The sequence below is a fragment of the uncultured Imperialibacter sp. genome, from assembly GCF_963974565.1.
Classification (GTDB): Bacteria; Bacteroidota; Bacteroidia; order Cytophagales; family Cyclobacteriaceae; genus Imperialibacter; species Imperialibacter roseus.
This window is the reverse complement of record NZ_CAXBCJ010000005.1, coordinates 1-350,733: the sequence shown is the minus strand read 5'-3', so window position 1 is coordinate 350,733 and position 350,733 is coordinate 1. Positions and strand designations below refer to the sequence as shown.

The following is a 350,733-nucleotide window of genomic DNA, read 5'->3' as shown; positions in this document are numbered from 1 at the left end:
AAGTTATCGATTTTTACTAAATCAATGACTTGACACAGTTATTGTAACACTCTCTAGAAGTTCTCTTCTTATTGTTTCTCCGGCTCCTCCTTCAAAAAGAACATTGTCCGGCAAGACAACCGCAGCCCTTCCTTTCTCAGTAAGCATAGTTACAATATGCTGTAGAAAGGCAAGCTGCTTATTCCCCGTTGTTACCCAAAAGTCCTCTCTCAAGAAATATCCGTCCTTTCCATCCTGTTTTTTATCAGTTGTAGGAATGTCACTACTGCTTTTCCCGAATGGAGGGTTGGCCAATACGATATCCACTTTTTCGGGTTTTTCTTTTAGACTATCAACAACATGAACTTCTGGCGTTTCTTCTAAATCACCTATTCCATGAAGGTAAAGATTCATAAGACAAAGACGTGCCGTAGCCTTTTCAATCTCCCAACCATGAAATGTCTCGAACTTTATAAACCACCGTTCCGCATCCGTTAAGTCAGGTTTTCTTTCGAGATATTCTAATGCTCCCAAAAAAAAGCCTCCGGTTCCGCAAGAAGGATCCGCAATGGTCTCTTTGGGCTTTGGCTGTATACATTCGACCATTGCTTTTATTACAGGTCGAGGCGTAAAGTATTGACCGGCTCCACTGTTCTCTGCATTTTTTTGGAGAAGGGACTCATAAATTTCACCCTTTACGTCAGCTTCTGTTGAAGTCCAGTTCTCGTCATTTATGAGAGCTATGAGTTTTTTTAGTTTTGCAGAATCATGAATCTTATTTTGTGCTCCTGCAAATATTTTTTCAAGCATGCCACCCGATTCCGCCAGACTTTTTAGAATCCGTTCATATTGATCCTGAAGCACTCCACCACGATTTGCCGCTAAATTTTTCCATTGACATGTCTCTGAGAGATTGTATTTACTTTGGTTCTCGTCTGCCATTTTAAGAAATAGTAAATACGTAAGCTGTTCCAGATAGTCGTTGTACCCTAGCCCGTCATCACGGAGAGTGTCGCAAAACGACCAAATTTTTTGCACTAAATTACTTGTAGCCATGGCTTATATTTTTGATAGAACTTACTCTCTCCAAACCCAGATGTAAGAGAAAAAAGCGACCCTTATGTAATTCATTCCTTGATGGAGCCGTGTGACTTTCGGTTTCATAATAGATCAATCACGATTTAATTCGAGATTTTCTTCAAGCAAAGCAAAGGCCCAATTTTTACCAGAAGATCGTAAACAAGCTCTTGAGGTTGCTGCAAACTCAGACTTGAATTGGATTTGTTTTCTGCACTCATTTTTTAGACCCTCAATTTCTGCGATTATAGAGGCACTCTGATCTTCATTGTTTTCCCTTATTTTATTGTTGATCTTTTTTATTAGGATTGTTGTGTCAATCCACTTTTGCATTCTTGCTTCCACTAAATCTGGGTAATTCAGGTCTAGTTTGTCAATCGTATAATTCGCTCTAAGAAAATCCCAAGGGGCTTCATCTTCCGGAGCACTCTCAACTACTCTTCCATCCTCTTGAAAATTCAACAAGGTTACATCCTCTTGTCTTGTTGGGTCGATGAAATAGCAAACTTCATCTTTTACACTACCTGGTGTGGCAACTGTGTTTTTTTTAACAGCAAAATGATTGGCTTTTTTAGTATTGCCTACACTACCGCATAGGCGAAAATTAGTATGCTCAAAAGCTAACCACCAATATCCGGTTCTTTCGCTTTCATCATATTCGATTACCTTTTTCTTGGGTCTGAAATGATCTACATGATAATGGGAGTACGGATTTTTTGATTCGGAATACCAACATTTGTTAAATGATATTTTCTTGAGCTGATCCTTGAAGACTTTCCAATAACCGTGATTTCTATCGATTATGATATTTATCTCATCTGATGTCCTAGCAGCTTTTAGCTTAGTAAGTAACTCTGCCGACTTGAGTAACCATTTCTTATTAGAAATTTGAATCTTATTAATATCAATGTAGATCATTGTCTTCTTCTATTTCTTTCATTTTATTAACTATATATTCTGTATAAAGAGGATCTTTAAACTGATGCCCAAAGCCTTTTTTGCCCAAAGTCTCAAACAGTTCTTGAAGTCTGTTTAAATCCTTGTCATTAAGTTTATTTTTTGATTGTTTGTATAAGAGTCTGTTTCGTTCATCCAAGAGAGGCCGGGTTTCTCTATCGACTATGGTCTTTAATCCGAATAACTCACTTGTTAATATTCCTGCTACTCCAAGACCTCTTGGTTCAATATCAGGCTCTATGGCCTCACTTAGTGCTTGGATCTTAAGCTCCTCAAACTTGTCTTTTGGCACACTGTTGGAGGAAATTCGTACCTTTTGGTTTTTACCAAAAAGGCGAACTTGTGATTTAATCATGCTCCCAATAACCAAAGGATCGTGCGTATTTATGATGATCTGCGTTGTTTTGTCTTCCTCTAGTTCTTCTGAGTCATCTCCTGATTCAAGTTTTGATTTGGATTTAACCAGCTTTTTCAAATAATGTAAATAGTCGTACTTCCACAAGGGATTGAGATGGGTATCTGGCTCATCAAGTAACACTAATGACTCCTCTTCCCTTGTGAAAATTAAAAGACCAATAACTGTTAACAATTGCTGTTCCCCTTCACTCAATTCCTTAAAAGTGACCTCCCCATCTTTTCTTTTTTTAACCCGTACTTTTACTTCATCCAACATATCTGAGATGTATGTGCTCTCAAGAGCTTTGAATAGAAAGGTATTGCTGGGTTTTTGATGATTAAGGTCAAAATACTCCTTTGCAAACTTTTTGAGTTTTTCCTTGTCACTTATGTACAGGTATAATTTTTCTTTTTTCACCCCCTTACTCCTAAAGTCAGGATAGACCGTGGTGTCAAACAAAATTGGGGCATACGAAAAATCATATAACGCACCTAAAAACTCTTTAACTAATCCTTCAGCGTTCCAAAACCTTGGATCACCCGATTTGCTTTTCCAGATAGGTGCCTTAAGAACAAAAAGAACAGATTCGAGATCCTCAATACCCAGAACATCATTCAGAAAATCCTTTGACTTTTTCTCCATTCGTTCAAGAGCAAAAAATGCCATCAACACAAAAAAGCTGTGAATAGGTTTCACATAGAAAAGTCTCCTTAGATTGTCGAGCTCATCTATGTTAAAATCTTTTTTGATAATTCGATTGTAGAAGTTCCTCTGATGTTCCCAAAAAATTTCATCCAAACGGTTACTAACTCCAGAATAGTAGGTGAATATGTACTTTGGAAGGAAGTTTCTTTTTCCTTCCATACTGAAAAATTCCGAAAATGAAGGAGCCTGAGCTTCACCAATAATCTCAATTTTATAGTTAGTGCCGGTGTAGTCTATGACAATATCATTACCATGACAATTGTATTTGATCCAATATTTAAAATCCGGGAAGCGTCTGGCCGTTGGTTTACTTAAATCGAGAAATTTGAAGATATTAACAAGCGCCTCAATCAAGTTTGACTTACCTGTTGCATTTTGACCTAGCAGTACGGTATTCATTTGATTTTCATCAAAGTCAATACAGAACTTCTTAAGGTTCTTAAAATTTTCTATATAAACTTTATCAATTCTCATTTTTTCAATGATAATAGAGACTCAGTGCCCTTTTTTACTTCATTGAGGTTATTCTGTATTTTCTTTAGTTCGGCATAGAACTCTTCTATATTGTCTCTATGCTTACTTTCTTGCCATACCCGCACAGCTGTCATAGGTTCTTTCGAATTTTTGAGAACATCTTCAATGCTAAGTTCTTTACTCATTTTCTTCATTCTTTTAAGTGACTTTTCTTTTTGTTGCTTCTGCCCTTCCAGATATTTTTTCTTTTCTGCCAGAATTTGTTTAATCAGTTCTGAAGCATGTTCTTCTTTGGGATTCTGAGCAACCAAATTGCCCTTGAAAGCAGTTTTTAAAATGCTTTTTTTTAAGGCCTCCGATTGTATTAATGCAAATTGAATTGTTTTTTCAAGATTTTCTATAAGTGAAAATCTTGATTCTATGATTTCGACTATGATTTCCTGTTCAGCTTTTGAGGGTAGAGGGAACGGAAGCGCTGAAAGTACTGAAAGGTTAATAGAAGCAAGGTTAGTTGTCTGTTTGGCATTTCTGTAGAAATAGTCTTTAGCAGTCTTGCTTCCAGAATACAGAGCGCAAAACAAAGAATTTACTTCTTTGGAAATTACCCGAGCTCTAAACACGTGGTTTTGATGAATGCAATTTTCGATTTCATTTCTCCAAATAGACCCTCTCCCGAGCTTATCTTTGTCGCCGCCCTCTGTATAAAGAATGTCTCCATTAATCAGTTTGTATTTTTTTAACTCATTCGAAGATACTTGGATATTCTTGACTTCTCGTAAATCCAAATAGCCATCTTGAACATTGGCCACCCTTAAGTAGGGGACTTTACTTGTCTGTGCATTATGGTATTTTTTCCCTTTGGCGACACCCCCAGTTATTGTTGTGAAAGATTCCAGAGTAACCCAGCACCACTCTTCTGGTAGTTCTGGTAGGTTTTCAAAATCCATGATACTTAGATTTCGTGACTCAGCTTTAATCCTAGGTTTTAAGGGCTTTTTTCCTTTTTTTCCATTCTCTCCCCATTCAACTATTTGCCTAGCCCAATCCTTCTCTTGCTCTTCACGCCATATCTTATAGTCTTTTGCTATGACCTCCAAGGCATCTTGCGATGGTTTGATGTAGCTGAAAGCCCTCCATTGCACAGTTAACTTACCCTCAAATGCTGCATTTAAGAGTGCTTGTCTATACGCCTTTAATTGGTTGTGAGATTGTTTTAATTGGTTAACAGTACTTTCTAGCTCACTGAAGAGTTCATCTAATTTTCCCACTATTCTACTCTGCTCGCTAAGTGGGGGTAGGCCAATTGGGATATTCCAAAACATTGAGGGATCTACATGCGGTATTCCAGTTCCCTTGGTATTTGATCTTACATAATCGATCTGTGATATTAAAAAATAGTATAGGAAATCCCTACTTACTACAAATGGAGTTATTTTCATCAAAGTAGACCCTAATGCTCCTTTTTTCCCTTTAAAGAACAAGCCACTTCTTGACCCATCCCACACAAGAGCTATGCTTGCCTCATCTATCTCAATTGAGCTGGTTTTATCAGCAAACTTGTTGATCTCATTAATTTCAAGAGCTTTTATATCCAAGTACGGAACCTTGTCTTTGGCGGGGGTGGCGTCCAAGACTCTAGGCTTTTTCCCTTTTTTTGAAAGGACAATATCGCCAAGTAGTGACCAAACCCATCCTGTCGGTAAATCATGTTTTGAGAAATTTTTGTTCATCTCAATTCTTCAATTAATTCCAATTGAAACAGTTCATTACCATATACAACCCTAGACCGGTCTAAAGCAATTATATTAGTATTGAAGTCAAAGTTCCTCGTTTTTTCGTCCATCTTGAGCGCAAATTGCTTTGGAGTAGGTTGTTCATTTATTGATTTGTAATATGGAGAATATTATAAGAAATCTTCTCCATTCAATTCAGCTTTGTTTCTAATTTATGGACTCGACAATATTTCTGGCCATACCGGTACTCCAGCATACAATGAAAGCATTGATCTTTTCTCTTCTCCTCAGTTTCTTGTCAATAAATTTGGTGGCGCAGCCGCAAGCTTGGAACATTCAACGGGAAGTGGTAAAAATTCCCATGAGGGACGGCGTCACCCTGGAGGCTATTCTGTATAAGCCAGCAGGAGAAGGTAGGTTTCCCGCTATTGTGTACAGGACGCCCTATGGCAAAGATGAGTATGATGGTTACGCCATGTTTCCCCTTGCTGCAGCAAAAGAAGGGTTTGCCGTTTTTCTGGTTGACGTCAGAGGTCGCTTCGGGAGCGAGGGAGAATTCAAAGCGTATCATCAGGAGCGGCCCGACGGCTACGACTTAATAGAATGGGTGGGTAAGCAGCCCTATGTAAACGGAAGAGTGGGAACCTATGGGGGCTCCTATCCAGGCATTGTTCAGTGGCTGGCCCTGTCCGAAGCGCCGGAGGCGCTCAAAGCGGCAGCACCCGACATGACACCGATCAATAGTCACTATTTTTATTACTTCGGTGGTGCTTTTTCAATGCCATGGCTCGATTGGTTTATGCCTCTGATTGTGCCTGACTTACGAAAAAGAGCCAACGACCCTTCTGGGCCCTGGCTCGACAGTGATGCCTACCAGCAATGGGCAAAAGACAGGGATCAGTGGTACAAATACCGGCCTCTGGCTGACATGCCGTTGCTTAAGAAATATGCGCCTTATTACTACGATTGGCTCTCGCACCCTGACAAATCGGACTGGTGGGATTTTGCTTCAGTTGAAAAGGACTTTGAGAAAATGCAGGCACCTGCTATGCTACTAAGTGGCTGGTATGATGCAGCTTATGGGCCTTTGGGAGCTATTCAGGCCTTTCAGGAAATGAAAACGAAAGCTGCTACATCGGTGGCGAGAGAAAACACCAAACTCATTCTTGGCCCTTGGAATCACACGTCTGTCACTGTAAGAAAATCGCATTTTGGTGAGGTCGACTTTGGGCCATCAGCGGGGTTTGACTTTGATAGGGTGTTGATTGACTGGTTCACCCTTCATTTAAAAGAAGAGGAGGCACCCCGGCTTAATCCTGTCAGCGTTTTTGTCATGGGAGCTAATGAGTGGAAAACATTTGGTGACTGGCCTGTACCCGATATAGAAACCACCACCTTGTATCTCGACGCTGGTGCCGATAACAAAAGCGGAAAGCTGTTGGTGCAGCCATCAAAGAAGGCAAAGAACTTGGCATACACCTTTGACCCAAATAATCCGGTTTTAGATAAAAGCTTTGAGAAAAGTTATCCCTACGACCAAAGAGAAATTGAGAGCAGGGAGGATGTATTGGTGTTTACTTCCGAAGTTTTGACGAAGGATATCGAAGTGATTGGTCTGGTGGAAGCAGCTTTGGCTGTAAGTTCTTCAGCAAAGGACACAGATTTTCACGTAGTGCTATGCGACGTTTACCCTGATGGAACGTCCATTAACCTGAGTGGATTGGATGCTGGCTATTTAAGGATGCGCTACCGGGAAGGGCTTGAGAAGCAGGTGTTGATGAAGCCGGAGAAGGTTTATCCGATATCCATCGATAATATGGCTACGGCTAATTTGTTTAAAGCCGGGCATCGCATCAGGCTGTACATTACCAGTAGCAGCTTTCCGCACTATGACCCGAACCCGAACACAGGAACGAACATTGCCACGGAAGCAAATCTGATTCCGGCTGTCAATAAAGTCCATGTGGGTGGTAAGAATGCCTCGAAATTGATCCTGCCGACTGTGAAAAAGTAGTGACTACGCTTTTATTTTACTCTAAGCTGAAAACCGACGCTATGGTGGTTTTCAATTTGAACATTCGGATCGTGCCTGAGATACTTTCTGAGACGTGACACAAACACGTCAAGGCTTCTTCCGGCAAAATAGTCGTCGTCGCCCCAGAGCTGCAAAAGAATGTCATCTCTTTTCACAAGCTGATTTTTGCGACACACCAGCATGAAAAGCAAGTCATTTTCTCTTCTTGTCAGCTTGGTTTCGCCATCTTTGAAATGCAAGCGGAGCGTGTCGGTGTTGAGCGTATACTCGCCAATGGCCAGCTGCTGAGAAGTTGGTTTTTCTTCTGTAGGCGTGGTTCTTTTAACAAACACCGCTACACGAAAAAGCAACTCCTCCATACTAAATGGCTTCGTGATGTAGTCGTCTGCTCCAATTGAAAAACCCTTCAGCTTGTCTTCCTGAAGCGAGCGGGCTGTGATGAAAAGGATCGGAACAGATGAATTAGTTGCCCGGATGCTTTTTGCCAATGTAAACCCATCTACTTTTGGCAACATAATGTCCAGAAGGCACAGGTCGAAGGTGTTGGTTTTAAAAAATTGCTGAGCATCCAGTCCGTTTGTAGCATGAACCACCTCGTAGCCACCTTGCTCCAGGTTATCCTTTAGCACGAAGCCCAGGCTTGGGTCATCCTCCACCAGTAGCAGTTTTGGCCTATTTTTCATGAACTACTGGGATTTTGATTCGAAAAGTTGTTCCCCTTCCGAGTGTTGAACTTACCGTAATGTCACCGTTATGGGCTTTGACGATTTGCTTTACATAAAACAAGCCCAATCCAAAACCTGAAACATCCTGCACATCCCCGGACGGCACCCGGTAAAATTTCTTGAAAACGTGTTTCAGCGATTGAGCAGGAATGCCCCTACCCTCGTCCTTAAATGTAAGGAGCACCTCGTGGCCAGTGTCGGTAACGTCCAGGCTGATGACGGGGGCACCCTCCGAATACTTGATGGAGTTGTCGAGCAAATTGCCCAGCACATTTTGAAAGTGGAGGGTGTCAGTTTTTATTTTGCTGCCATTGCAATGGCATTCCAATTGCCATTTCCCGCCAGCAGCCTGCACTTTTTCCCGGGCAGTCTGGTCAAACTCCTCTAGCAGGTCGGCCACTGACTGTAGCTGCATGTGTAATTGCAGTTTATTTTTTTCTACCAGCGCTATCTGCAACACCTCTTCCACATGGCTTTGCAATCTGTCGGCCTCTTTTTCGATCAAAGAAGCATATTTGTGAAGTCGTTCTTTCGAGTCCTTTTCATTGGCCGACCGGATTACTTCTGCCGACAGCTTAATGGTCGACAAGGGAGTCTTGAACTCATGTGTCATGTTGTTGATAAAATCCCTCTGAATTTCTGAGAGTCTTTTTTGCCTTGTCATCACCACCATGGCGTAGGCAAAGAACCCTATCACAAGCAGTAGCCCTCCCGAGGAGTACACCAGAAAGTCCATTCTGCCCAGGAGGTATCCTTGCCTTGAGGGGAACAGCACCCCGAAATAATACTGGTCTTCTTTTAGCGACGGGAAGCTCGCCTTGACCAACTTCCCTTTGTTTTCTGAAACCTGATTTCCATAGACCATGAGTTGGGACTGGCAATCATATATACCGTACTCAAAATCGGTGAAAATATTCCGCTTGTTCAATTCGGCGGTCAGGAAGTATTCCAGGGTTTGGGGCTGTAATACCTGCGAAGTTCGTACGATATAATAATTAGCCGATATCTGCTCAATGGGATTATAGGCAGGCACATCCAAGCCATCGGTTTGGCACAGCGACTCCACAACATTGCGTAGTGCGAGATGCAGGTTATGGTCGAAAGTTCTGGACTCAGCAATGTAGGCCTGCCTGATCCAAAGAAACTGGATCAGCAGAACCCCGGCTACTGACAGTGCTCCGAGTGAGGTGATAAGCCTGATTGAACGAGTCCTCATGATTCAAAATTAAACAATCCATTGATGAACAGTGTGCCATTAACATTTCATTAACACTTGTTATGCTTTCATTAACAGCCTTTTAAAGTTTCCGTACGGACATTTGAATCGTTATTTATTTTTTCACTTAAAACACATTAATTATGAAAAAGAACATTGTTGCACTAGCTGGGCTCTTCGTCGCCTTTATCGCTCTTTCAAGCTTTCGTCCTGCCGCCGAGTCATTGTCATTCAAGGCAATGACTTACGACTTTGGTAAGATTGTAAAGGGTGCGCCCGCAAGCCACAACTTTGAATTTACGAACCCATCAAGCGAGTCAATTACTATCACTAAAGTGACAGCATCTTGTGGCTGCACTGTAACGGACTACACGAAAGGTAGTATTGGCGAGGGAAGTGAAGGGTTTGTGAAAGCTACTTATAATGCTGCAAAGGCAGGGGCTTTTAGCAAGACTGTGAGCGTTTATCACAGTGGCTCCGAAGCTCCTATTGTGCTGACCATTAAAGGAGAAGTAGTAGAATAGTAATATAAGGGTGTTGGGGCTGATTTATGTTTCAGCCCTATACCCTTCCCATTTTTTAACCTTACCTGGGAAAGAAGATGTTGAGCAAGAAGACCATGAAGTACTTTACCAACCCCAAAGAACTACCCGCAGGAATTCGCAATGCACTGACTATTGCGGCCGTAGCAGTGGGTGTGGCAGTAGGCATTGCTGCCATTTTCGAGAAGCCCATCATCAAGGCAGCGACTGACTTTTTTAGCACTTGCTAAGCTTACCTCCCCATTTAAGCCTTTGTTTATTTCGAATTGTTTCTCAAACTTTGCTGGCTAGCAAGTCGCACGTTGCTGCTTCGATGGTGCATTTCGGGAAGTTAGCTCAGTTGGTTTAGAGCACCGCCTTGACAGGGCGGGGGTCGCAGGTTCGAGTCCTGTACTTCCCACCAATGCAGCCGGTAACAACCCGGCCTTCCTGAATACATGGTTTCTACCCCGCCCCTCTAAACAAGGCTTTTGATGTCAATTAGAATTGCTTTTTACACCCTTTGCTCTATTGTTTTGGTAGCCTGCCATGGCAGAAGCGATAAGAATGACTATGCTGAGGAAAAGGCGAGAGCACCCTTCGAGGCGGCTACTTCAATGGGAATCATAAAAGAAAGTAGCCTCGATGAAATTTCAGGGATAGTGGCTAGTCAGAGATACCCCGGCTTTTATTGGGTGCACAACGACAGTGGCGGCAGTCCTTCCGTTTACCTGATCGACAGCCTTGCTCAGCTCAAAGCTGAAATAAGACTGGAGGGAGTGATCAACCGTGACTGGGAGGATATCGCCATTGGTCCAGGGCAGGACGGGGCCTATTTGCTTTACGTAGGTGAAATAGGGGACAATAGAGCTGTTTATGGCAATTACTCCATCTATTCGTTTCCCGAACCAGAATTGAATCTGGTGGGAGAGATTCAATTTCTCAGCATCAGCGACTTTTCAACGTATCAATTTCAATACCCTGATGGCGCACGGGATGCTGAAACCTTGCTGGTCGACCCCACCAACCGTGACATCATCATTATATCTAAAAGAGGGGACAATGTTATTGTCTATCACTGGCCTTTTGCGGAGCAGACGCCAGAACCCTATGTACTGCACAAGGCGGGTGGCATCCCGTTTTGGATGATAGTCTCTGGAGACATATCACCAGATGGGCAGGAGCTTTTACTTAAAAATTACGAGTCGATATTTTACTGGAAGAAAGAGCCAGGCGTTCCCTGGCTGGAGGCGATCAAGACGAATCCGCACCGGCTTCCTTACCAACCGGAACCGCAAGGGGAGGCCGTTGCGTTTGCAGCAAACGGCCAGGGCTATGTTACCCTAAGTGAGGGAAAAAACTTTAACGGCCCGCAACACATCTACTTCTACCGCAGGAAACAGCTGATTAAGTAGTATATAGTTCAATTCTGACTAAAATCAGGTTTTCTGAATATTGAGGTCATGTCAGGCGGAATGGAGAAGCTTTAAGTTTACTTTTAATTAGCAACCTTGTAATCCGACAAAGACATGAACATCAAAAACATACTTGTACCGACAGACTTCTCTCCGTGTTCGAAGAACGCTGTTAGAATTGCGGTAGACCTTAGCAAGAAGCTGGGTGCTAAAATCCACCTTATTAACGCCATTCATGTGCCAACGCCGCATATGGACATTGGTGGCCAGGCCATGATTGAGCCGATGCTTGAAGAGTATGAAGAGGAGGTTGACAAGAAATTCGACGCTTTGGATGAGGAAATTCCAGGGTTGAAGGATGTTAAGCACGATCATAGAGCCTATGTATCTTTCACCATTGACGCTATTTATACGGCAATGGAAACCAAGAAAATAGATATGATTGTGATGGGCACAAAAGGAAGTCATGATACACTTGAGAAGCTGCTCGGCGGGGTAAGCAGTGAAGTGATTAGAATTGCCGACGTGCCTGTGCTGGTAGTTCCCGAAGCTATAAAAAAATTCAACCCGAAGAAGATAGTATTTGCTGCTGACTTCAATAAGATAGAGTCAATAGGAAGGCTAAGTCCGCTGAAGGATATTGCCGAGCTTTTCGAAGCTGAAATCACAATCGTCAATGTTACTGAGGATGACAAATTTCCATTTAGCCGCCTGGTGGAGAGCTTCAAAGTCGACAAATTTCTTAAGAATATTAAGCACTCTTTCGAGACTACAAAGAATGATGATGTAAGAGCCGGGCTTTTTGAATTTGCCGAAAAAAACTCAGCTGACATGATTGTCATGATGCCTAGAAAGCATTCCCTTTTTGAGAAGATTTTCAAAAGCAGCGTTACGAAAAAGGTGGCTATGGGTGTCAAGGTGCCTTTGCTCACCTTTCACGAATAACGCAATATAGAAGGCTATTTGGCATGAAGACCCTGGGTACAAGCACTCAGGGTTTTTTATTGGCCTTTAAATACAAAACCCAGCGCAAAGCCAATAAGAATTATAATGGGTCGGGGCATTTTGCTGAACTGAAGTACCAGAAAAGTAATGATAATCACCAGAATGTTGAGGAGGTTTTGCTCAAGAGGCTGGTAGAGCAAAAAAGCTGCCGCCACTACCATGCCCGCACTGGCGGCGTTGATCCCCTCTAGCGAAGCTTTCACAGGCCGGTACTTTTTAAGCTGGTCCCAAAACCTGGATACGAAGAAGATCAGGAACGTGCCTGGGAGAAACACACCTACGGAGGCAATAACCGCACCCATTATTTCACCGCTTGTCCCCCATTCCCGCATCGTCAGCGCACCAATAAAGGCACTGAAGGAAAAGGTAGGGCCGGGAATGGCTTGCACCAGGGCGTAACCGGAAAGAAACTCCTCGGAACTTAGGTATCTCTTAAACTCAACAAATTCTGTGTAAAGAAAAGGGACAAGCACTTGGCCGCCGCCAAAGATGAGGCTTCCGTTCCGGTAAAAGTTCTCAAATAGCCTTATAGGCAGCGTAATGGCCTGGTATTTTGTGGCTGCGCCAAGTAGGGCTGCAAATATCAGCACCCCTCCCCAAAGGAAAAAGTTGGCCCATACGATGTTTATCTTTTGACGCTCTTCTTTTTCGTGCCTTTTGTATTTGGTGGAGGAAATTACCCCACCTGCAAGCAGAAGTACAGGGAACAAATAGGGGGAGCTGATAAAATAGGAGATTACCGCCGACCCAATCGCTAAAAAGATGCTCGTCCGGCTTTTTACCACCTTGCCCCAGATAAGCACAGCAGAATAAGCAACGAAGGCAATCGCCATGGGCTGGATGAATCGGGTAAAATGGAGGCTGAGCTCTTTCACCTGCAGGCTGTTGATCAGGATGGCGGCCGCTGTCATAACAGTCACGGCCGGCAAAATCCAAACCAGCAACGTCAGATAGGCCAAAGGCGGCCCTCCTCTTTTGAAGCCTATGGCGGTGATTGTTTGGGTGGAGGTGGGGCCCGGTAGCAGGTTGCACAGCGCATGCAGCTCAATCAACTCCTCTTCTGTTAGATATGCCCTGAGCTTCACCATCCTGTCGAGAATAATGGCAAAGTGTGCTTGTGCTCCACCAAACGAGGTTATGGCGAGAATGAAAACGTCTTTGAGAAAGATGAAATTGCGAATATTGCGCATGGCAATACTATTTCTTGAGGCCTATTTCAGCCAGCCTCTGGTGGAGGAATGCTCCGGCTGTCATGTCATCGTATTTTTTAGGATGTTCGCTGTCAACACAGCTTTCCAGGCAGGTGAGATCCATGTCGGACCGGGGATGCATAAAAAACGGAATCGAATACCTTGAGGTATGCATGAGCTCTCTGGGAGGGTTTACTACCCTGTGGATAGTGCTTTTGAGCTTGTCGTTGGTCAACCGGGCAAGCATGTCACCTACGTTTACTACCAACTGCTCAGGTAGTGCCGTAATTGGGATCCACTTTCCGTCACGCCTTAACACCTGGAGGCCATCGGCGCTGGCTCCCATCAGCAACGTGATAAGGTTGATGTCGCCATGTTCGGCGGCCCTTACTGCATCGGCGGGAATGGCATCCGGATTCTCAATAGGAAAATAATGGATGGGCCTTAGAATACTGTTCCCATTTTTCACCTTTGATTCAAAATAGTCTTCATCGAGCTCAAGATACAGTGCAATGGCCCTGAGCATCGCCCTTCCTGCGTTCTCAATAGTTCTGTAAGCCGTCAAGGCGATTCCTTCGAATTCAGGAATTTCTTCAGGCCAAATATTATCTGGATACTCTTCTTTAATAGGGTCGTTGTCGGTTACTTCCTGGCCGATATGATAAAATTCTTTTAAATCACCGGTCGACCGTCCTTTCGCATGCTCTTTTCCCTTGGAAATATACCCCCTTTGACCGGCCAGCTCCGGCTTTTCATATTTTTGTTTTACTGTGTCAGGTTCGTCAAAAAACTTCTTAATGATGCTGTAGAGCTTTTGCTGTAATTCATCTGTCAAGCCGTGATTTTTGATAGAAACAAAGCCTATGTTGTTGTATGCTTCCCCGAGTTTCTCAACAAATTTTTTCTTTTTTTCAGCGTCTCCGGAAGTGAAATCAGCCAAATCGAGAGAGGGAACTGCATCAAATAGAACCTGGGCCATAGTTACTTGTATTTTGTATAATGATAGTGAAAAACGAAAAAAAAAGCCACCATACTAACTTCCAAGTCACGTAGACTAAGTATGGTGGCTTTTTAGCTATTTTTTTGAAATTACTTCACGGTAATCTTAATGCTGGTGGCCATTTCAGGGCCATACGATGTGTGAACACCGTCAGCGAATTGTAGCGATATAGTGTAGTCGCCCGGAGCAAGTTCAAGCTGCGTGTCAGTCTGGCCTTTGCCAAAGTGAATGGTTGAATCACTGGCAGGAATTACCTCGCCTTTTGGCCAAAACTCCTGATTGATAAGTATATGATGATGGCCAAAACCTTCTTTAACCTGTCCTGCTGGTTCAATCTGCATGCCTTCCACACCCATTTCCACAAATACTGGGTTGCTTACCGTAGCTCCGTCGGCAGGAGATTTGAAAAACACCCGGGGCTTAACTGCTTCGGCAACAGTTTCTGTTGCTTCCGAAGTGCTGGCTGTTTCTTCTGTGTTTTCCGTTTTTGGACTAGAGCATGCATATACACCAAATGCTACCATAGCTCCTAAAAGAATTTTTCTCATAATTGACAATTTTTGTTGATTCGTGTAAAATTATAACTCTTACTACGAAATAACCATCATAGCAGCAAATAGATTCGTGAGGAGACGCTTAATGAAGAATTTGTCGTAAGACCTCCACCGACTTGAGTGAGCCCAGGGTGCCAAGGTGGTGATCGTAGAAGCTGATGACATTTTTCAGAGCCTCTCTTTTAACCTCCAGGGTGGTTTTCATTTCGTGAGCGTAGGGAGCGTTGTACAAAAACTCAATAAACTCCAACACCTCTTTCGAGAGCAGATCACTTTTCGTCAGGTGATACACCTGCTGGTACAGGTCTTCGGAGTTGACCAGGTCGAAGCCCAGGTATTGCGTAAACTTGACAAGAAACTGTAAATGAAAGCTTTCAAAATTGGCAGTCAGCGTATCGAACGCTTGGAGGGATTTTGCTACGAAATCAAACTGACCGGCATGGTCATGCTCATTTTCTCTCACGATCTTGCTCAGGACCTCACCTAAAAAGATACCGATAGTTGTTTTTCGTATTTCAAAGGGAATATGTTGATACGGATAAAAACACTTTATTTCTGAAATACGATTGAGTTGCGCTCCGTCTTTATGATAGATGACCAAATCCAATAACGTGAGTGGCTGGTATAGCGCCATCTTTCCTTTTGATTTGGCCGACCTTACACCATTGACGATGTAGGACTGCAAACCAAAATCCTCAGTGTAAATGCGGGAGATAATGGATGTGTCCCGGTATTTGATGTAGTTGATAGCGATGCCCCGGGTTTTCTGTAGCATGGCTCTAGTTGATTACAGCAATTTTGCCAACTACCGACTGACTGCCATCTCTGGTGGCAGCAAACACAATGTAAATGCCCGAAGCAACCCTGGCTCCGTTGTAGTCGGCCAGGTTCCAGGTTGCTGTTCCGCCTGTGCTGACCATTTCTCTGACCAGGCGACCTGCTTCGTTGGTGATTTTCACTACAGTATCGTAAGTAAGACCCTCGATAGCCACCACGCCATTGAACCCAGGCCTCACAGGGTTTGGGAAGATTTTTGCCTTTTGCATGACCCTGCTTGGAGCTGTCGCCGTTGTTCTGTACGACACCAGGCCGCCAGAAGTAAGCACGAATAGTTCACCAGAGCTGCTGTTGATTGCCAGGCGCTGCACATTGTTGCTGGCCAATGGGCTGCTTTCTCTCGTAAAAGAGGTCAGCGTTCCTGCGCCATACTCGTCGAGAAGGAACAAGCCTTTGTCCGTTCCAATCCATTTTCTGTTCGCTCCATCTACTTCTATCGCCTGAATGGGTTCTTCGTTCAACACAAAGGCATTCTCCGCCACCGGGTAGGAGATCAAAAGGTCGACTGCGTCGAACACCTCGTAGGTGTTGGCCACGATGGTTAACCCCCTAGCCGTTGCCAGCCAGGTATAGTCGTCTCTGTCAAAGGCGAGGTCGGACACTGTCGAGGAGGGGAGGCCTGATCCCGTGTTGATGATTCGGTATTCTTTCGAGTCGGTGTTGAAAACTATTACACCGCTATTTGAGGAATGTGGCAAAATGCCCCAGAAATCGCCGTAGCTGTTTTGCTGAAGAGAAACGGCTGGCGGTGCTGTATTCGGGATAAAACTAAGAGGCTCCCAGCTTCCGTCGGCAAGCATCATCATGTACTTGTTGCTGGCCTGATTGGAGCAGATAATCAGGTTGTTATTTTGATCTACGGCCATGGCTGTAACTGGCACAAAGCCGTTGTTCGTCTGAATGAGGCTTCCTGGTGTTTGGTGGTTGATGAGCTTGCCAGAGCTGTTTTGAATAATTCCTTTTCCGTAGGCCAGGACATAAAAATCGACGGAGCCCCCTGCCGAAGCAACTGAAGAAGCATCCTTAAAAAGAGAAAGGCTACCCGGCTGAATGGGCTCCCAGCCCTGCTTTGTGAAAGCCGACACAGAAGCGTTTCGGTTAAAAGGAATGAGCCCATTGTACTCGAAGCCGCCGCCCAGACTAAAAACTGTATTGCCGATCGCCGAAACATCGGCAATGGTACTTTCGAACGGTCCATTCAACAAATAGTAGGCGATTCCTTCTGCTGTAGACTGGCCCAAACCATTTTTTTCATCTGCCAACCAGATGGTTTCGCCGTCGACAAAGGCGTCTGCCACCACTGAGCTGTTTCCAAGGGTAAAGGTAGAGGTTTGTCCGTTTACAGATCGTTTGGATAATTGATTTCCTTTCCCGTACAGCAACTCTCCATTTTGCAGCGTGAGAAACTCGGGTTTAGTAGTAAACGTGATTTCCTCCCAGCCATTTCCTTCATTTACCCAAAGCCGCCCTTGCTTGCTTGCTGCGTAGGAAATTTCCTCGGAAACTTCAATGAAATCGATTTGGCCCACCCCCTCAAGCGATCGCTTCCAATTGCGGAAGTCAAGCAGGTTAGCATTGGTTCGGTGGCCTGAAATAATGCCGGCTGTGGTGGCAAGCACAATGCTGTCTCCTTTAATGCCTCCGTCCAGAATGCCTACGGTTGTTCCGTTTCTTCCCAGCTCCCGATAGTCATTCACAACTTGAAATGAGTGCAAGTCAATTTCCAGCATGCCAAAGCTGGTAGTGGCGAAAAAGGTGCTTTCTCCGGCGAAGATACTGTTAATGACTTTACTGGAAGTAACGTTGGCACGCAGCAGGTCGTTGACATTGATCGTCTCAGACCCTCTGAGGATATCGATATTGCCGTTGGAATAGCCAATGAGAAGAGAGGCGCTTGACTCATGAGCCGCCAGCGCTGTGATACCCACATCACTTAAACCATTGGCTTTGGTGATTTTTCTAATGGCCGTACTTCCAGGGTCGACTTCTATCAAACTGTGAAAAGCGTTGCAGTAGATTTGTTCCTTTAACTTGACTACTCCATATCCCTGGTTATAATTAAAGTGCGTTCGCCACTGCCCTACCGGGATGTCGTTTTGCGCTTGAACGACGGTAGCCAGCAGGAGAAGTACAAAAGAGATGAGCGGACTTTTTCTATTTTTTATCATTACCCATGGCCTCCCAAAAGCATTTGCGGCACCTGGCTTCATAGGCTTCTTTTTCACCGAGCATTATTTTTTCTTTTCCGAGCGAAGTACGATAAGAATAAGAAGCAACGTCGCCACAGTTCATGCATATTGCATGGATTTTTGTCACAAATTCAGCAACAGCCATTAGTTGCGGCATGGAGCCAAATGGCTTGCCCATAAAATCCATGTCCAGTCCTGCCAGTATCACCCGCTTACCCTTATTTGCCAGCGCTATACTCACATTAACGATTTCGCTGTCAAAAAATTGAGCTTCGTCGATGCCTACCACCTGGCTCTCACCGGCCAGCAGAACCACATCGTCAGCAAACTGAACAGGGGTTGATCGGATGCTTCGGTCGTTGTGCGATACCACATTTTTATCATGGTATCTTTTTTCGATAGCTGGCTTAAATATTTCGACTTTTTGCCCTGCAATTACGGCTCGGTTCAGCCGCCGGATAAGCTCTTCTGTTTTGCCCGAAAACATGGAACCGCAGATTACTTCAATCCAGCCCGACCTGCGGCTTTCCCTTCCAGACCCTTCCAAATGTGGCTCTATTAGCATTTTTTGTTATCCTGAGTAGTCAATATGCGGGAATTTATTTTCATCCGCCACACTTATTTCAATATCGTTCGACACCAGGCACTGGCAGGCAAGGCGCTCATTGCTTTCGAGCCTGCCCATTTCCACATACCTCTTTTCCGCTTCGGTCAACCCGCCAAGCTGGGCCAGTCCTTCATGGACGATGGCCTTACAGGTTGTGCATCGGCCTTTGCCGCCGCAGGCGTGCATCCAGTCAATGTAGTTTTCCTGTAAAATAGAAAGGAGGGTTCGGCCACTATTTTCGCTGAATAGGCGTTTGTTATTCAGGTTTTGTATAACGATCTTGGGCATAAAACTAGCTTTGCAAAAGAAACAAAATATATGCGGGAGAGCAAACTGAATCATGAGGCTATAGAAGTGTTTGCTGAATTGTTTACAAAGAGAGCTTGTGATTCTTTCTTTGAAGGCACCGACACTATTTCGGGAAAGGAAATAGTGGATCTAACTCCTGTAAAGCAGGTGAATTACTTTGTGCTGAAAATTCTTTTTCGCAAGTGGCAAAAAGAGACGCTGCGCCTGCAGAGCCCCTATTTCAATTACAAAAATGAGGATGTTCGAAAGGCCCTTCTATCTTTTATGAATGCGCTTTCCCAGCAGATAAAAGTTAATAGGGTGAACTTTGAGCCGTTGCTACAGCAAGCTACCAGAGAAGCAATTTTACTGATAGTTTCTCCCTACGATTTCTTCAGAGAGGAGCTGACCGGGCACGAAAGCGGCAAGCTCAATGACAAGTACCTGAAAAACAGTTCAAAATACATCAAGGTCAATCAGGAAATTTTCGAAAGCTATGTAACACTTTTTGAGGAAAAAGCGGGGGGTGAGCTGTCGCATGACGCCGCCGTCGCTTTGCTAGATGAGCTTTTTGCTGCCGGAGACCTCTCCATAGAAAACCGCCAGGAATACGAGGAGAGGTTTAGCGAAGTAGCGCAGGTTGATTTCTCAACGCTTGTGGAGGAGGAGGACTTCCCAGAGCAAGATGAGGATGATGATACCGACGATGATTTTGATGAAAACATTGAAGACGATGAGGACGAGGGAGAAGGCTCAGAAGACGAGGAGGATGACAGCTCTACAATTGTTGAAGACAGGAGTTTGGCAGAGGCTGCTGACGGGGACGATGAGCTGATACGGTTTGTTGATGATGACGAGGAAGAGGAGAAACCCGCTTACGATGCTCTGGAAGAGGTGCAGGAAAGTCAGCCCGAGGAGGTCACGAACAAGGGATCTTTCGAGTTTTTGGGAGATGAAGAAAGTGACGATGACGCCGAGCCGGACGCTGCTCCGTTAAATAAACAGTTCTCGTCTGAAAAAACACCGCTCCATGAGCAGCTAAAAGCCGAGCAGAGACCTTCCTTGGCTGAAGTGCATCAGAGCCAAAAAATTGACAGCATTGCAGGAAGCATCACCGTTAATCAACGCTACATGTTTGTTAACGAATTGTTTGATGGCGACAGCGACGTTTTTCTGGCTGCAATGAAGAAAGTGGAGGGCTGCGACAGTTTCGACGATGCTGTTGAACTCCTTATCCAAACCTATTCCAAAAAGCTGGAGTGGGACATGAATGCTCCTGAGGTGAAGGAGCTCCTTAAAATCGTTTTCAAAAAGTTTCGTTAACAGTCTGTTTTAGGACCTCGTGAAGATCTGCATGCGGTGCGCATCCAGCTTCAAAAAGATAAACAGCAAGATGGTAAAGGCCCACAATGAGGAGCCACCGTAGCTGAAAAAGGGCAGTGGGATGCCAATCACAGGAAACAGGCCAATGGTCATGGCAATGTTAAAGGCAAAGTGAAAGAACAAAATAGAAGCTACCCCATAACCATATACCCGGGCAAATTTGGATTTCTGACGCTCGGCCAGCTGGGTAATTCGCAAAAGAAGCGCTAGAAAAGCGGCGATCAGAATGAGTCCACCAAACCAGCCGTGCTCTTCCCCAACAGTGCAAAAAATGTTGTCCGTACTCTGATCTGGCACAAAGTCAAACTTGGTCTGTGTGCCTTGCAGGTAGCCCTTGCCGAACAGGCCACCCGAGCCGATGGCGATCTTGGACTGAGTTACCTGCCAGCCAGCGCCGAGTGGATCAGCATTGGGGTCGATGAGCTGCATTACCCGCTTTTGCTGGTGGGGCTTCAGCACTTTGTTCATAATAAAATCGACACTTTGAACAAAGCCAAACATGAAAACAGTCGACACGATGACGACACCAATTTTTTTGATATTTCTACCCGACAGTGCTGCCGCCAACAAGCCAAGTGTTAGGAGTCCGATGATGAGCACCAACTTGTTCACCAGCAGTGTGAGAATGAACAGGAGCACAAAGGCAAAGCCTATCATGAAGAAGACAGGGCTTAACCCTTCTCGGTAAAGCACAATGATAAAGCAGGCAAACACCATGGCGGTTCCGGTGTCGCCCTGCAACAAAATCAGAGCGGCTGGCACAGCAATAATGCCCAGGCTCATTAGCTGCGTGCTAATTTTCTCGAACTTGATGGTTGGCTGACTGAGAAACTTTGCCAGTGCCAGCGCAGTCGCAAATTTTGCAAACTCCGACGGCTGGATGCCAAAATTCCCGATACCGAACCATGATTTTGAGCCTTTTACCTCGGATCCAAAAATAAGCACACTGACAAGCATCAACACAATGACGCCCAGTACTATGAAGGCGAATGAGTCATAGAACCTGAAATCAACAATACTAATGACAAGTATAATAAGGATGCTGGTGCTGATCCAAATAAGTTGTCGGCCTGAGTTAATGCTGAAATCAAAGATGCTAGCACCTAGTTCGTCGTCGTAAACGGCTGCATATATGTTCAACCACCCCAGAAGTACAAGGAGGAAATACAGAGAGACTGCCAGCCAGTCAAACTGGTTAGAGGTTAAACTTAGCCTTCTCGTCCGCATCTAGAAAATCTCCTTTTAGTACGTAGGGTTCCATTCTCAATTTTGCCTTTTCTCCCTTGAGGTATTTTTCGATAATAAGGCCGGAAATAGCTGCCGCCGCTCTTGCGCCCTGGCCTGCATTTTCTACATAAACCGATACCGCAATTCGTGGGTTATCCATTGGAGCAAAAGCAATGAAGGCCGAGTGATCGGGGCTATTGGCATTTTGCACTGTGCCGGTTTTGCCGCAGACTACAATGTCATCAAGTTTTGCTCTGTATTGGCCCGTACCATGTTCTACCACATTGTGCATGGCTTCAACAGCAATGTCAAAATACTCCGGGTTGATGCCGGTGTGGTGCTGCACTTCGTATTCCGGCCTTGGCTTGCCTGTGTCGCTTATTGCTTTTACTAGGTGGGGGGTGTAGTAGTAACCACGATTGGCCACAGTGGCTGTAAAATTTGCCATTTGCAGTGGAACGACCAGGTTCTCGCCCTCGCCTATCGCAATGGAATAAATGTTAGAGTACTTCCATGGTTGATTATTGTAAGCCCTGTCGTAGTAGGCCACGTTGGGTACCATACCACCTTTTTCATTAGGCAAATCTATTCCCAGAGTGCTGCCAAAACCAAAGTTGGCTACCCTGCCCCGCCATTTTTCAAGACCTATTCGGGTATCTTCATAAGTATCCCTGGACACATCCTGATTCACCACTCTTTTCAACACCTGATGAAAATAAGGATTACAGGACATGGTAATGGCGCCCAGCAAATTCTCGGATGGGCCATGATAATGGCACCCAATCACGCTCTGGTTACAGGCAATTACCGTATTGGGAGTAATTACTCCTTCCTGCAAGCCAATCATGGCCTGCATGATCTTAAAAACCGAACCAGGTCGGTACATGGCCATCAGAGGCCGGTTAAAAAGAGGAACCAGGCTGTCTTGGGAAAGCTTTGTAAAATTAGCTCCAAAATCCCTGCCACTTAGTACTGCCGGATCGTACGATGGACCAGACACAAAAACCAGGATTTCCCCGGTCGCTGGCTCAATGGCCACAATACTTCCCACTTTTCCGGCTAGAAGCTTTTCCGCATATTGCTGAAGCTCAATGTCTAACGTTGTTGTGATGTTTTCGCCGGGGATACTTAATGTGTCATACAACCCGTTCTTGAAGCTGCCCTTGTCAACCCCACGAACGTTAACAAGTTTGTATTTCACCCCTCTTTTGCCTCGTAACTCTCTTTCATACGATAGCTCAAGGCCACTAATGCCGATGTGGTCACCCTGGCTATAGTAACCAGTGCGATCTGCGTCCAGTTGCCTCTTGCTTATCTCACCAGTATAACCCAGAGCGTTGGCGGCACTTTTTGTAGTGTAGCCCCGCACTGTTCTGGCCGACACGTAAAATCCGGGAAAGTCGATGAGGTAATCCTGTGTTTTTGCAAATTCTTCCGGCGACAGAAGGTTCACAATTTTTGACGCTTTGATCGGGCTGTATTTTCTCGCTGCATTAAGGCGGTCTATCAAATCAGCTTTAGATATGTTGAACAGGCGGCAGAACTTGGCGGTATCCAGGTTTTCGATTTCCTTGGGCACACCCAAAATATCGTACACCGGGCTGTTGTACACCAGCAGTTTGCCATTGCGGTCATACACTTCACCTCTGTAGGGGTACTCAATTACCTTCTGAATGATATTACTATCGGCGGCGCTTTTGTAGCTGGTGTCTACAATTTGAATAATGAAAAGCCTGACTAGCAGTATAACGCTCACCAGCACCATTCCAGTTTGAATATATAGTTTTCTGCTGTCGTTCATAGCCGACTACCTTTTTGAGGCATTCTTATATATAGTATGATCAAGCTCACCACAAGTGTGAATATTGAACTCATAGTGGCTTTACCTAAAGTTACCCAAAACATTCCCAGATTTCCTGCTTCGATAAAGAAAAGCGCCACATGATGGATAAATATCAGGGGAATAAGGTAGGATAGCACCCATCCCCAACCCAGTTCGGCGGCCGATATCTGCGTTCCGGCGTCATATCCTCCGCCCGGAGTCAGTATTCTGATGAGTCCTGGCCGGAGGTACATTATTAACACAGCACTGGCCGCATGAATTCCAGGCGTGTCATAAAAAGTGTCAATTGAGATTCCGTACAGAAAACCAGTAGCCATTAAAGCGATGGCAGATACCTCAAGTGGTATAAGGAGTAAGGGTAGGATATAGATGAAGCAAGATGAATAGTTGCCCAAAACCAGGTTCTTGAGTACAGTTACCTGAAGCAATCCAAGAAAGATAAATGAAGCGGCCAGACTTATGTAATTGCTTCTATTCATAATCTGGAATAGTTACTTGTTCGAGTGAGTCTTTTTCTTCTGCCAACAGGTTTTTCACCACATACACGTACCTGAGACTGTAAAAGTCGGTAGCTAGCTTCACCTTAACGGTGTAAAAAGTGGCGTCATCAGAAATAGTAAATTCTGAGATAGTGCCGGCCTGATAGCCTTCCGGGAAAATGGTATTGAACCCGGAAGTAACAATGGTGTCGCCCACCTGGAGGCTTACGTGTCGGGGAACGTATTGCAGATCAGCGTAAAGGGCGTCTCCTGACGTCCAGCGCAAAGTGCCATACACCTGATTTCTTTTGACAGCTGTAGATATCAAAAACTCGGTATGCAACAGCGAAATCACTGATGAAAAATGCTTCGAAGAATATTTTACTTTGCCTACAATTCCCTGTGGGCCTACCACGCCCATGCCAGGTAGTATTCCGTCATCCGAGCCTTTGTTGATGGTCAGGTAGTTGTTGACCCTTCTGGTGGAATTATTGATGACTTTGGCCGCTATCATTTCATACACATGATTGACTGAGTCTATTGACACAGAGTCAATCCTGATTGGGTCTATTCCTTTAGGGGTTTGATTCAGCAGGATTTCGTGCAATTGACGGTTTTCCTCGGCCAGTTGGGCGTTTACCTTACCCAGAGAGAAGTAATCCGATACGTTGGATGAAATGTTCAGCACATTGGCAGCCAGCCGGTTGGACGAGTTGAAAAACTTCGCCCCCAGATAACTTCTGTCGTTTAAGACGAGCCAAAAACTTATTACCTCTAAAAACAGAAAGGTTAGAAAAGCCCTATTTCGGTAGAGAAATTGGAATAATGAATACATTCAATGGTTAGGTCATCAAAACCGCTTTGTATGCATTAAGATTTTTCAAGGCAAGGCCGGTTCCTCTCACAACAGCTCTTAATGGATCATCTGCAATGTGAATAGGAAGTTTGGTTTTCATGGCCAGGCGCTTGTCGAGACCTCTCAGCAAAGCACCGCCACCCGTCAGGTGAATACCATTGTCGTAAATGTCAGCAGAAAGCTCCGGCGGAGAAATCTCCAATGCTTTAAGCACTGCTTCTTCAATTTTGGATACAGACTTGTCGATGGCAAAAGCGATTTCAGAATAAGAGATCTTGATCACTTTTGGAATGCCCGTCATGAGGTCACGGCCTCTGATTTCAAAGTCTTCCGGTCCTTCGTCAAGCTCTGTCAATGCAGAACCGACTTCTATCTTTACTCTTTCTGCCGTACGCTCACCAATTAGCAGGTTGTGCTGACGGCGCATGTAGTCGAGGATGTCTTTGTTGAAGGTGTCGCCGGCAACCCGGATCGACTGGTCGCACACAATGCCCGAAAGTGCTATAACGGCAATCTCGGTGGTACCACCCCCGATATCAACAATCATTGAACCAACAGGCCGTTCAATATCAATGCCGATACCGATGGCCGCAGCTATTGGCTCAGGGATCATGTACACCTCTTTGGCGCCTGCGTGCTCGGCGGAGTCACGCACAGCTCTTTTTTCAACTTCAGTAATGCCCGAAGGAATACAGATGACCATCCTGTGGGAGCTTGGGAAAAACGACTTGCCGCCCTGATGGATCATTTTGATCATGCCCCTGATCATGTGCTCAGCAGCATGGAAGTCGGCGATCACACCGTCTTTTAGCGGACGGATAGTCTTGATGTTTTCGTGAGTTTTTTCATGCATTTGCATGGCTTCACGACCTATCGCTAATACCTTGTTGGTGTTTTTGTCAATGGCAATAATCGAGGGCTCGTCAACTACAATTTTGTCCTTATGAATAATAAGGGTGTTGGCCGTGCCCAAGTCTATGGCTATATCGCTGGAGAAAAAATCTAAGAATCCCATTGTTTATTTTAATTCGCTCAATTACGCTGAAAACGTGTCGAAAATACAAATTTGAGACTAATAATCTCGTTGTGTTTTAATATTAATCAATGTTTGAAATGGCGATACCCGGTAAACACCATAGACAGACCATGTTGGTCGCAATAATCGATCGACGCCTGGTCTTTGATAGAACCACCTGGCTGAATAACCGACACAATGCCTGCCTTGTCCGCAATCTCTACACAGTCGGGAAAAGGAAAAAAAGCATCAGACGCCATAACTGCACCCTTTAGGTCAAAGCCAAAACTTTTGGCCTTTTCAATGGCCTGATTAAGTGAGTCAACTCTGGATGTTTGTCCAACACCACTCGCCAATAGTTGGTTGCCTTTGGCGAGCACAATAGTATTGGATTTGGTGTGCTTGGCAAGCTTGCTGGCAAACAGCAACGCATCTATTTGCTCACCGGTGGGCTCGGCCTTTGTCACCACCTTAAGATCCTTTTTGCCATCGGTATGCAGGTCACGATCCTGCACAAGCACGCCATTCAAAATGGTTTTCGCCTGCTTGGTTGTGTCGATGCCAGCCTTTTGCTTCATGATGATTCTGTTCTTCTTTGATTTAAGCAGCTCTAATGCAGCCTCATCAAAGGCGGGAGCAATTAGCACCTCAAAAAACAGCTTGTTTAGTTCCTCTGCCGTTTCCAGGTCAATTTTTTTATTGGTTGCCAGCACGCCGCCAAAGGCAGAAACAGTGTCGGCTTCAAATGCTTTCAGATAGGCCTCTTTCACAGTCGAAGCGACAGCCACGCCACAAGCATTGGTATGCTTGATGATAATAAAGGCCGTCTCTTTCGGGAATTCTTCCACAAGGGAAACAGCTGCATCAATGTCCACGAGGTTGTTGTATGAAAGCTCTTTGCCGTTGAGCTGATCAAACATTTTGGCCATGTCGCCATAGAAAACGCCCTTTTGGTGAGGGTTTTCGCCATATCTCAGGGTAGTGGCTTCGTCTTCCGCTATACGCAACGATGGAATTTCGTCGTCCTGATTGAAGTAGTTGAATATGGCCGTATCATAACCCGAGCTTATTCTGAAGGCATGGGCCGCAAATTTCTTTCTGTCAGCTTCGGAGGTCTCACCCTTCTTCTCTTCAAGCAGGGCGCTTAAGTTTGGATAGAGGTCTCTCGAAGCCACTATGGTAACGTCGTGGAAGTTTTTGGCCGCCGCCCTGATGAGCGAAATGCCTCCAATATCAATTTTTTCTATGATTTCCTCTGAGGTTCCGCCTGCTGCCACTGTTTCTTCAAATGGATACAGGTCAACAATGACCAAATCGATGGATGGAATTTCAAATTTCCCGGCCTCTTCAATATCAGAATAGTTGCCTCGGCGGTAGAGAATGCCGCCAAATATTTTTGGATGGAGCGTTTTTACCCTGCCCCCGAAGATAGAGGGGTAGGCTGTGAGCGACTCAACTGGTGTAACTTTTATGCCGAGCTTTTCAATGAATGATTGGGTGCCTCCGGTGGAGTATAACTTTACACCCAGCGAGTGAAGTTGACGGATAATTGGCTCAAGGCCATCCTTGTAATAAACTGATATTAAAGCAGAAGTGATTTTTTTTTGACTCATTTACGGCTAGGAAAATTAAGGTGCAAAGCTAATAAAATTTGCCTGCGTGAGGCATTGTTGGCTTGAAAAAAACCCTGTGTTTTTTACTGAACCACCTGATCGTGTATTACTTGAGGAAAATAGGCGTATTCAAGCTGATGAATTTTGGCAGCCAGGCTTTGCGGCGTTTCGTCCTTTTCTATGTCGCATGATGCCTGGAAAAGGATTTTGCCTTCATCATATTTTTCATTCACCAAATGGATAGTAATGCCGCTGTCCTTTTCACCTGCCTGAATTACGGCCTGGTGAACTCTGTCGCCATACATGCCTTTGCCACCAAACTTGGGCAGCAGTGCCGGGTGTATGTTGATGATTTTGTCAGGGAAAGCTTTGATGAGATTGCCAGGAATAAGCCAAAGGAATCCGGCTAGAACCACCCAGTCAACGCTGTGAGCTTTCAGTACTTCCAGCACATTGTTGTTTTCGTAAAAGTCAGGTCTCGAAAAAACATGAGAAGGAATTCCCAGTTTTTTGGCTCGTTGAAGTACTCCCGCATCCTTTTTGTTTGAAAGGATGAGCTTAACAGCTACGTCGCTGTTGCCTTTGAAGTGGTTGACAATGTTTTCTGCGTTTGTTCCACTTCCGGAGGCAAATATGGCCAGGTTCTTTTTCATAATTTTTAATTCGCTGCAAAGAAAGCCATACTGATGATACCACTCAGTATAAACAGCTTACAAAAGGTACTCAGGTTGGCAAATTTGTCTTTGGTATCGGCTCGTAAGAAATATAGGATAAAGAGAGCGGCCGGAATAATCATCACCATGAAGTAGGTATTGAGCACTTCGTTTTCTGCCTTGAAAACGAAGTAGAATATACTTGCAACGAAGACGATAAGGAGGAGGAAAACGAATTGCTTTGTTTTGCGAATGCCCCACACAATGGGAAGCGTCTTGCAGCCGAATGTTTCGTCACCTTTCAGGTCTTCCATGTCTTTGATGATTTCTCTTACCAGCGTAATGCCAAAGGCAAAGTAAGCATAGGTGAAAATCAGCCAGTTTTTTTCTCCAAAGAGAACCGCTACTACGAGAACCGACACGCCCGTAAGCAGGGCAATGCTAAAGTTGCCAACAAAGGGAAGTCGCTTGAGCTGGTTAGAATAGAGCCACAATGTGAACGCAGAGAAACAGTGGATGAGCCCGATCCAGGGAGAAAGAAAAAAGCCGATGAGTATGCCTGCCAGGTTAAGCCCCAGCTGCCAGATCATGGCAATTCTGCGCTTTAGAATTCTGCCTACGATCACCCGCTCGGGCTTGTTGATGTAATCGATTTTTACGTCGTAGTAGTCGTTGATGATGTAGCCAGCCGCCGCAAGCATGAGTGTGGAGCTGGTGAGCCAAAACAGGCCTGGGTGGGTGAAAATGGCCCATAAACCGTGTGTGGAGGTCGTAAGAAAGAGGGCCGTCATGTATTGAGTGAGGGCAATAATAAGCAGGTTAGGAAACCTTGTCAGCCTGAAAAGACCGGTGAATGAGAAATTCCTGGGCCGGGACGACTTTGCCATTTTCTCCAATTAAGGTTCAAAGAAAGTGCAGAACCGCTGGATTTCAAACTACACGTCCGACTCATATTTGCTGTCGATGATTTCCTGAGAAATCATGCGGTACATTCTTTGCAGCGATTCGTTATCGGCTAGAAGTAAGGTCTGAGCATCGATAGTGGTAAAATCTTCTCTTGCCGCCGGGCCGGTTTGAGCATTTTCAGGCCCGATTTCAAAAGCTTTGCGAATGGTTTCTACTACAAGAGGTTTCAGTATATCCAGAGAAATGTCGTCTTTTTCCAGCACCCGCTCGGCCGACCTCAGCATAAAGTTGGTAAAGTTGCTGGCAAACACTGCTGCTACATGCAGGTTCTTCCTTTCTTCCTCCTCCATGAACACCGGCTCTGCCCCTATGGACGCCACCACACGATTCAGAATTTCCAGGGTGTAGTCGTTCGAGCCTTCAATAATCACCGGAAGCTGCGAAAAGCTGATGGCTGCACCATGGCTAAAGCTCTGAAGCGGCCACAACACGCCGAAGTTTTCAGCGGCAGTCACTTCCAGTATGCTCATGGGAGTGGCTCCGGACGTGTGGACTATGATGGCCTCGTCGGGCAGCACAATTTCTGTGGCCACCTGTTCTATGGCTTCGTCGGGCACGGCAATAATGAAGAAATTGCAGTCGCTGTCAGAGAAATCGAGGCTATTGACCAGCTGACTTGAATAGAGGTTGTAGGCCAGCTTCTCCGCTGATTTCTGAGAAGGGTTGAAAATTTCGGCAATCCGGTGACCGCCTTTTTCCAGGGCCATTGCCAGTTGCGTGCCCAGCCTGCCCGAACCGATAAGAGCTACTCTGAAGGAAAACCGTTCTGCCATTAACTGTCCGCTATTTTGTGTATTGCGGCAGCTAATTTATCTAATTCACTGGTAAGTGTATACACGTGTGGCGTTACTCTTACTCCTTTGATGTTTTCCCACACAATACCCACCACGTGGATTTTGTAGTCATTGAACAACCGGGTAGCGATTTCCCCAGGCTCCTTGCCCTCAATGGCGAAGTTTCCAAGGGCGCAGCTAAAGTCGGGTTTGAGAGAAATGTTGAGTTTGACTTTCGGGTGGTCTTTTACCTTTTCGCACCAATAATTTTTGAGGTGCCGCAACCTTTCTTCTTTTCTTTTTGGGCCTATGGCATTGTGAAAATCGACGGCCTGACCAATGGCCTGCTCTGGAGCAAAGGAGCGGGTGCCAAGGGACTCGAACTTGCGAATATTATCACCCCTGGGGCTATCGTTAGTGAAAATAGGCCAGATTTCAGTGATGCGCTCTTTTCTCAGGTAAAGCATGCCGGTGCCAAATGGAGCACAAAGCCATTTGTGGAGGCTGGTGCCGTAGGCATCGCAGCCAAAATCGGGTACTTTGAAGTCCATATGGGCAAATGTGTGCGCACCGTCCACTAGTGAGAAGATGTTTCTTTTTTTCGCTTCTTCACAAAGCCTCTTCACAGGCATGATCTGCCCGTTCCAGTTGATCATGTGAGTGATGTGAAAGACTTTGGTTTTAGGGGTCACAGCATCTGTGAAAGCCTTTACTACGTAGTCAGCATTTTCCGTGGGCATGTCCAGGTTGAGCCAGACTAGCTTGATACCGTCCCTCATTTCCCGCTGCTTCCAGGCATTGATCATGTTGGGATAGTCCTGCCTGGTAAGAATCACCTCATCGCCTTTTTTCAGATCCATGCCGTAGATGACCGTATCCAGGGCTTCGGTGGCATTCCGGTTGATGGCTATTTCGTCATGGCTACACCCTGCTAAATTTGCCAGTTTTTCACGTAGAGGCTCACGACCCTGGTCAAGGATTCCCCACATATAGTAAGACGGCGCTTCGTTGCTGAGGTGATAATAGCGGTCGTTGGCTTCCTGCACCACTTTGGGCTGGGGGCTTACACCACCATTGTTGAGATTGATGATAGATGGGGATACGGTGTATGCCTGGCGGACTGCTGCCCAGGAAAGCTCGTCTTCTGCTGCCGTAATAGGGTCAAGGGATTGCAGCGACTTCAATCCATCTGCCACCTCGAAAGAGGCAGCTTTTGCCGCCATACCTGACAAAGACAAAGCACCGGCACTCATTTGCCTGAAAAATGATCTTCTGGATGCCTTCATAGGTCGATTGATTGTTCACCTATGAAGGTAGTAAAATTGACTTGATTGTTAAACGACTTTACTTGAGTGGCTTATTCCTCCTGACCCTTGTCTCTCATTTTGATAAACTCGACGTAGCGCCTGCGAATGGCCATGGCAAAACCAAGTACCATAATTAGGGTGCCTGTCCAAAGGACGTTGATATAAGGCTTAACAACAGCCTCCAGAATGACCCACTCTTTTTGTGTGGTGTTGATACCAAAAGTGAAGCTATTGCTTTCAGGATGGACGTTTAGGAAAGTGATTTTTGAAGCGACATCCTTCACCTCCTCAGGTATCAGACCGATCATTCTGTCTTTGATCAGGTAAATAGGCTCCACAATATAGTCTTCATCGGCTCCACTAATAACAATTCTCGCCTTGATTGCCACGTCTTCCAGCCCCAATGTTACTTGTGGAATTTCCGTTATTCTTTCAATGCCCTGCACCCTGGCAACGAAGTCGTTCACAAAGAAAGTTTCGCCGACCTTTACCGTCACTTCTTCCATTTCGCCCCATTCTGTCTCTGATTCAGGATCCGGAAAGGTTCTTACGTGGGTATACAAATCGGAGGTAAGAGTTCTTTTGATATCAGGAGAATAGACTTGCATCCCCATCGACTCGTTGATTTGGAACCTGGGGTATAGGGTAAATTTCTTGCCGTCGCTTTTCGAATATTCAATTTCGAAGAAACTGTTTTCAGGGTTGTCAAGAACCAGTGTATCTCCTTCGGAAAAATATTTCTTTCCCTTCCACTCTATATCCTTTCGGGCCACTACTCTGTAGGCATCGCCAAAAGCTTCGATTGCACTGGTGCTCACATAGCCAGGAAAGCCATCTATTTCTTTTCGGAGGCCTTTATAGTTTAGAGAATAGTCCCCCATTTGCACGGTTTCATGCTGAAACAGCAGGAGATTCTTTGTGTTCATTTCCTCCGGAAAGTCCTTATTCCAAATCATTCCGGTGTTGTTGAGGGAAATGATCCTGGAGTAGCCAGAAGAAAAAAGAACACCCACCAGCATCATGGCGATGCCAATGTGTGCCACGGCTCCACCTGCCAGTTTGGGGCTCGTTTTCAGCAATGAAAAAAGAATTTTTCCATTAGCAACGATGGAATAGATGCCTGCGGTAAGCAAAAGAATGTAGGCTGGCTCGGTGACTTTAGCCACGACAATAATTATTCCGGAAGCCAGCAAAGAAATAACTGCGGGATAAAAGAGAGATTCTTTCAGCTTTTGTTTGTCTACTTTTTTCCACCAGAAAAACTGCCCTGTTCCTGAGAGCAGGGCCAGGATAACTGCCAGCCAGATTTGCCACTTGCTGTAGAAAGCGACCTGATCAGCTGGGGGTGCTACATTGGAGATGCCGCCAAACAGCTCAACAATGGCATTCCATACAGGGATGGAAGTAGGTATAATCACCTGAAAGGCCATCACACAAAGCGTGGCCGCACCCATGAAAATCCAGAACTCTCTGGAGTAGGTGGAAACTTCCTCTTCGGAGGTGGGGATCTTGCTCCAGGTTTTGGCCAAAAGCCAAACAGATAGCACTGTAAATGTCAGAAGATAGACGAGGAGCTGGCCTGAAAGACCGAGATCAGTAAAGGAATGGACAGACGAGTCTCCAAGTATGCCGGAACGGGTAAGGAATGTAGCATAAAGCACCAAGATGAACGTAGCAATGGACAGCACCATGGATGCCTTCAGTGCGTTGTTACTTTTCTTGAAGGTGATCATGGTGTGGATGGCTGCCACCAGCACCAACCATGGCACGTAGATGGCGTTTTCCACGGGATCCCAGTTCCAGTAGCCTCCAAAATTTAGCGTTTCGTAAGCCCAGTAGGCGCCCATCAATATGCCAATGCCAAGTGTGACTGCCGAAAACAGTGCCCACGGCAGTGCCGGCCTGACCCATTCTTTGTATTTTCCTATCCAAAGCCCAGCCATGCAATACACAAATGGGATAATAGTGGTGGCAAACCCGAGGAACAAAGTTGGGGGGTGAATGACCATCCAGTAGTTCTGAAGCAGGGGGTTGAGGCCTGAGCCATCTTTGGGAACGAAGTCTGGGTTGAGCTGGAAAATCGGTGCATTCATTGCCTCACGCAGCAAAATGAACGGCGAGCTTCCAAACTTTACATTGAAAATAACGACCCCAAGGATCATTGACAGGAGGAAGGCTTGCACAGCAGCGAAAACGGCCATGATGGGTGCTTCCCAAAACTTGTTGGTATTGATCAGGATTGCTCCAAGAATGACATGCCAGAATGCCCACAGCAGGAAGGAGCCTTCCTGGCCGTTCCAAAATGTGGCAATCTGATAGTAGACCGGAAGCTCAGCAGAGGAGTGGCTCCAGGCATAGTGATACTCAAAATAGTGGCTGTTGATGATGTAAAAGAGCGATGCAACGATGCCAAATACGGAAGCGCCATGGATATAAAAGGCGATGCGTGCATAGCTAAGCCAGGAAGGCTTGGCAATTTCATCGGAACGCTGCGCTTTCCAATATGAAAATGCGCTGATGAGAACAGAAACAAACGCTGTGATCACTAAAAAGTGACCTAAATTACCAACAAAGGTATGTATCATCTACTTTTCGGGCTTATCTGACCTCTCCAACTTTTATTTCATTCTCCTGATATTTTGAAGGGCACTTCATCAGGATTTTGTCGGCAATGAATTTATTTTTCTTGTAAGAGCCCACCACCACTACCTGCTCCGACCTGAGAAAATCCATGGGCATGGGCTGGTTGTAAATCACTTCCTGTTCAAGATTGTTTTGATCAACCATGATGAAGGAGAAGGAGAGCATATCGGGGCTGGTTTGAATACCAACTGGCTGACCCTGCTCGTCTTTTTTTAGGGCTCCCACCACATGGATCATGTTTGCGTTGCCTTTTTCGGCTAGCTCCTGGGCTTCTCCAAAGCTCACATAGGTGCTTGCGTCACCTGCTGTGGAAACAATAACCATGACAGCCACAGCTATGATGATGATTCCGAATATGTGCGACTTTTTCATTGACTCTCTTTTTATATTTCAACTACCTAAACCTTATTTTCCTTGCAGAAATTCCTCCACCTTTTTCTCCAGGCCTGTCACTTTCATGTCCATCCTTACCACGTAGAAGGTAAATCCTCCCAATAGGGCCACCATTACTGCTACTACCACATAGATTTTTCCCTCGGCCCGGAAGCCGTCTGCCATTTCAACAGATTGATTGGCATAATCGTTTTCATCTATTTTATGTTTTTCCTGTGCCAAGAGGCTGGTTGACAAAAACATGCCTATGGCAAGCATTGCGATGGAAAGTGTATGCTTCATTTTATTGCTCCGTAACATGTTGAACTAATCTCATTCTGATCCTGATGGTGGCGATCCAAAAACCTATAAGCGACCAGCCAATAACTGCGGTGTAAAACACCTTCCTCAGTTTACTATCCAGGTCATAGGCATTGAAACCGGGGTTGCCTCCGTTGCCGGGGTGCAGTGAGTCGGTAAGCCTTGGAAGGATAAACAAAAGAGGGATTAAAATGGCAAAGGCAAATATGTTATACACCGCACTTATCCTTGCCTTTGTGTTTTCGTCTTCGATGGATCCTCTCAAAATAAAATAGGCGAAATAGATCAGGATGCCGATGGCAGAAGCGTTTTGCTTGGGGTCGTTGCTCCAGGGCTCTCCCCAGGTAAAATTCGCCCAAATCATGCCAGTTACAATGCCCATCACCCCAAAGGCAACGCCAACGTTGGCAAACTCCAAACTATAGATATCGTTTTTGGGGCTGGGGTTAGAAAGGTTTTTGATGGCGTAAACTACCGAGGCCAGCAAAAGCAAGATCATGCCGAACCACATGGGTACGTGAAAGTGTAGCACCCTGATGGTTTCATTCAGAATCACCAGGCGGGGAACGTCAAAAAGAAGGCCTGCGCACACTACATACAGCATGAGCACAACTGCCAGGATTTTCCACCACCATTTTCTTATCAATTTATCCATATCAGCTTTTCCAGAGAAAAGGAAACAACACATAGCCCAACGCAATTCCAATGCAATCTACGGCCGCCAGCGTAATTAGTTCGTCTGATGTGTCGCCCCAAGTTAGGTCATCAATAGCATTCTTTACAGCTTTAATTGACAGCAGGAGAATGGGTATGAGCAAGGGCAAACTCAAAATGGCCATCAGCACGGTATTGTTACCGGCTTTAGAAGCAATGGCTGACATCATCGTGAGCACCGATGAGATGCCTATGGAAGCAAGCGCTACCACCGAGGCAAACATCAGTGTGTTGATGACCGGATAGCCCAAAACCGTTCCATACACCATTACTGCGAGGGTCGCCAGCACCACCATTAACAGGCTGTTGTAGACCATTTTAGCCATGATTAGGCTGATTGGGTGCACTGAAATATAGTAATAAAGCTGCCTGCCGGGAGATTCTTGAAGGAAGCTCTTGGCAACGGCATTGATGGCGGAGAAAAGGATAATGATCCAGAAGAGGGCATTCCACAAATGGTCGGGAAGGCCGGCCTGATTTTTAACCCGCAGACTCAGGTAGATGATGAAAATGGTGCTGACAGTAAATAGCAGTAGGCCGTTGAAAGCATACTTTTGCCGCCATTCAAGGGTGACCTCTTTGAGGAACAGATATTTTACTTCAGACCACATAATTTTTGGTGGCGCAAAGTTACATCAGAAAAAAGTGTTTTGGTAGCAAAACGCAGTTAAAGAGCGCTTATTTGGAGCCTTTGCAGCCACAGTACAAAAGTTGAGGGAAGCAATCAAATTGCTTCCCTCAACGATCAATTCAGAAAATTTTTGGACAAAGGGAAGATATACTGAACTATCTACTCCATGAATCCATAAAGCTTCATTTCCCGCATTGTCCAGGTGACCTCAAAGTCGATTGGTTTGCCCCTGAATTCTCCGTGAACCACCGAGTCAGATCTAGTTAGCGTCATCCGCAGGAATTTGGTTTCTACCGGATCTATTCTAATAGCCATTGAAGCATTGTCACCCTTCGCATTCTCCAGCAATTTTGTCCACTGCTTGCCATCCATTGACACTTCCAGGTCATACTCTTTTGGATAGGTATGGATAGGAGGAGGTGATCCTGGCCGCCAGCCTCTGCTTATTGGAGGTGAGGTGAAATGGATTTCGGTAATGGTGGCAGGCTTAGGCAACTGCACCTGGTACCACATGCCAGCCTGCTGCGTAATGCCTGTTGTCCAGCCTTCGAAGTTAAAAGCGCCCTTTGCCGACGCTGTACTTCCCTTACGAGTGTTGGCAGTATGGCTGGCTGTCATTTTCCAGCCGTCTGTTGGTGTTAAAACTTTGGGAACTGAAGCCAACAACTCTGGATATGTGTACGACTTAGTTTGTCCTGTAGTGTTTGCCCGAACCCTGGCCACGTCTTCGGCAGTTACCAGCGACGATTCGTTTTCAAAATTGGCCCTGATAAACGAGGCTGCCGCAGCAATCCACTCGTCGTCATTGTTGCCCATTGGCGCCATCATGACGCCCGTGTATGAAGTACCTTCGATGTCTCCGGTCATTCCATGGAGCAGGGTCTTAATCACATAGTCCGGATGGCCTTTTATTCGTTTTGAAGCAGCTAAAGAGGGCGCCATTAATTTGCCCTGCCCACCCGGAGCACCAAGACCCAGCGTGCCATGGCAAGTAGAGCATAGGCTGTTGAAGATGTCGGCGCCTTTTTCAAGCAAGGCCTGCTCTTTTTCCGAATAGTTGGGGTTGCTCCGGCCAAAGAACGAATTGACAACCACAGGTTCCAGCACCTGCTGCCCAACCAACTGCACACCGGCTGTTTGATCGGCGGCCATTACTGTCTTCACAGCTTTTTCCGTTCCCGGAATTTTGAGGAGGCGCCCGGTCATCATGGCACGCATTTTCACCATGGTGTCCTCATCGTTCATCATACGCACGTAGTCAGCCCCAAGCGACATGTCACCAGCCTTATAAAGCGTTTCACCCACCCACATGGCTTGAATGCGCATACGTGGATTGGAATCTTTCATCATTTCCCTGACAAGACCAGCATCGAGTGCGCCGATACCTTCAAGCACCCACAAAGCGTGAAAACGAGCCAAAAGATTGTTACTTGTCTTTGCCAACTTCACTAATTCAGGAGCTACCGACTTATCCTGCCGTTGAACCAGCACCTGCTGAGCCATGTCTCGCCACCAACCATTAGGGTGACTGAGGTATGCCAGAAGCTCCGACGATTTTTGGTCGTACATCTTTGGCTTTGTCTTATCTCTTTGAAAATCCTGATGGTTTAACCTCCATATTCTTCCAAGGCCCACCACTTTGTCGAGTTGGTACTGCTCAATTTTCGCTCTCAGGTAGGAGCCAACTGGTGTCCATTCTCCCTCCTGAATAATGCCGTGGTACATGTCGGTGATGTACATGGTGCCGTCAGGTGCTGTTGTCATGTCAACCGGACGGAAAAGAGGATCAGTGGAGCGAATGAACTCTGATTTTTGATCCTGAAAGACGTTGTGTAGCGTCGTCAGCCCTTCGTTAACTACCGGATTGATTTGCCTGACGATTCTTGCTACAGGTTCGCCGTAGAAGTATTGGCCGTAGAGCTCTTTTGGCAGGCGGTCGCCCCGGTACACATCGTTGCCAGCTGCACCCGTCACTCTGTTCAACGTGCCTTCGGGCATTCGCACCGCACCCATGCCTCCTTGCATATCGGCTATCTTTACGGGTGCTCCCCAGGGCACATCGAAGCCCTCTGCGTAGTTCACGTCTTTTACAATATAGTCGCCATAATGAATTGGGAATTGAAAGGACATAGGTAAACCGTTAGACCCGCCCTGAAACCAGAGCTTGCCGTCATCGTCGTGCGAAATTCCCCACTGGGCGTGGTTGGAGCCTGTAGCTTCCCTTATTACTCCATTCGGAGTCCACCTGACTCTAAAAGGGTTGACGGTGCTGTAAAGCCAGTTGTCCATGCCCCAGTACAAAAATGCTTGCTGATGCTCCACATTGCCGGGGCGGCCAAAATTATCTGTAAAAAACTCTTTTTTGTCTGCCTTGCCGTCATTGTCGGTGTCGGTGAACATGTACACATTGTCGGTGTTCGACTCCATGGTCAGCACACTGTTGGGGCCAAAGGCCAGAACAAATCTTGGGAAAACGAGGCTGTCGACAAATGTTCCACCCGTTTCATAAACGCCATCATTGTTTTTGTCTTCCCAGCGGGAAATGGCACTTACTGGCTCCAGCGTGCCTTCAGAGTCTGCTGTGAGCATGTAGGTGCGTAATTCCAGCACATACATTCTGCCGTTGCCGTCAAAAGTGATGGCACCCGGTTGCTGTATTTGCGGCTCTGTTAAAATTGGTTCAAGGCTGTAGCCCGGCTGAAGCAGGAACCTGGCCTTTTCTTCATTCACCGGCAATGGTATCACTGGTTTCTTGGGCTCTAGGTCTATCCCCTGCCAGTAGGCATTGGTGGTGTCAGCTCCTTCGGGAAGGCTGACCACAGGCAGGTTAACAGTGTCTTGAGGAGTGCTAAGCTGAGGAGTCTTATCAAACTTCTTGTCGGTGTCGGAACAAGAAGTTGATGAAACAATGATAAAAAGGGCGCTCGCCACGGATAGCCATAGGCGGTATGTAGTTCTCATAGGGTAAAAATAAAATGTAGTATGTATTAGGTTGGAATTTAACCATTATCATGGCGCATTCCCATTGACTTAGTTTTCACTGGTTGGTTTTCTCACATAATGCCACTCCATTTTGATACAAATGGAGTTCCCGGTAAGACCGTTTGGTGCAATTATCAGTGGAAAACGTGTTGTACATTCCTTAAATTAGGGCTAATATGAACATGAGAATCACCCTAAATTAAAAAATATGAACAAGACGATAACCCGTATCTCTAAAAGAACGATTTTCTTGCTGGTGCTGGCCCTTTTGGCGGGCGCTCCGGCGATAATGGCCCAGGAAATTGGCATTCAGATGGGTAGCATGAGAGAACTCATGAAAGTAGATGTGGAAAAGACGTTGGCTCGGTTAAAAGAGCTAGGAGTCAAAGAGCTTGAAGGAGGCACTCCACGTGGAATTGACAAAGAGGCGTATAAAAAGCTACTCGAAAAATACGGGCTCAAAGTAGTAGCAGTTGGTAGCAACTTCGATGCACTGCAAAAACCAGATGAGCTTCAGGCAATCATCGATAATGCGAAGTTTTACAATGCCAAATTTGTGCTCTGCTACTGGATTCCCCATACTGAGGAAAAGATGACCCTTGAGGAGATGAAGAAAGGGGTGGAGGTGTTCAATGCGGCGGGAAAAACCCTGAAGGAAAACGGCCTTACTTTCGCCTATCATGCCCATGGTTATGAGTTCGTTGACTACGAAGGAGGCAATGGCACCTTGTACGAGTATTTTATGGACAATACCAACCCGGAGTATGTCACCGTTCAAATGGATGTGTTCTGGATGCGCAACCCTGGACAAAATCCTGCTGCGTTGTTGAGAAAATACCCTACTCGCTTTACTTCACTGCATTTGAAGGACAGGAAGCCAGGCAGCAAAGACAACCTGCAAGGCCGCCAGGATCCTGAAACCAACGTAGTGCTCGGTCAGGGCGATGTTGGCATTGCCGAGGCGATGGAAGCTGCCATGGAAATTGGCATCAAACACTATTTCATCGAAGATGAATCTTCGAGAGCCCTTGAGCAGGTGCCGCAAAGTCTTGACTACCTGGCGTCGCTAAAGACGAAGAAAGGCAAGAAAAAGAAGTAGGCAGCCATGAGTAGAGCCTTGTTTTCACTGACACTTTTGTGTCTGTTCAATGTTGCCAAAAAAATGAAATTTGGTGTTTTTGAGATAGACTTCTAACAGCACTATTTTGGAAGCCCCGGAGGCTTAGCCTCCGGGTTTTAAGCTTTAAAATCATGGACATTGAATTTGATCATTCATATCTTTCACTACCAGAGTTGCACGTGCTAGGAATTCGGTCTACTGTCTGGTTGGAGCAGGCCCTGGAAGACAGCTATTCGAAGGTTTTTGAAATAACCGGACCAAATGATCCCAATCCCATCTTTTTTAAAGTCGGTTTTTGTGATGAAACCCTCCCTGTTTTGTATGTATTTGAGTTTGCTGACTGGGTCATATCAAGACAAGCTCGCAAGGCCACAAAGGAGGAAATCAGACAATTTTGGTGCGGTTGATCCATTTTTTACTCATATTTGTTATAGTTTGAAGTAATTTCACTGGCATGTCACAGACCAAATCCGAACCCCTTTCTTCGCCTTTTCCAATGAGCGAGCAAGAACTTGCCAAGCGGATGGAGCATGCTAAACCCCTCTCCGATAAGCAATTTATTGAGCGGATTAAACAAATCCGATCTGAAAAGAAGAAGGGTTGACACGTCATATTTACTTCTCATTGATTTCCATCCATTCACTGATTCCCTCGTATTCCGCCCATTCACGGACCAAAGTTAGCTTCTCATGATACACTTCTTTGCGTATCCACCAGTACAATGAAAAGCAATCGGGCCCAAACTCCCAGTAGTCATAGATAAAGTTTCCCTTGCCTAGCAATGACTCAATTTTGCTGGTCAACCCGGGCATAAATTCATCCTCTTCCAATATCTCATATCCCAACTCAATAAGCTCATCGGGCGTCATATCCTTTCGGTAGCTAAGAAATACGTTACCGGTGTAGAAATGTGATTTTACCTGATTATGGAAGCAAAAGCTCTGATAAATATGTGTGGCGGACAGGTCATTATTCATAATCTCATGCTCTGCTGGCTTATGGTGTCATGAGCCTTGCTCAATCACTTTTTACGGCTGCTATTAGTAGGAATCATACATGTAGTATTCCGAAAATGTTCATTTTTTGCGGGCACTCATGTTCAATTTATCAAAATAACGCATCAATTGAATAGCTAAATGATGACGTTTCTCTGTGTGCAGATTACTATGACAAATGCCACACCCGCTTTTTGGTGCAATAAACAACCTCCAGCTTGTAGCTGGCTTAATGTTCATCGACATCACTGTATAACCCCCAACCCCCCTCGCCGTCGTAGCAAGCCTGGAAAAGAGGTCGAGAACAAAGAAAGGGCCATCTCAGCCCTTCTTTGTTTATTACTTATTCAAAACCTATTCACTCCTCAACGACCTGGCAGGGTTCATAGAAGCGGCTTTTACCGATTGGAAGCTAACAGTCACCAATGCGATAGCAGCCGCCATCAGACCAGCAAAAGCAAATATCCACCACTGCATGTCGACCTGATAGGCAAAGCTTTCCAACCAGCGACTCATCACATACCAGCCAAGTGGTGTAGCGATAAGTATTGAAACCAGCACCAGCTTCATAAAATCAGCAGACAGGAGAGAAATGATTTGGCTGAAGGAGGCACCAAGCACTCGTCGAATACCAATCTCTTTGATTCTCCGTTCAGCTGTCCATGCTGCCAGGCCAAACAACCCGAGGCAGGCTATAAATATTGCGAGGATAGCAAAAACGCCGAACACTTTGCCAAACCGAAGGTCGGCCTGATATTGTCTGTTAAATGAATCGTCCAGGAAACTATACAGGAAAGGCCGGTGAGGGGCAAGGGTAGTCCATTTTTCTTCCAGTTCCTTCACTGTTGCCGGCAAGTTCTCAGGCTTCAGTTTTAGCGTGAGGAAGCTCGTGCTGTATTTTGGCTCCAACCGGAGGGTCAGCGGCTCTATCCTGTTGTGTAGCGAGATATAGTTGAAGTCTTTCACCACGCCAATTATTCTCCCCTCTCTTCCCCATTGCTGAAACTTTTTTCCAATGGCCTCTTCCGGATCCGGGTAGCCCCACAGACGGGCTGCAGCTTCGTTGATCACCAGCGACCTGGCCGTATCGGCGGGAAAGTCTCTCGAGTAGCTCCGGCCTGCTACTAGCTCTATACCAAAGTGCTCAATGAAATCATAATCGATTTCGTAGATATCGGGTGCCTGATGCTCCATTTCGCCCGTGGAGCTTTCGACATTTGTGCCAGCTTTGGGAAAATAACCCCCTGGGACTGTTCGGGAAGCGGCTGCCGACAACACAGCCGGGTGCTGCTCAAACTCATTTTTGATCATGTCAATTTGTTCTTCCACTTTTCCGTCGTATCCGTAGTTAATCACCAGCATTTGATCTTGTTCAAAACCCAGGTCAACTGTTCTCAGGTGGTTGAGTTGAGAAAAAACAATGCCCGTGCCGGCAATCAGGGCGATGGATAACGTGAATTGAAAGACAACAAGCCCTTTTCTGATCATTGCACCCTGAAACGACGCTTTGAAGATGCCCTTCAATACCTGAGAAGGGTGAAAGCTTGAAAGCACCAGGGCAGGATAAACTCCAGCAAAAAGACCGGATACTATGGTGATGGCAAACAAAGACAGCAAAATTTGCGGGGCCAGCACAGCCTCGTAGCTTATTTGCTTGCCAGTAAGCTCCCGGAAAGAAGGCAACAACAGCATGGTGATCAAAAGCGCTAGAAAACCCGCCATAACAGAAAGCAATACCGCTTCGGTGAGAAACTGTGTTCTCAGCACCGTTTGCCGTGCACCAGCCACCTTGCGCACACCCACTTCCTTGGCTCGTGTCAGCGACCGGGCAGTGCTAAGGTTCATAAAATTAATACAGGCGATAAAAAGAATAAAAACGGCGATGGCAGAAAAGATGTAAAGATTAGAGAGGTTGCCTGTCACTCCTGGCTGCCGCTTGGCGTCAGAGTGGAGATATGCATCGGTGAGTGGTTCGAGCATGACATGATAGCGGAAATCTGGCACATGTCGCCTGGAAAAGCCTTCCATTTTTGCCTGCAATCGGCTGATTTCATATCCTCGAGGCACTAAAAAATAGGTATAGAAGTCGACATAGCCCCACTGAGGGAATACCCCCGGCCGGGACTTCTTAAACTGACTCATCGGTAGCAGCACATCGAAGGTGAAATGCGAGTTGGCAGGAATGTCTTTTAGCACTCCTGTCACCATATAGCTACCGGTGTCGTTGATTCTGCCAGCTGCAGCGTCAACAGTAAGTGTTTCCCCAATAGCGTTTTCATCTCCAAAGTACTTTCTAGCGGTGGACTCAGTAATGACAATACTGTTGGGGCTTTCAAGGGCTTTTTCAGGGCTGCCAGTCGCAAACTCCCAACCGAAAACGTCGAAAACAGTTGAGTCGACCAGAAAGATATTTTCTTCGTTGAACACCTTGTCGCCCCGCCTTATCAGCGTGTTGATACGCCCGGAAAAACGCACAACCTTTTCTACCTCGGGAAAATCGGCCTGCATTGCCGGGCCAACAGGGGCATTTCCCCATACCTGATAATCCTTCGGATCCTTTGAGAATTGGGTGGTGTCTTTCGAGTTGTCGTAGTAATGCAACACCCGGTAGATTTGGTTGGCTTTGCTGTGATAGAGATCGTACGACAGTTCGTCCATCACATAAAGAGCAATAAGTGTGCAACAGGCAAAGCCAATGGCCAATCCCGACACGTTGGTAAAGCTGAAGAGCTTGTTTTTTAACAATACCCTCCAGGCCACGAGTAAATGATACTTGAGCATGATTTGATAGTTTAGTCCTTTTGTGAAATTGTTGCGCATTAAGATGCCCGGCCGGAAAAAACGAATAGCATTCCAAACCAGTCTTCTCTTAGCTTTACTGTTGTTGTGTTTGAGTAAGTCTTTGTTGTAACGGTAAATAAGATCTCCTTCTATCTCTTCAAGGAGATACTCCGGGCAGATCAGTTGAAGAAATCTGCCGACCCAGCGAGGGATTACCTGATCCTCTCCTTTCACTCTGCTGCTATTTTGAGTTCGGGTACCATGTTCCAAAGCCTCAGCCTGCTGTCCTTGATGTTCTTCAGCATAGCCATGCCGGCGCTGGTGATGGTGAAAATTCTCTTTTTGCGGCCGCCTCGCATGTTGGTGCCACCGCCAAGCTCCGATTTAATAAAGCCCTTGTCCTCCAGCCTGTAAAGTGTGACATGCACCGCACTCAGGTTGACTTCCCGGCTTAGCTTCGATTCTATCTCTTCTGTGATAGCCGCTCCGTAAGCATCGTCTTTCAAAGCAGCAACGAGTGTGAGAATCAGCTCCTCGAACTCGCCTATGTATTCTTTGCTCATATACTTACAAAAGTATATGCTTATATTTTGTAAAGCAAAATACGACGACCATTTCATTTCGCCGAAACAGCAACTAAAGCGTCTGTGCATGGTTTGTTTGGCGAATTCTATCCGTCTTTCCTTTTCTGCACATTTGGTATTAGAATCACTGACGGTACCCCAGGATCAAGCCACGGCAGGCGACTTTGATGTGCCTTTTCTTTGAACAATCGCTTTTTTCGGACAAAGTTGGACAAAATGCCAACGTAGGGCTACTGTGAGCAAATTTGGGACATGATGCTCGTTTACCTGAGGAATTTTGATGGCACCCACACTCATCGAAGCTAAAGGATGCTTGGTAGAAAAAACAGGTCAGCCTATCGAGTTCAGCCCACGGGCACAAAAAAAACAGCGTGATTTGTATTGTGTATTGAGACACAACCAGCTTGGAAAAATGATTTTATGGTACCGAATGTAATTTCTTCCGTCGAATTGATCAGCCGGGAAACAGCAGTCAACCTAGCTTTGCCAAACATTGCTCAAAAAAGCACCTGTTTCATTGTTTCCGGGAGTCGGCAGCTGCAAAAGCTAAGCCCTGGTTGCTCTCTTATTAACAAGAAGCACAGTACGTTCGATATGAAGCTTAAACAACAAATATTTTCTAAAGCCATCCGCTGGTTTGCCATAGAGAACCTGCAGGTTGGCCAGTCCGGTGAGCCGGGTGTATTGGCTTTCAACCAGCCGATAACAACCGTTAGTACATTTTTTTTCGAATTCTTTCGAAAAAATTGCCCGCAGTCGGGTAGTCCGATCAATTCATCGGCAAGTGAAATGTGTCCCGCATTCCGGTCGGCTAGCTGGCATTTGGATCATCAATGCACAACCAACACCACCCTAACTGAGGACGTATGATTTTTGACAAACTGCTCCAGCGACAAATTTCGAAATACTACGGTGACCCGGAGAAACTGCCGAAAGACTTGATACCACTTTTGACAGCCGTTAATGAATCCTATCAGCATGCAGAGCGGGATAGAAAATTACTGGAGAGATCTCTTGAGCTCAACTCTGAAGAGCTCCTAGATCTAAATAAAAGGCTGAGGGCTGAGGCAAAAGAACTCAAGGAGGCCAACTACCAGTTGAAGACGCTATTTGACAAAATACCAGATGTGTTTTTTTCGGTTGATATTATCACTCAAGAGTTGCTGCAAATGTCCTCTGCCTGCGAGGAGGTCTACGGCTATTCAATTGCGGAGTTTGCTGCGAACCCCAACCTTTGGTTTGATGTAGTGCTGGAAGAGGACAGGCAAACCATTCTGAATAACTACCCGGTAATGCATGAAGGTCATTCATTTGAGCAGCAGTACAGGATTCGTCAAAAAGGCGGCGACATACGGTGGATAATGAGCAAAATTAGCCCCACGCTGAACTCGCAGGGGGATCTCATTCGGATCGACGGTCTTTCGTCTGACATTACCGAGAGGAAGAACGCCGAGCAAGAAATAATCAGAAGTGAAGCCCATTTAAAAGCCTCTCAGCACATTGCCCACATAGGGAGCTGGGAGCTTGGTTTGGGCGAAGCCAATTTTATGGAAGTACACTGCTCAGACGAAACATTCAATATCGCTGGATTCGAGCCGGATGAAGTAGACATGAACGTGGATCTATTCCTGTCAATGGCTCACCCCGAGGATCGCTCACGAGTATCTGATGCACTGGAGCGCACAATCAAATCCGGGCATGAGTATGATGTTGAACATCGGATAGTGACACGGAAGTCAGAAGAAGTAGTAGTGCATAGCCGAGGAGAGGTGGTTGTTGATCATGAGACTGGAAGACCAGTAAAGCTAATAGGGACAGTACAGGATATTACCCAAAGGAAAGAAGCCGAGAAAAAGCTTCGAAACACGGAAGCCAACATTAGAAATATCCTCGAAAACACAGACACCTGCTATGTTTTGGTGGATCCTGCCGCCAGAATCCTGTCTTTCAATAGCCTTGCGGATCGGATGATTCGTGATGAGCATGGCCTTGCACTTGAAGTGGGTGGGAATTATGTAGAATTAATGCCAGCCGACAGAACAAACCTGATACGTGAAAGGATGGCCACGGTGTTAAGGGAGAAAAAGACAATCTTCTACGAAGCAGAATACAAAAAAAGCAATGAAGATAGTCGGTGGTTCTATTTTAGTATGCACCCAATCCTTGGGGAAGAAAACGTTGCGACTGGCTTAAGTATCGCCGCCAGAGACATTACAGATCAAAAGAAGTCTCAAGAATTGATAAATGAAAGCAACCAACGGTATGAGTTGGTAACCTCAGCCACAAACGACATTATTTGGGACTGGTATTTGGACGACGGAAAAATCTACCGCTCAGACAATTTCTATCATGCTTTTGGCTATACCAAAGACGAGACCAACTTTTCTGTGACTGCCTGGTCTGAGAATATTTTCGAGGAGGATCGGCAAAATGTGCTTGATTCTATACTGAATCTCATAAAAAACAAAACAGCTACGGTGTGGGAAAGTGAGTATCGCTATTCAAAAAGCAATGGTGATATTGCTTATGTGCAAGACAAAGGACTAGTGGTTCGCAACAGCGAAGGCAAGGTGGTGAGGCTAGTGGGCGCCATGCGGGACGTGACCTCCGAAAAGGTACTGCAAATTGAGCGAGATAAAATCACTTCAGACTTGGCGCAAAGGAATGAATCCCTGGAACAATTCGCTTATATCGTATCTCATAACCTCAGGGCCCCTGTTGCTAATATCCTCGGCCTTTCCAATGTGTTGCAGCACCCTAATCTCGATGCCGCAACGATCGATACCTGTATAAAGGGACTAGAAAGCTCAACGAACTCTCTCGACAAGGTGATCATTGATCTGAACAAAATTTTACAAGTTCGTAGTGTTATTAACAATAGTGCCAAAGAAGTTGTCATTCTTCAGGAGGTAGTGGAAGACATTAAGACCAGTATTGATTACATGTTTGAAAATGAAGGTGTAAAAATGAATGTTGACTTTTCAGAGGGTAGGTCGTTGTATTCTTTAAGAGGTATATTCACAGCATTTTTTACAACTTGATAGTGAATAGTATCAAGTACCGGAAGCCTAATGAACCTGCTGAGATTCAAATCAAGAGCAGGTTAAAATCAAACTATTTGTCCATTTCCTTCAAAGACAATGGTACGGGAATAGATTTGTACACGAACGGGAGCAAAGTGTTTGGGCTGTACAAGAGATTCCATCTGAATATTGAGGGCAAAGGTATGGGGTTGTTTATGGTAAAAAATCAGGTAGAAGCGCTCGGAGGAAAAATCGACTTGAGAAGTGAAGTTGACAAAGGGGCTGAGTTTGTCCTGAGATTTCCTCTTTCAGCTGCTTGAAGTAATTTTTGTAAAACCAGCTTTTGTACTAGCCAATGAATAACAGCAGCCCATCCCTTTTGATCATAGATGATGACCCCTTGTGTCATTTTATCGGAAAAAGAATAGCAATGGCATTTAGGGAAGACATGAAAGTGCTCAATTTCACCTCCCCGGTCGAGGCGCTCAAATTCATCGAGAACGCCGGTAATATTGATGTGCTGACAAAGCCTATCGCAGTCTTTTTGGACATCAACATGCCTGAAATGAATGGATGGGAGCTATTGGCCAGACTCGATATTCAGGATGAAAAAAAGAGATAATTGCTTAAATTTTACATCGTATCTTCCTCCGTAAACAAAGACGACCGAGAGCTCGCCGAGGTAAGCCCATGGGTGTCAGAATTTTTCGCAAAACCTATTACAAAGGAAGTTTTTGAGAAGGTCTTTGAATTTAGCTAGCTATTATTTTTTAGCTTTTGCTGTAGAAACTTTGTTAAAGCCAGCATAAGTTTTGTGTCATCCGCATCGGCGGTCATAAGACGATCCTTCAGTCGATTGTAAAGGCTGGGTTGCCTGCTTACATCAAGGCTATCCAGCAGCTTCACTGCTTTTTCCCTGAGCAATTTTTGGGCACTTTCAGCAACACCCTGATTTGATAAGACGGGTTTGGCTTGGGAAAAGACTTTTGAAAGTTCCCAGGCATATATCAGCACGCTTTGAGCCAGGTTGAGCGAGGGGTGAGGTGCTGCAAGTGGTATTGAGCTGATTAAGTCGCAGTGACCAATTTCTTCCTTTGTTAAACCGTCTCGCTCGCTGCCAAATACAATCGCAACGTTGTCGATTGTCGTGCCTTTTTCTTGCAGAAGGTTGCTGACTTTCTCGGGTGAATGATAGTCATGTCTCCCAAGCCTTTTCTTGGCTGTGGTGGCTATGCTCAAGTCAATATCGCTCAGCGCATCTGCAAGCGATGAATAGACAACTGCATTTTCCAGGATGTCATGTGAGCCATAGGCCGTTTTTTTGGCTTGCAGGGAAAGATAGTCAGTTGGGTTGACCAGCCTGAGACTGCCAAACCCCATGGTATTGATCGCCCTACAAGCGAACCCTATGTTTTCAGAAACAGCCGGATGGCTGAGGACAAAGTGAATGGTCATAAATGCGCCAAATTCCTCAAATCACTAATGGCGGTCAATATTTAGTTCATTCTTACCCAGTCATCTTCATGGTTGTGGCTTGCCACTGGCGTGTACTTCACCCATTCTGTGTGGTATACGTCTCCGTCACGGTGAATACGGATGAGCGTGTCACCCGAGGTGAAATTGAACCTGTCGTGTCCATGGTCGACGTCCGTTTGCATCGATGAAAAGATGATGTTTAAAGTGCTGTCAGTTTCTACCGCACGTCCGAGATACTGTTCTACCCAATAATTGGTGTCGCTGTCATCATCTTCCTGTTGGCCTTTTAAGATGACAGAGTAATGATGCTCTTCATCTGGTCTGCGGGGCTTTCTCAGAATCAAATCGTGTGTATAGGTGATGTGGTGACCTTCTTCGGATTCGTATTTCTCCAAGTACTCATACTTACTACCCCAGTTGTGCTTGGGATACCTGCCACTGCAGCCTGCAATAAGTGCTACAATGAAAAATACCAGCCCTGCTTTTACAATAGCTTTCATAAGTCGACGTCGTTGATGCTCGTTAGAATACCCTGAAAATTAATAGTAATTGTGGGCTATTACAAATATGGTTACCGATATGGACGAGATGGATCAGGTCGTACAAAAAAAGACTACTCATTGAGAGTAGTCCTTTTTCACTTCTAACCTGTGAGCTTATGTGTAAAATCTACGAGTCAAGGTTGATGTTGAGCCCATTTCAATTACACATTACAATGTTAAGCATAGCTTATCGCTGATTGATACCTGTTTTTAGGTATTTTTCTAAATTACCATGTGTTTAGTGCTATTTGCAGGCGCCACTTTGACTCAAAAACCATCTCCTTTCTCTAAAGCGTCACCCTGTTAGCGGTTCTTATTGTCAGTTTGCTATTTTTGAGACTTATGCTTCGATACCTGGTTGTACGGTTACTTTCGGCATTCCCTGCACTACTCCTTGGGCTGATTGGGCTTTTTGTTTTCAGGCTTTTGCCGTCGCAGTCGGTGTGGGAGGAGCGGATTGATCTCCTGGCGTTGGAAGGAGGCAGCTATAACGCACAACGAATCCAACAGGAAAAAATAAAGATAAGGAAAGAGCTAGGTCTTGACCTTCCGGTGTTTTACCTGTCGTCACAGTCCGCTGCGTTACCAGCAGCCCTGCCCCCGGGCATGCCTGATGTGCAAAAGGAATGGGTAAAAAAGATCTGTTTGTTAACAGGCCAGCCAGACAAGGCGTTGCAGCTTGTATCTGCGCTGCAAGCCCAAAGCTTTTCAGCATGGGTTGTCGAAGAAGATGAATTACCATGGCAAAGAGTGCGAAGCTCAGTTTCGGGCAATGATAGTGCTTCGTCATCCAAAATACTTTCGCTAGTGAACGAATTGGAAGCTTCGTCTCAGCAGTGGAGAGCCTTCCTGCCAGCAGTTTACTGGAACGGTTCAGGCAATCAGTTTCACTTGTGGTTTTCTCAGCTTTTACATGGCGACCTGGGGATGAGCTGGAAAAATCGGGAAAGGGTGCTTGATGTTATTAGCAGGGCGCTTTCCAACACCATTGTGTTCACGGTGCCTGCTATTATTCTGATTTTTCTTTCTGCCTACTGGCTGGTGATTGGCTTGTCGCAACTAGGAGCCAGGGCAAAAGCATTGGCCGATCAGGTTATCTATTTCTTTGACCTGGTTCCGCTTTTTGGTTGGGCTCTTTTGGCGATGATTCTTTTTGCCAGCGGATCGGTATTCTCCTGGTTTCCTTCGCATATTTCGGCCAGTTCGCTCAACGGCATGTCCTTTTTGTCCAGGAGTTTTTGGCCTTACGTGCTCCCGGTGGCCATTCTTTGGATAAGCACATTGCCTTATATCACCAAGCACATCGACAATGCTTTTCAAAAGTCTGCTGACCTGCCATTTGTGTTTATGTCCAGGGCAAGAGGTCTTAGCGAGCATGTCATCAAAAAAAGATATAGACTCAGGTATAGTTTATTGCCTGCTATTACGCTATTCGGGGAGTATTTGCTGGCAGTGGTAAGTGGCGCATTGGTGGTAGAGGTGCTGTTTTCTATTCAGGGCGTTGGCATGCTGCTCACTCAGTCGGTTGGTGCGCAGGACTATCCAGTTGTCACCGGAATTATTCTGCTGTTGATTTTGGTCAGGATGCTATCCTACTTAATTACCGATCTCTTGTACTATTGGTTCGATCCCAGAATAAGGCTGTCCAACCAATGAGCAACAAACCGACATGCAGATGGTGGCCATTGGCGATGCTGGGAGCGATCCTGGCGGTTGTTGTGCTTACGTGGTTCTTTAATGGATTGAAGCCTGAGCTCAGGCTTGACATGAGAAGCCTGCCTCCGGGAGCGGGCCATTGGCTGGGGACGGACACACTCGGCAGAGATGTATGGCTGTCTATTTTGGCGGGCTCTCAAAGGTCAATCCTGGTCAGCATCGGTGCGGCGTTGATCGGGGGAAGTATAGGTGTTGGCTTTGGAAGTGTTGCTGCCTTTTTCGGAAATGATCGTCTGCGGTTTACTTTGAGAGCCTACCTGGCAGCACTGCTCCTGCTCGTCGTTTTCGTGTATTCTATCGCAGTGCTTTGGCCGACCGTTTCTTCAACTGGTCATGTGTCTGTGGGAATCTCCATCCTTCTGGCGCTAATAGCATTTGTTGCCATATTCTGGTTGCTGCTTAGAAGATTTAACCTTTTGCGGAGTCGTATTACTTTTCCCCTTGACACCATCACTCAGCGGTTTATTGAAGTGATATCGGTTATTCCCCGCTTGTATTTGATTGTGGCATTTGCTATGATCATTCCCATCAATATGTTCACACTAATAGTGCTGTTTGCTGTTACCAGCTGGGACGTAATGGCGAGGATGGTACGTGCTGAAATGCTGAAGGTTAGAGAGATGACATATATTGAATCGGCGAGAATAATTGGTCTTTCAGAGTCGAAAGTCTTTTTTCGGCATGCACTGCCAAACGCCATCGGGCCGGTAGCCACGCAGGTATGTTTTACCATATCGGGTTTGCTGATCGCCGAGGCCACTCTTTCATTTATCGGTGTAGGCGTTTCTCCGGAAACGGTCAGTTGGGGAAGCATTATCCATGGCTACCTCGAAAACCTGCAGGCCTGGTGGTTGGCTGTTTTCCCCGGCATTTGTATTTATCTCACTGTTATTAGCCTGCATGCTTTGGGCAATGATTTGGATAGGATGTGCCATTCAAAGCATTAACAATTCCGACAATACATCAGCTTAATACCTGACAGAAATCATACTTTGCCGATGGGCATCATCGCATTTTTGTAAAGTCAAACAAATAGCAATGCCCATGCAAACTGACCTATTGTTCCAAAATGCCACCCACGAAGCATTCAATGCTTTAATTACAAACAAGTATATCTCAAGAAATGCTGAGAGTATGAGCACACTTTCCATAGCCCTTAAATACGACCTGATAAGGTTGTCTTCGCTTGGAGTGGTAGTGTTTTTAGAAGACAGAATACAATTAGCAGAAGGGATGGAAAGTTGGGTGCAGCTTTACTGGGGTGAGGTGAGCAAAACCTGGTAAAAACCTGACTACTTCCTATCCTTTTTCAAAGATTTGATGAACTGAGCCCAGGCGAAAGGATTTAATAGCGGATTACTTCTTGGCTGAAATTTATCCGTCATCGCCAGAAACTGTTGATTGGAATAATACCTGTAATTTTCTGAAGCATCCATAGGTGCCCCTTGCATCATTCTCATCAAAATATCCGCCCTGAGCACCTCCTCCATCTTACGATAGTCTTCGGCGTCGGGCAGCTTGAGGGCAAGCACAGCCTGCTTGAAGAGCTCTTCGGTAGGGTAAGGTAAAATTTCTATGGGTGGCAAATAAGTGGTGTCGGTAACGAGCTCAATGATCGCTGTAAAGTTCTCACCTTTGTTGCCGGGAACGATGAAGTGCTGCTTTTCAAAGCCTATGGCACTGATCACCACACTGTCGCCAACCAGGGCAGGCATCGAAAAATAACCGTAAACATTAGATGTAGTGCCTCTTCCAGCCTTTGGCACGTATACGTGCACGCCAGGCACACCAGAAACGCTGTCCTCTCCCAATATTACCCCGGAAAACTGGATGACCCTACTTCCGCCCTGGGCCCAGCTTTCCTGATGTGCCACCAGCATAAATAGGAAGCACATAAAAGGCAGAAAATATTTAGAGATGAACTTTGACAAGCCTTTCTTTACTTATGAATTACGAGGATACTAATTATGGGTTAATAGTTGCAATTGGGCTCTAAGCTACAAATTATTAGATCAATTGCACAGGTTTTGTGTTACACGGATAAGCCATATACTTTCAATATTGTTCCCATGAGACTCAAAAACTTTAGTCTGCAATACGGAAACCAAATATTCAAATCCTTCTCGGAGGAGGCCAGAGTGCGCATTCTTTTTCTCCTCTTTAATCAAAAGGAACTTTGCATAACTGATATTGAATTGTCTCTGGATTTTACCCAAACCAAAACCTCGAGGCATTTGACCTACCTGAGAAATGCCGGATTGGTGAACGTTAGAAAAATAGACCAGTACGTTTTCTATTCTATCAAGGAGGAGGTGTCGGACATTGTCAGTCAAATATTTCAATTTTTGCAGAAAGACGCCAGCCTGCAGAAAGACCTTGAAACCTTTCGGATACTTTATTCGAACAGAGAACTGGTAAAAAACAAAATGGAAAAACGCCAGTTAACCGGACTTAGATAAATGTATGGGCAAAAAATACAAACACCTTTTTTTCGACCTCGACCACACCTTGTGGGATTACGATCAAAATGCCAGAGAGTCCCTTGTGGAGCTTTATTCCGTGTACGCTCTCAAAAATTTCGGTAAGTTCTCGGCCGAGCAACTTGTCGACAAGTTTTTCCGGGTAAATACACAGTTCTGGTATCTGTACGACCTGAAGAAAATTGACAAGGAACACCTTAGGGAGGAGCGATTCAGAACAGTGTTCAGAGAGTTGGGTTTCGCAGATATGGATCTTGCTTTTCAGTTTGGTGAGGACTATGTGAACCTGTGCCCCACCAAAACGGCAGTGATGCCCGGCGCCATAGAGTTGCTTACTTACCTGGTTGAAAAATACCCGATTCACATCATTACCAATGGTTTTGACGACATCCAGTCGGTGAAGATCAAAAGCTCAGGCCTGGAGAAATTCTTCTCTGAAGTAATCACCTCTCAAAGAGCGGGAGCCCGCAAACCCTCGCCACAAATCTTCGAATACGCCATGCAGCTCACCGGTGCTACACCGTCCACGTCGGCCATGGTAGGCGACAACCTTGTTACAGATATTGGGGGAGCCAGGGGGCATGGCATAGATCACTTTTATTTCAACCCCGAAAAACATCCGCATACGGAACCAGTTACGCTCGAAATACATTCTCTTAGCGAATTGCATCACCATTTCTAAAGGTTTTTAGGGTTGCGGTGAGTAAATTCGCCCCTCAATTTATTGCAGTCGACAAAACCAAATAAACAACATGTCATTAGCGATTTTTAAGACCCCCAAACCAACCAACGAACCTGTTCTCAGCTACGCACCCGGCACACCCGAGCGGGCCGCACTGCAAAAGGAACTGAAGGAGCTGAAGTCAAAGGAGGCAGATATTCCCATGTACATAGGGGGCGAGGAAGTTCGAACAGGAAAGAAGATCAGGATTTCACCACCTCACGACCACAAGCACACTCTCGGCTACTTTCACGAAGGAGATGCCAGCCATGTGGAGCAGGCTGTTAATGCTGCACTTGGCGCCAAAAAGGCATGGGCAGAGATGAGCTGGGAGCACAGGGCAAGTATTTTTCTCAAAGCTGCCGACCTGCTGGCCGGGCCTTACAGGGCCAGGATAAATGCGGCTACGATGTTGGGCCAGTCAAAAAATGCTTTTCAAGCCGAAATTGATGCAGCCTGTGAATTCATTGATTTCCTGAAATTCAATGCTGCCTTCATGGTGGAGCTGTTTCACCAGCAGCCCGAATCGGCGCCAGGCATGTGGAACCGTATGGACTACCGGCCACTTGAGGGTTTTGTTTTTGCCATTACGCCGTTCAACTTCACCTCAATCGCAGGAAACCTACCGGCCTCCCCGGCTTTGATGGGTAATACGGTGATATGGAAGCCGGCATATACCCAGGTGTATTCGGCGCAAGTGATCATGGAAGTGTTCAAAGAAGCGGGCCTGCCCGATGGTGTTATCAACCTTATTTACGTGGATGGGCCTGTTGCCGGAGACGTGATTTTTAACCACAAGGATTTTGCGGGCCTCCATTTTACCGGCAGCACAGGTGTTTTTCAACAGCTTTGGAAGACGATAGGCCAAAACATTACCAAATACAGGACTTATCCCCGCATTGTGGGCGAGACTGGCGGCAAGGACTTTATCATTGCCCACAAATCGGCTAATGCGAAAGAGCTGGCTACCGCCATTATCCGTGGAGCTTTTGAGTTTCAGGGACAGAAATGCTCAGCTGCCTCAAGGGCGTACATTCCTGACAACCTCTGGCCCGAGGTGCAAAAGTATATTCTTGAGGATTTGAAGAATGTAAAAATGGGTGACGTGGAAGATTTTGGCAACTTTGTTAATGCTGTGATCGACGAACGCTCATTCAACAAAATCACCAAATATATAGACGAGGCCAAGAAAAGTCCCTTGGTAGAAGTGGTTGCCGGTGGTAATTACGATAACAGCAAGGGCTGGTTCATAGAGCCCACCGTGCTACTTGCCAAAGACCCTATGTATGCAACCATGTGCGAAGAACTCTTCGGCCCGGTGCTTACGGTTTACGTGTATCAGGCAGAGCGCTACGAAGAGGCTTTGGAGTTAGTCGACAGTACTTCACCCTATGCGTTGACTGGTGCTATTTTCTCCAAAGACCGCTATGCCATCGAGCTGGCCATGAGTAAGCTGATGCATGCTGCTGGTAATTTCTATATCAATGACAAGCCAACCGGTGCTGTCGTTGGTCAGCAACCTTTTGGAGGTGCCAGGGCCTCAGGAACCAACGATAAGGCGGGCTCCATTCTCAATTTGATTCGGTGGGTGCAGCCAAGAACCATCAAGGAAACGTTCGCTCCACCAACGGACTTCAGGTACCCATTTTTAAGTAAATAACGAAAAAGCCCTTCAAAGGGCTTTTTTTATTGACTTATAGAGATAAATTAGCTCTATGGAAAACATCAGAACGCAGTTGTCGCTCCTTATTACCCTTGCCAACAGCGATGGTGAATTTCACGAAAGAGAAAGGCAGGTAATAGAAAGGGTAGCGAGATCAGGAGATATTTCGCAGGAGGAACTCGAGCTTTTGATCAAGCAGCCTGATCCTATCGAGGGCCTTGACAAGATGCCCTACGACGATCGGTTCGATTATCTCTACAACGTCATTTTGCTCATGAAGGCGGATAGCGTCATTCAGGACTCCGAGCTGCTGTTCTGTCAAAAAATAGCTAACTCCCTGGGCTTTCAGCTAGCGGCATTTATGGAGTTGTATCCTCACGTGCATATCAACATGAAGTCGCCGGAAGAGCTGAGGATGATGAGAAAGAAGCTCCAGGATTACCACGTTGTCTAACTACCCCTTCCAGGCCAGCTCTTTCTCAAGACTGGCATCCAGCCTGTGAACCTTTGATTTTCGGTAATTGACGAAGGCATGTTCATGTGCTTCCAACAAATCGTCGTAAGGCCCTCTGGGGCTCATCAGCTTGACTAAAAGGGGCGAAGCTTCTATCATCACGAATAGGAGCATGATGAAAATGTTGGCAAATGCTATAGAGGAATACTTGTTGGCAAGACGTGCCAGGGCTTCGAGCTGAAGTGCCAGGCCACCAATATGCGAGACGTCAATTTTGGCCATTTCATTGGCTTGCAGCAGCACTACTGAATCTTGCTTTTCCCGCAGGGTTGAAATCAGATCCGAGTGACTTGCTTTAAGCTCTTTCAGTTCAGTTTCGGCTCTTTCGGCATTTGCTTTCTTCACAGCATAAATAGGCCCCAGGTTACGACGGCCTGAACCGCCCGTGCCGTCGGCTTCTTCCTGAGCCAGTTTAGCAAGATCATCTCTTATTATTTCTTTGCTGGCAATTTGCGCTTCCAGCTGGCTGAGTTCGGCCTTGTATCCTGCTATCAGGGGTGAATAGCGTGATGCAATCATCGCTCCCTCTGCCGTTTTTTGTTCTTCTTTGATAAGGACAAGTTCGGCTTCTATTTCCGGCTGAAATATCCGTAGCTCCAAAGGCTTTGCAACCACAATGGCTATCAACACAGCCAGCAGAATTCTCGGAGAGGCCATAAGCCACTCCTGCCATTTGTTTTCACTTTTTTTTAAGCTCGAAACCAGAAAGCGATCAAGGTTGAATATCATGAGCCCCCAGAGCAGACCAAATAACGTAGCCACCCAGTAATTATTAAAAACAGAATATAGAGCAAAGCCTCCACTTACTGCAGCCAAAAGACCTGTGAAAAATACGGCACCGCCGACGCTCACAAAGCGGGCAGCCTCTGTTGGGCATCTTTTCAGCAGCGAATGAGAAGCTCCTGAACAGAACCAGAAGAAAGAGGTAAATTTTTTCATCAAATAGATTATTGACAGGAATAACGACGCCAATTATAATAAGTTGCATTAAAAGGTTCCTTTTTATGCATAGTAGCACTGACGAACAATTGCCTTGTCAGTGCTAGTGGGTAGTACTAAATACCCCGTATGAGCGATTTTCTCGAAATGCGATTATCAGGTACTTAGCACCAAATTAATCGACGATGAAAAAGATAGGATTACTCATACCGTTTGTCTTTTTACTTGCCACTGAGGTTTCTAAAGCGCAGGAAAAAAGGGGCTTAAAGTTGGGTGAAAAAATAGGTAAACTAACAGCCAAGCTGATGACTTCCAAGACCTCTAACCTGGGAGAAGCGGCTGTGCTGGTGCACCATATCAATGGCATGCACACCATGGAAGCCCGGATTTCCGGCCAGGAGGTCTACCCCGAAGATTTTAAGGAAGGCGATGTGGCCGTCGCAATATTTTTCTCAAAAGCGGAAGGCCTTGGAATGCTCAATATAGATGGCTCAGTAACCAGTGAGGGCAAGGAGCTGACTTCAACGGGTTTGGGGTATTACATGATCGAGCTTGAACCGGGCGATCTTAGCCCAAAAACCGTGAACGTGGAAACTGTAACGGGAGACAAAGCCTCTTTCACTATTAAACCTGTGCCCTCGGTGAAGATTTTGTCCGTAAATGGGTCAACGTCAAACGCTCAGATTGATTTGTCCAAAGACATCGAGCTGGTGCTGGAAAATGGCTCCGGGCATGAAGGCAGCCTTTTAAATGTGGCGCTGGTAACCGACGTGGCCGGTGCCAGAGGGTTCAACTACTTCGCTTCATTCAAGTCAACAGATAAAGTAATTATACCCAAGGAAGCTTTCAGCAACCCAACTATTTCAGGTAGTGTAAATGGTGTTGGCAATTACAACCAGGGTGAGAATTATCTGATAGTAGAACGCTATGTGCAAGCGCCGACCGACAAGCAGTCGACTGCGGCTGCGGAGCTTCAGAGCAGGGCTTATGGCTCAATGAAAGTGAATGTGTCAGGCAAACAACAGGAGAGTGTTTATGGGTCGACTAGCGTAAAAGGTAAAATAGACAATCCTGCCGGCGTCTTGAATTTTGCAGCAAGCAAGCCCAACGCTGCCACAGGGGCGCCATTTTCGCAAGGGTCGAAATTTGCAGTGTCATCGCTTTCGGTGCGGGGTGTTTTGTTCAAGCAGGAAGTGGATGAATCCGTTTCTTATGGTTACAACACCAAGATCACCACTACCACAACCACCACCTACCAGTTTCCAAAACTGCCCGATGCTTTTTGGGATCAACTGCTTAGCAACATGTACGCTGACATTGTCACCATGTTCAGGGAAGAATTCGATATAGAAATGGTGCCTACTGAAAAGCTGACCGCATCTTCTTACTACAAAGAGTTTTATCCGGTAAAAGAAAAGAATACAGATGAGCTGATTGTGAAGACTTATAAAAATACGGTCAATATGCAGCCAACTAAGGTTGCTGACATTTTTGGTTCTATTTCTACCAATTTGACTTCAGACAGACCAATTATCAACCTGATGAAGGACGCAGATGTTGACGGCTTGATCAACGTGCAAATGGACTTGCAGATTGCAGGGGATGACAACGGGAAAATCATCCTGGTACCCAGGCTTAACTTTTTTATTCAGGGAAGAGAGGAAACCTACACCAACAAGGATGTCCAATATGGCTCCGGCTGGGTAGCAGCCTCCGATGGCAAACCATTCTCCGAGTCTGAGTTTAACGATATCAACGCTCTGAACAGCATTGTGAGAAAAGACGACATGATGAACGCCTTGAAGGACGCAATGACACGCCTGAGAGAAGCCGAAATAGAACGAGGCTATGACAAGATTTGGGCATTAAAATAAAATAGTTGGCTAAACATCGCATCCAGGAAAGGCCGGTCAATTAAGATCGGCTTTTCTTTTTCTCTCTCAGCACTTTCCATCTTGTTTGGTATTTCGAAAAGGCCTATTTTGAATTGAATTCGAAAATTATCAATCTATGAAAAGGAAACTATTTACATCTATTCTAGCCTTGGCGGCATTTACGTTGGTTTTCGGCACCAGTGCTTTGGCTGCCGGAACAGAGCCGATGACAAAAGATCAACTTAACAGCCTTACAGAAGAGCAGGCCCAAGAGAGAGCTACTCAGCTTACCCAGCGGGTAAATGAGATCAAAGACATGAAAAAAAATGAGCTCTCTAAAGAAGATCGTCAGGAAGTGAAGAAAGAACTGAGGGAGATCAAGAAGGAACTGGACTTTCTGAACAATAAGCTGACATTGTCAGTAGGCGCTGTAATTATCATAGTGCTACTGATCATTCTTATTTTCTAATCAACGAGTTAGTGAAAATAAAAAGGCGATTGGCTTACACCAGTCGCCTTTTTTGTTGCCTTTCAGCGTTATTTTTTCAGAAGCCCGGCCCGTCTCAACAGGGCCTTTGGATCAGGTTCACGCCCTCTGAATTTCTTGTAGAGTATCATTGGGTGTTCACTGCCCCCTTTGGAAAGAATGTTGTCTTTGAATTTTCCAGCCACTTCGCTGTTGAAAATCCCCTTCTCTTTGAAAAACTCAAAAGCATCAGCGTCCAGCACTTCGGCCCATTTGTAGCTATAGTACCCCGACGAGTAGCCTCCATTGAATATGTGAGAAAACTGGCAGCTCATGTTGGTTTCTTTCACCTGAGGAAGCACCTCCATTTTTTCGAATAGCGCTTTTTCAAACTCCCCAATATCCTTTATGCCAGATGGGTCTACGCCGTGGTAGGCCATGTCGAGCATGCCGAAAGCTACCTGACGGGTAGTAGCATAGCCTGCCTGAAAATTGGCACTCTCTTTCAGTCTTTGTACAAGATCGGCAGGTATGGCTTCGCCGGTTTTGTAATGCCGGGCAAACAGGTCAAGACAATCCTTCTCAAGTGTCCAGTTTTCCAAAATTTGTGAGGGAAGCTCCACAAAATCCCAATAAACATTGGTGCCGCTCAGGCTGCCGTAGTTGCCTTTGGCCAGCATACCATGGAGGGCGTGACCAAACTCGTGGAACAGCGTCTGCACCTCATTAAACGTCAACAATGATGGTGTGGACTTAGTTGGCTTAGTAAAGCTACAAACGATGCTGATATGTGGCCGCTTGTCTTCACCATTCACTTTCTTTTGCTGCCGGAAAACGGTCATCCACGCACCACCTCTTTTACCTTCCCTGGGGAAGAAGTCAGCATAGAAAATCGCTACCAGCTCGTTTTTGTCATTTCTCACTTCATACACCAGCACTTCAGGGTGGTATCTGTCGATCTCCTTGTTTTCAACAAAGTGAATCCCAAAAAGCTTTTCGGCTACTTTGAACACTCCGTCAATCACTTTCTCCAACTGAAAATAAGGCTTGAGTAACTCATCATCAACCTCATATTTCTCCTTTTTCAGCTTTTCGCTATAGTAAGCAAAGTCCCATCTTTCAATTTTATCGAGACCGTCCAGTTTTTTGGCGTACGCAGTAAGCTCTTCCACATCCTTCAGCGTGGCGGGTTGAGAAATCGCCAGTATGTCGGTGAGAAACTCATTGACTTTCTCGGGTGTTTCGGCCATGCGCTCTTCAAGCACAAAATGGGCGTGGGTAGGGTAGCCGAGCAGCTGAGCCCTTTCGAAGCGCAGTTGAACTAGTTTCTTTACGACCTCCTGATTGTCAAACTCATTGCCTTTGAAACTCCTAGAGCCATAGGCCATGAACATTTTTTTGCGGAGCTCTCGGTTAGCCGAATAAGTCATGAAAGGAATATAACTGGGATACTGGAGTGTGAATATCCATACACCTTCTTTTCCCTTTTCCTTGGCGGTTTCAGCCGCCGCTTCTTTCACAAAATCAGGAAGTCCATCCAGCTCCTTTTCGTCAGCTACTTCCATGCTAAAGGCATTGGTTTCCTTTAACACATTTTCGCCATACTGCTGGCCCAACACCGAAATCTCTTTGTCTATCGATCGCAGTCTCTCTTTTTTGTCTACCTGCAAATTGGCTCCATTTCTCACAAAGCCCTTGTAGGTCTTTTCCAGAAGCGTTAGAGACTCCTCATCAAGTTTGGTTTTGTCTGCAGTCTCGTAAACCAGCTTTACTTTTTTGAAAAGTGCCTCATTGAGCATTACATCATTGCTAAACTCTGAAAGCAAAGGCGAAATATCTTTTGCAAGGGCCTGCATGTCGTCGCTTGTTTCAGCGGAATTCAGGTTGAAGAAGATATTTGATATCAGATCGACTTTGTTGCCTGAGGCTTCCAGCGCCACAACGGTATTTTCGAATGTGGCGGGCTCTGTGGATTCTGTTAAAAGAGCGATCTCCTCCTTGGCAAGCCTGATACCTTCTATAAATGCAGGTAGAAAGTGCTCATTTTTTATTTTACTGAAAGGAATGGTATCAAATGGGGTGTTGAAATTTTCTAAAAGAGGGTTTGACATTTACAGTTATTTTTAGTCTTCAGAATTTTAGCAAGAACAAAAAAGTGGTGCCTTTTGGTTTGCCACTTGCCGTTCAATTTATTGGCGAATTTAGGAACAAACGCCGGTAACTCGTCTAATTATCAAAAGATCAGTGGTATCTGGGGAGTAATTCTTTGGAACTACTTATAATTACAAGAAAAACACCTATGAAAAGCCACCCCATTTCCCAGTTAATTAAATCAATAGCCTTAGCGATTCTACTAGTCCCGATGCTGGCAACAGCTGTAAAGGGCCAGTCAAAAAAGAGCAAGGAGGAATGGGCAACGCTTTTCAACGGAAAAGATATCAATGACTGGATTGTTAAAATTCACCACCACGATGTAAGCGTCAACTTTGGCAACACATTCAGAGTGGAGGATGGCATCATCAAAGTTCGCTACGATCAATACGGCGACTTCAACGAGCAGTTTGGGCATTTATACTACAAGCAACCATACTCCTACTATCGCCTCGTGATGGACTACCGGTTTGTTGGCGAATTGCAGCGAGGTGCCCCCGAGTACACAATAAAAAACAGCGGCGTGATGTTCCACTCTCAAGACCCACGCTCGATGCCAAAAGAGCAAAACTGGCCGATCTCAGTGGAAATGCAGTTCCTCGCCGGCTTGGGCGATGGTAAGCCACGCCCCACGTGCAACATGTGCTCGCCGGGCACCGATGTCGTGTACAATGGCAAGGTTGACCCTAACCACTGCATCAACTCAACCTCGGCCACCTATGAGGGTGACCAATGGGTACACACGGAGTTAATAGTAATGGGTGACTCTTTGGTTATTCATAAAGTAAACGGTGAAGAGGTGCTTCGTTATTCCAAGCCTCAGATGGGCGGAGGGGTTGTTACGGGTTACGACCCTGCCTTGTGGGAGCCAGGCAAGCCATTGACCGAAGGGTATATTGCCTTGCAGAGTGAGGGACAACCCATTGATTTAAAGAACATTGAACTACTTAATCTGGAGGGTTGCATGGATCCGAAGGCCACCAATTACAAAAGCTATTTCATCAAATCGAAACCTGAAGATTGTACATACAAAAAATAGCAATTTCAAGGTTCTGCAAAACAAAAAAAATCCCCGAATCGCTCCGGGGATTTAACTTTATAGCTGGTATTGGCGCTTAGGCCGATACTATATCCAGGCTCCTTTTGATGAAGGCTGTGAGCTCAGGGCCTGTAAGCAGGTTCTGCGACAGCTTAGCCAAATCAAAGGCTTGCTTGGCAAGGTCTGTTTTCTCCTCCTCAGTTTTCGCTTTAAGGATCTTGCCTACCAGGGCATGGTTACCGTTTACAGCCACTGAATAAGCGTCAGGCATATTACCCATCATGGCCATTCCGCCACCCATCGCCGACATGTCTTTCATTCTGCGCATAAACTCCGGCAACGTGATCACCACCGGCATGTCGTCAGTCGACATGGCCTCCACATTTACTGTGAATGCTTTGTTGTTAATGGCCTTATCAAAAAGCTCTTTCACTGTGGTCTGCTCTGCTTCCGACAGCACCGACTCTTTCTTCTCGTCTTTGTCGATCAGCTTGTCCAGCACATCAGCATCCACTCGCTTCCAGTTCACCTTTTCCATCTTCATTTCCATGTGGTTGATGAAGTGGCTGTCGAGCTGTCCGTCCATTTTTAGCACACCGTACTCACGCTTGCGGGCGTTTTCAATGTAGCTGTGCTGCTGTGCTTGTTTGGTCGTGTAAAGGAAAACAGTGTTGCCATCCTTGTCAGCTTGGTTTGGCTTTACATGCTCCTCGTATTCTTTGAGTGTGTAAAACTTGTCGTCGATATCCTGCACAAGCGTGTAGTCAAGCGCCTTCTCATAGAACTTCTCTTCACTGATCATTCCGTATTTCACGAACAGGCCAATGTCGTTCCACTTTTTCTCGTACCCTGCTCTGTCTTTTTTGAAGAGGTCGCCAAGCTTGTCTGCTACTTTCTTGGTGATGTAGGTATTGATTTTCTTCACGTTCCCGTCCGACTGAAGGTAGCTCCTCGATACGTTCAAAGGAATGTCGGGAGAGTCAATTACGCCGTGAAGCAGCATCAAAAACTCCGGCACCACGTCCTTCACCTCGTCGGTGATAAACACCTGCCGGCTATACAGCTGAATCTTGTTTCTCTGTACATCCAGCTCATTTTTCAGCTTAGGGAAATAAAGAACACCGGTAAGATTGAAGGGGTAGTCGACGTTCAGGTGAATCCAGAAAAGCGGATCCTCAGCAAATGGATAAAGCTCTTTGTAAAAGTTCAGGTAGTCTTCATCCTTCAACTCGCTTGGCTGCTTCGTCCAGATGGGGCTTGGGTTGTTAACCACCTTCCCGTCAAACTCAATTTCTATAGGCAGGAACTTGCAGTATTTATCGAGAATACCCTGAAGTCTGTGCTTTTGCAAAAACTCTTCAGAATCTTCAGCAATGTGAAGCACGATGTCGGTACCCCTGTCCTTTTTCTTGGTCGGGGTAATTTCAAAATCAGTTGATCCATCGCACTCCCAGCGGGCAGCTTCGGCACCTGTCTGATACGATTTCGTGAAAATTTCTACCTTTTTGGCGACCATGTAGGAAGAGTAGAAACCAAGGCCAAAATGACCGATGATTTGCTTTTCTTCTCCTTTGTCTTTGTATTTCTCAACGAATTCGGCTGCGCCTGAAAAGGCAATTTGGTTGATGTATTTCTTTATTTCATCAGTTGTTAAACCGATGCCTTTGTCACTGATTGTGATTGTTTTTGCTTTCTCATCGATAGACACCTTAATTTTTGTGTCACCAATTTTTCCTTTGTACTCGCCCAGGGCTGCCAGGCGGTTCAGCTTTTGTGTGGCATCCACGGCATTCGATACCAACTCCCTCAAAAAGATCTCGTGATCCGAATAGAGAAATTTCTTGATAATGGGAAAAATATTCTCGGTGTGGATCGAAAGGGTGCCTTTTTCTTCTGTTACCATGTTTGTATTTGTTTGCAAATGATTGGTCAATAAGTGAAGGGTTGGCAAAAGCCGTTCCATAGCCCGATTTTAGCCACAAGGCTGTCAGGATGGCAGTAAGAAATGTCAGGCCAATAGAATTAGCCCCATTTACCGACCAATTTGTCGATTACTGCTGCACTAAAAGACTTTGATTTTACCTGAGCCTATCGGAGTCACGCACCAGCCTTTCGTCACGCCGGATAAAGCGATTGGCCATTGAGTTAAGGATAAGTGCTACGGGAAAAAGATAAAAGGCCGCCAGGTAAGCACCTTTTTCGGCAGGGACGATTGTCTTTTCTGCATTCCAGCAAAAGTACAGAACGAGAAACATTGTGCCACCAATGATGAGGGAGTTCAGGGCTCCGAATTGAATCTGGCGGAGCCTGTTGCCATATTGAAAAATAGAAAAAATGGCTACTCCCGCAGCAATCAGACAAAGGGCGGCCACGTACATGATATTTTTTTCAGCCAAAATCTCGTCTACTGCCACTCCGTCTCCTGCATATCTGATATGTGTGATTTCAAGAGCGGTAATGGTCACTATTTCACTTTTTTCGACGTCAATTTTTTGCCATAGCGGGAGAAAAACAATGATGACCATGACGATGGCAGCAAGGGCCAGAAATATAGATTGGATTCGCTGAAGCATTGGAAGAATTTTTGGCAAATAAACGCATAAAAGACTTTAGAGAAAACCTTAATCGGCTGAACATGTGAATTATGTTGAATGAATTACCTTTGCCGGGGCATGCGGTATTTTATTCAATTGAGTTACGATGGCACAAAGTATAGCGGTTGGCAGACCCAACATAACGCTGTGGCTGTGCAGCAGGTAGTTACCCAATGTCTGAGCACCTTACTGGGCACCGAAGTGGAATGTGTGGGCAGCGGGCGAACCGACGCAGGGGTGCATGCCAGGGTGCAGGTAGCCCACGTCGACATGGAACTCAGGCACGAACCTGAGGAATTTCTCTACAGGCTTAATTCCCTGCTGCCTCACGACATTGCCGTTCATTGGGTAAAGCCTGTGCGGCCGGAAGCGCATGCCCGCTTTGATGCTGAGTCACGTTCCTACGAGTATCACATTCATCAAAAAAAAGATCCCTTCAAAACTAAATATAGCTACCTTTTCAGGCCGGAGCTGGATGTGGATGCCATGAATAAGACGGCGGCGCTGATGTTGACATGGAAGGATTTCCAGTCGTTTAGCAAGGTAAAAACGGACGTGAAACATTTTGATTGTGATATTTTTGAAGCTTGCTGGAGAAGAGAGAACGATAGCCTTGTGTTTTACGTTAGTGCCAATAGATTTTTAAGAGGGATGGTTCGTGCCGTGGTTGGAACACTGCTGGAAGCAGGACAGGGCAGACTGAGCCAGACTGAATTTAAGGAGATTTTGGAGAGCAGAGACAGGAAATCGGCGGCCCGCAACGTGCCAGCTGAAGGTCTTTTTTTAACAAACGTTACTTATCCTGAAGAAATTTATATCCTTTCTTGAAATTTGCAGTTAATTACTAACCACGTCCCTAGTCGATAGTTTTGGAAAAGGAAACCGTAAGCGGAAATATCATTGACCTGAAAGTACTCAGGCGGCTTTTTGTTTTTGCAAAGCCCTACATAGGCAAGTTTTACTTTCTGGTGGTGCTCACCATTCTGCTGGCGTTTTTGTCACCACTTCGCCCTTACCTCATTCAGATTACGATCGATAAGTACGTGGCCATTGGCGATTTCCAGGGCCTGGTGAACATGACGCTAATTTTAGTGGGGGTGATTGTCGCCACTGCCATTGTGCAATACAGCCACACTTACCTGTCGGGATGGCTGGGCCAGTTCATTATTCGAGACATCAGGATCAAGCTCTTCAAGCACCTCCAAACGCTGAAACTAAAGTTTTTTGACAAAACGCCCATCGGCCGCCTGGTTACCAGAAACGTGTCTGACGTAGAGACGCTGTCAGACGTATTCAGCGAAGGCTTGGCAGCTATTATTGGAGACCTGCTTCAAATCATTGTCATCTTTGCTATGATGTTTGCCATCAGTTGGAAGCTGACCCTTGTAAGTCTTTCAACCCTGCCACTATTGATCATCAGTACCTACGTGTTCAAGGAGAAAGTAAAGGTGGCTTTCAATGAGGTGCGTACAGCCGTTTCCAACCTGAACTCTTTTGTACAGGAGCATATCACAGGCATGAACATCGTGCAGATATTCAATAGCGAAGACAGGGAGTACGAAAAATTCAAGGAGATCAACAGGGAACATAAAAAGGCCAATATCAGGTCGGTACTGTATTATTCGATTTATTTCCCGGTGGCTGAGGTTATTCAGGCGGCAGGTATCGGCCTTGTAGTTTGGTACGGTGCCAGAGGTGTTATCGACGATCAAATCACCCTTGGGGTCCTGATCTCATTTATCATGTATATCCAGATGTTTTTCCGCCCCATCAGGATGATTGCTGATCGCTTCAACACATTACAAATGGGTATCGTTAGCTCCAACAGGATTCTGGATTTGCTCGACAGCAAAGAGCACATCGCTAATAACGGTACTTTTGCGCCAACTACTTTAAAGGGCGAGGTGAAGTTTGAACATGTATCGTTTGCCTACATCGACGAGGAATACGTGCTGAAGGATATCAACCTTGAGGTGAATCCGGGAGAAACGCTGGCGTTGGTGGGTGCTACAGGAGCTGGTAAGTCTTCAGTAATTAACCTGCTTAGCCGCTTTTATGAAATCAATAAGGGCAGCATCACCATAGATGGTGTCGACGTAAGGGAATATGACCTGGCCTCGCTCAGACTTAATATCGGTGTAGTGCTTCAGGACGTCTTTTTGTTTTCAGACTCCATTCTCAACAATATTACTCTCGGCAACCCCGAAATTCCAAAATCAAAAGTGATTGAGGCAGCTGAGCTTGTTGGGGCAAGGGAGTTCATTGAGCGGCTACCGGGCGGCTTTGACTACAACGTGATGGAGCGTGGAGCCACACTTTCGGTTGGGCAAAGGCAGCTCATCTCTTTTGTGCGGGCCATGGTGTATGATCCCAAAATCATTGTGCTCGATGAGGCCACATCATCAGTTGATACGGAGACTGAAGAGCTGATTCAGGGAGCCATTGATAAGCTAATGAAAGGAAGAACATCCATTGTTATTGCTCACAGGCTCTCTACCATTCAACGAGCCGACAAAATTGTGGTACTTGAGAAAGGCGAAATAAAGGAGGAAGGCACCCATGACGAGCTGTTGAGCATGGACGGCTACTATGCTCAGCTGCATAAAATGCAATACAAAGAGGTCGTTTAGTGCTGTTTGAAATCGGCCTTTTTTTGATTTCTTTTGATGCCTCAACAGATCAGATCCATGACCATTGACCCAAGGTACAAGTACTACGCTATTTCAGCCGTTTCCCTGGCCATTATTTCATTCAGCATTTACTTTCTTCTTGGAGGCACTAAAGAATACGAAGTTCAGGAGTCTGGTGCGGTAAGTTACGACATAGTAGGCACACCTTTCAAAGGTCGCTACGTCGCTGATTCAGCAAGAATGGTTTTTGAAGACATCCGCTCAAAAATTATCAACGAGGACTGGAAGGGAGATTTGGTAGAGCTTACCTATCCCCCGGAAGATGGCGATGAAATCAATCAGTTTTTCGGAGTGTTGCTGACAGGCAGGGTAACCCAAATTGAAGGCAACTATCAATTGAAAAAGCTGAGAGCCCCTGGAAGCCTTACGGTGAACCTTTCCATGCACTGGTTGGTGCGGCCCAGCAGAGAAAAAATACAAACCATGATTTTTGACTATGCACAGGCAAGGGGAATAGCGCTGGAGGATTTCTTTATGCAGCGGTACCTACCCGACAATTCAGTAACGATTGAGGCGTTTGTAAAGTAAAAAAAAGACCTGTCGGCATTCACCAACAGGTCCCTATTCATATCAATAAATGCCTGGCTTAAAGGCCAAACTCTTTCTTTACCTTATCAACGTAGTCAAGTTTTTCCCAGGTGAAAAGCTCAACTTCCATTTCTTTTGTTTCGCCAGGTCTGTTAAACTTCTTCTTAACTACTTCATTTTTTCTACCCATGTGGCCGTAAGCTGCTGCCTCCTGGTACATCGGCTGGCGAAGCTTCAATCGCTGCTCGATGATGCCTGGACGCATGTCAAAAATTGCTGATACTTTCTGAGCAATTTCGCCATCTGACATTTTTACTTTTGCGGAGCCGTAAGTATCAACAAAAATACCCATGGGTTCCACCACGCCAATAGCGTAAGACACCTGCACAAGAATTTGATCAGCCACACCTGCGGCTACCAGGTTCTTGGCAATATGGCGTGTGGCGTAAGCTGCCGACCGGTCAACTTTGCTCGGGTCTTTGCCCGAAAATGCACCACCACCGTGAGCACCTTTGCCTCCGTATGTGTCGACAATGATCTTTCTTCCAGTCAGGCCAGTGTCACCATGAGGACCACCAATAACAAATTTGCCAGTTGGGTTAACGTGGTATTTTATCTGATCGTTGAACAACTTTTGGATATGAGCCGGCAACTGTGCCTTTACCCTTGGAATCAAAACGCTGATGACGTCCTGCTTAATTTTTGCAAGCATCTTCGTTTCTTCATCAAAATCGTCATGCTGTGTAGAAACAACAATGGAGTCAATCCTGATAGGTGTATGGTCGTCTGAGTACTCGATAGTCACCTGTGACTTGGCGTCAGGTCTCAGGTACTTGATGGCGCCATTTTCTCTTCTCATTACCGCCAGTTCTCTCAGCAGTCTGTGAGAAAGGTCAAGCGCCAATGGCATATAGCTTGAAGTTTCGTTGCTGGCAAAGCCAAACATCATTCCCTGGTCGCCGGCACCTTGCTCCTCTGGTTTGCCACGATCAACGCCTCTGTTAATATCAGGCGATTGCTCATGCACTGCAGAAAGCACCCCGCACGAATTGCCCTCGAACTGATACTCGGATTTGGTATAACCAATGCGGTTAATTACCTCTCGGGCAATTGACTGCACATCAATATAAGTGTCTGACTTTACTTCACCAGCTAACACTACCTGACCAGTAGTTACAAGTGTTTCGCAAGCAACTTTCGAATTAGGGTCGAAAGCAAGAAAATGATCGACCAGCGCATCTGAAATTTGATCAGCTACTTTATCAGGGTGCCCTTCCGACACAGATTCCGACGTGAATAGATATGGCATTTGTTTTTCTTTGTTGTCTGATTTTTAAGCGTGCAAATTTAGCGGAGCTTTCCTTATTTAAAAACCTGAGGCCCAGGTATTATTTTCCAAGCAGAAAAACAGTTGGTATTTTGTGCAAATTTGGGTGTTTACCCTTCCAGTCAGAAATTTTCTTGGTTTGGATAAACTCTGTCTCTCCTGTTATATCGCTTGCGATGCATAAAAGCGAGTGATTTTGGCAGGTATTGATGATTACCTCCAACAACTGGTTGTTTCTGTAGGGCGTTTCCATAAAAATTTGAGTTGTACCGAATTGCACAACCTCTTTCTCCATTTGCTTTATCTTGCCCTGCGCTGCTTTCTTATCGATCGGCAAATATCCATGGAAAGTAAATGACTGACCAGAAAACCCGGAACCCATTAACGCCAAAAAGATAGACGAAGGACCAACCAGTGGGATGACCTCCACTCCTTTTCGGTGTGCAAGAGCGACTATTTTAGCACCCGGATCGGCAATGCCGGGACAGCCAGCTTCAGAAATGACTCCGGCATTTTCGCCGGAAGTGACAATGTCCATAAGCTTTGATACTTCTGCATCCTCAGTGTCTTTGTTGAGCTCAGCAAAATGCAGCGATTCGATAGGCCTGCCTAAATTCAGGGTGCTGATAAACCTTCTGGAGGTTCTGATGTTCTCAGCGAAGAACCAGTTGAGGGAGGAAATTATTTCTTTAACCTGACCATTTATTATCAGATCAACCCTGTTGTCGGAAAGTGGACTTGGTACGAGGTACAATTTTCCAGCGCTCATGTGCTCTGCTACGATAGAAAGGCCATCAATGTCTCAAGAAAGGCTTCAGGCTGCTCGGCATGCACCCAGTGTCCGGCATTTTTAATAGTGACAACCTGGCTGTCAGGAAAAAGCTTCTTGATAATCGGAAGGTCAATGTCCCGAATGTAGTTAGAGTTCTCGCCGTCAATGAAAAGGGTGGGAACTGGATTCGGCTCTCCGTCTATTTCCCCCACAATCAGTCCTATATTGTTATCAATGGCAGCCACGTTTATTTTCCATTCGAATCCGTCACCGGTTCGGCTAAGGCTTTTTAGCAGAAACTGCCTTTCGCCCACATTCGGAACATATTTGGCCAGCCGATCGTCTGCCTCTTTTCTTGACTCCAAAGAGCCAAGGTCAATAGACTTTAGCCCCTCCAGTATTTTGTCATGGTGGACTTTGTAACCACGAGGTGAAATGTCTACAACAACCAGCTTCTCAACCTTGCCCGGGTGGCTCAACGCATAGTTCATAGCCACCTTGCCGCCCATTGAATGCCCAAGAACAATCGGCTGAGTAATATTATTTTCCTTTATAAAGTTGCCCAGGTCTTCCGCCATCACATCAAAATTGTGCGCTGGGTCATGGAACGACTGCCCATGGTTTCTCTGATCGACCAGATAAACCTCAAAATGTTCGGACAATGACTTGCCAATGGTCAACCAGTTGTCTGAGGCTCCAAAAAGCCCGTGCAAAATAATAAGTGGTTTTCCCTGTCCCAGTTTTCTAAAGAATAGCTTTTTGTCACTCATAGTTTTAAGTTAACTGGCGCAGATACATTTGGATAGTGTTTTCCAGCCCATAGTACAAGGCATCGCAGATCAGCGCATGCCCAATGGATACTTCGTCAATTGCTGGAATTTGCTGTACCAAATAGGCCAGGTTGTGTAAGTCAAGGTCATGGCCTGCATTAATGCCAAGCCCGGCAGATTTTGCCAGCTTTGCTGTTTCGATATAAGAAGCGATAGCTTTTTCCCGGTTGCTATGATAATGCGTGGCGTATGGCTCGGTATAGAGCTCTATTCTGTCCGCTCCACTTTTGGCTGCAGCGTCCACTAATTTTACGTCTGGATTGAGGAAAATGGAGACCCTTACGCCAGCAGTGTGGAGTTCTGCTGAGACTTCAGCAAGGAAAGCCTGGTGTTTCAGCGTATCCCAACCGGTGTTTGATGTGATTGCTTCAGGTGGATCCGGAACCAAAGTGGCTTGCGCAGGCTTTACTGTTTTTACCAGATCGATAAACCGTCTGTCGGGGTACCCTTCAATATTAAATTCTGTGGTCACCACCTTCGAAAGCTCAAGCACGTCGCTATGGCGAATATGCCTTTCATCCGGCCGTGGGTGTACAGTGATTCCCTGTGCGCCGAAGACCTCGCAGTCTTTTGCAACCTTTACCACGTCCGGATTATTTGCTCCTCTGGCATTTCTGAGCGTGGCTACTTTATTTATGTTAACACTGAGCCTGGTCATTCTTATACTGATTTGTATAACTTTGCTGCAAATTAACCAATAACGATTTTAAAAAATTCAGATATGAGCCTTAAAACCCAAATCGACGGAGATATAAAACAAGCCATGCTAAGCAAAAACTCAGAAAGGCTGAGGGCGCTGAGAGCTATCAAGTCGCTGATTTTGCTGGCGGAGTCTGAAAAGGGTGCCAAAGCAGAGCTTGACCAGGCAGCAGAGATGGCTATTTTGACCAAGGCCGCCAAGCAGAGAAAAGACTCACTGGCCATTTTTGAAGAACAGAATCGGCCCGATTTGGCAGAAAAGGAGCAGGCGGAGCTGGATGTTATCAATGAATTTTTGCCAAAGCAGCTTTCAGAAGAGGAAGTGAAGTCGGAGGTTGCAAAAATAATTGCTCAAGTGGGTGCCTCCAGTCCTCAGGACATGGGCAAAGTGATGGGTGCAGCTACGAAAGCATTGGCTGGAAAAGCCGACGGTAAATTGATCTCAACGCTGGTTAAAGAGCTATTAAGCAAGTAAGTCCGTTGAGAGTTATTGACATAGTCATTCTTATTATCCTTGTTCTTGGAGCGTTTCGGGGCTTCCAAAAAGGACTTCTGTTGGAAATTGTCGGCCTGTTTGCCTTCATTTTGGGGATTATTGGCGGGTTTCAATTTACCCCACTGGTGGCGAGCTTCCTCGACGGATACTTCACTAAAGTCCCGGGGCTTATTCCTGTCATCTCTTTCATTATCGTGTTTGTCGTCATCGTGCTCGCCGTTAACCTTATTGGCCTGGCCCTTAAAAAAACGATTGACTTAACTTTGCTCGGAAGCTTCGACGACCTGGCCGGGTCGCTGGCTGGAATTTTGAAATGGGCTTTGGCCTTAAGCTTCCTGCTTTGGCTGCTGACCTTTTTTGGGTTTCAGCTAGCTGATGAATACGTCGAGGGAGCCAAAATTTACCCCTTTGTGGTGAGCCTCGCTCCGTGGATGATCGACACTATTTCTGTAGTGTTGCCGTTTGTCAAGGAGTTTTTTGAGAAACTAACCCCTGCGGAGCAACAGCCTGCAGAGAGGCAAGCCTATATTTTAGCATTGACTAAGCTAAGAATTGTTTAGGCTTGAGCAACACATCAATAAAAAACTTTATCTCAGAACGGATTTTATCTATATTGGGTTAATTCAGTGATCAGAATGAACATAGAACTAAAAACACAGAATAACTATCCGTATATCGATGAGGGCAAGGGCGAAACGCTTTTGCTTCTTCATGGCCTTTTTGGCGCACTTAGTAACTGGGATAGTGTAGTTCGCCGGTTTTCCAAGACGCACAGAGTCGTCATTCCGATGCTTCCCATCTACGAAATGCCGATTAGAGAAGCTGGCCTCGATGGATTAGTCGAATACCTTGAGGGTTTCGTCGAAATGATGGGACTCAAAGATTTTACGTTGATGGGCAATTCACTTGGAGGCCATATAGCGCTGATATATACCCTTGCAAATAAGAGCAAGGTGAAGAAAATGATACTCACTGGTAGCTCCGGACTTTTCGAAAACTCTATGGGCGGCTCGTTTCCAAAGAGGGGAAGCTATGAGTACATTAAGGAAAGGGTGGAGTACACTTTCTACGATCCAAAAACGGCCACGCCAGATTATATTGAGGAGGTTTTTGAGACAACCAAAAGCATCCCAAAATGTATGCGCATAGTGGCCATAGCAAAATCTGCTCAGCGCCACAATATGGCCAAAGAAGTGCCATCTATTAAAATACCTACGCTTCTGGTTTGGGGGCTTAACGACACCATCACTCCTCCGGAGGTAGCACATGAATTTAACAGACTGATACCCAATTCAACTCTTAGGTTCATCGACAAGTGTTGCCACGCCCCAATGATGGAACACCCTGATAAGTTTAACGATATATTAAGTGAGTTTCTGCTAAATGAAGCTGCATGATAGCAAGTGATCTTATCAATTACATGATACCCCCACTCAAGCTGAGTGACGAAATTCAGAAAGCAATTCTGTGGATGGAAGAACTGCATTCCACGGAACTTCCCGTCGTTGAGAAGGGAGAGTTTTTGGGGTTTATTAATGAAGATACTATCCTCGAATTGAATGGAGCCCTGCCAAGAGTAGCAGACTATAATTTACAAGGGGTTAAATGTAAAGTAGATCAATCGCAGCACTACTATGATGTGATAAAGGCCTGCGACAACAATGGATTGTCGCTTGTGGCGGTAACGGACAACGTTGGCACCTACCTTGGTGTAATTACACTGGAAGATGTTATTCAGGCATTTGCCATGACATCTTCGATAAAAAGTCATGGGGGCATTCTTGTGCTTTCGATGAAGCAAATAGATTATTCTCTGGCAGAAATTAGCCGGCTCATAGAATCGGACAACGGCAAGATTCTCAGCTCATACCTTACTGACGACCCAAATGATTCTTCAAAAGTGAGCCTTACAATCAAAATCAATCTCGAAGACCTCACCCGGGTGCAGGCTACTTTGGAAAGGTTTGGGTATCAAATAGTGGCTAAATTTAATAATGCTCCAGAGGCTGTTGACGAACAGGAGAGGATGGACATTTTAATGAAATACCTGGGCATTTAGAGCCAGCACAATTAGTTAACCCGATATGAGAATAGCCCTCCATGGTCATAAATTCAACAGTGATACCATTCCATTTATTCAGGAGGTCATCTCGTTTCTTCAAGATAGAAATGTAGAATTAGTTGTTTCGCAGATATTTAGGAAGCACGCTACCAAAGCCGGCTTTGACTTGCCAGATGGTCAAGACCTCAGTAAAACGAATCCCATGGAGCCATTAGATGCTATTATAAGCTTAGGTGGAGACGGGACATTGCTTGAAACTGTCACCTATGTGAAGCATGCAGAAACACCAATTTTGGGAATTAACACCGGCAGATTAGGCTTTCTGGCAAACATCTCAAAACTGGATATTCAGAGCGCCTTGACATCTTTTTTTGAGCAACGGTTTACCTACGACTACAGAACACTTCTGAGACTGGAAACGAATAAGGAGGTGTTTGGCGACACAAGTTTTGCTTTGAACGAATTCACAATTACGAAGAAGGATACCTCTTCAATGATCACAGTCAAGTGTTATATAAATGGGGAGTACCTTAATTCCTATTGGGCTGACGGACTGATGGTTTCCACACCAACAGGCTCCACGGGCTATTCCCTTAGTTGCGGTGGGCCTGTTATTCTACCTCATTCAAACAATTTTGTTATAACCCCGGTTAGTCCTCACAATTTGAATGTTCGTCCGTTGATTGTTCCCGACGAAAGTGTCATTTCGTTCGTTATAGAAAGCAGGGGAAGAAACTTCCTGGCCTCTTTGGATTCACGGTCACATACGGTTGATTCTTCGGTAGAAATGTCGGTGAGGAAGGAGGATTTCAGAGCCAAATTGATCCAGCTCCATGGTTACTCGTTTTTGGATACACTAAGGAATAAGCTAAATTGGGGCTTTGATCTTAGAAATTAATTTTAGTCCAGCTTTCCTTTTTTACTACTTTTACAAAAAAATTGGACTCTTCAATGAAGAAGTTTATTCTCGTACTTATCATTTTGGTTCCTGCACTCCTCGCAAGCGAAGATGCGTTTGGTCAGTACAATAGAAGAAGCAAAGCCAGGTTACAAAGAAACAAAGCTATGTCTTCCTACAGGGGTGGCCGGATTAGTGGCGGCGTGTCCCGGTTCAAGAGCTATCACTCACTTGGAGTAAATTTGAATGCATCAAACTATTTTGGCGATATAGCGCCGCTTTCCAGGGCTGTAAGCACGGATATTTCTTTTACCAGGCCGGGTTTTGGTATTACGCATACTTACAGGGCGCACAAAATGGTTGGTATTCGATCTAGTTTTAACTGGGTAAGATTGAAATCCGATGATTTTGACTCGGCTGATCCTACGCTAACGGAAAGCCTCCCAAGGTACACCAGAAACCTTTCTTTCAGAAATGATGTGAAGGAGCTATCTGTTATTCTGGAGATGGACATATTTCCAAACGAGGGTGGTGCAGGTTCAAGGCTACCTTTCGCTCCTTACGTATTTGCAGGGGGGGCGGCTTTCCTTCATAACCCCAAAGGACTTGTCCCGGAGCTTGGCAATGACGGCAATCCACTTGCGGAAGCAGGAAAATGGGTTTCTCTAAAAGATTTGGGCACTGAAGGTCAAAACAGCGATCAGTATGATATCAAGCCCTATAAGTCGCTTTCGTATGCGATCCCGTTTGGCATAGGGTCAAGATTTAGACTGCCCGGTCCTTTCGACGCTGCCTTCGAAATAGGGTATCGACTTCTTTTCTTCGATTATATTGATGACTTGAGCGGCAGATACGTGGATCCGGGAGCTTTCGGTACAAATGAGCTTGCCCGCACCATGGCTGACAGGTCTCGTGAAGCCACTTCGGCATCTGGTCAGCCCCGACAGCTGACTTTGGTCACCGAAGCCTATGGTGGAACGAGCACTAAGGTGTCCCAAATTGATGGTCAGCCTTATCCAACTATAGCTGGCTGGGGCTTCGAAGACGACATAAGAGGAAATCCCAACAACAACGACCAATATATTGTCACCCAGATACGTTTAATGTACGTGTTCGGCAAAGTTCGCCGGAGTGCTAAATTCAGATAATATTGGGAAGTTGAAAAACAGAGTTTACATATCATTAATCACCAGTCTGCTGGTGATTTTTTTTAGCAGCAGGGCCCTTGCTCAATACACAGAATTTGGTGGAGGGTTGGGCATGCTTAGCTATACCGGGGATCTTAACCCAAAACTGAGGCTGAGGGGGTTGACTCCGGGGCTCAACGCATTTTACAGGATGAATGTTAATAACGTCGTAAGCGTAAGGCTTGGGCTGACGGCAGGCAAAATAAAAGGAGACGATCAACGGGCAGTTGACATACTAGGCAGCAATAGAGACTATTCATTCGATATCACGTTAATTGAGGGCTCATCGGTGTTTGAGTACTATTTTCTGGACTATAAGCACCCACACACCAACGTTTACTTCTCGCCCTACTTTTTTGCAGGTTTTGGCATTTTCAGAACCTTTGGCTATGATGAGGCTAAAGCAGACTTCAGTAAACTGCAACCTGTTATACCCTTTGGGGTTGGTATTAAGCAGCTCGTAGGCAAGAGATATGCTGTAGGATTAGAATTTGGACTAAGAAAGACCTTTTTCGACTATTTGGACAGCGTGTCCGATGGCGATATCACATTGAAAAACTACCAGTACGGCAATCCGGAAAGTAAGGACTGGTACTACTTCGCTGGGTTCTCGATTACCTATATTTTGTACGAAATTCCATGTCCTTTCAGGTATGTTCCCAACCGTTATGAGTATAATTGACTCTCCTATTTAGATTTCTCCTTATTTATTTAGCTAAAAATTAGCAACTTTGCGGTTTGCTAGACACTGAGAGACCCTTAGGGCATGAAAGAATTGATTAATTCAGACGCTATTCCCCGCCACATTGCCATCATTATGGATGGCAACGGTAGATGGGCTAAAAAGAGAGGTGCTGCAAGGATATTCGGACATCAGAATGCCATACAGGCAGTGAGAGATGCCGCAGAAGGGAGTGCAGAGTTGGGCGTCGATTATTTAACTTTGTATGCGTTTTCAACGGAGAACTGGGCCAGGCCTATTGAGGAGGTAAATGGATTGATGTCATTGTTGGTGTCCACCATTAAAAAGGAGCTGCCAACATTACAGAAAAATAATATCAGGCTTAAGTCGATAGGCAACATTCTGAGCTTGCCAAAGGATGCGCAGGAAAATCTGGACTATGCTAAGAAGGCAACCCAGTTCAATGATGGACTGACGCTGATACTGGCCTTGAATTACAGTGGCAGGTGGGAAATTACGGAAGCTGTCAAAAAAGTAGCTCAGGATGTCGTGGATGGGCATAGAAGCACAGAAGACATTACGGAGGGGCTGTTGGACGCTTACCTTGACACTAAGGGCATTCCTGACCCGGAATTGTTAATCAGGACTAGTGGGGAAATGCGCATAAGTAATTTTTTACTTTGGCAAGTTGCTTACACCGAGTTGTTTATTACAGAAGTGCTTTGGCCCGACTTCAGAAGAGAGCATCTTTATGAGGCTATAGTTGGGTACCAAAGAAGAGAAAGAAGATTTGGAAAAATCAGTGAACAAGTGAATTCCTGAGAATGAAGAAAATTGTAATTGTATTTGCGGCCTCCCTGTTGTGCGTTGTCCAAAGTGTAGACGCACAAATCCGCCCGGGACTTCGAAGCACCCCAGCTACCTCTGGTTCGGGTCTTCAGCTCGACTACTCCAACCCAAAAGAATATGAGATTGGAGGGATAGAAGTAACAGGATCAGAATACCTGGACAAAAATGCCATCATTTCAATTTCTGGACTAACGGTTGGGTCAACAATAAAGGTGCCTGGTGATGCCACTTCCGGAGCCATCAAGAAACTTTGGAACCAGGGAATTTTGGGAGACGTCTCGCTATTTGTTAGCAAAATCGAAGGCAACCAAATCTTTTTGACAATCGAACTCAAGGAAAGGCCAAGACTAACCAAGTTCACCTTCGAGGGTCTTAACAAAACCCAGAAAAGCGATATCGAAGACGACATTAAACTTATCAAGGGAAGGGTAGTAACAGACGCAGTCATCAAGAATACCGAGCTGACCATTAAAAAGTATTTTCAGGGAAAAGGCTACCTGAATGCTGATGTGAAAGTCGTCCAACAAAAGGACACCCTGCTTTCCAACAGCGTGATGTTGAAAATTGTGGTTGACAAAAAGTACAAGGTCAAGGTAAACGACATCAAATTTACAGGCAATGATGTTTTTCTGGACTCCAAGCTGAAGTCAAAAATGAAAAACACGGGAGAGCGGCTTAGGTTCACGCTGATAGAGGACTTGATTGGTCGTTCTCTTAGAGTCTTCCAGCCTAAGGAAGTAAAAGAATTTGTTACGTCGACTAAGCCCTTCGGGTGGAGAGAGTTTAGAAGCTATTTGCACGACAACGTAAAAATCAATGTTTTCAAAACCAAGAAGTTCCTCCAGCCAAAATATGAGGAAGACAAAAAGAGCCTTATCACATATTTTAATGCTCAGGGTTATCGGGATGCGGAAATAGTCGCTGACTCAACTGTAAAGAGCGGCAAGGGCCTTGATGTCTACATCACCGTAGATCCAGGTCAGAAATATTACTTTGGCGATATTACCTGGTCAGGCAACTATGTGTACGACAATGAAACGCTCGACAAGGTGCTTGCTATTAAAAGGGGTGATGTCTATGACATGGAACTCGTTAAGAAGAAGCTGACATTCAACCCTCAGGGTGCGGATATTAGCTCCCTTTATATGGACAATGGCTATCTCTTTTTCGATATTAAGCCCGTAGAGGTTAAGATAAATGGTGACAGTATTGACGTAGAAATGCGTCTTTCTGAGGGCTCGCAGGCAACGCTTGATAAGATTTACGTGACAGGCAATGACCGAACCAACGACCACGTAATTATTCGTGAGCTGAGAACGCTTCCTGGCCAGAAATTCAGCCGTAACGACGTGATCCGTACGCAAAGGGAGCTTGCACAGCTGGGTTACTTTAACCCGGAAACAGTAACACCCAACGTACTGCCCAACATTGCCAAAGAAACTGCCGACATCGAATGGCAGGTGGAAGAACGTCCAAGCGACCAGATAGAGCTTTCTGGTGGTTGGGGTGGACCGATCGGCTTTGTGGGCACGCTTGGTGTCACTTTCAACAACTTCTCACTAAGGAAGATACCTTATCCGAAAACCTGGAGCCCGTTGCCTGTAGGTGATGGTCAAAAGCTGTCCGTCAGGTTCCAGGCCAATGGCAAAAGATTCCAGACCTATTCGGTGTCGTTCTCTGAGCCCTGGCTGGGAGGTCGCAAGCCAAACTCTTTCGGACTGTCGTACAGCTATTCCATTCAGAGGCAATACCTTTACACGACCAGCGAACCGCCGCTGGGAACTCTCGGAGTGCAGGGTATTACCGCAAGCTTAGGCCGCCGTGTCACATGGCCCGATGACTATTTCACTGTAAGCAATAGCTTGTCGTATTTGAAGTACGATTTGAATAATTATGGCGCCGGATTTACCAGCACCCAGTCTCTTGGTTTTACCGACGGTGTAGCGAATAGCTTAACATTTAACACAACCATTGCCAGAAACAGTGTGGATCAGCCGATGTACCCAAGGTCTGGCTCTAACATCTCACTAACGGCCTCGTTTACACCACCTTATTCTGCCATCAGGGGTGAAGGCATTTCTGACTTACCCCCTAACGAAAAGTACAAGTGGGTGGAATACCACAAGTGGATGTTTGATTCCTGGTACTACCTCAAGCTAGTCGGCAACCTTGTTTTGGTGAACCGTGTGCACTTTGGTGTCATCGGGTCTTACGACAAAGACAGTCCTGGCACGCCTTTTGAAAGGTTCTCTTTGGGAGGTAGCGGTTTGGCAGGGCAAAACTTTATCCTCGCCACCGACATTATTGGTTTGAGGGGGTATGCTGATAACTCCCTGCGAACCTATGATCAGGTAAACAATATTACCGGTGGTGTTATATATAATAAGTTTGTCTTCGAGCTGAGGTACCCAGTGTCGTTGAGCCCAACTGCCACCATTTACCTGCTTACCTTCGCTGAAGGGGGCAACAACTGGAACGTGTTAAAGGATTATAATCCTTATAACTTATATAAATCGGTAGGAGCCGGCGTTAGAGTATTCATGCCCGCTTTTGGACTTCTGGGTGTTGACTATGGTTATGGCTTTGATACCATACCGGGTCAAACTTCAAGAAGTGGTGGACAGTTCCACTTCTCCATAGGGCAGCAAATACGCTAACCTCATGTGACTATGAAAAGGACAGTCTTTACGCTATTTATTTTAAGTTTAGGGATAAATACTACCTTTGCCCAAAAATTCGGCTATGTTGACACCGGGTATATACTGGAGCAAATGCCGGATTACAGGGAAGCCCAGGGAGAAATAGACAAGCTGTCGTTGTCCTGGGAGGAAGAAATAAAGAAAATGTTCCAGGAAGTGGAGCAGATGCAGATTGCCTTCCATGCAGAAGAGGTGCTTCTTACCGAGGAGATGAAGAAGGACAGAAGGGCGGAGATTGACCGGAAAATGCAGGAAGTGAAGGAGTATCAGAAGAAGGTGTTTGGCTTTGAAGGCCTTTTCTTCTTAAAGAAGAAAGAGTTGATAAAGCCTGTTCAGGATAAAATATGGGAGGCAGTTGAAAAAATGGCAAAGAACAACCGCCTCGCCATTGTTTTTGATAAATCCGGTGAGTTGGTCATGATCTACACAGATCCGATTCATGATTATACTGACTATGTACTTGAAGAGCTTGGCCTGGCCAACGAAAACGATGTAATTAAAAATTAAAACGTAAAGTCATGAAACTTAGAAGCTTGCTGTTTGGTGTATTTGTACTTTTTGCTGTTTCAGTCACAGCACAGGAACTGAAAGTTGGGTACACCAATGTAGACTATATACTCACTCAAATGCCCGAATCGAAGCAAATAGAGGCCGATCTTAAGGCGTACGAAACTCAACTGCAAAACCGCCTTCAGGCAAAAATTCAGGAGTTCCAAACCAAAGGTCAGGCGTTTCAAAGCGGCTACCAGACAATGACCGACATTGAAAGAGCCGACAAGCAGGAAGAGCTTCAGAACCTTCAGGCGTCTATCGAAAAGTTCCAGCGTGATGCCCAGCAGTCTATGCAGGATAAGGAGCTTCAGTTGCTTCAGCCTGCCTACGACAAAATTCAGAAAGCAATTGACGACGTAGCCAAAGAAAACGGCTTTACGCATGTATTTAGGTCAGAAGCACTGCTTTTCGCCAAGGACAGTGACGAAATCTCCAACATCGTGTTGCAGAAAATGGGAATCACTCCAAAGACTACTCCAACAGGAGGAAACTGAGCAATACAACATCACATTAGGAAGGCACCTGGGACATAAGTCTCAGGTGTTTTTGTTTCTAAAGACATCCGTGTGGGATTTATAGCCGGTTTAGAAAAACTTCGGGAAATAGTTATTTTCGAAGTTCAAAGATGAAAACAATGTATAAGTTAGTCGCAACGCTCTTAATTTTATTCAGCCTGAATACTTCTCTTCTTTCGCAAAGCCAGATCTCTATCGAAGATTTTACCTTGAAAAATACTTTCAACGTCGAGTCGGTCAACAGCGTGAACTGGATGAAGGACGGGCAGTTTTACTCCGCACTAGAGGACAATAAGGTGGTGAAATACGATGTCACTACCGGTCTGGCAGTTGAAGAGCTTGTTGATGGAGGTGCGCTTTCCCCTTCTCTAAAAATTGACGACTACACATTCAGCGACGATGAGGCTAAAATATTATTGTTAACTGATCGGCAGTCGGTGTTCAGGAGATCCTACACGGCGGTTTTTTATGTGTATGACATCGCAACGAAGGCTGTTTCAAAACTTTCTGAGGGGCGCCAGGCATACGGCACCTTTTCACCCGACGGATCCAAAGTTGCCTTCACCCGTGACAACAACCTGTTTTGGAAAGACATTGCCTCAGGCCAGGAGGTGCAGATAACCAGTGATGGCAAACGCAACGCCATCATCAACGGCAGCACCGATTGGGTGTATGAGGAGGAGTTGTACCTGACAAAGGCCTTTGAATGGTCACCCGATGGGCAGCGAATAGCCTACTACAAGTTTGACGAGTCGTTGGTGAAGGAGTACAACATGCAAGTGTGGCATGAGGGTCAGCTTTATCCGGAGGACTATAGATACAAGTACCCGAAAGCAGGCGAGTCGAATTCGGTGGTTAATATCTTTATTTACGAGGTGGGAGCTAACAGAAGCGTCAAAGCTGACATTGGCAGCGAGGCAGACATTTATATCCCCAGAATCAAATGGCTGAAGGATGCAAAAACCCTTTCGATTCAGCGACTGAACCGCCTTCAAAACCAATTGGATATTTTGCACGCCAACGCCTCCACGGGGAAGTCGACAATCATACTCACCGATAAATCAGAGACGTATATTGATTTCACGTTCTGTGACGATCTTACCTACCTGGAGGATGGCAAAACATTTTTGTTTTCCTCCGAAAAAAGTGGCTTCAAACACTTTTATCTGTATAGCCTGAGTGGTGAGCTGGTCCGGCAGATTACTAATGGCCCATGGGAGGCAGTGTCACTCGCCGGCGTTGACCAAAGCGCCAAAACCCCAGTATTGTTCTATACTTCTACTGAAGAGTCGTCGATGGAAAGAGCCCTTTACAGAATAGATGTAAAAGGGAAAAACAAGGCGAAGTTAAGCCTGGACAAAGGATGGAACCGAGTGGTAATGACTACCGATACTCGCTTTTATATTAATTACTTCACCAGTGCCACGCAGCCACAGAAAGTTACTTTGCATCAGAGCAAAGGCAACAAATTAGTAAAAGTATTGAAGGACAATGCTGCACTGGCGAAAGCTACTAAAGACCACGGCTTTGCCGATAAAGAGTTCTTCAGTTTCACCACTTCACAGGGAACCGACTTGAATGGCTATTTTCTGAAGCCCGCTGATTTTGACCCTAATAGAAAGTATCCGGTATTGCTATATCAATACAGCGGGCCTGGCTCTCAAAACGTAACCAACGCCTGGGGCGGTGGCCACTTTTTTTGGCACCAAATGCTGACTCAAAAGGGCTACATCGTTGCAGTGGTCGACACCCGGGGAACAGGGGGGCGTGGCGAACAGTTTAAAAAGCTGACTTACAAGCAGCTTGGCAAGTATGAAACGGAGGATCACATGGATGCGGCCCGGTATTTTGGGAGGCTGCCATTTGTCGACATCTCCCGCATCGGTATTTGGGGTTGGAGCTACGGAGGATACATGAGCTCATTGGTGTTGTTCAAAGGAGCCGATCTCTTCAAGGCGGCCATTGCCGTGGCACCTGTGACCACATGGCGATTTTATGACACTATTTATACTGAACGCTACCTCATGCGCCCACAGGACAACGCCGGTGGATATGATGACAACTCGCCCATTACTCATGCCGATAAGCTAAAGGACAATTTCTTGCTTATTCACGGAACGGGAGATGACAATGTTCACTTTCAAAACTCGGTAGCACTGCAGGACGCACTTATCAGAGAGGGAAAGCAGTTTGAGTCTTTTTATTACCCCGACAAAACACATGGTATTTCTGGTGGTAAGTACCGGTATCATTTGTACACCATGATGACGAATTTCATTATTGACAACCTATAGCCGACTATGCCGAGAAAACTCCTGTTAATGGTAAACCCGGCCGCCGGGTATGGCAAGGGTGCCAAAATTGTTGGAGAGGTAGAGAAGTTCCTGCGAACGAACGATCTGGTCTACGAATCTTTCTTTACCAAGAAAGGCCAGAATGCGAAAGCAATCGTGAAGAGGAGATTAGACGAAAGCTTTACCGACCTTTTGGTTATCGGGGGAGACGGAACGCTCAACGATGCGATAAATGGAATAGGCGACAATACGCAGGTGGTGGTCAATGTAATTTCCACCGGTACCGGCAACGATTTTATTAAGTCGGTAGACGTTGGGAGCAACCTCCTTCAGCAGTTGGATACCCTTCTTCACGGGGTAGAGAAAACCATCGATTTGGGCGTTTGCAACGAGCGGCTGTTTCACAATGGGGTTGGAATTGGGTTCGATGGTCAGATTGTAGCTGATATGAAGCAAAAGAAAAAGCCGCTGCTTCTTTGGGGCTACGGGGCCTACCTGTACAGGGTGCTCAGAATCTTAAGTTCCTATCAGGAGAAACAGCTGTCATTCAGTATCGATGGAAAAAAATACACCAAAAAAGTCCTGTTGCTCACAGTAGCCAATGGAACCACCTTTGGCGGTGGTTTTGTGCTAACTCCTGATGCCAAAGTGGATGACGGATTGCTGGACGTATGCCTTATTGAAAGAATTCTCCCCTGGAACAGGTTCCTTAGCCTGAGTAAGCTTGGGGCCGGAAGGCACGGCAAACTAGAGGAGGTAAGCTTCTTTAAAGCCAGTCACGTAAGCATAGAGGCCGACAAAAAACAATGGATGCATATTGATGGCGAGCTGTTGGGCCACCCCCCTTTTGAAATCAACATTAATAAGAAGGCATTAAAAGTGAGAGTCAGGGCTTCTGTTTGACGATAGGCTTTTGTTTTTTGGAGAATCGGTAGTAGAAAATACCTACCAGAGAAATCAGGATAAGAGAGATGAGCTGAGAATGCGAAAGTACATTTTCAATAATGAATCCCCTTCGGATATCACCCCTGAATATTTCTGTAACCGACCGACCGACAGCGTACATCATGATGTACAGAAAAAACAGCTGTCCCTCAAATCTTTTGTGCCGTTTGAACATTAGCAGCACCACCAGAATCGAGAGGATGAGGAAAATCTCATAAAGCTGTGTTGGGTGCAGGGGTGTATTAAGTGGTTTGGCTTGTGAAAGGGGATCGGAAAAGGTAATGCCCCACGGCATATCAGTTGGTTTACCGTAGCAGCAGCCAGCAAAAAAGCACCCCATTCTACCGCAAACATGGACAATGCAGCCTGTAACGGCTACTAAATCCATCATTGGCCAAAACGGCAGTTTGTGCTTTCTGAAATACCAAATCACGGTTGGGATAGCAAAAATGAGTGAACCGTAGAAAACGAAACCCGTCCGGAAGTTTTTTAACATATTGGCGGGTTCGCCAAAATAGTAGGCGGGTGACTCGAAATAATAAAACAATTTCCCCCCTACAAATGCAGCTATAATTACCCATCTTGCGAGTCCTTGAATGACATCTGACTCGATCCCCAGTTCCCGTTTGGCGGTTTTTGCTGCGTAAAAATAGCCCAATGTTGCTCCAAGAGCGATCAGCAAACCGTAAAAGTGGATGGTGACCGGCTTTCCAAAAAGCTCGAATGAAATGAATTCTGGATGCATTTATTGCGTTTATTATCGTATATTAAAGAAGCACTCGTTTTACAAATCTATCAAAATGCTCGTTCGTAACGCTTTCTTTTTCGTTTTCCTAAGCTTTCTTTTCTTAGCTCCGAAGATATCCGCTCACGATTTCACCAATGATGAATTGGCTGAAGCCATCCGCTTGCGATTGGAAACCGCCCAGGCATATGGCCAAATGAGGCTTGGTGACGAGCCCGTTTTTTGTATCAACACCTTGCCTGAGTTTTATGTAAGCAGAGACTTTCAACCGCTTTGGATAACAACTGGGGACAAATACCAAAAAGCAAAAGAGATGCTGAGCATCATAGGCGATGCGGAAGCTGAAGGACTAACGCCCGACGATTACCATTACGCCCGCATATTGACGTCGCTTAATCATTCCATCCGGCATGACTCAGTCGGTCGTTTTGAGCTTATTAAATTAGAGCTTTTGCTTTCCGACGCTTTCTTTTTGTACACCTCTCATCTTTACTATGGAAAGTTGAACCCGGAGACTGCCGATCCCGAGTGGAAAGCAAAGCGAAAAACCGATAGCTTCGACTTTGCAGGTTATTTAACCGAGGCGGTGGAGTCCGGCAAGCTAAGAGAGTACACGCAAATGCTAGCCCCCAGGCTGCCGGAGTACGCAGTACTCAAGTCTTTTCTCGACTACTACCGTGAAGTAGTGGCAAGGGGGGGCTTTCCAAACGTGCCTGCGGGTGATAAGCTTCAAAGGGGAGATAGCAGTGAGCGAATAGTGGCTATCAAGAAGCGACTTTACATGGGATCGAATGTGGAGATTAAAGATGGCAACATGTCGCCTTTTTTCGATGACGACCTGGAAGCCGCCCTAAAGATATTTCAACGCCGAAATGGATTAGGAGCAGATGGTGTTGCTGGAGTAAAAACCGTGGAATTACTTAATGTGCCTGCGGAAAAACGTATCCAGGACATAAAGATCAACATGGAGCGGCTCAGATGGTTGCCCGAAGATCTTGGCGAACGCTACATACTTGTCAACCTTGGAAGCTTTGAACTTGAGATATTCGACAAGGCGTCCAGAACGTATGACTCTGAAGTGATCATTGGTAAAACGTACAGAAAGACACCGATTTTTAGCAGCAAAATGACGTATCTGGTACTTAACCCCACCTGGACAGTGCCGCCCACCATTCTTAAATCCGATATTTTGCCCGAGGCAAGGAAGGATCCGTCAGTGATTACAAGAAAGGGCTTGAAAGTGCTGAGGAGTGATGGAACTGAGGTTCCGCTGGCAGATGTAGACTGGCCAAATGTTTCTTCAACCAACTTCCCCTATATGCTACGCCAGCCCCCGGGGCCCACAAATGCCCTGGGCGACGTGAAGTTTATGTTTCCTAATCCCTATAGCGTTTACATACACGACACACCGAGTCGGGAGATGTTCAACAAAAGTGAAAGAGCGTTCAGCTCCGGGTGTATCAGGTTGAAAAACCCATTGAACATGGCTGCCTATCTTTTGGCGGGCACCAAGTATACACGGGAGGAGATTGGAAAAATCGTGCAAACGAGGGTAGAAACTACCATCACCTTGCCGAAACCACTTGATGTACACATACTCTATCTCACAGCGTGGGTAAGCGAAAGTAACAGTCTTCGCTTTGGCGTGGATATCTACGAACGTGATGCCAGGATAGCCAAAGGCCTATCGGGAACTCCCGAGGGGGGCAGCAGCATTGGCAGCAGGCTCTGATGTCAATTTTTGAACCTGGGCAACCAAATTGGTTGGTTGAAGCAATTTGCTTTTGGAGAGATAGTTCTTGTCAGGGTAGAATATAAAAAGACAGGTGCCGTCTTTGATGGTGTTGATCACTTCCTTGTGGACAGCCATAGGCACTGAAGGGCAACCAAAGCTTCGGCCCAATCGACCATGCATTTTTACAAAATCTTTGCTTACATAGTCAGCGCCATGAAGCACAATCGCTCTTTCTCTCGCTTTGTCATTAAAGCCTTTTTCCTGCCCGTCTAAACGGAGCGAAAGTCCATGCTTGCCCATGTAAGTTTGTGCCGTGGTGTAGAAGCCAAGGCTGCTCGTGTTGGAGTTGGGAACATTAGAAAATGACTCTGCATAAAGGTTTCCTGTATTTCTTCCATGCGCAACAAGGGTATGATACAGCACGCTTCTCGCTTTCAGATCAAGTATCCAAAGTCGTTTTTGGCTGGAAGGCTTTCTGAAGTCAATAATGGTAACAATATCTGCCTGGCCAATGCGATCACTTTCTTTGAGATTGAAATAACCTGTGACTGCAAGCTTGAAAAGCCCAAAATCCGGTAGTGGCTCCTCCCTAGCAAACGACTGGTAGTACAATAGAAGCTGACGGTCAGGAGAAAAGTCGGCTGACTCATCCTCCAGACTTTTTTCCTGAGCAAAAGCTACTCCGGACGCAACGAACAAAAGCGCAATGAAAATTCTCGTCATAAAGGCCACCATTACGAAACAAATGTAGATAACGGAATGGTTCGCAGGGGTTTGATGTAAGAATATTTTTACTACGTGATAATCTGAGCCGACGGATAGCCACACCAATATCTTTCTCGTTTCTGCCGACTTACCTTTTTGGCCTGTTATATTTGTAAAAATATTGATTGACGATGCTTTCAAGAAGACCAAGAAGAAACAGGAAATCTGCTGTTATTAGGGAAATGGTGGAGGAAACAAGGCTTTCTACCAAAGACTTTATCTTTCCACTTTTTGTCATAGAGGGGACCGGGAAAAGAGTGGAGGTAAAGTCTATGCCAGGGATTTTCCGGTTTTCGTTGGATGTCCTTTTGAAGGAAATTGAGGAATGTCTGATGTTAGGTATTCGCACATTTGCCATTTTTCCAGCCATCGACGATTCAAAGAAGGATAAGTACGCTACCGAAAGTGTCAATGGTGAAGGGCTTTACCTCAGGGCGCTGAGCGAGATTAAAAAGAGATTTCCTGAGGCTTGCCTGATGACTGACGTTGCTATGGATCCTTATAGCAGCGACGGACATGACGGGTTAGTAAAAGATGGACAAATTGTAAACGACGAAACCCTCGAGATACTCGGAAAAATGGCCGTGGCTCAAGCTGCCACGGGAGCCGACATTATCGGCCCCTCCGACATGATGGATGGCCGAGTTGGCTACATAAGAGAGATGCTGGATGATGCAGGATATACCAATACGTCTATCCTTGCCTACACAGCCAAGTATGCAAGCGCCTTTTACGGCCCGTTCAGAGATGCGCTTGACTCGGCTCCAAAATCTGGAGACAAAAAGACTTATCAGATGGATACGGCTAACCGGAACGAGGCTCTCATTGAAGCCGAACTGGACTATAATGAGGGAGCTGATATATTGATGGTAAAGCCTGCATTGGCTTACCTCGACGTGATCAGGCTGTTGAAAGATAATTTTCCATTGCCTATAGCGGCATATAATGTAAGTGGGGAGTACGCCATGATTAAAGCTGCCGCTCAAAATGGGTGGCTCGATGGGGAGAAGGCGATGGTTGAGTCCCTTTTGAGTATCAAAAGAGCAGGTGCCAGCATCATACTGAGCTATTTTGCCAGGGAGTTTGCGCAGCTTCAAAAGCAGTAGGCCTAAAGCAATGAACAGAATAAAAAAAAGCACCGGATAATTTACCCGGCGCTTTCCCGTAAGAGGATTCTACTACTTGTTATCTTTAAGGGTAGATGATGTTTCTCACTACCCATACTTTACTTTCTAATTCACGTCCGTCGAAATCTTCTATTTCGCTTCTACCCTTACCTAACGCTTTCAGGTAGGTGTTCATTGCCTTTACAGGAAGGTCATTTTTCAGGTAATAGTCACCCAACACTGTCAGATTGTACACCGACTCATTAAGATCGAGTGACATTGAAAGCCAGTCGTAGGCTTCCTTCAGGTTTTTGTCTATCACAATGCACCTTTCAGCTGCTTTTGCCAGTGTTTTCCAATCATGGTAGGCCGACTCCTCAACCATTTCCCTGGCCTTTAGCACTGTCCTGCTTTCATTTTTCTCTTTTGGGCCTGCTGCCCAAACTGAATTTGTCATTCCAATTAGTGACAGGCTCATAACGCCAGCCACCAGTGTCCTTTTTACTGAGTTTCTCATAGCACGAAAATTTAAGTGTTTAATAGTCACACATTAGTTTCCGATTGATTATGCTATTCAGATCCTCTTACAAATCTTCACTAAAGACGATTATTCTCCTTCGGGGTTGCGTCAATACTTCACTTTATTTAGCTCCCATTCAAAAAAACATGCCTTGTGCACGTTGCCTTTGGAGAATTATCTACGGTTGGGCACTCTCTGTTGGTTGCTGTATATACGATGCACATCAGTATTTGTTGGTTGCATAGTGTTAAAAAAAGTTAAAATCCTTTTCATTCGACGTTACACCAATCCTCCACAATTCCCCCTTGCTATTGTTGGCTATATCTTTAGTACCCGATAACTTGTGAAAAGTTACACCTTCCATCATTGAATTTTAATTAAGCTAATGGTAACAGACTGGAAATTTTTTTTGGTTGAACATGGCGTCGACCCTGACTACGGATTTTTGTTGACTCCGTTTCCTGAAGTAAGCCTTTCGTCCTATTTTGCTCCCTGGGACCAGGCAGCACTCCATTTGCCCGAGTGGATAGAAAACGGCAGCGTAGCCGAAGAGGCAGGCAAATTACCATTCAAAGATCCAGGCAGAATAAGCAGCAAAGGCGAAATGGAAAGGGCCATGCTGGTGCTTTCTTTTTTGGGAAGTGCCATCGTCCATACCTCTGCCGATGCTTCGCCACTGATCCCCAGAAACATCTCCGTTCCATGGCGATACATCGCCACTCGCTTAGGAAGGCCGCCCGTGCTGTCGCATGCATCCGCTGTGCTGGCCAATTGGAAAAGAACAGGAAATATGGGGGTGGTGTCGTTGGGTAATATTGAGCCTCTTGTAACATTCACCAGAACTGAAGATGAAAAGTGGTTTTATATGGTCACTGTGGAGATTGAGTCGCAGGCGGCTGAAGCCATTGCTGCCGTTGCGCTCGCATTGGAGTACACCACCACCAGAAACTCTGAGAACATTTTACAGCAACTGAAAGTAGTCAGGAACGCAGTGAGGATGATGACTACAACGCTGAAGAGAATGAAAGAGAAGTGCGACCCTTCAGTTTTTTACTCCAGCATAAGGCCTTTCCTCAGTTCCTTCAAAGATGTTAGGTATGACCTTGGAGGGAGAACAGTGACAGAGAGCTGGCATGGCGGGAGTGCTGCTCAAAGCGCTGTCTTGCAGTTTTTGGACGCAGGAATGGGGATTGAGCATACGGAGCCCAAGTCTTCGGCATACATGAAAGAGATGCTTAATTATATGCCCCCGCAACATGCCACAATTGTGAGAAAGCTAAAACAGGGATCACCTCTTAAAGACTATTGTCGTTCGGAATCGACGCTACAGTTCTTTTACGATAAGGCCGTGGAAACAATTCATGACTTTAGGACAGAGCATTTCAAAATAGCCCACGAGTATATAATTGCGCAGGCAAAGGCGGAAGAAGGGGTAATTGGCACTGGGGGAACCGAGTTGTCATCGTTTCTGAAATCGATGAGAGACGACACAAAAAAAAAAGGTGACTAAATTAATCACCCTTTTCACGCTTAAACAACACCCTAATTTATTTATGGCAAATCCTTACATAAATGTCATGAAGAATTCTTTTCTGCTTCAAATATTACCCAAAGTTTTCTAAAAAAATGCAAATGAGAAAGTTTTAGGTCTCTTTTTTACCCTCAAAAATGAAAATTTACACAATTACGAATTTTTAAGGTTAAAATTCCGTCTACTGTGAGTATTTTCATAAAAAGAGCTGCATTCTTAACGATTTTTCAAAAAGCACGAAAAGAGCCCCAAATGCATCGTTTAATTGCAAAGTGAAGCTTGCTGATTTTTAATAATTTTTCGTGTTTGTTGCGAATCATTCAAGAAATTCCGTATTTTCATATTACCGTGATAATTAAATTGTGAATTTCACAACAAAATTGGTTGCTTCGCCTCTCATTTTGATAAATTCATAAAAACGGCTTCGCATTAACCCCAAGATGATAATTAGCCTTTTTCCAAAAAGGCACAGCCATTTGCTTTTTGCAAAATGCATCTTGAACGTTTTTAGACATCCTAAGTATGGAAGAATTGAAAAAACAACGTGAGGGCTTGTACTGCCCGGAGCTCGAACACGACAATTGTGGTATGGGCTTTCTTGCCAATTACAATGGCCATAAATCAAATGAGATTATTACTGGCGCTATATCCATGCTTGAAAACATGGAGCACAGGGGTGCTACAGGCGCTGAGCCTGAGACCGGAGATGGGGCTGGTATTCAATTTCAGGTACCCTATGAGTTTTTTGAAGCAGAGGCGCTGGCTTCGGGGGTCAAACTTCCGGCCCCGGGTAAATATGGCGTGGTTACGCTCTTTCTTCCGAAAGACCAAAGGGGAAGAGAAGACACTATTAGTCAACTGAAGCAAATAGCTGCTGAAAGGGAATTTAATATCGTTTTCCGCAGAAAGATACCCACCGACAATAGCAAAATAGGTCTGTCGGCCCGGCAAACAGAGCCCGACATGTACCACTACTTTTTGGTGCCCAAAGAGCCTTTGGAAGACTCAATGGTATTGGAAAGAAAATTATATGTTTTTAAAAACCAGGCCACACACTTCATTGCCAAATCACATCCCGATTTCTATATAGCCTCGTGCTCTGCTTTTAAAGTAGTTTACAAAGGGCAGCTGCGTACCGACCAATTGCGGTTTTACTACACAGACCTAAGGGACAAAAGGCTGACTTCCGCCTTTGCGATGATTCATTCCAGGTTTTCTACCAATACTTTCCCCAAATGGAAGTTGGCGCAGCCCTTTCGTTTTCTTGCACACAATGGCGAAATCAACACCATACGAGGGAATGTGAATAAGATGAAGTCGAAGCAAGCCCTGATGGAATCTTCGTTGTTTACCAAAGAAGAGATGCGCTGGTTGCTGCCCATTTGTGATTCAGCTGATTCAGATTCAGCCAACCTGGATGCCATGGTGGAGCTTTTGGTGCTTTCCGGAAGGAGCATACAGCATGCTATGACGATGCTTATTCCTGAAGCCTGGCAAAACAATCCTCTAATGGATGAGGACAGAAAGGCGTTCTATAAGTTCCATGCGTCGATGATGGAGCCCTGGGATGGCCCCGCAGCAGTTTGTTTTACCGATGGTTTGAGAATAGGTGCTACGCTCGATAGAAACGGACTAAGACCAGCTCGCTACACGGTAACCAGCGACGGCCTTATCATTTTGGCGTCGGAAGTGGGTGTTTACCCTGTCGACCCTTCCAAGATTATTTCCAATGGAAGGTTGCAACCAGGCAAAATGGTGATGGTAGACTTAGTTCAAAAAAAGGTAATGTTTGATGAAGAGATCAAGCAGAAAATCTTTGATAAGCAGCCCTATTCCGAGTGGATCAAAGGCAATAGAACGAAGCTTAGGCTATTGCCAGAACCTAAGGAGTTACATCCGTCGTTTGAGGACGATCAATTGAAAACGAGGCAGTTGGCGTTTGGGTACTCCAACGAAGACGTAAGAACTATCCTAAAACCGATGGTGGAAGATGGAAAAGAACCACTCGGTTCTATGGGAACCGATACGCCCATTGCCGTCTTGTCTAACCAACCTCAGCACCTTTCATTCTATTTTAAGCAATTGTTTGCTCAGGTAAGTAACCCACCTATCGACCCGATCAGGGAGCGGCTGGTGATGTCACTGTTTACCAGGGTGGGCACCTCAAAGAACATTTTGGCTGAAACGCCCGAGCATTGCAGGCAGATACACATTTCGCAGCCCGTTCTGGACAAATCAAACTTTGAAAAGCTCCTTCAGTGGGATCACAAGCACTATAACTACAAGATTATAAATATCTTGTTCAACGCAGACGGCAAGGCAGGGAGGCTTGAAGAAGGGATCAACGAAATTTGTAAAGAGGCCGAAAAGGCCATTGCTGAAGGTTCCAATATTCTGGTGCTGAGTGATAGAAACCTTAGCAAGAACAGAGCCGCCATACCGTCGCTATTGGCCCTGGGAGCGGTTCAGAATCACCTTGTGAAGAACAAAATACGCACCAAGGCAAGTCTGATTGTAGAATGCGGCGACGCCCTGGAAGTGCATCATTTTGCAACATTGGTCGGGTTTGGCGCCAGCGCTATTTATCCTTACATGGCGCTTGATACTATTGCTGAGTTGGTAAAAAGTGAAAAGCTTGATAAACCCCTGAGCTTTCAGGAGGCAAATGCCAAGTTCATCAAAGCCATAGGTGATGGAATTTTGAAGGTAATGTCGAAAATGGGTATTTCCACCCTCCAGTCTTACCAGGGAGCTCAAATTTTCGAAATACTTGGGCTTTCCAGTGCTGTGGTAAACAAATGCTTCTACGGCACCATATCCAGAATTGAGGGCCTTGGTTTCGACGGCATTGCCCGGGAAACCCTGGCTAAGCATAAACTGGCATTTACTGAGTCAAATCAAGCTAAGCGACTTCCTGAAGGAGGCATCTACCAATGGAAACGCCGGGGAGAAGTTCATTTGTTCAATCCCGACACAATTCATCTGCTCCAGAAGTCGACCAAGCTCAAGTCGTACGACTTATATAAGAAGTACGCTGAGAAGATCAATAAACAGGAAGAAAAAGCCATCACACTCAGAAGTTTGCTAGAATTTAAGGCTGGCAAAGCTATTCCTATTGAAGAGGTAGAGCCCAAGGAGGAAATCTTCAAAAGGTTTGCCACAGGGGCTATGTCATTTGGCTCTATCTCTTTTGAAGCTCACACCACATTGGCCATTGCTATGAACCGGATTGGTGGCAAGAGCAATAGTGGAGAAGGTGGTGAAGATCCAATCCGCTACGAGCGCAAGCCAAATGGAGACTACATGAGGTCGGCAATCAAGCAGGTGGCCTCTGGCAGGTTTGGTGTGTCGTCTTACTACCTCAGCAATGCCGACGAGCTTCAGATCAAAGTAGCTCAAGGCGCAAAGCCAGGAGAGGGTGGTCAGCTGCCGGGTCACAAAGTGGATGAATGGATTGGACGTGTAAGAAACTCTACACCGGGTGTTGGTCTTATTTCGCCTCCCCCGCATCACGATATTTACTCAATTGAGGATTTAGCACAGCTTATCCACGACCTTAAAAATGCCAATCGGGAAGCAAGAATTAACGTTAAGCTTGTTTCAGAGGCAGGCGTTGGAACTGTTGCAGCTGGTGTGGCAAAGGCATTTTCAGACGCCATTCTTATATCTGGTTATGACGGGGGCACCGGAGCTTCTCCAATAAGCTCGATCAGACATGCAGGCTTGCCCTGGGAACTTGGTTTAGCCGAAGCACATCAAACCCTTGTAAAAAACAGGCTGCGCTCAAGAGTAGTATTACAAACCGACGGGCAGCTGAGGACAGGAAGAGATATAGCCATAGCTACAATGCTGGGTGCTGAGGAGTGGGGCGTTTCTACGGCTGCTTTGATCACGATGGGATGCATAATGATGAGAAAGTGCCATCTGAACACCTGTCCTGTTGGCGTGGCAACTCAGAACCCTGACTTGAGGGCTCTTTTCACAGGGAATCCTGAAGAAGTGATTGCGTTGTTTACATACATGGCTGAAGAACTGAGGGAGATAATGGCTTCGTTAGGATTCAGAACAATCAACGAGATGGTCGGCCGTGCTGACATGCTTCAGGTGAAAGACAAGCTGCCGGGTTGGAAGGCCGCTACAATTGATTTGAGCCCTGTATTAAAATATGCCGAGCCCGCTCAGGGAGAAACCGCTTACAACTCAATTGCACAAAAGCATAAGCTAAACGAGGCACTCGACTGGAAGCTTTTGAAAATTGCACAGCCTTCACTAGATACCGGCCAGTTTTCCTCAGGTAAGTTGAAGATAGTGAATATCAACCGGTCAGTAGGAGCGCTTATTTCGAATGAAATTTCGAAGAAATACAACGAAGAAGGGCTGCCAGAAGGCACTATCAGAATTAACTTCAGGGGATCGGCGGGGCAGAGCTTTGGCGCTTTTGGAGCATCAGGACTGAAATTTGTTCTTGAAGGGGAGGCCAACGACTATTTTGGTAAAGGGCTTTCCGGCAGCCAGCTGATAGTCTTTCCTGACAGACGTACGCAGTTTGTGCACGACCAGCAGATCATAATAGGCAACGTGGCCCTTTACGGAGCCATTACGGGAGAGGCTTATATCAATGGTATGGCTGGCGAGCGGTTTGCCGTCAGAAATTCCGGTGCTAACGCCGTTGTGGAAGGAGTGGGCGATCATGGCTGTGAGTACATGACTGGAGGTAGAGTTGTAATACTCGGCCCTACAGGAAAGAACTTTGCTGCCGGAATGAGTGGAGGTATTGCTTATGTTTATTCTCCGGGAGAAGAATTTGAGCAGTTGTGCAACATGGAAATGGTGCTGTTCGATTCAATAGATCATCAGGACGTTTCCACAATTAAAACACTTGTGACAAATCATGTGAAGTTTACCGGAAGCAAAAAGGCTGAAATGATTTTGTCAGAGTGGGACAGGCATATTGGTAAGTTTATCAAAGTGATGCCAAAAGAGTACAAGGAAGTTTTGGCCAATGCCAATAAGCGTAGAATCCGTCAAGCAGTTTAAGATCATGGGGAAAGTAACAGGTTTTTTAGAATACGATAGGGAGCTGCCACACGCAAAGCCCCCCAAGCAGCGAATCAACGAGTATAAAGAAATATACGACGAGTTCGCTGAAGAGAAGACAGAGGAACAGGCGGCTCGTTGTATGAGCTGCGGTGTACCTTTTTGCCATACCGGATGTCCGTTAGGGAATAACATCCCAGAGTTCAACGATGCAGTATACCAGCAGGATTGGGAGCTGGCCGCCGAGATACTTGGCAGCACCAATAACTTTCCTGAATTCACCGGACGGATATGCCCCGCCCCCTGCGAAGGGTCGTGCGTGTTGGGGATAAATAAGCCCGCAGTGGCTATTGAGCATATTGAGAAGTCAATTGCTGAGAAAGCGTTCGAATTGGGTCTTATAAAACCGCAGCCACCTAAAACAAGAACCGGCAAAACTGTTGCTATTGTTGGTTCAGGGCCAGCAGGCCTGGCAGCGGCGGCTCAGCTAAATAAGGCCGGCCATACTGTAACCGTGTATGAAAGAGCGGCTCAGCCTGGCGGACTTTTGCGCTATGGCATTCCTGACTTTAAGCTCGAAAAGTGGGTTGTGGAGCGCCGTGTGGAGGTGATGAAGGCCGAGGGGATCGAGTTTAAATGTGGAGTGAATGTAGGGGTTGATATCACAGCCAAGGAGCTACAGTCAAAATACGACAGTATTCTGCTGGCGGGTGGTTCCACCATTCCAAGAGATATTCCGATTCCCGGAAGAGACTTGAAAGGGGTACATTTTGCTATGGAATTCCTGACACAGCAAAACAAGGAAGTGTCGGATGAAAAAATTGACGAAAAGAGGATCATGGCCACCGACAAAAATGTGATGGTAATCGGTGGTGGTGATACGGGTTCCGACTGCGTGGGAACATCCAACAGGCACAGGGCCAAGTCAGTGACTCAGCTTGAGTTGCTTCCCCAGCCGCCAAAGTCGAGAGCCATCGATAACCCTTGGCCAGAGTGGCCAATGACATTGCGGACGTCGTCGTCGCATGAAGAGGGCTGTGAGAGAGACTGGGCTGTGCTAACCAAGGAATTTGTGGGTGATAAGGACGGCAACCTGGCAGGTGTGAAGTGTGTGAATATCGAATGGAAGGCGGCGAAACCGGGCGAAAGGGCCGGTTTTGTGGAGATCAAAGGCACCGAAAGAATAATCCCCTGCGAACTGGCTTTGCTGGCGGTAGGCTTTGTGGGCCCGGAGAAGGAAGGATTAGTTGACCAACTGAAAGTGACCCTTGACGAAAGGGGAAATGTGGCGGCCACTGATTACAAAACATCTTTAGAGAATGTTTTTGCAGCCGGAGACTTGCGCAGAGGCCAGTCCCTTGTTGTTTGGGCAATTTCTGAAGGCCGAGAGGCTGCGAGAGCCATAGACATTCACCTGATGGGCGCCAGCGATCTGGAAGCAAAGGACGCTTCGCACATTTCAGAGCTTATATAACTATTTGAAAGCATTTTCAGCAGGAGGCTGACTGCTGTCATACACCCGTATGGCAACAACGTCGGCCTCCGCTGTTTTTAATCCATTGGCAAACACCTCGCAGTAGAACACGGTTTTTCTATTCTTCACTTCGCTTACCCGGGCTCTCAGCTCTATCGTTTGGTCGTTGGGAGTTGGCTTCAGGTAGCGGACGTTCAAAGTGCCGGTGGCATATCTGTATTCCGGCATAGAATCCAGCGGCCTTCCTTCCAATTTGTAGGCATGCGCCATGGCTGAGCCCATACAGTGACAGTCAATGAGGGTAGCTAAAATTCCACCATTCAACAGGTTGGGCCAGCCGTGGTACTTTTCTTCCGAAACCCATTTGCATACCGCCTCCTCACCCTCCCAGTAACTCTTTATTTGCAACCCATGGGGATTGTGTATGCCACATCCAAAGCAAACATTCTCGGGCATAAAGTCCTGAAAGTACTCAGGCTGCTGATTTTCCATTTTCCAATCGTTATTTTAGTGGCGAAGTTATTAATTTCATTGAACCCCGGTGCTGTTATGCTTGATGTTAAAATATTGGACCTTCACTTTCTTGGGCTCGAGAAAACTATTTCGTCATTCTTAATCAAAACAAGTGATGGCCCCGTATTGATCGAAACAGGGCCCCATTCTTCTATTCAGTCATTGGAAAAAGGGCTGAAGGAAAATGGAGTGGAGACGGAGGACGTCAAACATGTTTTTCTGACCCACATTCATCTTGACCATGCGGGAGCCGCCTGGTATTTTGCCCAAAAGGGAGCGAGCGTCTATGTTCATCCATTCGGAGTGAAGCATTTGGCAGACCCTTCGAAGCTGATGGAGTCGGCAAGGCGCATCTATCAGGATAAAATGGATTATCTGTGGGGGCAAATGCACAGCATTAACGAAAGCCAGCTAGTGGCGGTAAATGACGAACGAACCATCGAAATAGGTGGAGTTGCGATCAAAGCGTTGCATACGCCCGGGCATGCTATTCACCATATTGCCTGGCAAATAAATGACATCCTCTTTTCCGGCGATGTGGCAGGCGTAAAAATTGAAAATGGGCCGGTTGTACCGCCTTGCCCACCGCCTGACATTAATGTTGAGAGTTGGAAAAGCTCAATTGAAAGAATAAAAAATGCTGGGGTTTCACAGCTCTATCTTACTCATTTTGGAATAGTGAAAGACGTTTTCCCACATCTCGATGACCTGGAATCGGTGCTGGATGAGTGGGCGTTTTGGATCAAGAACCAGATGGAAAAGGGAACAGACGCAGAATCCATGACACCGATGTTCCAGGGTTTTGTGGCAGATGGCTTGAGACATCAGGGCCTGACTGGCAGGCAAATAGAGCAATATGAGGCAGCCAATCCTGCCTGGATGAGTGTGGCTGGGCTAATGCGTTATTGGATTAAAAGAAAGTCAGCTGAGCAAGCTTAGAAGAAAATAGGGCGAAAAACTGTATCTTTAACAAAGTTCAGTGCGTGAAAGTCAATTTTTTAATCACTCTATGGCTAATACTAGTTTACCCTTCGATCTTCAAAAGCTTGTTGCCCGGCACGGTTATATCTATGAAGATTTAAACACGATCCAGGTATTCAGAAGCAAAGCCAGCTTTTCCAAATATGCGAACCTGGCGCTTATCTTTATCGGTGTTTTTCTGCTGATAGGGGGCCTCTTTTCTTCCATATTCTTCCTTTTGGGTTTTGGAGTTCTTATGGTTCCACTGATCAAGTACGTCCAAAGAAAGAGGTTTGTATTTGACTTTAAAAAGGGAACGTTCGAACTCAAAGGTTCCCTTTTTGGGGGAAAGAATATTTATCCATTTAGAGAAATTACGGCAATTGAAGTAAACTATGATGTTTCCGAGGGCGACGTATCCGCTTTTTCCAACAATCAGAAGCAACACAACTACCGGATATACATCAGGGCTAGCAACAACAAGGAGCATGAGCTCTTCTTTATCTCGGAAAAGGAGTTTAATCCCATCGACAGCGTGGCCGCTTTGAGGTATACGATATCCAACTGGATAAAGCCTGGCTCCTGATCCTAGTGGAAGTAGTTTGTGATGAAGAACAAAGTGCCTATTTCAGCACCTTGTTCTTAAAGTATTCTAATGTTGGTTTCAACCCTTCGGCCCTGGAGTATTTGGGCTCCCACCCAAGGATTTCTCTGGCTTTGGTTGTGTCTGGCTTCCGTTGCTTCGGATCATCCGTTGGCAAGGGCTTGAAAATAAGCTTTTGGTTGGCATTGGTTAGCTTGATAATCTCCTCGCCAAATTGCTTGATAGTGATTTCGTCGGGGTTGCCGATATTCACGGGGTGCGGGTAGTCGCTTAAGAGCAGTCTGTAAATGCCCTCAACCAGATCGTCGACATAGCAGAAAGAACGGGTTTGCGAGCCATCGCCAAAACAGGTGAGGTCTTCACCTCTTAACGCCTGCGAAATGAAAGCTGGCAACACCCTGCCATCATCGAGTCTCATGCGGGGACCGTAAGTGTTAAATATCCTTATGATGCGTGTCTCCAGACCGTGAAACGTGTGGTAAGCCATAGTAATGGCTTCCTGGAAACGTTTCGCTTCATCGTAAACCCCTCTTGGCCCAACAGGATTGACATTGCCCCAGTAGTCTTCAGTTTGTGGGTGCACCAATGGGTCGCCATAAACTTCTGAAGTGGAGGCTATCAGGATTCTGGCATTTTTTGCTTTGGCAAGGCCAAGCAAATTGTGCGTGCCAAGTGAGCCTACCTTAAGGGTTTGGATAGGCATTTTAAGGTAGTCGATAGGACTTGCTGGTGAAGCAAAGTGAAGAATATAGTCCAAATCGCCCGGAACATGAACAAATTTCGAGACATCGTGATGATAGAATACAAAGTCTTCTCTTTTAAAAAGATGCTCTATGTTTTCGAGAGAGCCGGTGATGAGGTTGTCCATCGCAATTACATCGTAGCCTTCCTTTAGAAACCTGTCGCACAAGTGAGAACCAAGGAATCCCGCTCCGCCAGTAATCAATACTTTCTTTTTCTTTGCCATTTTAGCTGAATTAAAATTTGAACTTACCTGCGGCATCATTAAGTGTGCCGAGCCCTTTGTCTTTCTCCGAAAGAATCAGAGACAATTTATCAAGCTTCCAATCGATGTTTAGTGAACTATCGTCGAATCGTATGCCATCGTCGAAGTTTGGTGCATATGGCCGGTCGACGCAGTAGAAAAACTCAGCAGTTTCGGAAAGGATGACGAAGCCGTGGGCAAAACCTCTGGGCACGAACAGTTGCTTTTTGTCCTCGGCGCTCATCTCGATGCTAAAGTGTTGCTGGTAAGTCGGAGAGCCTTCTCTCAAATCGACTACTACATCTAGTATAGTTCCCGAGAGTACCCTAACCAATTTAGCCTGTGCATAAGGTTCTCTTTGGAAGTGGAGTCCTCGCAGAACTCCTTTCGACGATTTCGACTGATTGTGTTGTACAAAATCGGCTTTGACGCCCGTCGCTTTTTCGAAATTGGCTGCACTGAAGCTCTCGAAAAAGTAGCCTCTTTCATCCTCAAATACTTTGGGCTGAATAACAAACAAGCCTGGAAACCTGGTTTCTTCGATAATCATTTAATAAGGTTTAATAGATAGCCACCATAGCCGCTCTTCACTAAAGGATTGGCGAGTTTTGCCAGCTGCTCTTTTCCAATGAATTTCATTTTGTAAGCGACTTCTTCTATACAACCAATTTTTAATCCCTGTCTTTCTTCTATTACCTGCACAAACTGTCCGGCTTGCATCAGAGAAACGATGGTGCCCGTGTCGAGCCAGGCGGTACCCCTATCGAGAATGCCGACAGATAATTTCCCCTGCGATAGATATATTTTGTTTACATCAGTGATCTCAAGCTCCCCTCTGGGGCTGGGCTTCAGCTCTTTGGCTATTTTTACCACACTATTGTCGTAGAAATAAAGACCCGGCACCGCAAAGTTCGACTTAGGTTTCAATGGCTTTTCTTCAATCGACAAGGCCGTGAGGTTCTCATCAAATTCGACTACGCCATAACGTTCGGGGTCTGTTACGTGGTAGGCGAAAATGACACCACCGTCCGGGTCGCTCTTGCTTTGCAGCAGCTTGGCCATACCCGATCCATAAAAAATATTATCCCCCAGCACAAGCGCCACCTTGTCGTTACCGATAAATGACTCCCCGATAATGAAAGCCTGGGCCAGGCCTTCCGGCTTTTCCTGAACGGCATACGAAAACTCACACCCCAGGCTCTTGCCATCTCCCAGAAGGCTTTTAAATAAAGGAAGATCGTGAGGAGTGGATATGATGAGTATTTCTCTGATCCCAGAAAGCATCAACGTGCTTAATGGGTAGTAGATCATTGGTTTATCGTATATAGGCAAGATTTGCTTGCTGACTGCGATCGTAAGTGGGTGAAGACGAGTGCCAGATCCACCAGCTAGAATGATACCTTTCATTTTATCTTGAAGACATTGTGGCATGCAAATTAGCAATACCTGTTAAAAAAATCGCTGGGATGCTGTTTTGTTATATTCTTTTGATGAAAAATAGTGCGCATTGCTATACTTTACCTTCAAGCTTATTGTTTTTGAGAAAATACTTCGCAATACCTTTTAGGCCTCGCTCCACGGTTTCAGGGCTAATGGTTAATTACTGGTTAGCTGCAACCTGAACTGATTGACGCCTTTTTTCAAGGAAACGTTGACACCATCGCTTAGCTGCTTGCCAGAAAATGCCTTTTCATCAGCATTTTGTAAGTTGGCCCATGTGTATTGCATACTTTCGTTGGCGGTGAACCACTCCGGAAACTGATTGATCCGGGGCCAGTCCCAGGGCATGTGCATATTAGCCTGGTGCCTGGTCACATCAAACTTAACGATTCCCTCCCAGTCTGCCTCAACAGTCACACTGATCAGCAAGTCCTCTCCGATTCTTACTACCCCAGGTTGTATGTCGGCTCGCCAGGGAGCCACTGTCATGCCCTGCGTCTTCCACAGGCAATACATGATGGTAGTTCTGGCAAAGTTGCCATCGCCATGCCAGCCTTCAATCACCCCGGATGAGCGCCATTGCTCAGTGTTGGCCCTGTGGCTGGAGTCTTGCATCGACCACATCACCCGTATCTCGCTGTCCATCCAACCGGGTACGCTGCTTACAGGCTCACGGTTGTAAAGGTTCAGCGCCCCTTCAATGGCATCGGCGTAGCCATCAGCTGAGCCCGTTTCCCAGTCAAAATTTCTATAGTTGCCGCTCAGTGCACTAAGTGCTTTCAGTGTGGCCTCCCGGTAGGTGTCCGTAGAGTCGATTTGATAAACTGTGTAGAAACCATTGAGATTATACCCGAAGTTATCCGCTGTGCCCGCCGACAAGACTTCTCCAGTTTGCGGATTGATAGAATTGTAAAAAAGTCCGTCGTCATTTCTCCCCACTTCCAGTATTCTGTCAAGCATTTCGTGCATGTGGGGCTGGTAGACTTTCTTTTTTGCCGGATCGGCAGCATTCACCGTGGCGTATAGTTCGCAAAGACCTGATACGATTTCACAGCCATGGTCACGCAACCTGAGCGATTCAAAATTCCTGGTCGGATGGTGCTCGTCAAGCAGGTAGTAGTCACCCAGCCGAATCGCCCAGTCCAGATACTTTTGATCGCCCGTCATCCAGTATACCCGTGACAGCACCTGCAGCATCTCCCCGTTCACTTCCACATTGTTGGAGACAATGTTGCCATAAGGTGTTTCCACTGGCGCATATTTCCACATATCGTCGAGAATGCCGATCATTCGCTCTGACCACGGGCTGGCTCCCAGCCACTCCGTAAGTGGCAATAGTCCATCTTTGATATACTCCGACGAGCCAAACATGATGCTGTTCAAATCTGGCTCGGGCTTGTCAAAGCCTTGTTTGGAGAATGAGTAAGTATCAGGCAGGCGGCCGATCCGGGAGGTGAGGCGGGTTTCCCTGCGGAGCATGTCGAGCATTCGACCCCTGAACTGCTCCTCGTCGGTTAAAGCCGCCGTTAGCACCATAAAAGGGTAGTTGTCGGCAGCGGCATCCCAGGCATTCCAGATGTCGGTGCTTTCATAGAGGTTGCGGGGGATCAGCCCCGTGGTGGAGTCGGCATGGGCCAGCCAGTCGGTTACAAACTTCCGGCATCTTTCAAGGCCCTCGTTCACCAGCCGGCCGTTGATAGCGGCTTGCTCCAAAGCCAGGCTGTCGGTACTTGTGAGAACCGGCCTTTTTGCTGAAGGCTGTGAGCAGGAAAAAAGGAGAGTAGCTGCTATCAGAAAAAGCAGGTGGGATTGTAGGTTTTTCATATGATTGAAGATAATGAAAAATCCGTATCGGGAGTCCAGGTATTTCAGTTCCAGCGGCGCATCATTCCAAAAATTAACTCATTCCATCGCTGCTATTCCTTATCTTAGACAACTGAAACCTATCCGGCTATATGAGTAAACCTAATCCAACCAGGCGTTCATTTTTCGTCACTTTTCTGGGTGCCAGTGCTGCCCTGGCCGTTTTGGCTGGTTTTGGCATTATTTACTATGTGTTCAACAATGTAAAGAACCTCAACCTGGCAGTGGAAGGGGATATCACCACCCTCAGCATGCTGGGGGAATTTATTGGAGGCTCCGTGGGCACCATGTGGTCCCTGGCAGGCGTCATCTTTTTCTACCTGGCCCTGATTTACCAACGCCGAGAGCTTGAACTACAGCGGGAAGAGCTGCTGGAGTCACGCAAGATCATGGACAAGCAGTCGAAAACACTGCAAACACAGCAATTTGAAAACACGTTCTTCCAGCTCCTCGAGTTTCACCTCAATGCGGCAAAGCGCATCGAAACCCAGGACGGCGCCAACGGCTTCGACAAAATGTACGTCGACTTCAAGAAGGCCCTGACTGCCACCAAACGGAAAAGAAAAACAACCGGCAGCTCACAAAACCTCGACTCGCAGTCGTTCGAAACCAGCTTCCGCCTGGTGTACGACAGCTACCGAAACACACTCTCCCACTACATGGAAAGCTACAAGGCGTTGCTATTTCTGGTAGATGAAAAAAGCAGCGACCCTGTTTTCTATGTCAACATCATCAAGCCTCACCTCACCGAGCAGGAAGTGCTCATGCAGTTTTACTACTTGCTGCTGTACGACAAGAATGAGAGATTCAAAACAGTAGTAGAAAATTATGGCCTGTTCCAGCGCCTCAACATCAGGGCAGTGCATGCCATTGACAAGCTGCATTTGGAGGAGCTCAAGGAAACGGCCTATCAGGCAACGCCGGAGAAGAGGATGGACGACTCCGGGAAGGAGGAAGAACCAAAGAAAAGGAAGAAGCTGTTTTTCAAAGCTGATTAGAATAAACAGAGACTACTTCTTATCAAAAACAGTGCACTCCGCCTTCATCACCCAGGCGAAGAAGTCGCTCTTTTCCCATTGCGCTTCCTGGTTTTTGCGATGGTAGGCGAAGTCTCCCTTTAAGCTGATCTGAGCTGGCTTTTCGGTCTCAGGCGTGTTGAGATCAGATACTTCTACCGTCCACTGCAGGGCGACAAAAAAGGTGCGGTTCACCACGATATTATAGCTGCTCATATTCACTTCTACCCAACCCCCTTTTTCCGAGCCCAGCACGGACACTTTGCTGGAAAGCAGGCTAGGTCCCGGCCCTCCATCCGCTCCCATATCATAGACGTCGAGCAGAAACTCAAAAGGGCGACCAGAATAATTAACTAAATGAAATACTATTTTATTTATGAACAACGTACCCCCCTTCACTTCCATCTGTTTAGCAGCCTCGCCGAATTTGCCTCCAATAAAGGCGGCTGGGCCAAACCAACCCGGATGTTTTTGCCCCAGCACCACTTTTTTTCCCAACGAACGCTCTTCCACAAGCACATTGTCCAGTCGGGTATAGCGCTCCTTCAGCGCTATCCTCTCGACTCCGTTCCAGTTGGCGACGGATAGGCCCGTGCTCCGGTAGCCAAGTGCGGACACCACCACTGAGTCAGTCGTGGTGCGATTAATCCGTGTAGTAAATTGCCCGTTGGCGTCGGAGGTCAATTGCTCATTGGTGGCAGGAAACGATACAGTGGCGCCAGGAATGGGTTCATTGGTTTTGACGTCAATGATCACACCAGCTATATCGAGCCAATTAGGCTGATCGCTGACCAGCTTAAAATCGGCTTGGACGTTTTGAGGGTCAATCACTTCATAGCCAAGAACGGTCAAATCCGTTGAGCTTTTCTTAAGTGCTTTGGTAAGGGAGCTCACTAGTTGGGTCAGCTCGGTCTTTTCGTAGTAGCCGTAATCCACCACGTCGATCACAAGGCGTGTTTCATCAGGAAAGAACGTATTGCCTGCCGCCATCACTCTTTTGATGGGCTGCTTGAAATGAGGCAGCAAAACCGAAGCGATGAAGTCCAGATGAGCACTATCGGCATCGGCAAAGCCAAACGTCCAGTGCACCTGCCTATCCGAAAGGCCACCTTCTGCCAGGCCGTGATACAATTGCTCTACCCGTTCTTTCGGCGATTTTATTTTTTGCGCCCGTAGGCTTAGAGTCAATAGCAAAAAAGGAAAAAGAATAGCGATCCTGATCATGTTCTTAAAATAGGTCTTTTTTGAGACTTACTATTGACAAAATCCCGGACACTAATACTCTTCCCCATGTTAACCATGTTGAAAGGTGTGTCTTCAAACCTTCGTCTCTCAGTCGTCTATTTCCCAAGAATTGTCAGCAAGAATAGCACTCCGTTATAAGCCGCTTGGCTAGCCGGCTACATTCCATCAGTCAACATAAGCAGAAAGCCTTAGCTCTTTTTTGGTTTTCAACAAAAAAGGCATTTGACCATCATAATTTATGACAATGTCTAATTTTTCTAGATGGAAGAAAACTATTATAGTGGTATGACAACAACAAACACTTCGGTGGCTGATTCTCCAGGAGAGTCAGCTGCTAGATTTACCGAATTGAGCGATAATGATCTCATGCTCATGGAAGGTGGTAGCTTCATAATTGCCGGATCCTATAATTTAGTGCCGGTAAAGCCGATCGCATTAGACATCGTAGAAGGAGTCATCGATTTCTGGGATGCATTTGTGGAATCTGCAAAAAACTGTACCTGCTATTAAAACAAAAAAAGTTAATTATGAATTCAAACAATGTCGTAGATCTAACTAGTTCAGAATTAGTTGGTATTAGTGGAGGAGGAGTTGGCTCGTTTCTCGGAGAAACAATTGGAGATGCAATGTGTGGGCTGAAGGCTGTGATGAACGTATATTATAACTATTGGAGTTGCGGCTGTATTGATACTGGCTGCGGTTCAAATGGTAGTAGTGGTGCTGGTGGTGGTGGTGGTGGTGGTGGCTATTAGAATTACAGCCAATTCAAGAAAATTTTCATGGTTTGAGATTCTACTGTAGGTTGATTGCTTTGTCTAGCAAACTACTTTAGCTACATTGCTTCTAATCTGCGGTAGAATCAAACATACTCAAAGTCTTATGAAACATCTCAGAAAAGGTCTGATAATAATAGCTGCAATTCTGACTATTCTCTACTGGACCTATGATGGAATTCAGACAAGATATCGATACCGGCAGCTTATGGAGGAGCATAAAGAATTGAGGCAAAAAATCGAACAAATTGAAGCAAAAATGGATAAGGCTAGTAAGGAGTGACACGGTCTGCGTGCCAATTTGATCAATCAAAGATGACAATTTGTATAAATAAGGAAAAAGATAGAGGCCTATTATTCTGAACTCCTTACATCTTGAGCAACAATCTTCACATCTATTACTATACTCAAGCAGATAGGCTCACTATAAAAGAATGACCTTAGTCTTCTGCTATATTTTACTGGCGCACCCCAATCCCTCAATACTTCAACCAGGTTATAAACATGGCTTCTGCTAATTTTCAGTCGAGTGGCGATTTCGTCAGGAGACCCGGTTTTCTGTTGGGAAATGAGTTTATTTAGCTGTTGTAGGGCTTCGAACTGTTGTATTGCTTTCATATAGTAATTTAAGTTCTGCTTCAGCTTGCCCAGCTTTAGCTCCAGTGACATCTCCACAATGCAAAAAAATCGAATTGAGAAGCTATTTGAGCCTTAATAAGCACTCATTTACTGTGGAGATCCAAATGAGGATCATAATAAAGCGGTAAAAGCCAAAAACAAGTTAAATCAAAGAGTATCTGATTAGGAGTCGACCAAATCTTCTCATGTCAAAGTTTTCGATCCGAGAAGGTCTCGTTATGTAAAGGCCAACTTTAACAAGTTCGCTTGTACCCCTGCAATATTAGTTCAGTGCCTAAAAAAGTTTTCGGAAGATGGTTCAAAAAACCCGCTCTGATATTCCTTTGTTCGTCGTTATCCAGATCTTTCATACTAAACCTGAAATTGAACTTACCCTCCTTCTCATAAAGGTAGGTTTGCCTGAACGGGCAGTAGGTCACTGGGGCATCTAAATCCTTGAAAAGCGTTAGATAGTTAAATACCTGCCTTTCGGAAACCCCTAGCTTTTTCGAGAGCGATTTAGAGGTGCCCGTTGACTTACTTCTAATTAAATAATCCAGCTTTTCCAGCTTCGACATTAGATCAAATACGGCCATAGCTTATTTATTTTGGTTTACAATTGATTACTTATTTTCCATCAAATCTTGAAGCATCGGGAATTGCTGTACCCACAGCCGGTAGTAGTACCCTTTAGCGTCCAGCAACTGGTGGTGAGTGCCCTCTTCTACCGCCTTACCTTTATCTAGCACGATAATTTTGTGTGCATTGAATACTGTACTCAATCTATGGGCAATCAGTATGATGGTTTTCTTGCGGTCACTCAGGTAGCTCACCATTTTTTGCACGTATTGCTCTGAGGCTGAGTCCAGGGCTGAGGTAGCTTCGTCGAGAATCAAAATTTCAGGCTCCCGATACAATGCCCTTGCAATAGCAATACGCTGTTTTTGGCCGCCACTGAGGGTGGCACCGTTTTCTCCAAGGTACGTTTCAAATCCATTAGGTAGCTTTTCGATAAATTCCAAAATGCCCAACGACGAACAGATGGACACCATCTTCTTCATGTCCGGCTCAAATTCCCCCACGGCAATATTGTCAATCACATTGCCGGCAAACAGGTCTATCTTTTGAGGCACGACACCCACGGTTGACCGCAAAGATTCATTGTCTATATACTTCAGGTCGTAGTCCCCAATGAAGACATTACCTGAAGCGAGTGGGTATAACTTTTGTAAAATGGCTGCCAATGTCGACTTGCCCGATCCGCTCTCCCCAACAATGGCGGTCACCTGCCCATAAGGAAACGTAAAGCTTAAGTCTTCAAAAACTGTTACCCTGGATCCATATCGAAAGTTGACATGTTTGAACTGGATATCGCCTATCAAATCCGGAGTAAGGCTCAGTTTGTTGGAGTTGTTCTCCTGCTCGAGGTCCATGATTTCAAACAAACGGTCGGCGGCAATCAGGGCATTTTGGATGGTTTTGTTCATGCCGATCAAGCCACTCACCGGCCCTGTGAAATACCCGATGAGGGCATAGAAAGAAAGTAGTTCACCAGGCGTGATGGCCTTGTCGATAACAAAGCCAGCACCAATCCACAACAGCACAATGGTGAATGCCCTGGAAACAAACTCTGATGAAAAGCCGGAGAAAAGGTTGTTCGTACCCGACTCGTACACGCTATTGAGCAGCTTTACAAACCGAACTTCCGTTTTGATATTGGAAAATGACTCCAGCCCAAAACTTTTGATGGTGTTAACTGAGTTGAGCGATTCCACCAGCTGAGACTCCAGGTCGGCAGCATCTTCCATTACTTTTCGTTCTACCTTCTTGTTGAGCCTGTTCACAATAAAATAAATCAGTGTATAGAACGGGATCACTAGCAGCAATACCAGAGCAAGCTTCCAGTAATAAGTGAACATGAGGGCAAATGAAAATATCAGGATGAAAATATTTACAGCCAGATTGATGGCTACATCGTTGATGAAGGCCCTGATTTTCACCGCATCGTTGACCCGGGAAATGATCTCACCCACCCGCATAGTGTCAAAAAACTGCTGTGGAAGTTTTAACAAATGCTTGTAATAGGAAAGAATGAGCTGCACATCGATCAGCTGCCCGGTACGCAGCACAAACAAGCTTTTCATGTAGCCAATAAAGACCTGAAAAAGCAGGATAACCACCATGCCCACACTCATTAGATTAAGCAGGTTGCGGTTCCCGCCAATAATCACATAATCGACAATCTTCTGTATGTAAACAGATGTGCTCAGGCCAAGAACGGTGTAGATAGCCGCCCCTATCAGCGATTGCACCATCACACTTTTATGGGGCTGGATGAGCGCCATAAATTTTGAATAAAGAGAAATGCTTTGATCGCCAGCGGAAAATGATTCTGTGGGTACGATCAGCACCAAAACCCCTGTCCATATTTTTTTGAACTCTTCATTTGGCATTTTGTGAATCTGCCCGTCTGCCGGATCCATCACCTTCACATACGACGGTGTGACCTCATAAATGACCATGAAATGGTGGAGCACTTCCTTCACAATCACATGTGCCACAGCCGGAAGAGGAATTTTGCTGAGGCTATCAAACTCGCCCCGCACCCCTTTGGCCTGAAGCCCTAGCTTTTGAGCGGCTTCAATCAGGCCGAGCAGGTTAGTCCCCTTCTTATCAGTGGAAGCAAACTGACGAATTTTTGACACAGTCATCTTCAACCCGAAATGTGCCGTAATGGAGGCCAGGCAGGCTGCACCACAGTCAGTGATATCCCTTTGCTTTATTTTTACTGCACTGTTCATACTGTAAAAAACGGGTTAACTGTTTAAGTTTGGATTAAGCCAATCGTCGACCTTATCGAAAAGCAATTGCCAAAGTGTACGTTGCTGAAGGATAAACCTCGATTGTGCGGTCATGCCCTGTTTCAGATAACCCCTGTAGCCGTTGGGTAGCTCCAAATAGCTTTGGCGGGCTTGGCATCTCACTTCAAAAACAGGTTTTCCGTCGAGAACTTTAACATTCTCCGATACACCAATAATACGGGCATCGGCTAGTCCCCATTGGTTATAATCAAATGCATCCACTTGAAGGGTAACGGGCATGTCGACTCTGATAAAGCCGATATCTGCAGGGCTCACATAGGCCATCACAATAATGGAGTCTGTGGGCGATATACTTACCAACTCCTGGTTAGGGAGCACAAAGCCGCCCTTATAGTAGCCTTTTGAGTTCGTCAACACGCCTCCCAGCGGTGCAAGGATATAGTTTTTACTTGCCTCTGCCTGAATGCTGGCCAGCTGGCCCGAAATATCATTCTTCTCCAAAAGCAATGATTGCCTCTCAGACGCCCACTGGTTCCGTTGCGTTTCCTTCACAATCTGAAGCTCTTTTTCAAGCCTGACAACTTCAAATTGGTAGCCTTCAAACTCAACCTGGGCAATCACTTTGTTGTCAAACAGCCCTTTATTCCTGTCAAAGTCTCTCCTGGCTTTGTCGAGCTTGACTTCCACCTCTCTGATCCTTTCTTGAAACTGATTTTGTGCCTGCACATACACAAATGTTTTCAGCACTTGTGATGAACCGCTTCCGTTTTTGGGTACTAGCAGCAGGTTGAGATCGGATAGTCGTGTGTTGACTTCCTGCAGTTTGGCGGTAAAAAAATGCCTGCGTTCATTGATCGCTACCGATTCCAGCTCAAAGAGCGTGTCGCCGGCTGCCACGAATTTATTCTCCTCCACAAAGGTCTCTCTGATCGATCCTGACACAGGCGAGACGATGACACTCGGCTCTTGAGCGGCTCTAAAAATGGAAGGGGCATTCACTGAGATGTCTACCGATATTACGGGAAGAATGCTCAAAAAAACGAGAATTAATAATATTGACAGAATGTAGATTCCATTAGATTTTTTGGAAAATCGGGCAACAAGAGATTCTTGCGTCAGGCTGATTAATTTAGCCGGAACCAATTCATTGGAGCTGCTCATCCAGGTCTTAATTAACGGTTGATCGAAACATAAACGGATAAAAAATCGATTATGTACGTCCATTATAAACAAAAAATACTGGAATCACCTAATAGTGTAAATATAATTTTTCGATAAAGGAACTGTACAAAGCCAATATTGTCTTGTCATTGTAACGACTAACGTGGCTGGTGCCACACCAAACGGGAACTACCTATTCCTCATAATCGTCAGCACCCCATTGTACTTCCTTTCCGAAGTCGAGAAGGTGATCAGGTAGTAGTAAGTGCCGTCCGGCAGAATATCGTTGCCCCGGGTACCCTGCCAGTCATTTTGATAGGCAGTTTCCTGGTACACCATGGTGCCAAAGCGATCGAACACCCGCACGTTTACATCGCCGAATGTTTGCACATTTCGTATCACCGCAAGGGCGGCCCCGCCAGGTGTCGTTCTGGCCATTGCCGTCGGGGGTGAATACATTGCTGGCTGCTTAGCCTGCGGCTCGTATCCCCAACTGTCCCGGCTACCTCCAAAAGCAACCTTCAATGATCCGCCACGTCTGTGCCGATATAGTACAAGTCGAACCCACCTTTGCCACCAGGCCGGTTGGAAGAGAAAAGCAGCAGGCTATTGTTGAAAAAACCTGGATAATTGAGAACAACCGGCCGATAGTCGTCGTACGCTGAGTTTACGTCTGCTCCAAAGTTGGTAGGTTCCGACCAGCCATTGTCAGTTCTTAAGCAATAATAAAGGTCATACCCGCCAAATCCACCCGGGCGGTCGGACGTAAACACCAGCAATTTACCACTTACAAACGGACATTTGTCGTTGCTCTCCGAGCTGATAGCCAGCTTATCTGGCTGCTTCCCAATGTCTGAACCCAATAAATCCACCAAATCGGTGTCCTCTCTAAGGCCTATTTCATAGATGTCGAACTGCCCATCCCTGTTTGAGCAGAACAGCAATTTTTCGATAGTTTCTGGCGCTATCTCACCATGATAAATGAAATTCTCCCCATAAAATGTTGGATACATATCGTCAGATGAGGAATTAAGAAATTCAATTTTCTTCGGAGGATACAAGACCGGCGACCCATCAGTCCCGAAAGGCTTTTCGTAATGGGCATAGCTAATGTCGAAGTTGCTGTCGCAGTCGCTGGCATACATCAGCACATACCTGTATTTGCCGCCAGCATTGTACTGAAAGGAGTAAGGCCCCATTTCGTTGCAGGGGGTGTTAATGGAAGAGAGCAACTCTGGAGTAAAGTCGTCATCGTCGTCCAGCGACGTGGCATGAATGCTCAAAGTGCCATTGTCGGTCGTCCAAAGAATACCCAAGGCATCTCCCACCACATCAAAGTTTTCACCGGCACTATTCCTATTGGAGGAGAAATGAAGCTTCAGTCCAACGCTTATCAGCGGTATGTCCGAATTGTAATCATCGTATTCGGAGTTAACCTCACTGAAATTGGTGATAGTGGCAGGGAAGGTTCCCTGCGGATACTTATCTTTTTCGTGGCAGCAGGCCAATAGCCCAATGCTACCCACTATCAATAAGAGTTTTATTCGCATAGCTGAGTTCTTTAAAATGTTTCTCGTTGCGTCAAAGACACCCCACCTATCCATTGCCCTGAAGCCCTGGTTCATGCCTTACGAACCGGGATCACTTAGGTTTTTTAGTTTTGAAGTATTGATTATCAGCCCCCCTTTCGCCAAAAAACCCTTATTCCAGTAACCTGCCTCAAGAAAGTATGAAAGTTGTCCTCTTGGATTGCCTTCCGTCCCGATTGATAGGTTGGTTAAAGACTTACCAGATGTTTCAATTTGAGATGTCCCCATTTTTTCAGGGTAATTAAATGCGTAACCCAGTCCACCTCGCACGTATGGCAGAAAACTACCAATTCGCCCGGCATAGTATTTACCGAATACTTCTATCATGGGGAAATGAATAACATTTATAGGTGTACTCCCCGTGCCGACCGAATATATTCTATTTAGCGCTGCGGATGCATAAGCGAACGCTAACCCAGTTTGAAACCTATTGGAAATTTTGGTCGACAAGGCCAATGAGTACAATGTAGCATATTGAATTTGCCTGGGACTAGACTGCGAATTACTTAGCGGTGGGATTTTATTTTGAAGATAAGCAAGCCCAAAAGATGGAGCCAGGGTAATTCCCTGGGCCCCACAAGTAAAGCTTGTCATCGTAAGCAATAAGCAAACTATTAGCTGTTTCATAAGAATGATATCAATCTAACCTAAAAACCTCGAAAGCCCATTCCTTCCCTTAGTATCAACTGTCAGTCTTTTTTCCTCACACGCCTGCCCTGATACGTATCTCACGAACCACCATCCCCCTACCTATTCCTCATAATCGTCAGAGCCCCATTGTACTTCCTTTCCGAAGTCGAGAAAGTGATCACGTAATAGTAAGTGCCGTCCGGCAGAATATCGTTGCCCCGGGTACCCCGCCAGTCATTTTGATAGGCAGTTTCCTGGTACACCATGGTGCCAAAGCGATCGAAGACCCGAACATTCACGTCCCCGAAGGTTTCTACATTTCTGATCACCCAGGTGTCGTTCTGGCCATTGCCGTCGGGGGTGAATACATTGCTGGCCACTATCCGGTAATCGTCGCTCACGTTCACCGTCACAGTATCTCTGTTCTGGCAGCCAAACTGATCTGTGACCAGCAGCTCGTAGTCGGTGGTTTGCAGCGGTGTCGCCCAGGTGATTGGCACGTTGGAATTGGCCAGGCCGTCGATAGGACTCCACACATAGCTCACTCCTCCACTGCCTGCCAGCAGGGCTGAATAGCCCTTGCTCACTATGGTATCAGCACCGGCATCAGGTTCTGGGAGGGCATAAATGGTGACCTGCCGCTGAAAAACATCTTTACAGTTGTTGCCCGAACTGGCTGCCAGGGTAATGGTGTATGCCCCCGCTTCCTCATACAAATGGGTGGGATTGGCCGACGCTGAAGTTTGCCCATCACCAAAATCCCATTCGAAGGTGAGGTCACCACTGGCTATTTCTGAGCGGTTGACAGGCTCGATCTCAAAACCATCGCAAACATTGGCAACAGTAAAATTGGCCACCGGGAAGTCATGAACGACTACCTCTTTTGCCACGATGGCTTTGCAGCCTGCCTCCGACTCGGCCAGCAAAGAGGCTTGATAGGTGCCTGGGTTGAGGTATTGCTTGGTAGGACTTAGCACAATGGAGTTGGTTTGATCACCAAAATTCCAGAGGTAGCTCGCTATTGAGCCTGAAGAAAGCGTGGTTTTGTTGTCAAAAACCGTGGGAGATCCATCACACACCGGCTCGGCCTCAAAATCTGGCGTTGGCAAAGGAAATACCTCCACCGTTTTCTCAAGAACAGTTGCGCAACCAATATCAGAGGCTCCTTCAAGCCTTACCGTATATAGGCCCGCTTCTTCATAGGAGTGAACAGGATTTATCTCATTCGACGTTTTTCCATCGCCAAAAGACCAGGTGTAGGCTACGTCGCCGGAAATGATACTGCTGAGATTGGAAAATGCTACCGCTTTGTCGATACAGACGTCCTCCATCACAAAGCTGATGAGTGGAAGCGGTGACACGGTAATCTTGGAGCTGAACTGATCCGAGCATCCGCTTTCTGCCGTAACCGACAACGTCACGGTGTAAATGCCGGCACTCACGTACTTGTGGGCGGGGCTGACTTCTTCTGAAACGATGCCGTCCCCAAACTCCCAACGATAGCTGACATCCGAACCAGTGGAGGTGTTGGTGAAGGCAGCCGTTGCATCAAGGCATATGTCTTCCACAGAAAAGCTGGCCACAGGCTGTTCGAAGACATCAATTTCTTCAATGAATTCCGATAAGCAGCCGAAGCTACTCGTGGCGGTCAGGCTGATGGCATAGTGCCCGGGCTTTTCGTATTTATGTGACGGATTGATGGATGTTGACTGAGTACCGTCACCGAAATCCCACTCATAGGTAAGCGTGCCGGACGATACAGTGCTATTGTTTTTAAAATTGGACGTTTCGCCAAAGCAAACATTGCCCACTTCAAAGGAAGCGACAGGCTGGGGAAATACTACCACCTGCTTGCTGAAGCTGGTTTCACAATTTTTATCGCTTGTGATGGCCAGGCTGGCCTGAAAAGCGCCTGGCTCTTCAAAAGTATAACTAGGATCCTGCTCGCTGGAAGTAGCGCCGTCGCCAAAGTTCCAGGCGATGTCGGCAATGGTGCCAAGAGCGAGGGACGACAGGTTTGAGAAGTCCATGGGCTGTCCAAAACAAACATCGTCCTGCGTAAACTTCACCTCAGGAACAGCATTCACAACTGCCGCCATGCTCAGCGAGTCGATGCAGCCTGCCTTGCTCGTCACGATCAGCTTCACCGGGTAGGTGCCATAGCTATCATAAGTGTGCTTGGGCGACGTTGATACAGACGACGATGCATCGCCAAAATCCCAAACTTGAGACGCCACTGTTCCGCTGGGCACTGTGGACGTATTGACAAACTGTGAGGCCAGCCCATCGCAGACCTCCTGCACGCTGAAAGCGACATTGGGCAATGCACTCACTTCTACTTCAAAGGGCTCGGTGAAAATGGCCGCACAGGTACCGCTTTGCACCTCGGCTCTATAGAATGTGGTTGCCGTTAAGTCCGTAAAACTTTGACTGGTGGTAGTATTACTAATATCTGTCCATGCAGTTCCATCCGGCGACTCCTGCCACCTCAGCACAGCTCCGGTTTGTCCTTTCAACAGGATTGTACCCTCATTCGCCTCTCCACACACCAGCGAGGGGCCGCTTAGCTCGCCTTCCACCGTCGCCGGATCCACCTGTACTTTCACTTTGTTGGTGATCTCCTCGTTGCAAACGCCGCTCTTGACGATGGCCCGGTAGAAAGCCGTGGCCAGCAGATTTTCGTAATCGAGGGTGGCAGAGGTATTCACAATGGGTGCCCAGGGTTCCTCGCCGGTAGGCGACGACTCCCAGCGAACCACGCCTCCAGTGTTTCCTGAGAGTGTGAGTTGGCCTGAGTTGGTGCCATAGCAAACAACAGCAGATCCGTTGACCAGGCCTGCCACAGTTTCCGGCGACACTTCTATCTCAGCCACGCTGGAAGGGCTGCTGCTACAAACGCCGTTTTGTACGATTACCCGGTAGTAAGTAGTGGCTGTCAAATTGTAGAAAGGCATGGAGGTGGCAGTGGAGGCAATGGGTGTCCAAGGGCCTGTTGAGCTGGCGGACGACTGCCATTCCACCACTCCACCTGTGTGGCCTGATAGCTCCAGGGTGGTGGAGTTGGTTCCACTACAAACAGTGGTGCTTCCGTCAAGCGTGCCCCCCACGCTCAGCTCGTCTATTTGGATGGTAGCCACAGAGGAGTAGGCCCCCTCGCAAACCCCATTTTTGACAAGCGTCCGGAAGTACGTGGTTTGCGCCAGGTCGCTATAGTCGAGCGATGTAGTGGTATTGTCGATAGTGATCCATTGGTCCACGCCGGTGAGCGACCTTTCCCACCTGACAACCTCACCTGTTTCACCCGACAGGGTCAACGTGTAAACGGCGTCATCGTCTTCACAGCGGGTAGTGCTGCCTGCCAGTGTGCCGCCCACCGAAGTAGCAAATATTTCTACCGTGGTGCTATACACTGCTGAGCAGGTAAAGCTGGAAGTAACTGTCAGCTCCACCGTGTAAACACCGGCTGTTGTGTAGGTGTAAGTTGGGTTGGTGTCGGTCGAAAGTGGGCTTCCGTCACCAAAATCCCAGGAGTAGGTGACTGGCCCACTGGTGATGGTGGAAAGGTTGGTGAAAGCGGTGGCGGTGCCCAGACAGGTATCTTTGACGGTAAAATTGGCAACTGGATTAGGCCGCACATTGATGAGTTGGGTGATGGCATCCACACAATTGTTCGGCGAGGTGGCTTCCAACGTTACCTCGTACGTGCCAGGGCTGGCGTAGTCATAAGTCGGATTCGCATCGGTCGACTGGCTGCCGTCGCCAAACGACCAGAGGTAGCTCACAGCATCGGTACTGGTATTGGTAAAAGTGGTAGTTTCTTCAAAGCAGTGATCGCTGAGGATGAAATCCGCTACGGGTTGCGCAAATACTTCTACCTGTTGGACAGTCAAATCAGTGCAACCGCCATCGTTGGAGGTCACCAGCAGGCTTACGTCAAAGAGCCCGGCCGTGGCAAAAGTATGTGTAGGGCTGACCTGCCCGGAGGCGGGTGAGCCGTCGTCAAAGTCCCACGTGTAGGTGACATTGCCCGACGCAATCGATGAGTTGTTGGTGAAAACGATGCTTTCGCCGAGGCATACATCGCCAGGAAAAGTCAAGTCGGCCACCGGGTCGGGGTGAATCGTGATTGGCTTGCTCAGGCTGCTTTCGCAGGCATTGTTGGTGGTGGCAGTGAGGGTAACCGTGTAGGTGCCTGCTGCAGCATAGTCATGCGTGGGGTTGATGGACGTAGCTGAGTTGACGATGGTGCCATCGCCGAAGTCCCACTCGAAATCGGTAATGGTGGAGCCGCCCCCTATGGAGGTGAGGTCCGTAAACGACTGCGTGGTGGACACACAGCGGTCGCCCGCCGTGGCCGAAAAATTAACCGACGCAGTGGGGTAAACCGTGACGGTTGTGGAGAAGTCGTCCTGATCCCCGTTGCTGTCGAACACCCACAGCCTCACCACAAAATCACCCGCCGACGCATAGGTATGGCGAGGGCTGGGCACGGTGGAGCTTTGCCCATCGCCGAAATCCCACGAATAGAAGGTGATGGTGCCCGACAGCGTGGTGGAGCCGTTCACGAAAACGGTTTGCTGCCCTTTGCAGACTGGGTCGGCGGTGAATGTGGCCGTGGGTACTGCCTGGGCTGCAGCCCAATATGCGAGGAAAATGATAGCAAGTAGCGCTTTTTTATAAGTTAGGTCGATGAGCATAAGGTCGTAGGTTGGGGTTGGCAATTTTGCCCCTCTCCCCTAGCCCTCTCCCGATGGGAGAGGGGGTAGTAAAGGGAGGCTGCCGAAACTGTATTTAGTTCATTTCTTGATGGTTAAAATGTCTTTACAAACCTGATCGTTTTCGAAATTCTCCCTGATTGAATGGCCATGATGTAGGAGCCAGGCGTCATGCCGCTCATGTTGAACTCCACCAGCTCCTCTATCCCCACAAATTCGTACTCTGCCACTTTGAGCCCACTCAGGTTGAATATCTGCACCAGCACCGGCGCTTCGTCGCTCAGCTCCAGGTCAATTTTCACCACATCTTCGGCCGGGTTGGGGTAGAGGTTGCTGCGGTACAGCTCCAGCAGCCTCACCTTGTCGGTGGCTGGCTCCGACGGCCTGAACTCCAGCACCCTCAGCAGCTTCTCCTCCGTGTCGGAGCACACCCCGTTCGACACCGTCAGGCTCACCGTGTAATCTGCTGCCCGGTAATAGATATAAGAAGGGTTGGCCCTCACCGACGAAAACCCATCACCAAAGGTCCATTTGAAAGAGAGCGGTTCGGGTTCGGTCAGCTGCACAAAATGCACCTCCTCCTCCACAGCTACTTCACTGGGGATAAGGAAGCTGGCCTTTATTTTCTGCGTGGTTTCCTTTACCTCCACCACATCTGTTTCAGCGCAGCCGTCTGCTGCGGTTACCTGCAGGTAGTAGGTGCCGGGCTCCGTTGGGTAAATGATTTTGTCTGTTGATGTATAACCAGTATTCGACGTCCAGGCATAAGCCACATCGGCCACGCCGGCATCGAGGAAGAAGCCGGAGGGGGACAAGGTTAAGAGGAATGTTTATGGATCTTTAATTTGGGCGTGCCCCTGCCAAGGAGGTTTAATGATAAGTAAATAATTTGTATTTGGCAGGGTCGGGCTATTCGCTATAAGTCCTCAGGCTCGTACCTCACCTTGTGGGCTTTCCGCTGCTATCCCTCATGCAAAAAAACTTTGTATAGCAATTCTTTTGCTCGGTTAGGGTATTTGAGAGTAGAGAATTAATTGTCGGAAATTAGCTTGTTTATTTCATCGAGAATGGTGGCCTCTTCATCAGGCGTTAATGACTGGGCCTTGTAGGTATCTACAACAATAAAAATATCAGTCATCACATCGGAGTATAATTTGCCGAATGAAGTGAAGTCGATCTGGTGTTCATTTTTCGAAAAATCGAGTGGTGGGTATTGACCATATCTACTCATATGGCTTGATGGGTCTAATTTGTGACAAATGCCAACCAGAAGCTTTAGGTCGGCCATGATCTCCCGTCTTCCTTTTATGAGGTCGGGTGAAATAGCCAAATTCTTTTCAGCTACTTGGACAATTGATTGAAAGATGTCAAAATAATAGCTAAGAGAGTGTTCTTTAATGTCATCTATGTCTAGCAATTCCACTTTTCCGGCCATTGCATAAAATGGTTCTAGGTTTGCTTTTAAACCAAGTTCAACAGAATGACGGATTAAGAAAAGAAGAGCATGACCAATTGTATCTACGTTATTATTCGATATCGCTTTGGATATTAAAATTTCAGATGCACGACGATATTCAATACACAAAGAAGAATACTTCAGAGAGCTATGAGGTGGTGAAAATGTAGCAAATAATGGGCGCAGCATCCATGTTATTGGTTAAGTAAATAATTATCAATCAAATTTGACTTTCGGCAACCCCTCCACTATCTCCACAGTCTGCACACTCACTTTAATAATGCTTAGAAGCAAATCCAAAATATAGCGGGGATTGCCTACTTCTTCTGCCCAGTCGTTGGGGTCGTTTTTGATGCCGGATTCTTTGTGGGTGGTGACTTGGTAGCGTTCGATGATCCACTCGATGGCGCTCTTGCCATTGACAACGTATTCATAAGCACGCTCGGGAATGTTGGTGATGGTAATTTTGCTATTGTAAATGATAGTGTCTTTCTGGCCTTTTTTCGGAAACCGCATTTTATCCACCTGGAAGAAGCCGCTTTCTACGCCACTCACATGTACACCAAGAGCTGGAGTAACCTCCTCATAATTGATATGAAGCTCCGCCAGTTTGCGGCCAGCCTTGCTAAATGCCCAAAAATCCCTTACATCTTCCATTAATGGCAGCCGTGGTAGCATTTTCTTAAGATCATTGGCGAAGGCCGTGCGATAGTCTTCACTGTGGAGGATACCATAGACATAGTAGAAGATGTCTTCCTTGCCTACATTCTTACCATACTGCTTCCTTGACCGCTCCAGTATAAAATCACTCACCCCATCTCTACGGATGTATTCCGATTCTCCCACTGAATCAAAAAGCCCAGGACTATTCTTTTCTCGCACGTCATAGTAGTAGAGAGGGAAGCATTGTCCGTTAAATTGAACTTGTAAATCAGGTATGCAATCTGTAATTAAAGTTGAAAAATCCTTGCTTGCACCTACACCAGATATACAAATCACAAGGTTACTTAACACTTTATTTGGGAATAGTCGAGGTTGTTGATACGGTCTTTGAATAAAGTTTCGTTCAAAATAGAGTTTGTTTTTTGTAAAGGGTCTATAAAGACTTATTCTAATTTCCTTGCTTTGAATAGCAATTTCAACATTGTTTTCACACGATTTTCTCAAAGAATCATTCCAACTGATTTTGACAGGGTCATTAGAAACAAAATCATTAAAAGTGGCTTTATCATTCCTTCTTTTGTTAGCCGCAAATTCAATTCTTTGCTGATTATAGAATTCAATAGTACGACTGATATTTGAATTCAATTTATTTGTGGAGTAATTATAAACCCACGCATCTCTTGATGAGGCAGTACCTAAAGAATGAGTAGTGAAAAAGCTTTGAGTTTTTGATTCGTACTTCTTATCAGCTTCAATCCGAATAAAAGTGTTGAATAAATCGTTTCGCTTGCTAAGCCAATCTCCATGCTCGTTTGGTTGGAGCGTCTTCCATTCGATTTGATTATTTCCAATCGAAGCGAATTTTTGAATAATCTCTAGCTTTTCTTTTTGATTGAGGTAGTCACCAATGTCATGGTAATGGATGAGGGCTTTGTCAGATTTGGAATTCGGATTACTTACTAATACCGTAATTGAAATAGGTGTACGAGAACCTGAACCAAAAACGTTTCCCGCTTCCTTTTGTCTGAATTCTCCCTGAGTCCTCGCATTGCCCCGAAGGTTAAATACCCAAATGCTTGAAAACTCTTTTTCCAAGGATTTTCGAAACCCATCCATGCCATTTGTTTCCATCCATGCCCCATTACTAACAAAGGCAACTACTCCTCCATTTTCCGAATCAAGTCGATCGGTACTCCATCGAAAGGCTTTCACATATGAGTCGTAAAGTGCCTTAACTGAAGATGCTTTACTCCCTTTAGCATAAGAATTAGCTATTCGAGAATCTAATTTTGCATATTTCTGATTTGCTGCGTTATCATTTGCAGACTGTTGACCAACAGAATATGGCGGGTTGCCCATAATCACCCGCAGTGGGGCTTTCTTTTGTTTTTCTACTCTGGCAGAGTTTTGAGGAAACATATCTGAGAAGAGCTTTTCACTTTCGTCTGTTTCGCCCAGTTGAAAAGTATCAGTAAGTACGATTCCTTCAAACGGTTCATATGGTACTTCGCCATCTCCTTTCTCGAAAAGTGAATCTGTTAGTTGGTCATGGTACGCATTTTCGATATTGACGGCTGCTATGTAGTAAGCCAGCAAAACGATCTCGTTGGCATGGAGTTCGTGATGGTATTTACGTGCCAAATCTTTGGTTTCGATCAGGCCACTTTGGAGCAAACGGGTGATGAACGTACCAGTGCCGGTGAAAGGATCAAGTACATGCACATTTTCATCAGAGACGCTGCGTCCAAACTCGTTTTGTAACACATCATTTACGGAGTGGATAATAAAATCCACCACCTCTACAGGTGTGTAGACAATGCCGAGCTGCTCCACCATTTTAGGGAAGGCAGTCTTGAAGAATTTATCGTAAAGCTCAATGATGATGCGTTGTTTGCCTTTGGCATTGTCTATCCCCTCGGCACGCTTCCGAACCGAGTCGTAGAATTTTTGCAACGTGTCGGATTCTTCGGCAATGGTTTTGCCCTCCAGCGCATCGAGCATGCCTTGCATGGCGGTAGATACGGGATTGCTCTTCACAAAAGAATAGCCCACAAACAAAGCCTCGAAGATCGGCTTGGTGATGATGTGCTGTGCCAGCATATCAATAGCTTGTTCTTTGGTAATACTCGGGTTGATGTTTTTCTGTAGACCCGTCAGGAAGTTTTGAAAAGCTTTACGTTGGTTTGGTTTGGTATCGATAAGGTATTTGATGCGTTCGATTTGCCGTTCAGCAATCTGTGCTACGTCTTTCGCCCATTGCTCCCAATAACGCCGGTTGCCTACTTTCTCTACCATACGAGCGTAAACAACCGATTGGAGTTGCTCAAACTGCAATGCTAATTGCCGATTCAGCTCTTGGGTAGCTTTGTCTGTACTCGATGAACCGTCCCCCGTTTTATCTATTGGACGACCTTCCTCATCAAAGGTGAAGCGAGTACCCACCACGTTGATATTGGTAGGTTTCTTCTTGTTCAGTTCTATTTTATTAACTGTAGCATTAAATCGGTCATCATGCGCACGAAGAGCATTGAGTACCGTCCACACTACTTTATAGCGTTCGTTGTCGTCGAGCGCTTTATCTGCTTCGACGTCAGATGGAACTACAACAGGAATAATGATATACCCGTATTTCTTGCCAGGAGCAAGTCGCATTACACGGCCGACTGATTGAACTACATCTACTTCTGAATTTCGAGCAGAGAGGAAAAGCACGGCATCCAGCGAAGGAACATCAACTCCCTCACTGAGCACTTTCACATTAGTGATAATTCGGCATTCATTGTCTTCGGTTTCCTCTTTAAGCCAAGCCATCATTTGGTCTCTTTCGGGAGCCGCCATAGTGCCGTCCATGTGCTTGGAGGCGACTGACACCATTACTTCCTTCTTATCGGCTGGCAATGATCCCAAATAAGCGTCGGTTGCAATATTGTAAGTTGAGGTAATTTGCTTTGATCCTGCTATGCTAGGGCAAAAGGCGACGGCACGTTTCATTGGGAAAGGATCTGACTCGACGGTGGCGGCCTGATCGCCTAAGAATTGCTTGGATAGCGCATTGATAGTGCCAATGATTTTGGAAGCGTCATCGGTGTTAATTTCGACCTGCTCATTAGTGAGTACTTTGCGATATGCCTCAGGAACATCATGATCATTAAGCGTCAGAATCAGTACTTTATAGTCGGTAAGCAATCCCTTCTCCACTGCTTCCCCGAAGCCAATTCTGTAAATTTCCGATCCGTAAAGTTTTTCATCGTCCATTGACCACAAAGTAGCCTCAGCCTGCGCTGCTTTGCTTTTCGTGTCCTGACTATAGAGCCTGGGAGTAGCTGTCATATAAAGCCGTTTTTTGGCTTTAATGAAATCGGCATCATGCACTTTAGTGAAGTTCGATTCGTCTTTGCCTGCAAGTGAAACTCCAGTTGTTCTGTGGGCTTCGTCACAAATAATCAAATCGAATTCGCTAAATCCGTTCTTGAGGAGCGCTTTCTGAGCCCGGGCAATTACATCAATGGACTGGTAGGTCGAAAATACCACCGTCATTCCTGGTAAATTCTTCTCTCTAATCTGCGTAAACTGATGTAGGATACTGTCAGTATCAGTAGATGCTGGCAAAGCCAAATCCACCACACTGAAAGTGTCCTCATCTTCATTTTGTGTACGACGCCTTGTGATTTCCGGATCAGAGCAAATGCAAATCGCATTGATCGGCTCGTTGGCGTCGGCACTCCACTCTCTCAAAGTTTGCCCCAATAAGGCAATTGATGGAACCAGAAAGAGAATCAGGCCTGTGCCTTCTGTCTCATGCTCAGCAATTCTGAGCGAGTTGAACGTTTTGCCGGTACCGCAAGCCATAATCAACTTCCCTCTTTCTGCAGTTTTAAAATGTTCGTGGGCCTTGTCCAGTGAGTCTTTTTGATGTGGCCGAAGAGTCTTCTTAGGAGTTCGGGCGGCTTCACCATGAATACCATTTTCGAGCTTTTCCCAGTCAACAGGTGATTCTATCAAGTCAAACAGATTCAGTCGGGTAACTGGCGGATGCTGGTTGCTTATCGCTTGTGTTGCGTTTGATCCCCATTTATTGCTGGTGGATATCCAAAGCCTGTGCGCAAAGCGAGTGGTTATCAGGGCTTCATTTTTGAATTCCCGGCTAGAAGTAGAAAGAAAACTGTCAACCGCCGGCTTATCTATTACAGATGTTTCCTGATAACATTTACACTGTATAGCCCAATAGTCTCCCTCATGGGTTAGGGCCACCAAGTCAATACCTGTATCGCCTCCACCCAAATCCAATTTCCCTGGAAACTCATTCCAAAGCCAAACTTTCTTGAGTTTATGAGCATACCTCGGATCGGTTTGCAGGTAGGCTTGCATCAGACGCTCGAAGCGGTCTCCTTTGTCCCGTTCAGAAAATGATATTTTGCGGTATTTGTCTAGAACTTGGTTGAAGGTCATTCGCTTAGTATTATAAATTACCGATAAATGGTAAATATAGATTTAAATTAATAGTCGAAAAACTGCTATTTCTAAAACCCCAAAAAATCAAACAGCTCCTTCGAATCATTTGTCAACAGCACTTTCTGCCTCTCTACCGCTTTCACAATATCACGTTGGCTAGTCCCGCTGCCAGAATAAAATGCCAAAGGTGTTTTTACCCTGGCCTTTTTCAGGTACGCCAGCAGGTCAAGTCCCGCTTTGGAGTTTTGGATGTCATTCTCTAAGCGGCTCATGTCGCTGATAATGTAGTCGAAGCCCTGGGTTTTGATAAAGTCTATGGCTTCGTTTGTGGAGAGGGCTTTCACAATCACAGCGCCCTGGCGCTGCATATAGTTGGCTATGGGATCGTTGTTGGCAGGTTGGTCGTCCACCCAAAGGATACGATTTTTCTTTTTCACCAGAAAGGAGTTGAGCGAGTCCCGCATAGTCGGGTTGGTGGATTTGAGCCGGGTCAGCTCAACCAAATAGATCGAGAGAATGCTGTCCTTTTTCTTCATGGTGCCCTCTATGGTTTCGAGCTGGTTGCTCACTAGGGAGCGCTCTTCTTCAAAAGCGGCCATGCTGGAGTCGAGGCTCATTTCTAAATGGAAGAGCTTTTGTTCCAGTCTTTTGTTGGTCAGCTCCTTCTGGATGATTTGAGCTTCCTGTGACGGCAGAATGGCCGTGTAGTAAATGGGAATAAAGGCTATACCCAGGGCCAAGCCACCGATGATGGGCTTGAGCCAAAAGGTGTATTGCATGCTTTTGGTTTCGAACTCAGCTCTCAGTTTTTCGGCTTTGTTCTTTTCGGCTTCTGCTATGTTTTTTTCTATCTGCGATTGAAGGTGTTTCTGATCCAATGTGGCCATGGTACAATGAGTTAGTTATAGGGAATAGGAAAGGGGTACTTGTGAAGTGGGGTACCCCACTTCAGAGGTGGGAGGGGGTACTTAGGAAGTACCCCCCTCCACTTCAAAATATCGACGGAGAATCTTTTTACATCGGCGTTGATACTTTGATATCCGACGCCGGACAAAAATATATCGACGTCGCATGTTTTTGCTCCGAATTCCCATGTTGAACATGCGAAGTCGAGTAAAAAAGTATCTCGCTCGGGATAAAAAGACTCGAAAGGGGTTCTCAAAATATCAAAATCGGTGTTTAAAGATGCTCGCTCTCATCTTTTTATATCGTGAGGGCATTTTGTATTGAGGAGAGCAATAGTTGGACACTTAGCTTCAAATGAACAAGGCAGCCATCGGCTGCCTTGTTGCTCTTCATTCTTAACTGGGGTCACGTTCATTTTTTTGCGCCGTAGCACTAGGCCGATTTTGAGGAGGTCTGTCTGAACCGTGAGCTTAGGTCATCATAGATCACCTTGGCTCCTGGAGCATTCATTCTAGCCGCCAATTTCACCGAGTTGTAGTAGCTCAGGGCCGCCACATAGGCCTCTGATCCACTCATTAGTATAGTGTCGTCCAAATTTGCCATGAGCTGCTGCAGTGGCTTAAAGAGGGTGTTAAGATCTTTGACAGCCTTAAAGTCGATCTCCAAGTCATCGGCTTTCACATAGGGTGGCAAAAAGGCGGGAGATGACTTCGTATAGTCAAGCACCTTGCCAACAAATACTTCTGTTCCGTCACCCATTTTAGGCGCCTCTTTGCGTTGTTGTGCCGTAAGTGTGATGAGCAAAGGAGAAAGAGTTTTCACAATATCATCTACTTTGGTCTTTAGCTCAGCCAAAGTTTTTGGCGGAATCTGCACCGCCACTACATTTTCCATTGACATAGTAAATAAGTGTTAAAGGTTAAATAATAATTTACATCTACTAATAATAATGATATATGATTTCATACGGAAACTAAATTTCAACAAATTACACTATCTGCTAATTGTCAATTAGTCAACACAACCTCGTATATCAATGCTTTTGATCGATCTTGGCTAGTATCGTTAAAGAATTCACTAAATTTCACTGATCACTCAGTTACGCTGAAAAAATACAGGAAATGGAAAAGACGGAGGATATTAAGCGAAGAAATCGCTTCATTGTTTGGTTTATATTCACGCTGTTCTTCGGAGCGTGCCTATTCTATGTAGGATATAAACTAGGCTATAACACTGCAAAACATGAATACTTGAAATTGCACCCGCATTTGAAGAATGTGTGAGCCTAGAGAGGGTTCATCCTCAAAGCGACAAGATTATTAGAAGGTAAAAAGAAGATAAGCCATGCCCCGCACAATTTTAAATCTCATCACCAATTATAAAAGCGGAAAGTCTATAGCAAAGCAAGTCGGCCCTGCGAAGCCGGAGGAACCCTTGAAATCAAAACGCTATGAAAGAAAGACCTCGCCCAAGTACGCAGAAAGCTGGACAATTCGTGGTAAGAAAAAACTAACAACTCCCGAGGGAAATTCTGTGGACGTTAGGAAGGAAATGATGAAGGATGCGGGTAAGGGTGTAAAAATTGGCCGACGCCGAAGGGATGACAAGAAATGATCGTTAAGTACGAAGGATAGCACCTTGAAGCAAACGTCGGTATGGGGCGGCGACCGCCAACACCCAACACATTGCTGCAAGTAGAACCAGCCCAAAATAGTATCAATTGAAATGCTATGGCTTTTGGGCGGAAATCGATATTTTTAATGACTATCGGTGCAACCTAAAACTTATCAATCATGTGTGGACAGTTGGGATTCTTTTCAGAAAGGATGACTCGTGACGATTGGGCGGATGCCAGGGAAGACATGAAACATCTTCAAGAAATTCTTGATTCAACACCCGTTACCAAAACTTATCACAACCCTACAGGGTCGAGATGCTGGGCTATCCTTCAGGAGGATCCTGGTGAAATGATTCAGGCCCAATTCGGCTATTACCATGAGTACAAAGGGAAATTGAGCTGGCGGTTTAATGTTAGGAGCGAAGGTGGATTTCACAACCAGAGCGAAGACCCCAATTATGACGGCCCCTGGGAAATCTTCACTAACCCTTTTGCCCGTGAGCAAATTATTAAACGACGTTGCGTTGTTCCAGCGAATTTCTTTGTCGAACAACCACTTGGTGGTAAGCCAAAAAAGAAGTTTATCATCCGCAAAAAAACTGCTGAAGTTGAATACCCGGCCTTCTTCCTGGGTGCCATCTATGACTGGATAACCGACAAGGAAACAGGGGAACACTATCCTGGATTTTCTTTGATTACAACAGCAGCAGCTCCGATAATGAAGCCTGTCCTCCATCCAAGAAGCCCCCTTGTAATACCCCCAAAATTGGTTTACGATTGGCTCGATCCTCAACTCACAGAAGACCAAATAATTTCCTTCTTCGGGCCCTTTGACTCCTCTGGCTTCGAAACTTTTGAGGTGGATACCGTGATCGCAAAAAAGAAGCTTCCTATTCCAGAAGATGACGAGTCGCTGATAATGCCGATTTCGGAGATTTATCCTGGGTAATTTTCTTCCTGTGTCCGCTGGTACTTAGCTGCCGCTAGCATAGATTGTTGAATGGAAAATCCCAGCATATCTTCGAAGTCTGAAACGGGGCAATTTGAACTAATTCCTTCATCAGAAGTAATAATGGCGCAGGTTGGAGTTTGCCGCCCTGGGCGCAAAGAATGGTATTGGACAAAGCTATCAGGCTTTGGCAAATACTTAAGGACACTCCCTTTGGAAATAAGGAATTCGCTTGGCTATGTCATAGCTTCGCAAAAACGCAAAGCTGCTATTGGTTCTGGTAGTTTACAAGGCAGCAACGTTTATATTAAATTATTGTTGACAGCCACCAATAAATCAGCTACAAAGGAATTTTCAACGGTGGATGATTTGCTCGAGCATCTAGATGGTGAGCCGAAGATTGCTTCTATACTGGGGTATGAGCGACGAGATAGAAAATTGCCCCTTCTAAAATAATAAGTTTGACGTTTTCTGCTTGAAGTGGGGCCTTCCTTTCAAGTTGCGCTACAAGAGCAAGTTTCACACACCCTCGTTAAGTACAAGCGAAAACAATGGCGAGGGGATTCATCCGCAAAGCGATAAGGTGATTCGAAGGTGAAAAAAAGATAAGCTACGCCCAATACCATTGTAAGGATCATCACTAACTATAAACCTGGGCACAACCCCTGCAAGCAATTGACGATAATAAAAGAAAACAAGCACTTAAAATTAAAGTGCTTTCCAAAAAAGACTTGTCTTTAATACGTGAGGAATTCGACTAGCAGGATGAGTAAGAAAACATGGTGAAAGTCATAATAGTCCCTAGCCCGATATTCTTTTTGTTTCTCCGAATCACGAAAGTGTACTTCCACGTCCGATGTCGCAGTTTTTATTTTTTTTGGTTGTCCATTTTAGAGAAATATCCAGCATTGCGGAGACTTTCTCATCTAAGCTGCATGTTTTGCATTATTTGTCACAATTGCAACATGTGACTAATGCGTCGAGATACGCATCCTTGTGGGTAAACTAACCGATCATTAAGAAACACTTGCTTAAGCCAACTTAAAATGAGAAATCATCGATATCTGCTTTGTCCAGTTGTATTTTTGGCTCACCTCGAACTTGGTTGATGTTCAAATCATAAGGTAAATTTATGACGTTAAACTTTCCTGTTTTGTGACTACAGTACGATATAACACTGCAATTGAGACATTTATTCGCAAATGAAATTCTATCGCCATCCACTTCCATCGACTTTCTTGCCTTGAAATCATTTACATCTTGTATGGTTCGCTTCAATTTGTTAGAATTTGATTGATCAGCCTTTACCTTAGTTAGCCTGTAGGACTTAATAACAATTTTCTTTTTTTGCCTACCTGCCTCTGTTTGGATATCGATTAAATGCCAATACCAAGTAATCAGATAACCGAACGAAATCTCTGCTTCCACAAGTTCATCTATAAAGGCATAGTGCTTTATTAGGTCACTATCAAACGGTGTGTTTGAATCAGCAGAATAAATGCTCGAGAATTTTTCGGTGATTGCAAACTTGATTCCGGAACTATCTTGCATAATGTAATCTGGGGCTCCTTTTAAATCCCCTGCTTTGTTTGCGTAAATTGTGGGTTTTGGGTTGGTCGCATTGTTTACTCTTATAGTGGAACGAAATAGGGATTCAAAATCTTGCTGCAACTGAGTGTTGATTTCAATATCACACCCATCAAAAACATCTTTGAAACTATTCGTTATTTGAAATCGCCTATGCCTGTCAATGAACAACTCCTTTTCCCCGAGCCATTCGTCTTTCTCCCAACTTGCATTCGTATCTACTTTAAAGGATTCGTTGATTGCAAACGAAACTGGGCAAAAAAGATAGTGGCTGAGGTCGCTTACAAGAGTTACTTTATTCTCCCTGTAATTTCTCTCTGGTATGGCCTTTAATCGATTGTGGAACTCTTCTTGAAAGCACTTGATGACTCGAGCTAATTTTACCCTAGATATATAATCATCAAATGTTATCTCATTTAATATGTGTTTTTTGAACTGGGTAATTTTTTGATCTACAAAGTTCAGATTTGCCAAGCAACTTTCTATATACTCTAGATGCTTGTTTAGTTGTACAAGAATGTCGGCATACCTTATAAAGTAGACTTTTCTGTCAGCCGGATAAACTATGTTGTTGAAGCTGAAGACTGAATTGCTAATCACCGCTTGATCAAGTTTTTGTATCCATTCATACGCTAACTTAAAGTCTTTTTCATAGCTCAAGTGCTTTATAACCGTCAAAACCGTCTTGGTGTATACGCTTGATGTGTACTTATCGTATCTGTCAGCACGAGACAGAATATTTTCAGCATCAGATAGAAGGTTTGGATTATCCCAATCCTTCACGTTTTCACTGTAGTCAAGCCAAAGCTTGTCGTTTTGCAATGGCTTGAAATCGGGATAAGTAATTCCTAGTTCTGAGTGCAATTTTCGAGCACCTTCATAGTCTCCTATTTTTCGAAGGCATTGAGCCAAGTAATAGCCATTCCATTCATTTTTTTCCAATTCCCAAATTGCTGCCCAAAGTTTACAGGTCTCCTTTAAGTTGCCTTCTTTCTTACTCTTGTTAGCCTCTGCTTTGAGCTCAACTATCGTCATTTGTTTCCTTTTTTTCCAATGGCCTAAAACGGCGCTCCTTAAATCATTGCAGTCGATTGCTATTCATCATTTAGTGAAGATAACAAATTTACCTTTATGCCAGTAAAAGGCTTTTTGTGTGCTAATCTGCGCAACAGCTTCGCCTTTATTGATATTGATCGCTGTTTGGTTCTGAAAATGCCTGTTGACTATAATGAACCGATTAGACATTAATCGTTACTTTATTTGTGTATTTAGTAATCTTTCATCTAAGTTGTTCCTGCGTGAGGGATAGCAGCGGAAAGCCCACAAGGTGAGGCACGAGCCTGAGGACTTGTAGCGAATAGCCCGACCTCTCGAGCTCACTACTTATTGGTTTGATAAATATTTCATGCGAGAGAGGGCACGCCCAAAAAAGCTTATGCAAGATCAGCAGCTCCATTTTGGTCAGGCCATTCAAAACCGGATATTCTTCGACCGCATTCAGGCCGATGACATCAGCGACCCTACCCTGCTGAGCGCCGTTGACCAGCGGACGGTGTTTGAGGGAAATGCGGGGCTGCACTACACCCTGAAGAAACTCCATGTGGGCTTTGCCAGCGAGCAGCTGTTTCAAAACACCATTAAATACAACAACGAGGCGCTGTTTCAGTCGCTCGACTATACGTTTGTCCGGCACTACTACACCACGCTCGACTACACGTTCACCGCCAGCCCCCATGTCGACATTAAGCCGATGGTGCTCCTGCGCACGGTGCAGGGGCTGCCCTCCCAGGCTGACCTGAACCTAATGGTGAATTACAAGCAGCTGGTGTGGCTCAATATGAACTACCGGCCAAAGATTGGCGCAGGGTTCTCCATTGGCACGCAGCTGGCTGAGCAGTTTGTGTTTGGCTATACCTACGAGTTTCCCACCACCGACCTGAGTATTTTGGGGAGCTCCACCCACGAATTTGTGCTGGGGCTGAGGCTGCGCAAATCAAGCGACTCGCCCATAGCCAGAGAAAAGGGCGGCAGCATCAAGTCGCTGGAGAAACAGACGGCCATTCAGTATGAAAAAATTGATGCCCTGAAGCAGGAAAATGAGCTGGTGAGCGGGCAGCTGAACGAAACACAAAGCCAGCTGGCAGCGCAGAACGAGGAGCTCCGCCTGCTCAGGGAAATTGTGAACGGCTACCAGGACGACCTGTCGAAGGCCATTGTGCGGCTCCAGGCCAACCCCGATGATACAACTTCTGTTGAGGAAGGGCCTTACTATCTGGTGGTGGGGGCCCTGCGCAATCTGGACGACGCCAAGCTCTTTCAGCGGATTTTGAAACGGGAGGCCGGGCTCGATACCAAAGTGACCCAAAGCGCCTCGGGCACCTGGTATTTTGTGTACTCTCAGGAGATGAACGAGCTGGAAAATGCGAATGGGCTCATCAACGAACTGATGGAGAGCAAGGCTAAACCTTTCATTATAGGCGTGCCGTGGATTTATAAATGGGAGCAGCGGTGAGTGGGCGGCGACAACATATCGCCCCTGATAAAGGCGTTTGGCCGGGCATTCCCGTGTATGTCGTTGCTGGGTGTGTCTTCACACCCAGGAGACGGAAAGGCATGCTGCTGGTGCGTGAGGACACACGCCAGAACGTAAGCATTGTTGATGCATTTGGAGTCACGAATCAGCACTTAGGGTGTGAAGACACACCCAAGGACGTAAGGTGTGGAGACACGAGTCGTGATATAGGGTGTGGAGACACACCCAAAAACACGAAGGACACACCCCAAAATCCGATCGTGGACAATGGGGTTGGGCAAAACATACGCTATCTCGGCTGGCGAGTGGCGACTGTGCTGCTTTTAACGTTGGCGTTTCCGCCGACTCTTTTTGCGCAGGATCTGGAAACATTGGGCGATCAAAAACTCTTTGCGTATAATGGAAGCCTCTCGGCAACGCAAACATTTTATCATGCCGAGGGCATGCCCAGCCGCCGGGATCCCTACTTCTGGCAGCTGAACGCCAACCTCAACCTGACGTTCCTGGGCATCATCAGCGTGCCGCTTTCGGCCACGCTCAGTCAGCAAAACAAGAGCTTTGCCCAGCCGCAGCCCTTTAATAGGTTTGGTATCAGTCCTACGTACAAAGGTCTCACAGTCCATCTGGGTCACCGTACCATCAACTTTTCTGATTATACGTTGGCCGGTAACTTGTTCTTTGGTGCGGGTGTGGAGTACAAGCCTGAGAACAATCCGGTAAGGGTCAGCGCCATGTATGGGCGTTTTGCCAAACCCGTGGCCAATTTCTCACAGTTTGGGCAGGTATATGCCGAGCCCACCTACCGGCGCATCGGCTTTGGCACCAAGGTGGGTTTTGAATTGGAAAAGCAAAGAGCAGCAGTGATGTTCTTCCGGGCGTACGACGACCCTAACTCCATCGATGTGGTGGACAGCTCTTTTGTGGTGACTCCTGAAGAGAACCTGGTGGTGGGGCTGGAAGGTGGCTTCAAATTTTTCGACCGCTTTTCGTTGGAAGGAGAGTATGCCTACAGCCTTTTTACCCGTGACCGGCGGATCCCCGAGCTGTTCACCAACGACTATTCCTTCATCAATAACCTCGGAGGGCTTTACAAACCGAATGGGTCTTCCGCTTTTACCAACGCCTTGAAATCACGCCTTACTTATCAGGGCGATGGCTTTCAGGCCAACTTAAGCTACCGAAGAGTGGACCCCGGCTACACCACGCACGGCTCGTCGTTTCTTAACAACGACCTAGAAGACATCACGGCCGGACTTTCTTTGCCCCTGTTCAACAACCGGGTAACGCTGTCCACCAGCTCAGGCTTGCAACATAACAACCTCGACAACCAGAACAGCGCCCAGGTAAACAGGTATGTGTTCAGCTCATCGGCGGCCATTTCAGCCACAGAAAAGCTCAATATCAACCTGAATGTGTCGAACTACAGCACCAGCACCCAACAGCTACTGCTGCAAACCGATATCCTTTCAGACACGCTGGAGTTTTTTCAGGTGACCAGGTCGGCCATGGCATCGGTGAACTACCAAACCGGAAAGGAAACCAATACAGGCACCCTTTTCGTCAGCGGGAATTTGCAGGACGCCACCGACAACCAGGGCAATGGATCGCTGTTCAAAAGTGGTAACGCCGGTTACAGCTTCAAGATTGGGGAGTACTGGTCGACCAATACGTCGTTCACCATCAATCAGTCGGAAGCCTCCGGCATCAGCAACCTCACCCTTGGGCCGGTGTTTGGCGTGAACCGGTCTTTTATGGACAACAAAGTGCGAAGCAGCCTGTCGCTGAGCCTGCTGAACAGCTACCTGAACAAATCACGAAACAGCCACATCGACAATGTGCGTTGGTCAGTCAACTGGACGGCCGGCAAGCGACATACCGTGTCGTTCAACACCTTTTATCTATTGAAAAACACTTACGAAGAAGCTGCCAAAGCCACACAGGAATGGCGGGGAACACTCAATTATGCTTTTAGATTATGACAAATCACAACCAGCCAATTAGCCACCAGTCCCGTAGAGACGACATAAACGAAAAAAGCACCCCTGGCCAATTCAGAAAGCCAGCTGCGAATGATAGAGCAGAAAGAAGCGGCAGTCAGTCCCAGCGGGACGACCTATCGGTACCCCGGAATACAGATCGCCTAACAACCAGTCCCTTAGGGATGGCATATCGGTGCCTCTTTCTATCGCTGCTGCTTCTCACCGTGTGGGGAGCAAAGGCTCAGGTGCTAACACCCAGCTGGGAGATCTCATTGCCAGGCAAATTGAAGTGGATGCAGATCAACGATTATGGCATCCTCATTGCTTCCTGCGACAATGGACTGTATGGCGTAAACCCAGAAAACGGCGACAAGCTGTGGGAAATCACCACCCTCACCAATGTGCCCGAGGCCAATTACCAGGTGATTGAAGGCACACCCCTGGTGCTGATTGCCGACAAGGGGGGCGACTCACAAACCCTGATCATCAACGGCCTGAACGGGAACCTGATTTTTGACTCGGCCAAAGAAGCCCTCGGGTCGATTATCAGTACCAAAGTGATTCCTGAGGCTGGAGGGGCAATGATTGCCTACAGCAACGACGGCGGTGACGGCATCACGATGTTTGATTATGTGAGTGGTGAGAAAAAATGGAACACCACTTTTGACAAAGCAAAGGGCAAGGATCTCCAGCCGCAGCCGATTATCGACAACGAGGGGAATATCATTTATGCCCTTGGAAAAGAGCTGTACAAATTGAACGGTAGCACCGGTGCGATCATTTGGCAGACGGACAGTAAAAAGAACTATATCGACCTGTTTCTGCAGCCCAATGGGGAGGTGTTGTTTGCGGTCAGTGGGTCTCCTTCTTCTACTTTTTTTGAGGAGCATACCGGGAAGCAGATTGGCCTCGCCAGTGGCGCAGCAGGCAACTTCGCCGTGGATGCACTGGACCTCGGCAGTGGGAAGGAAATATGGAAAAACCCGGTGGAGTACTCCAAAGCCAAATACAGCGGAGTGGCGTTGGGAGAAAATGATTTTCTGCTGTTTCAAACCTTCAGTTCCGGTAAGATCGACTACGCCACGGGAGATCACTTGTGGAAGAAGGAGAAAATGGGATCAGGCGGAGAAAAGAATGCCGGCGTATTTGTGACCGACAAAGGCCTGGGCTATGCCATGATGGATGGCGTGGGCAGGGCCTATATCAATTTTGTTAACGACGCAGGGGAGCCGATGTGGAAAAAACGACCAGTCATCAATGGGCGGCTGACTTACTACAAACAGTACGGCAACGCCCTCTTCTTCATCAGCGAACAGGAAACCAATTTCCTTAACCTCGACGATGGCACCTTTATGTGGAATGGCGATAAGTACCTATCGGCCGGGGAGGTCCCCATTAGTGTGGTGCAGGACAGTGACGGCAGCTTTGTGATGTACGTCAAAGGCAAGCTGGTGCGGGTAATGCCCGACCAACAGGATTGGGTGGAAATCACCTCCAATTTTGCCTTCAGGGGTGAGCTGCCCACAGGCATACAATTATTGCCCAATGGCTACCTGCTCACGGGCAACCAAAATGCCATGCTGATAAGCAAGAGCGGGAGGGTTGGCTACCACAAGTTTTATCCTGCTCCGGAACAAAGCTTTGGTGCCAAGCTGGCCCTTGGTGTGCTGGGTACAGGCACCGCTCTCACAAGCTTTGCCTATGGCGTTTCTTCCATTGGCTATGGGATGCAGGGAGCGCTCCAGGGCAACGACGCCTTCACCAGAAAGGCGCAGAAGCAAATGACGGTGGCCACTTTTACCAGGGACGTGACCGGAGGCCTTGGAGCCATGGCCCAGGCCAGGTTTGGCGAACAAGCTGGTACCGATAACTACAAGCTAATACTCACCAAAAAGGACCATAGCATCGGCTTTGTCAAAATCAATATTCTGACAGGAGAAGAGGAAGGACAAATTGTGACCAACGACCGCACCCCCGATTTCTCCATCGATCCCATTGGCAAAAAGGTGTTTTTGAAGTCCGCAGATGACAGGGTGGCCTGTTACGACCTATAAAAGATGTAGTTGACGTGAATAGAAGGCAAAACATACCTGACCAGACAATGCGTGCGACGAAGAAACGGCGATGGCTTTTGTTATTCGCCTCGCTGGTGCTTGTTGTGCACGGTGCTTTGGCCCAGGTGCAACGCTACCCCGCCGATATACAGCCAGTTTTGCCACCGCCCTACTCAGTTTACCTCAGCGATTACACGGCAGAGGGAAGCAACCGGCTCACAGCCAACATTGTCTTCAACGACTTCAACGAAGCGTCGTGGACTTTTAAACTTCGGCTTTCTATTGAAAGCATGGGTGTGCGGCTCCGTACCAAAAATGGGTTTACCCCTGTCGCACCCATCACCGTTCAGCCCGGGGCACCTTATGTTTTCAGCGGGTCGGATTGGGCAGAGTATTTTAACTTCAATAACCTGAATGTAAACGGTCCGAATGCCAGCAAGATCATCAACTCGGGCAGGCTACCGGAGGGCATGTATTCTATCTGTCTGCAGGTATTGGATTATAACACAGGAGAATTGCTATCGCAGGAAAGTTGCGCCAACGTCTGGATACAATTGCTGGATCCACCCAGAATAATCAGCCCGGGCGAAGGCGAGTTTCTGGATCCGGCAACTACAACTACCTTTCCCATTACCTGGCAGCTCTTTAATACTGCTAGTGCCAACAATACCCTGGGAACAGATTTTCAGCTGACCATGTGGGAGCTGACTGAGCCGGGGGCCAACCCATTAAGCGCTGTGCAGAACGGGCAGGCGTTGCAGGTGTTTCAAAGCGACTTGCTACAAAACACTAACTACACCTATGGCCCCGCTGATCCGCTTCTTGAGGCAGGTAAGGCCTATGTATACAGGGTACAAGCGAAAGACGCAGATGGTAAAGACAGGTATAAAAACAATGGCTATAGTGAGTTTAGGCTGCTTTACTATGGTTGGCCTGTCGGCGGGAAAATAGACTTGATTTACCCCGAGTATGGCTATGGCTTTAAAAGACGGGACGTAGCTTCACTGCTATTTTCGGCACCGAATAACAAGCTTCCAAAACAATATGTCAACTATCAAGTGGTGGTTAAAGAGTTTTCGGACAGTGAGGAGCCTGGGGAAGCATTTTTGACAAATCAGTCTTGGTATTACCGGTTAACAGATCCTTTTAACTATAGTTTTACAAATGCGGAAAGGCTTCCATTTCCTACGATAGATAAAGGTTATGTTTGGCAAATAAAGGCCTTTTCTAATGGGCAGGAAGTAGCGAAAAGTGACCTGTCCGTTTTCTATGGCCCTCCTATCGTGGAGAGATTCTATGCGGCCTCTCACAGAATTGAAGTAGATAAGATAATAAACAAAGACTTTTCACATTTTTCCGGACTGGGGAGAGTACGGCTTTCGCAGGATGATGAAGTCTGGACTAATATTTCTTTTGAAGAGATCAAAATAGTTGAAAGGGGGGGCTTTGTCTACATGATCGATGGAGAAATTAACGTCGAAACCAGCCCCATTACTTTCGAACTTACTCCAGGGAATGAGGCAGATGGTGAGGCTACTTTTCTGGCAACTAACTATAAAATAACAAAGGATGGTTTGTTTGTCGAAGGGAGTTTCTCCTGGGATCTACCGTTTCCTTTGCTCTCATCGGGCACTGGAAAAGTTACATCGGAGAAGTTCGCTTCCGACTTTAACGATTTTCGGCTTTCGGGAGTAGCGAACCTCACCACCAGCAATTCTTTCGAGCTACTGGATCCTCAGTTTTTCAAGCTTGACCTTTCTCCTACCAGCACAGTGGTAATCTTCGACAATCAGTATTGGTTTGGCTTTGATGGAACGCTGACTACCCCCTCTACCAAATCAATCACAGGGAGCAATGCTACCTGGGCTTTTAATCAGGTGGACAATCTTAGGCTAATAGAGATATCCGACTCAACCAATACAGTTCCACTGAGAGTAATAGCGGGCACGGGCATGGAATTGCTTCCGGGCAAAAGCATCATTGACCTGGATGATGCCTCATCGCCAGGTAAGTTTGCCGGTCAGCCTTACTGGAAGGGGGTTTACATTGAGCAGTCTACCCTGAAAATTGCAAAAGCGATGGATGGGGCAGGGCAGTTTGCACTCAGCAGCGAACTCGAAAGTGTTATTGATCTGAATACATCCCCGAATAGCCTGGTTGGGGTCACCGGAGAGGGTTTTACCCTGAAGCATGATTTGCAGTTCGTTGTGGCTGGGGAATTCAATACTTTTCCAGCCAACTTCACCCGGCTTACACTGGACATCAACAATCAGCAAGCCAATGAGACCAGCAGGCTGGAGGGAAATTTTCTGGTGCCTTTTATTGACACGACCACACCTTTTGAGTTCCGATCTCAATTGTACGATAGAGGGTTTCGGCCGGGAACCCTGGCCAACCTGAACAATAAAACGTTCAGGTTCAATCCGGAGGGAGGAGAGCTGGCGGTTGACCTAACAATCAAGCAAGGCCAGATGGCAGGCAACGATCACCTGCAACTTACGATGGATGTATCATGGCCTTCTGTCGGTGTAACGTTGAGCGAAGTCAATAACTTCAACGTGTGGGGAGACTACAGGGTCGGTTTTTACGTACCGGAAGGGGTTTTGGCCCTTACCAATCAGGTCAACGCCACCTTTAGAGGATATCCGGTGACTATCGATGCCCTCAGTGCCGGTCGGACTCAGAACTATTATGGTTTTGCCATTTCAGGGAAAGTGGTGATGGGTGAGGACGTTAGTGGCGACGACGGGGCACCCGCATTCAACCTCTATTCCATGGTTGAAAATGCCATGCTGGACAAGAGCTATATGCCAGCGCCTACGCAGGGAGCATTCAACCTGGCATCGGCTCAAAATGGCCTTGACAAATTGCAAGAAGAGATGGCCGCCCTGGAAGAGGACCTCACTCAAAAAGTGGAGCAGCAAACGGAAGCACTTAAAGGGACAACTGTTGACTTGATTGCATCTGCCTCAGGAAGCCTGGGTGGGCAGGCCCATGATTTAGAGGCCCTGGTAAATGTTCCTGAGGAACCTACAGCAATTGACTATGAATCAATCGCTGATCGCAAAGAGCGGTTGCTGGCGTATTTGGAGCTTTTCCGGGAGTTGGCTAACGATCCCACAGTTGTAGATGGGTTGATTGAGCAGATTCAGAATAGCGAGGAGGATTTCGACAACATATCAGACATAGTTGCAGAGCTGAAGCGATTTGCTACCAATTTTGCTATAGATAAAGTCGCTTCTTTGGGAGATGGATTTTTGATGAAAGTAGAGCAGGCCACCAATAATATAAATGGTGTGATCATAGGACAAGCCAACCAGCTAACCAGCTCGGTGAAGCAGGAAGTGGATCAGGCAGTGACAGCAATTATTTCCACAGTTTCTTCAGATGTAATAGCAAGCCTCTCCCAGGATGCTCCAGACGCTTCTTTAATAGTAGAGGCAGTTGCCAACTCCACCAGAGAGGCAATCGTCAATGAACTTACCATTGCGCTCAATTCATCGGTTAATCAAAATATCGTATTTCCAGTCACTTCTTTCATAAGCACTAATTTGAATGAGAGGGCTAAGCGACTCGTCAGGCAAACTGCCGAAAACGTGGTGCTTGGTGCCATTAACCAGGATCAGAATCCTTCCGAAATTATGCAGGGCGTGCTCGACGGATTTGATGATGAGCTCAAAGGCCTCGGGGATGAGCTGGGTGCTCAGGTCGACATGGACAAGATGCTGGAGGCTATCAAAAGTGTAGGGCAAGATTTGATAGCCAACATAAGTGCGGATCGAATTGTCAATCAAATCAAGCAGGGTGCGTTGGAGGCGGTGGCCGGGGCAGTCAGGCAGAAGGTGTCGGCTGCGGGCAACGAGTTGGTCAATAACCTGCTCGGCGACGACGTGGGCATTTCCATCCCCGTGGACTTTGCCGCTGTCGGCGGGAAGCTCCTCTCGGGAGCTAATCCGAAGGATCTGCTTTTTGACCCCGTCCCCATCAGTGTGCGCTCCCCGGCGCTTGACCTCAATGGAATTATTCACTTCAGAAAAGGGGATCCTCAGTATGGTGACTCATGGTCGGCCAAAGATATAGACGCCTTTGTGAAAGTCCCGAAGCCCTTCCACATACAACTCGCCTTTATGAGCGGAAGAAAGGATAATGTGAGCTTCTGGATGGCTGAGGTTGGAAGTGGAGGTCCTCCACCTAACCCTGGGGAACCTGCCGACGCCGACAAAATGGGGCAACCGATGCAGCCCTCAACGATCAAGGAAGTGACTGACGAAATAGAGCTCGGGGTAGTCAAAATAGTGGCTTTGCAAGGGAGAGTTTACCGCCACATGACGGCCAATGGGCTGGAAGGTATTGTACCTGACGGCAACAACAATTATGGAGCCTACTTGCATATGGTGGCTTTCGGCCCGCAAAATGGCAAAATGCTCCGGCTGGAGATTGATGCAAAAATGGACGTGGCTGCTACTGGCGACTTTACGGTTGACTTCCTGGGCAATGGCCAGATGCTTAGCAGTGTTCCGCAAGTGGCAACCATTGATCAAACAGCGGTTATTAAGGGTACTATTGCCTTGAAGTACAATTCGGCAGAGCAGCACTTTTTTGGACACCTGGCCGCCTCTTTTGAAAAGCCAGGGGTGCTTTGTGCACAGGGTAGTTTGCTGGTGGATGTGAAACCCGGAGCATGGAGAGTGGCGTTGGGCAGTCAGCAGGAACGGCTCAAGTTTATCCTGAACTGCGCCGGCTTTGGCCCCACAGGCTGGCTCGACCTCAATCAAAATACTGCCAATCTGGGGCTGGGACTGGAATTCATGTTCAAGCCGAACCCCATTCATGTCGACATAGCGATTGTCGAATTTGATCTGGTCATCGAAGCCGGAGCGGCAGCTGGCGTGCAGGTAATTGCGCAATACAACCCCAGTTTTCAGTTGAAAGAAGCCGGACTTTGGCTTGAGCTTTGGGCGCAGATATATGCCCAGTATCAAAAGAAAGTTTCCGGCAAAACGGGCACTATCACCCTGGTGGACATTTACCTGGCTGCCAATGCCAATATGAGATTCAACCCCGCTCCCAGCATTTTATATGGCAAGGTGAACGGCCACTTGCAGATACTGGTATTCAGCTTCGGGATTAACAAGGATTTTCAAATGAATTTGTAACAATTAATCAGCATAGATGAAAAGAATTCTACTAACTCTAATGATTATTGTCTCGGCTTTCTTTGGCTTTTCGCAGACAACAACAAACACCATTCAGCCAGTCTTTCCAGAGGAGGGCTATCGGTTTGGTTTTACTGAGATTGTAAGTGTTATGTGGGCTCCTTTTGAGCGATTTATCGACACCGAAATGGACGTCTATTACACCATAACCGTGGTTAAGATCAACGAGGGGCAAACAAAAGAAGATGCGATTATCAATAATGAGCCTATATATTTCAGGGAATTTACGATGCCGGCGGCGGCGAATGATATTAATATTGCGGAGAGGCTGGATGATTCTGGAAGCTTTCCCGTTAATTCCAACATTGCGTGGCAAGTATCAGGAAAAGGAATAGAAGACGACGTCTTGTACTTTGATAACGGGCCAATAAGTACTTTTAAGACACGTTTGATTGCCTATCAAATTTCAGCGGCAGGTAACTATGTTAAATTAACTGACTCCAATGATGATTTGAACCACTTCTCGGGAAGCGGCTACTGGATATACTATCCAAAAACATATCCTAGCGGCGAGAAAATTGCTGACACACTTTACACCTCATTTGACAATCTGCGTATCAATAATACCGGTGGCTCTTTCTATTTGGATAGTGGTAGGATTGAATTTAAGAGGCCAAACCTGGCCTCCGTTCCTTTCTTTTTTGACAGCAATGAGTCAAGGTTTGAGTATGATGAGGTGGTTATTGTAAGGGAGGGAGCTCGTATGATGGGAAGCTTCGAGGCATTTTTGCCGCTCAAGGGATCGAATTACCCAATATTGTTAGAAAACGAACACAGTGAAATAGTGTTTGCAAATTATCTTTATGGAAGGATTCCTATTAAAGAGCAACTGATCAATTTACAGGACAATGATATTACATTAAAACTGTTCAGTGGTTCGTTGGTCTACATTCAAGAAGGCTCTTCCATAGATGATAACAACTATCGGTTTGCGTTAGACGTCGGGTACAGTTTCCCCAACGTAAATAGTTTGAAAAATGATGAGCCGTATTTCTTTAGAATTTTGGGAGGGATAAACAGTGCCTCTGACGAGGAAAAAATATTCTATGGAAACCTTAGTCAAAATAGTTTACTTAACAGTTCGGACACGCTTGAGTTCCTTCCCGGCAGCGGATTGAGATTTCGACCATGGTCAGGAATTTTGGATATGTCTGATAGCCAGAGTCCAGAGGGTATTGATGACCCAGCCTGGCACGGTGTTACTTTTAGCGGTATTAGCCTCTACCATCCCACTGCTTTTGGAGACCTACAGTTTGTCAACCAACCGTCTCCCCGTAACTACGATAAAAGCATCGGCTTCTCTATTGGCCCATTGGGTTATTCGGCTACTTTGACTTTCCCCTTCGGCCCTGGGCCATTCGGTGAACAAGAACACCTAACAACACTTCACGGTGATACGCTTATATTAAGCAAAGCCTATTATGATGTAAAAAATAACGAAATTATTAGTGCTTATGTGGAGGGTGAAGGAAGGGTTCCATTTTTCAACCCAAACAACGAAATCTACGGATTCAAATATTTTTTCACCGAAGATGGCTGGGGCAAAAAGACCACTTTCTCCATCAACGAATTTGAATTTCTTAATGCTCCTTCAGCAATTGGCCAACCAGTTGAAACTCGTGCCCATCACGTGGTTCTCCAATGGCCAGAAGTGGAAGGAGCTACGTCCTACATTGTCAGTGTGTCGCAAGACTATTTTCAAAACACCCTGGAAAACTATACAGCTGTAGAGGTAACTGAACCAACACTCCTGGTAGAAAGCCTCGACGCCGACACTACCTATCAGTACTCGGTAAAACCAATTGTGCCTGGTTTAGAAAACTACTATGCTTATCCAGTGGAGTTCTCCACAGCAATCGAAGTGCCGTTGGTTCCAAACGGCTTTCGACTTAAAAAGGAAGTATCAACAATTCGCTTATTTTGGGTCGATAACCAAACTGAGGAGGGCTACATAATTGAGCGGATCACAGCGGACGGCGAGACTTTTACAGTAGTTGATTCAGTCTCACAAGACACAACTACATTCTCTGAGCCTATCGACTTTTCACTTGACCCAATTGCATACCGTATTGCCGCATATAACGCCGGTGGCCAGGGGCCGTATTCCTTTGTTGCTTCGATTAAGACGGGCATCCAAGGTGAAGATCTGAAAAAGTTGGGCATAACTATGTTTCCCAACCCTTCAAGTGAACTAGTTACGATCAATTCACCAAAGGCTCTTCACGCCGTCTCAATAAAAAAAATCAATGGGCAGTCAATTTATCAGGCAGAATTGAGCCAGCCTACCAACAATTTTGAACTGAATATTCAACATTATCAAAAGGGCTTGTACCTGGTAATTATACAGCTAAAGGACGGGGCAATTGGAACGGCTAGGTTAATCAAGGAATAGCGGAGAGCTGCTAGTATCGTGGGCTAAACAGGTCGAGTTGAGATGTGTTAAACTACGAGTGGAGTAACTGTCACCACAACTTGGTGTCGAATTGTGTTTTAAAACATGCTTGCAGATGAAGAAGATAGCGATTATATGCTTTTTACTTAATGTTTTTTTGCGCTTAGGGCTTATTGCACAAGTAGAGTCAGGCAGCCTGCTTACTTTTCTAGCCAGCGTAAGGGAAGGAAATTCGTCAGCACTTCCCTATCAAGTCTTAAGGCAGACCCAGCAAATCGATAATAACATAAGAGTCATTCAAAATGCTGTTAGAGACACCCTCGCAACAGTAAGAAGAGCCTGCTACCAATCCCTTGACGTCATGCAAAAGAGCACCACTGCTCCTGCGGCCAAACAACAAATACTGGCCCTTCAGCTACAGGGCATGACGGACGAGTCTCTCGACATCGTTGGCTTATCCATTCAAAATCTTAGTTCTGTTCCGTCATCGCTGTTCAATGCCTCGCAGAAGAAAACCCTTATCCAGACGCTTGATCGGCAGGTGGCAAAGAAGGAGGTATTAATAAAAATGGTCGGAACGCTGAAAGACCAGAGCGCCGCCCCAGCTCTCAGGCAGTTGTCGCAACCCGGCAATTCGGCAAAGGTGCGATGGGCTGCCTACCTGGCATTATCCAGACTGGGTGATCAAACGGCCATCAACCTGGTGAATAACAAAGTGAGAGGAATTGAAGTAAATGACGATATGGTCTACGACATGGCCCCGTCAATTATTTACACCCAGCAAAAGCAACTCTACGACTACTTGGTAGAATTGCTCTACAGCAACGAAAAGAATTGTGAGTCTGCTAACCCTGATCAAACCAATACCATCAACTGTGCCTACAGGATATTGGAGCTACTAGCACCACAGATAGTAGATTTTCCTATTGCAACGACTGCTTCCGGCGATCTGCAAACAAAAAGTTACCAGGAAGCATTGATAACAGCCAGAGAATGGTTTAGCGTCCATGTAGACTTTCAGGTAAAGAACACCGACTGATCACTTCCGTTTCTGGTACTCGTTAATAATTTGCTTGACTGTCAACATTATTTTCAATGATGAACCTCAACCCGACTACCGATCAACTGCCAGCAACTTTTCCAATAGGAAGCGGCAAAATTTCATTTGAGGAGGATAGGATCGTCGTCGATGACAATGTCAAAACCTGGTATTGGCTCCAGTTGGTGTCGAGTAGCTGCTGGATTGCCTTCGGCACTATTTACGTCAGCAACTTCATCACTGGGAGTGGTGATTATGCGTCGCTGGGTTTAGGGTTGTTAGTTGGCCTGCCTCATGCAGTGCTGTTCATCCTCACCCTTAAAAGAAGCGCTAAGAAGGAGATCGCTTTGAGCGAGGTGCGCTCCGTGCGTTTGAGGGGAAGAGCCGGGTATCGGTATCTGGATATCAAACTTCCTGACCGCCGGGTACGCCGGGTGTACCAGGTTGATAAAGATTATGACAGGCTCCTGGAGTATGTCCGAGTCAATTTCCCGCCAGCATCCTGATTGTCTACTTGCCAGCAAATTCATACACCTTCTTCCCCTCAAACACCGTCCACAGCACCTGCGTGGCCTTTAGCGATTCAGGGCCCACCGTGAGCACGTCCCGGTCGAGCAGGATAAAATCGGCCGACTTGCCAATCTGAAGCGAGCCAATGAGGTTTTCCATCATCAGTGCTTTGGCCGCTTCGGAGGTGTAAGCGTAGAGCATCGCCATTCTCGGCATGCTTTGGCTGGCATCCAGCACCCCCAGCGCTCCTTTCCGGGTTTCAGCATAGTACATCGCCTCAAACGGGTTAGCTGTCGACACGGGCCAGTCGCTGGCACCGCATATAGTGGCCCCCGCCTGCAGCATCGACCGCACCGGGTACATCCACTGATAAATCGATGGATCCACATATGGCTTTACGATGTCAATGGTGGTTTCGTCGCCCAGGGCCCACAGCAGCTGAAAGGAGGCCAGGATGTTCAGGCTGGCAAAACGGTCGAAGTCGGCGGGTTGCACAAACTGCAGATGGGTAATGGTGTGCGGCAGCGCCATACTTTTGTTGGCCTTCCTCATGGCCTCAAAGCCATTGAGGGTTTCCGTCACAGCCTGGTCGCCAATGGCATGCACATGCACCAGCAGGTTTTCCTTGTCGGCCAGGGTAGCAAACCGGGCAAACTTCTCCGGATCCATCATCATCACCCCTTTCGATTGTGTACCAGTATACGGCAGCGACAGGGCCGCTGTGTGCGTAGGGTGCTCTACCACGCCATCAGCAAAAACCTTGAAGCCCAACACCTGCAGGTTGTTGCCATTATACTGTTGTTGCAGGGCCTTTACAGCAGTCATTTGGGGTACCGGGTCGGCATTCACCTCCGCCACCACCGTAGCGGCTATATGGGCGGTGAGTTGGCCTTGTTGCTCCAAACGCTGGTACCAGGCCAGCATATTGTCGTGCGGGCCGGGTAGCCGGGCAGCGGAGGGGTCGAGAAAGGCAGTAATGCCAAACCCATTGTTGTAGGCCATGGCTTTGATGGCCCCCAGGCTGAAGTCAGTGTCGGGCTCCAGCACGGCCTCAATTTTGTGCTGCCCATCTTCGGACACAAACCCATTGCTTTCCCCGTCGGCAGCCACACCGAAATACTTTTTGTCGTCACCCGTCAGTGATGCCAGGTAGGCTTTGGTCACGCCCGCCCGTTTCAGCATGGCTTTGTTGGCCCAGGCAGTGTGCCAGTCGGAGCCCCGAAGAAACACCGGCTGGGTTTTGAACTCGCCACTATTGAAAAGTTTGATCACCGTGTCAAGCGCCTTCCAGGTGCTGATGTTCAGGCCATAAATCACCAGCACATCGCCGGTCATGCCTTCTTTTTTCTTTAGCGTTTCACGGGCAAACTGGTGGATTTGATCCACATCCAGAAACAGGTCGTTCACATTCGCCTTGGTCATCCCCATGCCCCCGTCAATGCCGTGGTTGTGGCTGTCGACCAGCCCTGGCATCACAAAGCCGCCTTGCAAATCAATCCACTCGGCTTGCTCGCCAACTTTCTCCTTCACCTGTTCGTAGTTGCCAACGGCCACAATGGTTGTTCCTTTCACGGCCAGGGCGTTAGCGTAAGGCTGCTGGGGATTGGCAGTGAATATTTTGGCGTTAAAATACACCTGCTCCTGGGCCTGGCCAGTTAAAAAGCAAGTCAGCAGAAGGAAAAGGCCGAAGTATTTCATAGAAAATGTGGTTTGGGGGTAAAGGCAAGATAAGGAAAGTCAACTCAAAAACTGTGTTATCAGGGGTGTCTTCAACCTGCTGCCGGTTTGTTTGTCTTCACACAAAACTTCCGTCACCTCAAAAGCTATTTACCTCCTTCGCCGTCCGGTTGCCCGACTCAATAGCGCCCTGTATCCACCCATGATAGGCCGAAGCATGCTCCCCGGCAAAGTGGATGCGGCCTTCGGCCGTGATGAGGTGGGGCAGGTGTTGTGTTAAGTCATTGGGTGTGCCAATGGCGTGCGCATACCCGGCCCAGGGGTCCTCACCCCATACTTTAATAAACGCCCCTTCCAGCTGCGGCTTGAGGCCGGGAAAAACCGAGTCGACATGGTTGGCAGAAAAGGCCAGGCGCTCCTCAGCACTCATTGTCATAAACTTACCAGCGTCCCTGCCTTTCACATAGTGAGCGATAATGCCCCGGGTGGCTTCCGACTCATAGTGTGGGTCCCAGATTTCGGAAGGCAGGTCAGTAGCAGCAAAGCCCGTCAGGCCGTCCTTTCTCCAGTAGCGGTCTCTTGCCTGCATGGCTGTGCGGCCGAGGTTCCAGCCCCCCATATTGTTGATAGCAGTTTGTTTGGGACTTGAAAGCTTCTTCACAAAATCCATTTTCTTCAGCACAGGCAAGGGCAGGGTACAAATCACCCTGTCGGCCCTGAGTGTGGAGCGTTCACCTCCTCTATCCACGGTTACGCTTACACCCGTCTCATCCTGATCGACGGCCAGCACTTTGGTGCCGTATTGTATCAATTGCCCAAGGTCTTTGGCCAACGCACGTGGCAGCAGGTCATTGCCTCCCACAATCTTATTGCGAGTGGCGCCAAACGACAGGCTTGTCTCCCGAACCATTTCAAGAATCGAGAAGTAGAGGCCTTTTTCTCCTGCTTCTTCCCAGCCCAGCATCAGTGCACCAGCGATATCCGAGCTGTAGCCTTCGCTCACAAGAAACTCTTTGAAAGTAAGCTTGTCGTAACCTGCGATGGATGCTGGCGGCCAGCTCAAATCCCGGGCATCACCCACCTGGGCCATGATGGATTGAAACGGTTGCGTACTAATGCCCGCCCAGTCCATAGCGACTTCTTTGGGGGTGAGCGAAAACGGGTAATCTTTCAAGGGAGCTGGTTGGTTGCTGGTATAGCGGATCTTTTTTCCCTTTACCATGTGCAGCAAACCGCCTTCAGAGGGGTTGAATGGATATAACTCAAGCCCGTATTGCTTTACGTATTTCATGGTCCACTCATGGTCTTCAGGGATACGGGCGGCACCCATGTCGGCATAGAGTCCGTCGGCAAACATGTTCCGGGCAGTGAACACACGACCTCCGGCTCGCATCTGGCCTTCAATAATTTGCACCTCATGGCCCAGGTTGCGCAATTCCATGCCAGCAGATAACCCGGACATGCCTGCGCCGATAATGATGACTTTCTGCTTATCGCCCCGTCTCATTTTCCAGGGGTCGTTGACGGACAGTGCCTGTATGGGCTGTGTGGCCAAAGCGGCTGCGAGAATTGAACCGAGTTTTACAAAGTCCCGGCGGGTAAAGGTAGGGCGCATGGTGTGGTTGGGTTAACGGATAAAATAACTTGATAGCAGATGACACATGCTTCGGTGCTGGCTTTTCGAAGATGTTACAAAAAATGAAAGTACAGAATTTCATAATAATTCGCTTGCTTTGATAAATACCATCCGCAGGCAAGTCGCACACTAAATGAGATTTTTTATCCTGTTCTTAAAGTAATCCATGCTGCCAGTGCGTCTTTCTGACAGGGCGCCCGTCTTCGGTAGAACTATTTGCCCTGCTAAATCAGTTACTAATCCGTTAACTTACAACCGAGAAACCAACCATCCCTTTTTTCATGTCCAAACCGAAATCAAAAGTAACCGTAGCTCAGGCGTTCAAAGATTTTATCTGGCCACGTCGCAAGATTGTGGCAGTTGGCCTGGTGCTCATCATCATTAGTCGCCTGGCCAGCTTAGTGCTGCCGGGAGCGACCAAATACCTGATCGACGATGTCATCGTCAATCAGGATTTACACATGCTTAAACTCTTGCTCATAGCGGTGGTGGCATCCATTACCTTGCAGGCCGTGACGTCGTTTTCTCTCACCCGCCTGCTTAGCGTAGAGGCCCAGCTGCTCATTAGTAAACTCAGAGCACAGGTACAGCGAAAGATTTTGTCGCTGCCTATTTCGTATTTTGATAACAACAAGTCAGGCGCCTTAGTCAGCCGTGTCATGAGCGACGTGGAAGGCGTGCGAAACCTCGTCGGCACCGGCCTTGTTCAACTGGTTGGCGGCAGCATTACTGCCGTTATTTCGCTGGTGCTGCTGATTCGCATCAGCCCAATGATGACGTTCTACGTGTTGGTGCCGGTAGGTATTTTCGCCTTTATCGCCATGAAGGCCTTTGGGAAAATTCGCCCTATTTTTCGGGAGCGTGGTGTGATCAACGCCGAAGTAACAGGCCGCCTCACAGAAACCTTGAATGGTGTGCGGGTGATCAAGGGCTTCAACGCCGAAGAGCAGGAAAACAATACTTTTGCAGCTGGCGTGGAGCGGCTTTTTCAAAATGTGAAAGCAAGCCTTACCGCCACCGCATTTGTGACCAGCTCCGCTACTTTTCTGCTTGGCTTGGCCTCCACAGGCATTATGGGCATTGGTGGCTACCAGATCATCACCAACGAGATGACCATGGGTGATTTCATTGCTTTCACCCTCTACCTGGGCTTTATGATAGCACCCATTGTGCAAATGAGCAATATCGGCAGCCAGCTAACTGAGGCCTTTGCAGGACTTGACCGCACAGAGGAGATCATGAACATGGATCCTGAAGACATGCCTGAGGAAAGGCCAATACAGCTGAAAAAGCTGAAAGGTGATTATGCCTTTGAGAATGTCAGCTTTGCTTATGAAGAAGGCAAGGAAGTGATCCACGATATTACGTTCACCGCTCCCTCTGGTTCGGTGACAGCCCTGGTGGGTTCTTCCGGCTCGGGAAAAACAACCATAGCGGGTTTGGCAGCCACCTTCCTCACGCCAAAATCCGGCCGCATTACGCTCGACGGGGAAGACCTTTCGAAAGTGGGGCTGAAAAGCTTCCGCCAGTACCTGGGAGTAGTATTGCAGGACGACTTTCTTTTTGAAGGGACGATAAGGGAAAACATCTTATTTCCAAGGCCCGGCGCCACGGAAGAGGAGCTGAAAAATGCGGTAACGGCCGCCTATGTGCACGAGTTTACTGATCGCTTCGAAGAGGGGCTGGACACAGTAATTGGTGAAAGAGGCGTTAAACTTTCAGGGGGGCAACGCCAGCGTATAGCCATTGCCAGGGCCATCCTCGCAAACCCTAAAGTGATCATCCTGGACGAGGCTACCTCCAACCTGGACACAGAAAGCGAGTCGATGATCCAAAAAAGTTTGGCAGAGCTGATGAAAGACCGTACCACGTTTGTCATTGCTCACCGCCTCAGCACCATCCGCCGGGCAGACCAGATCCTGGTGATTGAGCAAGGCAAAATTGCTGAAAGGGGTACACATGAAGAGCTGATAGAGAAAAAAGGCAGGTACTTTGATCTATATACTTATCAGGCGAGGATTTAAGGAAGGTAATTGGTAATCAGTAGACAGTAAGTGGTGGCTGGCTTCCCAGTAACTACTTGCTACTGGTTGTCAATTTCGCTCCGGTGCCAAAACCATGTCAAGCTTCACGTCATGTTGTTCCGCTACGTTGATCTCTTCCAATATGGGCAGCAGTGACAGTCCAATATTTTTTGTCTTCTCGGGTAGCGAAGAAAGAAACCCATCATAAAAGCCCTTGCCATAGCCAATTCGGTTCCCGTGTTTGTCAGCTACCAGAAGCGGCACAAAAATCACAGTGCAGATCGAAGGATCAGCAGCAGGAGCATTTAGGGGTTCTGGAATCCCCCATTTACTGGTGTTGAAATGTGTTTTGTCGTCAACCCAAACGTGAGAAAGCGTGCCTCGCTCAGTGTCGGTGACGGACGTCATCGTGCGAATTCCGTCCTGCCACAGCCAGCGAATAATGGGCCAGGTGTCTACTTCTTTGAACTTCTCTATTGGCAAAAAAATGTGAACCGGGCCAGGCCCGATCAGCGCCCCATTGTTTTTCACCTGCTCAAACAGGCTGCCACAAGCCATCCGCCACTCTTCCTGGCTCAGGGCTTTTCTCTTCTCAAGGTAAATTTTACGAAGTGCCGGTTTGTCCATTGAAACTTATTCTTCCATAAAAATATGGAAGGAAAAGTCGAATGCATCAAATCCTTTGAGGAACTCGTCTAAAATAGCAGGATTGGTGAGGTAAAAGTTGAGGAAGTTGTCGTGGCGCTCCTGCAATGAGCCTCCGGGGAAAAGCTTTTCTTTAATACTTTCAATCTGGTTGATCGCCACCGCCTGGTTATTCTCTTCGGCCTTTTGCAGCTTTTTCTCCATGCCCTCAAACTCCTGCAGCAGCCGGGTTTCTTGCTTGCCCATGTAGCCATCGAGCGTTTTATCAATGGCCACTGCTTTGGCTTTCACCTGCTCCATGAGCTTCGCAAAAGCTGCTTTCTCTTCTCCCAGCAGCAGGTCATTTTCGGAGTTCTCCCTCACATACTTCTTCCTGATCTCATGCCCTTCCATAAAAAGATCCGCAAGCTTCAATCCCAGTTTCTCAATTTTGCTTGCCTGGCTTTTTTGCACCACCAGCCCAAAATTGCGGGGCATCAGCATGGGGAAAGGTAGCTGATAGTGATCGAAAACAGCCTTGAATTGCAGCCAATAGGCCACCTCAGCCGGGCCACCTATATAGGCCAGGTTGGGGAGAATGGCTTCCTGGTACACAGGCCTCATGATTACGTTAGGGCTAAATTTCTCCGGGCTTTTTTCCAGCAGTTGCCAGAGCTCTTCCCTTGTGAACGACAGGTCAGTATTGTTTACTTTGTAGATGCCATCTTCTTCTATGATCCGATCCCGGTGGATGCTGTTCAGGTAAAAGAAGTTGATTTCCCGGGCATGTACCTGCGTCTTAAAGCCAGCATCATCAAGTTTTTTAGTGGTTTCATCTACCAGCTTGCCCGACACATGCTCTTCAATATCTTGTTTGATGATGGGAGCAAAAATCCTTTTTAAATCCGGGTGATCCCCATCCACCATCACAAGGCCTTCGTGACCGAACAGCTCATTCACATAGTATCGAACGGCATCAGCCAGGTTGCTGTGGTCAAGATAGGCTTTTTCAAAAACCGGAGCCTTGTCTGGCATCTCATCCAGCACCTTGCTCAACGACTGAGGCATAAAACGCCCTACGGCACCTTTTTGATCAGTTTCCCAGGTGTACTTCTTGCCGTACAAATAACAATAGCTAATCTCCTCAAAATCGTGATCCTCAGAAGCAGCCCAGTACACTGGCACAAAGTGGTAATTGGGGTACTTTGCCTTTAGCTGCTTGCAGGCATCTATCACAGTCACAATTTTGTAGATGAAGTACAAGGGCCCAGTGAAAATATTTAGCTGGTGCCCGGTGGTGACTGTGAATGTGTTTTCTTCAGAAAGTGCGTGAATATTCTCTCTCAGCCTGGGCGACATATCCAGCGCACCATACTGTTCATTGAGTACTGCCTCCAGCCTTAGCCTGTTTCTTTTGGGAAAAGCCTTTTTCAGCGCTATCTGCTTCTCAGCATTTTCAACTGAGGGATAGTATTGATAAAAGTCTTTTAGCGACTCATTTTTTGCCAGGTATTCCAAAAAAATAGGAGAGAACTGTCCAGTCTCTCCCAGGGATATTTTTTCTACTCTCATTTCAGGTTACAACAATTCTCCAAACAAATCGAATTCGGCAGCATCATAAATCTTAACTGTGGCGAAATCGCCAATACGTAAATAATTTTCTTTTCCATCAATGATGACTTCGTTGTCAACTTCGGGTGAGTCATACTCTGTTCGACCGATGAAATTACCACCTTCTTTGCGATCCACCAACACTTTAAAGGTCTTGCCTATTTTCTGCTGGTTCAGCTCGTAGGAAATGGCTTCCTGCACCTCCATAACGGCATCGGCCCGTTCTTGTTTAACATTTTCAGGAATATTGTCTTCAAAGCTATATGAGTGGGTGTTTTCTTCATGTGAGTAGTTGAACACCCCCAGCCTGTCAAACTTCGACTTCTGAACAAAATCCATCATCTCTTCAAAATCCTGCTCCGTTTCACCAGGATGGCCAGCAATCAGCGTAGTGCGGATGGCGATGTCCGGAACTTTAGAGCGCATGGTCGCCAGCAGGTCTTCGGTTTTCTCCCGGGTGGTGCCCCGTCTCATCATCTTCAACATGTTGTTAGAAGCATGTTGAAGGGGAATGTCTACGTAGTTGCAAATGTTAGGGCGCTCTGCCATTACATCAAGTGCATCCATAGGGAAGCCAGCCGGAAATGCGTAGTGCAGACGGATCCAGTCGATGCCGTTTACATCCGAAAGGCGTTGCAGCAGCTCCGCCAGGTTTCTTTTCTTGTACAAATCCAGGCCATAGTAGGTTGAGTCCTGGGCGATAAGCAAAAGTTCTTTAGTGCCATTCTTGGCTAAATGGGCCGCTTCTTTCACTAATTCTTCAATAGGCCGGGAAATATGGCCGCCACGCATCAGCGGTATTGCGCAGAATGAACACGGCCTGTCGCAACCCTCCGATATTTTCATGTAGGCGTAGTGAGCAGGGTTGGTCAAAATCCTTTCACCCACCAGTTCGTGCTTATAGTCGGCTTTGAACTCCTTCAAAAGCCTCGACAAATCTCTCGTGCCAAAATAGGCATCCACTTCCGGAATCTCCTTCTCCAGGTCGTCTTTATATCTTTGTGAGAGACAACCCGTCACATATATCTTTTCAACCAGTCCTTCCTTTTTCGCATCTACATAGCGCAGAATGGTGTCGATGGATTCTTGCTTGGCATTGTCAATAAAGCCACAAGTGTTAATCACAACCACATTAGAATCGTCATCCTCAGATTCGTGCACAGCGTCAATTTCGTTGCCCCGCAGTTGGGTAAGCAAAACTTCCGAATCAACAGAGTTTTTGGAACACCCCAGGGTAACGATGTTCACTTTCGTATTTTTTAGTCCTTTAGTTTTCAAATGTCAGATTGGATTTGGCCACTGGTTTCCACGAATTTGATCTCTATCTGCCAATGGGCTCGCAAGTTAACAATTTCCGGTGGTGTTAGTTCCCCGTTGGCAAAAGTGTTGCGTTTAGTATGATAGCTCCTATTCAAATTTGGAATAGGGTTACGTATCCAACAATAAATTCTATTTTTGCCGTTGGGTTAGTCGATATGATCTTGAAGAAATTTTCCTGGCATCTTTGGTTATTAATTTTTGTGTTGGGCTGGTCTGCCTGTGCACCCGACCCCTCCTGCTCGGATATTTATCTGCCTTATGTAACGGCAAGCTTTTACACGGTTAACGACGCTGGTGTTGAAACCGTTGAATCTGTTCAGCTTGACTCGCTTTGGGCCGATGATGCGGACACTTTGCTTTATGCCGACACAACGCTTTCAATATATGGACTATACGTCAATCCGGAAGCAGCGAGCACCACTTACCATTTCTGCCTCAACGATACGTGCAACTCAGTGACTTTTGCCTACGACCGAAAGGAATACCTGATTTCGCCAGACTGCGGCCCCCGGTTCAGGTTTCAGAACCTGACAACTGAGTTTGAAGGGTTTTACGACTCGGTCATTGTAAACAAGCCAGAACTTACCCTACTTGGAGAAGTCAATGTTAAAATCTACCGCTAGTCAACTTTTGTTTTCTCTGCTACTGCTGCCTGCAGTCAGCTGGGCCCAGGATGAAGACTGGCGTCCGTCAGCGGTTAGAGTGGGGGCAGACGTTTTCGGGCTTGCAAAAACAGCCCTGACTGATGGCTATAACCGGCAGGAAATTCAGGCAGACATTGACTTAAATAAATATTTTTTTGTGCTGGATCTTGGAAGGGAAGAGATAGACAATTCGGCAGAGGGGTTTACACACACCACCAATGGCACATTCTACCGGGCCGGGGTCGACGTTAACCTGACTCCCTACAACCCAAACAAAGACGTTGTTTTTTTCGGGCTAAGATATGCGCACGCCACTTTCGACGAGTCGCTGGCTTTCGATTATGCGGTGCCGTACTGGGGCCCTGCCAGTGTCGACGTGGCTAACGTTGGCCTCAACGCCCACTGGATAGAGGCTGTGTTTGGCATGAAAGTGAAGGTGTGGAAGCAGTTTTATATGGGCTACACCCTAAGAGGGAAGTTTGGCCAAAAGACAAAGGGAGCAGAAACACTTATTCCTTATGCTGTCCCAGGTTATGGGGTAGTGACCAGTGGCGGAAATTTTGGTTTCGGTTACCACATCTACTATAAGCTGGCTTTCAGAGACAAAGCAGTTCCCTTGCGGCCGAAGGATTCCAAGAAAAAGTTAAAGTAGGTAAACGACTGGAAAAGGGAACTCAAGGAAATTTCTTATAAATCTCTTTTCTATGTAAAAATCGCAGTATTGCTACCCGATCGCCATCAACGTGGATTCCCAATCGGTAGCTTCCCAATCGCACCCTGAAAAACCCTTTGTGACCCTTGAGTTTTCTAATGTTTGGAATATCACGAATAGTTTGTGCTGATTGTATTAATTCAAGAGTTTCCTGGAGGAGGAGGTTCACAGACAGCGTTTGGATCGAATCAATGTCTTTAAGTAGTCTTTTTCCGTAGGTTACTTTCATTCGCTTTCAATGATTTCATAATCATATCTTTGGATACGAACTCATTAGTTTTGAGCTCCTCTTCCAACAAGTCAGCGAAAGCGTCATCCTCACCTTCCTCAGTATATGCCCGAAGCTTCGCAATATTTAGCTCTTGAGCATTTTCTAATAAAGCTTTTAAAGCTTTGCCTTTTTTGCTCTCTTCGTCAATGCTGATAATATACTCTGCCATAACAACGCTTTAAACAAAACTACAAAACATTACTGAAATAGCTTTTTTCAATTCCTTGTAAAGAACGACTCCACAAAAGCCATTTTGTTGAACACCTGTAGCTCCTCCATTTTCTCGCCAACACCAATATACTTCACCGGAATCTTGAACTGATCCGATATGCCAATGACTACGCCACCTTTGGCGGTGCCATCCAGCTTAGTGATGGCCAGAGAGGTGACATCCGTCGCTTTTGTAAACTCCTGTGCCTGAATAAAAGCATTTTGTCCTGTGCTACCATCCAGCACCAGCATTACTTCGTGTGGAGCATCCGGAATAAACTTCTGGATTACTTTTTTGATCTTCGAAAGCTCATTCATCAGGTTCACTTTGGTATGAAGCCGACCTGCCGTGTCAATAATAACGAGGTCGGCTTGTTCATCTACACCCTTTTTCACTGCATCGAAAGCTACTGAAGCCGGGTCGGTATTCATGCCGTGCTCCACCACAGGCACGCCAACTCGCTCTCCCCAAAGCTTGATCTGGTCTACAGCTGCCGCCCTGAAAGTGTCGGCTGCGCCCAATATCACTTTATATCCTTTTTGCTTGAACTGATGTGAAAGCTTGCCAATGGTAGTAGTCTTGCCGACACCGTTGACACCCACCACCAGGATCACATACGGTTTTTTGTCTTTTGGCAATTCAAAATCTTCAATATCCTCAGTATTGTTTTCAGAGAGCAGTCCCGCAATTTCCTCTCTGAGAATAACATTCAGCTCAGAGGTGCCCAGGTACTTGTCTTTGGCTACCCTTGCCTCCACTCTGTCAATTATTTTTACTGTGGTTTCAATGCCAACATCTGACGATACCAGCACCTCCTCAAGCTCGTCGAGCACATCTATGTCTACCGTCGACTTTCCGGCTACCGCCTTGCCGAGCTTCGAGAAAAAATTCTCCTTCGTTTTTTCCAGTCCTTTGTCCAGCGACTCTTTTTTGTCCTTGGACATGAATCCAAATAAAGCCATATATAATAGGGTTGCTTATTGACTGTGGAGTTGCACAATGAGTATCTCCTTTAGCCAACGGAAAATACAAATTACAAACTTAAACCATCGGAAAATGATTCTCCGTTTGGTTATTATTGAAAAAATAATGGCGGTGCCAGGAGCTGGTCTCCATCTCTTGATAACAAAAAAAGTCCCATGAAGGGACTTTCTTGTCAATAAGTACTGTTAACTAGCTTATTTCGCTAGTGTATCTTTTACAAGGTCAGCAGGAACCATTTCCTCACGGAAAGTATATGCACCAGTTTTCTCAGACCTTACAGCCTTGATCACTTTCGCATAGGTTTTGCCACCTTCTTTCTTCAGGGTTGCAACTACTTTCTTTGCCATGATTATTTAATTTCTTTGTGGACAGTATACTTACGAAGTATGGGGTTATACTTCTTCATCTCAAGTCTTTCAGGAGTATTTTTCCTGTTTTTTGTGGTAATGTGACGTGACGTACCTGGAAGACCAGTCGTCTTGTGCTCTGTGCACTCTAGTATTACCTGAACTCTATTTTTGTTCTTAGCCATGACTATTCTATTCTTCTAGCTTAAAATACTACGTTGCCCTTAGCTCTCGCCTTTTTCAAAACAGCGCTGATACCATTCTTGTTGATGGTTCTTAAAGCAGTTGATGACACCTTCAGTGTGATCCAAAGATTTTCCTCAGGGATAAAAAAACGCTTTGTGTGCAGGTTTGGGTAAAACTTGCGCTTCGTTTTATTGTTTGCATGAGAAACATTGTTTCCCACACGTGTGCTTTTTCCGGTTATCTGACAAACTCTCGCCATTGTCTTATAAGTGTATTTTTGAAATGGGTCTGCAAATATCGGAAAAATTTGATTACCAACAAACGGGGGTGAATAATTATGCATCTTTTCTTTTGTAGTTGTAAGGGCAGTGCCTGCACCCGCTCTTGCAACAATAGCCTCTTTTCAGGTGGTATTCCTTTGTAAAGACAAGGAATCCCTCTTTGGTGTGGTAGTAATCTTCGGTCTTCAACCCGTACTCAACCTTCTTTGCTGATTCTTTCTCCATCGCCTTTTTCGGTCTAGGGGCTTTTATTTACCTTTGAAACCCTGCCCAACAGGCAATTGTTCAATCCTAAAGTCAAAGATATGATCAAGACAATGAGTAGCAAAGAAGCGATGGAGCTGGAAAACAAGTATGGAGCGCATAACTACCATCCGCTACCAGTTGTGCTTTCGAGGGGAGAGGGAGTCTTTGTGTGGGACATTGAAGGGAAGAAGTACTACGATTTTCTTTCTGCCTACTCAGCTGTCAATCAGGGGCACTGCCATCCAAAAATCATTGGCGCTTTAAAAGAACAGGCCGAGACTTTGACGCTAACCTCAAGGGCCTTCTACAGCGATGCCCTTGGTGCCTTTCAAAAATATGCCACTGAATATTTTGGTTTCGAAAAAGTGCTGCCGATGAATACCGGCGCTGAAGGAGTGGAAACAGCGATTAAAGTATGCCGAAAGTGGGGTTATGAGAAGAAGGGCATTGATGCCGATCAGGCAAAAATCATTGTGTGCGAGCAAAACTTCCATGGTCGCACCACTACAATCGTGTCTTTTTCCAGCGATGAGGGGGCCAGAAGAAACTTTGGGCCGCTTACGCCCGGTTTTGTAAAGATACCCTACAATGACATTGAAGCTTTAAAAGAAGCTTTGAAGGATCCGAATGTGGCGGGCTTTCTTGTGGAGCCCATCCAGGGCGAAGCAGGAGTTTACACACCAGCCGACACCTATATAAGGGAAGCCGCTACTTTGTGCAAAGCCAGCAACGTTCTATTCATTGCCGACGAAATTCAAACGGGCATCGCCCGTACTGGCAGTTTGCTGGCAGTTTGCGGCAACTGCTCGTGTGAAGGCAATTGCGAGCGGCAGCCTGCGACTTATACAAAGCCTGATATTCTTATCCTTGGCAAAGCCATGTCGGGTGGTGCTTATCCGGTGTCTGCCGTTCTTGCCGATGACCGCATCATGGATGTGCTCACCCCCGGCACGCATGGTTCTACCTTCGGTGGCAACCCACTGGCATGCAAGGTGGCCATGGCGGCGCTCGATGTTGTGAAAGACGAGAAACTCGCACAGAATGCCCGCCAACTGGGGGTAATCTTTCGTGAAAGAATGGGCAAATTCATAGCGACAACGAAGCTTGTGAAAATGGTAAGGGGTAAGGGACTGCTCAACGCCATTCTTATCAACGATACAGAAGACAGTAGCACAGCCTGGGATATTTGCGTGGCTCTTAAAGACAATGGCCTTTTGGCCAAGCCGACCCATGGCAACATTATTCGGTTTGCCCCCCCATTGGTAGTGACCGAAGAACAGCTTCACGATTGTTGCGACATTATCGAAAAAACAATTCGGGAGTTTGAGCTAAAAGGCTGATTGATAAGCACCTGCTATGATAGCTTTTAAACCTAGGCAACAGAGGTAGCATATACCCCATACGGGGCATTTGTTATTCCCTTTTGCTCGTATACCTTTAGGGGATTTACAGCCAACAGTTAGTATGAGCCTAAGGGTATTATTGTTTTTTGTTTTCTCGCTTTCGGGAGGGGCGGCCTTATTGGCGCAAAATGCTGAGCTTGACAGCCTGGAGAAAATTTTACCACAACAAACGGGCAACGATAAAATATCCACGCTCAACGCAATTTCCTGGCACTACCGGCAAGCAAACACCATAAAAGCGATGGGGCTTGCCAAGTCCGCTCTAAAGTTGTCGGAAGAAGCCAATTACCTGGAAGGGAAAGCTTTGTCACTTCAATCGGTTGGTGCCGCTTATGAAGCCACGAGCAACTTCGACAGTGCGCTGCTTTTTTTCAATAAGTCCCTGGGCATTAAGCAGGCACTTGGCGATACTACCGACATTGCCGCATCGCTCAACAACATTGCCATGGTGCATGACCAGCTAGGCAAAGATGAAATGGCGCTGACCAACTACTTTCAGGCCCTAAGGATGTACGAAGCCGTCAATGACCTTTTCTCCCAGGCCATGGTGCTGGGGAATATCGGCATTGTGTACAAAAAACAAAAGGACTATACAAAAGTGCTCACATACTACGAGCGAGCCCTCGAAATCTATCAAAGCGAACAATCAGTTTTCGGCTCATCAGTTGTGCAGGGAAACATAGCCTCCATTCTTATTATTCTTGGAAACTACAGTCAGGCGATCGAGTTTGCCGAAAAATCGCTTCAAGGCTATGAAAGCCTCGGGTACAGCCGGCTCATGGCCTACCCAATAGGCAACCTGGCGATCGCTTATGACAGCCTGAAAGAATTTTCGGTTGCCCGTAACTATTACATACAGGCACTAACACTGCATAAAGAAAATAACAACACGGCTGAAGTTTCCTTCACACTAAAGAACCTTGCAGGCAATGAGCTGGCGGCGGGAGAGTACTCAAAGGCATTGGCTCACGCCACGGAGGCATATCAGCTGGCCTCTTCTACCAAAGCTAATGACGTGCTGATGCAAGCCCTGGTAATAATTACAAAGTGTGAGCAGCGGTTGGGTAACTACCAGAAGGCATTTACCTATCAACAACAGTACATAGGCCTACGAGACAAAGCCTTTGAAGAAGAAAAGACGAAGGCAACATTGGAGCTTGAAGCGAAATATGAAACGGAAAAGAAAGACCGGGAGCTTGAGCTACAGCGGTTGTCGCTGGTAGAAAAAGACCTGGAGATTCAAAAAAGCCGAGTTGCTCAGGTAGCCTTGGGAGGGGCTCTTCTGTTTCTGATCATCCTTGGCTTGCTTGTCAGAGCAAGAATCAAACTTAACTACCAGAGGAAGCTGGATGAGGAAAAATTGGCTAAGCAAGAAGAATTGCTCAGGGCTGTGATTAGCTCAGTGGAAGGTGAAAGAAAGCGCTTTTCCGAGGACTTACACGACAGTTTTGGCCAGCTTATTTCGGTATTAAAAATGAACGTCGATTCGCTATCGGCAGCGTCGCTTTCTGCCTCAGCCGACCGACAGCGAATGTTTGACCAATCGGTGTCGGTGCTCAACGACATGTATGGTGAGTTGAAAAACGTATGCTTTAACTTAATGCCAAAGGCGCTGATTCAACACGGACTGCCCGTTGGGGTCAATGAGTTGGTGGCACGAATCAATCACACCGGAAAGCTCCGTGCAGAAAGTCATTTCTTCGATCTGGATAGCCGGCTAGCCGATATTCAGGAGATATCCCTGTACCGGATCGTGCAGGAGTGGACCAACAACATCCTCAAGTATTCCGATGCTAGAAACATTTTTATCCAAATCACACGTGACGAGGCTGAAATAACGCTTACCATAGAAGACGATGGAATGGGCTTCGATGAAAAAATACTAAAAATGGGCCAGGGAAACGGATGGAAAAACTTGCAGTCACGCACTAATCTGATGAAAGGCACAATTGACCTGGACACAGCCCCGGGGCGAAAAGGCACGATGCTGACGGTGAACGTTCCCGCTATTCTAAAGGGACATCAGTCGAAAACAGACGCTGATAAAGTGGAAACATTACTTACCTATGCGCTGTTTTAGTAAGGGCTGGTACGTAGAGCAAAATCACCTGCCGGGGGGATGTTGAAAAATTGATTGCCTGACTAATTTTCAGACATGAAGCCTTTCAGCAATATTTCCTCTAAATTCATCCGGAAGTTTAGCGGAACTAAGAAAATGGAGAAAGTGAAGGTTTTTCTGGTCGACGACCATGCCATCCTTATGGATGGTGTGAGATCGTTGCTCAACAATACCGAGGAGTACGAAGTGGTCAGCACGGCCTCCACAGCCGAGGATGCATTGAAATACCTTCAGAATGAACCGGTTGATATTCTCATTTCGGACTACAGCTTGCCTGGGATGGACGGCCTGGGGCTGGTAAAAGTGATGCAACGGATAAAACCAGAGGTAAAAATCCTCATTATGAGTATGCACGATGAAGCACATCTGGTAAAAGAAATCCTAAAGGAGGGCATTAAGGGTTATTTGCTAAAGAAGGACTCACAGAAGGAGCTTATTGCGGCACTTGACCAAATAAGAGCTGGCAGAACTTATCTGAGCAATGAAATCAACACGTTGCTGATCCAAAATTTGCAAAACCCCGATGAAGGAAAGCTGCTCACCGAACGGGAAAGGGAAATACTGAAGCTGATTGCGAAAGAATACACGAATAAGGACATTGCTGAAGAACTGTTCATCAGTGAACGCACAGTGGAAACTCATCGAAAAAACATCTTTCGAAAAACAAAGACTAACTCTCTTGTTGGCCTGATCAAGTTTGCTTATGCGAACAATCTGGTGTAAAAAAGGCCAAATCAAACTGTGACTTTGAGGCTTCCTCCTGATTATACAGGTAAAAAAGCCTAAACACATGAAAATCACCCGAAAACTAAGCCAGGAGCCAGTCAATACAGGCTCAATGGCGGACATCGCCTTTCTGCTTCTCATATTCTTTCTTGTCTCCACCACCATCCTTCAGGAGAAGGGACTCATGATCACCTTACCGCCAGATCAGGAGAAACAGCCTGTGATGCCTGTGAATGATAGAAACCTCTTCAAAATAAGCATCAACTCCAAAAATCAGTTTTTGATCCAGGACGAGCCAAGAGGAGACCTTGCCGGACTTAAGGCCGATGTAAAGATGTTCATTTTGAACCCTGCCGCAGCCAATGACCTGGCCGAGTCTCCCAAAAAGGCCATTGTATCGCTAAAGTCAAACCGTGGTACCGACTACGCCGCTTTTATTGCGGTGCTCGATGAGGTAAAAGGTGCTTATTACGATATCTATGGCGAAAGAGTAGGATTATCTGGCGATCAGTACCGCCACCTCGACCTGGACAACCCCCGGCAGCTAGCCTTATACGAGAAGGGGAAGGAAGGAATACCTATGAATATTTCCATTGCTGAACCAAACAAATAGCGCTATGAAGTCATTTAAAAGAAAAACCAGTGTGAATGCCGAGATTTCTACGGCGTCGCTTCCTGATATCGTCTTCTTACTGCTGTTCTTTTTTATGGTAACGGCTGTTATCAGAACCGACGAAAACCTCGTGAAGTACGAAGTGCCCAAGGCGAAGCATATCAACAAGGCTGAAATGAAGACCCTCATCAGGGAGCTTCAGGTGGGCTTGCCAGCCAATACCCGACTAGGCACGGAGCCGTTGATTTCCGATGGAAGCCACTATTTGAAGATCAATGAGTTGGTACAGTGGGTCAACCAGGAAAAGGCTACCTTACCGGAAGCATACAAAGATCAGATGATCATTGTGCTGAAGGCTGATGAAGCAGTGAAGATGGGGTTGATCGCCGATATACAACAGGAACTACGGAAGTCGAATGCGAGAAAGGTGCTGTACAGGTCAAAGGAAAATATTTAGAATCCTCGGGCTCTCTTCAGCTTCACTATTCTGTCATAAGATTGCTTGATTCTGTCTTTTGAGATTTCGCCATTTTCCACCTTGCTTCGGATGATCTGATGGATTTGCTTCGCCGAATACCTTTCTGTTTGGCCCACATTATTGCAAATCAGCAGCATGTCTACTCCTGCGTTGATAGCCAGCTCAATGGCTTTGTCCATGCCATAGTGTTTGCTGATGGCATGCATCTGCATATCGTCGGAGAAAACAACGCCGTTAAACCCGATGAAGTCCCTGAGGATGTTTTGAACAATTTTCTTTGAAAGTGTGGCTGGCAGAGAATCAGGATCGAGGTGTGCATTCACAATATGCGCCGACATCACGGCATCCAGGCGGCCGTTGTCAATAAGCAACTTAAAAGGTCTGATTTCGTCAAATTGCCAGCTATTGCTCACGTCGGCCATGCTGCTGTGGGTGTCCTTGCTGGAGCTGCCGTGGCCGGGAAAGTGCTTGATGGAAGTGACAATGCCTTCCTCCTGATGTGCTTTAATGAAAGCAGCTGCATGCAAGGCCACTGAATCAGCATTGCTGCTGAAAGACCTGCCGAGCTTTACGATTACCGGGTTGTCGGAATTCACAGCTACATCCACCGACGGAGCAAAGTTAAGGTTGAAGCCCAATTCTCGCAGCTGGACTGCCATGCGCTTGGCCTGGGCGTACGTGCTGTCAGGAATGCCCTGCCTGCCCAGCTCCTGCGCCGACTTTGTTGCGACAAATCCATATTTGGGCTTCAGCCTGTTTACCCTTCCACCCTCCTCGTCAATGGCAATCCACAAAGGAATAGCTGACGCATATTTCAGTGTGTTGTTGAGCTGCCGGAGATTTTCAGCAGTATTGGTTTTGGTCAGGTTTTTCTCAAAATAGATCACCCCACCCACTTTGCCATCTTCAATGGCCTGCAGCAGCAAATCTCCCTTGTTAATAGACTGTCTTTCCTCCAGACCAATCATGATCATTTGGCCGATCATGATGTCGAGGCTGTCTGTTTGGGCAACTACGCTGCCACAAAAAAATACTGTTATTAATAAGGTATAAATGTTTTTCATTTAGCGGTGTCGATTATATCACCAATAACTTCCGAAAAATAAGCACCATTGTAAGGCCCAAACCAGTTCATGGTGCGTGTCTCGTACTTATTCAGGTCATACCATTCATCTTTCGTAATATAACCTATATAGCCCCCGTTGAAGCTGGTGACCATCAGGTTTTGCCCCCGAGCCCTGGCCATGCTGTCGAGTGGCGCCATCAGCTCCCCCGAAAAGTCACAAGGCGTGCCAACCAAAAGGTTGTCGCCAATCTTCAAATAACTAATGCCCGAGTCATAGTCGCCAAACAACCAGTAGAACACCCAGGGCCGGGCGCTGATGTTCTCCGACACCTTGAAGCTCGGCTGGCGCAATTCCAATGGAAGGTATCCGCTCGAAATCGACGTAACGTATTCCGGCTGTATTAGAAAGCTGATTTGGGCAAATTGTGTCGCCAGATGGCCGGAAATATATTCCGCTTTTTCCCAGCCGTCAATTCCTTTTGGGCTATTAGGCCCTTGACTGCCCACAGCACCCGCACCGTATATCACAAATTCAGCCAGAGAGTTGGCGACAAAGGCTTTCCGCAATGCAGCCGGGTAGTCGGCCGATAAGGCCAGGAAGCTGGAGGGTAGCGTGGTGGCATGTGCCGCAAACGTTGTAAACAAGGCACTTTTGCCGGAGTCTTTCACCACCTTCATCACCCTGAACCACGGATCGATCGTTCCTTTTTCTTTTGCAAGACGATTGTAAATAAGCTCCCCGGCATCGAATGTCGCAAACCCGATTTTGGCCCTTTCTCTGTTTCCTTCCGCATCCTTTATGCTTTGTATCACCGCTTCAGCAATAAAATCAGCTACTTCCGGTTGGTAAGTGCCTGCAAACAACGTTCCTGTCAATCCGGGACTCCAGGCCCCAATGCTGCAATGCGAGTGGACGGCAGTGAAAAAAGTGTTTTGCATAGAGTAGCCTAATGACGGAAGCAGGGTTTTTAACCTGATAACCACCTCAGGGGGTGTGATAAGGAGATCGAAGCTTACGATTGCTGCCTTTGCTTTTCCGTTGGAAAACACCATCGCTTTCACACCAACAGAATCATGAACACCCTCAAAATGGGCTCCTTTTCTTTTTCCATATCCAGCCAATGGAATGGACTCAGGATAAACCAGAGAAGCTTCCGCCCAGCCAACTTGCAGCGTATCGCCAACTGAATTTTGGTATGCGGCTGCCAGGGAGTCCATCCTGGCATGCATGGCCTCATAGTAGGGCATTTCCTGATAGGGAGTCCTGTCAATGGTCGTCAGCAGGCTTAACGCCAGTACTAAAACAACGCCGACAATCCAGGCCAGTACTTTTAAGAGGCGCTTCATATTAGCTGGCCACTATTCTGCGGAAGTAATTGATCTGTCCGTAATGGTAGTTAAGGTGTCCACTAAGATGAATGAGGAAATTTTGCGTCGTCATTGGCTTGCCGAAAACCTCAATAGGGTAGTTGCTGTGCAGTTGCTCGGACGTCATTTTGGCCAGCGTTTCAAGCACAGCCTTTCTTGTTGCCTGTAGCTCACTCGCCAGTTCGCTTTTGGGGAGTCCCTTTTTTCCAAACTCCCCCTCCCTGTCTCTTACGAAAGATGTTTTGCCAATAACAGCGCCAATAAAATGCTGTAGGTTGCCTGCCAGGTGGAGGAAAAGATTGCCAGGCGAATTATTGATTTGCCCAACGGTTTTCCACAAAACAGCATCGGGTGTCAATTCGAGCTCTTTCTGTAGCCTATCTATATCTCTTTCGAAAAGCTCCATTAAATCTTTAACAACAGTTTCCATCGCTTCTTATTTTTGTATTCAAAGACTAAAATTCCCGGCCAGTTCTATGAGTGGTGTTGGGCTTTAGGCTCGAAATTAAGACATTGGAAGAAAATACTACCTCAAAAGACCTATTTACTTAGAGATATAACCAACCTGAACATGATGAAGAGAAATCTATTGATTCTTCTGGCACTAATCCCCACCATGCTTTTTGCGCAGAAAAAAGGAGCCAAAGAAAAAACAGAACAAGTAGCGCTGGATGAAAAGCTTTACGCCGGACTTGAGTGGAGAAACATTGGGCCGACAAGAGGAGGCAGGTCCACAGCAGTGGCCGGTGTGTTGGGCGACGACCAAACCTACTACATGGGCACCGTTGGTGGTGGAGTATGGAAAACAACCGATGCTGGTATTACCTGGAAAAACATCACCGATGGCTTTTTCAACACCGGAACGATCGGGGCAATTTCCGTAGCCGCATCCGATCCAAATGTCATCTACGTTGGCACGGGCGAGGCACCTATTCGTGGGGTAATGACTTCCAGTGGCGACGGTCTTTACAAATCGACCGACGCTGGCAAAACCTGGAGCCATATTGGGCTGGAGAACTCCATGCACATTTCTAAAATTGTTATTCATCCCACCAACCCAGATTTAATCTACGTGGGCGTTCAGGGTAATCCTTATGGCCCAAGCGACAACCGGGGTGTTTACAAAAGCACCGATGGTGGCAAAAGCTTCAAGGTCGTACATTTTGTCAACGAATTCACCGGAGTGAGTGACTTGAGCATGGACGAGTCGAATCCCAGAATTCTTTATGCAGCCATGTGGGATCATCAACGCCTGCCATGGTATTCGAGAAGTGGCGGCGCTGGAAGCGGCATATTCAAAAGCGTCAATGGCGGCGAAACCTGGGAAAAGCTTTCAGAAGGTTTGCCAAAAAAGGTGATGGGCAAAATTGGCGTGACCGTTTCGCCAGCCGACCCCGAAAGAGTGTATGCGATTATCGAATCGGACGAAGGAGGCTTGTACCGTTCGGATGATGCCGGTAAAACCTGGAAAAACATGAACAAGGAAAGGGTGCTGAGAGCTCGTTCGTGGTACTATATGCATATTCAGGCCGATCCGGCAAATGCAGACGTTGTTTATGTGATGAACGCCCCCCTGCTCAGAAGCATCGACGGTGGAAAATCTTTTGTCAGCTTGCCCGTGCCACATGGCGATACCCACTCAATCTGGATCAACCCTGATCGACCAGCCAACATGGTATACGGCGGTGATGGCGGCGCTGCTATTTCCTTTAATACTGGCAAAACCTGGAGTACGATTGAGAACCAGCCCACTGCACAGTTTTACAGAATCAATGCTGACAATCGGTTCCCCTACTGGGTGTATGGCGGCCAGCAGGACAACTCATCAGTAGCTATTCCCAGCAGCACCAACGGGCCAGTGATCGACTGGCAAGACTGGATTGCGGGCGTAGGTGGTTGCGAAAGTGCTTATGTGGCATTTGATCCTAACAACCCAATACTGATGTATGCAGGCTGTTATCAGGGGATTATCGATGAGTATAATCTGGCCAGCAAAAAATCGAAGGGAATAAAAGCCTACCCGGAAAGCGGGCTGGGCGAACCGTCCGACGAAGTCAAATACCGGTTCAACTGGAATGCACCAATTATTGTTTCCCAACACAATGCCAACACAATTTATCACGCAGGTAACAAAGTACTCCGCTCCACCAACCGGGGATTGACCTGGGAGGAAATGAGTGGAGACTTGACGAGAAACGACTCTACAAAGCTCGGGCTCATGGGTGGCCCGATCACCAACGAAGCGGCTGGTGGAGAAATCTATCATACTATTTACTATTTGGCCGAGTCTCCTCACGACGCAAAGGTGCTTTGGGCAGGAGCAGATGACGGCTTATTGCACATCACCAGAGATGCTGGAAAGACGTGGACGAACATTAGCCCTAAAGAGGCAGGTGAGGGTATGATTAACTCTATCGAAGTATCTCCGCATACACCTGGCACCGCCTATGTGGCCTTTACGAAATACAAATTTGGGGACTTCACTCCCTATTTATACAAAACGACGGATTACGGTCAAAGCTGGCAAATGCTTACAAAGGGTATTGGCGCAAAGGCATTTGTGAGGGTCATAAGAGAAGACCCTAACCGCAAGGGGTTGCTTTTTGCCGGCACCGAAAGAGGACTTTACATCAGCTTTGATGGTGGGCAGCAGTGGAGCCAGTTCAAGCTTAATTTTCCGATGACGCCGGTAACTGACCTCAAGATTCACCACAACGACCTGCTGGCGGCTACTTCAGGAAGAGCATTCTGGATTCTTGATGATATCACTGCTTTGCAGGAACTGACCCCGCAGGTGGCGACCACAGAAGCCTATTTGTATAAACCACGGGAAGTCGTTAAAAGCGGTAATGCTTTCGATTTGCCAAATGTAACCGTTGGCAAGAGTGCTTATAAAGGGGCCCTTATCCGATATCATTTGAAGGAAATGGGGGAAAAAGACTCCACATTGTTAAAACTTGAAATAGCTGATGCAGAAGGTAGGGTTTTACGAACTTTCAATAGCGCTTCTAAAAAGAAAGCAGAGCAACTTCCAAAAAAGGCGGGCATGAATGTGCTGAAGTGGGACTTGCGAGGTGAGAATATCGAGACAGCTGACGGCGTATTTGTACCAAGCTTTGGTGGCGGGGGCATGTCGAGCTATATGGTGGGCCCAGGCACTTACACAATAACGCTGACTTTTGGAGACAAAACAATCCAGCAGTCCCTCAATATACTTCCTGACCCAAGAGACGCCGCTACCCTGGCACAGCACAGAGAAAAACAGGAGGTACTTGAGAGAATTGAGCTTGACATTGAAGACATATATCAGTCGCTGAAAGACCTTCAGCAAGTGCGCAAGCAATTGAAATCCATGGATGAGAGGTTGGGCGATTCGGACGAATACAAATCGATCAACGACAAGAGCAAGGACATCACCAAGAAAGTGGGAGCCTCCGAAGAAAAACTAATCCAGCCGAAGCAGGAAACATTTCAGGACGTGGTCAACTTCCGCAGCATGCTCGACAGCCAGCTGTACGACCTTTTGCAAACCATTGACGGGAATTCGCCCCCGCTTACCGATGGCGAGAAGGAGCGCTATAATGACCTGAAGGAAATCTGGAATACAAGGAAAACGGAGATCATTCAGATTTTGAACGATGATGTTCCGGCCTACAACAAGATGCTGGAAGAGAAAGGTGTGCCCTACGTGGCTCCGAATAACGACAAGAAGGAAGAAAAGTTAGGAAGCTGATAATATCAACCATTGATCGACAAAAAGGCCAGTTGCAGTACTGGCTTTTTTGTTTTACGTACGAACTATTTATATTTATCGTACGTATTATCAACTATGGGTATAACAACTTCAAAACTAAGGCAGAACATTTACAAGTTACTTGATCAAGTGGCTGAAACTGGCGAGCCCCTGGAAATAAAACGAAAGGGAAAAACCCTCAAAATTGTAGTGGAAAATCAAGCTTCTAAGTTGGCTAACTTGAAAAAACGTGATGTGATTGTGGGAGACGCTGAGGAGCTTGTTCATATAGACTGGAGTAGCGAATGGAACAAGAAGCCTATTTAGACACACATGTCGTTATCTGGTTGTATGGGGGAGAAATTAATAAAATTTCGCCGAGAGCAATCTCAGTCATAGAAGAATCCAAACTATACTATTCCTCATTTGTAAGACTTGAGTTGAAAAATCTCTTTGAAATAGGAAAGATAAAAGCAGCCCCAGATGTTGTTCTGAAGAGTTTGGAAATAGAGATAGCCCTTACTAATCGGGACAGCCCGCTACATGTGCTTGTGAATAAAGCGATGGAACATTCCTGGACACGAGATCCATTCGATAGAATGATTGTAAGTCAGGCGCAATTAGAAAATTGTGTCCTGGTAACCAAGGACTCGCTTATTGGAGAGAACTTCAAGAATGCAGTCTGGTAATTTGGAGACTATTCCTTAGTCAGGTCAAGCGTATCCACCAGATACTTGCCATTGAACGATTTCAGCAGCATATATACCCTGTACGTTCCGTTGGGGTGTGAAAGCTGACCAATGGTGTAGAGCAAACCTTCTTTCGAATTTCCCTGGTGTATATAGTCAAATGAAGAAGGAGGGTTCTCTTTGAAGAAATCCTTCATAATTATTTCGGCCTGTGTTTTACTGTAATTCGACTTTTCGCCGTCTACATTCAGCGAGACAGTTTCGTTAAAATAGCGCACAAGCTCTTTGGAAGAGCCAGCTTTTATAGCCGCTTTCACATTGCCTACTACCTCCGTTTGTGTTTGGCCAAATGCCATGGTAGCAGTAAAAAGAAATAATATTGTAAACCGTTTCATGATTCTGAATTCAACAGTTGTAAGCAACAAAAATTGCGCCATTATTGAGCAGTTTGAAAAATAGAGACTAAGAATTTGATAGAATGAAACTAACATAATCAGGCAGCAGTTACAAAAGAAAAAAGGACAACCGTATATTTGCCCCTATGAATAAGAAAGTAATTCTGATGATTTTGGATGGCTGGGGAATTGCCTCCAACCCGAAAGTGTCTGCTGTTGACGCAGCCAACACCCCTTTTGTAGATTCGCTCTATAAAAAATATCCACACAGCAAGCTTCAGGCTTCAGGTCTTTTTGTCGGGTTACCCGACGGACAAATGGGAAATAGTGAAGTAGGGCATATGAACCTCGGAGCCGGAAGAGTAGTGTATCAGGATTTGGTAAAGCTCAACAAGGCGGTCGAAGAAAATACACTTGGCGATAACGAGGAGCTGGTCAAAGCACTGGATTATGCAAAGAAGAACAATAAGAAGGTGCACTTCATTGGGTTAGTTTCCGATGGCGGTGTTCATTCACACATTATGCATTTGAAGGGGCTATGCTCTCTGGCCCATGAAAAGGGGCTGGAAAAAGTATTTGTGCACGCCTTCACTGACGGCCGTGACTGTGATCCAAAGTCGGGGCTTGGCTTCCTGAAAGACCTTCAGTCGCATATGAGCAAAACTGCCGGGGCCATTGCAAGCATCACTGGGCGCTACTTTGCCATGGACAGAGACAAGCGTTGGGAGCGGGTGAAGCTAGCCTACGATGCTATGGTGAACGGTGAGGGCAAAAAAACTGGCGATGTGCTGAAAGAAATGCAAGCCTCATACGATGAAAATGTTACTGACGAATTTATCAAGCCGATCATACATACGGACGCCGCTGGGAAACCGCTGGCTGTTATAGAAGAAGGAGATGTGGTTTTGTGCTTCAATTTCCGTACCGACAGAGGAAGGGAGATTACCGAAGTGCTCACCCAAAAAGACTTTCCAGAGCACGGCATGAAGAAATTGCCGCTGTACTATGTGACCATGACCAACTACGACGACACCTTCAAAGACGTGAAAGTGTTGTTCGATAAGGACAACCTGGTCAATACCCTTGGCGAGGTACTGGCTGCCCACGGCAAGAAGCAAATCAGAATAGCAGAAACAGAGAAATACCCTCACGTTACGTTTTTCTTTTCCGGTGGAAGGGAAGAGCCGTTTGATGGAGAGAAAAGGCTTCTTTGCCCGTCGCCTAAAGTGGCTACGTACGATTTGAAACCCGAGATGAGTGCGGAGGACATTCGTGACGCTATCATCCCGGAGCTAAAGAAACAAGAAACTGACTTTGTTTGCCTCAACTTCGCCAACCCCGACATGGTAGGCCACACCGGAGTGTTTGAAGCGGCAGTGAAGGCGGTGGAAACTGTTGATCGTTGTGCTGAGGCTGTCGTAACTGTTGCATTGGAAAATGGCTACAGCACTTTTATCATAGCCGACCACGGCAACTCCGACATGATGATCAATGAAGACGGGTCACCCAACACAGCCCACACCACCAACCCTGTGCCATGTATTCTCGTAGACAAAGACTATCGTGGCCCGATTAAGGATGGAAAACTCGGAGATTTGGCGCCAACGATTCTTAAGATGATTGGCATTCCAAAGCCAGCAGAAATGACTGGCGAAGAACTTATATGAGGAATATTGTTATCGGCTCACTGATGTTGGGTCTGGCGCTGAGTGGCTGCGAAAGCAGCTCTTCAGCGAAAAAAATTTCGGCTTACTTTGATGTGGCTGAGTTGTTTCTGTCGCAGGCTAAACTTATAAAAAACGTTTCGTTTGAAAAATCTGCCTCTATTGACAGCCTTACTGAAACGAAAACGCTAAAGTTTGATAGCCTTGAATGGACCAAGGAGCTATCAATGTTCATTAATATGGACATTAACAAAGCAGTGCTGGTCGGGGCGTTCAGTGAGGAAAAGACCAATTCATCTGATGGAAGCAGCGTTCTTTACAAAAAGAAGCCAGAGGTTGAATCTGGTGTGCAGTGGATGAAGCTTGATTATGATAGTCAGGGCAATGTGGTAGCTTTTTCGGGCCGATTCGAAGAGGAAAACGCATTGTACCAAAACAGTCGTGAGCTATTTGCCACCTTTGCTGCCCAAAACGGCGTGTCCACTTTGGAAAGCTACCGCATCAAAGGCTTTCAAAAAATATTGATGAAGGACACTGTTAACTATCAAATTGAGGCAAAGGCACTCAATTAAAGGTTCTTGAAGGCTTGCATGAATCCCATGTTTGCCTTTTTGTCTTTTACGATCATATAAGGAATCTCTTTATTGGCCCGTAAGAGCTCAACAGCCACACTTCCCATAAGCAAGGCAGCAACCATGGTTCTCCCCTTCGAACCGAGGATAATCATGTCGGCGGCTTGCACTTTGGCCTCCGTAAAAATCACATCAGCTGGCTTGTCATCTTCATCAAGATTAAAAACTTGTATCACATCGTCTTCATTGATTTGGCACGCATTTAAAAAAGTCTTCATCTGCTTTTCGGCATTGTGCTTCATAATGATGGCAAAATCAACGTACTCCTTGCCAGTGTAGTGATAGCCAACGGGAACTTTGTAGACATTTTGAAGAAGAACCTCCACATTTCCCAATTTTTTTAAGGCCATGGCCACATCAACTGCCATGGCAGAGTTTTTGGAAAAATCGACAGGTACCATCACCTTTTCTAGTTTGAAAGAAGCGTTTTCAGGCACAAACAGCACGGAAGCATGGCAAATGGCAGTGATTTTTGCTGCATTGGTGCCGGAGCCTTTTAAAGATTTTTTGAGTCCCATCACAATCAGATCTATTTCCTTCACCTGTGACCATTTCAAAATTTGTTCAGTCTCGTTGCCATCTTTCACCACTGCCTCATAAGGCGTGTCACATTTATTCACAAAATACTTGGAGGCCTCGTCATTGATTCCTTTTTCGAGTGCCTCATCCGCCGGCCCGGTGATGTTCGGGAACATTTTCTTGATCTCTTCAGGAATCTCCAGCTTTTTTGAGACATGGATAAAGTAGACTTTTGCGTTGGGAAGCGCTTTGCTAAGATGGGCTGTATACTCCATCAGAGTCTGATCGATGGGTGACAAGTCTAGGCAAACAAGAATTCGCTGAAGTGGGTACATGACGGATTGATTATAATGGCACTTTTGACTTAATAGAATATTTGTCTCAAGAATAGCTTGTCCCCGAAATGGGTAAGCAAACTGAACAATATCCAGACATGAATATTTGTCATATTTCTGATAATTACAATGAATTTTATAAGAGTCATTGATGATTTCCGTCAGGCCGTCGAAATTGTCATTCGATTTCTCTCTCGATTCGGGGATTAGGTTCTTAACTTTGCGCCGAACAAAACTTTTTGTTTCTACCCAATGTATTACTTAAGGTTTTGAATATTGTTTGATATAAGTAGCTGATGGCAAGAAGTAACTCACGGTTCTCCACCCTTGAAAAAGAAGAGAAGCGCCCCCTCAATAAAGATAATTTCAAAAAGCTTTTAGGTGTTTTCAGATTTATTTTGCCCTATAAGGCCGGGTTCATAGCAGGCTTGGTGCTATTGCTTTTTACAAGTGGCATACTGCTGTCCTTTCCTTACGTGGCTGGTAAGCTCATCGATGTTGCCTCCGGCAAGGGGTCGTGGTTGCTCAACGACATCACGTCGATTGCCCTGGCACTCATTGGGATTTTGCTGGTGCAAAGCATTGTCTCCTTTTTTCGGGTTTATTTCTTCGCAACCGTGTCTGAGCGCACAGTCGCCGACATAAGAACCCACCTTTATCAAAAGCTTATCAGGCTGCCCATTACCTTTTACGACAGCAAGAGAACAGGAGAGTTGATCAGTAGAATCACTTCGGACGTGACCATGATTCAGGATACATTTACTGTAACCCTGGCGGAGTTGATTCGTCAAACATCAATCTTGATTATTGGCCTTGGGCTGATTTTTTACACGATGCCGTCGCTGAGTGTTTTTATGCTGGCCACTTTCCCGGTGTTGATTCTGGCAGCGATGTTTTTCGGCAGGTTTATCCGGAAAATGTCAAAAAAAACCCAGGACGCTCTGGCCAACGCCAGCGTAGTGGCCGAAGAGACGCTCCAGTCTGTTCATACAGTAAAAGCTTTTACTAACGAGCAGTATGAGATCAAAAGGTACCGGGCGTCAATGTCGGCTGTAGTAAAGGTGGCCTTGAAAACCGCTACTTACCGGGCCGGCTTTATCTCTTTTGTAATTTTTGCCCTGTTTGGCGGCATAGTCGGCGTAATGTGGTACGGTGCCACGCTCGTTCAAAACGGAGAGCTGACGGTTGGTGATCTGCTTTCATTCGTGCTCTACACCACTTTCATCGGTGGGTCAATTGCCGGCCTCGGGGATCTGTTTGGTCAGATACAGAAGGCAATTGGTGCTTCGGAGCGGATCCTGGAAATTCTTGAGGAAACTGAGGAGGTCGAAAGCAAGGAGCAGGAATCGATCAGTATACAAGGTGAGATTGCTTACGAAAATGTGACTTTTAGCTACCCAACCCGCAAGGAAATGCCAGTGCTGAAGAACATAAGCTTCCACGTGCCTCATGGTAGTAAGGTGGCGCTGGTAGGTCAAAGTGGAGCGGGTAAGTCGACAATCATTCAGCTGCTGATGAGGTTTTATCAGCCAGATACGGGAAAAATATTGATTGATGGAAAGGACAACCAATCCTATTCTATTTCAGCTTTGCGGAAGCACATCGGTATTGTGCCTCAGGAGGTGATTCTTTTCGGCGGCACTATTTTAGAGAATATTCGCTACGGTAAACCCGACGCCACAGAAGACGAAGTAGTGGAAGCTGCCCGGCAGGCTAACGCCCTGGACTTTATCCTAAGCTTTCCCGAGCAGTTTGATACCATTGTGGGCGAACGGGGCATAAAGCTTAGCGGAGGGCAGCGGCAGAGGATTGCCATCGCCAGGGCTATTTTGAAAAACCCTTCGATTTTAATACTTGACGAAGCCACCAGCTCGCTGGATGCCGAGTCGGAGCGACTGGTGCAGGATGCCCTGGAGAAACTCATGAAGGATCGCACAACGGTCATCATTGCCCACCGATTGGCTACGATTAGAAAGGTGGATCGAATTTACGTGATAGGTGACGGGCAAATTACTGAGCAAGGGACTCATGACGAGTTGACGAACGATGAGGAGGGGAAATACAGTCAACTGGTGAAGCTTCAACTCGAAGTGTCCTAATCACTTTCAGTCTAATCAGGAGCTTTGTATATTGTTCAAAAATTACTGTACAACCAAACACCCGGTAGCATACAGGAATGTCAGAATTAATTTTAAAAGAAACACTCAAAGGACACCGACTGCGAAACACGCAATGCAGGGCGGATATACTGGCTATATTCTATGAGCACGATTTTGCCTTGTCGCATGCCGATATTGAGGACAGGGTAAGCGAACATTACGACAGGGTGACTGTGTACCGAACGCTAAAGACCTTTGTAGATAAAGGTTTGATTCATAAAGTTCTTGATGATAACGGAGCTCAGAAATATGCTTTGTGCAATGCCGACTGCTCCGAGGACTTACATAAGCACGAGCATGTTCACTTTAAATGCATCAGGTGTGGGCTCACAACTTGCCTCGACGAATCAGACATTCCTGGAATAAAACTACCGGCCGGGTATGTCTTGATGGATGTAAGCATGCTGGTGACTGGCTATTGCAAAGACTGCCAACAATAACTCAAACTGGCATTTCCTCCCGCTCTTCTTCGTCAATAAACACCAGCCTTGGATTGCCGTCTGGCAGGCAAACGCCCGGGGGAAGATCAATTTCCGGTGGCCCTTTCACTGTAATACCTCCGTCGTCGTCATCGTCATGCCCGCCGACATCTTTATTTCTCTTCTTCATAAGAGTGACCATCAGATACACAAGTATCAGATAAGCAATCCCAACAAGGATAAGGTCTAAAGTATAACCACCTAGCATACAGCTCTTTTATACAATGATTTTACAAAAAAACCCTAGTATTATCAAATGAAATGAATTAATTCAAACAATTTAGTTCACCTCAAATAGGATTTCCGACAAGGTCAGCTATCCTAATGATATTCATACGTATTTTGAGAAACTTTTAAATTGTACATTTCTAATATAATCCACTCTTTTGACTATCGGCGTGGTTTTTTATATTGCCTAATTCTTGTTTTATTTGCCGGTCGTTTGAAAAAAACCGCAGCTATTATTTTCTTTACAATGCCTTTTTTGACCTGTGTCCTAACGCCTTTTGTTTATGCTTGATCAACTGCTAGCCAACAGTGAAAACCTCTTGTACGGCATTTTCGGTATTGTAATCACTATCTTTTTAATTCTTGATCTAGGCGTCTTTCACAAGAAACCAGGAAAGATTAGCCAAAAGGATGCGCTTCAGCAGTCGCTGTTTTGGGTTGTTGTTTCTATTATTTTCGGTGGCGTTATTTATTTCTACTATGAAAATCCCGTGCCTGGCGTTACGCCCTATGAAAGTATGCTTGAATTTTACTCGGCATATCTCACAGAGAAAGCACTAAGTATTGATAATATATTTGTTATTCTTCTTATCCTTCGCTACTTCAAAGTGAAGGATGAATACTATCATGGCATTCTTTTTTGGGGGATATTGGGCGCCATCATTTTCCGGGCAATATTCATTTTCGTCGGAGCGCTTTTGATCAGCAAAGCACATTGGATTCTGTACGTCTTCGGCGTGTTTCTTGTCTATTCAGGGCTTAAAATATTCAAGGATGATGAGGACATGGAAATTGAGCCAGAGAAGAATCCCCTCATTCAACTTGCCAGAAAGTTCTTTCCCATCTCAAAAGGAGACATGGGCGGCAGGTTTGTCATCTTCAAACAAGGTAAGCTTATATTTACGCCACTTTTTCTGGTTATTATTCTTATTGAATCTACCGACCTCATTTTTGCCGTAGATTCCATTCCCGCTGCGTTTGCGATTACTCAGAACCCGTTCATCATCTACACATCCAATATCTTTGCCGTGATGGGCCTAAGGGCGATGTTCTTCCTGCTGTCTAACGTGCTTGATAAGTTTTATCTGCTTCAAAAAGGCCTGGCGATCATCCTCATATTCATTGGAGCGAAGATGCTGGTGGACATTTTCAGTATTCACGTCCCCGTGATATGGTCATTCAGTATGATTTTGGTAGTGTTGATAGGATCTATCATACTCTCACTTATCTTCCCGAAGAAACCTGAATTGGTAAACAACTAGCAGTTGTAGCTGAGCTATTTTTTGAAACCTATTTGTGCGGACTTCCACCCCTGACTTTCGAGCTTGGTGGCACTGTCCTCGACTGTAGATTTTAGTTTGTCTTTGTAGGCCTGCAAGGCGTTGGCAATCTTGTCATCAAACGTAGAAACAATCTCAGCTGCAAGTATGCCAGCATTTTTGGCTCCGTCCAGTGCTACTGTTGCTACCGGAATACCGCCAGGCATTTGTAGAATAGAAAGGATAGAGTCCCAGCCGTCAATAGAATTCCTGGATTTGACCGGCACCCCAATCACAGGTAAGGTGGTGATGGAAGCGACCATGCCTGGGAGGTGCGCTGCGCCGCCTGCACCGGCTATAATTACTTTCAGGCCTCGCTTGCGGGCTTCTTCAGCGTAGGAAATCATTCTGTGTGGGGTGCGGTGTGCTGAGACAATGGTTACTTCGCATGGAACGCCAAGCTCTTCCAGTATTTCTGCTGCCTCCTGCATCACAGTGAGGTCCGACTGGCTACCCATGATCACACCTACAATTGGTTTTTTATCTTCAGCCATTTTATGCCTTTATTTTCAGTTTATCTTTTACCCAATAAGCCAGGGTTTTCAGGTCTTCAGCGCTTTCGTTGACTATCGTCACGTGCCCCATTTTTCTAAAAGGCTTTGTTAGCCTTTTGCCATAAAGGTGAGGATGTACCCCTTCTTTTTGCAGCACCTCTTCCAGTCCTTCGTAAACAGCTTCTCCCTGAAAACCTTCCTCTCCGAGCAAGTTGACCATAGCAGCCGGAGTATGGGCCCTGGTGCTTCCCAGGGGCCACCCTAAGATGGCTCTCAAGTGCTGCTCATATTGCGAGGTAATATTCGCCTCTATCGTCTGGTGTCCGCTGTTGTGAGGCCGGGGGGCAACTTCATTAACGAGAATTTCGTGATCCCTGGTGAGAAACATCTCCACAGCCAGCAACCCCACCATGCCAAGTTTGGTAATTACTTTTTCAGCGAGAGCTCTGGCCTTCTGTTCCACTTCGATTGAGATCTGGGCTGGCGAGAACAAAAACTCAACGAGATTCGCCTCTGGATGATAAACCAATTCCACTACAGGAAAGGTTTTGATCTCGCCCTGCTCATTTCGGGCGACAATTACGGAAAGCTCTTTCTCAAAATCTATCAGTTTTTCCAAAAGCCCAGGTTGGTCAAATGCTTTTGTCAAGTCTTTTTCGGACCTGATTACCTGAACACCACGGCCATCATAGCCTTCTCTTCCGAGTTTGTTTACTGCTGGCAGAAAGTCGGCTTGGGCGGCTACATCGGCCGCATTTTCAGTCAGCACAAATTCTGCCGTGGGAATTCCCTCCTTTTTATAAAACTGCTTTTGAAGTCGCTTGTCCTGTATCAACTCAATAATATGGGGCTGAGGAAAAACCTTTTTTCCCTCTTCTTCCAATTTTCTGAGCGCTTGGGTGTTTACATGTTCAATCTCTATGGTAACAACATCACAGTCTTTACCAAACTGATAGATCGTGTCGAAGTCTTTGAGATTGCCGTTAACAAATCCGTCTACGAGGTCTTTGCAGGGAGCTGAAGGGTCAGGATCGATTACTTTGAAAGGGATGTTAAAATCGATGCCGGACTGTATGAGCATGCGCCCAAGCTGGCCACCACCTAGAATGCCAATTTTTCTGTTTACTGTTGCCATGGTTTGATGCAGCGAAATTAGGGAATTATTTCTATTCCTATGTTCTTCATCAGTTGTGAGGCGTTGAAGCTTTTGCAGGGCCCCTCGGTCAGCTTGTAGTCGAACAGCAGCTCATCGCCCTTCACAAGGCTGTTAAAGCTGAAGTTGGTTACAAGAGGGTCAGTATTGCCCAGCTCGCTTAAGGAGAGGTCGTGTGTAGAAATAAAGCCTGCCGCCTTTTCTCTAAGAAGCTGCCTCACAAGGGCCTTTGTGCCAATATGCCTGTCCTCTGAGTTGGTGCCTTTCAATACCTCGTCGAGCATGTAGAGAACCGGAGCTCCCGTTTCCAATAGATCTAAGAGCTGCCTGAGCCGTTTTAGCTCTGCATAAAAAGACGATACGCTTTCCGATAGGTCATCGTGGGTGCGCATGCTGGTGAAGAGCTCCATATAGGAGATAGTCATGCTGTTGGCGCAAACCGGGGCTCCTGCCAATGCCAGTACCGAATTTACCCCCACTGTTCGCAGGAAAGTGCTTTTTCCTGACATATTGGATCCTGTTATCAATATTAATCCCTTGCCATCAAGCACAAAATCATTTACAACTCGCTTCTTAGCTGGAATCAAAGGGTGGCCCAGCTGACTGGCTTTTAGGTCAAAATCCCAACCAGATGTTTCAGGGTAGACATAGGCCGGGTTGGCAAAGGCAAACCCTGCCAGGCTACTAATGGCTTCCATTTCACCCAGAGCTTCCATCCAACCGCCCACGTGATCAATGTTTTCGTCAAACCATTTCTGCGCCAGTGTAATAAGCCAAAAGTCGAGAAGAAGAAATGAGTTGAGAATTTGATAGAGCATGTTGATCCGGCTGTCGAACCGATTTACCACGTCGTGCAGTTTTTTGAAGGCGACGGACGCCGAGGGCCCGGGGTTTAATAAAATGGATTGATGGTCACGAAGCAAGCTGTTTTCAAACTTGCCCGTTTCAATACAGTTGAACAAATCTACATAGACGGATAACTGTTTTGACAGGCCCTGCATTTTTTGATACTCTTCGTTCATTGACTTCATCAATGCAACGAGAAAAAAGCTATTGAGGATTGCTGCGAGAAACACCCACTGCCAAACCACCACTGACAAGATCGCCAATCCGTAAATGACCAGCGAAACAGCCATAGAAGCGGCTGCCCAAATTTTAAAGCCTTGAGAGATGGGGGCTGGTTTTGACAAAAGCTGCTCTAAGGGCACTACGGGCTTTGACTTATCCGGTAGATTCATCCTCCCAAAGGCCTCAAACGACTGCCTCCATTCGATTTGACTTTCAAGCTCACGAACAGCCTGCTGCCTTGGGCTAACAACATTGGCTTTTGCGGGAAAGCTTAGCCACGAAGCAAGGGTGGCCGTCCCCGGCGGCGTCGATCCACGGTTGACAAGCTGAAAAATGGAATGCCGCCCGAAAATATCTAGATCGGCTACGTAAGGGTGATTTTCGCTGAGGAATTCTTTGCCATCCGAAAGGTGCTTGATGTCGAGCTGCTGCCTTCTGACTTCATCTTGATTGACCGCCAGCATCGACTTAAGAAACGAGAGCTTCTTTTTCGTTTTGTTGTACACATTTACAAGGGAGCCAAAAATCAAAAAGAAGCCCACGAGAACAAAGAAAACCGGCCCCGCCATTCTCTCATTGGCGAAATAGACTAACGCAATGATGGATACCACGAAAATGCCTATTCTATAGGTAGACCACTCCCTGAGCTTACCGGCAACTTCTGATGTCTGACGTTCAAATTTGGTAATACGAGCTTTGAAAAACGCTTCTTTTTCGTCCATTTCTACGATTTGTTCCTATGATAACAAATTGTATACGGCCAATGCGGACAAATAGGCCAACGCAGACATATAAAATAATTGGATGGCAGGCCATTTCCAGCCTTTGGTCTCCCGATAAACGATGGCGATCGTGCTCATGCACTGCATGGCGAATGCATAAAAGACCAGCAGAGAGAAGGCAACAGCCGTGGTAAACATGGGGCCGCCGGTCTTCGGATTTTTTTCTTTTTCCAGTCTTTGTCTGATGGTTGTATTGTCTTCTCCTGCCGAGCCCACGCTATATATGGTGGCAATTGTTCCTACGAATACTTCCCTGGCAGCAAACGAGGTGATAAGGGCAATACCAATTTTCCAATCATAGCCCAGGGGAGCAATAACCGGCTCTGTAACCTTGCCCAGGTAACCAGCATAACTGTGCTCAAGCTTATAGGAAGCAACCCTGTCATCCATTTCCTCTTCCGAAAGATTCAGATGAGCGCTCTCTTTTTGTACGGTCTCTTCGGCCTTTGTGAGAGCGTCGCCTGGTCCGTAGGAGGCAAGCACCCATAATACTATAGAAATCGCCAAAATCACCTTCCCCGCCTCGAAGACAAAGGTCTTTACTTTTTCAACGATGGTGATACCCACATTTTTCCATCTCGGCATTCTGTAAATCGGAAGCTCCATGAGAAAGAAGCTGCGTTCTTTCATTTTCATAATGAGCTTCATTACATAGGCGGAGAGCAAAGCGGCAATAAAACCTAGCAGGTACATCCCCATCAGGGCCACTCCCTGCAGACTGAAGAACCCGAGAACTGAGGTAGAAGGCACTACAAGGGCAATCAATATGGTGTAAACCGGCAGCCTTGCCGAACAGCTCATCAGGGGCGTTACCATGATGGTCACGATCCTGTCTTTCCAGTTATCGATGTTTCGGGTGGCCATCACTGCTGGAATAGCACAGGCAACTCCTGAAATCAAGGGAACTACACTTTTTCCATTCAGGCCAAACTTTCTCATGATCTTGTCCATGAGAAAAACAGCCCTTGCCATATAGCCTGATTCTTCAAGGATGGCGATGAAGGCAAACAGGAAGGCAATTTGGGGAATAAAGACAACTATGCCGCCAATGCCGGGTAAGATGCCTTCAGTGATTAGTCGATTGAGAATGCCGTCAGGCAGAACAGACCCTACAAAATCTGACAGCGCAGAAAAAGTCAAGTCAATAAAATCCATCATCGGTTCCGCCCACGCAAAAATTGACTGAAACATCAGGAAAAGCACCAGAAAGAAGATCAGGTAGCCCCATACCTTGTGTGTCAAAACTCTGTCGAGCTTGTTTGAAAACTGGCGTTGCTGCTGAGTAGGCTTTCTGCTGAGCACCTTGGCAAGAATACCATCAATCATTGAGTAGCGCTCAAGCGTTTCATGAGCCTGAATAACCCTCACCTCAAGGTCGTGCTTCTGAATAATGTGCTTGGCAATCGATTCGCCGTCACCGTTGAGGCTGGGCAAAGTGGGGGAGTTGATCAGGTATTGGTATGCCTTGTAGTTGTGATCCAGCTCCAGTTGTTCTTTGGTTTCCTCTATTGCCTCGGGAGCTAACGCCAGCACGTCGTAAAGGGGCGGGGTAACCGGGCCTAGAGGAATAGTTAGTGCATTTTTTAGTCTGTCGAGCCCGGCGCCCGTTCTGGCGTTGATTGAAACAACCGGAACCTCGAGCACCCTGCTCAGAGCGGTGGCGTTAATGTCCAGCCCTTTCTGGCTGGCCACGTCCATCATGTTGAGGGCGAGAATGACCGGAATGCCGAGGTCGTGAACTTCAGTAAAAAGTAAAAGGTTTCTTTTAAGGTTGGAGGCATCGACAATGACTATGACGACATCAGGGTAGTCGGCTGAATTTTCGTTGAGCAGCGTGTCCACCACCACCTGCTCATCCATCGAACGGGGATAAATGCTATAAGTACCTGGTAAATCAAGCACCTCTATCGCCTGACCATTGGGCAGCTGTGCCTTGCCTACCCTTTTGTCAACCGTTACTCCGGGGAAATTGCCAATTTTTTGATTGAGACCAGTGAGGTAGTTAAAAAGCGATGATTTGCCCGCATTAGGGTTTCCTACGAGCGCAACTTTAACTTTATGTGAATCAGGCATTCTTTAGAGGAGTGAAATAGTCGATGCCTCGTTCTTTCTCATGGATAGGTTATAGCCAGAAACTTCTATGCAAACCGGATCACCAAAGGGGGCAATAATCTTCATAATAACTTCCGTACCAGGCAAAACACCCATTTCTAATAACTTTATGGAAAGCTCCTGATCAGAAAATCCTGTAACAGTTCCCCTTTCTCCCGGACGCATATCAGCTACTGTTCTCATCCTCTATTCTTATTTAGATTAGTTCAAAATTGCTAAATTTGTTTCGGTTTTCAAACCTGATTCTTGTCATTCATTCAAATTCACATGAAAAAACAAAGAAAAGAGAAATCCGAAGGCCGAAATAAGGAAAACGAAAGGCCAAAAAAGCTGACTTCTGTCAGGCCTGATAAAAATCAGGAGACTGAGGAAGAGAGTAAGTTTGGCGGCATTCCAGAAAGGGATTTTAAGAAAAACCTTGGGTGTGGCTAGGCCTTAAAAGCTCAGATACTCTCTCTTTACTCGCTCAGACACAGAAGTGAGGATTTCATAGGGAATCGTGTCTGCCCATTCTGCCACTTCTTTTGCCGATGGATGCTCACCAAACACTATTACCTCGTCACCCTCCCGTACATCAACACCCGTTACGTCCACCATTGTCATGTCCATGCAAACGCTGCCAATGGTAGGCAGCAGTTGCTCGTTAATCAGCACCTTCCCTTTGCCATTTCCCAGCGATCTGGGGTAGCCATCAGCGTAGCCGATAGCAATGGTAGCCACATCGGTGTCGTTATTGGTTTTGCCAGCCCGGCTGTAGCCAACAGTTTGTCCGGCTGCCAGCCGCCGGACTTGAGACACCACAGTTTTTAGCCTTGCCACTACGGTGAGTTGCCCTTGCTCCTCTTCCGTAGACTCGATGCCATGCAGGCCAATGCCTACTCTTACCATATCAAACTGATACGATTTGAATCGGCTGATACCTGCTGTGTTCACCAGATGGCGGATGGGTTTGTAGCCAAGGTGCTGGGACAACTGTTCGTAGCAATCAAGAAAGGTCCTGGCCTGAACATGAGTGAAGTCGTCAAAGGCGTTGTTTTCGGAGCCAGCCAGGTGAGAAAAAACAGAGGCTACTTTGATGTTTGGATATCGATCGAGCAGCTTCACAACAGTCTCTATTTCACTGGTAGCGAAGCCGAGCCTGTGCATGCCAGTATCCACTTTAATATGAATAGGGGGAGCTTCACTCTTGCCCTGTGACCACTCGCCATAGTTTTGCAACTGCGAGAGCGAGAAAATTTCTGGTTCCAGGGAATATGCTGGCAGTTTATCAAAGCTTTCTTCAGGTGCATTCATTACCATCACCGGGAGATGAACTCCCTGTTCACGTAGTAAAACACCTTCGTCGGGGTAAGCGACAGCCACATAGTCGGCCTTCAGGTATTGAAGTGTTCGCCCTATTTCACCGCTTCCGCTTCCGTAGGCGAATGCTTTCAGCATCACCATGGTTTTCACTCCTGGCTCAAGAATGCTTTTGTAAAACTGAAAATTGTGCTGCAGCGCTTCCAGATTTACCTCCAGCACAGTTCTATGCACTTTGGCTTGTAGCCTCTTCACAATCTCTTCAAACCGGAAACTGCGTGCTCCTTTAATCAGTACTGTTTGCCCAGCGAATTGTTTTTCTTTTATCTGCTCCAGAAATGCTTCCGTGGATACATAAGGCTCACAGGCCATCCTAAAAGCATCCCTATTGGCGGAGATAGTCGGGCCAATGGCCACTAATTTTGAGACACCCTTGCTCACCAGCATGTCGTTCACATGCTGGTACAGCTCCTTTTCATTTTCACCAGCCTGGAGTATGTCAGAAAGAACAACAGAGATTGGCTTGCCGTGGCTATGGGTGATAGCCAGGTCAAGTGCTGCTTCCAGTCCTTGAAAATCGTTGTTGTACGAGTCATCGACCAGCCTACTGCCAAAAACTCCCTCTTTCAGTGACAGCCGCATCGGGATGGCAGACAACACTGATACCTGCCGGGCCAGGATGCTCTGATTGATACCCATTTCGAGTGCAGCTACCACGGCATGGCAAAGGTTTTCAACCGATTTGTCATCTGTAAAAGGCAGGTCAATCTCAACCTTGCCCATTTCCCATGCTAGCTTCAGTTTGCTTCCAACTGTACTAACGGTATATTTTGCGCCCTTTCCCTGCCCCCAGCCTATTCCGGCTACTCCCGGCAATACATTGCCTGACAGGAACCTGTCTATAGCGAAATGATCTGTGCAGTAAATTAGCTTTTTGCAGCCCTCAAAGAGCTTCATTTTTTCAGCAAGCTTTTGCTCCCGGGATGTGAAAAGTGCGTCGTGAGCGGGCCCAATATTGCTGATGATGCCGATGGTGGGCTGGATAATGTTTTTAAGGCGAGCCATTTCGCCTGGTTGTGAAATACCTGCCTCGAAAATTCCGGCTTCGTGGTGCTCGGCCAGCGGCCATACCGACAACGGCACTCCAACTTGCGAATTCCAGCTTTTTGGGCTTTTGACAACGGAAATACTGCTGGCCAGTAGCTGATACAGGTATTCTTTCACAATGGTTTTTCCATTGCTTCCGGTGATAGCTACTACAGGCAGGCTGAACCGCCTTCTGTGGGCAGCTGCCAGCTCCTGCAATGTTTGCAGGGAGTCGCTTGTGAGAAAGAAAGAGGCGTTTTCAAAACGCTCAATATCCTTTGGCAAAGACTCCACCACAAACAGTCTCCAGCCTTTTTGATATGCCTCCCAGAGAAAAGAGTGGCCGTCGTGGTTTGGCCCTTTAATAGCAAAATAAACAGCCCCCTCACCAGAGAATACTTTGCGTGAATCGAGTGACAGCGACAGGATTGCTGAGGGAGTATCAACACCACTGATTTTGCCTTTACAAAGCTTTGGCAGGTCGGAAAATAGTATGTTTCTCCTCATAGCGTCAACTCCATTTCCCATTGATCTACCTGGTTTTCGAATCCCACGTTCAGCAAAAAACCTGCAATGTCTTTTGCAGCTTCAGGGATGTTAATGGCAGTCAGGTTTTTCTTTCCACTTTGAATATATGCTTCATAAACTAGTCGTGTGCCAATGCCCTTTCTTCTTAAGCTGGCATCAACAGCCATGCGTGTTATCCTTCCGGATTGAGCCTGAAAAATAATGTAACCAACCACCCTGCCGGCTCTAAGGCACTCCACGAAGGTTTCTGAGGCTGCATTGTATTCCAATTGATCAAACGTGTCAGAAAACGAAGTTTCCACGCTGTCCAGTTGCTGGTACAAATCTTTCCTGCTGAGGGAGCCACAGGCAATCAGAAATTCGTCTTGGTTTAGATTAGAAGGCTCAAGAACCTTGTTAAGCTTATAGCAATTGTAGAAGCCCACTTTCCGAAAACCAATCTCTTCATAAACATTGATGGCGACTTCATTGACAGTAATTACCTCGAGCACACATCTTTTTGCCTGCGTGGCAGCTTTCTCCCGAAACGCCAGATACAATTGTCGGGTCAGGCGGTTGCCTCTGTGCCCGGGAATCACCCCTGTTCCGCCATTGTAAATACTGGTAATGTCTTTGTATTCGTTCAGGCTGTGAAATATAAAGCCGACCAGCTTCTGACCTGAAAACGCCCCAAACGAAAGGTCAAATCTGATATTCAGCTTGCCAAGCATCCTCTTTTTGAAAAGAGAATAGCTAAGCTGCATAGGCACGGGATATTCAGAGAACGCTTCCAAAAACGACCTGTGCATTTGTCTCAGGTCATTGTGCTGGAGCGGGCGAATTTCGTATTGACTCATTAATGCAGCATTGCGCCATTGGGCACTTTTAGTTCGGGAGTGCAAAGTACAATATCACCTGATTCGTTAGCAAACCCGGTAACAAGTACTTCTGACATAAAATTCGCTATTTGCTTGGGAGGGAAGTTGGTAACACACACAATTTGTTTCCCAACCAAATCTTCCGGAGTATAGAGCGCTGTGATTTGAGCGCTGGATTGTTTCACACCTAGCTCTGCGCCAAGGTCGATTTTAAGAATATAGGCAGGTTTTCGTGCCTTTGGAAATGGCAACACTTCCACAATGGTTCCGACTCTTATGTCTACCTTTTTAAAGTCACTCCAGTCAATCATGGTTTAGTAAATTATACGAAAGTCAAAAAAAATATGTTAAATCTAATATTAAGGGATGAAAGGTAAATGTTAGATGCACGCATTAGGAATCTTAAACAAAATTTTAGTATCTTGGTTTCCCTTTCAGGTCTAAAGCACATATGATTTATACCAAGAATATTTTCAGATCACTACTACTTGCGGGCTGTATCTGCCTGCTTCCTTCTTTGGCGTCAGCATCTGTAGAAGATGGGAGCGAAGACAAGTCAAAAGACAATAAGGAGCAGTGCGATCAGGAAGATAAGGACAAGAAAGCAGCAGAGGCTGCTGTGGTGAAGGAAAAGCCAAAGGCTGTTAATTATACTGCTTCAAGTCAGAAGAGTCGTGAAATTGTGCCAGGTTTGAGCAACAAAGCTGATTCGTCTTCGGTGCTTTCTTATAACTTCATATTCTATCTGGTGTACAAGTTTAAGTACTCAGAATCGGAAGAAGAGTTTTCTCAGGAATCGAGAACTACAGACTAAAAATATAAAGGGCTTTTCAGCCCTTTTTTTATTCCAGGAACCGCCTTATTGGATAGTGACATTGAAAGGAGGTGCTGTTTCAACGTCCGTTTCGCCTGCCGCATTGGTAGCATCGCCATCCCTTACACCCGCCGCAGTTTTATTGGGTTCGTGTCTCAAAATCACAGTCAGCGTCCCTGAACCGGCCACTCCCGCAACAAAAGTATTCTGCAAACCAATCGGATATCCGTCAGCATCCTGATCGTCGTATGTTGTTGTCAACTCAAGGCCATCGCCCGTGATAAAAAAGAACTGATGCTCGGTTCCTTCCTCACTCACCTCAGCTGAAATGTCGTCAGCGGGTGTGGTTGATTCATTGAGTAATTCTACGGACACAGCATAAGTTTTCCCAGCCTCCAGCGAGATGTCGTCCACTGTTGGCAGGTTGGCTCCGTCTCCATCGGCATCTTTCCATTCCGCCACGAAAGAGTTAGAACCCTCCGTAAATGTGAGCTTAACAGTGGTGATAAGCTCTTCTTCATTCTCAATAACCGGATCAGCGTCATCGTTACAAGAACCTAAAAGCAACAGTGTTGCAAAAAGAAAGCTCGAAGCAAATAGTGTTTTCATCGTTGTTAAATTAAAATTTATAGTTAAACCTGATAGTGACTGTTCTTCCCAGTTCGTCGGCATAGTACCTGAACCGGTTTAGGTATTCTCTGTACGAAGTATTGAGGAGGTTAGTGCCCTCAAGGTAAATTTCGTAGTCATTGCCAAAAAGCTGGGATCCGTAGCCCACGTTGAGGCCAAGCAGCTGATATCCTTTTGGCGGATCTACATAATCGACCCCGACTGGATAGCGGTTTTGTCTGCGCACAAGGCTATGCGAGGCTGAAACAAAAAATGTCTTCTTAGACTGGAATGGATAGCTCCAGGTGACACTGTTTTGGATACGGTCTCCGGGCATAAAGATGAGATAATCATCTTTCAAAACGTCTTTAGCACGGATAATGGAACCCTTGAGGTTGTATTGCCATTGCTTGCTCAATTGAGCCGACACAGAAATGTCTGTCCCTGCCATAAAGGCGTCCGTTTGCACGTAAGAGTATACGGGAAAAGCTCCCCGGATAGTCAGCCGTGGTTCCGGCTGTGGCTGTAGATAGATGTAATTGTCAATCTTTTGTGCATACATCGCCACCTCGGCTGACCAAATGCCTTTGCGAATCAGCAGCTGGTTGACCCACTTCAGTGCCTGCTCAGTGTCAAGTTCTGTATTGCCTTCCTCTATGGTGGCTGCTCCATGGTGAAGTCCCTGGCTGTAGAGTTCACTCACATTCGGTGGCCGCCAGGCTGTGCCAAGGTTGGAGGTAACCTTCCATCCATCTGCTGGCTTTAGCACTAAGCCTACTGATCCTGAGAAGTTATTGAAATTGTATTTAGGTCTTATTACTTCGTTGTTCTCGTCAAAAGTAAATACCTGAAAAGCTCTATTGTCAAACCTTAGCCCGGCCTCTATCTCCCAGCGATCGTCCATCCACCTTTCGATGACAAACATCCCTGACGTGGCACTGTTGTAGTTGGGGATCAACGGCTTGATTCCCGTGCCAGGCACGTTCCTGTTTTCCTGGTATATAAAGCTTCCGCCGATTTGCCCTCTAAGCTTTTGCCACGTACGTTGTTCCCAAATAAGGTCGGTTGAGTGGGTAAGCAGGTCCATGTGCAAAGCGGGCGTTTCTCCCCTTCCTCCACGCCTGATGTCAAACTCCTTACGAATATTTCTTTGGTAGCCGTACACAAGTTTGATATCACCCAGACGACCTTTCTTTCCAAGAGTTGCCTTTGCCAAATCGTGACTTATCTCCTGCCTTGGGTTGTCGATTTTGTAGGAAAAGTCTTCTACAATGAGCGGTCTATCGCTTTCAAAGGCCGCCTGAAGATCGGTTAGGTTGCCAATGTGAGCGCTTCGTAAAATACCAAGCTCAGTGGTAAACTTGCTGTAATAGGCCTCCGCCAACCAGTCGTTCTTTTTGTATCCAATGGCTCCTGAAAAATCCGCCTCTTTTAAACCAGTATTGGTGAGCATGTAGTCGGGTGCTTTGAAGTCGCCGGCACGACGCCCCGTCGCCTGTAGCCTCCATGCCACCGATTCAGCTTTGCCCAGCCCCCCCTGAAAGGTTGTCGACGCCGACCCCATTCTCCCATTGTCGGCAGCCATCAGCCTGAGGTTACCGTGGAGGTGCTTATGCTCATAGGGCAAAGCCGGTGGTTCCACCACCACAATGCCGCCAATAGCTTCCGGCCCGTAACGAACAGCGGCGGCGCCCTTTACCACCGAAATTTGTGTGGCCATCATTGGGTCTATTTCAGGAGCGTGCTCAGTTCCCCATTGTTGACCTTCCTGCCGAAGGCCATTGTTGAGGATGAGGATTCTGTTGCTGTGGAGCCCATTAATGATTGGCTTGGAAATGGTTGGGCCTGTTTTGAGACTTGAGACTCCGGGGAGCTCCTGCAAGCTTTCTCCCAATGATTTTCCGCTGGCTCTGGCCAACTGGGTTTCGGATAGCGTTACTTCTGACTGTGTTTTGTCAGGCGAAATAGCTTCACCCTGCACGGTTACCTCGTCTATCAACATGTCATCTTCCTCCATCAAAACGAAAAGTTCGTTCTGTAGCGGAAGAGTGACGGTCATGTGTTTTTCTTTATAGCCCAGGTAATGAATGTCAGCGGTGAAGGTGCCTGCGCATAGCCCTTTTATATTAAACCTTCCCTTTTCGTCGGTGGTAGTTCCTTTTTCGGGACCTACTAACCAAATAGCAGCTATGGGTAGCGCCTCTTTGGTTGTCATGTCGAGGACGGTGCCCTGCAAAGTTAGGTTACAGGGCTGGCTTTGAGCGAAAACGACGCTCGCCTTTGCCATAACCAACACACATGTAAACGCTACGATTTTCTTGCTCAAGCCAGTTGAATCAAACTCTGTAAAGAACAAAAGTAGGGCGAGGGAATACTAAATGCAACAACGTTGCAAAAAACAAATTCACTATTCTTTGAATGGTAAAGCCTGGTAGTTTTCAGACACTCTTTACCACCAGGCTTTCAATGTCTTTTAGTGTGATTTTGCCTTCATAGTAGGCTTTCCCGAATATGACACCATAAACACCGATGTCGGCCAGGCGCTTGATGTCATCAACATTGCGAACGCCGCCGCTGGCAAATATGTGGAGGTTGGGGAAGCGGGCTACCAGTTGCTCAAACAGGTCGAAAGACGGGCCTTCAAGTACCCCATCTCTTGAAATGTCGGTAGTTTTAAGGTATTTGAGGCCGTTTTGATAAAAGAAGTCAATATGCTCAAACAGGTCTATGCTGGTATCTTTCAGCCAGCCGCCTACCCGAATCTGCCCATTGAGCGAGTCGGCCCCAAGCGCAATCTTATTTCTGCCATAGGACATCAGCCATGAGGTGAAAAGCTCTGGCTTGTAAACGGCCATAGTGGCGGAAGTAATGCTGTCTGCACCGAATTCAATTAGCTTTAAAATATCACCGTCAGTGTGAACGCCACCAGCGTAGTTAATTTTAAGATTGGTGTGGCCGGCCATGGCTTCCAGTACATGGTAGTTGACGGGGCTGCCTTTTTTTGACCCCTCAAGGTCAACCAGGTACACCCTTTCGATGCCATGTTGTTCAAACTGCATTGCAACATCCAAAGGAGGCTCATCATAAATGGTCTCACTGGAAAAGTCTCCTTTAGTAAGGCGCACTGACTTTCCCTTCATCACTGTTATGGATGGTACAAGTTGTATCATATATATAAATTGTTGAGCCCGTGAAAATAGTAAACTTTAGTGGTAGAGACCCTCGCCTTTAATTATATTTTCCAGAATTCGGTCAGGGATTAAAGCTACCAGAAATGTTTGTTTAGCGGGGCCGCAATACAAACTGAACAGAAAATACAAAATCTATTTGAGCTCCACAAGCTTGAAGCCCTGGCCATGCACGGTAAGAATTTTGAGGCGTTCGTCTTCTTTCAGGTATTTGCGAAGCTTCGCAATGTATACATCCATACTTCTGGCGTTAAAATAGCTGTCGTCGTGCCATATTTTCATGAGCGCCTCTGCCCTGTCAACCGTTTTGTTGAGGTTTTGGCAGAAGAGAAGAAGAAGGGCATTTTCCTTTGAAGTAAGCTTGATTTCTTGCCTGGGGCTTTTCAGCAAATTAAGGTGGGCGTCAAAATATAAGCTGCCAATTTCGAACTGAAGGTTCGTTTCCTCACCATTACCATGCACATGAGTCCTTCTAAAGATCGCCTTCATTCGAAGAAGTAGCTCTTCCATTGAAAACGGCTTTGTTAAATAATCGTCTGCACCAATCTTCAGGCCTTCGATGGTATCATCTTTCATCGATTTGGCCGTTAAAAAGATAATGGGAATGGTTTTGCTTTTCTCTCGTATTTCTCTGGCAAGGGTAAACCCGTCCTTCTTAGGCATCATCACATCGAGAATGCACATATCGAAGCTATTGCGGGTAAAGGTGGTAAACCCGGCCTCCCCATCGGTGCAGAGTGTTGGTTCGTAGCCCTTTACCTCCAGATATTCTCTTAGGATCTGGCCCAAATTCGGATCATCTTCAACGATTAATAATTTAGGCTTCACTTCCATAGGGTAGATGTATTTCGAATGTACTTCCTTTTTTTAGCTCACTTTTTACTTCGATTGTGCCTCCATGCGCTTCTACCATAGTTTTCACGTAAGCAAGGCCAAGCCCAAAACCTTTAACGTCGTGCAGGTTGCCTGTAGGCACCCGGTAGAACCGGTCAAATATCTTCTGAGCAGACTCTTTGCTCATCCCCAGCCCATGGTCTTCCACCGTGATGACAACCCCATTTTTGCTATTAGAAGTTTTAACCAGAATTTCGGGGTCTTCGGGCGAATACTTATTGGCGTTGTCGAGCAGGTTATGTATGATGTTAGTTAAGTGCATTTGGTCCACGAGTATTTTGGCCGGATTTGCTTTCATCTCGGTGTTGATTGTTCCGTTTCTTTTTTGCACCTGAAGCGCCACATTGTCAATGGCCTTTTCGATAAGGTCATTGATGTCTACGCTCTCGAGTTTAAGCTTGAAATCTTTTCTGTCGAGTGCTGCCATTTGGAGCACTTTTTCTACCTGAAGGCCGAGGCGTTTGTTCTCTTCAGAAATAATTTTCAGGTAACGTTTTTGAAAGGTTGGCTGAACGGCCACCTGCTCATCCTGCAGGGCTTCGCAAGCCAGGGCGACCGTTGAGATAGGCGTTTTGAACTCGTGGGTCATGTTGTTAATGAAGTCGTTTTTTATCTCCGATATTTTCTTTTGCTTGATGATGGTTTGCACGGCATAGCCAAAGCAAAAAATGATGGTGACCAGAAGCACCGCTGAGGAAGCCATGCTGGTCCAAATCTTCTGAAGTAAAAACGATTTTTGATTGGGGAAGCTTATCAGAAGGGTACTGCCCTCACCCAGCAAGTCGTTGGGGAAGAGGCTGGCCCTGAATTCCGTGTGCCGCCTTGTTTTTGGTTGATAGTTGGTAGAGGCCAAAACAATCTTGCCTGACTCCTCATCAACAATGCTGTAGTCGTACTCGGTGTTAATACCTTTATTTTCAAGCTCCGAAACCAGCAGAGAATCAAGCTGATGTGGGTCGATCCTATTGGAGATGGTGGGTTTCTCAAAAAGCAGCTCGTGCAGCGCCACCTGGATCATTTCAGTTTTTTGAGCTGCTTTTTGTATGGTTTTCTTGTACTGCCCAATGGCAAAATGCGTAGAGTCGCCGATTTCTGAAGTAAATGTGAAACCGCTGAATCCGTCGCCGGGTGATGATGGCACTACAAGAACAGACGTGTCCTGAACGACATAGATATTATCACCTTCATTTGATTCGAATTGATACTGCACACTATAAGGGAGCTTTTTTGCCTTTTGAGAAGCTTCAACCGGTTCTTCTCCACTCTTCACCTCCCATTTTTTATAGGTACTCTCAATATACCTGACATTGCCCGGAGCCATGGGCGTGACACTTCTGAACTTGATATTGGAATTGAAATTGTCGAAAGCCACCAGCATGGCCTCTTGTCTTTCCAGCTTGTCCACGGCGTTGGTCAGGGCGGTTTGCACGTCCTTTCTGAAGCGCTCCTGATTCACCTCTATCACAGCATCAATCCAGTAAAGCTGGAAGGCTACCAGCCCAATAAGGGCTACGCTCATTAGCGCTATGATCCAACGAAGGGTGTTCTTACTCATGCTCCAAATTTACGCTCAAGATACCTAACTGGTTCGCTTTTAACCTTTTTTAACAACAATTAACCATGCTTTAACATCCCCGCTTTACTCATCGGAGTACATTTGGTTAAACACTACGAACTATGAAAACTATGACAGTAACAAAAAGAATAAGGCTTTTGCTCCCGGTCTTCGTATTGTTGGCTGGTGGAGCCTTGGCCCAAAAGCAAACCACTATTGAACAGGCAAAAGACAAAAGTATCCATGTGGAGTTGCGGACTGATGAAGACGGAAGCACCAAGACTTTCAAGAAGGAATATAAGACCAGAGAGGAGATGCTGGCCGACGACGAACTCAAGGCTTTTCTGGATGAGAATAAGCTGGATGTGCACTTTTACGACAATGATAAAGAAGAAGGCTTACATACCATCATTCTGGATCAGTCTCAGTCTCCGGGTGTAAAAGAGCGAATACACATTCTCTCGGACTCCGACTCACTAAAGTCTTTCTTTTTCAATGGCTCGGGAACATTTCAGTTCAATGGGACGGATGGAGCGCAATCATATGTTTTTAGGGCACCAGAAGACTCTGATGATGCTGTTTGGATGTTTGGAGGGATGGATAGCCTCTTCAGTACGAAGTTAACCCCATTTGATATCGACTCCCTGAGGGAAGTTTTCGGACAGCGGTTCGAAATGGGTGGTAGCAATGGTTACTTCTTCGAATGGGATAGTGAAGACGGCGACAAGCATGGGTCGACAATAGTGCTGCGAAAGAAAATAACCATCTCAAAAATAGAGGACAACGAAGCTTCGCTTGATCAGCTTCCGGCCAAAAAAATGGAAAAGCTTGAACCGCTGGACCTGGCCTATTACCCCAACCCGAATAATGGCAGGTTCACGCTAAATATGTCACTCAAATCAACTGATCCGCTACAGGTGTCTATTGTTGACCTAAGCGGGAAAACGATTTATGAAGAGGAAATTAAAACATTTGATGGCAGGTACTCGAAGGAGTTTAACCTCACTGACCAGCCAGCGGGCATTTATCTGCTTCAGGTGTTGCAGGGGAAAAGCAGGCTTGTTAGAAAAATAATGATCAATTAATAATTGCACGTATGTTTCAGAGAAAGGCACCGGGGCATTGCTTCGGTGTTTTTTATTTGGCGAAGTCCATTTCACTTTACCCGATTTTTTGTGATATTCAGGCATCTGTAAATCGAATAACTGGTTTGAAAAGCTTCGATCAATTGTCACTCAATCAAAAAATCAACAAGTTGTATGTTGAGGGAGAATTCCTGTTTGCGATCAGGTACTACGGACATAAAGTAAATCTCTATCAACTGGGTTCACAGCTTTTTGAGGTCTTCTACAACCACAAGTATGACAGAATTGACAAGATTGAACCCTTTGACGATAAAAGCACCAGAATAAAATTCTACGCAGACCAGATCAAGCTTCCTTTGCAGCTTTTTTAGCGGCAGCAGTCAGTAGCGCTTGGTGTAGTGCCACTACCTTAGGCACCAAAAGTTCCTGCTCGTTATTGTTGAGCATATAGTCGGCCAGCTTTTTTTTCTCCTCGTCTTTGAGCTGATTCCCGATGATGTCCCTCACCTGCTTTTCGTTGCGCTGGGGATCACGGGCCAGTACTCGACTTACTCTGAGTTCTTCCGGTGCTGTGACAAGCACAATGCTGTCCAGCGAGTTGTTTGAACCGGTTTCAAACAACAATGCCGCTTCTTTGATGACGTATGGCTGACTACTTTGAACGGCTACCCAGGAAGCAAAATCACGCCCGACAGCGGGATGTACCAGGCTATTGAGCTTTTGTAATTTGGAAGGATTTGAGAAAACTTCCTTTGCCAGAAAGCTTCTGTTGAGGTTTTGGTTGTCCGGATAGGCCTCTTCTCCGAAAGCCGCCTTTATTGCCTCAACAAGTCTTTTGTCTTCTACCATTAGCGACTTGGCTCTGTTGTCGGAGTTATAGACCGGCACACCAAGCGCCTCAAATATTTTGCACACGGTGGATTTGCCGGAGCCGATGCCGCCGGTAACGCCAACAAGCATGGGTTTACTGGTTGGCATGGCCGACCTTAAGTTTTTCAGGGAGCAGTTGAAGCTCGAGCACCTCCGAAGGCCTGAACAAGACAACAGGGGTGATGGTAGAGTCTTCGCTGTTGTACATTTTGAAATCGGCAGCAATGGAAAATGCTGAATCGCTGACCTGGCTGGCCAGATCGCCCTTGATGGTGTAAAAGACGTACGTGCTGGTGTCAGCCAGATAAGGCACTTTGCCCCGGTACCTGTTGGGGAAGTTAACCGGCTGAATTTCTACCAGCAGGGAGTCTCTTATGAATTCTTCGGCTCTGAACTTAACAGTCACTGACTTGGGCGTCGAACTCATCAGTCGATTGTCAGTCAGGGGCACCGCCAGCGACCGCTCAAAATCACCAGCGATGTCGCTGCGGTCAAACTCCAGTAGCCATGTGGACGGAAAGCGGTTCATAAGGCTTGATGGGCCTTCTATCAGCACACTGTCTGGTTCGTAAGTAATTGGGCTGGTGAGTCGGTAGTTTGTTGCAAGGGGAATGGTCAGGCTATCCACCACGGCCATTACCATTTTCTGAATTTTGGGCTCGACAGAAATAAAAAGTGTGTCTGTCACCACCCTGTTCAGGTCAATGTCTGTCAGCTGGTCTTTTATGATGTCGTAGAGGGAGTTTCTGGTGAGAAACTTTATTTCGGTGGGGTTGTCGAGTTGAATAATCAACGGGTCAACGTTGAACCAAAAGGTTTTGCGCAAGAGGTTCCAGCCCCCACTGGCCACGTCAATACGCACTTCATCGGGAAGCGGCTTAACAATTACGACACTGTCACGTGGAAAATCAAAAGCAATGGGGTAGCTGAGCCTGGCCTCGTAGTTTTTGTTGAGGGAGTTAAAAAACCAAAAGGTAGTAGCGGCTAAAACTGCCAATACTACTACCTTCCAATTTTCTCCAATCTTAAATGTAAAGATTTTTTTGTTTGCCATTCTAGCAGGCAATATTTGAGGTTTCCTTATGAGGCTGCTGCTGTCGGCGTCGCATATTTTTTGCTGGCATCCAGCGAAATAGCAGCCTTTTCGAATTTAATTTTCAGCCCCTTGTCAACCTCAAGAACAACCGTGTCGTCTTCCACTGCAGCAATCTTTCCGTGGATTCCCCCGGTGGTTACAACAGTGTCACCTTTCTTTATTTCATCGATAAACTTGCGTTGCTCTTTCTGCTTTTTTTGTTGAGGCCTGATGAAAAAAAGCCAAAATATCAGGATCATGCCACCCAGCATAACAAACTGCATGTAGCCCCCACCTGAACTTGCCTGTGCTAAAATCAAATGCATTCTTATGTGATTGTTTAGGTATAATTATTTTTTAACAGGGCCATCTGCTGCACCAGCCTTAGGAGAAACCACCGCTTTGATGTTCAAACGTGATAACTTGGGGTTGGTATTGGCAGTGATGCTGACAGTTTTGTTCTGCACACCTGGCTTGTTGCTACTGTTGAATTTCACCTGTATTTCGCCTGTTCCGCCTACTGGAATAGGCTCTTTAGGCCAAACTGGCACAGTACAGCCACAAGAAGCTGAAGCGTTTGAAATAATCAAAGGTGCTTCGCCAGTGTTAGTGAATTTGAATACGTGCTCGGCAATCTCACCTTCTGTGATTGTGCCAAAATCATAATTCTCTTCGGCCCAGGTGAAAACTGGTGCCGGCCCTGATGGCACTTCTTCTTCAAGCGCAGTTTGCTGAATTGTAGGGCTGGCTGTGGCTGCCGAGGAGGCTGGTCCGCTTCTGGCTTTGCCGGCTTCCAATTCTGCCACACGACCTTCCAATCTGGCCAGACGGCCTTCCATTTCGGCATTTGAGCAGCTAAATCCTACTGCCACTAATGCTCCAAAAACTAATACGTTAACTACTGACTTCTTCATGACTATGGTATTTTGAAGGGTTAGTAAAATTCTGTTAGGAACTTCAAATTTAGTATAAACAATGAATAAAACGGAATGGGCAGGTTAAAGATTCCCTATTACACGAAAGGCGAAAAGCCCTTTGCAGAGGAGAATATAACCAATCTTTTCCCGGGTCGTACTATTTTTTTCTGATCTGACCGATGAGCTCATCCACATCATCAAGCAGTCTTTCTGCCTTTTCCTTGGCGTCGTTGATGATCCTTTCTCCTTCGGATTTCGCTTCGCTCTCCACCAGGCCTTTGCTCTCCATCAGCTCATCAATCAACTCCTGAAGTCTACCTTTGTACTTGTCGAGCTGGAAAGATAGCTTGTCCCTCGTGTTTGTTCCCTTATCGGGAGCATATAAAATACCCAGCACCGCTCCGGTGGCGGCTCCAGCCAAAAATGCTATTAAGGTACCAGTAGTCCTGCTCATAGTATATTTCTATTTGTTATCAATTAATCCTCTTCCACTTTTCTTTATAACGCCTTTCGCTGCCAAATCGTTGGCCAATACATCTAATAATCCATTGACGAACTGCTTGCTCTTGGGCGTGCTATAGTTTTTTGATATCTCAATAAACTCATTTATCGTCACTTTTACTGGTATCGAAGGAAAATGAACCATTTCTGCGATGGCCATTTTCAAAATCACCTTATCGATAAGCGCAATTCTATCGATTTCCCAGTTCTTTGATTTCTCAGCAACAATGGCCTCATACTCTTCATTATTGGCAAATGTTATTTTAAACAGGTCACGGAAATAGTCAAGGTCGTCTTCCAGGTTGGCAGAAAGCTCCAGCAGTTGGAAGGGCTCTCCCTGCCCTTGATACGCCTTGATTGTTTTCACCGCCAGGCTTTTCACAATGCCGCTATTTTCTTCCCAATACAAATCCTTCTCTTCCATGAAGGTTTGAATGGTTGGGTGCTTGAAAAACAGTTTTTTGATAATGTGCAAAACGATTTCTTTGTCCTGCTCCAGCGTTGGATTTGAAAGTAGTTGATAGGCTTTGTAAGCCTCGTCCGCTTTCAGAATGTCCTTGTACCAGGTGCTTGTGTCGTCTCTGTAAGCTGACCAGCTGAGCGACCGTTGGCCAAGCTGCTGCTGCAACGGTTCGAAGTCAAGAAGGGCCTGAACAACCTTGTTGTCAGCCAGGTTGTAGTCATTGGCCACAACAATTTTTTCCGACGACAGATTGCCCAATTGCTTTCTTTTTTCCTTCGATACATGCAGTGCAAACTCCGCTGGTAACATCAGTGCCAGATAGTAAGAGTCGTGGATGCTATCAACGTCTTTCAGCATGCGGTTCTGAAAAGCCTCTTTGTCTTTTTTGACCTGATTTCTGAAGTAAGTGACAGCATCTGCCACAGATTTCTTCATCTCATCATCCGCCTCAGCAGGATATTGAATGGTATTATTCTTATGCTGCTCGGCGAAGCAAGTTTGCGCTATCTTTCCTTTCTTCTTTAGAAGTTTGGCGTCCTGAGGCTCCATACTATTCAAATCAGGCTGAAAGTAATCAGCGATTTGCTGATTGGCGATTTCAAAGTCGGAGATGATACTTTGCTCAAGAGCAAAATATGATTGCACGGCTTTGATCCGAAGGGTTCTTCTGTTTAGCATTTCCCAATAAAAAAAGAACGAAAAGTTTTATTTTAATTTCTATTAAGCTAGTAAGATAACTTGATCTTACCAATATCATTGATCCTGTTAATGGCTATTTCCATGGCTGATTCCTGAGGCGTAATGCCTTTTTTCTCAGCCAGATCAAATACCCGAAGTGTTGTTTCGTATATTCTTTCAGTCTGCTGATACACCACTTCCCTGTTATAGTTGCCTATTTGCTCGTAATACACATTAGTAATGCCGCCGCCATTGATAAGAAAGTCAGGTGCGTACAAGATTCCTTTTTCAATCAACTTTCTGCCATGCTTTAGCTCTTCCGCCAGTTGATTATTGGCACCGCCCGCAATCATGGCACATTTCAACCGACCGATTGTGCCGTCATTTATCGTAGCGCCTAAGGCACAGGGCGAGTAGATGTCAACATCCAGGTCGTAAATGTCGTCGACAGGCACCACTGTGGCTCCGAAACTATCGGCTGCATGCTTGAGCTTCTCTTCATGAAAGTCGCACACAAATATTTTTGCACCTTCTTTGGCGAGATGCTCCATGAGGTAAGTAGCCACATGGCCTGCTCCCTGCACTGCGACCTTTTTTCCCTTCAACGAGTCGCTGCCATATACTTTTTTGGCAGTTGCCTTCATGCCCATGAATACACCAAAGGCGGTAACCGGAGAGGGATCACCTCCACCACCCATCGACTCCGGCACGCCGGTTACGTAGGGAGTTTCCATTCTGATATATTCCATGTCACGGGTAGACATGTTGACATCTTCAGCCGTCCAGTAACGCCCACCCAGTCCGTGCACGAATTTGCCAAAGCGGCGCATCAGCACCTCGTTTTTTATTTTTTTGGCATCGCCAATGATCACAGCTTTTCCGCCACCAATATTAAGCCCTGCAATAGCTGACTTAAATGTCATTCCCCTCGACAAACGCAGGGCGTCGTTAAGGGCATCCTCTTCAGAGGCGTAATTCCACATGCGGGTGCCGCCTACAGCAGGCCCCAAAACTGTGTTGTGAATAGCAACTATGGCCTTTAAACCAGTTGCCTTGTCGTGGCAAAATACCACCTGCTCATGCTCCAACTCCGCCAGCTGGTTGAAAATACCCATGCCGGTGGTTTTCAATTCTGAAGTTTCGATCATCACGAAGATAAAATAAGGTCACATGTTGTTATTTGGGTTCAAAGCTTTCCCTACTTTTGACAAGAAATGTCGGGATTGCGTTTGTAACCACAAAGCTACGTTTTTTTTAGGTTGCGAACCAAGGTATTCGCCAGGCCAATGAACCATTTACCCAAAGTCTCGTTTTAAGATTCAGTGAAAGATCTAGCAGCAATAAATAAGTATCTCCTCAAATATAAGTACCACCTGATTCTGGGTACTTTGTTCATTATTATTTCCAATGTGTTTGCCATTATTCCGGCCTACCTGGTAAGACAGGCATTTGATATTGTGCAGCGGGGAATTAGCCTGCATAGCGCCTTTCAGGGTCTTGAGCTACAGTCGGAAACTTATGACTTGTTTACATCCAGCATCTTCATTTATGGTTTTTTCATTCTGCTGATGGCGCTGCTTCGGGGTGTGTTTTTGTTTTTCATGAGGCAGACAATTATTGTGATGTCACGCCTGATAGAGTATGACATGAAGAATGAGATTTATGCGCATTATCAGACGTTGCCGCTTAGCTTCTACCGCCGTAACAATACTGGCGACCTGATGGCCAGAATTTCTGAGGATGTGAGCAAAGTGCGCATGTATATTGGCCCCGCCATCATGTATGGAATCACGCTGTTCACCCTGTTTTTTATGGTGATTCCATTCATGTTCAGCATCAACCCGAAGCTGACACTTTATTCTCTTCTGCCCTTACCGGTGTTGTCGGTCAGCATCTACTTTGTTAACAACATCATCAACAAGCGTTCGGAGGAGATTCAAAGGAGTCTTTCCAATCTTTCAACTTTTGTTCAGGAGGCTTTCTCCGGCATAAGAGTGATTAAGTCGTTTGTGAGGGAGCACGACTTTGATGATAAGTTCAACAAGGAGAGCAATGAGTACAAAGACAAATCGCTGCAGCTCACCTTCGTTAATGCGCTGTTCTTTCCTCTCATCATGTTCCTGATCGGCCTCAGTACAATTCTCACTGTTTATATTGGGTCGATTGAAGTGATGGCGGGAGCGATCACCACAGGTATCATCGCTGAATTTATTATTTATGTAAATATGCTCACCTGGCCCGTGACTTCGCTGGGCTGGATTACCAGTATCATCCAGCGGGCAGCGGCCTCTCAAAAGCGGATCAACGAGTTTCTGGATACAAAGACAGAAATTGTTTCGACGCTCAATGTGAAGCAAGAAATTAAGGGAGCGATTAAGTTCGAAGATGTGTCGTTTGTGTACCCCGATTCAGGCATCAAAGCGTTGAGCCATGTTTCATTTACAGTGGATCCGGGGGATTCACTGGCGGTGATTGGCACCACGGGGTCGGGCAAGTCGACCATTGCCAACCTTATTTGCCGCATGTACGATGTGAATCAGGGGCAAATAAAAGTGGATGGTCACGACATAAGGGCCTACAATGTTCAGCATTTGCGTGGGCAGATAGGCTACGTGCCACAAGATGTGTTCCTCTTTTCGGACACATTGGCTAACAACATTGCCTTTGGCGGCAATGACCACAACAGGGATCAGATAGTTAAGGCTGCAGAAGATGCTGACCTTCTCGAAAACATAAAGGGATTTCCGGCTGGGTTTGAAACGAAGATAGGTGAAAGGGGCATTACGCTGTCAGGTGGACAGAAGCAAAGGCTGTCTATTGCCCGGGCCATTGTTCGTAACCCGCAAATCCTTATTCTTGACGATTCGCTTTCGGCGGTTGACACAAAAACAGAGAATTCAATTCTACAGGCGATGAAGCGCATCATGCAAAATCGCACGACGATCATTATCTCACACCGTGTGTCTTCAGCCAAGCTGGCCAATAAGATCATTGTGCTGGACGATGGCGAGATCAAAGAGTACGGTGTCCACGAATCACTGCTGGCTCAGGGCGGCATTTACAAAGAGCTTTACGAAAAGCAGTTGCAGACAGAAGAGAGTGAGGGGTAGCGGCGAAGTTTTAATTACCCGATCTCCAGCTTATACCCTTTCCCGTGCACGTTAGTGATTTTAACGTTAGGATCGGCTTGCAGCTTTTTACGGAGTTTCGACACAAACATATCCAGGCTGCGGCCCACGATAACGCCCTCATCTTCCCACACTTCTTTCATGAGTTTATCCCTTTCCAGCACCATATTGGGCTGTTTGGCGAATAGTGTCAGAATCTTTGCCTCTTTTGCCGTAAGGTCGATGATTTCGTTTTTGTGCTTCAGTATGCCGTTTTGCAGGTCAAAGGCAAACTGCCCAATCGAAAGTGTGGACGGCTGCTTTTGTTCATTGTTTGAAGTGGGAGCCTTTCTTAAAAAAATAAACCCAGCCAGCGCCAGGCAGGTAAGGGCCAAGCCACCCAGCTTCCATTTTCCACCAGCAAGGAGAGTGGATCGTTCGAAGGTAATTTTGATCGCATAGCAACCCACCGGCTGGTCTCTGCCTTTACAAGGTACCAGGGTGTTTTCCTCCGTACCAGCCATTTGGTAGCTGTACACAACCAAATTGCCCGTGCATTCCATCACGTTCACCACATAGGCACTGGGTAAAATTTTGGTATTAATGCCGGGAGCAAGTGCCTCGTGGATGACCTTTACCAGTGTGTCGGTGGTGAATGTCAAAGGGTTTTCGAACCGGATCAAGTAGATGTTATTATCAACTTTTGTCACGGGAAGTACCCTTGATGACGAATCTCCTGCCGCCAATAGCACTCTATAGCCAACATTGCGCATGGCTATTTCCGCCTTTTCGCCAGCCATAGGTGGCGAGTCGCTGCCTGTGAGAAGGAGAACTGCAGCCAGGAGGCCAATTGCCAAACACGTCCCTGCCAAAATGGTCTTCATGTCTTAAAGGTACGGCTTTGCACGAAGCTATGTTCAGCTTTTACAGCTGTTTACATTCTTTTTACAATTGATTTACTATTGCCGGACGGGCTGGTACCTAGTTTTGGGCAAACTAACAGCCAACGAGATGTTGAAATTACTTCTGTGCATTCTTTTGACGCTGCAGATCGGAGCCGTGCAGGCCCAGGCGGTCAATCCACTATTGTTGCTATCGAAAGAACGGCTAAAAGAACGGCGGGATAAGATCATACAGGACAACGAGTTTGTTCGCAATGAGGTGGGCAGGCACACCAATATCCATGTGGACTGCTTGCTGCTCAATGGTGTGCCGTTTGATGTGGCACTGCTGGACACAAAAAGCTGGGGGCTAATATCACTTGTGAGGGGAAAGCCCGGAAGCCCCGAGCAGGAACATATTCCATTCAGGGCTTATCTGAGAAGAGGGGACATTGTCATGCACAATGCATTCTTCCAAAATCCTGTTTATGAGGTGTCCATTTCTAAGGTGCTTTCGGGGGCAAAGCCTGGAGACGTAATCATTGTAGAGCCTGTGAGGGACGAGGACTATAAGGCCAAAAGAGTATTGAAGCTGATTGATTGAGAGATGCTTGCTTTTGGGTGTGAAGACACACCCAAAGACGAAGACACGCCCAAGAACCACAGACGTACAAACACCCTGCACAGTTCCCGGTGGCGCCTTCATGCCGGAAGGTGAGCCGTTTAAAACCTGGCTCCCACCGCCACGGTGGTACGTACCACGTCCTTCTGACCAGCGGCATTGAAGTACTCAATCTGTATAATGTAGACACCCACTCTTGCCATTTCACCCTTGTCGGTGGAGCCATCCCATCGAAAGAAGCTGCCATCTGCCACGATCTGACCCTGCGTAAGCGTTTTGATTTTTCTGCCCGCCATGTCGTAGATATAGACGTCAATACGGGCATTGGTCAGGGAACTGTCGAAGGTGATTTCGGTGAAACCATTAAGAGCATCGCCAGGGATAAAGGCCTGCGGTTCGGCGGATACTTTACCGGTAGCGGGTTGCCCGGCTCTTTGGTTGGCGTTGTTGTAACCTGGTGTCGCAAAGCCCGTCGTCGATACGCCTGACTCCCAGTTCTCCGGGTCATTTGTTTCGTGCTCCACGGAAACTCTTTCCAGAGCTACTCCTTTGACATCCTCAAGAAAAGGCGAGTGGAGGTCTTCATCGTAATTGAACCAGTCGAGTACCCGGCCATCCGCATTTCTGATGATCACTCCGCCTTCCGTGTTGGGGTAAGTGGGCAAGTCTGCTTCAAAAAATGCCTCCTCTTTCGCCGAGGGGTAATCGCCCTTTAAGGTTGTGGGCGATTCGGTCAGCACCAGAAAGTGGCCTGGTGCGAGCAGGTGATTCGAAGTGGTAATGGTATTGAAATCATTGGGTTCTCCTGTGGCTGTTAAGATGTTGCCTACTTCCCAACCGTTGATATCAAGGTATTTGTCGGAGCGGTTGTAAAGCTCCACAAAATCGACACCACCGCTTCTCGGGTTGAATAAGACTTCGTTGATCACTACGTCCAGGCTATCGGAGGGCGAAGGAAGGATGAAGCTGGCTGACAATTGTTCTGCCGGGCTGATGTTTCCCCGGCAGTCAACCAGACCCGAAAGAGAGACCGTGTAGAAAGTTCCGGGGCTGATGCTTTCCTGAAACTGAATGGTAAAATTGTTGGTAAGCAAGTTCGACTGAATAGTGAGCTCTCCGAGCGAAGGCGTCATGCTGATCTGCAATTTATCTGCATCGATGATGACCTGCTCGCTGAGCCGTGCCAGCAGTGTAGAATCGGAGGTTGGGATAACTTCCATCAAGCTGGCAGGTGTGCCGTCGCCCAGGGTATTGTTCACCGAGTTGATTTGACCAGGCGTTCCCCCATTTTCGTTGGTAGAAGCAGTCCAGTTTTCTTCACCTGCGCACGGCAAATTGACATCGATAATTTCCAGGGCCCAGCCACCATCCCTTTTTGCGTTGTCGGTAAAAAGGTCATCGTCATATTGCATGCGGTGAAGCAGGTTACCTTCAATATAGAGGGAAATGTCGTCGCCGTCATTTTTCAGAGAGGGCATGGAAGTGATGGCAAGTGTGGACCCAAATTCCTTTAATCGGGGCTGGTTTCCCGAGCTGCCGAGAATGAGAAAAGACCCGGGAGGAATAGCCCCATTAGGAAAAGTAGCTTGCTTCTCTCCTACGATCAAACTCACTCCGTTATAGCTGATCCATTCGCTGGTGGGGTTAAAGATCTCAATGTACTCCGCTTCCGGCAAACCTTGTGTTGGGTCGGGATCTGGCATTACTTCAGAGATGATGAGCTCTCCAAAAGTGGGGGATCTGCCAACACCAACCTTCATCTCAGCTACTTTCATTTTGTTGCCACTACAGTCCACAACTCCGCTGACGGTGACCATGTACTCAGATCCTGGAGTGAACGTCTGTTTCAGTGTCGCCAGCACGCTCGTCTGATCCTCGCCTAATTCAAACGAGGCCGCTTCAGGCCCACTGCTGACAGTCACTTGCAGACCGGTAAGCCCGATTTCGCTCACCCATTCTGAAAACACCAGACTTAGCTGATTGGGTGCCACAACGGCTATACTCACCAACGTCGGAGCCACCGAGTCGACCTCCGAAAAAGTCAGAGAATTAGCCGAGCCCGGAGTGCCGCCAAGCTCATTTTTTGAAGCCGCCCAGCGGTAGTCCTCCCCGCACGCTGATTCACCCAAAATCCGTTCAAGCGACCAGCCACCCTCGTCTTTTTGGGAGTCCTTGTACCAGGAGGTGGTATAAACTGCCTGGTCGATGACTTCGTCATAGTAATTTATCAGGCTCAGGGAATCCTTCGTGTTGGACAACGCCGACCAGCCTGTCAAGCCCACTACTACTCCGAAATCAGCAAGGGAAGGAGCGTCGTTGGGAGAACACAGGATTAAATAGCCACCAGACGTGAGGCGGCCTTCCCCAAGCTCAAAAGCCTTGTCGCTATTGACGAACTTAAATGCAGAGAGCTCAAAATCGACATCGGAGTTGTTATATAGCTCGACATATTCTACCTCAGGCAGACCAACCGTTGGGCTTGGGTCTGCCATGATCTCCGTGATCAGGACTTCTCCAGTCTTTGGAATGTTTGGCCTGGCATAGGTAAATGAAAGGGTATCGGCTTGCATTAGGTTGCCAGAGATGTCTTCTACGTTTTTCACTACCAATTGATAGGTGGTCTTATCGACAAACTCATTTTTGAAAGATAGCGAAACCGAAAGTTGATCAGCGCCTGTGAACACTACCTGGCCCGGTTGCGCCAACCCTAAAACGGTGTAATGATTGGGGCTGAGTGCTGTTGAACTGGAAACCTTTTCCGAGAACTCCACGATGACTTCTGAGAACAATCGGGAGAAGACGTTCTCAACTGTTGGTGGTTGTGCATCGATGGCAAACGGGACGGACTGGTCAGGAATTCTTCTGCCCCATACATCGTACAGCTCGGAAAAAGAGAGCGTCAAGGTTTCGTTGAGGGGAAGATTTTTGTCAAAGTAGATATTCACTTTGTTGGGCTCGTCGGCATCCGGCAAAACAAGAGAAGGATTGATTTCCGCCGGCCCGACGACGATTCGAGTCGCTGTTGAAAGGCTGTCTGCATTTACCGGTACGGTAAGCAAAAGTTCAACAAGCACCGAATGATTGGAAGTGACCTGCTCAACCATGGAATGGTAAGTAAAATCAATAAATTTTGAGGCAACAAGGGCAATTTCATTCGCTGAAGTCAGTCCATCGAATGTGAAGCTGTACAGAGAATCTTCTTCGAATTTGCCGGACACTTCCAGTTCCAAAAGGTGAGCCTGGTTCCCTCTTTTTAGGGACATGATGTCGTTGGCGGTAACATTTGATACAGAGATGTTGTCGCTCAGTTCTTTGTTGAAAGAGATCAGTACTTTGTTCTCCGAATTGGCTGTCGCCTTTCCGGGCTGCAGGTCCTCGTTGTTGACGGTGGTACTGATTTCCTCCGCAGTATTACCGGAGAAATCTGAGATGCCATCGATCACTAGTGGAATGTTATTGACATCCGGAAGAGCCTCAGCAAAGGTAAGTATCACCACATTTGATTCCGGAAGTGTTCGTTTCGCCAGAGAGGGCTGCTTGTTGCTCAGGAGGTAATGGACAAGGGCTGATGCGTCGGCAGTAACTGGTTCGGAAAAGGAAATCTCGAGTGTCTTCGGCGAGGTAACGATCACCCCATTTACTCTGGGAGGAAAGGTGTCGTAAACGAAGGGTTTGGTAACAGCTTTGGTTATTTGGTTTCCATAAAGGTCTTTCAGGTTAACCACCGAAAGCTGCTGCTCGGTTTCCTGAGGAAAAGGCTCATCAAATGAAAGCAGGATAGACTTTCTGTCTGGCTGTAGAATTGCCGAATCAGGATGGTGATGTTGCTGCCATTCGTAGTTGCCGGTGGCTTCCGCATAACTAGCTTGCAGCTCTTCATTGAAGTACACCACCAAATGAAATGCATCCATTGCAACGATAGAATCGATTACCGGTGACTTGGTGTCATAGCGGAAAGTATAGTCTGGGGTAATGAGCTCGTCCGCATCTGAGTTGGTCAGGTTGGAGACCGAAAGTGTCAGGTCTTTGTTCTCAGAGAAATTGCTTTCAAAAATTAACCGGGCAATGTTCTGGGCTACCGCAATTACTTTCAGCGGCTTAGCTTTCGAATCTAAAAGGTAATTGTCTGCCGATGCCATTGATCCGTTGTCAGGAACCATATTGAAACTAACCGACAAAAAATTGGCTCCTTCCGCCCACACCGAATCTATGTGTTGCTCCACGGAAAATACCAGGGTGATTGGATTTGCCATCACATTCTCCAGCGTGTCTTTCAGGTTGCTTATCTCTATTTCGTAGGAGGCATCAAGGACAAACGGTTCTTCAAATTCCAAAAGGACTGACTGAGAGGACTCAGCCAGAAGACTGGCTTTCGTGGGAGCAATATCCAGGTCGACGATTTTGTAGTTTTCCTCTTTCTCTGCGTCAGTTTCTTTCAAAGGCTCGTCGAACCGGAGCAACAAGCTGCTAAATGAGCGAAGCACCGCTTGCACTGGAACCGGGGGCTTGGTGTCATAGTAAAAGTCAATAGACCCGTTGGCCATAGGGTTGCCTGCACAGTCGCTTAGTCCAGCTAACTCAAGCGCATATTGAGCTTCCGAAACCAAAGGCATGGTCAGTGTAATAGACAGAGTTTGGTCGTCGGGAAAGGAGAAACCAGCGGCATCTTCTCCATTAAGACTTGCTGTAATACCAGCGAGGTCAGTGCCCATTTTCTCATTGAAATGGATGGCGATGGTTTCTTCGTCTACAATTTCTACTTCCGCAACGGTTGGTGCAGTTGTGTCAGGCGAATCGTCAAAAACGGAATTTTGAGTGCCGGGCGTGGCTCCTTTTTCATCGATGGACGTGCGCCAGTTGGCGCTGCTTTCGCAAGCTGGTTGCGGGTTGATCTTTTCGAGCGACCATCCGCCGTCCTTTTCGCTGTCGTCGTTCCAGCTGCTGCTAAAAGTCACCTCGTCAATGATGTTCCCGAGCTGGTCTTTCAGTGTGATGACCTCGCCGGAGTTGGTGAGGCTGTTCCAGCTGGTTACAGTGATTGCATTGGCAAGGCCAGCGTAATCAGCAAAATAAGTAGTTGGCATCAGGGCGAGGTAGGCACCGCCACCAATTGAATGATTCCCAATAGATCCACCTGTTAAGTTGAAGCCATTCAGGTTGATGGAGTGAGTGCCCGGGTTATAGATTTCTACAAACTCGGCGCCTGAGGCAGTGGGCAGCACTGGCGATTCTGGGATGATACCTTTAGGGTTAGGGTCGGCGAAGATTTCGGTGATGATGAGTGTACCCAAAGGAGTTGGTTTCGACACCATCACGGCTTCGACAAGATTTTCAGCTGAGGCATTGCCATCTGCGTTGACTACGCCATTAATGGTAAGCTCGTAGGTAAAATTGAAGAAGTCTTCAGAAAAAGTAAGCTCAACAATTTTGTCATCTGCCTCGGAAACGCTGGCTGTTTGCGGATTGCCAAAAGCGTCGTTCAGCGAGTAGTTGGAAACGAGTGCTGCGGAGCTTGGATCGACTGCTTGATTGAACGTAAGCTGTAATGTCTTTTCGCCGGTGACGCTGATGTCTGTGATGGTCAAAAGCAGGTAAGAAAAGGCGAGAACCGTAGGCTCTGGCGAAAGCGGGGTTGATGACTCATCTGTCAGATTGCTAATGGAAACTTCATAGCTGTCGTTGAGCAGACTAGTGCCCAGGGTGAGCACCACTTCATTTGGTTCAGCGCCAATAGCCGCTAAGGAGGGTATGCCGATGCCCTTGTTGACAAAATAGTTTTCCAGTGTTTGGGCTGACCCAACTGCTACGGCTTTGTTGAAGCTGATGGTTAATTGGTTTTTGGACATCACTTCCACCGCTTCTGCGATGAGTGGAACAACAAAATCGAAATCATAGGCAGCACTCGATTCGATCTGGCTATTACCGGAAGCGTTGGACAGGCCATTGGGTAAGGCCAGTTCATAGGCTTGTTCTCCCAATTCAGCGCCGAGCGTGAGCAAAACTTCTTTTGCGTTGGAAGGGTTGAGCACAGCACTGACGGGCGTGCCGATGCCACCGTTGATAGTGTAGTTCGATACCGTTTCTGCTGCTGTTTCATCCAGGTTGTCGTTAAAAATGAGCTTTAGTTCGGTGGAGGAGGGAGTGATGATGTCGGAAAGGGTGAGTTGGGTGTAGGAGAAGGCCAATTCTTGAGCTGTAGCCATTGGTGTCTCAGTGAGTTCATCCTTAATGTTTCTGACCAAAAGAGCATACTCACCGGTTGACAGGTCAGAAAGAGTTAACGTTACCTGAGAATGATCAGTGTCTGATCTGGAGGCGGAACTGATCGTTACTCCGTTGTCTATTTCATAGTTGCCAACTGTTTCGCCGCTCACTTGTTCCACTTGTTGGTTGAACTGAATTTGGAGAGTGTTTTTGTCTTGTATCGACATGCTCGCAACTGAAGCTTCGGTAGTTACTGAGATGTCGTCGAAAGAATAGTTGGTCTTGTTTCCAGACGAGTAACGGATATAAAAGCCAAAGAAAGCACTGCTTGTGTGGGTCAAATCTGTATTTGACCCTTCGCTTGTGAAGGTCGACCCGCCCGAAGTATCATGGAAAAGCTCCCAGGTTCCATCTGTTTGCCTGGTTACTTTAACTCTGACATTAACCGGATTTGAGTTCACAAGCCCCGATGCTCCTTGAATTACGGGCGTAGGTGAATTACCGGTTTGCTCAAAGAGACTTATTTCATCGCTTGACCCGCCGATCAATACGTAATAGCCATTTAAGTCGCCAAGAAAGTCATCGTTGTCCGAGGAGAGGTACACCCTCACGTAATTAGAGCTGCTCGGATTCAGCCCCATTTTGACTGCAAATTCCCAGGTTGTTGTTCCCAATAAGTCGAGCTCGGTTGACACCGTTGAGTAGAAGGCACCGGTTCCACTAGCTGCGGAATTATTCAGCTGCAGCTCATTCCCTCCATTCACAATAAAATGGTTATTCGGGTCATTCCATTCGGGGTTGGCGGTATAATCCCCATCCGAGAAATCATCAATTACCTGACCGTAGGAAGAAAATATAGTACAAGAAGAGAAGATAATGGAGCAAGCAATAGCTCTAATGATCATAATTGAAAAAAGGTAGGTTGGTATCTCAATATAGTCAATCTGATTATTTCAACTAATAATTAGCTGCCATAATTGATTTTTTCACTGTTATTATCGTGGGTAGCAGGTCTAATTCTCACACTATTGCCTCATTGGGGCCATAGATTCGGTGTTTTTAAGTTGGCGTGAGGATGGTTTGCCGCAGAGAGAAGGAGAAGCGCAGAGAGTGAGTCCCGTAGAGACGGAACAGCGGTAAACCCTGAGTCACATACGAATCTCCTGCGAGTGCCGTAGGTACGGCATATAAAATCCAGTTATGTGGGCCTGCCAATCGAAATGCGGTTGCGAGCGAGGCTCTTAGTCATGTGCAGCCTGCCGATTGAGACGACCGGTTACCTCCGCCCTCACCAAACCAACGTCATACCTGTCTGCCGAAACTAAGTGTAGGCGAGGCCGCTTCGCTATGATGACGTTGCTATGGAGGCTTCAGCAGATCGGCAACTTTGCCGGGAAGGCTGCCCAGGAAGCTTCGAAGTCATATATGCAAGCGAACGATTACTCTGAGGAATACCCATCAAGAATCTCCTTCACTTTGTCCTTTAATTCAGGGATGTCATTCGTAAGAATCTCCCAAACCAGGTTGGCGTCAATTCCGAAATATTCATGCACAAAAATGTTTCTCATGCCAACAATCTGTGTCCATTCAACTGACGAAAAAATATTTTTTGTCTCGGCCGAGATATGATTGCTGGCCTCACCGACAATCTCTAGTTGCTTGATGCAAGCAAACCTCATCATTGAGTTGTCCATAAAGTCTGAAAAGCTTTTGCCAGCCACGTACAATTCTATTTCAAGAATGGCATCATAGATATGCCGAAGCCTGACTTCGTCGCCCAGTCTACCTCGCATAAATCAGCTGTTTTTCACTATCAACAACCGGCTTAATGTAGTGCGAAAGCCCATTGGAGGAAACCAGATCGACCGGGGAGCTCAGGAGTTTCTCCAGGTCAATTTGCATCTGCACAAATTGAAGTCCTATTCTTTGTGAGTAATCAAGCTCAACTAATATATCTATATCACTTTCTTGATCCGCTTCATCTCTCACGTAAGAGCCAAATAGATAGGCCTTTAAGACAGGCCTGGTCTTAAAGTAGGTTTTGATGGTTTCTATTTTGTCGGCTTCCAATTTCATGGAGCCAAAATACAAAATTTGTGTCGCTAGTGGATCGTCATTGCATAAAATCCTCCAACAAGGCTGCATCCGACCTCAGCAAGCCAGCATGAAGTGGCAGGCCTGACCAACCGAAACGAAGGGCACACAATTGGAGGGGGGGTTACCGCAGAGGAAATCCTCTTATGCCAAAGGCTTCGGCGGACAAAGGAGAAGCGCAGAGCAAGAGTCCCGTAGGGACGGAACAGCGGTAAACCCTGGAACCCATGCGAATGTCCGGCGAGTGCCGTAGGTACGGCATTTGGAATCCAGGTAAGTGGGCCTGCTTGCCGAAATGGGGTTGTGAGTGGGGCCCTTAGTGATGTTCACCCTGCCGATTCAGACGATCGGTTACCTCCACCCTCACCAAACCAACGTCATGCCGATTCCGAGGAACGAGGGAGGCATCCCCTTGATGATGGCAGGAGGTGTAATAGGCTCGGCTATAGGTCATGGAGATTTCTCCGTTTCACTGCGAAATGACGTTGTTATGGGGGCTTTAGCAGATTGGCAGCGTTAGCGGCAAACCATGGAAGGCTCGAAGCGATGTGCCGGTGGAGGATGGCCCTGCGGAATACCTATCAATGAGCACGGTTAATAAATGCAGACATGGGCATGGTTTTTCTGGTCTTTTTTGGGTTGCGCAACACCCACCCCCTCGGTTGCGCAACCTCGCCTACCTGGGTTGGGCAACCTGCACTACCTGTATTGCGCAACCTCACCCCCGGGTATTGCGCAACCCCGGCGCCTCACTTGCGCAATGGCGCCGCCGCCATCAGGCGACTAGCACCCCGAAGTTGCTCAGTACTGGTAGTTGGCATTGGGCGAGAGGGGTAGTGGAGGTCGGGTTGCCTTGGCCGCTTTGGGATAGGGTAGCAGACTCTTTCAAGAGACAAACTTGAGTGAGTAAGGCTTTTAACCGTCTTGTGATATTGTTTTCACATTAATCAAACCACAGCAAACTAACCACATAGCCATAATTGTCAGCGTAAAAACACTGTTCATACATTTCTCTGTCTGCTCTATAGTCGTCTGGCGGTGGATTGAACCAATCATCGGCTTTAAGTGATTCGGTGGTCGTTACCTTTTTGTTTTCCAAATTGTAATATTCTCCTGCAACAGTAGTTGGCGGAACAAGTCCCCCGATTTGGAACTTCCATTTCCAATTTGGGAAGTCAGTGCTCTTCACATACCACTTCACAATATTGTCTTTAGAAATGATCGCAAAAATTTCGTGAGTCCCAACTTCTCCAAAGCGAATTAACGTTGAGAGGACACTAGTTTGAAAACTCTCTGAAAGGGTTTGAACAGTGTCAAAGGAAAATCCATTTCTCCCTGTTCGCTTTCTATATTCAGAAGAATGATTTTTGAACTTATTTGTTGGCATCAACAAGCAACTAGCAAAGTAATCGGCTTCTTCTTCAATCAATGTTTTCTGATTGATGTTATGAAACGAAGCATGAGGTTCAAGCAAGCCATATTTCAAGCCCAAACGATGTTCATCCAAAAAAAAATGTCCTAGTTCATGTGCTAGTGTAAACCTTCCCCTCTTGGAATCTTGCCTATTGCCGTTATCATTATTTATGTGAATGTGAAAGTCTTGGGTATCGGTATCATATAGCAACATGCCATCAAAGGCATTTTCATAATTGTCGTAATGAATAGGAACGTCTTCAAACTTGGCAATCTCGTTTAACAAAGTCAGATTCCTATTTGAAAACTGATATGCGATATCTTCTGCCAGTTTACTTATTTGTATCTTCCTGTGAGGCAGAATCATTGTTTGGCTTGCTTTGATTTCTTTTGATTTTGTCCAGGATGTGTTTAGGGAGATCGTTTCCGTTTCGTGCAGCTATGCGATAAGGATTGATTTCTTCTTTCTTAATGTCAGCATGCATTTTCGATGACTTCCCTTTTTTGAAATCACCGCTAATAATTTTGTCTGGGTCAATCTCTGTCCCAGTCAAACCGAAATCTTCTTCGCAATATAGTTTCTCGAACCTTTCTAGCTCAACTTCATTCCTCGGAAAAAGGAAACCGGTGGATGATAGCCATTCGGTAATGTTCTCCGGTGTAATATGTTTCTTATTTTGAGCCATACGTTTTTAAGTAATTATCAACTTCATCAATTGCTTCTTTCTTGTAGACACGAATACTGTTTTGCGTTAGGTCAAGTTCCGTTCGCAAATCTTTTAGCAATCTTCTGGGCAGCGTAAATCCATCGCTTGTTTCTGTTTCATACTGCTTATAAGTAAGATAAATTATTTTGTGCTTTGGTGTAAGTCGACTCAAGGCATTTTGAATATGCTCAAAACGTTGTTTAAGAATTCCTTTTTTCTCCGTGCCAATTCCCGTTTTATCAAGATCAGGAAATTCACGAATGATCTCTTCGTCTCCCCTAAATGGGTTGGGCTCCTCGTTTTCCCCTTTTCTGTAATCAGCTAACAACCGTTTCGCAATGCCATAAAGGTAAAAGGTAATGGCTTTGTGGTAATCTTTCTGGTTTGATTTTGAAAGATCAAACTTTGGGTATTTCCAGATACGGGTAAAAGTTCCATAAGCTATTTCGGTTGCTACTTGTTTATCGTAGCCCCAGTTTGTGCAGATAGGAATAAGTTTCTTTTGAAGGTCTAACTGATAGCGAAAAGTGAAGACCTTGAACGCTTCCTTTGCTATTTCAGCATAGTCAGATTCTTCCCTCCATTGAATGTAATTCAGAAGGTGCTCAGTTGGTTCGCTATTTAATTCCTGTTGCGTCATTTACACAGTAATACACTTACTACCAAAAAGCGTTAGTAACGATTCGAGTAGTATATGTGAAATCATTATCTAAGATAAAACAAAGTAACGGTTTCAATATAAGGGTTATAGTTATAAACATTCAAATTTTACACAATGTCAAAAGAAACAGACAAAGATCAAAAACATGAAGATCGCAAAGGTGTGCTTCATTTTTCTCTTAATGAGAAGCACTATGAGTGGCATCAGGAATATATTACTGGTGCGGAAATTAGGCAGTTGGGCAACATCCCGATTGAAAATGAGATTTTCCTTGCAATAAAAAGACCATGGAAGGATGAACTGATTCCGGATAACAAAGAGGTGAATCTTGCTCGGCCTGAAGTTGAGCATTTCTATTCAAAGGAGGAACACTTCAAGGTAGCATTGATTGTTAATCTTAAAGAAAAATCTTGGATCGAAAAGACCATCACTTTTGAGCAAGTTATTACACTGGCTTATGGCTCCCATGATACTAGCGGAAGCAAAGGTTACACTGTTACTTATGACAGAGGGCCCCACCAAAACCCTGAAGGGGCTATGGACAAAGAGGACAGAGTATTCGTGAAAAATAAAATGATATTCAATGTCAAACAAACTGATAAATCGTAATTCGGATTTGAAACGCCTCAGGGATGAGGGTTTTGAAATTGAGGTGAGAGGTGGGCATTTAATTGTCCACCACATACCGTATGTTAATAGTAGCGGTAAAGTTAAAATTGGGAAGCTGATTTCCACGCTGGTGCTGAACAATGATGTGGTTATGAGGCCAGATAACCACCAAATTTATTTTATGGGTGAACACCCATGTCACAAGAATGGAAGTATCCTTTCTTCAATTCAACATTCAGCAGTCAATCAAAGGCTGTATGATGATATTGTTTTAAGTCAATACTTCTCAAACAAGCCACCGAAGGGTTATGCGAACTATTATGATAAGGTCATCCGTTATATTGAGCTAATAACTTTTCCTGCGACCTCATTAGACCCAAGTGCAAGTGCAAAAACATTTAAGGTAGTTGAGTGTAGTGAGGAAGAATCGGTTTTTCATTACCTGGATACGAACTCAAGCAGGGCTAACATCAATTTCATCAACGAGAAGTTTAAAGGCCAGAGAGTCGGTATTATTGGTTTGGGGGGAACGGGTTCTTATATTTTAGACCTTGTTGCCAAAACTCACGTCGAAGAAATTCTTTTATTTGACAGTGATGAGTTCTTAATGCATAATGCTTTTCGTGCTCCTGGAGCGGCTTCAATCGAAGCTCTGATAGCGCAGCATAAAAAGGTCGACTACTATGCGTCTGTTTATTCAAATATGCGGAGGGGAATAATTCCGTATGCCGAAAAAATAACTGAGGAAAATGTTCATTTACTTAAGGGGCTATCGTTCGTTTTCATCTGCATCGATAGCAATAGTGCAAGAGGTATGATCATTTCTAACCTTGTTAATTTTGCAATCCCTTTTATTGATGTCGGCCTTGGAGTGGAAATAGTTGACGATACCCTCTCCTCCATACTTAGGGCAACATTAGGCACTCCCACACAGCTTGAACATATTCCCAACAGAGTTCCTGCTGTCGATACTTTAGAAGACGAGTATTCAACTAACATACAAATCGCCGATTTGAATGCGATGAATGCTTTAATGGCAGTTTTGAAATGGAAAAGGTATTGTGGCTTCTACAAAGACTTAAAAGAGGAATATCATATAACCTATACTGTAAACACTAGTCAACTACTCAATGAGGATATTGCGACATAAATTTATTGACTTAGTTCCAGAGGTCTTGGAAGATGAAGTACTTTACATCTCTATAGAATATTGCGCCGTAATTCATAAATGTGTTTGCGGCTGCGGCAACGAGGTTGTGACACCTCTTTCGCCGACAGATTGGGAGCTTACTTTCAATGGAAAAACTGTTTCACTTAGCCCTTCAATTGGCAATTGGAATTTTGAATGCAAATCGCATTATTGGATTAGAAACAACAAAGTAAAGTTTGCCAGAAAATGGAGCGATTGGGAAATTGAAGAGGCGAGAAAAAAAGATGCCAAACTTCAGAAGAAGTACTACAGGACAAGAAAAAATAAGTAGCAACATTTACCTTTGGCAAGAACACCACAGATTTTTGCCCTTTAAATGTTCAATGCCCTTGAAAACGGCATGTTTAGCTTGTTCAATCGATTGAAATGTTTTCTTTCCCCACACTTCACCGATTTTGCATTTGTAATTTTTTGTTTTTGGGTCTTTGAAAATCAATAACCGATGTTCTTCAAAAACCAAAGTAAGGTTTCCATTTCCCGTTTGCTTCCATGGCTTCTTTATCCAGTTTATTCTTCTCGCCGATCGTTGTCTTAATTTTTTCTCTAATCGTTTGGGGTTTACATAATCGCCAGTCATTTTTTCGGCACAAACGCAGCCGACTTGTAAGTTGTCCTTCACTTCAGGATGTGAAACAATATGCACATAGCGAATCCTATCATTGTTGCACATCATGCAAGTCTGATAGTCAGTTTCACCCTCGATTTGTCCATCTTCTCGAATATCAATAACATCTTCAATTGTCCAGCCCTTGTGGGGAATGTTCGGTCTGTTCCACTTTGTACCCATTTGTTGATGGTTAATCTCTGTATTAGAAATTCGTTACGTACTTGCTGGCTTATAAGAGAACTTATAAGTTGTTCCAAAATTCAGGATCTTGTTGATCCATGTCTAGATTGTCATTGTATAGGTCGGGCTCGTCGAAATAGTCCTCCGCACTTTCAAAATAGTCCTCCTCATTTCTTCGATGAGGTGCATAGCCAATGGCCCTTGGAGAGAAAGTTGCATGCTCATCCCAATTGCCATTTTCGTCATGTATAAATGCAAGGTTGCTGCGGCACCAAATGTTAGTGTCATAGAACTCATAGTACGAGTCTGCATCAAAGAATATTCTATGTTGAAGTATACCCCAATCTTCTGCTAAAAGCCCAAATGATAAGTTTTCAAAGTAGAAGTGGTCCTGCGAGGAAAATTTTTTCAAACTATCGGCGTCCATCCCTTTGACTCTCTGGAAAGAGAAGTAAAATATTAAAAGTTCTTTTGACTCGTCTTCTTCAATTAATACTCCCTTCACCTCTCCTTGCGTATTCTTGTATAGCACAGGAATACGATTTTCAAGGTATACGCTGTAAGTTCCGAAAGGAATAGGGTAGACAAATCCCTCTTCCCTATGTCTAAGATTATATGCCATGCTCTATTATATCAATATTCAATCGGGCAGCCATTTTTTCTTGAGACCCAAATATCGTCTAAAGAGGTTAATTTAATTAAGTCGACTGGCAAGCCGCAATCGTTAGGACTGGCATCTACTTGAGCCTCTATCAGCGCAACTATTCCTTCTTCGGGACTCATTTTCGGAAAACCATAAGAATTTGTGTAATTTAAGATAGCATCACACGAACCTAAATAATACGCCTTGGCTTGACTAGAGTTTTTTGGACTCGAAAAAAATGAATCCGATACTGTAATACTGACATTAGCTTTCTTGTCATTTTGAAAAAGAATCTTGCTCCCAAATGGGCAGCCATCTATTCTTCCAATTATTCCTAAAGATAAAAAATACGCAAAGTCCTTGACATGATCGTAGATATGAGGGTTGTTTTCCTTGTAATCCACAATGTCGACCATTAATCGGTCGTAAAGCTCATTCTTGATATTGGATTTTGCGGTTTCGAAATCATTATTGACTAAGTAATGTGATATTACCTCTCTATATCCATAATGATTCTTGGTGCTGCCTAATATGCCAGCTATTGAATAATAATACTCTCCAGCCTTTACGATTTTAACAATTTCCTCTGTCGACTTTTCACCAGAATTCCCGCTAGTCCATGTTCCTTTGCTGTCCGTAGCTAAAATCGAGAATTCAGAGGTCATTACCATTATTATGGTCGTTGCATGAACTGAATCTGATGGTACTGGGGCCAAAGCAATGATCAAGCAAACTAATAAGAATAAATAGAACCGTTTCTCCATTTTGGATAGATTGTTTTCAATATACTTATTTGAATATCGCACTTTTAATCCAATAAAAAGCTACGTTGATTCTCTTTTCATGGTCTCTAAACAGCCTCCTTAAATGTATTATCACTCATTGTTCAGTTTCAAGGGATTCTATTCCTGTCTTTTGCGTGAGGGATAGCAGCGGAAAGCCCGGAACCGCCCCTTCGGCGGTGAGGACTTGGAGCGGATAGCCCGACCCCCGCCAAACGGTTTTTGTGTCTTTCAGACGGAATGTTGTTGGCGGGGGGCACGCCCATAAAAACGCTGCCAGGTCGGGGGGATTTCTCCGTTGCACTACGAAATGACGTGGGGCTGGGAGCTTAGGTGCGTCAGCATCCACAAAAAATCACCCGACATTTCCCGCATTATCATGGCCCAAACTCGCTGGGCTTTAATGATTTCTTTTACTTTTGCACCTCAGTATTCAAAAATAAACAGAAATGAAATTAGCGGTAGTAGGGGCCACAGGGCTTGTGGGCTCCGAGATGTTGAAAGTGCTGGAAGAAAGGAACTTCCACTTTGATGAGTTGTACCTGGTAGCGTCGGAACGCAGTGTCGGCACCCAAATAAAATACAAGGGTAAACAATACAGCGTGATTGGCATGCAAACGGCGGTGGACATAAAACCGGATATCGCTATTTTTTCGGCAGGTGGCAGCACGTCGCTGGAGTGGGCGCCTAAGTTTGAGGCGGCTGGCAGCATTGTGATTGACAACTCTTCGGCCTGGAGGATGGATCCGACGAAAAAGCTGGTGGTGCCGGAGATCAATGGCAGCACGCTGCGCATCGACGACCGCATTATTGCCAATCCTAACTGCTCCACCATTCAGATGGTGATGGTGCTGGCGCCTTTGCATAAGAAATATGGCATTAAAAGAGTGGTGGTGAGTACTTACCAGTCGGTGACGGGCACGGGCAAAAAGGCCGTGGATCAGATGATGGCCGAAAGAGAAGGCAAATCGGAGCCGAAGGTATACCCGCACCCTATCGATATGAATGTGCTGCCGCACATTGACGTGTTCCTCGACAATGGCTACACCAAAGAGGAGATGAAGATGGTGAAGGAAACCACGAAGATTATGGGCGACGACAGCATTAAGGTGACGGCGACTACGGTGCGGGTGCCTACGGTGGGCGGCCATAGCGAGGCAGTGAACGTGGAGTTTGTGAAGGACTTTGACCTGGCCGAGGTGCGTGAGTTGATGGCCCACACGAAGGGCGTGGTGCTGCAGGATGAGCCGTCGAAGAATATTTACCCAATGCCGATTTGGGCACACAATAAAGACGAGGTGTTTGTAGGCCGGATCCGCAGGGATGAGTCGCAGGCGAACACGATCAATATGTGGATAGTGGCCGACAACCTGCGCAAGGGGGCTGCTACCAATGCGGTGCAGATTGCTGAGTACCTGGTGGAGGCCAATTTGGTGTTTTGATTGAAGCGCTGAGCCAACCGGACGTTCAGGCCTTTTTGAAGGCCCATGCTACGGACAGTCCGGCGAAGCTTGCTTTGCAAAGGCACCTGCCGGGGGGCGTTAGTGCGTCCCTGCTGGCGTCACAACTAAAGGCCCGACAGAAGGCCAAAGACAAATTGCCATCCTGGCTGAGCCGGGATGACATTATTTTTCCCCATGGCGTAGCGCTGGAGCAGTGCTCGTCGGAAACGACGGCCCGGTTTAAAGCGGCCCGCTGGGCGGGCCAGTCCTTCGCCGACCTCACCGGGGGCACGGGCGTGGATACGTTTTTTTTCTCCCAGTCTTTTGAAAAGGGGGTGTATGTGGAAGCCGACGCCGAAAGGTGTGAGCTGGCCAGCCACAATTTTGGTGTGCTGGGCGCTCAGCATTTGAAGGTGGTGCAAAGCACTGCCGAGGCTTTTTTGGCTGACACTACCGACCACTACGACTTCATCTATATCGACCCCGACCGCCGGGCGGGCAACAAGCGGGCCATCGGGTTTAGCGACAGTACGCCCGATGTGGTGGAGCTGATGCCGGAGCTGTTGAAACGGGCCGCCACCGTGCTGATCAAGGCTTCGCCCATGATCGACATCCAGCAGGGCCGGCGTGACCTGGGCACGGTGAGCAAGGTGCTGGTGCTGGCGGTGAACAACGAATGCAAGGAGGTGCTGTTTGTGTGTGACAACAGCAACGGGCCGGTGGAGATAGAAGCCTGGCAGGTGCAGGGAGGGCAGGAAACTGTGCTGCGCTTTAGCCCGGAAGAGGAGGCATCGGCCGGGGTGAGCTTCGGTGAACCGGAGGCCTATATTTACGACCCGAACGTGGCCATAACCAAATCGGGCGCTTACAAAACGGTGGCGGCTCGCTATGGGCTGAAGAAGCTGCACCCCAATACACATTTATACACGTCGGCCACGCTGGTCGAGGGCTTCCCCGGCCGGACGTTCCGGGTGCTGGCCGTGCTGCCTTTTTCTTCGAAGGGGCTGAAGAGCTTGAAGCTGCCTTTTGCCAAAGCCCATGTGATGAGCAAAAACTTTCCCCTGGAAGCGGCAGAGTTACAAAAGCGGCTGAAGCTGAAAGAGGGTGAGGAGGGTTTTGTGATGGGATTGACGGTTGGGAGTGGGAAGGTGTTGGTGGTAGCGGAGCGGGTTGTGATAGCTTGAGACTAACGAACCCGAACACCAAAACCTACGAGATAGTCTTGCCTTATCATTTTGAAACTAAGTTTGAGCTCTCCGCTGTTACTCACATTGTCGTACTGGGCCCTGTCTCTAAAGATATTTGTCTGTACCTGGCCAAAAATGCTTATGTGTTTTCCGAGCCTTCCTTCCAGTCCAATTGCCCCAAGAAGGCCGGGCAGAATAAGTGCTGGCTCAAAATTGTAGTAATCTTCCTTATAATAGCTGTCGTATTGAAAATACCGCCGTCTTCCAATACTCTCTGCGTACTGTATTGATCTAATAATCACACCCGCACGGACAAATGGTGTAATGCTACTTCTTGAGAAAAGTTCATAGTGAACCAATAGCGGGATTTTGATCATTTTCCCATTAATAGTCACTTCATTTACTGCCTCTCCAATGTTCCCGCCTCCGAGATTAACGGGAGTATCATATATAAAAGAATAGTCGAATTGCGAGAAGTTCATCCCCAATTCTATCATCAATCTTTCGCTAATTCTGGGAAGAAAAATACCGATCGCAAAACCGGTTTGATGCATAGTTCTTTCTACTGGCTCACTTCCTAAAATCGATTCATCTCCGTTTTCGTTGTCCGAATAATCGTATCGTAGTTGCATCTGGCCAAAATCGGTATAAACAGAAGGCGCCAGCCTGGCATGTTTTTTCTTGAAAACCACTTCGTTGTCCGATCCCCGGCAGGCATTATACTGCTTAGTCAGACTAATGAGTTTACCCCGATTGATATTAGTTTTCGATGGGGAGAGGTCAATCTCCCGGCAGTCCTGAAACAGGTAGTTTAGGATGCCAAGATGTACCAGATTGGCTTTAGTATTTGTATTGAAGCCGTTCTGATCTCTTGCCATTGGAGTGGCTTCTAACACGAGGTAAGAAAGCGTGTCCTTCTTGAAGAGGAAATGGTTCTTATATCTATATAACGATGTTTGTCCTACCACAAGTGCTTCTATGAACTTCATCGGGCGATCCGGATCTACTTGCGTAATGCTCTCTGAAATAAAAAAGTTAAGCCCCCCGATACTAAAGCCTTTTATCTCTTCTGGTTCATACTTTACCACTTGGTCCCCCTGGTCAGCCTTGAACTGGCACTGAGAGAAGTTGAGGTAAAAATCCTTCTCGTTGATCTTTCCTTTGATGGTATCTCCCGACAGAGTGACTATAAATCCATCAGTGAAGCTTTTTTGACTGAAAAGTGAAAATGACAGAATTGATAGGGCCAGGAATAGTTGTAGCTTTTTCATGTAACTTTCTATTGAAAGGCCAATAATAGCTATCATAAGATAATTTTTGCTTTGACTAGGCTGTTTTTTAGGCTTTCTTACACAATTTTTTTGCTGGCCACTTTCTGGTCGTGGACGGTGATGCCGGGTGTGAGGGGGCAGTGGTCGTGAGTGAAGACACGCCCGGAAAACCATTAAATTGTTGACGACCTGGAAAACTGTTATGCCAATTATTCAGATAAAGATGGTAATTGAGGCTCCGATCGACAGATGCTTTGACCTTTCGAGAAGTATAGACCTGCATAAAATATCCACCAGCCATACCGGCGAGGAAGCGATAGGAGGTGTGACGTCCGGTCTCATTGGGTTAAGTGAAACAGTGACCTGGAGGGCGAGGCACTTTGGCATCAGGCAAACGCTGACGACAAGAATCACTGAATTAGATTACCCAAATTTCTTTGTGGACAAGATGGTAAAGGGGGCTTTCAAGAGATTCCGTCATGAACACCACTTCAAAGACCTGGGTGGCAAAACGGAGATGCGGGACTATTTCGACTACGAGTCGCCACTAGGCATTTTAGGGAGAATGTTTGACTTCGTTGTCTTGAGGAAGTACATGCAAGACCTTTTGGAGCAACGAAATTTGGTGATCAAGGAATATGCGGAGTCGGATAAATGGAAAAAGGTACTTTCCGACCCCGAATGAGGGGAAACTAGTAATGTGGATGAATTATATTGTCATTTTTGAGTTAGTTAGGTAGATTAGGATATGCCAGAGATCAGTCGGTTTTATGGGGTTATTATAAGAATCTTCTTTAATGACCATAACCCGCCTCATTTTCACGTTGAATACCAGGATTATGAGGCGACCATAGACATCGAGAATGGAGTTGTGAAGGGTGAAATGCCCAGGCGAGCATTGAAACTTGTATACGAGTGGTTGGATTTACACAAAGATGAATTGATCGAAAATTGGGAACTTGCTCAGAATCAGGAGCCTTTAAAGAAAATTGAACCATTAAACTGACATTAAAATGTTAATGAAAGTAACTGGAGCCAAATATATAAACGCACATAAGATCGAATTTACCTTCAATGATGGAGTAAAAGGCGTAGTTGATCTATACGAAAGTTTTAAAGGGCCCGTATTTGAGCCTCTGAAGGATGTGGAAAACTTCAAAAAATTCCATTTGAACCGATGGACAATAGAATGGGAAAATGGAGCAGACCTGGCTCCGGAGTTTCTCTACGACCTTGCTATGAAGCAAAATACGAGATCGACTAAGTTGGCGTGATAAGTTGACACTAAAGTAAACGTTTCCTATCGACGCCATTTTCAAACCTAACTTATGACTACGGAGGTATGGCGTTGAGTAGCATTAGAAATTTGCCCCTCTATCAAAAGTCAGATTTGCCCCTTTTAGTAACACTCACTAACCCAAACCCCACCAAAAAGATAGCCGTCGTACTCAAAATGATGGTGAGGTTGGCATGGAAGGAGCTTTTGAAAGCCTGCCAACCTTCGGCTGTGAAGAACACGGGAGACAGGCTGAGCCACAAGATCACCACCACACCTACCACTACTCCGATGGCCGCATGCAGGCTTTTGGCCTTTTTGGAGATCACACCTAACAGGAAGAGGCCGAGGACACCTCCGCTGAAGACGGATGACAAGGCCCACCACGCATCGAGGGCGCTGGTGACGCCATTGAGGGCCAGGGCCACAAAAATGCTGGTGCCACCCATGGCAAAGGAGGCGGTGAGCAGCACCCGCATCGACTCTTTTTGGGAAGGGGTTCTGTTGAAGAACTTCTTATAGAAGTCGGACAGGATGACTGTGCCGGAGCTGTTGATGCTGGTGGAGACCGTGCTCATGCCCGCTGCAAAAATGGAGGCGATCAACAGTCCGGTTACGCCCGCTGGCAAGCCCGTGACGATGAAGTAGGGAAATATTTTATCACCTGCACCTTGCAGTTCGGTGGGTAGCAGGTCGGGCTGGGCCTGGTAGTAGGCGAACAGGGCCGTGCCGATAAAAAAGAAAAGCAGCGATACTGGCACATACAACAAGCTGCCCAGCCAGGTTGATTTCTCCGCTTCTTTTTGGGTGCGGGCACTGATGTAGCGCTGCACGTAGTTCTGGTCGATGCCGAAGTTTTGCAGATTGATAAACAGCCCGTAGACCAACAACAGCCAGAAAGTGGAGGTTGTAAAATCGAAGTCAAAGCTGCCCAGGCTAAACTTGTTGGCTTCGGAGGCAATGGTGAACACCTGGCCTGGTCCTTCGGGCATAGAAAACATGATGACGAGCAAGCTGACCAGCGCACCGCCAATGAGGATGATGCCCTGAATGGCGTCCGTCCAAACAACTGCTTCAAACCCACCAAGGCTTGCGTAAACAATCACACTGATACCTGTCACCACAATGATCAGGGGAATGCTCCAGCCCAGCAGGGCGTTCATGGGCAACGCCAGCAAATACATAATGGCACCCATACGGGCCAGCTGGGTCAAGAGGTAACAAATGGAAGCGTAGGTGCCAGCCCAGGGGCCAAAGCGTTGCTCCAGGTAAAAGTAAGCAGACTCGCTTTGCAACTTTCGATACAGAGGCACGAAATACTTCACAGCTACTATGGCTGCCAAAGGGATGGAAAGGCTGAAGACAAAGCCATTCCAGTTGCCCATGTAAGCATTGCCCGGCAACGCCAGAAAGCTGATGCTGCTCACGAAGGTTGCAAAGATGGACATGCCAATGGCCCAGGCCGGCAGTCGGCCACCACCCAGGGTGTAGTCTTCGGCGGTTCGTTTCCGAAAGGAAAACGAGATGCCGAAGCCGATGATCAGCAGCATGTAAAAGAAGAAGATGGCCAGGTCAATAATTGGCAAGTCCATGGTAAGTAGGTGTTAGTTGGGCGTTGGTATGGTTACAGTAAACCTCTTTTTTCAAGTGTTAATTTAAACTGTTCAATGATAGGCGTTACATGTTTTGTTTCAGCGGCGTCGAAGGCTGCCAGTGGCGGCGCCATGTGGCTGTGGCAAATGTTCATGAGCGACAATGCGGTTTTGATGCTCTTCAGGTAGCTGGAGCTGTACATGCCCACACCATAAAGGCTGTTGCTGATCTCCATCACTAGGGTCTGCAGACTGGTCACCGTGGCAAAGTCTTTTTGTGCGGCAGCCTCATATAGCTTTACGAACAGCTTTGGAAACATATTCGCTCCGCCACTTACCCCGCCATGGCCTCCCATCAGTACTGTTTGAGCCATCATTTCTTCGGGCCCTACCAGCAGCGTGAAGTCAGGTTTTGCACTCAGCGACTGAAACAGCGATTGGAAGTAGACCGAGTTGGCAGAGCTGTCTTTGAGTCCGATAATGTTTGTATGGTCAGAGAGTTTCACGGCCGTGTTTACTTCGATATGCACTTTGCACAGCCCTGGCATATTGTAGAGAAACAGGGGCAGTGTCAGGTTTCCGGCCAGCTTTTCGTAGTAATTGAAGAGCTCCTTTTGGTTCAGGTTGAAATAGTAGGGCGGTGCGGCTACTACTGCCGAGGCCCCGGCCGCATATGCTGTTTCCGCCAGACTGAAGCTCTCGACCAGAGCGGTATCGGTGATGCCCACCAGCACGGGCACTCTGCCGTTCGCTGCCCGGCAAGTTTCTTTTATCAGCTGATGCCGCACCGCATAGCTAAGGCTGGTCGATTCACCGGTGGATCCCAGGATAAACAACCCGCTGACTCCGCCCGCTATCAAATGCTCCACCACCTTGCCGTGCCCGGTCAGGTCGAGGCTCATGTCTTCAAGCAAAGGCGTCACCATGGGTGGGATGATGCCGGTGAGCGGTTGCTTCAATTTTTTGTTCCCAGTCATATAGTTGCTATCAAAAACTTATTTCAAAATGAATACCTGGTACCAGGCACCGTCAGCAGTTACCACCTTTCGGTTGTAAGCGAGCGTATGCCCGCTGTTTGACCAGTTGATATTTTCGAGGTCAGTACTGTCATAACTCCTTTCTGGTGACACCTTCGATGTTTCGCCTGTTTGAATATTGGTGAGGTACACCTCCTGGTTGTAGCCATAAGCCAGGTAAATGCCATCGGCACTTATGCTGAACGAGGTGTCAAGGGAAAAGCTATTTTGTGTGATTTGCCTGGCGTCGCCGCCGTTTGGTGAAACAGCATGCACTTGCACGAAGCCGCTATCATCTTTCATAGGGAAGAAAATCAGTGAGCCATCAGGCAGGCTGCGCAGCCATTGACGGGGGCCTTGTACGCCTGGATTTTTCCGGTCGGTGGTGTAGGTGACCCTTCTTTGCCTGACACCTGCCGGGGGAAAGGGCCTCGATGCGGCGGTGCCTTCCAAGGGCCTCTCCGGATCAGCGACGCTCAGGTCAACATCGAGATCGACAATGAATACTTCTGCCACCAGCTGACCATTGGCGTCTCTGGTGTCGCCCAAAAAAGCCAGGGCCTTTTCAATCCTGCTTCCGTCTGGTTTTAGATAGCCATTGGTGCCCACCCAACCTTCCTCATAGGCTTTTTCGATTTCATCACTTCCCGGCTTGGGGTTTTCAGTGGTTTCGCTCACGATCACTGAAAACACGTCGCCGCTAAAGCTTTCGGCTGTTTCATTTTTTACCGACACCGGCTCTTTATCGATCATGACCCCGATGTTTCGGAGGTCTTTTTTAGTGGAGTCTGTTTTGGACAGCACTGCGACGACGTCGTCGTTATAGGTAAAGCTAATCCATCGGCCGTCGCCACTGTAAGAGTGAGCGTGCGTACCGCCTCTCAGCGCTCCAGGAGTGAAGGGCGGAACTACGTCACGGGCGTCCTTTCTGGCTAGTTTGTTGTTGTTATCAAGGTCGACAGCCAGACCTGTGCGCCGGGTAATGCCGTAAGGTTTTGTGGTGTCGTGGTTGCTTAGGCCATGAATGAAAAGGACTTCATTTTGTTTCGGATTGAAAGCAACAGCACCCACTCCGGGGCCGAACGCATTGGCGTTCGGGGCACTATAGACTAGCTTTACTTCTCCATGGCCAATATTGACCATTTCAATTGAGGGGTTCAGCCCAATTTGGGAACCATCGTTTCTGTTGTCGTACACCAGCCATTGGTCGTCTGACGAAAAGGCTTGTCTTTGATTTAGATAATGGCCTTTGGCGTCGGAAGTAAGTTGGTATTCTTTCAGATTCATATTGATTACCGGTGTCTTGGGCGATCCGCAGGCGGCTAGCGTTAAAGCTACTCCCAGAAAATATAACCGGCTGCGTATCATGACTGTCATTTTTGTAAGGCTTACTTCTTCCTGAATTTCTTGATCGTGTGAAAGGTCAGAAAGTTGGCGTCGTGGCTTCTGTGTGCCCCTCCCAGTCCATCGTCGTAGGCCGTTCTCGACAGGAAAATGATGTCTTTACCGTCAAACTGCCAGTCGACATACTGAAAACCATGTTTCACAGGGTCTTCGTGTTGGAGGAGGACTTCTTTCAATGTCCAATCATGCAAATTGTCAGAACTGAAGAGCGCCTGGGTATTTCTTAAGCTGGCCGGGTTCTTCCCCCGGTTGGTTGCTTTTACTTTGTCGGGTATGTAGTTGGCAATGGCCCAGTATAATTGACTTTCTGGGTCAAACCGAATGGCGAACTTTTTACTCCCTCCGGGAAAATGAATAAAGCCAGTTGTTTCGTCAAATGTTGCCACTTTTCCGTCGTCACTAATCGAAATAAAAGCAGCTTTTTCTTCCAGCGTAGAGCGGTCGTCGACCCGTAGAACGTCCAATATTTTTCCTTCGGGCGACACAACGGCGTTGCCTTCCAGCCAGCCTCCAAAGTTGCCTTCGAGGTAGGTAGAGTCGTAGTACAGAGTATTGCTAAACGTCCAGTTGTCGGCTACCAGTGGGTCTTGTCCTACCGGGATTGACATCATAAAGGCACCATAGCGCTTGCCCCATTGTTTGATCGGGCCCATAGCGCTTTCCATGCCTTTCCACAGCCGGCCATTGTGTTCAACCACGGGAACGGGGGCATTGTGGTATTCGCCTTCCAGCAGCAGGCCGGTTTGGTTGTCGACCGGTTCGGTCCATGTGGTGCCGTTGTCGACCGATGTTCTGATGATGGTGTGGCCGTGGTGCCTGTCGGTGCCGATGAAATATAGCTTTCCCTCGCTCACAAAAAGCTTCGACCAAAAGGCACCGTGAATTTCGATCACAAATTTCCACGATTTCCCTTTGTTCGTTGACCGGTAAATCCGGGAATCCGCTTTTACATGCTCGTTGGAGTTGGGGCCAAAAAAGTCGTGAGACGCAAGGTAGTCACCATTTGGCAGCACGGTCAGGCTGGGGGAGCCGATGTATTTTCCCGATGAAGCGAGACTATGTGCGACAACAACGCCAGGCACCTTTGATAGATCAGGTGCCTGGGCTGTCGCCAAACTACATATGAAAACAAAGAGAAGTACTGTGCTAATTCGATGCATCTTGTGGTGTTGTTGGTGGTCGCAAACAAAAGGAAGGCTAGCTCTTACGAAGATCAGTCTTTAAAGAGATCAACCACTATCTGCTTTTGCCAATAAATTGTATGATTTTGCCATATTGGCGTTTTATATCTGGCAAAAAGTGGCAACTTTATACTTAATAGTTTGCTTGCACCACCTCACAGGCGGCAATCAATACATTATATATGAAGCCTCATTTTCACAAAGTACCCATTGGCGCTGAAGACTCGTTCAGCATCAGGCACGATAGCAGGCCCAACTTTGGTACGCTGTGGCACTACCATCCTGAGCTCGAGCTACACTATATCGTGAAAGGCGAGGGTACGCAATACATAGGCGACAATGTGAGCAACTTCGGTAGTGGCGACATGGTCTTTTTAGGGCAAAACCTGCCTCACACCTGGCGCTGCAAGGAAGAATATTTCACGGGAGATGAGCATATGCAGGTGGAAGCCTATGTACTGCACTTCCAGCCTACTTGCTTCGGAAAGGATTTCCTATCGTTGCCGGAAGCCTACCTTGTTCCGAGGCTTTTTGAGAAAGCGAAGAAGGGGCTTAAGATTCACGGGGAAAGCAAGGCGAAATTAATTGAGCTACTGGACGGTGCCGTTCATGCTGAAAGCCTTGATAGGGTGATTTACCTGCTATCCATTCTCAAAGTGCTATCAGAGACTGACGAATTCGAAACCATCGCACCAGCCTACGCCTTCAGCCACCTGTCCAACGAGTCAGAAATGGTGCGGCTGGAAAAAATTTACTCTTACGTGCTGGCGCACTACAAGGAGAAAATCACCCTGGAGGAGGTGGCTTCGCTGGCCAATCTGAGCCTCACCTCATTTTGCAGGTATTTCAAAACGATGACTAAGAAGACTTTTTCTGATTTCCTGACAGAAATACGAGTCTCCAATGTTTGCCGGGCGATTGTAGAGGACAAGCTGCCCACCGAGGTGATCTGCTTTGAGTGCGGCTTCAATAATGTCTCTAATTTTTACAGGCATTTTAAGAAAGTGACCGGCATGACGCCTTTTGAGTACCGGAAAAAGTACCTGTATGAAGCGTAAGCCACCAGCAATTTAGAGGAATTGAAAATGACATTTTATCGCCTGTGTTTCAGTTGAGTTTTTGTCGCTCCAGGAAACGCTTCATTTGCAAAAAAACTTGAGATATTAACAGTTGATCAGCCAAAATATACCGTATTCATGGCTGCATGCTCCGGTCATACCTAATCGCTGTGGAGAATCACTTTCATTTCGTAGCTTTTTAAAAGCACCCAATTGAAAGGTTAGCCTCATGTCGATCCCAAAAAATATTCTTCTAGGATTTGTCCTGGCGTTCATTGTCGTAGTGGCGATTGGAATTTACTCCTATACCTATTTCAAAAACTCTGTTCGCTTAGGGAATCAAGGAGCGGTGCTGAACGAGATAACAATAATGGCAAAAGAAGGAAAAGCAATGGTTGCGGATCTTGACCGGAATGTGCTTTCTTTTACACTTGCAGGAGACTCAACATTTAAAAATCATTTTGAAGGCAGGGCGGTATTGCTTCTTAATCAGATCGAGGCAGTACGGAAAATTTCCAGTGAATATCCGTCGTTTATGACCACCATAGACGCATTAAAAGATACAGCCACTGCCTTCGTCGATATGAGGAAGAGGCTTATGTTCAGTCATTCGAGCAGCAGTGGCTATAGCACATTTGCTGCTGATATGGAGGGTTCACTCAACGGTGTAATGTTATTGCTGACAAGATTAGAGGATCAGGCGTCCTCTTTTGAGAAATCGAGAACGGAAACACTTACCAGACATTTCTATCAATTTGTTTTTGTATTTGCCGGGCTGCTTGTTCTGGCCGTCATTTTGATTTTTGGCTTGCTCTATACTTCCAACACTACTATTAAGGCCAGAGAACTTTCTGAGCGACGGCTTCTGCAACGGAAAGAAGCCATTAAAGACCTGTACGAAAACGCTCCGTGCGGCTACCTCACAGTCAACCATGAGGGAATGGTTATAGCCTGTAATAAGACGTTGCTGCAACTGTTGGGATATAACAAAGCTGAAGTCATCGACGCAAAACATATCACAGCAATACTTCCATCATGGAACCAGTTGCTGGAAAATCATTTTAAAGAAGTAGAAGGTGAAGTGGATCCCAAAGAAGCTGAACCGGAGTTGGTTAAGAAGAATGGCGAGCGCCGTGTTGCACTGGCTTCTATTGCTGCAAGTGCATCAGGCCTTGATGAGTACATGCTAACGCTAGTTGACTATACCGAAAGACAGAAATTCAGGGATCAACTCATTCAAAACAATCTTGACCTTGAGGCATTCAGCCATTCGGTGTCTCACGACCTCAAAGCACCTTTGCGAGCAGTTAACAGCTACTCGGCTATGCTCAAAGAAGATTTCGGCACAGCGCTTAACGATGACGCTCAACATATGTTGGACACCATTGTGAGGAATGCAAAAAACATGACCCTGATGATCGAAGATTTACTTAGGCTGTCGAGAATGGGGCAAAAAGAGGTGATTGAGTCGGAGATCAACATGGAATCGATGGTTCGAAATGTTATCAAGGGGCAGGAAGCAGAGGCAGGAGAGAATAAGGTTACTATTAATGTACATGAGCTTGGCTCCTCAAAAGGGGACATTGGGCTGATAAAGCAGGTGTGGGTAAACCTGATTTCCAATGCGATTAAATATTCAGGTATGACGCAGCACCCTGAAGTAGAAATTGGTGTCTATAAAGAAAATAATGAAAGGGTATTTTATGTCAAAGACAATGGTTCTGGATTTGACATGCAATACTATGATAAACTCTTTGGCGTATTTCAGCGCCTGCATAGCAGAAAAGATTTCGAGGGAACTGGAGTTGGCCTGTCCATCGTAAAACGCATTATCGACAAACACCACGGTAGGGTTTGGGCCACCTCGGAAGTCAATAAAGGGGCCACTTTTTATTTTACTTTTTTAGGTGCCTGACCAAGCGAGCCAGCGGCCCTCCCATTTTGTGCTTTATGAATGGATAATAGATATAACCTGTATTTCTTCAAGACACAATATAATTTTCACTATATTTTAGTATATTAAAATTATATACGGGCACTTTTAAGACTGAATACGATCTCTCTAATCTCATTTTTTGGTATGCAGCTGGTAATAAAGGATTTAAGCAAGACTTATAGCGACAACACTCAGGCGCTTAAGAACATTAACCTCACAGTGTATCAGGGGATGTTCGGTTTACTCGGGCCAAATGGCGCAGGTAAGTCTACCTTGATGCGAATAATAGCCACGCTTCAGCATGCTGACTCCGGCACAATCACGTTGGGAGATATAGATGTGCTCCAGCAAAAGGAAACTGTTAGGCAAATACTTGGGTATCTGCCCCAGGAGTTTGGGCTCTATCCAAGAGTTTCTGCTGAGACACTACTTGACCATCTTGCCAGCCTTAAGGGCCTGGTCAATAGGAGTGAAAGGAAAGATGTGGTGGACGCAATGTTGCAGAGGACTAACCTATGGGAGGCTCGCAAGAGAAATCTTGGCGCATATTCAGGCGGTATGAAGCAAAGGTTTGGTATTGCTCAGGCACTCATTGCCAACCCGAAACTCATTATAGTTGATGAACCTACGGCAGGATTGGATCCTGCGGAGCGTAACCGAATTTTAAACTTATTGTCGGAAATAGGGGAAAGCACTATTGTGATACTATCAACACACATTGTTGACGACATCAACGAGTTGTGCACGCATGTAGGCATCATTAGCAATGGCACGTTGCTCTTTAAGGGCAGACCTATCGAAGCCATTGAAAGCATTCAAGGGAAAATTTGGAAAAAGAGAGTGTCGAAAGCAGAGCTGCTGGAGGCAAAGAATCATTTCAACGTGATTTCCGAAAGACTGCTTGCCGGCTCACCGCAGATCCATGTTTATAGTGACGAGAAACCGGATGAGCATTTTGAGGAAGTTGCGGTCGATCTGGAGGAGGTCTATTTTTCAAAAATTTTTGAAGAAGGCACTGTAGCTCAATCCCATTAAAAGCAATTTCATGAAACTGGAGATATTACTTTTCGAACTAAAATATCGAAGTAGAAGGCCGGCCACATACATCTATCTTTTGCTCAGCTTTGCCCTTTGCTTTCTGACTGTAGCCAGCCCCACCTTGTCAGTGCCGCCTTTGGTGGATCCAAATTCACCTTATATGCTGACCCTGTTACTGGTTGTGATAGGCTATGTGTTCACACTTATTAATTCTGCGGTTATTGGCGTGTCTATTATCAGAGATTTTGACCACCAGATGGAGCCACTTGTGTTTACCACGCCTGTTCGTAAGCTGGACTACCTGCTTGGCCGATTTGCGGGCTCGTTTGTTGTTCTGATACTCATAAGCCTGGCTGCTTTGCTGGGTGTAGCGTTAGCTTACTTTTTTGGGGAATTTATGCCCTGGGAGATCTCCTGGGTTGATAAAAGCCTGCAGCCTTTTCAACTTTGGCACTTCATCCAGCCGTATTTAGTATTTTATCTGCCCAACCTTTTTATTACTTCCGCCTTGTTTTTTCTCGGTGGGGCAATTGGCCGAAACACCATTTATATATACACACAAGGGATCATATTTATTGTACTCTATCAAATAAGCATCAGCTTTTTCAAGGACATGGAGTCCCGGCATATTGCTACTTTGATAGACCCACTGGGAGTGCAGGCATTTATTTACCAAACGCAATACTGGACGCCGTCCGAACAGAATGCCAACCTCGTGCCCCTCGATGGTTGGTTTCTTGCCAACAGGATTATGTGGTCGGTTGTGGCTTTGATTGCTCTGGCGGTAACCTACATGAAATTCTCTTTCACTACTTCTGAGGTCAAAAAAGCTAGAAAACCCATTTTCCAACCCGAAACCATCACCATATTTAAAGAGTCGCCGTTCCGCCGCCTGCCTGTGCTTCAGCGCACCACGGGCTTCGGTACGACCTTGAGACTGGTTGCGGACAGGTCAGTATTTTATTTCAATTTGATTCGAAAGGATACGGCGTTTTTGGCGATTGTGCTAAGTGGCCTTATGCTACTGGTTGTTAAGGCCATGACCATGAGTGAAATGTATGGATCCAGCTCTTATCCTACTACGGACTCGGTGCTTACTTTGCTAGGCTCATTCAATTTGTTTTTTCTGCTTATTGCCGTGGTGTACCCTGGAGACCTTATTTGGAAGGAGCGCCAGCTCAATATTGCAGGAATTACCGATTCACTGCCTGTGGCTGATTATCTGGATACCCTGTCCAAGTTTTTCGGGTTACTTCTTACTTATCTTGTTCTTCTGGCGGCGCTCAACCTGGGAGGTCTTGGGATTCAAGCTTCAAAGGGATACTTTGACTTTGAGTTTTCGGCATACATCGGGAAGCTCTACGGAGAAAACTTTGCTAACCTGGCGCTTATTACTATAGTGGCATTTTTTATTCAGGTAGTCGTCAACAACAAGCTTCTGGGTTATGTCGTCTGTATCGTTTTCTTTTTGCTCAATGGGAACCTCAGCAAATTAGGGGTAGAAAGTGGCTTGTATCAGTTTGCAGCTGGTTCGTTGGGCCCCTTTTCTGACATGAATAAATACGGCCACTTTGTTACTCTGTTTGCGTGGTTGAAGATTTACTGGCTAGGAATTGCAGGACTGTTTTTTATAATGGCTATTCTGTTCTCAATCAGGGGGAATGAAACCCATCCATGGGTGCGATACAAAGCTGGGTTAACAAAGATCTCAACACCCGTTCTGGTGACTTCAACGCTTTTGAGTATTTCTGTGGTTTTCAGCGCTGGCACCATCTACTACAATACCAACTTGATTAATGATTACGAAAGTGGCATTGAGCACAAGGAAATGCTGTCAGCTTATGTTAAGGAGTTGAAAAAGTATGAAAATGTGCCACAGCCAACCATTGTTGAAAATAGCCTTCACCTGGCACTATACCCGTCAACCAGAGAGTTTGTTGCCGAAGGATTCTATTACCTGAAGAACCTCCATATGGCACCGATTTCCGAGATTCACGTGTCACACCATCTGGCCAGGGATCTCCATGTATCCTATCTCCAGTTTGACCGTAAATCATACGCCGTCGACTCCATAGACGACCGCTTCAAATATGAAATCTACAGGCTGGAAGATGCGCTGCAGCCGGGAGACAGTTTAAAGATGTTGTTTAAGCTGAGCTACGTTACAGAAGGGTTTAGAGCCAATGACCAGAATACTGACCTGATCTTTAATGGAACTTTCATCGACAATGGATATTTCCCATCGCTGGGCTACCGGAGAGAGTTTGAAACTGCCGAAGCCCTCAAGGCCCTTCGTCAATCTGCCGGGAGCGACGATGATAACAGCAACAGCTACCACGGCAACAAGGCCCTTGTAGTGGAAAATCATCAGGTTAGGCTCAGTGTAATTGTTAGCACTGAGGCTGGGCAAACAGCTATCGCCCCAGGTGTGCTGGTGGATGCTTGGGAGGAGAACAATAGAAAATATTATAAATACCAGCCCATCAGGCCAGTACCTGCTGCCTACTCTATTGCTTCTGCCAGGTACGAAACAGCCAGAGATAAGTGGAACGATGTTAACCTTGAAATATACTATCATCCCAAGCACAGTTATAACCTCGAAAGAATGATGGAGGGGATGAAAGATGCGCTGTCTTTTTACAGTGAGATTTACGGCCCTTACCCCTTTGGCCAACTGAGAATCGTGGAATTTCCGAAATACTCCATGCACAAGGAGTCCTTTGCCGGCACCATTCCTTTTTCTGAAGGTCTGGGCTTTATACTTAAAATAGATGATCACACGGACGACCTTGACGTCTGTTACTATCAAACGGTGCATGAAGTAGCTCACCAGTGGTGGGATCCATTGACGTTGGTAGCACAAGAGCCTGACCGGCCCTTTCAAAAAGAAGGATTCGCACAATTCAGTGCACTGATGGCCATCAGGAATGAGTTTTCTGAGGAAACCGTTCGAAGGTTTCTCAAATACGATGTTGATCAGTACCTGTCCGGAAGAACCAAAGAAGGGGTCAGGGAGAATTCGCTTGATAATGCCACCCAGGGCCAGAGCTATATCTACTATAATAAGGCGGCGGTAGCATTCAACATACTGCAGGACTTCCTTGGGCCCGGAGCTGTTGCACAGTCTTTCGCTGCTTTGCTGGGGCGGTCAGCCGATAGCTCGGTACAGGTAAAGGACAATTTTGTGGATCAGATTAAGGAGCTTACACCTGACTCGCTACAGTACGTTATTACCGACGTCTTTGAGAGAGTTACCCTTTTCGATAACAAGGCAACATATGCCTTCTTTAAACGGCTGCCAGACGACAGGTATGAAGTATCTCTCACGTTTTCTTCGAAGAAATATCAAATGGACAGCCTTGGCAACGAAGTAAAGGTGCCATTGTACGACTGGGTGGATATTGGTGTTTATACAAAAAACAGCGATGGCAAAGTGGCACTTACCCATCTGGAAAAAGTACACATCAATTCTGAGGAAAATAAAATTAAAATAGTGGTCAACGAACTGCCGATAAAGGCAGGTGTCGACCCGCTTAACAAGTTCATCGACAAGAACGGAGCTGACAATGTCATTGGCACGTCGGAGTCGCAGATCACTTCGGGATTTTTTTTCTAGGGGATATAGGTTCGGGTAAATGTTAAAAGAAAAAAAGTCACTTCCGAAAGAGAGTGACTTTTTTGGACTGTGTTAAATTTGATTAATCCCTACTACTTTTTCCTTATATACACATCACCCTGCATGGTTTTGAAAAGGTATTCCTTTCCGCCGCCATTGATTTTGCCAAATACCCAGTCTTCGATAGATACTTTGTATACCCCATTGGACGAAGATTTGTCCACTTTTGGGGCCGATTTCTCAATCACCATGTCGAAGTCGCTGAAGATGTCACCCCGGTCTGAGCGCATTTTGGCTGTCGCCTTCACGGCTGCTGGGAATGTCACATCCACGTCGCCGTTCAGAGTGGTAAAAGCCATTTGGGCTTCTGGGTTTACACTTTCAAGCGTTACTTTGATGTCACCATTCACAGTGTTGAGTACTGTTGAGCCGCCCACTTGCGTCATCGTAATTTCTCCATTCACATTGCTGATCTCGTGGGCACCGGTAACCCCTTTCACGTCGATGTCGCCGTCGTTCACTGTTGACAGTTTGAGGTCGAAGTTTTTCGGCACTTTGATGTTCAGCGTCATAGTAACTGCCCAGGAGTTGGTGGAAACTTTTACGGTGTTGCCTTTCTCGGTTGCCTCCAGCTCCATGGGGTTGCTGCTGATGCGTTTCATGCCGCTGGGTGTTACCACGCCCCGGTCGTCGTTTTTGCCACCGCCAGCTACTGCCTCTATGATCACGTCCTTGCCATCGTAAGCAGCCACATTGATAGACCCGTTGACCAGACCCACTTCCAGTTTGCCCTTTTCACCGGGTGAAGAAAGTGGAATAGCAATGGTTTCTTTGTTTCCCTCTTGCGCTTTGGCTGGCAGGGAAATGGCCGCCACTAACAGCCCGATAAATGATAGTTTGATAAATGTTCTCATTGTCCAATTATTTTGATTTTTTGACATAAATATCTCCGTTGAAGGTTTCGAAGGCCAGCAGATTGCCGCCCTTGCCCACCTTGATGTTGTTTTTCTGTGTTAGCTTGTATTTCGTGCTGCCATTTTTCTCAGTCACCTCTTTCGTCCATGCGGGTGGCATTACTTCCAGCCTCTCCATATCCGTATAGAAAGAGCCATTGAAGCTTTTGAAGGTAATGTCGGCATCGGGCTCTCCTGGGTAGTACACGTTCACATCGCCATTGAGTGAATAATAGCTGTTTCCACCTGTTGGAGCCTTCGTATGCCGCACCAGCAGCTCACCGTTAATTGTTTTGGCTTCGACACTCCCTCCCATTTGTGTGAGGGTAACATCTCCATTGACATGATGGGCAGACACATTACTGTTCATTCCGTCGACAGTAATAAAGCCGTCGTTTACTGTGCGAACATTCAGGTTCACACTCCTCGGCACCTTCACTTTGAAATCGAAGCTGAATTCATAGTTGACATCTTTGCCCCAATTCCAATTGCAGTTGCAGGGCCCTTCCACCCGCTGGTTGTGAATGAAGGGAGCTTTGTTGTAGAGCACCAGGGCGGAATCATCTTCCCACACTCCAAGACTCATTTCTCTTTTTCCTTTTTCCAACAATTCCTGCGTCTTTGCCGTCAGGGTGAGTTCCGCCGTGACCATAATTTCCTGCCCATCGTAGCCTTCAATTTGCAGGGAGCCGTTGATATTGTAAATCTCAAGCACATTGTCAGGCGAAGGCATAGCAAACTTCAGCGTTTTCTCAATTTTGATTTTTTCTGTTTCAGTTGCCCGGGCATAGCCGAAGCAGCCAACCAGAAATATGATTAACAATAGATTCTTCATTTGATTAGTATTTAAGTCAATACCTCAATGCTCTGTTGTACTTTTTGCCGCACAATGTCATTCAGGTCGTCTTTCTCTAAAAGCCCTTTGAGGGCCTCCACCGCTCCTTTTTCGTTGAGCGCTACCATGGCCTCCGCCAGGGCAATCTGCACCATGGGCGACGATTGCCTGCTGATTGAGCTCACCAAAGCTTGCCGCACTTCGGGATATCGCCCGAACCTCGCCAAAGCCTCTACGGTGACCATTCGCACATTCACATTTTCATCGGTATTCAATGTTTGAACAAGAGCCTCGATAACCCTGCTGTCTGCCTCCGGCAGCTCCGATGACAAGCTCACAGCCCTCAACCGGTCCTGAACGGCTGGTTTCTCAAGCAATGTCAGCATCATCATTTCCTTCATGTCTTTCATTTCGCTGGAAAGAGAGCTGATTTCTTGCTTGTACTCACCAGAAGGCGACAGCACGTATCCAAAACCGCCCCCGACAGCGAAAATGAGCATGCCAAGTGCCAGCCTTCGCCACGACAAGATTTCCAAAATACCTGCCCAGTTCACAGTCCCTCTTGGTGCCGTTGCCTCTTTACGGAACTCACTCAGGGTAGCGTAGAAACGCTCATCCATCGTGGCTTCCGGCTCTGGTGTGGCAGGGAGTTCATCCATGGCCAGCCAGATTTTCTCAAGGCCTTCCAGTTCCGACAGCTGTGCCGGGTCGGCCTGGCTCTTAAAGCTTTCCCACTCCTGCAAAGTGATGGACCCATTCATGTAGTCCATCCATTTCTCTTTTAGTTGTTCCTGGCTCATGATGTTATACCTTTTCCAGCTTTAAATAAACCTCTCTCAATTCCTGCAGCACCCTGTGCATCCGCACCTTTACTGCCCCTTCAGTGATTCCGAAGATGTCAGCCACCTGCTCGTACTTCATCCCCTGATATTTTGTGAGGATGAGCATCTCCTGTTTTTCAGGTGCCAGGTGTTTGATCGCTTTTTGCAAAAGCTCGAGGTCTTGCGATTTGGCCATTTGAGAATGCGCATTCTCATCCACCTCGAGCTTTCTTTCCCAGGGCTCCATGTCGTCGGTGTAAGAAACCTTCTTTTGTTTTTTGTAATGGTCGGCGTTTACATTCCTTGCCAGGTGATACATCCAGGCAGTAAACCGATGACTGCCGGAGGTGTCCTCCGTAAAGGTGTAGCGGTACTTGAGCATTCGGTAGAAGACATTGTGCACAAGGTCTTCGCTCACCGATCCGCTGCCGGTTAGCTTATAAAAAAAGCCAAAAAGATTTCTGTTGTGTCGCTCATACAGCAAAGCCATCTTGTCAAGATCGCCGGCCTTGACTTTCAGCATGAGCGAGTTGTCGTCCAAAGCATTCAAACCACCTGGGGTTATCGATTCATGTTCGGCGGGAAAACCTTGGTCGGAGAGAAAGGTTACATAGAATTACCTAAAAAGTTTTTCAGCCTAAAATTCTTTTGTATTCAGCAGGGTTATTCAGCACCTGAATGGCCTTTTGAATATCCGGATCGTCGGGGAAGGTCACTTCGATAAGGCCTTTCTGCAGGTAGTAGCGGGTAATGATCTCCTGCTCCAACAACCCTTTGATGTCGTCTTTGAACTTGGTGAGGTCTTTTTCTTTCAGCGCATTGATTTTTTCTTCCAGGGATCCGAGTTGGTCTTCAAGGCTGGCATAGGTCTTGTCTCTCTTGGCTGCGGCAAGCAGGTGGCGATAAGCCCTGTCCACCGAAGTTTCGTAAGAAAGCTCCTTTTTACGAACCCAATTTAGGAAATCGTTGTAGTCGGCGTCGCTCAACTGAAACTCTCTGGCGGCCGAAATTTGTGGATGTTGGTAATGATAAAGCGTGGCATACTGAAACAAATAGCCCTTGGAAGACAATACAAGTGCGATGCTTGGATAGTCTTCTACCTCAACCACCACGTCAGGATCCAGCCCGTCGCCATCATATACCACCCGGCCATTTCCGGTTTTGAATGCAACTTTCAAAGAATCAGGTAGCTTGTTGACCGTGCCATCGGCATTGCGGTGGGCATAGTCCAACGCCTGAATACATCTGCCGCTTGGGATATAGTATTTGGCGGTAGTGACTTTGAGCTGGGCATTGTAGCTCAGCGGGCGTGTGGATTGTACGAGTCCTTTTCCAAAAGTCTTTTCGCCAATCAAAACGCCTCTGTCGAAGTCCTGAATAACGCCAGCCACAATTTCGGAAGCGGATGCACTGCCTCCGTTGGTAAGAATGGCCAAAGGAATTTGAGTATCTACCGGTTCATCCAGCGTTTTATAAGTCCTGTTTAGGTCGGTGATTTTACCTTTTGTGTCAACTACTTTTTTGCCCTTGGAAATAAAAATGTTGGAAATATTAACTGCCTCGTGCAGCAGCCCTCCCGGGTTGTCTCGTAAGTCAAGAATAATAGAAGTCGCACCTTCTTTCTTCAGTTTGATCACCGCCTTTTTTACTTCGTCCCCCGCATGTGTCGTAAACTCAGTTAACTTGATCAGGCCAATATTCTCATTTACCATGCCTGCGTAATACACATTATCAATGGTGATTTTCTCACGATCCACCTGAAACACCATTGGCTCCTTTTTGCCGTATCGGTTAACGGTGATGCCAAAGTTTGTTCTTGATTGCCCTTTAAGCAGCTTGCCCAAATCGAAGGTTTCTTTTTGCTCAACTTCAATGCCATTGATGCTCAGGATTTGGTCGCCTATCTGCAAGCCCGCTTTGTGAGCAGGGTAACCTTCCTGCAGCATGATGATGGTGTGGTGTCCTTCAAGGAATTCTGTGCTTGCACCTATGCCCCCGTATTCACCGGTTGTCATGGTGCGGAAGTCTTCTATGTCGTCTTCTGGAATATATACTGTGTAGGGGTCGAGGCTTTCCAGCATCGCATCAATACCTGTTTTGATCAACCTGTTTGGGTTCACATCGTCCACATAGTAGGTGTTAATTTCCTTGTAGATGGAAGCAAACAAATCGAGGTTTTTGGCTATTTGAAAAAATTTGTCGCTGTAGCTGGAAAAACCAAACCAGCCGATGGCTAGTACTAGCAGCGTAGGTAAAAAGAGGCGTCTTTGAAATTTACTCATTGTGCGGGCGTTTTGCGAGCGTCTACTTGAACGAATTATTTATTGAAGCAACGTTGCGGAGTTATTCTATACAATCATTCTTAAATTATGAATAATTCCCTTAATTTAAACAATAACGTTACCCCTTTCTAAATGATGCAGATCGAACCCATAAATATATGACATATTTTAAGAATAAAACAGTTTTTATCACCGGTGCCAGCAGAGGAATTGGCCTCGCCATAGGCAAAAAATTGGCCAGTGAAGGTGCCAATATTGTAATCGCAGCCAAAACAACCGAACCTCATCCGAAACTGCCAGGCACCATCTACACTGCAGCCGAGGAAATCGAACAGGCGGGAGGTAAGGCTTTGCCATTGATGGTGGACATTCGTTTTGAAGACCAGGTGCAAGCCGCTGTGGAGAAGGCAGTGGAGACGTTTGGCGGGATTGATATACTGATTAACAATGCCAGCGCCATTAGCCTTACACCAACGCTGGCTACCGAAATGAAGCGATACGACCTCATGCATCAGGTAAATACCAGGGGCACTTTTTTGATGTCGAAGACGTGCATTCCCTACCTCAAAAAGGCAGAGAACCCACACATCATGAATATGTCGCCGCCGCTGAACATGGAGGCTCGCTGGTTTGCGCCTCACGTGGCCTACACCATGGCCAAGTTTGGCATGAGCATGTGTGTGCTGGGCATGGCCAAGGAGTTTAAAAAAGATAATATTGCTGTTAACGCTTTGTGGCCCCGAACAACCATCGCCACCGCTGCCGTGCAGAACTTGCTGGGAGGCGACCAAATGGTGAATCAATCGAGGAAACCGGAGATACTGGCCGACGCCGCTTATTATATTTTAAGGAGAAAGTCATCAGAAGCCAATGGCAATTTCTATATTGACGATGAAGTACTGAAGGCGGAGGGGATTACTGACCTCACAGCTTATGCGGTTGACCCTTCTGCCAATTTAATGCCTGATTTCTTCATTTAGACAACAACCCTACAAACATGGCCAAAAAGCCCAACACTCCGATACTTGTTAAAAATGACCCCTGGCTGGAGCCATATGCCGAAGAGGTGAGTAATAGGATCGAAAGGTTCAATGCGGCCATGATCGATATCAAAAAAGCTGCCGGCTCGTTGGATCAATTTGCCTCAGCCTACGAGTATTTTGGCCTTACTTACGACGATAAAGCCAATGGCTGGTGGTACCGTGAGTGGGCGCCTGCGGCTCATGCGCTGTCAGTGGTAGGCGATTTCAACGGATGGGACAGAGAGGCACATAAGCTGAAGAAAAACAAGGAAGGCATTTGGGAGATTTTCATTGCTGAAGAAAAGAAGGGCGAGAAATTTCAGGACGGCACCAAGTTCAAAGTGCACGTGAAATCGGAGGCAGGCGAAATGGATCGGATTCCTGCCTATGCCACTTACGTGGTGCAAGACCCAACTACCTATGACTTTTCTGCTTGCGTTTACAAGCCAGCAAAAAAATTCAAATGGTCGGACACCAAGTTTTCGTCAGTAGCGGCCAGCAAATGTCCCATCATTTACGAGTGCCATGTGGGCATGGCTCAGGAGAAGGAGGGAGTGGGTACGTACCGGGAGTTTGCTGAGCTTACTTTGCCGAGGATCAAAAAGCTGGGCTACAACACCATACAAATGATGGCCGTGCAGGAGCATCCTTACTACGGCTCCTTTGGCTATCATGTGAGCAACTATTTTGCACCCACCAGCCGCTTCGGTACACCGGACGACTTGCGCTATTTGGTGAACAAGGCGCACGAAATGGGCATAGCAGTGATCATGGACATTGTGCATTCTCATGCCGTGAAGAATATTGCCGAAGGACTCAACAAGCTCGACGGCACGCAAAGCCAATATTTTCACGAAGGGAGCCGTGGCTTCCACGAACAGTGGGACTCGATGCTTTTCAATTATGGCAAATGGGAGGTAAAGCAATTTCTGCTTTCAAATGTCAAGTACTGGCTGGAGGAGTTTCATTTTGATGGGTACCGCTTTGATGGGATTACCTCGATGCTCTACTTCCATCATGGCAACGTAAGCTTCGACCACTACGACAAATATTTCGCTGCCGGGGTCGACTGGGATGTACTCACCTACCTGCAGTTGGCCAACGAAATTATCCATTCCAAAAAAGGTGCTATTTCCATCGCTGAAGACATGAGTGGCATGCCTGGGCTGTGCCGACCTACCAAAGAAGGCGGCCTTGGTTTCGACTATAGGCTGGCCATGGGCATTCCTGACTATTGGATCAAGTTGCTGAAGCACAAGACTGACGAGGAGTGGAATATTCACGAGATGTGGAGTACCCTGCAAAACCGACGATTTGGTGAAAAAAACATTGCCTATGCAGAGTCGCACGACCAGGCGCTGGTGGGTGATAAGTCGCTGGCTTTTTGGCTGATGGACAAGGAAATGTACACCCACATGCACAAGGAGCTTCCGAGCCTGATCATCGACAGGGGCATTGCGCTGCACAAAATGCTACGGTTGTTTACCCTGTCTTTGGGCGGCGAAGGCTACCTGACTTTTATTGGCAATGAGTTTGGGCATCCTGAATGGGTCGACTTCCCGAGGGAGGGCAATGGCTGGAGCTACAAATATGCCCGCAGGCAGTGGAGCCTGGTGGATCATGCCGATCTGCGTTACCAATATCTCAACAATTTTGACGAAGCCATGGTGCACCTGGCTACCGCTGAAGCAATTCCCGACAGCCTACCGGCTCAGCAGCTCAATATGGATGATGCCAATAAGGTCATCATTTTTGAACGTAAGAACCTGATTTTCCTTTTCAACTTTCATGGCCAGAACTCCGTGCCCGACTATCGGTTCAAAGTGCCACAGGGCGGTGATTACAAAATCGTGCTCAACAGTGACCACGCCAAGTTCGGAGGCTTCGGAAGAGTAGACGACAAAATGACCTACCCAACAGTGAACCTGTATGGAGAACACTTCCTGAGCGTGTATTTGCCGGCAAGGGTTTGTTTGGTGATGAAGAAGGTGTGAGGAGGTAAATGGTAAGCAGTGATCGCTAGGAAGTCAATACAGGAATCCCCAACCGATCACTCGCCTGTTGTAGAAGACTATAAAAATGATGTTGACTATCTTTTCTGCAACACCACGCTCTCCTTTACCCAACAGCTCAAGACTATTTTATCACCTTCCTGCATTCCTTCTTCGAAAATTTCTCCAATAGAAGGGAACTGGCTTTTTGCCTCTTCCATGCCTTTTGCATTGCCCGCTTTGCGGTACATGTCGTAGGCTGCAATGAACACAGCCCTGTCTTTCACCCGGCTCACGCCTTCTTTGCAGTCTTCATAGCTATGGTAGTAAAGGTTACCTATCAGGTTGTAGGCTTCAGGCATTTCCTCCTGGTATCCGAGTGCTTTTCTCGCATGTGTTCGAGCCATCGCCTTTTGTTCCTGAGCTGCATAAATCCGGGCAATGTCCAGCGACGTCTCGGCCTTTTTTTGATTTTCATCGGTCAGGCCTAGCGCCTCATTGTAGTATTTTAGCGCTGCTTCATGATCATCCTCAGCAGCTCTTTTCGCCGCCAGAATTCTGGCAAAACCATAGGAAGGAGCTTCGTCCTGGATGATTTTGGCGGATTCAAAGAAGAGAGGACTGTCGGTGCACTTGCCTGTGAGCAAAAGATGAAAAACCTTCTTTGCCATCTTCAGGTTCGAGGGAACTTCTTTCAGTTTACTTCCCAGGGTATTTTCCACAAAACTGCAATCCAGCGGAACAATTTCGATGAGAATCTGGTCAATCGTTTCCTGTATTTTTATCAACCACTCCGATGGTTCCCTGGCAATCTTTGCCTCAAGAATTTCGCTGATCCCGTCATAGTACTCCAGTACCTCCTCGTCGGAGATTGCCCCGCCAGTCAATTTCGACCTTTTTAGCACGTCCATAAAGGCGATGAGGTTGTTGTCGAATGCTGCCACACCATTCAGGCTGTTTGCCTTGTCAAACAATTCAATCAGCTGCGGGTATTTTGCTTTGTCGTCCTTGTAGAATTTGTAGGCTGAAAATGCCTTCCGGTTGAGCACGTCTCCCTCATGGTTGAAGTACTCAATGCGTTTGTCGTAGACGGCCAACACCTGTTCCTGATAAGATGCCTTAGTTGCTGCGTCCTCCGCTTTTTCTGCGAGGTCTTCGTAAGTTTTGGCAGCGCCAATGTAAAGACCTACATTCAGGTTCGCCACTTCCGCAAGCAGCCATTCAAGGTAGGGTAGAGCTTCCTCAGAATTGCCCAGCTTCGACAGGTCTGAGTAAAGCGCATAATACTCTTTTGCTTTGGCGGCTTTTATTGAATCTTCCGGCCAAATCCATCCGGGTTGGGCACTTAATCGGGTACAGCAAAGAAAAAAGACGAGCAGCAGGAGGGCTTTGGTAGTCATAACAGGAAATGATTTGTAGGTGATGTGTAATATAATTTAATCCTACAGGCGATCATTTCCAAACTTGTACGGTGATAGCCCTATTTAAGCGGAAAGCGGGCGTATTTACTCCCTCACCACCCTGAACCCAACACTCCTCTTGTCTACAGCCATTGCCCCAGCCTTTTCGTCGGTAAAATCATAGGCACCAAAACCGTAGGTAGTTCCATCGGAAGCATATTCAGCCACGTTGCCGCCGAGGTCATAAATTTCGGCTTCTTTTACTTTCGAAGCTGGGAAGGAGCCTGCCTCTTTCAGGAGGGAGCTTTTTACTTCAGCTAACTTTGCTTTGAAGTCGGTCAGGTCGTCGATGGTAATGTCGTAGCCAGCCCAGTAGTTGAGCGTATTTTCCTTTGCCGCCGACTTGAGCGCCAATTCATGCAACTTTTTGGCTTCCGCCGTTGAGGGCAGCCGGTAGGTTTGGCCAGTCTGCGTGCTTAGCCAGGAGACGTAGCCCTTCGCCTGCTCGAGACTCACTACTGCCGGGAAATTGTCCTGCCCGGCCGGGTAGCTGAACTCGCTGCTATAGGCTTTGAACTGTGCGTTGGTCACTTCAAATTTGCCAATGGCTATTGAATCTTTTTTCGTCGCAGCAGTTTCGGGTGTCAGGCTGCCTTTCACCATTTCGCCGTAGGCTCCGTTTGTCGTTTTCGCTTTCTCCTTGCTGATCAGCTGTGCCAGCGGGCTGCCCTTTTTGAATGCCTCATTGGTTTTGTCTGGCTTGCCCCACATGTACTTGTCGAACCAGGCGATTTCTTCGGTCATTTTGCGCTGCTGATGGGTAATTTTCTGCAACCCATGCGGCTGCCCGGGGAACCAAAGGAAGCGTACGTCGGCCTGCCCGATTTGCTGGAGGGCCCGGTAGTATTCCCAGCTCTGGTCACGGGGTACTGCCCTGTCTTCGCTGCCATGGAAAATAAGCGTGGGCGTTTTCACTTTCTCCATTTCAAATAGCGGCGACTTCAGGATATAGGCTTCGTTGTAGATTTTGCCATTGCGGTTGTCCCAGGGCGCACCACCAAAGTAGCTCTGGTCAAAGGTGACGCCAAACTGGCAGTTGCCATAATCAGAAGTCCAGTTCACATCGCCGGCGCCTACCGCAGCCACTTTGAAAAGGTGGGGGTGCTCAACAGTGAGCATAGTGGCGAGAATGGCACCATTCGACCAGCCCATTACTGCCATGGAATCTTCGTAGATATACCCCTTTTCGTTGAGCAGTTTAATGCCATTGATAATGTCTGGCAGCTCGTATTCGTAGTAGTGCCCCTTGATGGACTCCACAAATTTCTGCCCGTGATTGGAGGAGCCATGGTAGTTGGGCTTGAGGGTAAACACTCCTTTTTCGGCCATCAGGTGAGGGTAGTACCCCCAGCGATCGGCCCAGCGATCCATGTCCACACCCGAGGGTCCACCATGAATGGCCACGATGAGTGGGTATTTCTTCCCGGCTTCGAAGCCGGTTGGGTAATAGAGAATGCCCGTGACTTCCTCGTCCAGGGCGCCTGTCCACGTAATCACTTCCGATTTTGTCATCGGTTTTTTCTCCAGATGCGTATTAAGTTTAACTAGTTCCTGACCAACTGCCAGCGAATTTCCCTTCTTCCCTTTTACAACCTCCGCCACCCGAATTTGGGTGGGAAGGGACGCTGTTGAGTATCCAACGAGCAGCTTAGCACCGTTTTTGGCCGCTGCCACTACATTCAAGTGGTCAGTGTAATTTCCGGCACTGACGATTTCTTTGCTCCAGATGCTCCCGTTTTTGCTGTAAAAAGCCAGGCCATTGTAAGCGCCTTTTGCCAGTGAGCCTATCACCAGAGGCCCGGCCACATCGTAGCCAGCACCTAAACCCCAGTCGTGGCCGAGGTTGACTTGCGTAACGCTATTGGTCGAGAGCGTATAAAAATGCAACAGGTCAATGCCAGCGCCCTGCCACTCTGGGTTCGACGAAAGCACACTGGTGAAATAGAAGCCGCTGTTGTCGGCGGCAAACTGGAAGCTGCCGGGTGTTTGATAGCCAGAAGCAAGTATTTGCTGGCTTGTTTTGTCAGTGAGGTTCCAAAGGTGGTGTGTGGGCGATGGCTTGCCATCCACCCCATAATGAGGCGACATGGTTTGCGAGGTTACCGCCCATTTGCCATCGGGCGAAATGGCGTAGCTGGTGATGGGGAACTGGTTGTCCGTTACCCTTTGTACCTTTTTCTTGTCCGTATCGAACGTGAATAACCTGCTTGGTTTCACATGCAGAGAGTCTTCAATTACCTGCACATTGTCTTTTTTCTTTTCTATCTCTGTTTCATACAGCGTCTTGCCTTCTTCTGCCTTAAAAATCAGGGTTTTTGCGTCCAGCCTTTTTAGCTGAGAAATAGACACGTCAAAAGAGTCGACAACGTAGGCCTCTCCCCCAAGTAGCGACATCGCCCACAGGTTTTTGCCCTTGGCTTTAGAAGAAAGGAAGTAGATGGTTTCTCCATCGGCAGAAAATACAGGATTGCTTTCTGACTCGTCGCCTCTGGTAAGCTGCACTGTTTTGAAGTTGCCGTCTTTGTCTTTACTATTGAGCCGGGTAAGATAAATGTCGGACACGAAGCTGTCTTTGTCGGGAGCGGGTCTGCGTTTCACCCAAGCCACCAGGTTGTTGTCGTCAGAAAAAATTGCGTCGGAAAGAGACTCCTGATTGACCACATCATCTACTGTCCACTTTTGGGCGTAAGAAAAATGTGCGGCAGACAATACGACAATTGCCAGGGCAAGTAGCTTTTTCATTTTCAGGTTGGGTTAATTAAAAGCGGAAATTAACGAAAGCCGTTGATACTTTATAGTATAATTTCATCAGGGAGTGTCAGGCCAGAAGCTTGGTCTTTCAAGTACTCCATGCACTCTGCAATCTGCACATTCCGGAGGAGCCCAAAGGGCCCCTTCTCCATCAACTATTAAATAGCCCCACAGAATGAACAGGTTGAATTCGTCTTTGAACACGTCTCCTTCCTCCCGGGGCGAGAAGGTTTTAAGTTGACTGATGCACGGTTCACCAGGATAGGTCAGGCCGTGCAGGTCTTTTTTTCGATCAATAAAAATTCGTTTTTGTGCAACACTACTGGCATCAAAATAGCCAAGCACCGGCTCTTCGGGGTCGTCAACGTTATGCACGTTGCCAGTCAGCTGATAGGGTTGAGGGTCGAAGAGTGTTCCCAAGCTTTCGGACGTTTTTTTTACCTCGCTCCAATACCTGAAGCTCTTTTCACTTATTGTTTGTTGCCGGACAAGAATGCTATAACGTGATTTAAGCCGAAACGAAACAGTGCTCACATAATTCACTTCGAATTCACTTACCCTGTCTGCTTTTAGGTTCGCCGTGCTGGTGATCAGCACTTGTCGGGAGGAGTCGGTTTTAAAACAAAGATTAATTTCTGGATTGCGGCGAACGAAGGCTGCTGGAGTTACCGAAAAATCCCATTCATAGAAGGAAGGATAGTGCGGTCGTATTTCGTACGTTTCTATCCATGAATATTTGTAATACACGGACGTTCCAAGTGGATCATGTGCATCTACCATAATTCTTACCCCGTCCAGGCTGTCTCCGGCGTCAGTTAAGCGTATCTCTCGTTCAAAATAAATACTGTCGATAGGAGGCGACGGCTTCAAAGTGACAATCTCGGACTTATACCTTTGATTGGATGATGTGATAACGCTTAAAAAGTAGGTTTTTCCGGCGCATCCAACAAAATTCAATGGGTTACTGAGGTACTTGCCAGGTGTAAACTCTGTAAGTGTAAAGGAGGCTCCTTCCCCGTCAATTACCCGGACGATAGCATTTCTTTCCGGCGTTGCTCCTTTGGCATCTAACGGGGCAGTTCGGCTGAGGGTGATCACGTAGGGCTCATTGGCGTCGGAAATGTTGCCTTCCACCACCAGCACACTTTGGAAGTCGGCGACTTCAGCCTCAAATGGTTCCACGCAGCCTAATAGAAGTAGGCCGAGTCCAAAGGATCTGACAATGCGAGCGCTTAGGCCCTTCATATTCTTCATGGCAGGTAATCCGGTTTTTCGAGCGATCCATGATAGGTGCAATCGGCGCAGTCTCTGGGAACCATGTGTACAAATGATGCCAAAAAACCACCTACTCCATATATCAGGTATCCCTGGTCGAGATAGTCCTGAACACTCCAGTAGTTGACCGAGTCGATTTTTTCATAGTAGCAGGTGTTGGTGGGGAAGTCCAATTCTTTCAGCTGTTCACGGCGTATAAATATTCTTTCTTCATCGACTGAAAGCGCCTCGAAGTAGCCGAGAACAACTTCTTCGGGATCATTAAGGTTGCCCACGTTGCCTGGCAGTGCATATGGCTGCTTGTCAAATAATGTTCCCTGGCTTTCGCTGAGGCCTTTTAACTCTCGCCAGTATTTATAGGCGTTTTCGGTTATGGCGTACTGCTTCACCAGAATGCTGTAAAGTGAAGCAAGCTCTCCCCCAAGCGTATTAATGTATTTTATTTCAAACCTGCTTAGCACATCCTTTTCAAGCGTGTTGGTAGAAGCAATCAACACTTGCTTTGACGAATTGGTAATGTAACAGAAAACATTGGGTGATGGATTGAAAACAGGGTGGCCAGGGTCTGTTATACGGTCACCTGGCACCCACCCATAAGAATTTGGGTAGGTTGCTTTGTATTCCCAGTCTTCTTTCCACTCCCATTTGTAATACCTCGTTGAATTAGTGGGGTCATGGGTGTCTACCAGGATTTTTATTCCATCAACTAACAGATCTTCAACATCAGTGAACCTTACCTCTCTTTCAAAATACACACTGTCGATGGCAGGCGTTTTGATCATTCTTTCGGTGCTGGACTGATAGTGCACGCCGTCTGCCGTAACGATATCTAACGTGTATTTTGACCCAACCTGGCCAACAAAATCACCTGCTTTGCTAACATAGGCCCCGTCTGCACTTTCAGTCAGCGGATGTTCAATGGCTTCCCCCTCAAGTATTTTGACGGTTGCTCCTGTTTCTGGCAAACTTTTTTTAAGGTCAATTGCCCGTGAGCGACTTAGCCTGATGACGTAGTCTTCGGGTCGATCAGTAACGTATCCCTCCACCACCAATTCGCCATCACTTTCGGGTATTTCGGGTACAAATTTTTCAATGCAGCTGCTAAGTAGTAGCAGTAATAAGTAATTGATACGAATGAGGGATTTTTTGTCGCCCATACCTCAAGTGATTCATCTGTTACCAAAAATCCGGTTTCTCCAACGATCCGTAAACTCTGCAATCGGCGCATCGCCTTGGTGCCATAAGAACATATTCAACCGGGTATGGCCCTAATACGGAAATAAGGTAATTCCGTGTCAAATTGAGAGGGATGTCCTGAAGGGCCACCGTATCAAGTGAGTTTGGACAGCCGGTGGACGGAAACGATAAATCTCTTAACTCAATTCCGTCAACAAACAGCCTCATTTGCGAAGACTGGGCCGCATCAAAATAACCAACTATGACCTCGTCAGGGTCATCCAGATTTCTAACGTTTCCACGGAGCTCATAGGGAAGTGGATCAAATAGCGTTCCGAGGTTCTCGGAATTTTTTTGGAGTTCGGACCAGTAGTGGAATGCATCCTCATCCAGTGCAAATTGCTCAACGAGTATGCTGTATCTTTTTCGCAGCTTATAGTCGGCCGTGCTCACATAGTTAATCTCGAACTCACTTACCTTGTCTTCTGATAGCTGGTCGGTGCTCACCGTAAGAATGGAATTTCCGCGGCGGGAATTGTAGCAATTTGCCGCAAAAACCGCAATTGGTTTTATTGGGAACCTGGGGTCGGGCGCCATGGAGTCATAATCCCACGGTGCAGCGTACGCCAGCGAAATCTCGTATGTTTCCTTCCATTCGTAGCGGTAATAGTTGGTACTCGCCGTGGGGTCATGGGCGTCAACCAATATTTTGATGCCGTCCATTTCGAGGCCGTCATCGTTGATGCGTCGCTCTGTTTTGAAATACACGCTGTCGATAGGAGGTGTAACTTTTACCGTGACAGGATCAGACTGATAGTGATTTCCACTAGTTGTTACAATGTCAAGTGTGTAACTCTGCCCGGTCAAAGCCACAAACTCGTTGGGGTTACTCACATATCGGCCAGAGTCGCTTTCGACTAGTGGATAGGTTTCGCCCTCGCTGCCTATGATTGAAACACTGGCACCAAGCTCAGGAAGAAAGTCTTCGTTATTTAGGGCTCTCGACCGTGACAAAGTAATCCTGTAAGGCTCAGCTTTATCGGAGAGGTAACCATCTACTACCAATACGCTTTGGTAGGCAATTACTTTTGGGTCGAACTGTTCAACGCAGCTACCTAAAAGCACAAGCAATAGCGCATTTCTTCCGGTAATAAATAGCTTTCTTTGAAAGGATATTGTATCAGTGATTTTCAATTTTTTTGTTTTAAGGTATTAGTTAGGCCAAAAGTCAGGTTTCTTCAATGAGCCGCCATGGTAGGTGCAGTCTGTACAGCGCCTGGGTAAAAACCGTGGGTCAGGTGGCGGCCCATCCCACACACTATAGCACGAGGGCCCGGGAAAGTTGAGATCTTTGACATCTCTTCTTGAGATAAAGATTCGCTTATCCTGTATCGATAGCACCTCGAAATACCCTAAAACCACCTCCTCGGCGTCCGACGTATTGTAAATATTTCCTCGGATAGGGTAATGCTGAATGTCAAACAAAGAGCCAGCCATTTCGTTGGATTGCTTGATCTCCGACCAGTAGCTATAGGCTTTTTGGTCGATGGCCGATTGTTGGACCAGCAGACTGTAATAGGAGCCAAGGCGAAACCCCTCGGTGCTCACATAATTGAGTTCATGCCTGCTTACTACATTTTTCGATAACCCACGGGTGGTGGCAATTTGAATAATTTTGGACGTGTCGGAGTCGTAGCATTTCCACAGGTTGAAATCGATGGGATATTCTATCTTTATTTCCCAGCTTTCAATGGATGTCCATTTATAGAACTTGGCCGAGTTGTTTTCGTCATGCGTGTCGACAAATAAGGCTATTCCCGACAACACTTCTTCAGCGTCAGTATATCTCTCCTCCAGCTCATAGTAGACGCTATCTATGGCCGGCGTGCTTCGCAGGAGTTCCTCGGAGGACTCAAAATGAATGCCATTTACGTCAATTTCCAGCTTGTAAGTAGTGCCTGGCTGCCCTCGCCATTCTGCCGAGTCGCTAAGATATTTGCCCGGAGTCACTTCTTTAAATGGATAACATACGCCCTCAAGGGTAGTCACACAAACTGAGGCGCCAGTCTGAGGTAAAGAGTTTGCGGTGCCGAAAGGCCTGCTCCTAGAAAGGAGCACCTGATAGGGGCCTGGTTGGTCGGATATGGCGGCGTCTACTACCAGCGAGTTTTCATAGTCAGTCGACTTCCCGTCAAATGATTCAATGCACCCTTCAAAAATGAAAACGATGGGCAAAACCAGTGCTAGTTTTCTGGAGATATACGCTGAAACAATCGCTTCACTCATAATGGCCAAAAGTCAGGTTTCTCCAATACGCCATGAAATCTACAGTCGCAACAATCTTTCGGTGCCATATACAGGGAGATAGCCCCGTAGTCGCCGAGGTAAGCAATAACGTAGCCGGCTTCCAAATGGTCGTACACATACCTGTATTCAACCTCAAGCAGATCCTGTCCACAAGGGTTGGTTGGGTATTTGATGTCCTTGAGCTGCTCACGGGTAATGTAGAGGCGCTTCTCTTCTACCGTGCCAGCACCAAAATAGCCCAGAACGGTTTCGTCGGGGTCTTCGGTGTTAAAAACGTTTCCCCGCAATTCATAGGGCTGGGGATCAAACAAAGTACCCAGGGTTTCAGAGGTCTTTTCGAGCTCCGACCAATACAAGAAAGCTGCTTCATCAAGAGCATATTGCCGCACTAAAATGCTATAAAGAGACCTTAGCTTATAGCCATCTCTGGTTGTGACATAGTTGAGCTCCAACTTGCTTACCTGGTCGCTTGACAGCTGATTGGTAGTGGCAATATGGATGTTTCTGCCTACTTCATGGTTGTAACAAAGGCCGATCTGATTTCCATTTTCTTTTGGAAACCCAAATTTGCCGTCCTCGTAGGTGATCCAGTCGTATGTGTTGGGGTAGGGTACTCGTATCTCCCAATCTTCCTCCCATTCCCATCGGTAATATTTCGTGGAATTTGTGTCGTCATGTGTGTCAATAAATATGGCTGCTCCCGTAATTGTATCTCCGTCAATATCCGACAGCCTGACAGAGGGTTCAAAATAAACGCTGTCTATCGGTGGCGATTTTTTTAGTGTAACCGGCCCGGACTGGTAGTGATTGCCATTGTCAGTTAAAATGTCAAGCGAATAAACTTGTCCGACAACACCCTTAAAGCGTGCCGCTATGCACTGGTAAATGCCAGGTGAGGTTTCTTCAAACTCGAAACTTGTCCCCTGTTTATCTATTACCGATACAATGGCGTTTGATTCCGGGGTAGGAATGGCAACGTCGATAGGGGAGCTGCGTGTCAGTTTTATAGTTGACCGAGCTTCTGCGTCTGATACAAACCCGTCAACTACAAGAACACCTTTGTAAGCTTTTGATTCAGGAGTAAAAGGCTCGGTGCAACCAATGAAGTCGAACCCTATCAAAAGAGTGCACGTCACTCTAAAGAAGTTTTTACCTTTAACAATGAAGTCTTTGGATGATATGTTAAATAATTCGGGCAATTGTCAATCAGGTCTGAATTTTGGGCGTTCCAGCGACCCGTAGAGTCGGCAGTCACTACAATCGACGGGAGCCATAATCACGTAAGTGCTGCCAAACAGACCTGTGGTGTCGATAAGGTAGCCAGCCTGCAGATAGTCTTGTACAAGTCTGTAGGGCACGGTATCTCTCTCCTGGTCGCACTGTTCCAGCGGGTACACAAGGGAGTCGAGTTGGTCACGGATGACTACCAGCGAATTAACTGACACCGTGCTGGCATCAAAATAGCCCAGTACCGGCTCGTTGCCATCACTTGTATTAAAAACATTCCCAATAAGTTCATAAGGCTGTGGGTCAAATAAGGTGCCTACCCCTTCGCTGCTTGCCCTTAAGGCCTCCCAGTATTTGTAACCCGCTTCGTCAAGAGCATATTGTTTTACTATAATACCGTAGAGGCTCTTTAATTTGAATCCTTTGGTGCTGGTAAAATTGATCTCATACTTTTTTACACGGTCTTCTGAGAGGGTTTTGGTGCTGGCCACCATTATTCTGCTGGAGGTGTCGGAGTTGTAGCAAATATTCACCGGCAGAATTTTGGGTATGGGATAGCCCATTCCGACTGTGTCTTTGTCGACTTGGAAGTCGAATTTTGAGTTAACAGGCATTTGAATTTCCCAATTTTCTGTCCATTCCCAGCGGTAGTAGTTGGTGTTGTTATTCTCGTCGAACGCATCGAGGTAAATGGCAATGCCTGACAGCGCTCTCCCGTCGTCAGTCAGTCTGGTTTCACTGCTGTAATAGACTTTTTCAATTGGAGGAGTTTGCTTAAGCGTAACCGGGCTGGATTGATAGTGGCTGCCTCCGGCAGTTACAATATCGAGCAAATATTTTTCTCCCACCTTTGCTGTCAAATCTGCCGCCGGGTTGTAATATGTACCGGGTAGCGTTTCCTTAAAAAGGTAGTCATTTGAGTGGCCATCTGTCACTTTCACTATGGCATTTTGCTCTGGTATCATGTCTTTCATGCCTATGGCCCGGGTTCTGGAGAGTTTGATTGTGTTGCCCTCCGCACCAGTTGTAAGCTGCCCTTCCACCACCAGTAGGTTGGTCAACTTCGTTCCTTGCGGCTCGAATCTTTCGAGGCAGCCAACACTCACGAAAAATATCAGTATGGCCAGGGTGATTATCCTCATTTCTCCACTTTGAAAAACTTTTTTTGAGAGATCAAATCGCCTGAGTCTGAGATTCCTTCAACGTCAATCAAATATGTCCCGGTATCGTCTCCGGCAAAAAACGCTACTACTCCAAGTCCGTTACTGATCTCTTTGCTATCAGCCCAATAGAGGGTGTTTCTGAAGTCTGGCAAGGTCGATGTTGAGTTAGCATCGTCGTAGTCGGGGAACACATACTTCGCCCCTTTCTGCACCCCAATAAAAGAATAGTCCTGGCCAGCAATGAGTGCAGGGTCTAGCCCCGCCAGGTCGCCCTTATATGAATGAAAGCTTGTGATGCCGTCGAAAATGGCTCCACCCATCAAATATCTCTTCGTCACTACATCAATCCGCTTCACAAGGCGAGGATCCAGCTCCATAATAGTGTTCGCCTTTTTAATAGGAAAGCCATCATAGAGCATCAACGGTTCATTGTTCATGATCTCATTTTTTTCCACGTTGACCATCTTAAAATAGAATTCGTCGTTTCTTTTTCTTGGGAAAATACCGGCTACGTATTCCCTCAGTACCTCTTCCATCAAAGGGAACCTTGTGTAGTCATCCAGGTAGTATTTCTGATCAGGAATGCCGTAAAAGGGTAATGAGTCACCCGACGGCTGGTGTTCATCAAATGGAATAATGCTGGAATACACATTTCTAACCTGCATGTTCTGGCTCGCCTGAGTCAGGTAACTCTCCCACTTTTCATCAATACTCAGTGACGGAACCTCAAGTGCAACAAAGGCCTCTGAAAACGACGGATCAATAATTATATCTACATTGGCATCTGGATCGCCGCTTTGCAGGTGCGCCTCTCCCTGGCCATAAAAATCCACAATCTCAAACCGAATAACGCCCTCGCTGTCAGCTTTTGAAGTATAGAATTCAGGTTGAGTTCCAATGATAGACAAGTAGATCAATTCATTTGCCTTTGGCGTTGTGGTGCCCGATTCATACACTTTACCAGTGAGGAATTGCCCCTTTGTTTCAGGCAAGTAGTGCCTGTCGGGTTTAAATGAAGCCTGGGAGGGTTTTTTTTTGACAACCACCGGAAGCTTCCCGGAATTTCCCTGGCCTGTCATGAAGAAATCTGGCACCTTACTTACAGAAACTGACACCAGCCCACTAGCAGGCCTACCTTCTACACCAGTTAATCCCAGGTCGATGGTTACCTTTTGCCTTGAGCGATATACTTCGCTGGCGGTTGATATCGTCAGACCTGCTGTGGGAGCAGAGACTTTTCTGGTGGCTGGCTTTTCACTGCTTTCTGACAGCCCAAGCGACTTAAATGGATTGATGATGGTAACAATTGAATAAGCATAGTCCTCGGGAGGAAAATTTCTCATCCACTTGGTGTAGGCTCTTAAGATGTAGTTGCCTGAAGTGGCGGTAAATGGTAAAAGAATGTCGCCCTTTCCTTTTCCATCATTCAAATCAATGATCGACTGCGCCAGTGGTGTGTTTTCGCTGTCGAGGAGTTCAACATAGGCCAGTCTGCTAAGTGGCGAAAGCAGGTGGTTTGACTGATCGAGACATGTTACTGAAAACCTTAAGCGATCACCCGTTAAATACACAGGGCCATCGTGGTGTATATGAATCTCTTCCCTGTAGGAAATGTCCTGAGCCTGAATCAAGTTGCTTGCGGGCAGCACCGATAAGAGTACCGATGCCGTTAGTAGCGTTCTTCCAAAAATGGCTTTAAGCTTTCTCATGGAATTAGAATCTGAAGTTGTAGGTGATGGTTGGAATGGGGCGGGCAAAGACAGAAAGCTTGTAGCCATTTATTTCTCCCTGCTCGGTCACGAAGTAGATGGAGTACACATTGTTGCGCCCCAGCACATTGAACAAAGCAAATGTCCATGAACTGTGCGCCAGCTTCTTGATTTTATGGTTGCCTTCGAAGTTGATGGACAAATCCATTCGGCTATAGTCAGGAATGCGGTAGGCGTTTCTGTCGGAATAGTGAACCCGGTTTGCTCCGCCTATGGTATAGACAGACAAGGGGTAGGTGATTGGCCGCCCTGTGCTGTACGTATAATTAACCGATATATTGATCCTTCTGGTGAATTTATAGTTTGAAACAATCGTAAGGTCATGCGGCTTGTCGTAGCTGGCAGGGAAATAAGTGCCTCTGTTTACCCTTTCTTCCGGAAACTGTCCTGCGATTTGTACGAACGTTCTGGAGTATGTGTAGCTTACCCATCCGTTGAGTTTGCCGGTTTTCTTTTTCAGCATGATCTCGAGCCCGTATGCCTTGCCTTTGGCTTTTATCACGTCAGTTTCCAGGTGCTCATTCATCACAAGCACTGCGCCGTTTTTATAGTCAAGCATATCGGTTAGCCACTTGTAGTAGGTTTCCACCGACAGTTCAAGGCTGTTGGATCTCATGTTGCGGTAGTATCCGATAGAGAACTGGTCTCCAATCTGCGGACTGATATAAGAATCGCTGAGCTTCCAGATATCAGTGGGGGAAATGGCCTGAGTGTTGGACAGCTGATGAATATACTGCCGCATTCTATTGAAGCTCAACTTGGCGGAACTGATGGGGTTGAAGGCATACCTCATAGAAGCTCTGTATTCCGGCCCGTGATAGGTTTTGATGAAGTCGCCTGAAGGGTACTGCAAAGTGTCCTGCATGGTATTCACGTCCTTTGCTCGGGTGGGGTCATATTGAATGACACTTTTTGGCCCAAGAAAAGAATACATGGAATAGCGCAGTCCCAGGTACAGCGAAAGCTTGTCGTTGATGTCAACCTTGTCGCCCACGTAAATAGCCGATTCAATCCCTTTTTCCTTTTCCAAAATCTTTTCCTGAAGGATGGATTGGTCACCAACAGGCTTGTTAAATCCAGGGTTCAGATCATAGTAAATACTGCTTAGCCCAAAATCGATTTTATGCATGGACTCAGGGAAGTAGCTGAAGTCGGCTTTGAAGTTGTGCTGGTTAATACCGTAACCAAGATTGAATGCGTTTACTGGCACGTCATCGGATGACAGACTGTAGTCGTAGTGGCTGGAAACTCCTGTGAAAACCCCATAAAGTCTGCTGTTGAATATTTTTTTCCATTTGATGGAAGCGTTGGAGTTGGTGTATTGGTACAGCGAATCGGAGTTGAGACTGAACTTGTCATTACTCAAATAGCCAGTAATATATACGCTGTTTTTTTCATCAATGTCGTAGGTCACCCTCGCATTCAGGTCGCTGAAACCGGCTGTGGAATTTTTAAAAGTAGCATTTGGCAGCCTTTTCAAAATCCAATCTGAGTAACTGCTTCGGCCAGCGATAAGGAACGAGGCCTTGTCTTCTATAATTGGGCCTTCAAGAGAAAGACGGCCAGTGACCAGCCCTATACCTCCGCTGCCAGCGAATTTTTTCTTGTTGCCATCTTTCATGTCTACCTCAAACACCGACGAGATTCTGCCTCCGTACTCCGCCGGAATGCCCGCTTTGTGCAGTTCAACATTCCTTACCACATCGGCATTGAAAGCCGTGAAGAAGCCAAAAAGGTGAGAAGGGTTGTAAATAACAGCGTCATTCAGCAAAATAAGATTCTGGCTGGTGCTGCCGCCCCGCACGTTGAAGCCATTGGAACCTTCGCCAACACTTTGAACCCCTGGAAGCGTTAAGGCTACTTTCATAATATCGGCCTCGCCAAAAGCAGAAGGCATCTGCTTGATCGACTGAATGTCGAGCCTGTCGAGCCCCATTTGCATCCCTGTAACGTTTACATCTCGTTCTGCTTCGATTACCACTTCCTTCAAAGCCACCACATCCTCTTCCATTTCTATATTGAAAAGCCCATCGGAGTAGAGAATGATTTGCCGCCTCGTACTTTTCATTCCCACATTTTGAATTTTCAGCAGCTGCTTGCCGTTGGGAATGGTGAGAGAGTAGTAGCCAAACTGGTCGGTAATGGTGCCTATTTTTGGGTTTTCGATATAAACTAAGGCCCCAATGACAGGCTCACCAGAAGCCATGCTTTTCACATAGCCCGCAACCGTAGCTTTCCCGGAGGCTAGCACCGCAGTTTTTTTGCCTACTTCGAAAGTCTTATTTTCTATGGCATCTTCCACAGGCCCCTGATTATTTCGTGTTTTTTCTAATTCCAGGGCAGCTACCTCCATTTTGTCTTCTACGGGCTCCCTTGTGAAAAAATCAGCAGGGAGGCTTTCCCGAATCACATAGCCTTTCGAGATAATTACTTTGCCTCCCGAATTGATGAAGAAACTTAAGTCGGAAGTGGACGGAATGATGGCTGTTAATGCTTCATTAAGAGAAGCTGAGTTAAGTGTGGCGTTTACCCGTATGGTGTCTGTCCATTGCGGATTGTAGAAGATCGCAGTTTTTGCCTGATCTTCAATGGTTTTTACCGCCTGATCAAAGGGTGTTTCGCTGAAAGTAGCGGTAATGGTTGGGTTTTGTGCCCGAGAATGGAACCCCAGCCCTATCATAAGTAATAAAACAGCTGCTTTTTTCATTTTCAGTTCTCTCCTTTTAAATCAAAGTAATAGCCAACTAACATGGCGGCAGTTCTTTTTGGGTTTTCGTGCCAGTACAATCTTCTTGCTCTTGAGTAGTCAGCGAGTTCTTTCTTTTTGTCTTCGAGAACCTTCAATAGCGCTCGTTTGCTTCTGATGATGATGAATTCATTGTCTTTTTTGAGGTATAATTTAACCTTGTGCTGAAATCCGACCACTGGCGCTCCTCTTGACTTGTCAATGAACTTTTCTTTTGTGTGTCTTGCCACCAGTTTATATTCTTTGTCGACAATCAACTCGTAAAAGCGAGATTTTTGCTCCCCGGTCACTTGGGGGGGCAAACGAACAAATTTTACTGATGAAAGCGTGAAAGAATTAATCTTTTCCTGAGCGGGCATAATAGAAATCGAAATGCCGTCATTAGGATTGTAGTGTTTCAGAACTACAAGGTCGTTTACAATGTCGTACCGTAATTCGAGCCCTTTGTATGCTCTGTCAAGAAAGTTGATGCTGCCAGGTTGCCATTCGGAAACTAAAAAAGCATGATCAACCACATCCGGATACTTGATTCCATATTCCGCGCCGTTGAATATTCTGCCACTATACCCGACTTCGGCGTCGTACTGATTGCTGAGAGCTTCAATGGAGGGATTTTGGCTGACGAGATTTTGTGCCGGAGCAGTATTGTACAGACAAGCACCAATGGCCAGCTGAAGCAAGGGTAGTAGTTTTCGCATCAAAGTAGGTAAAACAGATAAAAATCAATACAAAGTTAAACCCGGCATTGAAGCCAGGAATGATCTGAATTGTACCAACTTCGAAAGTTGACACAATTCAGCATTCTATAACTATTTAAGTTCAAAAATCCCTCATTTTGCAGGGAGGATATTCCCTAAGTGGCGGTAATGAATGAGTATCGGTAAACGGCTTATTTTTACGCTAAAAATTGTCAACTTCTCTATAGGCAGCCACAAGCGCCATTTCTCCTTCTTTTCCGGGTTTTGAAATACCGTGTTCCATGCCCATTATGCCGCGGTATCCTTTGTCATAAATATGCTTGAAAACATTCTTGTAGTTGATCTCACCCGTAGTCGGCTCTTTTCTTCCCGGGTTGTCGCCAATTTGAAAGTAGGCGATTTCGTCCCAGGTAAGGTTGATATTGGCGATGAGGTTTCCTTCGTTCCTTTGCATGTGATAGATATCATAAAGGATTTTGCAGGAAGGACTATCTACGGCCTTGCAAAGCTCATAGGTTTGGGCGGATGTTCGCATGAAAAGATCAGGTCTGTCACTTAACGGTTCAAGCACCATTACCAGCCCATGGGGCTCCAATATTTCTGCACCAGCTCTTAGGGCGTCGATTACGTTAGCTGTCTGTATCCCTATGGGTAAGCTTGCATCGTAGAAGCCCGGAACAACTGTCATCCATTTGGCATTGGCTCTTTTGGCCAGCTCTACGGATCTTTTGCAGGTATCAACAAACTTATCTTTAAATTCTTTCTTCCCTGTGGTCAACGAAATTTTCCAGTTGTCGCCGCCGTCAATTACGAACACCCCCATTCGCATGCCCAGCCTTTCGAGCGTGGCTGCGATCTTGTTTTGCATTTCAACGGGTCGGCCAAGCATACCATTGTCTTCAAGTGACCGGAAACCCTGATCAAACATAAATTTCAGCTCCTCAATTGGGTCATCGCCAACATGGTTTTTAAACATGCCAAAATGCGGCGCATAGTCCATTTTAAATGGCTTGCCAACAGCCTGGAGGGGATTCTTGTTTGCTTGCGCAAAGGCACTACCTCCCATAAGCGACACTGCGCCACTTGCCAGGGCTGCTCTGCCAATGAAATCTCTTCTATTCATTTCGTTAATTATTTAGGTGTTCGAGTAGGTATATTTTGTGTTATCGGGCAGCAACTGGCGCTCCATTTTTCAACGAAGACAAATAAGCGACCAAATCGACCAGTTCCTGCTGTGTGAAAGCGTTATGCAGCCCGGTAGGCATCAGTGAGTTTTCAAGTGGCTCTTTTGATACGATATCCTTTTTGGCATACCTTGTTTTGGCACCGCCAATGACAGTTACCTCAAGGGCATCGTTGGTTTCGCTGGAAATATAACCGGCTATTTTTTCGCCAGCTGCTGTAGTAATCAAAAAGCCCTCATAGCCAAAGCTGATGCCTGCGTCAGGATACATAATTGCCTTATAAAGCCCCTCTTTCCCAAGCTTATCACCAATTTCCGACAGCTGTGGGCCAAACTGGGTTCCTTTGTTGTTGACGACATGACAGGTGGAGCAAACCCTCTCAAACATGGCAGCGCCGTTTGTAGCACTTCCATCCAAAGCCACCAGCTCTTCAATGGAGCCAAATTTGGTGTCTCCGGCGGCCAGCATTTTGGCCGCCTCTTTTCTTACTGAGCTTTTAATGCCGTTGAGAAGTGTGTACATCGCAGTCTCTTTCAGCTCTTCGGGCACCTCGTTGGCCAATGCCATGTCCAAAAGGTTGTTTTCGGTCGACCAACCTGTTCCGTAGGCTTTGATGGCCGCTTTCCTTACCGCCAGGTCTCTGCTTTCATCAAGCGATATTTCCTTGAACGTATTCCAAACCTCAGGCCCCCAAAGGTTGGTCATCGCATTCAGCGTTTCGATTACCTTTTCGTTGTCTTTTTGCTGAAGTTGTTTTTTGAAAAAGTCGATGCCCTCAAATTGGTGCACAAGTTTAATCGCCTCCGGGCCAAATTCACTCTTTGGTGACTGGGTGTAAATACTTACTAACGAAGGCACCTGGTCCCTTAGCTGATACCTTTTTACCCAATCCATATACGTTGGAGTGCCCTTCATTTGTGCCAGCGACCCCCTCATGATTTTGTTGACTGCCGGATCCGAATTGATTTTTTCTGGCGAAATATGGCTCAGGGCCAGAATCTTTATGCTGTCTTGCTGTGGGTGTTTGATAGTCAGCATACCAGCAAGCAGATTGTCTTTTGATGGGTCTTTGTGAAAATCGAATGCACGGAAATAACGGAGGTTATCACGCATGCCTCCCTCCCCATTTGTAGCCAGCTTCGCCAGCATTGGCAGAGCCGACTTGGCCCGGCTTCTCCACACAATGTCGTTAGCTCCGGGCTTCTCCAGGCCACCTTTTTCTATCCAGTTGTTAAAGAATTCTTCGCCTCTGGGATCGGCACCTATACCCAATGCTTCCAAATACCACCTGTCCTTTCCGTCGTATTGCAGGGCAAGATCCGTCCAAATGTCGGCAGCTTTTGATGAATCAAGATATCGCACTGCAATGGCCACCTCTCTTCTTACCTGAGGTGATTTGTCAGACGCTGCCTTTGCCAAGTAGTCATCCAGGTTTTTCACCTGCAGGCTCCTGGCAATTTTTAGCCCCGTGATCCTGATGTTTTCATCGGCATCGCTGGTGGCTAGCTGAATGTATTCATCTGTCTTCCCGTCAATCCTGGCCAACAGCCACAGGGCTCTTGCTTTCATTCTTGGATTGCTGCTATTCAAAAGGCCTTTCAGCGCTGCTTCCGCTTCACTGCCCAACTCCTCAAGGGCCGTCCAGGCGAGATAGCGAGTGCCCATATTGGGGCTTTGCAAAGACTTCACTGCCGCCTCAGCGCCGGTAACGTTTATTTTTTCTACTTCATAATCGACACCCTTGGGTGCCACACGGTAAATCCTTCCCTGGGCCTGATCCCCCATTTGGTGTCCACCAACTCCAGGGTCATACCAGTCGGCCACGAACAATGAGCCATCCGGCGCTACGCACACATCCGAAGGTCGGAACCATGGGTCGTCATTGCCCTTAAGAATATTAGCAATGGAGGCAGTGTAGCCTGCTCCCTTCTTTTCCACCGGATACGCCCGCACCACATTAGGTCCTGCATCGGTATGAATCATCTGGTTCCTGAATCTTTCGGGAAGCAAGTCCCCTTCGTAAACGATCATACCGGTAGGCGATCCGGCGCCGGTTTGTAAAAGGTTGGGAACCGAACCCGGATCGTTTTGGTGCCAATGGCGAAGTGGAATTTCTTTTTCCATGTTGGTGCGGCGGGTGCTCCAGCTCGCACCGGTGAACTCGTCGGTAAAGCCGTAGTTGCCATATTCTAAAATGAAGTTGATACGAACGCCTCTGTTGCCATCGTCGTCGTTGTCAGACTGCCAGATGGAGCCATACGAGTCGACCGCCGGCTCATAGTTGTTTCTGAAATTGAAGCCAAGCACTTCCATGTTGCTGCCGTCGGTGTCGCAGCGGAAGAGCATCCCCTGGCGGTAAGGGTTGCCGGAGCCGTTTACCTCGTTGCCCACCATGTCGACAATCGGGTTGCCATCTTTGTCCAGCAGTTGGTCACCTGCATTACCAAAGTTAAAATAGAACTTGCCGTCAGGGCCGAAGGTGAAGGAGTGAATGGCATGGTCATGCTGCACTCCACCTAGACCTGTAAAAAGCACTTCCTTTTTGTCTGGCACATCATCACCATCTTCATCGGTGAAAATGAACACATTTGGGCTACAGGACACGATGACTTTGTTGCCAAAAACGCCTATGCCCAGAGCTGCATTGATATCGGTTCCCTGATAAAATATTTTTCGGCTGTCGGCCTTTCCATCGCCATCTGTGTCTTCCAGAATGACGATTTTATCTCCTTTCGCATCTACCTCATTGCCAGGGTTGAGCTCGCTGCGGTAGTTAAAAGCTTCACACACCCATACCCTGCCACGGGGGTCAACGTCGATGTTGGTAGGGTTCATGATCATGGGCTCGGCGGCAAAAAGTGTTGCTTCCAATCCATCAGCCACCTCCAGCCCCGAAACGGCATACTCCGGCAGCCGCTTTTGGGCCTCGGTTAATGTGGAGCGATCCACAGGGGGAGCTTCTGTGGAGCAGTGTGTAAAAAATGCGGCGGCGATTGACAAGGCAATCGCCCTTTTAAACATGGAAATGTTCTTTGCCATAACGAGTTAAGTAGGTGTTTCTGTAAATCAACTTTCAAAATAGATAAAACCTGCGTTTATTCCACGCTTAGTTTGATGATTGAGCGTTGTATTATATAAAGTCACTTGTTTTGAAGCCAACGGTTTTACTTTTCTTGCTGCTACTATCTGTTTTGCCATCCCGGGCCCAGCAGTTCAGTTTCTCTGAGCCGAAAATGGGTACAATATTTAATATTACTATTGATGGCCCCGATAGCCTTACGGCTCGAAAGGCAGCATACAAGGCATTTGCCCGTATCGATCAGATAAACCTGGCGCTGAGTGACTATTCAGAACAAAGCGAAACCTGGCAGCTAAATGCTACATCGCCTGCCAACTGGGTAGCGGTGAGCGAGGACTTAGGGGAGGTGCTCAAAATGTCGAAAGCCATTTCTGAACAGACTTTTGGTGCATTTGATCCTACCATTGGAGCGTTGGTACAGTTGTGGAGAAGGGCAAAACGCAAAAATGAGCTTCCCGGACAACGGCAGATTGAGGAAGCTTTGGCAGTCAATGGCTTTGATGCTATTGTGTTTGACACCACCAGGCTGCCGTTTAAAATAAAATATATAAAAAAGGGGATGAAACTCGACTTCGGAGGAATCGGGAAAGGCTATGCTGTTGAAGAGGCACTGAAGGTACTAAAGGCAGAGGGTTTTGCACACTCGTTCGTGTCTGCCGGCAGCTCCATCGCAGCAGCGGATGCTCCAGCCAGCAAGCCTACGTGGGAGTTTCTTTTGGAGGACAAAAATAGCGGCGGCCCTGGCATTAATGAGCTGATCAAATGCACCAACTGTTTCATTGCCTCATCAGGCGACATCTATCAATACCTTGAGTTCGGGGGCAGAAAATACTCGCACATCATTGATCCCGAAACCGGGGAGGCGTTGACTAACGGGGCCTTTGTTATTGTTACAGCACCGTCAGGTGCTCAGGCTGATGCGTATGCTACCGCCTTTTGTGTAATGGAAATGGAAGAGATAAGAAGGTTTCTGGAAAGGAACAGCGACGTATCAGCCATGGTGTGGAAAAAAAATGGTGCGGTAATGGAGCAACTCACCTTTGGCCAGTCATTTGTCAATTAAACAAAAAACCCTGACGGGTTTGAAGCCGCCAGGGTCTATGTTAGTTACTCGATTTTATGTCAGATAACCTGAGTTACACCCGGTACCGCAATGGTATAAAAACCATTTTTGTCAGGCATTGACTTAGGATTCGCATCCCATGCAAGCCTGTCTGGAAACAAGTTCACCTCAGAATTGATTGCTTCTTCCCAGGTGAGCTCTCTTCCGGAATAGGTGGCCATACGGCCCATGATAGCCGTCATGGTTGCCTTGGCTCCATTTTCAAGGTCGTTGATGACTCCACCTTTTCGGATGGAGGCAAATAGTTCGACGTGCTCCTGCTCGTATGGGTTCGGATCGTCTTTGCCCCTGTGCTTGTAAATAATATTTCCTTTGAGGTCAACAATGTTGCCGCTGCCGTCGGCACGACCCTTGGTGCCTACAATTTCTTCGGTTACTTTGTCCATGCAGCCTTTGATATGGCGGCACTGGCTGTTCATGATAGCACCATCTTCGTAGGTGTATTCGACATAGTGGTGATCAAAAATTTCGCCGAACTCCTTGCCAGTTCTCACCTGACGTCCACCCATACCCTGTGCCTTCACCGGATAGCCTTGCTTGGCCCAGTTCATCACGTCGATGTTGTGGATGTGTTGTTCCACGATGTGGTCGCCGCATAGCCAGTTGAAATAATACCAGTTTCTCATTTGGTACTGCATCTCTGTCATGTCGGGTTGTCTTTCTCTCACCCATACACCAGCGCTGTTCCAGTAAACCTGGCCTGATGTAACGTCGCCTATTTCGCCACCGTGAACTCTCTTCATGACCTCACGATAAGAAGACTCGTAGTGACGCTGAAGACCAACTACTATGTTGAGGTTCTTTTGCTTCGATTCTTCCAGAAGACCTAAAACTTTACGGATACCCACCGCATCTGTAGCCAGAGGTTTCTCGCAGAAGATGTGCTTACTCTGTTTGATGGCATACTCCAGGTGGTAGGGGCGGAATCCCGGAGGGGTAGCCAGTATGACAACGTCAGCCAGATCAATAGCGCTCTTATAGCCTTCAAATCCAACAAATTTATTCTTTTCCGGCACGTCGATTTTTGCTTTCAAACTGCCTTTGCCGTCTACATCGTCTTTGGTGATGTTGCTGTAGCAAGCATCAAGCCTGTCTCTGAAAGCGTCGGCCATCGCCACCAGCTTCACATTGGGGTCGGCAATTAGCGCTTGAACTACGGCGCCGGAACCACGGCCGCCACAGCCTACGAGGGCAAGTTTAAGCTCCTTTGGTTTTTGCAAGGTCATGGCGTTGGCATCCCATGCCAGCCCGCTAAGCATAATGCCCCCGGCAGCCATGGCAGAACCTTTTACGAAATCTCTGCGATTGAGCCCGGAGGTATTTTTTGAATCAGTATGAGTCATAACGGTATGTGTTAAGTGTGTGTAGGTAGTTTCAGGAAATCAATATAGTTAACCTTCGTCAAGAACGGAAGCCCAGAAGGCCGCTTGCTCTGCTTTTGTTGGTTGCTTGGCTGGCTTTACCAGTCTTATGCCCACAAATGGAGCATCTGATGCCCACCAGAAGCTTTTAGGAATCTGTGGATCACGCTTTTGCCAGTTGGGGGTTGATGTTGTTCTATTGGCCGACCGTAGATCTTCCGGGTCGTCGTCCCATGAGCCTCCACGGGCCGTTCTCGGATGAAGGTTAGTAGGCTTTCTCCACGGGTTTGTTTGACCATCGGCAACAGTTGCATAGTAGTCTGCCTGGTATTGGTCGAGCGTCCATTCCATCACGTTGCCATGCATGTCGTAAAGCCCCCAGGCATTCGGCTTCTTGCCTTTTACCTCGTGGTATTTGTCGTTGCTGTTATCGTAAAACCAGGCATAACTTTTCAGTGAATCTGCATTGTCGCCAAATGAGTAGGCTGTGGTTGAACCGGCTCGGCAGGCGTATTCCCATTCCGCTTCCGTTGGCAGACGGTAGAACTCACCAGTGGTCTCGCTTAGCCATTTGCAAAAAGTAACGGCTGCATACTGTGTCATGCTGGTAGCGGGAAATCCATACTTACCCATGCCATAGCTGGGATCCAGATAAGGCGTGCTGGGCTTTACCATGGCATCGGCCTTCTTCTGGCTTGCCTCATCCACATACACAAGAGTAGCTCTTTTGTCTTTGTCGGTGAATAGTTCATACAGTTCCCATGTCACCTCTGTTTCAGACATATAGAATGCCTCCAGGGCTACCTGATGAACAGGGCCCTCGTCTTCCTCTCTGTTTTTTGCCCCTTCGGGGCTACCCATTGTAAAAGTACCTGCCGGAATGGGAACCATTTTGAACGAGACCTCACTTCCTTCTATCGTCTTGGTAATGGGCTCCAAGCCCTCTTGAGCGTAAGTGAAACCTGCCACCGAAACGCAACCAATAGTTAGCAATCTTTTCAACAACATAATCTTATCAGTCCTCTACAATTAGTTTAAATGATATTTCCACTTCTTCTCCGGTTACTATCTGTCCAAACATGGCCGTTGGTGGCTCCATGTCATAATCTTTCATATTTAGTTTGTAAGAACCTTCGAACGAATACTTTCCACTGGCATCCTGCTTTCCTGCTACAGGGAGAGCGATCTCTTTTGTTTTACCAGCGATGGTAAGGTTGCCTTTTGCTTCTACAGCAAAGGTTTCTTTACCGGGCGAAGTAATCTGATTGTCGGTCAGTGAAAATGTAATGTTCGGATTTTCTTCATACTTGAGCGCATTGTACATTTTCTGCTCCATGGTTTCACCACGTTCGCTTTTGATACTAAGCACGGGCACAGTAATAGACACCGCCGCTATTTTATCGCCTTTCTTGAATTCGCCTTTTTTGAGAATTTTCTCATCTACCTTAACAGTACCGCTTACGTCAGTGACATTGCAGGTCCAGCTATGGAGCGTGGAGGTGCCAGAAATTGACATTTCGGAAGATTTGCTGACTTTCAAATCTGAGTTTTGACCATAGCTATGGCTAAAAATTGCCAAAAAGGCAACCGCCAGTAAAATCGGGTGTGTTCTTTTCATTTCGTTTAAGTAATTCCTTTCGAATAATAAATTAAATGTAAAATGACGAGAACCAGAAGAATCATTTGACGAATCAGTGTAAAGGCCTGATTAATTGTTTAAATTCATACAATAAAAAAGAAACGGATGACGATGAAAGGTGTGGGGAGGCAATGGGCCTTACTATTTGTGGCAGTGGCAATGCTCGGATGCAGCAAAGATGAAGACCCCAAGCCGGTGGCTATCACAGCGGCGGACTTTGAAGGAGAATGGTCGATTACAACTTTCAAGCTGGAAGGAGCTGATGAAACGACAACGCTTTCGGAGCTCACATTTGAAATATTTTCGAATGGCGATTTTCTTGTCAACAAGAATGGGCAGAACGATTCCTATGGCTCTTATGAGGTAGATGAGGCCACAAAGGTTTTGACCGTCGATCTTACCAATCCAAAGGAACCATCCAAAGTAATCAATGGTACCTGGCAGGTATATGAAAAAACCGATGACAGCATGACACTAAAAAGCTTCGAGCAGGGTGAAAAGAAAGACTTTGTGCTCACGAAGATTTAGCCCTTTGAGGCAAAGAATATCCCCCTTATTGTTCATTTGTTTGAATCAAGTCATAAATTTGAATTCTTCTTTGTGACTTATGCAAAACACCTTAAAATCCTTCGGCTCGACCCTGGAAGGAGAGTTCTTTATTGACGATGTGCTGCGGAGGTTATACGCTACGGATGCGTCCGCCTACAAGGAAATGCCGCTCGCTGTGGCTATGCCAAAGAGCATTTCCGACATCAAGAAACTTATTGAATTTGCTCGTCAGCATAAAACCTCTCTGATTCCACGTACTGCTGGTACCTCGCTGGCAGGCCAGGTGGTGGGCAGCGGCATTGTAGTAGACGTGTCCAAGCATTTTACCCGGATACTTGAGGTAAACAAGGAAGAAAAGTGGGTGCGGCTGCATCCGGGCGTTGTGCGTGATGATTTGAACAAACACCTGGCTCCGTTCGGTCTAATGTTTGCTCCGGAGACGTCCACAGCCAATAGGGCGATGGTAGGTGGGATGGTCGGTAACAACTCCTGCGGCTCCAATTCTGTGGTGTACGGCAGCACCCGTGAGCACCTGCTGGAAGCAAAAGTAATCCTAAGTGATGGCTCCGATGCAGTCTTTCATTCACTGGACCCGGACGAGTTCATCAAGAAGATAGAAAATAATTCCACCCTCGAAAATCAAATTTACAGGGAGCTATTCGATATTCTAAATGATGCCGAAAACCAGGCGGAAATTGAGCGGGAATTCCCCAAGGTAAGCATCCCCAGGCGCAACACAGGGTATGCCATGGACATGCTCCTGAGGGAAAAGCCTTTCATCGAAACAGGCCCCGACTTCAACCTTTGCTCGCTGCTGGCTGGATCCGAAGGCACGCTTGCTTTTATCACTGAATTGAAGCTTAATCTTGTACCACTTCCCCCAAAAGACAGGGCACTGGTTTGCGTTCACTATAATACCATCGAAGAAAGCTTGCGGGGCAACCTCATTGCGCTCAAATACAACCCAAGTGCCTGCGAGCTCATCGACAAGATCATTCTCGATTGTACCAAGAGCAACATCGAACAGAACAAAAACAGGTTCTTTATTCAAGGAGACCCGGGAGCCATTTTGGTGGTTGAAATCGGAAGGGAAACAGCCGAAGAAAGAGACAGAGACGTTGCGGCAATGATTGCTGAGATGCAGTCAGTTGGCCTGGGCTATCATTTTCCAGTTCTCTTTGGCGACGATATGGGTAAGATATGGACCTTGAGAAAAGCAGGGCTCGGATTATTAGCCAACATGCCCGGAGACGCCAAAGCCGTTCCGGTGATTGAGGACACCGCTGTGGATGTAAACGAGCTGCCGGAGTATATCAGGGAGTTCAATGAGATTCTTCATAAATATGGACTGAGCAGCGTGCATTATGCACATGCCAGCACAGGAGAGCTGCACCTCCGTCCTATTCTTGACCTGAAGATCGCCGAGGGCCAGCAAATGTTCCGCACCATTGCCGAGGAAATAGCGACCCTGGTGAAAAAATACAAAGGTAGCTTAAGTGGAGAGCATGGCGACGGCAGACTGAGAGGGGAGTTCATCCCTCTGATGGTGGGCCAGAAAAACTATGAGTTGATGGAGAGGGTCAAAGATGTCTTTGATCCGGAAAATATCCTGAACCCCGGCAAGATCGTCCGCACACCGCCGATGGATACATCTCTTCGGTATACAATCGGGCAGGGGACCAAAGAAATTGACACGCTCTTTGATTTTTCCGATACCCTTGGCATCGTTCGGGCAGCTGAGCAATGCAACGGCTCAGGCGACTGTAGAAAAACCCATTTGAGCGGAGGCACCATGTGCCCGAGCTTCATGGCTACCCGTAACGAGAAAGAAACCACCAGAGCAAGGGCGAACATGCTCAGGGAAATGCTGACCAGCAGCACAAAGAAAAACCCATTCGATCACAAAGAGATCAAAGAAGTGATGGATTTGTGCCTGTCGTGCAAAGGCTGCAAATCAGAGTGCCCCAGCAATGTGGACATGGGTAAACTGAAAGCAGAGTTCACACAGCATTATCACGAAGCGAATGGCATCCCCTTCCGCAGCAGAATGGTGGCCGGCTTTGCCAAAGCCAGCAAGCTGGCATCCATAGCCCCTGGCTTGTACAATTTCAGCATCAGCAATTCGGTAACAGCACCTATTATTAAAGCATTCCTTGGCTTTGCTCAGGACAGGCCCATCCCGAGGTTAAGCACAACAACTTTTCGTGCCTGGTTTGAGAAGAAGTTTAAACCGACTGTAGATCCATCTGAAGCCAAAGGCAGCGTGCTCATGTTTTGCGACGAGTTTACCGACTACAACGACGCCGAGATCGGAGCAACAGCTGTAAAACTCCTGGACAAGCTAGGCTATGTCGTGGAAATGCCTGATCACGAAGAGTCAGGTCGGGCGCATCTGTCAAAAGGGCTGATCAGGGAAGCCCAAAAACTGGCAGAAAAGAACATCAAGTTGCTGGCAGGTAAGGTATCAAATGAAAAGCCACTGCTGGGGATTGAACCAAGTACGATTTTCTCTTTCAGGGATGAATACATCGACCTGACCAGAGGTGAAGTAAAGGAGCAGGCCAGGGAAATTGCGAAAAACACTTTCCTGATTGACGAATTTTTGGCTGCCGAAATGGAAAAGGGCAATATCAAGGCAGAGCAGTTTACGGAAGAGAAGAAAAGAATCAGGCTACATGGTCACTGTCACCAAAAGGCCTTGAGCTCGGTAGTGCCTTCCAAGAAAATGCTTAGCCTCCCTAAAAATTATGAGGTGCTGATGATACCAAGTGGTTGCTGTGGGATGGCAGGCTCTTTTGGCTATGAGAAAGAACACTATGAGGTTTCCATGCAAATTGGGGAGCTGGTGCTCTTCCCAACAGTAAGGAAAGAAGCTGACGACACCATCATTGCCGCACCAGGCACAAGCTGCCGTCATCAGATCAAAGATGGAACCGACAGAGTGGCGAAGCATCCTGTGGAGGTGCTTTGGGAGGCGTTGGTTTAGAGACTTAAAACAAGAAAACCCGGTCTAGGCCGGGTTTTCTTCGTGGTATAGCACAGGAAGGTCTTTTTCAATTTTTTCAAATTCCGTCCTTGCTTTGGCAAGATCATATTGTTGCTGAAGTCGAAGGAAAAACTCGGGGCTTGTCCCGAATACCTTTGCTAGTTTAAGAGACATCAGCGGACTGATGCCTGCTTTTTCATTCAAGATCAAGGAAAGTTGCTTCCTTGATATCATCACCTTCTCTGCCATGGACGTTACATCTATATTTAGAGGCTCCATGTAATCTTCACGAAGGATTTCTCCTGGGTGGGAGGGGTCGTACATCATATATTCTTTCATTATCATTGTTCGCTCTTTATTCATTTTTATACAGTACCACTATAGTATAACCTTCTACTTCAGCAACAAATAATCCAACTAGTGATAATCCAGATAGTCAAGGTCAATAACATCGCCCTTTTCGAAGCGAAAAACCAACCTCCAGTTACCACTCACACTTAAAGCATAATATCCTTTCAATTCTCCTTTCAATGGATGAAAACCACTACCAGGAAAGGATAGGTCATTTAAATCAGATGCCACATTCAGCCTTGAAACTAATCTTCGGAGCTTCTTGACATGCATTTGATTCACGCCAGATACATCTCCTTTTATTAGGAAACGTTCTAGCGCTTTGCTTTTGATTGAAATAATCACTGATACAATAATGAATTATTTGTTGCCCGCATTTCAAAGAACTTTCGATGGCCTTTTGCCAATGAGACAAATATAACTAATTTTTGACACCTGATACGTAACAGGTTCAAATTATTTCTTATGTCAAACCTTTTTTTGGCAAGGGAACCCCTTTTCAGTACAAAGATCCCTCCACTCCCTCACCACAGCAACCACTCCCCGTCTTCCAGCTCAAAATAGATCATGAATATTAGCACGAAAAGCAAAACGCAAGTGCCAAAAATGGCCGTAAATAGGGCTTTACCTTTCCCAGACTCTCCTGTCTCTTTGATCTGTTTCAAGCCGATATAGCCATAAATGGTGGCTGGAATCAACAAGAACAGAAAAAACAGGAACTCTGGCGCAATAACAATTGCGGCCAAAATGCTAAGCATAGAGATGATGAACATAGTAAATGCCGCCCCCGCTGCCTTGTTTTTTTTCGGAGGCTCTTCAGCAACATTGTCGGTCAGGCTTGGCGTTACATCCCCGGTGGCCTTTTTCGCAGAGGCCATTTCATTCCAACCCGAGCTTCCCCGAACAATCATTTTGATGTCTTTCCTAAGTTTCTTTTTTGAGTGATTGGAGGTTGCATCCCTCTGCGCTGCAGTGCTAAACAACTCACCTTCCAAAGAAATTTCCCGGCCTTCCAGGGCATGCTCCACTATAGGCGACTTGTTTGCCAGCCGATCCAGGGTTTTTGCTGTTGGGCCGGAAGAATAGGTGGTTTCATGAAACCGATAGTATTTGGGCGTGGAACAACCAGACAATGTTACTAACCCCGCCAGTAGAATAAAGAGAGTTGCCGAGGCAGCTTTGCTTAGAGAATTGAGAACTGAGTGTTTTTTCTTCTCGTTGCGATACAAACCGACTGTTAGGAGGCTATGCTCCATCGAACGAATGATTTCCATAACATTAATAAGTTTAAAAAATTGGATGACGAAATAATTGCTACAATCAACTGCGCCGCCACTCCGCCAAAAAATATTATTAGCTGTTCACAACTAATATCAAAAGAAACAGCTACTTTTTCTACTATTTAACCCTAACAAATTATGTGCCGACTCCTCGCCTACCTGGGAAGACCTATCCTGATGGATAAATTCCTGTATGAGCCTAAAAACTCCATGATCAAACAGAGCTTTAGCGCCAAAGAAATTGAGGAGCCGCTCAATGGCGACGGTTTCGGCGTAGGCTGGTACCACAAGGAGATTTCGCCCGACCCCGCCACTTTTGTGTCGATTTACCCGGCATGGAACAACCGCAACCTCCGCTACCTGGCGCCAAAAGTAAAGTCAGAATGCCTGGTGGCCCATGTTCGTGCTGCCAGTGAAGGAGACGTGTCGGAAGCCAACTGCCACCCTTTTCATTACCACAACTACCTGATGCTGCACAATGGTGGCGTTGAGGAATTCATCAAAATAAAGCGACGGCTAACCAGCTCGCTGCATGAAGATCGCTATCGCTGGATCAAAGGTCAGACGGATTCTGAACATCTATTCGCTGTTTTCCTTGATAAGCTGGCGACAAGAGGTGCCAACTTCGACGCCGAGGATGTGGCCGACTCCTTCGAGGAAATGATTATCGACATGAAGGCTGCCATGCACGAAGCTGAGATCACAGACCCTGCCTACCTCAACATGGTGTTTGTGGACGGTGAGCGAATGGTGGGCCTGCGGTACATTTCTAATCCGAGCGACAAGCCATTGACTTTATATTACTCAGAGGGAAGCCGCTATGTGTGCGAGGACGGCATGTGCCATATGTTGCCTGCCACGCCGGAAGAAAAGTCGGTGATGATTGTATCGGAAAAACTGACGGAGTTTGCTGAGGACTGGAAACCCATTCCCGATAATCATATGATTTTGGTAAAAAAGGACTTGAGTGTGAGCTTGAGAAAGGTAACGGCCTGAACTACTTTTTCAAAGCCCTTACCATTTCCTTTTTGCCTGGCGGGCCGGGGAGTTCCTCCACTGTAAAACCCGCTTGCTTCAGGTTTCGCTTAAACTGCCCCTGTGCACAATATGTTACCAGAAAACCCCCGGCAGCAAGCGAGTCATACATCTTTTGTATCACTTCCATCGTCCACATGTCGGGCTGCTTGTTGGGAGCAAATGCATCGAAGTAGATGATATTGAAAGGAGTGGTTGGGGAATAGTCGTGTACCGGAGTTTCAAGCTTCTTTAGGAAAAAGTGCTGGGTAATTTCCACGGGCTTACCCCAGTCGGAGCTGTGAAGCAGTTGAAAGTACTTTGGCAGCTCGCCTTCTCCAATCAGATCGGCATAGTTCAGGTTTTCATAAATCTCGGTTGGCAGGGGAAAAGTCTCCAGCGTCTCGAAGGCTACCGGTCGGGCATGCTTTTCAGCAAAGATCAGACTGAGATAGGCATTAAGCCCTGTGCCAAAGCCAATTTCCAGAATGCTCGGTGTACCTTCGTGATGGTTACACCAATGCCTGAGCCCCATTTCGATAAAAACGTGAGCGGATTCCTGGACTGCACCATGGAACGAGTGGTAGGTCTCATTGAGTGCTTCATTCTTCAAGGAATGTGAGCCGTCTTCTGTCAGGATCAGGTGAACATTTGAGTCCATCAACCTCCGCCCTTTGTTTTTTCTACTCTATAAATGAGCGCTACAGCGTGGGCAGCAATACCTTGTTCGGTTCCAACGAAGCCCAGCTTTTCGGTGGTAGTGGCTTTTATGGAAATATCTTCCTCAGCTACATCCATTACCTCGGAAAGAACTGCCACCATTTTGGGAATAAACGGGTTCACTTTTGGCCTTTGAGCGCAGAGGGTCACGTCAATGTTTCCCACTTCATAGTGTTTATTTCTAATGAGGGTCATCACCTCGTCGAGGAGTTTTTTACTGTCAATTCCCTTGTATTTTGGATCTGTGTCGGGGAAGTGATAACCAATATCCCGCATATTGGCAGCGCCTAGAATAGCGTCGCAAATTACGTGAATGATCACGTCGGCGTCTGAGTGCCCAACAGCACCTTTTTCATGGTCGATTTTTATGCCCCCAAGCCATAGGTCGTAGCCTTCCTTTAGCTGGTGCACATCGTATCCGTAACCGATCCTGATAGTTGGCTTTTTCATTTTATTGCTTCGTAGTAGAGCGTGGAGCTATTGGCTTTGGCGAGAATGTTGTTGGCTTCGTCAAGAATATTGTCTGTAGTCACCGATTCGATTTTATCGGTTTCCTTGTTCACCCAGTTTGGGTCTCCCAGAAACGACATGAAAGCCACATTCATTGCCTGGTTCAGCAACTCCACTTCAGAGAAAACAAGAGATGAAAGTGCTTTGTTTTTCACTTTGATCAACTCATCATCGTTAATCTTTTTCGATTTTATTTCGCTCAACACCTCATCAATTGCCTTTTCAGCTTCGTCAAAGGTATGGCCTTCATTCAGCTTGCCATCAATCATCAGCAGGCCGGGGTCAATGGAGCCCAGCACATACGACTGGATGCTGTTGAATATTTTTTTCTCCTTCACCAGCACATTGTACAACCTGCTCGATTTCCCTCTGCCCAGAATATCTCCCAGAAAATCGATCGATTGATAGTTGTCGGCTGCCCGTCCACTCATATGGAACGTTTTGTACAGAGCACTTAAAGGCACTTTTGATTGCACATTCATTATTCGTGCATCATGTTGCTTTGGTTCCGCTCGCAAGCGCCGTGCTGGAACATCCCCTGCCGGAATAGGACCAAACCACTTCTCTGCCAATTTTTGTACTTGTTCAGTAGTGACCTTGCCGGCCACCACCAGGACAGCATTATTAGGACGGTAATATTTGAAGAAAAAGTCTTGCACATCCATCATGGTCGCATTCTCTATGTGGGAAATTTCCTTTCCGATGGTCGCCCATTTATAGGAGTGCTCTTTATAGGCCAGAGGTCTCAACTTCAGCCAAATATCGCCGTAAGGCTGGTTCAGATAGCGCTGTTTGAATTCCTCAATCACCACTTTTTGCTGCACTTCCAGCACTTTCGGGTCAAACGATAAACTCAGCATACGATCCGACTCCAGCCAAAAAGCCGTCTCGATATTGGCAGCCGGTAATGTGATATAATAGTTGGTAATGTCGGGGCTGGTAAAGGCGTTGTTTTCCCCGCCCACCAGCTGAAGCGGCTCATCGTAGCTTGGAATATGCTTTGAGCCGCCAAACATCAGGTGCTCAAAAAGATGTGCAAAGCCGGTCTTATGCTCTTCCTCATCTCTCGAGCCTACCTTGTATAAGATATTGACCACTGCCAGTTCGGTGCTGGGGTCGGGTATAACGTGCACCTCCAGCCCATTGGCCAGTTTAAAACTTTCAAATTGAATCATTTGCTACAAAATTGTCGCTAAAATAAGCATTCACTGATACTATTGTCCGAAACTACATCGAATAAGTAAAAGGTTCGGTTTTGCGAAGAATTTTCCATCTCCGCTTTCCTCCGCAAAGCTCAAACATTTACATTTGGCTAACAATTAAACAACAGATTATGGCAATTGCGGCCGGAACCCACACCCAAATGAAATTTGACAGGAAGTCGCTGACTGACAAACAGCTTCTTTCCATATACGAAAAGCTTTTAGAACCCAGGCTGATCGAAGAGAAAATGCTGATCCTTCTTCGTCAGAACAAAATCAGCAAATGGTTTTCAGGCATTGGCCAGGAGGCAATATCCGTTGGAGCCACACTAGCGCTAAACGAAAGTGAATATATCCTGCCAATGCATCGCAATCTTGGCGTGTTTACCTCCCGTGGTATCCCCTACGAAAGACTTTTTTCGCAGTTTCAGGGCACGACCAATGGGTTTACCAAAGGCCGGGATCGGTCATTTCACTTTGGCACCCAAGAGTTTAAGATTGTAGGCATGATCAGCCATTTGGGGCCGCAGTTGGCACTGGCAGATGGCATTGCCCTGGCGGGTAAGCTGAAAAAGGAGAATACTGCAACCGCTGTTTTTACTGGCGATGGTGGTAGTAGCGAGGGCGATTTCCACGAGGCACTTAATGTGGCGGCTGTCTGGAATTTGCCGGTGCTTTTTATTGTAGAAAATAATGGCTACGGCCTGAGTACACCCAGCAACGAACAATTCAAGTTCAAATCTTTTGTGGACAAAGGGCCAGGCTATGGTATCGAGACGATCAGTATCGACGGTAATAATATCCTGGAGGTTTATCTTAACATATCCAGGTTGGCGGAAGATATTAGAAAAAATCCACGACCAATTCTGATCGAAGCCAACACATTTCGGATGCGGGGGCACGAGGAGGCATCCGGCACCAAGTACGTGCCTAAGGAGCTAATGGACTATTGGGCGACCAAAGATCCAATTAATAATTTTGAACAATACCTGCTCGAAACTGGTGTGCTGTCCGCCGAGACTGCAGAAAAGACCAGGAAGAAAATAAAAGCCCAGGTGGACAAGGCTGTGAAAATAGCTTTTAGCGAGCCGGAGGTGGTTCCGTCGACGGAGCAGGAGCTGGCTGACCTTTACAGCCCTTTCGAGCAGCAAGTAGTTGTGCCAAAGAGCAAAAGCACCTCCCCGAAGCGCTTTCTTGATGCCATTACTGACGGGCTTCGCCAAAGCATGGAAAGGTACCCCGAGCTTGTGCTCATGGGTCAGGACATTGCAGAGTACGGCGGAGTTTTCAAAGCGACGGATGGCTTTGTTGAGAAATTTGGAAAGGACAGGGTGCGCAACACGCCATTGTGCGAGTCGGCCATCATAGGAACAGGCCTTGGGCTTTCTATCAAGGGTATGAAGTCGATGGTAGAAATGCAGTTTGCCGATTTCGTAACTGAAGGCTTCAACCAAATAGTGAACAACCTGGCCAAGAGCCATTGGCGGTGGGGTCAGAAAGCAGATGTGGTAGTGAGGATGCCAACCGGGGCTGGAGTAGCTGCAGGGCCATTCCACAGTCAATCCAACGAAGCCTGGTTTTTTCACACGCCAGGGCTGAAAATAGTTTATCCGTCCACGGTGTATGACGCCAAGGGTCTGCTGAATGCCGCTTTGGAAGACCCCAACCCCTACATGTACTTTGAGCACAAAGTGCTCTACCGCTCCCTTACTGAAGAGATTCCTGATGATTACTACACTGTCGAAATAGGTAAAGCCCGACTAGCTGCCGAAGGCACAGATATTTCCATTATTACCTACGGTATTGGGGTACACTGGGCTCAGCATGTTTGTAATGAACTGGGTGTGTCTGCTGATATTGTCGATTTAAGGACATTATTACCCTGGGACAAGGAAGCGGTAAGGGAGACAGTGAAGAAAACAGGCAAAGTGTTGGTGCTGCATGAGGATTGCCTCACGGGTGGCATCGGTGCCGAAATCGCTGCCTGGATAAGTGAGCATTGCTTCACCAGTCTTGATGCACCAGTTATGCGTGAAGCAAGTCTTGACACGCCAGTGCCTTTTGCGCCGGCATTGGAGCAAAATTTTTTACCAAAAGGCCGCCTGAAGGAAAGAATCGAAGAACTTTTGCGTTTTTAGTAAAGGCTGTCAATTCTTCATTTGGGCATTAATTTTATATATTGCCGCTTTAGGTTTACTTAATTGAGTTTAACGGGTGTTTATTTCTTCTTCTTTTAAATCTTTCACCTCATCAGCCTTGAGGCTTACCTGGATTAGCTTGTTGGCCGTTCTGTTATGGATGGCTTCTGCTGATGCGGCAAGGGCTCAGTTGCTGGAGGGGAGGAATAAGCTAAAGACCGTTGACGAAAAGCCTGAAAATCCCGGTTTTTTTCTCAATAGAAAAAAGGGGAGATCCGAAAAAAACGCTGGGCGAGTCTCAAAGAAAGACAGGAAAGTAGACACAAGAACCGTTAAGCGGCCAAAGAAGAATATCAGGCAGGGAGCCAACTATCAGTCAACTGGCGGCGGTGTTTCTATCGATAATTCACCCCGATCCTCCGCCCGTTTTTCAGAGCCTGAAAAGGTCTCCCGAAGAAAATCAAAAGTTAAGTACAGGTCCAATAGCGAAAAGGCAAGTAAGCAACGCAGGCGAGTGCCAATGATACGGCTCTCTCCAAAAATTGGCATCTATAACCCCAACTCTCCTAACCCAAGGTATTCAAAAAACCCAGGGTTTGACCGAACCAAACGCTACGCCGCCTCACCCAGGTATTCTGTGCCGCAACCAAGAGTAAGTCCTCAGTCAGTTAACCCCCGGTACAGCCAAAGCCAGGGGTTTGTGGTTAAAAAGGGGGGGTATGTTATTGGCTTTAAGAATACCCCTGGGATATTGCCAATTGCGAAGGCAGGCCCAAGGTACAGTAAGCCCCAAAAGAGGGTATCTCCCGAAAGCGTGTCTCCCAGGTACAGCAAGGCCCCCAAGCAGGTTTCACCCGGAAGCGTCTCACCACGCTACAGCGAAAGCCAGGGTTTTGTCACCAACAAGAGTAAGTGGATTTTTGGTTTTAGAAAGACCCCAGGAATATTGCCAATAGCCAAAGCTGGCCCGAGGTACAGCAAACCCCAGAAGCGAGTGTCACCCGAGAGTGTTTCACCTCGCTACAGTGTGGCTCCCAAGCAGGTATCTCCCAAAAGTGTGTCGCCAAGATACAGTGTACCTCCCAAGCTGGTTTCTCCCGGAAGTGTGTCCCCCAGGTATAGCAAGGCTCCCAAGCAGGTTTCGCCGGAAAGCATTTCTCCGAGGTATAGCAAAGACCAGGGTTTTGTAGTGAAAAAGGGAGGTTGGGTGATTGGGTTCAATAATACATCAGGGTTTCTCCCAATAGGAAAGGCTACGCCGAGGTACAGCAAGGAAGCGGGGTTCTATCGGCCCGGGAACGGAGTTAACAGGTCAATCTCCGACGAAGCAAGACAGTTTTCCCTGCCTGATAAAGAAAAGAGAAGAGACAATAATTATAATCCGCTGGTGTCGACCCATATCCCCACTATCGTAACCACACCAAGAGACAGGAGCTTCAGGAAAAGATACAATGAGATGATCACCGACTGGCAGGGTGACGGAAAAAGGGTGTCTAAGTTTGCTGAAAAGCTACAAAACAAAGGATACGCCTTAATGTACAATGAATACAGAGGCTTCTTGAAGGTGAGAACGGAGGGAAGAGAAAAGCATCACGCAGAGAAAGAGGCAGGACGCCTCGCTGAGTATACCGGTGGTTTTAAAATAAAACGAGGAGCGGGCGATAGCCACCCCAGTATCGCCTATGTCACAGGCAAGAAGATTAACTCCAGAAAGCTCAGAAAAGAATGGCGGGAGCTTAATATCATATTGGTGAGAGTGAGCGGGAACAAAGAGGTAGCAAAGGGTGTTAAAAATGGGCCTGATAAGCCTAAGTACGACAAAAAAGAAAGAGACATCTGGAATTATTAGTATGATCAAATGGAATAAGCTCACCTCGCCTGAGCAGATTGAAAGCGTTATCGAAGAATCAAATTCTCATCCAGTGCTCATTTTTAAGCACAGCACCAGCTGTTCTATAAGTGCGGCGTCACTGGACAGGATCGAACGCAAATGGGACGAAAGTGAGATGAAGGACTGGAAACCTTACTACCTGGACCTGCTAGCCAATAGACCAGCGTCGCACGCTGTGGCAAATGAGTTGGGCATTGAGCACCAGTCTCCACAAGCTATAGTGCTCTTTCAGGGCAAGCCCGTTTACGACGCTTCGCATTTCAGTATTTCCTATGATGCGATCAAGTCGGCAACCAAAGATGTTGTGCTGTAAAGGTGCCAGAGGAATTTTGTTTTCCTTATCGACAGCCTGGCAGCCGCTGTTTAGAGTATTTGCCTACTAAGCGATAGGGGTAACAGGTGTTGATTTGTTATTGAAGTCCGAATCAATTTGTTGTCATGCCTTTGCCCGGAGGCAGTCAACCATTTTGATTCAAACTTAGTCTTGCTGATTAACGATTAAGCTAAAAATAGCTAATTTGGTGTAAAATATCTGGTTCCCTTATGAAACGTCTAAATACAGGACTTTCTATCTTTTGTTTTATTCTCCTGGCATCGTCAGTGGCTAAGTCACAGGACAACGGGAACTATGAATATTCAAGAGAATATATCTGGGGCATCAATAAAAACACAAACAGCGGACTCATCGGTGGCATAGTTCTGAAGTACTCTCAGGCCATGGATGAAAAGACCTTCCGAACTTTTGGAATGGAGCTGATCAATGTGAAGCACCCAAAAGAGTACAGGTATATTTCCCAATACGGCAATCCGTTTGTCTGGGCGAAGAAAAACTACCTTTATGCTGTTCGCTTGCAGTATGGTAAGGACTATTTGATGTTCCGAAAAGCACCGCAACAGGGTGTTCAGATCAATGCCAGCTGGGCGGTCGGCCCTACTTTGGGAATAGTTGCTCCTTATTATGTGAAATACGCCACCGGGCCCAGTACTTTTACAGTAGAGCAGTTTGATCCGGCAAGGCATAGTTTTGGCGGTATTTTGGGAACCGGTAGGCTTTTTCAGGGCCTTGGTCAGTCGAAAATACAGCCAGGTTTAAATGCCAAAGCAGCTATCAACTTCGAATTTGGCACGTTCAAGAGTAACGTCACGGGCTTTGAAATAGGGGTGCTTGCCGAAGCTTATACGAAAGAGATTATTATCATCCCAGCCGCCACAAACACGGCATTTTTCACATCGGCCTTTTTCACACTCTATTACGGCGCCCGCCGGTAACCTTTCCATTTTCCATTTGTTTGTGAACCATGGAGGGTATTATTTTGTAGTAATTCAATTGGAAGAAGAAAGCTAACAATGATAGAGTTACCAGTAATTTCTCAGGATGCCACACAGCGGGTGAAAAAGCCCAACTGGCTAAGAGTAAAGCTGCCAGTGGGAAAGGAATACGCCAAGGTTCGCCAACTTGTCGACACCCACAAACTGCATACGATTTGTGAGAGTGGCAACTGCCCAAATATGGGGGAATGCTGGGGAGCCGGCACCGCCACCTTCATGATCCTGGGCAATGTTTGCACACGCAGTTGCACATTTTGTGCGGTAGCTACTGGCCGACCACCTGAATATGATGAAGACGAGCCCAGGAGAGTGGCCGAAGCCATCAAATTGATGGAAGTGAAGCACGCAGTGATTACTTCCGTTAATCGTGATGAACTTAAGGACAAGGGTGCTGAGGTATGGTATCAAACTGTAGTGCAAACCAAGCTTGCCAGTCCAGAAACAACTATAGAAACGCTTATTCCGGACGTAAAGGCTAATTGGGATGCCCTTTACAGAATGGTCGAGGGCGGTCAGGAAGTAGTTTCCCACAACATGGAAACTGTGGAAAGCCTTTACCGCAGGGTACGCCCACAAGCCAAGTACGAGAGAAGCCTGGAGCAGACCAGAAGAACCAAGGAGCTGGGAAAACGGACAAAGTCGGGTATTATGCTTGGCTTGGGCGAAACACAGGATCAGGTGTTCAAAGCTATTGATGACCTGGTGGCCAACGGGCTCGATATTCTGACGTTGGGTCAGTACCTCCAGCCGACCAAAATGCATATTGAAGTGGCTGAGTTTATCCACCCGGAAACCTTTGACATGTACAGAGAAGAGGGTTTGAAGAGGGGCTTGAAGTACGTGGAATCCGGCCCACTGGTTAGGTCAAGCTACCACGCTGAAAGGCATGTGAACGTGCCTATTTGACAGGAGCAAACTTTAGAAAAAATGAATGCATGGATTCTACAATCCATGCATTCATTTTTTTAACTGATCCGTGAACTTATACAACAGGTAAAGGTAGAGAAGCGTAGGTATTGGCAGTACAAGAGCCAGCACATAGATAATTGCCTTCTTCCCTTCATATTTTCTCTTGTTGACCCAAATGACAATTCCAGCACCTGCTATCAGGTTAACGATGAGCAGTAGCTGGTATTCATTCATTTTTTCGGGAAGTCCACCTGAATGATCTCTTTTACATTCCTCTTGATATTCATTGAGATACGCTCCACTGGCAAATCGTTAATGTCCTTTCCAAACGGATCCTCAATTTCCTCGGCGATGAGCTCAATACTTACTAAAATATAGAATATAAGTGCTACCAATATCACAGTCCAATAGCCAAATTCAACTACGAAAGCCAATGGGAGTGTCATTGTGTAGATAAAGAGAAACTTCTTGATGTACATGCTGTAAGAGTACGGAATTGGCGTCGTTTTGATTCTCTCACAGGCTCCCATGATGTCGGCAAAATTCTTAATTTCTTTGTCAAAAATAATGAGCTGTTCACCAGTGATTTCGCCCTTTTTGAAGATGGCATCTATTCTTTGGAAAAGCATAGAGTTGATCTTGTTCGGCTTGTGGTCACAGGCCTTTACTTTTTGTTCCTCCTCTTCATTTTCAAACTCCAGTTCTTCCATTTTCGTCCCATGCCTGAGGTGCTCTTTCATGGCATAGACAAAATTGGGAATCATGTGCTCAAAGTAAGAGCGGTCATCTCTTGATTTCTCAGGCAGATAGGCGTTGACCTTCATAGAAAGGCTCCGGGTATCATTCACGAGCTGCCCCCACAATTTTCGGCCTTCCCACCAGCGGTCGTAGGCCGTGTTGGTTCTCAGTACCAGGAAAAGACCCAGCACTACTCCCAATAGTGAGTGAAATACAATAGCTCCCTCGAAAAAAATGTGAATTTCGAATATATCAACAAGTACATAGGTCAATACCGTGGAATAAACGATCATGAATGCCAGCAGCGGGAAAAGCGATTTGATCACATAACGGCTGTAGACATCAAAAATTAGGGAAACCCAGGACTTAGGGTTGTACTCAATCATAGGATCAGAATTTAGGGTAGGTTTTGCTAAAAAGAGCTCAAAAGATAGGTAAGGAATAATAAACTCCCTAGCTCAAATGACATCATTTTGAAGCCCTTATAAAAAAAGCTTTCTAACTTACTGAGAATTCAGTTGCTATGAAAATTCTTTCTCCTCAACAAATTCGTAAAGCTGACGCCTACACGATAGAAAATGAGCCCATAGCCTCTATTGATCTAATGGAACGGGCTAGTAATGCCTTTGTCGATGAATTTAAAAAGCATCCTTTTAATGACCAGATCGTCTGGCTTTTCTGCGGAACAGGTAACAACGGAGGGGATGGTCTTGCCGTAGCTCGCCTGCTGAAAGGCCTAAAATACGAGGTAAAGGTGTGGGTGGCTGGATCGGCAGAAAAAGGAAGCGAAGACTTCAGGGTCAACCTTAACCGCCTTTCGGGTGCTGTCAGCGTGGCTAAAGCGTCGGAGATATACGCTGCGGACATCCCGGACAAGCTGGTTATAGTTGATGCTTTGTTTGGCTCAGGTCTGAACAGGCCGGTTGATGGGGACTATGCGAAACTAATAGATTTTTTGAATGGCATTAAAGCCAGCAAAATGGCCATTGATATCCCCTCCGGGCTTTTTTGCGACCAGCCCCAGAATGGTGCAATAGCGTTCCATTCCGATATTACAATTACATTTCAGGCACCTAAACTAGCCTTTCTTTTGCCTGAAAACTACCCGTATGTGGGTGAATGGAAGTCGGTTGACATTGGGCTTTCGTCTCAGTTTATGAAGGAAGTGGAATGTTCCTACTATTATCAGAGGGTGGGGGATGAGGATCTGAAGCTGCCTGGCCGACCCAGGTTTGCTCACAAAGGCGATGCAGGACGTACGCTGCTGATTGCTGGGAGTAAAGGTAAAGTAGGCGCTGCTATTCTTTCTTCAAAAGCTTGCATGCGGGCTGGTGCGGGGCTGCTAACGGTGCATACGTCAGGCTGTGCCGTAACGCCCATTCACACCGCTGTGCCCGAAGCCATGGTCAGCGAGGATGCCAATAATGAACATATTACCCGAATCCCAGGCGATTTGTCAAACTTTGATTGCGTCGCTATCGGGCCAGGCGTTGGCACGGATAATGCCACGGTTAGGGCTTTTGTAAGGGTTCTGAAGACTGTTTCAAGGCCAATGGTCATAGACGCTGACGCACTCAATATCTTAAGCAGAAATCCAGGGCTCCTGGAGCGGGTGCCAGCCAACAGCATACTAACACCCCACCCTGGGGAGTTCAGGCGACTGGTAGGCGACTGGCACAATGACTACGAAAGGTTGAACAAGCAAATAGAGTTGTCAAAAAAACACCAGTTGATTGTGGTGCTAAAAGGAGCGTACAGCAGCATCAGCACGCCATCCGGAGAGGTCTATTTTAACAGCACCGGAAATCCCGGGATGGCCACTGCAGGAAGCGGCGATGTACTCACCGGCATTGCAGCCGGACTGCTATCCCAGTCATTTTCTCCGACGAAAAGTGCACGTTTAGCAGTCTTACTCCACGGAATTTCAGGCGATTTGAGTGCTCAATCCAGGGGAGAATATGGTTTAATCGCCTCTGACATTGTTGATTTTCTTCCAGCGGCGTTTAGAAAATTGTAAATTTAGAGCTGAATTTTGCGCCTGACCTAATTTTCCCTTCCATTTGACCTCCTTTTTTAAGGAAACCGCATATAACGAAAAAGGCATTCAAAAATTTCAATTAGGCATTAGAACATTACTATTTTTTTTTCGTACTTTGTTACATAGCCATGTTGGCTTTACCTATGTAGATTATGCGCTTCATTAAATTTGTCATCGGATTGCTTCTTGTTGCCCTTCTAGGGGTGAACGGGTTTGCACAATCTGCCGAAGACAAGGAGCAAGTGACTGCTGAAAGCGCCTTCAGACAAACTCCCACACTGGAGTTGAAAAATCAGATCGAAGTATATCCTAACCCCGCCGTTGAGTTTATTATGGTGGAGATAAAAGATTCTAACTTGAAGAAAGTGGAATTTGAGATGCACAGCATCATTGGGAATACGATTAGAATAGAGCCTGAAGAAGTGGCGAAGGATACTTACAAGATTCCTGTGAAAACTTTCAATTCAGGGTATTACTTCCTGATCATCAAGGATGACTATACCAGATACAAAAAAGCAATCAAGTTTCTTAAGAACTAACGATACAACCTTACTGTGAAATAAAAGAGGCAGCTCCTATTCGTCGGGCTGCCTCTTTTGTTTGTACGGAATTAAAACTCTGCGTTCCCGGGCGTTCTTGGGAAGGGTATCACGTCTCTAATGTTGCTCATGCCTGTAACAAACAGCATCAGCCTTTCGAAGCCAAGCCCAAAGCCACTATGGGGCACGGTTCCAAACCTTCTGGTGTCCAGAAACCACCACATGCTTTCTGCATCCATATCAAGCTCTTTCATTCTGTTGGTGAGCTTGTCATAATTCTCCTCTCTTTGAGAGCCGCCGACAATTTCGCCGATGCCTGGAAACAGGATGTCCATGGCTGCGACAGTTTTGCCATCGTCGTTTTGCTTCATGTAGAACGACTTGATCTCTTTTGGGTAGTTGATCAAAATTACTGGCTTTTTGAAGTGTTTTTCAACCAGATAGCGTTCATGCTCCGACTGCAAATCAGCGCCCCAGGCGTCAATCAGGTATTGGAACTTCTTTTTCTTGTTGTAGTTGCTATTTCTAAGGATATCGATGGCTTCTGTATAAGTGAGGCGCACAAACTCATTGTCAGCCACAAAGCGCAACCTTTCTAAAAGGCTGAGCTCGCTTCTTTCTTCCTGCTTTTTAGCGCTCTCTTCATCTTTGGCTCTCTGCTCAAGAAAAGCGAGGTCTTCCTGGCAGTTTTCCAGCGCATAAGTAACGAGATATTTGAGCATCTCCTCGGCCAGATCCATGTTGTCTTCCAGGTCATAAAATGCCATTTCAGGCTCGATCATCCAAAATTCAGCCAGGTGACGGGTGGTGTTGGAGTTTTCAGCCCTGAACGTGGGGCCAAACGTATAAATCTCCGAAAGAGCCAATGCGGTCAGCTCACCTTCCAGCTGCCCCGATACGGTGAGGTTTGCCTCTCTTTCAAAAAAGTCTTCCTTAAAGTCTACTTTTCCGTCTTCCGTTTTTGGCAGCTTGTCGAGGTCAAGCGTAGTCACCCGAAACATTTCCCCTGCCCCTTCGGCATCTGAAGCGGTGATAATGGGTGTGTGGATATTGAAAAAGCCCTTTTCGTGAAAGAACTTATGCACAGCGAAAATCATGGAGTGCCTCACCCGCAGGATGGCGCTGAAAGTATTGGTGCGGGGTCTTAGGTGAGCAATCTCACGAAGAAACTCCAATGAGTGCTTTTTTGGTTGCAATGGAAACTTCTCAGGATCAGCTACACCAAGCACATCAATTGTATCTGCTTGCAATTCAAACTTCTGCCCGGATCCCTGCGAGGCTACCAGTAAGCCCACAACAGACAATGAAGCCCCGGTAGTGATTTTCTTTAGTGTTGCCTCGTCAAACTTAGTTGGGTCGCCAACAATTTGAAGGTTATTGATAGTTGAGCCGTCGTTAAGGTTGATAAAGACAACATTCTTGTTTTCACGCTTTGTCCTTACCCAGCCCTTCACAGTCACTGTAACATTTGCTTCTGCTAGCTGAAGAATGTCTTTGATTTTAGTCCTTTTTTTCTGGCTCACCTTATTTCTCGTTAATTAAAAAAGTACTCGGTTCTCTTTTTTCGCAAGGTAGCAGTATTTTTACCAAACCTATTTGTTCATCTCGATTGAGAACTCTAAAATTGCCGCAAAAAAACTATATTGAGTACTTTTATCAAAGGTCAAAGGCATTAAAAATCAACCGGATGCGGCCTTTCCACTATTTCGACATTGCCGACTCAACCTATGGATTCGAATTGCGTAATGAAGTTGGCGGGAAGAATGGCCAAATACCTTATATTTCTTATTTTACAGCACTAAAAGGCTAAACTAATCGAAGTATGCAAAAGCTGGGCTTAACCCAATCTCTGAGTCAGAAGCTGTCGCCGCAGCAGATTCAGTTCATTAAGCTCCTGCAAGTACCGACGGCGGAACTGGAGACCAGGATCGAAGAGGAATTGGAGATCAATCCTGCGTTGGAGGAAGGTAAGGAGGAGGAGCCTAAAGAGGCAGATGATTTTGATGATATAGACAATTCGGCAAGCGACGAACTGAACATTGACGAATACTTGCCCGACGACGACTACGCCGGTTATAAAATGCAGGGTGACGGCCCCGGTGGCGATGAAGAAGAACGTGAAGTGCCATTTAGTGAAAGCTCCACACTGTCAGAGCAACTGATTTCTCAACTCGGGTTTCTCAAGCTGGACGAACGTCAGTATGCTATTGGCCGGCAGCTGATAGGCAGTATTGAGGCCGACGGATACATCAGGCGAGACCTGGACGCCATAGTCAACGACATGGCCTTTTCTCAGAACATAGAATGTGAGGCCGATGAAGTGGAAGAAATCCTTCATTTGATCCAGGAATTTGATCCTGCGGGCATAGGAGCCCGTTCTTTGCAGGAGTGTTTGCAGTTGCAGATCGACCGGAAAATAGAAACTGGCGGCGAAGTAGCGCAACTGGCACATCATGTAGTGACCGACTGCTTTGATGAGTTTACCAAAAAGCACTACGACAAGATTTCAAAGAAGCTTGAACTTGAGGATGACGAGCTGCTGAAGGAAGCGATCAAGCTCATTACCCACCTCAATCCAAAGCCAGGCGGCGTAGGGTCTGGCCTTGTTAAAACCCAGTACCTCATTCCCGATTTTATGCTTTTCAATAATCATGGCAACCTGGAACTGTCATTGAATTCCAGAAATGCACCGGAGCTGAAGGTGAGTCGGGACTACTCTGAGATGCTTCAGGCCTACGACAAGAGCAACAAGAAGGACAAGAAACTTAAGGAGACCGTCACTTTTGTCAAGCAAAAGCTTGATTCGGCCAAGTGGTTCATCGACGCCATTAAGCAGCGCCAGCAAACGCTGCTCAATACAATGAACTCGATTATTAAGTACCAGTACGACTTTTTCCTTGAGGGAGACGAGAGCAAGCTGAGGCCAATGATTTTGAAAGATATAGCGGAAGAGATAGGCATGGATATTTCCACGGTGTCGAGGGTGGCTAACTCCAAAACTATCCAAACAGAATTCGGTATTTATCCATTGAAGTATTTCTTTTCTGAAGGGATTTCTACTGACTCTGGCGACGATGTGAGTAGCCGAGAGGTCAAGCATTTCTTAAAGGAAATGATTGACGGAGAAGAAAAGCGCAAACCACTGTCGGACGATAAACTTGAAAAATTGCTTAAAAAGAAGGGGTATCAAATCGCCAGGCGAACTGTAGCCAAATACCGGGAACAACTAAATATTCCTGTGGCCAGATTAAGGAAGGAGCTCTAGTGCTAAGGTTTTTTATGCAGGCATTATCGGTGGTCTTTCACCCGCTTCTTCTGCCGACGATCATGTTTTTTGTTATTTTTCGGTACGTGCCACAGGCTTTCAGGCCACTGGCCGACGAAAATGTGCCCTACATTCTACTGGCACTATCCACTACCACTCTGATCATACCAGTGCTAAGTCTTTTGGCCCTTCGCCTCACCTCTACCATTAGGAGCCTTCAAATGCACGATAAAAATGACAGGCTTGTCCCTTTTGTTTTTATCGCCACTTTTTATGGGGTAACCACCTATATGTTTTATAGTAAGCTTACCCTAAATCCGGTGTTGGTGCTACTGATGCTCACCACCACTTTGCTGATTGTGCTGCTAACCGGAATCACTTTCTTTTGGAAAATAAGCATTCACAGTGCGGGCATTGGTGGCGTTGTAGGCTTTATCCTGGCCCTGGTTCACATTTTCCCGGGAAGCGAGTTACTTATCCCTTTTGTGGCAGCAATTGTTGTGCTGGGATGGGTAATGACAGCCCGTTTGGTGCTGCAAGCCCATAGTTTTTCCCAAGTCGCCGCTGGAGCTACCCTTGGAGTTGGCTTTTGCTATCTGATGATGATGATTTTTGCCTGACTTTAGAATCCGTTGAACGAGATGCCGATTGTATTGGCAGTGACGTTGATTCCGTTCGGGCCTTTGCCGCTTTGAAAAACGTCGCTCAATCCCATTTTGTAGTAGACAGAGAACCCGCCAATACCCAATCTGGCATGCACGCTGTACCTTATTTTGTTAAGGTTCCAGTCTTCTCTCTGCTTGGTCATTTTCTTGTCTCCATCATCCTCATACTTGAACTTAGTGTGCGCCTCAAATAGATAGCCTATGGAGCCACCGACACCAACAAAAACACTACGCTCTTTGTTTTCCAAGTTGGGGACAAACCGCAGCTCCAATGGAACGTCTATGTAGTTAGTGATTAACTTACTCCTCAATACTTTTACATCTGCTATTGAGTCAAGTACCAGATTTGTGACCGAATTTTGTGTTTCGTAGCTCAGTCCCACGGCTTTCTTAAAGCTATATCTGTCAAAGCCAAATCCGATGCCTGGCACGAAGGAAAGCTTCAAGCTGGGGATATCGAAGTGATAGGTATAATATAAATCCAATGGGCGGGATTCAAATACTTTCGTTTTCATTCCTTCCGGAGCATTCACAAAATAACTTGAGCCCAAATTGATCAGCAGCTTGCCTGGTAGATCAGGCCTTGGGCCATGTATTTGTTGCGTTTCTTTATTGTCGTTAGGCTCCGTGCCGGCATTGCCAGACGCAGTAAAAGTGAATGTTAATACCGATAGAGCTAATAAAATGAATCGCTGCATGAATAGAAACGTTGCTTTTTTGAATAATAGAGCGCAAAGATAACTTAAAATTACTAACTAAGAATGTCAAAGTCTTTTTTAATGAATCAAGATATATTAACTTTGCACCCCGTAATTAATGATGAGGTGTAAATTCAGCACCTGATCAGTAATTCAACCGGAAAGCCTTGCCTCTCGTTTAACATGACAAGAAAGCTGGTGGGATGGTTGGGGAATGGCCGAAAATAAATAACTGGACCTGTAGCTTAACTGGATAGAGCATTTGACTACGGATCAGAAGGTTGGGGGTTCGACTCCCTCCAGGTTCACGAATCGGTTTCAGGAAAGCTTCTCAGCAATGGGAGGCTTTCCTTTTTTTGTGCTGTTCTGGTCAAAGACTTGCTTCGCTATACCCAAACTTCACTGCCTCCATCCCCTTGAACCCACAATTTTCTACCACGAAAAGCGATCCGGCCAGTGGCTGCTCTTCGAGCTGTTCATCAGTGAGCCCCACTCTGGCCGATGTGATGTAGAGGTCCTGCAGGGTTTCTCCACCAAATGTGCACGATGTGATTCGGGCAGCAGGCATGCCGATGCTCAGTAGCTTTTGCCCTGTTAGTGGGTTCCAGCGGGCAACTTGCCAGCCATCCCAGTGGCCGATCCATAGCATGCCTTCGCTGTCGATGGTCATGCCGTCGGGCGAGCCTTCTTCCTCTGGAATGGAAATAGCTACTCGCTGATTGGATATACCACCGGTTGCCTGGCTGTAATCATAAGCGACCACCTTTCGGGTGGGTGAATCGATATAGTACATTGTTTTGTGGTCGGAAGCCCATGCCAGGCCGTTGGAGATGCTGACACCGGGTATTTTTAAACTGCAGGCGCCATCAGTGTCGAGCATGTAAAGATTACCCGCTCCTTCCACTTCCGACAGGGCCATGGTGCCCGCCCAAAAACGGCCCGCCGGGTCACACTTGCCTTCATTGAAGCGGTTGCCTGGCAGGTGACTTTCCGGATCAACCAGCGGCTTTACAGCTCCACTGTCCTGTTCAACTATGGCCAGTCCGCTTTTCATGGCGGCAATGAAGTCACCGTTTTTGCACAAGGCCACTGCTCCAACCATATCGTTCAGGGGTATCTGCCGGTGGCTGTTTTTAGATGGGCTATGCTCATGAATAATGCCATTCAGAATATCCAGCCAGTAGATCACTTGTCGTTGGCTGTCCCACACGGGGCCTTCGCCCAGCAGGCAGCGGTTGGAAGTGACTACTTTGTAGGGTTGTGCCAGGGGTTTGGTCATGGTATCAGGGTTTCGAACAATTTTAGCCAGACTCTGCCAGAATAGGGTCGTTTTGGTCAGCCTTCTGTTCCTAAATATGTAAGAGTTAATTGGATTGTGCAACAGCACACTTTTGAAATCGCCGCCGCCCATTTCGATATCATCACATGCAACAAGAAGATCAGGTTGGCAGGCGCTTTCATCCTGATAAATAGGATTCTTTTTCCTATTTTTCGCAAAATATCCGTTCCCTTCTACTCGTTGAAGTGTCAATGGCAATAAAATATCAAATAGCCTCCATTTTCATATTCCTGCTTCTGGCCAGTGGGCCTCTTTGGGCACAGGAGGAAGAATTTTCGTTCGAGCCCAAATATGATTCCCCCCTTACCATCGACCTGGATGCCCTGGACGAGGAGAATGAGAAAATTGACGTCAAGAAGAAAAAGCCGAAGCGGAATGTGTACTATGGAGTGAAGACTAAAAAGGGGTTCACCAGAACGGGCTTTGGAGAGAACACGGTGCTGGAATTGTTTAGCTACCTGAAAGTGTATCAGGAGCCAGATGAATATGTGAGAGACATTTACTGGTACAATTTCAAAAGAAAGAAAATTGTAGCCAGCAGAAATATTGATAAAGAGTATGCGGGAATTTTGCACGGCCCGTACCGCAAAGTCTTGGGTGATCAAGTGCTCGAAGAAGGGTTTTTCTATAAGGGCACAAAGCATGGCCGCTGGGTAGAACTCAATAAGTCTGACATTCTCCTGAACAAGGAAAAGTACTATAAGGGATGGCCAAGGGAATCAAAAATTGCCTACTGGGACGTTGAACGAACCAAAATGAAGGAAGTAATTCCCATCGAATACGGTGAGAAAGAAGGCTATTACTATGCGTTTCATGCCAACGGACAGATAGCCGTAATGGGCGAATATAAGTTTGACCACAAAGTCGGCGTTTGGCGGGAGTATTACCCCATCAGGAACAGGAGAAAGCGTGAGGTTGAGTATTCAAAAGATCCTTTTGATGAAAGCTTCAACCCAGTCATTCTGAGAGAATGGAATGACAAAGGTGAGTTGATATATGACAGGGAGCGATTAATGGTGCAGCTAAAGTAACCCCTCTAGTGAAAGGCATCCTCAAAGTGGATTATCTCACTGTTTCGTTGTAAGTCGACGGAAATAATATCAAACCTGATGTCGCCTTCCCAATTAATTTCTTCAATATAGGTCTGGGCTGTTTCTATTAGCTTATCGGCTTTTTTCTGAGTCACAGCTTCCTCCGGGTAGCCAAATTTGGCATTGGATCGTGTTTTCACTTCCACAAATATCAGAGTGGTGGCAAGTTTTGAGATTATATCAATTTCACCCCGGCCAGCCCGGTAGTTTTTTGCTATTATTTCATAGCCTGCTTTTTTCAAATGGTCTGCGGCAATAATTTCTCCTTTTTTCCCTACGCTTTGGTTATGTGGCTTGGCAGGCATTTATATATTTGCGGATTAGATTCGATAAACGTGATACAACTAAAATTATATCCTTTAAAGTTTAAAACCATCTTCAAAGACAAAATTTGGGGAGGGCAGAAGATAAAAACTGTCCTGGGCAAAGACTTTGGAAGCCTCCCGAATTGTGGAGAAACATGGGAAATCTCCGGCGTTGAGGGCAATATCTCTGAAGTTGCAGAGGGCCATTTGGAAGGCATGAACCTCAAGGAGCTTATTCAAAAGTTTGAAGCGGCGCTGGTTGGTGAAAAAATCTATGAGAAGTTTGGCGACGAATTTCCCTTGCTGGTGAAGTTTATCGATGCCAATGATGATCTCAGCATACAGGTGCATCCAAATGATGAACTGGCCAGGGCCCGCCGCAGTGGCCATGGCAAGACGGAGATGTGGTATATTTTCCAGGCCGACCACGGGGCGCAACTCATCACCGGGTTCAATCGCAAAATGTCTAAGGAGAAGTTCCTGGACTACTTCGAAAGAGGGCGTATAATGGACGTGTTGAACCACGAAAAGGTATTCAACGATGACGTATTTTATTTGCCAGCGGGCCGGGTGCACACCATTGGCAAGGGGCTTTTGCTGGCAGAGATTCAGCAAACATCTGACACCACCTACCGCATTTACGATTTCGACCGGGTAGATGACAAAGGTAACAAGAGAGAGCTACATGTGGAGGAGTCGCTGGATGCGATTGATTACACTTACCATGAGCATTACAAAACAATGTATCAGAACAAGCTGAACGAGCCGGTGAAGCTCGTGAAGAGCCCATATTTTACCACAAATAAGCTTGAGTGCACCAAGGACATTGAGCGTGACTATCACTACCTCGACTCGTTTATTATTTACGTATGCATGAGCGGTGAGCTGAACATAGCTTATGACGGTGGAAGCATAGAAGTGAAAATGGGAGACTGTGTGCTGCTACCTGCTGAATTGAAGAAAGTAACGCTTGAAACTACTTCGGGATTCAAAATGTTGGAATCCTATATCAGCTAACCATGCAGGCTACTGCCGCTATCAAAAACAAAACTGCGCAAGTCATCTCCCTTGGTTTAATTGACTATCAGGAGGCGTGGGACTATCAGGAGAAGTTATTTGCCGAGACGGTGGCGCTGAAGATTAAAAACAGGGATGAGCCCGTTGACCTTCAGAAACACACTCCCAATTATTTGCTGTTTTGCCAGCATCCGCACGTATTTACACTCGGAAAGAGTGGGAAACAGGAAAACCTGCTGGTAGATGATGATGAGCTCAAGGAGATAGGCGCTACATACTACAAGATCAACAGAGGTGGCGACATCACTTACCACGGTCCGGGCCAGCTGGTGGTGTATCCAATAATCGACCTCGATAATTTCTTTACTGACATCCACAAATACCTTCGACTACTGGAGGAAGCTGTGATAATGACCTTATCTGAGTACGGGGTGCAGGCTGGAAGAATTGACGGGCTTACGGGCGTATGGCTTGACTTTGAGGAACAGAAAGACCCACGAAAAATATGCGCACTTGGAGTGAAGTCGAGCAGGTGGGTCACCATGCATGGGCTGGCATTCAATGTCAACACTAACCTCGAGTATTTCAAGCACATAGTGCCATGCGGAATAGACGACAAGGCAGTGACTTCCCTGCAGCAGGAACTTGAACTTGAAGTGAGCATGGAAGAGGTGCAGCAAAGGCTTTTGAAGAACATAGCTTCTTTATTTGAAATGAACCTCGTGACCGCATGAAGAAAGACATTCCCTTTTTGCCTGTAAAAGATGTTACACTTGCGGTGGTTAAAAGGCCAACAGCCGACGAAGAAGAGGAGTGGGTAGTGTACCTCATCAATAGAAATGATCAGCCATTGGAAAATGTAATGGTTACCTCCAAGGGGTATGGCGAACTAGATGGCGAGCAGCAAAAAACTTCTACACTGCGACACATGTTCCCATTAATTGATGTTAGCGGAGCGACGCAGGTAGAGTCCATCCATCCCCAGGTTTTTGGCCTTAACAATGAATACTGGGTCAGCTATTTTATAGGCAGGCAGCTGTACGATAAGAAATATATTTTTGTCCCTGATACCATTTTAGAAGATAATTTGAGCTACATCGATGAGATAGGGCTTGAAGGTGTCTTGCATCCGTGATTATTTTTCTATTTTAATAGAAAAAATATTGTGGCATGGCAGACAGCGCACCAAAGAAAATTCTTTTTATAGACATTGAAACCGTAGCAGGAGCACGAAAATTTGATGAACTCGACCCAATTTGGCAAAAACTCTGGAGTAAAAAGGCTGTTAGTCTTTCAGGGGGGAATGAAGAAGTCGATGCCGCTGAAATGTATGAAAACCGGGCGGCGATTTACTCCGAATTCGGAAAGGTAATCGTTATTGGGCTTGGGTACTTTGCTTTCAATGAAGATAAAAGTGTTGAGTTGAGGGTGACATCCCTGAGTAGCAACGATGAGCATCAGTTGCTTACAAGCTTCCAAAAATTAATGGAGCAAAAGTTCAATCAGGGCTACTTCCTTTGTGCTCACAACGGAAAGGAATTTGATTACCCTTATCTATGCAGAAGAATGACTATTCATGGCATATCGTTGCCCGATATTCTACGGCTCGAAGGCAAAAAACCCTGGGAAGTACCTCATCTCGACACGATGGAAATGTGGAAGTACGGAGACAGAAAGAGCTTTACCTCTTTGCAACTTCTCACAACAGTTTTGGGAATTCCGTCTCCAAAAGATGATATTGATGGAAGCATGGTAAATGAAGTTTACTATGGCACCGGAGACATTGATAGAATTGCCCGTTACTGCAAAAACGATGTGGTAGCAACTGCTCAGGTCTTCCTTAGGCTGCATCAACAACCGACTATTCCAAAGGATAAAATATTGTTTGTAGATTTTAACGAATGACTTCCGACCCACCTGTGCTGCTCAATATTTCGGAACTCACCGTCCGGTTTGGACTGCAAAATTTACTTGACAATGTTTCGCTGTCGATAGCGCCCGGTGAGTCGCTGGGTATACTCGGCGAAAGTGGTGCGGGAAAATCCTTGCTGGCACATAGCATGCTGCATTTGCTGGATGAAAGGCTTGACCTCTCTGGAAGTATTAGTTGGGAAGGTCAACCACTTGAAGATCAAATCGGCGTACTGAGAGGGCGCTCCATTGCTTACATTCCCCAGTCGCCGCTGGAGGCAAGCTTTCCGGTAACCACTCTCCTCAGGCAATGGCAGGATCAGTGCCAGGCTTTAGGAATCAAGTTTCAACCTGAGGAGGCCCATGACCTGGTGCGAAGGGCTGGCATTGATGATCCCGCAAGGGTGCTGGGCAGTCTTCCGCATCAACTTTCCGGGGGGCAGCTACAGCGCATGCTGATAGCGATGGCTATGATTGCCCGGCCAAGCCTCATCATCGCTGATGAGCCGACAACAGCACTTGATACCGTGAATCAGGCAGCCATTTTGCGACTTCTCAAAGATTTTTCCAAAAAGGAGAAGGTGGCGCTTGTATTTATTACCCACGACCTGTCAATTGTGGGACCTATGTGCGACAAGCTGATGGTGCTTAACAGTGGAAGAGTAGTTGAATATGGGGTGACCAAAGAAATAATGGATCGGCCCGGGGAAACATACACCAGCAGTTTAATTGACGCACATAAGCGGCTGGTGTCCCGAAAGGAAGAACCCGAACGGCTTTCCCACAGGAACGCTCCGGTTTTGGCTGTACAGAATCTGGACTTTGTCTACCAGCCAACTGGATTTTTCTGGCGCAGAAATAAAGCCGTCAAAGCCGTTCAATCGGTGTCACTGGAGCTTTACCAGGGAGCGATAAGTGGGGTAGCGGGTATTTCCGGGTCGGGGAAAACCACTCTAATGCGGACGCTGGCTGGCTTGTACCCGGAACATTTCGATAAGTTGTATTATCAGGGCAGGTCTGTCAACACCCTGACTGCCGATGAGCTGGTGGCCTTCCGAAGAGCTGTTCAGGTGGTTTATCAGAACCCTTCCAGCGCTTTCGATCCTCGTCAAAACATGGAGCAAATACTCAATGAAGCCATCGCCGAAAACCAAAATGAAACTAAAACTACCATAAAAGACTTATTAGACTGGGTGAGGCTGCCGAAGGGACTTTTGAAAAGCCATACCAGTCAGCTTTCTGGTGGCGAAAAACAACGCCTGGCAATTGCCAGGTCGCTGGCGCTACAGCCCAGGATTTTGCTTTGCGACGAGCCTACCTCCTCGTTGGATCAATCCATACAGGCTGAAATTCTCGATCTTTTCCTTTACTTGAAAAAAGAGCGTAACTTGGGCGTTCTGCTGGTATCGCACAATCTTGCAGCTCTCCGCCACACGTGCGATTACCTGACAGTGATGGCAGAAGGTGAAGTAAAAGAAACGGGAGAGATTGAAAAAGTGTTGGCCAACCCAACATCAGACTACACCCAACAGTTAATTGATGCAGAACCTGCATTGACCCATAATTTTTTGTAAGAAAACTCCTACATGAGTAAAAAGAATAATAAGAAGAGAAAAAACAGCGGAGAATCACCAGGAAGAAAGACAATATCTGCAGGACAGATCAAAGAATCAGTTCTACATCTGTTCAGACAACAATCGGGCAAGCCCTGGTCTATCAGGCAAATGATACAAACGCTCGGTGTTCGTGATAAGAAATCTAAAAACCTTGTTTCTGAAGTTGCCTTTCGTCTGGAAGACGAAGGGATTATAAGCCGAAACAGAGATGGCCGGTTCGTTAGCCAGCAAATGCCATCGGCTTTGGTAGGCGTTGTCGACCATGTTAACTCACGCTTTGCCTACATTATTTGCGCCGAACTGGATGAAGATGTATACGTGAAAACGGACGATCTTGAGTTTGCTGTGGATGGTGATACGGTGAAATTCGAGCTTTCGGGCAAGTTCCACGGCAAGAAGCACCGGGAAGGCAGGGTAACGGAAATTGTCCAGCGTAAAAAGGATGAGTTTGTTGGAAAGCTTCAGCTATCCAAGAGATTTGCCTTTGTCATTCCGGATAACAGAAAGATCCATAACGATATTTTTGTCTACCCCGAGCATATCAATAATGCAACGACCAATGATAAGGTCATCGTAAAAATTGACCGATGGCACGACAGAACCAATAAGAGCCCGGTAGGCAAAGTGGTGCGGGTATTGGGCAAGGCGGGTGAAAATGAGGCCGAGATTCACTCAATCATGGCTGAGTTTGACCTCCCGTTTACATTCCCCGATGAGGTGATTTCGGAGTCAGATAAGATTTCGGAGACTATTCCTGAGAAGGAGATAGCAGCCAGAAGGGACTTCAGAGGCGTTACCACATTCACCATCGACCCGGAGGATGCCAAGGATTTTGATGATGCGCTCTCTATCAAGTTTCTTGAAAATGGAAACTACGAAATTGGCGTGCACATTGCCGATGTAACCCATTATGTGAAGGAAGAAACCATTCTTGAAAAAGAGGCCTACTCCAGAGCCACGTCTGTTTATCTGGTGGATCGTACCGTGCCAATGCTTCCTGAGAAGCTTTCCAACGCACTTTGCTCATTAAGGCCGAACGAAGACAAGTTGACATTCTCAGCAGTTTTTGAGATGGAGAGCAGCGGAAAAATTGTCAACGAGTGGTTTGGAAGAACAGTGATCCATTCCGACCGGCGCTTTAGTTACGAAGAAGCCCAGGCGGTCATCGAAGCTGGCGTTGGCGACTATTGCAACGAGCTGAAAGTTTTCAACGACCTGGCCAAGCTGCTTAAAAACAAGCGGTATAAAAATGGAGCCATCAACTTTGAAACCATTGAAGTGAAGTTCAAGCTTGACGAGCAGGGCAAACCCCTGGGTATTGTGCCCAAAATAAGAAAGGACGCACACAAGCTCATTGAGGAGTTCATGCTGCTGGCCAATAAGCGGGTAGCCGAATTCGTATTTGGGCAAAAAACTGAAAGTGGAAGAAAGACATTTGTGTATCGTACCCACGATTCACCTAACGAGGAGAAACTCCACAACTTCACCCTGTTCGCCAAGAAGTTTGGGCATAAGATCGACCTGACGGATGAGAACCTTTCGTCAACACTTAATAAGTTGATTGACGAGATTGAAGGAAAGCCGGAGCAAAATGTGCTGACATCGCTGGCCATCAGAAGCATGGCCAAAGCAAAGTACACCACAGCGGCCAACGGGCACTTTGGTCTGGCATTTCCACACTATTCACATTTCACCTCGCCCATCAGGCGTTACCCCGACATGATGGTGCACCGGCTGCTGGCCCACTACCTGAAAGGGGGTAAGTCGGTAGAGCAAGACAAATATGAGCCCATGTGCGTGCACAGCTCCGACATGGAGAAAAGGGCAGCTGACGCCGAAAGAGCGTCTATTAAATACAAGCAGGTGGAGTTCATGTCAATGGCGGCCGACAAAATATTTGACGGTATTGTGGCTGGCGTTACCGAGTGGGGCATTTATGTGGAAATCATCGAAACCAAATGCGAGGGCATGGTGAGGCTGGCCGACCTGAACGACGATTATTACGAATTTGATGAACAAAATTACCGGATTATTGGTCGTAACAATAAGCGGATGATCACGCTTGGCGACGAGGTAAAAGTGAAAGTCACCAATACAGATATTGATCGCCGGACAATCGATTTGGAATTTGCTAACGAAAAATGACAGAGCTGCTGCGTCAGTACACAGAACTCCTTAACAAGGAACTGACCAAATTTGAATTTGGTAAACACCCCAGAGAACTATACGAACCAATCAGGTACATCATGGATTTGGGCGGTAAGAGAATGCGGCCTATCCTGGCCCTTCTTGCTTACAAGCTTTTCAGAGACGATGTAGCATCAATCCTTCGTCCAGCTTTGGCTGTGGAGGTGTTCCATAACTTTACGCTCATGCACGACGACATTATGGATAATGCGCCGTTGCGTAGAGGTCAGGCCACTGTTCATGAAAAATGGGACAACAATGTAGCCATCCTTTCTGGCGACACTATGCTGGTGAAGGCTTATGACCTGCTACTGGAGGTGCCGGGTGAAAAACTGCCAGGCATCATTCGCTCTTTTAATCAGTGTGCGGTTGAGGTGTGTGAGGGCCAGCAAATCGACATGAATTTTGAAAAGCTGGACGCCGTGACCGAAGCTGACTACATCGAAATGATTCGGCTCAAAACAGCCGTGCTGCTGGGCTTTAGCCTGGAGTTAGGTGCGGTACTAGGCAACGCCAGTGTCCATGACGCTCAACTTTTGAAAAGCTTTGGCGAAAACATTGGCATCGGATTTCAATTGAAAGACGACCTGTTGGATGTATATGGCGATCAGGCGAAGTTCGGAAAACAGGTGGGTGGAGATATTATTGCCAACAAAAAAACGTTTTTGCTGATACAAGCCCTTCGGGTATCTACGGGAGATGACAAACGGCAGCTCGAAAATTGGCTGATGATGAAGGACTTTGATACGGACGAAAAGGTAGAAGCGGTCAAGGGAATATATGATCGAAATGGGATCAGGGAGCTGACTGATCAAAAAATGAATGATTACTTTCGTCTTGCATTGAAGCAGCTTTCCGAACTTTCTTTGCCGGACAGTAGAAAACAGACGATGAAGGATTTTGCTGACTACCTCATTGCCCGAGAGAACTAAAAATTGACGCTCCAAAATAGCTATTCACCTGAATTATGAGTCCCACACTGATTATCCTGATTGTCACAGTCGTTATTTCAATCATGGGGTTGAACAACCCAAATTTGCTTTACAAACTCACCATGAGTCCCTATGCCATTAGGGAGAAGAAAGAGTACTGGCGATTTCTGACGTCTGGCTTCGTGCACAACAGCTGGATGCACCTGGGCTTCAACATGTTTACCTTCTTTTTCTTTGGGCAGGCAGCAGAGCAGATTATTGGCTACTACTCGGGAGGAAGTAGCATTCAATTCATTGTGTTTTATCTGGTAGCAATCGGTTTGTCGGATGTGCCGAGCTACTTCAAAAATAGAAATAGCATTCACTATCAATCGCTTGGAGCCTCAGGAGGTGTGACTGCGGTAGTTTTTTGCAGCATTCTATTCAACCCTTTGAACAAGATTTACCTTTTTGGCTTGATTGGGCTGCCCGGCTTTATTTTAGGAGTTCTTTATTTGATCTACACGATCAATCAGTCACGGCAAATGAGCGATAATATCAATCACATGGCTCACCTGACGGGGGCTATTGTTGGTATCGTTTACAGCATTTTCATTCACCCGGGTGTGGTGGGTGACTTCTTTGAGAAAGTAGCGAGCTACAAATTATTCGGGTAAGCTAGTTGGTTCCGTTGGGGTCGGGATCAAGCAGAGAGTCAGCATTTTTGTTCTTGGTGCTGGCAGCGAACAAAAAAGCAAGGCCAACTACCGCAACCGCCGGCACTACCAGAAACAATACGTTTTGCCCTATGCCGCTATTTTTCTTTTGTTTACCAAAGATGCCTTTTTGATTGATTTTTTCCTGAAGATTTTTGTGGCCCCCCATTCTTTTCTTCTTCTCCTTGTGTCTTTTCTTCTTTCTGTTTCCTGGGCCAAAAAGTCCCAAAGCTTCCTCTTCCAGGTTTTCAGCCATTTCGGTTTCCATTGCAAATCCATTTTCTGACAACGGGTTTGTTTCAAAAGTCCTGGAGACTTGTGCGTGCATTTGGCTTGCAACACTGGCGGAAAGATGCAGTGGCATACAGAAAAGCAGAAGATAGGCGCACCCTACAAAAGAAAATTTGCGCATCGAGCTAAATGGTTTGGTGCAAATTAACGATAAAAACGGAACTGTTGTATAAGTTAGTCAATTTTAGCTTCTAAAAAATGTACAGTTTAATATTGGGAAAATTATGAATTATAAATAGACGGTTACTGCTTGGCTGATGTTATGCCTGGAGCACATCTCTAAAATAACGAAAGCCCTGTCGATCACTCAACAGGGCTTCCATATAAAATAGATTAGTTAATTACTTCGCAGCTGGCTCAACAGAAACAAAAGATCTGTCTTTGTAGCCTTTTTTGAAGTTAACAGTGCCTTCCACTAGTGCGAACAGGGTGTGGTCTTTGCCCAAACCTACGTTTTCACCTGGGTGATGAGTAGTGCCTCTCTGGCGAACAAGGATATTTCCTGCTTTTGCCAACTGGCCACCAAATATTTTCACGCCTAGTCTTTTGCTATGCGATTCACGGCCGTTTCTGGAACTACCTGCGCCTTTCTTGTGTGCCATGGTCTTTTACTATTTAATGTTTTCAATTAAAACCTTTGTAAACTGCTGACGGTGACCGTTCTTCTTTTTGTAGCTCTTACGACGCTTCTTTTTGAAGACAATCACTTTGTCACCTTTAACGTGCCCAAGGATTTTACCTGACACTTTCACTCCTTTTACGGTAGGAGTACCAACCGCTACTTTGCCGTCATTGTCGACAAGTAGCACATTTTCAAATTCGACGGAAGCGCCTTCTTCGCCAGCCATTTTAGGGGCATAAACGAATTGGTCTTTTGTTACTTTGAACTGCTTTCCGGCGATGTCTACGATAGCGTACATATCCGTTGTTCTTAAAACTTTTGTTGTAAAAAGGACTGCAAAGGTATAACTATAATATATATTTTACAAGGGTCTTGTCAAGAGATACAACCCATAGTTGACACTAAAATAATTTAACTTTTTTTCGACTGCGAATACAGCGAAAATGAAATGAAGTAGAAGTTCCGATATAAAGTCATAAGTTTTTAGTTTTCAGTATGTTATGAATTTTTTTGCACTATTTTAATAACGTAACTTTGTGCATGAAACCACTTTTGATTTTTTCAACCGTTTTCACATATTTGTACTGCTTGTTTTTTGAGGGGGTTTCACTCTCATCAGGCCAATCCAGTCGGGCCTTTCGTTTTTAAATACATTATAGCACTATTCCAAGATATCACCTGCTCAGTATGGAATGGTGGCTCTAAGTCATTGTATTTAACGAGACCGACCTACAAAAGGAAGAAAGTAAGACCAGGAGAAATAAGATTTTGAATTAGTAACAAGTAGTTAATATGTCGACAAAAGCAATTGAGGAGCCAATACTGAAGGAAGACAATAGCAGGTTCGTTCTATTCCCCATCAAGCACCACGATATCTGGGAGTTTTATAAAAAAGCTGAAGCGAGTTTTTGGACGGCTGAAGAAATTGACCTTAGCCATGACCTGAAGGACTGGGCCAATATGAACGAGGGCGAGCAGCATTTTATTAAACATGTGCTTGCCTTCTTTGCTGCCAGCGATGGTATTGTGAATGAGAACCTTGCTGAGAATTTTGTTTCGGAAGTACAGTACACTGAGGCAAAGTTTTTCTATGGCTTTCAAATTGCGATTGAAAACATTCACTCCGAGACATACTCATTGTTGATTGACACCTACGTGAGAGATGCGAAAGAGAAGGATCTTCTTTTCAATGCTATCGACACGATGGATTGTGTGAAAAAGAAGGCAGACTGGGCGCTTCGCTGGATAGACGAAGGATCGTTTCAGGAGCGACTCGTGGCCTTTGCTGCCGTTGAGGGTATTTTCTTTTCAGGCAGTTTCTGCTCAATCTTCTGGTTGAAGAAGCGTGGTTTGATGCCAGGGCTTAGCTTTTCAAATGAGTTGATCTCCAGAGACGAAGGACTGCACTGCGACTTTGCTTGCTTGCTTTACAACAACCACGTAGAAAACAAGCTGCCAGTTGAAACACTCCAGAAAATCATATCCGATGCTGTGGAAATTGAGAAAGAGTTTGTTACAGACGCCCTTCCGGTGAAACTCATTGGTATGAACGCTGACCTCATGTGCCAGTATATTGAGTTTGTAGCTGACAGATTGCTGGATGAGCTTCATTGCCCTAAGTTGTATAACTCAACCAATCCGTTCGACTTCATGGAAATGATATCGCTCCAGGGAAAAACCAACTTTTTTGAGAAAAGAGTGGCTGAATACCAGAAAGCGGGCGTTATGAATAACAATGACAAGGACTCACACAAGTTCTCACTAGACGAAGAATTTTAATCACCACCACCAATACCTGATAAACCATAGATATGTTAGTAATTAAGAGAGATGGTCACAGAGAGTCAGTGAAATTTGACAAAATCACTGCCAGAATCGAGAAACTCTGCTACGCACTCAATGCAGATTATATTAGCCCTGTTGAAGTTGCCATGAAGGTAATTAACGGTCTGTATGATGGGGTGTCGACCCAGCAGCTAGACAACCTTGCTGCTGAAACAGCAGCAAGCATGGCAACCAAGCACCCGGACTACGCCATTCTGGCTGCCCGTATTGCTGTGAGCAACCTGCACAAGGTTACCAGCAAGTCGTTCTCCAACACAATGAAGAGACTCTACACCTACGTGGATCCTAAAACTGGCGAAAATGCTCCTTTGATCTCAAAGGAAGCGTGGAAGGTGATAAAAGAGAATGCCGCTCATCTCGATTCTTCTATTATATATGACCGTGACTTCGGTTATGATTACTTCGGCTTCAAAACACTGGAGCGCTCCTACCTGATCAGGCTTGACGGACAAGTGGTGGAGCGTCCGCAGCATATGCTGATGAGAGTAGCTGTAGGTATTCATATGGACGATATCGATTCTGTGATTGAAACCTATAATCTGCTGTCAGAAAAATGGTTTACTCATGCGACGCCTACATTGTTCAATGCAGGAACGCCCAAGCCACAGCTTTCATCTTGTTTCCTTCTTCAAATGAAGGACGACAGCATCGACGGCATTTATGATACTTTAAAACAGTGCGCCAAGATTTCTCAGTCTGCTGGTGGTATCGGACTGAGCATTCACAATGTTAGAGCAACGGGATCTTATATCAGGGGAACTAACGGTGTTTCTAACGGCATCATACCAATGCTTCGCAATTTTGACATGACAGCTCGTTATGTTGACCAGGGTGGTGGAAAGCGCAAGGGAAGTTTTGCTATTTACATAGAGCCATGGCATGCTGATATTTTCGATTTTCTTCAGCTGAAGAAAAACCACGGTAAAGAAGAGCTTCGTGCCCGTGACCTTTTCTATGCACTTTGGATTCCAGACCTTTTCATGAAAAGGGTAGAGTCGAACAGTGAATGGTCTTTGTTGGATCCTAACGAGTGCCCGGGCCTTTCTGATTGTTGGGGAGAGGAGTTTGAGCGCCTCTACGAAAAATATGAGAAAGATGGCAAGGCTCGTCGCTCAGTAAAAGCACAAGAGCTTTGGTTCGAAATACTGGAAGCACAAATTGAAACAGGTGTTCCTTATATGCTTTTCAAAGATGCGGCCAATAGAAAGTCGAATCAGAAAAACCTTGGTACTATCAAGTCTTCTAACCTATGTACAGAGATCATCGAGTACACTGCGCCAGATGAGGTGGCAGTTTGCAACCTTGCTTCTTTGTCGTTGCCTAAGTATGTGAATGAGGATGGCACGTTTGACCATCAGAAACTATATGAGATCACAAAAGTAGCCACCAAAAACCTTAACAAGGTGATTGATGTGAACTACTATCCGGTTCCTGAAGCCCGCAAGTCGAATATGCGTCACCGTCCTATTGGGCTAGGTGTGCAGGGGCTGGCCGATGCGTTTATTTTGATGCGTTATCCATTTGAGTCGCCCGAAGCTAAGCAGCTGAACAAGGAGATATTCGAGACCATTTACTTTGCTGCCATGGAAGCATCTATGGAAATAGCCAAAGTAGAAGGTGCTTATGAAACTTTCAAAGGCTCGCCTACCTCAAAAGGTATCTTCCAGTTCGATATGTGGGGTGTTACACCAGACAGCGGTCGTTGGGATTGGGAAAAACTGAAGCAGGAAGTGAAGAAAAATGGTGTGCGTAACTCTCTATTGGTTGCGCCAATGCCAACAGCTTCTACCTCGCAGATTCTTGGTAACAACGAATGTTTCGAACCATACACTTCCAACATCTACACCCGTCGGGTATTGTCAGGAGAGTTCATTGTGGTGAACAAGCATTTGCTGAAAGACCTGATTAAGCTGAACCTCTGGAGCGAGGACATGAAGAATCAGCTTATGGGAGAGAATGGCTCAATTCAAAACATTCCTGGGATTCCAGATGATATCAAAGAGCTATACAAAACGGTTTGGGAGATTTCTCAGAAGACTATTCTGGAAATGGCGGGCGATCGTGGCCCATATATCTGCCAGAGCCAAAGCCTTAACATACACATGCTGAACCCTAACTTTGGTAAGCTTACTTCTATGCACTTCACGGCATGGAAGCTAGGGTTGAAGACTGGCATGTACTACTTGAGGACCAAGGCTGCCACTGATGCGATTAAGTTCACGGTGGAAAAGCAAAAGAATAAAGTTCCTACTGCAGCAGAACTGGAGGAGATGGATGCGAAGAACCAGGCCGACATGTCGTGCTCGCTCGACGATCCGGAGTCTTGCGAATCTTGCAGCGGATGATGAAATGATTATTAATTCTGCCTTTTAAATACACCCCTTCTCAGCAATGAGAAGGGGTTATTTTTGTGTGCTCTTTGAAGAGAAATCAAGCACCGCAAAACTCCTCAATTCCTTCTTTGATCCTCTTAAAAATCTCGTCTCGGATCTCATCATTTTCTTCCAGCAAAGTCATGCGAAAGCCCATCAGGTCAGAGCAAAAAGAAGAGATAGGTACGAGGCAGACCTGTTTGGCCGCCAGCAGGTAGTAGACAAACCTTTTGTCCATTTCCATTGGCCCATTATTGCTTTCAAACCAGCTATCCAGTAACTGTTTGACTTTGGCATCTCTGATAGGCATCGACTGGCCGGGCTTAAGTGCGTCAGGTTTGAAGATCATCGTATTGTAAAATGCACCGTTCGTTTCGTTGAAGGTGATATACGGATTGTCTTTGAAAGTCTTTGACAGAAAGGCACTTCTTTCACCAATTCGTTTGTTGGTTGCCTTAATGAAATCAGGGTACCGGCTGTCAGACATGATTCTTGGAATAGCCCTTTGAGGAAGCTTGGTAGAGCTCACCTCTATCATTTTGGCATTGTCGATGGTCTGGCAAAGTCTGGCAAACTCAGCGTCCTTGTCACGGTTGTAATACTCAGCCCATCCGCATCGGGCACCCGGCCACGGAAACTCTTTGGAAATCCCTTTTAGGGACATGCCCGGCACGTCCCCTATTACTTCCGCTAGAGAGCAGGTATCGGCATTGTTGTAGATGATGTTCATGTAGATTTCATCACATACAATGAAGAGGTTAAACTCTTTCGCAATGGCCACCATGCGTTCCAGAATCGGTTTTGGATACACCATTCCCGTCGGATTGTCGGGGTTGATGATCAGCATGCCGACAATGTTCGGGTTGTATTTTACTTTATTGTAGAGGTCATCCAAATCCGGATACCATGAGTTTTCCGGATCCAGCTTGTAGGTCAGCGGGTGGTTGTTGGCATGCGATGCCTCGGCTGACGAGTGTGTAGAGTAAGCAGGCGAGGGCCCTATGACCCTGGCGGAAGGAATCAGGTACTGATATATTTTAGCTATGGCGTCACCCAGGCCATTAAAAAAGGTGATGTCGTCGGCTGTGATTTGAGCACCGCCTTTTTTGTTGTTTCGATCTGCTAAAAACTCACGGGTATGCAGTACTCCTTTGGAATGACTGTATCCGAATGTCTCATCTTCGAAGAGGAGCCCTGAAATGATTTCTTTCATCCAATCAGGAAGCCTGCGGTTCTTCTGGATAGGGTCGCCAATATTTTCCCATAGGATATTGTAGCCAAGCTTTTCCAGCTGTTCCGCCTTTCTAACAATGCCTCTTATTTCATAGGAAAGTTCATTGGCCCCTTCACGTAGTAACTTCTGTCGCATATCAACAATAGGATGCTGGGACTTCTCCCAATAGGTGTCTGAAAAAAGTGCTTAAGTCGGGCTAATGAAAGCACAAAGAAAAAAGCTTAGAAGCTTCTTTGAAAGAAGTCTAAGCTTTTTAAATCTTTGGTAGAAAACGACTACTTCTTCGAGCCAGCGATAATTTGCTCCACCACCTCTGGATTCAGTAGGGTGGAGATGTCACCAAGATTAGAAACATCACCCTCCGCAGCTTTTCTAAGTATCCGTCTCATGATCTTTCCTGACCTTGTTTTTGGCAAGCCTGGCACAATCTGAATCTTATCAGGCTTTGCAATCGGCCCAATGATCTTGCTTACTGTTTCACGAATTTCGTTGATAAGGTTTTCTTCCGTTCTGTTCGACATGTCGGCAATAACAAAGGCGTAGATGCCCTGGCCTTTTATGTCATGCGGATAGCCAACCACTGCTGACTCTACCACCAGAGGGTGCTCGTTGATGGCATTTTCCACCTCTGCTGTTCCCATTCTGTGTCCGGATACATTAATGACATCATCTACCCTGCCCAGGATGCGGTAGTAGCCGTCTTCGTCTCTTTTTACGCCATCACCTGTGAAATAGAGTCCTGGGTAAGTACCAAAGTAGGTCTGTCTGCACCTTTCGTGGTCGCCGTAGGTGGTGCGCAACATGCCAGGCCACGGGAATTTAATGCATAGATTGCCTTGCACACTTTTGCCAGTCAGCTCTTTGCCATCAGGGTCAACTATGATGGGCTGAATGCCTGGAAGTGGGAGGGTGGCATAGGAAGGCTTGGTAGGTGTTACGCCGGGAATCGGAGAAATCATAATACCACCGGTTTCGGTTTGCCACCATGTATCGACAAGGGGGCATTGATTTTTGCCCACATGGTCGTGGTACCAGTGCCAGGCTTCTTCGTTGATGGGCTCGCCTACGGAACCTATTACTTTCAATGAATCAAGCTTGTAGGGAGCCAGTGGTTCCAATCCGTACGCCTGGAGAGCCCTGATGGCCGTTGGGGCAGTGTAGAACTGGTTCACCTGGTATTTGTCTATTATTTCCCAGAAGCGGCCCGGATGTGGGTAGGTGGGCACGCCCTCGAACATCAGCGTGGTGGCTCCTGCCAAAAGCGGACCGTATACTATATAGGAGTGTCCAGTGATCCAGCCAACGTCCGCAGTACACCAGTATATATCACCAGCACTGTACTGAAATACGTTTTGGAAGGTGTATTGTGAGTAGATCATGTAACCACCGCAGGTATGCACCACGCCCTTGGGCTTGCCGGTGGATCCGCTGGTGTAGAGAATGAATAGCAGATCCTCTGCATCCATTTCCTCTGCCTTGTTTTCCTTCGACACGCTCTCAATGGCCTCGTGCCACCATAGGTCTCTTCCAGGCTTCATGGTGACAGCAGACCCGGTTCTTTTGAAAACGATGACCTTCTCAATGGTCGTCGTTTTCTCTATGGCCTCGTCTACCACACCTTTCACATCGATGGCTTTATTGCCCCGGAAGTTTCCATCGGAAGTAAGAATCATTTTTGCCTCACAATCATTGATTCGGTCGGCCAGCGAAGTGGAACTGAAGCCTGCAAAAACCACTGAATGCACGGCACCGATTCTGGCGCATGCCATCATGGCAACAGCTGCCTCAGGCACCATAGGCATATAAATAATAACCCTGTCGCCCTTTTTTACACCATTCTTTTTCATGGTGTTGGCAAACTGGCAGGTCATCTCGTACAATTCCCGAAGGGTAATGACCCTGTTTTTTTCTTTTGGGTCGCTGGGCTCCCATATAATGGCAGGGTGGTCACCCAGTGTGAAAAGATGTCTTTCAAAAATATTTTCAGTAATGTTGAGCTTACCATTGCGGAACCATTTGATAGTGGGTTTGTGAAAGTCCCACTCCACTACTTTGTCCCATTTCTTCCGCCAATAAAAGTTTTCAGCAATTCTTGACCAGAAAGCCTCCGGCTCATTCACACTCTTTTGGTACTCGTGAATATACCCGCTGAGGGTTTGTATTTTATCCGTCATCTCAATTCCCTTTCTGTATGGTATGTGTTACAAAAATCTATCGGTTCAAGTTACCCAAAAGTAAAAACGTTCACAACCGCAATGCCTCAAATGGATGAGTAAATTGTTGGCGCACACATTAGCTGTGTGTAGCACCTCCGGCGCCTCTCGGGTAACGGATACTTTCCACCATTTCCTGCACATCTTCCGGAGGTGCCGGTGTAAACCGTGAAACAACAAGTGAGACAGCAAAGTTGACGAACATGCCCGCAGTGCCAAATCCCTCTGGAGAAATGCCAAACCACCAGTCGGCCGAGGTCGTTGGCCCACCTATCCAACCCAGCTTGTATCGCATCATGTAAAACAGGGTGATGCCCAGGCCGGCGATCATGCCTGCGATGGCTCCCTCTTTGTTCATTCTTTTGTAGAAAATGCCCATGATAATGGCCGGGAAAAAGGATGCGGCTGCCAGGCCAAAAGCCAAGGCGACAACTGCTGCCACAAAGCCGGGGGGATTGATGCCGAAATAGCCAGCGACTATCACAGCCAGCAATGCCGCACCTCTGGCAAACCAAAGTTGGTTCTTGTCGGAGAGGTCAGGAGCAATTTGTTTTTTGATGAGGTCGTGAGCGATAGACGTGGAGATCACGAGTAGCAAGCCTGCTGCAGTTGATAAAGCAGCTGCGAGCCCGCCTGCTGCTACCAGGGCAATGACCCAATTGGGGAGCCGGGCGATTTCAGGATTGGCGAGCACCATGATGTCTGGGTCGATGGTCAGTTCGTTGGTGTTGGCATCAGCCCCATAGGTAACGATGCCGTCATTGTTTTTGTCGTCAAACTTGATGAGCCCGGTCGTTTCCCAATTCGAAAACCACTCGGGTAGACTGCTGTACTCTTTGTTGTGGACGGTGGAGATGAAGTTAGTTCTTGCAAAAGCTGCTATGGCTGGTGCGGTAGTGTAGAGAATAGCGATAAAGATAAGTGCATAGCCGGCCGAAATTCTGGCGTCTTTTACTCTTGGAACGGTGAAGAACCTTACGATCACATGGGGAAGCCCAGCGGTACCGACCATGAGAGCGGCCGTAATAAATGTCAGGTCAATCATGGTCTTTTTGCCTGTGGTGTAGGCGGCAAAGCCCAATTCCTGATGCAGGCCATCTAGTTTGTCCAGAAGGTAGGTGCCATCAGAAAGCTCGCTGCCAAAGCCTAGCTGGGGAATCGGGTTGCCCGTCATAATCAGGGAAATGAAGATAGCGGGCACCATGTAGGCAAAAATCAGGACGCAATATTGGGCCACCTGGGTGTAGGTAATGCCTTTCATGCCACCCAGAACGGCATAGATCAAAACTATGCACATGCCAATAATAACACCGGTATTGATATCCACTTCCAGAAAACGAGCGAAGACAATGCCCACGCCTCTCATTTGGCCGGCAACATAAGTAAACGAAACGAACAGGGCGCAGATAACAGCCACAGTTCTGGCGAGGTTGGAGTAGTACCTGTCGCCAATAAAGTCAGGCACTGTAAACTTGCCAAACTTCCTTAGGTAGGGCGCAAGCAAGAGTGCAAGCAGCACGTAACCGCCTGTCCAGCCCATGAGATAAACAGTGCCATCGTAGCCCATGAACGAAACTAGTCCGGCCATTGAAATGAAGGAGGCTGCTGACATCCAGTCGGCGGCAGTGGCCATGCCATTGGCGAGCGGCGAAACACCTCCTCCGGCCACATAGAATTCTTTGGTGCTGCCGGCCCTCGACCAAATGGCGATGCCGATGTAAATAGCGAAAGTGAAGCCTACGATAATGTAGGTCCAGGTTTGTACATCCATTTTCTAAGTAGGTTTAAGCAGGTTATTTTTCGTCAACGTCGTACTTCTTGTCCAGCTTGTTCATCCAGCGAACGTACAAAAAGATGAGTACGACGAATATGTAGATGGAGCCTTGTTGGGCAAACCAGAAACCGAGTTTGAAGCCACCCAATCTCACAGTGTTAAGGGTGTCGACAAAGAAAATCCCGAAGCCAAACGACGCAAGAAACCAGATAATGAGAAGTATAGAGAGGTAGCGGAGGTTTCTCTGCCAGTATTGTTTGTGCCATTTGTCTTCCATCAGCGAATTTGTTTAGAGTGTTGAGCTTAAGTTGAGTGTATTATTGGACACTCCAAACAGTAAGGTACTAAAACAAGTCAAATAATGTAATGGAGATGGGTATTAGTGGTTGCTTTTACTTGAATTAGCTGGCAACTACCGATCTTGATTACCCGGTAGGTCGATAGAATAACTCCCTTCTCCCTCCGTGGTAGCTTATAGATCAATTGTTCTCCAAAGCGCTATTGAATGTTAGTTGAACTGGGTCAGAACCATCCTGATTAACTATCCATAGAGTACCCTTTTCAGAATCTATGATGTCGTAATTGTAATGTGTGTACACGATTCTTCCGTCGGGGGAAAATGAAAAGTTGCTGGCGCCTGCCGTGGTGACTTGGGTAAAAGATTTTCCCTTGGAGTCGGTTGCCACAACTTGCATACCGGCCACCGGATTGAGTGAAATAAAGGCTAATATTTTACCATCATATGAATATCTCGGCCACCTTTCGTCGTAATCATTAGTTGTAATTCTGCATAAATTACCTCCCGAAGAGTCCATTTCGAAGACTTCGGTGCTGCTAAGCCCATTGCTTACGGTATAGCGGTAGTGAACAATATTAAAATTTGGACCCCAGTACGGGCTTCTTGCAGCGTCCTTTTCAGGGTTAAGTGCTATTCTCCTTTTTGAGGAGCCGTCGCTACGCATCTTCCAGATATATTTCGAGCCGGTTGGGCTTTCTGCATCCGAGTCAAATGCGATCCACTCGCCGTCTGGACTCCACGTTGGAAAGAAGTTTCTACCCTTCTCTGTCAGCTGCTCCACCCGGGCAGTATCAAAGGCTTGACCATCAAATGCCATCTTGAATATCTGGGCACCTCTTCCGAACACTATCCATTTACCGTCGGGGCTCCATGCCGGGCTAAGAAGGGGATAAGTTATTACTCTCCTTTGGTTAGTACCGTCAACATTAACTAACCAAAAACCAGCCGAGTCGTATTCAAAAATATATTCAGCATGTGGACTACATTTTGATCCAGTTTTATACCTAACTTCTTTAATTGGGATATAATTAAAGCCAATCAGGGCTTCATTAGGGTGCCAAACAGGATTGTCGTAAGGTGGTGGAGGAATATCGCCATAGGATATGCATAGTGGCGAACCTTCAGGGTGACAGCCAAAAAGGAATAGCCATGTCGGCAACAGATATGAAAAAGCACACCATTTCATTTTGAATCAAGGTAGTGACTTTAGAGGCTCTGCCTCTGTTAATATTTTACCTAAAGTCCTTAAAGAAGCCTTTACTCCTCATTTCCCTTGTCCATCAGCAGCTTTCTCAGCTCAATGGTGCTCACGATGTCTTCATCGGCACCCCGGTTGCGTTTGATTTGGTCAATGTACTGCTTCTCTTTTTCCTTCAGCGCAGTAACTAACTCATACTCGTTGGCATATTCTACAAAGGCTGTGTCGGGCGACCAGAACTTGATAAAGTCGTCAACCTCGGTGGTCAGCAATGAGGTGTTGGTAGTTACGTACCTGGGGCTTAGACGATTTTTCACAAAATACTCGTAACGAGCCACCTGGTATTCTTGCTTCCTTATTTTGTCCAGCTTTTTCAACTGCTGATACTCGCTATTGAATTGAGCAGCAAGTAAGGTCAAAGCGCCCGTTAAGCCAACCGATACGCCTGCACCCCCGGGGCCCATGCTTAGGCCAGGCTTATAATAGCCAGGCTCCAGCTCTTTTTCTTTGAACTTGTCATATGGAATCCGCTCGTGGTCATAGAATCCTTCCATGGGCATTTTCCCATAAATAGTGATGCCTTGCAGCTCCACAGGATCCTGCGACATATAAATAGTGTGCTCTATTTTTCTGCTGGCGGGAATATCAGTAAACAGGAAAAAGCGTGTGGCATACCCAATGGAAGAAATAACGAGTGTATCTCCTCTTTGGAGCTGAATAGTGAATTTACCCTTTTCGTCCGAAACCCTGAACCTTTTGTAGTCCATCGAATAGGCATGGGCGAAGGGGACAGGTACCGTGTCATTTTTGTCAAGCAACGTGCCTTCTACAACAAAAGTATCGTTGAAAATGCCCTGAGACCAGGCAAAAGAACTGCCTGCCAGGAAGAAAATGACCAATATGAGGTGCTTTTTAATCAACCTTTTCTTGAATGAGCCTCAAAGATAATTAAAGTCTTGGGCATTGATGCGCATTCAAGACCAGCGATTTGAACGATTGGTTGTATTACATCAGCGCTTCTGATATCATGGCAACGATGCCACCTATGATGATGGTCAAGTTTTTCTTCCATCCATGATGGTGTTTGGGGCTGCTTTCAAAGAAGATGGTGGTGGAAATATGGAGAAAGTTGCCACTTACAATCGCAAATAAAGCCACCGACCCAGACTCGGAAAGTAGAAGCTGATCTTTCAGAATATTGCTGACAATCAGGCCCAATGGGGATGCAATGGCAAACAGAACTAGTAGCAATATGGCCTTTTTGCTTTTACCCATGAAGTAGCCCAGAACCGACATAAGGGCAAAAGCGGCAGGTATTTTGTGCAAAAGAATGCCAACAAGCAAGGTCCATGACTCATGCTCTCCATGGATAACTCCAGGGTGTGCCAAAACTGTTCCTTCCAAAAAGGCATGCACACAAAGAGCGATCGTGATAGAATAGGGCGCTAATCCGGATTGGTTTTCCGGCGAATGATCGTGACTATGGCCATGCTCAACCCCAGTGGTGAAAAACTCCAGAAAGTGTTGCATGAGAAAACCCGCCAGCACCAGCATGCCAATATGTTTGCCATCCGTGGAAGACTGCATAATCTCAGGCAGAATATGTATGATGGTGATGGAAAAGAGGTAGGAACCTGCAAAAACCAATGCAAGCTTATAGCTGGCTCCTGCAGGTTTTGAAAAGAACAGAGAGGCAAGCCCACCCGCCAATGTCAAAATAAACAGAGAGAGAATGCTAATAACCATTGGGTGCGGGTAAGCTAAAAATGAAAGACTTGTCTATTTCTTTTAAGCACATTTGCCAGCAAAAATTTTGTCAGGTATCGTTACTAAATACCGAAAGTACGCAAAAGGTTCAATGCCTTAAAATTTTCCGTTACAGGTAGCTGCTACTGGGATACAGAATTGCTTGCTTCAGGAAACAGCAGATAGCGCACATTTGCTTTAATGCCAGAGGTCACAATTGTATGTATGTCGCCACCGTCTCCGCTGTAGATAAGTATGGCGTCCAACTCCTTGTGTGCTTCAAAAAGCGTGACAGCCTTTTCCACTCCCATTACCATACAGGCGGTGGCCAGAGCGTCTGCTGTCATGCAATCCCTGGCAAAAACTGATGCACTTAGCAGGGAGTGCTGAACAGGCCTGCCACTCACGGGGTCGATGGTATGGGCATATTTTTTTCCATCCACTTCATAAAAGTTTCGGTAGTTGCCAGAAGTGGCCATCGCTCTGTTGTCGAGGCTCACCGTCGCAGCAATATTTTCATTGGTAATATCCAGCTTCGGGTTGTCTACGCCAATGAGCCAGGCTTCGCCGTTTTCATTTTTGCCACGGCAGGTCACTTCACCGCCTATTTCCACCATATAATTACTGACGGACTTAGAAGCCAGAAAATTTCCGACAAGGTCAACAGCATAGCCCTTGGCAACAGCGCTGAAATCGAGGTACATGCCCGAAACCTCCTTGACTGCGTAAGCAGAAGTGAATCGTATCATGTCAAACCCGACAAAACTGAGCAGGGAATCCACTTTTGCCGTGTCGGCGGAAGGTTGTTTGTTAGGGCCAAAACCCCAGGCATTGACCAGAGGGCCAACCGTTGGGTCAAAAGCTCCACCTGTCATTTGATATACCGATTTGCTGGCTTCCAGCACGGGAAACATCAGCGGAGATTCAAATGTCAGCGAGTCGGCTTTGTTGAATCTTGAGATCTCTGAATCTGCCACGTAGGTGGAGAGAGATTGATTGAATGCCCGCAGCAATGAGTCTACCTGGTTTTGGTACGACACCCCGTCAGCAGAAATATATTTCACATGGTAGGGTATTGGGCCCATGGTTGTTCCCTGCAGCATTATTACTTGGGTTGACGAGCTGTTTCTCCTTACAAACACAACGATAAATAGTGCGATGACAAATAGTAGAGGCAGAATTCGCTTCCTGACAAAAGGATCCATTGACAATCAGTTTTTAGGCTCGCAAGTTACAGTTAAAAATCTTGAATGACTGAACAAAGGGCTGCGAACTATCCACTTAAGAATGCGATTCGTTAACTTAGCGCAAATCCTCAATTGAGTATGAGAGAAGACTACCTCCGCAGCGACGACGAACAAATGAGCTCCACCGAAAAGGAGATAGAAAAGGCATTGCGCCCTTTGAATTTTGGTGATTTTACCGGGCAGGAGAAGGTGGTTGAAAACATCAAAATATTTGTCAGTGCCGCCAAGCAGCGCAACGAGCCTCTGGATCATGTTTTGCTTCATGGCCCCCCTGGCCTGGGTAAAACCACCCTTTCGCACATCATTGCCAATGAGCTCCAGTCGAATATAAAAATTACCTCCGGCCCGGTGCTTGATAAACCCGGCGATCTGGCAGGTCTGCTGACCAACCTGGAACCTTACGACGTACTTTTTATAGATGAGATTCACCGGCTTAACCCAGTGGTGGAGGAATACCTTTATTCTGCCATGGAGGATTATCGGATTGACATCATGCTTGATTCAGGCCCTAACGCCCGGAGTGTGCAGATTACGCTCAGCCCTTTTACGCTGATTGGCGCCACTACCCGATCCGGCCTGCTGACCTCGCCACTGAGAGCTCGCTTTGGCATCAATGCGAGGCTCGAGTATTATGACGCCAAGCTTTTGACACAGATTGTAAAGCGTTCATCTGACATCCTGAACACGCCGCTCGAAGAGGACGCCGCCTACGAAATTGCCCGCCGAAGCCGTGGTACGCCCCGGATTTCCAATAACCTGCTCCGCCGGACGAGAGACTTTGCCCAGATAAAGGGTACAGGAACGATCACCATGCCAATTGCGGAAATGGCATTGAGGGCACTCGATGTTGACCAGAACGGACTGGACGAAATGGACAACAGGATACTTTCTACTATCATTCATAAATTCAGCGGCGGCCCCGTTGGCCTCAGCACTATTGCTACCGCTTGCGGCGAAGAGGCCGAAACCATCGAGGAAGTGTACGAGCCTTTTCTGATCCAGGAAGGGTATATCAAAAGAACGGCGAGGGGACGAGAGGCCACGCCTATGGCTTACAAGCATTTAAAAGTACCCCTTCCCGGAAGATCAGGTACCCTGTTCGATGAATAAAAGCGGCGTTTAATATGCCCACTCACACAGTTTCAAAAAACACACAGATAGTTAAAGCCATAGCCAGCGAGCTGGGTTTTTCCTTTTGTGGTATAGCAAAGGCTGAATTTCTAGCCGAAGAGGCACCAAGGCTGGAAGAATGGCTGACGAGGGGCTACCAGGGAAAAATGGGTTACCTGGAGAATCATTTTGATATGCGGCTAGACCCCACGAAGCTGGTTCCCGGTGCCAGAAGTGTAGTTTCGCTGGTCTACAATTATTACCCAAAGACGAAGCACGAAAGCGAGGATAACTTCAAAATTGCCAAATATGCTTACGGGCAGGATTATCACTTTGTGGTAAAGGAAAAGCTCAAGACATTCTTTTCAACTATACAAAAGCAGATTGGGGAAGTGGAAGGCAGGGTGTTTGTGGACTCAGCTCCTGTGCACGAGCGTGCTTGGGCTGCCAAAAGTGGACTTGGCTGGGTTGGCAAAAACAGCTTGCTGCTGAACAAACAAATGGGCAGCTTTTTCTTTTTGGCGGAGCTCATCATTGACCTGGAGCTCGAAGCTGACGGCCCCATGAAGGACTATTGTGGCACCTGCACCGCCTGTCAGGATGCCTGCCCTACTAATGCCATTCCTGAACCCTATGTCGTTGATGGGAGCAGGTGCATTTCTTACCTAACCATTGAGCTGAAGGAGAGCATTCCAGCGGAGTTTAAGGAAAAAATGGAAAACTGGGTTTTTGGATGCGATATCTGTCAGGATGTCTGCCCATGGAATCGGTTTTCGAAGCCCCATCATGAAGATGCCTTTGATCCACAGGGCTGGGAGAGTTTTACACGGGGTGAATGGGAGGAAATGACAGAGGAAACGTTTGGCAGGGTATTCAGGAAGTCGGCGGTGAAGAGAACTAAGTTTGCAGGCCTGAAGAGAAATATACAATTTGCGGGAAAAAAGTAAGGGACAATTTCTTGTCCCTTCGGTGGTTAATGTTATAATTTGACTTTGCTGAATTGTTTGTTAAGGATTAACTGATACATCTTTCCAAATTGCTCGTAGCACCAATCCCGGAAAACGAGTAGCTCATCCGGTACCAACGCCTTAATAGCTTTTTTCAATTCCTTTTCGAAAAGAAATTTGTCAAAGCTAACTTTACTTAAGATTGTTTTAAAGTACTCTAACATGGGCATTCTTGTTCTTAACATAACATACAGTCGTTTTCAATCGTTTAGACTTTACGTCGGTTTTAAGTACGTCGAACTTAAAAAAATGTTGGGTAATTGGCAAAGATTTGTCCTACTTTTAATGAAATCTTAATCTGGAAATAGATTTAACATAAAATACAATTTTATGCATTTGAAATCGTTTGCAAAGACCAGTTTTTTGATAGCAGCTGCGATGCTTCTGATATTAGAAAAATCCTATTCTCAGGAAATTTCTATTGACCTGGGGCCTTCAGAAATGGCTCTCAATCAATATTTTACAATTACGGTTACAGTTCAAAACGACCGTCTGAGAAGCTACGATGAATTTCCTGAAATTTCAGGATTTGTAAAAAGAGGCACCTCTTCTTCCACATCTACTAATTTCATTAACGGAAAAATGAGCTCTACCCAGAGCATTACTCAAAATTATGCCCCTCAGAGGGAAGGCAGTTTTCGCCTCCAGCCATTCACCATTACAGTAAACGGAGAAAAGTTCAAATCTGATGGTCAAATCATCAAGGTGGGCCCCCCGGTCAATGCCAGGAGACAGCAGGCAGACCCGTTCGGCATAGACCCATTTGAGGACTTCTTCGGGCGAAAAAGCACACCAAATGAGTTTGTTGATATTAAGGACGAAGCTTTTTTGGCTCTCACTACCGACAAAGATGAGGTGTTTGTCGGGGAGGGCTTTACGACTACCCTTGCTTTTTATGTCGCCGAGGAGAACAAGGCGCCGCTGCAGTTTTATGAGCTTGGCAAGCAGCTGACCGACATTGTGAAGAAAGTAAAACCTGCCAACACCTGGGAGGAAAACTACAACATTGAAAATGTGCAGAAGGAGCCCGTAACTATCAATGGAAAGCGGTATTCGCAGTATAAACTTTATCAGGCTACTTACTACCCGCTCAACCTCGACGACATCAAATTTCCCTCTGTGGGTTTGGAGCTGATTAAATACAAAGTCGCAAAGAACCCCACATTTTTTGGACAGAATAGGATGGAGGACTATAAGACCTTTAGTTCCAAGGAAAAGGTGGTGGCCGTCAAAGACCTTCCGCCGCATCCTTTGAAGCAAACCGTGCCGGTGGGTAAATACAGGCTGCAAGAAGAAATTAGCAGTACGGAGTTGAACACTGGCGACAGTTTTAATTATTCATTCATAGTAGCCGGGGAGGGAAATATCTCTGCCATCAATAAGCCTCAGGTGGCGCAAAGCAAAGCTTTTGACTTTTACGACCCCAACGTAAAACAAAGTGTGAACAGAAATAACGGCAAGGTGAGAGGCACAAAGACTTTCAGTTACTTTGGTATCCCCAATGAGCCCGGCGGGTACAAACTGTCGGACTACTTCCAAATGGTGTTCTTTAACCCCGAAGAGGCCAAATACGACACACTTAAATCGAGAGTGGAATTGGTAGTGAAAGGAGAGAGCCGTAGAAATGAATATATTTCATCCAGCGACCTCGGCTCTTTTTATGATAGAATTGGTCTGGAAGAAAATACCCTTGTAAAACTTTCAAGTGCCGGCTCATCACGTATTTTTGCCAACGTTTTTATTTTAATTATGTTAGCGCTTACCGCTGCATTGTACGTGAAAAGAAAATAGATGGGAAGCTCATTCGGGAAGCTCTTTAAAATATCCACCTTTGGTGAGTCGCATGGAAAAGGTATCGGCGCAGTGCTGGAAGGCTGCCCGGCAGGGCTCGAAATCAACGAAGACTTTATTCAGGCAGAACTAGACCGGAGAAAGCCTGGTCAGTCAAAAATCACTACTCAGCGCCAGGAGGGTGACAAGGTGGAACTTCTTTCAGGAATTTTTGAAGGGAAAGCAACCGGAACACCCATTGGCATGGTGATTTATAATGAAGATCAGCGTAGCAAGGACTATTCCCATATTGCTGAAAAATTTCGGCCATCCCACGCCGACTATACTTATCAGGTTAAATACGGTGTAAGAGACTACCGGGGTGGTGGGCGAAGCTCTGCAAGAGAAACTGCCGCCAGAGTTGCCTCCGGGTCAATAGCAAAAATGTTTCTGAAAACTCTTGGCATTGAGTGCTACGCCTATGTATCGCAGGTCGGCAGTTTAAAGCTTGAAAAATCTTATCAGGAGCTGGATCTCGGAAAAATCGATGACAATATAGTGCGTTGCCCTGATGGACCAACTGCCGAAAAGATGATCGATCTGATTGATGAGGTAAGAAAGAGCAGAGATACCATTGGAGGGATTGTCACCGGTGTCATAAAAGGAGTGCCTCCAGGATTGGGAGAACCTGTTTTTGAGAAATTACATGCGGAGCTGGGCAAGGCCATGCTAAGTATCAATGCCGTAAAAGGCTTTGAGTTTGGAAGTGGTTTCGAAGGAATTACTATGAGGGGGTCGGAACACAACGACGTTTTTTATAAGGATGGTGATACCGTTAAAACGAAATCTAATCACTCAGGTGGAATACAGGGGGGCATTTCTAACGGAGAAGACATATTTTTCAGGGTAGCCTTTAAACCCGTGGCAACCATTATGACCGATCAGGAAAGTGTGGACGTGCATGGTGATACCACTACAGTGACTGGTAAAGGCCGCCACGACCCCTGCGTAGTGCCAAGGGCAGTGCCAATTGTAGAGGCAATGTCAGCACTTGTTATAGCCGACTATTATTTGATCAACAAAACCGTCCGACTAACATGAGTAAACTGAAAGCGATTCCTTTACATACCAAAATACTTATAGGCCTTGTTTTGGGCCTGGTGTACGGTATGGTAAGTATTCAAATGGGCTGGTCGGCCGAGTTTACTGTTGATTACATCAAGCCTGTTGGGACAATCTTCGTGCGGTCTCTTAAGATGATCGCCGTACCACTTATTCTTGCTTCTCTTATTATTGGCGTGGCCAACATTGGGGATATCTCCAAGCTTTCCAGAATGGGTGGGAAAACACTCGGAATATTCCTGATTACAACCATCATTGCCACATCACTTGGACTTTTCCTTGTGAATACGATCAAGCCCGGCAAGAAGCTGCCGATGGAGACCCGTGAAAGCCTGATGATGCTGTATAATTCCACCGCCGAGAGCAAAGCGTCGGTGGCGGCTCAAATTAAAGACAGCACGCCACTTCAGCCGCTGGTTGATATGGTGCCGGAAAATATTGTACAGTCTGCAACAGACAACGGAAGTATGCTTCAGGTAGTGTTTTTCGCTATCATTTGCGGTATTGCCTTGCTCCAGGTACCGAAGAACAAGGGGGCAACGGTGATTGCTTTCTTTGACGGATTGAATGAAATCATTATCAAGATAGTCGACTATATTATGATAGTGGCACCGTATGGTGTCTTTGCCTTGATAGCATCGCTTATAGTAGAAATTGCCGGTGATAGTCCCGAAAAAGCATGGGAATTGCTGAAGGCTTTGTTATGGTACTCAATGACAGTGCTGGCAGGGCTTCTCTTGATGATGACGGTAGTTTATCCAATTCTGCTAAAGCTATTTTCCAAAATCAAATACAAAGATTTTTTCAAAGGAATGCGCCCGGCCATGTTGCTTGGCTTCAGCACCAGCTCAAGCTCTGCCACTCTCCCGGTTACGATGGAGCGGGTGGAAAAACACCTGGGTGTATCTGAAGAGGTATCCAGCTTTGTACTGCCGCTTGGTGCCACTATTAACATGAATGGCACTAGTCTTTATCAAGGAGTGGCAGCCATATTTATTGCGCAGGCACTGGATCTAAATTTGACCATTGCCCAGCAGATTATGATTGTGCTCACTGCCACGCTTGCAGCGGTAGGCTCGGCGGGTGTGCCAGGTGCAGGCATGGTCATGCTTGTTATTGTATTGGAATCTGTTGGCATCCCAACAGCAGGAATAGCGCTCATTGTAGCTCCAGACAGAATTTTGGATATGGTGAGAACGATGGTCAATTTAACCGGTGATGCGGCAGTGGCGGTTGTTGTGGCCTCCACCGAAGGGGAATTAGATCCTGATCTGACAAGGGATAATATTCTTACTCAAACGCCCTCGTAAATTAGTTTGATGAAGAAGCTGCCTTTGCATTCCCGTATTTTGATTGGCATGTGCCTTGGGATATTGTGGGGGCTGTTAGCTAGTAATTTCGGTTGGGTCGACTTTACCATTGACTGGATCAAGCCCTTTGGCTCCATTTTCGTCAACCTTCTTAAACTCGTAGCCGTACCCCTGGTACTTGTTACTATTATTTTGGGAATCTCCAGCCTGTCCGACCTCGCCAAACTTACCCGGATAGGTACACAAACGCTGGTGCTGTTTTTCTCTATTTCTCTCATATGTGCTGTTATTGGATTGCTGTTTGCGGCATCCCTTCAGCCGGGAAAATACCTTTCTGCCGAAAAGAGAGATGAGATCAAACTGAAATATGCCGACGACGTGGGTTCAAGAATGGGTGTAGCGGAGATGGTAAAAGATGCCGGGCCGCTGCAAATAATAGAGGATCTGGTTCCAGGCAATATCTTTTTTGCCTCGCAGGACAACCGCAACATGCTGCAGGTTATCTTCTTTGCCATTCTCTTCGGCTTGGGTATTGTTTTGTCTCCAAAAGAAAAAGTGCAAGGTGTCATCAGTTTTTTTGACGGTGTCAATGAGGTGATCCTCAAAATGGTGAACATAATTATGAAGTATGCGCCGATTGGGGTTTTTGCTTTGATTGGGGCACTTATCGTCGACATGGCGGGTAATAATCCAGCAGACGCTTTAGCTATTTTGAAAGTATTGGGAATTTTTGCGCTTGTGTTCATTGCTGCGCTGCTGGCCGTTATGTTTGGTTTGTACCCAATCCTAGTACGAAGCTTCACCAGGTTCAAATATTTAGAATTTTTACGTGCCCTGGTGCCGGCTCAGTTGCTCGCCTTTTCTACGAGCTCAAGTGCTGCTACACTGCCAATTACACTTGAATGCACTGAAAAAAATCTGAAAGTGCGTGAAGAAATTGCCGGTTTTGTCCTTCCATTGGGTATCACCATCAACATGCACGGTACTGCTGTTCATCAGGCGGTATCAGCGGTGTTCATTGCTCAGGCATTCGGCCATGATCTAACGCTAACGCAATATGCCATCGTGGCCTTCACATCCGTTTTGGCTTCTATGGGTGCTCCGGCGGTTCCGGGCGCTGGTATCATTATGCAGCTTATGGTGCTTGGAGCTATAGGAGTGGAAGCGGAAGGCCTTGCGCTGATCCTGGCTGTGGACAGGCCACTCGATATGCTCAGAACCATCCCCAACGTTGTGGGTGATGCATTAGTAGCGAGCATTATCGATAAAAGAGAAATGGAACAATAAGTCTGCAATTTCGGTTGTTAAGCCGTTACTTTGTTTTGTTAATAAGAGAGACCATGATTACCAAAAGCAATAGACTTGTTACTCTATACCTGGAGAACAATCCCAACCCCAATTCATTGAAATTTGTCGCCAACTTTATGCTGGTTGGTGAAGGAGAAAATTATGACTTCCCCGATGAGGCGAGCGCAGAGCATGCCCCCCTGGCAAAAGAGCTTTTCAACTATGCCTTTGTAAAGAGGGTATTCTACATGAATAACTTTGTAACGATCACAAAGGACGAAAATGTGGAGTGGATAGATATTCAGGATCAGCTGAAAACCCATATCAGGGAATATCTGGAAGCTGAAAAGCCTGTTTTGATAAAAGCTGATCCCCTTCAAAACGACATACTCGACAGTGATCCGGATGTGGTAAAAAACATCAAGAGCGTGTTGGAAGAGTACATCAAGCCCGCAGTTGAGTCGGACGGCGGAGCCATTGTGTTCCAGGATTTTGAAGACGGCGTTGTAAAAGTAGCATTGCAGGGCTCTTGCAGCGGCTGTCCTTCCAGCATGGTGACATTGAAAGCAGGTATTGAGAACTTACTCAAAAGAATGGTGCCTGAAGTGCAATCTGTAGAGGCGGTCAGCCTATAAGCGCAATAGCTACAAAGATACTTAGCCTCGGAGGGATTCACTTCGGGGCTTTTTTTATTCTAAAACTGTATAACCACCAATAAAAATACCTTTCAGGTTGTCCCTTTTTGTTAGTAAATCGCAGGACTAACCTAAACTTCAATCGATGAAAAGACATTTGACTGTTTTATTTGCTGCTACGCTTGCTATAGCTGGCTGCGAACAAAAGCCGCCAGTGAACATGCTGGAGGAGATCAACAAAGAGACGCTGGCTAACTCAAAAGTGTACCCCACGCTTGCAGATTGCATGGCAACGGTAGGACACAGACTCACCGGGTCTGAGAATGGCGCTAAGGCCGAGGAATACACCTACAACCTCTTCAAGTCGTATGGCATCGACGTTGAATATGATCCCTTCGAGGTTGAGTCGTGGAGCCGTGGAGAAGTAAAAACGCAGTTTAGCAGTGGATCCGATTGGGAAGAGGTAAGCTCTGTCAGCCTGGCCCACTCACCTGTAAGTGTAGACCTTGAAGGCGAAATTATTGACATGGGTAACGGGATAGAGGAAGACTATGAGGCTAATCCAGGCGCTGTGGAGGGGAAGATTGTATTTGTTTACATAAGCATTTTGCCCGAGACAGTCGATCCTTCTAAAAACTTGCATAGGTCTGAAAAAACAAAACTGGCTATCGACAATGGTGCTGCCGGAATTATTTTCTTTAACCAGGTAGAAGGTGGGGTATTATTGACCGGAACTGCCTCGGTTACCGGAAGCCTTATTCCAATTCCTGCGGTGTGCATTGGATATGAAGATGGCCTTGCATTAAAAGACAAGCTGGCTGCCGGAGCGGTGAAGGCTAAGCTTGAAATGACAAACTTCAGCGAAGTGATCAAAGCAAGAAATGTGGTAGCGACTATCCCTGGAACAGACAAGGCTAGCGAAGTTATTCTTACCGGCGGCCACCTCGACTCGTGGGATTTGGCAACGGGTGCTATCGACAATGGCATCGGTTCTTTTTCCGTTATCGATATTGCCCGCACCTTTAAAGCACTGGACATCAAGCCACGCAGAACACTCAAGTTTGTGATGTGGATGGGGGAAGAAGAAGGGCTGCTGGGTTCAAAGCACTATGTGAACACGCTGAAAGAATCAGGTGAAATTGAGAATCTGAAATATGTTTTCAATCTGGACGCATCATCTAACGCCATTGGATTTAATGCAGGCGGTAGGCTGGAGGCCGAAAAGTTTTTTGTTGACGCTGGCGACAGGATAAAGGCAGTAGACAGCACCTTTACCAACAAATTTGCGAATAGGGCCGGTCTTCACAGCGACCATCAGTCGTTTATGCTCGAGGGCGTGCCGTTCTTTGGCCCGGTAAGTAACCTGGATCGTTCGGTGTACGACTGCTACCATGCCGACTGCGATGATATCGATCTTGTGAATGAAGAGCACCTGGTCAACAATGTTCGCTTTTGTAGCATGATGCTTTATGAACTGGATAGGGCTCAGGAACTGCCAGCGGCTAAGCTGGATGACGAAAGAACCCGCAAGTTGCTGGAAGATCAGGGCTTGAAGCTTAAACTGAGGATTCAGGGTGACTGGAGATGGTCAGCTGACGATTGATAGGAAACACACATATATAGTAAAAAAGGGGCGGCTGCCCCTTTTTTATTTCCCAGTGGAGTAAGTGGTGCGTATCTTGCTTTAAGGCCAAAAGTCACATAATGAGGGAGCTTTTCACATTACTTCTGTTTTTGATCACTCTTTGGGCCAAAGCTCAAACTTCCAATGACCTGTCAACTGGCGTTAGCCAACTAGTTCTTAATACGCCTACACGCTCTTCTACCGACAACAATACTGTGGAGAGAGCCTGCATTGACGAAAAGCTTACCGGCCAATGCATACAGTACCACAACGATCAGTGGTTTTTCTATATACCTGCTGATGGCAGTTCATTTTACATCAATGTGCGGCACGAGCGCTGCAAGGATGGTAGGGGCGTACAGCTCGTCGTTTTCAAAGGTGAACTTTGCCAAACGGAGACCTACGAGATTATCTCCTGCGACTCACCTGCCACCGCCGACGATTTTTATTTTAAAGTAAATAGCCCCGAGCCTAATGTCAGGTACTTTATGATCATAGATGGATACCTGGGAGACTTCTGCGATTTTACACTCGAGGTGTCGGACAAAGCCAATGGGCTTCCGGTGCTGATCGAAGACCCTTTGGCAGAAGGGATATTGGAGGTCAATGAGAAAATGATCGAGTTGCACTGGGAATATCAGCCCGACACATCGGAGGTGAGCCATTTTTCCATTATAAGAACAAGTAAGACTGACAATAAACGTTGGCAATTGCCACTGGCTTTCAATAGCCGTGGTGGCGTGGGGTCTGAATACCTGTTGAAAGACACCCTGACGGAATTTGGTAAGTATTCTTATGAAGTTTATCTCGTTGACGCCAACAACGAGCACAGGTTGTATCTACATCACCAGGCTGGACTAACCGAACCAACGCCAGCAAGGGAGAACACGACAGCATTTTTCCCTTTTGCTGTTAGGAAAAACACTAATCTGCAAATAACCATCACTGATGCCGTTACTAAACGAACCCTGGTTAATAAATTTGTTAAAGATTATAAACTTGGAGGCCTTCAGTACGACTTTCAAGAGCTCATAGACAGGGGGCATTATTTTTTTGAAGTCAGAATTTATGACTTCAAGTCCAGACGCACCCAGACGTTCAGCAAACGTTTCGAGGTTCAAGATTAGTTGATGGCCGGATGGGCCACCTATCTCAAATGCTTTACTTCTTCCAGCTTCCAGTCGATCACTAAGCCGCCCCCTATGCCTCTGGCCACCTTTTCACCATACAGATATTCCACCAGGTACATGGCAGGATCGTATGATTTGGCGCCGCCTGAGGAAGTAATGGCTTTTCCGTCATGCACAAAGCTGTAACCCTCCTGCACATTGAGGTGAGGGAACGTTTCTTTAAACCTCCCGATGTCTGAGGGGAATGTGGTGCACTTTACCTCATCAAGGAGGCTAGCTTTGGCCAAAAGAAATGCGCCATCACACAACGACATAATAAATTTGGCCTGGGTGCCCTTTTCTCTGACAAACTCAATCAGAACGGAATCCTGTAAATCGGTATCCATGTTGTGCTCAGCACTTGGCACCACCAGTACATCAATGGACGGAGTATCTTCAAAACTGAAATCAGGTATGATTTTGATTCCTTCAAATGTTTTGATGGGCTCATGGGTGGGAGACACGATGAATGCTTTCATACCGGGCGTTGTATGAAATACAGTATGTTGAAACACGTCAAAAGGCGCCATTAGCTCCGAATTGTATACACCATTGATGGCGAGGAAGCCAACATTCAGTGTGTCAGTCGGCAGGTGAGAAGAGGCAAACGAGGAATCTGCTGCTGCGGATTCCCCGTTTTGTTGACATGCTTGCAAAGAAAACAGGAGCACTGTTGCCAGGACAATAGCAGCAATATTAATCTTCCTATTATCCATAAGGCGCTTACTTCAAAGAAAGCTTGCCCAGATTTCTGAACAGAATAAACGTGCCGGCTGCGGCTATGCCCAAAAGACCAAAGCCAAGACCAATATTGCCATAGATAAAGCTTCCAATGCCAAACAGCGAACAGTAAATACTCACACAACCGACAAATACCATCATTATTTGTAGTGGCATTTGCCAGTTTGCACCTTTGGATGCATCCAGCACAATTCCCTCACTCATGGCGTCATCAACGACCTTTTTCCACCCAGGCCCACCGGGTTGAGTCCTCAGGTAGAAGCTCCTCAGGGTCTCCTTATCTTCAGGCTTGGTGAGCAGAGTTGTGGAGATCCAGGCAGCGCTTACACCAAATAGGGAGATTAAAAGGCGAGTTGAGAAAACATCCAGGTAGGCGTTTTCAAGTGCTTCAGGACTAATGACAAGTACTAACACAAAGGCAAGCACAGTGGCAACTACCATGGCAACAATTTCTGTAAGGGCGTTGATTCTCCACCAAAACCACCTCAGTATGTAAATGGCGCCCGTTCCGGCTCCGGAGAGAAGCAGAATATCAAAGGCCTGAGTGGCATTCTTGAGGATTGTGAGGGAAAATATTGCTGCAAAGAACATTAGCCCAACAGTGGTGAAGCGGCCTACTGAAACTTGCTGCTTTTCACTTGCATCAGGTTTTACAAATCGTTTGTAAAAGTCGTTGACCACGTAAGAAGAGCCCCAGTTGAGATGGGTTCCAATGGTAGACATGTAGGCCGCAATAATTGAAGCAACTACAAGCCCCTTCCATCCAGTGCCTAAAAGCGTTAGCATGGCTGGATAGGCGATGTCGTGGCCCAGGTAGTTATCGCTAATGCCGGGGAATTCAGCTTTTATTGATGCCAGGTCGGGGAAGATAACCAGCGAAGCAAGGGCCACCAGAATCCATGGCCACGGGCGGAGTGCATAGTGTGCGAAATTAAAAAGCAAGGTAGCACCTATTGCATTCTTTTCATCCTTGGCTGACAACATTCGCTGCGCAATATAGCCACCGCCACCAGGCTCTGCACCAGGGTACCAAACTGACCACCACTGCACTGCAATAGGTATAATGAGTAACGGCAAGAACTGCTTTGGGTCGTCAAAGCTAGGGAAAATATCCAGTTTAGGCATCACATTCGGGTGAGCCAGTAGCTTGGTCAGGCCGCCTACTCTCTCATCGCTAACTGCAACCACTGCAGCTATCACTGCGCCAAGCATGGCGATTGAATACTGAAAAAAGTCTGCCCAGATTACTCCCTTTATGCCACCAATCGTTGCATAAATAACAACCCCTATTGAAGCACCCACCACAATGTAGACAGGGTTTTCGATGCCGAGCATGATTTGCCCAATCTTAATGGCGGCCAGTGTAACTGTCCCCATGATCAGGCAGTTGAAGAAAATACCCAAGTACAGTGACCTGAATCCCCGCAGGAAAGAAGCATATTTTCCGCTGTACCGCAACTCATAAAACTCCAGGTCGGTCATGACATTGGAGCGCCTCCAAAGCCTGGCATAGATAAAAACGGTTACCATGCCTGTGATAAGAAATGCCCACCAGGCCCAGTTTTTGGCTACCCCATTTTCCCGAACCATGCCAGTGACAAGGTTGGGCGTGTCAGCCGAAAAAGTACAGGCCACCATAGAAATACCTAGTAGCCACCACGGCATTCCCCTTCCGCCCAGAAAGTATTCAGAGGTACTTTTTCCGGCCGTGAGCGAGGCAGCCCATCCAATTCCTACTACAATAGCAAAAAAAACCGCTATTATTACCCAGTCGAGTGTGCTTAAGACCATTTTGGAGTATAGTTTTTGTTTCGAACCCGTAAAATATAAAATTTGCATGCCGAAACAGACCCCATTAAAAAAAGAATTACAGATAATATGACGCAATCAACAAGTTTGGTAATACTAGCCGCCGGAATAGGAAGCCGATACGGAGGAATTAAGCAGGCCGACTCTTTTGGGCCCTCTGGTGAGTGGCTGATGGACTATGGAATTTATGACTCAATTCAAGCAGGATTTACGAAGGTGGTTATTATCACCCGTAAAGATTTGCGGGACGTTTTGTACGAGCACCTGAATAAGTGGTGGGGTGATAAGATTGAGATTGAGTTTGTATTTCAGACACCCCCTTCGCAGCACCCTGAAAGGGTGAAGCCGTGGGGAACTGGCCAGGCTGTACTTGCGACGAAAGACGTGGTAAAAGAGCCGTTCGCTATTATCAATGCTGACGATTTTTACGGGAGAAAGGCTTATTTGGCAATGGGAAAATTCCTTCAGTCGGTTGACCCAACTTCTCTTCATTTTAGTATGGTGGGCTATCCTTTGATGGAGACACTCTCAGATGCCGGATCGGTAGCAAGAGGTATTTGCAATGTGGATGCTGATGGTAAATTGATCTCGGTCGTAGAGAAAACCAAAATACTTCAGTCGGGTGCAAATATTGTCAATGAGGAAAATGAAAACAATCCGGAAATTTTAGATCCCAAAGGTTTTGTTTCAATGAATTTTTGGGGTTTCACTCCAGCTTTGTTTCCTGAACTTGTGGGTATTTGGGAGGAATTCTATCAAGCCAATAGAAATGAGCTAAAGGCTGAATTTTACATACCATCAGCAGTTACAAACCTGATGCAGAAGAAGAATGCCATTGTTGATGTGCTGCCTGATGGCAACGATTGGATGGGTGTAACCTATAGCCAGGAGAAAGATATGGTAATGAAAAAATTGCATCAGCTGGTCAGTAGCGGAGAGTATCCCTCCGGGCTCAGCTGAAAAAAGCATAAACAAAAAGCATCAGAAGAAAAGGTATTCCATAAATCAGGAGTACCTTTTTTCTGTTTTGGCGGGGTATCCACCACAGCACCCACCAGGGGCGGTAAAGGCCTGCTGACGTCACAATGAATAAAAAGAGTAGTGCTGCCTGGAGTAGCTTCATGGTTCCAGAAACAAAAAAATCCGGCCAATTGGCCGGATTTAGTTTTTTGTATGACCTCTCTTAAAGAGAGCGTTTTACTTCACGTTGCTCAAAGCCTTCAATGATATCCCCTTCTTCTAGGTTATTGAAGTTTTTGATGCTTATACCGCATTCGTAACCTTGTTTTACTTCGGCCACGTCGTCTTTGAATCTGCGGAGCTGCTGTATTTCGCCAGTATAAACCACAATACCGTCACGTATTATTCTGATCTGATTGTTTCTCTTAATGAAACCATCAGTCACCATACAACCAGCTACTGTACCAACTTTCGAGATTTTAAACACCTCACGAATCTCCACGTTACCAGTAATAACCTCCTGGAACTCCGGCGCAAGCATGCCTTCCATGGCATCTTTGATCTCATTGATAGCGTCGTAGATGATCGAGTAAAGTCTGATCTCGATTTCTTCCTGTTCGGCCAAGCGGCGTGCACTTGAAGAAGGTCTCACCTGGAAGCCAACAATGATCGCATCGGAAGCGGAGGCTAGCAAGACGTCTGATTCTGAAATCTGGCCTACTGCCTTATGTATGATGTTGACTTGAACCTCCGGTGTCGAAAGCTTAAGCAGTGAGTCGGCTAGTGCCTCAATAGAGCCGTCCACATCACCTTTCACAATCACGTTGAGCTCTCTAAATGAACCAATGGCCAAACGACGCCCAATTTCGTCAAGCGTAATGTGCTTCTTAGTTCGAAGGTTCTGCTCACGTTGGATTTGCTGACGCTTGTAGGCAATGTCACGTGCCTCACGGTCACTTTCCATTACGTTCAGCTTTTCGCCCGCCTGAGGCGCACCATCAAGCCCCAGCAAAAGCACTGGTGTGGAAGGTCCCGCTTGTTTCAGCCTGGTGCCTCTGTGGTCGAACATCGCTTTCACTTTACCGAAGTGAGAGCCAGCCAATACCACGTCACCAATATTCAGGGTTCCGTTTTGCACCATCACTGTAGCTACGTAACCCCGGCCTTTGTCAAGAGAAGCTTCGATAACACTTCCTACGGCCTTTTTAGAAGCCTTAGCTTTCAGCTCAAGAATCTCAGCTTCCAGAAGTACTTTTTCAAGCAGATCGTCGATGCCCTGTCCTGTTTTCGCTGAAATCTCCTGGCATTGGTATTTTCCACCCCAATCCTCCACAAGAATGTTGATTTGAGATAGCTCTTCTTTGATTTTGTTGGGGTTGGCGTTTGCCTTGTCAACTTTGTTGATAGCGATTACTATCGGAACACCAGCCACTTTTGCGTGGTTGATCGCTTCCTTGGTTTGAGGCATCACGTTGTCGTCCGCTGCCACCACAATAATCGCTATATCGGTAAGTGCTGCACCTCTTGCACGCATGGCGGTAAATGCCTCGTGACCAGGTGTGTCAAGGAAGGCAATTTTGTTGCCACCCGATGTCTCCACGTCATATGCGCCAATGTGCTGCGTAATGCCACCAGCCTCACCGGCTGTAACTTTAGTCTTCCTGATATAATCGAGGAGGGAAGTTTTACCGTGGTCAACGTGGCCCATGATGGTGACGATAGGAGCTCTGGGCTCATCGTCCTCAATATCGTCCTCAGTATTAATAGCCTCTGACTCTTCTTCGGAAGTTGAGAATTCAATATCAAAACCGAATTCATCTGCTATCACGGTAATAGTTTCTGCATCGAGACGCTGGTTAATGGAAACGAAGATTCCCATGCTCAAACAAGCAGAAATTACGTCGTTAACAGAAACCCCCATCAAAGAGGCAAGGTCATTGGCAGAGATAAACTCTGTAACCTTAAGCGTCTTAGAGTCTTCCTGCTGCTGGAGCATCTTCTCTTCTTCCGCCTCAGCTTTGGCCGATCTCTTGTCTCTTCTGTACTTTGACCTGTTGGCTCCCTGGCCTGGCTTACTGCCCTTACTCAAGCGGGCGAGTGTAGCTTTTATTTTATCCTGTATTTCTTTGTCAGAAACCTCTTCTTTTTTCTCAAACCGCCCCTTAGCAGGTGCCGTAGCGGGCTTGCCTGGCTCTGGTTTTTTGAATCTCGAATTGTCACCACCTTCTTTTCCTTCAACAACTATGCGCTTGCGTGGACGCTTCTTTTTCTTCTTGTCTCTATCGTCAGAGCTGGCAACAGGTTGCTTTTTCTTTGCCTCGGGCAGTTCAATCTTTCCAAGAACAGTCAGGCCCTTAAGGGCGTCGGCCTTAGCCTCAATTACCCGATCTTCTTTTTTGATAATTGGCTCAGGTTTGGCCAGCACTGGCGGCTCCTCGGCTACTTTTTCAGGAGCCTCTTTGAGCTCCTCTTTTGGAGCTTTGGGCGCTTCAGCCACTTCGGTGGGAGGCTCAGGTGTTTCCACTTTGGCCTCTGCTTTAGGTGCTTCCTCTACTACTTTCTTTTCCTCCTTAGGAGGCTCTGGAGTAGCAGCTTTAGGGGCTGGTTCCTCTTCCTTTTTTGGAGCTTTTTTGGGCTCAAGGTCGATTTTACCAACTACTTTAATTCCCTGAAGTTTCGGGGTTTGAGTTGTTGGCTCCTCCACTTCTTCAGCAGCTTCTTCCTTAGGCTGCTCTTTGCTGGAAAGGTTCTTTATTAAGATTTCTTCTTCTTCATCAGACGATCCGCTCTCCTGTGGAGAGTTCGTATTGATAACCACATTGTCAGAATGCTTCTTACCAATAGTAATGCCGGAAGCTTCTTCTTTCTCGTGGGCAGAAGTAGCAAATTCTCTTGCCAAAATATCGTACTGCTCCTGAGTGAGCTTGGCATTCGGGCTGCTATCGATTGAAAAGCCCTTCTTCTCCAGAGCCTGAATGACAGTATTTGTACCAACATTCAACTTTCTGGCGACCTGGCTTAGTCTCCACATTCTGTCTTCACTCATACGCAAATATGACTCTTTAAAGCGTGTTATTAAAATTATTATTCAAATTCCTGACGGAGGATAGAGAGCACATCTTGTACTGTTTCCTCCTCCAAATCGGTCCTTCGGATGAGTTCTTCCTTTGTCAAATTAAGAACGCTACGGGCAGTGTCGAGGCCGATTTTCTTGAGCTCGTCAATTACCCAGCCTTCAATTTCATCTGAAAATTCATCCAAAGATACGTCCTCTACTTCGTGGCCTTCAAGCTCACGGAACACATCGATTTCAAGATCCACCAAGCGGCTGGCCAGCTTGATATTCTGTCCGCCTTTTCCGATCGCCAACGATACCTGATCAGGTTTGAGGTACACTGACACTCTTCCATTTTCGGGCTCCACCTTCATGCTGGATATTTTGGCAGGACTCAATGCCCTGGATATATACAGCTCAGTGTTTTCAGTATAGTTGATAACGTCTATATTTTCATTTTCAAGCTCTCTCACGATGCTGTGAATCCTTGAGCCTTTCATACCTACGCAGGCGCCAACCGGATCAATCCTGTCGTCGTAAGACTCCACAGCTACCTTGGCTCTTTCGCCAGGCTCACGAACCACCTTTTTAATGGTGATCAAGCCATCATACACCTCTGGCACTTCACTTTCGAAAAGTCTTTCAAGGAAAACCGTCGAAGTTCGGGAAAGAATAATCTTTGGGTTTCCATTGACCATTTCCACTCTATGAACAATCGCACGTACATTTTCCCCCTTCTTAAAGCGATCCTTAGGGATCTGCTCAAATTTTGGCAGTATCAACTCATTCCCTTCAGCGTCAACCAGTAATATCTCTCTTCCAAGCACCTGGTAAACTTCACCAAGAATAATCTCGCCAACGAGTTCCTTATATTTCTGGAAAAGAATGTCCTTTTCAAGGTCTTTGATTTTCTGAATAAGCGTTTGGCGAGCCATTTGTACTGCTCTTCTACCAAAGTCTTCAAGCTTAACTTCTTCTGCTACTTCTTCTCCAATCTCAAAGTCAGGCTCTATTTTTCTCGCTTCTGTAAGGCTTACTTTATCGTGGTCCCAAATGTCTTCCGAGTTATCGTCTACGATTTCTCTGAATCGCCAAATCTCAAGGTCTCCTTTGTCCGCATTGATGATGATGTCAAAGTTTTCATCAGTTTCAAATCTCTTCCTGATCATAGTCCTGAATACATCCTCCAGGATACGGATCATTGTTGGGCGGTCAATGTTTTTTCTCTTTGCAAAATCCGCAAAGGATTCTATAAGAAATACGCTATCCATAGTAAACTGCCTAAAAGGTGACTAAAACTTTTGTATGATGAATGTCCTGAAATAGTATTGTGCTCATTTCGGTGACTTTTTTATTTTTTACTTCTATTTGAATCTCTTGTTCACTCACAGCTATCAACTTGCCCTTTTCTTCCTTTCCGTCGGTCTTAAACACCTTTACCGACCTGCCTATGTTCTTATAGTACTGCCTTAGCAGTTTTAACGGCTGGTCAATTCCTGCGGAAGATACCTCCAACTGATACGCATCTTTGATCAAGTCTTCTTCATCTAGTTTGGCAGCTAGTTTCCGGCTAATCTTCGCACACTGCTCGATGGTAATTCCACTGTCTCCATCGAGAAATACTCTTAGCTTTTGGTAGCTCTTTGGGCCGGTTAGGGATATTTCGACCACAAACAGGCTACTGTCTATCATTTCATCAAGCCAATCTTTTATAATCGATTCTTCAGCCATACCAAACCAAACTATATAAAGAAAGGGGACGCTCGTCCCCTTTTTTCTTAATCCAGCCGCAAATTTATATTAATTTTTCTTGTTAACAAAGGAGCCTTCTCAAACTTCTCCCAAACAAAGTGTTCTTGTGATCGTTTGAATGCAAATATGTTGAGCGGAGGACTCCTTAAATAAAGAATGTTGCCTTCTGCTTACAATTGTTAAATTTGCCGCATGATCCCGAAACTAAGATTATTCAATTCTTTAACTAAGCAAAAGGAAGAGTTTGTGCCCATCAATGCGCCCTATGTGGGCATGTATGTATGTGGGCCTACGGTTTACAATGATGTGCATTTGGGTAATGTTCGTACGTTTATCAGTTTCGACATTATTTACAGATACCTTTTGCATCTGGGATACAAGGTTCGCTACGTCAGAAATATTACAGATGTAGGGCACTTGACGGGCGATACTGACGACGGAGAGGATAAAATAGGAAAACGGGCAAAGCTCATGAATCTGGAGCCCATGGAGGTGGTGCAAAAATACACCAATGGGTTCCATCAGGTGATGGATATTTTCAACGCTTTGCCTCCCAGTATAGAACCGACAGCAACTGGCCATATTCTCGAACAAATCGAGATGATCAAAACGATTATCGAGCAGGGCTATGCTTACGAATCGAAGGGCTCTGTCTATTTTGATATTGGCAAATTCAACGAGAAGTATCAGTACGGGAAGTTGTCGGGCAGGGTGGTCGACGATTTGATTGCTAACACCCGGGCGCTCGATGGGCAGGATGAAAAGAGAAACCCGTTGGATTTTGCTATCTGGAAGAATGCCTCTACCGAACATATCATGCGCTGGAATTCTCCCTGGGGAGTAGGGTTTCCGGGCTGGCACCTGGAGTGCTCAGTGATGAGCACCAAATACCTTGGAGAGTCATTCGATATACACGGCGGTGGTATGGATCTGAAGTTCCCCCACCATGAATGTGAAATAGCTCAATCGGTGGGTGCGTCCGGTAAAGAGCCTGTGAAGTACTGGTTGCATACCAACATGCTGACAGTGAATGGCCAGAAGATGAGTAAGTCGCTGGGTAATTCCTTTCTGCCCTCAGAGCTAATCACTGGCACACACGAACTGCTGGATAAGCCTTACAGCCCAATGACGGTGCGTTTCTTCATGCTGCAAAGCCACTATGCCAGCACGCTCGATTTTTCTAACGAAGCCTTATCTGCTGCTAACAAAGGCTACAAGAAGCTGATGAATGGACTGAAGCTGATTAAGGAAATGAAGTTCGTTCCGGAAGAAGGGGTGGCCTTGAATCAGCAGGCTGTCGATCAGATAAATGGTTTGGCAGATAATTGCTACAGGGCAATGAACGACGACTTCAATACTGCGCTTACTATTGGGCACCTGTTCAATCTTTTGAAAAAGATCAACTCGCTGCAAACAGGCGGGCTCAAGTATGGGGAAATCGGACAAGAGGGCTTCGATAAGCTGAAATCGACTTATCTCAGTTTTGTGGAGGAAATCCTTGGACTAAAAGAGGAACTGGCGGTAGAACCTAAGAACCTCATCGGTATTTTGCTTACGCTTTATAAAGAGGCGAAGGAAGCTAAAAACTATGAAAAAGTAGATGAAATAAGAAGTTTGCTCAAGAATGAGGGAATTACCTTAAAAGATATGAAGCAGGGAATTGATTGGGCTTACGAAGAATAAGCCCAATCAATTTTGGTTTATCTTTTCTCGTACTGATCGCTATAGTACTTCATATAGTCGCCTGAAGTAACATTGCTCAACCAGGCGTCATTGGCCAGGTACCATTCGACTGTTTTTTCGAGCCCTTCTTCAAACTGCAACGAAGGCTCCCAGCCTAGCTCTTTCATGATCTTGTTGGCGTCAATAGCATACCTCATGTCGTGACCGGCACGATCTTTTACGTAGGTAATGAGCTTTTCAGAAGTCCCTTCGGCCCTGCCAAGCTTTTTGTCCATGATTTTGCAAAGAAGTTTCACCACATCAATGTTGGTCCATTCATTGAACCCACCAATGTTGTAGGTTTCGCCAATTTTACCCTTGTGGAACACAGTGTCTATGGCTCTTGCATGATCCACCACATACAGCCAGTCCCTGATGTTTTCACCCTTTCCATAAACCGGTAAAGGTTTGCTGTTTTTGATGTTATGAATGCAAAGCGGAATGAGCTTCTCTGGAAAATGATAGGGCCCGTAGTTGTTAGAACAGTTTGTAACCACCACAGGGAGCCCATAAGTGTTGGCATAAGCCCGCACAAAATGGTCTGAGCTTGCCTTAGAGGCTGAATAGGGTGATTGCGGGTCATAGGAAGTGGTTTCTGTGAAGAAGCCTTCATCCCCAAGTGAGCCATACACTTCATCGGTAGAAATGTGGTAGAATCTCTTCCCTTCGAATGAATCTTTCCAAATGTCCTTTGCGGCATTTAGCAAGGTAACTGTGCCAATCACGTTCGTTTTGATAAACGCCATTGGGTTGGAGATAGACCTGTCTACATGAGACTCAGCGGCAAGGTGCAGTACGCCGTCAAACTGTTCTTTTTTGAAGAGGTCAAAAATAAATTTCTCGCCTGTGATATCCCCTTTCACAAAAGTATAGTTCGGACGATCTTCAATATCTCTTAAGTTTTCCAGATTGCCGGCGTACGTAAGATTGTCAAGATTGAAAATCTTATAATCAGGATATTTATTAACAAACAGCCTCACCACATGCGAGCCAATAAAGCCAGCTCCTCCGGTAATTAATATTTTTTTCATTGTTTCAGTTTTGCCTGTGCTATTTCCCAGTCCCAGGCTGATTTTAAAGCCTCTTCAATGCCGAATTGAGTTTTCCAATTCAATTTTTTGTTAGCGAGAGACGTATCTGCGTAAACTGCTTCTACATCGCCCCCCCTTCGGTCAACAATTTTATAAGGGATGTTAATACCTGTTGCTCTTTCGAATGCCTGAATCATTTGTATCACCGACATACCCACTCCCATGCCCAGATTGTATACTTCGTATGAAGACTCCATGGCTCCATGTGCAAATCGCTGCACCGCATTTACGTGCGCTTTAGCCACATCCATTACATGGATATAGTCCCTGACACAGGATCCGTCAACTGTGTTGTAGTCGTCACCAAAAACTCTGAGAAACTCCCTTTTCCCGTGCGCCGTTTCCGTAATGAAAGGCACCAAATGATGTGGCATTCCATGCTGAACCTCGCCAATCAGCGATGTAGGGTGTGCGCCAATGGGGTTGAAGTATCTCAAAGCTATCGCCTTTACGTCGGAAGCAATAGTTGTGTCTCTGATGATGTCCTCACACATTTTCTTGGTGTTGCCATAGGGAGAAACAGCCTCTTGAATGGGTGCGTTTTCAGCGACAGGCAACACTTCCGGATTTCCGTACACGGTACAGGACGAAGAGAAAATTAATCCTTTAGTTCCAAACTTTGACTGGCACCTTAGAAGATTGATGGTCGACAACAAGTTGTTCTCATAATACTTAAGCGGATTGTCGACAGATTCGTTGACCAAAAGGAAGGCAGCAAAATGGATAGCTGCCTTCATTTCAGGGTATTTTATAAAAATTGATTCCAGCTCAGCGTAGTTGCACATTTCAACCTGGTGAAATAGACATTTCTTGCCAGTGATCTTCTCGATAGCATCTAATACCTTGACCTCGGAATTAGACAGGTTGTCGATAATGATCGGCTCGAAACCGGCATTGATCAACTCCACAACCGTATGGGAGCCAATATAACCAAGCCCACCTGTGACGAGAATTTGATTATTTGCCATTAACGTCTTTTCTACCGATGCTGAAGTACGTAAACCCAAGGTCTTCCATCGCTTGTGTGTCGTACAAGTTTCTGCCGTCAAAAATTACTTTAGACCTGAGCAGAGACTGAAGCTTGTCAAACTCAGGCGTTCTGAAAACAGGCCATTCCGTCATAATAAACAGTGCATCAGCACCATCAGCTGCAGCATACTCGTCGCTACAGAATTCTATGGTGTTGCCGAAAAGCTCTTTCACGTTTTCCATGGCTTCCGGATCGTATACCTTCACTTTGGCACCAAGTGCAAGCAGCTCTTTAATGTTCTCTAAGGCTGGCGCTTCTCTAATGTCGTCTGTATATGGCTTAAATGCCAGACCCCAGATTCCGAAAGTCTTGCCCTTTAGGCTCCCATTGTAAAATGCTTTGGCACGATGGATCAGCTTGGTTTTCTGCTCTTGGTTCACATCCATTACCGAGGTTAGAAGCTTAAAGTCATATTTAACTTCCTGCGCCGACTTGGCCAATGCCTGCACGTCCTTTGGAAAACAGCTTCCACCGTATCCAATGCCGGCAAAAAGGAATCTTTTTCCGATCCTGGTATCCGTACCAATTCCTTTTCTAACCATGTCAACATCTGCACCCAATAGTTCACACATGTTGGCAATCTCATTCATGAATGTGATTTTGGTGGCGAGGAATGAATTGGCTGCATACTTCGTGAGCTCTGCCGATTTCTCATCCATAAAAATAACCGGGTTGCCTTGACGTACGAATGGCGCATAAAGCTGATCCATCACTTTTCTCGCTTTGTCCGAGCTTGTGCCAATCACCACTCTGTCTGGCTTCATGAAATCATCTACTGCCACACCTTCCCTGAGAAACTCAGGATTTGACACCACATCAAATGGCACTTTCGCATTTTTTGCTATCTGTGCATGTACCTTGTCGGCAGTGCCGACCGGAACAGTACTCTTATCAACAATTACCGTGTACTCGCTAAGAATAGGGCCAAGGTCGCTGGCCACCTTCAATATATATTTAAGGTCGGCAGAGCCATCTTCACCGGGAGGTGTGGGCAGTGCCAGAAAAATAATTTTTGCATCCTTAATCCCTTCCTTAAGGTTGGTAGTGAAATCGAGTCTGCCCTGCTTAATATTCCTTTCAAAGAGAACGTCCAAACCGGGCTCATAAATAGGCATGATCTGATTCTTAAGTTTTTCAACCTTCTTTTCGTCGATGTCAACACACGTTACATGGTTTCCGGTTTCGGCGAAGCAGGTGCCTGTTACAAGTCCAACATAGCCAGTTCCAACTACAGCAATTTTCATATTGTTCGGGTTTTCTTATTAGTCTGCTACAAATCTATCAATCTGCAAAATAATTACACCAATTCTTTCGGTAAATGAATGTTTTTTGGAGTTAATTAAACTTGACATTAAGACCAGCAACGGCAGGTTGCTGGTTGTCGGTTTAAACTAACGATGGATAATTGCGTTTTTATTTTATACAGCCCAAATAAGCAACATGGATACATTGACAAAAGAACGAAACGAAGAAGTTGAGTTGGAAAACCAAAGGATGATTGAGGAGATGGTGCGTGATTTTGCCAGGGTGGAAATTTCCCCAAACATTAAAAAGTGGGATGAGTCCCAGCATTTTCCTAAAGAGCTTTTTCACAAAATGGGTGAGCTTGGCCTCATGGGAGTGATGGTGCCTCACGAACTGGGAGGGTCGGGATTTGGCTATCTTGAGTACATCACCGCCGTTATAGAAATATCGAAAGTGGATCCTTCCATAGGGCTTTCGCTGGCCGCTCACAATTCTCTCTGCACGGGTCACCTCCTTCAATTCGGAAATGACGAGCAAAAAAAGAAGTGGCTACCAAAGCTAGCTTCAGGAGAATGGATAGGAGCCTGGGGACTTACCGAACCTAATACTGGCTCGGACGCAGCCAATATGAAAACTACAGCGGTGAAAGATGGGAATGAATGGGTGATCAACGGAGCCAAAAACTTTATCACACACGGTATTTCTGGCGACATAGCTGTTTTAATTGCAAGAACTGGCAAAACGGGCGATTCTCATGGCATGTCGGCTTTTATAGTCGAGAGAGGTACCCCGGGCTTTGCCGGAGGAAGAAAGGAAGATAAGCTGGGCATGAGGGCATCTGAAACTGCTGAAATGATTTTTCAGGACTGTAGAATTCCGGAGAAAAACCTTCTGGGAGAAGTTGGCGACGGCTTTATACAATCATTAAAAGTTTTGGATGGAGGCCGGATATCAATAGCTGCGTTAAGTTGCGGTATTGCTGAAGGCGCTTTGCAGGCTGCTTTGGTCTACTCTCAGGAAAGACATCAATTCAATAAGCCTATTTCTTCCTTTCAGGGAATTTCCTTTATGCTTGCCGAAATGGCTACCCAGTTGGAAGCAGCCAAACTGCTCACCTATCAGGCAGGCGCTATAAAAAACAGGAAGGGAAAAGTGACAAAGGAATCTGCAATGGCGAAATACTACGCTTCTGAAGTGGCCGTTTCGGTGGCCAACAACGCAGTGCAGATTTTCGGAGGCTATGGTTTCACCAAGGACTACCCGGTCGAGAAATTTTATCGGGACGCCAAGCTTTGCACTATTGGTGAGGGAACCTCTGAAATTCAAAAGGTGGTGATCTCAAGAGAACTATTGAAATAAATTTGAGTTTTTGGAATTAAAAACTTTATCTTTGCAGCCCATAATTAATTAACGAAATGATCGTAGTAAACATTAAGGAAAACGAGTCAATCGACAAGGCACTTAAGAGATTCAAGAAGAAATTCGAGAGAACAGGCGTTCTTAAGGAGCTTCGCAGCCGCACTTTCTTTGTTAAGCCTTCTGTAAAAAACAGAGAAGAAAAAATCAAAGCCGCCTACCGTCAGCAAATGATGGGTCAGGAAAATTTATAATAGCGGATATATTTCATAAGTTAGTGAATAAGGTGATTTCACTAACTTATGATTGATTCTTTTCTCAAATACCTCCAATTCGAAAAGAGGCTTAGCCCCCATACCCTTACCTCATATAAGAGTGATCTAACTCAGGCTGAGTCATTTCTAAGCAGTGAATTTTCCTACGGGTTAAAGGATGCCAACTATCAGGCATTGAGAACTTGGCTCATCCACCTTGTTGAACAGGGCTTGGAAAGCAAGTCAGTTAACAGGAAAATTGCCTCCCTCAAGTCATACTACAAGTTTCTTCTGCGTAGGGAGGAGATCGAAAAAAGCCCAGCCGACAAGCTTAAGCCGCTTAAAACTCCCAAAATGCTGCCCTCCTTCGTGAGGGAGAGCGAAATGACTACACTGCTTGACCAGATTCCTTTTCCGGAGGGATTTGTTGGTGTCAGAGATAAACTCATTCTCGATTTTTTGTATGGCACAGGCATACGCCTTTCCGAACTAATTAATTTAAAGGATGAGGACATCAATTTCTATCAGGGGCACGTTAAGGTATTAGGCAAGCGAAACAAAGAAAGGGTGATCCCTATTCCGGCCCCGCTTGTTGAAGAAGTTAGAAAATATATTCTCCTTAAGAAGGAGCATTTGTCTGAAAATTTCTCTAACTTTTTGATAGTAACTGATGAGGGAGGTAAGGCCTATCCTATGATGATTTACAGGACGGTAAAAGCGTATTTGAAGATGGTTACTAGCTCGGAAAAGAAAAGCCCGCACGTACTTAGACACACCTTCGCCACCCACTTGCTCAATAAAGGAGCTGATCTTAACGCTGTAAAAGATTTACTTGGACATGCCAATTTAGCGGCTACTCAGGTGTACACACACAATACACTTGATAAGCTGAAGTCTGTTTATAAACAAGCCCATCCAAAGGCTTAATTGTTGTACCCTTAAATTTTAGTATTATGAAACTGCAGATGCATTCAATCCACTTCGACGCCGACATTAAATTGTTGGACTTCATTCAAAAGAAAACCGATAAGCTAAATACCTTTTATGACAGGATTATAGATGGTGAAGTATTTATGCGTCTCGAGAAGAATGATGTAGAAAACAAAGTAGTTGAAATAAAGCTGAATATTCCTGGCTCACAATTGTTTGCCAAAGAGCAGTCTAAATCTTTTGAAGCTGCAACCGATCTGGCAGTGGAAGCCTTGCGAAGGCAACTGAAAAAATTTAAGGAAAAGCAAAAAGTAGCTTAAAAAGAAAGGCCCGTTTAGTAGCGGGCCTTTCTTTTTCAGGTATGAAAACATACATTTGCCTTATTTTTGAAAACCTTTGGGGCGCCAGGGTAGGTAAAATTTGAAATGCTATGAGCCAAGACGAAAGAACCAGATACTCAGACGAAGAGCTTAAAGAATTTGAGGAAATAATCTCTCAAAAGCTCGATAAGGCACGAAGTGAGCTTAAATACATCAAGGAGTCGCTTAGCCGAAGCAACGATGAAGGCACGGATAATACCTCAGGAAACATAAAGGTGCTGGAAGACGGGGCCGACATGATGGAAAAAGAAAACCTGAGCCAGCTGGCATCAAGGCAGCAAAAATTTATGGTTCAACTCGAAAATGCCATGGTAAGGATAAAAAATGGCACCTATGGCATTTGCGTTGATACTGGAAAGCTGATCTCTAAGGAACGTTTAAAAGCTGTTCCCCACACCATGCATTCTATTGAAGCTAAATTGAAGCAGTCACGAAACTAAAGTCGCAGGGGTTTATAGCAGTTGGATTATCTTGTCAATCATATTGAAGCACTCATCTTTTGCTCACCCAAGCCAGTAAGGGATGAAGACTTGAAGAGCACACTCGAAGAAATGTTCGGCACTGAAGTGCCTGGAGATGACATCTCCCTTGCGATTGAAAAGCTAAAAGAAAAATATAGTGCGGAAACCTTTGCCTTTGAACCTGTAAAGTCCGGAGGAGGCTATCAGTTTCTCACCAAACCAGCCTACCAGGCCAGCATTGGCATTTTGCTGAAGCAGCAATCCAAACGACGGTTGTCCACTTCCTCTCTCGAGACTTTGTCGATTATTGCCTACAAGCAGCCAATGACCAAATCCGAGATCGAGCAAATTCGTGGCGTCAATTGCGACTACGCCGTACAAAAGCTGCTGGAAAAGGAGCTTGTTGAAATCAAGGGCAAGTCAGAAGGTGTGGGCAGGCCGCTCTTATACGGCACTAGCAGCAAATTTATGGACTATTTTGGCATTAACGATTTGAAAGAAATGCCGACCCCCAAAGACTTTCTCAAAGAAGAAAATGAGATTGGGGAGACCAAATCGGAAGAATAACCCCTCTTTTTTTATTACATTCCACTTATGAAGAAACCATTTAAAGGAGGAAAGAAATTCTCCGACGATAAGCCGTCTTTTGGTACGGGCAAACGCAGCGAGCCAGGCAAGAGAAGCGATGGCCCTAAAAGATCAGGGCCTTCTGCCAGGCGCAAGGGGCCTGCTACAGGCTCTGCTGATGGCTCAAGTCAGCCGTCGGAAGGCCGGAATAGGCGAGGTTCTTCAGAGGGCACCAGCCGTCCAAAGAGGTCGGCAGGGAGCTTTGGTGAAAAGCCGACTGGTCGTGTGAAAAGAAGCTCACCTGACAACGCTACGGAAGGAGCATTCGAAAGGACTTCCCGTTTTGCCAGTAAGCCAAAAGGTAAAAGTGCACCAAAAGTCCCGAGAAAAGGCGGGGCGGCAGGGAAGCCTTTTAAGCATAAATACGATGAGAAGCCTGTGTCTCCCAATGAGCCAGTTCGTTTGAATAAATACCTTGCTAATGCTGGCATCGCTTCACGCCGGGAGGCTGATAAGCTGATTGAAGAAGGCAAAGTAACCATCAATGGTAAGGTGGTGACCGAGCTTGGGCTTAAGGTGGGGCCAAAGGACGTTGTGAAGTTTGATGGAAGGGTGATGAAGGCTGAGAAGCTGGTTTACCTGCTGTTGAACAAGCCCAGGGATTTTATAACTACTGTTACTGATCCGCAGAACAGGAAGACTGTGATGAAACTGGTGGCCAATGCCTGTGAAGAGCGGATCTATCCCGTTGGCAGGCTCGACAGGAACACAAGTGGGCTGTTGCTTTTTACCAACGATGGTGAACTGGCTAAAAAACTGAGTCACCCGTCTCACATGGTAAAGAAGATTTACTATGTTGAGCTAAATAAACCCTTGAAGCCTGAGGATCTGGCTAAAATAAAGGCCGGACTGGAGCTGCAGGATGGCCCCGTTCAGCCAGACGACATTCAAATCGTGTCGCCAGACTCGATAGGAATTGGCATCGAGATCCATGTCGGTAGAAACAGGATCGTCAGACGTATTTTTGAGTACCTGGGCTACGACGTGGTGAAGCTCGACAGAGTGATGTATGGAGGGCTTACCAAAAAAGACCTTACCAGGGGCACCTGGCGAATGCTTACGAAGTCCGAAATTAATATGCTGAAGAACTTCACCTAATTCAGCCGTACAGGCTTGAGAACCTCTTCATTTTTGCTGCTGCATGGGAGCCATTCCGGTTCCCTGGAACCGTCCATGAGTTGTTTTTCAAATTGTTGTTGACGGGGATGTTTTCGGTCAATTAACGGATCATGCGGAAAATCTGGGGATTACCCTTTAAACCCAATATCCCAAGTGGTCATAAAAAAGCAAAAGATCCAAGCCTATCCGACTGGAGAAGCCCGGCCGGGCGAGACGCATTGAACCAGTTTTGCTTTTTTATTTAACCACAAACGAAACATTCAATCCCCAGAAAAACAGAGGATGTTTTGGGCCAATTAAATAGTATGCATGCATACTATTTTTCATAAATCCTTTATATCTTCGAAACAATGAAAGCGCAGCTAAAAGATTATCGCTGGGTTGGAAAAATTGGGGCGGGGTGGTAAAAAAGAAAATGCCTTCGCTAGCGAAGGCATTTAAGGGATGTGGTGCTGAGTGGATTCGAACCACCGACTCACGGATTTTCAGTCCGATGCTCT

General features: G+C 46.3%; 306 protein-coding genes and 2 tRNA genes. 139 read left to right on the top strand and 169 right to left on the bottom strand.

The window, feature by feature from the left end; all coding sequences use genetic code 11:
* Window positions 1–21 precede the first annotated feature (21 nt).
* From AAC052_RS09875 to AAC052_RS09860, 4 genes are all read right to left on the bottom strand, one after another.
* Complete coding sequence (locus tag AAC052_RS09875; RefSeq protein WP_339812900.1) at window positions 22–1,035, bottom strand: class I SAM-dependent DNA methyltransferase; 1,014 nt, start codon at window positions 1,033–1,035, stop codon at window positions 22–24.
* A 114-nt stretch (window positions 1,036–1,149) separates the two neighbouring features.
* Entirely contained in the window at window positions 1,150–1,974 is an 825-nt protein-coding gene (locus AAC052_RS09870) for a hypothetical protein (protein ID WP_339812897.1), read from the bottom strand.
* Complete coding sequence (locus tag AAC052_RS09865; protein WP_339812896.1) at window positions 1,961–3,589, bottom strand: AAA family ATPase; 1,629 nt, start codon at window positions 3,587–3,589, stop codon at window positions 1,961–1,963. The genes AAC052_RS09870 and AAC052_RS09865 overlap by 14 nt, the downstream gene beginning before the upstream one ends.
* The gene (locus AAC052_RS09860; RefSeq protein ID WP_339812893.1) at window positions 3,586–5,319 is read right to left on the bottom strand and encodes a restriction endonuclease subunit S; all 1,734 of its coding nucleotides are present in this window, start codon (window positions 5,317–5,319) and stop codon (window positions 3,586–3,588) included. Before AAC052_RS09860 ends, AAC052_RS09865 begins: the two co-directional genes overlap by 4 nt.
* A gap of 217 nt (window positions 5,320–5,536) precedes the next feature.
* Here AAC052_RS09860 and AAC052_RS09855 point away from each other — a divergent pair, with 217 nt between their 5' ends.
* Window positions 5,537–7,336, top strand: a complete 1,800-nt coding sequence (locus AAC052_RS09855) for a CocE/NonD family hydrolase (protein WP_339812891.1) — start codon at window positions 5,537–5,539, stop codon at window positions 7,334–7,336.
* An 11-nt stretch (window positions 7,337–7,347) separates the two neighbouring features.
* On the opposite strand, the gene AAC052_RS09850 is transcribed toward AAC052_RS09855, so the two are convergent.
* Window positions 7,348–8,040 (bottom strand): response regulator transcription factor, encoded by a 693-nt coding sequence (locus AAC052_RS09850; RefSeq protein ID WP_317488960.1) that lies wholly within the window; start codon window positions 8,038–8,040, stop codon window positions 7,348–7,350.
* Window positions 8,030–9,298: a HAMP domain-containing sensor histidine kinase gene (locus AAC052_RS09845; RefSeq protein ID WP_339812889.1), complete on the bottom strand. Its 1,269-nt coding sequence runs from the start codon at window positions 9,296–9,298 to the stop codon at window positions 8,030–8,032. The genes AAC052_RS09850 and AAC052_RS09845 overlap by 11 nt, the downstream gene beginning before the upstream one ends.
* A 143-nt stretch (window positions 9,299–9,441) precedes the next feature.
* Between AAC052_RS09845 and AAC052_RS09840 the strand changes: the two genes are divergently transcribed.
* From AAC052_RS09840 to AAC052_RS09820, 5 genes are all read left to right on the top strand, one after another.
* A complete protein-coding gene (locus tag AAC052_RS09840) occupies window positions 9,442–9,822 on the top strand; it encodes a DUF1573 domain-containing protein (RefSeq protein ID WP_339812887.1) in 381 nt (126 codons plus the stop codon).
* Between the two features lie 77 nt (window positions 9,823–9,899).
* A complete protein-coding gene (locus AAC052_RS09835) occupies window positions 9,900–10,070 on the top strand; it encodes a hypothetical protein (protein ID WP_317488963.1) in 171 nt (56 codons plus the stop codon).
* A gap of 95 nt (window positions 10,071–10,165) precedes the next feature.
* A tRNA-Val gene (locus AAC052_RS09830) sits at window positions 10,166–10,243 on the top strand.
* 70 nt (window positions 10,244–10,313) lie between these two features.
* The gene (locus AAC052_RS09825) at window positions 10,314–11,234 is read left to right on the top strand and encodes a hypothetical protein (protein ID WP_339812884.1); all 921 of its coding nucleotides are present in this window, start codon (window positions 10,314–10,316) and stop codon (window positions 11,232–11,234) included.
* Between the two features lie 114 nt (window positions 11,235–11,348).
* On the top strand, window positions 11,349–12,179 hold the full coding sequence (locus AAC052_RS09820) for a universal stress protein (protein WP_317488965.1): 831 nt from the start codon (window positions 11,349–11,351) through the stop codon (window positions 12,177–12,179).
* Window positions 12,180–12,235: 56 nt separating this feature from the next.
* On the opposite strand, the gene chrA is transcribed toward AAC052_RS09820, so the two are convergent.
* From chrA to AAC052_RS09785, 7 genes are all read right to left on the bottom strand, one after another.
* Entirely contained in the window at window positions 12,236–13,429 is a 1,194-nt protein-coding gene (gene chrA / locus AAC052_RS09815; protein ID WP_339812883.1) for a chromate efflux transporter, read from the bottom strand.
* A gap of 7 nt (window positions 13,430–13,436) precedes the next feature.
* Window positions 13,437–14,408: a 2-oxoglutarate and iron-dependent oxygenase domain-containing protein gene (locus tag AAC052_RS09810; protein WP_317488967.1), complete on the bottom strand. Its 972-nt coding sequence runs from the start codon at window positions 14,406–14,408 to the stop codon at window positions 13,437–13,439.
* Window positions 14,409–14,518: 110 nt separating this feature from the next.
* Window positions 14,519–14,977 carry a DUF4399 domain-containing protein gene (locus AAC052_RS09805; RefSeq protein WP_339812882.1) on the bottom strand — a complete coding sequence of 153 codons (459 nt, stop codon included), beginning with the start codon at window positions 14,975–14,977 and terminating at the stop codon, window positions 14,519–14,521.
* Window positions 14,978–15,065: 88 nt separating this feature from the next.
* On the bottom strand, window positions 15,066–15,758 hold the full coding sequence (gene recO, locus AAC052_RS09800) for a DNA repair protein RecO (RefSeq protein ID WP_317488969.1): 693 nt from the start codon (window positions 15,756–15,758) through the stop codon (window positions 15,066–15,068).
* 4 nt (window positions 15,759–15,762) lie between these two features.
* A complete protein-coding gene (locus AAC052_RS09795) occupies window positions 15,763–18,045 on the bottom strand; it encodes a hypothetical protein (RefSeq protein ID WP_339812881.1) in 2,283 nt (760 codons plus the stop codon).
* Window positions 17,975–18,574, bottom strand: coding sequence for a thymidine kinase (locus AAC052_RS09790; RefSeq protein ID WP_317488971.1), 600 nt, complete (start codon window positions 18,572–18,574; stop codon window positions 17,975–17,977). The genes AAC052_RS09795 and AAC052_RS09790 overlap by 71 nt, the downstream gene beginning before the upstream one ends.
* Before the next feature lie 6 nt (window positions 18,575–18,580).
* Complete coding sequence (locus AAC052_RS09785; RefSeq protein ID WP_317488972.1) at window positions 18,581–18,904, bottom strand: 2Fe-2S iron-sulfur cluster-binding protein; 324 nt, start codon at window positions 18,902–18,904, stop codon at window positions 18,581–18,583.
* Window positions 18,905–18,934: 30 nt separating this feature from the next.
* On the opposite strand from AAC052_RS09785, the gene AAC052_RS09780 reads away from it, so the two are divergent.
* Entirely contained in the window at window positions 18,935–20,227 is a 1,293-nt protein-coding gene (locus AAC052_RS09780) for a hypothetical protein (protein ID WP_339812880.1), read from the top strand.
* Between the two features lie 9 nt (window positions 20,228–20,236).
* Here AAC052_RS09780 and rodA read toward each other — a convergent pair whose 3' ends face one another.
* The 16 genes from rodA to AAC052_RS09700 form a co-directional block, all read right to left on the bottom strand.
* Window positions 20,237–21,514, bottom strand: coding sequence for a rod shape-determining protein RodA (gene rodA / locus AAC052_RS09775; RefSeq protein WP_317488974.1), 1,278 nt, complete (start codon window positions 21,512–21,514; stop codon window positions 20,237–20,239).
* A complete protein-coding gene (locus AAC052_RS09770) occupies window positions 21,483–23,315 on the bottom strand; it encodes a penicillin-binding transpeptidase domain-containing protein (RefSeq protein ID WP_317488975.1) in 1,833 nt (610 codons plus the stop codon). Before AAC052_RS09770 ends, rodA begins: the two co-directional genes overlap by 32 nt.
* Complete coding sequence (locus tag AAC052_RS09765; RefSeq protein WP_317488976.1) at window positions 23,312–23,836, bottom strand: rod shape-determining protein MreD; 525 nt, start codon at window positions 23,834–23,836, stop codon at window positions 23,312–23,314. Before AAC052_RS09765 ends, AAC052_RS09770 begins: the two co-directional genes overlap by 4 nt.
* Entirely contained in the window at window positions 23,829–24,671 is an 843-nt protein-coding gene (gene mreC / locus AAC052_RS09760; protein ID WP_339812879.1) for a rod shape-determining protein MreC, read from the bottom strand. The genes AAC052_RS09765 and mreC overlap by 8 nt, the downstream gene beginning before the upstream one ends.
* A 7-nt stretch (window positions 24,672–24,678) precedes the next feature.
* Entirely contained in the window at window positions 24,679–25,707 is a 1,029-nt protein-coding gene (locus AAC052_RS09755; protein ID WP_152001377.1) for a rod shape-determining protein, read from the bottom strand.
* 86 nt (window positions 25,708–25,793) lie between these two features.
* Entirely contained in the window at window positions 25,794–27,320 is a 1,527-nt protein-coding gene (gene purH / locus AAC052_RS09750; protein WP_317488978.1) for a bifunctional phosphoribosylaminoimidazolecarboxamide formyltransferase/IMP cyclohydrolase, read from the bottom strand.
* 83 nt (window positions 27,321–27,403) lie between these two features.
* The gene (purN, locus tag AAC052_RS09745) at window positions 27,404–27,973 is read right to left on the bottom strand and encodes a phosphoribosylglycinamide formyltransferase (RefSeq protein ID WP_317488979.1); all 570 of its coding nucleotides are present in this window, start codon (window positions 27,971–27,973) and stop codon (window positions 27,404–27,406) included.
* A 5-nt stretch (window positions 27,974–27,978) separates the two neighbouring features.
* Window positions 27,979–28,860 carry a geranylgeranylglycerol-phosphate geranylgeranyltransferase gene (locus AAC052_RS09740; RefSeq protein ID WP_317488980.1) on the bottom strand — a complete coding sequence of 294 codons (882 nt, stop codon included), beginning with the start codon at window positions 28,858–28,860 and terminating at the stop codon, window positions 27,979–27,981.
* 48 nt (window positions 28,861–28,908) lie between these two features.
* A complete protein-coding gene (locus AAC052_RS09735; RefSeq protein WP_317488981.1) occupies window positions 28,909–29,712 on the bottom strand; it encodes a Rossmann-like and DUF2520 domain-containing protein in 804 nt (267 codons plus the stop codon).
* Entirely contained in the window at window positions 29,712–30,998 is a 1,287-nt protein-coding gene (locus AAC052_RS09730) for an aminotransferase class V-fold PLP-dependent enzyme (protein ID WP_339812878.1), read from the bottom strand. Before AAC052_RS09730 ends, AAC052_RS09735 begins: the two co-directional genes overlap by 1 nt.
* A gap of 71 nt (window positions 30,999–31,069) precedes the next feature.
* Window positions 31,070–33,604 (bottom strand): cytochrome c biogenesis protein CcsA, encoded by a 2,535-nt coding sequence (gene ccsA / locus AAC052_RS09725; protein WP_339812877.1) that lies wholly within the window; start codon window positions 33,602–33,604, stop codon window positions 31,070–31,072.
* Window positions 33,605–33,617: 13 nt separating this feature from the next.
* Window positions 33,618–34,034, bottom strand: coding sequence for a cytochrome c maturation protein CcmE (locus tag AAC052_RS09720; RefSeq protein WP_317488984.1), 417 nt, complete (start codon window positions 34,032–34,034; stop codon window positions 33,618–33,620).
* A 33-nt stretch (window positions 34,035–34,067) separates the two neighbouring features.
* Window positions 34,068–34,337: a CcmD family protein gene (locus tag AAC052_RS09715; protein ID WP_317488985.1), complete on the bottom strand. Its 270-nt coding sequence runs from the start codon at window positions 34,335–34,337 to the stop codon at window positions 34,068–34,070.
* 1 nt (window position 34,338) lies between these two features.
* The gene (ccsA, locus tag AAC052_RS09710) at window positions 34,339–35,010 is read right to left on the bottom strand and encodes a cytochrome c biogenesis protein CcsA (protein WP_339784383.1); all 672 of its coding nucleotides are present in this window, start codon (window positions 35,008–35,010) and stop codon (window positions 34,339–34,341) included.
* A 1-nt stretch (window position 35,011) separates the two neighbouring features.
* Window positions 35,012–35,680: a heme exporter protein CcmB gene (locus AAC052_RS09705; protein WP_339812876.1), complete on the bottom strand. Its 669-nt coding sequence runs from the start codon at window positions 35,678–35,680 to the stop codon at window positions 35,012–35,014.
* Window positions 35,681–35,859: 179 nt separating this feature from the next.
* A complete protein-coding gene (locus AAC052_RS09700; RefSeq protein WP_339812874.1) occupies window positions 35,860–38,661 on the bottom strand; it encodes a discoidin domain-containing protein in 2,802 nt (933 codons plus the stop codon).
* A 229-nt stretch (window positions 38,662–38,890) separates the two neighbouring features.
* Between AAC052_RS09700 and AAC052_RS09695 the strand changes: the two genes are divergently transcribed.
* Window positions 38,891–39,781 carry a sugar phosphate isomerase/epimerase gene (locus AAC052_RS09695; protein ID WP_339812873.1) on the top strand — a complete coding sequence of 297 codons (891 nt, stop codon included), beginning with the start codon at window positions 38,891–38,893 and terminating at the stop codon, window positions 39,779–39,781.
* 152 nt (window positions 39,782–39,933) lie between these two features.
* Window positions 39,934–40,209: a hypothetical protein gene (locus tag AAC052_RS09690; RefSeq protein ID WP_339812871.1), complete on the top strand. Its 276-nt coding sequence runs from the start codon at window positions 39,934–39,936 to the stop codon at window positions 40,207–40,209.
* A gap of 207 nt (window positions 40,210–40,416) precedes the next feature.
* On the opposite strand, the gene AAC052_RS09685 is transcribed toward AAC052_RS09690, so the two are convergent.
* From AAC052_RS09685 to AAC052_RS09675, 3 genes are all read right to left on the bottom strand, one after another.
* Window positions 40,417–40,779 (bottom strand): hypothetical protein, encoded by a 363-nt coding sequence (locus AAC052_RS09685; protein WP_317488991.1) that lies wholly within the window; start codon window positions 40,777–40,779, stop codon window positions 40,417–40,419.
* Between the two features lie 372 nt (window positions 40,780–41,151).
* Window positions 41,152–43,812, bottom strand: a complete 2,661-nt coding sequence (locus tag AAC052_RS09680) for an ABC transporter permease (RefSeq protein ID WP_339812870.1) — start codon at window positions 43,810–43,812, stop codon at window positions 41,152–41,154.
* Complete coding sequence (locus AAC052_RS09675; RefSeq protein WP_317488993.1) at window positions 43,809–44,141, bottom strand: PadR family transcriptional regulator; 333 nt, start codon at window positions 44,139–44,141, stop codon at window positions 43,809–43,811. The genes AAC052_RS09680 and AAC052_RS09675 overlap by 4 nt, the downstream gene beginning before the upstream one ends.
* A 441-nt stretch (window positions 44,142–44,582) precedes the next feature.
* Here AAC052_RS09675 and AAC052_RS09670 point away from each other — a divergent pair, with 441 nt between their 5' ends.
* Genes AAC052_RS09670 through AAC052_RS09655 form a run of 4 tightly spaced genes read left to right on the top strand, consistent with a single transcriptional unit; the run spans window position 44,583 to window position 47,807 of the window.
* Window positions 44,583–45,032: a hypothetical protein gene (locus tag AAC052_RS09670; RefSeq protein ID WP_339812867.1), complete on the top strand. Its 450-nt coding sequence runs from the start codon at window positions 44,583–44,585 to the stop codon at window positions 45,030–45,032.
* Window positions 45,029–47,203: a PAS domain-containing protein gene (locus AAC052_RS09665; protein WP_339812865.1), complete on the top strand. Its 2,175-nt coding sequence runs from the start codon at window positions 45,029–45,031 to the stop codon at window positions 47,201–47,203. The genes AAC052_RS09670 and AAC052_RS09665 overlap by 4 nt, the downstream gene beginning before the upstream one ends.
* 2 nt (window positions 47,204–47,205) lie before the next feature.
* Window positions 47,206–47,505, top strand: coding sequence for an ATP-binding protein (locus tag AAC052_RS09660; protein WP_339812863.1), 300 nt, complete (start codon window positions 47,206–47,208; stop codon window positions 47,503–47,505).
* A 35-nt stretch (window positions 47,506–47,540) separates the two neighbouring features.
* Window positions 47,541–47,807 (top strand): response regulator, encoded by a 267-nt coding sequence (locus AAC052_RS09655; RefSeq protein ID WP_339812860.1) that lies wholly within the window; start codon window positions 47,541–47,543, stop codon window positions 47,805–47,807.
* A gap of 134 nt (window positions 47,808–47,941) precedes the next feature.
* Here AAC052_RS09655 and AAC052_RS09650 read toward each other — a convergent pair whose 3' ends face one another.
* Both AAC052_RS09650 and AAC052_RS09645 read right to left on the bottom strand, forming a co-directional pair.
* The gene (locus tag AAC052_RS09650; protein WP_339812857.1) at window positions 47,942–48,640 is read right to left on the bottom strand and encodes a tRNA/rRNA methyltransferase; all 699 of its coding nucleotides are present in this window, start codon (window positions 48,638–48,640) and stop codon (window positions 47,942–47,944) included.
* 41 nt (window positions 48,641–48,681) lie between these two features.
* Entirely contained in the window at window positions 48,682–49,161 is a 480-nt protein-coding gene (locus AAC052_RS09645; RefSeq protein ID WP_317489184.1) for a hypothetical protein, read from the bottom strand.
* 384 nt (window positions 49,162–49,545) lie between these two features.
* Here AAC052_RS09645 and AAC052_RS09640 point away from each other — a divergent pair, with 384 nt between their 5' ends.
* The 3 genes from AAC052_RS09640 to AAC052_RS09630 all read left to right on the top strand — a co-directional run bounded on the left by AAC052_RS09640 (window position 49,546) and on the right by AAC052_RS09630 (window position 52,203).
* Entirely contained in the window at window positions 49,546–50,859 is a 1,314-nt protein-coding gene (locus AAC052_RS09640) for an ABC transporter permease (protein WP_339812855.1), read from the top strand.
* Window positions 50,856–51,866 (top strand): ABC transporter permease, encoded by a 1,011-nt coding sequence (locus AAC052_RS09635; RefSeq protein WP_339812854.1) that lies wholly within the window; start codon window positions 50,856–50,858, stop codon window positions 51,864–51,866. The genes AAC052_RS09640 and AAC052_RS09635 overlap by 4 nt, the downstream gene beginning before the upstream one ends.
* 97 nt (window positions 51,867–51,963) lie before the next feature.
* On the top strand, window positions 51,964–52,203 hold the full coding sequence (locus tag AAC052_RS09630; RefSeq protein WP_317489181.1) for a hypothetical protein: 240 nt from the start codon (window positions 51,964–51,966) through the stop codon (window positions 52,201–52,203).
* 8 nt (window positions 52,204–52,211) lie between these two features.
* On the opposite strand, the gene AAC052_RS09625 is transcribed toward AAC052_RS09630, so the two are convergent.
* Entirely contained in the window at window positions 52,212–52,814 is a 603-nt protein-coding gene (locus tag AAC052_RS09625; protein WP_151997763.1) for a carboxypeptidase-like regulatory domain-containing protein, read from the bottom strand.
* 174 nt (window positions 52,815–52,988) lie between these two features.
* Between AAC052_RS09625 and AAC052_RS09620 the strand changes: the two genes are divergently transcribed.
* The 4 genes from AAC052_RS09620 to AAC052_RS09605 all read left to right on the top strand — a co-directional run bounded on the left by AAC052_RS09620 (window position 52,989) and on the right by AAC052_RS09605 (window position 56,237).
* The gene (locus tag AAC052_RS09620; RefSeq protein ID WP_151997764.1) at window positions 52,989–53,378 is read left to right on the top strand and encodes a metalloregulator ArsR/SmtB family transcription factor; all 390 of its coding nucleotides are present in this window, start codon (window positions 52,989–52,991) and stop codon (window positions 53,376–53,378) included.
* A gap of 4 nt (window positions 53,379–53,382) precedes the next feature.
* A complete protein-coding gene (locus tag AAC052_RS09615; protein WP_339812850.1) occupies window positions 53,383–54,081 on the top strand; it encodes a YjjG family noncanonical pyrimidine nucleotidase in 699 nt (232 codons plus the stop codon).
* Window positions 54,082–54,151: 70 nt separating this feature from the next.
* A complete protein-coding gene (gene pruA, locus AAC052_RS09610) occupies window positions 54,152–55,780 on the top strand; it encodes an L-glutamate gamma-semialdehyde dehydrogenase (RefSeq protein ID WP_317489179.1) in 1,629 nt (542 codons plus the stop codon).
* Window positions 55,781–55,835: 55 nt separating this feature from the next.
* Complete coding sequence (locus tag AAC052_RS09605; protein WP_339812849.1) at window positions 55,836–56,237, top strand: hypothetical protein; 402 nt, start codon at window positions 55,836–55,838, stop codon at window positions 56,235–56,237.
* On the opposite strand, the gene AAC052_RS09600 is transcribed toward AAC052_RS09605, so the two are convergent.
* Window positions 56,238–57,236: a DUF4407 domain-containing protein gene (locus AAC052_RS09600; RefSeq protein WP_339812848.1), complete on the bottom strand. Its 999-nt coding sequence runs from the start codon at window positions 57,234–57,236 to the stop codon at window positions 56,238–56,240.
* A 185-nt stretch (window positions 57,237–57,421) separates the two neighbouring features.
* On the opposite strand from AAC052_RS09600, the gene AAC052_RS09595 reads away from it, so the two are divergent.
* Window positions 57,422–59,110 carry a hypothetical protein gene (locus AAC052_RS09595; RefSeq protein WP_339812845.1) on the top strand — a complete coding sequence of 563 codons (1,689 nt, stop codon included), beginning with the start codon at window positions 57,422–57,424 and terminating at the stop codon, window positions 59,108–59,110.
* Between the two features lie 136 nt (window positions 59,111–59,246).
* Window positions 59,247–59,579 (top strand): hypothetical protein, encoded by a 333-nt coding sequence (locus AAC052_RS09590; protein WP_339812843.1) that lies wholly within the window; start codon window positions 59,247–59,249, stop codon window positions 59,577–59,579.
* A 68-nt stretch (window positions 59,580–59,647) separates the two neighbouring features.
* Here AAC052_RS09590 and AAC052_RS09585 read toward each other — a convergent pair whose 3' ends face one another.
* Window positions 59,648–61,687 carry a M3 family metallopeptidase gene (locus AAC052_RS09585; protein ID WP_339812840.1) on the bottom strand — a complete coding sequence of 680 codons (2,040 nt, stop codon included), beginning with the start codon at window positions 61,685–61,687 and terminating at the stop codon, window positions 59,648–59,650.
* Window positions 61,688–61,875: 188 nt separating this feature from the next.
* Between AAC052_RS09585 and AAC052_RS09580 the strand changes: the two genes are divergently transcribed.
* A complete protein-coding gene (locus AAC052_RS09580) occupies window positions 61,876–62,766 on the top strand; it encodes a DUF1080 domain-containing protein (RefSeq protein ID WP_339812838.1) in 891 nt (296 codons plus the stop codon).
* A gap of 76 nt (window positions 62,767–62,842) precedes the next feature.
* On the opposite strand, the gene htpG is transcribed toward AAC052_RS09580, so the two are convergent.
* Both htpG and AAC052_RS09570 read right to left on the bottom strand, forming a co-directional pair.
* Window positions 62,843–64,669: a molecular chaperone HtpG gene (gene htpG / locus AAC052_RS09575; RefSeq protein WP_317489172.1), complete on the bottom strand. Its 1,827-nt coding sequence runs from the start codon at window positions 64,667–64,669 to the stop codon at window positions 62,843–62,845.
* A 175-nt stretch (window positions 64,670–64,844) separates the two neighbouring features.
* Window positions 64,845–65,339, bottom strand: a complete 495-nt coding sequence (locus AAC052_RS09570; protein ID WP_339812836.1) for a DUF4293 domain-containing protein — start codon at window positions 65,337–65,339, stop codon at window positions 64,845–64,847.
* A gap of 78 nt (window positions 65,340–65,417) precedes the next feature.
* Between AAC052_RS09570 and truA the strand changes: the two genes are divergently transcribed.
* Genes truA through AAC052_RS09555 form a run of 3 tightly spaced genes read left to right on the top strand, consistent with a single transcriptional unit; the run spans window position 65,418 to window position 68,578 of the window.
* Window positions 65,418–66,188 carry a tRNA pseudouridine(38-40) synthase TruA gene (truA, locus tag AAC052_RS09565; protein WP_339812834.1) on the top strand — a complete coding sequence of 257 codons (771 nt, stop codon included), beginning with the start codon at window positions 65,418–65,420 and terminating at the stop codon, window positions 66,186–66,188.
* Between the two features lie 35 nt (window positions 66,189–66,223).
* Entirely contained in the window at window positions 66,224–67,990 is a 1,767-nt protein-coding gene (locus AAC052_RS09560) for an ABC transporter ATP-binding protein (RefSeq protein ID WP_317492385.1), read from the top strand.
* Window positions 67,991–68,047: 57 nt separating this feature from the next.
* Complete coding sequence (locus AAC052_RS09555; protein ID WP_339812832.1) at window positions 68,048–68,578, top strand: hypothetical protein; 531 nt, start codon at window positions 68,048–68,050, stop codon at window positions 68,576–68,578.
* A 58-nt stretch (window positions 68,579–68,636) separates the two neighbouring features.
* Here the strand turns inward: AAC052_RS09555 and metK are convergent, their stop codons facing one another.
* From metK to AAC052_RS09535, 4 genes are all read right to left on the bottom strand, one after another.
* Window positions 68,637–69,887 (bottom strand): methionine adenosyltransferase, encoded by a 1,251-nt coding sequence (gene metK / locus AAC052_RS09550; protein WP_339812830.1) that lies wholly within the window; start codon window positions 69,885–69,887, stop codon window positions 68,637–68,639.
* A 79-nt stretch (window positions 69,888–69,966) separates the two neighbouring features.
* Window positions 69,967–70,674, bottom strand: a complete 708-nt coding sequence (locus AAC052_RS09545) for an SAM-dependent methyltransferase (RefSeq protein WP_339812829.1) — start codon at window positions 70,672–70,674, stop codon at window positions 69,967–69,969.
* 8 nt (window positions 70,675–70,682) lie between these two features.
* Window positions 70,683–71,447, bottom strand: coding sequence for an alpha/beta fold hydrolase (locus AAC052_RS09540; protein ID WP_317489166.1), 765 nt, complete (start codon window positions 71,445–71,447; stop codon window positions 70,683–70,685).
* A gap of 4 nt (window positions 71,448–71,451) precedes the next feature.
* Window positions 71,452–72,165: a pyridoxine 5'-phosphate synthase gene (locus tag AAC052_RS09535; protein ID WP_317489165.1), complete on the bottom strand. Its 714-nt coding sequence runs from the start codon at window positions 72,163–72,165 to the stop codon at window positions 71,452–71,454.
* A 63-nt stretch (window positions 72,166–72,228) separates the two neighbouring features.
* Between AAC052_RS09535 and AAC052_RS09530 the strand changes: the two genes are divergently transcribed.
* From AAC052_RS09530 to AAC052_RS09470, 13 genes are all read left to right on the top strand, one after another.
* On the top strand, window positions 72,229–72,681 hold the full coding sequence (locus AAC052_RS09530) for a GatB/YqeY domain-containing protein (RefSeq protein ID WP_317489164.1): 453 nt from the start codon (window positions 72,229–72,231) through the stop codon (window positions 72,679–72,681).
* A 5-nt stretch (window positions 72,682–72,686) separates the two neighbouring features.
* Window positions 72,687–73,262, top strand: a complete 576-nt coding sequence (locus AAC052_RS09525; protein WP_339812825.1) for a CvpA family protein — start codon at window positions 72,687–72,689, stop codon at window positions 73,260–73,262.
* 75 nt (window positions 73,263–73,337) lie between these two features.
* Window positions 73,338–74,099 (top strand): alpha/beta hydrolase, encoded by a 762-nt coding sequence (locus AAC052_RS09520; RefSeq protein WP_317489162.1) that lies wholly within the window; start codon window positions 73,338–73,340, stop codon window positions 74,097–74,099.
* Entirely contained in the window at window positions 74,096–74,761 is a 666-nt protein-coding gene (locus AAC052_RS09515; RefSeq protein ID WP_317489161.1) for a cbs domain containing protein, read from the top strand. The genes AAC052_RS09520 and AAC052_RS09515 overlap by 4 nt, the downstream gene beginning before the upstream one ends.
* 25 nt (window positions 74,762–74,786) lie before the next feature.
* The gene (locus tag AAC052_RS09510) at window positions 74,787–75,662 is read left to right on the top strand and encodes an NAD kinase (protein WP_317489160.1); all 876 of its coding nucleotides are present in this window, start codon (window positions 74,787–74,789) and stop codon (window positions 75,660–75,662) included.
* Between the two features lie 53 nt (window positions 75,663–75,715).
* Window positions 75,716–76,810 carry a DUF6089 family protein gene (locus AAC052_RS09505; protein ID WP_317489159.1) on the top strand — a complete coding sequence of 365 codons (1,095 nt, stop codon included), beginning with the start codon at window positions 75,716–75,718 and terminating at the stop codon, window positions 76,808–76,810.
* 10 nt (window positions 76,811–76,820) lie between these two features.
* Window positions 76,821–77,531, top strand: a complete 711-nt coding sequence (locus tag AAC052_RS09500; RefSeq protein ID WP_339812823.1) for a DUF6089 family protein — start codon at window positions 76,821–76,823, stop codon at window positions 77,529–77,531.
* Window positions 77,532–77,615: 84 nt separating this feature from the next.
* Window positions 77,616–78,353, top strand: coding sequence for an isoprenyl transferase (locus tag AAC052_RS09495; RefSeq protein ID WP_339812822.1), 738 nt, complete (start codon window positions 77,616–77,618; stop codon window positions 78,351–78,353).
* A 2-nt stretch (window positions 78,354–78,355) separates the two neighbouring features.
* Window positions 78,356–81,037, top strand: a complete 2,682-nt coding sequence (locus tag AAC052_RS09490) for a POTRA domain-containing protein (protein ID WP_339812820.1) — start codon at window positions 78,356–78,358, stop codon at window positions 81,035–81,037.
* A gap of 12 nt (window positions 81,038–81,049) precedes the next feature.
* Window positions 81,050–81,586, top strand: coding sequence for an OmpH family outer membrane protein (locus tag AAC052_RS09485; protein WP_151997789.1), 537 nt, complete (start codon window positions 81,050–81,052; stop codon window positions 81,584–81,586).
* An 11-nt stretch (window positions 81,587–81,597) separates the two neighbouring features.
* Window positions 81,598–82,125, top strand: coding sequence for an OmpH family outer membrane protein (locus tag AAC052_RS09480; protein ID WP_317489155.1), 528 nt, complete (start codon window positions 81,598–81,600; stop codon window positions 82,123–82,125).
* A gap of 140 nt (window positions 82,126–82,265) precedes the next feature.
* Window positions 82,266–84,440 (top strand): S9 family peptidase, encoded by a 2,175-nt coding sequence (locus tag AAC052_RS09475; protein WP_339812818.1) that lies wholly within the window; start codon window positions 82,266–82,268, stop codon window positions 84,438–84,440.
* Window positions 84,441–84,446: 6 nt separating this feature from the next.
* A complete protein-coding gene (locus tag AAC052_RS09470; RefSeq protein WP_317489153.1) occupies window positions 84,447–85,343 on the top strand; it encodes a diacylglycerol kinase family lipid kinase in 897 nt (298 codons plus the stop codon).
* Here AAC052_RS09470 and lgt read toward each other — a convergent pair.
* Window positions 85,327–86,130, bottom strand: coding sequence for a prolipoprotein diacylglyceryl transferase (gene lgt / locus AAC052_RS09465; RefSeq protein ID WP_317489152.1), 804 nt, complete (start codon window positions 86,128–86,130; stop codon window positions 85,327–85,329). The genes AAC052_RS09470 and lgt overlap by 17 nt on opposite strands.
* Window positions 86,131–86,185: 55 nt before the next feature.
* On the opposite strand from lgt, the gene AAC052_RS09460 reads away from it, so the two are divergent.
* On the top strand, window positions 86,186–87,862 hold the full coding sequence (locus tag AAC052_RS09460; protein WP_339812814.1) for a L,D-transpeptidase family protein: 1,677 nt from the start codon (window positions 86,186–86,188) through the stop codon (window positions 87,860–87,862).
* Here the strand turns inward: AAC052_RS09460 and AAC052_RS09455 are convergent.
* Entirely contained in the window at window positions 87,815–88,588 is a 774-nt protein-coding gene (locus AAC052_RS09455; protein ID WP_317489150.1) for a murein L,D-transpeptidase catalytic domain family protein, read from the bottom strand. The two genes, AAC052_RS09460 and AAC052_RS09455, sit on opposite strands and share 48 nt — an antisense overlap.
* A gap of 173 nt (window positions 88,589–88,761) precedes the next feature.
* Between AAC052_RS09455 and hemB the strand changes: the two genes are divergently transcribed.
* Complete coding sequence (hemB, locus tag AAC052_RS09450; protein WP_317489149.1) at window positions 88,762–89,736, top strand: porphobilinogen synthase; 975 nt, start codon at window positions 88,762–88,764, stop codon at window positions 89,734–89,736.
* Window positions 89,737–89,821: 85 nt separating this feature from the next.
* On the opposite strand, the gene AAC052_RS09445 is transcribed toward hemB, so the two are convergent.
* A complete protein-coding gene (locus AAC052_RS09445) occupies window positions 89,822–90,253 on the bottom strand; it encodes a hypothetical protein (RefSeq protein ID WP_317489148.1) in 432 nt (143 codons plus the stop codon).
* Between the two features lie 388 nt (window positions 90,254–90,641).
* Between AAC052_RS09445 and AAC052_RS09440 the strand changes: the two genes are divergently transcribed.
* The 3 genes from AAC052_RS09440 (at window position 90,642) to AAC052_RS09430 (ending at window position 98,298) form a co-directional block, all read left to right on the top strand.
* Window positions 90,642–91,766 (top strand): hypothetical protein, encoded by a 1,125-nt coding sequence (locus tag AAC052_RS09440; RefSeq protein WP_339812812.1) that lies wholly within the window; start codon window positions 90,642–90,644, stop codon window positions 91,764–91,766.
* A 543-nt stretch (window positions 91,767–92,309) separates the two neighbouring features.
* Window positions 92,310–96,824 (top strand): glutamate synthase large subunit, encoded by a 4,515-nt coding sequence (gene gltB / locus AAC052_RS09435; RefSeq protein ID WP_339812809.1) that lies wholly within the window; start codon window positions 92,310–92,312, stop codon window positions 96,822–96,824.
* A 4-nt stretch (window positions 96,825–96,828) separates the two neighbouring features.
* Window positions 96,829–98,298, top strand: coding sequence for a glutamate synthase subunit beta (locus AAC052_RS09430; RefSeq protein WP_339812903.1), 1,470 nt, complete (start codon window positions 96,829–96,831; stop codon window positions 98,296–98,298).
* Here AAC052_RS09430 and AAC052_RS09425 read toward each other — a convergent pair whose 3' ends face one another.
* The gene (locus AAC052_RS09425) at window positions 98,299–98,790 is read right to left on the bottom strand and encodes a PaaI family thioesterase (RefSeq protein ID WP_317489144.1); all 492 of its coding nucleotides are present in this window, start codon (window positions 98,788–98,790) and stop codon (window positions 98,299–98,301) included.
* 18 nt (window positions 98,791–98,808) lie between these two features.
* Here AAC052_RS09425 and AAC052_RS09420 point away from each other — a divergent pair, with 18 nt between their 5' ends.
* A complete protein-coding gene (locus AAC052_RS09420) occupies window positions 98,809–99,750 on the top strand; it encodes an MBL fold metallo-hydrolase (protein ID WP_339812806.1) in 942 nt (313 codons plus the stop codon).
* A gap of 70 nt (window positions 99,751–99,820) precedes the next feature.
* Window positions 99,821–100,357: a hypothetical protein gene (locus AAC052_RS09415; RefSeq protein ID WP_339812804.1), complete on the top strand. Its 537-nt coding sequence runs from the start codon at window positions 99,821–99,823 to the stop codon at window positions 100,355–100,357.
* Between the two features lie 37 nt (window positions 100,358–100,394).
* Here the strand turns inward: AAC052_RS09415 and AAC052_RS09410 are convergent, their stop codons facing one another.
* The 4 genes from AAC052_RS09410 to AAC052_RS09395 all read right to left on the bottom strand — a co-directional run bounded on the left by AAC052_RS09410 (window position 100,395) and on the right by AAC052_RS09395 (window position 104,624).
* Window positions 100,395–101,342 carry a UDP-glucuronic acid decarboxylase family protein gene (locus tag AAC052_RS09410; protein ID WP_317489141.1) on the bottom strand — a complete coding sequence of 316 codons (948 nt, stop codon included), beginning with the start codon at window positions 101,340–101,342 and terminating at the stop codon, window positions 100,395–100,397.
* 10 nt (window positions 101,343–101,352) lie between these two features.
* On the bottom strand, window positions 101,353–101,910 hold the full coding sequence (gene rfbC, locus AAC052_RS09405) for a dTDP-4-dehydrorhamnose 3,5-epimerase (RefSeq protein WP_317489140.1): 558 nt from the start codon (window positions 101,908–101,910) through the stop codon (window positions 101,353–101,355).
* Window positions 101,907–102,767, bottom strand: a complete 861-nt coding sequence (gene rfbA, locus AAC052_RS09400; protein WP_339785044.1) for a glucose-1-phosphate thymidylyltransferase RfbA — start codon at window positions 102,765–102,767, stop codon at window positions 101,907–101,909. The genes rfbC and rfbA overlap by 4 nt, the downstream gene beginning before the upstream one ends.
* A 189-nt stretch (window positions 102,768–102,956) precedes the next feature.
* Window positions 102,957–104,624, bottom strand: coding sequence for a hypothetical protein (locus tag AAC052_RS09395; protein WP_339812801.1), 1,668 nt, complete (start codon window positions 104,622–104,624; stop codon window positions 102,957–102,959).
* 131 nt (window positions 104,625–104,755) lie between these two features.
* On the opposite strand from AAC052_RS09395, the gene AAC052_RS09390 reads away from it, so the two are divergent.
* Window positions 104,756–105,661 (top strand): putative phage abortive infection protein, encoded by a 906-nt coding sequence (locus tag AAC052_RS09390; protein WP_339812799.1) that lies wholly within the window; start codon window positions 104,756–104,758, stop codon window positions 105,659–105,661.
* A gap of 12 nt (window positions 105,662–105,673) precedes the next feature.
* On the opposite strand, the gene AAC052_RS09385 is transcribed toward AAC052_RS09390, so the two are convergent.
* Window positions 105,674–106,903, bottom strand: coding sequence for a carboxypeptidase-like regulatory domain-containing protein (locus tag AAC052_RS09385; protein WP_339812796.1), 1,230 nt, complete (start codon window positions 106,901–106,903; stop codon window positions 105,674–105,676).
* 282 nt (window positions 106,904–107,185) lie between these two features.
* On the opposite strand from AAC052_RS09385, the gene AAC052_RS09380 reads away from it, so the two are divergent.
* The 3 genes from AAC052_RS09380 (at window position 107,186) to AAC052_RS09370 (ending at window position 107,980) form a co-directional block, all read left to right on the top strand.
* Complete coding sequence (locus tag AAC052_RS09380; RefSeq protein WP_339812793.1) at window positions 107,186–107,434, top strand: hypothetical protein; 249 nt, start codon at window positions 107,186–107,188, stop codon at window positions 107,432–107,434.
* Window positions 107,435–107,451: 17 nt separating this feature from the next.
* A complete protein-coding gene (locus AAC052_RS09375) occupies window positions 107,452–107,676 on the top strand; it encodes a hypothetical protein (RefSeq protein WP_339812790.1) in 225 nt (74 codons plus the stop codon).
* A gap of 127 nt (window positions 107,677–107,803) precedes the next feature.
* Window positions 107,804–107,980, top strand: a complete 177-nt coding sequence (locus AAC052_RS09370) for a hypothetical protein (RefSeq protein WP_339812787.1) — start codon at window positions 107,804–107,806, stop codon at window positions 107,978–107,980.
* 589 nt (window positions 107,981–108,569) lie between these two features.
* Here AAC052_RS09370 and AAC052_RS09365 read toward each other — a convergent pair.
* The 12 genes from AAC052_RS09365 to AAC052_RS09310 form a co-directional block, all read right to left on the bottom strand.
* Entirely contained in the window at window positions 108,570–108,911 is a 342-nt protein-coding gene (locus AAC052_RS09365) for a hypothetical protein (RefSeq protein WP_339812785.1), read from the bottom strand.
* A 27-nt stretch (window positions 108,912–108,938) separates the two neighbouring features.
* Window positions 108,939–111,116 (bottom strand): peptidase domain-containing ABC transporter, encoded by a 2,178-nt coding sequence (locus tag AAC052_RS09360; protein WP_339812782.1) that lies wholly within the window; start codon window positions 111,114–111,116, stop codon window positions 108,939–108,941.
* Window positions 111,117–111,131: 15 nt separating this feature from the next.
* The gene (locus AAC052_RS09355; RefSeq protein WP_339812778.1) at window positions 111,132–112,172 is read right to left on the bottom strand and encodes an HlyD family efflux transporter periplasmic adaptor subunit; all 1,041 of its coding nucleotides are present in this window, start codon (window positions 112,170–112,172) and stop codon (window positions 111,132–111,134) included.
* A gap of 315 nt (window positions 112,173–112,487) precedes the next feature.
* Complete coding sequence (locus AAC052_RS09350; protein ID WP_339812775.1) at window positions 112,488–112,757, bottom strand: gliding motility-associated C-terminal domain-containing protein; 270 nt, start codon at window positions 112,755–112,757, stop codon at window positions 112,488–112,490.
* Between the two features lie 62 nt (window positions 112,758–112,819).
* On the bottom strand, window positions 112,820–113,848 hold the full coding sequence (locus AAC052_RS09345; protein ID WP_339812772.1) for a hypothetical protein: 1,029 nt from the start codon (window positions 113,846–113,848) through the stop codon (window positions 112,820–112,822).
* A 78-nt stretch (window positions 113,849–113,926) separates the two neighbouring features.
* The gene (locus tag AAC052_RS09340) at window positions 113,927–114,214 is read right to left on the bottom strand and encodes a hypothetical protein (RefSeq protein WP_339812769.1); all 288 of its coding nucleotides are present in this window, start codon (window positions 114,212–114,214) and stop codon (window positions 113,927–113,929) included.
* Between the two features lie 419 nt (window positions 114,215–114,633).
* Window positions 114,634–119,214: a PKD domain-containing protein gene (locus AAC052_RS09335; RefSeq protein WP_339812766.1), complete on the bottom strand. Its 4,581-nt coding sequence runs from the start codon at window positions 119,212–119,214 to the stop codon at window positions 114,634–114,636.
* 113 nt (window positions 119,215–119,327) lie between these two features.
* The gene (locus AAC052_RS09330; RefSeq protein WP_339812763.1) at window positions 119,328–120,047 is read right to left on the bottom strand and encodes a PKD domain-containing protein; all 720 of its coding nucleotides are present in this window, start codon (window positions 120,045–120,047) and stop codon (window positions 119,328–119,330) included.
* Window positions 120,048–120,262: 215 nt separating this feature from the next.
* Entirely contained in the window at window positions 120,263–120,877 is a 615-nt protein-coding gene (locus AAC052_RS09325; RefSeq protein WP_339812761.1) for a hypothetical protein, read from the bottom strand.
* Between the two features lie 27 nt (window positions 120,878–120,904).
* Window positions 120,905–125,800: a type ISP restriction/modification enzyme gene (locus AAC052_RS09320; protein WP_339812758.1), complete on the bottom strand. Its 4,896-nt coding sequence runs from the start codon at window positions 125,798–125,800 to the stop codon at window positions 120,905–120,907.
* A gap of 71 nt (window positions 125,801–125,871) precedes the next feature.
* Window positions 125,872–126,690 carry a response regulator gene (locus tag AAC052_RS09315; RefSeq protein ID WP_339812755.1) on the bottom strand — a complete coding sequence of 273 codons (819 nt, stop codon included), beginning with the start codon at window positions 126,688–126,690 and terminating at the stop codon, window positions 125,872–125,874.
* A gap of 451 nt (window positions 126,691–127,141) precedes the next feature.
* Complete coding sequence (locus AAC052_RS09310) at window positions 127,142–127,609, bottom strand: hypothetical protein (RefSeq protein ID WP_339812752.1); 468 nt, start codon at window positions 127,607–127,609, stop codon at window positions 127,142–127,144.
* Window positions 127,610–128,053: 444 nt separating this feature from the next.
* Between AAC052_RS09310 and AAC052_RS09305 the strand changes: the two genes are divergently transcribed.
* The 3 genes from AAC052_RS09305 (at window position 128,054) to AAC052_RS09295 (ending at window position 129,732) form a co-directional block, all read left to right on the top strand.
* Complete coding sequence (locus AAC052_RS09305; protein WP_339812749.1) at window positions 128,054–128,323, top strand: hypothetical protein; 270 nt, start codon at window positions 128,054–128,056, stop codon at window positions 128,321–128,323.
* Window positions 128,324–128,502: 179 nt separating this feature from the next.
* Complete coding sequence (locus tag AAC052_RS09300; protein WP_339812747.1) at window positions 128,503–129,276, top strand: SOS response-associated peptidase family protein; 774 nt, start codon at window positions 128,503–128,505, stop codon at window positions 129,274–129,276.
* Between the two features lie 51 nt (window positions 129,277–129,327).
* Window positions 129,328–129,732 carry a hypothetical protein gene (locus tag AAC052_RS09295; RefSeq protein WP_339812744.1) on the top strand — a complete coding sequence of 135 codons (405 nt, stop codon included), beginning with the start codon at window positions 129,328–129,330 and terminating at the stop codon, window positions 129,730–129,732.
* 585 nt (window positions 129,733–130,317) lie between these two features.
* Here the strand turns inward: AAC052_RS09295 and AAC052_RS09290 are convergent.
* A complete protein-coding gene (locus AAC052_RS09290; RefSeq protein WP_339812742.1) occupies window positions 130,318–131,898 on the bottom strand; it encodes a hypothetical protein in 1,581 nt (526 codons plus the stop codon).
* Window positions 131,899–132,298: 400 nt separating this feature from the next.
* Between AAC052_RS09290 and AAC052_RS09285 the strand changes: the two genes are divergently transcribed.
* From AAC052_RS09285 to AAC052_RS09255, 7 genes are all read left to right on the top strand, one after another.
* On the top strand, window positions 132,299–133,375 hold the full coding sequence (locus AAC052_RS09285; protein WP_339812740.1) for a PorP/SprF family type IX secretion system membrane protein: 1,077 nt from the start codon (window positions 132,299–132,301) through the stop codon (window positions 133,373–133,375).
* Window positions 133,360–135,375 (top strand): hypothetical protein, encoded by a 2,016-nt coding sequence (locus AAC052_RS09280; protein ID WP_339812738.1) that lies wholly within the window; start codon window positions 133,360–133,362, stop codon window positions 135,373–135,375. Before AAC052_RS09285 ends, AAC052_RS09280 begins: the two co-directional genes overlap by 16 nt.
* A complete protein-coding gene (locus AAC052_RS09275; protein WP_339812737.1) occupies window positions 135,372–137,429 on the top strand; it encodes a PQQ-binding-like beta-propeller repeat protein in 2,058 nt (685 codons plus the stop codon). Before AAC052_RS09280 ends, AAC052_RS09275 begins: the two co-directional genes overlap by 4 nt.
* A gap of 47 nt (window positions 137,430–137,476) precedes the next feature.
* Window positions 137,477–142,585 (top strand): hypothetical protein, encoded by a 5,109-nt coding sequence (locus tag AAC052_RS09270; protein WP_339812734.1) that lies wholly within the window; start codon window positions 137,477–137,479, stop codon window positions 142,583–142,585.
* Window positions 142,586–142,601: 16 nt separating this feature from the next.
* On the top strand, window positions 142,602–145,037 hold the full coding sequence (locus AAC052_RS09265) for a T9SS type A sorting domain-containing protein (RefSeq protein ID WP_339812732.1): 2,436 nt from the start codon (window positions 142,602–142,604) through the stop codon (window positions 145,035–145,037).
* 115 nt (window positions 145,038–145,152) lie between these two features.
* Window positions 145,153–146,076: a HEAT repeat domain-containing protein gene (locus AAC052_RS09260; RefSeq protein ID WP_339812730.1), complete on the top strand. Its 924-nt coding sequence runs from the start codon at window positions 145,153–145,155 to the stop codon at window positions 146,074–146,076.
* Between the two features lie 56 nt (window positions 146,077–146,132).
* Complete coding sequence (locus tag AAC052_RS09255) at window positions 146,133–146,582, top strand: hypothetical protein (RefSeq protein WP_339812728.1); 450 nt, start codon at window positions 146,133–146,135, stop codon at window positions 146,580–146,582.
* A 4-nt stretch (window positions 146,583–146,586) separates the two neighbouring features.
* On the opposite strand, the gene AAC052_RS09250 is transcribed toward AAC052_RS09255, so the two are convergent.
* Together AAC052_RS09250 and AAC052_RS09245 are read right to left on the bottom strand one after the other, a co-directional pair.
* Window positions 146,587–148,284 (bottom strand): amidohydrolase, encoded by a 1,698-nt coding sequence (locus AAC052_RS09250; RefSeq protein WP_339812726.1) that lies wholly within the window; start codon window positions 148,282–148,284, stop codon window positions 146,587–146,589.
* 118 nt (window positions 148,285–148,402) lie between these two features.
* Complete coding sequence (locus AAC052_RS09245) at window positions 148,403–149,878, bottom strand: FAD-dependent oxidoreductase (protein ID WP_317489220.1); 1,476 nt, start codon at window positions 149,876–149,878, stop codon at window positions 148,403–148,405.
* 302 nt (window positions 149,879–150,180) lie between these two features.
* Here AAC052_RS09245 and AAC052_RS09240 point away from each other — a divergent pair, with 302 nt between their 5' ends.
* A complete protein-coding gene (locus AAC052_RS09240) occupies window positions 150,181–151,923 on the top strand; it encodes an ABC transporter ATP-binding protein (RefSeq protein ID WP_339812722.1) in 1,743 nt (580 codons plus the stop codon).
* 69 nt (window positions 151,924–151,992) lie between these two features.
* Here AAC052_RS09240 and AAC052_RS09235 read toward each other — a convergent pair whose 3' ends face one another.
* The 3 genes from AAC052_RS09235 to rimO are packed head-to-tail and all read right to left on the bottom strand — an operon-like array spanning window position 151,993 to window position 155,436.
* A complete protein-coding gene (locus AAC052_RS09235; protein ID WP_339812720.1) occupies window positions 151,993–152,550 on the bottom strand; it encodes a 5-formyltetrahydrofolate cyclo-ligase in 558 nt (185 codons plus the stop codon).
* A gap of 6 nt (window positions 152,551–152,556) precedes the next feature.
* A complete protein-coding gene (gene bshC, locus AAC052_RS09230; protein ID WP_339812718.1) occupies window positions 152,557–154,119 on the bottom strand; it encodes a bacillithiol biosynthesis cysteine-adding enzyme BshC in 1,563 nt (520 codons plus the stop codon).
* A 6-nt stretch (window positions 154,120–154,125) separates the two neighbouring features.
* Window positions 154,126–155,436 (bottom strand): 30S ribosomal protein S12 methylthiotransferase RimO, encoded by a 1,311-nt coding sequence (rimO, locus tag AAC052_RS09225; protein ID WP_339812717.1) that lies wholly within the window; start codon window positions 155,434–155,436, stop codon window positions 154,126–154,128.
* A gap of 203 nt (window positions 155,437–155,639) precedes the next feature.
* On the opposite strand from rimO, the gene AAC052_RS09220 reads away from it, so the two are divergent.
* Both AAC052_RS09220 and AAC052_RS09215 read left to right on the top strand, forming a co-directional pair.
* Entirely contained in the window at window positions 155,640–156,101 is a 462-nt protein-coding gene (locus tag AAC052_RS09220; protein ID WP_317489225.1) for a DUF6452 family protein, read from the top strand.
* Window positions 156,082–156,774, top strand: coding sequence for a DUF6048 family protein (locus AAC052_RS09215; RefSeq protein ID WP_317489226.1), 693 nt, complete (start codon window positions 156,082–156,084; stop codon window positions 156,772–156,774). Before AAC052_RS09220 ends, AAC052_RS09215 begins: the two co-directional genes overlap by 20 nt.
* Window positions 156,775–157,031: 257 nt before the next feature.
* On the opposite strand, the gene AAC052_RS09210 is transcribed toward AAC052_RS09215, so the two are convergent.
* The 6 genes from AAC052_RS09210 to AAC052_RS09185 form a co-directional block, all read right to left on the bottom strand.
* Window positions 157,032–157,274, bottom strand: coding sequence for a hypothetical protein (locus AAC052_RS09210; RefSeq protein WP_317489227.1), 243 nt, complete (start codon window positions 157,272–157,274; stop codon window positions 157,032–157,034).
* A 47-nt stretch (window positions 157,275–157,321) separates the two neighbouring features.
* Window positions 157,322–158,278, bottom strand: a complete 957-nt coding sequence (gene ftsY, locus AAC052_RS09205) for a signal recognition particle-docking protein FtsY (RefSeq protein ID WP_317489228.1) — start codon at window positions 158,276–158,278, stop codon at window positions 157,322–157,324.
* Between the two features lie 216 nt (window positions 158,279–158,494).
* Entirely contained in the window at window positions 158,495–158,647 is a 153-nt protein-coding gene (locus tag AAC052_RS09200; protein WP_151997712.1) for a DUF4295 domain-containing protein, read from the bottom strand.
* 2 nt (window positions 158,648–158,649) lie between these two features.
* On the bottom strand, window positions 158,650–158,832 hold the full coding sequence (gene rpmG / locus AAC052_RS09195) for a 50S ribosomal protein L33 (RefSeq protein WP_151997711.1): 183 nt from the start codon (window positions 158,830–158,832) through the stop codon (window positions 158,650–158,652).
* 20 nt (window positions 158,833–158,852) lie between these two features.
* Window positions 158,853–159,092 (bottom strand): 50S ribosomal protein L28, encoded by a 240-nt coding sequence (rpmB, locus tag AAC052_RS09190; RefSeq protein ID WP_151997710.1) that lies wholly within the window; start codon window positions 159,090–159,092, stop codon window positions 158,853–158,855.
* Window positions 159,093–159,168: 76 nt separating this feature from the next.
* A complete protein-coding gene (locus AAC052_RS09185; protein ID WP_317489229.1) occupies window positions 159,169–159,339 on the bottom strand; it encodes a DUF5522 domain-containing protein in 171 nt (56 codons plus the stop codon).
* Window positions 159,340–159,419: 80 nt separating this feature from the next.
* Here AAC052_RS09185 and rocD point away from each other — a divergent pair, with 80 nt between their 5' ends.
* From rocD to AAC052_RS09160, 5 genes are all read left to right on the top strand, one after another.
* Window positions 159,420–160,700, top strand: a complete 1,281-nt coding sequence (rocD, locus tag AAC052_RS09180; RefSeq protein WP_339812716.1) for an ornithine--oxo-acid transaminase — start codon at window positions 159,420–159,422, stop codon at window positions 160,698–160,700.
* Window positions 160,701–160,824: 124 nt separating this feature from the next.
* A complete protein-coding gene (locus AAC052_RS09175) occupies window positions 160,825–162,843 on the top strand; it encodes a tetratricopeptide repeat protein (RefSeq protein WP_339812713.1) in 2,019 nt (672 codons plus the stop codon).
* 75 nt (window positions 162,844–162,918) lie between these two features.
* On the top strand, window positions 162,919–163,605 hold the full coding sequence (locus AAC052_RS09170; protein WP_339812710.1) for a response regulator transcription factor: 687 nt from the start codon (window positions 162,919–162,921) through the stop codon (window positions 163,603–163,605).
* Window positions 163,606–163,672: 67 nt separating this feature from the next.
* Window positions 163,673–164,221 carry a biopolymer transporter ExbD gene (locus AAC052_RS09165; RefSeq protein WP_339812709.1) on the top strand — a complete coding sequence of 183 codons (549 nt, stop codon included), beginning with the start codon at window positions 163,673–163,675 and terminating at the stop codon, window positions 164,219–164,221.
* Between the two features lie 4 nt (window positions 164,222–164,225).
* A complete protein-coding gene (locus AAC052_RS09160; RefSeq protein ID WP_339812707.1) occupies window positions 164,226–164,678 on the top strand; it encodes a biopolymer transporter ExbD in 453 nt (150 codons plus the stop codon).
* Here AAC052_RS09160 and AAC052_RS09155 read toward each other — a convergent pair.
* The 3 genes from AAC052_RS09155 to AAC052_RS09145 are packed head-to-tail and all read right to left on the bottom strand — an operon-like array spanning window position 164,675 to window position 167,563.
* Complete coding sequence (locus AAC052_RS09155) at window positions 164,675–165,763, bottom strand: glycoside hydrolase family 3 N-terminal domain-containing protein (protein ID WP_339812705.1); 1,089 nt, start codon at window positions 165,761–165,763, stop codon at window positions 164,675–164,677. The two genes, AAC052_RS09160 and AAC052_RS09155, sit on opposite strands and share 4 nt — an antisense overlap.
* A complete protein-coding gene (locus tag AAC052_RS09150; protein WP_339812702.1) occupies window positions 165,760–167,112 on the bottom strand; it encodes a neutral/alkaline non-lysosomal ceramidase N-terminal domain-containing protein in 1,353 nt (450 codons plus the stop codon). The genes AAC052_RS09155 and AAC052_RS09150 overlap by 4 nt, the downstream gene beginning before the upstream one ends.
* 1 nt (window position 167,113) lies before the next feature.
* Window positions 167,114–167,563 carry a DinB family protein gene (locus AAC052_RS09145; protein ID WP_339785313.1) on the bottom strand — a complete coding sequence of 150 codons (450 nt, stop codon included), beginning with the start codon at window positions 167,561–167,563 and terminating at the stop codon, window positions 167,114–167,116.
* 141 nt (window positions 167,564–167,704) lie between these two features.
* On the opposite strand from AAC052_RS09145, the gene AAC052_RS09140 reads away from it, so the two are divergent.
* The 3 genes from AAC052_RS09140 to AAC052_RS09130 all read left to right on the top strand — a co-directional run bounded on the left by AAC052_RS09140 (window position 167,705) and on the right by AAC052_RS09130 (window position 171,555).
* Window positions 167,705–170,866: a glycosyl hydrolase gene (locus AAC052_RS09140; protein ID WP_339812700.1), complete on the top strand. Its 3,162-nt coding sequence runs from the start codon at window positions 167,705–167,707 to the stop codon at window positions 170,864–170,866.
* A 96-nt stretch (window positions 170,867–170,962) separates the two neighbouring features.
* The gene (locus AAC052_RS09135; protein WP_317489239.1) at window positions 170,963–171,193 is read left to right on the top strand and encodes a type II toxin-antitoxin system Phd/YefM family antitoxin; all 231 of its coding nucleotides are present in this window, start codon (window positions 170,963–170,965) and stop codon (window positions 171,191–171,193) included.
* Window positions 171,172–171,555, top strand: coding sequence for a PIN domain-containing protein (locus AAC052_RS09130; RefSeq protein ID WP_339812698.1), 384 nt, complete (start codon window positions 171,172–171,174; stop codon window positions 171,553–171,555). Before AAC052_RS09135 ends, AAC052_RS09130 begins: the two co-directional genes overlap by 22 nt.
* Window positions 171,556–171,563: 8 nt before the next feature.
* Here the strand turns inward: AAC052_RS09130 and AAC052_RS09125 are convergent, their stop codons facing one another.
* Window positions 171,564–171,950: a DUF4783 domain-containing protein gene (locus AAC052_RS09125; RefSeq protein WP_151997700.1), complete on the bottom strand. Its 387-nt coding sequence runs from the start codon at window positions 171,948–171,950 to the stop codon at window positions 171,564–171,566.
* 146 nt (window positions 171,951–172,096) lie between these two features.
* Between AAC052_RS09125 and gpmI the strand changes: the two genes are divergently transcribed.
* Together gpmI and AAC052_RS09115 are read left to right on the top strand one after the other, a co-directional pair.
* Complete coding sequence (gene gpmI / locus AAC052_RS09120) at window positions 172,097–173,617, top strand: 2,3-bisphosphoglycerate-independent phosphoglycerate mutase (RefSeq protein ID WP_339812695.1); 1,521 nt, start codon at window positions 172,097–172,099, stop codon at window positions 173,615–173,617.
* A complete protein-coding gene (locus AAC052_RS09115; RefSeq protein WP_339812693.1) occupies window positions 173,614–174,186 on the top strand; it encodes a hypothetical protein in 573 nt (190 codons plus the stop codon). The genes gpmI and AAC052_RS09115 overlap by 4 nt, the downstream gene beginning before the upstream one ends.
* Here the strand turns inward: AAC052_RS09115 and AAC052_RS09110 are convergent.
* Window positions 174,183–175,100: a universal stress protein gene (locus AAC052_RS09110; protein ID WP_339812690.1), complete on the bottom strand. Its 918-nt coding sequence runs from the start codon at window positions 175,098–175,100 to the stop codon at window positions 174,183–174,185. The genes AAC052_RS09115 and AAC052_RS09110 overlap by 4 nt on opposite strands.
* A 296-nt stretch (window positions 175,101–175,396) precedes the next feature.
* Here AAC052_RS09110 and AAC052_RS09105 point away from each other — a divergent pair, with 296 nt between their 5' ends.
* Entirely contained in the window at window positions 175,397–177,199 is a 1,803-nt protein-coding gene (locus AAC052_RS09105; RefSeq protein WP_339812689.1) for an ABC transporter transmembrane domain-containing protein, read from the top strand.
* A 77-nt stretch (window positions 177,200–177,276) separates the two neighbouring features.
* Window positions 177,277–177,699 carry a transcriptional repressor gene (locus AAC052_RS09100; RefSeq protein WP_317489246.1) on the top strand — a complete coding sequence of 141 codons (423 nt, stop codon included), beginning with the start codon at window positions 177,277–177,279 and terminating at the stop codon, window positions 177,697–177,699.
* A 1-nt stretch (window position 177,700) separates the two neighbouring features.
* Here the strand turns inward: AAC052_RS09100 and AAC052_RS09095 are convergent, their stop codons facing one another.
* Window positions 177,701–177,868 (bottom strand): hypothetical protein, encoded by a 168-nt coding sequence (locus AAC052_RS09095; protein ID WP_317489247.1) that lies wholly within the window; start codon window positions 177,866–177,868, stop codon window positions 177,701–177,703.
* Between the two features lie 382 nt (window positions 177,869–178,250).
* On the opposite strand from AAC052_RS09095, the gene AAC052_RS09090 reads away from it, so the two are divergent.
* Window positions 178,251–179,228, top strand: a complete 978-nt coding sequence (locus AAC052_RS09090; protein WP_151997692.1) for a TerC family protein — start codon at window positions 178,251–178,253, stop codon at window positions 179,226–179,228.
* Between the two features lie 14 nt (window positions 179,229–179,242).
* On the opposite strand, the gene purE is transcribed toward AAC052_RS09090, so the two are convergent.
* Genes purE through AAC052_RS09065 form a run of 5 tightly spaced genes read right to left on the bottom strand, consistent with a single transcriptional unit; the run spans window position 179,243 to window position 185,077 of the window.
* Window positions 179,243–179,779 (bottom strand): 5-(carboxyamino)imidazole ribonucleotide mutase, encoded by a 537-nt coding sequence (purE, locus tag AAC052_RS09085; RefSeq protein WP_339812684.1) that lies wholly within the window; start codon window positions 179,777–179,779, stop codon window positions 179,243–179,245.
* A 1-nt stretch (window position 179,780) separates the two neighbouring features.
* Window positions 179,781–180,914, bottom strand: coding sequence for a 5-(carboxyamino)imidazole ribonucleotide synthase (locus AAC052_RS09080; protein WP_339812683.1), 1,134 nt, complete (start codon window positions 180,912–180,914; stop codon window positions 179,781–179,783).
* Between the two features lie 17 nt (window positions 180,915–180,931).
* Window positions 180,932–182,722: a hypothetical protein gene (locus AAC052_RS09075; protein ID WP_339812681.1), complete on the bottom strand. Its 1,791-nt coding sequence runs from the start codon at window positions 182,720–182,722 to the stop codon at window positions 180,932–180,934.
* A gap of 15 nt (window positions 182,723–182,737) precedes the next feature.
* Window positions 182,738–184,855, bottom strand: a complete 2,118-nt coding sequence (feoB, locus tag AAC052_RS09070) for a ferrous iron transport protein B (protein WP_339812678.1) — start codon at window positions 184,853–184,855, stop codon at window positions 182,738–182,740.
* A 3-nt stretch (window positions 184,856–184,858) separates the two neighbouring features.
* On the bottom strand, window positions 184,859–185,077 hold the full coding sequence (locus tag AAC052_RS09065; RefSeq protein WP_151997687.1) for a FeoA family protein: 219 nt from the start codon (window positions 185,075–185,077) through the stop codon (window positions 184,859–184,861).
* Window positions 185,078–185,161: 84 nt separating this feature from the next.
* Between AAC052_RS09065 and AAC052_RS09060 the strand changes: the two genes are divergently transcribed.
* Entirely contained in the window at window positions 185,162–185,326 is a 165-nt protein-coding gene (locus AAC052_RS09060) for a hypothetical protein (RefSeq protein WP_317489252.1), read from the top strand.
* A gap of 3 nt (window positions 185,327–185,329) precedes the next feature.
* Here AAC052_RS09060 and AAC052_RS09055 read toward each other — a convergent pair whose 3' ends face one another.
* From AAC052_RS09055 to AAC052_RS09045, 3 genes are read right to left on the bottom strand one after another with little or no spacing between them, the layout of a single operon-like run.
* Complete coding sequence (locus AAC052_RS09055) at window positions 185,330–187,807, bottom strand: bifunctional UDP-N-acetylmuramoyl-tripeptide:D-alanyl-D-alanine ligase/alanine racemase (RefSeq protein WP_339812676.1); 2,478 nt, start codon at window positions 187,805–187,807, stop codon at window positions 185,330–185,332.
* A complete protein-coding gene (locus tag AAC052_RS09050; protein ID WP_339812673.1) occupies window positions 187,783–188,643 on the bottom strand; it encodes a GNAT family N-acetyltransferase in 861 nt (286 codons plus the stop codon). The genes AAC052_RS09055 and AAC052_RS09050 overlap by 25 nt, the downstream gene beginning before the upstream one ends.
* Complete coding sequence (locus tag AAC052_RS09045; protein ID WP_339812670.1) at window positions 188,643–188,975, bottom strand: tRNA-binding protein; 333 nt, start codon at window positions 188,973–188,975, stop codon at window positions 188,643–188,645. Before AAC052_RS09045 ends, AAC052_RS09050 begins: the two co-directional genes overlap by 1 nt.
* A gap of 140 nt (window positions 188,976–189,115) precedes the next feature.
* On the opposite strand from AAC052_RS09045, the gene AAC052_RS09040 reads away from it, so the two are divergent.
* Window positions 189,116–189,478, top strand: coding sequence for a hypothetical protein (locus AAC052_RS09040; RefSeq protein WP_317489256.1), 363 nt, complete (start codon window positions 189,116–189,118; stop codon window positions 189,476–189,478).
* Window positions 189,479–189,523: 45 nt separating this feature from the next.
* On the opposite strand, the gene AAC052_RS09035 is transcribed toward AAC052_RS09040, so the two are convergent.
* From AAC052_RS09035 to AAC052_RS09015, 5 genes are all read right to left on the bottom strand, one after another.
* Entirely contained in the window at window positions 189,524–190,087 is a 564-nt protein-coding gene (locus AAC052_RS09035; RefSeq protein WP_317489257.1) for a hypothetical protein, read from the bottom strand.
* A gap of 10 nt (window positions 190,088–190,097) precedes the next feature.
* Window positions 190,098–192,374: a TonB-dependent receptor gene (locus tag AAC052_RS09030; protein WP_339812669.1), complete on the bottom strand. Its 2,277-nt coding sequence runs from the start codon at window positions 192,372–192,374 to the stop codon at window positions 190,098–190,100.
* Between the two features lie 151 nt (window positions 192,375–192,525).
* Window positions 192,526–193,257, bottom strand: a complete 732-nt coding sequence (locus AAC052_RS09025; protein ID WP_317489259.1) for a 1-(5-phosphoribosyl)-5-[(5-phosphoribosylamino)methylideneamino] imidazole-4-carboxamide isomerase — start codon at window positions 193,255–193,257, stop codon at window positions 192,526–192,528.
* 153 nt (window positions 193,258–193,410) lie between these two features.
* On the bottom strand, window positions 193,411–194,109 hold the full coding sequence (locus tag AAC052_RS09020; RefSeq protein ID WP_339812668.1) for a response regulator transcription factor: 699 nt from the start codon (window positions 194,107–194,109) through the stop codon (window positions 193,411–193,413).
* Window positions 194,093–195,724, bottom strand: a complete 1,632-nt coding sequence (locus tag AAC052_RS09015) for a HAMP domain-containing sensor histidine kinase (RefSeq protein WP_339812667.1) — start codon at window positions 195,722–195,724, stop codon at window positions 194,093–194,095. The genes AAC052_RS09020 and AAC052_RS09015 overlap by 17 nt, the downstream gene beginning before the upstream one ends.
* Before the next feature lie 122 nt (window positions 195,725–195,846).
* On the opposite strand from AAC052_RS09015, the gene AAC052_RS09010 reads away from it, so the two are divergent.
* Window positions 195,847–196,809, top strand: a complete 963-nt coding sequence (locus AAC052_RS09010) for a T9SS type A sorting domain-containing protein (RefSeq protein WP_317489262.1) — start codon at window positions 195,847–195,849, stop codon at window positions 196,807–196,809.
* Window positions 196,810–196,820: 11 nt separating this feature from the next.
* The gene (locus AAC052_RS09005; protein ID WP_317489263.1) at window positions 196,821–197,180 is read left to right on the top strand and encodes a hypothetical protein; all 360 of its coding nucleotides are present in this window, start codon (window positions 196,821–196,823) and stop codon (window positions 197,178–197,180) included.
* On the opposite strand, the gene coaE is transcribed toward AAC052_RS09005, so the two are convergent.
* From coaE to AAC052_RS08970, 7 genes are all read right to left on the bottom strand, one after another.
* Entirely contained in the window at window positions 197,155–197,787 is a 633-nt protein-coding gene (coaE, locus tag AAC052_RS09000; protein ID WP_339812665.1) for a dephospho-CoA kinase, read from the bottom strand. The two genes, AAC052_RS09005 and coaE, sit on opposite strands and share 26 nt — an antisense overlap.
* A complete protein-coding gene (locus AAC052_RS08995) occupies window positions 197,774–198,733 on the bottom strand; it encodes a hypothetical protein (protein ID WP_339812663.1) in 960 nt (319 codons plus the stop codon). Before AAC052_RS08995 ends, coaE begins: the two co-directional genes overlap by 14 nt.
* A 26-nt stretch (window positions 198,734–198,759) precedes the next feature.
* The gene (gene yajC, locus AAC052_RS08990) at window positions 198,760–199,080 is read right to left on the bottom strand and encodes a preprotein translocase subunit YajC (protein WP_317489266.1); all 321 of its coding nucleotides are present in this window, start codon (window positions 199,078–199,080) and stop codon (window positions 198,760–198,762) included.
* 24 nt (window positions 199,081–199,104) lie between these two features.
* Window positions 199,105–199,668, bottom strand: a complete 564-nt coding sequence (locus AAC052_RS08985) for a DUF1573 domain-containing protein (protein ID WP_317489267.1) — start codon at window positions 199,666–199,668, stop codon at window positions 199,105–199,107.
* 160 nt (window positions 199,669–199,828) lie between these two features.
* Window positions 199,829–200,125 (bottom strand): YtxH domain-containing protein, encoded by a 297-nt coding sequence (locus AAC052_RS08980; RefSeq protein ID WP_151997673.1) that lies wholly within the window; start codon window positions 200,123–200,125, stop codon window positions 199,829–199,831.
* A gap of 9 nt (window positions 200,126–200,134) precedes the next feature.
* A complete protein-coding gene (nusB, locus tag AAC052_RS08975) occupies window positions 200,135–201,313 on the bottom strand; it encodes a transcription antitermination factor NusB (RefSeq protein ID WP_339812661.1) in 1,179 nt (392 codons plus the stop codon).
* A 47-nt stretch (window positions 201,314–201,360) separates the two neighbouring features.
* Window positions 201,361–202,461 (bottom strand): Glu/Leu/Phe/Val dehydrogenase dimerization domain-containing protein, encoded by a 1,101-nt coding sequence (locus AAC052_RS08970; RefSeq protein WP_339812659.1) that lies wholly within the window; start codon window positions 202,459–202,461, stop codon window positions 201,361–201,363.
* Window positions 202,462–202,635: 174 nt separating this feature from the next.
* Between AAC052_RS08970 and AAC052_RS08965 the strand changes: the two genes are divergently transcribed.
* Window positions 202,636–204,423, top strand: coding sequence for an ABC transporter ATP-binding protein (locus AAC052_RS08965; RefSeq protein WP_317489270.1), 1,788 nt, complete (start codon window positions 202,636–202,638; stop codon window positions 204,421–204,423).
* A 14-nt stretch (window positions 204,424–204,437) separates the two neighbouring features.
* Here AAC052_RS08965 and AAC052_RS08960 read toward each other — a convergent pair whose 3' ends face one another.
* Entirely contained in the window at window positions 204,438–205,304 is an 867-nt protein-coding gene (locus AAC052_RS08960) for a helix-turn-helix domain-containing protein (RefSeq protein WP_339812658.1), read from the bottom strand.
* A gap of 127 nt (window positions 205,305–205,431) precedes the next feature.
* On the opposite strand from AAC052_RS08960, the gene AAC052_RS08955 reads away from it, so the two are divergent.
* Window positions 205,432–205,905, top strand: coding sequence for a hypothetical protein (locus AAC052_RS08955; RefSeq protein ID WP_317489272.1), 474 nt, complete (start codon window positions 205,432–205,434; stop codon window positions 205,903–205,905).
* 119 nt (window positions 205,906–206,024) lie between these two features.
* Here the strand turns inward: AAC052_RS08955 and AAC052_RS08950 are convergent, their stop codons facing one another.
* From AAC052_RS08950 to AAC052_RS08925, 6 genes are all read right to left on the bottom strand, one after another.
* Window positions 206,025–213,032: a lamin tail domain-containing protein gene (locus tag AAC052_RS08950; RefSeq protein ID WP_339812657.1), complete on the bottom strand. Its 7,008-nt coding sequence runs from the start codon at window positions 213,030–213,032 to the stop codon at window positions 206,025–206,027.
* Between the two features lie 534 nt (window positions 213,033–213,566).
* The gene (locus AAC052_RS08945; protein WP_317489276.1) at window positions 213,567–213,920 is read right to left on the bottom strand and encodes a DUF86 domain-containing protein; all 354 of its coding nucleotides are present in this window, start codon (window positions 213,918–213,920) and stop codon (window positions 213,567–213,569) included.
* Window positions 213,910–214,203 carry a nucleotidyltransferase domain-containing protein gene (locus AAC052_RS08940; protein WP_339812655.1) on the bottom strand — a complete coding sequence of 98 codons (294 nt, stop codon included), beginning with the start codon at window positions 214,201–214,203 and terminating at the stop codon, window positions 213,910–213,912. Before AAC052_RS08940 ends, AAC052_RS08945 begins: the two co-directional genes overlap by 11 nt.
* 961 nt (window positions 214,204–215,164) lie before the next feature.
* Window positions 215,165–216,001: an ImmA/IrrE family metallo-endopeptidase gene (locus AAC052_RS08935; RefSeq protein WP_339812653.1), complete on the bottom strand. Its 837-nt coding sequence runs from the start codon at window positions 215,999–216,001 to the stop codon at window positions 215,165–215,167.
* Window positions 215,967–216,320, bottom strand: a complete 354-nt coding sequence (locus AAC052_RS08930) for a hypothetical protein (RefSeq protein WP_339812652.1) — start codon at window positions 216,318–216,320, stop codon at window positions 215,967–215,969. Before AAC052_RS08930 ends, AAC052_RS08935 begins: the two co-directional genes overlap by 35 nt.
* Window positions 216,307–216,981 carry a hypothetical protein gene (locus AAC052_RS08925; protein ID WP_339812651.1) on the bottom strand — a complete coding sequence of 225 codons (675 nt, stop codon included), beginning with the start codon at window positions 216,979–216,981 and terminating at the stop codon, window positions 216,307–216,309. Before AAC052_RS08925 ends, AAC052_RS08930 begins: the two co-directional genes overlap by 14 nt.
* A gap of 135 nt (window positions 216,982–217,116) precedes the next feature.
* On the opposite strand from AAC052_RS08925, the gene AAC052_RS08920 reads away from it, so the two are divergent.
* The 3 genes from AAC052_RS08920 to AAC052_RS08910 are packed head-to-tail and all read left to right on the top strand — an operon-like array spanning window position 217,117 to window position 219,092.
* Window positions 217,117–217,611, top strand: coding sequence for a multiubiquitin domain-containing protein (locus tag AAC052_RS08920; RefSeq protein WP_339812649.1), 495 nt, complete (start codon window positions 217,117–217,119; stop codon window positions 217,609–217,611).
* Entirely contained in the window at window positions 217,586–218,761 is a 1,176-nt protein-coding gene (locus tag AAC052_RS08915; protein ID WP_339812647.1) for a ThiF family adenylyltransferase, read from the top strand. The genes AAC052_RS08920 and AAC052_RS08915 overlap by 26 nt, the downstream gene beginning before the upstream one ends.
* A complete protein-coding gene (locus tag AAC052_RS08910; RefSeq protein ID WP_339812644.1) occupies window positions 218,742–219,092 on the top strand; it encodes a DUF6527 family protein in 351 nt (116 codons plus the stop codon). The genes AAC052_RS08915 and AAC052_RS08910 overlap by 20 nt, the downstream gene beginning before the upstream one ends.
* A gap of 6 nt (window positions 219,093–219,098) precedes the next feature.
* Here the strand turns inward: AAC052_RS08910 and AAC052_RS08905 are convergent, their stop codons facing one another.
* The 3 genes from AAC052_RS08905 to AAC052_RS08895 form a co-directional block, all read right to left on the bottom strand.
* Window positions 219,099–219,608, bottom strand: coding sequence for a hypothetical protein (locus AAC052_RS08905; protein WP_339812641.1), 510 nt, complete (start codon window positions 219,606–219,608; stop codon window positions 219,099–219,101).
* A gap of 61 nt (window positions 219,609–219,669) precedes the next feature.
* Entirely contained in the window at window positions 219,670–220,230 is a 561-nt protein-coding gene (locus tag AAC052_RS08900; protein WP_339812640.1) for a hypothetical protein, read from the bottom strand.
* Window positions 220,231–220,241: 11 nt separating this feature from the next.
* Window positions 220,242–221,015, bottom strand: a complete 774-nt coding sequence (locus AAC052_RS08895; RefSeq protein WP_339812638.1) for a hypothetical protein — start codon at window positions 221,013–221,015, stop codon at window positions 220,242–220,244.
* A gap of 467 nt (window positions 221,016–221,482) precedes the next feature.
* Between AAC052_RS08895 and AAC052_RS08890 the strand changes: the two genes are divergently transcribed.
* Window positions 221,483–222,475, top strand: a complete 993-nt coding sequence (locus AAC052_RS08890; RefSeq protein ID WP_339812636.1) for an aspartate-semialdehyde dehydrogenase — start codon at window positions 221,483–221,485, stop codon at window positions 222,473–222,475.
* Window positions 222,472–223,659, top strand: a complete 1,188-nt coding sequence (locus AAC052_RS08885; protein ID WP_339812635.1) for a hypothetical protein — start codon at window positions 222,472–222,474, stop codon at window positions 223,657–223,659. Before AAC052_RS08890 ends, AAC052_RS08885 begins: the two co-directional genes overlap by 4 nt.
* A gap of 2 nt (window positions 223,660–223,661) precedes the next feature.
* Here the strand turns inward: AAC052_RS08885 and AAC052_RS08880 are convergent, their stop codons facing one another.
* Window positions 223,662–224,933 carry a hypothetical protein gene (locus AAC052_RS08880; protein WP_339812634.1) on the bottom strand — a complete coding sequence of 424 codons (1,272 nt, stop codon included), beginning with the start codon at window positions 224,931–224,933 and terminating at the stop codon, window positions 223,662–223,664.
* A gap of 181 nt (window positions 224,934–225,114) precedes the next feature.
* On the opposite strand from AAC052_RS08880, the gene AAC052_RS08875 reads away from it, so the two are divergent.
* From AAC052_RS08875 to AAC052_RS08865, 3 genes are all read left to right on the top strand, one after another.
* Complete coding sequence (locus AAC052_RS08875; RefSeq protein WP_339812632.1) at window positions 225,115–225,618, top strand: SRPBCC family protein; 504 nt, start codon at window positions 225,115–225,117, stop codon at window positions 225,616–225,618.
* 63 nt (window positions 225,619–225,681) lie between these two features.
* Window positions 225,682–225,939, top strand: a complete 258-nt coding sequence (locus AAC052_RS08870) for a DUF4160 domain-containing protein (protein ID WP_339812630.1) — start codon at window positions 225,682–225,684, stop codon at window positions 225,937–225,939.
* A gap of 7 nt (window positions 225,940–225,946) precedes the next feature.
* A complete protein-coding gene (locus AAC052_RS08865) occupies window positions 225,947–226,207 on the top strand; it encodes a DUF2442 domain-containing protein (protein ID WP_339812628.1) in 261 nt (86 codons plus the stop codon).
* 103 nt (window positions 226,208–226,310) lie between these two features.
* Here the strand turns inward: AAC052_RS08865 and AAC052_RS08860 are convergent, their stop codons facing one another.
* From AAC052_RS08860 to AAC052_RS08845, 4 genes are read right to left on the bottom strand one after another with little or no spacing between them, the layout of a single operon-like run.
* Window positions 226,311–227,801 (bottom strand): sodium:solute symporter, encoded by a 1,491-nt coding sequence (locus tag AAC052_RS08860; protein ID WP_339812627.1) that lies wholly within the window; start codon window positions 227,799–227,801, stop codon window positions 226,311–226,313.
* Between the two features lie 32 nt (window positions 227,802–227,833).
* A complete protein-coding gene (locus AAC052_RS08855; protein ID WP_339812626.1) occupies window positions 227,834–228,760 on the bottom strand; it encodes a dihydrodipicolinate synthase family protein in 927 nt (308 codons plus the stop codon).
* 36 nt (window positions 228,761–228,796) lie between these two features.
* The gene (locus AAC052_RS08850) at window positions 228,797–230,194 is read right to left on the bottom strand and encodes a DUF3748 domain-containing protein (protein ID WP_339812623.1); all 1,398 of its coding nucleotides are present in this window, start codon (window positions 230,192–230,194) and stop codon (window positions 228,797–228,799) included.
* An 11-nt stretch (window positions 230,195–230,205) separates the two neighbouring features.
* On the bottom strand, window positions 230,206–231,381 hold the full coding sequence (locus tag AAC052_RS08845; protein WP_339812620.1) for a sialidase family protein: 1,176 nt from the start codon (window positions 231,379–231,381) through the stop codon (window positions 230,206–230,208).
* Between the two features lie 203 nt (window positions 231,382–231,584).
* Between AAC052_RS08845 and AAC052_RS08840 the strand changes: the two genes are divergently transcribed.
* The 4 genes from AAC052_RS08840 to AAC052_RS08825 all read left to right on the top strand — a co-directional run bounded on the left by AAC052_RS08840 (window position 231,585) and on the right by AAC052_RS08825 (window position 239,050).
* Entirely contained in the window at window positions 231,585–232,460 is an 876-nt protein-coding gene (locus AAC052_RS08840) for an AraC family transcriptional regulator (RefSeq protein ID WP_339812619.1), read from the top strand.
* A gap of 229 nt (window positions 232,461–232,689) precedes the next feature.
* Window positions 232,690–234,375, top strand: coding sequence for an ATP-binding protein (locus tag AAC052_RS08835; RefSeq protein WP_339812616.1), 1,686 nt, complete (start codon window positions 232,690–232,692; stop codon window positions 234,373–234,375).
* A 165-nt stretch (window positions 234,376–234,540) separates the two neighbouring features.
* On the top strand, window positions 234,541–235,431 hold the full coding sequence (locus AAC052_RS08830; RefSeq protein WP_339812614.1) for an ABC transporter ATP-binding protein: 891 nt from the start codon (window positions 234,541–234,543) through the stop codon (window positions 235,429–235,431).
* Between the two features lie 10 nt (window positions 235,432–235,441).
* Window positions 235,442–239,050, top strand: a complete 3,609-nt coding sequence (locus AAC052_RS08825) for a M1 family aminopeptidase (RefSeq protein ID WP_339812612.1) — start codon at window positions 235,442–235,444, stop codon at window positions 239,048–239,050.
* 92 nt (window positions 239,051–239,142) lie between these two features.
* Here the strand turns inward: AAC052_RS08825 and AAC052_RS08820 are convergent, their stop codons facing one another.
* From AAC052_RS08820 to AAC052_RS08800, 5 genes are all read right to left on the bottom strand, one after another.
* Window positions 239,143–239,964 carry a DUF4097 family beta strand repeat-containing protein gene (locus AAC052_RS08820; protein WP_317489293.1) on the bottom strand — a complete coding sequence of 274 codons (822 nt, stop codon included), beginning with the start codon at window positions 239,962–239,964 and terminating at the stop codon, window positions 239,143–239,145.
* 7 nt (window positions 239,965–239,971) lie between these two features.
* Window positions 239,972–240,838: a hypothetical protein gene (locus AAC052_RS08815; RefSeq protein WP_339812610.1), complete on the bottom strand. Its 867-nt coding sequence runs from the start codon at window positions 240,836–240,838 to the stop codon at window positions 239,972–239,974.
* A gap of 11 nt (window positions 240,839–240,849) precedes the next feature.
* On the bottom strand, window positions 240,850–241,638 hold the full coding sequence (locus AAC052_RS08810; RefSeq protein WP_317489295.1) for a HEAT repeat domain-containing protein: 789 nt from the start codon (window positions 241,636–241,638) through the stop codon (window positions 240,850–240,852).
* Between the two features lie 4 nt (window positions 241,639–241,642).
* Window positions 241,643–242,209, bottom strand: coding sequence for an RNA polymerase sigma factor (locus tag AAC052_RS08805; RefSeq protein WP_317489296.1), 567 nt, complete (start codon window positions 242,207–242,209; stop codon window positions 241,643–241,645).
* Window positions 242,210–242,291: 82 nt separating this feature from the next.
* Window positions 242,292–243,941, bottom strand: a complete 1,650-nt coding sequence (locus AAC052_RS08800) for a S41 family peptidase (protein ID WP_339812607.1) — start codon at window positions 243,939–243,941, stop codon at window positions 242,292–242,294.
* A gap of 158 nt (window positions 243,942–244,099) precedes the next feature.
* Between AAC052_RS08800 and AAC052_RS08795 the strand changes: the two genes are divergently transcribed.
* Window positions 244,100–244,921, top strand: a complete 822-nt coding sequence (locus AAC052_RS08795) for an NAD(P)-dependent oxidoreductase (RefSeq protein ID WP_339812605.1) — start codon at window positions 244,100–244,102, stop codon at window positions 244,919–244,921.
* A gap of 17 nt (window positions 244,922–244,938) precedes the next feature.
* A complete protein-coding gene (locus AAC052_RS08790) occupies window positions 244,939–246,957 on the top strand; it encodes an alpha amylase C-terminal domain-containing protein (RefSeq protein WP_339812602.1) in 2,019 nt (672 codons plus the stop codon).
* Window positions 246,958–247,052: 95 nt separating this feature from the next.
* Here AAC052_RS08790 and AAC052_RS08785 read toward each other — a convergent pair whose 3' ends face one another.
* The 13 genes from AAC052_RS08785 to AAC052_RS08725 form a co-directional block, all read right to left on the bottom strand.
* Window positions 247,053–248,354, bottom strand: coding sequence for a hypothetical protein (locus tag AAC052_RS08785; RefSeq protein WP_339812601.1), 1,302 nt, complete (start codon window positions 248,352–248,354; stop codon window positions 247,053–247,055).
* Window positions 248,355–248,459: 105 nt separating this feature from the next.
* Entirely contained in the window at window positions 248,460–251,156 is a 2,697-nt protein-coding gene (locus AAC052_RS08780; RefSeq protein ID WP_339812599.1) for a prolyl oligopeptidase family serine peptidase, read from the bottom strand.
* A gap of 66 nt (window positions 251,157–251,222) precedes the next feature.
* Window positions 251,223–252,419 (bottom strand): DUF4249 domain-containing protein, encoded by a 1,197-nt coding sequence (locus AAC052_RS08775; RefSeq protein WP_317489302.1) that lies wholly within the window; start codon window positions 252,417–252,419, stop codon window positions 251,223–251,225.
* Window positions 252,416–253,597 carry a DUF4249 domain-containing protein gene (locus tag AAC052_RS08770; protein WP_339812598.1) on the bottom strand — a complete coding sequence of 394 codons (1,182 nt, stop codon included), beginning with the start codon at window positions 253,595–253,597 and terminating at the stop codon, window positions 252,416–252,418. The genes AAC052_RS08775 and AAC052_RS08770 overlap by 4 nt, the downstream gene beginning before the upstream one ends.
* Before the next feature lie 19 nt (window positions 253,598–253,616).
* A complete protein-coding gene (locus tag AAC052_RS08765; RefSeq protein WP_317489304.1) occupies window positions 253,617–254,810 on the bottom strand; it encodes a DUF4249 domain-containing protein in 1,194 nt (397 codons plus the stop codon).
* A gap of 18 nt (window positions 254,811–254,828) precedes the next feature.
* Complete coding sequence (locus AAC052_RS08760; RefSeq protein ID WP_339812595.1) at window positions 254,829–255,902, bottom strand: DUF4249 domain-containing protein; 1,074 nt, start codon at window positions 255,900–255,902, stop codon at window positions 254,829–254,831.
* Window positions 255,899–257,059, bottom strand: a complete 1,161-nt coding sequence (locus AAC052_RS08755; RefSeq protein ID WP_339812594.1) for a DUF4249 domain-containing protein — start codon at window positions 257,057–257,059, stop codon at window positions 255,899–255,901. The genes AAC052_RS08760 and AAC052_RS08755 overlap by 4 nt, the downstream gene beginning before the upstream one ends.
* A gap of 66 nt (window positions 257,060–257,125) precedes the next feature.
* Complete coding sequence (locus AAC052_RS08750) at window positions 257,126–258,292, bottom strand: DUF4249 domain-containing protein (RefSeq protein ID WP_339812593.1); 1,167 nt, start codon at window positions 258,290–258,292, stop codon at window positions 257,126–257,128.
* Window positions 258,289–260,022: a hypothetical protein gene (locus tag AAC052_RS08745; protein WP_339812592.1), complete on the bottom strand. Its 1,734-nt coding sequence runs from the start codon at window positions 260,020–260,022 to the stop codon at window positions 258,289–258,291. The genes AAC052_RS08750 and AAC052_RS08745 overlap by 4 nt, the downstream gene beginning before the upstream one ends.
* 4 nt (window positions 260,023–260,026) lie before the next feature.
* Window positions 260,027–262,789, bottom strand: coding sequence for a TonB-dependent receptor (locus AAC052_RS08740; protein ID WP_339812591.1), 2,763 nt, complete (start codon window positions 262,787–262,789; stop codon window positions 260,027–260,029).
* 2 nt (window positions 262,790–262,791) lie between these two features.
* Entirely contained in the window at window positions 262,792–263,526 is a 735-nt protein-coding gene (locus AAC052_RS08735; RefSeq protein ID WP_339812589.1) for a hypothetical protein, read from the bottom strand.
* A gap of 202 nt (window positions 263,527–263,728) precedes the next feature.
* Complete coding sequence (locus AAC052_RS08730) at window positions 263,729–264,649, bottom strand: TIM barrel protein (RefSeq protein ID WP_339812588.1); 921 nt, start codon at window positions 264,647–264,649, stop codon at window positions 263,729–263,731.
* Between the two features lie 40 nt (window positions 264,650–264,689).
* Window positions 264,690–267,749, bottom strand: a complete 3,060-nt coding sequence (locus tag AAC052_RS08725) for a PVC-type heme-binding CxxCH protein (protein WP_339812586.1) — start codon at window positions 267,747–267,749, stop codon at window positions 264,690–264,692.
* Window positions 267,750–267,943: 194 nt separating this feature from the next.
* Between AAC052_RS08725 and AAC052_RS08720 the strand changes: the two genes are divergently transcribed.
* Window positions 267,944–268,852 carry an FAD:protein FMN transferase gene (locus AAC052_RS08720; protein WP_339812584.1) on the top strand — a complete coding sequence of 303 codons (909 nt, stop codon included), beginning with the start codon at window positions 267,944–267,946 and terminating at the stop codon, window positions 268,850–268,852.
* A gap of 59 nt (window positions 268,853–268,911) precedes the next feature.
* On the opposite strand, the gene AAC052_RS08715 is transcribed toward AAC052_RS08720, so the two are convergent.
* From AAC052_RS08715 to AAC052_RS08705, 3 genes are read right to left on the bottom strand one after another with little or no spacing between them, the layout of a single operon-like run.
* The gene (locus AAC052_RS08715; RefSeq protein WP_317489314.1) at window positions 268,912–270,255 is read right to left on the bottom strand and encodes a Gfo/Idh/MocA family oxidoreductase; all 1,344 of its coding nucleotides are present in this window, start codon (window positions 270,253–270,255) and stop codon (window positions 268,912–268,914) included.
* 48 nt (window positions 270,256–270,303) lie between these two features.
* Window positions 270,304–271,281, bottom strand: a complete 978-nt coding sequence (locus AAC052_RS08710) for an SUMF1/EgtB/PvdO family nonheme iron enzyme (protein ID WP_339788564.1) — start codon at window positions 271,279–271,281, stop codon at window positions 270,304–270,306.
* Window positions 271,282–271,288: 7 nt separating this feature from the next.
* Window positions 271,289–271,891 (bottom strand): YceI family protein, encoded by a 603-nt coding sequence (locus tag AAC052_RS08705; protein WP_339812582.1) that lies wholly within the window; start codon window positions 271,889–271,891, stop codon window positions 271,289–271,291.
* Between the two features lie 126 nt (window positions 271,892–272,017).
* Between AAC052_RS08705 and AAC052_RS08700 the strand changes: the two genes are divergently transcribed.
* Together AAC052_RS08700 and AAC052_RS08695 are read left to right on the top strand one after the other, a co-directional pair.
* Window positions 272,018–272,440, top strand: a complete 423-nt coding sequence (locus AAC052_RS08700) for a hypothetical protein (protein ID WP_339812580.1) — start codon at window positions 272,018–272,020, stop codon at window positions 272,438–272,440.
* A 79-nt stretch (window positions 272,441–272,519) separates the two neighbouring features.
* Window positions 272,520–275,447, top strand: a complete 2,928-nt coding sequence (locus AAC052_RS08695; protein ID WP_339812578.1) for an FAD-linked oxidase C-terminal domain-containing protein — start codon at window positions 272,520–272,522, stop codon at window positions 275,445–275,447.
* 24 nt (window positions 275,448–275,471) lie between these two features.
* Here the strand turns inward: AAC052_RS08695 and AAC052_RS08690 are convergent, their stop codons facing one another.
* Both AAC052_RS08690 and AAC052_RS08685 read right to left on the bottom strand, forming a co-directional pair.
* Window positions 275,472–275,792, bottom strand: a complete 321-nt coding sequence (locus AAC052_RS08690; RefSeq protein WP_317489319.1) for a HigA family addiction module antitoxin — start codon at window positions 275,790–275,792, stop codon at window positions 275,472–275,474.
* A 530-nt stretch (window positions 275,793–276,322) separates the two neighbouring features.
* Window positions 276,323–277,072, bottom strand: coding sequence for a DUF4190 domain-containing protein (locus AAC052_RS08685; protein WP_339812577.1), 750 nt, complete (start codon window positions 277,070–277,072; stop codon window positions 276,323–276,325).
* A gap of 144 nt (window positions 277,073–277,216) precedes the next feature.
* Between AAC052_RS08685 and AAC052_RS08680 the strand changes: the two genes are divergently transcribed.
* Complete coding sequence (locus tag AAC052_RS08680; RefSeq protein ID WP_317489323.1) at window positions 277,217–278,074, top strand: class II glutamine amidotransferase; 858 nt, start codon at window positions 277,217–277,219, stop codon at window positions 278,072–278,074.
* 1 nt (window position 278,075) lies between these two features.
* Here AAC052_RS08680 and mnmD read toward each other — a convergent pair whose 3' ends face one another.
* The 3 genes from mnmD to AAC052_RS08665 are packed head-to-tail and all read right to left on the bottom strand — an operon-like array spanning window position 278,076 to window position 280,497.
* Entirely contained in the window at window positions 278,076–278,753 is a 678-nt protein-coding gene (gene mnmD, locus AAC052_RS08675; RefSeq protein WP_317489324.1) for a tRNA (5-methylaminomethyl-2-thiouridine)(34)-methyltransferase MnmD, read from the bottom strand.
* Window positions 278,753–279,262 carry a 2-C-methyl-D-erythritol 2,4-cyclodiphosphate synthase gene (ispF, locus tag AAC052_RS08670; RefSeq protein ID WP_151997616.1) on the bottom strand — a complete coding sequence of 170 codons (510 nt, stop codon included), beginning with the start codon at window positions 279,260–279,262 and terminating at the stop codon, window positions 278,753–278,755. The genes mnmD and ispF overlap by 1 nt, the downstream gene beginning before the upstream one ends.
* On the bottom strand, window positions 279,259–280,497 hold the full coding sequence (locus tag AAC052_RS08665; protein ID WP_339812576.1) for a pitrilysin family protein: 1,239 nt from the start codon (window positions 280,495–280,497) through the stop codon (window positions 279,259–279,261). Before AAC052_RS08665 ends, ispF begins: the two co-directional genes overlap by 4 nt.
* A gap of 188 nt (window positions 280,498–280,685) precedes the next feature.
* On the opposite strand from AAC052_RS08665, the gene AAC052_RS08660 reads away from it, so the two are divergent.
* The 5 genes from AAC052_RS08660 (at window position 280,686) to lipA (ending at window position 286,788) form a co-directional block, all read left to right on the top strand.
* Window positions 280,686–282,662: a dehydrogenase E1 component subunit alpha/beta gene (locus AAC052_RS08660; protein WP_339812902.1), complete on the top strand. Its 1,977-nt coding sequence runs from the start codon at window positions 280,686–280,688 to the stop codon at window positions 282,660–282,662.
* Window positions 282,663–282,804: 142 nt separating this feature from the next.
* Window positions 282,805–284,511, top strand: coding sequence for a hypothetical protein (locus tag AAC052_RS08655; RefSeq protein ID WP_339812573.1), 1,707 nt, complete (start codon window positions 282,805–282,807; stop codon window positions 284,509–284,511).
* A 1-nt stretch (window position 284,512) separates the two neighbouring features.
* On the top strand, window positions 284,513–284,866 hold the full coding sequence (ytxJ, locus tag AAC052_RS08650; protein ID WP_339812570.1) for a bacillithiol system redox-active protein YtxJ: 354 nt from the start codon (window positions 284,513–284,515) through the stop codon (window positions 284,864–284,866).
* Window positions 284,867–285,096: 230 nt separating this feature from the next.
* Window positions 285,097–285,822 carry a hypothetical protein gene (locus AAC052_RS08645; RefSeq protein WP_317489328.1) on the top strand — a complete coding sequence of 242 codons (726 nt, stop codon included), beginning with the start codon at window positions 285,097–285,099 and terminating at the stop codon, window positions 285,820–285,822.
* 78 nt (window positions 285,823–285,900) lie between these two features.
* Window positions 285,901–286,788: a lipoyl synthase gene (gene lipA / locus AAC052_RS08640; protein WP_317489329.1), complete on the top strand. Its 888-nt coding sequence runs from the start codon at window positions 285,901–285,903 to the stop codon at window positions 286,786–286,788.
* A gap of 51 nt (window positions 286,789–286,839) precedes the next feature.
* Here the strand turns inward: lipA and AAC052_RS08635 are convergent, their stop codons facing one another.
* Together AAC052_RS08635 and AAC052_RS08630 are read right to left on the bottom strand one after the other, a co-directional pair.
* Window positions 286,840–287,025: a hypothetical protein gene (locus AAC052_RS08635; protein ID WP_151997611.1), complete on the bottom strand. Its 186-nt coding sequence runs from the start codon at window positions 287,023–287,025 to the stop codon at window positions 286,840–286,842.
* Window positions 287,022–287,915, bottom strand: a complete 894-nt coding sequence (locus AAC052_RS08630) for a bestrophin family ion channel (protein WP_339812568.1) — start codon at window positions 287,913–287,915, stop codon at window positions 287,022–287,024. The genes AAC052_RS08635 and AAC052_RS08630 overlap by 4 nt, the downstream gene beginning before the upstream one ends.
* A 137-nt stretch (window positions 287,916–288,052) precedes the next feature.
* On the opposite strand from AAC052_RS08630, the gene AAC052_RS08625 reads away from it, so the two are divergent.
* Window positions 288,053–289,546: an NAD(P)H-hydrate dehydratase gene (locus tag AAC052_RS08625; protein ID WP_339812565.1), complete on the top strand. Its 1,494-nt coding sequence runs from the start codon at window positions 288,053–288,055 to the stop codon at window positions 289,544–289,546.
* Between the two features lie 173 nt (window positions 289,547–289,719).
* The gene (locus AAC052_RS08620) at window positions 289,720–290,106 is read left to right on the top strand and encodes a T9SS type A sorting domain-containing protein (RefSeq protein WP_317489332.1); all 387 of its coding nucleotides are present in this window, start codon (window positions 289,720–289,722) and stop codon (window positions 290,104–290,106) included.
* 71 nt (window positions 290,107–290,177) lie between these two features.
* Here AAC052_RS08620 and asnS read toward each other — a convergent pair whose 3' ends face one another.
* On the bottom strand, window positions 290,178–291,629 hold the full coding sequence (gene asnS, locus AAC052_RS08615; protein ID WP_339812563.1) for an asparagine--tRNA ligase: 1,452 nt from the start codon (window positions 291,627–291,629) through the stop codon (window positions 290,178–290,180).
* A gap of 299 nt (window positions 291,630–291,928) precedes the next feature.
* Between asnS and rpoN the strand changes: the two genes are divergently transcribed.
* Window positions 291,929–293,371 carry an RNA polymerase factor sigma-54 gene (gene rpoN, locus AAC052_RS08610; protein ID WP_339812560.1) on the top strand — a complete coding sequence of 481 codons (1,443 nt, stop codon included), beginning with the start codon at window positions 291,929–291,931 and terminating at the stop codon, window positions 293,369–293,371.
* A gap of 14 nt (window positions 293,372–293,385) precedes the next feature.
* Entirely contained in the window at window positions 293,386–293,991 is a 606-nt protein-coding gene (locus tag AAC052_RS08605) for a PA-phosphatase (protein WP_339812557.1), read from the top strand.
* Window positions 293,992–293,993: 2 nt separating this feature from the next.
* On the opposite strand, the gene AAC052_RS08600 is transcribed toward AAC052_RS08605, so the two are convergent.
* Window positions 293,994–294,734: an outer membrane beta-barrel protein gene (locus tag AAC052_RS08600; RefSeq protein WP_339812556.1), complete on the bottom strand. Its 741-nt coding sequence runs from the start codon at window positions 294,732–294,734 to the stop codon at window positions 293,994–293,996.
* A 234-nt stretch (window positions 294,735–294,968) separates the two neighbouring features.
* Between AAC052_RS08600 and AAC052_RS08595 the strand changes: the two genes are divergently transcribed.
* Window positions 294,969–295,042: transfer RNA gene (locus tag AAC052_RS08595), tRNA-Arg, on the top strand.
* A 62-nt stretch (window positions 295,043–295,104) separates the two neighbouring features.
* Here the strand turns inward: AAC052_RS08595 and AAC052_RS08590 are convergent.
* Window positions 295,105–296,265, bottom strand: a complete 1,161-nt coding sequence (locus AAC052_RS08590) for an SMP-30/gluconolactonase/LRE family protein (RefSeq protein WP_339812553.1) — start codon at window positions 296,263–296,265, stop codon at window positions 295,105–295,107.
* Between AAC052_RS08590 and AAC052_RS08585 the strand changes: the two genes are divergently transcribed.
* Window positions 296,265–297,104 carry a hypothetical protein gene (locus tag AAC052_RS08585; protein ID WP_317489336.1) on the top strand — a complete coding sequence of 280 codons (840 nt, stop codon included), beginning with the start codon at window positions 296,265–296,267 and terminating at the stop codon, window positions 297,102–297,104. The genes AAC052_RS08590 and AAC052_RS08585 overlap by 1 nt on opposite strands.
* A gap of 5 nt (window positions 297,105–297,109) precedes the next feature.
* Here AAC052_RS08585 and AAC052_RS08580 read toward each other — a convergent pair whose 3' ends face one another.
* On the bottom strand, window positions 297,110–297,469 hold the full coding sequence (locus AAC052_RS08580; RefSeq protein WP_339812550.1) for a YraN family protein: 360 nt from the start codon (window positions 297,467–297,469) through the stop codon (window positions 297,110–297,112).
* Between the two features lie 33 nt (window positions 297,470–297,502).
* Between AAC052_RS08580 and AAC052_RS08575 the strand changes: the two genes are divergently transcribed.
* Genes AAC052_RS08575 through AAC052_RS08540 form a run of 8 tightly spaced genes read left to right on the top strand, consistent with a single transcriptional unit; the run spans window position 297,503 to window position 305,788 of the window.
* A complete protein-coding gene (locus AAC052_RS08575; protein ID WP_339812901.1) occupies window positions 297,503–298,486 on the top strand; it encodes a type I phosphomannose isomerase catalytic subunit in 984 nt (327 codons plus the stop codon).
* Window positions 298,487–298,488: 2 nt separating this feature from the next.
* A complete protein-coding gene (gene lipB / locus AAC052_RS08570) occupies window positions 298,489–299,220 on the top strand; it encodes a lipoyl(octanoyl) transferase LipB (RefSeq protein ID WP_339812547.1) in 732 nt (243 codons plus the stop codon).
* On the top strand, window positions 299,217–299,621 hold the full coding sequence (locus AAC052_RS08565; RefSeq protein ID WP_339812545.1) for a hypothetical protein: 405 nt from the start codon (window positions 299,217–299,219) through the stop codon (window positions 299,619–299,621). Before lipB ends, AAC052_RS08565 begins: the two co-directional genes overlap by 4 nt.
* 35 nt (window positions 299,622–299,656) lie before the next feature.
* Complete coding sequence (locus AAC052_RS08560) at window positions 299,657–300,391, top strand: 3'-5' exonuclease (RefSeq protein ID WP_339812542.1); 735 nt, start codon at window positions 299,657–299,659, stop codon at window positions 300,389–300,391.
* The gene (locus AAC052_RS08555; RefSeq protein ID WP_339812541.1) at window positions 300,388–301,971 is read left to right on the top strand and encodes an ABC transporter ATP-binding protein; all 1,584 of its coding nucleotides are present in this window, start codon (window positions 300,388–300,390) and stop codon (window positions 301,969–301,971) included. Before AAC052_RS08560 ends, AAC052_RS08555 begins: the two co-directional genes overlap by 4 nt.
* A gap of 12 nt (window positions 301,972–301,983) precedes the next feature.
* Entirely contained in the window at window positions 301,984–304,158 is a 2,175-nt protein-coding gene (gene rnr / locus AAC052_RS08550) for a ribonuclease R (protein WP_339812539.1), read from the top strand.
* Window positions 304,155–305,132, top strand: coding sequence for a polyprenyl synthetase family protein (locus tag AAC052_RS08545; protein WP_339812537.1), 978 nt, complete (start codon window positions 304,155–304,157; stop codon window positions 305,130–305,132). The genes rnr and AAC052_RS08545 overlap by 4 nt, the downstream gene beginning before the upstream one ends.
* Before the next feature lie 35 nt (window positions 305,133–305,167).
* On the top strand, window positions 305,168–305,788 hold the full coding sequence (locus AAC052_RS08540) for a rhomboid family intramembrane serine protease (protein ID WP_339812535.1): 621 nt from the start codon (window positions 305,168–305,170) through the stop codon (window positions 305,786–305,788).
* Window position 305,789: 1 nt separating this feature from the next.
* Here AAC052_RS08540 and AAC052_RS08535 read toward each other — a convergent pair whose 3' ends face one another.
* From AAC052_RS08535 to rplU, 3 genes are all read right to left on the bottom strand, one after another.
* Window positions 305,790–306,239, bottom strand: a complete 450-nt coding sequence (locus tag AAC052_RS08535) for a hypothetical protein (protein WP_339812533.1) — start codon at window positions 306,237–306,239, stop codon at window positions 305,790–305,792.
* A gap of 220 nt (window positions 306,240–306,459) precedes the next feature.
* Window positions 306,460–306,720: a 50S ribosomal protein L27 gene (gene rpmA / locus AAC052_RS08530; protein WP_317489346.1), complete on the bottom strand. Its 261-nt coding sequence runs from the start codon at window positions 306,718–306,720 to the stop codon at window positions 306,460–306,462.
* 9 nt (window positions 306,721–306,729) lie between these two features.
* Window positions 306,730–307,038 (bottom strand): 50S ribosomal protein L21, encoded by a 309-nt coding sequence (gene rplU / locus AAC052_RS08525; protein WP_151997592.1) that lies wholly within the window; start codon window positions 307,036–307,038, stop codon window positions 306,730–306,732.
* Between the two features lie 494 nt (window positions 307,039–307,532).
* Here rplU and AAC052_RS08520 point away from each other — a divergent pair, with 494 nt between their 5' ends.
* Complete coding sequence (locus AAC052_RS08520) at window positions 307,533–308,519, top strand: ribonucleoside-diphosphate reductase small subunit (protein WP_317489347.1); 987 nt, start codon at window positions 307,533–307,535, stop codon at window positions 308,517–308,519.
* 32 nt (window positions 308,520–308,551) lie between these two features.
* On the top strand, window positions 308,552–310,930 hold the full coding sequence (locus AAC052_RS08515) for a ribonucleoside-diphosphate reductase subunit alpha (protein WP_339812530.1): 2,379 nt from the start codon (window positions 308,552–308,554) through the stop codon (window positions 310,928–310,930).
* Window positions 310,931–311,015: 85 nt separating this feature from the next.
* Here AAC052_RS08515 and AAC052_RS08510 read toward each other — a convergent pair whose 3' ends face one another.
* The 8 genes from AAC052_RS08510 to AAC052_RS08475 all read right to left on the bottom strand — a co-directional run bounded on the left by AAC052_RS08510 (window position 311,016) and on the right by AAC052_RS08475 (window position 320,625).
* Window positions 311,016–312,326, bottom strand: a complete 1,311-nt coding sequence (locus AAC052_RS08510; RefSeq protein WP_339812527.1) for a pyridoxal phosphate-dependent aminotransferase — start codon at window positions 312,324–312,326, stop codon at window positions 311,016–311,018.
* Between the two features lie 140 nt (window positions 312,327–312,466).
* Complete coding sequence (acs, locus tag AAC052_RS08505; protein WP_339812525.1) at window positions 312,467–314,365, bottom strand: acetate--CoA ligase; 1,899 nt, start codon at window positions 314,363–314,365, stop codon at window positions 312,467–312,469.
* 118 nt (window positions 314,366–314,483) lie between these two features.
* Complete coding sequence (locus AAC052_RS08500) at window positions 314,484–316,175, bottom strand: sodium:solute symporter family protein (protein WP_339812523.1); 1,692 nt, start codon at window positions 316,173–316,175, stop codon at window positions 314,484–314,486.
* A 22-nt stretch (window positions 316,176–316,197) separates the two neighbouring features.
* The gene (locus AAC052_RS08495; protein ID WP_317489352.1) at window positions 316,198–316,455 is read right to left on the bottom strand and encodes a DUF4212 domain-containing protein; all 258 of its coding nucleotides are present in this window, start codon (window positions 316,453–316,455) and stop codon (window positions 316,198–316,200) included.
* A gap of 202 nt (window positions 316,456–316,657) precedes the next feature.
* Window positions 316,658–317,662, bottom strand: coding sequence for a hypothetical protein (locus tag AAC052_RS08490; protein WP_339812520.1), 1,005 nt, complete (start codon window positions 317,660–317,662; stop codon window positions 316,658–316,660).
* Between the two features lie 71 nt (window positions 317,663–317,733).
* Complete coding sequence (locus AAC052_RS08485; RefSeq protein ID WP_339812518.1) at window positions 317,734–318,573, bottom strand: carboxypeptidase-like regulatory domain-containing protein; 840 nt, start codon at window positions 318,571–318,573, stop codon at window positions 317,734–317,736.
* Between the two features lie 106 nt (window positions 318,574–318,679).
* Complete coding sequence (locus tag AAC052_RS08480) at window positions 318,680–319,420, bottom strand: ZIP family metal transporter (protein WP_339812516.1); 741 nt, start codon at window positions 319,418–319,420, stop codon at window positions 318,680–318,682.
* Window positions 319,421–319,563: 143 nt separating this feature from the next.
* Window positions 319,564–320,625, bottom strand: coding sequence for an FAD:protein FMN transferase (locus AAC052_RS08475; protein WP_339812515.1), 1,062 nt, complete (start codon window positions 320,623–320,625; stop codon window positions 319,564–319,566).
* A 120-nt stretch (window positions 320,626–320,745) separates the two neighbouring features.
* Here AAC052_RS08475 and ruvB point away from each other — a divergent pair, with 120 nt between their 5' ends.
* From ruvB to AAC052_RS08430, 9 genes are all read left to right on the top strand, one after another.
* Window positions 320,746–321,777 carry a Holliday junction branch migration DNA helicase RuvB gene (ruvB, locus tag AAC052_RS08470; protein ID WP_339791088.1) on the top strand — a complete coding sequence of 344 codons (1,032 nt, stop codon included), beginning with the start codon at window positions 320,746–320,748 and terminating at the stop codon, window positions 321,775–321,777.
* A 14-nt stretch (window positions 321,778–321,791) separates the two neighbouring features.
* Window positions 321,792–322,724, top strand: coding sequence for a tRNA epoxyqueuosine(34) reductase QueG (queG, locus tag AAC052_RS08465; RefSeq protein WP_339812511.1), 933 nt, complete (start codon window positions 321,792–321,794; stop codon window positions 322,722–322,724).
* 390 nt (window positions 322,725–323,114) lie between these two features.
* On the top strand, window positions 323,115–324,575 hold the full coding sequence (locus AAC052_RS08460; RefSeq protein WP_317489358.1) for a BatD family protein: 1,461 nt from the start codon (window positions 323,115–323,117) through the stop codon (window positions 324,573–324,575).
* Window positions 324,576–325,655, top strand: a complete 1,080-nt coding sequence (gene aroC / locus AAC052_RS08455) for a chorismate synthase (protein ID WP_317489359.1) — start codon at window positions 324,576–324,578, stop codon at window positions 325,653–325,655.
* Window positions 325,652–326,986 carry a dicarboxylate/amino acid:cation symporter gene (locus tag AAC052_RS08450; protein ID WP_339812507.1) on the top strand — a complete coding sequence of 445 codons (1,335 nt, stop codon included), beginning with the start codon at window positions 325,652–325,654 and terminating at the stop codon, window positions 326,984–326,986. Before aroC ends, AAC052_RS08450 begins: the two co-directional genes overlap by 4 nt.
* A 9-nt stretch (window positions 326,987–326,995) precedes the next feature.
* The gene (locus tag AAC052_RS08445; protein WP_339812504.1) at window positions 326,996–328,273 is read left to right on the top strand and encodes a dicarboxylate/amino acid:cation symporter; all 1,278 of its coding nucleotides are present in this window, start codon (window positions 326,996–326,998) and stop codon (window positions 328,271–328,273) included.
* Between the two features lie 53 nt (window positions 328,274–328,326).
* Window positions 328,327–328,908, top strand: a complete 582-nt coding sequence (locus tag AAC052_RS08440; RefSeq protein WP_317489362.1) for a NifU family protein — start codon at window positions 328,327–328,329, stop codon at window positions 328,906–328,908.
* A gap of 145 nt (window positions 328,909–329,053) precedes the next feature.
* Window positions 329,054–330,511: a M20/M25/M40 family metallo-hydrolase gene (locus AAC052_RS08435; protein ID WP_339812502.1), complete on the top strand. Its 1,458-nt coding sequence runs from the start codon at window positions 329,054–329,056 to the stop codon at window positions 330,509–330,511.
* A gap of 101 nt (window positions 330,512–330,612) precedes the next feature.
* Window positions 330,613–331,659 carry a hypothetical protein gene (locus AAC052_RS08430; protein WP_339812499.1) on the top strand — a complete coding sequence of 349 codons (1,047 nt, stop codon included), beginning with the start codon at window positions 330,613–330,615 and terminating at the stop codon, window positions 331,657–331,659.
* Window positions 331,660–331,679: 20 nt separating this feature from the next.
* Here AAC052_RS08430 and AAC052_RS08425 read toward each other — a convergent pair whose 3' ends face one another.
* Together AAC052_RS08425 and AAC052_RS08420 are read right to left on the bottom strand one after the other, a co-directional pair.
* Entirely contained in the window at window positions 331,680–332,417 is a 738-nt protein-coding gene (locus tag AAC052_RS08425; RefSeq protein ID WP_339812496.1) for a DJ-1/PfpI family protein, read from the bottom strand.
* A 7-nt stretch (window positions 332,418–332,424) separates the two neighbouring features.
* Window positions 332,425–334,233, bottom strand: coding sequence for a sodium:solute symporter family protein (locus AAC052_RS08420; protein ID WP_339812494.1), 1,809 nt, complete (start codon window positions 334,231–334,233; stop codon window positions 332,425–332,427).
* 87 nt (window positions 334,234–334,320) lie between these two features.
* On the opposite strand from AAC052_RS08420, the gene AAC052_RS08415 reads away from it, so the two are divergent.
* On the top strand, window positions 334,321–335,211 hold the full coding sequence (locus AAC052_RS08415) for a sugar phosphate nucleotidyltransferase (RefSeq protein ID WP_317489371.1): 891 nt from the start codon (window positions 334,321–334,323) through the stop codon (window positions 335,209–335,211).
* Between the two features lie 223 nt (window positions 335,212–335,434).
* On the opposite strand, the gene infB is transcribed toward AAC052_RS08415, so the two are convergent.
* From infB to rimP, 3 genes are read right to left on the bottom strand one after another with little or no spacing between them, the layout of a single operon-like run.
* A complete protein-coding gene (gene infB, locus AAC052_RS08410; RefSeq protein WP_339812492.1) occupies window positions 335,435–338,257 on the bottom strand; it encodes a translation initiation factor IF-2 in 2,823 nt (940 codons plus the stop codon).
* A gap of 38 nt (window positions 338,258–338,295) precedes the next feature.
* Window positions 338,296–339,537, bottom strand: a complete 1,242-nt coding sequence (nusA, locus tag AAC052_RS08405) for a transcription termination factor NusA (RefSeq protein WP_317489373.1) — start codon at window positions 339,535–339,537, stop codon at window positions 338,296–338,298.
* Window positions 339,538–339,547: 10 nt separating this feature from the next.
* Complete coding sequence (gene rimP / locus AAC052_RS08400) at window positions 339,548–339,997, bottom strand: ribosome maturation factor RimP (protein WP_339812490.1); 450 nt, start codon at window positions 339,995–339,997, stop codon at window positions 339,548–339,550.
* 213 nt (window positions 339,998–340,210) lie between these two features.
* On the opposite strand from rimP, the gene cysS reads away from it, so the two are divergent.
* Window positions 340,211–341,701 (top strand): cysteine--tRNA ligase, encoded by a 1,491-nt coding sequence (gene cysS / locus AAC052_RS08395; RefSeq protein WP_339812489.1) that lies wholly within the window; start codon window positions 340,211–340,213, stop codon window positions 341,699–341,701.
* A 17-nt stretch (window positions 341,702–341,718) separates the two neighbouring features.
* On the opposite strand, the gene rfbB is transcribed toward cysS, so the two are convergent.
* From rfbB to AAC052_RS08380, 3 genes are read right to left on the bottom strand one after another with little or no spacing between them, the layout of a single operon-like run.
* Window positions 341,719–342,771, bottom strand: coding sequence for a dTDP-glucose 4,6-dehydratase (rfbB, locus tag AAC052_RS08390; RefSeq protein ID WP_339812487.1), 1,053 nt, complete (start codon window positions 342,769–342,771; stop codon window positions 341,719–341,721).
* Window positions 342,768–343,799, bottom strand: coding sequence for a UDP-glucose 4-epimerase GalE (gene galE / locus AAC052_RS08385; protein ID WP_339812485.1), 1,032 nt, complete (start codon window positions 343,797–343,799; stop codon window positions 342,768–342,770). The genes rfbB and galE overlap by 4 nt, the downstream gene beginning before the upstream one ends.
* The gene (locus tag AAC052_RS08380; protein WP_339812482.1) at window positions 343,789–345,105 is read right to left on the bottom strand and encodes a UDP-glucose/GDP-mannose dehydrogenase family protein; all 1,317 of its coding nucleotides are present in this window, start codon (window positions 345,103–345,105) and stop codon (window positions 343,789–343,791) included. Before AAC052_RS08380 ends, galE begins: the two co-directional genes overlap by 11 nt.
* A 196-nt stretch (window positions 345,106–345,301) precedes the next feature.
* On the opposite strand from AAC052_RS08380, the gene AAC052_RS08375 reads away from it, so the two are divergent.
* From AAC052_RS08375 to AAC052_RS08345, 7 genes are all read left to right on the top strand, one after another.
* Window positions 345,302–346,465 carry an acyl-CoA dehydrogenase family protein gene (locus AAC052_RS08375; RefSeq protein ID WP_317489379.1) on the top strand — a complete coding sequence of 388 codons (1,164 nt, stop codon included), beginning with the start codon at window positions 345,302–345,304 and terminating at the stop codon, window positions 346,463–346,465.
* 56 nt (window positions 346,466–346,521) lie between these two features.
* Window positions 346,522–346,716 (top strand): 30S ribosomal protein S21, encoded by a 195-nt coding sequence (gene rpsU / locus AAC052_RS08370; RefSeq protein ID WP_151996200.1) that lies wholly within the window; start codon window positions 346,522–346,524, stop codon window positions 346,714–346,716.
* A 48-nt stretch (window positions 346,717–346,764) separates the two neighbouring features.
* On the top strand, window positions 346,765–347,643 hold the full coding sequence (locus AAC052_RS08365; RefSeq protein WP_339812480.1) for a tyrosine-type recombinase/integrase: 879 nt from the start codon (window positions 346,765–346,767) through the stop codon (window positions 347,641–347,643).
* A 26-nt stretch (window positions 347,644–347,669) separates the two neighbouring features.
* Window positions 347,670–347,966: a ribosome-associated translation inhibitor RaiA gene (raiA, locus tag AAC052_RS08360; protein WP_151996202.1), complete on the top strand. Its 297-nt coding sequence runs from the start codon at window positions 347,670–347,672 to the stop codon at window positions 347,964–347,966.
* A 110-nt stretch (window positions 347,967–348,076) separates the two neighbouring features.
* Window positions 348,077–348,466, top strand: coding sequence for a TraR/DksA C4-type zinc finger protein (locus AAC052_RS08355; RefSeq protein ID WP_317489381.1), 390 nt, complete (start codon window positions 348,077–348,079; stop codon window positions 348,464–348,466).
* A 21-nt stretch (window positions 348,467–348,487) separates the two neighbouring features.
* Window positions 348,488–349,054 (top strand): SMC-Scp complex subunit ScpB, encoded by a 567-nt coding sequence (gene scpB, locus AAC052_RS08350; protein ID WP_317489382.1) that lies wholly within the window; start codon window positions 348,488–348,490, stop codon window positions 349,052–349,054.
* A 27-nt stretch (window positions 349,055–349,081) separates the two neighbouring features.
* Window positions 349,082–350,212 carry a pseudouridine synthase gene (locus tag AAC052_RS08345; RefSeq protein ID WP_317489383.1) on the top strand — a complete coding sequence of 377 codons (1,131 nt, stop codon included), beginning with the start codon at window positions 349,082–349,084 and terminating at the stop codon, window positions 350,210–350,212.
* A gap of 258 nt (window positions 350,213–350,470) precedes the next feature.
* Here the strand turns inward: AAC052_RS08345 and AAC052_RS08340 are convergent.
* Window positions 350,471–350,733, bottom strand: a 263-nt coding sequence (locus AAC052_RS08340) for a hypothetical protein (protein ID WP_339812478.1), incomplete at its 5' end; no start/stop codon positions are given.

Coding starts and splice junctions, on each gene's coding strand:
- AAC052_RS09875 (WP_339812900.1), bottom strand. CDS start 1,035: ATGGCTACAAGTAATTTAGTGCAAAAAATTTGGTCGTTTTGCGACACT.
- AAC052_RS09870 (WP_339812897.1), bottom strand. CDS start 1,974: ATGATCTACATTGATATTAATAAGATTCAAATTTCTAATAAGAAATGG.
- AAC052_RS09865 (WP_339812896.1), bottom strand. CDS start 3,589: ATGAGAATTGATAAAGTTTATATAGAAAATTTTAAGAACCTTAAGAAG.
- AAC052_RS09860 (WP_339812893.1), bottom strand. CDS start 5,319: ATGAACAAAAATTTCTCAAAACATGATTTACCGACAGGATGGGTTTGG.
- AAC052_RS09855 (WP_339812891.1), top strand. CDS start 5,537: ATGGACTCGACAATATTTCTGGCCATACCGGTACTCCAGCATACAATG.
- AAC052_RS09850 (WP_317488960.1), bottom strand. CDS start 8,040: ATGAAAAATAGGCCAAAACTGCTACTGGTGGAGGATGACCCAAGCCTG.
- AAC052_RS09845 (WP_339812889.1), bottom strand. CDS start 9,298: ATGAGGACTCGTTCAATCAGGCTTATCACCTCACTCGGAGCACTGTCA.
- AAC052_RS09840 (WP_339812887.1), top strand. CDS start 9,442: ATGAAAAAGAACATTGTTGCACTAGCTGGGCTCTTCGTCGCCTTTATC.
- AAC052_RS09835 (WP_317488963.1), top strand. CDS start 9,900: ATGTTGAGCAAGAAGACCATGAAGTACTTTACCAACCCCAAAGAACTA.
- AAC052_RS09825 (WP_339812884.1), top strand. CDS start 10,314: ATGTCAATTAGAATTGCTTTTTACACCCTTTGCTCTATTGTTTTGGTA.
- AAC052_RS09820 (WP_317488965.1), top strand. CDS start 11,349: ATGAACATCAAAAACATACTTGTACCGACAGACTTCTCTCCGTGTTCG.
- chrA (WP_339812883.1), bottom strand. CDS start 13,429: ATGCGCAATATTCGCAATTTCATCTTTCTCAAAGACGTTTTCATTCTC.
- AAC052_RS09810 (WP_317488967.1), bottom strand. CDS start 14,408: ATGGCCCAGGTTCTATTTGATGCAGTTCCCTCTCTCGATTTGGCTGAT.
- AAC052_RS09805 (WP_339812882.1), bottom strand. CDS start 14,977: ATGAGAAAAATTCTTTTAGGAGCTATGGTAGCATTTGGTGTATATGCA.
- recO (WP_317488969.1), bottom strand. CDS start 15,758: ATGCTACAGAAAACCCGGGGCATCGCTATCAACTACATCAAATACCGG.
- AAC052_RS09790 (WP_317488971.1), bottom strand. CDS start 18,574: ATGCTAATAGAGCCACATTTGGAAGGGTCTGGAAGGGAAAGCCGCAGG.
- AAC052_RS09785 (WP_317488972.1), bottom strand. CDS start 18,904: ATGCCCAAGATCGTTATACAAAACCTGAATAACAAACGCCTATTCAGC.
- AAC052_RS09780 (WP_339812880.1), top strand. CDS start 18,935: ATGCGGGAGAGCAAACTGAATCATGAGGCTATAGAAGTGTTTGCTGAA.
- rodA (WP_317488974.1), bottom strand. CDS start 21,514: ATGCGGACGAGAAGGCTAAGTTTAACCTCTAACCAGTTTGACTGGCTG.
- AAC052_RS09770 (WP_317488975.1), bottom strand. CDS start 23,315: ATGAACGACAGCAGAAAACTATATATTCAAACTGGAATGGTGCTGGTG.
- AAC052_RS09765 (WP_317488976.1), bottom strand. CDS start 23,836: ATGAATAGAAGCAATTACATAAGTCTGGCCGCTTCATTTATCTTTCTT.
- mreC (WP_339812879.1), bottom strand. CDS start 24,671: ATGTATTCATTATTCCAATTTCTCTACCGAAATAGGGCTTTTCTAACC.
- AAC052_RS09755 (WP_152001377.1), bottom strand. CDS start 25,707: ATGGGATTCTTAGATTTTTTCTCCAGCGATATAGCCATAGACTTGGGC.
- purH (WP_317488978.1), bottom strand. CDS start 27,320: ATGAGTCAAAAAAAAATCACTTCTGCTTTAATATCAGTTTATTACAAG.
- purN (WP_317488979.1), bottom strand. CDS start 27,973: ATGAAAAAGAACCTGGCCATATTTGCCTCCGGAAGTGGAACAAACGCA.
- AAC052_RS09740 (WP_317488980.1), bottom strand. CDS start 28,860: ATGGCAAAGTCGTCCCGGCCCAGGAATTTCTCATTCACCGGTCTTTTC.
- AAC052_RS09735 (WP_317488981.1), bottom strand. CDS start 29,712: ATGGCAGAACGGTTTTCCTTCAGAGTAGCTCTTATCGGTTCGGGCAGG.
- AAC052_RS09730 (WP_339812878.1), bottom strand. CDS start 30,998: ATGAAGGCATCCAGAAGATCATTTTTCAGGCAAATGAGTGCCGGTGCT.
- ccsA (WP_339812877.1), bottom strand. CDS start 33,604: ATGATACATACCTTTGTTGGTAATTTAGGTCACTTTTTAGTGATCACA.
- AAC052_RS09720 (WP_317488984.1), bottom strand. CDS start 34,034: ATGAAAAAGTCGCACATATTCGGAATCATCATCATAGCTGTGGCTGTC.
- AAC052_RS09715 (WP_317488985.1), bottom strand. CDS start 34,337: ATGAAGCATACACTTTCCATCGCAATGCTTGCCATAGGCATGTTTTTG.
- ccsA (WP_339784383.1), bottom strand. CDS start 35,010: ATGGATAAATTGATAAGAAAATGGTGGTGGAAAATCCTGGCAGTTGTG.
- AAC052_RS09705 (WP_339812876.1), bottom strand. CDS start 35,680: ATGTGGTCTGAAGTAAAATATCTGTTCCTCAAAGAGGTCACCCTTGAA.
- AAC052_RS09700 (WP_339812874.1), bottom strand. CDS start 38,661: ATGAGAACTACATACCGCCTATGGCTATCCGTGGCGAGCGCCCTTTTT.
- AAC052_RS09695 (WP_339812873.1), top strand. CDS start 38,891: ATGAACAAGACGATAACCCGTATCTCTAAAAGAACGATTTTCTTGCTG.
- AAC052_RS09690 (WP_339812871.1), top strand. CDS start 39,934: ATGGACATTGAATTTGATCATTCATATCTTTCACTACCAGAGTTGCAC.
- AAC052_RS09685 (WP_317488991.1), bottom strand. CDS start 40,779: ATGAATAATGACCTGTCCGCCACACATATTTATCAGAGCTTTTGCTTC.
- AAC052_RS09675 (WP_317488993.1), bottom strand. CDS start 44,141: ATGAGCAAAGAATACATAGGCGAGTTCGAGGAGCTGATTCTCACACTC.
- AAC052_RS09670 (WP_339812867.1), top strand. CDS start 44,583: ATGGTACCGAATGTAATTTCTTCCGTCGAATTGATCAGCCGGGAAACA.
- AAC052_RS09665 (WP_339812865.1), top strand. CDS start 45,029: ATGATTTTTGACAAACTGCTCCAGCGACAAATTTCGAAATACTACGGT.
- AAC052_RS09655 (WP_339812860.1), top strand. CDS start 47,541: ATGAATAACAGCAGCCCATCCCTTTTGATCATAGATGATGACCCCTTG.
- AAC052_RS09650 (WP_339812857.1), bottom strand. CDS start 48,640: ATGACCATTCACTTTGTCCTCAGCCATCCGGCTGTTTCTGAAAACATA.
- AAC052_RS09645 (WP_317489184.1), bottom strand. CDS start 49,161: ATGAAAGCTATTGTAAAAGCAGGGCTGGTATTTTTCATTGTAGCACTT.
- AAC052_RS09640 (WP_339812855.1), top strand. CDS start 49,546: ATGCTTCGATACCTGGTTGTACGGTTACTTTCGGCATTCCCTGCACTA.
- AAC052_RS09635 (WP_339812854.1), top strand. CDS start 50,856: ATGAGCAACAAACCGACATGCAGATGGTGGCCATTGGCGATGCTGGGA.
- AAC052_RS09630 (WP_317489181.1), top strand. CDS start 51,964: ATGCAAACTGACCTATTGTTCCAAAATGCCACCCACGAAGCATTCAAT.
- AAC052_RS09625 (WP_151997763.1), bottom strand. CDS start 52,814: ATGTGCTTCCTATTTATGCTGGTGGCACATCAGGAAAGCTGGGCCCAG.
- AAC052_RS09620 (WP_151997764.1), top strand. CDS start 52,989: ATGAGACTCAAAAACTTTAGTCTGCAATACGGAAACCAAATATTCAAA.
- AAC052_RS09615 (WP_339812850.1), top strand. CDS start 53,383: ATGGGCAAAAAATACAAACACCTTTTTTTCGACCTCGACCACACCTTG.
- pruA (WP_317489179.1), top strand. CDS start 54,152: ATGTCATTAGCGATTTTTAAGACCCCCAAACCAACCAACGAACCTGTT.
- AAC052_RS09605 (WP_339812849.1), top strand. CDS start 55,836: ATGGAAAACATCAGAACGCAGTTGTCGCTCCTTATTACCCTTGCCAAC.
- AAC052_RS09600 (WP_339812848.1), bottom strand. CDS start 57,236: ATGAAAAAATTTACCTCTTTCTTCTGGTTCTGTTCAGGAGCTTCTCAT.
- AAC052_RS09595 (WP_339812845.1), top strand. CDS start 57,422: ATGAAAAAGATAGGATTACTCATACCGTTTGTCTTTTTACTTGCCACT.
- AAC052_RS09590 (WP_339812843.1), top strand. CDS start 59,247: ATGAAAAGGAAACTATTTACATCTATTCTAGCCTTGGCGGCATTTACG.
- AAC052_RS09585 (WP_339812840.1), bottom strand. CDS start 61,687: ATGTCAAACCCTCTTTTAGAAAATTTCAACACCCCATTTGATACCATT.
- AAC052_RS09580 (WP_339812838.1), top strand. CDS start 61,876: ATGAAAAGCCACCCCATTTCCCAGTTAATTAAATCAATAGCCTTAGCG.
- htpG (WP_317489172.1), bottom strand. CDS start 64,669: ATGGTAACAGAAGAAAAAGGCACCCTTTCGATCCACACCGAGAATATT.
- AAC052_RS09570 (WP_339812836.1), bottom strand. CDS start 65,339: ATGCTTCAGCGAATCCAATCTATATTTCTGGCCCTTGCTGCCATCGTC.
- truA (WP_339812834.1), top strand. CDS start 65,418: ATGAATTACCTTTGCCGGGGCATGCGGTATTTTATTCAATTGAGTTAC.
- AAC052_RS09555 (WP_339812832.1), top strand. CDS start 68,048: ATGACCATTGACCCAAGGTACAAGTACTACGCTATTTCAGCCGTTTCC.
- metK (WP_339812830.1), bottom strand. CDS start 69,887: ATGCCATATCTATTCACGTCGGAATCTGTGTCGGAAGGGCACCCTGAT.
- AAC052_RS09545 (WP_339812829.1), bottom strand. CDS start 70,674: ATGAGCGCTGGAAAATTGTACCTCGTACCAAGTCCACTTTCCGACAAC.
- AAC052_RS09540 (WP_317489166.1), bottom strand. CDS start 71,447: ATGAGTGACAAAAAGCTATTCTTTAGAAAACTGGGACAGGGAAAACCA.
- AAC052_RS09535 (WP_317489165.1), bottom strand. CDS start 72,165: ATGACCAGGCTCAGTGTTAACATAAATAAAGTAGCCACGCTCAGAAAT.
- AAC052_RS09530 (WP_317489164.1), top strand. CDS start 72,229: ATGAGCCTTAAAACCCAAATCGACGGAGATATAAAACAAGCCATGCTA.
- AAC052_RS09520 (WP_317489162.1), top strand. CDS start 73,338: ATGAACATAGAACTAAAAACACAGAATAACTATCCGTATATCGATGAG.
- AAC052_RS09515 (WP_317489161.1), top strand. CDS start 74,096: ATGATAGCAAGTGATCTTATCAATTACATGATACCCCCACTCAAGCTG.
- AAC052_RS09510 (WP_317489160.1), top strand. CDS start 74,787: ATGAGAATAGCCCTCCATGGTCATAAATTCAACAGTGATACCATTCCA.
- AAC052_RS09505 (WP_317489159.1), top strand. CDS start 75,716: ATGAAGAAGTTTATTCTCGTACTTATCATTTTGGTTCCTGCACTCCTC.
- AAC052_RS09495 (WP_339812822.1), top strand. CDS start 77,616: ATGAAAGAATTGATTAATTCAGACGCTATTCCCCGCCACATTGCCATC.
- AAC052_RS09490 (WP_339812820.1), top strand. CDS start 78,356: ATGAAGAAAATTGTAATTGTATTTGCGGCCTCCCTGTTGTGCGTTGTC.
- AAC052_RS09485 (WP_151997789.1), top strand. CDS start 81,050: ATGAAAAGGACAGTCTTTACGCTATTTATTTTAAGTTTAGGGATAAAT.
- AAC052_RS09480 (WP_317489155.1), top strand. CDS start 81,598: ATGAAACTTAGAAGCTTGCTGTTTGGTGTATTTGTACTTTTTGCTGTT.
- AAC052_RS09475 (WP_339812818.1), top strand. CDS start 82,266: ATGTATAAGTTAGTCGCAACGCTCTTAATTTTATTCAGCCTGAATACT.
- AAC052_RS09470 (WP_317489153.1), top strand. CDS start 84,447: ATGCCGAGAAAACTCCTGTTAATGGTAAACCCGGCCGCCGGGTATGGC.
- lgt (WP_317489152.1), bottom strand. CDS start 86,130: ATGCATCCAGAATTCATTTCATTCGAGCTTTTTGGAAAGCCGGTCACC.
- AAC052_RS09460 (WP_339812814.1), top strand. CDS start 86,186: ATGCTCGTTCGTAACGCTTTCTTTTTCGTTTTCCTAAGCTTTCTTTTC.
- AAC052_RS09455 (WP_317489150.1), bottom strand. CDS start 88,588: ATGACGAGAATTTTCATTGCGCTTTTGTTCGTTGCGTCCGGAGTAGCT.
- hemB (WP_317489149.1), top strand. CDS start 88,762: ATGCTTTCAAGAAGACCAAGAAGAAACAGGAAATCTGCTGTTATTAGG.
- AAC052_RS09445 (WP_317489148.1), bottom strand. CDS start 90,253: ATGAGAAACTCAGTAAAAAGGACACTGGTGGCTGGCGTTATGAGCCTG.
- AAC052_RS09440 (WP_339812812.1), top strand. CDS start 90,642: ATGGTAACAGACTGGAAATTTTTTTTGGTTGAACATGGCGTCGACCCT.
- gltB (WP_339812809.1), top strand. CDS start 92,310: ATGGAAGAATTGAAAAAACAACGTGAGGGCTTGTACTGCCCGGAGCTC.
- AAC052_RS09430 (WP_339812903.1), top strand. CDS start 96,829: ATGGGGAAAGTAACAGGTTTTTTAGAATACGATAGGGAGCTGCCACAC.
- AAC052_RS09425 (WP_317489144.1), bottom strand. CDS start 98,790: ATGGAAAATCAGCAGCCTGAGTACTTTCAGGACTTTATGCCCGAGAAT.
- AAC052_RS09415 (WP_339812804.1), top strand. CDS start 99,821: ATGGCTAATACTAGTTTACCCTTCGATCTTCAAAAGCTTGTTGCCCGG.
- AAC052_RS09410 (WP_317489141.1), bottom strand. CDS start 101,342: ATGGCAAAGAAAAAGAAAGTATTGATTACTGGCGGAGCGGGATTCCTT.
- rfbC (WP_317489140.1), bottom strand. CDS start 101,910: ATGATTATCGAAGAAACCAGGTTTCCAGGCTTGTTTGTTATTCAGCCC.
- rfbA (WP_339785044.1), bottom strand. CDS start 102,767: ATGAAAGGTATCATTCTAGCTGGTGGATCTGGCACTCGTCTTCACCCA.
- AAC052_RS09395 (WP_339812801.1), bottom strand. CDS start 104,624: ATGAAAAACCTACAATCCCACCTGCTTTTTCTGATAGCAGCTACTCTC.
- AAC052_RS09390 (WP_339812799.1), top strand. CDS start 104,756: ATGAGTAAACCTAATCCAACCAGGCGTTCATTTTTCGTCACTTTTCTG.
- AAC052_RS09385 (WP_339812796.1), bottom strand. CDS start 106,903: ATGATCAGGATCGCTATTCTTTTTCCTTTTTTGCTATTGACTCTAAGC.
- AAC052_RS09380 (WP_339812793.1), top strand. CDS start 107,186: ATGGAAGAAAACTATTATAGTGGTATGACAACAACAAACACTTCGGTG.
- AAC052_RS09375 (WP_339812790.1), top strand. CDS start 107,452: ATGAATTCAAACAATGTCGTAGATCTAACTAGTTCAGAATTAGTTGGT.
- AAC052_RS09370 (WP_339812787.1), top strand. CDS start 107,804: ATGAAACATCTCAGAAAAGGTCTGATAATAATAGCTGCAATTCTGACT.
- AAC052_RS09365 (WP_339812785.1), bottom strand. CDS start 108,911: ATGGCCGTATTTGATCTAATGTCGAAGCTGGAAAAGCTGGATTATTTA.
- AAC052_RS09360 (WP_339812782.1), bottom strand. CDS start 111,116: ATGAACAGTGCAGTAAAAATAAAGCAAAGGGATATCACTGACTGTGGT.
- AAC052_RS09350 (WP_339812775.1), bottom strand. CDS start 112,757: ATGTATTCACCCCCGACGGCAATGGCCAGAACGACACCTGGCGGGGCC.
- AAC052_RS09345 (WP_339812772.1), bottom strand. CDS start 113,848: ATGCGAATAAAACTCTTATTGATAGTGGGTAGCATTGGGCTATTGGCC.
- AAC052_RS09340 (WP_339812769.1), bottom strand. CDS start 114,214: ATGATAGAAGTATTCGGTAAATACTATGCCGGGCGAATTGGTAGTTTT.
- AAC052_RS09335 (WP_339812766.1), bottom strand. CDS start 119,214: ATGCTCATCGACCTAACTTATAAAAAAGCGCTACTTGCTATCATTTTC.
- AAC052_RS09325 (WP_339812761.1), bottom strand. CDS start 120,877: ATGCTGCGCCCATTATTTGCTACATTTTCACCACCTCATAGCTCTCTG.
- AAC052_RS09320 (WP_339812758.1), bottom strand. CDS start 125,800: ATGACCTTCAACCAAGTTCTAGACAAATACCGCAAAATATCATTTTCT.
- AAC052_RS09315 (WP_339812755.1), bottom strand. CDS start 126,690: ATGGCCACATTGGATCAGAAACACCTTCAATCGCAGATAGAAAAAAAC.
- AAC052_RS09310 (WP_339812752.1), bottom strand. CDS start 127,609: ATGTCAATGGAAAATGTAGTGGCGGTGCAGATTCCGCCAAAAACTTTG.
- AAC052_RS09305 (WP_339812749.1), top strand. CDS start 128,054: ATGCCCCGCACAATTTTAAATCTCATCACCAATTATAAAAGCGGAAAG.
- AAC052_RS09300 (WP_339812747.1), top strand. CDS start 128,503: ATGTGTGGACAGTTGGGATTCTTTTCAGAAAGGATGACTCGTGACGAT.
- AAC052_RS09295 (WP_339812744.1), top strand. CDS start 129,328: ATGGAAAATCCCAGCATATCTTCGAAGTCTGAAACGGGGCAATTTGAA.
- AAC052_RS09290 (WP_339812742.1), bottom strand. CDS start 131,898: ATGACGATAGTTGAGCTCAAAGCAGAGGCTAACAAGAGTAAGAAAGAA.
- AAC052_RS09285 (WP_339812740.1), top strand. CDS start 132,299: ATGCAAGATCAGCAGCTCCATTTTGGTCAGGCCATTCAAAACCGGATA.
- AAC052_RS09280 (WP_339812738.1), top strand. CDS start 133,360: ATGGGAGCAGCGGTGAGTGGGCGGCGACAACATATCGCCCCTGATAAA.
- AAC052_RS09275 (WP_339812737.1), top strand. CDS start 135,372: ATGACAAATCACAACCAGCCAATTAGCCACCAGTCCCGTAGAGACGAC.
- AAC052_RS09270 (WP_339812734.1), top strand. CDS start 137,477: ATGCGTGCGACGAAGAAACGGCGATGGCTTTTGTTATTCGCCTCGCTG.
- AAC052_RS09265 (WP_339812732.1), top strand. CDS start 142,602: ATGAAAAGAATTCTACTAACTCTAATGATTATTGTCTCGGCTTTCTTT.
- AAC052_RS09260 (WP_339812730.1), top strand. CDS start 145,153: ATGAAGAAGATAGCGATTATATGCTTTTTACTTAATGTTTTTTTGCGC.
- AAC052_RS09255 (WP_339812728.1), top strand. CDS start 146,133: ATGATGAACCTCAACCCGACTACCGATCAACTGCCAGCAACTTTTCCA.
- AAC052_RS09250 (WP_339812726.1), bottom strand. CDS start 148,284: ATGAAATACTTCGGCCTTTTCCTTCTGCTGACTTGCTTTTTAACTGGC.
- AAC052_RS09245 (WP_317489220.1), bottom strand. CDS start 149,878: ATGCGCCCTACCTTTACCCGCCGGGACTTTGTAAAACTCGGTTCAATT.
- AAC052_RS09240 (WP_339812722.1), top strand. CDS start 150,181: ATGTCCAAACCGAAATCAAAAGTAACCGTAGCTCAGGCGTTCAAAGAT.
- AAC052_RS09235 (WP_339812720.1), bottom strand. CDS start 152,550: ATGGACAAACCGGCACTTCGTAAAATTTACCTTGAGAAGAGAAAAGCC.
- bshC (WP_339812718.1), bottom strand. CDS start 154,119: ATGAGAGTAGAAAAAATATCCCTGGGAGAGACTGGACAGTTCTCTCCT.
- AAC052_RS09215 (WP_317489226.1), top strand. CDS start 156,082: ATGTTAAAATCTACCGCTAGTCAACTTTTGTTTTCTCTGCTACTGCTG.
- AAC052_RS09210 (WP_317489227.1), bottom strand. CDS start 157,274: ATGGCAGAGTATATTATCAGCATTGACGAAGAGAGCAAAAAAGGCAAA.
- ftsY (WP_317489228.1), bottom strand. CDS start 158,278: ATGGCTTTATTTGGATTCATGTCCAAGGACAAAAAAGAGTCGCTGGAC.
- AAC052_RS09200 (WP_151997712.1), bottom strand. CDS start 158,647: ATGGCAAAGAAAGTAGTTGCAACCCTGAAGAAAGAAGGTGGCAAAACC.
- rpmG (WP_151997711.1), bottom strand. CDS start 158,832: ATGGCTAAGAACAAAAATAGAGTTCAGGTAATACTAGAGTGCACAGAG.
- rpmB (WP_151997710.1), bottom strand. CDS start 159,092: ATGGCGAGAGTTTGTCAGATAACCGGAAAAAGCACACGTGTGGGAAAC.
- AAC052_RS09185 (WP_317489229.1), bottom strand. CDS start 159,339: ATGGAGAAAGAATCAGCAAAGAAGGTTGAGTACGGGTTGAAGACCGAA.
- rocD (WP_339812716.1), top strand. CDS start 159,420: ATGATCAAGACAATGAGTAGCAAAGAAGCGATGGAGCTGGAAAACAAG.
- AAC052_RS09175 (WP_339812713.1), top strand. CDS start 160,825: ATGAGCCTAAGGGTATTATTGTTTTTTGTTTTCTCGCTTTCGGGAGGG.
- AAC052_RS09170 (WP_339812710.1), top strand. CDS start 162,919: ATGAAGCCTTTCAGCAATATTTCCTCTAAATTCATCCGGAAGTTTAGC.
- AAC052_RS09165 (WP_339812709.1), top strand. CDS start 163,673: ATGAAAATCACCCGAAAACTAAGCCAGGAGCCAGTCAATACAGGCTCA.
- AAC052_RS09160 (WP_339812707.1), top strand. CDS start 164,226: ATGAAGTCATTTAAAAGAAAAACCAGTGTGAATGCCGAGATTTCTACG.
- AAC052_RS09155 (WP_339812705.1), bottom strand. CDS start 165,763: ATGAAAAACATTTATACCTTATTAATAACAGTATTTTTTTGTGGCAGC.
- AAC052_RS09150 (WP_339812702.1), bottom strand. CDS start 167,112: ATGAAGCGCCTCTTAAAAGTACTGGCCTGGATTGTCGGCGTTGTTTTA.
- AAC052_RS09145 (WP_339785313.1), bottom strand. CDS start 167,563: ATGGAAACTGTTGTTAAAGATTTAATGGAGCTTTTCGAAAGAGATATA.
- AAC052_RS09140 (WP_339812700.1), top strand. CDS start 167,705: ATGATGAAGAGAAATCTATTGATTCTTCTGGCACTAATCCCCACCATG.
- AAC052_RS09135 (WP_317489239.1), top strand. CDS start 170,963: ATGGGTATAACAACTTCAAAACTAAGGCAGAACATTTACAAGTTACTT.
- AAC052_RS09130 (WP_339812698.1), top strand. CDS start 171,172: ATGGAACAAGAAGCCTATTTAGACACACATGTCGTTATCTGGTTGTAT.
- AAC052_RS09125 (WP_151997700.1), bottom strand. CDS start 171,950: ATGAAACGGTTTACAATATTATTTCTTTTTACTGCTACCATGGCATTT.
- gpmI (WP_339812695.1), top strand. CDS start 172,097: ATGAATAAGAAAGTAATTCTGATGATTTTGGATGGCTGGGGAATTGCC.
- AAC052_RS09115 (WP_339812693.1), top strand. CDS start 173,614: ATGAGGAATATTGTTATCGGCTCACTGATGTTGGGTCTGGCGCTGAGT.
- AAC052_RS09110 (WP_339812690.1), bottom strand. CDS start 175,100: ATGTACCCACTTCAGCGAATTCTTGTTTGCCTAGACTTGTCACCCATC.
- AAC052_RS09105 (WP_339812689.1), top strand. CDS start 175,397: ATGGCAAGAAGTAACTCACGGTTCTCCACCCTTGAAAAAGAAGAGAAG.
- AAC052_RS09100 (WP_317489246.1), top strand. CDS start 177,277: ATGTCAGAATTAATTTTAAAAGAAACACTCAAAGGACACCGACTGCGA.
- AAC052_RS09095 (WP_317489247.1), bottom strand. CDS start 177,868: ATGAAGAAGAGAAATAAAGATGTCGGCGGGCATGACGATGACGACGAC.
- AAC052_RS09090 (WP_151997692.1), top strand. CDS start 178,251: ATGCTTGATCAACTGCTAGCCAACAGTGAAAACCTCTTGTACGGCATT.
- purE (WP_339812684.1), bottom strand. CDS start 179,779: ATGGCTGAAGATAAAAAACCAATTGTAGGTGTGATCATGGGTAGCCAG.
- AAC052_RS09080 (WP_339812683.1), bottom strand. CDS start 180,914: ATGGCAACAGTAAACAGAAAAATTGGCATTCTAGGTGGTGGCCAGCTT.
- AAC052_RS09075 (WP_339812681.1), bottom strand. CDS start 182,722: ATGGACGAAAAAGAAGCGTTTTTCAAAGCTCGTATTACCAAATTTGAA.
- feoB (WP_339812678.1), bottom strand. CDS start 184,855: ATGCCTGATTCACATAAAGTTAAAGTTGCGCTCGTAGGAAACCCTAAT.
- AAC052_RS09065 (WP_151997687.1), bottom strand. CDS start 185,077: ATGAGAACAGTAGCTGATATGCGTCCGGGAGAAAGGGGAACTGTTACA.
- AAC052_RS09060 (WP_317489252.1), top strand. CDS start 185,162: ATGAAAAAACAAAGAAAAGAGAAATCCGAAGGCCGAAATAAGGAAAAC.
- AAC052_RS09055 (WP_339812676.1), bottom strand. CDS start 187,807: ATGGGAAATGGAGTTGACGCTATGAGGAGAAACATACTATTTTCCGAC.
- AAC052_RS09050 (WP_339812673.1), bottom strand. CDS start 188,643: ATGAGTCAATACGAAATTCGCCCGCTCCAGCACAATGACCTGAGACAA.
- AAC052_RS09045 (WP_339812670.1), bottom strand. CDS start 188,975: ATGATTGACTGGAGTGACTTTAAAAAGGTAGACATAAGAGTCGGAACC.
- AAC052_RS09040 (WP_317489256.1), top strand. CDS start 189,116: ATGATTTATACCAAGAATATTTTCAGATCACTACTACTTGCGGGCTGT.
- AAC052_RS09035 (WP_317489257.1), bottom strand. CDS start 190,087: ATGAAAACACTATTTGCTTCGAGCTTTCTTTTTGCAACACTGTTGCTT.
- AAC052_RS09030 (WP_339812669.1), bottom strand. CDS start 192,374: ATGGCAAAGGCGAGCGTCGTTTTCGCTCAAAGCCAGCCCTGTAACCTA.
- AAC052_RS09025 (WP_317489259.1), bottom strand. CDS start 193,257: ATGATACAACTTGTACCATCCATAACAGTGATGAAGGGAAAGTCAGTG.
- AAC052_RS09020 (WP_339812668.1), bottom strand. CDS start 194,109: ATGGAAGTGAAGCCTAAATTATTAATCGTTGAAGATGATCCGAATTTG.
- AAC052_RS09015 (WP_339812667.1), bottom strand. CDS start 195,724: ATGAGTAAGAACACCCTTCGTTGGATCATAGCGCTAATGAGCGTAGCC.
- AAC052_RS09010 (WP_317489262.1), top strand. CDS start 195,847: ATGAAAACTATGACAGTAACAAAAAGAATAAGGCTTTTGCTCCCGGTC.
- AAC052_RS09005 (WP_317489263.1), top strand. CDS start 196,821: ATGTTTCAGAGAAAGGCACCGGGGCATTGCTTCGGTGTTTTTTATTTG.
- coaE (WP_339812665.1), bottom strand. CDS start 197,787: ATGCCAACCAGTAAACCCATGCTTGTTGGCGTTACCGGCGGCATCGGC.
- AAC052_RS08995 (WP_339812663.1), bottom strand. CDS start 198,733: ATGGCAAACAAAAAAATCTTTACATTTAAGATTGGAGAAAATTGGAAG.
- yajC (WP_317489266.1), bottom strand. CDS start 199,080: ATGCATTTGATTTTAGCACAGGCAAGTTCAGGTGGGGGCTACATGCAG.
- AAC052_RS08985 (WP_317489267.1), bottom strand. CDS start 199,668: ATGAAGAAGTCAGTAGTTAACGTATTAGTTTTTGGAGCATTAGTGGCA.
- AAC052_RS08980 (WP_151997673.1), bottom strand. CDS start 200,125: ATGAGCAGGACTACTGGTACCTTAATAGCATTTTTGGCTGGAGCCGCC.
- nusB (WP_339812661.1), bottom strand. CDS start 201,313: ATGCTAAACAGAAGAACCCTTCGGATCAAAGCCGTGCAATCATATTTT.
- AAC052_RS08970 (WP_339812659.1), bottom strand. CDS start 202,461: ATGATCGAAACTTCAGAATTGAAAACCACCGGCATGGGTATTTTCAAC.
- AAC052_RS08960 (WP_339812658.1), bottom strand. CDS start 205,304: ATGAAGACCATTTTGGCAGGGACGTGTTTGGCAATTGGCCTCCTGGCT.
- AAC052_RS08955 (WP_317489272.1), top strand. CDS start 205,432: ATGTTGAAATTACTTCTGTGCATTCTTTTGACGCTGCAGATCGGAGCC.
- AAC052_RS08950 (WP_339812657.1), bottom strand. CDS start 213,032: ATGATCATTAGAGCTATTGCTTGCTCCATTATCTTCTCTTCTTGTACT.
- AAC052_RS08945 (WP_317489276.1), bottom strand. CDS start 213,920: ATGCGAGGTAGACTGGGCGACGAAGTCAGGCTTCGGCATATCTATGAT.
- AAC052_RS08940 (WP_339812655.1), bottom strand. CDS start 214,203: ATGAAATTGGAAGCCGACAAAATAGAAACCATCAAAACCTACTTTAAG.
- AAC052_RS08935 (WP_339812653.1), bottom strand. CDS start 216,001: ATGATTCTGCCTCACAGGAAGATACAAATAAGTAAACTGGCAGAAGAT.
- AAC052_RS08930 (WP_339812652.1), bottom strand. CDS start 216,320: ATGGCTCAAAATAAGAAACATATTACACCGGAGAACATTACCGAATGG.
- AAC052_RS08925 (WP_339812651.1), bottom strand. CDS start 216,981: ATGACGCAACAGGAATTAAATAGCGAACCAACTGAGCACCTTCTGAAT.
- AAC052_RS08920 (WP_339812649.1), top strand. CDS start 217,117: ATGTCAAAAGAAACAGACAAAGATCAAAAACATGAAGATCGCAAAGGT.
- AAC052_RS08915 (WP_339812647.1), top strand. CDS start 217,586: ATGTCAAACAAACTGATAAATCGTAATTCGGATTTGAAACGCCTCAGG.
- AAC052_RS08910 (WP_339812644.1), top strand. CDS start 218,742: ATGAGGATATTGCGACATAAATTTATTGACTTAGTTCCAGAGGTCTTG.
- AAC052_RS08905 (WP_339812641.1), bottom strand. CDS start 219,608: ATGGGTACAAAGTGGAACAGACCGAACATTCCCCACAAGGGCTGGACA.
- AAC052_RS08900 (WP_339812640.1), bottom strand. CDS start 220,230: ATGGCATATAATCTTAGACATAGGGAAGAGGGATTTGTCTACCCTATT.
- AAC052_RS08895 (WP_339812638.1), bottom strand. CDS start 221,015: ATGGAGAAACGGTTCTATTTATTCTTATTAGTTTGCTTGATCATTGCT.
- AAC052_RS08890 (WP_339812636.1), top strand. CDS start 221,483: ATGAAATTAGCGGTAGTAGGGGCCACAGGGCTTGTGGGCTCCGAGATG.
- AAC052_RS08880 (WP_339812634.1), bottom strand. CDS start 224,933: ATGAAAAAGCTACAACTATTCCTGGCCCTATCAATTCTGTCATTTTCA.
- AAC052_RS08870 (WP_339812630.1), top strand. CDS start 225,682: ATGCCAGAGATCAGTCGGTTTTATGGGGTTATTATAAGAATCTTCTTT.
- AAC052_RS08865 (WP_339812628.1), top strand. CDS start 225,947: ATGTTAATGAAAGTAACTGGAGCCAAATATATAAACGCACATAAGATC.
- AAC052_RS08860 (WP_339812627.1), bottom strand. CDS start 227,801: ATGGACTTGCCAATTATTGACCTGGCCATCTTCTTCTTTTACATGCTG.
- AAC052_RS08850 (WP_339812623.1), bottom strand. CDS start 230,194: ATGACAGTCATGATACGCAGCCGGTTATATTTTCTGGGAGTAGCTTTA.
- AAC052_RS08845 (WP_339812620.1), bottom strand. CDS start 231,381: ATGCATCGAATTAGCACAGTACTTCTCTTTGTTTTCATATGTAGTTTG.
- AAC052_RS08840 (WP_339812619.1), top strand. CDS start 231,585: ATGAAGCCTCATTTTCACAAAGTACCCATTGGCGCTGAAGACTCGTTC.
- AAC052_RS08835 (WP_339812616.1), top strand. CDS start 232,690: ATGTCGATCCCAAAAAATATTCTTCTAGGATTTGTCCTGGCGTTCATT.
- AAC052_RS08830 (WP_339812614.1), top strand. CDS start 234,541: ATGCAGCTGGTAATAAAGGATTTAAGCAAGACTTATAGCGACAACACT.
- AAC052_RS08825 (WP_339812612.1), top strand. CDS start 235,442: ATGAAACTGGAGATATTACTTTTCGAACTAAAATATCGAAGTAGAAGG.
- AAC052_RS08820 (WP_317489293.1), bottom strand. CDS start 239,964: ATGAGAACATTTATCAAACTATCATTTATCGGGCTGTTAGTGGCGGCC.
- AAC052_RS08815 (WP_339812610.1), bottom strand. CDS start 240,838: ATGAAGAATCTATTGTTAATCATATTTCTGGTTGGCTGCTTCGGCTAT.
- AAC052_RS08810 (WP_317489295.1), bottom strand. CDS start 241,638: ATGAGCCAGGAACAACTAAAAGAGAAATGGATGGACTACATGAATGGG.
- AAC052_RS08800 (WP_339812607.1), bottom strand. CDS start 243,941: ATGAGTAAATTTCAAAGACGCCTCTTTTTACCTACGCTGCTAGTACTA.
- AAC052_RS08795 (WP_339812605.1), top strand. CDS start 244,100: ATGACATATTTTAAGAATAAAACAGTTTTTATCACCGGTGCCAGCAGA.
- AAC052_RS08790 (WP_339812602.1), top strand. CDS start 244,939: ATGGCCAAAAAGCCCAACACTCCGATACTTGTTAAAAATGACCCCTGG.
- AAC052_RS08785 (WP_339812601.1), bottom strand. CDS start 248,354: ATGACTACCAAAGCCCTCCTGCTGCTCGTCTTTTTTCTTTGCTGTACC.
- AAC052_RS08780 (WP_339812599.1), bottom strand. CDS start 251,156: ATGAAAAAGCTACTTGCCCTGGCAATTGTCGTATTGTCTGCCGCACAT.
- AAC052_RS08775 (WP_317489302.1), bottom strand. CDS start 252,419: ATGAAGAATATGAAGGGCCTAAGCGCTCGCATTGTCAGATCCTTTGGA.
- AAC052_RS08770 (WP_339812598.1), bottom strand. CDS start 253,597: ATGGGCGACAAAAAATCCCTCATTCGTATCAATTACTTATTACTGCTA.
- AAC052_RS08760 (WP_339812595.1), bottom strand. CDS start 255,902: ATGAGTGAAGCGATTGTTTCAGCGTATATCTCCAGAAAACTAGCACTG.
- AAC052_RS08750 (WP_339812593.1), bottom strand. CDS start 258,292: ATGAGGATAATCACCCTGGCCATACTGATATTTTTCGTGAGTGTTGGC.
- AAC052_RS08745 (WP_339812592.1), bottom strand. CDS start 260,022: ATGAGAAAGCTTAAAGCCATTTTTGGAAGAACGCTACTAACGGCATCG.
- AAC052_RS08740 (WP_339812591.1), bottom strand. CDS start 262,789: ATGAAAAAAGCAGCTGTTTTATTACTTATGATAGGGCTGGGGTTCCAT.
- AAC052_RS08735 (WP_339812589.1), bottom strand. CDS start 263,526: ATGCGAAAACTACTACCCTTGCTTCAGCTGGCCATTGGTGCTTGTCTG.
- AAC052_RS08730 (WP_339812588.1), bottom strand. CDS start 264,649: ATGAATAGAAGAGATTTCATTGGCAGAGCAGCCCTGGCAAGTGGCGCA.
- AAC052_RS08725 (WP_339812586.1), bottom strand. CDS start 267,749: ATGGCAAAGAACATTTCCATGTTTAAAAGGGCGATTGCCTTGTCAATC.
- AAC052_RS08720 (WP_339812584.1), top strand. CDS start 267,944: ATGGGTACAATATTTAATATTACTATTGATGGCCCCGATAGCCTTACG.
- AAC052_RS08715 (WP_317489314.1), bottom strand. CDS start 270,255: ATGACTCATACTGATTCAAAAAATACCTCCGGGCTCAATCGCAGAGAT.
- AAC052_RS08710 (WP_339788564.1), bottom strand. CDS start 271,281: ATGTTGTTGAAAAGATTGCTAACTATTGGTTGCGTTTCGGTGGCAGGT.
- AAC052_RS08705 (WP_339812582.1), bottom strand. CDS start 271,891: ATGAAAAGAACACACCCGATTTTACTGGCGGTTGCCTTTTTGGCAATT.
- AAC052_RS08700 (WP_339812580.1), top strand. CDS start 272,018: ATGACGATGAAAGGTGTGGGGAGGCAATGGGCCTTACTATTTGTGGCA.
- AAC052_RS08695 (WP_339812578.1), top strand. CDS start 272,520: ATGCAAAACACCTTAAAATCCTTCGGCTCGACCCTGGAAGGAGAGTTC.
- AAC052_RS08690 (WP_317489319.1), bottom strand. CDS start 275,792: ATGATAATGAAAGAATATATGATGTACGACCCCTCCCACCCAGGAGAA.
- AAC052_RS08685 (WP_339812577.1), bottom strand. CDS start 277,072: ATGGAAATCATTCGTTCGATGGAGCATAGCCTCCTAACAGTCGGTTTG.
- AAC052_RS08680 (WP_317489323.1), top strand. CDS start 277,217: ATGTGCCGACTCCTCGCCTACCTGGGAAGACCTATCCTGATGGATAAA.
- mnmD (WP_317489324.1), bottom strand. CDS start 278,753: ATGGACTCAAATGTTCACCTGATCCTGACAGAAGACGGCTCACATTCC.
- ispF (WP_151997616.1), bottom strand. CDS start 279,262: ATGAAAAAGCCAACTATCAGGATCGGTTACGGATACGATGTGCACCAG.
- AAC052_RS08665 (WP_339812576.1), bottom strand. CDS start 280,497: ATGATTCAATTTGAAAGTTTTAAACTGGCCAATGGGCTGGAGGTGCAC.
- AAC052_RS08660 (WP_339812902.1), top strand. CDS start 280,686: ATGAAATTTGACAGGAAGTCGCTGACTGACAAACAGCTTCTTTCCATA.
- ytxJ (WP_339812570.1), top strand. CDS start 284,513: ATGATCAAATGGAATAAGCTCACCTCGCCTGAGCAGATTGAAAGCGTT.
- AAC052_RS08645 (WP_317489328.1), top strand. CDS start 285,097: ATGAAACGTCTAAATACAGGACTTTCTATCTTTTGTTTTATTCTCCTG.
- lipA (WP_317489329.1), top strand. CDS start 285,901: ATGATAGAGTTACCAGTAATTTCTCAGGATGCCACACAGCGGGTGAAA.
- AAC052_RS08635 (WP_151997611.1), bottom strand. CDS start 287,025: ATGAATGAATACCAGCTACTGCTCATCGTTAACCTGATAGCAGGTGCT.
- AAC052_RS08630 (WP_339812568.1), bottom strand. CDS start 287,915: ATGATTGAGTACAACCCTAAGTCCTGGGTTTCCCTAATTTTTGATGTC.
- AAC052_RS08625 (WP_339812565.1), top strand. CDS start 288,053: ATGAAAATTCTTTCTCCTCAACAAATTCGTAAAGCTGACGCCTACACG.
- AAC052_RS08620 (WP_317489332.1), top strand. CDS start 289,720: ATGCGCTTCATTAAATTTGTCATCGGATTGCTTCTTGTTGCCCTTCTA.
- rpoN (WP_339812560.1), top strand. CDS start 291,929: ATGCAAAAGCTGGGCTTAACCCAATCTCTGAGTCAGAAGCTGTCGCCG.
- AAC052_RS08605 (WP_339812557.1), top strand. CDS start 293,386: ATGCAGGCATTATCGGTGGTCTTTCACCCGCTTCTTCTGCCGACGATC.
- AAC052_RS08600 (WP_339812556.1), bottom strand. CDS start 294,734: ATGCAGCGATTCATTTTATTAGCTCTATCGGTATTAACATTCACTTTT.
- AAC052_RS08585 (WP_317489336.1), top strand. CDS start 296,265: ATGGCAATAAAATATCAAATAGCCTCCATTTTCATATTCCTGCTTCTG.
- AAC052_RS08580 (WP_339812550.1), bottom strand. CDS start 297,469: ATGCCTGCCAAGCCACATAACCAAAGCGTAGGGAAAAAAGGAGAAATT.
- lipB (WP_339812547.1), top strand. CDS start 298,489: ATGCAGGCTACTGCCGCTATCAAAAACAAAACTGCGCAAGTCATCTCC.
- AAC052_RS08565 (WP_339812545.1), top strand. CDS start 299,217: ATGAAGAAAGACATTCCCTTTTTGCCTGTAAAAGATGTTACACTTGCG.
- AAC052_RS08560 (WP_339812542.1), top strand. CDS start 299,657: ATGGCAGACAGCGCACCAAAGAAAATTCTTTTTATAGACATTGAAACC.
- AAC052_RS08555 (WP_339812541.1), top strand. CDS start 300,388: ATGACTTCCGACCCACCTGTGCTGCTCAATATTTCGGAACTCACCGTC.
- rnr (WP_339812539.1), top strand. CDS start 301,984: ATGAGTAAAAAGAATAATAAGAAGAGAAAAAACAGCGGAGAATCACCA.
- AAC052_RS08545 (WP_339812537.1), top strand. CDS start 304,155: ATGACAGAGCTGCTGCGTCAGTACACAGAACTCCTTAACAAGGAACTG.
- AAC052_RS08540 (WP_339812535.1), top strand. CDS start 305,168: ATGAGTCCCACACTGATTATCCTGATTGTCACAGTCGTTATTTCAATC.
- AAC052_RS08535 (WP_339812533.1), bottom strand. CDS start 306,239: ATGCGCAAATTTTCTTTTGTAGGGTGCGCCTATCTTCTGCTTTTCTGT.
- rpmA (WP_317489346.1), bottom strand. CDS start 306,720: ATGGCACACAAGAAAGGCGCAGGTAGTTCCAGAAACGGCCGTGAATCG.
- rplU (WP_151997592.1), bottom strand. CDS start 307,038: ATGTACGCTATCGTAGACATCGCCGGAAAGCAGTTCAAAGTAACAAAA.
- AAC052_RS08520 (WP_317489347.1), top strand. CDS start 307,533: ATGTCGACAAAAGCAATTGAGGAGCCAATACTGAAGGAAGACAATAGC.
- AAC052_RS08515 (WP_339812530.1), top strand. CDS start 308,552: ATGTTAGTAATTAAGAGAGATGGTCACAGAGAGTCAGTGAAATTTGAC.
- AAC052_RS08510 (WP_339812527.1), bottom strand. CDS start 312,326: ATGCGACAGAAGTTACTACGTGAAGGGGCCAATGAACTTTCCTATGAA.
- acs (WP_339812525.1), bottom strand. CDS start 314,365: ATGACGGATAAAATACAAACCCTCAGCGGGTATATTCACGAGTACCAA.
- AAC052_RS08500 (WP_339812523.1), bottom strand. CDS start 316,175: ATGGATGTACAAACCTGGACCTACATTATCGTAGGCTTCACTTTCGCT.
- AAC052_RS08495 (WP_317489352.1), bottom strand. CDS start 316,455: ATGGAAGACAAATGGCACAAACAATACTGGCAGAGAAACCTCCGCTAC.
- AAC052_RS08490 (WP_339812520.1), bottom strand. CDS start 317,662: ATGAAATGGTGTGCTTTTTCATATCTGTTGCCGACATGGCTATTCCTT.
- AAC052_RS08480 (WP_339812516.1), bottom strand. CDS start 319,420: ATGGTTATTAGCATTCTCTCTCTGTTTATTTTGACATTGGCGGGTGGG.
- AAC052_RS08475 (WP_339812515.1), bottom strand. CDS start 320,625: ATGGATCCTTTTGTCAGGAAGCGAATTCTGCCTCTACTATTTGTCATC.
- ruvB (WP_339791088.1), top strand. CDS start 320,746: ATGAGAGAAGACTACCTCCGCAGCGACGACGAACAAATGAGCTCCACC.
- queG (WP_339812511.1), top strand. CDS start 321,792: ATGCCCACTCACACAGTTTCAAAAAACACACAGATAGTTAAAGCCATA.
- AAC052_RS08460 (WP_317489358.1), top strand. CDS start 323,115: ATGCATTTGAAATCGTTTGCAAAGACCAGTTTTTTGATAGCAGCTGCG.
- aroC (WP_317489359.1), top strand. CDS start 324,576: ATGGGAAGCTCATTCGGGAAGCTCTTTAAAATATCCACCTTTGGTGAG.
- AAC052_RS08450 (WP_339812507.1), top strand. CDS start 325,652: ATGAGTAAACTGAAAGCGATTCCTTTACATACCAAAATACTTATAGGC.
- AAC052_RS08445 (WP_339812504.1), top strand. CDS start 326,996: ATGAAGAAGCTGCCTTTGCATTCCCGTATTTTGATTGGCATGTGCCTT.
- AAC052_RS08440 (WP_317489362.1), top strand. CDS start 328,327: ATGATTACCAAAAGCAATAGACTTGTTACTCTATACCTGGAGAACAAT.
- AAC052_RS08435 (WP_339812502.1), top strand. CDS start 329,054: ATGAAAAGACATTTGACTGTTTTATTTGCTGCTACGCTTGCTATAGCT.
- AAC052_RS08430 (WP_339812499.1), top strand. CDS start 330,613: ATGAGGGAGCTTTTCACATTACTTCTGTTTTTGATCACTCTTTGGGCC.
- AAC052_RS08425 (WP_339812496.1), bottom strand. CDS start 332,417: ATGGATAATAGGAAGATTAATATTGCTGCTATTGTCCTGGCAACAGTG.
- AAC052_RS08420 (WP_339812494.1), bottom strand. CDS start 334,233: ATGGTCTTAAGCACACTCGACTGGGTAATAATAGCGGTTTTTTTTGCT.
- AAC052_RS08415 (WP_317489371.1), top strand. CDS start 334,321: ATGACGCAATCAACAAGTTTGGTAATACTAGCCGCCGGAATAGGAAGC.
- infB (WP_339812492.1), bottom strand. CDS start 338,257: ATGAGTGAAGACAGAATGTGGAGACTAAGCCAGGTCGCCAGAAAGTTG.
- nusA (WP_317489373.1), bottom strand. CDS start 339,537: ATGGATAGCGTATTTCTTATAGAATCCTTTGCGGATTTTGCAAAGAGA.
- rimP (WP_339812490.1), bottom strand. CDS start 339,997: ATGGCTGAAGAATCGATTATAAAAGATTGGCTTGATGAAATGATAGAC.
- cysS (WP_339812489.1), top strand. CDS start 340,211: ATGATCCCGAAACTAAGATTATTCAATTCTTTAACTAAGCAAAAGGAA.
- rfbB (WP_339812487.1), bottom strand. CDS start 342,771: ATGAAAAAAATATTAATTACCGGAGGAGCTGGCTTTATTGGCTCGCAT.
- galE (WP_339812485.1), bottom strand. CDS start 343,799: ATGGCAAATAATCAAATTCTCGTCACAGGTGGGCTTGGTTATATTGGC.
- AAC052_RS08380 (WP_339812482.1), bottom strand. CDS start 345,105: ATGAAAATTGCTGTAGTTGGAACTGGCTATGTTGGACTTGTAACAGGC.
- AAC052_RS08375 (WP_317489379.1), top strand. CDS start 345,302: ATGGATACATTGACAAAAGAACGAAACGAAGAAGTTGAGTTGGAAAAC.
- rpsU (WP_151996200.1), top strand. CDS start 346,522: ATGATCGTAGTAAACATTAAGGAAAACGAGTCAATCGACAAGGCACTT.
- AAC052_RS08365 (WP_339812480.1), top strand. CDS start 346,765: ATGATTGATTCTTTTCTCAAATACCTCCAATTCGAAAAGAGGCTTAGC.
- raiA (WP_151996202.1), top strand. CDS start 347,670: ATGAAACTGCAGATGCATTCAATCCACTTCGACGCCGACATTAAATTG.
- AAC052_RS08355 (WP_317489381.1), top strand. CDS start 348,077: ATGAGCCAAGACGAAAGAACCAGATACTCAGACGAAGAGCTTAAAGAA.
- AAC052_RS08345 (WP_317489383.1), top strand. CDS start 349,082: ATGAAGAAACCATTTAAAGGAGGAAAGAAATTCTCCGACGATAAGCCG.